Annotated in this window: 434 protein-coding genes, 13 tRNA genes, 3 rRNA genes and 1 other RNA gene (2 of these 451 running past the window's edge); 118 read left to right on the top strand and 333 right to left on the bottom strand. The window is 69.1% G+C overall.

From position 1 onward, the window contains the following. The 5 genes from BLP38_RS04770 to polA all read right to left on the bottom strand — a co-directional run. Positions 1-252: the beginning of an SGNH/GDSL hydrolase family protein gene (locus BLP38_RS04770; RefSeq protein WP_091353677.1), read on the bottom strand. It extends 519 nt beyond the left edge of the window; the window shows 252 of its 771 coding nt (coding positions 1-252); its start codon is at positions 250-252; the stop codon falls past the left edge of the window. 16 nt (positions 253-268) lie between these two features. Then, entirely contained in the window at positions 269-1618 is a 1350-nt protein-coding gene (locus BLP38_RS04765; protein ID WP_091353673.1) for an MFS transporter, read from the bottom strand. A gap of 34 nt (positions 1619-1652) precedes the next feature. Then, positions 1653-2699: an LLM class flavin-dependent oxidoreductase gene (locus BLP38_RS04760; protein ID WP_172824655.1), complete on the bottom strand. Its 1047-nt coding sequence runs from the start codon at positions 2697-2699 to the stop codon at positions 1653-1655. Between the two features lie 73 nt (positions 2700-2772). Next, the gene (locus BLP38_RS04755; protein ID WP_091353665.1) at positions 2773-4449 is read right to left on the bottom strand and encodes a DUF885 domain-containing protein; all 1677 of its coding nucleotides are present in this window, start codon (positions 4447-4449) and stop codon (positions 2773-2775) included. A 31-nt stretch (positions 4450-4480) separates the two neighbouring features. Beyond that, positions 4481-7108, bottom strand: a complete 2628-nt coding sequence (gene polA / locus BLP38_RS04750) for a DNA polymerase I (protein WP_091353662.1) — start codon at positions 7106-7108, stop codon at positions 4481-4483. A gap of 84 nt (positions 7109-7192) precedes the next feature. On the opposite strand from polA, the gene BLP38_RS04745 reads away from it, so the two are divergent. Beyond that, a complete protein-coding gene (locus tag BLP38_RS04745; protein WP_091353658.1) occupies positions 7193-7624 on the top strand; it encodes a PaaI family thioesterase in 432 nt (143 codons plus the stop codon). A 5-nt stretch (positions 7625-7629) separates the two neighbouring features. On the opposite strand, the gene BLP38_RS04740 is transcribed toward BLP38_RS04745, so the two are convergent. Together BLP38_RS04740 and BLP38_RS04735 are read right to left on the bottom strand one after the other, a co-directional pair. Then, positions 7630-8142 carry a GNAT family N-acetyltransferase gene (locus BLP38_RS04740; protein ID WP_091353654.1) on the bottom strand — a complete coding sequence of 171 codons (513 nt, stop codon included), beginning with the start codon at positions 8140-8142 and terminating at the stop codon, positions 7630-7632. A 10-nt stretch (positions 8143-8152) separates the two neighbouring features. Continuing rightward, complete coding sequence (locus tag BLP38_RS04735; RefSeq protein ID WP_091353649.1) at positions 8153-8776, bottom strand: ANTAR domain-containing response regulator; 624 nt, start codon at positions 8774-8776, stop codon at positions 8153-8155. Between the two features lie 57 nt (positions 8777-8833). Between BLP38_RS04735 and BLP38_RS04730 the strand changes: the two genes are divergently transcribed. Next, a tRNA-Leu gene (locus tag BLP38_RS04730) sits at positions 8834-8919 on the top strand. 53 nt (positions 8920-8972) lie between these two features. On the opposite strand, the gene pyk is transcribed toward BLP38_RS04730, so the two are convergent. From pyk to BLP38_RS04490, 48 genes are all read right to left on the bottom strand, one after another. After that, entirely contained in the window at positions 8973-10421 is a 1449-nt protein-coding gene (gene pyk, locus BLP38_RS04725) for a pyruvate kinase (protein ID WP_091353646.1), read from the bottom strand. A 42-nt stretch (positions 10422-10463) separates the two neighbouring features. Further along, positions 10464-11930, bottom strand: a complete 1467-nt coding sequence (locus BLP38_RS04720; protein ID WP_091353643.1) for a glutamate synthase subunit beta — start codon at positions 11928-11930, stop codon at positions 10464-10466. After that, positions 11923-16515, bottom strand: coding sequence for a glutamate synthase large subunit (gltB, locus tag BLP38_RS04715; RefSeq protein WP_091353641.1), 4593 nt, complete (start codon positions 16513-16515; stop codon positions 11923-11925). Before gltB ends, BLP38_RS04720 begins: the two co-directional genes overlap by 8 nt. Positions 16516-16572: 57 nt before the next feature. After that, positions 16573-17544: a prolipoprotein diacylglyceryl transferase gene (gene lgt / locus BLP38_RS04710; protein WP_091353638.1), complete on the bottom strand. Its 972-nt coding sequence runs from the start codon at positions 17542-17544 to the stop codon at positions 16573-16575. Between the two features lie 10 nt (positions 17545-17554). Next, a complete protein-coding gene (trpA, locus tag BLP38_RS04705) occupies positions 17555-18355 on the bottom strand; it encodes a tryptophan synthase subunit alpha (protein ID WP_091353635.1) in 801 nt (266 codons plus the stop codon). Then, entirely contained in the window at positions 18352-19611 is a 1260-nt protein-coding gene (gene trpB, locus BLP38_RS04700; RefSeq protein ID WP_091353632.1) for a tryptophan synthase subunit beta, read from the bottom strand. Before trpB ends, trpA begins: the two co-directional genes overlap by 4 nt. Continuing rightward, positions 19608-20384 carry an indole-3-glycerol phosphate synthase TrpC gene (gene trpC, locus BLP38_RS04695; protein ID WP_091353628.1) on the bottom strand — a complete coding sequence of 259 codons (777 nt, stop codon included), beginning with the start codon at positions 20382-20384 and terminating at the stop codon, positions 19608-19610. The genes trpB and trpC overlap by 4 nt, the downstream gene beginning before the upstream one ends. Before the next feature lies 1 nt (position 20385). Further along, complete coding sequence (locus BLP38_RS04690; protein ID WP_091353625.1) at positions 20386-20613, bottom strand: DUF6704 family protein; 228 nt, start codon at positions 20611-20613, stop codon at positions 20386-20388. A 93-nt stretch (positions 20614-20706) separates the two neighbouring features. Next, positions 20707-21291, bottom strand: a complete 585-nt coding sequence (locus BLP38_RS04685) for a Trp biosynthesis-associated membrane protein (RefSeq protein WP_091353622.1) — start codon at positions 21289-21291, stop codon at positions 20707-20709. Further along, positions 21288-21647 (bottom strand): phosphoribosyl-AMP cyclohydrolase, encoded by a 360-nt coding sequence (hisI, locus tag BLP38_RS04680; protein WP_091353618.1) that lies wholly within the window; start codon positions 21645-21647, stop codon positions 21288-21290. The genes BLP38_RS04685 and hisI overlap by 4 nt, the downstream gene beginning before the upstream one ends. After that, positions 21644-22408, bottom strand: a complete 765-nt coding sequence (gene hisF / locus BLP38_RS04675) for an imidazole glycerol phosphate synthase subunit HisF (RefSeq protein ID WP_091353614.1) — start codon at positions 22406-22408, stop codon at positions 21644-21646. Before hisF ends, hisI begins: the two co-directional genes overlap by 4 nt. 1 nt (position 22409) lies before the next feature. Further along, complete coding sequence (gene hisG / locus BLP38_RS04670) at positions 22410-23252, bottom strand: ATP phosphoribosyltransferase (protein WP_018186765.1); 843 nt, start codon at positions 23250-23252, stop codon at positions 22410-22412. Positions 23253-23298: 46 nt separating this feature from the next. After that, positions 23299-23562, bottom strand: a complete 264-nt coding sequence (locus tag BLP38_RS04665; RefSeq protein ID WP_018186764.1) for a phosphoribosyl-ATP diphosphatase — start codon at positions 23560-23562, stop codon at positions 23299-23301. Positions 23563-23614: 52 nt separating this feature from the next. Next, positions 23615-24298 carry a ribulose-phosphate 3-epimerase gene (rpe, locus tag BLP38_RS04660; protein WP_091353610.1) on the bottom strand — a complete coding sequence of 228 codons (684 nt, stop codon included), beginning with the start codon at positions 24296-24298 and terminating at the stop codon, positions 23615-23617. Positions 24299-24313: 15 nt separating this feature from the next. After that, positions 24314-25669 (bottom strand): RsmB/NOP family class I SAM-dependent RNA methyltransferase, encoded by a 1356-nt coding sequence (locus BLP38_RS04655; protein WP_091353607.1) that lies wholly within the window; start codon positions 25667-25669, stop codon positions 24314-24316. Next, complete coding sequence (gene fmt / locus BLP38_RS04650) at positions 25666-26598, bottom strand: methionyl-tRNA formyltransferase (protein ID WP_091353604.1); 933 nt, start codon at positions 26596-26598, stop codon at positions 25666-25668. Before fmt ends, BLP38_RS04655 begins: the two co-directional genes overlap by 4 nt. Before the next feature lie 8 nt (positions 26599-26606). Then, positions 26607-28556 (bottom strand): hypothetical protein, encoded by a 1950-nt coding sequence (locus BLP38_RS04645; protein ID WP_091359538.1) that lies wholly within the window; start codon positions 28554-28556, stop codon positions 26607-26609. A 5-nt stretch (positions 28557-28561) separates the two neighbouring features. Beyond that, positions 28562-29755, bottom strand: coding sequence for a methionine adenosyltransferase (gene metK / locus BLP38_RS04640; RefSeq protein WP_091353602.1), 1194 nt, complete (start codon positions 29753-29755; stop codon positions 28562-28564). A 116-nt stretch (positions 29756-29871) separates the two neighbouring features. Next, on the bottom strand, positions 29872-30126 hold the full coding sequence (rpoZ, locus tag BLP38_RS04635; protein ID WP_064002061.1) for a DNA-directed RNA polymerase subunit omega: 255 nt from the start codon (positions 30124-30126) through the stop codon (positions 29872-29874). A 104-nt stretch (positions 30127-30230) separates the two neighbouring features. Further along, complete coding sequence (locus BLP38_RS04630; RefSeq protein ID WP_091353598.1) at positions 30231-30809, bottom strand: CoA-binding protein; 579 nt, start codon at positions 30807-30809, stop codon at positions 30231-30233. Then, on the bottom strand, positions 30806-32143 hold the full coding sequence (locus tag BLP38_RS04625) for an O-acetylhomoserine aminocarboxypropyltransferase/cysteine synthase family protein (RefSeq protein WP_091353595.1): 1338 nt from the start codon (positions 32141-32143) through the stop codon (positions 30806-30808). Before BLP38_RS04625 ends, BLP38_RS04630 begins: the two co-directional genes overlap by 4 nt. A gap of 30 nt (positions 32144-32173) precedes the next feature. Next, the gene (gene acs, locus BLP38_RS04620; protein WP_091359535.1) at positions 32174-34189 is read right to left on the bottom strand and encodes an acetate--CoA ligase; all 2016 of its coding nucleotides are present in this window, start codon (positions 34187-34189) and stop codon (positions 32174-32176) included. Beyond that, positions 34186-35010, bottom strand: a complete 825-nt coding sequence (locus tag BLP38_RS04615) for an ABC transporter permease (RefSeq protein ID WP_091353592.1) — start codon at positions 35008-35010, stop codon at positions 34186-34188. Before BLP38_RS04615 ends, acs begins: the two co-directional genes overlap by 4 nt. A 2-nt stretch (positions 35011-35012) precedes the next feature. Beyond that, positions 35013-36041, bottom strand: coding sequence for an aliphatic sulfonate ABC transporter substrate-binding protein (locus BLP38_RS04610; RefSeq protein WP_091353589.1), 1029 nt, complete (start codon positions 36039-36041; stop codon positions 35013-35015). Beyond that, a complete protein-coding gene (locus tag BLP38_RS04605; protein ID WP_091353586.1) occupies positions 36038-36877 on the bottom strand; it encodes an ABC transporter ATP-binding protein in 840 nt (279 codons plus the stop codon). The genes BLP38_RS04610 and BLP38_RS04605 overlap by 4 nt, the downstream gene beginning before the upstream one ends. A gap of 84 nt (positions 36878-36961) precedes the next feature. Further along, positions 36962-37858, bottom strand: a complete 897-nt coding sequence (gmk, locus tag BLP38_RS04600; RefSeq protein WP_091353583.1) for a guanylate kinase — start codon at positions 37856-37858, stop codon at positions 36962-36964. Next, positions 37851-38714, bottom strand: coding sequence for an orotidine-5'-phosphate decarboxylase (pyrF, locus tag BLP38_RS04595; protein ID WP_091353580.1), 864 nt, complete (start codon positions 38712-38714; stop codon positions 37851-37853). The genes gmk and pyrF overlap by 8 nt, the downstream gene beginning before the upstream one ends. Continuing rightward, complete coding sequence (gene carB / locus BLP38_RS04590) at positions 38711-41998, bottom strand: carbamoyl-phosphate synthase large subunit (RefSeq protein WP_091353577.1); 3288 nt, start codon at positions 41996-41998, stop codon at positions 38711-38713. Before carB ends, pyrF begins: the two co-directional genes overlap by 4 nt. Continuing rightward, on the bottom strand, positions 41991-43151 hold the full coding sequence (gene carA, locus BLP38_RS04585; RefSeq protein WP_091353575.1) for a glutamine-hydrolyzing carbamoyl-phosphate synthase small subunit: 1161 nt from the start codon (positions 43149-43151) through the stop codon (positions 41991-41993). Before carA ends, carB begins: the two co-directional genes overlap by 8 nt. Beyond that, positions 43148-43681 carry a PH-like domain-containing protein gene (locus tag BLP38_RS04580; protein ID WP_091353572.1) on the bottom strand — a complete coding sequence of 178 codons (534 nt, stop codon included), beginning with the start codon at positions 43679-43681 and terminating at the stop codon, positions 43148-43150. Before BLP38_RS04580 ends, carA begins: the two co-directional genes overlap by 4 nt. Next, the gene (locus BLP38_RS04575; protein ID WP_091353569.1) at positions 43678-44982 is read right to left on the bottom strand and encodes a dihydroorotase; all 1305 of its coding nucleotides are present in this window, start codon (positions 44980-44982) and stop codon (positions 43678-43680) included. The genes BLP38_RS04580 and BLP38_RS04575 overlap by 4 nt, the downstream gene beginning before the upstream one ends. Beyond that, positions 44979-45950 carry an aspartate carbamoyltransferase catalytic subunit gene (locus tag BLP38_RS04570; RefSeq protein WP_091353566.1) on the bottom strand — a complete coding sequence of 324 codons (972 nt, stop codon included), beginning with the start codon at positions 45948-45950 and terminating at the stop codon, positions 44979-44981. The genes BLP38_RS04575 and BLP38_RS04570 overlap by 4 nt, the downstream gene beginning before the upstream one ends. After that, entirely contained in the window at positions 45947-46477 is a 531-nt protein-coding gene (pyrR, locus tag BLP38_RS04565) for a bifunctional pyr operon transcriptional regulator/uracil phosphoribosyltransferase PyrR (protein ID WP_091353563.1), read from the bottom strand. Before pyrR ends, BLP38_RS04570 begins: the two co-directional genes overlap by 4 nt. Positions 46478-46691: 214 nt before the next feature. After that, entirely contained in the window at positions 46692-47099 is a 408-nt protein-coding gene (gene nusB / locus BLP38_RS04560) for a transcription antitermination factor NusB (protein ID WP_091353558.1), read from the bottom strand. Between the two features lie 7 nt (positions 47100-47106). Beyond that, the gene (gene efp / locus BLP38_RS04555) at positions 47107-47667 is read right to left on the bottom strand and encodes an elongation factor P (protein ID WP_091353554.1); all 561 of its coding nucleotides are present in this window, start codon (positions 47665-47667) and stop codon (positions 47107-47109) included. Positions 47668-47757: 90 nt separating this feature from the next. Beyond that, positions 47758-48204, bottom strand: a complete 447-nt coding sequence (locus tag BLP38_RS04550; RefSeq protein WP_091353550.1) for a type II 3-dehydroquinate dehydratase — start codon at positions 48202-48204, stop codon at positions 47758-47760. A gap of 9 nt (positions 48205-48213) precedes the next feature. Next, positions 48214-48747: a GNAT family N-acetyltransferase gene (locus tag BLP38_RS04545; RefSeq protein ID WP_091353546.1), complete on the bottom strand. Its 534-nt coding sequence runs from the start codon at positions 48745-48747 to the stop codon at positions 48214-48216. Then, positions 48744-49823 (bottom strand): 3-dehydroquinate synthase, encoded by a 1080-nt coding sequence (gene aroB, locus BLP38_RS04540; RefSeq protein WP_091353542.1) that lies wholly within the window; start codon positions 49821-49823, stop codon positions 48744-48746. Before aroB ends, BLP38_RS04545 begins: the two co-directional genes overlap by 4 nt. After that, positions 49820-50365 (bottom strand): shikimate kinase, encoded by a 546-nt coding sequence (locus BLP38_RS04535; protein ID WP_091353539.1) that lies wholly within the window; start codon positions 50363-50365, stop codon positions 49820-49822. Before BLP38_RS04535 ends, aroB begins: the two co-directional genes overlap by 4 nt. Beyond that, positions 50352-51578 carry a chorismate synthase gene (gene aroC / locus BLP38_RS04530; RefSeq protein ID WP_091353535.1) on the bottom strand — a complete coding sequence of 409 codons (1227 nt, stop codon included), beginning with the start codon at positions 51576-51578 and terminating at the stop codon, positions 50352-50354. Before aroC ends, BLP38_RS04535 begins: the two co-directional genes overlap by 14 nt. Before the next feature lie 4 nt (positions 51579-51582). Then, positions 51583-52416 (bottom strand): shikimate dehydrogenase, encoded by an 834-nt coding sequence (locus BLP38_RS04525; protein ID WP_091359533.1) that lies wholly within the window; start codon positions 52414-52416, stop codon positions 51583-51585. Then, a complete protein-coding gene (gene mltG / locus BLP38_RS04520) occupies positions 52416-53816 on the bottom strand; it encodes an endolytic transglycosylase MltG (protein ID WP_091353532.1) in 1401 nt (466 codons plus the stop codon). Before mltG ends, BLP38_RS04525 begins: the two co-directional genes overlap by 1 nt. Positions 53817-53835: 19 nt before the next feature. After that, positions 53836-54288, bottom strand: a complete 453-nt coding sequence (ruvX, locus tag BLP38_RS04515; RefSeq protein WP_091353529.1) for a Holliday junction resolvase RuvX — start codon at positions 54286-54288, stop codon at positions 53836-53838. Beyond that, positions 54285-56951: an alanine--tRNA ligase gene (gene alaS / locus BLP38_RS04510; RefSeq protein ID WP_091353526.1), complete on the bottom strand. Its 2667-nt coding sequence runs from the start codon at positions 56949-56951 to the stop codon at positions 54285-54287. Before alaS ends, ruvX begins: the two co-directional genes overlap by 4 nt. Before the next feature lie 69 nt (positions 56952-57020). Continuing rightward, positions 57021-57272, bottom strand: coding sequence for an ATPase (locus tag BLP38_RS04505; protein WP_091353521.1), 252 nt, complete (start codon positions 57270-57272; stop codon positions 57021-57023). A gap of 184 nt (positions 57273-57456) precedes the next feature. After that, on the bottom strand, positions 57457-58113 hold the full coding sequence (gene rpsD / locus BLP38_RS04500) for a 30S ribosomal protein S4 (RefSeq protein ID WP_018186731.1): 657 nt from the start codon (positions 58111-58113) through the stop codon (positions 57457-57459). A 139-nt stretch (positions 58114-58252) separates the two neighbouring features. Further along, positions 58253-59164 (bottom strand): tetratricopeptide repeat protein, encoded by a 912-nt coding sequence (locus BLP38_RS04495; protein ID WP_231916566.1) that lies wholly within the window; start codon positions 59162-59164, stop codon positions 58253-58255. Next, positions 59157-60509, bottom strand: coding sequence for a replication-associated recombination protein A (locus tag BLP38_RS04490; RefSeq protein WP_091353518.1), 1353 nt, complete (start codon positions 60507-60509; stop codon positions 59157-59159). The genes BLP38_RS04495 and BLP38_RS04490 overlap by 8 nt, the downstream gene beginning before the upstream one ends. 126 nt (positions 60510-60635) lie before the next feature. Here BLP38_RS04490 and BLP38_RS04485 point away from each other — a divergent pair, with 126 nt between their 5' ends. From BLP38_RS04485 to BLP38_RS04475, 3 genes are all read left to right on the top strand, one after another. Next, positions 60636-60938 (top strand): dioxygenase, encoded by a 303-nt coding sequence (locus tag BLP38_RS04485; protein WP_091353515.1) that lies wholly within the window; start codon positions 60636-60638, stop codon positions 60936-60938. A gap of 60 nt (positions 60939-60998) precedes the next feature. Beyond that, a complete protein-coding gene (locus BLP38_RS04480) occupies positions 60999-62261 on the top strand; it encodes a DUF349 domain-containing protein (RefSeq protein WP_231916565.1) in 1263 nt (420 codons plus the stop codon). Positions 62262-62356: 95 nt separating this feature from the next. After that, a complete protein-coding gene (locus BLP38_RS04475) occupies positions 62357-62926 on the top strand; it encodes an SAM-dependent methyltransferase (protein WP_091353506.1) in 570 nt (189 codons plus the stop codon). Here the strand turns inward: BLP38_RS04475 and BLP38_RS04470 are convergent. From BLP38_RS04470 to pdxS, 10 genes are all read right to left on the bottom strand, one after another. After that, on the bottom strand, positions 62905-65172 hold the full coding sequence (locus BLP38_RS04470; RefSeq protein ID WP_091353502.1) for a RelA/SpoT family protein: 2268 nt from the start codon (positions 65170-65172) through the stop codon (positions 62905-62907). The two genes, BLP38_RS04475 and BLP38_RS04470, sit on opposite strands and share 22 nt — an antisense overlap. Before the next feature lie 69 nt (positions 65173-65241). Next, the gene (secF, locus tag BLP38_RS04465; protein ID WP_091353499.1) at positions 65242-66231 is read right to left on the bottom strand and encodes a protein translocase subunit SecF; all 990 of its coding nucleotides are present in this window, start codon (positions 66229-66231) and stop codon (positions 65242-65244) included. Then, complete coding sequence (gene secD / locus BLP38_RS04460; protein ID WP_091353496.1) at positions 66231-67946, bottom strand: protein translocase subunit SecD; 1716 nt, start codon at positions 67944-67946, stop codon at positions 66231-66233. The genes secF and secD overlap by 1 nt, the downstream gene beginning before the upstream one ends. A gap of 38 nt (positions 67947-67984) precedes the next feature. Then, positions 67985-68437 carry a preprotein translocase subunit YajC gene (locus BLP38_RS04455; protein WP_091353492.1) on the bottom strand — a complete coding sequence of 151 codons (453 nt, stop codon included), beginning with the start codon at positions 68435-68437 and terminating at the stop codon, positions 67985-67987. Between the two features lie 76 nt (positions 68438-68513). Then, positions 68514-69545, bottom strand: a complete 1032-nt coding sequence (gene ruvB / locus BLP38_RS04450) for a Holliday junction branch migration DNA helicase RuvB (protein WP_091353488.1) — start codon at positions 69543-69545, stop codon at positions 68514-68516. Next, positions 69538-70149, bottom strand: a complete 612-nt coding sequence (gene ruvA, locus BLP38_RS04445; protein ID WP_091353484.1) for a Holliday junction branch migration protein RuvA — start codon at positions 70147-70149, stop codon at positions 69538-69540. The genes ruvB and ruvA overlap by 8 nt, the downstream gene beginning before the upstream one ends. Positions 70150-70196: 47 nt before the next feature. Further along, positions 70197-70760 carry a crossover junction endodeoxyribonuclease RuvC gene (ruvC, locus tag BLP38_RS04440; RefSeq protein WP_091353481.1) on the bottom strand — a complete coding sequence of 188 codons (564 nt, stop codon included), beginning with the start codon at positions 70758-70760 and terminating at the stop codon, positions 70197-70199. A 46-nt stretch (positions 70761-70806) separates the two neighbouring features. Then, the gene (locus tag BLP38_RS04435; protein ID WP_091353478.1) at positions 70807-71571 is read right to left on the bottom strand and encodes a YebC/PmpR family DNA-binding transcriptional regulator; all 765 of its coding nucleotides are present in this window, start codon (positions 71569-71571) and stop codon (positions 70807-70809) included. Between the two features lie 58 nt (positions 71572-71629). Then, positions 71630-72220, bottom strand: coding sequence for a pyridoxal 5'-phosphate synthase glutaminase subunit PdxT (pdxT, locus tag BLP38_RS04430; RefSeq protein ID WP_091353474.1), 591 nt, complete (start codon positions 72218-72220; stop codon positions 71630-71632). Then, positions 72217-73107, bottom strand: a complete 891-nt coding sequence (gene pdxS, locus BLP38_RS04425) for a pyridoxal 5'-phosphate synthase lyase subunit PdxS (protein WP_018186716.1) — start codon at positions 73105-73107, stop codon at positions 72217-72219. Before pdxS ends, pdxT begins: the two co-directional genes overlap by 4 nt. Before the next feature lie 40 nt (positions 73108-73147). On the opposite strand from pdxS, the gene BLP38_RS04420 reads away from it, so the two are divergent. Both BLP38_RS04420 and pdxY read left to right on the top strand, forming a co-directional pair. Further along, the gene (locus BLP38_RS04420) at positions 73148-74500 is read left to right on the top strand and encodes an aminotransferase class I/II-fold pyridoxal phosphate-dependent enzyme (RefSeq protein WP_091353471.1); all 1353 of its coding nucleotides are present in this window, start codon (positions 73148-73150) and stop codon (positions 74498-74500) included. Beyond that, complete coding sequence (gene pdxY / locus BLP38_RS04415; protein WP_091353468.1) at positions 74497-75348, top strand: pyridoxal kinase PdxY; 852 nt, start codon at positions 74497-74499, stop codon at positions 75346-75348. The genes BLP38_RS04420 and pdxY overlap by 4 nt, the downstream gene beginning before the upstream one ends. Positions 75349-75369: 21 nt before the next feature. On the opposite strand, the gene BLP38_RS04410 is transcribed toward pdxY, so the two are convergent. Both BLP38_RS04410 and thrS read right to left on the bottom strand, forming a co-directional pair. Further along, entirely contained in the window at positions 75370-75921 is a 552-nt protein-coding gene (locus BLP38_RS04410; RefSeq protein WP_091353465.1) for an HIT family protein, read from the bottom strand. Then, entirely contained in the window at positions 75918-77927 is a 2010-nt protein-coding gene (gene thrS / locus BLP38_RS04405; protein ID WP_091353461.1) for a threonine--tRNA ligase, read from the bottom strand. The genes BLP38_RS04410 and thrS overlap by 4 nt, the downstream gene beginning before the upstream one ends. A 154-nt stretch (positions 77928-78081) precedes the next feature. Here thrS and BLP38_RS04400 point away from each other — a divergent pair, with 154 nt between their 5' ends. Then, positions 78082-79248, top strand: a complete 1167-nt coding sequence (locus BLP38_RS04400; protein ID WP_091353458.1) for an SLC13 family permease — start codon at positions 78082-78084, stop codon at positions 79246-79248. A gap of 4 nt (positions 79249-79252) precedes the next feature. Here the strand turns inward: BLP38_RS04400 and BLP38_RS04395 are convergent, their stop codons facing one another. Together BLP38_RS04395 and BLP38_RS04390 are read right to left on the bottom strand one after the other, a co-directional pair. After that, on the bottom strand, positions 79253-79909 hold the full coding sequence (locus BLP38_RS04395) for a DNA alkylation repair protein (protein WP_091353454.1): 657 nt from the start codon (positions 79907-79909) through the stop codon (positions 79253-79255). Position 79910: 1 nt separating this feature from the next. Further along, the gene (locus BLP38_RS04390; RefSeq protein ID WP_091353451.1) at positions 79911-80423 is read right to left on the bottom strand and encodes a glycine cleavage system protein R; all 513 of its coding nucleotides are present in this window, start codon (positions 80421-80423) and stop codon (positions 79911-79913) included. Positions 80424-80499: 76 nt separating this feature from the next. Here BLP38_RS04390 and BLP38_RS04385 point away from each other — a divergent pair, with 76 nt between their 5' ends. Beyond that, entirely contained in the window at positions 80500-81543 is a 1044-nt protein-coding gene (locus BLP38_RS04385) for an NAD(P)-dependent alcohol dehydrogenase (RefSeq protein ID WP_091353449.1), read from the top strand. An 18-nt stretch (positions 81544-81561) separates the two neighbouring features. Here the strand turns inward: BLP38_RS04385 and BLP38_RS04380 are convergent, their stop codons facing one another. Next, the gene (locus tag BLP38_RS04380) at positions 81562-81912 is read right to left on the bottom strand and encodes a YnfA family protein (RefSeq protein WP_091353446.1); all 351 of its coding nucleotides are present in this window, start codon (positions 81910-81912) and stop codon (positions 81562-81564) included. Between the two features lie 136 nt (positions 81913-82048). On the opposite strand from BLP38_RS04380, the gene BLP38_RS04375 reads away from it, so the two are divergent. Next, complete coding sequence (locus tag BLP38_RS04375; RefSeq protein ID WP_091353444.1) at positions 82049-82363, top strand: DUF7882 family protein; 315 nt, start codon at positions 82049-82051, stop codon at positions 82361-82363. Positions 82364-82413: 50 nt separating this feature from the next. On the opposite strand, the gene BLP38_RS04370 is transcribed toward BLP38_RS04375, so the two are convergent. From BLP38_RS04370 to BLP38_RS04360, 3 genes are all read right to left on the bottom strand, one after another. Beyond that, positions 82414-82485: transfer RNA gene (locus BLP38_RS04370), tRNA-Val, on the bottom strand. A gap of 24 nt (positions 82486-82509) precedes the next feature. Beyond that, positions 82510-82583, bottom strand: a tRNA-Cys gene (locus BLP38_RS04365). A 55-nt stretch (positions 82584-82638) separates the two neighbouring features. After that, a tRNA-Gly gene (locus tag BLP38_RS04360) sits at positions 82639-82710 on the bottom strand. A gap of 160 nt (positions 82711-82870) precedes the next feature. Between BLP38_RS04360 and BLP38_RS04355 the strand changes: the two genes are divergently transcribed. Continuing rightward, positions 82871-82943 (top strand) — tRNA-Val (locus BLP38_RS04355). Positions 82944-82988: 45 nt separating this feature from the next. On the opposite strand, the gene BLP38_RS04350 is transcribed toward BLP38_RS04355, so the two are convergent. From BLP38_RS04350 to zapE, 4 genes are all read right to left on the bottom strand, one after another. Further along, positions 82989-83459: a type II toxin-antitoxin system PemK/MazF family toxin gene (locus BLP38_RS04350; RefSeq protein WP_091353440.1), complete on the bottom strand. Its 471-nt coding sequence runs from the start codon at positions 83457-83459 to the stop codon at positions 82989-82991. Positions 83460-83491: 32 nt separating this feature from the next. Further along, a complete protein-coding gene (locus BLP38_RS04345) occupies positions 83492-84775 on the bottom strand; it encodes an ABC transporter substrate-binding protein (RefSeq protein WP_091353437.1) in 1284 nt (427 codons plus the stop codon). A gap of 167 nt (positions 84776-84942) precedes the next feature. Then, a complete protein-coding gene (locus BLP38_RS04340) occupies positions 84943-86211 on the bottom strand; it encodes an ammonium transporter (RefSeq protein WP_091353433.1) in 1269 nt (422 codons plus the stop codon). A gap of 165 nt (positions 86212-86376) precedes the next feature. Beyond that, positions 86377-87408 (bottom strand): cell division protein ZapE, encoded by a 1032-nt coding sequence (gene zapE, locus BLP38_RS04335; RefSeq protein ID WP_091353430.1) that lies wholly within the window; start codon positions 87406-87408, stop codon positions 86377-86379. Positions 87409-87472: 64 nt separating this feature from the next. Between zapE and BLP38_RS04330 the strand changes: the two genes are divergently transcribed. After that, positions 87473-88177 (top strand): dihydrofolate reductase family protein, encoded by a 705-nt coding sequence (locus tag BLP38_RS04330; RefSeq protein WP_231916564.1) that lies wholly within the window; start codon positions 87473-87475, stop codon positions 88175-88177. Here the strand turns inward: BLP38_RS04330 and BLP38_RS04325 are convergent. Further along, positions 88149-89369, bottom strand: a complete 1221-nt coding sequence (locus tag BLP38_RS04325; RefSeq protein WP_091353426.1) for an alpha/beta hydrolase family protein — start codon at positions 89367-89369, stop codon at positions 88149-88151. The genes BLP38_RS04330 and BLP38_RS04325 overlap by 29 nt on opposite strands. Positions 89370-89394: 25 nt before the next feature. On the opposite strand from BLP38_RS04325, the gene BLP38_RS04320 reads away from it, so the two are divergent. The 4 genes from BLP38_RS04320 to BLP38_RS04305 all read left to right on the top strand — a co-directional run bounded on the left by BLP38_RS04320 (position 89395) and on the right by BLP38_RS04305 (position 94596). Next, complete coding sequence (locus BLP38_RS04320; protein WP_091353423.1) at positions 89395-89976, top strand: DUF3000 domain-containing protein; 582 nt, start codon at positions 89395-89397, stop codon at positions 89974-89976. Continuing rightward, entirely contained in the window at positions 89969-91165 is a 1197-nt protein-coding gene (locus tag BLP38_RS04315; protein ID WP_091353420.1) for a ribonuclease D, read from the top strand. Before BLP38_RS04320 ends, BLP38_RS04315 begins: the two co-directional genes overlap by 8 nt. A gap of 72 nt (positions 91166-91237) precedes the next feature. Further along, positions 91238-92443, top strand: a complete 1206-nt coding sequence (locus BLP38_RS04310) for a thiolase family protein (protein WP_091353416.1) — start codon at positions 91238-91240, stop codon at positions 92441-92443. A gap of 11 nt (positions 92444-92454) precedes the next feature. Continuing rightward, complete coding sequence (locus BLP38_RS04305) at positions 92455-94596, top strand: 3-hydroxyacyl-CoA dehydrogenase NAD-binding domain-containing protein (protein WP_091353411.1); 2142 nt, start codon at positions 92455-92457, stop codon at positions 94594-94596. 53 nt (positions 94597-94649) lie between these two features. Here the strand turns inward: BLP38_RS04305 and pepN are convergent, their stop codons facing one another. From pepN to dut, 7 genes are all read right to left on the bottom strand, one after another. Further along, positions 94650-97157: an aminopeptidase N gene (gene pepN, locus BLP38_RS04300; RefSeq protein ID WP_091353408.1), complete on the bottom strand. Its 2508-nt coding sequence runs from the start codon at positions 97155-97157 to the stop codon at positions 94650-94652. 20 nt (positions 97158-97177) lie between these two features. Next, a complete protein-coding gene (gene dxs, locus BLP38_RS04295) occupies positions 97178-99145 on the bottom strand; it encodes a 1-deoxy-D-xylulose-5-phosphate synthase (RefSeq protein WP_091353405.1) in 1968 nt (655 codons plus the stop codon). 74 nt (positions 99146-99219) lie between these two features. Further along, positions 99220-102084, bottom strand: coding sequence for an aconitate hydratase (locus BLP38_RS04290; protein WP_091353402.1), 2865 nt, complete (start codon positions 102082-102084; stop codon positions 99220-99222). Between the two features lie 149 nt (positions 102085-102233). Continuing rightward, positions 102234-102875, bottom strand: a complete 642-nt coding sequence (locus tag BLP38_RS04285; RefSeq protein ID WP_091353399.1) for an LON peptidase substrate-binding domain-containing protein — start codon at positions 102873-102875, stop codon at positions 102234-102236. Between the two features lie 42 nt (positions 102876-102917). Beyond that, positions 102918-103694 (bottom strand): DUF3159 domain-containing protein, encoded by a 777-nt coding sequence (locus BLP38_RS04280; protein ID WP_091353395.1) that lies wholly within the window; start codon positions 103692-103694, stop codon positions 102918-102920. Continuing rightward, a complete protein-coding gene (locus BLP38_RS04275; RefSeq protein ID WP_091353392.1) occupies positions 103691-104275 on the bottom strand; it encodes a DUF3710 domain-containing protein in 585 nt (194 codons plus the stop codon). Before BLP38_RS04275 ends, BLP38_RS04280 begins: the two co-directional genes overlap by 4 nt. Continuing rightward, a complete protein-coding gene (gene dut, locus BLP38_RS04270; protein WP_172824654.1) occupies positions 104272-104721 on the bottom strand; it encodes a dUTP diphosphatase in 450 nt (149 codons plus the stop codon). Before dut ends, BLP38_RS04275 begins: the two co-directional genes overlap by 4 nt. A gap of 12 nt (positions 104722-104733) precedes the next feature. On the opposite strand from dut, the gene BLP38_RS04265 reads away from it, so the two are divergent. Further along, positions 104734-105204, top strand: coding sequence for a DUF3093 domain-containing protein (locus tag BLP38_RS04265; protein WP_091353388.1), 471 nt, complete (start codon positions 104734-104736; stop codon positions 105202-105204). A gap of 12 nt (positions 105205-105216) precedes the next feature. Here the strand turns inward: BLP38_RS04265 and BLP38_RS04260 are convergent, their stop codons facing one another. Further along, on the bottom strand, positions 105217-105510 hold the full coding sequence (locus tag BLP38_RS04260) for a DUF4193 domain-containing protein (protein WP_018186686.1): 294 nt from the start codon (positions 105508-105510) through the stop codon (positions 105217-105219). Between the two features lie 218 nt (positions 105511-105728). Here BLP38_RS04260 and sepH point away from each other — a divergent pair, with 218 nt between their 5' ends. Further along, complete coding sequence (gene sepH, locus BLP38_RS04255) at positions 105729-106751, top strand: septation protein SepH (protein ID WP_091353383.1); 1023 nt, start codon at positions 105729-105731, stop codon at positions 106749-106751. A 2-nt stretch (positions 106752-106753) separates the two neighbouring features. Here sepH and BLP38_RS04250 read toward each other — a convergent pair whose 3' ends face one another. After that, positions 106754-107884 (bottom strand): alkaline phosphatase family protein, encoded by a 1131-nt coding sequence (locus BLP38_RS04250; protein ID WP_091353380.1) that lies wholly within the window; start codon positions 107882-107884, stop codon positions 106754-106756. Positions 107885-107959: 75 nt separating this feature from the next. Between BLP38_RS04250 and BLP38_RS04245 the strand changes: the two genes are divergently transcribed. Beyond that, on the top strand, positions 107960-110413 hold the full coding sequence (locus BLP38_RS04245) for a DNA gyrase/topoisomerase IV subunit A (protein ID WP_091353377.1): 2454 nt from the start codon (positions 107960-107962) through the stop codon (positions 110411-110413). Between the two features lie 7 nt (positions 110414-110420). Here the strand turns inward: BLP38_RS04245 and BLP38_RS04240 are convergent, their stop codons facing one another. Continuing rightward, a complete protein-coding gene (locus tag BLP38_RS04240) occupies positions 110421-110669 on the bottom strand; it encodes a DUF4287 domain-containing protein (RefSeq protein ID WP_091353374.1) in 249 nt (82 codons plus the stop codon). Positions 110670-110694: 25 nt separating this feature from the next. After that, entirely contained in the window at positions 110695-112767 is a 2073-nt protein-coding gene (locus tag BLP38_RS04235) for a DNA gyrase/topoisomerase IV subunit B (RefSeq protein WP_091353371.1), read from the bottom strand. 193 nt (positions 112768-112960) lie between these two features. On the opposite strand from BLP38_RS04235, the gene BLP38_RS04230 reads away from it, so the two are divergent. Then, a complete protein-coding gene (locus tag BLP38_RS04230) occupies positions 112961-113182 on the top strand; it encodes a DUF7455 domain-containing protein (protein WP_091353368.1) in 222 nt (73 codons plus the stop codon). Positions 113183-113250: 68 nt separating this feature from the next. Here BLP38_RS04230 and BLP38_RS04225 read toward each other — a convergent pair whose 3' ends face one another. The 5 genes from BLP38_RS04225 to BLP38_RS04205 form a co-directional block, all read right to left on the bottom strand. Beyond that, positions 113251-114264: a sugar-transfer associated ATP-grasp domain-containing protein gene (locus BLP38_RS04225; RefSeq protein WP_091353364.1), complete on the bottom strand. Its 1014-nt coding sequence runs from the start codon at positions 114262-114264 to the stop codon at positions 113251-113253. A 24-nt stretch (positions 114265-114288) separates the two neighbouring features. Further along, positions 114289-115311 carry a sugar-transfer associated ATP-grasp domain-containing protein gene (locus BLP38_RS04220; RefSeq protein ID WP_091353361.1) on the bottom strand — a complete coding sequence of 341 codons (1023 nt, stop codon included), beginning with the start codon at positions 115309-115311 and terminating at the stop codon, positions 114289-114291. Positions 115312-115313: 2 nt separating this feature from the next. Next, complete coding sequence (locus BLP38_RS04215; RefSeq protein ID WP_091353357.1) at positions 115314-116018, bottom strand: coenzyme F420-0:L-glutamate ligase; 705 nt, start codon at positions 116016-116018, stop codon at positions 115314-115316. Further along, the gene (locus BLP38_RS04210; protein WP_091353354.1) at positions 116015-117346 is read right to left on the bottom strand and encodes an RNA polymerase sigma factor; all 1332 of its coding nucleotides are present in this window, start codon (positions 117344-117346) and stop codon (positions 116015-116017) included. Before BLP38_RS04210 ends, BLP38_RS04215 begins: the two co-directional genes overlap by 4 nt. A gap of 231 nt (positions 117347-117577) precedes the next feature. After that, positions 117578-118504 carry a proteasome assembly chaperone family protein gene (locus BLP38_RS04205; RefSeq protein WP_091353351.1) on the bottom strand — a complete coding sequence of 309 codons (927 nt, stop codon included), beginning with the start codon at positions 118502-118504 and terminating at the stop codon, positions 117578-117580. Positions 118505-118589: 85 nt separating this feature from the next. Between BLP38_RS04205 and BLP38_RS04200 the strand changes: the two genes are divergently transcribed. The 3 genes from BLP38_RS04200 to sucB all read left to right on the top strand — a co-directional run bounded on the left by BLP38_RS04200 (position 118590) and on the right by sucB (position 123211). Then, positions 118590-120062: a leucyl aminopeptidase gene (locus tag BLP38_RS04200; protein WP_091353346.1), complete on the top strand. Its 1473-nt coding sequence runs from the start codon at positions 118590-118592 to the stop codon at positions 120060-120062. After that, positions 120059-121429, top strand: a complete 1371-nt coding sequence (lpdA, locus tag BLP38_RS04195) for a dihydrolipoyl dehydrogenase (RefSeq protein WP_091353343.1) — start codon at positions 120059-120061, stop codon at positions 121427-121429. Before BLP38_RS04200 ends, lpdA (BLP38_RS04195) begins: the two co-directional genes overlap by 4 nt. Positions 121430-121492: 63 nt before the next feature. Next, a complete protein-coding gene (sucB, locus tag BLP38_RS04190; protein WP_091353341.1) occupies positions 121493-123211 on the top strand; it encodes a 2-oxoglutarate dehydrogenase, E2 component, dihydrolipoamide succinyltransferase in 1719 nt (572 codons plus the stop codon). Between the two features lie 18 nt (positions 123212-123229). Here the strand turns inward: sucB and BLP38_RS14210 are convergent, their stop codons facing one another. Beyond that, positions 123230-124531 (bottom strand): hypothetical protein, encoded by a 1302-nt coding sequence (locus tag BLP38_RS14210; RefSeq protein ID WP_157681066.1) that lies wholly within the window; start codon positions 124529-124531, stop codon positions 123230-123232. Positions 124532-124647: 116 nt separating this feature from the next. Between BLP38_RS14210 and BLP38_RS04175 the strand changes: the two genes are divergently transcribed. After that, positions 124648-125358, top strand: a complete 711-nt coding sequence (locus tag BLP38_RS04175; RefSeq protein ID WP_091353335.1) for a DUF4191 domain-containing protein — start codon at positions 124648-124650, stop codon at positions 125356-125358. A gap of 6 nt (positions 125359-125364) precedes the next feature. Here BLP38_RS04175 and BLP38_RS04170 read toward each other — a convergent pair whose 3' ends face one another. Continuing rightward, positions 125365-125793: an RDD family protein gene (locus BLP38_RS04170; RefSeq protein WP_091353333.1), complete on the bottom strand. Its 429-nt coding sequence runs from the start codon at positions 125791-125793 to the stop codon at positions 125365-125367. Between the two features lie 131 nt (positions 125794-125924). On the opposite strand from BLP38_RS04170, the gene glnA (BLP38_RS04165) reads away from it, so the two are divergent. After that, positions 125925-127349 (top strand): type I glutamate--ammonia ligase, encoded by a 1425-nt coding sequence (glnA, locus tag BLP38_RS04165; protein WP_018186667.1) that lies wholly within the window; start codon positions 125925-125927, stop codon positions 127347-127349. 84 nt (positions 127350-127433) lie between these two features. Here the strand turns inward: glnA (BLP38_RS04165) and BLP38_RS04160 are convergent, their stop codons facing one another. The 7 genes from BLP38_RS04160 to BLP38_RS04130 all read right to left on the bottom strand — a co-directional run bounded on the left by BLP38_RS04160 (position 127434) and on the right by BLP38_RS04130 (position 134662). After that, entirely contained in the window at positions 127434-127793 is a 360-nt protein-coding gene (locus tag BLP38_RS04160) for a GntR family transcriptional regulator (protein ID WP_091353330.1), read from the bottom strand. A 72-nt stretch (positions 127794-127865) separates the two neighbouring features. Then, positions 127866-128792, bottom strand: a complete 927-nt coding sequence (gene glsA / locus BLP38_RS04155; RefSeq protein ID WP_091353328.1) for a glutaminase A — start codon at positions 128790-128792, stop codon at positions 127866-127868. Next, a complete protein-coding gene (locus BLP38_RS04150) occupies positions 128789-129055 on the bottom strand; it encodes a hypothetical protein (RefSeq protein ID WP_091353326.1) in 267 nt (88 codons plus the stop codon). The genes glsA and BLP38_RS04150 overlap by 4 nt, the downstream gene beginning before the upstream one ends. 81 nt (positions 129056-129136) lie before the next feature. Then, complete coding sequence (locus BLP38_RS04145; protein ID WP_091353323.1) at positions 129137-130045, bottom strand: DUF808 domain-containing protein; 909 nt, start codon at positions 130043-130045, stop codon at positions 129137-129139. 31 nt (positions 130046-130076) lie between these two features. Beyond that, entirely contained in the window at positions 130077-133058 is a 2982-nt protein-coding gene (locus BLP38_RS04140) for a bifunctional [glutamine synthetase] adenylyltransferase/[glutamine synthetase]-adenylyl-L-tyrosine phosphorylase (RefSeq protein ID WP_091353321.1), read from the bottom strand. Between the two features lie 4 nt (positions 133059-133062). Then, entirely contained in the window at positions 133063-134400 is a 1338-nt protein-coding gene (gene glnA, locus BLP38_RS04135; protein ID WP_091353318.1) for a type I glutamate--ammonia ligase, read from the bottom strand. A gap of 79 nt (positions 134401-134479) precedes the next feature. Further along, positions 134480-134662, bottom strand: a complete 183-nt coding sequence (locus BLP38_RS04130) for a hypothetical protein (RefSeq protein ID WP_091353315.1) — start codon at positions 134660-134662, stop codon at positions 134480-134482. Positions 134663-134753: 91 nt separating this feature from the next. Here BLP38_RS04130 and ppgK point away from each other — a divergent pair, with 91 nt between their 5' ends. After that, positions 134754-135575, top strand: coding sequence for a polyphosphate--glucose phosphotransferase (gene ppgK, locus BLP38_RS04125; protein WP_091353312.1), 822 nt, complete (start codon positions 134754-134756; stop codon positions 135573-135575). A gap of 20 nt (positions 135576-135595) precedes the next feature. On the opposite strand, the gene rnpB is transcribed toward ppgK, so the two are convergent. From rnpB to BLP38_RS04110, 3 genes are all read right to left on the bottom strand, one after another. After that, an RNA gene (rnpB, locus tag BLP38_RS04120) (RNase P RNA component class A) lies at positions 135596-135956 on the bottom strand. Between the two features lie 31 nt (positions 135957-135987). Continuing rightward, positions 135988-137751 carry a bifunctional 3'-5' exonuclease/DNA polymerase gene (locus BLP38_RS04115; RefSeq protein WP_091353309.1) on the bottom strand — a complete coding sequence of 588 codons (1764 nt, stop codon included), beginning with the start codon at positions 137749-137751 and terminating at the stop codon, positions 135988-135990. Next, positions 137709-138440, bottom strand: a complete 732-nt coding sequence (locus BLP38_RS04110; protein WP_091353306.1) for a zinc ribbon domain-containing protein — start codon at positions 138438-138440, stop codon at positions 137709-137711. The genes BLP38_RS04115 and BLP38_RS04110 overlap by 43 nt, the downstream gene beginning before the upstream one ends. Positions 138441-138547: 107 nt before the next feature. On the opposite strand from BLP38_RS04110, the gene BLP38_RS04105 reads away from it, so the two are divergent. Continuing rightward, the gene (locus BLP38_RS04105) at positions 138548-140047 is read left to right on the top strand and encodes an amino acid permease (protein WP_091353303.1); all 1500 of its coding nucleotides are present in this window, start codon (positions 138548-138550) and stop codon (positions 140045-140047) included. Positions 140048-140070: 23 nt separating this feature from the next. Here the strand turns inward: BLP38_RS04105 and BLP38_RS04100 are convergent. Next, positions 140071-140146, bottom strand: a tRNA-Val gene (locus BLP38_RS04100). Positions 140147-140297: 151 nt separating this feature from the next. On the opposite strand from BLP38_RS04100, the gene aceE reads away from it, so the two are divergent. The 6 genes from aceE (at position 140298) to BLP38_RS04070 (ending at position 147846) form a co-directional block, all read left to right on the top strand. Continuing rightward, the gene (gene aceE, locus BLP38_RS04095; RefSeq protein ID WP_091353299.1) at positions 140298-143024 is read left to right on the top strand and encodes a pyruvate dehydrogenase (acetyl-transferring), homodimeric type; all 2727 of its coding nucleotides are present in this window, start codon (positions 140298-140300) and stop codon (positions 143022-143024) included. Positions 143025-143032: 8 nt separating this feature from the next. Next, a complete protein-coding gene (locus BLP38_RS04090) occupies positions 143033-144235 on the top strand; it encodes a PucR family transcriptional regulator (RefSeq protein ID WP_091353297.1) in 1203 nt (400 codons plus the stop codon). Positions 144236-144322: 87 nt separating this feature from the next. After that, positions 144323-145240 carry an ACP S-malonyltransferase gene (locus tag BLP38_RS04085; protein WP_091359522.1) on the top strand — a complete coding sequence of 306 codons (918 nt, stop codon included), beginning with the start codon at positions 144323-144325 and terminating at the stop codon, positions 145238-145240. Continuing rightward, a complete protein-coding gene (locus BLP38_RS04080) occupies positions 145237-146238 on the top strand; it encodes a beta-ketoacyl-ACP synthase III (protein WP_091353294.1) in 1002 nt (333 codons plus the stop codon). The genes BLP38_RS04085 and BLP38_RS04080 overlap by 4 nt, the downstream gene beginning before the upstream one ends. Before the next feature lie 70 nt (positions 146239-146308). Beyond that, complete coding sequence (locus BLP38_RS04075; protein ID WP_065570643.1) at positions 146309-146557, top strand: acyl carrier protein; 249 nt, start codon at positions 146309-146311, stop codon at positions 146555-146557. Between the two features lie 50 nt (positions 146558-146607). Continuing rightward, positions 146608-147846, top strand: a complete 1239-nt coding sequence (locus BLP38_RS04070; RefSeq protein ID WP_091353289.1) for a beta-ketoacyl-[acyl-carrier-protein] synthase family protein — start codon at positions 146608-146610, stop codon at positions 147844-147846. A gap of 170 nt (positions 147847-148016) precedes the next feature. Here BLP38_RS04070 and BLP38_RS04065 read toward each other — a convergent pair whose 3' ends face one another. Next, on the bottom strand, positions 148017-148520 hold the full coding sequence (locus BLP38_RS04065) for a DUF3145 domain-containing protein (protein WP_091353285.1): 504 nt from the start codon (positions 148518-148520) through the stop codon (positions 148017-148019). A 199-nt stretch (positions 148521-148719) separates the two neighbouring features. Here BLP38_RS04065 and BLP38_RS14290 point away from each other — a divergent pair, with 199 nt between their 5' ends. Next, on the top strand, positions 148720-148866 hold the full coding sequence (locus tag BLP38_RS14290) for a hypothetical protein (protein WP_172824652.1): 147 nt from the start codon (positions 148720-148722) through the stop codon (positions 148864-148866). 220 nt (positions 148867-149086) lie between these two features. Then, on the top strand, positions 149087-149551 hold the full coding sequence (locus BLP38_RS04060) for a hypothetical protein (protein WP_157681065.1): 465 nt from the start codon (positions 149087-149089) through the stop codon (positions 149549-149551). A 266-nt stretch (positions 149552-149817) separates the two neighbouring features. Here BLP38_RS04060 and BLP38_RS04055 read toward each other — a convergent pair. After that, a tRNA-Ile gene (locus tag BLP38_RS04055) sits at positions 149818-149891 on the bottom strand. Positions 149892-149905: 14 nt separating this feature from the next. After that, positions 149906-150982: a DMT family transporter gene (locus BLP38_RS04050; protein WP_091353276.1), complete on the bottom strand. Its 1077-nt coding sequence runs from the start codon at positions 150980-150982 to the stop codon at positions 149906-149908. 41 nt (positions 150983-151023) lie between these two features. On the opposite strand from BLP38_RS04050, the gene def reads away from it, so the two are divergent. Together def and BLP38_RS04040 are read left to right on the top strand one after the other, a co-directional pair. Then, positions 151024-151590 (top strand): peptide deformylase, encoded by a 567-nt coding sequence (gene def, locus BLP38_RS04045; RefSeq protein WP_091353274.1) that lies wholly within the window; start codon positions 151024-151026, stop codon positions 151588-151590. 9 nt (positions 151591-151599) lie between these two features. After that, complete coding sequence (locus BLP38_RS04040; protein WP_091353270.1) at positions 151600-151989, top strand: ester cyclase; 390 nt, start codon at positions 151600-151602, stop codon at positions 151987-151989. Positions 151990-151992: 3 nt separating this feature from the next. Here the strand turns inward: BLP38_RS04040 and BLP38_RS04035 are convergent, their stop codons facing one another. The 3 genes from BLP38_RS04035 to BLP38_RS04025 all read right to left on the bottom strand — a co-directional run bounded on the left by BLP38_RS04035 (position 151993) and on the right by BLP38_RS04025 (position 154215). Next, the gene (locus BLP38_RS04035) at positions 151993-152736 is read right to left on the bottom strand and encodes a DUF4328 domain-containing protein (RefSeq protein WP_091359519.1); all 744 of its coding nucleotides are present in this window, start codon (positions 152734-152736) and stop codon (positions 151993-151995) included. Positions 152737-153310: 574 nt separating this feature from the next. After that, a tRNA-Asn gene (locus BLP38_RS04030) sits at positions 153311-153386 on the bottom strand. A 61-nt stretch (positions 153387-153447) separates the two neighbouring features. Then, positions 153448-154215: an ATP-binding cassette domain-containing protein gene (locus BLP38_RS04025; protein ID WP_231916563.1), complete on the bottom strand. Its 768-nt coding sequence runs from the start codon at positions 154213-154215 to the stop codon at positions 153448-153450. 102 nt (positions 154216-154317) lie between these two features. Between BLP38_RS04025 and BLP38_RS04020 the strand changes: the two genes are divergently transcribed. Continuing rightward, a complete protein-coding gene (locus tag BLP38_RS04020; protein WP_091353266.1) occupies positions 154318-155013 on the top strand; it encodes an HNH endonuclease in 696 nt (231 codons plus the stop codon). A 77-nt stretch (positions 155014-155090) separates the two neighbouring features. Here BLP38_RS04020 and dnaG read toward each other — a convergent pair whose 3' ends face one another. From dnaG to dusB, 3 genes are read right to left on the bottom strand one after another with little or no spacing between them, the layout of a single operon-like run. Next, positions 155091-156941: a DNA primase gene (gene dnaG, locus BLP38_RS04015; protein ID WP_091353263.1), complete on the bottom strand. Its 1851-nt coding sequence runs from the start codon at positions 156939-156941 to the stop codon at positions 155091-155093. Next, complete coding sequence (locus tag BLP38_RS04010) at positions 156941-158338, bottom strand: deoxyguanosinetriphosphate triphosphohydrolase (protein ID WP_231916592.1); 1398 nt, start codon at positions 158336-158338, stop codon at positions 156941-156943. Before BLP38_RS04010 ends, dnaG begins: the two co-directional genes overlap by 1 nt. Then, positions 158310-159509 carry a tRNA dihydrouridine synthase DusB gene (dusB, locus tag BLP38_RS04005; RefSeq protein WP_442922936.1) on the bottom strand — a complete coding sequence of 400 codons (1200 nt, stop codon included), beginning with the start codon at positions 159507-159509 and terminating at the stop codon, positions 158310-158312. The genes BLP38_RS04010 and dusB overlap by 29 nt, the downstream gene beginning before the upstream one ends. A 24-nt stretch (positions 159510-159533) precedes the next feature. Here dusB and BLP38_RS04000 point away from each other — a divergent pair, with 24 nt between their 5' ends. Further along, entirely contained in the window at positions 159534-160028 is a 495-nt protein-coding gene (locus BLP38_RS04000; RefSeq protein ID WP_091353256.1) for a glutathione peroxidase, read from the top strand. A 67-nt stretch (positions 160029-160095) separates the two neighbouring features. Here BLP38_RS04000 and BLP38_RS03995 read toward each other — a convergent pair whose 3' ends face one another. Then, entirely contained in the window at positions 160096-160773 is a 678-nt protein-coding gene (locus BLP38_RS03995; RefSeq protein WP_091353254.1) for a DsbA family oxidoreductase, read from the bottom strand. A gap of 60 nt (positions 160774-160833) precedes the next feature. Between BLP38_RS03995 and BLP38_RS03990 the strand changes: the two genes are divergently transcribed. Further along, positions 160834-161397 carry an AAA family ATPase gene (locus BLP38_RS03990; RefSeq protein ID WP_091353251.1) on the top strand — a complete coding sequence of 188 codons (564 nt, stop codon included), beginning with the start codon at positions 160834-160836 and terminating at the stop codon, positions 161395-161397. 3 nt (positions 161398-161400) lie between these two features. Here the strand turns inward: BLP38_RS03990 and BLP38_RS03985 are convergent, their stop codons facing one another. Both BLP38_RS03985 and recO read right to left on the bottom strand, forming a co-directional pair. Continuing rightward, the gene (locus BLP38_RS03985) at positions 161401-162207 is read right to left on the bottom strand and encodes an isoprenyl transferase (RefSeq protein ID WP_091353248.1); all 807 of its coding nucleotides are present in this window, start codon (positions 162205-162207) and stop codon (positions 161401-161403) included. Continuing rightward, entirely contained in the window at positions 162204-162932 is a 729-nt protein-coding gene (gene recO, locus BLP38_RS03980; RefSeq protein ID WP_091353245.1) for a DNA repair protein RecO, read from the bottom strand. Before recO ends, BLP38_RS03985 begins: the two co-directional genes overlap by 4 nt. Before the next feature lie 35 nt (positions 162933-162967). Here recO and BLP38_RS03975 point away from each other — a divergent pair, with 35 nt between their 5' ends. Continuing rightward, entirely contained in the window at positions 162968-163654 is a 687-nt protein-coding gene (locus BLP38_RS03975) for a trimeric intracellular cation channel family protein (RefSeq protein ID WP_091353241.1), read from the top strand. A 34-nt stretch (positions 163655-163688) separates the two neighbouring features. Here BLP38_RS03975 and leuA read toward each other — a convergent pair whose 3' ends face one another. Beyond that, complete coding sequence (gene leuA / locus BLP38_RS03970) at positions 163689-165449, bottom strand: 2-isopropylmalate synthase (protein ID WP_091353238.1); 1761 nt, start codon at positions 165447-165449, stop codon at positions 163689-163691. A gap of 186 nt (positions 165450-165635) precedes the next feature. Between leuA and BLP38_RS03965 the strand changes: the two genes are divergently transcribed. Beyond that, positions 165636-166262 (top strand): hypothetical protein, encoded by a 627-nt coding sequence (locus tag BLP38_RS03965; protein WP_091353235.1) that lies wholly within the window; start codon positions 165636-165638, stop codon positions 166260-166262. A gap of 7 nt (positions 166263-166269) precedes the next feature. On the opposite strand, the gene BLP38_RS03960 is transcribed toward BLP38_RS03965, so the two are convergent. From BLP38_RS03960 to lepA, 12 genes are all read right to left on the bottom strand, one after another. Further along, entirely contained in the window at positions 166270-167199 is a 930-nt protein-coding gene (locus BLP38_RS03960; protein WP_091353231.1) for a quinone oxidoreductase family protein, read from the bottom strand. 33 nt (positions 167200-167232) lie between these two features. Further along, the gene (era, locus tag BLP38_RS03955) at positions 167233-168129 is read right to left on the bottom strand and encodes a GTPase Era (RefSeq protein ID WP_091353227.1); all 897 of its coding nucleotides are present in this window, start codon (positions 168127-168129) and stop codon (positions 167233-167235) included. Further along, positions 168126-169442, bottom strand: a complete 1317-nt coding sequence (locus BLP38_RS03950) for a hemolysin family protein (RefSeq protein WP_091353224.1) — start codon at positions 169440-169442, stop codon at positions 168126-168128. The genes era and BLP38_RS03950 overlap by 4 nt, the downstream gene beginning before the upstream one ends. Then, positions 169439-169906 (bottom strand): rRNA maturation RNase YbeY, encoded by a 468-nt coding sequence (gene ybeY / locus BLP38_RS03945; protein WP_091353220.1) that lies wholly within the window; start codon positions 169904-169906, stop codon positions 169439-169441. The genes BLP38_RS03950 and ybeY overlap by 4 nt, the downstream gene beginning before the upstream one ends. Next, entirely contained in the window at positions 169903-171027 is a 1125-nt protein-coding gene (locus BLP38_RS03940) for a PhoH family protein (protein WP_442922935.1), read from the bottom strand. The genes ybeY and BLP38_RS03940 overlap by 4 nt, the downstream gene beginning before the upstream one ends. Further along, positions 170978-171325, bottom strand: a complete 348-nt coding sequence (locus BLP38_RS03935) for a histidine triad nucleotide-binding protein (protein WP_091353211.1) — start codon at positions 171323-171325, stop codon at positions 170978-170980. Before BLP38_RS03935 ends, BLP38_RS03940 begins: the two co-directional genes overlap by 50 nt. Positions 171326-171369: 44 nt before the next feature. Then, complete coding sequence (locus BLP38_RS03930) at positions 171370-172107, bottom strand: 16S rRNA (uracil(1498)-N(3))-methyltransferase (RefSeq protein WP_091353208.1); 738 nt, start codon at positions 172105-172107, stop codon at positions 171370-171372. Between the two features lie 2 nt (positions 172108-172109). Further along, the gene (gene dnaJ / locus BLP38_RS03925) at positions 172110-173225 is read right to left on the bottom strand and encodes a molecular chaperone DnaJ (protein WP_091353204.1); all 1116 of its coding nucleotides are present in this window, start codon (positions 173223-173225) and stop codon (positions 172110-172112) included. A 31-nt stretch (positions 173226-173256) separates the two neighbouring features. Then, positions 173257-174291, bottom strand: a complete 1035-nt coding sequence (hrcA, locus tag BLP38_RS03920) for a heat-inducible transcriptional repressor HrcA (protein ID WP_091353200.1) — start codon at positions 174289-174291, stop codon at positions 173257-173259. A 70-nt stretch (positions 174292-174361) separates the two neighbouring features. After that, entirely contained in the window at positions 174362-175579 is a 1218-nt protein-coding gene (hemW, locus tag BLP38_RS03915; RefSeq protein ID WP_091353197.1) for a radical SAM family heme chaperone HemW, read from the bottom strand. Further along, positions 175579-176229, bottom strand: coding sequence for a DUF1990 family protein (locus BLP38_RS03910; protein ID WP_091353193.1), 651 nt, complete (start codon positions 176227-176229; stop codon positions 175579-175581). The genes hemW and BLP38_RS03910 overlap by 1 nt, the downstream gene beginning before the upstream one ends. A gap of 9 nt (positions 176230-176238) precedes the next feature. Next, entirely contained in the window at positions 176239-178089 is a 1851-nt protein-coding gene (lepA, locus tag BLP38_RS03905) for a translation elongation factor 4 (RefSeq protein ID WP_091353190.1), read from the bottom strand. Positions 178090-178303: 214 nt separating this feature from the next. On the opposite strand from lepA, the gene BLP38_RS03900 reads away from it, so the two are divergent. The 3 genes from BLP38_RS03900 (at position 178304) to rpsT (ending at position 184241) form a co-directional block, all read left to right on the top strand. Beyond that, a complete protein-coding gene (locus BLP38_RS03900) occupies positions 178304-183034 on the top strand; it encodes an ExeM/NucH family extracellular endonuclease (RefSeq protein WP_091353187.1) in 4731 nt (1576 codons plus the stop codon). An 84-nt stretch (positions 183035-183118) separates the two neighbouring features. Then, positions 183119-183853, top strand: a complete 735-nt coding sequence (locus BLP38_RS03895) for an alpha/beta fold hydrolase (protein WP_091353184.1) — start codon at positions 183119-183121, stop codon at positions 183851-183853. 127 nt (positions 183854-183980) lie between these two features. Next, positions 183981-184241, top strand: a complete 261-nt coding sequence (gene rpsT / locus BLP38_RS03890) for a 30S ribosomal protein S20 (protein WP_018186614.1) — start codon at positions 183981-183983, stop codon at positions 184239-184241. 68 nt (positions 184242-184309) lie between these two features. Here the strand turns inward: rpsT and holA are convergent, their stop codons facing one another. The 6 genes from holA to BLP38_RS03860 form a co-directional block, all read right to left on the bottom strand. Then, entirely contained in the window at positions 184310-185344 is a 1035-nt protein-coding gene (gene holA, locus BLP38_RS03885; protein WP_091353180.1) for a DNA polymerase III subunit delta, read from the bottom strand. Between the two features lie 20 nt (positions 185345-185364). After that, the gene (locus tag BLP38_RS03880; RefSeq protein WP_172824651.1) at positions 185365-186003 is read right to left on the bottom strand and encodes a Pr6Pr family membrane protein; all 639 of its coding nucleotides are present in this window, start codon (positions 186001-186003) and stop codon (positions 185365-185367) included. An 18-nt stretch (positions 186004-186021) separates the two neighbouring features. Next, positions 186022-188325: a ComEC/Rec2 family competence protein gene (locus tag BLP38_RS03875; RefSeq protein WP_091353177.1), complete on the bottom strand. Its 2304-nt coding sequence runs from the start codon at positions 188323-188325 to the stop codon at positions 186022-186024. Then, complete coding sequence (locus BLP38_RS03870) at positions 188322-188912, bottom strand: ComEA family DNA-binding protein (protein WP_091353174.1); 591 nt, start codon at positions 188910-188912, stop codon at positions 188322-188324. Before BLP38_RS03870 ends, BLP38_RS03875 begins: the two co-directional genes overlap by 4 nt. A 93-nt stretch (positions 188913-189005) precedes the next feature. After that, positions 189006-191585 carry a leucine--tRNA ligase gene (gene leuS, locus BLP38_RS03865; RefSeq protein ID WP_091353171.1) on the bottom strand — a complete coding sequence of 860 codons (2580 nt, stop codon included), beginning with the start codon at positions 191583-191585 and terminating at the stop codon, positions 189006-189008. 68 nt (positions 191586-191653) lie between these two features. Further along, the gene (locus tag BLP38_RS03860; RefSeq protein WP_091353167.1) at positions 191654-192943 is read right to left on the bottom strand and encodes an anthranilate synthase component I family protein; all 1290 of its coding nucleotides are present in this window, start codon (positions 192941-192943) and stop codon (positions 191654-191656) included. A 33-nt stretch (positions 192944-192976) separates the two neighbouring features. Here BLP38_RS03860 and BLP38_RS03855 point away from each other — a divergent pair, with 33 nt between their 5' ends. The 6 genes from BLP38_RS03855 to BLP38_RS03830 all read left to right on the top strand — a co-directional run bounded on the left by BLP38_RS03855 (position 192977) and on the right by BLP38_RS03830 (position 197041). Further along, the gene (locus BLP38_RS03855) at positions 192977-193654 is read left to right on the top strand and encodes a DedA family protein (RefSeq protein WP_091353161.1); all 678 of its coding nucleotides are present in this window, start codon (positions 192977-192979) and stop codon (positions 193652-193654) included. Positions 193655-193658: 4 nt separating this feature from the next. Further along, positions 193659-194705 (top strand): App1 family protein, encoded by a 1047-nt coding sequence (locus tag BLP38_RS03850; protein WP_091353159.1) that lies wholly within the window; start codon positions 193659-193661, stop codon positions 194703-194705. 10 nt (positions 194706-194715) lie between these two features. After that, positions 194716-195423, top strand: coding sequence for an SOS response-associated peptidase (locus BLP38_RS03845; RefSeq protein WP_091353156.1), 708 nt, complete (start codon positions 194716-194718; stop codon positions 195421-195423). Positions 195424-195434: 11 nt separating this feature from the next. Further along, positions 195435-196307: a 3-methyladenine DNA glycosylase gene (locus BLP38_RS03840; protein WP_091353151.1), complete on the top strand. Its 873-nt coding sequence runs from the start codon at positions 195435-195437 to the stop codon at positions 196305-196307. Positions 196308-196371: 64 nt separating this feature from the next. Next, a complete protein-coding gene (locus BLP38_RS03835) occupies positions 196372-196566 on the top strand; it encodes a hypothetical protein (protein ID WP_091353148.1) in 195 nt (64 codons plus the stop codon). 82 nt (positions 196567-196648) lie between these two features. Next, the gene (locus BLP38_RS03830; protein ID WP_091353144.1) at positions 196649-197041 is read left to right on the top strand and encodes a hypothetical protein; all 393 of its coding nucleotides are present in this window, start codon (positions 196649-196651) and stop codon (positions 197039-197041) included. Between the two features lie 19 nt (positions 197042-197060). Here the strand turns inward: BLP38_RS03830 and BLP38_RS03825 are convergent, their stop codons facing one another. The 12 genes from BLP38_RS03825 to rplU all read right to left on the bottom strand — a co-directional run bounded on the left by BLP38_RS03825 (position 197061) and on the right by rplU (position 205126). Then, positions 197061-197825, bottom strand: coding sequence for a low temperature requirement protein A (locus BLP38_RS03825; protein ID WP_269457023.1), 765 nt, complete (start codon positions 197823-197825; stop codon positions 197061-197063). Beyond that, positions 197822-198073 (bottom strand): low temperature requirement protein A, encoded by a 252-nt coding sequence (locus BLP38_RS14420; RefSeq protein ID WP_269457022.1) that lies wholly within the window; start codon positions 198071-198073, stop codon positions 197822-197824. Before BLP38_RS14420 ends, BLP38_RS03825 begins: the two co-directional genes overlap by 4 nt. Before the next feature lie 189 nt (positions 198074-198262). Continuing rightward, positions 198263-198338: transfer RNA gene (locus tag BLP38_RS03820), tRNA-Ala, on the bottom strand. A gap of 72 nt (positions 198339-198410) precedes the next feature. Beyond that, positions 198411-198788, bottom strand: coding sequence for a ribosome silencing factor (rsfS, locus tag BLP38_RS03815; protein ID WP_091353140.1), 378 nt, complete (start codon positions 198786-198788; stop codon positions 198411-198413). Continuing rightward, positions 198788-199939: a hypothetical protein gene (locus BLP38_RS03810; protein WP_091353136.1), complete on the bottom strand. Its 1152-nt coding sequence runs from the start codon at positions 199937-199939 to the stop codon at positions 198788-198790. Before BLP38_RS03810 ends, rsfS begins: the two co-directional genes overlap by 1 nt. Next, positions 199936-200532: a nicotinate-nucleotide adenylyltransferase gene (gene nadD, locus BLP38_RS03805; RefSeq protein ID WP_091359502.1), complete on the bottom strand. Its 597-nt coding sequence runs from the start codon at positions 200530-200532 to the stop codon at positions 199936-199938. The genes BLP38_RS03810 and nadD overlap by 4 nt, the downstream gene beginning before the upstream one ends. 10 nt (positions 200533-200542) lie before the next feature. Then, on the bottom strand, positions 200543-200767 hold the full coding sequence (locus BLP38_RS03800) for a hypothetical protein (RefSeq protein WP_091353133.1): 225 nt from the start codon (positions 200765-200767) through the stop codon (positions 200543-200545). Positions 200768-200811: 44 nt separating this feature from the next. Continuing rightward, the gene (locus BLP38_RS03795) at positions 200812-202071 is read right to left on the bottom strand and encodes a glutamate-5-semialdehyde dehydrogenase (RefSeq protein WP_091353131.1); all 1260 of its coding nucleotides are present in this window, start codon (positions 202069-202071) and stop codon (positions 200812-200814) included. A 38-nt stretch (positions 202072-202109) separates the two neighbouring features. Continuing rightward, positions 202110-202940 (bottom strand): glutamate 5-kinase, encoded by an 831-nt coding sequence (gene proB / locus BLP38_RS03790; RefSeq protein ID WP_091353128.1) that lies wholly within the window; start codon positions 202938-202940, stop codon positions 202110-202112. Beyond that, entirely contained in the window at positions 202937-204445 is a 1509-nt protein-coding gene (gene obgE / locus BLP38_RS03785; protein ID WP_091353125.1) for a GTPase ObgE, read from the bottom strand. The genes proB and obgE overlap by 4 nt, the downstream gene beginning before the upstream one ends. 93 nt (positions 204446-204538) lie before the next feature. Next, positions 204539-204796, bottom strand: a complete 258-nt coding sequence (rpmA, locus tag BLP38_RS03780; RefSeq protein ID WP_064002214.1) for a 50S ribosomal protein L27 — start codon at positions 204794-204796, stop codon at positions 204539-204541. 21 nt (positions 204797-204817) lie between these two features. Further along, positions 204818-205126: a 50S ribosomal protein L21 gene (gene rplU, locus BLP38_RS03775; RefSeq protein WP_165971349.1), complete on the bottom strand. Its 309-nt coding sequence runs from the start codon at positions 205124-205126 to the stop codon at positions 204818-204820. Positions 205127-205336: 210 nt separating this feature from the next. Here rplU and BLP38_RS03770 point away from each other — a divergent pair, with 210 nt between their 5' ends. After that, on the top strand, positions 205337-205609 hold the full coding sequence (locus BLP38_RS03770; protein ID WP_091353118.1) for a DUF4031 domain-containing protein: 273 nt from the start codon (positions 205337-205339) through the stop codon (positions 205607-205609). Between the two features lie 9 nt (positions 205610-205618). On the opposite strand, the gene BLP38_RS03765 is transcribed toward BLP38_RS03770, so the two are convergent. Further along, entirely contained in the window at positions 205619-207976 is a 2358-nt protein-coding gene (locus BLP38_RS03765; RefSeq protein WP_091353115.1) for an Rne/Rng family ribonuclease, read from the bottom strand. 300 nt (positions 207977-208276) lie between these two features. Here BLP38_RS03765 and BLP38_RS03760 point away from each other — a divergent pair, with 300 nt between their 5' ends. After that, positions 208277-208882: a vitamin K epoxide reductase family protein gene (locus BLP38_RS03760; RefSeq protein WP_091353112.1), complete on the top strand. Its 606-nt coding sequence runs from the start codon at positions 208277-208279 to the stop codon at positions 208880-208882. A 51-nt stretch (positions 208883-208933) separates the two neighbouring features. Here BLP38_RS03760 and ndk read toward each other — a convergent pair whose 3' ends face one another. The 4 genes from ndk to ileS are packed head-to-tail and all read right to left on the bottom strand — an operon-like array spanning position 208934 to position 214491. Next, complete coding sequence (gene ndk, locus BLP38_RS03755; protein WP_091353108.1) at positions 208934-209350, bottom strand: nucleoside-diphosphate kinase; 417 nt, start codon at positions 209348-209350, stop codon at positions 208934-208936. 1 nt (position 209351) lies between these two features. Continuing rightward, positions 209352-209768 carry a DUF4233 domain-containing protein gene (locus tag BLP38_RS03750; RefSeq protein ID WP_091353105.1) on the bottom strand — a complete coding sequence of 139 codons (417 nt, stop codon included), beginning with the start codon at positions 209766-209768 and terminating at the stop codon, positions 209352-209354. Continuing rightward, a complete protein-coding gene (locus BLP38_RS03745; protein WP_091353102.1) occupies positions 209765-211117 on the bottom strand; it encodes a bifunctional folylpolyglutamate synthase/dihydrofolate synthase in 1353 nt (450 codons plus the stop codon). Before BLP38_RS03745 ends, BLP38_RS03750 begins: the two co-directional genes overlap by 4 nt. After that, positions 211114-214491: an isoleucine--tRNA ligase gene (gene ileS / locus BLP38_RS03740; RefSeq protein ID WP_091353099.1), complete on the bottom strand. Its 3378-nt coding sequence runs from the start codon at positions 214489-214491 to the stop codon at positions 211114-211116. The genes BLP38_RS03745 and ileS overlap by 4 nt, the downstream gene beginning before the upstream one ends. 221 nt (positions 214492-214712) lie before the next feature. Between ileS and BLP38_RS03735 the strand changes: the two genes are divergently transcribed. Together BLP38_RS03735 and BLP38_RS03730 are read left to right on the top strand one after the other, a co-directional pair. Continuing rightward, positions 214713-215375 carry a hypothetical protein gene (locus BLP38_RS03735; RefSeq protein ID WP_091353096.1) on the top strand — a complete coding sequence of 221 codons (663 nt, stop codon included), beginning with the start codon at positions 214713-214715 and terminating at the stop codon, positions 215373-215375. Then, positions 215372-215884 (top strand): GNAT family N-acetyltransferase, encoded by a 513-nt coding sequence (locus tag BLP38_RS03730; protein ID WP_091353094.1) that lies wholly within the window; start codon positions 215372-215374, stop codon positions 215882-215884. The genes BLP38_RS03735 and BLP38_RS03730 overlap by 4 nt, the downstream gene beginning before the upstream one ends. On the opposite strand, the gene BLP38_RS03725 is transcribed toward BLP38_RS03730, so the two are convergent. Next, a complete protein-coding gene (locus tag BLP38_RS03725) occupies positions 215881-216294 on the bottom strand; it encodes an OsmC family protein (protein ID WP_091353091.1) in 414 nt (137 codons plus the stop codon). The two genes, BLP38_RS03730 and BLP38_RS03725, sit on opposite strands and share 4 nt — an antisense overlap. A 48-nt stretch (positions 216295-216342) precedes the next feature. Here BLP38_RS03725 and BLP38_RS03720 point away from each other — a divergent pair, with 48 nt between their 5' ends. The 5 genes from BLP38_RS03720 to BLP38_RS03700 all read left to right on the top strand — a co-directional run bounded on the left by BLP38_RS03720 (position 216343) and on the right by BLP38_RS03700 (position 221548). Further along, positions 216343-217086, top strand: coding sequence for an ATP-binding cassette domain-containing protein (locus tag BLP38_RS03720; protein WP_091353087.1), 744 nt, complete (start codon positions 216343-216345; stop codon positions 217084-217086). Beyond that, positions 217083-217775, top strand: coding sequence for a methionine ABC transporter permease (locus BLP38_RS03715; protein WP_091353084.1), 693 nt, complete (start codon positions 217083-217085; stop codon positions 217773-217775). Before BLP38_RS03720 ends, BLP38_RS03715 begins: the two co-directional genes overlap by 4 nt. A gap of 45 nt (positions 217776-217820) precedes the next feature. Continuing rightward, positions 217821-218630: a MetQ/NlpA family ABC transporter substrate-binding protein gene (locus BLP38_RS03710; RefSeq protein ID WP_091353080.1), complete on the top strand. Its 810-nt coding sequence runs from the start codon at positions 217821-217823 to the stop codon at positions 218628-218630. Positions 218631-218720: 90 nt separating this feature from the next. Then, positions 218721-221297 (top strand): valine--tRNA ligase, encoded by a 2577-nt coding sequence (gene valS, locus BLP38_RS03705; RefSeq protein ID WP_091353077.1) that lies wholly within the window; start codon positions 218721-218723, stop codon positions 221295-221297. Positions 221298-221299: 2 nt separating this feature from the next. Continuing rightward, the gene (locus tag BLP38_RS03700; RefSeq protein ID WP_091353075.1) at positions 221300-221548 is read left to right on the top strand and encodes a hypothetical protein; all 249 of its coding nucleotides are present in this window, start codon (positions 221300-221302) and stop codon (positions 221546-221548) included. A 7-nt stretch (positions 221549-221555) separates the two neighbouring features. On the opposite strand, the gene BLP38_RS03695 is transcribed toward BLP38_RS03700, so the two are convergent. Both BLP38_RS03695 and BLP38_RS03690 read right to left on the bottom strand, forming a co-directional pair. Continuing rightward, complete coding sequence (locus BLP38_RS03695) at positions 221556-221771, bottom strand: hypothetical protein (protein WP_091353072.1); 216 nt, start codon at positions 221769-221771, stop codon at positions 221556-221558. After that, on the bottom strand, positions 221768-222370 hold the full coding sequence (locus tag BLP38_RS03690) for an ArsR/SmtB family transcription factor (RefSeq protein ID WP_091353069.1): 603 nt from the start codon (positions 222368-222370) through the stop codon (positions 221768-221770). Before BLP38_RS03690 ends, BLP38_RS03695 begins: the two co-directional genes overlap by 4 nt. 82 nt (positions 222371-222452) lie before the next feature. Between BLP38_RS03690 and BLP38_RS03685 the strand changes: the two genes are divergently transcribed. Next, complete coding sequence (locus BLP38_RS03685) at positions 222453-224510, top strand: M3 family metallopeptidase (RefSeq protein ID WP_091353066.1); 2058 nt, start codon at positions 222453-222455, stop codon at positions 224508-224510. A 2-nt stretch (positions 224511-224512) separates the two neighbouring features. On the opposite strand, the gene BLP38_RS03680 is transcribed toward BLP38_RS03685, so the two are convergent. The 6 genes from BLP38_RS03680 to BLP38_RS03655 form a co-directional block, all read right to left on the bottom strand. Then, entirely contained in the window at positions 224513-225076 is a 564-nt protein-coding gene (locus BLP38_RS03680; RefSeq protein ID WP_091353062.1) for a dihydrofolate reductase family protein, read from the bottom strand. A gap of 43 nt (positions 225077-225119) precedes the next feature. After that, a complete protein-coding gene (clpX, locus tag BLP38_RS03675) occupies positions 225120-226388 on the bottom strand; it encodes an ATP-dependent Clp protease ATP-binding subunit ClpX (protein ID WP_091353058.1) in 1269 nt (422 codons plus the stop codon). A gap of 130 nt (positions 226389-226518) precedes the next feature. Then, on the bottom strand, positions 226519-227184 hold the full coding sequence (locus tag BLP38_RS03670; RefSeq protein ID WP_018186570.1) for an ATP-dependent Clp protease proteolytic subunit: 666 nt from the start codon (positions 227182-227184) through the stop codon (positions 226519-226521). A gap of 17 nt (positions 227185-227201) precedes the next feature. Continuing rightward, the gene (locus BLP38_RS03665) at positions 227202-228035 is read right to left on the bottom strand and encodes an ATP-dependent Clp protease proteolytic subunit (protein WP_269457020.1); all 834 of its coding nucleotides are present in this window, start codon (positions 228033-228035) and stop codon (positions 227202-227204) included. After that, positions 227965-229503, bottom strand: coding sequence for a trigger factor (gene tig / locus BLP38_RS03660; RefSeq protein WP_091353052.1), 1539 nt, complete (start codon positions 229501-229503; stop codon positions 227965-227967). The genes BLP38_RS03665 and tig overlap by 71 nt, the downstream gene beginning before the upstream one ends. Positions 229504-229573: 70 nt before the next feature. After that, positions 229574-229647: transfer RNA gene (locus BLP38_RS03655), tRNA-Pro, on the bottom strand. A 94-nt stretch (positions 229648-229741) separates the two neighbouring features. Here BLP38_RS03655 and BLP38_RS03650 point away from each other — a divergent pair. Next, positions 229742-229815, top strand: a tRNA-Gly gene (locus BLP38_RS03650). A gap of 17 nt (positions 229816-229832) precedes the next feature. On the opposite strand, the gene BLP38_RS03645 is transcribed toward BLP38_RS03650, so the two are convergent. The 8 genes from BLP38_RS03645 to BLP38_RS03610 form a co-directional block, all read right to left on the bottom strand. Continuing rightward, complete coding sequence (locus BLP38_RS03645) at positions 229833-232292, bottom strand: DEAD/DEAH box helicase (RefSeq protein WP_091353048.1); 2460 nt, start codon at positions 232290-232292, stop codon at positions 229833-229835. Next, positions 232289-233044: a twin-arginine translocase subunit TatC gene (gene tatC / locus BLP38_RS03640; RefSeq protein WP_172824718.1), complete on the bottom strand. Its 756-nt coding sequence runs from the start codon at positions 233042-233044 to the stop codon at positions 232289-232291. Before tatC ends, BLP38_RS03645 begins: the two co-directional genes overlap by 4 nt. A gap of 61 nt (positions 233045-233105) precedes the next feature. Further along, positions 233106-233363 carry a Sec-independent protein translocase subunit TatA gene (gene tatA / locus BLP38_RS03635; protein WP_091353042.1) on the bottom strand — a complete coding sequence of 86 codons (258 nt, stop codon included), beginning with the start codon at positions 233361-233363 and terminating at the stop codon, positions 233106-233108. Positions 233364-233422: 59 nt separating this feature from the next. Continuing rightward, positions 233423-234382 (bottom strand): helix-turn-helix transcriptional regulator, encoded by a 960-nt coding sequence (locus tag BLP38_RS03630; protein ID WP_091353038.1) that lies wholly within the window; start codon positions 234380-234382, stop codon positions 233423-233425. Continuing rightward, the gene (locus BLP38_RS03625; RefSeq protein WP_091353035.1) at positions 234379-235377 is read right to left on the bottom strand and encodes a helix-turn-helix transcriptional regulator; all 999 of its coding nucleotides are present in this window, start codon (positions 235375-235377) and stop codon (positions 234379-234381) included. Before BLP38_RS03625 ends, BLP38_RS03630 begins: the two co-directional genes overlap by 4 nt. Before the next feature lie 44 nt (positions 235378-235421). Further along, complete coding sequence (locus BLP38_RS03620) at positions 235422-236387, bottom strand: FKBP-type peptidyl-prolyl cis-trans isomerase (protein ID WP_091353032.1); 966 nt, start codon at positions 236385-236387, stop codon at positions 235422-235424. Between the two features lie 4 nt (positions 236388-236391). Then, entirely contained in the window at positions 236392-237405 is a 1014-nt protein-coding gene (locus tag BLP38_RS03615) for a tRNA (adenine-N1)-methyltransferase (RefSeq protein WP_091353029.1), read from the bottom strand. Further along, positions 237402-238082 carry an HAD family hydrolase gene (locus tag BLP38_RS03610; RefSeq protein WP_091353026.1) on the bottom strand — a complete coding sequence of 227 codons (681 nt, stop codon included), beginning with the start codon at positions 238080-238082 and terminating at the stop codon, positions 237402-237404. Before BLP38_RS03610 ends, BLP38_RS03615 begins: the two co-directional genes overlap by 4 nt. Before the next feature lie 78 nt (positions 238083-238160). Here BLP38_RS03610 and BLP38_RS03605 point away from each other — a divergent pair, with 78 nt between their 5' ends. Beyond that, positions 238161-239024, top strand: a complete 864-nt coding sequence (locus tag BLP38_RS03605; protein ID WP_091353022.1) for a PAC2 family protein — start codon at positions 238161-238163, stop codon at positions 239022-239024. Between the two features lie 10 nt (positions 239025-239034). Here BLP38_RS03605 and BLP38_RS03600 read toward each other — a convergent pair whose 3' ends face one another. From BLP38_RS03600 to BLP38_RS03580, 5 genes are all read right to left on the bottom strand, one after another. Continuing rightward, positions 239035-239868, bottom strand: coding sequence for an undecaprenyl-diphosphate phosphatase (locus tag BLP38_RS03600; RefSeq protein WP_091353020.1), 834 nt, complete (start codon positions 239866-239868; stop codon positions 239035-239037). Between the two features lie 9 nt (positions 239869-239877). Then, positions 239878-241176 carry a M20/M25/M40 family metallo-hydrolase gene (locus BLP38_RS03595; RefSeq protein WP_091353015.1) on the bottom strand — a complete coding sequence of 433 codons (1299 nt, stop codon included), beginning with the start codon at positions 241174-241176 and terminating at the stop codon, positions 239878-239880. 91 nt (positions 241177-241267) lie between these two features. Beyond that, positions 241268-241352 (bottom strand) — tRNA-Leu (locus BLP38_RS03590). 105 nt (positions 241353-241457) lie between these two features. After that, entirely contained in the window at positions 241458-242561 is a 1104-nt protein-coding gene (locus BLP38_RS03585; protein WP_091353010.1) for a VIT1/CCC1 transporter family protein, read from the bottom strand. Positions 242562-242641: 80 nt separating this feature from the next. Beyond that, positions 242642-244483 (bottom strand): DEAD/DEAH box helicase, encoded by a 1842-nt coding sequence (locus BLP38_RS03580; protein WP_165971379.1) that lies wholly within the window; start codon positions 244481-244483, stop codon positions 242642-242644. Positions 244484-244584: 101 nt separating this feature from the next. Here BLP38_RS03580 and BLP38_RS03575 point away from each other — a divergent pair, with 101 nt between their 5' ends. Then, entirely contained in the window at positions 244585-245427 is an 843-nt protein-coding gene (locus BLP38_RS03575; RefSeq protein ID WP_091353002.1) for an SGNH/GDSL hydrolase family protein, read from the top strand. 1 nt (position 245428) lies between these two features. Here the strand turns inward: BLP38_RS03575 and BLP38_RS03570 are convergent, their stop codons facing one another. Further along, complete coding sequence (locus BLP38_RS03570; RefSeq protein ID WP_091352998.1) at positions 245429-246220, bottom strand: TrmH family RNA methyltransferase; 792 nt, start codon at positions 246218-246220, stop codon at positions 245429-245431. A gap of 102 nt (positions 246221-246322) precedes the next feature. On the opposite strand from BLP38_RS03570, the gene BLP38_RS03565 reads away from it, so the two are divergent. Further along, positions 246323-247168 carry a Sir2 family NAD-dependent protein deacetylase gene (locus BLP38_RS03565; protein WP_091352993.1) on the top strand — a complete coding sequence of 282 codons (846 nt, stop codon included), beginning with the start codon at positions 246323-246325 and terminating at the stop codon, positions 247166-247168. A 28-nt stretch (positions 247169-247196) separates the two neighbouring features. Next, positions 247197-247802, top strand: coding sequence for a histidine phosphatase family protein (locus BLP38_RS03560; protein WP_091352990.1), 606 nt, complete (start codon positions 247197-247199; stop codon positions 247800-247802). Positions 247803-247817: 15 nt separating this feature from the next. Here the strand turns inward: BLP38_RS03560 and BLP38_RS03555 are convergent, their stop codons facing one another. From BLP38_RS03555 to pdhA, 4 genes are read right to left on the bottom strand one after another with little or no spacing between them, the layout of a single operon-like run. Beyond that, positions 247818-248972 (bottom strand): acyl-CoA dehydrogenase family protein, encoded by a 1155-nt coding sequence (locus BLP38_RS03555; RefSeq protein WP_091352986.1) that lies wholly within the window; start codon positions 248970-248972, stop codon positions 247818-247820. 8 nt (positions 248973-248980) lie between these two features. Next, positions 248981-250312, bottom strand: coding sequence for a dihydrolipoamide acetyltransferase family protein (locus tag BLP38_RS03550; protein WP_091352983.1), 1332 nt, complete (start codon positions 250310-250312; stop codon positions 248981-248983). Further along, complete coding sequence (locus BLP38_RS03545; RefSeq protein ID WP_091352979.1) at positions 250309-251319, bottom strand: alpha-ketoacid dehydrogenase subunit beta; 1011 nt, start codon at positions 251317-251319, stop codon at positions 250309-250311. The genes BLP38_RS03550 and BLP38_RS03545 overlap by 4 nt, the downstream gene beginning before the upstream one ends. After that, a complete protein-coding gene (gene pdhA / locus BLP38_RS03540; protein WP_091352977.1) occupies positions 251316-252437 on the bottom strand; it encodes a pyruvate dehydrogenase (acetyl-transferring) E1 component subunit alpha in 1122 nt (373 codons plus the stop codon). Before pdhA ends, BLP38_RS03545 begins: the two co-directional genes overlap by 4 nt. 177 nt (positions 252438-252614) lie before the next feature. Here pdhA and BLP38_RS03535 point away from each other — a divergent pair, with 177 nt between their 5' ends. Continuing rightward, positions 252615-253088 (top strand): Lrp/AsnC family transcriptional regulator, encoded by a 474-nt coding sequence (locus BLP38_RS03535; protein ID WP_091352975.1) that lies wholly within the window; start codon positions 252615-252617, stop codon positions 253086-253088. Here the strand turns inward: BLP38_RS03535 and BLP38_RS03530 are convergent. After that, complete coding sequence (locus tag BLP38_RS03530; RefSeq protein ID WP_091352973.1) at positions 253036-254037, bottom strand: EamA family transporter; 1002 nt, start codon at positions 254035-254037, stop codon at positions 253036-253038. The genes BLP38_RS03535 and BLP38_RS03530 overlap by 53 nt on opposite strands. Positions 254038-254128: 91 nt before the next feature. On the opposite strand from BLP38_RS03530, the gene BLP38_RS03525 reads away from it, so the two are divergent. Next, a complete protein-coding gene (locus BLP38_RS03525) occupies positions 254129-254686 on the top strand; it encodes a CGNR zinc finger domain-containing protein (protein ID WP_091352970.1) in 558 nt (185 codons plus the stop codon). Here the strand turns inward: BLP38_RS03525 and BLP38_RS03520 are convergent. Then, the gene (locus tag BLP38_RS03520; protein WP_091352967.1) at positions 254646-255542 is read right to left on the bottom strand and encodes an alpha/beta fold hydrolase; all 897 of its coding nucleotides are present in this window, start codon (positions 255540-255542) and stop codon (positions 254646-254648) included. The genes BLP38_RS03525 and BLP38_RS03520 overlap by 41 nt on opposite strands. An 87-nt stretch (positions 255543-255629) precedes the next feature. Here BLP38_RS03520 and BLP38_RS03515 point away from each other — a divergent pair, with 87 nt between their 5' ends. Then, positions 255630-256451, top strand: coding sequence for an exonuclease domain-containing protein (locus tag BLP38_RS03515; protein WP_091352964.1), 822 nt, complete (start codon positions 255630-255632; stop codon positions 256449-256451). Positions 256452-256511: 60 nt separating this feature from the next. On the opposite strand, the gene BLP38_RS03510 is transcribed toward BLP38_RS03515, so the two are convergent. The 3 genes from BLP38_RS03510 to glgA form a co-directional block, all read right to left on the bottom strand. Beyond that, positions 256512-256763 carry a type B 50S ribosomal protein L31 gene (locus BLP38_RS03510; RefSeq protein ID WP_018186539.1) on the bottom strand — a complete coding sequence of 84 codons (252 nt, stop codon included), beginning with the start codon at positions 256761-256763 and terminating at the stop codon, positions 256512-256514. A gap of 80 nt (positions 256764-256843) precedes the next feature. Next, positions 256844-257629 carry an ABC transporter ATP-binding protein gene (locus BLP38_RS03505; RefSeq protein ID WP_091352961.1) on the bottom strand — a complete coding sequence of 262 codons (786 nt, stop codon included), beginning with the start codon at positions 257627-257629 and terminating at the stop codon, positions 256844-256846. A gap of 9 nt (positions 257630-257638) precedes the next feature. Further along, positions 257639-258862: a glycogen synthase gene (gene glgA / locus BLP38_RS03500; RefSeq protein ID WP_091352958.1), complete on the bottom strand. Its 1224-nt coding sequence runs from the start codon at positions 258860-258862 to the stop codon at positions 257639-257641. Positions 258863-258938: 76 nt separating this feature from the next. On the opposite strand from glgA, the gene glgC reads away from it, so the two are divergent. From glgC to BLP38_RS03485, 3 genes are read left to right on the top strand one after another with little or no spacing between them, the layout of a single operon-like run. Next, positions 258939-260183 carry a glucose-1-phosphate adenylyltransferase gene (gene glgC, locus BLP38_RS03495; protein ID WP_065570741.1) on the top strand — a complete coding sequence of 415 codons (1245 nt, stop codon included), beginning with the start codon at positions 258939-258941 and terminating at the stop codon, positions 260181-260183. Between the two features lie 40 nt (positions 260184-260223). Continuing rightward, on the top strand, positions 260224-260859 hold the full coding sequence (gene serB, locus BLP38_RS03490; RefSeq protein ID WP_091352955.1) for a phosphoserine phosphatase SerB: 636 nt from the start codon (positions 260224-260226) through the stop codon (positions 260857-260859). A gap of 40 nt (positions 260860-260899) precedes the next feature. Next, positions 260900-261583 (top strand): alpha/beta fold hydrolase, encoded by a 684-nt coding sequence (locus BLP38_RS03485; RefSeq protein WP_091352953.1) that lies wholly within the window; start codon positions 260900-260902, stop codon positions 261581-261583. A 6-nt stretch (positions 261584-261589) separates the two neighbouring features. Here BLP38_RS03485 and fabG read toward each other — a convergent pair whose 3' ends face one another. Then, positions 261590-262300: a 3-oxoacyl-ACP reductase FabG gene (gene fabG / locus BLP38_RS03480; protein ID WP_091352950.1), complete on the bottom strand. Its 711-nt coding sequence runs from the start codon at positions 262298-262300 to the stop codon at positions 261590-261592. A gap of 91 nt (positions 262301-262391) precedes the next feature. Here fabG and BLP38_RS03475 point away from each other — a divergent pair, with 91 nt between their 5' ends. The 4 genes from BLP38_RS03475 to BLP38_RS03460 all read left to right on the top strand — a co-directional run bounded on the left by BLP38_RS03475 (position 262392) and on the right by BLP38_RS03460 (position 264320). Then, the gene (locus tag BLP38_RS03475; RefSeq protein WP_091352947.1) at positions 262392-262901 is read left to right on the top strand and encodes a DUF4190 domain-containing protein; all 510 of its coding nucleotides are present in this window, start codon (positions 262392-262394) and stop codon (positions 262899-262901) included. A 110-nt stretch (positions 262902-263011) separates the two neighbouring features. Further along, positions 263012-263275 carry a DUF3099 domain-containing protein gene (locus BLP38_RS03470; protein ID WP_231916561.1) on the top strand — a complete coding sequence of 88 codons (264 nt, stop codon included), beginning with the start codon at positions 263012-263014 and terminating at the stop codon, positions 263273-263275. Further along, entirely contained in the window at positions 263272-263496 is a 225-nt protein-coding gene (locus BLP38_RS03465) for a hypothetical protein (RefSeq protein ID WP_091352945.1), read from the top strand. The genes BLP38_RS03470 and BLP38_RS03465 overlap by 4 nt, the downstream gene beginning before the upstream one ends. After that, complete coding sequence (locus BLP38_RS03460) at positions 263493-264320, top strand: SURF1 family cytochrome oxidase biogenesis protein (protein ID WP_091352942.1); 828 nt, start codon at positions 263493-263495, stop codon at positions 264318-264320. Before BLP38_RS03465 ends, BLP38_RS03460 begins: the two co-directional genes overlap by 4 nt. 22 nt (positions 264321-264342) lie before the next feature. On the opposite strand, the gene BLP38_RS03455 is transcribed toward BLP38_RS03460, so the two are convergent. Continuing rightward, positions 264343-265941, bottom strand: a complete 1599-nt coding sequence (locus BLP38_RS03455; protein WP_091359494.1) for an ABC-F family ATP-binding cassette domain-containing protein — start codon at positions 265939-265941, stop codon at positions 264343-264345. 317 nt (positions 265942-266258) lie between these two features. Here BLP38_RS03455 and BLP38_RS03450 point away from each other — a divergent pair, with 317 nt between their 5' ends. Genes BLP38_RS03450 through BLP38_RS03430 form a run of 5 tightly spaced genes read left to right on the top strand, consistent with a single transcriptional unit; the run spans position 266259 to position 271158 of the window. After that, positions 266259-267296, top strand: coding sequence for an iron-siderophore ABC transporter substrate-binding protein (locus BLP38_RS03450; RefSeq protein ID WP_091352939.1), 1038 nt, complete (start codon positions 266259-266261; stop codon positions 267294-267296). 19 nt (positions 267297-267315) lie between these two features. Continuing rightward, positions 267316-268368 carry a FecCD family ABC transporter permease gene (locus tag BLP38_RS03445; RefSeq protein WP_197672426.1) on the top strand — a complete coding sequence of 351 codons (1053 nt, stop codon included), beginning with the start codon at positions 267316-267318 and terminating at the stop codon, positions 268366-268368. Further along, positions 268365-269414 carry a FecCD family ABC transporter permease gene (locus BLP38_RS03440; RefSeq protein ID WP_091352936.1) on the top strand — a complete coding sequence of 350 codons (1050 nt, stop codon included), beginning with the start codon at positions 268365-268367 and terminating at the stop codon, positions 269412-269414. The genes BLP38_RS03445 and BLP38_RS03440 overlap by 4 nt, the downstream gene beginning before the upstream one ends. Continuing rightward, positions 269411-270235, top strand: coding sequence for an ABC transporter ATP-binding protein (locus BLP38_RS03435; protein WP_091352933.1), 825 nt, complete (start codon positions 269411-269413; stop codon positions 270233-270235). The genes BLP38_RS03440 and BLP38_RS03435 overlap by 4 nt, the downstream gene beginning before the upstream one ends. A 17-nt stretch (positions 270236-270252) precedes the next feature. Then, a complete protein-coding gene (locus BLP38_RS03430) occupies positions 270253-271158 on the top strand; it encodes a siderophore-interacting protein (RefSeq protein WP_091352931.1) in 906 nt (301 codons plus the stop codon). Positions 271159-271216: 58 nt separating this feature from the next. Here the strand turns inward: BLP38_RS03430 and BLP38_RS03425 are convergent, their stop codons facing one another. The 5 genes from BLP38_RS03425 to sufB are packed head-to-tail and all read right to left on the bottom strand — an operon-like array spanning position 271217 to position 275281. Beyond that, entirely contained in the window at positions 271217-271546 is a 330-nt protein-coding gene (locus BLP38_RS03425) for a metal-sulfur cluster assembly factor (RefSeq protein WP_064002279.1), read from the bottom strand. 9 nt (positions 271547-271555) lie between these two features. Then, positions 271556-272326: a Fe-S cluster assembly ATPase SufC gene (sufC, locus tag BLP38_RS03420; protein WP_091352928.1), complete on the bottom strand. Its 771-nt coding sequence runs from the start codon at positions 272324-272326 to the stop codon at positions 271556-271558. Positions 272327-272340: 14 nt separating this feature from the next. Next, entirely contained in the window at positions 272341-272670 is a 330-nt protein-coding gene (locus BLP38_RS03415) for a non-heme iron oxygenase ferredoxin subunit (RefSeq protein ID WP_091352925.1), read from the bottom strand. Then, positions 272667-273863 (bottom strand): Fe-S cluster assembly protein SufD, encoded by a 1197-nt coding sequence (gene sufD, locus BLP38_RS03410; RefSeq protein WP_091352922.1) that lies wholly within the window; start codon positions 273861-273863, stop codon positions 272667-272669. Before sufD ends, BLP38_RS03415 begins: the two co-directional genes overlap by 4 nt. After that, positions 273863-275281 (bottom strand): Fe-S cluster assembly protein SufB, encoded by a 1419-nt coding sequence (gene sufB, locus BLP38_RS03405; protein ID WP_091352920.1) that lies wholly within the window; start codon positions 275279-275281, stop codon positions 273863-273865. Before sufB ends, sufD begins: the two co-directional genes overlap by 1 nt. 220 nt (positions 275282-275501) lie before the next feature. On the opposite strand from sufB, the gene BLP38_RS03400 reads away from it, so the two are divergent. Together BLP38_RS03400 and BLP38_RS03395 are read left to right on the top strand one after the other, a co-directional pair. Continuing rightward, on the top strand, positions 275502-276431 hold the full coding sequence (locus BLP38_RS03400) for a COX15/CtaA family protein (RefSeq protein WP_091352917.1): 930 nt from the start codon (positions 275502-275504) through the stop codon (positions 276429-276431). 95 nt (positions 276432-276526) lie between these two features. Further along, entirely contained in the window at positions 276527-276901 is a 375-nt protein-coding gene (locus BLP38_RS03395) for a dinucleotide-utilizing enzyme (RefSeq protein WP_091352914.1), read from the top strand. Positions 276902-276922: 21 nt separating this feature from the next. Here the strand turns inward: BLP38_RS03395 and BLP38_RS03390 are convergent, their stop codons facing one another. Continuing rightward, complete coding sequence (locus BLP38_RS03390; RefSeq protein WP_091352911.1) at positions 276923-277849, bottom strand: heme o synthase; 927 nt, start codon at positions 277847-277849, stop codon at positions 276923-276925. A 222-nt stretch (positions 277850-278071) separates the two neighbouring features. Here BLP38_RS03390 and tkt point away from each other — a divergent pair, with 222 nt between their 5' ends. The 5 genes from tkt to pgl are packed head-to-tail and all read left to right on the top strand — an operon-like array spanning position 278072 to position 284529. Then, positions 278072-280153 carry a transketolase gene (gene tkt, locus BLP38_RS03385; RefSeq protein WP_091352908.1) on the top strand — a complete coding sequence of 694 codons (2082 nt, stop codon included), beginning with the start codon at positions 278072-278074 and terminating at the stop codon, positions 280151-280153. Next, complete coding sequence (gene tal / locus BLP38_RS03380) at positions 280150-281262, top strand: transaldolase (RefSeq protein WP_091352904.1); 1113 nt, start codon at positions 280150-280152, stop codon at positions 281260-281262. Before tkt ends, tal begins: the two co-directional genes overlap by 4 nt. A gap of 3 nt (positions 281263-281265) precedes the next feature. Beyond that, positions 281266-282813 carry a glucose-6-phosphate dehydrogenase gene (gene zwf / locus BLP38_RS03375; RefSeq protein ID WP_091352900.1) on the top strand — a complete coding sequence of 516 codons (1548 nt, stop codon included), beginning with the start codon at positions 281266-281268 and terminating at the stop codon, positions 282811-282813. Further along, complete coding sequence (locus tag BLP38_RS03370) at positions 282810-283742, top strand: glucose-6-phosphate dehydrogenase assembly protein OpcA (protein ID WP_091352897.1); 933 nt, start codon at positions 282810-282812, stop codon at positions 283740-283742. The genes zwf and BLP38_RS03370 overlap by 4 nt, the downstream gene beginning before the upstream one ends. Before the next feature lie 7 nt (positions 283743-283749). Beyond that, positions 283750-284529: a 6-phosphogluconolactonase gene (pgl, locus tag BLP38_RS03365; RefSeq protein ID WP_091352893.1), complete on the top strand. Its 780-nt coding sequence runs from the start codon at positions 283750-283752 to the stop codon at positions 284527-284529. Between the two features lie 37 nt (positions 284530-284566). Here the strand turns inward: pgl and BLP38_RS03360 are convergent, their stop codons facing one another. From BLP38_RS03360 to BLP38_RS03310, 11 genes are all read right to left on the bottom strand, one after another. After that, positions 284567-284923: an RNA polymerase-binding protein RbpA gene (locus BLP38_RS03360; protein WP_091352889.1), complete on the bottom strand. Its 357-nt coding sequence runs from the start codon at positions 284921-284923 to the stop codon at positions 284567-284569. Next, positions 284923-285171 (bottom strand): preprotein translocase subunit SecG, encoded by a 249-nt coding sequence (secG, locus tag BLP38_RS03355; protein ID WP_091352885.1) that lies wholly within the window; start codon positions 285169-285171, stop codon positions 284923-284925. The genes BLP38_RS03360 and secG overlap by 1 nt, the downstream gene beginning before the upstream one ends. 97 nt (positions 285172-285268) lie before the next feature. Then, entirely contained in the window at positions 285269-286060 is a 792-nt protein-coding gene (gene tpiA, locus BLP38_RS03350) for a triose-phosphate isomerase (protein ID WP_091352882.1), read from the bottom strand. After that, complete coding sequence (locus BLP38_RS03345; protein ID WP_091352879.1) at positions 286048-287265, bottom strand: phosphoglycerate kinase; 1218 nt, start codon at positions 287263-287265, stop codon at positions 286048-286050. The genes tpiA and BLP38_RS03345 overlap by 13 nt, the downstream gene beginning before the upstream one ends. A gap of 2 nt (positions 287266-287267) precedes the next feature. Then, positions 287268-288278, bottom strand: a complete 1011-nt coding sequence (gene gap, locus BLP38_RS03340; RefSeq protein WP_091352875.1) for a type I glyceraldehyde-3-phosphate dehydrogenase — start codon at positions 288276-288278, stop codon at positions 287268-287270. 137 nt (positions 288279-288415) lie between these two features. Beyond that, positions 288416-289042, bottom strand: a complete 627-nt coding sequence (locus BLP38_RS03335) for a superoxide dismutase (RefSeq protein WP_091352871.1) — start codon at positions 289040-289042, stop codon at positions 288416-288418. Between the two features lie 113 nt (positions 289043-289155). Continuing rightward, positions 289156-290133, bottom strand: coding sequence for a DNA-binding protein WhiA (whiA, locus tag BLP38_RS03330; protein ID WP_091352869.1), 978 nt, complete (start codon positions 290131-290133; stop codon positions 289156-289158). 56 nt (positions 290134-290189) lie between these two features. Next, positions 290190-291062: an RNase adapter RapZ gene (gene rapZ, locus BLP38_RS03325; protein WP_091352866.1), complete on the bottom strand. Its 873-nt coding sequence runs from the start codon at positions 291060-291062 to the stop codon at positions 290190-290192. A 33-nt stretch (positions 291063-291095) separates the two neighbouring features. Further along, positions 291096-293015, bottom strand: coding sequence for an excinuclease ABC subunit UvrC (gene uvrC / locus BLP38_RS03320; RefSeq protein WP_091352863.1), 1920 nt, complete (start codon positions 293013-293015; stop codon positions 291096-291098). Position 293016: 1 nt separating this feature from the next. Continuing rightward, on the bottom strand, positions 293017-295902 hold the full coding sequence (gene uvrA / locus BLP38_RS03315; protein ID WP_091352860.1) for an excinuclease ABC subunit UvrA: 2886 nt from the start codon (positions 295900-295902) through the stop codon (positions 293017-293019). Positions 295903-295956: 54 nt separating this feature from the next. Next, on the bottom strand, positions 295957-296397 hold the full coding sequence (locus BLP38_RS03310) for a MarR family winged helix-turn-helix transcriptional regulator (protein WP_091352856.1): 441 nt from the start codon (positions 296395-296397) through the stop codon (positions 295957-295959). A gap of 40 nt (positions 296398-296437) precedes the next feature. Between BLP38_RS03310 and BLP38_RS03305 the strand changes: the two genes are divergently transcribed. Further along, the gene (locus BLP38_RS03305) at positions 296438-296674 is read left to right on the top strand and encodes a hypothetical protein (protein WP_091352852.1); all 237 of its coding nucleotides are present in this window, start codon (positions 296438-296440) and stop codon (positions 296672-296674) included. A gap of 15 nt (positions 296675-296689) precedes the next feature. On the opposite strand, the gene uvrB is transcribed toward BLP38_RS03305, so the two are convergent. From uvrB to BLP38_RS03275, 6 genes are all read right to left on the bottom strand, one after another. Continuing rightward, a complete protein-coding gene (gene uvrB / locus BLP38_RS03300; RefSeq protein ID WP_091352847.1) occupies positions 296690-298771 on the bottom strand; it encodes an excinuclease ABC subunit UvrB in 2082 nt (693 codons plus the stop codon). A gap of 65 nt (positions 298772-298836) precedes the next feature. Then, positions 298837-299433, bottom strand: a complete 597-nt coding sequence (gene coaE, locus BLP38_RS03295) for a dephospho-CoA kinase (protein WP_091352843.1) — start codon at positions 299431-299433, stop codon at positions 298837-298839. 23 nt (positions 299434-299456) lie between these two features. Then, complete coding sequence (locus BLP38_RS03290) at positions 299457-300644, bottom strand: diguanylate cyclase (RefSeq protein ID WP_091352840.1); 1188 nt, start codon at positions 300642-300644, stop codon at positions 299457-299459. Further along, the gene (locus BLP38_RS03285; RefSeq protein WP_091359486.1) at positions 300641-302290 is read right to left on the bottom strand and encodes a sensor histidine kinase; all 1650 of its coding nucleotides are present in this window, start codon (positions 302288-302290) and stop codon (positions 300641-300643) included. The genes BLP38_RS03290 and BLP38_RS03285 overlap by 4 nt, the downstream gene beginning before the upstream one ends. A gap of 164 nt (positions 302291-302454) precedes the next feature. Continuing rightward, positions 302455-303906, bottom strand: coding sequence for a 30S ribosomal protein S1 (gene rpsA, locus BLP38_RS03280; RefSeq protein ID WP_065570782.1), 1452 nt, complete (start codon positions 303904-303906; stop codon positions 302455-302457). A gap of 147 nt (positions 303907-304053) precedes the next feature. Next, a complete protein-coding gene (locus BLP38_RS03275) occupies positions 304054-304332 on the bottom strand; it encodes a YchJ family protein (protein ID WP_231916560.1) in 279 nt (92 codons plus the stop codon). 232 nt (positions 304333-304564) lie between these two features. On the opposite strand from BLP38_RS03275, the gene BLP38_RS14205 reads away from it, so the two are divergent. From BLP38_RS14205 to BLP38_RS03265, 3 genes are read left to right on the top strand one after another with little or no spacing between them, the layout of a single operon-like run. Further along, entirely contained in the window at positions 304565-305101 is a 537-nt protein-coding gene (locus BLP38_RS14205; protein ID WP_157681064.1) for a hypothetical protein, read from the top strand. Beyond that, entirely contained in the window at positions 305095-305967 is an 873-nt protein-coding gene (locus tag BLP38_RS03270; RefSeq protein WP_231916559.1) for a hypothetical protein, read from the top strand. The genes BLP38_RS14205 and BLP38_RS03270 overlap by 7 nt, the downstream gene beginning before the upstream one ends. Before the next feature lie 16 nt (positions 305968-305983). After that, positions 305984-306901, top strand: coding sequence for a 5'-3' exonuclease (locus BLP38_RS03265; RefSeq protein WP_091352834.1), 918 nt, complete (start codon positions 305984-305986; stop codon positions 306899-306901). Between the two features lie 4 nt (positions 306902-306905). Here the strand turns inward: BLP38_RS03265 and BLP38_RS03260 are convergent, their stop codons facing one another. Next, positions 306906-307898 carry a PHP domain-containing protein gene (locus BLP38_RS03260; RefSeq protein WP_091352832.1) on the bottom strand — a complete coding sequence of 331 codons (993 nt, stop codon included), beginning with the start codon at positions 307896-307898 and terminating at the stop codon, positions 306906-306908. 7 nt (positions 307899-307905) lie between these two features. Then, on the bottom strand, positions 307906-308958 hold the full coding sequence (trpD, locus tag BLP38_RS03255; RefSeq protein ID WP_091352829.1) for an anthranilate phosphoribosyltransferase: 1053 nt from the start codon (positions 308956-308958) through the stop codon (positions 307906-307908). Between the two features lie 122 nt (positions 308959-309080). Here trpD and ctaE point away from each other — a divergent pair, with 122 nt between their 5' ends. The 5 genes from ctaE (at position 309081) to BLP38_RS03230 (ending at position 313990) form a co-directional block, all read left to right on the top strand. Then, entirely contained in the window at positions 309081-309725 is a 645-nt protein-coding gene (gene ctaE / locus BLP38_RS03250; RefSeq protein ID WP_091352826.1) for an aa3-type cytochrome oxidase subunit III, read from the top strand. Between the two features lie 24 nt (positions 309726-309749). Continuing rightward, on the top strand, positions 309750-310550 hold the full coding sequence (gene qcrC, locus BLP38_RS03245) for a cytochrome bc1 complex diheme cytochrome c subunit (RefSeq protein ID WP_091352823.1): 801 nt from the start codon (positions 309750-309752) through the stop codon (positions 310548-310550). Between the two features lie 39 nt (positions 310551-310589). Then, positions 310590-311666 (top strand): cytochrome bc1 complex Rieske iron-sulfur subunit, encoded by a 1077-nt coding sequence (gene qcrA / locus BLP38_RS03240; RefSeq protein WP_091352821.1) that lies wholly within the window; start codon positions 310590-310592, stop codon positions 311664-311666. Continuing rightward, complete coding sequence (gene qcrB, locus BLP38_RS03235; RefSeq protein WP_091352818.1) at positions 311663-313486, top strand: cytochrome bc1 complex cytochrome b subunit; 1824 nt, start codon at positions 311663-311665, stop codon at positions 313484-313486. Before qcrA ends, qcrB begins: the two co-directional genes overlap by 4 nt. A 78-nt stretch (positions 313487-313564) precedes the next feature. Next, positions 313565-313990 (top strand): rhodanese-like domain-containing protein, encoded by a 426-nt coding sequence (locus tag BLP38_RS03230; RefSeq protein ID WP_091352815.1) that lies wholly within the window; start codon positions 313565-313567, stop codon positions 313988-313990. A gap of 306 nt (positions 313991-314296) precedes the next feature. On the opposite strand, the gene BLP38_RS03225 is transcribed toward BLP38_RS03230, so the two are convergent. From BLP38_RS03225 to BLP38_RS03205, 5 genes are all read right to left on the bottom strand, one after another. Beyond that, positions 314297-314731 (bottom strand): cytochrome c oxidase subunit 4, encoded by a 435-nt coding sequence (locus tag BLP38_RS03225; RefSeq protein WP_091352812.1) that lies wholly within the window; start codon positions 314729-314731, stop codon positions 314297-314299. Then, positions 314732-316474 (bottom strand): aa3-type cytochrome oxidase subunit I, encoded by a 1743-nt coding sequence (gene ctaD / locus BLP38_RS03220; RefSeq protein ID WP_065570793.1) that lies wholly within the window; start codon positions 316472-316474, stop codon positions 314732-314734. Next, on the bottom strand, positions 316474-317373 hold the full coding sequence (gene ctaC, locus BLP38_RS03215) for an aa3-type cytochrome oxidase subunit II (protein WP_091352809.1): 900 nt from the start codon (positions 317371-317373) through the stop codon (positions 316474-316476). The genes ctaD and ctaC overlap by 1 nt, the downstream gene beginning before the upstream one ends. Before the next feature lie 113 nt (positions 317374-317486). Further along, positions 317487-317852, bottom strand: a complete 366-nt coding sequence (gene erpA, locus BLP38_RS03210; protein WP_091352806.1) for an iron-sulfur cluster insertion protein ErpA — start codon at positions 317850-317852, stop codon at positions 317487-317489. A gap of 116 nt (positions 317853-317968) precedes the next feature. Next, the gene (locus tag BLP38_RS03205) at positions 317969-319360 is read right to left on the bottom strand and encodes a dipeptidase (protein ID WP_091352802.1); all 1392 of its coding nucleotides are present in this window, start codon (positions 319358-319360) and stop codon (positions 317969-317971) included. 52 nt (positions 319361-319412) lie between these two features. On the opposite strand from BLP38_RS03205, the gene BLP38_RS03200 reads away from it, so the two are divergent. Then, on the top strand, positions 319413-319973 hold the full coding sequence (locus tag BLP38_RS03200) for a DUF3043 domain-containing protein (protein ID WP_091352799.1): 561 nt from the start codon (positions 319413-319415) through the stop codon (positions 319971-319973). Positions 319974-320038: 65 nt separating this feature from the next. Here BLP38_RS03200 and BLP38_RS03195 read toward each other — a convergent pair whose 3' ends face one another. The 5 genes from BLP38_RS03195 to dnaE all read right to left on the bottom strand — a co-directional run bounded on the left by BLP38_RS03195 (position 320039) and on the right by dnaE (position 327614). After that, a complete protein-coding gene (locus tag BLP38_RS03195) occupies positions 320039-321058 on the bottom strand; it encodes a quinone-dependent dihydroorotate dehydrogenase (RefSeq protein ID WP_091352795.1) in 1020 nt (339 codons plus the stop codon). Positions 321059-321095: 37 nt separating this feature from the next. Next, positions 321096-321569, bottom strand: coding sequence for a transcriptional regulator NrdR (gene nrdR / locus BLP38_RS03190; RefSeq protein WP_091352791.1), 474 nt, complete (start codon positions 321567-321569; stop codon positions 321096-321098). Positions 321570-321582: 13 nt separating this feature from the next. Next, complete coding sequence (gene hisD, locus BLP38_RS03185) at positions 321583-322884, bottom strand: histidinol dehydrogenase (RefSeq protein WP_091352787.1); 1302 nt, start codon at positions 322882-322884, stop codon at positions 321583-321585. A gap of 20 nt (positions 322885-322904) precedes the next feature. After that, positions 322905-323999, bottom strand: coding sequence for a hypothetical protein (locus BLP38_RS03180; protein WP_091352782.1), 1095 nt, complete (start codon positions 323997-323999; stop codon positions 322905-322907). Positions 324000-324095: 96 nt separating this feature from the next. Continuing rightward, a complete protein-coding gene (gene dnaE, locus BLP38_RS03175; protein WP_091352777.1) occupies positions 324096-327614 on the bottom strand; it encodes a DNA polymerase III subunit alpha in 3519 nt (1172 codons plus the stop codon). A gap of 48 nt (positions 327615-327662) precedes the next feature. On the opposite strand from dnaE, the gene BLP38_RS03170 reads away from it, so the two are divergent. Continuing rightward, the gene (locus BLP38_RS03170) at positions 327663-328136 is read left to right on the top strand and encodes an NUDIX hydrolase (RefSeq protein WP_091352774.1); all 474 of its coding nucleotides are present in this window, start codon (positions 327663-327665) and stop codon (positions 328134-328136) included. Positions 328137-328158: 22 nt separating this feature from the next. Here the strand turns inward: BLP38_RS03170 and BLP38_RS03165 are convergent, their stop codons facing one another. From BLP38_RS03165 to BLP38_RS03075, 19 genes are all read right to left on the bottom strand, one after another. Then, positions 328159-329079 (bottom strand): RluA family pseudouridine synthase, encoded by a 921-nt coding sequence (locus tag BLP38_RS03165; protein WP_091352770.1) that lies wholly within the window; start codon positions 329077-329079, stop codon positions 328159-328161. Next, entirely contained in the window at positions 329066-329698 is a 633-nt protein-coding gene (gene lspA, locus BLP38_RS03160) for a signal peptidase II (protein WP_091352767.1), read from the bottom strand. Before lspA ends, BLP38_RS03165 begins: the two co-directional genes overlap by 14 nt. A gap of 11 nt (positions 329699-329709) precedes the next feature. Then, positions 329710-330324, bottom strand: coding sequence for a DivIVA domain-containing protein (locus tag BLP38_RS03155; protein WP_091352762.1), 615 nt, complete (start codon positions 330322-330324; stop codon positions 329710-329712). Between the two features lie 114 nt (positions 330325-330438). Then, on the bottom strand, positions 330439-330741 hold the full coding sequence (locus BLP38_RS03150; RefSeq protein WP_091352759.1) for a YggT family protein: 303 nt from the start codon (positions 330739-330741) through the stop codon (positions 330439-330441). A 4-nt stretch (positions 330742-330745) separates the two neighbouring features. Further along, positions 330746-331201, bottom strand: coding sequence for a cell division protein SepF (locus tag BLP38_RS03145; RefSeq protein WP_091352756.1), 456 nt, complete (start codon positions 331199-331201; stop codon positions 330746-330748). 32 nt (positions 331202-331233) lie between these two features. Continuing rightward, positions 331234-331917 carry a YggS family pyridoxal phosphate-dependent enzyme gene (locus tag BLP38_RS03140; RefSeq protein ID WP_091352753.1) on the bottom strand — a complete coding sequence of 228 codons (684 nt, stop codon included), beginning with the start codon at positions 331915-331917 and terminating at the stop codon, positions 331234-331236. A gap of 7 nt (positions 331918-331924) precedes the next feature. Then, complete coding sequence (gene ftsZ, locus BLP38_RS03135) at positions 331925-333085, bottom strand: cell division protein FtsZ (RefSeq protein ID WP_091352750.1); 1161 nt, start codon at positions 333083-333085, stop codon at positions 331925-331927. Positions 333086-333242: 157 nt separating this feature from the next. Continuing rightward, a complete protein-coding gene (locus BLP38_RS03130; protein ID WP_091352746.1) occupies positions 333243-334274 on the bottom strand; it encodes a cell division protein FtsQ/DivIB in 1032 nt (343 codons plus the stop codon). A 35-nt stretch (positions 334275-334309) separates the two neighbouring features. Next, a complete protein-coding gene (murC, locus tag BLP38_RS03125; protein ID WP_091352742.1) occupies positions 334310-335710 on the bottom strand; it encodes a UDP-N-acetylmuramate--L-alanine ligase in 1401 nt (466 codons plus the stop codon). A 69-nt stretch (positions 335711-335779) separates the two neighbouring features. Next, complete coding sequence (locus BLP38_RS03120; RefSeq protein WP_091352738.1) at positions 335780-336853, bottom strand: UDP-N-acetylglucosamine--N-acetylmuramyl-(pentapeptide) pyrophosphoryl-undecaprenol N-acetylglucosamine transferase; 1074 nt, start codon at positions 336851-336853, stop codon at positions 335780-335782. Between the two features lie 10 nt (positions 336854-336863). Next, positions 336864-338078 carry a putative lipid II flippase FtsW gene (ftsW, locus tag BLP38_RS03115; protein ID WP_091352737.1) on the bottom strand — a complete coding sequence of 405 codons (1215 nt, stop codon included), beginning with the start codon at positions 338076-338078 and terminating at the stop codon, positions 336864-336866. Continuing rightward, positions 338035-339576 (bottom strand): UDP-N-acetylmuramoyl-L-alanine--D-glutamate ligase, encoded by a 1542-nt coding sequence (gene murD / locus BLP38_RS03110; RefSeq protein ID WP_091352735.1) that lies wholly within the window; start codon positions 339574-339576, stop codon positions 338035-338037. Before murD ends, ftsW begins: the two co-directional genes overlap by 44 nt. Beyond that, entirely contained in the window at positions 339573-340682 is a 1110-nt protein-coding gene (mraY, locus tag BLP38_RS03105) for a phospho-N-acetylmuramoyl-pentapeptide-transferase (RefSeq protein ID WP_091352732.1), read from the bottom strand. The genes murD and mraY overlap by 4 nt, the downstream gene beginning before the upstream one ends. Further along, a complete protein-coding gene (locus tag BLP38_RS03100) occupies positions 340679-342091 on the bottom strand; it encodes a UDP-N-acetylmuramoyl-tripeptide--D-alanyl-D-alanine ligase (protein WP_091352730.1) in 1413 nt (470 codons plus the stop codon). Before BLP38_RS03100 ends, mraY begins: the two co-directional genes overlap by 4 nt. 27 nt (positions 342092-342118) lie before the next feature. Further along, positions 342119-343930, bottom strand: coding sequence for a peptidoglycan D,D-transpeptidase FtsI family protein (locus tag BLP38_RS03095; protein ID WP_091352727.1), 1812 nt, complete (start codon positions 343928-343930; stop codon positions 342119-342121). Positions 343931-343934: 4 nt separating this feature from the next. Further along, complete coding sequence (locus BLP38_RS03090; RefSeq protein WP_091352724.1) at positions 343935-344543, bottom strand: hypothetical protein; 609 nt, start codon at positions 344541-344543, stop codon at positions 343935-343937. Then, on the bottom strand, positions 344540-345499 hold the full coding sequence (gene rsmH, locus BLP38_RS03085; RefSeq protein ID WP_091352721.1) for a 16S rRNA (cytosine(1402)-N(4))-methyltransferase RsmH: 960 nt from the start codon (positions 345497-345499) through the stop codon (positions 344540-344542). The genes BLP38_RS03090 and rsmH overlap by 4 nt, the downstream gene beginning before the upstream one ends. A gap of 103 nt (positions 345500-345602) precedes the next feature. Beyond that, the gene (gene mraZ, locus BLP38_RS03080; RefSeq protein WP_091352717.1) at positions 345603-346034 is read right to left on the bottom strand and encodes a division/cell wall cluster transcriptional repressor MraZ; all 432 of its coding nucleotides are present in this window, start codon (positions 346032-346034) and stop codon (positions 345603-345605) included. 207 nt (positions 346035-346241) lie between these two features. Beyond that, positions 346242-346619 carry a DUF3040 domain-containing protein gene (locus BLP38_RS03075; protein ID WP_091352712.1) on the bottom strand — a complete coding sequence of 126 codons (378 nt, stop codon included), beginning with the start codon at positions 346617-346619 and terminating at the stop codon, positions 346242-346244. 60 nt (positions 346620-346679) lie between these two features. Here BLP38_RS03075 and BLP38_RS03070 point away from each other — a divergent pair, with 60 nt between their 5' ends. Beyond that, positions 346680-347774: a polyprenyl synthetase family protein gene (locus BLP38_RS03070; protein ID WP_091352709.1), complete on the top strand. Its 1095-nt coding sequence runs from the start codon at positions 346680-346682 to the stop codon at positions 347772-347774. Between the two features lie 19 nt (positions 347775-347793). Here the strand turns inward: BLP38_RS03070 and BLP38_RS03065 are convergent, their stop codons facing one another. Further along, positions 347794-348120 (bottom strand): Rv2175c family DNA-binding protein, encoded by a 327-nt coding sequence (locus BLP38_RS03065; protein WP_091352706.1) that lies wholly within the window; start codon positions 348118-348120, stop codon positions 347794-347796. A 221-nt stretch (positions 348121-348341) separates the two neighbouring features. On the opposite strand from BLP38_RS03065, the gene BLP38_RS03060 reads away from it, so the two are divergent. Continuing rightward, a complete protein-coding gene (locus BLP38_RS03060; RefSeq protein ID WP_091359477.1) occupies positions 348342-349496 on the top strand; it encodes a LysM peptidoglycan-binding domain-containing protein in 1155 nt (384 codons plus the stop codon). Positions 349497-349565: 69 nt separating this feature from the next. Further along, on the top strand, positions 349566-351524 hold the full coding sequence (gene pknB, locus BLP38_RS03055; protein ID WP_091352703.1) for a Stk1 family PASTA domain-containing Ser/Thr kinase: 1959 nt from the start codon (positions 349566-349568) through the stop codon (positions 351522-351524). 69 nt (positions 351525-351593) lie between these two features. On the opposite strand, the gene BLP38_RS03050 is transcribed toward pknB, so the two are convergent. From BLP38_RS03050 to BLP38_RS03040, 3 genes are read right to left on the bottom strand one after another with little or no spacing between them, the layout of a single operon-like run. After that, the gene (locus BLP38_RS03050; RefSeq protein ID WP_091352699.1) at positions 351594-352922 is read right to left on the bottom strand and encodes a class II 3-deoxy-7-phosphoheptulonate synthase; all 1329 of its coding nucleotides are present in this window, start codon (positions 352920-352922) and stop codon (positions 351594-351596) included. A 50-nt stretch (positions 352923-352972) separates the two neighbouring features. After that, complete coding sequence (locus BLP38_RS03045) at positions 352973-353659, bottom strand: lysophospholipid acyltransferase family protein (RefSeq protein WP_091359473.1); 687 nt, start codon at positions 353657-353659, stop codon at positions 352973-352975. Position 353660: 1 nt separating this feature from the next. Beyond that, positions 353661-354596, bottom strand: coding sequence for an ROK family protein (locus BLP38_RS03040; RefSeq protein WP_091352696.1), 936 nt, complete (start codon positions 354594-354596; stop codon positions 353661-353663). A 146-nt stretch (positions 354597-354742) separates the two neighbouring features. On the opposite strand from BLP38_RS03040, the gene BLP38_RS03035 reads away from it, so the two are divergent. After that, positions 354743-356578 (top strand): AMP-dependent synthetase/ligase, encoded by a 1836-nt coding sequence (locus BLP38_RS03035; protein WP_091352693.1) that lies wholly within the window; start codon positions 354743-354745, stop codon positions 356576-356578. A 50-nt stretch (positions 356579-356628) separates the two neighbouring features. Here BLP38_RS03035 and BLP38_RS03030 read toward each other — a convergent pair whose 3' ends face one another. From BLP38_RS03030 to BLP38_RS03020, 3 genes are read right to left on the bottom strand one after another with little or no spacing between them, the layout of a single operon-like run. After that, positions 356629-357117, bottom strand: a complete 489-nt coding sequence (locus BLP38_RS03030; protein WP_091352690.1) for a peptide deformylase — start codon at positions 357115-357117, stop codon at positions 356629-356631. Beyond that, the gene (locus BLP38_RS03025) at positions 357117-358634 is read right to left on the bottom strand and encodes a MinD/ParA family ATP-binding protein (RefSeq protein WP_442922932.1); all 1518 of its coding nucleotides are present in this window, start codon (positions 358632-358634) and stop codon (positions 357117-357119) included. The genes BLP38_RS03030 and BLP38_RS03025 overlap by 1 nt, the downstream gene beginning before the upstream one ends. Before the next feature lie 41 nt (positions 358635-358675). After that, a complete protein-coding gene (locus BLP38_RS03020; protein ID WP_091359470.1) occupies positions 358676-362083 on the bottom strand; it encodes a pyruvate carboxylase in 3408 nt (1135 codons plus the stop codon). A gap of 97 nt (positions 362084-362180) precedes the next feature. Here BLP38_RS03020 and BLP38_RS03015 point away from each other — a divergent pair, with 97 nt between their 5' ends. Then, a complete protein-coding gene (locus BLP38_RS03015) occupies positions 362181-362996 on the top strand; it encodes a ParA family protein (RefSeq protein ID WP_091352683.1) in 816 nt (271 codons plus the stop codon). Between the two features lie 48 nt (positions 362997-363044). On the opposite strand, the gene BLP38_RS03010 is transcribed toward BLP38_RS03015, so the two are convergent. From BLP38_RS03010 to BLP38_RS03000, 3 genes are all read right to left on the bottom strand, one after another. Beyond that, complete coding sequence (locus BLP38_RS03010; protein WP_091352680.1) at positions 363045-363590, bottom strand: MerR family transcriptional regulator; 546 nt, start codon at positions 363588-363590, stop codon at positions 363045-363047. 100 nt (positions 363591-363690) lie between these two features. Beyond that, the gene (gene ftsR / locus BLP38_RS03005) at positions 363691-364371 is read right to left on the bottom strand and encodes a transcriptional regulator FtsR (RefSeq protein WP_231916557.1); all 681 of its coding nucleotides are present in this window, start codon (positions 364369-364371) and stop codon (positions 363691-363693) included. Beyond that, a complete protein-coding gene (locus BLP38_RS03000; RefSeq protein ID WP_065572210.1) occupies positions 364368-364856 on the bottom strand; it encodes an FHA domain-containing protein in 489 nt (162 codons plus the stop codon). Before BLP38_RS03000 ends, ftsR begins: the two co-directional genes overlap by 4 nt. Positions 364857-365101: 245 nt before the next feature. On the opposite strand from BLP38_RS03000, the gene BLP38_RS02995 reads away from it, so the two are divergent. Continuing rightward, positions 365102-365671: a copper resistance CopC family protein gene (locus tag BLP38_RS02995; protein WP_091352673.1), complete on the top strand. Its 570-nt coding sequence runs from the start codon at positions 365102-365104 to the stop codon at positions 365669-365671. A gap of 29 nt (positions 365672-365700) precedes the next feature. Next, the gene (gene lpdA / locus BLP38_RS02990; protein ID WP_091352670.1) at positions 365701-367101 is read left to right on the top strand and encodes a dihydrolipoyl dehydrogenase; all 1401 of its coding nucleotides are present in this window, start codon (positions 365701-365703) and stop codon (positions 367099-367101) included. Between the two features lie 112 nt (positions 367102-367213). Here lpdA (BLP38_RS02990) and BLP38_RS02985 read toward each other — a convergent pair whose 3' ends face one another. From BLP38_RS02985 to BLP38_RS02950, 8 genes are all read right to left on the bottom strand, one after another. After that, positions 367214-367843 (bottom strand): CYTH domain-containing protein, encoded by a 630-nt coding sequence (locus BLP38_RS02985; protein WP_091352667.1) that lies wholly within the window; start codon positions 367841-367843, stop codon positions 367214-367216. After that, entirely contained in the window at positions 367833-368075 is a 243-nt protein-coding gene (locus BLP38_RS02980) for a response regulator (protein WP_091352663.1), read from the bottom strand. The genes BLP38_RS02985 and BLP38_RS02980 overlap by 11 nt, the downstream gene beginning before the upstream one ends. An 89-nt stretch (positions 368076-368164) precedes the next feature. Beyond that, entirely contained in the window at positions 368165-370648 is a 2484-nt protein-coding gene (locus BLP38_RS02975) for a glycogen/starch/alpha-glucan phosphorylase (protein ID WP_091352660.1), read from the bottom strand. 85 nt (positions 370649-370733) lie between these two features. Beyond that, the gene (locus BLP38_RS02970) at positions 370734-371747 is read right to left on the bottom strand and encodes a YihY/virulence factor BrkB family protein (protein WP_091352655.1); all 1014 of its coding nucleotides are present in this window, start codon (positions 371745-371747) and stop codon (positions 370734-370736) included. A gap of 74 nt (positions 371748-371821) precedes the next feature. Beyond that, a complete protein-coding gene (locus BLP38_RS02965; RefSeq protein ID WP_091352652.1) occupies positions 371822-372343 on the bottom strand; it encodes a prepilin peptidase in 522 nt (173 codons plus the stop codon). Between the two features lie 4 nt (positions 372344-372347). Next, entirely contained in the window at positions 372348-372644 is a 297-nt protein-coding gene (locus BLP38_RS02960; RefSeq protein WP_091352649.1) for a DUF1905 domain-containing protein, read from the bottom strand. Between the two features lie 57 nt (positions 372645-372701). Next, the gene (locus BLP38_RS02955) at positions 372702-373688 is read right to left on the bottom strand and encodes an aldo/keto reductase (RefSeq protein ID WP_091359466.1); all 987 of its coding nucleotides are present in this window, start codon (positions 373686-373688) and stop codon (positions 372702-372704) included. A 5-nt stretch (positions 373689-373693) separates the two neighbouring features. Beyond that, on the bottom strand, positions 373694-374662 hold the full coding sequence (locus BLP38_RS02950; protein WP_091352645.1) for a LysR family transcriptional regulator: 969 nt from the start codon (positions 374660-374662) through the stop codon (positions 373694-373696). 80 nt (positions 374663-374742) lie between these two features. On the opposite strand from BLP38_RS02950, the gene BLP38_RS02945 reads away from it, so the two are divergent. Further along, complete coding sequence (locus BLP38_RS02945; protein ID WP_091352642.1) at positions 374743-375783, top strand: aminotransferase class V-fold PLP-dependent enzyme; 1041 nt, start codon at positions 374743-374745, stop codon at positions 375781-375783. A gap of 6 nt (positions 375784-375789) precedes the next feature. On the opposite strand, the gene BLP38_RS02940 is transcribed toward BLP38_RS02945, so the two are convergent. Next, positions 375790-377457, bottom strand: coding sequence for a cation:proton antiporter (locus BLP38_RS02940; protein ID WP_091352638.1), 1668 nt, complete (start codon positions 377455-377457; stop codon positions 375790-375792). Positions 377458-377535: 78 nt separating this feature from the next. Between BLP38_RS02940 and BLP38_RS02935 the strand changes: the two genes are divergently transcribed. Further along, positions 377536-378696, top strand: coding sequence for a hypothetical protein (locus tag BLP38_RS02935; RefSeq protein WP_091352634.1), 1161 nt, complete (start codon positions 377536-377538; stop codon positions 378694-378696). An 8-nt stretch (positions 378697-378704) separates the two neighbouring features. Here the strand turns inward: BLP38_RS02935 and BLP38_RS02930 are convergent, their stop codons facing one another. Then, on the bottom strand, positions 378705-379118 hold the full coding sequence (locus BLP38_RS02930; RefSeq protein ID WP_091352629.1) for a hypothetical protein: 414 nt from the start codon (positions 379116-379118) through the stop codon (positions 378705-378707). 118 nt (positions 379119-379236) lie between these two features. On the opposite strand from BLP38_RS02930, the gene BLP38_RS02925 reads away from it, so the two are divergent. Beyond that, a complete protein-coding gene (locus BLP38_RS02925; RefSeq protein ID WP_091359464.1) occupies positions 379237-380259 on the top strand; it encodes an NADPH:quinone reductase in 1023 nt (340 codons plus the stop codon). A 79-nt stretch (positions 380260-380338) separates the two neighbouring features. On the opposite strand, the gene BLP38_RS02920 is transcribed toward BLP38_RS02925, so the two are convergent. Both BLP38_RS02920 and BLP38_RS02915 read right to left on the bottom strand, forming a co-directional pair. Next, on the bottom strand, positions 380339-385579 hold the full coding sequence (locus BLP38_RS02920; RefSeq protein ID WP_091352626.1) for a rhamnogalacturonan lyase family protein: 5241 nt from the start codon (positions 385577-385579) through the stop codon (positions 380339-380341). A 294-nt stretch (positions 385580-385873) separates the two neighbouring features. Beyond that, a tRNA-Pro gene (locus BLP38_RS02915) sits at positions 385874-385947 on the bottom strand. Between the two features lie 104 nt (positions 385948-386051). Here BLP38_RS02915 and BLP38_RS02910 point away from each other — a divergent pair. Genes BLP38_RS02910 through BLP38_RS02900 form a run of 3 tightly spaced genes read left to right on the top strand, consistent with a single transcriptional unit; the run spans position 386052 to position 387527 of the window. Further along, the gene (locus BLP38_RS02910; protein ID WP_091352622.1) at positions 386052-386630 is read left to right on the top strand and encodes a GNAT family N-acetyltransferase; all 579 of its coding nucleotides are present in this window, start codon (positions 386052-386054) and stop codon (positions 386628-386630) included. Next, positions 386627-387130 (top strand): O-acetyl-ADP-ribose deacetylase, encoded by a 504-nt coding sequence (locus BLP38_RS02905; RefSeq protein WP_091352617.1) that lies wholly within the window; start codon positions 386627-386629, stop codon positions 387128-387130. Before BLP38_RS02910 ends, BLP38_RS02905 begins: the two co-directional genes overlap by 4 nt. Before the next feature lie 40 nt (positions 387131-387170). Beyond that, entirely contained in the window at positions 387171-387527 is a 357-nt protein-coding gene (locus BLP38_RS02900) for an RNA-binding S4 domain-containing protein (protein WP_091352613.1), read from the top strand. On the opposite strand, the gene BLP38_RS02895 is transcribed toward BLP38_RS02900, so the two are convergent. From BLP38_RS02895 to BLP38_RS14380, 18 genes are all read right to left on the bottom strand, one after another. Then, a complete protein-coding gene (locus BLP38_RS02895; protein ID WP_231916556.1) occupies positions 387513-387935 on the bottom strand; it encodes a ribosomal maturation YjgA family protein in 423 nt (140 codons plus the stop codon). The genes BLP38_RS02900 and BLP38_RS02895 overlap by 15 nt on opposite strands. Further along, positions 387914-388810 (bottom strand): NUDIX domain-containing protein, encoded by an 897-nt coding sequence (locus BLP38_RS02890; RefSeq protein WP_091352605.1) that lies wholly within the window; start codon positions 388808-388810, stop codon positions 387914-387916. Before BLP38_RS02890 ends, BLP38_RS02895 begins: the two co-directional genes overlap by 22 nt. A gap of 127 nt (positions 388811-388937) precedes the next feature. Then, complete coding sequence (der, locus tag BLP38_RS02885) at positions 388938-390467, bottom strand: ribosome biogenesis GTPase Der (protein ID WP_091352602.1); 1530 nt, start codon at positions 390465-390467, stop codon at positions 388938-388940. Beyond that, a complete protein-coding gene (gene cmk / locus BLP38_RS02880; protein ID WP_091352599.1) occupies positions 390464-391141 on the bottom strand; it encodes a (d)CMP kinase in 678 nt (225 codons plus the stop codon). Before cmk ends, der begins: the two co-directional genes overlap by 4 nt. Next, positions 391134-392249 (bottom strand): prephenate dehydrogenase, encoded by a 1116-nt coding sequence (locus BLP38_RS02875; RefSeq protein ID WP_091352596.1) that lies wholly within the window; start codon positions 392247-392249, stop codon positions 391134-391136. The genes cmk and BLP38_RS02875 overlap by 8 nt, the downstream gene beginning before the upstream one ends. Then, positions 392246-393028, bottom strand: coding sequence for a pseudouridine synthase (locus BLP38_RS02870; protein WP_091352593.1), 783 nt, complete (start codon positions 393026-393028; stop codon positions 392246-392248). Before BLP38_RS02870 ends, BLP38_RS02875 begins: the two co-directional genes overlap by 4 nt. Beyond that, on the bottom strand, positions 393025-393630 hold the full coding sequence (gene scpB, locus BLP38_RS02865; protein ID WP_091352590.1) for an SMC-Scp complex subunit ScpB: 606 nt from the start codon (positions 393628-393630) through the stop codon (positions 393025-393027). Before scpB ends, BLP38_RS02870 begins: the two co-directional genes overlap by 4 nt. Then, positions 393620-394474, bottom strand: coding sequence for a segregation and condensation protein A (locus BLP38_RS02860; protein ID WP_091352586.1), 855 nt, complete (start codon positions 394472-394474; stop codon positions 393620-393622). Before BLP38_RS02860 ends, scpB begins: the two co-directional genes overlap by 11 nt. Then, on the bottom strand, positions 394458-395291 hold the full coding sequence (locus tag BLP38_RS02855) for a ParA family protein (RefSeq protein ID WP_091359460.1): 834 nt from the start codon (positions 395289-395291) through the stop codon (positions 394458-394460). Before BLP38_RS02855 ends, BLP38_RS02860 begins: the two co-directional genes overlap by 17 nt. A gap of 146 nt (positions 395292-395437) precedes the next feature. After that, positions 395438-396361, bottom strand: coding sequence for a site-specific tyrosine recombinase XerD (gene xerD, locus BLP38_RS02850; RefSeq protein ID WP_091352583.1), 924 nt, complete (start codon positions 396359-396361; stop codon positions 395438-395440). Between the two features lie 6 nt (positions 396362-396367). Continuing rightward, on the bottom strand, positions 396368-397018 hold the full coding sequence (locus tag BLP38_RS02845; protein WP_091352579.1) for an NUDIX domain-containing protein: 651 nt from the start codon (positions 397016-397018) through the stop codon (positions 396368-396370). 3 nt (positions 397019-397021) lie between these two features. Then, positions 397022-398722: a CTP synthase gene (locus BLP38_RS02840; RefSeq protein ID WP_091352575.1), complete on the bottom strand. Its 1701-nt coding sequence runs from the start codon at positions 398720-398722 to the stop codon at positions 397022-397024. Positions 398723-398793: 71 nt separating this feature from the next. Then, positions 398794-400488 carry a DNA repair protein RecN gene (recN, locus tag BLP38_RS02835; protein ID WP_091352571.1) on the bottom strand — a complete coding sequence of 565 codons (1695 nt, stop codon included), beginning with the start codon at positions 400486-400488 and terminating at the stop codon, positions 398794-398796. After that, positions 400485-401405: an NAD kinase gene (locus BLP38_RS02830; protein WP_091352568.1), complete on the bottom strand. Its 921-nt coding sequence runs from the start codon at positions 401403-401405 to the stop codon at positions 400485-400487. The genes recN and BLP38_RS02830 overlap by 4 nt, the downstream gene beginning before the upstream one ends. Next, the gene (locus BLP38_RS02825; RefSeq protein ID WP_091352565.1) at positions 401402-402208 is read right to left on the bottom strand and encodes a TlyA family RNA methyltransferase; all 807 of its coding nucleotides are present in this window, start codon (positions 402206-402208) and stop codon (positions 401402-401404) included. The genes BLP38_RS02830 and BLP38_RS02825 overlap by 4 nt, the downstream gene beginning before the upstream one ends. After that, on the bottom strand, positions 402205-402369 hold the full coding sequence (locus BLP38_RS14200; protein ID WP_157681063.1) for a hypothetical protein: 165 nt from the start codon (positions 402367-402369) through the stop codon (positions 402205-402207). The genes BLP38_RS02825 and BLP38_RS14200 overlap by 4 nt, the downstream gene beginning before the upstream one ends. 56 nt (positions 402370-402425) lie before the next feature. Further along, the gene (locus BLP38_RS02820; protein WP_091352562.1) at positions 402426-403457 is read right to left on the bottom strand and encodes an HAD-IIA family hydrolase; all 1032 of its coding nucleotides are present in this window, start codon (positions 403455-403457) and stop codon (positions 402426-402428) included. Next, positions 403457-404122, bottom strand: coding sequence for a hypothetical protein (locus BLP38_RS14380; RefSeq protein WP_133400170.1), 666 nt, complete (start codon positions 404120-404122; stop codon positions 403457-403459). The genes BLP38_RS02820 and BLP38_RS14380 overlap by 1 nt, the downstream gene beginning before the upstream one ends. Positions 404123-404128: 6 nt before the next feature. On the opposite strand from BLP38_RS14380, the gene BLP38_RS14375 reads away from it, so the two are divergent. Continuing rightward, on the top strand, positions 404129-405013 hold the full coding sequence (locus BLP38_RS14375; RefSeq protein WP_231916555.1) for a hypothetical protein: 885 nt from the start codon (positions 404129-404131) through the stop codon (positions 405011-405013). Positions 405014-405165: 152 nt separating this feature from the next. Here BLP38_RS14375 and rrf read toward each other — a convergent pair. From rrf to BLP38_RS02730, 16 genes are all read right to left on the bottom strand, one after another. Beyond that, a 5S ribosomal RNA gene (gene rrf, locus BLP38_RS02810) occupies positions 405166-405282 on the bottom strand. A 98-nt stretch (positions 405283-405380) separates the two neighbouring features. Further along, positions 405381-408486: ribosomal RNA gene (locus BLP38_RS02805) — 23S ribosomal RNA — on the bottom strand. A 373-nt stretch (positions 408487-408859) separates the two neighbouring features. After that, positions 408860-410382: ribosomal RNA gene (locus BLP38_RS02800) — 16S ribosomal RNA — on the bottom strand. Together the 16S, 23S and 5S rRNA genes form the textbook arrangement of a ribosomal RNA operon. A gap of 582 nt (positions 410383-410964) precedes the next feature. Continuing rightward, the gene (gene tyrS, locus BLP38_RS02795) at positions 410965-412278 is read right to left on the bottom strand and encodes a tyrosine--tRNA ligase (RefSeq protein WP_091352556.1); all 1314 of its coding nucleotides are present in this window, start codon (positions 412276-412278) and stop codon (positions 410965-410967) included. A gap of 230 nt (positions 412279-412508) precedes the next feature. Further along, a complete protein-coding gene (locus tag BLP38_RS02785; RefSeq protein WP_091352553.1) occupies positions 412509-413204 on the bottom strand; it encodes a hypothetical protein in 696 nt (231 codons plus the stop codon). Beyond that, a complete protein-coding gene (locus BLP38_RS02780; RefSeq protein WP_091352550.1) occupies positions 413201-413842 on the bottom strand; it encodes a SatD family protein in 642 nt (213 codons plus the stop codon). Before BLP38_RS02780 ends, BLP38_RS02785 begins: the two co-directional genes overlap by 4 nt. A gap of 73 nt (positions 413843-413915) precedes the next feature. Then, the gene (gene argH / locus BLP38_RS02775; RefSeq protein ID WP_091352546.1) at positions 413916-415346 is read right to left on the bottom strand and encodes an argininosuccinate lyase; all 1431 of its coding nucleotides are present in this window, start codon (positions 415344-415346) and stop codon (positions 413916-413918) included. After that, the gene (locus tag BLP38_RS02770; RefSeq protein ID WP_231916554.1) at positions 415343-416470 is read right to left on the bottom strand and encodes a DUF418 domain-containing protein; all 1128 of its coding nucleotides are present in this window, start codon (positions 416468-416470) and stop codon (positions 415343-415345) included. The genes argH and BLP38_RS02770 overlap by 4 nt, the downstream gene beginning before the upstream one ends. Beyond that, positions 416449-417372: an ornithine carbamoyltransferase gene (gene argF, locus BLP38_RS02765; RefSeq protein WP_091352543.1), complete on the bottom strand. Its 924-nt coding sequence runs from the start codon at positions 417370-417372 to the stop codon at positions 416449-416451. The genes BLP38_RS02770 and argF overlap by 22 nt, the downstream gene beginning before the upstream one ends. After that, entirely contained in the window at positions 417369-418613 is a 1245-nt protein-coding gene (locus BLP38_RS02760; RefSeq protein ID WP_091352539.1) for an acetylornithine transaminase, read from the bottom strand. The genes argF and BLP38_RS02760 overlap by 4 nt, the downstream gene beginning before the upstream one ends. Beyond that, a complete protein-coding gene (gene argB / locus BLP38_RS02755) occupies positions 418610-419509 on the bottom strand; it encodes an acetylglutamate kinase (protein ID WP_091352536.1) in 900 nt (299 codons plus the stop codon). Before argB ends, BLP38_RS02760 begins: the two co-directional genes overlap by 4 nt. Continuing rightward, positions 419506-420663 (bottom strand): bifunctional glutamate N-acetyltransferase/amino-acid acetyltransferase ArgJ, encoded by a 1158-nt coding sequence (argJ, locus tag BLP38_RS02750; protein ID WP_091352533.1) that lies wholly within the window; start codon positions 420661-420663, stop codon positions 419506-419508. Before argJ ends, argB begins: the two co-directional genes overlap by 4 nt. Continuing rightward, a complete protein-coding gene (gene argC / locus BLP38_RS02745) occupies positions 420660-421709 on the bottom strand; it encodes an N-acetyl-gamma-glutamyl-phosphate reductase (protein ID WP_091352530.1) in 1050 nt (349 codons plus the stop codon). The genes argJ and argC overlap by 4 nt, the downstream gene beginning before the upstream one ends. 208 nt (positions 421710-421917) lie before the next feature. Beyond that, positions 421918-422904, bottom strand: coding sequence for an NAD-dependent epimerase/dehydratase family protein (locus BLP38_RS02740; RefSeq protein WP_091352526.1), 987 nt, complete (start codon positions 422902-422904; stop codon positions 421918-421920). Continuing rightward, positions 422901-424484 carry a hypothetical protein gene (locus tag BLP38_RS02735; RefSeq protein ID WP_091352523.1) on the bottom strand — a complete coding sequence of 528 codons (1584 nt, stop codon included), beginning with the start codon at positions 424482-424484 and terminating at the stop codon, positions 422901-422903. Before BLP38_RS02735 ends, BLP38_RS02740 begins: the two co-directional genes overlap by 4 nt. Further along, complete coding sequence (locus tag BLP38_RS02730; protein WP_091352519.1) at positions 424466-425236, bottom strand: ABC transporter ATP-binding protein; 771 nt, start codon at positions 425234-425236, stop codon at positions 424466-424468. Before BLP38_RS02730 ends, BLP38_RS02735 begins: the two co-directional genes overlap by 19 nt. Positions 425237-425295: 59 nt before the next feature. Here BLP38_RS02730 and BLP38_RS02725 point away from each other — a divergent pair, with 59 nt between their 5' ends. Continuing rightward, positions 425296-426420 carry an AAA family ATPase gene (locus tag BLP38_RS02725; protein ID WP_091352516.1) on the top strand — a complete coding sequence of 375 codons (1125 nt, stop codon included), beginning with the start codon at positions 425296-425298 and terminating at the stop codon, positions 426418-426420. Positions 426421-426422: 2 nt separating this feature from the next. Here the strand turns inward: BLP38_RS02725 and BLP38_RS02720 are convergent, their stop codons facing one another. The 11 genes from BLP38_RS02720 to infC form a co-directional block, all read right to left on the bottom strand. Further along, positions 426423-426821, bottom strand: coding sequence for a hypothetical protein (locus BLP38_RS02720; protein WP_091352512.1), 399 nt, complete (start codon positions 426819-426821; stop codon positions 426423-426425). Between the two features lie 59 nt (positions 426822-426880). After that, the gene (gene pheT, locus BLP38_RS02715) at positions 426881-429391 is read right to left on the bottom strand and encodes a phenylalanine--tRNA ligase subunit beta (protein ID WP_091352509.1); all 2511 of its coding nucleotides are present in this window, start codon (positions 429389-429391) and stop codon (positions 426881-426883) included. Then, positions 429391-430431 carry a phenylalanine--tRNA ligase subunit alpha gene (gene pheS / locus BLP38_RS02710; protein ID WP_091352506.1) on the bottom strand — a complete coding sequence of 347 codons (1041 nt, stop codon included), beginning with the start codon at positions 430429-430431 and terminating at the stop codon, positions 429391-429393. The genes pheT and pheS overlap by 1 nt, the downstream gene beginning before the upstream one ends. A 48-nt stretch (positions 430432-430479) precedes the next feature. After that, positions 430480-431400: an amino acid ABC transporter permease gene (locus tag BLP38_RS02705; protein ID WP_231916553.1), complete on the bottom strand. Its 921-nt coding sequence runs from the start codon at positions 431398-431400 to the stop codon at positions 430480-430482. After that, positions 431397-432053 carry an amino acid ABC transporter permease gene (locus tag BLP38_RS02700; RefSeq protein ID WP_091352501.1) on the bottom strand — a complete coding sequence of 219 codons (657 nt, stop codon included), beginning with the start codon at positions 432051-432053 and terminating at the stop codon, positions 431397-431399. The genes BLP38_RS02705 and BLP38_RS02700 overlap by 4 nt, the downstream gene beginning before the upstream one ends. 70 nt (positions 432054-432123) lie before the next feature. Continuing rightward, the gene (locus BLP38_RS02695) at positions 432124-433020 is read right to left on the bottom strand and encodes a glutamate ABC transporter substrate-binding protein (protein ID WP_091352498.1); all 897 of its coding nucleotides are present in this window, start codon (positions 433018-433020) and stop codon (positions 432124-432126) included. A 60-nt stretch (positions 433021-433080) separates the two neighbouring features. Continuing rightward, the gene (locus BLP38_RS02690; RefSeq protein ID WP_091352495.1) at positions 433081-433875 is read right to left on the bottom strand and encodes an amino acid ABC transporter ATP-binding protein; all 795 of its coding nucleotides are present in this window, start codon (positions 433873-433875) and stop codon (positions 433081-433083) included. Between the two features lie 77 nt (positions 433876-433952). After that, positions 433953-434753 (bottom strand): TrmH family RNA methyltransferase, encoded by an 801-nt coding sequence (locus BLP38_RS02685; protein WP_091359454.1) that lies wholly within the window; start codon positions 434751-434753, stop codon positions 433953-433955. A gap of 83 nt (positions 434754-434836) precedes the next feature. Beyond that, complete coding sequence (rplT, locus tag BLP38_RS02680) at positions 434837-435217, bottom strand: 50S ribosomal protein L20 (protein WP_064003211.1); 381 nt, start codon at positions 435215-435217, stop codon at positions 434837-434839. A 30-nt stretch (positions 435218-435247) separates the two neighbouring features. Beyond that, on the bottom strand, positions 435248-435442 hold the full coding sequence (gene rpmI, locus BLP38_RS02675; protein WP_018187228.1) for a 50S ribosomal protein L35: 195 nt from the start codon (positions 435440-435442) through the stop codon (positions 435248-435250). Positions 435443-435489: 47 nt separating this feature from the next. Next, positions 435490-436185, bottom strand: coding sequence for a translation initiation factor IF-3 (gene infC, locus BLP38_RS02670; protein ID WP_231916552.1), 696 nt, complete (start codon positions 436183-436185; stop codon positions 435490-435492). A gap of 177 nt (positions 436186-436362) precedes the next feature. Between infC and BLP38_RS02665 the strand changes: the two genes are divergently transcribed. Continuing rightward, positions 436363-436761, top strand: a complete 399-nt coding sequence (locus BLP38_RS02665) for a DUF1844 domain-containing protein (protein ID WP_091352492.1) — start codon at positions 436363-436365, stop codon at positions 436759-436761. Positions 436762-436805: 44 nt separating this feature from the next. On the opposite strand, the gene BLP38_RS02660 is transcribed toward BLP38_RS02665, so the two are convergent. Genes BLP38_RS02660 through BLP38_RS02635 form a run of 6 tightly spaced genes read right to left on the bottom strand, consistent with a single transcriptional unit; the run spans position 436806 to position 441157 of the window. Next, a complete protein-coding gene (locus BLP38_RS02660) occupies positions 436806-437585 on the bottom strand; it encodes an SseB family protein (protein ID WP_091352489.1) in 780 nt (259 codons plus the stop codon). Beyond that, positions 437569-438315, bottom strand: coding sequence for a bifunctional 1-(5-phosphoribosyl)-5-((5-phosphoribosylamino)methylideneamino)imidazole-4-carboxamide isomerase/phosphoribosylanthranilate isomerase PriA (gene priA, locus BLP38_RS02655; protein WP_091352486.1), 747 nt, complete (start codon positions 438313-438315; stop codon positions 437569-437571). Before priA ends, BLP38_RS02660 begins: the two co-directional genes overlap by 17 nt. Before the next feature lie 50 nt (positions 438316-438365). Next, entirely contained in the window at positions 438366-439013 is a 648-nt protein-coding gene (hisH, locus tag BLP38_RS02650) for an imidazole glycerol phosphate synthase subunit HisH (RefSeq protein ID WP_091352483.1), read from the bottom strand. Then, positions 439010-439621, bottom strand: coding sequence for an imidazoleglycerol-phosphate dehydratase HisB (gene hisB, locus BLP38_RS02645; protein WP_091352480.1), 612 nt, complete (start codon positions 439619-439621; stop codon positions 439010-439012). The genes hisH and hisB overlap by 4 nt, the downstream gene beginning before the upstream one ends. A 57-nt stretch (positions 439622-439678) precedes the next feature. Continuing rightward, positions 439679-440752 carry a histidinol-phosphate transaminase gene (locus BLP38_RS02640; protein WP_091352478.1) on the bottom strand — a complete coding sequence of 358 codons (1074 nt, stop codon included), beginning with the start codon at positions 440750-440752 and terminating at the stop codon, positions 439679-439681. A 27-nt stretch (positions 440753-440779) separates the two neighbouring features. Then, positions 440780-441157, bottom strand: coding sequence for a LysM peptidoglycan-binding domain-containing protein (locus BLP38_RS02635; RefSeq protein ID WP_091352475.1), 378 nt, complete (start codon positions 441155-441157; stop codon positions 440780-440782). A 302-nt stretch (positions 441158-441459) separates the two neighbouring features. Here BLP38_RS02635 and lexA point away from each other — a divergent pair, with 302 nt between their 5' ends. Then, on the top strand, positions 441460-442125 hold the full coding sequence (gene lexA / locus BLP38_RS02630; RefSeq protein WP_091352471.1) for a transcriptional repressor LexA: 666 nt from the start codon (positions 441460-441462) through the stop codon (positions 442123-442125). 57 nt (positions 442126-442182) lie between these two features. Here lexA and metE read toward each other — a convergent pair whose 3' ends face one another. Beyond that, on the bottom strand, positions 442183-444504 hold the full coding sequence (metE, locus tag BLP38_RS02625) for a 5-methyltetrahydropteroyltriglutamate--homocysteine S-methyltransferase (protein ID WP_091352467.1): 2322 nt from the start codon (positions 444502-444504) through the stop codon (positions 442183-442185). Further along, positions 444501-445457, bottom strand: coding sequence for a methylenetetrahydrofolate reductase (locus tag BLP38_RS02620; protein WP_091352464.1), 957 nt, complete (start codon positions 445455-445457; stop codon positions 444501-444503). Before BLP38_RS02620 ends, metE begins: the two co-directional genes overlap by 4 nt. 246 nt (positions 445458-445703) lie before the next feature. Between BLP38_RS02620 and BLP38_RS02615 the strand changes: the two genes are divergently transcribed. Further along, positions 445704-447599 (top strand): S9 family peptidase, encoded by a 1896-nt coding sequence (locus BLP38_RS02615; protein ID WP_091352461.1) that lies wholly within the window; start codon positions 445704-445706, stop codon positions 447597-447599. Between the two features lie 18 nt (positions 447600-447617). Here BLP38_RS02615 and hflX read toward each other — a convergent pair whose 3' ends face one another. Next, the gene (hflX, locus tag BLP38_RS02610; RefSeq protein WP_091352457.1) at positions 447618-449132 is read right to left on the bottom strand and encodes a GTPase HflX; all 1515 of its coding nucleotides are present in this window, start codon (positions 449130-449132) and stop codon (positions 447618-447620) included. Positions 449133-449210: 78 nt separating this feature from the next. Between hflX and BLP38_RS02605 the strand changes: the two genes are divergently transcribed. Continuing rightward, the gene (locus BLP38_RS02605; RefSeq protein ID WP_091352454.1) at positions 449211-449852 is read left to right on the top strand and encodes a class I SAM-dependent methyltransferase; all 642 of its coding nucleotides are present in this window, start codon (positions 449211-449213) and stop codon (positions 449850-449852) included. Positions 449853-449857: 5 nt separating this feature from the next. Here the strand turns inward: BLP38_RS02605 and dapF are convergent, their stop codons facing one another. The 14 genes from dapF to BLP38_RS02535 form a co-directional block, all read right to left on the bottom strand. Continuing rightward, on the bottom strand, positions 449858-450724 hold the full coding sequence (gene dapF / locus BLP38_RS02600) for a diaminopimelate epimerase (RefSeq protein WP_091352451.1): 867 nt from the start codon (positions 450722-450724) through the stop codon (positions 449858-449860). A gap of 38 nt (positions 450725-450762) precedes the next feature. After that, positions 450763-451341 carry a TetR/AcrR family transcriptional regulator gene (locus BLP38_RS02595; RefSeq protein ID WP_091352448.1) on the bottom strand — a complete coding sequence of 193 codons (579 nt, stop codon included), beginning with the start codon at positions 451339-451341 and terminating at the stop codon, positions 450763-450765. Continuing rightward, positions 451334-452188 carry an alpha/beta fold hydrolase gene (locus BLP38_RS02590; protein WP_091352443.1) on the bottom strand — a complete coding sequence of 285 codons (855 nt, stop codon included), beginning with the start codon at positions 452186-452188 and terminating at the stop codon, positions 451334-451336. The genes BLP38_RS02595 and BLP38_RS02590 overlap by 8 nt, the downstream gene beginning before the upstream one ends. Before the next feature lie 51 nt (positions 452189-452239). Continuing rightward, positions 452240-453160 (bottom strand): tRNA (adenosine(37)-N6)-dimethylallyltransferase MiaA, encoded by a 921-nt coding sequence (miaA, locus tag BLP38_RS02585; RefSeq protein ID WP_091352439.1) that lies wholly within the window; start codon positions 453158-453160, stop codon positions 452240-452242. A gap of 4 nt (positions 453161-453164) precedes the next feature. Then, entirely contained in the window at positions 453165-454721 is a 1557-nt protein-coding gene (miaB, locus tag BLP38_RS02580; RefSeq protein WP_091352436.1) for a tRNA (N6-isopentenyl adenosine(37)-C2)-methylthiotransferase MiaB, read from the bottom strand. A gap of 49 nt (positions 454722-454770) precedes the next feature. Next, positions 454771-455649, bottom strand: coding sequence for an ABC transporter permease (locus tag BLP38_RS02575; RefSeq protein WP_091352433.1), 879 nt, complete (start codon positions 455647-455649; stop codon positions 454771-454773). After that, on the bottom strand, positions 455646-456566 hold the full coding sequence (locus tag BLP38_RS02570) for an ABC transporter ATP-binding protein (RefSeq protein WP_091352430.1): 921 nt from the start codon (positions 456564-456566) through the stop codon (positions 455646-455648). Before BLP38_RS02570 ends, BLP38_RS02575 begins: the two co-directional genes overlap by 4 nt. A 65-nt stretch (positions 456567-456631) precedes the next feature. Next, positions 456632-457345, bottom strand: a complete 714-nt coding sequence (locus BLP38_RS02565) for a regulatory protein RecX (RefSeq protein WP_091352425.1) — start codon at positions 457343-457345, stop codon at positions 456632-456634. 2 nt (positions 457346-457347) lie between these two features. Continuing rightward, positions 457348-458403 (bottom strand): recombinase RecA, encoded by a 1056-nt coding sequence (gene recA / locus BLP38_RS02560; protein WP_091352421.1) that lies wholly within the window; start codon positions 458401-458403, stop codon positions 457348-457350. Positions 458404-458630: 227 nt separating this feature from the next. Next, the gene (locus tag BLP38_RS02555) at positions 458631-458852 is read right to left on the bottom strand and encodes a DUF3046 domain-containing protein (protein WP_091352418.1); all 222 of its coding nucleotides are present in this window, start codon (positions 458850-458852) and stop codon (positions 458631-458633) included. 7 nt (positions 458853-458859) lie between these two features. After that, positions 458860-459180: a helix-turn-helix domain-containing protein gene (locus BLP38_RS02550; protein ID WP_091352414.1), complete on the bottom strand. Its 321-nt coding sequence runs from the start codon at positions 459178-459180 to the stop codon at positions 458860-458862. A gap of 149 nt (positions 459181-459329) precedes the next feature. Next, positions 459330-459866, bottom strand: a complete 537-nt coding sequence (locus BLP38_RS02545; RefSeq protein ID WP_091352411.1) for a CinA family protein — start codon at positions 459864-459866, stop codon at positions 459330-459332. Further along, the gene (gene pgsA, locus BLP38_RS02540; protein WP_091352408.1) at positions 459866-460432 is read right to left on the bottom strand and encodes a CDP-diacylglycerol--glycerol-3-phosphate 3-phosphatidyltransferase; all 567 of its coding nucleotides are present in this window, start codon (positions 460430-460432) and stop codon (positions 459866-459868) included. Before pgsA ends, BLP38_RS02545 begins: the two co-directional genes overlap by 1 nt. A gap of 31 nt (positions 460433-460463) precedes the next feature. Continuing rightward, a protein-coding gene (locus tag BLP38_RS02535) for a DNA translocase FtsK (RefSeq protein WP_091352404.1) crosses the window boundary here: on the bottom strand, positions 460464-461373 show its 3' portion. Its footprint extends 1799 nt past the window's final position; only the last 910 of its 2709 coding nucleotides appear in the window; its start codon lies off the right edge, out of view; it ends in the stop codon at positions 460464-460466.

Genomic DNA, 461373 nt, shown 5'->3' with positions numbered 1-461373 from the left:
GTTGCCGCCCCCGTTGAAGGAGAGGTGCGTCGGCCTCAGTGCGAGAGCGCGTTCGAGCTGCTCCTCGACGATCGGCTGGATGAGCTTCCCGCGGATCGCCAGGTTCGCGTACGAGATCGCCTCGCCGCGGGAGTCCGCCCAGCCCTGGGCGACGAGGTCCGCCCAGCCGCGGACGCTGCCGTCCGGCAGCTCGTCGCCGACGCCCTCCGTGAATGAGTCTCCGATCGCGACGTAGCGGATGTCCTGCGGCATCCCCTCAGCCTATGACTCACTCTGCGAGCGAACGTCCCCGCGATTCCGAGAGACCCCAGGTGGCCGCTGCAGCAATGGCGAAGAAGGCGCTGAGGACGATGAAGACGACCGGGATGCCGCCGACCGCTTGAAGGACCGGCACGATCGGCGGCGCCAGGATCGACGCGATCCGCCCGACGCCGGCGGCCCATCCCGCACCGGTGGCGCGGAGCGATGTCGAATAGGTCTCCGGGGTCACGGCATAGAGCGCGCCCCAGGCGCCCAGGTTGAAGAACGACAGCGCCATGCCGGTCGCCAAGATCATCGGAATCGTCGTGGCCTGCCCGAAGAGAATCGCCGCGACCGCCGATCCGGCGAGGAAGACGGACAGGGTCGCGCGCCTCCCCCACACCTCGATGAGCCACGCGGCGACGGCGTAACCGGGGAGCTGTGCGAGCGTGATCAGAAGCGTGAACTCGAAGCTGCGGACGAGACCGAATCCTTGCGAGACGAGCAGCGTGGGAATCCAGATGAAGGCCCCGTAGTACGAGAAGTTGACGCAGAACCAGACGATCCAGAGGGATGCCGTCCGCCGGCGCATGGCGGGAGTCCACAGTCCCCGCAGTCGTTCCCCGACGGTCGACGCGCGGGCCGATGACGCCTCCACGGCTGCGGCGACAGTCGCCGCGGGACGGCCGAAGAGCACCGGAGAGGATTCCATGCCGGAGACGACGCGTTCGGCTTCTGTCGCGCGACCCCGCGACGCGAGCCACCGCGGCGACTCCGGCAGAGCCCACCGCACGATGAGTGCGTACGCGGCGGGGACGGCGCCGATGGCGAGAGCCCAGCGCCAGCCCTCGGGCACGGACGGGATGATGAGGTAGCCGATCAGCGCGGAAGCCGTCCAGCCCACCGCCCAGAACGCCTCGAGCACCACGATGATGCGTCCCCGCATCCGCGCCGGTGCGAACTCGCTGACGTACGTGCTCGCGACGGGAAGCTCCGCCCCGAGTCCCAGCCCGACGACGAAGCGCAACGCGATCAGGGCGACGAGCCCGCCCGCCAACGCGCTCGCCCCGGTCGCGACGCCGTAGACGAGGAGGGTCAGCGCGAAGACCGAGCGGCGACCGATCCGGTCTGCGAGCAATCCGCCCACCGTCGCGCCGATCGCCATCCCCGCGAAGCCCGCCGAGGCGATCCACGACGTCGACGCGGTCGTCAGGTTCCACTCGCTCACGAGCGCGGCGATGACGAAGGAGATGAGTCCGACGTCCATCGCGTCGAGCGCCCAGCCGGCGCCCGAGCCGGTGAGGACGCGCAGGTGCGTGCGGGTGAAGGGGAGGCGATCGAGCCGGCTGGTGACCGAGTCGGTCGTGGTCGTGGTCATCCTCGCATCGTACGAGGCCGCGGGGGCGTCGCGATCACTCGCCGAGCATGTCGCGCACGAGCGGGATCACCCGGGTGCCGTAGAGCTCGACCGAGCGCATCAGCTTGTCGTGCCCGAGGGTGCCGTTGGCGTACTTGAGGTCGAAGCGCCCGGCGCCGAGAGTCGTGATCGTGTCGGCGATCTTGCGTGCCACCGTCTCGGGCGAGCCGGCGTAGATAGATCCTCCCGGACCGACCTCCTGCTGGAACCGCAACCGGCTGTACGCAGGCCAGCCGCGCTCGCGCCCGATCGAGTTGTTCTGCGCTTCGAACCCGGGGTACGCCTCTTCCCACGCCTGCTCGTCGGTGTCGGCGATGTGCCCCGGCGAGTGGATGCCGATGGGCTGCGCCTCGGTACCGAGTTCGCCGATCGCCCGGTGGTAGAGGTCGACGTAGGGTCGGAACCGAGCGGCGGGACCGCCGATGATGGCCAGCATCAGCCCATAGCCGTACCGCGCCGTGCGGATGACCGACTCGGGCGAGCCGCCGACACCGACCCAGGCGCGGATGCCGCCCTCGGTCTTCGGGAAGACGTCAGCGTCGGCGAGGGCGGCGCGTGTGGATCCTTGCCACGTGACGGGCTTCTCGCTCCGCAGCAGCGAGAAGAGCTCGAGCCGCTCCTCGAAGAGGGCCTCGTAGTCCGCCAGGGTGAAACCGAACAGCGGGAAGGACTCGGTGAAGGAGCCGCGTCCGAGGATCACCTCGGCGCGCCCGTTCGAGATCGCCGACAGCGTCGCGAACCGTTCGTAGACGCGGACGGGATCGTCGCTGGAGAGGACCGTCACCGCCGTCCCGACGCGGATGCGCTCGGTTTGGGCGGCGATGGCAGCGAGGACGATCTCCGGACTCGAGACCGAGTACTCGGCCCGGTGGTGCTCGCCCACGCCGATGAAGTCGACACCCACCTGATCGGCGAGAGTCGCCTGTGCGACGAGGTTCCGGATCGCCTGCGCACCCGAGACGCGTTCGCCGCTGTCGTCGACGGTGATGTCACCGAAGGTGTCGAGTCCCAACTCCACTGCGGCCACGTCGGCCCCTTTCATTCATCTGCATAAAGCCTACGTCGTAGAAACGACGGAGGGCGTCGGGTATTCCCGACGCCCTCGCCTCGCCCTCTCAGCCGTCGCGCAGAGCGGCGCGGAGGGTGTCGAGACCGACCCCGCCGAGGCGCAGCGCGCGCATGTGGAACTGCTTGATGTCGAACCCGGTCCCCCCGCGCTGGGCGGCCTCGTCGCGGATCTGCTCCCAGATCCGCTGGCCGACCTTGTACGAGGGCGCTTGGCCCGGCCACCCGAGGTAGCGATTCACCTCGAACTGAATGAACTCGTCGGACATGTTGACGTTGCGCCGCATGAACTCCAGCGCGTAGTCGGCGTCCCAGGTGCCGGTACCGTCGAGGCGCGGCTTGCCGAGGTGGACGCCGATGTCGAGGACGACGCGCGCCGCCCGCATCCGCTGGCCGTCGAGCATCCCGAGCCGGTCAGCCGGGTCGTCGAGGTAGCCGAGTTCCGCCATCAGCCGCTCGGCGTACAGGGCCCACCCCTCGGCGTGGCCGCTGGAACCCGCGAGGAGTCGGCGCCACGAGTTCAGCTCCGTACGGTTGTACACCGCCTGCGCGATCTGCAGGTGGTGACCCGGGACACCCTCGTGATAGACCGTCGTGAGCTCGCGCCACGTGTCGAACGTGTCGACGCCCTCGGGGACGGACCACCACATACGGCCTGGACGCGAGAAGTCGTCGGTCGGGCCCGTGTAGTAGATGCCGCCCTCGTTGGTCGGCGCGATCATGCATTCGAGTCGGCGGATCGGCTCCGGGATGTCGAAGTGGGTGCGTCCGAGCTCCTCGACGGCGCGGTCGCTCGTCTCCTGCATCCATCGCTGCAGGGCGTCCGTGCCGCGCAGCTTCCGCTCCTCGTCCTGCTCGAGGAAGGCGACCGCCTCCTCGACTGTGGCGCCGGCCTTGATCTCGTTCGCGATGGACTCCTGCTCCGCGACCATCCGCGACAGCTCTTCGACACCCCAGTCGTAGGTCTCGTCCAGATCGATGGTCGCCCCCAGGAACTGACGCGAGTGGAGCGCGTAAAGCTCCCGACCCACGGCATCCACATCGGAGGCCGCCGGGGCCAGGTCGTCGCGGAGGAACGCGGCCAGCTGGTCGTAAGCGACGCGAGCGGCACCCGCGTTGTCGGCGAGCTCACGCGCGAGCGTGGCGGGAAGGTGACCCTCCGCGGGAGCGGCGTCTCCGACGAAGGTCGCGAAGAAGCCGGTGTCGCTCGTGTAGCGGGCGATCTGCGTCACGACTTCCTGCACCTGTCGGCGCGCCGGGACGACGCCCTCCGAGATGCCCTGACGCAGCGTCTCGACGTATCCGGCCAGCGCCGACGGAATCGCCGAGAGGCGCGTCGCCACCACAGACCAGTCGTCGACGGTGTCCGTCGGCATGAGGTCGAACGCCGCGCGGATGTCCTGCGAGGGCGAGGCGATCACGTTGATGTCGCGCAGGTGCGACTTCGCCGCGTGCAGGTCGAGTTGCAGACCGAGCTCCGCAGACAGGTCCATCTTGGTGACCTCGTCGACGGAATCGACGGCCTCGGCGGACTCGAGCGCGCGAAGGGTGTCGGCCGCCGCGGCAGTGAGCCGTTCATGCCCTTCGGGAGAGAAGTCGTCGAGACGGCCGTTGTGCTCGGTCCGTCCGATGTACGTCGCGAGGCTCGGGGAGAGCTCGGCCAGCGTGTCGACCCAGCGGTCCGCGATCGTGTCGATCGGAGTGGGCGTGCGTTGTGCGTCGGTCATTCCTCGAGCGTAGAGCGTCGTGCGCTCGACGTCAGTGAGCCGCCTCGTCCCAGTGGCTGCCACGACCGATCTGCACATCGAGCGGTACGGAGAGCTCCGCTGCGTCACCCATGCGGGTCCGCACGATCTCCTCGACCGCGTCCCACTCGCCCGTCGCCACCTCGACGACGAGTTCGTCGTGGATCTGCAGCAGAACGCGCGACGTCAGATCACGTGCGCGGAGGTCGTCGTGGATCTCGACGAGAGCGATCTTCATGATGTCGGCGGCGCTCCCCTGGATCGGCGCGTTGAGCGCCGCCCGCTCGGCGTTCTCGCGGAGCACGCGGTTCGGGCTCGTCAGGTCGGGGAACGGCCGGCGGCGCCCGAAGATCGTCTCCGTGTACCCATCGATCCGCGCCTGCTCGACCGAGGAGCGCAGGTAGTCGCGCACCGCACCGAAGCGGGCGAAGTACTCGAGCATCAGCTGCTTCGCCTCGGACTGCTCGATGCGCAGCTGCTTCGACAACCCGAACGCGCTCAGTCCGTAGACGAGACCGTACGACATCGCCTTCACCTTCGTGCGCATCGGCGCCGTGACCTCGGCGGGCTCCACCCCGAACACGCGGGCGCCGACGAAGCGGTGGAGGTCCTCGCCGGAGTTGAACGCCTCGATGAGTCCCGGGTCGCCCGACAGGTGCGCCATGATGCGCATCTCGATCTGCGAGTAGTCCGCGGTCAGCAGCGTCTCGTATCCCTCGCCGACCTCGAAAGCCGCGCGGATGCGGCGCGACTCCTCGTTGCGGATCGGGATGTTCTGCAGGTTCGGGTCGGTGCTCGAGAGGCGACCCGTCTGGCTGCCGGTCTGCACGTAGGTGGTGTGGATGCGGCCGTCGTTGGCGATCCCCACGGTCAGCGACTCGATGATCTGACGGAGCTTGGTCGCCTCACGGTGCTGGAGGAGCAGCCCGAGGAACGGATGCGGGTGGGAGTCCTGCAGATCGGCGAGGACCGCGGCATCCGTCGAATACCCCGTCTTGGTCTTGCGGGTCTTCGGCAGCTCCAGCTGATCGAACAGCACCTCCTGCAGCTGCTTGGGCGAGCCGAGGTTCACTTCGCGGCCGATGATGCCGTACGCCTCCTGGGCGATCGCGTCGGCCCGCGCCGCGAGCTCCCCCGAGAACCCGCCGAGCTTGTCGCGCGAGACAGAGACACCGGCGAGCTCCATGTCCGCGAGCGCGTCGAGGGTCGGGATCTCGATGTCGCTCAGCACCGCACCGACGGATGCCGGGAGCTCCGCGCGCTCCTGCTCCGCGACGCGCAGGGCGAACCAGGCCAGCTGCCCGGGCGTGGCCCCCTCGGTCTCGGGGACGAGCTGCGAGGGGTCGGCCTCGGGCAGCTTCTCGTCGAGGTAGCGGTCGACGAGATCGGCGAGGGTCTTGTCCGGGAGGCTCGGACGCAGCAGCCAGCCGGCGAGCAGGACATCGAAGGTCAGCCCGCCCAGCCGCACGCCGGCGCGGCGGAGCGCCTTCACCTGCGGCTTCGCGTCGGTCATGATCTTCGCCGCGTCGCTCTCGAGCCACGGCGCGAGCGCCGTACGGGCGCTCTCGTCCCAGTCGAGCTCGTGGACGGTGTCCGAGGTCGCGACGCCGAGGCGCGTCGGGAGACCGTCGGCGACGGTGACCGTCAGCGCCAGTTCGCCTGTCTGCTGCGTCAGCCATGCGGCCAGGGCCGCGGCATCCGTCTGCTGCGGGTCGGGCGCTGAGACCTCGGGCGCGGGCGGCTCGTCAGTCGCGTCGAACGCCTCGAACACGCGCGGGAGAAGAGTGCGGAACTCCAGGCGCGCGAAGATGTCGCGGACCGCCTGGGTGTCGAGCGGGCGGATGACGAGGTCCTCCGGCGCGTACTCGAGCTCGACGTCGCGGAGCAGCCGGTTGAGCTGGCGATTGCGGCGGACGTCGTCGAGGTGCTCGCGGAGGTTGCCGCCCACGACGCCCTTGATCTCGTCGGCGCGCTCGAGGAGGGCGTCGAGGGTGCCGAACTGGGTGATCCACTTGACGGCCGTCTTCTCGCCCACCTTCGGGACGCCCGGGAGGTTGTCGCTCGTCTCACCCACCAGCGCGGCGATGTCGGGGTAGTTCTCGGGCGGGAGGCCGTACTTCTCCACGACCGCGTCGGGGGTGTAGCGCTTCAGCTGCGAGACGCCCTGGACGCTCGGGTAGAGGAGCGTGACCTCATCGGTCACCAGCTGGATCGTGTCGCGGTCGCCCGAGCACACGAGCACGTCGTAGCCGCTCTCGACGCCCTGCGTCGCGAGGGTCGCCAGGATGTCGTCGGCCTCGACGTCCTCCTTCGTCAGAACGGGAACACCCATGGCGGAGAGGCAGTCCTGCAGCAGCGGGATCTGTCCCTTGAACTCGGCGGGCGACTCGGACCGATTGGCTTTGTACTCTTCGTAGACGCGCGTGCGGAACGACTGTCGCGACGTGTCGAAGGCGACGGCCAGGTGCGTCGGCTTCTCGGCCTTGACGAGGTTGACGAACATCGACAGGAAGCCGTAGATCCCGTTGGTGTGCTGGCCGTCCTTCGTCGAGAAGTTGTCGACGGGAAGGGCGTAGAACGCCCGGTAGGCCAGCGAGTGGCCGTCGACGACGAGCAGAGTAGGCTTTCCGGAGTCGCTCACCCGACCAGCCTAGTTCGGGCCTGCGACATCGACTTCCCCGCACCGGTGCCGGGTCGGCACCACCCGAACCGAAGGTGACGCGCCATGCCCGAGACCACCTCCTCCCCCGCCGACGCGCTCGATTGGGCCGCCGGCCGAGGCATGGGAGCCCTGGCCGAGAAGATGGGCATCGAGTTCGTCGAGTTCACCCCGGAACGAGCGGTGGCGCGGATGCCGGTGGCCGGCAACACGCAGCCCGTCGGTCTCCTGCACGGCGGCGCCTACGTCGTCCTCGGCGAGTCGCTCGGCTCGATGCACGCGAACCTGCACGCGGGCGAGGGACGACTCGCGGTCGGCATCGACATCAACGCGACCCACACCCGTTCAGCGACGGAGGGGTGGGTCACGGGGGTCTGCACGCCGATCCACCTCGGCCGGAGCATCACCGTGCACGAGATCGTCGTCACGGACGATCAGGGCAGACGGTGCTCGACGGTGCGGATCACCAACATGGTGCGCGATCTGCCGGCATCCTGATCCGCTCAGCGCGGAACGGCGAGCTTGAAGCCGATGTGCGAGTCGACGAAGCCCAGTCGCGTGTAGAACCGGTGGGCATCGGTGCGCGCGGCATCCGACGTCAACTGCACGAGGGATGCTCCGACGGCGGGAGCGGCGACGTCGGCGACCCACGTCATCATCGCGGCGCCGATCCCCGCCGAACGCTCCGTGCTGGCGACCCGGACGGCCTCGACGAGGAGTCTCGTACTGCCGCGGCGCGCCATTCCGGGGATGACGGTGAGCTGCATGGTCGCGACGACGCGGCCGTCGCTCTCCACGACCAGGACGTCGTTGCTCTCCGAGTCCAGGATGCGCAACAGGCCGCGGAGATAGAAGCGTCGGTCGTCGGCGGCCGCCACATCGCCCCGACCCGCACTGACGGGGTCGTCCGACAGCAGCGCCACGATCGCATCGAGGTCGCCCTGCGTCGCGCCCCGCAGCAGCACCGAACCGCCTCGCACAGCGAAGTCGACCGGGAGATCGAGCTCGTCGATCATGACGGAGGCGTCACGCCTTCTTGGGCGCCAGCTGCTCGATGATCGCCTTGGCGACGTCCTGCATCGTGAGGCGACGGTCCATCGACGCCTTCTGGATCCAGCGGAACGCCTCGGGCTCGGACAGGCCCATCTTCTCGTTCAGCAGGCCCTTGGCCCGGTCGACGAGCTTGCGGGTCTCGAAGCGCTCGACCATGTCGGCGACCTCCGCCTCGAGCGTGATGATCTGCTCGTAGCGCGCGAGGGCGATCTCGATCGCGGGCAGCAGGTCGTTCGGCGTGAAGGGCTTCACGACGTAGGCGAGCGCGCCGGCTTCGCTGGCGCGCTCGACGAGCTCCTTCTGGCTGAACGCCGTGAGGAGGACGACCGGGGCGACGTGGTTCTTGCTCAGCTTCTCGGCGGCGCTGATGCCGTCGAGGATCGGCATCTTCACGTCCATGATGACGAGGTCCGGACGGAGCTCGGTGGCCAGCTGCACGGCGGTCTCGCCGTCGCCCGCCTCGCCGACCACGTCGAAGCCGCTGTCGCGCAGGATCTCGACGATGTCGAGGCGGATCAGCGACTCATCCTCCGCGACGACGACGCGTCGAGGGGCGGGAGCTGCCTGGGGGGCGGAGGTGGGTTCCTGCTCAGTCACTCGTCCATCCTAGGCCAGGGTGCACCCGCATCCTGCGGTATCGTCGTTGAGGCGCGCGCCGGTGTGGCGGAATGGCAGACGCGACCGACTCAAACTCGGTTGCCCGAAAGGGCGTGTGGGTTCGACTCCCACCACCGGCACCACAGCGAAACGGCGCCCCCGAAGGGGCGCCGTTTCGTGCATCACAGGCGACGGATCAGCTCTCCGCCTTGTAGATCGGGGCCTTGCCGTGGACGGCGTCGCCGATCTTGTGGATGCGGATGTCGTTGGTCGCACCGATGATTCCAGGAGGGGACCCGGAGATCACGACGACCTTGTCCCCCTCTTCCAGAAGGCCGCGCGACAGGAAGTAGTCGTCCACCTGGAGGAACATGAGGTCGGTGTGGGCGACGTGCTCGACGAGGGCCGACTGGATGCCCCACGTCATCGCCATGCGGCGACGGATCGCCGGCTCGATGGTGAAGGCGAGCATCGGGATGCCGGAGCGCAGCCGCGACATGCGACGCGCGGTGTCGCCCGACTCGGTGAACAGGCAGATGAACTTCGCCTCGACGAACTCGGCGACCTCGTTGGCGGCGAGGGTGATGATGCCACCCTGCGTGCGCGGCTTCGCCGTCAGCGGCGGGATGCGCTCCAGCCCGTGCGTCTCGGTCGCGTCGATGATCCGGGCCATCGTCTCGACCACGCCGACGGGGTGCTTGCCGACGCTCGTCTCGCCCGAGAGCATGACCGCGTCCGCGCCGTCCAGGACGGCATTGGCGACGTCGCTCGTCTCGGCCCGGGTGGGAACCGGGTTCTCGATCATGGTCTCGAGCATCTGCGTCGCGACGATGACCGGCTTGGCCATGCGGCGGCAGAGTTCGACGGCGCGCTTCTGAACGATCGGCACGGCCTCGAGGGGCAGCTCGACGCCGAGGTCGCCGCGCGCGACCATGATGCCGTCGAAGGCGTCGATGATCTCTTCGAGAGCGTCGACCGCCTGCGGCTTCTCGATCTTCGCGATGACGGGGACCTTGCGGTCCTCCTCCGCCATGATCTCGTGCACGCGGGTGACGTCGGCGGCGTTGCGCACGAACGACAGCGCGATGATGTCGGCTCCGGCGCGCAGACCCCAGCGGAGGTCCGCCTCGTCCTTCTCCGACAGGGCGGGCACGTTGACCGCGACACCGGGAAGGTTGATGCCCTTGTTGTTCGACACGTAGCCGGCGACGATGACCTCGGTCGTGACGACCGGCCCCTCGACACCGGTGACCTGGACGCGGACCTTGCCGTCGTCGATCAGGAGGAAGTCGCCCTTGTTGACGTCCTCCGGAAGGCCCTTGAAGGTCGTGCCGACGATCTCCTTCGTCCCGGCGATGTCTTCGGTCGTGATCTTGAAGACGTCGCCGACGGCGAGGAAGTGGGGACCTTCGGCGAACCGGCCGAGCCGGATCTTCGGGCCCTGCAGGTCGACGAGGACGGCGACGGCACGGCCGGCGTCATCCGCCGCCTTGCGCACGTTCGCCAGTCGGGCGTCGTGGTCGGCGTAGTCGCCGTGGCTGAGGTTGAAGCGGGTCACGTCCACACCGGCATCGATGATGGCGCGAACCATCTCGTAGCTTTCGGTGGCGGGACCCAGAGTGGCGACGATCTTCGCGCGTCTCACAGAAATAGCTCCGTCGGGTAGTGATGTGGGAACGATTCCAGCCTAGGCGTGCTGGAGACCGATCGCGACGTCGGTCGGGCGGACCGGCGCCGGGAGGCTGGTGGACCCCATGAGGTACTCGTCGACTGCCGAAGCCGCCGCGCGCCCTTCTGCGATCGCCCAGACGATGAGGGACTGGCCGCGTCCGGCGTCGCCGGCCACGAAGACACCCGGTGCCGTCGCCTGCCAGTCGTCCGCCCGCTCGACGTTGCCGTCGGAGGTGAAGACGGCGCCGAGCTGCTGCTCGAGCGCTGACCGCTCCGGGCCGGTGAAGCCCATCGCGATCAGGACGAGGTCGGCGGGGATCTCGCGCTCGGTGCCGCTCTTGGGCACACGGCGGCCGTCGACGAATTCCGTCTCGGCGACGCGGAGGGCGCGCACCTCCCCCGCCTCGTTACCGAGGAACTCGACGGTCGAAGCCAGGTAGGAACGGTCACCGCCCTCCTCGTGCGCAGAGGCCACTTCGAAGAGCGTCGGCATCATCGGCCACGGCTGGTGGTCGGGACGCGCCTCGGGCGGCTGCTTTCCGATGGCGAGGTTCGTGACGCTGAGCGCCCCCTGTCGGTGCGCCGTACCGATGCAGTCCGCACCCGTGTCGCCGCCGCCGATGACGATGACGTGCTTGCCCTCGGCGTGGATCTGGTGCGGCACCTGGTCGCCCGCGACGGCCTTGTTCGACTCGACGAGGTACTCCATCGCGAAGTGGACACCGTCGAGGTCGCGTCCGGGGATCGACAGGTCGCGAGGAACGGTCGAACCGGTGGCGACGACGACCGCGTCGTAGCGGGCGCGGAGGTCCGCCCACGACAGGTCCTTGCCGATCTCGACGCCTGCCCGGAACCGCGTGCCCTCGTCGCGCATCTGACGGAGTCTCGTCTCGAGATGGCGCTTCTCCATCTTGAAGTCCGGGATGCCGTAGCGCAGCAGGCCGCCGATGCGGTCGTCGCGCTCGTACACGGCGACAGTGTGCCCTGCGCGCGTCAGCTGCTGCGCGGCCGCGAGTCCCGCAGGCCCCGACCCGACGACCGCGACCGTCTTGCCGGTGAGGCGGCCGGGGGGCTCGGCCTCGACCCAGCCGTGCGCGAACGCCTCGTCGATCGTGGAGACCTCGATCTGCTTGATCGTGACGGCAGGCTGATTGATGCCGAGGACGCACGAGCTCTCGCACGGGGCGGGACACAGGCGACCGGTGAACTCCGGGAAGTTGTTCGTCGCATGGAGCCGCTCGATCGCCGCGCGACCCTCGCCGCGCCAGGTGAGGTCGTTCCACTCCGGGATGAGGTTCCCGAGCGGGCAGCCCTGGTGGCAGAACGGGACGCCGCAGTCCATGCAGCGGCCCGCCTGGCGACGGAGCACGGCCTGGTCGCCCTGCTCGTACACCTCTTTCCAGTCCATGATGCGAACGGGAACGGGCCGGCGCGGCGGGAGCTCGCGCTCGGTGACTTTGAGGAAGCCCTTCGGGTCAGCCACGGGTCACCTCCAGGATGCGGTTCCAGACGACGTCGCTGTCGGGGTCGAGCCCCTCGGCGGCCGCCTCCTGGCGGGTTTTCAGGACGGCCGCGTAGTCGCGCGGCAGGACACGGGTGAAGTTCGCGGCCTCGCTGTCGAGGTCGGCGAGCAGCCCCTCGGCCAGATCGGAGCCGGTCTCCTCGGCGTGGCGGGCCAGGAGATCCCGCAGGATCTCGATATCGCCGGAGCCGAGCTCGAGGAGCTCGAGCTCGCCGGTGGCGAGCGCTTCGCGGTTGATGAGCGCACGATCGAGCTTGTAGATGTACGCCGATCCGCCGGACATGCCGGCCCCGAGGTTGCGCCCGGTGGCACCGAGGATGACGGCGAGACCGCCGGTCATGTACTCGAGGGCATGATCGCCCACCCCTTCGACGACCGCGGTCGCGCCGGAGTTGCGCACGAGGAAGCGTTCGCCGACGACGCCGCGCAGGAACATCGACCCCTGGGTCGCGCCGTAGCCGATCACGTTCCCGGCGATGACGTTCTGCGAGGCGTCGAAGACGGCGTCGCGCGGGGGCCGGACGACGATCTCGCCGCCCGAGAGCCCCTTGCCGACGTAGTCGTTCGAGTCGCCCTCGAGCCGCAGTGTGATGCCCGACGGCAGGAAGGCACCGAACGACTGGCCGGCCGAACCGGTGAGGTTGACCTCGATCGTGCCGGACGGCAGCCCGTTCTCGCCGTGCGCCTTCGTGACGTGGTGGCCGAGCATGGTGCCGACAGCGCGCTCGGTGTTGCGCACCGGCAGGTCGATCACGAGATGACCGCCGTGCTCCACGACATCACGTGCCCGGTCCAGCAGCGCGACGTCGAAGTGGTCCTCGAGCTCGTGGTCCTGCTCGCGGACGCGGTGGCGCGGTGCGTCGTCACCGAAAGCCGGTCCGTGGAGGATCGGCGAGAGGTCCAGACCGTATGCCTTCCAGTGGTCGACGGCCGGCTGGACGTCGAGGACCTCGGTGTGGCCGACGGCTTCCTCGATCGATCGGAACCCGAGCTCGGCGAGGTACTCCCGCACCTCCTGAGCGATGAACTCCATGAAGTTCACGACGTGCTCCGCCTTGCCCGTGAAGCGCTTGCGCAGTTCCGGGTTCTGGGTCGCGACGCCGACCGGGCACGTGTCGAGGTGGCACACGCGCATCATGATGCAGCCCTCGACGACGAGCGCGCTCGTCGCGAAGCCGAACTCCTCGGCCCCCAGGAGCGCCGCGATGAGGACGTCGCGGCCGGTCTTGAGCTGACCATCGGCCTGGACGACCACCCGACCGCGCATGTCGTTGATCATCAGGGTCTGCTGCGTCTCGGCGAGTCCCAGCTCCCACGGCGTACCCGCGTGCTTGAGCGAGTTCAGCGGGCTCGCGCCCGTTCCACCATCGTGACCGGAGACGAGGATGACGTCGGCCAGGGCCTTGGCGGTGCCCGCCGCGACCGCGCCGATTCCGGACTGACTGACCAGCTTCACGTGCACGCGCGCGGACGGATTGGCCCGCTTGACGTCGAAGATGAGCTGCTTGAGGTCCTCGATCGAGTAGATGTCGTGGTGCGGCGGCGGCGAGATGAGGCCGACCCCCGGGGTGCCGCCGCGGGTGCGCGCGATCCACGGGTAGACCTTGCCCGGCGGCAGCTGCCCGCCCTCACCGGGCTTGGCGCCCTGAGCGAGCTTGATCTGGATGTCATCCGCATGGGTCAGGTACATGCTCGTGACACCGAAGCGTCCCGAGGCGACCTGCTTGATCGCGCTCCGACGCTCGGGGTCGAGGAGCCGGTCGACGTCCTCGCCGCCCTCCCCCGTGTTCGACTTCGCGCCGAGCCGGTTCATCGCGATCGCGAGCGTCTCGTGCGCCTCCTGCGAGATCGACCCGTAGCTCATCGCACCGGTCGAGAATCGCTTGACGATCGACGACACCGGTTCGACCTCGTCGATCGGGACCGCCGGGCGGGTGCCGTTCTTGAGTCGGAAGAGCCCCCGCAGGGTCTTCAGCTCGCTCGCCTGCTCGTCGATCAGCTGCGTGTACTCACGGAAGATGTCGTAGCGACGGGTCCGTGTGGCGTGCTGGAGACGGAACACCGTGTCGGGGTTGAACAGGTGGGGCGAGCCGTCGCGCCGCCACTGGTACTCGCCGCCCGTCCATAGGCGCTCGTGCGCGCGCGCCGCCTGGTCGGCGGGGTAGGCGAACTCGTGACGGGCGAGGTTCTCACGAGAGATCTCCTCGATCCCGATGCCGCCGAGCTTGGTCTCGGTGCCGGTGAAGTAGGCGTCGATGAACTCCTGCGACAGACCCACGGCTTCGAAGACCTGCGCCCCGGCGTAGGAGGAGACCGTCGAGATGCCCATCTTCGACATGATCTTCAGCACGCCCTTGCCGAGCGCGTAGATCAGGTTCCGAACGGCCTTCTCGGGCTCGACACCCGTGATGTACCCGGCCCGCACCAGATATTCGACGGTCTCCATCGCGAGGTACGGGTTGACCGCCGACGCCCCGTAACCGATGAGGGTCGCCACGTGGTGGACCTCGCGCACGTCGCCGGCCTCGACGACCAGCCCCACCTTCATACGGTTCTCGTTGCGGATGAGGTGGTGGTGGACGGCGGAGAGCGTCAGCAGGGACGGGATCGGCACGAGGTCCGACGTCGAGTCGCGGTCGCTCAGGATGATGAACTCCACGCCGTCGGCAATGGCGGCATCCACCTCTGCGCAGATCTCGTCGAGCCGCGAACGGAGCGAATCCGCATCGGCGTCGGCGCGGTACAGACCGCGGATGGTGATCGACCGACGACCGGGCAGAGCACGGTCGATGTTCTGCAGCTTCGCCAGCTCGTCGTTGTCGATGACCGGGAAGTCCAGCGTGATGACACGGGTGTGGTCCGGGCCCGAGGCCAGGAGGTTCCGCTCCGGACCGAGCCCGAGCCCGAGAGAGGTGACGACCTCTTCGCGGATCGAGTCGAGCGGCGGGTTCGTGACCTGCGCGAACTGCTGCACGAAGTAGTCGAACAGCAGGCGGGGACGCTCGCTCAGGACGGCGATCGGCGTATCGGACCCCATCGCTCCGAGAGGCTCGGCGCCCGTCTGCCCCATCGGCGTCAGGAGGATGCGCACCTCTTCTTCGGTATAGCCGAAGGTGCGCTGGCGTCGTGTGATGGAGGCGATCGGGTGCACGATGTGCTCGCGCTCGGGCAGATCCTTCAGGCGCACGCGGCCCTCGTCGAGCCAGTCCTGCCACGGGTGGAGAGCGGCGAGGCCGCGCTTGATCTCCTCGTCCTCGACGATGCGACCCTGCGCGGTGTCGACGACGAACATGCGGCCGGGCTGCAGGCGTCCGCGGCGCTTGATGCGCTCCGGCTCGAAGTCGAGCACGCCGGTCTCGCTGCCGATGACGACGAGGCCGTCGGTGGTCTCGGTCCACCGGCCCGGACGCAGACCGTTGCGGTCGAGCGTCGCTCCCACGAGCGAGCCGTCCGTGAAGATGAGGGCGGCCGGGCCGTCCCACTGCTCCATCTGCATCGAGTGGTACTCGTAGAAGGCGCGCAGCTCGTCGGAGATGTCGGCCTGCTTCTCGTACGCCTCGGGGACCATCATCATGATGGCGTGGGGCAGGCTCCGTCCCGTGAGCGTGAGGAGCTCGAGAACCTCATCGAAGGATGCCGAGTCGCTCTGGCCCGGGCTGCAGATCGGCAGCAGCGGGCTGATGTCCCCGAGGAGCTCCGACTCGAGCTGGGACTGACGCGCCCGCATCCAGTTGCGGTTGCCGTTGACGGTGTTGATCTCGCCGTTGTGGGCGAGCATCCGCAGCGGCTGCGCGAGCGGCCACGACGGGAAGGTGTTCGTCGAATAGCGCGAGTGCACGACGGCGAGCTCGGTCGCGAACCGCTCATCCTGAAGGTCGGGGTAGAACGGCTCCAGCTGGAGCGTCGTCACCATGCCCTTGTACCCGAGGGTGCGGCTGGACAGCGACACGAAGTAGGCGTCGAGTTCGTGCTGCGCGCGCTTGCGGAGGCGGTACGTTCGGCGATCGAGAGCGATGCCCGCCAGGGCCGGCGCGTCGCCGACCGCGGGGCGCGACACGAAGAGCTGCTCGAACACCGGTCGTGCGTTGAACGCCAGCTTGCCGAGGTTCTCGTCCGCCGTGGGAACCGTGCGCCACCCGAGGACGGTCAGGCCCTCGCTCGCCGCGATCGACTCGACGGCCGCCTTCTGGGCCAGGCGCTCGTCATGATCCGTCGGCAGGAAGGCGAGACCGACGGCGTACTCGCCGACGGCGGGCAGCTCGAAGTCGACGACCGCGCGCAGGAAGGCGTCGGGCATCTGGGTCAGGATGCCGGCACCGTCACCGGTACCGGCATCCGACCCGATGGCACCGCGGTGCTCGAGATTGCGGAGCGCGGTAAGAGCGAGGTCCACGATGTCGTGGCCCGCCTCGCCGCGCAGAGTGGCGACCATCGCCAGACCGCAGGCGTCCTTCTCGAACGCCGGGTTGTACATCCCCTGCTTCGCAGGGAACGAACCACCGGTGATGGTCGTCGTGGTGTCTTCGTGACGGGAGCTCGAGGGCATGCCTACCGTCCTCACATGGGTGCTCAACCTGGGACGACGTCGGCCCTGCGGTGCTTGCTATCGGGTGGTGAGGGAGCTTGTGGCCCCACCGGAGGATTCTTCGGACGCGGGGGGTGCGCTCACGTCCACGAAGTCATCGGTTCCCTGCGAGTGTACCTCCCCGGAAGGGGTCCACTCGCGACCGGGCTGGTACGGCGAAGGCTCGAAGCCCGGGTGCCGGCGGTTCTGGACGATCATGATGACCAGACCGACCACGACACCGAGGATCGCGGCCCACACGTTGGTGCGGAGACCGAGGAAAATCTCGCTCGGGTCGATGCGGATCGACTCCCAGACGATGCGACCCGCCGAATACCAGACGAGGTACAGACCGAACAGGCGGCCCCACTGCAGCCGGAAGCGTCGTCCGGCCGCGGCGATGATGATGACGCCCATGACATTCCAGATGACCTCGTAGAGGAAGGTCGGGTGGAAGAGGGTGCTCTCCGGGAGGCCTGCCGGCCACGCGGAGTTCGGGTAGTCGATCTTCAGCCCCCAAGGCAGGTCGGTGGGGAGACCGTACAGCTCCTGGTTGAACCAGTTGCCGAACCGGCCGAAGGCCTGCGCGAGCAGGAGTGCAGGCGCGAGCGCGTCGGCGAAGCTCCAGAAGCGGATGCCGCTCCACTTGCAGCCGAGCCACGCACCGATGGCGCCGCCGATCAGGGCGCCGAAGATGGCGATGCCGCCCTCCCAGATCCGGAAGATCGCCCAGATGTCCTTGTCCTCGCCGAAGTAGAACCCCGGGTGGGTCAGAACGTGGAAGATGCGCGCGCCGATGATGGCCAGCGGGACCGCGAGCAGGCAGATGTCGATGACGACCCAGGGCTCCGCGCCGCGCTTGGTGAGACGGCGGTTGGTCCAGAACGTCGCCACGACGATGCCCGCCAGGATGCACAGGGCGTAGAAGTGGATCGTCAGCGGGCCGAGCTGGAACGAACTGATCGGCGGGCTGGGAATGCTCGCGACGACGGAGAGGGCTGCAGAAGTCACGACGGCGAGTCTACGCGGTGACGGCGTGCGGTCCTGCGCCCTGCGACAGCTCGCGCGCCGTGGCTGCGAGGCCCTCGACGCCGCCGTCGCGCAGTGCGCGCACGAGAGCCGTACCGACGATGGCACCGTCTGCGTAGTCGAGGACGCCGTCGACCTGATCGGCCGTCGAGATGCCGATACCGACGCACGCGTTCTCGACCCCGTGCGCGCGGAGACGGCCGACGAGGGCGCGCGCCGCGGCATCCAACTCCGCCCGCTCCCCCGTGATCCCCATCGTCGAGACGGTGTAGACGAATCCGGTCGTGTGCTCGGCGATCATCTTCAACCGATCGTCGGTGGACGAGGGCGCGGCGAGGAAGATCCGGTCGAGGCCGGTGCGCTCCGATGCGGCGATCCAGTCGGCGGCGGCATCGGGGGTGATGTCCGGCGTGATGAGCCCGGCACCGCCGGCCGCAGCGAGGTCGTCGGCGAAGCGGTCGACGCCGTACTGGAACACCGGGTTCCAGTACGTCATGACGACGATCGGCACGTCGACCCGCTCGGCGATCGCGCGGACGGCTGTGAACGTGTCCCGGAACCGGAATCCGGCTGCGAGGGCGGCCTGCGTCGCCTCTTGGATGACGACGCCGTCCATGACGGGATCGGAGTACGGCGGACCCAGCTCGAGGATGTCGGCGCCGTTCTCAGCCAGGGCGACCGCGGCGTCGATGCTCGTCTGCAGGTCGGGGTAGCCGATCGGGAGGTAGCCGACGAAGGCCCCGCGACCCGCGTCCTTCGCGGCGGAGATGGCAGCCGCCACACGGGAGGTCACAGCTCGACTCCTTCGCCGCTGCCGTGCTCGGGGTCGGCGGGGACCTCGACGGGCTCCTTATCGGCGTCGTACAGCTCGAACCACCGGGCGGCGGTGTCCATGTCCTTGTCGCCGCGGCCGGAGAGGTTGATCGCGATCACGCCCTCCGGGCCCAGTTCGCGCCCGATGCGCAGTGCACCGGCCAAGGCGTGAGCGGACTCGATGGCGGGGATGATCCCTTCGGTCCGGCTCAGCAGACGCAGGGCCTCCATCGCCTCGGTGTCGGTCGCGGGGATGTACTGCGCCCGGCCGATGCTCGCGAGCCATGCGTGCTCGGGACCGACGCCCGGGTAGTCGAGGCCCGCGGAGATCGAGTGCGACTCGGTCGTCTGACCGTCTTCGTCCTGCAGGACGAACGTCTTCGCGCCGTGCAGGATGCCGGGGCGACCGCGTTCGATGGATGCTGCGTGCTTCGGCGTGTCGACGCCGTCGCCGGCCGCCTCGACGCCGTAGAGGGCCACGCCCTCGTCGTCGAGGAACGCGTCGAACATGCCGATGGCGTTCGATCCGCCGCCCACGCACGCGACGACCGCATCGGGGAGTCTGCCGATCTCGTCGAGCAGCTGCTGACGAGCCTCTTCACTGATGATCTTCTGGAAGTCGCGCACCATGGCGGGGAACGGGTGCGGTCCCGCGGCCGTGCCGAAGATGTAGTTGGTGGTGTCGACGGAGGCGACCCAGTCGCGGTACGCCTCGTTGATCGCGTCCTTGAGCGTGCGCGAGCCTGTCGTGACCGGGATGACCTCAGCGCCGAGCAGACGCATGCGCGCGACGTTGAGTGCCTGGCGCTCCGTGTCCACCTCGCCCATGTAGATCGTGCACTCGAAGCCGAACAGGGCGGCCGCGGTCGCCGTGGCGACGCCGTGCTGGCCCGCGCCGGTCTCCGCGATCACGCGCTTCTTGCCGAGACGCTTCGTGATGAGCGCCTGACCTATGACGTTGTTGATCTTGTGCGAACCGGTGTGGTTGAGGTCCTCGCGCTTGAGGAACACCCGCGCCCCACCGGCGTGCTCGGCGAACCGCGGCACCTCGGTGAGGGCGGAGGGCCGGCCGGCGTAGACGTTCAGCAGGCGCGCGAACTCCGCGGCGAACTCCGGGTCCGCCTTGGCGTCCTCGTACACCGCCGTCAGCTCGTCGATGGCGGCGATGAGGGACTCGGGCATGTACCGCCCGCCGAACTCGCCGAAGAAAGGACCCGCGGCTGCGCGCAGACTCATGAACCTGCCTCCAGGAACGAGGCGAGCGTCGACACGGGGTCGTTCGTGACGAGCGCTTCACCGATCAGGACGACGTCGGCGCCCGCGGCACGGTAGTGCGCGACGTCGGCGGGTGCGAGGACCGCGGACTCGGCGATCTTGATCACACCCTCGGGGATGTCGGACACGAGCCGGCCGAAGAGGTCGCGGTCGAGCTCGAATGTGGAGAGATTGCGCGCATTGACGCCGATCAGACGCGCGCCGATGTCATTCGCGCGCGCCAGCTCCTCTGCGGAGTGCGTCTCGACGAGCGGTGTCATGCCGAGTTCCTGGATGAGGCCGTAGAGCTCGGCGAGGACGTCCTGCTCCAGCCCCGCGACGATGAGGAGCACGAGGTCGGCACCGGCAGCGCGCGCCTCGAACACCTGATACGGCGTCGAGACGAAGTCCTTCCGGAGGACGGGGAGGGTGACGGCGGCACGCACGGCCTCGAGGTCGGCGAGGGACCCTTTGAACTTCCGCGCCTCGGTCAGGACCGAGATGGCGGACGCCCCGCCCAGCTCGTAACGACGCGCCTGAAGCGCAGGGTCGGGGATGTCGGCGAGGTCGCCGCGGGACGGACTCGCGCGCTTCACCTCGGCGATGATCTTCACACACTCCGCGGGTGAGAGCGCAGCCAGGGCGTCGATCGCGGCAGGGTGCGCCAGAGCGAGCTTCTCGACGACCGCCAAGGGGCGGACGGACTCCCGCTCTCGTGCATCCTCCACCGCGCCGGCCATGAGGTCGGCGAGCACGTCAGTGCTGCTTCGTGACGGTCTTCGACCCACCGACGCCGTAGCCGGCCTTGGTCATGATGTAGCCGACGATGAGGCCGATGAACAGCAGGACGACCGAAAGCCAGACGAGCAGCGGCATGTCGAAGAAGAAGAAGACGGTGCCGATCGTCACGGCGACGAGCATGATGATGACCGTCGTCCATGCCGCCGGGGAGTGTCCGTGGCCGGGGTCCTCGATGCCGCTCATAGTTCTCCTTCGATGCGAAGCACGGGTTCTCTGGGTCGGCCGGAGCCGCTCGACCAGTCTAGCGGGGCGTGCACGCTGCCCCGCCCCGCTGGGTCAGGTCGTCGGGTCCTCGCCGCGCGACAGGTCGTCCCACGAGTCGATGCTGTCGCGCGGGCCGCTTGCGCGGTCGGTCCGGTACTTGCGACCGGCGCTCGTCCAGCGGTGGGCGGTCGCGAGCGCGACGACTCCGCCGAGGATGATGAGCACGGATGCCGCGACCGTCACCGCCGGCCATGGCGTCGCCGTGATCTCCGTCACGACCCCGGCGATGCCCTGCGCGCCGCTCAGACCCGTCGCGTCGGTGACGGGTCCCGCGACGGCGTCGACAGGGCGTTGCGAGGCGATCCGGAACGCACCCCACCCGAGGCCCGCGCCGAGGGCGACCGCGATGACCGCGAACGCGTAGCGGAGGACGCGTCCCACGATCGTCAGGGCGAGTGCCAGGGCGAGCGCTGCGAGACTCAGCGGCGCCACGACGGCGAGAGCGTCGGTCCCGGGGATCGGGATCGGGACGGCGGAGCCGTCGTCGACCGTCGCCTCGAGCCACGTCTGCGTCGAGCCGATGATGCCGATCGCTCCGCCGACGAGGATCGCGAGCACCGCCGCGAGCCGCGTCCGGCGCGAGGCCGCCTCGGTCATGAGAACTCGCCGACGACGGGGTCGAGGTCGTCCGCGTCGAAGCACGTGCGGTCGCCGGTGTGGCAGGCCGCGCCGACCTGCTCGACGGACACCAGCAGCGTGTCGCCGTCGCAGTCCAGCCGCACGCCCTTCACGAACTGCGCGTGACCGGACGTGTCGCCCTTGCGCCAGTACTCCTGACGCGAGCGCGACCAGAACGTCACGCGACCCTCGGTGAGCGTCCGGCGGAGGGCCTCGGCATCCATCCACCCGAGCATGAGCACCTCGCGCGTGTCGTGCTGCTGCACGATCGCGGGGACGAGTCCGTCCGCGTTGTAGACGACCCGCGCCATGCGTTCGTCGACGGAGCGCGTCATCGCCGCACCTCCACGCCTTCGGCCACCAGGGCATCCTTGACGTCGCCGACCGTCAGCTGTCCGGAGTGGAAGACGGATGCCGCGAGCACCGCGTCGGCGCCGGCGGCGATCGCCGGGGCGAAGTGCGCGGCATCCCCCGCCCCTCCGGAGGCGATCACGGGGACCGAGGACACGTCGCGCATGAGCGAGACGAGCTCGAGGTCGAAGCCGTCCTTCGTGCCGTCGGCGTCGATCGAGTTGACGAGGAGTTCCCCCGCACCGCGCTCGATCGCCTCGCGCGCCCACGCAAGCGCGTCGAGATCGGTGAGGGTGCGGCCGCCGTGCGTCGTGACGGCGAACCCGGACGGCGTGCCGGGAGCGCGCTTGACGTCGAGGGAGAGGACGAGCACCTGCGCGCCGAAGCGGTCAGCGATCTCGCCGAGGAGTTCGGGCCGGGCGATCGCGGCGGAGTTGACGCCCACCTTGTCGGCGCCGACCCCGAGGAGCCGTGCGACGTCCTCGGCCGAGCGCACTCCCCCGCCCACCGTCAGCGGAATGAAGACCTGTTCGGCGGTGCGCTGCACGACGTCGTACGTCGTGTCGCGCGCGTCGACGGTGGCTGTCACGTCGAGGAAGGTGATCTCATCCGCGCCCTGCTCGTAGTACCGGCGCGCGAGTTCGACCGGGTCGCCCATCTCGCGCAGGTTCTCGAAGTTGACGCCCTTGACGACCTTGCCCGCGGCCACGTCGAGACACGGGATCACGCGGCTGACGAGCGACACGTCAGAGCCTCGCGTTGTGGATCGCGGTCACGAGGATCGCGCGCGCGCCGATCTCGTAGAGGGCGTCCATGACCTGGTTCACGGTCTTCCGTGGGCTCATGACCCGGACGGCGACCCACTCGGGGTCGCGCAGCGGCGAGATCGTGGGCGACTCGATCCCGGGAGCGAGGGCGACCGCCTGGTCGACCAGGTGCGCGGGCAGGTCGTAGTCGATGAGGACGTAGCGCCGGGCGACCATGACGCCGCGCAGGCGCCGGAGGAGCGTCTCGGTGCCGTCGGCCTCGGTCGGCGCGCCGATCAGGACCGCCTCGGACTCCAGCAGCACCGGCCCGAAGATCTCGAGGCCCGCCTGGCGGAGGGTCGTGCCGGTCGAGACGACGTCGGCGACGGCATCCGCCACACCCAGCTGGACGGCGGACTCGACCGCGCCGTCGAGCGGCACGAGATCGACGGCCACGCCGAGGTCGTCGAGGTAGGCGTCCACGAGGCCGGGATAGGCCGTCGCGACGCGCAGTCCGTCGAGGTCGGCGAGCTCGGTGAAGCGTCCGGGAGGACCGGCGAACCGGAACGTCGAGCCGCCGAAGCCGAGCTTCTCGATCTCTCGAGCACCCGGCATCCGGGCATCCAGCAGCAGGTCGCGGCCCGTGATGCCGACGTCCAACGCACCGGAGCCGACGTAGGTGGCGATGTCCTTGGGGCGGAGGTAGAAGAACTCGACGTCGTTGACGGGGTCGATGGCGTGCAGGTCCTTGGGGTCGCGTCGACCGGTGTACCCGGCCTCGGCGAGCATCCCCGCGGTGGTTTCGGCGAGCATGCCCTTGTTGGGGACGGCGATGCGCAGCATGGAGCGTCTTTCGGTGTGGAGGTGGGCGGACGGGACGAGGGACCGATCAGAGATGTCGGTATACGTCCTCGAGCGTCAGGCCCTTCGCGAGCATCATCACCTGCAGGTGGTAGAGCAGCTGCGAGATCTCCTCGGCCGTCTCGGTGTCGGACTGGTACTCGGCGGCCATCCAGACCTCAGCGGCCTCTTCGACGATCTTCTTGCCGATGGCGTGGACGCCGCGGTCCAGCTGCGCGACCGTGCCCGATCCTTCGGGACGGCTCGCCGCAGTCTCGCTCAGCTCGGAGAACAGTGCGTCGAAGGTCTTCACACCCTCCAGGGTACCGGGCCGTCGCTAGCGGCCGGTCCCCGTGACGCTCCAGTCAGTGCCGGTGAGCGGATGCCGCAGCCGAGCGGAGGGCGCTGATCGCCGCTCCGGGGTCCTCGGCACCGAAGACGGCCGAGCCCGCCACGAACGTGTCGGCACCGGCATCCGCAGCCTGCGCGATGGTCGACTCGCCGATGCCGCCGTCGACCTGGAGCCAGACCTGCGACCCGCGGAGTCGGGCCTCGTCACTGAGCCGGCGGAGCTTGGGCATCTGGTCCGCCATGAAGCTCTGCCCGCCGAAGCCCGGCTCGACGGTCATGACGAGGATCTGATCGAACTCGTCGAGGACGTCGAACAGCTGCTCGACGGGGGTCGCGGGCTTGACCGCGACGCCGGCGTGCGCACCGATCTGTCGGAGCCGACGGGCCAGGGCGACGGGTTCGGCGGCGGCCTCGAGGTGGAACGTGACGGATGCCGCGCCGATCTCGGCGTACTCGGGAGCCCAGCGGTCGGCGTCGCTGATCATGAGGTGGACGTCGAGCGGAATGGGGCTCGTCGCCTGGATCCGCTCGACCATCTGCGGGCCGAACGTCAGGTTCGGGACGAAGTGGTTGTCCATGACGTCGACGTGGACGAAGTCGGCCGACGCGATGCGGGCGAGCTCCGCCTGCATGTTCACGAAGTCGGCGGCGAGGATGCTGGGATTGATGCGTACGTCGGAATCGGCCACGTCAGTCATTATCCCGGTGCCCGCTCAGTTCTTCCGGAGCAGCCAGATCGACATCGCATCGGTGCCGTGGCGGTGAGGCCACAGCTGGGCGCGTCCCGATCCGTCCGCAGGCTCCGCGAGATCGATCGCATCGCCGGCGACCTGCCGGAGGACGGCGCGTGTGTCGAGCTGCGTGAGGGCGTCGCCGAAGTGGCGTTCGACCTCTGACACGACGCCCGCGGTCTCGGCGAGGTGGGGCGAACACGTCACGTAGGCGACGACCCCGCCGGGGGCCAGTGCGTCGAACGCCGCGGTGAGGAGTTCGGTCTGCAGCTGGGTGAGTTCGGGGACGTCGGCCGGGGCCTTCCGCCACCGCGCTTCGGGGCGGCGCCGGAGCGCGCCGAGACCGGTGCAGGGGGCGTCGACGAGGATTCGGTCGTAGACGCCTCGGCCCGCGCGGATGCGGCCGTCCTCCTCCGACACGGGGACCTCGAGCGGGACCGCGGCGACGGACTGGCGGACGAGTCGTGCGCGGGCCGCGGACAGCTCGTTCGCCTCGAGGGTCGCGCCGGCGGCCGCCGCCTCGGCGGCGAGCACGGCGGTCTTGCCGCCGGGCGCGGCGCAGAGGTCGAGCCACTGCTCCCCCGCGCGGACCGGGACGGCACGGGAGAGGGCGAGGGCCGCGAGCTGAGATCCCTCGTCCTGCACGCGGACTGCACCGCCCGAGCCTCTGACGATCCGCTCCGGGTCACCACCGGCAAGTCGGAATCCGATGGGCGAGAACGGGGTGCGCTCCTCGTCGTCCGGGATCGACCCGACGCCCGGCAGGGCGGCGAGGGTCACCGTCGGCGCCGCGTTGTCCGCCGCCAGCAGGTCCAGGAGTTCGTCGGCACGTCCCTCGGCGGCCAGCGCGCGCCGGAAGGCGCGGATGATCCAGACGGGGTGCGCGAACCGGACGGCCAGGCGCTCGTCGTCGGAGCGGGCGGCATCCCCGATGCGGGTCAGCCACTCCTCCTCGTCCCGTTCCGACACGCGGCGGAGGACGGCGTTGGCGAACCCCGTCGCGCGCCGACCCGCGACGCGGCCGACGAGGTCGACCGTCTCGTGGACGGCGGCGTGAGCGGGGACGCGGGTCGCGAGGAGCTGGTGCGTGCCGAGTCGTAGGGCGTCGAGGACGGGCGCGTCGATCCCCGAGACGGGTCGGGATGCCGCCATCTCGATGATCGCGTCGTAGGTCCCGACACGGCGGAGCGTGCCGTACGTCAGTTCGGTGGCGAGGGCGGCGTCCGCCGTCGACAGTCGAGCGCGTTCGAGTTCGCGCGGCAGGAGCAGGTTCGCGTAGGCGTCGTCCTCGCCAACCGAGCGGATGACCGCGTACGCGACGTCGCGGGCGGCGCTCACGAGGCCGCTCCGGGGAGGTCGATGCGGGGATCGTCGGAGCGGAGCCCGCGCCACCAGTCAGCCGCCTTCATGGCCCCCTTGCCGGCGGGTTGGACCGTCCGGAGAAGGACGGTTCCCTCCCCCGTCCCGGCGACGACGTCGCGTCCGACGAGCGCGACCTGTCCCGTCTCGAGAGAAGCGTCGGGTCCGCGGAGCGCGGCGAGCACCTTCACCCGCTGACCGTCGAGCGACACGTGGGCACCGGGCTCGGGCGTCGTCCCGCGGAAGCGGTCGAGGACGCGGTCGGCGGGCTCGGCGAGGTCGAGAGCGCCGTCGGTCTGCGAGAGCTTCGGGGCGAGGGTGGGTTCGCCGACCTGGGGCGTCGTGATCGCGGAACCGTCGGCGATCGCGTCGACGACGGACGTGACGAGTTCCGCACCCGACGCAGCCAGGTCGGCGAGCACGTCTCCCGCCGTGGCACCGCGCGGGACGTCGTAACGGAGCTCCGCGAAGACGTCACCGGCGTCGAGGGCGGGGACCAGCTGGAACACGACGGCGCCGGTCACGCGGTCGCCGGCGATGAGCGCGTGCTGCACGGGCGCCGCGCCGCGCCAGCGCGGCAGGAGCGAGAAGTGCAGGTTGATCCAGCCGTGCGGCGGTGTCGACAGGAGCGGTTCGCGCACCAGCCCGCCGTAGGCGACGATGACGCCCAGGTCCGCGCCGAGCGCGGCGATCTCGGCCGTCGCGGCGTCGTCGAGGCGGTCCGCCTTGACGACCGGGAGCCCGAGATCTTCCGCCGCGACCGCGACCGGCGAGGGCGTCAGGACGCGCTTGCGACCGATGGGAGCGTCGCGTCGCGTGACGACGCCGACGACCTCGTGGGACGAGGCCGCGAGGGCGCGGAGGGACGGGACGGCCGGTTCGGGGGTTCCGGCGAAAACGACGCGCATGCAGGTCCTCACAGATCGAGCTCGGGCACATCGAGCCGAACCCTGAGTGTAGTCCGGGGCCCCGGACCCCGGCGTCGACCGCGGACCGCGTCCGCCACGACCGAGGCGCGCAACTGCTCGGCGACCGTGCGGCCGTGCGCGTAGTCCACCCGGACGAGGGCGCGCGAGCCGTCCTCGGTGGGCACAGGCCCGAGCACCGACAGCGGACCGAGCTCGGGAACGGCCTCGCGCAGCTCCGCGAGGGCACGGTCGACGGATGCCGCGGCCCCGTCGACAGCGGCGACCCGAACGGTCGGGGGCATGAGCAGCGGCGCCCGGTCCGCGAGCTCGGCGCGGGCGTAGGCGGCGTGGGTCCACGTCGCGAGGGCACGGGCGACAGGTCCCGTGACACCGACGAGGTGGACGGGCGAGCCGGGAGCCGCGAGCGCGGCGGCGTTCGACCACCACCGCAGGCACGATTCGCCGATCCGCAACTGCTCGGCCATGAGCATCTTGTCGCCGTCGAGGAGGATGACGGCACGGTAGCCGCCCTCCGCCGGGGGCTCCGCTCCGCGCGTGGCGATGACGAGGGCAGGCCTGCCGTCGACGGACGCGACGGGATGGTCGCCGTCGGCGACGATGACCCGGATGCCGGGGAACGCCCGACCGAGTTCATCCGCCGTCCGCTCACTCCCCGACGACGCCATCCGGAAGCGTGTGCCGGCGCAGTTGGCGCACGTCCAATTCGGCGCGGACCGGCCGCACCACCCGCAGTCCGGCGTCGCCCCCGGTCGGCGGGCCCGGAGCGGGCCGGAGCAGTGCCGGCACCGGGCGGGGGTGCGGCATTCCGCGCAGACGAGGACGGGCGAGTACCCGGGCCGGGCGACCTGGACGAGCACCGGCCCGTGCTGCAACGCCTCCCGCGCCGCGCCGAAGGCGGCCGAGGGGACCCGGGCACCGCGGTGCTCGGCCTCGTGCGTGGCGGACAGAACGACCCGCGGACTGACCCGGCGCGACGCAGGGAGCTCCCGCACCCACCCGAGCTGGACGAGACGCTCGACGTCGGTCGTGCGCGTGTGCCCCGCGAAGACGAGCGCGGAGTGCTCCTCCTCCTGACGGACGAGCGCGGCATCGCGTGCGTGGACTCCCGGACTGAGCGGCTCGGCAAGGAGCGTGTCGCCGTCGTCCCAGACGAAGACCGCGCCGACATCGTGGGCGGGTGCGTACACGGTGGATCTGTTCCCGACGACGATGCAGGGAGCGGCGCTCAGCATCCGGAGGTACGTCGCGTATCGCTCCGGCCCCGAGCGCCGGGCGTCGTCGCGGACGATCGCGTCTCCAGGGACCAGGGCCGCGAGAGCGTCGAGGAGCTGCGTCTGGTCGCGGTGGTCGGGGACGACGAGAAGCGCACTCCGGCCGCTGCCCAGGACCAGCGCGGCGAGGCTCGCGAGCAGGTCCGCCCAGGCTCCGCGGAGGGCTCCGGGAGTCGGATGCGGCGGGGCGTCGATCGCCACCCGCTCCCCCGACAGGACGGCATCGGCGAGCCCGGGATAGGGCGATGCGAGCGCGTGGGCGCGGGTCGCGGCATCCGGATCCACCTGCGGCACCTCGGGCGGATCGGCGGCGAGCCAGGCCTTCTCGGCCCGCACCATCCGCTTCGGCACCGCGAGGCGCAGGATGTCGCTCGCCGAACCGGCTGCCCGGTCGGCGACACGACGCGCCAGTGCGTAGAGGGATGCCGGGAGCACCGGCACCGGCGAGACGACGGACGCCACCTCGGACAGCGGCCGCCCGCCGGGTTCGACCTCGGCCCGCTCGATGACCCAGCCCTCGATCATCCGCCCGGCGCTGCGCAGCGGGACCTTCACCCGCACGCCTGGCTGGGCGTCGGCGTCGAGGGCGCCCGGTACGGCGTAGTCGAAGAGTCGATCGAGTTGGGGAACCGGCGAATCGAGGAGGATCCGCGCGACGGCGATCACGGGCGTCAGAGCCCGGCGGCGGCCCGCAAGGCGTCGACGCGGTCCGTGCGCTCCCATGTGAACTCGGGCAGTTCGCGCCCGAAGTGTCCGTAGGCGGCGGTCTGGGCGTAGATGGGACGCAGGAGGTCGAGGTCGTCGATGATCGCCTGCGGCCGGAGGTCGAACGACTGCCGGATCGCGGCGGTGATCTTCTCGTCCGAGACGTGCCCCGTTCCGAACGTCTCGACGTACAGCCCCACGGGGGCGGCACGGCCGATGGCGTAGGCGACCTGTACCTCGAGGCGGTCGGCGAGCCCTGCCGCGACGGCGTTCTTTGCGACCCAGCGCATCGCGTACGCCGCCGAGCGGTCGACCTTGGACGGGTCCTTGCCGCTGAAGGCCCCGCCACCGTGACGCGCGGCGCCGCCGTAGGTGTCGATGATGATCTTGCGTCCGGTCAGGCCCGCATCGCCCTTCGGGCCGCCCACGACGAAGGGTCCGGCCGGGTTGATCACATAACGCACGCCCGAGACGTCGAGCCCCGTCTGCGCGAGGACGGGGTCGATGACCTCGGCCTGCACCGCAGCGCGGAGGGCCGGGAGCGAGATGTCGGGGTGGTGCTGGGTGGAGAGGACGACCGTGTCGACGGTTCGCGGCGTCGTGCCGTCGTAGCCGAGGGTCACCTGCGTCTTGCCGTCGGGACGGAGGAACGGCAGCGCGCCGCTGCGACGCGCGTCGGTTAGCCGCTCGGCCAGCCGGTGAGCCGTCCAGATCGCGGTCGGCATGTACGAGGGCGTCTCGTTCGTCGCGTAGCCGAACATGATGCCCTGGTCCCCCGCGCCGAGCGCGTCGACGGGGTCGACGGAACCGCCCTCGCGGTGCTCGAGCGCGTTGTCGACGCCCGCGGCGATGTCGCCCGACTGCTCGCCGATCGACACCGTCACACCGCACGAGTCGCCGTCGAAGCCGGTCTCGGAAGAGGTGTACCCGATGCGGTTCACGACGCGGCGGACGATCCCCGGGATGTCGACGTACCCGTCGGTGCGGACCTCGCCGGCGACGTGGACGAGTCCGGTGGTCACGAGCGTCTCGACGGCGACGCGGCTGCCGCGGTCGACGGCGAGGAGGGCATCGAGGATGCTGTCGGAGATCTGGTCGCAGATCTTGTCGGGGTGACCTTCGGTCACAGACTCCGACGTGAACAGGCGCAGCGCGCTCATCGGTCCTCCAGAGGGCGGATCGGGGGTGTGAAAACCATCATGCCCGCGGTCCCCGACACGGGGGACACGCGGGCATGAGGATGACGCCGTGTGGCGCCCGGGTCATGAGCTCGAGGTCACTCGGCCGCGCGCAGGCGCAGCTTGTCCTCGTGGATCTCGTGGAGGGCGATCGTCAGGGGCTTGTCCTCGACGTTCGAGTCGACGAGCGGGCCCACGTTGTCGAAGAGGTTCCCCTCGTGGAGGTCCGAGTAGTAGTCGTTGATCTGACGCGCGCGCTTGGATGCGTAGATCACGAGCTGGTACTTCGAGTCGACCTTGTCGAGCAGTGCGTCGATGGGCGGGTCGATGATGCCCTGGTCACGGTTGGCCATGGTGGTCCTCCAGGATCGGTGAGCGAGTTGTCTGCCTGAGCGCACTCTGAAGCGGCGCGGCATCCTCTCAGTCTACAGGTCGCGACGCGCCGGCGCGCGCCGCGTCAGCGGCTCAGCAGCTGCCGCTTCGAGCTGAGAACCCCGGTGTCGAAGCCCGCCAGGTGGAGCCCGCCGTGGAAGCGCGCGTGCTCGATCTTGACGCACCGGTCCATGACGACTGACAGCCCTGCGTCGGCGGCGATCTTCGCGGCGCCCTCGTGCCACGAGCCGAGCTGCAGCCAGAGCGTCGAGGCCCCGGCATCCACCGCCTCCTGCGCGACGCCGGGCAGGTCGTCGTGCTTGCGGAAGACGTCGACGATGTCGGGGACGACGGGCAGGTCCGCGAGCGACGCGTAGGCGGGCTTGCCGAGGATCTCACTCGCCCGCGGATTGACGTAGTACACGTCGTACGGCGAGCTGCCGCTCAGGTAGGTCGCGACGAAGTAGCTCGCGCGCGCCGGGTTGTCGGACGCGCCGACGATCGCGATGGTCTTCGCACGGCGGAGGATCTCGAACCGCTCCTGGGGACCGGCGGCGGGCCAGGTGCGCTCCGCGTGCACGGCCGGAGCCGCGCCGGGAAGCGCACACGCGGCTCCCTCGGTCGGGGCGGGCTGGGGCACGGCGCAGGCGTTCGCGTCGGTCATCGGGAGACTCCTGTCGCGGCGGTGAGGGCCTGATCGAGGTCCCACACGATATCCTCCGGGTCTTCGAGACCCACCGAGATGCGGATGAGGTCAGCCGGCACACCGGCGGCGACGAGCTGGTCGGCGCTGAGCTGCTGATGCGTCGTCGAGGCGGGGTGGATGACGAGGGTTCGGGCATCGCCGATGTTGGCGAGGTGCGAGGCGAGCTGGAGCGCGTCGATGACGGCCTCGCCCGCTCGCCGACCCGCGGCGACGCGTTCCTCGTCACTCGCGGCATCGCCTCCGGCCTTCACGCCGAACGCGAAGACCGACCCCGGACCGAGCGGGAGGTACTTCTCCGCCCGCTCGCGGTGGGGGTGATCAGGGAGGCCCGCCCACGTGACGAAGGACACGCGCGGGTCGGAGTCGAGCCACTCGGCGACGATCCGCGCGTTCGCACCGTGCGCGTCGATGCGCTGCGGCAGGGTCTCGATGCCCTGCAGCAGCAGGAAAGCCGAGTGCGGGCTGAGGGCGGCTCCGATGTCGCGGAGCTGCTCGCTCCGGAGCTTGGTGAGGAAGCCGTACTCACCGAAGTTGTCCCACCAGGTGATGCCGCCGTACGAGGCGACCGGCTCGGTCATCTGCGGGAACTTGCCGTTCCCCCAGTCGAAGGTCCCCTTCTCGATCACGACGCCGCCGAGGGTCGTGCCGTGTCCGCCGAGGAACTTCGTGACCGAGTGGATGACGATGTCGGCGCCGTGCTCGAGCGGTCGCGCGAGGTAGGGAGTCGCGAGGGTCGAGTCGACGACGAGCGGGATGCCGGCGGCATGAGCCACCTCGGCGAGCCCCTCGATGTCGGCGATCTCGCCCGACGGGTTGCCGATCGTCTCGACGTAGAGGACCTTCGTCTCGGGCCGGATGGCCGCCGCATAATCGGCCGGATCGCTGGAGGCGACGAAGGTCGTATCGACCCCGAATCGGCGGAGCGTGACGTCCAGCTGCGTGACCGTGCCGCCGTAGAGCTGCGCCGAAGCGACGACGTGGTCGCCGACGCCGACGAGCGCGGCGAATGTGATGAACTCCGCGCTCATCCCCGACGCGGTGGCCACCGCTCCGATGCCGCCCTCGAGCGATGCGAGGCGCTCTTCGAGTGCCGCGACGGTGGGGTTGCCGATGCGCGAGTAGATGTTGCCGTACTTCTGCAGCGCGAACAGGTTCGCGGCATCCGTCGCATCGTCGAAGACGAAGGACGAGGTCTGATAGATCGGCACGGCGCGGGCGCCGGTGGCGGCATCGGGGGTGCCGCCGGCGTGGAGCGCGCGCGTGCGGAAGCCGAAGCGGTGTTCGTCAGTCATGATCTCTTTCTGGCGGATGGATGCCGCCGGTCACGCCGCCGCCAGGGCGGCGGCGATACGCGCGACGGCATCGGGGTTCTGCAGCGATGTGGTGTCGCCGAGGGGCGCGGGTTCGCGGCCCGCCCGGCGGTCCTGTTCGGCCTCCCACAGCTGGGCAAGGAGGCGTCGGAGGATCTTGCCCGAGCGGGTCTTGGGGAGATCGGGCACGACGACGACATGCCGCGGCTTGGCGATCGGCCCGATCTCGCGCGCCACGTGCGCGCGGAGCTCCCCGGCATCCGGCTCCCCCGCGCCGGACGGCACGACGAAGGCGGCGACGGCGTGGCCGGTCAGCGAGTCGACCACTCCGGTGGTCCCCGCCTCTCCGACCGCGGCGTGCGCGACGAGGGCGGACTCGATCTCGATCGTCGACAGCCGGTGGCCCGACACGTTCACGACGTCGTCGAGGCGGCCGAGGATCCAGATGTGGCCGTCGGCGTCGCGCGTCGCTCCGTCGCCCGCGACGTAGTACCCGCCGTGCTCGCCGTGGCCGGCATAGGTCGACCAGTAGGAGTCGCGGTAGCGCTCGGGGTTCCCCCAGACGGTCCGCGCCATCCCGGGCCAGGGACGACGGACGACGAGCGTGCCGGATCTGCCCGGCTCGACCTCTCGCCCGTCGGGATCGACCACGGCGGCGTCGATCCCAGGCAGCGGCACGGTCGCTGATCCCGGCTTCAGCGTCGTGACTCCCGGCAGCGGCGCGATCATCGCGGCGCCGGTCTCCGACTGCCACCACGTGTCGACCACGGGGACTTCGTCGCGCCCGAAGGCGCGGCGGAACCATGCCCACGCGGCGGGGTTGATCGCCTCGCCGACGGTGCCGAGAAGACGGATGCTCGACAGGTCGTGGCCCTCGGGGAGGCCCTCGCCGAACCAGGTCATGAAGGTGCGGATGAGGGTGGGGGCCGTGTAGTACACCGACACGCCGTACCGCTCGATGATCTCGAGGTGGCGCTCCCGGTGGGGCGCATCGGGAGTGCCCTCGTAGATGACCTGCGTGAGTCCGTTCGACAGCGGACCGTAGATCTCGTAGGTGTGAGCGGTGACCCACGCGAGGTCGGCGGTGCACCAGTGAACGTCGTCAGGCTTCGCGTCGAAGTGCGCCCAGTGGGCCCAGCTCGCGTGGGTGAGGTATCCGCCCGACGTGTGGACGAGTCCCTTCGGCTTCCCGGTCGTGCCCGACGTGTAGATGATGAAGAGCGGATGCTCGGCCTCGAACGCCGCGGCGTCGTGGACCGTCGACGCGGTGTCGACGACGTCGTGCCACCAGACGTCGCGCCCCGGGGTCCACTCGACCTCGTTCCCCGTCCGTCGGACGACCAGGACGTGCTCGAGCTCGGGAAGGCCTGCTGCGGCGGTATCCGCGGCGGACTTGACTTCGACCGCTCCCCCGCGCCGGAACTGCCCGTCGCTCGTGACGAGCAGCTTCGCGCCGGTGTCCTCGAGCCGGAACCGCACAGCCTCGGCCGAGAACCCCCCGAAGACGAGAGAGTGAACAGCACCGACGCGCGCGCAGGCGAGCGCGATGACGACGGTCTCGACGAGGACCGGCAGGTACACGACGACGCGGTCGCCGGGCTGGATGCCGAGAGCGACGAGCGCGTTCGCCGCCTGGGACACGCGGCGTTGCAGGTCGGCGTAGGTGACCGTCGTGCGATCTCCCGGTTCGCCCTCGAAGTGGAGGGCGACCTTCTGACCGAGGCCGGCAGCGACGTGGCGGTCGACGCAGTTCACGGCCACATTGAGGGTGCCGCCGTCGAACCAGCGCGCGGCGGGGATCGACAGCTCACCGTCGGCGTCGCGGACGGGCGGGCGCCAGTCGAGCGCGGTGTGCCAGGGCGCGACCCAGTCCAGGCGCGCGGCCGCCGTCTCCCAGAACCGGGTCGGATCCGCCGACGCGTCCACGTACGCCGAGGCGGTCACGTTGGCCTCCGCCGAGAAGTCGGCCGGTGCGGGATAGGTGCGGTTCTCGACGAGACGGACCTCGTCGATGTCCGGGCCGCTCACGTCCACTTCCTCAGGACGCGTCGCTGGAGCAGCGTGACGAGGGCGTTCGACAGGGTCCCGAGGGCCGCGAGGATCACGATCGCCAAGAAGATGCGGTCGACGCGACCCGTGCTCTGCGAGTCGGTCAGCAGGTATCCGAGCCCCATCGAGGCCGAGATCAGCTCCGCCGCGACGAGGAAGAGCCACGCCTGCGCCAGAGCCAACCGCAGACCCGAGACGAGTGCCGGGACTGTCGCCGGCAACTGCACCGAGCGGAACAGCGCCCCGCCGCGCAATCCGAACGAACGCCCCATCTCGACGAGGTGAGGATCGACGTGTCGGAGCGCCCCTGCGACGGTCGTGAAGACCGGGAAGAAGGCGCCGATCGCGACGAGGGTGACCTTCGGCTCTTCGCCGATTCCCATCCAGAGCAGGAGCAACGGGACGAGGGCGAGCGACGGGATCGCACGGAACGCGGCCAGGATCGGGCTGAGGAGCACATCGCCCGCGCGGGTCAACCCGACGACGGCCGCGACGGCGAGCCCCACGAGCGAACCGATCGAGAAGCCGAGGATCACGCGCTGCACCGAGATCGCGATGTGCCCCCACAGCACACCCGAGTCGCCGAGCTGCACGGCGGCGCCGACGACGTCGATCGGAGCCGGCAGACGATACGTCGGGATGAGGCCGAACGCCGTCACCGCCTGCCAGAGGGCGAGGACGGCCAGCGGGACGACGAGGCCGCCCACGACGCGGACACTCGTCCGGGACCAGAACGGCCGCACCGCCGCGGCACCCGAGGGCGCGGCAGCGGTGGCGGTCGTGTCGACGGATGCCGTCATCGTCAGCCCGCGGCCTTCTCGGCGAATGTCGGCTCGATGATCGTGTCGAGCGCCTGGTCGACGGCGCTCTGACCACCGGTCACGGCATCGGAGTCGACGAGGACCGGAGCGATCTTCTTCAGGACGGCGAGCTGGGCGTCGCCGGGGATGCCGCTGACGTCGAGGTTGGAGCGCTCGCCGATCACGGTCGTCGCGACCTTCGGGTCGATCCCCGCGACGTCCGCGAGGAGCGCCGCGGTCTCGTCGGGGTTCGCGAGCGCCCACTCGCGGGCCTCCTCGTAGGCGTCGACGACGACCTGCGCGACGTCCTCGTGGTCGGTGAGGAACTCCTCCGTCGCGTTGAGGAAGCCGTAGGAGTTGAAGTCGACGTTCCGGTAGATGAGCTTGTCGCCGGACTCGACCTCGGCTGCCGCCATGATCGGGTCGAGACCCGCCCACGCGTCGACGGAGCCTCCGTCGAGGGCGGCGCGCCCGTCCGCGTGCTGCAGGTTCTGCACGTCGACGTCCTTGACGCTCAAGCCCTCGGTCTCGAGCGCCTGCAGGAGGAAGAAGTACGGGTCGGTTCCGCTGGTCGCGGCGACCTTCTTGCCCTTGAGGTCGGCGACCGAGGTGATGTCGCTGTCCGGGCCGACGACGATCGCCGACCACTCCGGCTGCGAGTACACGTCGATGACCTTGATCGGCGAACCGTTCGCCCGCGCCAGGAGCGCAGCCGAACCGGCCGTCGAACCGACGTCGAGCGCTCCGGCGCGGAGGAGCTCGTTGGCCTTGTTCGACCCGGCGGACTGCGTCCACTCGACGTCGACGTCGTCGCCCAGCGCCTTCTCGATGAGGCCCTGGTCCTTCACCACGAGGCTGAGCGGGTTGTAGGTCGCGAAGTCGATCGAGAGGGTGTCGGTCGACCACGATCCGGCGCTCGCGCCGTCGGAGGTCGAGCTCGCGTTCTCGCCGGCGAGGCATCCTGTCGCCATGAGCATCACCACGGCACCCACGGCGAGGGCGGGAACGGTGCGGCGGATGACGGTGCTCATCGGGTCTCCTGAAGGGTTGAGCGGTGGGTGTCGACGCCGAGCCCCGCGAGGAGCTCGGCGCGGAGGTCCGTGAAGCCGCGATCGGCGCGGTCACGGGGACGGATGCCGGGGACCTCGATCACGCGGGCGATCGAGGAGTCCTCGGAGTCGGCATCGATCGCGCGCAGCTGGATCACGCGATCTGCCAGGTAGAGCGCTTCCTCCACGTCGTGCGTCACGAGGACGACGGTCGTGGGTTCGGCGGAATGGATGTCGAGGAGCAGGTCCTGCATCCGGAGGCGGGTGAGGGCGTCGAGGGCTCCGAACGGCTCGTCGAGCAGCAGCACCTCGGGTCCGCGTGCGAGAGCCCGCGCGAGCGACGCCCGCTGGGCCATCCCGCCCGACACCTCGCGGGGACGGAGAGAAGCGGCGGCGGTCAGCCCCACGAGTTCGAGGAGCTCGGCCACGCGAGCGGACGCGTCGGAACGCGCGGTGCCGCGCGGCATCCCGATGGCGACGTTCTGCGAGATCGTGCGCCACGGCAGCAGGCGCGGTTCCTGGAAGGCGACCGCGGTGCGCTCGTCCGTGTCGCGCAGTGGTGTGCCGTCGACGGTCACGGATCCGGCCGTCGGCGCGTCGAGACCGGCGAGGAGGCGCAGGAGCGTCGACTTGCCGCATCCCGAAGGCCCGACGATCGCGATGATCTCACCGGGTTCGATGTCGAGGTCCACCCCGCGCAGGACGGGGACGGGCGCGGATGCTCCGGAGAAGGTCCGACGAACACCCGACAGCGACACGGCACCCCGCGGTGCGGTCGTGCTCCGGGCAGCGTCGGAGGCGGCGAGCACGGTGGACATGAGTCCAGCTTCCCGGACCCCGGCGCGGCTCCCGCATCGGAGCGTAACGATGTGAAACGAAGCGCCGGGATGCCGCGGCGTGCGTCAGTGTGCGAGTCGGGCGACCTCCGCCGCGGCGCGCGCGACGTCGTCGTTCACGACGCGGTAGTCGAACTCGCCCTGCGAGGCGAGCTCGACCCGTGCGGTCTTCAGCCGGCGTGCCCGCTCCTCTTCGCCCTCGGTCCCCCGACCGACGAGCCGGTTCACGAGCTCGTCCCAGCTGGGCGGCAGAAGGAAGACGAGCGTCGCGTCGGGAGCGGCGGCGCGGACCTGGCGCGCGCCCTGCAGATCGATCTCGAGCAGAACGGTCCGCCCTTCGGCGAGGGCGACATCGATCGGGCGACGCGGGGTGCCGTAGCGGTATGCGTTGTGCACCGTCGCGTATTCGAGGAGCTCACCCGCCTCGACCATCCGATCGAATTCGGCGTCGTCGACGAAGAAGTAGTGCTCGCCCTCGACCTCGCCCGGTCGCGGCGGACGCGTCGTCGCGGACACCGAGAGGAGGATCTCGGGGTGGTGCTCCTTGATGTGCGCTGCGACCGTCCCCTTCCCGACCGCAGTGGGGCCGGCGAGCACGATCAGACGGCTCCGTGCCTCGCGCGCGCGCGGCTCGGGCAGGCGACGGTCGAGGTAGTCCTGCAGCACCTGCCGCTGGCGGATGCCGAGACCGCCGATCTTCTTCACCGGGGCGATCTGCAGGTCCGCGAGGATGCGGTCGCGCTTGCCCTCGCCGATGGCAGGGATCGCGGTGAGGAATTCGGTCACGCGCATCGCGGCGGCCGCGGACTGCGGCTCGGCCCATGCGCGCCGCAGCAGGTCCTGCGGGCTGATGACGCGCGTCGACACGTCGCGCTTGAGGGCGGCACGCTCGCGGCGCGCAGCGACGGCACGACGCGACGCGGCGGCGCGGTCGACCTCGGGAGGGGTGCGGGAGTCAGGCATGTCGGGCGTCCTGGAGTTCGGAGTTGTGGGTGTCGATGGCGGTGGCGATCCCGTCGGGACCCGCGCCGAGGATGCTGCGGCTCGCGCTGGCGAGCACCTGCGGCGCCAGGGCACCGAACCGCTCGGAGATGTCGCGAAGGCGGGCACCCTGCGCTCCGAATCCGGGGGCGAGAAGGGACGCGCGGTGCAGCGAGGCATCCGTCAGTCCGAGATCTGCGCGCTCCACTGTAGCCCCGACGACGAAGCCGACCGGACCGAAACGGTCCTCCCCCACCACTGCCGACGAGTTCGCCGCGCCGGCGCGCTGCGCGACCCAGTCCGCCACCGTCTGGCCGCGCTCGGCGTCGACTGCGGTGATCTCAGCGGACTGGAGGCCTGCGGCCTCGGGGTTGCTGGTCGCCGCGAGGACGTAGACGCCCTTGCCCTCTCGAACGGCCGTCGCGATCGTGCCGCGCAGCGAATCCGGTCCGAGGTAGGGGCTCACGGTCACCGCGTCGGATTCGAGCGGAGAACCGGCCGACAGCCAGGACTCGGCGTACCCGTCCATCGTGCTCCCGATGTCGCCGCGCTTCGCGTCGGCGATGACGATCAGGCCCGCTGCGCGGGCCGTCCCGATGACGTCCTCGAGTGCCGCGTAGCCCGCTGACCCGAAGCGCTCGAAGAACGCCACCTGCGGCTTGACCACACCGACACGGGTGCGCGCGGCATCCACGACGCGGAGCCCGAAGTCGCGGACGCCCGCAGCGGATGCCGGGAGCCCCCACGCGGCCAGGAGCGACGCGTGAGGGTCGATGCCGACGCACAGCGGACCGCGGGCGTCGAGCGCCGCGGCCAGCCGCGAACCGAATGAGGTCACACCGCCGCCTTCCGGTCGGCGGCGTACTCCTGCAGGCTCCGGACCTCGAACCCGTTCCGCAGGACGGGCATCGCCGACACCGCCGCGCCGAGCACCGCCATCGTGGTGAACAGCGCCTTGTCGGCGGCCACCGCGGCGGCGCGGATCTCGTAGCCGTCGGCCCGCGCGATGCCGCCCGAGGGGGTGTTCACGACGATGTCGATCTCGCCCGCGTTGATGAGGTCGACGACGTTCGAGTCACCTGAGTCCTGCGTCTCGGAGTACTTGGAGACGACTTCGACCCGGATGCCGTTGCGCGCGAGGATCTCCGCCGTGCCCTCCGTGGCGATGAGCGTGTACCCGAGCTCCTGCAGACGGTGCGCTGGCAGGATGACGGCTCGCTTATCGTCGTCGGCGACCGAGAGGAAGACGGTTCCCGAGGTCGGCATCCCGCCGTACGCTGCGGCCTGGCTCTTCGCGAACGCGGTCGGGAAGTCCCGATCGATTCCCATGACCTCACCGGTGGAGCGCATCTCGGGGCCGAGCACGGAGTCGACGGTGCGGCCGTCGGCGGTGCGGAACCGCTTGAACGGCAGCACGGCCTCCTTGACGGCGACGGGGGCGTCGAGCGGCACACGCGAGCCGTCCTGCTCCGGAAGCAGGCCTTCCGCGACGAGCTCGGCGATCGAGGCGCCCGCCATGATGCGGCTGGCGGCCTTGGCCATCGGGATGCCGAGTGCCTTCGAGACGAAGGGCACCGTGCGCGACGCGCGAGGGTTGGCTTCGATGACGTAAAGGACGCCCGCCGACACGGCGAACTGGACGTTCAGGAGGCCTCGCACGCCGACGCCCTCGGCGATGGCGTGAGTCGCGACGCGCACCCGGTCGATCTCGCCCCGGCCGAGCGACATGGGCGGCAGGGTGCACGACGAGTCGCCGGAGTGGATGCCGGCCTCTTCGAGGTGCTCCATGACGCCGCCGATGTAGAGCTGCTCGCCGTCGAAGAGCGCATCGACGTCGATCTCCACCGCGTCGTCGAGGAAGCGGTCGACCAGGAGCGGAGCATCCTCGCGGATGATCGCCTGGTCGGCGATGCGCACGAAGTAGTCGCGCAGGCTCTCGGTGTCGTACACGATCTCCATGCCGCGTCCGCCGAGCACGAAGCTGGGGCGGACGAGCACGGGGTAGCCGATCTCATCGGCGATGGCGATAGCGCCCGCCTCGTCGGTGGCCGTCCCATGACGCGGCGCGGTGAGACCCGCGCGGTCGAGCAGCTGCGAGAAGAGCTCTCGCTCCTCCGCGATGTCGATCGCGGCGGGCTTCGTGCCCAGGATGGTGTACCCGGCCGCCTCGATGCCCTTCGCGAGGCCCAGCGGCGTCTGCCCGCCGAGCTGGCAGATGACACCGACGATCTCGCCCGACTGCGCCTCGGCGTGCAGCACCTCGAGGACGTCCTCCAGCGTGAGCGGCTCGAAGTAGAGGCGGTCGCTCGTGTCGTAGTCGGTCGAGACCGTCTCGGGGTTGCAGTTGACCATGATCGTCTCGAAACCGGCATCCGACAGCGCGAACGAGGCGTGGACGCACGAGTAGTCGAACTCGACGCCCTGGCCGATGCGGTTGGGGCCGGAGCCGATGATGACGACCTTGCGTCCTTCGCTCGGCGTGACCTCGGTCTCACGGTCGTACGACGAGTAGTGGTACGGCGTGAGCGCCGGGAACTCGCCCGCGCAGGTGTCGACCGTCTTGTACACGGGGCGCAGGCCGAAGCCGTGACGGATGCCGCGCACGTCCGTCTCGCCGAGACCGCGGAGTTCCGCGATCTGAGCATCGCTGAAGCCGTGGTCCTTCGCGAGGCGCAGAATGTCCTCGGTCAGCTCGTCCGCGTCGCGGATGTACTCGGCGACCTCGTTGATGAGGATCATCTGGTCGAGGAACCAGGGGTCGATCGCGGTGGCGTCGAACGCCTGCTCGAGCGTCGCGCCCTTGCGGAGCGCCTGCTGCAGGACGACGATGCGGCCGTCGGTGGGCGTCTTCGAGACCTCGAGGAGCTCCTCCATCGAGCGCTCCTCGGGTCCCCAGTGGAAGCTGGAGCCGCGCTTCTCGAGGGAGCGGAGCGCCTTCTGGAGCGCGGTCGTGTAGTTGCGGCCGATCGCCATCGCCTCGCCGACCGACTTCATGGTGGTCGTGAGGGTCGTGTCGGCGGCGGGGAACTTCTCGAAGTTGAAGCGGGGCACCTTGACGACGACGTAGTCGAGCGTCGGCTCGAAACTCGCCGGGGTCGCCTTCGTGATGTCGTTCGGCACCTCGTCGAGGCGGTACCCGATGGCGAGCTTCGCGGCGAGCTTCGCGATCGGGAAGCCGGTCGCCTTCGAGGCGAGGGCGGACGAGCGCGAGACGCGCGGGTTCATCTCGATGACGATGATGCGGCCGGTCGCCGGGTCGACGGCGAACTGGATGTTGCAGCCACCGGTGTCGACGCCGACGGCGCGGATGATGTCGATGCCGATGTCGCGGAGCTTCTGGTACTCGCGGTCGGTCAGCGTGAGCGCGGGAGCGACGGTGATCGAGTCTCCGGTGTGCACACCGACGGGGTCGACGTTCTCGATCGAGCAGACGACCACCGTGTTGTCGGCGGTGTCGCGCATGAGCTCGAGCTCGTACTCCTTCCAGCCGAGGATCGACTCCTCGAGGAGCACCTCGGTCGTGGGCGAGTCGCGCAGGCCCGCGCCGCCGATGCGGCGGAGGTCCTCCTCGTCGTACGCGAAGCCGGATCCGAGGCCGCCCATCGTGAACGAGGGCCGGACGACGAGGGGGTAGCCGAGCTCCTCGGCACCGGCGAGCAGGTCGTCCATCGTGTGGGCGATGACGCTGCGCGCGACGTCAGCACCGGACTCGAGGACGAGCTCCTTGAAGACCTGACGGTCCTCACCCTTGCGGATCGCGTCGACCTTGGCGCCGATGAGCTCCACGCCGTACTTCTCGAGGATGCCGCGGTCGTGGAGGGCCATCGCCGCGTTCAGGGCGGTCTGGCCGCCGAGGGTCGGCAGGATCGCGTCGGGCTTCTCCTTGGCGATGATCGTCTCGATCACCTCGGGGGTGATCGGCTCGACGTACGTCGCGTCGGCGAAGTCGGGGTCGGTCATGATCGTGGCCGGGTTCGAGTTGACGAGGATGACGCGGACGCCCTCCTCGCGGAGGACCCGGCACGCCTGGGTGCCGGAGTAGTCGAACTCGCAGGCCTGACCGATGACGATCGGGCCCGATCCGATGACGAGGACGCTCTGGATGTCGTCGCGCTTAGGCATTCTTCGTCTCCTGGGTGGCGACCACGAGGTCGCGGAAGCGGTCGAACAGGTAGTTGGCGTCGTGCGGGCCGGCGGCGGCCTCGGGGTGGTACTGCACGCTGAACGCCGGGAGGTCGAGGGCGCGAAGGCCCTCCACCACGTTGTCGTTGAGGCCCACGTGGCTGACCTCGACGCGGCCGTAGCCGTTCGGGCTGTCGATGACGCCCTCGATGGGCGCGTCGACAGCGAAGCCGTGGTTGTGCGCCGTGATCTCGACGCGGCCCGTGGTCTTGTCGAGGACCGGCTGGTTGATGCCGCGGTGCCCGAAGGGCAGCTTGTACGTCCCGAACCCGAGGGCGCGGCCGAACAGCTGGTTGCCGAAGCAGATGCCGAAGAACGGCAGGCGGGCGTCGAGGACCTCGCGCAGGAGCGCGACGTGACGATCGGATGCCGCGGGGTCGCCGGGGCCGTTCGAGTAGAAGACGGCGACGGGGTCGACGGCCTGGATATCGGCGAACGAGATCGTCTGCGGCAGGACGTGGACCTCGAACCCGCGGGCGGCGAGGTTGTTCACGGTGGCCTGCTTCACGCCGAGGTCGAGGATCGCGAGGTTGCCGATCTTCTCGCCCACGGCGGGGGTCACCTGCGCGGCGGGCACCGAGACGTCCGCGGACAGGTTCTGCCCGCTCATCTCGGGCGCCTCGCGCACGATGCGCAGCTGCTCGTCGTCGCTGAGCGCCGCGTCATCCCCTGAGAACACCCCGCCCCGCATGGAGCCCGCTGATCGCAGCACCCGGGTGACCGCGCGCGTGTCGATGCCGCTGATGCCGACGATGCCGTCGCGGACGAGGGCGTCCTCGAGCGAGTGGTCGGCGCGCCAGTTGGAGACGATGCGCGAGGGGTCGCGCACGACGTACCCCGACACCCAGATGCGGCGGGACTCGTGGTCCTCGCCGTTCATGCCGGTGTTGCCGATGTGCGGTGCGGTCTGGAGAACGATCTGACCCGCGTAGGACGGGTCGGTGATCGTCTCCTGGTACCCGGTCATCGCCGTGGCGAAGACGACCTCGCCGAGGGTGGTGCCGCGGGCGCCGTAGGCGTGCCCGGGGTGTCGGGTACCGTCCTCGAGGACGAGGACGGCGGGTTCGGGAGCTTGGAATTTCTGAATGCTCATGCGTCGCTTCCGGGAATCTGCTGGGGAGAGGTGGGAGAAGAGGTGGCGGGGAGGACCCGGCTGATCGCGTCGCTGAGCGATCGCGCGGAGAGGTCCTGCGGGCGGAGGTAGCTGTCGACGACCGTGCCTTCCGGGGTGGTCCACGCGAGACGGACGAGGCCGTCGCGCTCGACGACCCGGTCGATGGCGACCGTCGCCTGGCCCACGGAGACCAGGGCGTCCGCGGCGAGGAAGATCCGCGGCTGGCCGGTCAGATCGAGAGCCACGCCGGCATCGGTCACGGTCACGTCGACGCGGGACCGGAAGGCGAGCCCGCGGATCGCGAGCCGTTCCAGCGCATCGTCGTGACGGGTCGTGGCGACGTACAGTCCCTCCGAGCGGAGACTCGTGACGGCACCGTCGGGGGCATCGCCGACCGGGGCGGTCAGGCCCGCATCCCGCCTCGATCGTCGTCGCCAGGCGATCAGTCCGATCACGATCAGCAGGACGGCGACCGCCACCATGACGAGGACGGCAGCCTCGCGCGTCACGAGGCGACCTCGGCGACGACCGCGCCGTCGGCGACGGTCTGTCGGCCGCGGAAGAACGTCGCGCGTACCTCGCCCGGCAGCTCCCGCCCCAGGTAGGGCGAGTTCACACTGCTGCCCCGCAGGTCGTCCGTGCTGAATGCGCGGACCGGCGCCGGGTCGTAGAGGGCGAGGGATGCCGGCGATCCGACCGCGATCGGGGTCCCGGCATCCGCGAGCCTGCCGATGCGAGCAGGGGCCGATGACATGACACGGACGACGTCGGACCACTCGAGCAGACCCGTTTCGACCATCGCGGCGTGCACGACGCGGAGGGCGGACTCGAGTCCGACCATCCCGTTGGCCGCAGCCTGCCATTCGCAGGTCTTCGCTTCGGCGGGATGCGGGGCGTGGTCGGTGGCGACGATGTCGATCGTGCCGTCCGCGAGTCCCTCTCGGACCGCGCGCACATCCTCGTCCCGCCGCAGCGGCGGGTTGACCTTGAAGCGCGGGTCGTATCCGCGGACGAGGTCCTCGGTCAGCAGCAGGTGGTGGGGCGTGACCTCGGCCGTGACGTTGATGCCGCGCTTCTTCGCCCACCGGATCAGGTCGACGGAGCCGGCAGTCGAGAGGTGGCAGACGTGCAGGCGCGAACCGACGTGCTCGGCGAGGAGCACATCGCGCGCGATGATCGATTCCTCGGCGACGGCCGGCCATCCCGTGAGGCCGAGCTCGGCCGAGACGGTGCCCTCGTTCATCTGCGCACCCTCGGTCAGTCGCGGGTCCTGCGCGTGCTGCGCGACGACGCCGTCGAAGGACTTCACGTACTCCAGCGCCCGGCGCATGATGAGCGGGTCGAAGACGCAGAAGCCGTCGTCGCTGAAGACGCGGACGCGGGCGCGTGATGAGGCCATCGCGCCGAGCTCGGCGAGCCGCTCGCCCTTCTGCCCGACCGTGACGGCGCCGATCGGCTGGACGTGGGCGTAGCCGGCGGCCTCGCCCAGGGCGAGCTCCTGCTCGACGACGCCGGCCGTGTCGGCGACCGGAGAGGTGTTCGGCATGGCGAACACCGTCGTGTAGCCGCCGGCGGCGGCGGCGCGGGAGCCCGACAGGATCGTCTCGGACGCCTCGTAGCCCGGCTCTCGGAGGTGGGTGTGCAGATCCACCAAGCCGGGCAGTGCGATCAGGCCGTCGCCATCCACCGTCCGTGCGCCGTTCTCGCTGAGGCCCGTGCCGAGCTCGGCGATGACACCGTCTCGGATCAGGATGTCCGCGGCGATGCCGCCGTCGATCCGCGCCCCGCGGATGAGGATGCTCTCGCTCATCGGGCCTCCTCCTGTGGGTGGGTGGTGGGTCGCTCCCCCGCCAGGAGCAGGTAGAGCGCCGCCATGCGGACCGAGACACCGTTCGCGACCTGCTCGAGCACGGTCGATCGTGGTGAATCGGCGGCGTCGGCGGAGATCTCCAGACCCCGGTTCATGGGTCCGGGGTGCATGACAATGCTAGCGGTCGGAAGAGATCCCATCCGCGCGGCATCCAAGCCCCAGCGGCGTGAATACTCCCGTTCAGTGGGGAAATAGGCCGCATTCATCCGCTCCAGCTGGATGCGGAGCATCATGACGGCGTCCGGCGCCGACGCGATGGCCTGGTCGAGGTCGTAGGAGATCGTCACCGGCCAGGCCGAGACGTCCTGCGGGACCAGCGTCGGAGGTGCCACCAGGGTGACCCGGGCCCCGAGCGTCGTCAGCAGCCAGACGTTCGACCGCGCGACGCGCGAGTGCAGGATGTCGCCGACGATCGCGACGCGGAGCCCCGTGAGGTCGCGGCCCCGGCTGTCGTCGCCGAAGAAGCGCTTGCGGATGGTGAACGCGTCCAGCAGAGCCTGCGTCGGGTGCTCGTGCGTTCCGTCGCCGGCGTTGAGCACCCCTGCGGAGATCCATCCGCTCGTCGCGAGCGTGTGCGGGGCTCCCGAGGCACCGTGACGGATCACGACCGCGTCGGCGCCCATCGCCTGCAGGGTTTGCGCGGTGTCCTGAAGGGACTCTCCCTTGGAGACCGAGGACCCCTTCGCGGAGAAGTTGATGACGTCGGCCGAGAGCCGCTTGGCAGCCGCCTCGAAGGAGATCCGGGTGCGCGTCGAGTCCTCGAAGAAGAGATTGACGACGGTCTTGCCGCGGAGGGTGGGGAGCTTCTTGACCTCGCGGGACTGCGTGTCACGCATGTCCTCGGCGACGTCGAGGATGCGGAGCGCGTCGTCCCGACTGAGGGTGCGGGTGTCGAGGAGGTGTCTCATGACGCGATCGTCACCTCTTCGGCGCCGTCGACGTCGGCCAGCCGCACGTTGACGCGCTCGTCACGCGAGCTCGGCAGGTTCTTGCCGACGAAGTCCGGCCGGATGGGGAGTTCGCGGTGACCGCGGTCCACGAGGATCGCGAGGCGCACGACGGCGGGCCGGCCGATGTCCTGCAGCGCGTCGAGGGCGGCACGGATGGACCGGCCCGAGAACAGCACGTCGTCGACGAGGACCACGGTCTTCGCGTCGATGCCGCCGGGCGGGATCTCGGTGGGGCGCGGCGTCCGCGTGGGATTCCGGTGCAGATCGTCGCGGTACATCGTGACGTCGAGCGATCCGACCGGGACGGTCACGCCCGTGAACGACGCGATGAGCCCCGCGATGCGTTCGGCGAGGGTGACGCCCCGAGTGGGGATCCCAAGGAGCACGAGCCCGTCGGGGCCCTTGTTCGACTCGAGGATCTCGTGAGAGATGCGCGTGAGTGCGCGGGCGATGTCAGCGTCGTGCAAGACGATGCGCGAAGTCATCCGCCGCTCCCTTCTCCGCCTCACAGGACGGTGTTAAAGGTTGCTTGTACGAGACCACTCTAGCGGGGCCGGGCGGTGAGCCGCGGCATCCGGTCGCTCTCCAGGACTCCCCCGCCGACGAGAGACGGCATCGCGGCCGAGACTCGACGCGAAGCCGCGTATCTCGGACGGGATGCCGTCTGTCGGTGGATGTGCCGGGTCGCCGGCCCTCGGGTCAGGAGCGCGCGATGCGGGCGAGGACGCCGTGCACGAACGAGCCGGAGTCGTCGGTGGAGAACTCCTTCGCGAGCTCCACCGCCTCGTCGATGGCGACCGCGGTCGGGATCTGGTCGTTGTGCAGGATCTCCCACACCCCGATGCGGAGGATCGCGCGGTCGACCGCCGGCATCCGCTCGAGCTTCCAGTCACGCGCGTGCGTGACGATCTGCTCGTCGATCTCGCTCTGCGCGTCGATGACGCCGTCCACGATCTCGCGGGCATACAGCCAGGAGGCCTCGCGCGCCGGCTCGTTCGCCGCGCGCTTGGCCTCGGCGGCGAGGGTGACGCCGAGGTCATCGCCCCGGATGTCGGACTGGTACAGGATGTCGAGGGCGCGCTTGCGCGCCTTGCTCCGAGCGCTCATCGGGCGGTCAGTTCACGCGGCCGAGGTAGTCCCCGGTGCGCGTGTCGACCTTGACCTTGGTGCCCTGGTCCACGAACAGCGGGACCTGGATCTCGTAGCCGGTCTCGAGGGTCGCGGACTTCGTGCCGGCCGAGGAGCGGTCGCCCTGCAGGCCCGGCTCGGTGTACGTGATCTCGAGGACGACCGAGGCGGGCATCTCGACGTAGAGCGGGTTGCCGTTGTTGAGCGCGATCTGCACCTGCTGGTTCTCGAGCAGGTAGTTGGCCGCGTCGCCGACGACGGTGGCCGAGACGTTCAGCTGGTCGTAGTCGGCGACGTCCATGAAGACGTAGCTGTCGCCGTCGTTGTAGAGGTACGTGAAGTCGCGGCGGTCGACGTTCTCGATCTCGATCTTCGCGCCCGCGTTGTAGGTGCGGTCGACGACCTTGCCCGAGACGACGTTCTTGAGCTTCGTGCGGACGAAGGCGCCACCCTTACCGGGCTTCACGTGCTGGAACTCGACGACGTTCCAGAGCTGTCCGTCGATGGACAGGACGACGCCGTTCTTGATGTCTGCAGTGGATGCCATGAGAGTGCGATTTTCCGTTCGGTGGGTTCGAGGCCGATGCGGCCGACGATCGATTCTACGGGATGCCGCGGCACCCGCCCCGGAAAGCGGTCAGCCGGCGAGGGTCGAGAGCAGTTCGCGGGTCGCGTCGGCGTATCCGGCGACCCCGCGGCCGACGACATGCACCACCGCGACGTCGGCGACGTAGGAGTGGTGGCGGAACGGTTCCCGGGCCATCACGTCGGAGATGTGGACCTCGGCGACGGGGAGCGCGACGCCCGAAAGAGCGTCGCGCAGCACGACGGACGTGTGCGTCAGCCCGCCCGGGTTGATGACGATCGCAGCGCAGTCCGTGCGGGCCGCGTGGATCGCGTCGATCAGGACGCCTTCGTGATTGCTCTGCACCGCGCGCACCTCGTAACCGGACTCCGCGGCGGTCCGCTCGACGAGCGCCTCGACGTCGGCGAGGGTGTCGTGCCCGTAGACGTCGGGTTCACGGATGCCGAGAAGGTTCAGGTTCGGTCCGTTGACGAGCAGCAGGCGGCGGGGGGTCGACACGTGACGACCCTACTGGGACGGGCGGTGCATCTGGATCTCACGGCCGACCTCGGTGTCGAGGCCAAGTCCCGTCGCGATGAATCCGAGCCGGCGGTAGGCCGCCTGCGCGCGGGCGTTGTCGATGTGGACGTCGAGGGTGAGCCCGTCGGCGCCGACGGCCTCTGCCCAGGCGGATGCCGCGGCCACGAGCTCGTCGAGGACACCCCGCCCGCGGTGGCCGGCATCGACGAAGACACCGACGAGCTCGGCCCGCGGGGCGGCGACGCCGCGGCCCAGGGCGTCGGCAGCACCGGCATCCCGGATGAGGACCGTCGCGGAGCCGACCCACCGCTCCCCCGCGATCGCGACGAACTGCGCCGCGTTCTGACCCAAGGCGGCGTCGGCGGTCCGCGACTGCCAGTGCACGTCGTCGCGGGCGAGCTCCTGCTCGCGGGTGGTCAGAAACGCGATGGACGCGACCGGATCGCTGACCGCGCGGATGCGGAGGTCGCGGACCTCGCGCCACTCGTGCAGGCGGACGCGGCGGACCGCGGCATCCGTCACCCGGCGATCTCCTGGTACGCCGCGAACAGCAGCGACTCGTCGGGAGCCTGCATGACGGTGGGCTTGCCGATCGCGTCGAGGACGATGAAGCGGAGCATGCCGGCGCGCGACTTCTTGTCGCGCTGCATGACGCCCAGCAGGTGCTGCCAGCCATCCATCCGATAGCTCGTGGGAAGGCCCAGGAGGTCGAAGATCCGGCGGTGGCGCGCGACGTCGTCGTCCGAGAGCCGCCCGGCGAGGCGCGAGAGCTCGGCGGCGTACATCATGCCGATCGAGATGGCGGCGCCGTGGCGCCAGCGGTACCGCTCGGCGTGCTCGATCGCGTGACCCAGGGTGTGGCCGTAGTTCAGTACTTCACGCAGGCCTGCCTCGCGGAAGTCCTCGCTCACCACGCGCGCCTTCATCTCGATCGCGAGCTCGATGCACCGGCGGAATTCGTCCGTCGTCGGGTCGACCGCCGCCTCGGGGTCGCGCTCGACGATGTCGAGGATCTCGGGGTACCAGATGAAGCCGGCCTTCACGACCTCCGCGAAACCGGCGACCGTCTCGTTGCGCGGCAGCGTGTCGAGCACGTCGAGGTCGCAGATCACCGAACGGGGAGCCCAGAACGCGCCGACGAGGTTCTTCCCCTCGGCCGTGTTGACACCGGTCTTGCCGCCGACAGCGGCATCCACCATCCCGAGGACGGTCGTCGGGATCTGCACGACCTGCACTCCGCGCAGCCAGGATGCCGCCACGAACCCCGCGAGGTCCGTCACGGCGCCGCCGCCGAAGCCGATGACCGCGTCGGTGCGGGTGAAGTCGGCCTGCCCCATGACCTGCCAGCAGAAGGCGGCGACCTCGATGCGCTTGCCGTCCTCGGCGTCGGGGACCTCGGCGGTGAGCACCTCGAGCGAGCCGTCGGCGAGGAGCAGTTCACGCAGGTCGGCCGCCTTCGCACCCAGGCGCGGGGTGTGCACGATCAACACCTTCTTGACGGTGGGGGCGAAGTGCTCGCGGACACCGGCGAGCAGGCCCCGACCGACGTGGATGTCGTAGGGCGAGGCCCCGGTGACGCTGATGGTGGTGTGGGTCATGGGGTGACTCCCGAGGTGTCGGCGGCGGGCCCTGCCCAGTCCGCGATGGCGGTCACGATGTTCTCGAGCGGCCCCGACGACGTGTCGAAGGTCGCATCGGCGACGGCCTCGTAGACGGGCCGCCGTTCCGCATAGATGCGCTCCCAGCGCTGGATCGGCGTCTCGTCGTCCCCCGACAGCAGGGGGCGGGATGCCGCTTCGCCCAATCGACGGGCGACGACGCGCGGCGCGACGGTCAGCAGGGCCACACGGTGTGAGCGCAGTCGCTCCCGGGTGGCCTCGTCGAGCACGGCTCCTCCGCCGAGCGAGACGACGCCGCCGCTGCTCAGGGCTTGCGCGACCGCATCCCGTTCGAGAGAGCGGAAGTGCGGCTCACCGTGTGTCGCGAACAGGTCCGCGATGGGCCCGTGAGCGCGGACGATCATCGCGTCGGTGTCGTGGAAGGTGCGCCCGAGTCGCTTCGCCACCCGTTTACCGACGCTCGTCTTGCCGGCCCCCATGGGACCGATGAGCACGATCGCCCGGGCGTCAGGCGAGGTCATGCGCGAGGAGTGCCGCCTCGGACGCAGGGGTCGTCTTCAGCGTCTCGGGGATCGCCTCGAGGTAGGTCTCGAGGTTGCGACGCGTCTCACGGACGCTGTCGCCGCCGAACTTCTCGAGGACCGCGTCGGCGAGCACGATCGCGACCATCGCCTCGGCGACGACGCCGGCTGCCGGCACCGCGCAGACATCCGAGCGCTGGTGGTGGGCAGCGGCCGTGTCACCGGTGGCGACGTCCACGGTACGAAGCGCGTGCGGGACGGTGGCGATGGGCTTCATCCCGGCCCGGACGCGGAGGACGGTGCCCGTCGACATCCCGCCTTCGGTGCCGCCGGCACGGTCGGACGCGCGCGTGATGCCGTCCTCGGTCGCGAAGAGTTCGTCATGAGCCGCCGAGCCGCGACGACGCGTGGTCTCGAACCCGTCCCCGACCTCGACGCCCTTGATCGCCTGGATGCTCATGAGGGCCTGGGCGAGCTTGCCGTCGAGGCGCCGATCCCAGTGCACGTGCGATCCGAGCCCCGGAGGCAGGCCGTAGGCGAGCACCTCGACGATCCCGCCGAGGGTGTCGCCGTCCTTCTTGGCGGCGTCCACCTCGGCGACCATGCGCTCGGACGTGGCCGGGTCGAAGCAGCGGAGCGGATCGGCGTCGAGCGCATCGACATCGTCGGGTCCGGGGAGCTCCGCCCCCTCGGGCACCTGGACGGGACCGATCGACAGCGTGTGGCTCACGAGGCGGATGCCGAGCTCCGAGAGGAAGCCGCGGGCGATCGCACCGAGCGCGACGCGCGCGGCTGTCTCGCGCGCGCTCGCGCGCTCGAGGATCGGCCGGGCCTCGTCGAAGTCGTACTTCTGCATGCCCACGAGGTCGGCGTGACCGGGACGGGGGCGCGTGAGCGCGGCACCGCGGCCGCGGGAGCGTTCGCTCAGCTCGGTGGGCTCGGGGTTCATGACCTCGACCCACTTCGGCCACTCGGTGTTGCCGATGCGCAGGGCGATCGGGCTGCCGAGCGACAGGCCGTGCCGGACGCCGCCCGAGAGGTTCAGCTCGTCTTCCTCGAACTTCATCCGCGAGCCACGGCCGTAGCCGAGCTTGCGGCGGGCCAGGTCGGCGCGGATCGCGTCGAGCGAGACGGGGACGCCGGAGGGCAGGCCCTCCATGATGGCGACGAGTTCGGGGCCGTGGGATTCGCCGGCGGTGAGCACGCGGAGCATTGCTCTAGTCTCCCACGAGCGCGCGGCGCATGACGGCCACGACCTCGGCCTCTCGCGGCAGCGGCTCGTCGACCCCGCCGGTCGCGAACGCGCGGATCTGCAGCACGGCCTGGTGCAGCAGCATCCCCTCTCCTCCACGCGCCGAACCGCCCGCGCGATCCCACGCCCGCGAGAGATCAGTCGGCCAGTGACCGTACACGACGTCCATCAGCGGACCGCCGGTCGCCGCCAGAGCGCCAGCGACGGAATCCTCCACCGATACGCCTCCGGGCAGAGTCGCGATCGTGACGTCGACGCGGCGCTCCGCGGGCTCGCTCAGGAGCGCCGTCGTCACGTGGACACCGACGCGGTCGCCGAGGTCCACGAGGGTTGCCGCGGCCTCCGGGCGCCGAGCGACGATCTCGACCTCGCCGACCCCGAGCTCCGCCAGCGCGACGAGGGCAGCGGATGCCGTCGCCCCCGCGCCGACGATGCGCGCCCGATGGGCGGACACGATGCCCTGCTCGCCCAACGCAGCGACGATGCCGCCGACATCGGTGTTGAAGGCACGCCATCCGTCGCCCGTCCGCACGAGAGTGTTGGCAGCACCGGTCAGGATCGCGCGCGCGTCCCGCTCGGCCGCCGCGGCGAATGCGGCGTGCTTCAGCGGCATCGTGAGCGAGAGGCCGCGGTGTGCGGCGTCCAACCCGGTCAACTCCGCGTCGAAGGAACGCTCATCCACGCGCCGTCGACCGTACGTCCAGTCCCAGCCGAGGAAGCCGTAGGCCGCCGTGTGCATCGCCGGTGACAGGCTGTGGTCGATCGGATCGCCCCAGACCTCCAGGGCGACGTCGCTCATCAGGAGCAGCCCCCGTCCGGGTTGTCCCGGCACCACTGCTGGTACTGCGCGACGGCCTTCTCGTGCTCGGCGAACGTCGCCGAGAAGACGGTCTCGCCCGTCTCGAGGTTGACGGTGACGAAGTACTGCCAGGGCCCGTCCGCGGGTTCGAGCGCCGCCTTCATCGCGAGCTCGCCCGGGTTCGCGATCGGGGTGACCGGGAGACCCTTCTTCTTGTAGGTGTTCCAGCCGTTGTCGTCCTCGAGCTCCTCAGCCCGCGAACTCGTGCCGCCCTCGCGGTCCTGGAACGGGTACTGCGCGGTCGAGTCCATCTGCAGCAGCCCGTCGGTGTCGCTGATGGCCGGGTCGAGCCGGTTCTCGATGACACGCGACACCTTGTAGAAGTCGTCGGCGTACCGCGCCTCCTTCTCGATGATGGACGCGACCGTGAGGATCCGTTCCCGCTGATCGGTGGGGACACCGGCGTCGTCGAGCGCCTGCACGGTGCGATCGACCATCCTCTGGATGACCTCTTTCGCCGTCACGTCAGGATCGAAGGTGTAGGTGGCCGGGAAGAGCCACCCCTCCAGCGTCTCCGCCTTCACGCCGTACGCGCTCGGGTCCTTCACGGCGTTCTCGACGTCCTCCAGGGGAAGACCGATGCCCTCCGCGATGCGCGGAACGGATTGTGCGACCGTCAGACCCTCGCGGAGCTGCGCGGTGTACTCCTGCTTGTTCGTCGGGTCGAGCAGAGCCTGGTAGGCCGCCTCCGAGGTCATCTTCTTCTGCAGCGCATAGACGCCGGGCTTGAGCGCGCTGGGATCCTCGGCGCTCTCGATCAAGTACGAGTAGAACGCGTCGGACGTCTTCGTCACGCCCGCGTCGAACAGCGCGCGGGAGATGTCCGCGCCGGTCTGTCCCGACAGCACCGTCACGCTGGCCTCGCCCTCTGCCATCCCCGCCTCGAAGTCTTTGGGCTCCTCCCAGCCGAGGACCTTCCGGATCTGATCCTCATAGGTGGTCCACACGGCGACGCCGCCGCCGACGAGCCCGCCGATGATCGCGAGGACGATCGCGAACACGCCCCACGCCGCCACGCGGCTCTTCCGACGGTCCTTGTCGTGGCGCTTCGACGAGTTCGACGGGGCCTTCAGGCCCTTCTCCTCGAAGAGCGCGTCGATCGGCGCCGTCGTCGACGCGAGAGGCCGCTCCGCCACGGGCGTGCGCCGAGGGACAGCGGATGCCGGGGGCACAGCCGCGACGGGCTCGCTGACCGGCTGCCGGTCGCCCTGCAGGTTCTCCGCGGCAGGAGCGTCGTCGACGCCAGGAACACTCTGCGTGTTCTGGCGCTGCGCCTCTCGTGCCGCACGACGCGACGTCGGCGCCTCGGGAAGGTCGCCAGGCGACGGGGTCTCGGGCATCGATGGACTCCTGCGTCTTTTACAGCGCCGCACCGGCCGGGTTGCCGGTGCTCTTCTCGACATCGATCGCCTGCTGGAGGAGAACGACCGCGGCGATCTGGTCAACGATCCTACGAGACGACTTCTGCGAACGCCCGTTCTGACGGAGCACGGCGTTCGCCGACACGGTGCTCAGCCGCTCGTCCACCAGTCGGATGGGCACATCGACAGCGGCCGAGAGCTCAGTGGCGAACTCGCGCGCATCGGTCGTCGACGCGGTCTCGGATCCCCCCAGGCTGATCGGGAGACCGACGAGGATCTCGATCGGGTCGTACTCGCGCGCGATCTCGACGATGCGCGCGACCGAGGTCTCGGAGCGGGGAACGGTCTCGACCGGAACGGCGAGCATCCCGTCCGGATCGCACCGTGCGACCCCGACACGGGCTCGCCCGACGTCGATGCCGAGACGGATCCCGCGACGGAAACCGCTCACGCGGTCGCACCCTCCAGTGCCGCGACGATCCCGGTCAGCGCAGCCGACAGAGCCGAGGCATCCGTCCCGCCTCCCTGTGCCACGTCATCACGGCCGCCGCCACCGCCGCCGAGCACTCCGGCAGCGGTCTTCGCCAGGAGTCCCGCCTTGGCACCCGCGGCGCGCGCGGCCTCGGTGGTTGCGACGATGACGATCGGACGCCCACCGGCCTCACCCGCGAGGGCGACGACACCGGCGTCGGAACCGAGACGCTCGCGCACCTGCAGGGCGAGCGTCCGCAGGTCGTCGGCGGAGGCGACCGGGCCGATCGACTGCGCCACCACGCGGTAGGAGCCGGCGGAGACCGCGGATGCCGCAAGCGTCGGCACCCGCTCACCGAGGGCCTTCGCCTCGAACTGAGCGATCTTCTTCTCGGCCGCCTTGAGGCTGGCCTGCAGCTCCGCGATACGCGCGGGCAGCTGGTCGCGCGGGATCTTCAATCCCGACGTGAGCTGCGACACGATGGCACGCTCGGCTGCGAGCTCGCGGAAGGCGTCCTGGCCTACGAGGGCCTCGACGCGGCGGTTGGAGGCGCCGACGGACGACTCCCCCACGAGGTTGATGAGCCCGACCTGGGCGCTGGAGGACACGTGGGTGCCGGCGCAGAGCTCGCGCGACCACGGGCCGCCGATGTCGACCATCCGCACGGTGTCGCCGTACTTCTCGCCGAACAGCGCCATGGCGCCCGCCGCCTTCGCCTCGTCGAGCGACATGACGCGGGTCGTGACCTCGAGGTCGTCGCGGACGGCGTTGTTGGCGATCTCCTCGATCTCGCTGCGGGTCTCGGGCGAGAGCGCCTGGCCCCACGAGAAGTCGAACCGGAGGTATCCCGCACGGTTGAGGGAGCCCGCCTGCGTCGCACTCTTGCCGAGCGTGTCGCGGAGAGCCGCGTGCACGAGGTGGGTCGCGGAGTGGGCCTGCGCAGCCGCGCGGCGGTTGGCGGCATCCACCACTGTCGTCGCGGCGTGACCGACGGCGACCTCGCCCGTGGTCACCTCGACCGTGTGGCTGATGAGACCGGGGACGGGCTTCTGCACGTCGAGGACCTCGAGCTCGTAACCCGGACCGACGATGACGCCCTTGTCGGCGACCTGGCCGCCCGACTCCGCGTAGAGGGCGGTCTCGGCCGTGATCACCTCGGCGATCTGCCCCTGCGAGGCACGGTCGGCCGGAGCGCCGTCGACGAGGATGCCGAGGATCCGGGACTCGGTCTCGAGATCGGTGTATCCCGTGAAGACCGTCTCACCCAGCGCGCGGAAGTCGCGGTAGACGCTCGTGTCGGCGAGCTGGCGCTTGCGGGAGCGGGCGTCGGCCTTGGCGCGGTCGCGCTGCTCCTTCATGAGGGTGTCGAAACCGGCGCGGTCGACCGAGAGACCGGCCTCTTCGGCGATCTCGAGCGTGAGGTCGATCGGGAAGCCGTAGGTGTCGTGCAGGAGGAATGCCTGCGAGCCGCTCAGCGCGGTCGACTGCGTGGACTTGGCGGACTCGATCGACGTGTCGAGGATCTCCGATCCGCTCGCGAGGGTGCGGAGGAAGGTCGCCTCCTCGGCCAGCGCGTACTGCGACAGCCGAGCGTAGTCGGTCTCGACGACCGGGTAGGACTCCTTCATCGCGTCACGCGACACCGCGAAAAGCTCCGCGAACGTCGGGCCTTCCACGCCCAGCAGGCGCATCGACCGGATTGCGCGGCGCATGAGGCGGCGCAGGATGTAGCCGCGACCGTCGTTCGCCGGCGTCACACCGTCGGAGAGCAACATCAGCGACGAGCGGATGTGGTCGGCCACCACGCGGAAGCGGACGTCGTCGTCGTGGTTCTCGCCGTACCGCTTGCCCGAGAGCTCCACGGCCTTGTCGAGGACGGGACGGACCTGGTCCGTCTCGTACATGTTGTCGACGCCCTGCTTGATGAACGCGACGCGCTCGAGGCCCATGCCGGTGTCGATGTTCTGTGCCGGGAGGTCGCCGATGATGTCGAACTCGTACTTCGAGCGCACGTTCGTGATCTCGTACTGCATGAACACGAGGTTCCAGATCTCGACGTAGCGGTCGTCGTCCGTGGCGGGCCCGCCGTCGACGCCGTATTCGGGACCGCGATCGAAGAAGATCTCGGAGCACGGGCCGGCGGGACCGGGAAGCCCCGTGGTCCAGTAGTTCGTGTCCTTGCCCAGGCGCTGGATGCGCTCCTCGGGAAGGGTCGAGTGCTCGAGCCAGAGCTGGATCGCCTCGTCGTCCTCCTCGTAGACGGTGACCCAGAGATCCTTCGGATCGAATCCGAGTCCGCCGTCTTCGTCGGGGGTGGTGAGGAGCTCCCACGCGTACCGGATCGCGTCCTTCTTGAAGTAATCGCCGAACGACCAGTTGCCCAGCATCTGGAAGAACGTGCCGTGACGCGGGGTCTTGCCGACCTCCTCGATGTCGTTCGTGCGGATGCATTTCTGGTTGTCCGCCGCGCGCTTGTAGGGCGCGGGCACGTCGCCCGAGAGGTACGGGATGAAGGGGACCATGCCGGCGACCGTGAACAGCAGCGCCGGGTCATCACTGACGAGGGATGCCGAGGGCACGATCGTGTGCCCGCGCTTCTCGAAGTAGTCCAGGTAGCGCCGGGCGATCTCAGCGGTCTTCATCGTGTGTCCTCAAACTGCATGCGGGATCGGTCGCGTCCCAGGGGCCGCGACCGGAGATGGGGAAGTGGGTCAGTCGCCCTGCGGGGCGGACGCGGCATCCTTCGACACGGCATCCTTCGACAGGGCGTCCTGCGCGTCGGCGACGATGCCCTCGATCTTCGCCTCCTGCGTCCGGTAGGCCTCGCCCATCCGGTCGGTGAACTCGGAGATGCGGAGGTCGACCTCGGAGAGGAGCTCCTGGCCTCGCGGATCCTTGTTCACCAGGTGCGCGGCAACGAAGCCGGCGACGATGCCCATCAGGAACCAGAGGACTTTCTTCATGGGTCCATGTTAGGTGCAAAGCAGAAGGGGCGCCGGGTGAACCCGACGCCCCTCCGAACCGCGTGATCCGAGGATCAGCGCGCGGCGTAGCTGAACTGTTGTCTGCTCCGCAGAGGTACTACGCCCCGCTTAGCGCGCGGCGTAGCTGGACTATTGTCTGCTCCGCAGAGGTACTACGCCCCGCTTAGCGCGCGGCGTAGTACTCGACGACGAGCTGGACTTCACAGGTCACCGGGACCTCGGCGCGCTTGGGGCGACGCTCGAGACGGGCCTGGAGCTTGTCGAGCTCGACCGACAGGTAGCCGGGAACCGGGGGCAGGACCTCGGCGTGACCGCCGGCGGCTGCGACCTGGAACGGCTCGAGAGCCTCGCTCTTGGCCTTGACGTGGATCGTCTGGCCCGGCTTCACGCGGAAGGACGGGCGGTCGACGAGCTGTCCGTCGACGAGGATGTGACGGTGCACGACGAGCTGACGCGCCTGTGCCGTCGTGCGGGCGAAGCCCGAACGGAGCACGAGCGAGTCGAGACGCATCTCGAGGAGCTCGACGAGGTTCTCACCGGTCAGACCCTCCGTGCGGCGGGCCTCGTTGAAGGTGTTGCGCATCTGCTTCTCGCGGATGCCGTACTGCTCGCGCAGACGCTGCTTCTCGCGAAGACGGACGGCGTAATCGCTGTCCTGCTTGCGCTTGGTGCGGCCGTGCTCACCGGGAGCGTAGGGACGCTTCTCGAGGTAGCGGGCGGCCTTGGGGGTCAGTGCGACGCCGAGGGCGCGCGAGAGGCGCACCTTGCGGCGGTCCTGGGACTTCGTTGCCACGAAATCTTCCTTCCATGACGTGGCCATGTCTTTCACGGCTCACGGGCGTATCGCCTTCTCTCGCCCTTGCGGACTGCACGCCGGGGCACGCCGAAAGGTGGGAAAGAGAGAAGAGGATGCCCGAAAACACGGTTTCGAGCCGATTAAGCCTAACAGACGGGTCGGATCATCCCTGGCCGCGCGCCAGATCGAGCGCACCGGGCGGATAGAAGGGCAACGCATCAGCGTGGAGGTCGTCGATCCGGTACCAGCCGACCGATGTGTCGCCGTCGAGCACCTGGATCCGCTCGTCGACGCCCAGGTCGTCGAGCTCCGGGCTGCGCACCGCGAAGACGTAGGCGATCTCGTGCCCGGGGCGGCCGTCGTTGTCGAAGATGTTCTCGAGGACCCCGAGGAGCCGCGAATCCGTCACGGTCGCCCCGAGCTCCTCCGCGAGCTCCCGGCGGACCGCAGCATCAGCCGTCTCCCCCGGCTCGACACCGCCGCCCGGAGCCCGCAGGAATGACGGACGCTCCGGCGTCGCCGAGTACAGCTCCCCGAGGACGTATCCGTCCCTGACGACGACGGCGACAGCGATGACGCGGATGCGGGGGCGCGATCGGACCTCCGCCGCATACGCGCGCAGCGCGCGGCCGTAGAGAGGTATCTCGTCCGCGAGAGCTCGAAGGGCGGTGCGGAGCGCGCGGACGGCCTTGTCATCGTCGTACAGGGCGAGCGCTCGGAATCCCGCCGCCGCGCCCGCCAACGGGTCGGTCGGCGGGACGTCCTTCAGGACGGCGATCGCGCCCGAAGCATCCCCCACATTCCGCAGGGAGCTCGCGAGTTGGATCCTCGCCTGCGTCGCGAAGGGCGCCTCCAGTCCCCCAGCGAGCGCCGCACGATAGAGCGGGATCGCCGCCGACTCTTGTCCGAGGAAGTCCTCAACCGACGCGCGCTCGAACAGGGCGCGAGGGTCACCCTCGGGTCGCCCGGTGAGCGCCTCGCGCATCGCGATTCGGAGGGCGTCGGGAGTCTCTTCGTCGGCGGCCGCCCACACGTCGTCTATGCGGCGGTCCACCTCCCCCGGCACCTCAGTCACCGAGGATCTTCCGGATCTTCTCGAGTCGGGCGGAGATGTCGCGCTCCATACCCCGACCGGTCGGCGCGTAGTAGCGGCGTCCTCGCAGTTCGTCAGGCAAATACTGCTGCGTCGCGACACCGACCTCGAGGTCGTGCGGGTACACGTATCCCTTGCCGTGACCCAGGCGCTTCGCCCCGGCGTAGTGCGCGTCCCTCAGATGGATCGGCACCCGCCCGAACCCTCCCGCACGGACGTCCGCGATCGCCGCATTGATGGCGTTGTAAGCGGCGTTCGACTTCGCGGTGGTCGCGAGATAGGCGGTGGCCTCCGCGAGTGGGATGCGCCCCTCCGGCATCCCGATGAACGCCACCGCGTCAGCGGCCGCCACGGCGATCTGAAGAGCCTGCGGGTCGGCGAGCCCGATGTCCTCCGCGGCTGAGATGACCAGGCGCCGGGCGATGAATCGCGGATCCTCGCCGGCTTCGATCATCCGGGCGAGGTAGTGCATCGCGGCGTCCGGATCGGACCCTCGGATCGACTTGATGAAGGCGCTGATGACGTCGTAGTGCTCATCGCCCTGTCTGTCGTACCGCAGCAGGGCGCGATCGACGGCTTGCGCGACGTGCTCGGCCGTGATGACGGGCGGCTCCGCCGGGGCATCCTCGCTCTCGTCATCGGACGTCTCGACCGGCTCGGCCATCGACGCCGCGGCCTCGAGCGAGGTCAACGCACGACGCGCATCCCCTGAAGCGAGGTGAACGAGGGCGGCCCGCGCCTCATCCGAGAGGGTGACGGCGCCGGCAAGGCCTCGGGCGTCGGTGACGGCGCGGTCGACCAACATGCCGAGGTCCGCATCGGTGAGGGGCTGCAGGGTGAGCAGGAGCGATCGCGACAGCAGGGGCGAGATCACCGAGAAAGAGGGGTTCTCCGTCGTCGCCGCGATGAGGATGACCCACCCGTTCTCGACGCCCGGGAGCAGGGCGTCCTGTTGCGCCTTGGTGAAGCGGTGGATCTCATCGAGGAAGAGGATCGTGGAGGCGCCGTACAGGTCGCGCTGGGTCATCGCTTCTTGCATGACCTCACGGACGTCCTTGACGCCGGCGGTGACGGCCGAGAGCTCCACGAACCGACGGCCGGAGGTCCGCGCGATCGCCTGCGCCAGCGTCGTCTTGCCTGTCCCCGGCGGCCCCCAGAGGATCACCGAGACTGCGCCGGTGGTCGCGCGCCCGGGGTCGGCGAGGGCGACGAGCGGCGACCCCGGACGGAGCAGGTGGGTCTGACCGGCGACCTCGTCGAGGGATGCCGGGCGCATCCTCACGGCCAGAGGCGTCGCTCCGCGGAAAAGCGCATCACTCTGTGCCATCCCTCCAGGCTAATCGCCCCCACCGACATCACGCCCCGACCGGTGCCGCCGGGTTTTGCCCCGGGCGCGGGGCCGAATAATCTGCAGAAGGCTGCGCTCTCGCTCAGCCTCGACGGGAGGAACGCCGTGGCAGCGGGCAAGGACAAGGGTCGCTCGAGCGCACAGGAGCGCGAGCGCGCACGTCTCTACGAAGCGCGACGACGCTTCCACGCCTCCGTCATCCAGCGACGCCGCCGCGACAACGTGATCGCCGGCGTCGCCGGTGGTGCGCTTCTGCTCGCGGTCCTCGGCGGGCAGGTCGCCTACTACAAGCTCGGGCCCGGCACTCCGGAACCCGCGCCGTCCCCGTCTCCGTCGCAGAGCCCGGGTGCGACCCCTGCTCCCTCCCCCGAGCCGTCTGAATCCCCGACTCCCACTCCGACTCCGTGACCGGCGCGTACTAGGCTGAGTCACTAATCCGACCCCCATGCGGCGCATGCCGCCGACGAGGTGACCCCCGTGAGTTCCGCCACCCCCGAATCCGCCGAGACCCAGCCGTGGGGCCGCGTCGACGACGACGGCACCGTCTCCGTCCGCGAGGGCGATCAGTGGCGTGTCGTCGGCCAGTACCCCGACGGCACCCCCGAAGAGGCTCTCGCCTACTTCGAGCGCAAGTACGCCGACCTCGCCTCCGAGGTGACCCTCCTCGAGGTGCGCCACCGGCGCGGCGGGGCGTCGGCATCCGATCTGCGCAGCACCGCCCGCACCATCCGCGAACGTCTCGACGGCGCTGCCGCCGTCGGCGATCTCGCCTCGCTCGAGGCCCGCGTCACGTCGCTCGAGGGCGCGCTGTCCGAGGCGAGCGCCGAAGAGGCGCAGGCTCAGCGCGCAGCGGTGGATGCCGCCGTCGCCGAACGCGAGGGCATCGTCACCGAGATCGAGGCGATCGCCGCCAAGGACCCGCGCTCCATCCAGTGGAAGCAGACGACAGCCGACGTGGCGGCCCTGTTCGCACGCTGGCAGGAGCACCAGAGCACCGGACCCCGCCTGCCCAAGGCGGTCGGTCAGCAGCTCTGGAAGCGATTCCGCGACGCCCGCGCCATCGTGGACAAGAACCGCCGCGAGTTCTACTCGAGCCTCGACGAGCAGCACAAGAGCGCCCGCGACGCGAAGACGCGCCTCGTCGAGCGCGCCGAGGCACTGGCGCCGAGGGGCGAGGACGGCATCTCGGCGTACCGCGAGCTGCTCGACCAGTGGAAGAGCGCCGGCCGCGCCGGAAAGAAGGCGGACGACGCGCTCTGGGCCCGGTTCAAGGCTGCGGGTGACGTCCTCTACGGCGCGCGCATCGAACGCGAGAACGCGGACGTCGAAGCATCGAAGGAGAAGATCGAGGCCAAGCGCGCTCTGCTCGACGAAGCCGCCGCCGTCGCGAAGGAGAAGGACAACGCCAAGGCGCGGACCCTCCTCACGAACATCCAGCGCCGCTGGGACGAGATCGGTCGTGTATTCCCGCGCGACACCGAGCGTGGCCTGGACGACCAGCTCCGCAAGGTCGAGACCGCGTTGAAGTCCCGTGAAGACGAGGACTGGAAGCGCAACAACCCCGAGACGAAGGCGCGTCAGAACGACATGACGAGCCAGCTCCAGGATGCGATCTCGAAGCTCGAGGACGAGCTCACGGCCGCAGAAGCCACGAAGGATAAGGCCGCCATCGCGAAGGCGAAGGACGCGCTCGAAGCCCGCAAGGGCTGGTTGCGGGCCCTCGGCGGCTGACACGTCGGATCTGACGAGAGCGGAGCACCCTCCCGGGTGGTCCGCTCTCGTCGTTTCTCCACAGCCGGAATTCGACTCCGGCCCGACGCGCCCGTATGGCGCAGACTGCCCTCATGTGGCCGTTCCTCTATTTCGCCGATGACCGCCTGTCGACCGCGGAGCTGACGGCGGCTCGCCTGGACGGCGATCTCGTGGAGATCGGCGAGGCCTTCATGCCGGCGGACGCCGTCGAAACACGCGAGCTGCGCGCGGCATCCTTCCGCTCGGTCGGCGGACCGGAGCGCGCGGTCACGCACGCCAGCGCCGCCTGGGTGCACGGTGCCATCCCGGAGCCGCCGCTCATCCAGAGCCTGCAGCGGGCGGGGAGACGGCGTGCGGCCTTTCCGGTCGACGCTCGCATCCGGTTCCGCGACGTCGCCCTCCCGGCCCGTGACGTCGAGCTCATCAGCGGCGTCGCCGTGACGACCCCGGTCCGCACTCTGGTAGACCTCATCCGCGAGGCCGCCGTGGGTGCCTCTCCGCGCCACCTGGTCGATGACATGCTCGCGTGGCGATCGGACCTGCTCGACGATGCCGTGACCTGGATCGGGCAGGCGGGACCCGTCCATCACAAGCGCGCGGCGGCTGCCGAACTGCGACGGCGTCAGGAAGAGGTGACCCGGTAGACGTCGTAGACCGCGTCGATGCGCCGGACGGCGTTCAGCACGCGGTCGAGGTGGACCGTGTCGCCCATCTCGAAGACGTACCGGCTGAGCGCGAGACGGTCATTCGTCGTCTGGACGGATGCCGAGAGGATGTTCACGTGGTGCTCGCTGAGCACCCGCGTGATGTCGCTCAGCAGCCCCGAGCGGTCGAGGGCCTCGACCTGGATGTGGACGAGGAAGACGCTCTTGGACGTCGGCGCCCACGAGACCTCGATGAGCCGGTCCGGCTGGTCGCGGAGCGCGCCGGCGTTCGTGCAGTCGGCGCGGTGCACGGAGACGCCGCTGCCGCGCGTGACGAAACCGACGATCTCGTCCCCCGGGACCGGCGTGCAGCACTTGGCGAGCTTCACGAGGATGTCGGGCGCACCCCGGACGAGGACGCCCGAGTCTCCGCCGCGCGGCGCCTTGGACCGGCCGACGGCAGGAAGGTCGATGGGACCGGTGGAGGTGTTCTCCTCCTCCGTGCGGACGAGGGCGGTGACCTTCTCGATGACCGACTGGGTCGACACGTGCCCTTCGCCGACCGCGGCGTAGAGGGCGGTGACATCCTCGTAGCGGAGCTGGTGCGCGACCGCGGTGAAGGAGTCCTGACTCATCAGACGCTGAAGCGGCAGGTTCTGTCGGCGCATCGCGCGCGCGATGGCGTCCTTGCCCTGCTCGACGGCTTCGTCGCGCCGTTCCTTCGTGAACCATCCGCGGATCTTGTTGCGTGCTCGGGTGCTCTTGACGAACGCCAGCCAGTCCTGGCTGGGGCCGGCATCCGGGTTCTTCGAGGTGAACACCTCGACGACGTCACCGGAGTGCAGCTCCGATTCGAGCGGCACCAGGCGACCGTTGACCTTCGCACCCATCGTCCGGTGGCCGATCTCGGTGTGCACGGCGTACGCGAAGTCGACGGGGGTCGCACCGGCGGGGAGCCCCACGACGCGCCCCTTGGGGGTGAAGACGTAGACCTCCTTCGCGCCGATCTCGAAACGGAGGGAATCGAGGAACTCGCTCGGATCGGCGGTTTCGGCCTGCCAGTCCGAGATGTGCGCCAGCCACGCCATGTCCTGGTCGATGGCCTTGGAGTCCGCCTTGCCGCCGGAGATCTGCTCCTTGTACTTCCAGTGCGCGGCCACGCCGTACTCGGCCTGCTGGTGCATCTCGTGGGTGCGGATCTGAATCTCGACCGTGCGACCGCCGGGACCGATGACCGTCGTGTGGAGCGACTGGTACAGATTGAACTTCGGCGTCGCGATGTAGTCCTTGAACCGGCCCGGGATCGGCGTCCACCGTGCGTGGATCGCGCCCAGGACCGCGTAGCAGTCGCGAACCGTGTTCACCATGACGCGGATGCCGATGAGGTCGTAGATGTCGTCGAACTCGCGACCTCGGACGACCATCTTCTGGTACACGGAGTACAGCTGCTTGGGTCGTCCCATCACGCGACCTCGGATACGCAGATCCCGCAGGTCGGCTTCGACGTTGTCGATCACCGTGTGGACGTACTGCTCGCGCTGCGGAGTGCGCTGCTTGACGAGTGAGTCGATCTCGGCGTAGAGCTTCGGGTGAAGCACGGCGAACGACAGATCCTCCAGCTCGCTCTTCGCGGTCTGGATGCCGAGGCGATGCGCCAGCGGAGCGTAGATCTCGAGCGTCTCGCGCGCCTTCTTCGCGGCCTTCTCGGGCGGCACGAACCCCCAGGTGCGCGCATTGTGCAACCGGTCTGCGAGCTTGATCAGGAGGACGCGGATGTCCTTCGACATCGCGACGATCATCTTGCGGACGGTCTCGGCCTGCGCCGCGTCGCCGTACTTGACCTTGTCGAGCTTCGTCACACCGTCGACGAGCATCGCGACCTCGTCGCCGAAGTCCGCCGTCAGCTGGTCGAGGGAGTAGTCGGTGTCCTCCACGGTGTCGTGGAGGAGGGCGGCGGCGATAGCGCGCGGACCCAGGCCCAGTTCCGCGAGGATCTGCGCGACGGCGAGCGGGTGCGTGATGTAGGGCTCACCGCTCTGCCGCTTCTGAGACGCATGGGCCTTCGCGGCGGTCCGATATGCACGCTCGACGATCGCGATGTCGCCCTTGGGGTGGTGCACGCGCACCGTTCGCATGAGCTCCTCGAGCGCGTCGCGCGACGGCGCACGGGAGAAGATGCGCGGGACGAGGCGACGGAGGGACTGCCCGCCCGTCGCCGACCCTGTCGGAGTGACCGCTTCAGCCATGCGATCGCCTCCTGTCTGCCCGTGCGCGCGTGGAACTGGAGGTCAATCCTACGCTCGCGGCCATGCCGCTCAGACCGCGGCTACTGCGGCCGAACGGGACTCGAGGATGCGCTGATCGCGAGCCTTCAGGTCGCCCTCGTTCTCGCGCAGGAGCGAGTAGAGCGGCGCAGCGACGAACAGCGTGGAGTACGCCGCGACGATCGTTCCGACAAAGATCGACAGCGAGATGTCCGTCAGAGTCTGAGCGCCGAGCCACAGCGCGCCGATGAAGAGGATCGCACCGGTCGGGAGCACTGCCACGACCGTCGTGTTAATGGATCGGACGAGGGTCTGGTTCACCGCGAGGTTCACCGACTCCCCGAAGGTGCGGCCGGACTTCTCGCCGTCCTCGAAGGTGTTCTCACGGATCTTGTCGAAGACGACGGTCGTGTCGTAGAGCGAATACGACAAGATCGTGAGGAAGCCGATCACGGCCGCCGGTGAGATCTCGAAGCCGAAGAGGGCATAGACGCCGACGGTGACGACCAGAACGTCGACGAGACCGATCATCGCGGCAACGGACATCTTCCACGTCCGGAAGTAGAGCGCCAGGATCAGGAACGTGAGGACGAGGAAGATCGCCAGGCCCCACAGCGATTGACGCGTGACGCTCTCACCCCAGCTGGGGCCGATGAACGAGGAGCTGACGCTGTCGTCCGACACGCCGTAGGCGGTGACGAGCGCATCGGTGACTTCGCGCGTCTCGATCTCGCCGAGCTGGTCGGTCTGGATGCGGAGGCTGTCGTCGCCGACCGTCGTGACGCGGGTCGCGGCATCCGGGACCACGGACTGGACCGCCTCGGTCGCGAGCAGCTGATCGGGCTTCGCGACGTCGTTGACGGTGAACTGCGACCCACCGGTGAACTCGATCGAGAACTGGATGGGACGGAAGACGGGAACCAGCGCGGACCCGATCACCAGGATCGCGGCGATGAGGAACCAGAGCCGGCGGCGTCCGACGAACGGGAAGGAGACCTTCCCGGTGTAGAGGTCGTTTCCGAAGTCACTCATGGAACGCATCAGTCGTCCCCCTCCCCTGCCGAGCGCGTATCGCTGCTCTGCTGCGCGAGCTTGCGCTCGGCGATGGTCTGGCGGCGAACCGCCTCGTTGCGAGAACGCGACGACCGCTTCTCGGCTTGCGACGTACCTCCGGCAGCCACGGGCGTCCGGAACTGCGCACGCCCGCGGTAGACCGCGCCGAGCGCCGTCGGGTCGAGCCCCGAGAGCGTGTGTCCACCGCCGAAGAAGCGCGTCCGCGCGAGAAGCTGGAGCACGGGGTGGGTGAAGAGGATGAAGATCAGGATGTCGATCACGGTCGTGAGGCCGAGGGTGAACGCGAAGCCCTTCACCGTGGCGTCGGCGAGGATGTAGAGCACGACGGCGGCCAGGATGTTGATCGACTTCGAGATGTAGATCGTGCGCTTCGCGCGCGCCCAGCCGTCCTCGACGGCGCCGGTGATCGACTTGCCGTCGCGGAGCTCGTCTCGGATGCGTTCGAAGTAGACGATGAACGAGTCCGCCGTGAAGCCGATCGTGACGATGAGGCCCGCCACACCTGCGAGCGACAGCCGGAAGCCCATGCGCCACGCGAGGATGCACAGCGTGATGTAGGTCAGGATGCCCATGACCGCGAGAGACGCGATGATCACGAAGCCGAGCGCGCGGTAGACCGTCAGCGAATAGATCGCCACGAGCGCCAGACCGATCAGACCGGCGACGAGACCGATCAGGAGCTGCTGTGATCCGAGCGTCGCCGAGATGGAGTTGCTGCTCTGCACCTCGAAGCTGAGCGGGAGCGCACCGTACTTCAGCTGGTCGGCGAGGGTCTTCGATGTCTCCTGGTCGAAGTTTCCGGTGATCTGCGGCTTGCCGTCGGTGATCACCGCGTTCATGGAGGGCGCGGAGATGACCTCGCCGTCCAGCACGAAGGCGAACTGGTTCTGCGGGGACTGCAGGTTGAACAGTCGCTGGCTGATATCGCCGAAGGTCTTCGTGCCCTCGCCGTTGAACACGATGTTCACGGCCCACTGACCGTTCTGCGAGTTCAGCCCGTTGGTCGCGTCCGAGATGGCGGACCCATCGAGCTCCACCGGGCCGAGCAGGTACTTGGCCGCTCCGTCGGTGTCGCACGTGATGAGCGGCTCGTTCGCCGGCTCCTGAGCCGGGTCGGTCGCCGGGTTCGCGCAGTCGTAGGCGAGGAACTGCGCCTGCACCTCTTCGGTCGCCCACGACAGGTCGCTGCCGTTGGTCGGGGCCGGGGTGGGCGTCGCGTTCAGAGACGGTCCGGGAGTCGGGTACGGCGTCTGCTTGCCGTCGTCTCCGACGAAGGTGTTGCTGGGCGCCGCCGTGTAGAGCACCGCGCGCAACTGCATCTGCGCGGAGCGACCGATGCGGTCGCGGGTCTCCTCGTCGGCGATGCCGGGCAGCTGAACGACGATCTGGTTGCCCGCCTGCGTGGTGATGTCCGTCTCACCCACACCCGAGGCATCCACACGCTGACGGATGATCGAGACAGCCTGCTGCATCTGCTCCGGAGTCGGAGGCGTGCCCGCCTCCGTCTGCGCCTGGAGGATGATCTGCGTGCCGCCCTGCAGGTCGAGCGCGAGCTCGGGAACCCAGGAGCTCCTCTCGAAGAGGTACACGCCCGCGGCGTTCACCCCGAAGAGGACAGCAGTCAGAGCGAGGAGTCCGATCAGTGCGCGCCAGGCGCGGCGGACAGGGGTGGATGAGGCCACGGAGGGAACTTTCGTCAGGGACCGCCGAAGCGGGAAGGTCAGGCCTTGGGCTTGTCGTCCGCGTCGGGGGCGCCGTCGGCAGGACGCGAGTCGAGGATCGTCTCATCGCGCGAGACGATGACATCGTCGCCGGCGACCTGCTCGGTCTCCTCGACGACGGGCTCCTCGTCCTCGACGATGCGCAGGATCGCCTGGCTGTGGACCTCGACGACCATGCCGGGGGCGAGCTCGACGTGCGCGGGCTTGGAGAGATCGGTGGGGTCGTACTCGACGATCGTGCCGTAGAGGCCGCCCTGGAGCAGGACCTTCACGCCCGGGACCATCTGCTGGGCCTTCTGCTCCTGCTGTTCCTTCATCTTCTTCGTGCGACGACGCGAGCTGATGAACATGAAGACCAGCAGGGCCGCCAGCAGGATGAGCAGGCCGTAGTCCGTGAAGAAGTTTCCTCCGGTGGGGGCCTGCGGGGTGTTCTGCTGGGCAAGAAGCAACATGGACGCGGGTCCGCCTTTCGGGAGGGCACGCCGCATCGATGCGGCGAAGAGGGTGGGAGGCCGGAGCCTTCAGCGATTATAGGTCATCGAGGGTGAGCGCCCCGTCGTGACGGGGGATGCCCAGGTGCGCGTACGCCTCAGGGGTCGCCACTCGGCCCCGGGGGGTGCGTCCCATGAAGCCGATCCGGACGAGGTACGGCTCGACGACCGACTCGATCGTGTCCGCTTCCTCCCCCACCGTGACGGCGAGCGTATTGAGTCCGACGGGACCGCCTCGGAAGCGGCGGACGAGCGCATCGAGAACCGCGCGGTCGAGCCGGTCGAGCCCCAGGTCGTCGACGTCGTAGAGCTCGAGCGCGGCCGAGACGTCAGCGGTCGAGGCCTGCGTCGATGATCCGCCGTGCACGACGACGTAGTCGCGCACACGCCGCAGCAGCCGGTTCGCGATGCGGGGGGTGCCGCGCGAGCGCCGGGCGATCTCCTCACGGGATGCCGCGGGCACATCGACGTCGAGCATGACCGCAGAGCGGGCGATGACCTGCTCGAGCTCGACGGGCTCGTAGTACTCGAGGTGCGCGGTGAACCCGAACCGGTCGCGGAGCGGGTTGGGGAGCAGTCCTGACCGCGTGGTCGCTCCGACGAGGGTGAAGGGCGCCAGGTCGAGCGGGATGCTGGTCGCACCGGCGCCCTTGCCGACCATGATGTCGATGCGGAAGTCCTCCATCGCGAGGTACAGCATCTCCTCGGCGGAACGCGCCATGCGATGGATCTCGTCGATGAAGAGCACCTCACCCGGGACGAGGCTCGACAGCAGTGCGGCCAGGTCGCCGGCGTGCTGGATCGCCGGGCCGCTCGACATCCGAAGGGGTCGCTCGCTCTCGTGCGCGACGATCATGGCGAGCGTCGTCTTTCCGAGCCCGGGAGGGCCCGACAGCAGGATGTGGTCGGCCGGGCGCTGCTGGATGCGGGCGGCATCCAGCAGCAGTTGCAGCTGACCGCGCACCTTCATCTGACCGATGAACTCGGCGAGCGAACCGGGCCGGAGCGCGCCCTCGACGGCCAGCTCGGTCTCGTCCTCGGGAAGACGCTGGTCGCGGGCGTCAGACACCGCTGCGCTCCGCACGAGCAGGACCGAGCTGGGCCAGGGCGAGCTTCAGGAGCGCCGGCACGGTCGCACCCGCCGGCGCGTCGGCGAGCACGCTCTCCGCCGTCTCGACGGCGACGCGCTCGTTCCACCCGAGCGCCATGAGGGCGGCCGACACCTGCGCACCGAGTCCCTGCGGGATCGGCGCGCCCACGGCGGTGCGCGCGGGGGCCGTCAACTTGCCCGCGAGCTGCACGACGATCAGCTTCGCGGTCTTCGGGCCGATCCCCGACACCCGCCGGAACGGTGCATCGTCCTCGTCGGCGACGGCCGTGGCGATCTGGTCGACCGTGAGAGACGAGAGGACGCCGAGAGCGGACTTCGGCCCCACCCCCGAGACGCTGAGGAGCTGGCCGAAGACGTCGAGCTCGGAGCGCTCCTCGAAGCCGAAGAGCAGCATGGCGTCCTCCCGGACGATCATCGCGGTGTGCACGAAGACGTCGTCGCCCAGGTGCAGCTGCCGCGCGTGCTGCGCGGTGACCGCCACGGCGTAGCCGACGCCGTGCACGTCGATGATGACGGAGTCGGGTTCGAGGTGCAGCACGCGGCCCCGCAGCGAGGAGATCATGAGTCGAGCCTACGGGAGCATTCGGAGGTATGTTCGAGCGACACGCGTCAGCGCCGTGTCGCCTTCTCCGCTGCGGCCCACGCGCGTTGCGCCGGCGTCAGCGCGGCGTCGGCGCCGACGGGTCCGGCACCGCGACGCCATGCGTGGCAGAGCGCAAGCGCGAGGGCGTCGGCGGCATCCGCCGGCTGCGGCAGCGCATCCAGACGGAGGACGCGCGCCACCATGGTCTGGACCTGAAGCTTCTCGGCGTTCCCGTACCCGGTGATCGCCGCCTTCACTTCCGAGGGAGTGTGCGTTGCGGCGGGCAGGCCGTGCTCCGCCGCGAGGAGGAGAGCGATGCCGCTCGCCTGGGCCGTGCCCATGACGGTGCTCCGGTTCTGCTGGGCGAAGACGCGCTCGACGGCGACGACGTCGGGTCCGTGCTCGGCCAGGACCGCCCGGATGCCGGCAGCGATCGTCGCGAGGCGCTGCTCGATCGGCGCTTCGGGCGAGGACCGGACGACACCCACGTGGACGAGCGACGCCGATCGGTCGCGCCGGACGTCGACGACGCCGACGCCGCATCGGGTCAGTCCCGGGTCGATGCCGAGAACGCGAAGAGCGGATGCCACTCCCCCACGCTAGGCGGGAGGTGCGGCATCCGCTCGTCGGCGCGCCCTACTCTTGCTCGTCGTCCTCGAGTTCCGCCTGCACCTCGGCCGTGAGGTCGAAGTTGGCATAGACGTTCTGGACGTCTTCGCTGTCCTCGAGGGCATCGATGAGCCGGAAGACCTTGCGCGCCGTGTCGGCGTCGATCTCGACCTTGAGGTTCGGGACGAATTCGACATCCGCGGACTCGTACTCGATGCCCGCATCGGTGAGCGCGGAGCGGACGGCGACGAGATCGGATGCCTCGGTGACGACCTCGAAGCCCTCGGAGTGCGGCTCGATCTCCTCGGCGCCGGCCTCGAGAGCGGCCATCATCACGTCGTCCTCGGTGGTACCTTCGCCCGAGACGACGATGACGCCCTTGCGCGCGAAGTTGTACGCGACCGAGCCCGGGTCGGCGAGCGTGCCGCCATTGCGGGTGAGGGCCGTCCGGACCTCAGCGGCGGCGCGGTTCTTGTTGTCGGTCAGACACTCGACCATGAGCGCGACACCGTTGGGACCGTACGCCTCGTACATGATCGAGGTGTACTCGACCGACTCGCCGCCGATGCCCGCGCCGCGTTTGATCGCGCGGTCGATGTTGTCCTTCGGGACCGACGTCTTCTTGGCCTTCAGAACGGCGTCGAAGAGCGTCGGGTTGCCCTGCAGGTCGGCGCCGCCGAGCTTGGCGGCGACCTCGATGTTCTTGATGAGCTTCGCCCACGACTTCGCGCGACGCGAGTCGATGATGGCCTTCTTGTGCTTGGTGGTCGCCCACTTGGAATGTCCGCTCACGGGACTCCTCTCGGAAAAAGCGCAGGGTCCAGTCTAGGACCGAGGCCACGCCCCTTCGCTACGCGTCGCGCGCGGAGTCCAGGAGGAGCTCGTGGAAGCGCGTCTCGCCGTCGAGCTCGGGATGGAACGAGAGGCCCACGACGCGACCCTGGCGGACCCCGACGACCCCGCCGCCCGGAAGACGAGCGATCACCTCCGCGGACGGACCGACCTCGCTCACGATCGGCGCGCGGATGAACGTGGCCCGTACGTGCGGCTCCCCCACCGCCGGAACGTCGATGTCGGTCTCGAACGAGTCCGCCTGCGATCCGAACGCGTTCCGTCGCACGGTCACGTCCAGCCCGCCGAACGTCTGCTGGCCGGCGATGCCGTCTTCGAGCCGGTCGGCGAGCAGGATGAGGCCGGCGCACGTGCCGAGGACCGGCATCCCGTCAGCGATCGCCGTCCGGATGGGATCGCGCATCCCGAAGGCGCGCGACAGCTTGTCGATGACGCTCGACTCGCCGCCGGGCAGGACCAGGCCCACGACCGCCGCGAGATCCCCGGGTCGCCGGACGAGGACGACGTCGGCGCCGAGACCCGCGAGCGTCCTGGAGTGCTCCCGGACGTCGCCCTGGAGGGCGAGGACGCCGATGCGAGGTCTCGTCACCAGCCCCGGTCCGCCAGCCGGTGCGGAGCCGGGAGGTCCGACACGTTGATGCCGACCATGGCCTCACCGAGTCCTCGCGACACGTCCGCGACGACCTTGGGGTCGTCGAAGAAGGTCGTCGCCTTCACGATCGCCGCGGCGCGCTCCGCGGGGTTGCCGCTCTTGAAGATCCCGGACCCCACGAACACCCCGTCGGCCCCGAGCTGCATCATCATCGCCGCATCCGCCGGAGTCGCGACGCCACCGGCCACGAACAGGACGACGGGGAGGGTGCCCGTCTCGGCGATCTCGGCGACGAGCTCGTACGGCGCCTGCAAATCCTTCGCCGCGACGTAGAGCTGATCCTTCGACAGCGCCGACAGGGCGGCGATCTCGCCGCGGATCTTGCGGATGTGCTTCATGGCCTCCGACACGTCGCCTGTGCCGGCCTCGCCCTTGGAGCGGATCATCGCCGCCCCCTCGGTGATGCGGCGCAGGGCTTCACCCAGGTTCGTCGCACCGCAGACGAAGGGCACCGTGTATCCCCACTTGTCGATGTGGTTCACGTAGTCGGCGGGCGAGAGGACCTCGGACTCGTCGATGTAGTCGACGCCGAGCTCCTGCAGCACCTGCGCCTCGACGAAGTGCCCGATGCGCGCCTTGGCCATCACGGGGATCGAGACCGACGCGATGATGTCATCGATGAGATCGGGGTCGCTCATCCGCGCGACGCCGCCCTGGGCGCGGATGTCGGCCGGCACACGCTCGAGCGCCATGACGGCGACGGCGCCGGCGTCCTCGGCGATCTTGGCCTGGTCGGCGGTGACGACGTCCATGATGACGCCGCCCTTGAGCATCTCGGCGAGGCCCCGCTTGACGCGCGCCGTTCCGGTCGAATTCGTTGGCATAGGCCAAAAGTTAGCATGACCCGGACATAGACTCGACGGCATGACGAACGATGTCCTGGCGATCAGCGGCGACACCGCCGCGGAGATCGCCGACAGCATCCGTTCCCTCATCGACCGCGGCGACCTCGGCCCCGGCGCTGCGCTTCCTCCGGTGCGAGCTCTCGCCGACACGATCGGCGTCAACCGGAACACCGTCGTCGCGGCCTACCGCCACCTCGCCGCTGCGGGCGCCGTGGAGACCGCCGGTCGAGCCGGAACCCGCGTCGCGCCGCGCTCGGACCCTGCCCAGGAGGGATTCGCCGCCGACACGGTCCTCCGCGATATCGCGACGGGCAACCCCGACCCCACCCTCATCCCCGATCCGTCCCATGCCCTGTCGAGCCTCGCCGGCCGCCCCGTCCTCTACGGCGAGCCGACCATTGACCCCGACCTCGAGGAGTGGGCAGCCCGGTGGATCGAGAACGACCTCCCCGGCCGGGACGATCTCCGGCTGACGATCACCGGCGGCGCCGTGGACGCGCTGGAGCGCCTGTTCGCCGACGCCCTCACCCGCGACGACGGTGTCGGACTCGAAGACCCGTGCTTCCTGTCGGCGTTGCGGACCGTGAAGATCGGCGGCTACCGACCCATCGCTATCCCCGTCGACGAGCACGGGATGACGGTGGCCGGCCTCCAGGCCGCGCTCGACGCGGGCGTCCGCGCCATCGTCTGCACGCCCCGCGCGCAGAACCCCACCGGCGTGAGCCTGACCGCCGAGAGGGCGGCGGAGCTGCGAGCCGTGCTGGCGCGGCATCCGTACGTCCTGGTCATCGAGGACGACCACTTCTCGATGCTCTCGCGGGAGCCGTACCACTCGATCATCGGACCGGATCATCGTCGGTGGGCGCTGATCCGATCGGTCTCGAAGTTCCTGGGGCCCGACATGTGCCTCGCCGTGACCGCGAGCGACCGTGAGACCGCGGACCGCCTGGCGCGGCGGCTGAGCCCCGGCTCCACCTGGGTGAGCCACCTGCTGCAGCGGCTCGTCGTCACGCTGGTGTCCGATGACGAGGTCATGGCCGGCGTCGAACGCGCGGCCCGGCACTACCGGTCACGCAACGAGGCGTTCGCCGACGAGCTGACCCGCCACGGGGTCCCCACGACGGCGGGCGACGGCCTCAGCCTGTGGGTCCGGGTCCCGGCTCCCGCCCGAGCCGTCGCCGAGCAGTTGATGCGACGCGGCTGGCTGGCCCGGCCCGGCGACGAATTCTTCCTCGCCGACGACGACGCCCGCCATCGCCTGCGCCTGACCGTCCACGACCTGTCCGACATCGACCTCGCGCGGCTCGCCGCCGACGTCGCCGCCTCGGCGCGAGCGATCGTGCCCTCACCGGAAGCGAGTACCGCCCCGTGAAGATCCTCTCCATCCAGTCCGCCGTCGCGTACGGTCACGTCGGCAACTCCGCCGCCGTGTTCCCGCTGCAGCGCATCGGCGTCGAGGTCTACCCGGTCTACACAGTGAACTTCTCGAACCACACCGGTTACGGCGCCTGGCGCGGCCCGCTCATCAGCCCGCAGGACGTCGCCGACGTCATCACCGGCATCGAGGAACGCGGCGCCTTCGGCGAGATCGACGCCGTCCTCTCGGGCTACCAGGGCGGCGAGGGGATCGGCGACGTCATCCTCGACGCCGTCGCGCGCGTCAAGGCCGCGAACCCGAACGCGATCTACGCCTGCGACCCGGTCATGGGAAATGCGAAGAGCGGATGCTTCGTGGCCCCCGCCATCCCGGTCCTCCTCCGCGAGCGGGTCGTCCCCGCCGCCGACCTGATCACGCCGAATCAGTTCGAGCTCGGCTTCCTCACCGGCACCGACGCCGCCGACCTCGACTCGACCCTGGCCTCCGTCGACGCGGCGCGTGCGATGGGACCGTCGACCGTGCTCGTGACGAGCGTCGAGCGGCCCGACCGACCCGAGGGGACGATCGAGATGCTCGCCGTGACGGATGACGGTGCGTGGATCGTCCGCACGCCGCACATCCCGATGAAGGCGAACGGCTCCGGCGACGTCACCGCCGCCCTGTTCACCGCGCACTTCCGCGAGAGCGGGAATGCCGCCGATGCGCTCGCGAGGACCACCTCGAGCGTGTTCGACCTGCTCCAGAACACCTACGACGCGGGCACGCGAGAGCTGCAGCTCGTCGAGTCGCAGGAGGCGTACGCGCACCCGCGGATGCAGTTCGAGGTCACGCAGGTCCGGTGATCCCCGCGGACGGCGGGCCTGTCAGAGAACGGGCCAGCCGTCCGCCACCGACTGGCGGACCTCTCCGAGCAGCTGCGGCAGTGCCTTCGTCTTCGCGATGATCGGGAAGAAGTTCGCGTCCGTCGCCCAGCGGGGCACGATGTGCTGGTGGAGGTGCGCCGCAACGCCCGCGCCGGCGACCTCGCCCTGGTTCATCCCCAAGTTGAAGCCATCGCAGTTGGCGACCTTCCGCAGCACCCGCATGGCCACCTGGGTCAGCGCGCCGATCTCGGCGACCTCTTCGGGCGTCGCCTCGTCGTAGGTGCCGAAGTGACGGTACGGGCACACGAGCAGGTGCCCCGAGTTGTACGGGAACAGGTTCAGCAAGACGTACGCCGACTCGCCGCGGGCGACGATGAGCCCCTCCTCGTCCGACTTCCCGGGCGCCGCGCAGAACGGGCAGTCGTGCTTGAGCGGTTCCGGTCCCGCCTGGATGTAGGCCATCCGATGCGGCGTCCAGAGCCGTTGGAACTCATCCGGAACCCCGGCGAGGTCGATCGACGACTCGGGGCCCACCTCGCCGGCATCACTCATACGAGTTCCTCGGCCGTGTTGATGAGCAGCCGACCCGAGATCGCCGCGACGATCTTGTCGATCGCCTCGTCCACCGGGATGCCGTTGGTCTGCGACCCGTCGCGGAACCGGAACGACACCGTGCCGCCCGATCGGTCCTGCTCCCCCGCGATGAGCTGGAGCGGCACCTTCTGGGTCGTGTGGGTACGGATCTTCTTCGGCATGCGGTCGTCCGAGTGATCGACCTCTGCGCGGACGCCGGCGGCGCGCAGACGCGCGACGATGTCGTCGAGATACGGACCGTATTCCTCGGCGACGGGGATGCCGACGACCTGGACCGGTGCGAGCCAGACGGGGAAGGCACCGGCGTAGTGCTCGAGCAGGATCGCGAAGAAGCGCTCGATCGATCCGAAGAGCGCGCGGTGGATCATGACCGGGCGGTGCTTCTCGCCGTCGGGGCCGGTGTACTCGAGCTCGAACCGCTCGGGCTGGTTGAAGTCGAGCTGGATCGTGGACATCTGCCAGGTGCGGCCGATCGCGTCACGCGCCTGGACCGAGATCTTCGGGCCGTAGAACGCCGCCCCACCCGGGTCGGGCACGAGCTCCAGACCGGAGCCCTCGGCGACCTCGCGGAGGGTCTGCGTCGCCTCGTCCCACAGTTGGTCGTCGCCGATGAACTTGGGGTTCCCCTCCTCCTTCGTCGAGAGCTCGAGGTAGAAGTCGTTCAACCCGTAGTCGCGCAGCGTCTGCAGCACGAACTCGAGGCTGTGCTCGAGCTCGCCCTTGACCTGATCGGCGGTGACGTAGATGTGGGTGTCGTCCTGTGTCATGCCCCGCACACGGGTGAGACCGGCGAGCGTGCCGCTCTTCTCGTAGCGATAGACCGAACCGAACTCGCTGAGCCGCAGCGGCAATTCGCGGTAACTGCGTCCGCGCGAGCGGAAGATCAGGTTGTGGAACGGGCAGTTCATGGGCTTCAGGTAGTACTCCTGGCCCTCGCGCGAGACGTGACCGTCGGCATCCACCACCTCATCGAGCACCATCGGGGGGTACATGCCGTCGGCGTACCACTGCAGGTGGCCGCTCGTCATGAACAGGTCACCCTTGGTGATGTGGGGCGTGTTCACGACCTGGTAGCCGTTGGCGAGGAGACGCTCGCGCATGTAGCGCTCGATCTCGTAGCGGATGATGCCGCCCTTGGGGTGGAACACCGAGAGGCCGGGCCCGATCTCCTCGGGGAAGGAGAAGAGGTCGAGGTCCTTGCCGAGCTTGCGGTGGTCGCGCTTGGCGGCCTCCTCGAGTCGGTGCTGGTAGGCGCGGAGCTCGTCCTTCGTGGGCCAGGCGGTGCCGTAGATGCGCTGCAGCTGCGGGTTCTTCTCGCTGCCGCGCCAGTAGGCACCGGCCACGCGGGTGAGGTCCCAGCCGTTGCCGGCGATACGGGTGCTCGGCACATGGGGTCCGCGGCACAGGTCTTTCCACGCGGTCTCACCGTCGCGGGTGACGTTGTCGTAGATCGTCAACTCGCCGGCGCCGACCTCGACGGAGGCGCCCTCGGCCGCCTCCTGGGACCCGCCCTTGAGCCCGATGAGCTCGAGCTTGAACGGCTCGTTCGCGAGCTCGGCGCGAGCCTCGTCATCCGTGACGACGCGACGAACGAAGCGCTGCCCCTCCCGGACGATCCGCTCCATCTCCTTCTTGATGGCCTTGAGGTCCTCCGGGGTGAACGGGTCGTCGACGCCGAAGTCGTAGTAGAACCCGTCCGTGATCGGCGGGCCGATCCCGAGGTTCGCCTGGGGGCGGACGCGCTGCACGGCCTGCGCGAGGATATGGGCGGTCGAGTGCCGGAGGATGTTCAGTCCGTCGGGGCTCGACACCGTCACGGGCTCGACGCCGTCCAGGGAGTCGACGACGGTCGCGAGGTCCTTCAGCTCGCCGCCGATGCGGAGGGCGACGACGGAGCGGTCGGGGAACAGGGCGAAACCGTCGGCAGGAAGGTCGACGTCCGCCGGGGCGATCAGATCAGTCAAGGGGAGAACTCCAGGAAGTGGCTCGGATCAGGAAAGTCAGCTTCGAGCGCACACCGCGCTCCGCCCGCTCAGGCCCGCGGCGTTCGCGTGCCGGCGAGGTGGGATGACCGGCCGTTCTGCATCATGCGAGTCTACTGGGCACCGGACAGGCGCGATGATGGATGCCGTGAAGCTCGCTCTCGCGGGAGTCGCCCTCCTGCTGGGGGCGGTGGCCGCCCTCGCCACCGGCGTCCTGCCCCTGGCCGACCTCGGGGATGTCGCCGAGCGCGTCCTGCCGATCCTCGCGTTCGTCGTGGCGGTCACGATCGTCGCCGAGCTCGCCGCGAAGGCAGGCGTGTTCGACGTCACCGCATCGTGGCTCGCACGCCTGTCGCACGGACGCACGATGCTCCTGTGGGTGCTGGTCGTGATGCTCGCCGTCGTGACGACGGCGTTCCTCTCGCTCGACACCACGGCCGTGCTCCTGACGCCCGTCGTCGTCGCCGTCGCGCGCGCCAACGGCCTGCCGCCGCTTCCCTTCGCGCTCACCACCGTCTGGCTCGCGAACACCGCGTCACTCCTGCTGCCGGTGTCGAACCTGACGAACCTCCTCGCCCTGGCACGGATGCCGGGCGGCGGCGATCCGGCATCCTTCGTCCTCCTGCTGGGTCCGTCCGCTGCCGTCGCCGTCCTCGTGACGGTCGCCCTGCTGTGGGCGTTTCACCGCCGATCGCTCGTCGGGACGTTCACGGTCGCGGCGCCGCCGCGGGTGAGTGACCGGGTGCAGCTGGTCGCGGCATCCGTCGTGGTCGTCGCGCTTCTGCCTCTGCTCGTCAGCGGGGTCGAGCCGTGGATCCCGGCGACGGGAGCAGCGCTCGCGCTGCTCGGGCTGTTCGCGTGGCGCTCGCCGAAGGCCCTGAGCGTCGGGCTCGTGCCGTGGTCGCTCCTCGTCTTCGCCGCCGGACTGTTCTCCGCGGTCGCGGCCCTCGAGGCGTGGGGATCCGGTCAGCTCGCCGCCACGCTGGCCGGGACGGGCTCCGAACCACTCAACCTGCTCCGCATGTCGGGAACCGCGCTGGTCGCCGCGAACGGTCTCGACAACCTGCCCGCCTACCTGCTGCTCGAGTCGACCGCGGATACGCCGGAGCGACTCGCGGCACTCCTGATCGGTGTCAACGCAGGGCCGCTCATCACACCGTGGGCATCGCTCGCCACCCTGCTGTGGCACCAGCGACTGGTGGCCGCGGAGGTCCACCTGCCGTGGCGTCGCTTCATCCTCTGGGGTCTCGTCGCGGCTCCCGCCATCGTGGCAGCCGCGACGCTCCCGCCGTTCCTGCGCTGACGCGTCAGAGGTGCTTCAACGCCTCGCGACGACTGAGCGGGCTGAGCGCGTGCGCGGCGACATACGCCTCCACCCACTCGGGGTACGAACGAGCGGCGTCGCGGAGCGCCCAGCCGATGGCCTTCCGGATGAAGAACTCTCCGTCGCGGAGGTTCGGCCGGAGCGCATCAGCCAGCAAGTGCAGGTCCGTCTGCCCGCGACGGCCGAGCTGGCTGAGGATGGCGAGTCGGCGCAGCCACATCTCCTCGCTGACGCACCACCCGCGCACGAGCGCCTCCCCGTCGCGGGGGTGGGCGTCCAGGAGTTCCCGGATGCGGCCGCTCAACTCGTCGGTGATGTCCCACCACCGGCCGGCCCGCACCATGCGTTCGATCAGCGGGACGATGCGCAGGTCCGCCCGGGCAGGCGGCACCGCGAGGAGCATCATCGCCGCGTATCTCTCTTCGCGGTGGGATGCCACGTCCCACAACTGCTGAGCATCCTCGATGATGACCGCGGCGTCCGGCTCCCCCGCGACGACGGCACGAGCGATGCGTCGGGTGTCCGGCACGCGGACGCCGAGGAACGGCAGGTCGGACTTCATATAGGCCTGCTGGCCGGCGGCACGCGAAGGATCCGCCGCCGCCCGCAGGCGGGCGCGGATCTCGTCGACGCGGCTCACGTCAGGCGACGGTCAGGTCCACCTGGATCTCGCCGGCGAGCTCTTCCAACGCGTGGGTCACGGTGGCGGCATCCGCTCCGACCGGCAACCGGAAGGCGACGGTCGCCTCGAAAAGCGTCCCTCCGGCCATGGGAGCGTCGAGCGTGCGGCTACGGAAGGTGTCGATGCTGAGTGCGTGGTCCGCGATGGCCGCGGTGACGTCGCGGACGATCCCGGGCCTGTCGTTGCCGAGGACGGTCACCTCGAGCGAGCGCTCGGCCGCCTCCGGGGCGACCGCGGCGCGTCCGCCGTGGACGCTGACCCGCAGCATCCCGTCGAGCCCTTCGAGGGCGGAGACGAGGTCGGCCTGGCGGTCGTCGTCGATCGTGACGAGCACGATGCCGGCGAACGCGCCGGCGAGCTCGGCGAGCTCACTGCGTTCCCAGTTGCCGCCGACGGTGGACACCTGCTCGGCGAGGGCGTTGACGAGTCCGGGACGGTCGTCGCCGACCACAGTGAGCACGAGGTGGGCCATGGCCGGATCCTATCTCCCCGGCTGCACGAGCGCAGGGCCGTGCGTGCGACGACGGTCGGCGCGTAGCGTGCCCGGCATGAAGGCACTCCAATACACACGAATCGGTTCCCACCCTGAAGTCGTCGAGATCGAGAAGCCCTCTCCCGGACCCGGACAGGTCCTGCTGAAGGTCACCGCCGCGGGAGTGTGCCACTCCGACGAATTCGTCATGAGCCTGAGCGAGGAGGAGTACACCGCCGCCGGGTACCCACTCCCGCTCACCCTCGGGCACGAGGGCGCCGGCATCGTCGAGGCACTCGGCGACGGCGTCGAGCACCTCCAGGTCGGCGACGCGGTCGCGGTCTACGGGCCGTGGGGATGCGGTCGGTGCCGCAACTGCGCGGAAGGCAAGGAGAACTACTGCACGAACGCGCAGGCCGAGGGGATCATGCCTCCGGGCCTCGGCGCTCCCGGCTCGATGGCGGAGTACATGATCGTCGACAGCGCACGGCACCTCGTACCGCTCGGTGACCTCGATCCTGAGCAGAACGTGTCGTTGACGGATGCCGGTCTGACGCCGTATCACGCGATCAAGACCTCTCTGCCGAAGCTCGGCGCAGGGACGACGGCGGTCGTCATCGGGACCGGCGGGCTGGGTCACGTCGCGATCCAGATCCTCCGGGCGGTGTCGGCGGCGACGGTCATCGCGCTCGACGTCACCGATGAGAAGCTCGCGTTGGCGCGTGAGGTCGGCGCCCACCACACCGTCATCAGCGATGAGAACGCCGTCGATCGGATCCGTGAACTCACGGGCGGCCTGGGAGCGAACGCCGTGTTCGACTTCGTCGGCGCCGAGCCGACGATCGCGACCGCCGTCGGGTCGGCCGCGCTCGATGCGGATGTCACGATCGTCGGCATCGGTGGTGGCACGGCTCACGTCGGCTTCGGGTCGATCGCTTACGACGCGGCTCTTCGCATCCCCTACTGGGGCTCACGCAGCGAACTGGTCGAGGTTCTCGACCTCGCGCGCTCCGGTCAGGTCGGGGTCGAGATCCAGCGGTACTCCCTCGACGACGGCCCGAAGGCCTACGAGGCACTCGCTGCCGGGACGGTCCGCGGCCGCGCGGTCATCGTCCCCTGAGGCGACCCGGGGTCGCGATCATCCCTCCGACGTCTCGGTGACGACCGGCGCGAGGATGATGATCGCGGCCCCGACGAGGGCGATCGCCGATCCGACGTAGTCCCACACGGTCGGCCGGAACCCGTCGACGACGATCCCCCAGGCGAGCGATCCGGCGATGAAGACGCCTCCGTAGGCGGCGAGGACCCGACCGAAGTTCGCGTCGGGCTGGAACGCCGCGACGAAGCCGTACGCACCGAGAGCGACGATCCCCAGCAGTGCGAACCACCACCCGCGGTCCTCCCGCACGGCCTGCCAGATCAGCCAGGCGCCGCCGATCTCGGCGAGGGCGGCGACGATGAAGAGGGTGACGATCCGCGCGGTGGTCATGTCGTCAGTCTGGCAGCGACCGATGACGCGGATATGACACGGCGGACCCGGCACGGGAACGCGTGTGCCGGGTGAGACAATGGCGGAGGAGACCGCAGCTCCACCCTCTCTGTACGCCTAGACCTGGGTCGGTTCCATGGGACTCCTCTCTTACAACGCCACGACGCGATTCGACATCGACGACCGGACGCTCGTCCACCTCGAGGCGGTCATCTACGCCAAGCTCCGCCGGGGTGAGTCGTTCCTGTTCACCTGGTCGCGCGCGGCAGGCGAAGGCACCGGACGCACGACCGTTTGGATGAGCCGCGCGGCGCGCCTGGCGTTCCGACGCCGCCACGACACGCGCATCGCCCTCAACCACGAGTGGATCGCGCGGCTGATGACGGCGGCGAACTCCCCCGCCGGCCTGCACGAGCTTCCGGAGTCCGAGAGCGCCGACGCCGTCGGCTGAGCTCTCCGCATGGGCAACAAAAAACCCCCGGGGAACCGGGGGTTTGTCTGTGCGCGATACTGGGATCGAACCAGTGACCTCTTCCGTGTCAGGGAAGCGCGCTACCGCTGCGCCAATCGCGCCTGTGAAGGCTGTTGAGTTGTGAGTGGAGGTGGCGACGGGATTCGAACCCGTGTGGACGGCTTTGCAGGCCGCTGCCTAGCCACTCGGCCACGCCACCGTGTGTGGTTTGACCCACGTGACGCGATCTCCCCGGAGGAAGATCCCCACACTCGAGCGGATGACGAGATTCGAACTCGCGACCCTCACCTTGGCAAGGTGATGCGCTACCACTGCGCTACATCCGCATTTCGTTCCGGATCTCTCCGGCACTCGTTAAACATTAGACGATTCCTGCGCCAGTGCAAAACCGGCGCCGCCCCGCGCGTGTCTCACCGTCGCGGGCCGTGCCGGTTCGGTCGGGGCCGCCGGATCCGGTATGCTCGGTCATCGGCCCGAGTGTCATTCGGGCGATTGGCGCAGTTGGTAGCGCGCTTCCTTCACACGGAAGAGGTCGTCGGTTCGAGTCCGGCATCGCCCACCGAGAAGCCCCCGAGAATTCGGGGGCTTTCGTCGTTCTCCGGCGTCACGCAGACCAACGGTACCGAGTCCTCAGTGCAGCTGCGACGCGGTCGAAACGTGCGCGGTCGAGCGCTGCTCCCTCGCGGCGCATCGCGGTCCGAGGGACGCTGTAGAGGTGACCGAGGTCAACCCACGACGGGCGACCTGCGGCATCCCACTCCCCTGTACCGAGAGCGAGGTGCTCCCCGTCGCGGTCGTGCGGTTTGCTCGTGAGTCGCACCGCGTAAAGCCGGTCCTGACCGTGGAGCCCGATGACGAGGACCGGCCGGTCCTTGCCGCGGCCGTCGGCCTCGTCGAACGGGACCCAGGTCCAGACGATCTCACCCGCATCGGGATCGCCGTCGGGCTCGGGTCGATAGCTGATGCGGAGATCTCGGATGTCGGCGGGCATCACCCTCACGGTCCCGGCCGCCGGGGCCGCGCCGCGCGACGGCCGGAACAGACGGACGAGGGCTGAGATCAGGCGCGATGTCACGCCGTCACCCTAACCCTCGTCCGCGGATACCGTCAGTTGTTGAGGATCACGTCCGCTTCGGCGAAGAACTCGTCGACGGCGGCATCCACCGTCTTCGTTCCGAGTCCGAGTTCCTTACCCAGGTCCCAGAACTTCTGCTCCAGCGAGCCGTAGCCGACGACCGCGGGCGGCGGCGCGTCGCCGATGCGGTCCGACACCGACTCGATGTAGTCCGCGACCTGCTGATCGGGGCCTTCGAGCTTCGTGCCCTCCAGCTTGCTGCTGGATGCCGGGAACCCGAGCGTCGTGCCGAAGATCTCTCCCGCCTCGGGGCTGTTCACGACGTAGTCGAGGAAGATCGCAGCGGCCTCAGGGTGCTTCGTGCGCGAGGAGATCGCCACCTGCAGACCGCCCTGGCGGTAGAGGTCCTTCGCACCGGCATCCGTCGTCGGCGGAGCCACGATTCCAATCGACGATGCTCCGGAGTCGGCCAGGTAGCCGCCGAGGAAGTTGCTCCAGCTCATCTCGCTCAGCGTCCGGGTCGAGCCGAAGCCCGAGATCGGGCTGATCTCCTCGAGCTGCTGCTGCGGGATCGTGATGCCGTCGCGCAGCGTCGCGCCAGATTCCCAGAAGTCCGCCAACTCGTCCTTCGTGAACCCGAGCTCGCCCTCCTCCGTGTAGAGCGCCTTGCCGGCGGCGCGCAATTGCAGCTCGAGCACCTGGATGCGCTGCGTGTAGTCGGTGCCGCCGAACGGATCCCCGCCCGTCTTGTCGGTGACCTCGGCGAGCCAGTCGTTGAACTCGTCGAACGACGAGCCCGCCGCGGGCAGCTCGAGACCGTGCTCCTTCAACAGGTCTTCGTTGACGAAGTTCGCCCAGAGGCTGTACCCCGTCGGCAGGGAGTACTGCGTGCCGTCCAGACGCCCGGTGCCGAGCAGGCTGTCGTCGAACGTCGTGAAATCGATCTGATCGGCCACCTCATCCAAGTCGAGGATCGCGCCACTCTCGCCGTACTGGCGCAGGTAGCTGTCGGAGAACTGGAAGACGTCGGGCAGACTGCCGCTCGCCGCCTCGACCTGCCGCTGCTCCCAATAGCTCGGGAAGTCCGTGAAGGTCGTCTTGATGGTGATGTTCGGGTGCTCTTCGTTGAAGGCCTCGATGAGCGTCGCGTAGCGAGCGGCGCGGTCGTCGTTTCCCCACCACGCGAAATCGAGGGACACCTTCTCGTCGGGGTCGAACGAGCCGCCCGAATCGGAGGCGGCGGGACTGCAACCGACCAGCGAGACAGCGAAGACGGCTGCGGCCGCCCAAGCGGCGGTCGTACGGATGCGGGACATCGTCGTCCTTTCTCGTCCAGCACTGGACGAAGTGAGAGGGGAAAGCGCTTCCCGCTCAACGTAGGGCAGCAGGCCGGGGCTGCACAAGCACGACGTGGAACGTGTCATAGACGACAACGGAGGGCGCCGCGGGTACTCCCGCGACGCCCTCCGTGTGAGGTGACGGATCAGGCCTTGGCGTCCTCCAGCACGTAGCCGGCCTCGCCGTGCACGACCGTGTCGATACCGGCGATCTCGTCTTCGTTCTTCACGCGGAATCCGATCGTCTTCTCGATCGCGAAGCCGATGACGAAGGCGACCACGAAGGAGTAGCCCAGCACCGCGAAGGCTGCGATCGCCTGGACGATGAGCTGCGATGCGTCGCCCCCCATGAACAGGCCGGTGTCGCGGGCGAAGAAGCCGAGGTAGAGCGTTCCGATGAGGCCACCGACGAGGTGGATGCCGACCACGTCGAGCGAGTCGTCGAAGCCGAGCTTGTACTTCAGCTCGATGGCCAGGGCGCAGACGGCACCGGCGATGAGGCCGAGGACGATCGCCCAGACCGGGTCGAGCGAGCCGCACGCCGGGGTGATCGCGACGAGACCGGCGACGGCACCGGAGGCCGCGCCGACGGATGTCGGCTTGCCGTCCTTGATCTTCTCGACCAGGAGCCAGGCGAGCAGAGCGGCGGCGGGAGCGGCGATCGTGTTGACGAAGGCGAGCGCCGCGGTGTTGTCGGCAGCCAGCTCCGAGCCGGCGTTGAAGCCGAACCAGCCGAACCACAGGAGGCCTGCGCCGAGGAGGACGAACGGCGGGTTGTGCGGGACGTGGACGCCCTTCTGGAAGCCGACGCGCTTGCCGAGGACGAGTGCCAGGGCGAGAGCGGCCGCACCGGCGTTGATGTGGACAGCCGTGCCGCCGGCGAAGTCGATGGCGCCGACGCCGAACACGTCCTGCAGGCCGTGGGTGATCCAGCCGCCGTACTCGAACGAGCCGTCGTCCGCGAGACCGAAGTTGAAGACCCAGCTCGCGACGGGGAAGTAGACGACCGTCGCCCAGACGCCCGCGAAGATCATCCACGCACCGAACTTGGCACGGTCGGCGATGGCGCCGGAGACGAGAGCGACGGTGATGATCGCGAAGGTGGCCTGGAAGGCGACGAAGGCCAGCGGCGGGTACGTGGCACCCTCTGCGGGCTCGAGGACGCTCGTCAGGCCGACCGCAGCCCCGTCGATCGACCACGGCCCCAGAGTGCCGCTGCTGCCCGGGAAGGCGATGGCGTAGCCGTAGAGCACCCAGAGCACCCCGATGAGGCCGAGTGCGCCGAAGGACATCATCATCATGCTGATGACGCTCTTCGCCTTGACGAGACCGCCGTAGAAGAACGCGAGACCTGGGGTCATCAGCAGGACTAGTGCGGCCGCGATGAGTATGAATGCGGTGTTGCCTTGATCCATCTCGAAGGGAACCTCTCTGCAGGGACGCAGGTGTAGCGTCGGGTGCCCCCAGTGTCGAGGTCCGTGGTTTCGCCCGACGGCGCACGGGTGTTTCGCGCTGGTTACGAGGGTGCCGAGAAGGTAAACATCAGGTTTCCCGTGCCTCCGAGAAACGCCTGATGCCGCTTACGAGTGGGTGAGAGCGACCAGGCGCGAGACGGCGCGCAGGTACTTCTTGCGGTATCCGCCGGCGAGCATGTCCTCGCGGAACACCGAATCCAGGGAGACGCCGGTGGCCCGGATCGGGATCTGCGCGTCGTACGCGCGGTCGACGAAGGCCACGAACCGCAACGCGGCCGCCTGGTCGTCGAACCCGATGACGTCCCGCAGTCCGATCGTCCCGACGCCCTCGATAAGGCGGATGTAGCGGGACGGGTGAACCGAGGCGAGGTGGCGGATGAACCCGGCGAAGTCGTCATCGGAGACGAGAGTGGATGCCGCGGCATCCCTCATCGCGCTCTCATAGGCGGTGTCGTCCAGAACCACCGCGTGCCCGTCGACGGCCCGCTGGCGGTAGTCGGTGCCGTCGATCCGGATCGTCTGGAAGTGCTCGGACATCGCCTGGATCTCGCGCAGGAAGTCCTGGGCGGCGAAACGCCCTTCGCCGAGGGCGTTCGGCGGTGTGTTCGACGTCGCGGCGAGCTTCGTGCCGGTGGGCACCAGCTCGGCGATCAGCCGGGTCATCACCATCGTGTCGCCCGGATCGTCGAGCTCGAACTCGTCGATGCAGAGGAGGTCGGCGCCGCGGAACAGCTCCACCGTCTTCTGATAGCCCAGCGCGCCGACCAAAGCCGTGTACTCGATGAACGAGCCGAAGTACTTCCGGCGGGCGGGCATCGCGTGATAGATCGCCGCGAGGAGGTGGGTCTTGCCGACGCCGAAGCCGCCGTCGAGGTAGACGCCCGGCTTCATCGGAGCCTCGCGCTTGGCGCGCCGGAAGAAGCCACCGCGCGCCGCAGCGGCGGTACGGCCCGAGCTGAAGGTCTCGAGCAGGTCCTTCGCCTCCTGCTGCGAGGGGTACGCGTCGTCCGCCCGATAGGTGGCGAAGGTCGCCTCGTCGAACTGCGGCGGGGGAACGAGTGCGGCGACCATCTCGGCTCCGCTCACCTTCGGATCGCGTTCGCTCAGATGAGTGGTTCCGGAGGAGGTCACAGGCACCCGTCAAGCCTAGCCGCCGCGCCGGCGACCCTCGCCGCGAGACCGGCCGTGGGAGGATGGCGGCGTGTGGCTGACAGAGGTGCTTCCGACCGCGGGTGAGCGAGTGGATGCCGCGAGCCCGGAGGGTCGTCGCTGGATCGCCGACCGCTACGCGCCGCCCCGGGAGGACTGGGTGCGGCTCAACATGATTACCTCCTTGACCGGATCAGCCGTCGGTCCGGACGGGACGAGCAACACCCTCACCAACCGCGCCGACCGGGCGATCCTCGGCGTGATCCGCGCGAGCGCCGACGCCATCATCGTCGGTGCGCAGACCGTTCGCGCCGAGGGCTACCTCCTCCCCCGACGGTCCCGGCTGGCCATCATCACCGGCTCCGGCGATCTCGCGGGCCACCGGCTCGACCCGGATCCCGACGGACCGGACGATCAGGTTCTCTTCGTGATGCCCGAGGGAGCCGACGCACCGCCGGTCCAGCGCGGGATCACCGTCGTGCACGTGCCCACGCACGGCGGACGGATGCCTGCCACCGGCATCCTCTCGGCGCTCACCGAACGCGGCCTGCGTCACATCGTCTGCGAGGGCGGCCCGATGCTGGCGGCGCAGTTCGCCGCCGACGACCTCATCGACGAGTACTGCGTGACGGCTGCACCGCACCTCGTGCCCACGGCGGGGCCGTTCCTGCCGCTGCGTCGCCCCATCGACACGTCACCGGCGGGAGTCCTCATCGACGACGACGGGTTCAGCTATCTGAGGCTCCGGCGCCGCTGAGGCCCTGTGCGGTCAGCCAATCGCGGACGCGAGACGTCCAGCGCTCTTCGTCGTAGTTCCAGAGCTTCGTGTGGCGCGCTTCCTCGAACTCCTCGAGGTCGATGAGGTCCGGCCGGAGATCGCGCAGTGCGCGTGACGCGCCGACGGGGACGAAGTCATCCGCGTCGCTGTGGAGGATGAGGGTGGGCGCGACGAGTTCATCGGCCCGCCTGAGCAGGTCGAGACGGTCCCAGGGGATCGGGTCCGCCGCGCCCGTCAAGGGCGACGCCCACCGCTGCGCCAGCGCGTCGAGGGCCGCCCGGGCGAGCGGGTTCGGGATGCCCATGAGTCCGGCGTGATGGGTGAGCACCTGTCGCCAGTCGACGACCGGCGAGTCGAGGACGAGTCCCACGATGAGATCCCGGTGCGCCGAGTTCACGGCGAGCTGCAGGGCGATCGCCCCGCCCATCGACCAGCCGACGAGTATGATGCGCCGCGCGCCGGAGCGACGCGCGTGACCGATCGCTCGGTCGACGTCGCGCCATTCGGTCGCCCCGAGGGCCGACGCCCCTCCCCTGCTGCGCGGGGCGTCACCGTCGTTCCGGTACGACGCGAGCATCGACGCGATACCCGCCCCGTGGAAGGCCGGGACGCCGCGGAGAGTCTCGGAACGCGTGGTGCCGCGTCCGTGGATGTGGATCGCCCAGATGTCCGTGGGCGCATCGGCGGGGAAGACCCAGGCCGGGCACGAGCCGAGCGCCGTCGAGACCGAGACGTTCTCGAACGGCAGATGCAGCTCTCCGGGCTCGGAGAAGTACCACCCGCTGAAGGCGGCGGCCGAGGTCAGCCGGTCGGCCTCATCGATCTGCGTCAGGAGCTTGCGTGTGACGGACTCCGCCCGGGTCGTCAAGACCGTCCCGAGCTTCACGTAGGACTGCGTCCCCGTGGTGAACAGCCCGTACCGTCCCGGCAGGACGGTGTCAGCCGAACGCGACAGGGTGATGGTCTGCGCGGCGGTGTCGACGTCCAGGATGGTGGTGTCGGGCGCCCGTCCGGCGGGGGCCACGACGCGGCGCGCGACACGCCCGGCGAGAAGGGCGAGCAATCCCGTGGCACTGATGAACGCCGTGGCCAGTGCGACGACGGTGCTTCGGACCGCGACGACGGTTCCCGGCCGGGCGTCGTCGGGAACGGCGCGCCTGGAAGCCTTCATGGTGCCCTCACTCTAGTCTGTCGCCGTGACCGAACCCCCGTCCGGGCCGCCGGAATTCCTCGCCGTCGGCGACGCGCTGCGCGGCCTGCATTTCCGCGACGACTTCGTGGTGCGCGAGATCGCCGCACCCTCGTCGCTTGCGCCGGACGCCATCGCGTTCGCCGGAGACGTCCGTCCGGAGGACGACGGCGAATCGATGTACGGCACGGGACGCATCGTGATCCTCCACGATGCGGCCGAACCGGATGCCTGGGGCGGCCCCTGGCGGATCGTCTGCTTCGCGCAGGCGCCGCTCGAACCCGAGATCGGCACCGATCCCCTGCTGGCCGACGTAGCCTGGTCATGGCTGGTCGACGCCCTCGCCGCACGTGGAGCAACGTTCCATGCGGCATCCGGCACAGCGACCAAGACCCTCTCGAAGGGTTTCGGGACGCTGGCCGCGGAGGGCGATGGTGCGCAGATCGAGCTCCGCGCATCATGGTCCCCCGAGGGAGACCTCACCAGTCATATGGATGCCTGGGGTGAGTTGGTCTGCATGCTGGCAGGTCTTCCCCCGGGCTCGGAGAACATCGCCGTGTTCGGCGGGCAGCGGAGTACACGTGGCTGAATACGAGGTCATCGCCGATCAGGAAGCGGCGGCGGCCGCAGCGTCGCGCCTGGCGTCCGGACACGGTCCGGTCGCGGTCGATGTGGAGCGGGCATCCGGATTCCGGTACTCGCAGCGCGCCTATCTCATCCAGGTCTATCGCCGCGGGAGCGAGGTCTTCCTCTTCGATCCGCCCGCGATCGGCGACATGTCTGCCCTGCAGGCGGCGATCGGCGACGAGGAATGGGTCCTCCACGCCGCGAGCCAGGATCTGCCTTCTCTTCGTGAAGCCGGGCTCGAGCCGCCTCGCATCTTCGACACCGAACTCGCCGCCCGCCTGCTCGGGCATGAGCGGGTCGGCCTCGGTGCGGTCGTGGAGCAGACCCTGGGGATCACCCTCGCCAAGGCGCACTCCGCTGCGGACTGGTCTACTCGGCCTCTGCCGCAGGGATGGTTGGAGTACGCGGCTCTCGACGTGCTGCACCTCATCGACGTCCGCGATGCCCTCGCCGCAGAGCTCGACGAGCAGGGCAAGACCGCTTTCGCCGAGGAGGAGTTCGAGGCCGTGCGCACGCGCGCACCGAAGCCTGCACGCGAGGAGCCGTGGCGTCGCCTCAGCGGACTGCACACGGTACGCGGTCGCCGCGCTCTGGCCGTTGCCCGCGCCCTCTGGACTGCCCGCGAGGAGTACGCCCGCGAGGAGGACGTCTCCCCGGGTCGCCTCGTACCCGACCGCTCCCTCGTCGCCGCCGTCATCGCCGATCCGGCGTCGAAGCAGGATCTCGCGCGGGTCAAGGACTTCACCGGTCGCGCGAGCCGCAGCCAGCTCGACCGCTGGTGGTCGGCGATCGAGACCGGGCGCGCCGACCCCGTCCTCCCGCCCGAGCGCGGTCCTGGCGATGGGATGCCGCCGCCGCGCGCCTGGGCGGACCGCAACCCCGCCGCGGACGCGCGACTGAAGACCGCCAAGCCTCTCGTCGACGCGCGTGCAGAAGAGCTGCACATGCCGACCGAGAACCTGCTGACGCCTGATCTGCTTCGTCGCGTCGCGTGGAATCCCCCCACCGAGATCACGGCGGAATCGGTCGGTCGGGCCCTGATCGACCTCGGTGCACGGGCATGGCAGATTGAACAGACTGCACAGGTGATCGCCGCGGCTTTTGTCGATTCCGTGCAGAGCCCCGACGCGGTGTCCGAGACCGCTTCGTAGGTTCGAACCAACCGATTTTCGCGGCTTCGCGGCCTCTCTAGGCTGGGTGGGAACCCAATCTTTGGAGGCAGTGTGGCCGAGCTTTCGGACGTCTATTTCGTCGACGGAATGCGCACCCCGTTCGGGCGTGCCGGCGAAAAGGGCATGTATTGGAACACTCGGGCCGACGACCTCGCCGTCAAGGCGACGATCGGTCTGATGGAGCGGAACCCGGGCGTCCCGGCTGAGCGCGTCGACGACGTCGCGATCGCCGCGACGAGCCAAACCGGGGAGCAAGGACTCACCCTCGGTCGATCGGTCGCGATCCTCGCCGGCCTCCCGCAGACGGTCCCCGGCTTCGCGATCGACCGCATGTGTGCAGGCGCCATGACGAGCGTCACGACGATGGCCGCATCGATCGGCGTCGGAATGTACGACGTCGCCCTCGCCGGCGGTGTCGAACACATGGGGCACTATCCGATCGGCGGCAACGCCGACCCGAACCCCCGATTCGTCGCGGAGAAGATGGTCGACCCCGGTGCCCTCAACATGGGCGTGACCGCAGAGCGCATCTTCGACCGGTACCCGCAGCTGACCAAGGAACGCTCGGACCGCTTCGGCATGCTCAGCCAGCACAAGGCGCAGGCCGCCTACGAGGCCGGGAAGTTCCAGCCCGATCTCGTGTCCATCGCGGTGAAGGATGCCGCCGGGGCCTGGGGCCTGGCGACCGAGGACGAGGGACGCCGTCCGCAGACGACGATGGCCGACCTCGCCGCGCTGAAAACCCCGTTCCGCCCGCACGGACGCGTCACGGCGGGCACGTCCTCGCCGCTCACGGACGGCGCCACGATGTCGCTCCTCGCCGGCGGCGGTGCGGTGAAGGAACTGGGCCTCGCTCCCAAAATGCGGCTCGTCTCCTTCGCGTTCGCGGGTGTCCAGCCCGAGATCATGGGCATCGGCCCCATCCCGTCGACCGAGAAGGCTCTCAAGAAGGCCGGCCTGACGATCGATGACATCGGCCTTTTCGAATTGAACGAGGCGTTCGCCGTGCAGGTCATCTCGCTCCTCGACCACTTCGGCATCGCCGACGACGACCCGCGCGTCAACCCCTGGGGCGGCGCGATCGCGCTCGGACACCCGCTCGCGGCATCCGGCGTCCGTCTCATGATCCAGCTGGCAGCCCACTTCGCCGAGCGCCCCGACGTCCGCTACGGCGTCACCGCCATGTGCGTCGGCCTTGGTCAGGGCGGCTCGGTCATCTGGGAGAACCCGCACTACAACGGCAAGAAGAAGAAGTGAGGCAGCCGACGATGACGAACTACGATCAGATCGACTTCTCGCCCCTGCTCGCCCTCTCCGACACCGAGGTCGTGACGAACTCGCCCGTCCGCGACGTCACGCTCGCCAGCGGCAAGGTGCTCGCTCTCATCACGCTGGACAACGGCCGGGACCACACCCGCCCCAACACGCTGGGACCGGCGACGCTGACCGCTCTGAACGCCACCCTCTACGCACTCGCGGCTCGTATTCGCGCCGGCGAGATCGACGCCGTCGGCATCACCGGGAAGCAGTACATCCTCGCCGCCGGCGCCGACCTCAGCGAAGTCAGCAACGTGGGCTCCGTCGACAACGCGCGGCTCATCGCGCAGCTCGGTCACCACGTCCTCGGCAAGCTGTCCGATCTCGGCGTGCCGTCGTTCGCCTTCGTGAACGGGCTCGCCCTGGGCGGCGGGCTCGAGATCGCGCTGAACTCCACCTACCGCACGGTGGATGCCTCCGCCGCTGCGATCGCGCTGCCCGAGGTCTTCCTCGGCATCATCCCCGGCTGGGGCGGCGCGTACCTCCTGCCGAACCTGATCGGCATCGAGAACGCGCTCGAGGTCGTCATCTCGAACCCGCTCAAGCAGAACCGGGTGCTCAAGCCGCAGCAGGCCTTCGAGCTCGGCATCATGGATGCGATCTTCCCCGCCTCCAGCTACCTCGAGTCGTCGCTCCGGTGGGCTGACGGCGTGCTGAACGGCTCCGTCAAGGTCGAACGCAAGAACGCACCCGGGAAGATCGAGCGGCTCACGAAGTGGCCCATCGCCATCAAGATGGCGCGAGGCATGCTCGAGTCGAAGATCGGAACCGTTCCCCAATCCCCCTACGTCGCGCTCGACCTGCTCGACAAGGCCAAGAGCGGCACGAAGGAAGAAGGGTTCGCGCGCGAGGACGAGGCGCTCGCCTCGCTCGTCACCGGCGACCAGTTCGCGGCATCCATGTACGCGTTCGACCTCGTGCAGAAGCGCGCTAAGCGTCCCGTGGGTGCGCCCGACAAGGCGCTCGCGAAGAAGGTCACCAAAGTCGGCATCATCGGCGCGGGCCTCATGGCCAGTCAGTTCGCGCTGCTGTTCGTGCGCAAGCTCCAGGTGCCCGTGCTGATCACCGACCTCGATCAGGCGCGCGTCGACAAGGGCGTCGCCTACATCCACGACGAGATCGGCAAGCTCGAGGCGAAGGGCCGGCTCGACGGCGACACCGCCAACAAGCTGCGGGCCCTCGTGACCGGGACGACCGACAAGACCGCGTACGCCGATTGCGACTTCGTCATCGAGGCGGTCTTCGAAGAGGTCGGGGTGAAGCAGTCCGTCTTCGCCGAGATCGAGGCCGTCGTGGCCGAGGACGCGATCCTCGCGACCAACACCTCATCGCTGTCGGTCGAGGAGATCGGCGCGAAGCTCGCGCACCCCGAGCGCCTGGTCGGCTTCCACTTCTTCAACCCGGTCGCGGTCATGCCGCTCATCGAGGTCGTGAAGACGCCGCAGACGTCGGATGCCGCCCTCTCGACCGCTTTCGTCGTCGCCAAGGGGCTGGGCAAGAACGCTGTCCTCACCGCCGATGCGCCCGGCTTCGTCGTCAACCGGCTCCTCGCCAAGGTCATGGGAGAGGCCGCGCGCGCCGTCTACGAGGGCACGCCCGTCGCAGACGTCGAGAAGGCGTTCGCGCCCCTCGGGCTGCCGATGGGACCGTTCCAGCTCATCGACCTCGTCGGCTGGAAGGTGGCAGCCCACGTGCAGGACACGATGGTCCGCGCCTTCCCCGACCGGTTCTACGCGAACGAGAACTTCCACGAGCTCGCCGCGCTGGACGAGGTCGTCGAGAAGGACAGGGGCGGTCGCGTGACCGGGTTCACGAAGGCTGCCGAGAAGGTCGCGAAGAAGGCGACGCGATCGACACCGGCATCCGCCGACGAGATCCTCCGCCGCGTGCAGGACGGCCTCGCGCAGGAGATCAAGCTCATGCTCGACGAGGGCGTCGTGCCCGAGGTCGAGGACATCGACCTCTGCCTCATCCTCGGGGCCGGTTGGCCTTTCATCGACGGCGGGGCGACGCCCTACCTCGACCGGGAGGGCGCCAGCGATCGCGTGTTCGGCGACACGTTCCACCACCCGCCGATCCGCGGCATCGCCTGACGCACGCACTACGAGAACGGCCCCCGGGGATGTCCGGGGGCCGTTCTTGCGAGTCAGAGTCGCGGCTGCGCCGCGCGGACCCGGAGATCGCGCGCGAGGTGGTCGCGCTGCTCGATCACGATGCGCCGGAGCGATCCGGGTGCGTCGGTGTGGGCCTCGAGCCACGCGTCGACAGCCGCGGTGTCGTCCGTGGCCGGGAAGAGGCCGCGCACGAGGCGCGCGGCGATCTCGATGCTGCGCGAACGCCAAGCCGGGAGGATCCTCTCGAAGTACTCGCGGTCGAACTCCGCAACGAGGTCACGGCTCTTCCCCGCCCGCGCGCCGCGGATGGTGGCATCGAGGTGGTCGTTCGTCAGCGTCTCGTCATCCCACGCGTCGTCCCACGCGTCGCGACGGACGGATGCCTCCGGCCGTGCCGCGAGCGCCGCGAGACGCGCCGTGCGGCCCGACGCGGTTGCATCCCGCTCCGCCTCGGCCTCGATCCGCGCGGCGTCCGCATGACCGGAGGCAGCGAGACCGAACAGCCACCCCCACCGGAGATCGGGATCGAGGGCCAGGCCCGCCGGTGCCGGCGCCTCCCCCGCCAGGATTGCGGACATCTCGCCCGCCCGGTCCGTGCCGAGCTCCGCGGCCGCACCGACCGCGCGTGCCCAGATGAGCTGCGCGTCGGACCCGGCTTCGGCAGCCGACATGGCGCGCCACGCTCCCTGCAGCCAGGCGACCGACGTCTCCCCGGCGTCCGAGACGTAGTGGCGGATCGCGAAGGCGGCGTGGGCGAGGACGTCGCTCAGGAGCGCCGGGTGGGACTCGCGGGGAGCGTGCTCCGCCGCGATCGCGAGATAAGCGGATGCCGCGAGCTCGCCATCGCGTACGGCGTTCCAGAGCGCCGCCCAGACGACGCCTCGCGCGACCGCATCCGGCATCATCGACAGGCCCGCTCTGACGGCGGCGAGCGATCGGTCGTCGAGCCGCACCTTCGCGTAGGAGCGATCGTCGACGTTGGCGATGACCAGGGCCGCGTCGGGGAGGACGGGCGCGTCGACGACGGTGCGCTCACCGAACAGGTCGACGGCGACGTCGCCGCGCGCGACGAGACGTCCCGCCTCGTCGTCCCAGAGACCGACGCGGACCGCGTGCGGTCGCGCGACGTCCTGCGCGACCGCCAGGGGACCGCGCTCGACGGAGAGGGTCGGCAGTCCGGTCGTCTCGAGCCACGCCGTGCTCCACGATCGCAGGTCACGGCCCGACGCCTCTTCGAGCGCGACGAGGAGATCCTCGAGCGTCGTGTTGCCGAAGGCGTGCGCCGCGAAGTACCGCTGCGCTCCGCGGAAGAAGGCGTCCTCGCCGACGAACCCGACGAGCTGCTTCAGAACCGACGCACCCTTGGCGTAGGTGATGCCGTCGAAGTTGAGCTTGGCTGCCTCGAGGTCCGGGATGTCGGCGACGATCGGGTGCGTCGTGGGCAGCTGGTCCTGGACGTACGCCCACCCCTTCCGCCGGCTCGCGAACGTGACCCAGGCATCCGGGTGCAGTCCTGTCGCGACGTTCGCGTGCGTCCCCATGAAGTCGGCGAACGACTCCTTGAGCCACAGGTCGTCCCACCATCGCATCGTGACGAGGTCGCCGAACCACATGTGCGCCATCTCGTGGAGGATCGTGTTCGACCGGGCCTCGCGCTGCGCGGCGGTCGCCGCTCCGCGGAAGACGTACGCCTCGGTGAAGGTGACCAGGCCCGGGTTCTCCATCGCGCCGAGGTTGTACTCGGGGACGAAGATCTGGTCGTACTTGCCCCACGGGTAGTCCTGGTCGAACGCCCTCGTGAAGAAGTCGAGACCGCGGCGGGTGATGTCGAGGATCTCGTCCGCGTCGAGGTGTTCGGCGAGAGAGGCGCGGCAGAGCACACCGAGGTCGACGCTCTGCCGTTCCCCCTGCCAGAGACCGTCGACGCGGTGGTACGGACCGACGGCGACCGCGGTGACGTAGCTCGACAGCAGCGGCGTCTCGGCGAACGACACCCGGACGCCGCCGTCGACCTCGGCGCGGGCGGCCTCCGCGCCGCCCGACAGGATGACACCGTCACGCGACGCCGTGATGTGGAACGTCCACCGCGCCTTCAGGTCGGGCTGCTCGAAGCACGGGTAGACGCGACGGCTGTCGGCCGGCTCGTACTGCGTGTAGAGGTAGACCGCGCCGTCCACCGGGTCGGTGAAGCGGTGCAGGCCCTCACCCGATCGGCTGTACCGACCGCGCGCACGAACGCGGACCGTGTTCTCCTCGGCGAGTCCCGACAGGCGGATGCGGGCGCCGTCCCACTCCACCGGTTGCGGTGCGCCGTTGACCTCCACCTCGTCGACGGAGATGCCGAGGAAGTCGATCCACGTCTCCGTCGACGACGCGCGGAAGCGCAGGGTGCTCTGCGTCGCGAAGTCCTCGCGTGACGCATCGGGGGCCGAGCGGAGGTCCAGGTCGACCTCGATCGTGTCGAGGACGATGACGGATGCCCGGGCCGCGGCATCCTCTCGACTCAGGTTCTCATCGCCGGGATGCTGCGGTGTCTGCATCCCTCCATGCTGTCACGCGGTCACTCGGAACCCGCGTCGGTCGGGCCGCGCAGTTCGACCTCGTGCGAGGTCCACACCGCGTCGTCGGCCGACTGCCGCGCAACGGGTACGCGCGTGCCGAGCACCTGCGCGACGACGTCCTGCGCGATCTTCGAGGCCGTCAAACCCGCATCGGCGAGGATCTGCTCGCGGGTCGCGTGATCGATGAACTCGTCCGGGAGGCCCAGTTCGTCGACAGCCGTGGAGACGCCCGACTCACGGAGGACCTGACGCACGCGCGTCCCGACACCACCGACGCGGATACCGTCCTCGATCGTGATCACCAGGCGGTGGGATGCCGCGAGCTCGACGATCGCGGGACGGATCGGTACCGCCCACCGGGGATCGACGACGGTCGAGCCGATTCCCTGGGCGCGGAGTCGTTCGGCGACCTCGACGGCCATGTGGGCCATCGGGCCGATCCCGACGATGAGGACGTCCTCCGCACCGCTTCGGTACAGCACGTCGGTGCCGTCCTCCCGCCGCTCGATCGCATCGAGAGCGTCCGGCACGGACCCCTTCGGGAACCGGACCACGGTCGGGGCGTCCTCGACGGTGACCGCCTCGTCGAAGAGCTCGCGGAGCCGCTCCGCGTCTCGTGGCGCGGCGATCCGAATGCCGGGGACGAGCTGCAGCATCGCGAGATCCCAGATGCCGTGGTGGCTGGGACCGTCGGGCCCGGTGACGCCGGAACGGTCGAGGACGAAGGTCACCCCCGCCTTGTGCAGCGCGACGTCCATCATGACCTGGTCGAACGCACGGTTCATGAAGGTGGCGTAGATCGCGACGACCGGGTGAAGACCGCCGAACGCCAGGCCCGCAGCAGAGGCGACGGCGTGCTGCTCGGCGATGCCGACGTCGTAGACCCGCGTCGGGAACCGCTGCGCGAAGTCCTGCAGGCCGGTCGGTCGCAGCATCGCGGCGGTCATCGCGATGATGTCCTCGCGACGCTCACCCGCGGCAACGAGCGCCTCGGAGAAGACGTCCGTCCAGGCAACGGCATCCGAGGAACCGATCGGCTCCCCCGTGACGGGGTCGATCTTCCCGACCGCGTGGAACTGGTCGGCCTCATCACGACGGGCCGGCTCGAAGCCGCGTCCCTTGTCGGTGATGGCGTGGACGATGACGGGGGCGCCGTACTCCTTCGCGAGGCGGAGCGTCTCCTCCATCGCGTCGAGGTCGTGCCCGTCGACGGGTCCGAGGTATTTGATGTCGAGGTTGGAGTACAACGCGACGTTGTTCGTGAAGCGCGACAGGAAGCCGTGCGTGCCACCCCGGACGCCGCGGTACACCGCGCGCCCGATCGGACCGAGAAGACGGGAGACGTGAGCGGAGCTCTGCCGCAGCGTCTTGTAGCTGTCCGCGGTGCGGACGCGATTCAGGTAGCGCGCCATGCCGCCGATGGTGGGGGCGTACGAGCGGCCGTTGTCGTTGACGACGATGACGAGGTTGCGGTCGTTGTCGTCGGAGATGTTGTTGAGGGCTTCCCACGTCATGCCGCCCGTGAGGGAACCGTCGCCCACGACGGCCACGACGTGACGGTCCTTGCGCCCGGTCACCGTGAGGGCGCGCGAGACGCCGTCCGCCCAGCTCAGCGAGCTCGACGCGTGCGACGACTCGACGACGTCGTGCGGGCTCTCGGACCGCTGCGGGTAGCCCGCCAGACCCCCGCGCGAGCGGAGCTGAGAGAAGTCCTGACGGCCCGTGAGGAGCTTGTGGACGTAGGACTGGTGACCGGTGTCGAAGATGATCGGGTCGTTCGGGGAGTCGAAAACGCGGTGCAGGGCGATCGTCAGCTCGACGACTCCGAGGTTCGGACCGAGGTGGCCACCTGTGCGCGAGACGTTCTCGACCAGGAAGGTCCGGATCTCGTCAGCCAGAACGTGGAGCTCCTCGCTCGAGAACCGATCGAGGTCGCGCGGACCGGAAATTCCCTCGAGAAGACTCATGTCAGGAGTCTACGTGCCCGCATGCGAGAGGACCCCAACTCCACGCGGAGCCGGGGTCCTCTTGACAAGCAGGGTCAGACCAGCGAACGCAGCACGTACTGCAGGATGCCGCCGTTGCGGTAGTAGTCCGCCTCACCGGGGGTGTCGATCCGGACGACCGCGTCGAACTCGATCGTCTGCTTGCCCTCGGGCGAGAACTCGCTCGGCTCGGCGACGACCTTGACCGTCTTCGGCGTGACGCCCTCGTTCAGCTGCTCGAGGCCGGTGATCGAGACGATCTCGGTACCGTCGAGGCCGAGCGAGCTCCAGCTCTCGCCGGCGGGGAACTGCAGCGGGACGACGCCCATGCCGATGAGGTTCGAGCGGTGGATGCGCTCGAAGCTCTCGGTGATGACCGCCTTGACGCCCAGCAGGCTCGTGCCCTTGGCCGCCCAGTCGCGGGACGAACCGGAGCCGTACTCCTTACCGCCGAAGACGACGAGCGGGGTGCCCTGTGCCTGGTAGTTCTGGCTCGCGTCGTAGATGTACGACTGCGGGCCACCCTCCTGGGTGAAGTCGCGGGTGAAGCCACCCTCGACGACCTTGCCGTCGTTGACCGCGGCGACGATCTCGTTCTTCAGGCGGATGTTGGCGAACGTGCCGCGGATCATGACCTCGTGGTTACCGCGACGCGAGCCGTAGGAGTTGAAGTTCTTCTGCGCCACGCCGTGCTCGGTGAGGTACTGAGCCGCGGGCGTGCCGGCCTTGATGTTTCCGGCGGGGCTGATGTGGTCGGTCGTGACCGAGTCGCCCAGGGTCGCCATGACACGCGCACCGGAGATGTCGGTGACGGGCGCCGGCGTGCTCTCCATGCCGTCGAAGTACGGAGCCTTGCGGACGTACGTCGAGTCCTCGTCCCATTCGAAGATGGGACCGGTGGGCGTCGGAAGGTTCTGCCAGCGCTCGTCGCCGTCGAAGACGGTGGAGTACTGCTTGATGAACTGCTCGCGCGAGATCGAGTGGTCGATGACCTCCTGAACCTCGTCGGGCGAGGGCCAGATGTCCTTCAGGAACACGTCGTTGCCGGCCTCGTCCTTGCCGAGCGCGTCGGTCTCGAAGTCGAAGTTCATCGACCCGGCGAGAGCGTAGGCGACGACCAACGGGGGCGACGCGAGGTAGTTCATCTTCACGTCGGGGCTGATGCGGCCCTCGAAGTTGCGGTTGCCCGAGAGGACGGCCGTGACGGCGAGGTCGTTCTCGTTGATCGCGGCCGAGACCTCTTCGATGAGCGGTCCGGAGTTGCCGATGCAGATCGTGCAGCCGTAGCCGACTGTGTAGAAGTCGAGGCCCTCGAGTGCCTTGTCGAGGCCGGACTTCTCGTAGTAGTCGGTGACGACCTTCGAGCCGGGGCCGAGCGTCGTCTTGACCCACGGCTTGCGCTTCAGGCCCTTGTCGACGGCCTTCTTGGCGAGCAGGCCCGCCGCGATCATGACCGACGGGTTCGACGTGTTGGTGCACGAGGTGATGGCCGCGAGGGTGACCGCACCGTTGTCGAGGAGGTACGACTGACCCTCGGGCGTCGTCACCTTGACGGGCTTGGATGCCGCGTGGCGCGCGCCGCTCGAGATCATCGAGGGGACGTGCTCGTGCTCGTGCTGGTGCGAGACACCCTCGGCCGAGACCGTCTCGTGCTCGACGCCCGGGGCGGAACCGGGGTCGGACGCGGGGAAGGTTCCCTCGATCTCGACGGAGTCCTCAGCCGCGGCATCCGCGTAGTTGAGGATGTCCTTCTCGAACTGGTTCTTCGCGTCGGACAGGAGAATGCGGTCCTGCGGACGCTTGGGACCTGCGATGGAGGGGACGACCGTCGAGAGGTCGAGCTCCATGAACTCGCTGAAGCTGAGCTCACGGGAGGCGTCGTGCCACAGCGACTGCGCCTTGGCGTAGGCCTCGACGAGGGCGACGGTCTGCTCGTCACGACCCGTGAGGCGGAGGTAGTCGAGGGTCACGTCGTCGACGGGGAACATCGCCGCGGTCGAGCCGAACTCGGGGCTCATGTTGCCGATGGTGGCGCGGTTGGCCAGCGGCACCTGCGCGACGCCCTCGCCGTAGAACTCGACGAACTTGCCGACGACGCCGTGCTTACGCAGCATGTCGGTGATCGTGAGGACGACGTCGGTCGCGGTCACGCCGGCGGGGATCTCACCGGTCAGCTTGAAGCCGACCACGCGCGGGATGAGCATGGAGACGGGCTGGCCGAGCATGGCCGCCTCAGCCTCGATGCCGCCGACACCCCAACCGAGGACACCGAGGCCGTTCACCATCGTGGTGTGCGAGTCGGTGCCGACGCAGGTGTCGGGGTAGGCACGCAGGACACCGCCGACCTCGCGGTCGTAGATGACCTTCGCGAGGTGCTCGATGTTCACCTGGTGGACGATGCCGGTTCCCGGCGGGACGACCTTGAAGTCGTCGAAAGCGGTCTGACCCCAGCGCAGGAACTGGTAACGCTCGCCGTTGCGCTCGTACTCGATCTCGACGTTGCGCTCGAGGGCGTTGTCGGAACCGAAGAGGTCTGCGATGACCGAGTGGTCGATGACCATCTCGGCCGGAGACAGCGGGTTGATCTTGCTCGGGTCGCCGCCGAGGGCGGTGACGGCCTCGCGCATGGTGGCGAGGTCGACGATGCACGGCACACCGGTGAAGTCCTGCATGACCACGCGTGCGGGCGTGAACTGGATCTCGGTGTTCGGCTCGGCGTCGGGGTTCCAGTTCCCGAGAGCCTCGATCTGCTCCTTGGTGACGTTCGCACCGTCCTCGGTGCGAAGCAGGTTCTCGAGGAGGATCTTGAGGCTGTACGGAAGCTTCTCGAAACCGGGAACGGTCTCGATGCGGAAGATCTCGTAGTCGGTGTCGCCGACTGTGAGTGTGCTCTTGGCACCGAAGCTGTCAACAGTGGACACGTGTGCTCTCCTTCGTCGGCGGGCGCGGCGTCAGCCGGCCCTCCCATCTTCGCCCCGCCCGGTCCCGGTGACTAGTGAGGTCCGCCTTACCCCGGCGGGCGAAATTTATCTTGATATCAAGATACCTCACTTCGCCCGGCGGCGAGGACTCAGAGCTCGTCACCGTCCGACTCGGCGACATCCGCCGCCCGGGCGACGAGGACCGGCTCCTCTTCAAGACACAGGTCGATCAGCCTTGTGAGGAGCTCCGTCAGCGTCGTCGAACCGAGCAGTCGGAACCTGTCGTACTCGCCGAGAGGCGCCATCGCGGCGAGCTGCCAGGATGACTCCACGGGGTCGTCCGAGATCTCGGTGTCGGGATCCCACCGCGCTTCGTCGAGGACGGCCGCAAGAGTCGCGACCCGACGCACGACCCGTTCCGCCTCCCGACGCAGCGGAAGAAGGTCGTCGCTCCACCTCAGCGGCTCGACCGTCGTGACGTCCGCGACGGGATGCGGGTCATCGGCGCCCCACCGGTCGACCGTGATCCGCTCCCTGCCGACGGCGATGACGAACAGATCAGCGGCGCCGGCCTCGATCCGGACGATGCGAGCCATCGTGCCGAGCGCACTGCGTTCGTCGCCTCCCCCGGATTCCAGCCCTCGCTCGATGAGGACGACGCCGAATGATGGATCCTCCGCGTCGAGGAGGCGACCCATCATCGTCAGGTACCGCGGCTCGAACACCCGCAGTGCCAGCGGCGTGTGCGGGAAGAGCACACTGCCGAGCGGGAACATGGGGACGGCGTCCATGCGGCCCAGTCAACCACTCGGCACGTCTGGTCGCGCGGCTTGTCAGCTCTCGCCGGGAGCTTCGGCGCGCCGCGGGTAGAGCGCTCGGACGGCCAGCCAGGTGACCGCCACCATCGGCGCGAAGAGGGGAAGGCCCATGATGAGCTTCAGGGTGCCGAGCGCCGCTGTCTGATCGGCGAGGTACAGCGGGAGCTGGACGGCGAGGCGCACGTAGAAGAGAGCAGCCCACGCGATCGCGAGCCAGAAGAAGACCCGACGCTTGCGCCGATCGGCCCGCCATGCCGTGCCCTCGTTCATGAGGAAGCCGACGGCCAACCCGATCAGCGACCAGCCGACCAGTGCCGACACCAGGAACCCGGTCCCGTAGGCGGCGTTGGTGATGAGCCCGGGGACGAAGTTGTCGACGCCGCGCCCCGTGAACAGGGCCAGGGCCGCGGCGACACCCGTCGCCACGAGACCGCCGAAGGCAGCCGCAGCAGGCGAACGCTGGATGAGCCTGATCACGGTGAAGACGGCCGCCAGCCCCACCGAGGCCACCAGCGACAGCACGAGATCCTGTCCGGTGACGGTGAAGAGTACGACGAACACGAGCCCGGGAAGGACCGACTCGGCGATGCCGCGCCATCCGCCCATCGCGCGCCACACGACGTGGCCGGTCGTCGCGTCCTCCGCCGGATCGAGACCTGCACGCTTGGCTGCGCCGCCGAGAGCCTGACCGAGAAGACCGGATGCCGTCGGCTCCCCCGCCGGCGGTGGCACGAGGTCTCCCCTCGTCGGCTGGGGGTCCCCGGATTCGGGACGGTCCTGCGAGGTGGTCATGCGCTGCCGGGGGATGCCGGCATCTTCAGCGGGATGAGGTCGCGCGGCGGCATGGGCGTGTTGCCGCGGACGACGACGATCGAGCGGAAGAGGTCTTCGACCTGCTCGGCGGCCGCGATGTCGCTCGCCGCAGCTCCTCCGATGACACCACGCAGGAACCAGCGCGGACCATCGACGCCGACGAAGCGCGCGAGGCGCTTCCCGGCGGCGCCGTCCGCACCGGCGACGGGCACCTCGGCGAGCAGCTCGGGGCCGAGCGGCCCTTCCCGCTCCTCGACGCGCCCGCCCTGCTGACGGACCTGCTGGCGGATCTGCTCGCGCGTCTCCTCCCACAGGCCGCTCGACCGCGGCGCGGCGAACGGCTGCACCTGCAGTGTCGAGCCGACGTAGTCGAGCCCGACGGCGACGATGCGTTTCGTCTGCTCTTCGACTTCCAGCCGGAGGTTCAGACCCTCGCGAGGCAGGACCTTGACCCCGCCGAGGTCGATGTACGGACGGACGGGGTTCGCCTCCGCCTCGTCGAACGGACCATTCTCGGCCCGATCGCTCGGTGCCGACTTGGGTGCGAGCTCGTCGCTCATGCGGTTGTTCCTGTCGTGTAGCCGGTGGATCCGAAGCCCCCGTCGCCGCGCACGCTGTCGGGAAGCGCGTCGACGGGGAGGAAGGTCGCCCGCGAGACGGGCATCACGATGAGCTGGGCGATGCGGTCGCCCGGAGCGATGTCGAAGGGCTCCGCGGCATCCGTGTTCAACAGCGTGACCTTGATCTCGCCCCGGTACCCCGCGTCGACCGTGCCCGGTGAGTTGACCACGGTGATGCCGTGCTTGGCGGCCAGACCGCTGCGAGGGACGACGAAAGCGACGTAGCCGTCGGGCAGCGCGATGCGCACTCCCGTACCGATGAGGGCGCGCTGACCGGGGGCCAGACGCACCTGCTCTGTGGAGACGAGGTCGGCGCCGGCATCGCCCGGGTGCGCGTAGACGGGCACATGAGCCGAGATAATGGGAACGTCCACGGTATCCATCACCCCCCGAGGCTAATGCACAACCCCGACCGCACCGTCCCCTCCTCGTACCGCGAACGGCTCAGCCCTTCGCTGTGGCTCCTGGTGAGCGCCGCGGTCTGCGCGCCCATGGCGGCGGTGGTCTTCTCGCCGATCGACACGACCCTCGCCCTCGTCATCGGACTCGCCGTCGGCGTCGTCCTGGTGTCGTCTCTGATCCTGACTGCTCCCGTCGTCACGCTCGCAGACGGCGTGCTCCGCGTCGGGCGGGCGCACATCCCGGTCACCGACCTCGGCGATCCCGAGGTGCTGACGGGGGAAGAGGCGCGGGCTGCCCGAGGCGGCGGCCTCCGACGCGACGACTGGCATCTGCTTCGCGGCGGGATCGACGGCGTCGTGCGCGTCCCCGTCTCAGACGACGACGACCCCACAGCACGCTGGGTGTTCTCGTCCCGCACCCCTGATCGGGTGGCGGCGATGATCACCCGCGCGCAGCGGGGTCGCTGATATCGGCGCTGCTTACGCGGCGCACTCGGTGCAGATCGCGCCGATCGAGGTCTGGTGGTCGATCTGGGTCCGGTGCTTCACGAGGAAGCATTCGACACAGGTGAACTCGTCCTCCTGCGGGGGCAGGACGACGACGTCGAGGTCGACGTCGGAGAGGTCAGCGCCGGGGAGCTCGAAACCGCTGGGGTTGTCAGAGTCTTCGACGTCGACCGAGCCGGACATCTTGTCCGGGACGCGTTCCTTGAGAGCCTCGATCGACTCGCTGTCGTCTTCGGTCTTGCGGGGGGCGTCGTAATCCGTGGCCATTCGAGAACGTCTCAACTTTCGGGGTGGTGCTGTGGGTGCGGCCCGTTCGGGCGGCCATAGTTTGCATCACCTGTCGGTGAATCGCAAATGAGCCGTCGGGTCGCCGCCGCCTTTCGGAGGTGCCCCACCGCAAACTCGCGGCACGCCCCGGATATTCCCGCCCTCGACCGTTCGCCGTGACACCATGAACCCACCCGCTGGATCTGGAGGACGTCCGCATGGAACAGCTCAAAGTGATCGGCACCGAAGACGGTCGCCTGATGCTCGCGACCGACGCCGGCGACCGATTCTCACTCGCCGTCGACGAGGCTCTGCGCGCCCAGCTGCGACGCCTGCAGCGCGACGCCGAGCCCCGCACCACGCGTCCGAACCCGCGTGACATCCAGTCCCACATCCGCGCCGGCATGACCGCGGAGGACGTCGCGCAGCTCCTCGGAGTGCGCGTCGAGGACGTCCAGAGATTCGAAGGCCCCGTTCTCGCCGAGCGCGAGCACGTCGTGGGCCAGGCCCTCGCCGTGACGGTGCTCATCGGCGGGGAACTCGACCCGGGTGCGCAGCCGACGTTCGGGAACGCCGTCCGAGCCAAGCTCACCGAAGCCGGCGCCACCGGCGAGCGGTGGACGAGCTGGAAAGACCAGAACGGTTGGACCGTCAAGCTCGAGTTCACGGTGGGCGAGGTCGAGCACGACGCCCGTTGGTCGTTCGACCCGCGTCGTTCGTCCCTGGCTCCGCAGAACTCCGACGCGACCCAGCTGTCGCGCCAGGGTTCCCTCCCGGAGGGACTCATCCCGCGTCTGCGCGCCCTCGACTCCGCGCCGCAGAAAGATGCCACGCGATTCGACACCGGCGCGTTCGGTCCCCGCGCCGTGACCGAGCCGGAAGCGGACTTCGACACACCCGAAGCACGCCCGTCGTCCTCCCCCGCCGTTCAGCAGGCCGCCATCAAGCGCGCCCCGGACGCGCCGGTGACCTCCGCCGAGACCGCGGACCTTCTCGAAGCGCTCCGTCGCCGTCGCGGCCAGCGCGAGCCGATGCCCGCCGAGCACAGCGAAGAACCCTCGTCGACCCCCGTCGCGCTCTTCGACGCTCCGGAAGCGGACGTCGACCAGGCGACGCCCGCAGAACCGGCGGATGCCGAGGCCGCTGCCGAACCGCCCGCGGAGCAGAGCCGCCGCCGCGGACGCACGTCGATGCCGTCGTGGGACGAGATCGTCTTCGGCGCACGCACCGAAGACGGCTGAGCTCAGCCGAAGGCTCCGAGCCGCACCAGGGGGACGACGCGTTCCTGGTCGGTGAGCGAGCCGTGCTGCCCGATCATGTTCTGCGGCTTCTTGTCGGCCTCTCGATCGTCGTAGTACGCAACGGCGGATCGGGCGGCGACGAGGACGTCGCCGATCCGCGGCAGGACCTCCGGGTCGGGCGACGTGCCGAACAGCCCAGCGGCGACCGCCTCGTCGCGTGACATAACCCAGGAGCGGGAGGACTCGGCATCCCGCCACCGGTTCAGGACCTCGTCCGCTGTGCCCTCCTCGGTATAGAGATGCAGCATCCGCGGCTCACCGCCGACGATGTTCACGCCCTCCACCAGCGGATCGCCCTCTCGGAGCAGGACCTGGCGATGGCGCGGGACGTCGACGATGCCGTGATCGGCGGTGAGGATCGCCGCCGCGTGGGAGCCGATGGCTGCGTCGAGGTCACGGGCGGCGCCGTCCACGCGCTCGAGTCCGGCTGCCCACTCGTCGCTCTCCCATCCGCGGGCATGGGCGATCGTGTCGAGTTCCGGCACATACGCGTAGACGAGGGCGCCGGGATGCCGGAGGGCGAGGTCCGCGGCGCGTTCCACCCGCTCGGCGATCGAGGCGGCGCCGACGAACTCCGCACCCCGCTGGAGGGCGGCCGTGAAGCCGGTCCCGGCGTAGCGCGGCTGCGAGACGACGAAGCAGGGACGCCCGGCGGCGGCCTCGCGTTCGAGCAGCGGGACCGACCGCTGCCAGGTCAACGGGTCCAGCCCGTCGGTCTCCCATCCTTTGAGCTGATTGGGCGCCAGGTCCGTACCGGGGATGCGGACCCGGTAGCCGACGAGGCCGTGCGTCCCGGGCGTCTCGCCGGTCAAGAGACTCGCGAGCGCGACCGCCGTGGTCGAGGGGAAGACGGTGCGGGCGGCATCCTTCTTCGTCATCCGTCCGGTGAGGAATCGGGCGTACCCGGCGCGGGCGGTCAGGTTCGCGCGACCGAGACCGTCGACGAGCAGCACGATCGCCGACCGGGTGGGCGGGAACCACTCACCCGGGCCCTCGAGAGAGGCCAGGATCTGCGGCACGACACCGGTGAGGCTCCGGGCTGACGGCGGGTCCGCGGGTAGGCTGAGTGACACCCGGGTCAGTCTTCCACACGGTGCTCCGCCGCCGTTTCTGGCCCCCGCAGCATCTCCCGAAGACCGATCGAGGCCATGGCATCGCGCACTCCCCCTCCCCCGCCCGCTGTTGAACGCATCGAGGACGTCGACCTCGCTGACGAGATGCAGGGCTCGTTCCTGGAGTACGCCTACTCGGTCATCTACTCACGTGCCCTTCCGGATGCCCGCGACGGGCTGAAGCCCGTGCAGCGCCGCATCCTCTTCCAGATGTCCGAGATGGGTCTGCGCCCCGACCGTGGCCACGTGAAGAGCGCGCGCGTCGTCGGCGATGTGATGGGCAAGCTGCACCCGCACGGCGACTCCGCGATCTACGACGCGCTCGTCCGCCTCGCGCAGGACTTCGCGCTCCGCGTGCCGCTCGTCGACGGACACGGCAACTTCGGGTCGCTCGATGACGGCCCCGCGGCCGCTCGCTACACCGAGGCTCGACTCGCGGCATCCGCTCTGGCCCTCACGGAGAACCTCGACGAGGACGTCGTCGACTTCATCCCCAACTACGACGGCCAGTTCCAGCAGCCCGAGGTCCTCTCCGCCGCCTTCCCGAACCTGCTCGTCAACGGCGCGACCGGTATTGCCGTGGGCATGGCGACGAACATGGCACCGCACAACCTCATCGAGGTCGTCTCAGCCGCCATCCACCTGCTCGAGAACCCCGGCGCGACCCTCGAGGAGCTCATGGAGTTCGTGCCGGGACCGGACCTTCCCGGCGGCGGCGTCATCGTCGGACTCGACGGCATAAAAGAGGCTTACCAGACCGGCCGCGGGACGTTCCGCACCCGCGCGAAGACCTCGATCGAATCCCTCGGCCCGCGCCGCACGGGCATCGTCGTCACAGAGCTCCCCTACATGGTGGGACCGGAGCGCGTCATGGAGAAGATCCGCGACGCCGTCTCGTCGAAGAAGCTCACCGGAATCTCCGACCTCACCGACCTGACCGACCGCAACAACGGCCTGCGCCTTGTGATCGGGATCAAGACCGGCTTCGATCCGAACGCCGTCCTGGAGCAGCTCTACCGCCTCACACCGCTCGAGGACTCGTTCGGCATCAACAACGTCGCCCTCGTCGGCGGTCAGCCGCAGACCCTCGGGCTCACGGAACTGCTGCGCGTCTACCTGGATCACCGCATCCAGGTCGTCACCCGACGCAGCCGCTACCGCCTCGCGCGCAAGCAGGAACGCCTGCACCTCGTCGAGGGCCTCCTCATCGCGATCCTCGACATCGACGAGGTCATCCAGGTCATCCGCACATCCGACGACAGCGAGCAGGCGCGCACACGCCTCATGGACGTGTTCGACCTGTCCCAGCTGCAGGCCGAGTACATCCTCGAGCTGCGGCTGCGCCGGCTCACGAAGTTCTCGCGCGTCGAGCTCGAGGCCGAGCAGAACACGCTCAAGGCCGACATCGCCGCACTGGAGGAACTCCTCGGCAGCGACGTGCTCCTTCGCCGACAGGTCGCAACGGAGTTGGACGCCGCGGCCGACGCCTTCGGCACGCCGCGACGCACGCTGCTCATGAACGGCGGTCCCGTCGCCCCGCGCGGCCGCGCCGCAGCGCCGGCGGACCTGCAGATCGCCGATGCGCCGTGCCGCGTCTACCTCTCGGCGACCGGACGCATGGTGCGCGCGGAGCTCGTCACGGATGCGCCCGGAGGCGGCGTCGTCACGCCGACGCGACGCTCGAAGCACGACGCCATCCGGTCGTCCGTCGACGGCACGACGCGCGGTGACCTCGGAGCGGTGACCACCCTGGGCCGGCTGGTGCGCTTCACGCCCGTCGACCTCCCGTCTGTGCCGGCGAACTCGGTGCAGCTCGCGGCGGGCACCCGCGCCGACCAGTATCTCGGCCTCGCCCCGACCGAGCACGTCGTCGCGATCGTCCCGCTGACGGCCGACGCCCCGATCGCGCTCGGAACGGCGCAGGGCGTCGTCAAGCGCGTCGCCGCGACAGAGCTGCCCCCCGGCAAGCCGGACGTCGAGATCATCTCCTTGAAGCCCGGCGACACCGTGGTCGGGGCCGCACTCGCCCCCGACACCACGGAGCTCGTGTTCGTATCGAGCGATGCCCAGCTCCTGCGTTTCGATGCGTCTTCCGTTCGCCCGCAGGGCCGATCTGCGGGCGGCATGGCCGGGATCCGACTGTCGGATGGCGCTCGTGTCATCGCATTCTCAGCGATCAGCACGACGGACGACACCGTGGTGGCGACGGTCGCCGGGGCGAGCGCCGCGTTGCCGGGCACGGATCCGGGATCGGCGAAGGTCTCGCAGTTCTCCGAGTTCCCCGCGAAGGGCCGGGCGACCGGCGGGGTCCGCGCGCAGCGTTTCCTCCGGTGGGAGGATGCACTGCTCGTCGCGTGGGTCGGCGATCAGCCGCGCGCCGTCGGCATCGACGGTGCGGTCCGACCGCTGCCGGAGACCGGTGCGAAGCGGGATGCCTCGGGCCAGGCGCTCGACGCCGCGATCGGGGCCATCGGCACGACGGTGGCCTGAACCGGCCTCAGCCGGCGAGCTTCGCCTTCACGTAGGCGACGATGGCATTGGCGTGTCCGTGCCCGAGACCGTGCTCGTTCTTCAGGACGGCCACCGTCTCCATGTGCGTGCGGGTGTCGAGGCTGTCCGCGGCGATGTCGAGCCAGCGCTGCACCGGCTGTCCGTAGGTCTTCTCGATGCTTGGAAAGTACGAGGCAGGGCCTTTCGGCTTCTCCCCCGGGGCGATGACCGGCGCAACGACACGATGGGCTTCCATACCCGTCACGCTAGCGCCGCGGGCGTCAGGCGTCGATGCGCTCGCGATCGAGGCGTTCGCTCGAGGTGACGATGAAGTCGCGACGCGGCGCGACCTCGGAGCCCATCAGCAGCTCGAACACCGTCGATGCGACCTCGGCGTCCTGCACGCGGACCCGGCGGAGCGTCCGGCCCGCGCGGTCCATCGTCGTGGTGGCGAGCTGGTCGGCATCCATCTCGCCGAGACCCTTGTACCGCTGGACCGGCTCCTGCCAGCGCTTACCGGACTTCGTCAGCTTCGCGAGCAGCGTGTGCAGCTCCTGCTCGCTGTAGGTGTAGATCGTCTCGTTCGGCTTCGTGCCGGGATTCATGACCACGACGCGGTGCAGCGGCGGGACGGCAGCGTAGACGTGGCCCTCTTCAATCAGCGGACGCATGTAGCGGAAGAACAGCGTCAGCAGCAGCGTGCGAATGTGAGCGCCGTCGACATCGGCGTCGCTCATCAGGATGATCTTGCCGTAGCGAGCGGCTTCGAGGTCGAAAGACCTTCCCGACCCCGCTCCGATCACCTGGATGATCGCGGCGCACTCCGCGTTCGACAGCATGTCGCTGATCGAGGCCTTCTGCACGTTGAGGATCTTGCCGCGGATCGGCAGGAGCGCCTGGTACTCGCTGTTGCGCGCGAGCTTCGCGGTGCCGAGCGCCGAGTCGCCCTCGACGATGAACAGTTCGGACTCGGCCACGTCGTTCGTGCGGCAGTCGGCGAGCTTCGTCGGCAGCGACGACGACTCGAGCGCGTTCTTGCGGCGCTGCGTCTCTTTGTGGGTGCGCGCGGAGATGCGCGCCTTCATCTCCGAGACGACCTTCTCGAGCAGGAGCGCGGTCTGCGCCTTGTCGTCGCGTTTCGGCGAGGCGAACTTCGCGGCGAGCTCTTTCGAGACGACGGATGCCACGATGTTGCGGACCGCCGGAGTGCCGAGGATCTCCTTCGTCTGCCCCTCGAACTGCGGTTCGGGCAGGCGCACCGTGAGCACGGTCGACAGACCGGCGAGGATGTCGTCCTTCTCGATCTTCTCGTTCGCCCCGACCTTGAGCTTGCGCGCGTTCGACTCGATCTGACCCCGAAGGGTTTTCATGAGCCCCTGCTCGAAGCCCTGCTGGTGCGTGCCGCCCTTGGGCGTCGCGATGATGTTGACGAACGAACGGGCGACCGTCTCATACCCCGTGCCCCACCGGAGGGCGATGTCGACCTCGCACTCGCGCTCCACCTCGGTGGGCACCATGGCGCCGGAGGGCTGCAGGACGGGGACCGTCTCCGTGAAGGTGCCCGTTCCGGACAGCCGCCAGGTGTCCGTGATGGGCGCGTCCGGTGCGAGGAAGTCCGCGAATTCCGAGATGCCGCCGTCGTAGCGGAAGCTCGTTTCGATCTCCTCGTCGGTCCGGCGGTCGACGATGACGATCTCGAGACCGGGGACGAGGAACGCGGTCTGCCGCGCGCGCTGCTCGAGCTCGCTCAGATCGAAAGCGGCATCCTTCGTGAAGATCTGCCGGTCCGCCCAGTAGCGGATGCGGCTTCCGGTGACACCGCGAGGCGCCTTGCCGACGACTCTGAGCTCGCTGGACTTCTCGAAGGGACGGAACGGCGATGCCGGACCGTCGCCGTCGAACAGTCCGGGTTCTCCGCGATGGAACGACATGGCATACGTCTTGCCGCCCCGGTCGACCTCGACGTCGAGCCGCTCAGACAACGCGTTCACGACGGACGCGCCGACACCGTGGAGACCACCGGATGCCGCGTAGGACCCGCCGCCGAACTTGCCTCCCGCGTGGAGCTTGGTGAAGACGACCTCCACGCCCGACAGTCCGGTGCGGGGTTCGATGTCGACCGGGATGCCGCGGGCCCGGTCGCGGACCTCGACGCTGCCGTCGGCGTAGAGCAGGATCTCGATCCGGTCGCCGTGCCCACCGAGCGCCTCGTCGACGGAGTTGTCGATGATCTCCCAGAGGCAGTGCATGAGACCGCGCGAGTCCGTCGAGCCGATGTACATGCCCGGCCGCTTGCGCACGGCTTCGAGCCCTTCCAGGACCTGGAGATGATGGGCGGAATACTCGGCGGTCACGATCTCCCATCGTATTCGGCACGACCGACAGTCGCCTGACCGACACACGAGCACGGGAGCCGACGCGGACGCGGCGGGCACATACCGTACGCCCGGAGCGAAATGTCATGCAATGGCGGCATACCCACAACATCCGCGTGGTTGTATGACATGACAGTTCACCCGTCATGAGCAGTACGAGGAGGCACCTGACATGAGCACGTCGACCACCACCGAGCCCGGAGCCGTCCTCGAACACCGCCTGACGGCGATGGATCGCTGCGACTCCTGCGGAGCCCAGGCCTACATCGCCGCCGAGGTCAACGGGAGCGAGCTCCTGTTCTGCGCCCACCACGGCCGCAAGTACGAAGAGAAGCTGCGCGCCGTCGCCACCTCGTGGCACGACGAGACCGCTCGCCTGACCGAGGCGGTCTGAGCCGCGGCATCCCGATCCCGACGAAAGCCCCCTGCATCATGCAGGGGGCTTTCGCGTGAGAGCTCGAGTCAGAACCCGACGGCCGCCTGGTAGACAGGCAACAGGCCGGTGCGGACACCCGAGGCCGAGGGCTTCGGCTGGAAGACGCTCGAGTTGTGGTTCCCCTCGATGACGACCGGGCCGGCCGGGGTGATCGCGATGTCCCACCCCACGTACGGCGCTTCGGGCGTGCGGCGTGCGAGCGCGGCGACGAGGTCGAGGACGCGGCCGTACTCGGGCACCTGGAATCCGACGATCGGCGTCCCGGTCACCGGGTGCTCACGGTAGACGTTGCTGTTCTTGTCGACTCCCGGATACATGGCGATCCCGTCGTCGTCGAGCATCGTGAACATCCCGCCCGAGGCGAAGTTGTCGATCACGTCCCCGTTGCCGATGCGGAGCACCGCGGCCAGCAGGTGGACGCGATCCTCCCCGTCGAGGAACGTGATGAGGCGGACCGTGTTGACGGCGTCCGGGTAGAGCGCCGACATCTCGGGGTGCTGGACGATGAACTCGTCGAGGACGGTCTGCCCCTTGGCTGTGACCTCGGCGCGGAAGCGTGCTGCGTCGACGTCGGGGGCGACTGCGTGCAAATCGATCCCGCCGCCGCCGTGCCCCTCGTTCGGCTTCGCGAGGACGCGCGGATGGCGAGCGAGGAAAGCGGCCAACTGGGTGTCGTCGACGTCGCGGAGGTCGATCGTCTCGCGGCCGAGGAGATCTGCGTACTCCCGGGCGAAACGACGCTTGTCCTCGAGCTTCGAACGCCCCTCGGGCGTGTTGTACATCTTCGTGATCCGGAACGACTTGGGGTGCGTCATCCACGTCTTCCGCTCCTGCGCGTTCAGCAGGCGGATGTCCCAGACGGCGTAGTCGCGGAAGGCCATGTCGTAGCGCACCGAGCACCACAGCATGTCGGCGATGATCACCGGCAGGGGCGCCTTCGACACGCGCTGCACGGTGCGCGCGAACTCGACGAGGTTGCCCGGTCGGATCTTCCGCGCGCGTCGGATCAGGTACTGCAGGCGGACGCGGATGCGGCGCATGGCGGTCCCTTCGGTTCGGGTCGGTCAGAAACGCATCGCGGCGCGGTACCGAGGCAGCAGGCCACGGCGGATGCCGGAGACGGACGGCTTCGACTGGAACACACCCGAGTTGTGGTTGCCCTCGATGACGACCGGACCCTCGGGCGTGATGGCGATGTCCCACCCGATGTACGGGAACGCGGGCACGCGTCGCGCAAGCCGGTCCACCAGTGCCAGGACCTCGTCGTACAGGGGGACCTGGAAGCCCGTGATGGGCGTGCCGGTGGCGGGGTGCTCCGCGAACGGGCGCCCCTCCTCATCGCTGGCGGCGTGGAGTGCGCGGCCGCTGTCGTCGAGCATCGTGTACATGCCGCCGTTGCTGAAGTTGTCGATGACGCCGCCGTTGCCGATCTTCAGGACGCCCGCGAGCACATGCACCTCGCCGTCGGGGTCGAGGTACGATACCATCCGGAGCGAGTTGACGCTGCCCGGGTAGAGCGCAGCCATGTCGGGGTGCTGGACCAGCACCTCTTCGACCAGGTTCTGCCGGTCCGACAGAAGCTGCTCGCGGAACGCGGCGGTGTCGCCGATCTCGGCGGACTCGATCAGCGTGATGCCGTTACCTCCGACGCCACCGGGGTTCTTCGCGATGATGCGCGGATGCCGGCCCACGAAATCGGCGAACGTCGCGGCATCCGTTTCGTCGAGATCGATCCACTCGCGGCCGAGCTCCGGACCGAACCGCGTCGCGAACTGGAGCTTGTCGTCGAAGACGGCGCGCTGCGCGTTGTCGTTGAGGCGTCGCGACAGGTGGAACGACTTCGGGTCGGTCATGTACGTCTTGCGCTCGCGCCCCTTGAGGATGCGGAAGTCCCACTCCGAGTAGTTCTCGAACGTGGTCTCGTAGCGCACCGAGCACCACGCCATGTCGGCCACGACCCACCACAGCGGAGCCTTCGAGAGCCGCGCGGACTGGCGGGCGAACTGGAGCACCCGATCGGTGTCGAAGTTGACGACGCGCTTCACGAAGAAGCGTCCGCGACGATAGAGCCTGTTCACGGCACCCATGATCAGGCCTTCGTGGAACGGATGATGCCGAGCGGCGTGGACTGGTGTCCCTGACCGAGCGGATTGTCCGAGAGGATGCGGACGAGCCGCTGCTCCCCCGCCTTGTCGAGCGTCGACCCGAGGATGTTGCCGCCGATGTCGTTGATGTCGACGACGGCGACCTCGTAGGACCCACCGAGACGGGTCTTCAGTCGCGCCGCCACGGCAGCCGGATCCTTCGGACCGAGCACGACCGCCTTGTTGTACGGCGGGATCGTGTGCGGCGTGGGCCCATCGATGGAGCGCGCCTTGTCGCCGGCGATCCGGTAGAAGTCACCACGGCGTCCGAAGAGCTTCGTCACAGCTGCGACACCGGCCGCGAACACGATCCGAGGCGTCCCGCACTCGCGCAGCGCCATCTCCATCGTCTCGGGCATGCCGAGGCCGATGCCGTACTTCGTCTTCACGACGTAGCGCGACAGGAACCGTGCGAGCGGCCTGGGCGTGATGTCCTCGACGAGGTACGAGCGCCCCTGAGTGATCGCGACGATCTTCTCGGTCACGAAGAGCAGGTCGCCGGGCTGGAGCTCCGGAGCGGCGTAGGTTGCGACGATCTCGTCGATGTCCTCGCCCGGCATGACTACGTGCGTCCGGATGGGGATCCGGGCGTACGTCGCGCCGTCGACCGCTCGCGTGAGCTCCTTGCCCTCGTTCGCGGCGTCGCTCATTCGAGGTAGTCCCGGAGCGACTGCGACCGCGACGGGTGCCGCAGCTTCGCCATCGTCTTGGACTCGATCTGACGGATCCGCTCACGCGTCACGCCGAACGTGTCGCCGATCTGGTCGAGCGTCTTGGGCTGACCGTCGCCGAGGCCGAAGCGCATCCGGATCACGCCCGCCTCGCGCTCGCTCAGCGAGTCGAGGAGGGATTCCAGCTGCCGCTGCAGCATCGTGAAGCCGACGGCGTCGGCGGGGACGACCGCCTCGGTGTCCTCGATGAGGTCGCCGAACTCGCTGTCGCCGTCCTCACCCAGGGGGGTGTGGAGCGAGATCGGCTCGCGACCGTACTTCTGCACCTCGATGACCTTCTCGGGGGTCATGTCGAGCTCGCGGCTGAGCTCCTCGGGCGTGGGCTCACGGCCCAGGTCCTGGAGCATCTGACGCTGCACGCGGGCGAGCTTGTTGATGACCTCGACCATGTGGACCGGGATGCGGATCGTCCGTGCCTGGTCGGCCATGGCGCGCGTGATGGCCTGACGGATCCACCACGTCGCGTAGGTCGAGAACTTGAAGCCCTTCGTGTAATCGAACTTCTCCACGGCGCGGATGAGACCGAGGTTGCCCTCCTGGATGAGATCCAGGAACTGCATGCCGCGGCCGGTGTAGCGCTTGGCGAGCGAGACCACGAGGCGGAGGTTGGCGCCGAGCAGGTGGCTCTTCGCACGCTGTCCGTCACGTGCGACCCACTGCAGGTCGAGACCGAGCTGCGCCGACTTCTCGGCCGCCGTCATGTGGGAGAGCTTCTCCTCGGCGAACAGGCCGGCCTCGATGCGCATCGCCAGCTCGACCTCTTCGGCGGCGTTGAGGAGCGGGACCTTGCCGATCTGCTTCAGGTAGTCCTTGACCGGGTCGGCGGTCGCGCCGGTGATCTGCGTCGAGTAGACCGGGACCTCGTCGTCGTCCGACGACGAGATGACGATCGCGCCCGTCGGAAGCGGCTCGGTGAACGCCGGCTTGGTCGGCTCGTCCTCGTCGTCGCCTTCGGCCTTGTCGGCGTCCTTCTTGGCGTCGTCCTCCGGTGCCTCATCGGTCGCGTCGAGCTCGACCTCCTCCGACTCGCCGTCCTCGTCGTCGTCCTCATCAGCGGACTTCTTCGCGCGGGTCTTCGCCGGGGACGCCTTCGTCGCAGCCGGCTTCTTCGCGGGGGCCTTCTTCGCTGCGGCCTTCTTCGCCGGAGCCTTCTTGGCAGGTGCCTCGGTCTCAACAGGCTCGACGACGTCAGCTTCGTCGACCGCTTCTGCCGCTCGTGTACGGGTGGTCCTCGTGCTCGAAGTCACGTCTCGCCTTTCACCGACGGCACTCCGCCGGGTTTCGGACACTAGTAAGACCCTTGTCAAGTCCCGTGGACACGCACAACGACGTTCCTTCGGACCGGACAACGGGTCATTTCGTCCATTCTCTCACAGGTGTGGGATGCATGAAGGACGCACCGGTGTCAACACCGAAAACCGTATGGGCATTCCCGCGAGACGACGATCGCGGGCGAGGGACGAGAGGGGGCAGGCGCCTCAGCCGAGTCCGGGACGACGATCGTCGTCCGACGGCCGGTTAGCCAGGAAGCGCTCGAGTTCCGCGGCCAGCTCGTCGGCGGAGGGGAGGTCGCCGGTGTGGATGATGGGCTGCGCTTGCGTCGCGCCTGCCATGTACGCGTCGTAGCGCGTCTCGAGGTTGTGCAGCATGGTGGTCAGCTCATCGCTCGACGACACCTGGTCCTCGACCTTCTCGAGATACTCGCGGTTCTCGTCGCGCAGCGTGTCGCTGTCGAAGACGAGGCCCGTGGCGATCGAGACGCTGTCGAGGGCGGCGATGGCCGCAGCGGGGAAATCGGTCTCCGCCAAATAGTGCGGAATGAGGAGCGCGAAGCCCGACACCGACATCCCGGCATCCGACAGGCGGTATTCGAGGAGGTGCCCGGCGGTCGACGGCACCTGCGTGCGCGGCTTCCACACCGAGTGGGCTTCGGTCAGATCGCTCCGGTTGCCGCTCACCGTCGTTCCGAGCGGCCGGGTGTGCGGGACGGGCATCGGGATCGCGTGGAACCACGTCACCGATCGGACCTGGAGTCCCTCGGCGAGTCCCACCACGGTGTCGACGAACGCCTCCCACGCGAAGTCGGGCTCGTACCCGGAGAGCAGGACGAACGGCTGCCCCAACGCGTCGTGCACGAGGGCGAGGTCGAGACGGGGCGCCTGATAGTCAGTCAGGTGGTCGCCGTCGAACGTGATGATCGGGCGACGGGCGCGGTAGTCGAAGAGGACATCCGGGTTGAAGGTGACCACCGGCTGCGGGTCGTGCTCGGTGTGCAGGTGATCGACGACTCGCGTCACCGCGGATCCGGCATCGGTGAAGCCGGTCAACGCGACGACCAGAGGCAGACCCGCCGGGACGGGCGGAGCGGTCGTTATGCGCTCGTACAGGGGACCAGACAGGGGCATGTCTCCACTGTAGGAGCAGGCTCCAAGGGGTCGGCGCGCCCGGCGTCCCGCTCTGAGCGAACGCCGCCCTCCATAGGATGGAGGCATGCCGTACCCCGAGCTGACCGTGTCCACCTCTCCTGCACGCGACGGCGGCGCCGACGCGATCGTCCTGGCTCTTCCGCCACTCGATGAGGCGACGACGGTCCTCGCAGACTGGCCGGGCGTAGAAGACGTGCTGCGAGGCGTGGGGTACACCGGCGCCGCCGGCACCACGGTGCGTGTCTTCGCGCCGGCATCCACCGATCTGCCCCTCTTCGTCGTCGGCACCGGAGCGACCCCCTCCGCCGATGCGATCCGGGATGCCGTCGGCGCCGCGGTCCGCACGACCACCGGATTCGCGCGCCTCGCCGTCGCCGTTCCCCACGCCGAGGATCACTGGCGTGCTGCTGCCGAGGGCGCCGTCCTCGGCGGATATCGCTTCGAGGGCTACAAGTCGGGTGAGCCCGGCAAGACGCGCGCCGCTCACGTGACCCTCCACCTCGCCGCCGATGTCGACCCGGCCGATGTGCGCGGCGTCGACATCACCGGTTCCGCCGTCGCTCTCGTGAAGGACCTCGTCAACATCCCCGCCGAGTGGCTCGGCCCGGCCGATCTCGCGGAGCGCGCGATCGAGGCCGTCGCAGGGCTGCCCGTCGACGTCGAGGTCCTCGACGAGTCCGAGCTCGCCGCGCAGGGCTTCGGCGGCATCCTCGGGGTCGGTCAGGGCTCGGACCGCCCGCCGCGTCTCGTCCGCCTGACCTACTCCCCCGCCGGCGCCGACCGCCATGTCGCGATCGTCGGCAAGGGCATCACCTTCGACACCGGCGGCCTGTCGCTGAAGCCGCCGGCATCCATGGTCGGCATGAAGTTCGACATGGCCGGTGCGGCGACGGCTCTCGCGGTCGTGCGGGCGGCCGCGCAGCGCGAGCTGCCCGTCGGGGTCACCGCCTGGCTCTGCATCGCCGACAACATGCCCTCCGGACGCGCGACCCGCCCGGGCGACGTGCTCCGCATGCTCGACGGGACGACCGTCGAAGTGCTCAACACGGATGCCGAGGGCCGCCTCGTCATGGCTGACGGTCTCGTCGCGGCGAGCCGAACGCAGCCCGACGTCATCGTCGATGTCGCCACTCTGACGGGCGCCGTCATCGTGGCGCTCGGCAACCGGCACACCGGCGTCATGGGCGACGACGACGCCGTGGCGCGCTACCTAGAGGCGGCCGGCTCCGTCGGCGAGGCCGCCTGGCGGCTGCCTCTCCCCGAGCACATGGAGGACGAGCTCGACTCCCCCATCGCCGACCTGCGCAACGCCAAGGTCGGCGATCCTGCGGGAGGCACGATGTTCGCAGGGCTCTTCCTGCAGCGGTTCGTCGGACGAATGTCGGAGGATGCCGACGCACCCCGCATCCCCTGGGTCCATCTCGACATCGCCGGAAGCGGTGAGAACAAGGCGTCACCCTTCGGTCCGACGGACAAGGGCCCGACGGCGGCGACGGTGCGATCGCTCCTCGCCTTCCTCGAGGCGGAATCGCGATGACCCGTCACGAGTTCGACCTGGTCGTCCTGGGTGGCGGCAGCGGCGGGTATGCAGCGGCGATCCGCGCCAGCGAGCTCGGCAAGACCGTGGCACTCGTCGAGAAGGACAAGGTCGGGGGGACCTGCCTGCATCGAGGCTGCGTGCCGACGAAGGCGCTGCTGCACACGGCCGAGATCGCCGATCACGTGCGCGAAGCGGCGTCCGTGGGTGTCGACGCAACGTTGTCGGGTTTCGACACGTCGCGGATGACCGCGTACCGCGAGGGCATCGTCGCCAAGAAGTACCGAGGCCTGCAGAGCCTGCTGTCGACGCGCGGGATCACCGTCGTGCCCGGCGAGGGACGGCTGACCGCCGACCGGACGATCGTGGTGGGCGACGATGAGTACGCCGGTGCGGACGTGATCCTGGCGACGGGCTCGCGGACGCGGTCCCTCCCCGGGATCGAGCCCGGCGGACGAGTCCTCACGAGCGAGACGGCGCTCACCCTCGACGAGGTGCCGTCGTCGGTCGTGATCCTCGGCGGCGGGGTGATCGGCGTCGAGTTCGCCAGCGCGTGGCGTTCGCTCGGCGCCGAGGTCCTCATCGTCGAAGCACTGGACCGTCTGCTGCCTGCGGAAGAGGCCGCCTCGAGCAAGGCTCTCGAGCGCGCCTATCGCAAGCGCGGCATCCAGACCGCCCTGTCGACCCGGTGCGACGGCGTGACCGCGCGCGCGGACGGCGTCGCGGTGACACTCTCGGACGGTCGGGTCGTCGACGCGGACAACGTCCTCGTCGCCGTGGGACGCGGACCCGTCACGGACGGACTCGGCCTGGCTGAGGCCGGAGTCTCGCTCGATGGGGGCTTCGTGACCGTCGACGCCGACCTCCGGACCACGGTCCCCCACGTCTGGGCCGTCGGCGACATCGTTCCCGGACTGCAGCTCGCCCACCGCAGCTTCCAGCAGGGCATCTTCGTGGCGGAGCGGATCGCGGGGCTTTCACCCGTTCCGGTGCCGGAATCGACGATCCCGCGTGTCTCGTACTCGCATCCCGAGGTCGCCTCGGTGGGGTTGACGGAGGAGCAGGCGCGGGCTGCGCACGGCGACCGGGTCACCGCATTCGAGTTCAACCTCGCGGGCAACGCGAAGAGCGAGATCCTCGGGACCGCCGGGTTCGCCAAGGTCGTCCGGATCACGGACGGGCCGGTCGTCGGCGTCCATCTGGTGGGCGACCGCGTGGGCGAACTCATCACCGAAGGGCAACTCGCCATCGGATGGGAAGCGCACCCCGAGGACATCGCCCCCTTCGTCCACGCTCACCCCACCCAGAGCGAAGCCCTCGGCGAGGCGTTCCTCGCTCTCGCGGGCAAGCCCCTCCACACCATCTGACCCCGTCGCACTCGCGACACTAAGCTAGAGAGCACATCGCTTTTTCTTGAAGGAGACACAGTCATGAGCACATCCGTGGTCCTCCCCGCGCTCGGTGAGAGCGTCACTGAGGGAACGGTCACCCGCTGGCTCAAGAAGGTCGGTGATTCGGTCCAGGCCGACGAAGGTCTCCTCGAGATCTCGACCGACAAGGTCGACACCGAAATCCCCTCGCCCGTCAGCGGCGTGATCGAGGAGATCCTCGTGGACGAGGACGAGACCGTCGAGATCGGTGCCGTTCTGGCCAAGATCGGCGACGGATCGTCGACTCCCGCTGAGTCGGCACCCGCCGAGGAGTCGGCACCCGCCGAGGAGCCGGCCGCCGAAGAGCCCGCCGCCGAGGCGCCCGCACAGGAGGAGGCACCGGCCGAGTCCGCACCGGCATCCTCCGCCCCCGCCTCGTCCGGTGACGCGAAGGACGTCGTCCTCCCCGAACTCGGCGAGAGCGTCACCGAAGGCACCGTCACCCGCTGGCTGAAGCAGGTCGGCGATGACGTCGCCGTCGACGAGCCCCTCCTCGAGATCTCGACCGACAAGGTCGACACCGAGATCCCCTCGCCGATTGCCGGAACCCTGACCGAGATCCTCGTCCAGGAGGACGAGACCGTCGAGGTCGGTGCCGTGCTGGCTCGCGTCGGCTCCGGCGCCGCTGCACCGGCCGAGGCGGCCCCCGCCGCGCCCGCCGAGGAGAAGGCTGCCGAGCCCGAGGCCCCGAAGGCCGAAGAGCCCAAGGCCGAAGCACCCAAGGCCGAAGAGCCCAAGGCTGCAGAGCCCGAGGCGGAAGCGCCCAAGGCCCAAGAGTCGAAGGCTCAGGAGCCTCAGGCCGCCCCGGCCGAGGATGGCGTGACCTACGTCACCCCGCTCGTCCGGAAGCTCGCTCAGCAGCACGGCGTGGACCTGTCGACGGTCACCGGCAGCGGTGTCGGCGGGCGCATCCGCAAGGAAGACGTCCTGAAGGCCGCCGAGGCTCCGAAGGCCGACGCCGCTCCGGCGGCGACGCCGGCACCCGCTGCCGTCGAGGTGTCGCCGCTGCGCGGCACGACGCAGCCGATGTCGCGTCTGCGCAAGGTGCTCGCCAGCCGCGCCGTCGAGTCCATGCAGCAGACCGCTCAGCTGACCACGGTCGTCGAGGTCGACGTCACGAAGCTCGCGAACTACCGCGACTCCGTGAAGGCGTCGTTCCTCGAGAAGACGGGCGACAAGCTGTCGTTCCTGCCGTTCTTCGCACTGGCCGCCGCCGAGGCTCTGAAGACGTTCCCGATCATCAACTCGACCGTTGACGGCGACCAGATCGTGTACCCGGCGAGCGAGAACCTCTCGATCGCGGTCGACACCGAGCGTGGCCTCCTGACGCCGGTCCTGCGCGACGCGGGCGACAAGAACATCGCTCAGATCGCTCATGAGATCGCCGACCTCGCCGGTCGCACCCGCAACAACAAGCTGAAGCCCGACGAGCTCGCCGGCGGCACCTTCACGCTGACCAACACGGGTTCGCGCGGTGCCTTGTTCGACACCCCCGTCGTGTTCCTGCCGCAGTCCGCGATCCTCGGAACCGGCGTCGTCGTCAAGCGCCCGGGCGTCGTGTCGGTCGACGGGAAGGACGCCATCAGCGTCCGCTCCTACGTCTACCTCGCCCTGTCGTACGACCACCGTGTCGTCGACGGTGCGGATGCCGCGCGGTTCCTCAGCACGATGAAGGCTCGCCTCGAAGCGGCGCAGTTCGAGGGCCAGCTCGGCGCCTGACCCTGACAGCTGGACCGGTCATGGCTGGTCCGCGAGGTCGTACACCTCGCGGGCCAGCCATTTCTCTTGCACCCGGACCATGACGAGCACCTGCGTCCGTTCCGCACCGACGATCTTCACCGCGGCCGCACCGCCGTACTCGTCGACGACCTCGATCGCATAGTCGCCTCCGGCGGAGGGCAAGGCTGCGGGCGCCGACGGGTCCTCCCAGAGCCGAGAACGGCAGGCGTCGTCCGAGCACGACCCGATCTCTGCGATCAAACCGCGCGCAGCGGTGACGATGTCTTCAGGCCCGGAATCCCTCTTCACCGGACGCTGGTCCGTCACAGGAGACGCCTCCGCCGTCTGAGGTGGTGCTGACATAGACGGGCTCCGCGGCGGGGTGACCGGCGCTTCGGACCCGGGCGCATCGGCGGCAGCGGGGCTCTCAGCTTCCCCGCTCGGCCAGAGGGCGCCGCCGAGGATCACCGCGGTCGCGGCCGCACCGGCGACGAGCACGACGCGTCGGCGCCGGGGGCGCGGTTCGGGCCGCGCACGGTCCGGCCGACGAGGGCGTCGCGCCGCGGAGGCCACCGCGCCCAGTGCGGTGGCCACGCGGTGCGCCACGCCGACGTCCACCAGACGGCCGAGCAGGTCGCGCACGGTCGTCGCGAACCCGGTCGGCCGTGTCTGCGCCGCCCCCGCCCGCGTCCTTTCAGGTGGACCGGCGGGGGTCCCCTGACGATCGGTCGGAAGGGGTTCGGGCTCCGCGGCCGCGAACAGCGCGCTTTCGATCTCTTCCGTCTCACGACGCAGTCGACGCGGTTCTTCGATGGCGGCCGCGGCGCGTTCGAGAGCAGCATCGAGAACGGCGGCCCCCGAGTCCGGAGTGCGCCGGGCGACCGCCTCCCGGAGCAGAGCTACGGTGTCGTGACGCCAGGCCAGCGCGCCTGTCAGGGCGAGGACGGGTCGCCCCTCGGCCGTCACCCACCAGCGTCCCGTCTCCGCGCCCAGCCGATCGGCTTCGGCGGCGCCTCGCAACGCGCTGATGGCGACCGTGACGAGTGCACCGTCGGACGGAGCACCGTGCCGCACGACCTCGTCGAGGGTGACGGGGCAGTGAGGAAGGATGACGCAGGATCCGTCGGGCGTACCGGCGGAGTCGAGTGGCGCGAGGATGTGCTCGGTGCCGCCGGCCGCCCAGGCGGGCGAGGTGCCGAAGTCTTCCGCGCCGACCCAGACGGCCGGCGTCGCCCCGCCGCGCAGTACACCCGCGAACGGGGCTTCGGCGGTGGTCAGTTCGCGGAGCGCGGGGGGCACCTCGAGTGAGAGCGGATCCATCCCCTCAGGGTGCGCGTCGTCGCCGCCCCAGGGCGGGGATGCGAGGGGGTCGTGGACAGCCGGCAGCCGACGAACCGTGTGAAGAAGTCTGCGAGCCGCGAAGGTAGGCTGATCCCATGGCATCCCGCAGTACCGCACCAGAGAAGCGCCCTGGATTCTTCTCGCAGATCCGCTCGCTCTACACGTTCACCAAGAACGAGTTCCGGTGGCTGCCGTGGGCATTGGCCGGCACGGTGCTCGTCGGTATCGGCATCGGCATCGGCATCGGGTTCCTCGTGCAGCCCGTGCAGCTCTGGAGCATCATCCTGTGGGGCGTCAGCGGCGTGCTCATGGGCGTCCTGCTCGCCATGATCCTGCTGACGCGACTGTCGACTCGGGTCATGTACCGGAAGCTCGACGGGATGCCGGGTGCCGTGGGCCACGTGCTGTCGACCGGTCTCGGCCGCAGCTGGGTGACGTCGGAGATGCCCGTCGGCGTCAACCCGCGCACGCAGGACGCCGTCTACCGCGCCGTCGGTCGCGGCGGCGTCGTCATCATCGGCGAGGGTGCTCGCGGACGTCTGACGCGACTCATCAACGATGAGCGCAAGAAGGTGTCGCGAGTGGCATCCGGAATCAACGTCGAGGTCCTCTACGTCGGCGACGAAGAGGGTGACATCCACATCTCGAAGCTCGGCAAGACGATCAAGTCGCTGCCCAAGACCGTCGATCGCGCCACTCTCGCCGCCGTCGTCAAGCGGATCGACTCGGTGTCGCAGTCGGTCACGTCGCTGCCGATCCCCAAGGGCATCGACCCGGCGCGCGCGCGGGCTCAGCGTCCGCGGTGATCCCGCTCAGCCTCTGACGAGGACGGTTCCCACGACCTTGTCGTGGAGACCTCGCTGATCGGCGTCCCAGATGACCGCCGGCAGCACGAGCACGAGCAGCGCCGTCCGCACGATGGGGCGCCACAGACCAGGCCAGCCTCCGCGGGCCAGTTCGACCCGCATGCCGAGGATGCGGTGCCCGGGGCTCCCGCCGATGGTCGGGATGAAGAGGATCTGCAGGACGGCGAAGACGATCATCGGCGCGAAGAGGGTCCATCCGGCTTTCTCGGGCAGCGCGAACTGGTCGTATCCGAAGAACGCCGTGGCGAGGATCGTGGCCGCGGCGTAGTCGATGAAGAGGGCGCCGATGCGGCGGCCGGGACGGCCGATGCTGCCGCGGCCGGTGGCGGGACGGCCGAGCCGCTCGCCGGGATAGTCGGGCAGGGTCGAAGACACCCCATCAGCGTAATCGCGTCCACGTAACATCCTCGAAACATCGGAGACACTGCCGGGCAACTGCTGCCCGATAGGTTCGAGGGGCGCCTGATCCGACGGGCGTCGACATCGCACCCGATCTTGGAGACTCCATGTTCAAAGATTCTTCCGAGGTGCTCGCGTTCATCAAGGACGAGGACGTCAAGTTCCTCGACATCCGTTTCACGGATCTCCCTGGTGTCCAGCAGCACTTCAACATCCCGGCCTCGACCGTTGACGAGGAGTTCTTCACGGTCGGCCAGCTCTTCGACGGCTCCTCGATCCGCGGCTTCGCGAACATCCACGAGTCCGACATGCAGCTCATCCCGGATGTCACGACGGCCTACCTGGACCAGTTCCGCGAAGCGAAGACGCTCGTCATGATCTTCGACATCTACAACCCGCGCACGGGCGAGATCTACCACAAGGACCCGCGCCAGGTCGCCAAGAAGGCGGAGAAGTACCTCGCTTCGACCGGGATCGCCGACACGGCGTTCTTCGCTCCCGAGGCGGAGTTCTACATCTTCGACGACGTGCGCTACGAGGTGAAGCAGAACTCGAGCTTCTACTCGGTCGACTCCGAGGAAGGCGCCTGGAACACCGGCCGCGTCGAAGAGGGCGGCAACCTCGCCAACAAGACCCCGTACAAGGGTGGGTACTTCCCGGTCAGCCCGGTCGACAAGACGGCCGACCTGCGCGACGACATCACCCTCAAGCTGATCGAGTCCGGCTTCGTGCTCGAGCGCTCGCACCACGAGGTGGGCACGGGCGGCCAGCAGGAGATCAACTACCGTTTCGACACGATGGTGCACTCGGCGGATGACATCCTGAAGTTCAAGTACATCGTCAAGAACACCTGCGAGGAGTGGGGCAAGGTCGCGACCTTCATGCCCAAGCCCCTCTTCGGTGACAACGGCTCCGGAATGCACACGCATCAGTCGCTGTGGCTCGACGGCAAGCCCCTCTTCTACGATGAGAAGGGCTACGGCGGGCTCTCGGACACCGCTCGCTGGTACATCGGCGGCCTGCTCGCGCACGCTCCCGCGGTCCTCGCCTTCACCAACCCGACGATCAACTCGTACAAGCGCCTGGTCAAGGGCTACGAGGCTCCCGTCAACCTGGTCTACTCGGCCGGTAACCGTTCGGCTGCGATCCGCATCCCGATCACCGGTTCGAACCCGAAGGCCAAGCGCATCGAGTTCCGCGCTCCGGACGCCTCCGGCAACCCGTACCTCGCCTTCGCGGCGCAGATGATGGCCGGCCTCGACGGCATCATCAACCGCATCGAGCCGCACGAGCCGGTTGACAAGGACCTGTACGAGCTGCCCCCCGAGGAAGCGAAGAACATCCCGCAGGTGCCGAACTCGCTCCTCGACTCGCTCGAGGCTCTGCGTGCCGACCACGAGTTCCTCACCCGCGGCAACGTGTTCACGCCCGAGCTCATCGAGACGTGGATCGAGTACAAGATCGAGAACGAGATCAAGCCGATCGCGGCACGTCCGCACCCGTTCGAGTACGAGCTGTACTTCGGGGTCTGATCACCGGATCATCGCGAAGGGCCCGTCGGCATGCGCCGGCGGGCCTTTCCGCATCCCTCCGGCCGGGAAGCGCGACGCCGTCCTTCAGGCGAGGGCGGCGTCGATGATCGCCCGCACCCGGTCCGCGGGCACGGCGCTCTCGCGCGAGACCTCGACGAGCTGCGCGGCGAGCTCCTGCACGCGACGCTCACCGGCATCCGGAGACCACGCCACGACGGTGCCGTTGCGCCCGCGGGTCTCGATCGCTCCGGCCGCCTCGAGCTCTTTGTAGGCGCGCGCGACGGTACCGGGCGCCATGCCGAGGTCTGCAGCGAGGTGCCGTACGGTCGGTAGCCGGGTCCCCGCGGGCAGCTCGCCCTCCCGCATCCGGTCCAGCAACTGGGCGCGCAGCTGCTCGAACGGCGGCACCGGTGACGCGGGCTCGATCCTGACGTTCGGCTCCATCGCGCTCCTCCGTTCGACTCTCATCTCATCGTATCGATACAGAGGTCGCGCTTCCGCGTCTCGCCGACCCTGCTAGCCCACTCGACCGAAGGCGTGGAGTCCGAGCTCTGCGCTGAGGATGTCGGCCGCAGCGTGTCCACGCACGCTCGTCCCCCGCTCATCGAGCGGCGGGCTGATCGTCGCGGCGCCCAAGACGCCCGGCACCGACATGACCAGGGCCCCGGACACGCTGGACTTCGCGGGAATGCCGACGCTCCGCATCCATCGCCCGGAGCCGTCGTAAACCCCGCACGTGGCCATGACGGACACGACGTCGCGTGCGACCGCCTCGGGGACCACCCGCTCCCCCGTCACGGGATTGGTGCCGCCGTTCGCAAGCGTGGCGCCCATGACCGCCAAGGCCCGAGCGTCGACGAGAACCGCGCAGGCGCGGGCGTAGACGGCGACGGCGTCATCGGCGGTGACCTTCAGCGTGCCCTCCGACCGCATCAGGTGGGCGAGCGCGTGGTTCCGGTCGCCGAGAAGATGCTCGTCCCGCGCGATCTCCTCATCGACGTCGAGCGATCGGCCCGCGAAGGCCGACAGCCCGCGGAGGATCCGTTCGTCGCGCGCAGCGACATCCCCGCCCTCGACCAGGGATGCCGTCAGGAGCGCCCCCGCATTGACCATCGGATTCGGCGGACGTCCCGTGCCGCTCTCGAGCTTGATCGCATCGAAGGCCTCGCCGGTCGGCTCGATCCCGACACGGTCGAGCGCGGCCCCGTCGGTGTCTGCGAGGGCGAGCGCGAACAGAAACGGCTTCACGGCGGACTGCAGGCTGAATCGAACGTCGGCCTCCTCGGATGCCGAGATCTCCCCGTCCGTGCCGACGATCGCGACGGCGACCAGGTCAGGATCGGCGGACGCGAGCGCGGGAATGCTGCGATCCACCTCCCCGCCGGTGTGCGTCTTGACCCTCGCCACCAGGGTCGCGAGGTCGCCCGACGACGGGATGCTCAAAAGCCCGGGAGGTTGATGTCCTTCGGGTCGACCTCGACCTCGCCCACGTCGTCCGGCCCACCCGTCCCGGGCGCCACCTGCACCTGGGACTCATCGACATCGCCGGCTACCTCGTCGGACACGTGTTCACCCTGCTTCTGCTGGGTCTCGGTCTCACTCCCGGGACTGTACGCGGTGTCCTGATCGACCTGGTCGTTCTGCGAGTGAGCGGTATCGGTGGCCGGGGTCGGCTCGTCGGCGGAGCTGTCGTGGTGACTCATCATGATCGGACGCTACGCGCGGGACGGTTCGCCGACGGCCCCCTTGACAGTGCCGCGGCTCGGCGACCGACGTCCCCAGCGGTCTCAGTGCGCGGCAGCCGAGTCCTTCTCGCCGTGCGCGCGGTCCCCGCCCCGAAGGCGGCCGATGAGCATGATCACACCGACGATCACGAGCCCCAGGATCAGTCCGGCGACCGCCGACACGAGAGTCTCGCCGACCCACACGATGACGGGACCTGCGGCTTCGAGCAGATGCTCGACACCGTGCAACAGGTCCGTCGTCCAGTGCCAGCCGACCTTCCCCACGTTCTCGAGCACGAGGTGGCCGCCGACCCACAGCATGGCGACGGTGCCGAGGATGCTGATGCCGCGGAAGACGGCGGGCATCGAGCGGACGATGCGAGCGCCGTTGTGACGCACGCGCTTGACCGGGCTCTTCGCCATCTTCAGACCGATGTCGTCGATCTTGACGAGCAGGGCGACGGCGCCGTACACGAGGAGCGTCATCATGAGGGCGATGACGGCGAGGATGGCCAGCGTCTGCCACACGCCCAGATCCTCCTCGAGGCTGTCGAGGGCGATGAGCATGATCTCGCTGGACAGGATCAAGTCCGTCCGCACGGCGCCGAGGACGAGCTTCTTCTCGTCGCGCTCCGCCTCCTCCTCCGCGTGCAGATGGAACCCGAACCATTCGAGGACCTTCTCCGCACCCTCGAAGCAGAGGAACGCTCCACCGATGATGAGGAGGTACGGGAGGACCCACGGGGCGAACGCGGTCAGCACGAGCGCGATGGGGATGATGATGAGGAACTTGTTGACGAGCGATCCCAGAGCGATCTTGCCGACGATGGGGAGCTCGCGGGCAGGCGTCACGCCCTGCACGTACTGGGGCGTCACCGCGGCGTCGTCGATCACGACGCCCGCCGTCTTGGAGGATGCCTTGAGGGCGGCGCTCAGGATGTCGTCGACGACGGCCAGCAGTCCAACGGACATAGGTGGTGACCCTTTCGGTCTGGTTCGGCGATCAGCCGTAGAAGTGATTCTCGAAGGCACGTCGTGCGCGACGCGCCGTCCGCAGCCAATCCTCCTCCACCTGAGTGGCGGAGCGGGGCTCGTACTCCAGAAGCCTGCCGATACCGTCGAGCCTGCCTCGGTCACTGGGCAGAACATCGCTCGTCTGGCCTGACAACAGGGTGTTCGCCGATCGGAGTCGGCTCGCGAGCCACCATGCCTCCGACAGCCGTTCGGCCGCGTCATCCGGGATGAGGCCCGCTGCCTGCGCAGCCTCCAGCGCAGCCGTCGTCGACGTCGTGCGGAGCCCCTCGATGTCGGCGCCGTGCTGCAGCTGCAGGAGCTGGACGAGCCACTCGACATCGCTGAGGCCGCCGGGGCCGAGCTTCAGGTGCCGCGATCGGTCGACACCCTGCGGGAGCCGCTCGTTCTCGACGCGGGCCTTGATGCGTTTGATCTCGCGCAATCCCTGCGCGTCCGGATCCTGCGGGAACCGAAGGTCGTCTGCCAGCGCCATGAACCGCTCAATCAACCGGACGCTGCCTGCGACACCGCGGGCGCGCAGCAGCGCCTGTGCTTCCCAGGACAGCGACCACCGCCGGTAGTACTCCGCGTACGAGTCGATCGATCGAGCCATGGGCCCGTTCCGCCCCTCAGGGCGGAGTCCGGCATCGAGGTCGAACGGCGCCCGCTGGTCCTCGGAGTGCGTCCGGAGGCCCTGCACGATCTTCAGCGCGAGCTCCTGGGCTCGTTGCGGCGGAACGCCGTTCGCGTCGTAGACGAACATGACGTCGGCGTCCGACCCGAAGCCGAGTTCGGCGCCACCGAACCGGCCCATCGCGATCACGGCGAAATCGAGCGCATCGTCCTCGGGCGGTACGACCTCGCGCCAGACCGCCCGCAGTGTCGCCTGGATCGTCACCTCGCTGATCGAGGTCAACCCCTGCGCGAGTTCGGCGATGGTGAGCTCGCCGAGCAGCCCGCCCAGGGCGAGACGCAGCAGCTCGCGGCGGCGGAGCGCGCGAACCGACCGCATGGCGTCGTTGATCGACTCGTGCCGAGCCTGGATCGCGCGGGCCTCCTGCTGCAGCGCGAAACCCGACCGCGGCCGCAGCTGCTCCGACGAATCGAGCCAGGCCACCGCCTCGGGGATCCACTCCATGAGGTCGGCAGCGTATCGGGAGCCCGACAGGACGTGCGTCAGCCGCTCCGCCGCGCCCGACGAGTCGCGGAGCATGCGGAGGAACCACGGCGTGTCCCCGAGCCGCTCGCTGATGCGCCGGAACGAGACCATGCCGTAGTCCGGGTCGACGCCGTCGGCGAACCATCGGATCATGACCGGCATGAGGTGCCGCTGGATGGTCGCCTTGCGGCTCAGACCGCTGGTGAGCGCACCGATGTGGCGGAGGGTCCCCGCCGGGTCGCGGAATCCGATCGCCGCCAGACGGTCGTGCGCCTGAGCCGAGGAGAGCGCACCCTGCTCGTCGGCGGGCAGCGCAGCCACCGCAGACAGGAGCGGCCGGTAGAAGAGGCGGATGTGGATCTCGCGCACCTGAAGCTTCACGCGCTCCCACACCGCGCCGATGCCCGCGGCATCCGATGCCAGTCCCGTCGCTCGAGCGAGCACGCGCAACTCATCGGAGGAGGTCGGCATCAGGTGCGTCCGCTGAAGTCGACGCAATTGCAGGCGGTGCTCCATGACACGGAGCGTGCGGTAGTGCTGGCCGAAGGCGGCGGCATCCGTCCGACCGATGTACCCCTCGCCGACCAGGGCGACGAGGGCCCTCAGGGTGCTCTGCTGGCGGATGCCCTCATCGGCGAGGCCGTGGACGAGTTGCAGCAATTGCACGGTGAACTCGATGTCGCGGATGCCGCCCGGTCCGAGCTTGAGCTGGCGTGCGACCTCATCGGCCGGGATGTGGTCGGTGACGCGCTCCCGCATGCGCTGCACGCTGTCGACGAAGTTCTCACGCGCGCTGCTGGTCCAGACCAGCGGCTGCACGGCGACGGAGTAGGCCTCTCCCAGTTCGAGGTCGCCCGCGAGAGGTCGCGCTTTGAGGAGCGCTTGGAACTCCCAGCTCTTCGCCCACCGCGCGTAGTAGGACAGATGCGAATCGAGCGTGCGGACGAGAGCGCCCTGCTTGCCCTCGGGACGCAGGTTGGGGTCGACCTCCCACAGCGGTGGTTCGATCTCGACGTCCGAGATGCCGCGCATCGTGAGGGTCGCGAGGCGGGTCGCGATGTCGACGGCGCGTCCTTCGGTGAGGTCGGTCCCCTCCTGCACGCCGGCGACGAAGATGACGTCGACGTCGCTCACGTAGTTCAGCTCGCGCGCACCGGTCTTGCCCATCGCGATGACGGCCAGCCGCGTCGCGGCGACCTCCTCGCGCGGGTACATCCCCGACACGGTCCTCGCCCGTGCCGCGCACAGCGACGCGTCGAGGGCGGCGCCGGCGGCGTCCGCGAGAGCCGCCGCAACGTCGGGCAGCACCTCGGTCGCGTCGTCTGCCGACAGGTCGTAGGCCGCGATCAGGGCGACGATCCGGCGGTAGCGGACGCGCAGGGCGACCCACGCGGACTCATCGGATGCCGCGGCGAACCCCTCGGCATCCGCGTCGACGGCCTCGAGGAGGGTCTCGCGCATCGCCGTCGCCGATGGGAGCATCCGCCCGGCTCCGACGAGGTGCGTGAGCTCCTCCGGGTGGCGCAGGAAGAAGTCCGCGAGACCGGACGACGCTCCGAGGAGAGACCAGAGGACGTCCGACGCTTCCGTCAGGACGCGCGTCAGCGCATCCGCGTCGCGGCGCCCGATGCGGACGCTGGACTGAACGGCACCGTCGGGATCGGCCGCCCGCCCCGCCGCGACCACGAGGTCAGCCCGATCGATGCCGGTGAGCGAACTCAGTTCATCCAGCGCATCGGAGGATGCCGCGAGATCGGAGAAGCCCGCACGGGCCAGGTCGGTGAGCGCCGCCCGTCGCTCGATGGAGGCCATCGCCTCAGAGCATCTCGAGGTTCTTCTGCAGTTCGAAGGGCGTGACCTGCGACCGGTACTCCTGCCACTCGCGACGCTTGTTCAGGAGCACGTAGTTGAAGACCTGCTCCCCCAGCGTCTCGGCGACGAGCTCGGACTCCTCCATGTATTCGAGGGCGTGGTCGAGGCTCGACGGCAGCGGACCGTAGCCGAGGGCCCGGCGCTCGGCATCCGTCAACGACCAGACGTTGTCCTCGGCCTCGGGCGGGAGCTCGTACTCCTCTTCGATGCCCTTGAGGCCCGCGGCCAGCATGAGCGCGTAGGCGAGATAGGGGTTCGCTGCGGAGTCCAGGGCGCGGTACTCGACCCGCGTGGACTGACCCTTGTTGGGCTTGTACATCGGCACGCGCACGAGCGCGGAGCGGTTGTTGTGACCCCAGCAGACGAAGCTCGGCGCTTCGTCGCCGCCCCAGAGACGCTTGTACGAGTTCACGAACTGGTTCGTGACGGCCGAGATCTCGTTCGCGTGACGCAGGAGGCCGGCGATGAACTGACGGCCGGTCTTCGACAGCTGATACTGCGCGCCCTCTTCGTAGAAGGCGTTCATGTCGCCCTCGAACAGGGACATGTGCGTGTGCATGCCGCTTCCCGGCTTGCCGCTGAGGGGCTTCGGCATGAACGTCGCGTAGACGCCCTGCTCGATCGCGACCTCCTTGACGACGGTGCGGAAGGTCATGATGTTGTCGGCCGTCGCGAGCGCGTCGGCGTACCGCAGGTCGATCTCGTTCTGTCCGGGGCCGCCCTCGTGGTGGCTGAACTCGACCGAGATGCCGAGGTCCTCGAGCATCCGCACGGAACGGCGGCGGAAGTCGTGGGCCGTCCCGCCCGGGACGTTGTCGAAGTAGCCCGCCGAGTCGACCGGCTCGGGCCCGTCGGGACCGAAGGAGGACGACTTCAGCAGGTAGAACTCGATCTCGGGATGCGTGTAGAACGTGAAGCCCGCATCGCCCGCCTTCGCGAGCGCGCGCTTCAGGACGTTGCGCGGATCGGCGACGGCCGGCTGTCCGTCGGGCGTCGTGATGTCGCAGAACATGCGCGCCGTCGGGTCGATCTCACCCCGCCAGGGCAGGGTCTGGAACGTGGACGGGTCCGGGTGCGCGAGGAGATCGGACTCGTACGACCGGGTCAGACCCTCGATCGCCGAGCCGTCGAAGCCGAGGCCCTCGGCGAACGCACCCTCCACCTCGGCGGGAGCGATCGCGACCGATTTCAGGGTTCCGGTCACATCCGTGAACCACAACCGGATGAACTTGACCCCCCGTTCCTCGATCGTCCTCAGAACGAAGTCACGCTGCTTGTCCATCGCATCCTTCCCGGTGCCGAGCCGACTGCCAGACTAGCGGTCCGACGCCTCCGCCGAGTGACGCGACGCGGCGCCCCGGTCAGTCGTCTTCGGCGGCATCCTCTGCAGCCCATGCGCGCGAGCGCTCCCGCATGATCTCAGGCGCGCGCGACGCCTCCTCAGCCGTGTCGAATGGGCCCGCACGGTCGACGGACGGGGCTTCGAAACCCTGCTGGACCTCGCCGGTCTTCAGGTTGTACCAGTACTTGTCGGCGTCGCTCATGGGTCCTCCTCGGCCTCGTGGCGTTCATCCTACGGATGCCGCGGCCGGACGCCTACGGTCTGCCCGCCGGGAGCGCACTAGGCTCGAAGGCATGACTGGGACCGCCACCACCGCCGTCGGAATCGACATCGGAGGGACGGGCATCAAGGGTGCCCTCGTCGACCTCTCGCAAGGAACCCTCCTCACCGATCGGATCAAGGTTCCGACACCGAAGGGCGCCGAACCGGACGACGTGCTGACGGCCGTCCGTGAGGTGCTCGAGAAGCTCGACGTCACCGACGCCGACGTCCCGCTCGGTGTGGCCTTCCCCGCGATCGTGAAGAACGGCCGCACCCTGTCGGCCGCCAACGTCGCCGACACCTGGATCGACTTCGAGGCCGAGGCGTTCTTCGAGAAGGGCCTCGGACGCCAGATCCACTTCGCCAACGACGCGGACGTCGCCGGCGTCGCCGAGATGCGGTACGGCGCCGCGAAGGACCGCAACGGTCTCGTGCTCCTGACCACGCTCGGCACCGGCATCGGCACGGCGATGATCTACAAGGGCGTGCTCGTCCCGAACACGGAGCTCGGCCACCTGCACCGCCCCGGTCACAAGAAGGACTTCGAGCACTTCGCGGCCTACTCGGCCATGGAGCGCGAAGAACTGGAGTGGGATGCCTGGGCCGACCGCCTGCAGCAGTACTACAGCCACCTCGAGTTCCTCTTCACCCCCGACCTGTTCGTCGTGGGCGGCGGCGTCTCCAAGCACGCCGACAAGTTCCTGCCCCTGCTCGATCTGAAGACCGAGATCGTCCCCGCCGTGCACCGCAACAATGCGGGCATCATCGGAGCGGCCGCGCTGGCGCTCGCCGGCGACGACTCCGGCGCGTCGGTCGACGAGGGCGAGGACCTCGCGGGTACCACCGCGCGCTGACACTCAGGGGCCGGCGGAGGCGAATGGGCCGGCCTGTACGCCGGGTTCTGTCCGGGGGTCGAAACCCCGTGGACGGTCATCTCTCTCGGCGACACGTTGCCGTGCCGCTCCAGCGGTCTACCCGGGGACTCGGCGGGCCGCGTCGGCATCCCCTGTCTGACCTTGCTCCGGGCGAGGTTTACCGTGCGGGTCGTGTCACCACGACCCCGGTGGTCTCTTACACCACCCTTTCACCCTTACCCCGGTCGGAACCGAGGCGGTCTGCTCTCTGTGGCACTGTCTCGCGGATCACTCCGGGTGGGTGTTACCCACCGCCCTGCCCTGTGGAGCCCGGACGTTCCTCGGTGCGCTCTCGCGCCACGCGACCGTCCAGCCGACCCATTCGCGGGGTCGAGTCTAGCCGTCTGGACGGTCAGTCCTTCGCCGCGTCGATCCGCACCTGCAGGTCGAGGCGGAAGTCCAGCGGGATGTCGCCGAACAGGAGCCGGGTAGCCGCGTCCGCGGCCAGGCGCACCGCGTCCGCAGCCTGTTCCGCGTGCGCCTCGGGTGCGTGGACGATGACCTCGTCGTGCAGGAAGAACGCGAGATGCGCCTGCCGTGAGTGGAGCGCGCCCGACCGCGGTGCGGCATCCGCGTCATCGACCGGCGGCAGCGCAGCCAGCCGGGCGCGGAGGTCTCCCAGCCACGCCAGAGCCCACTCGGCGGCCGTGCCCTGCACGACGAAGTTCCGAGTGAACCGGCCCCGATCGCGCGCGGTGCGTCGAGCCTGGGCGCGGTCCGTCTCAGTCGCGTCAGGAACACCCGCTCGGCTCTGCAGTTCGCGCCATCCAGGCGAGGGAGCCGGGCTGGACCGCCCGAGCCAGGTCGAGACGACGCCGCCCTCCTCCCCCACGCGGGCCGCGTCGTCCACGAGACCCATCGCCCGCGGGTATGCCCGTCGGAGGGCCGGGACGAGGCGGCCGCTGTCGCCCGTCGTCGCGCCGTACATCGCTCCCAGCAGGGCGAACTTCGCTTCGGAGCGGGTGCTGACCACGCCGCGCGAGACGATCCCCTCGTAGAGATCGGTGCCGCGCGCGCTGTCGGCGAGGGCGGCATCCCGTGACATCGCCGCGAGGACACGCGGCTCGAGCTGGGCGACGTCGGCGACCACCAGCGTCCACCCCTGATCGGCGCGCACGGCGGGCCGGAGCTGCCGCGGCAGCTGCAGGGCGCCGCCGCCCGACGATGCCCACCGACCCGTCACGACACCGCCCGGGACGTACACCGGTCGGAACCGGCCGGCGGGAGCCCATTCCTCACGCCACGCCCAGCCGTTCGCCGTGTACATCCGCATGAGCCGCTTGTACTCCAGGAGCGGAGCGACGACCGGGTGGTCGTACTCCGTGAGCTCCCACTTGCTCGTGGACGTGGCCGCGACGCCGACGCGATGCAGCGCCCGCAGGAGCTTCGGCTGCGAATCGAGGCTCGCGCCGGGATCACCGAGAAGTCCGCGGATCTCGGCGGCGAGGGCGACGATGCGAGCGGGCGGCCGACCGCCGGCATCCCGCTCGCCGAGCATCCCGGTCAGGATCTCGTCGTGGACCCGGCCGTCCCACGGCACGCCGGCCGCATGCATCTCTGCCGCGACGAGCGCACCGACGGACTCTGCTGCGACCAGCAGTCGAAGGCTCGGCGAGCCGGCGGCGATCACCTCCCGTTGCCGTTCGAACTCCGCGAGGGCGGCTTCGATGTCGTGCGGCGCCTCGCGGGAGCCGGGATCGAGATCGAAGAGGGCGCTCGGGCCATCGTCGGCGACGGATGCCGCGGCATCCCACTCCGTCGCACGTCGAAGCGCCTCCGCATCGACCGCGAGCGCGCTGTCCCGCAGGATCGCGTGTGCGAGGCGGAGATCATGGCAGCGGGCGACGCGGACCCCCGCCGCGATCAGCGCCGGGTACCAGTGCGAGGTGTCGCTCCACACCCAGCGGGTGGACTCGTCCGCCCGTCGGACCCGGTCCGCGAGGCCGGTGGCGTCAGCGAGCACGCGTTCCGTCGGGCGGCCGTCGACATCGAGCAGGACGAGGGAGGTTCGCTCCTCGGCAGCGCCCACGACGATCCACGGGACGGCAGCCGCCGCGGGAGCACCCGGATCGGTCAGAGCCCGGAGTCGTCGTCGCGGACCAGGATGCACCCGCACTCCGGGCAGGTGACGACGTCGTCCTCCGCCGCGGCACGCACGACGTTGAGGTCGGTGCCCGAGAGCACCATGTGGCAACCGCCGCACGTGCGGCGCTGCAGGTGACCGGCACCGTTGCCGCGTGCGGCGAGACCGTCGTACATCGCGACGAGATCGGCGGGCAACGATGCGGCGATCGCCGCACGATCGCGGGTCGCGGCGTCGAGGCGGGTCGTCGCCTCGGCGACGGTGGCCTTGGCCTCGGCGCTCAGTCGCGCGCCCTCCTCGTTCACCGAAGCGATGAGCGCCTCTTGCTCCGCCACCGCGGCGTCCGCAGCCTCGAGGCGCTCCATGAGCTCGAGCTCGGCGTCCTCCAGGTCGCTCTTGCGCCGGGCGAGCGACGCGATCTCGTGCTCGAGGCCCTGGGCGTCCTTCGCGCTCGACGTCGACGCCAGCAGATCGTTGTCGCGCGCCGTGCGGGCGTCGACGACGGCGACGTCGGACTGGATGCGGGCGAGCTCGGCCTTCGCGTCGTCACGCTCGCCGAGGCGGCGGGTGAGCTCGGCCGAGTGGGTCGCCCGCACCGACAGCAGCTCCTTCACACGCGCGGCCTGCGCGGGGTTCTGTCGCGCGTGATCCGCACGACGCACGGCGATGTCGGCGTCGGCGAGATCGAGGAGGCGGCGCTGGTCGGTAAAGCTGGCTTTCACGTCCTCCAACCTACCCCGCGGGTGACCGGCCGTCGGGGCGTGGTCTTCAGACGGGATGCCGCGACGCACTAGCATTGCGTGCCGGAATCGTGCGGGAGGAGATCAGCATGAGCGTGCTGCGCACCAAGACGGTCGAGCAGTCGATCGCCGACACCGAGGAGCCGGAGTTCCGGCTCAAGAAGTCGCTCTCGGCCCTCGACCTCACGGTCTTCGGCGTCGGCGTCGTCATCGGCGCGGGAATCTTCACGCTCACCGGGCGCGCCGCCCACGAGGTCGCCGGTCCCGCGATCGTCATCAGCTTCGTCGTGGCCGCCATCGCGTGCGGGCTCGCCGCCATGTGTTACGCCGAGTTCGCCTCCACGGTCCCCGTGTCGGGGTCGGCCTACACCTTCTCCTACGCATCGCTCGGCGAGCTCTTCGCCTGGATCATCGGCTGGGATCTGATCCTCGAGATGTTCCTGGGGGCGAGCGTCGTCGCGCAGGGGTGGAGCGCCTACCTCGGATCGCTCATGGAGCAGCTCGGCGCCCCAATCCCGGCCGCGATCGGATACGGCGGGTCCATCGACCTGATGGCCGTCCTGCTGGTCGTCGTCCTCGGCGTGCTGATCACCGTCGGCATCCGGGAGTCCCTGCGGGTGAACCTCGTGCTCGTCGCGGTGAAGCTGTTCATCGTCCTGTTCGTGATCGTCGCGGGACTCATGTTCGTCAACCCCGCGAATTACTCCCCCTTCGTGCCCGACGCAGCTCCCCGCGAGACCGCCTCGGGACTCACGCAGCCGCTCCTGCAGTTCTTCTCGGGCATCGAGCCGACCGCGTTCGGCGTCGGCGGCATTTTCGCGGGCGCCGCCCTCGTGTTCTTCGCCTACATCGGGTTCGACGTCGTCGCGACGACGGCGGAGGAGACCAAGCGCCCGCAGCGCGACCTGCCGATCGGGATCATCGCCTCGCTGATCATCTGCACGGTGCTCTACGGCGCGGTCGCACTCGTCGTGACGGGGATGGTTCCCTACGACAAGCTCGACCCGGCCGCAGCGCTCGCGAACGCCTTCGCCTTCCACGGGCAGACCTGGATGGCGACGGTCATCTCGGCGGGCGCCGTCGCCGGTCTCACGACGGTCGTGCTGACCCTCATGATCGGCGCGACGCGCATCATCTTCGCGATGTCGCGCGACGCCCTCCTGCCGCGCGGGCTCGCGAAGGTGCACCCCCGGTTCCGGACGCCCTGGGTGATCTCGATCATCGTCACGGTCGTCGTCGCCCTCGTCGCCGGACTCACGCCGGTCGGGGTGCTCGAGGAGATGGTGAACATCGGCACGCTCTCGGCATTCGTGCTCGTGTCGGTCGGCGTCATCGTCCTGCGCCGCCGTCGCCCCGATCTCGAACGCGGGTTCCGTGTGCCGCTGAACCCGTGGCTGCCGGCGCTGTCGGTGATCGTGTGCGTCTACCTCATGCTCAACCTGACGGTGGAGACGTGGCTGCGCTTCCTCATCTGGCTCGCGCTCGGGTTCGTCATCTACTTCGCGTACTCGCGTCGCCACTCGCGCCTGGGCAAGGGCGGCGACCTGTACATCGACCCCGCGGCGCCGAAGCTCTTCGGCCGGGACTGAGTCCGGAAGCGGCGGGATGCCGGTGGTGGGCCCTGCCGGGATCGAACCGACGACATCCACGGTGTAAACGTGGCGCTCTACCAGCTGAGCTAAAGGCCCTGACGTACCGAGTCTAGAGGGGGCGCAGCGGCGTCCAGCACCGGGACCGTATGGGTAGGCTGAAGACAAGCGAGTTGTGCGCGGCGAACAAGCGCGCCCTCGCTCGATCCCTCCTTCCTGGCACGATCTGCCAGGCGACGAAAGGCCTCTTGTGACTGTCAACGATCAGGATCCGTACTCGCAGGGCCCGCAGGACAGCGACCCGGAAGAGACGTCGGAGTGGCAGGATTCCCTGCGCCAACTCGTCGACGCCCGCGGAGCGAGCCGCGGCCGCGAGATCATGCTGAGCCTGCTGCAGAGCTCGCGTGAACTGCACCTGGGCGTCCCGCAGGTCCCCACGACGGACTACATCAACACGATCCCCGTCGACAGCGAGCCCGAGTTCCCCGGCGACGAAGAGGTCGAGCGCCGCTACCGCAGCTGGATCCGCTGGAACGCCGCCCTCACGGTTCACCGCGCGCAGCGCCCCGGCATCGGCGTCGGCGGTCACATCTCGACCTACGCCTCGTCGGCCGCCCTGTACGAGGTCGGGTTCAACCACTTCTTCCGCGGTCCGGATCACTCCAGCGGCGGCGACCAGGTCTTCTTCCAGGGCCACGCCTCCCCCGGCATGTACGCCCGCTCGTTCCTCGAGGGTGGCCTGTCGAGCCAGCAGCTCGACGGGTTCCGCCAGGAGGCATCCGCTGCCCCTCACGGTCTGCCGTCGTACCCGCACCCGCGCCTCATGCCGGACTACTGGCAGTTCCCGACCGTGTCGATGGGTCTCGGTCCGATCAACGCCATCTACCAGGCGATGACGAACAAGTACCTCACCAACCGCGGCGTGAAAGACCTCTCGGACGCTCACGTCTGGGCCTTCCTCGGTGATGGCGAGATGGATGAGGTCGAGAGCCGCGGTCAGCTCCAGGTAGCCGCCAACGAGGGCCTCGACAACCTGACCTTCGTCGTCAACTGCAACCTGCAGCGCCTGGACGGCCCCGTGCGCGGCAACGGCAAGATCGTGCAGGAGCTCGAGAGCTTCTTCCGCGGCGCCGGCTGGAACGTCATCAAGGTCGTCTGGGGCCGGGAGTGGGACGACCTGCTGTCCCGCGACACCGAGGGCGCCCTGCTGAACCTCATGAACAGCACGCCCGACGGCGACTTCCAGACCTACAAGGCCGAGAACGGCGCCTACGTCCGTGAGCACTTCTTCGGCCGCGACGAGCGCGCCGCAGCCCTCGTCAAGGACTACTCCGACGAGCAGATCTGGAACCTCAAGCGCGGCGGTCACGACTACCGCAAGGTCTTCGCGGCGTACAAGGCGGCCATAGAGCACAAGGGCCAGCCGACCGTCATCCTGGCGAAGACCGTCAAGGGCTATGGTCTCGGTCCGCACTTCGAGGGGCGCAACGCGACGCACCAGATGAAGAAGATGACGCTCGACGACCTCAAGCTGTTCCGCGACCAGATGCACATCCCGCTGACGGACGCCCAGCTCGAGGAGAACCCCTACGAGCCGCCGTACTACCACCCGGGTGCCGAGGACGAGACCATCAAGTACATGGTCGAGCGTCGTCGCGCGCTGGGCGGCACGCTCCCGCAGCGTCGCAGCACCCACACCTCGCTGAGCCTTCCTGACGACAGCGTCTACGCGCTGCCGAAGAAGGGGTCGGGCACGCAGGAGGTCGCCACCACGATGGCGTTCGTCCGACTGCTCAAGGACCTGCTGCGCTCGAAGGACTTCGGCCACCGCATCGTCCCGATCATCCCCGACGAGGCGCGCACGTTCGGTATGGACGCGTACTTCCCGACGGCGAAGATCTACAACCCGAACGGGCAGAACTACACGTCCGTCGACCGCGAGCTGCTCCTGGCGTACAAGGAGAGCCCGCAGGGTCAGATCATGCACGTGGGCATCAACGAGGCCGGCGCCCTCGCCGCCTTCACCGGTGTCGGCACGTCCTACGCGACCCACGGCGAGCCGCTCATCCCGGTCTACGTCTTCTACTCGATGTTCGGCTTCCAGCGCACGGGCGACGCCCAGTGGGCCGCCGGCGACCAGATGGCGCGCGGGTTCATCATCGGCGCCACGGCCGGCCGCACCACCCTCACGGGTGAGGGCCTGCAGCACGCCGACGGCCACTCGCACCTGCTCGCCTCGACCAACCCGGCGACCGTCTCGTACGACCCGGCCTACGGCTACGAGATCGCGCACATCGTGCAGTCCGGTCTCGAGCGCATGTACGGCGGGGAGCACGAGGACCCGAACGTCATGTACTACATCACGGTCTACAACGAGCCGATCGTCCAGCCCAAGGAGCCGGAGGATGTCGACGTCGACGGCATCGTCCGCGGCATCCACCGCGTCTCGACCGGTGAGGGCGAGGGGCACCGCGCCCAGATCCTCGCGTCGGGCGTCGGCCTGGCGTGGGCCCACGAGGCGCAGAAGCTCCTCAAGGACGACTGGGGCGTCGTGGCCGACGTCTGGTCGGTGACCAGCTGGACCGAGCTCCGCCGCGACGGCCTCGCCGCCGACGAGCACAACTTCCTGCACCCCACCGATGAGCCCAAGACGGCCTACATCACCGAGAAGCTCCGCGACTCGGAGGGCCCCGTCGTCGCCGTCAGCGACTTCATGCACGCCGTCCAGGACCAGATCCGCCAGTGGGTCCCGCGCCGTTACGCGACGCTCGGTGCCGACGGCTTCGGCTTCTCGGACACACGTGCCGCGGCTCGTCGTCAGTTCAAGATCGACGGTCCGTCGATCGTCGTGCGGACCCTGCAGGCCCTGGCCGAGGACGGCGTCGTCGACCGCGGCCTGTCGGCACAGGCGATCGAGAAGTACCGCCTGCACGACGTCAACGCCGGCACCTCCGGCAACGCGGGCGGCGAAGCCTGACCCGCGCGATGACCGAACGGCCGACCGCCCAGGAGAAGGCGGAGACACTCGCGTGGCTCCGCCGGATCTCGGGAGATCTCGCAACCACCACGCTCCGGAGGCTCGAGGAGTACCTGCCCTGGTACGCCGAGATGCCTCCGGGGCGCCGGTCGGCCGTCGGTCTCGTCGCCCAGTCGGGCATCTCGTCCTTCGTCGACTGGTACGACGACCCGAACTCGACGCCGTGGATCGCGGCCGATGTCTTCGCATCGGCGCCGCGCGAGCTGCTGCGGAGCATCAGCCTCACCCAGACGCTCCAGCTCATCAAGGTGACGGTCGAGACCACCGAGGAACGCGTCGCCGGACGGGGCAACGGACTGCGCGAGAGCATCCTGCTCTACTCGCGCGAGGTCGCCTTCGCCGCGGCGGACGTCTACGCCCGGGCTGCGGAAGCACGCGGCTTGTGGGATGCCCGCCTCGAAGCGCTCGTCGTCGACTCGATCCTCACGGGTGAGGCCGATGAGGAGCTCCCGAGCCGCATCGCCGCCCTCGGCTGGCACGGCCACGGCGAGGTCGCGGTCCTCGTGGGCACGACTCCCCCGCAGCTGGACGTCGACCAGGTGCGCCGCACCGCCCGCAAGCTCGGCGTCGACGTCCTCATCGGTGTGCAGGGCTCCCGTCTGGTGCTCGTCATCGGCCGTGCCGATCAGGCGGGGCGAGAGGATGCCGAAGAACTCCCGTTCACCGAGATCGCGACGCGTCTCGAGCCGGGGTTCGGAAGCGGCCACCTCGTGCTCGGCCCGACGGCCCCTGCTCTCCTGGACGCGGGCGTCAGCGCGCGTGCCGCTCTTGCGGGCTTCGCGGTGGCGAAATCCTGGCGGCACGCCCCGCGCCCCGTGGATGCGGACGATCTGCTCCCCGAGCGCGCACTCGCGGGCGACCCGCTCGCGAAGACGACTCTCATCGAACGGATCTACCGTCCCCTGCAGTCGCACTCCACCGATCTCGTCACGACCCTCTGGAGCTACCTCGACAACGGGCGCTCTCTCGAGGCGACGGCGCGCGAGCTCTTCGTGCACCCCAACACGGTCCGCTACCGCCTGAAGCGCGTCTCGGACGTGATCGGGTGGGATGCCACAGGCCCGAGAGAGGCGCTGATCCTTCAGACGGCGCTCATCCTCGGATCCATCGGCGGCGATGTGACCCGCCGCCGCGCCGTGCGCCGCACCTGATCACCTGTACGACTCGAACAAACGGATCGCACTTTCTTGTGCGCTGACCGACAGCATCGCCGACGCGAACTTGCAAGGATGGACATCGTGATCATTGCCGTCTTCCCGGGCCAGGGCTCTCAGACCCCCGGGTTCCTCACACCGTGGCCCGAGACCGAAGGCACGCGCGAGCTGCTCGACCAGTACTCCACGTACGCCGAGATCGACCTGGTCGCCGCCGGCACCGAGTGGGATGCCGACCGCATCCGTGACACGAAGGTCGCCCAGCCCCTCATCGTCGCCGCGAGCCTCCTCTCGTGGCGTGCGCTCGTCGATGCGGGCCGCCGACCCGACGGCGTCGCGGGTCACTCCGTGGGAGAGGTCGCCGCGCTCGTCGCCGCGGGCGTACTCACTGAGGAGGACGGAATGCGCCTCGTCGGCATCCGCGGGCGCGCCATGGCCGAGGCGGCTGCGCTCGAGGAGACCGGCATGAGCGCCGTCGTGGGCGGCGATGAGGCCACCGTCCTCGCACGCTTGGAAGAGCTCGACCTCACCCCCGCCAACTACAACGGCGGTGGTCAGATCGTGGCTGCCGGCTCGCTCCCCGCCCTCACTGAGCTGACCACTGACGCACCCCGCGGCAGCCGGGTGATCCCGCTGCAGGTCGCCGGCGCATTCCACACGCGCTACATGGCGCCGGCCGTCGACACCCTCCGCTCCGCGGCAGCCGAGGTCGCGGCATCCGATCCTTCCCTGACCGTGTGGAGCAACCGCGACGGCGGCACCGTCTCGGACGGGCGCGCCGCGCTCGACCTCCTCGTGGCGCAGGTCGCCAACCCCGTCCGGTGGGACCTGTGCATGGCGTCGTTCGCAGAGAACGGCGTCGCCGGCATCATCGAGCTCGCTCCCGCGGGCACCCTCGTCGGACTCGCCAAGCGCGGGCTGCGCGGCGTACCGTCTGTTGCGGTGAAGACGCCCGAGGACCTCGCCGCCGCGAACGGCCTCCTGACCGGAGAGAACGCATGACCCCCCAGCTGATCCAGCCCACCGGCGCGGCCCACACCCGCATCTACTCCTACGGCGCCGCGCGCGGCGAGAACGCGGTCCCCAACGAGGACCTGATCGAGCCGATCAACTCCAGCGACGAGTGGATCCGTCAGCGCACCGGCATCATCACGCGCGTGCGGGCGGATGCCGACACCTCGGCGATCGATCTCGCGGCCGACGCCGCCGCCGAGGCCATCGAACGCTCAGGTATCCCCGCCGACAAGATCGACGCCGTGATCGTCGCCACGATCTCCAACCCGAAGCAGACGCCCTCGGTGTCGGCCATCGTCGCGGACCGCGTCGGCGCGAACCCCGCGGCCGCCTACGACCTGAACGCGGCGTGCGCAGGATTCGCCTACGGCGTCGCGCAGGCCGACGCCCTCATCCGTGCAGGCGCCGCCCACTACGCCGTCGTCATCGGCACCGAGAAGCTCAGCGACGTCGTCGATCCGACCGACCGCTCGATCTCGTTCCTCCTGGGCGACGGCGCAGGCGCTGTCGTCGTCGGGCCGAGCGAGACGCCGGGCATCGGCCCCACCATCTGGGGATCGGACGGCTCGAAGGCGGATGCCGTCGGCATGAACCATACGCTGACCGAGTTCCGCGACGGGGTCGCCCCCTGGCCGACCCTCCGCCAGGAGGGTCCCACCGTGTTCCGGTGGGCGGTCTGGGAGATGGTCAAGGTCGCTCGTCAGGCCATCGAAGCCGCGGGCATCACGCCCGACGATCTGGCGGCGTTCGTGCCGCACCAGGCCAACATGCGCATCATCGACGAGTTCGCCAAGCAGTTGAAGCTCCCGGACACCGTCGTGATCGGCCGCGACATCGAGACGACGGGCAACACGTCGGCGGCATCCATCCCGCTGGCGACCCACCGTCTTCTGGAAGAGCACCCCGAGCTCAGCGGCGGACTCGCCCTGCAGATCGGTTTCGGCGCCGGGCTCGTGTTCGGCGCTCAGGTCGTCGTCCTCCCGTGACGACCGCCCTCCCCCACCTAAACTGACTAGCGGCCCGGCTGGGCCCGACCACCACAGAAGGAGAAATCCCATGGCATTCACCAACGACGAGGTCCTCGCCGGCCTGGCCGAGCTCATCACCGACGAGACCGGCATCTCGGCCGACGAGGTCGCGCTCGAGAAGTCCTTCACGGACGACCTCGACATCGACTCGATCTCGATGATGACGATCGTCGTCAACGCCGAGGAGAAGTTCGGCGTCACCATCCCCGACGACGAGGTCAAGAACCTCAAGACCGTCGGCGACGCCGTCACCTACATCTCGTCCAACCAGGCCTGATCCGCGCGTCCGGTGGGGGTCCGCCCCCACCGGAGCAGCACGAGGGAATCATGAGCAACACGCGAATCTTCGTCACCGGTATCGGTGCGACCTCCCCCATCGGCGGCACGGCGAGCGAAAGCTGGGAGGCACTCCTCGCCGGAGTGTCCGGCACCCGCACGCTCGAGCACGACTGGGTGGAGCAGTACCAGCTGCCCGTCACCTTCGCCGCTGAGGCGAAGGTGCGGCCCGAGACGGTCCTCGACCGTCCCGTCGCCAAGCGCCTCGACCCGTCGTCGCAGCTCGCGATGGTCGCGGCGAAGGAGGCCTGGGAGGACGCCGGCGCGCCGGAGGTCGACCCCGAGCGGCTCGGCGTGGAGTTCGCCACCGGTATCGGCGGCGTCTGGACGCTGCTGGATGCGTGGGACACGCTGCGCGAGAAGGGCCCGCGGCGCGTCATGCCCATGACGGTCCCGATGCTCATGCCCAACGCCGCGGCGGGCAACCTCTCGCTGCACTTCGGCGCGCGCGCCTACGCCCGCACGTTCGCGAGTGCCTGCGCCTCGAGCACCGAGTCGATTGTCAACGCCATCGAGCACATGCGGGCCGGCCTCGCCGACATCGTCATCGCGGGCGGCACGGAGTCGGCGATCCACCCCATCACGATCGCGTCGTTCGCCTCGATGCAGGCGCTGTCTCGCCGCAACGACTCGCCCGAGACGGCATCCCGTCCGGGCAGCATCGACCGCGACGGATTCGTCATGGGCGAGGGCGCCGCGGTGCTCATCCTTGAGACCGAGGAGCACGCGAAGGCGCGCGGCGCGAAGATCTACGCCGAGCTCGTGGGCGGCGGCGTCACCGCCGACTCGTATCACATCACCGCCAACGACCCCGAGGGTACCGGCGCGGCGCGAGCCGTCCGTCTCGCGCTCGACATGGCGGATGCATCGCCCGACGACGTCACGCACGTCAACGCCCACGCGACGTCGACCCCCGTCGGCGACCCGAACGAGTACGTCGCCCTGAAGTCCGTCTTCGGCGACCGGGTCGACGAGATGCCGGTGTCCGCCACGAAGGCGTCCACCGGTCACCTCCTGGGCGGCACGGGTGCACTGGAGGCGATGTTCACGGTACTGGCGCTCCGCGATCGCGTCGCTCCCCCGACCATCAACATCACAGAGCCCGACCCGGCCGTCCCGTTCCGCCTCTCCGGCGACACGGTCGCCCTCGGCGACGGCGACCAGCTTGCCATCAGCAACTCGTTCGGGTTCGGCGGCCACAACGCCGTCGTCGCATTCCGCTCGGTCTGACCGCGAACACGATGAACGCCCCCGGGAAGCCACCGGGGGCGTTCATCGTTTCAGATCAGGCGGGGCGGTAGCCGCCCCGGTCTCCGGGAAGCCGTCCGAAGCCGGTCGAGGCCCACTCACCCCGCCTGAAAACCCTTCGTTCTTGAAGTGTCGACTCGCGTGGAGTCGTCTCAACCGACCTTGTGGAGCCAGACGACGGGGGCGTCGTCGCTCGCGTGGCGGAACGGCTCGAGCTCCTCGTCCCACGACGCGCCGAGCGCGACGTCGAGCTCCCGCTGCAGTTCGCTCATGTCGCCGGCGGCGATCTCCATGGCGTAGCGGATGCGATCCTCTCCCACGACGACGTTGCCGGAGGCATCCGTCTGCGCGTAGTGGATGCCGAGGCTCGGAGTGTGGAGCCAACGTCCGCCGTCGCTGCGCGGCGTCGGATCCTCCGTCACCTCGTATCGCAGGTGCTCCCACCCGCGCATCACGGTGGCGAGGGCCGCGCCACTGCCTACCGGGCCCTCCCAGTAGAACTCCGCGCGGCGACTGCCGGGCTGGACGGGCTGGTCAGCCCAGTCGAAGCTGACGGCATGCCCGAGGGCACGACCAGCAGCCCACTCGAGGTGGGGGCACAGCGCGCGTGGCGCGGAGTGGATGAAGATCACTCCGCGCGCGTGAGGTGTGGCCATCGATCTCTCCGTTTCGTTCAGGTACGTCTTCCCCTACGACCTGATGGAGAGTGCTGGCCGGATATCCGGTTGTGCGGCCATTATCGCTCATCCTGAGGTCGAATCACAACCGTGTAACACCAGGTCGCACGGCATTCGTCAACCCCGTGGGCCGCGCGATGTCCCGGGGGCAGGCTGAGCGCCCGACGAAAGGAACATCATGAGCGACAACACCCCGCACACGCGCGACGCCCACGACGCGCACGCCGACGACGCTCCTCCCACCGATGCCGTCAGCGACGAGGTGAAGGACGACGCCGCCCGCGCCGGTGACGAGGTCACCGAGGAGGACGACGAGAATCGCTGACGCGCCGACTCCCCTCGGCGTGCTCGGTCGCGCGCTGCAGCGTCTTTTCCTCGCGTTGCAGGGGGTGCGCTCACCTCGCCCCATCCATCCGCGTGGGCTGCTCCTGGGCGGCGATGTGTTCTGGGGAGACCGAGACCGTGCTTCCGGGATCGAGTGGATCGACGCGCCCTCGAACAGGACCCGATCGAACGTCACCGCTCGCTACTCGCGCTCGCTGGGGGTGCCGGATTCATTCCCCGACGTCCTCGGGCTCGCGCTGCGCGTCGAGACGGACACCGGGCACGCGGACCTCGAACTCGCCTCGACCGGGTCGGGCTTGCCGCTCCGGTTCGCTCTCGTGCCGCGGTGGGTCCCGTCGCGGGGAGTCTTCACGACGCTGCTCCCCTACCGAGGCGACGCGGGCCCGGTCCTCATTCGCGCCCGTCCGCTTCGACCGTCGTTGCCGGCGGACCTCCCGGGCATCGAGAGAGCTCTGCGCGAAGAGACGTGGCGCCTGTCCCTCTCTTTCGCCACCCCGGGCGGGCCGTGGCATCCGTTCGCGCTCCTGAGTCTGAACGCCCGCGGAGGAGACTCCGACATCCGATTCGATGCGGGGAGCAGTATCCTGCCTGGCGCGCGCATGTATCGCTGGGCGAATGCCGTCCGACAGCCGTCCTACGACGCCGTCCAGCGTCGGGATCGGTAGGGCTGTCAAGCCCCTGCGGGTTCAGGGCCGCCGGGGCGTTCGATGTGCGTGTCGAAAGGAGACATCATGAGCGATTCCATCCCCGATAAGCCGAGCCAGGCCGAAGGTGACATCGGCGACGACGACATCACGGCTGCCGAGCAGGAGAACGACGAAACGGAGCCGGAAGCCAACGACGACTGAGCCCCGGCGCGAAAAAAGAACGCCCCCGCTCTCTCGTGAGGAGCGGGGGCGTTCTTTCACGTCTCATCGCGTGCCGGGCCGAGTAGGGCGGGTGGGACTTGAACCCACGATCGTCGGGTTATGAGCCCGCTGCCTTGACCAGCTTGGCCACCGCCCCCTGTGCAGACGAGCCTAGCGTTTGCGTCGGTCCTCGTCCTTCACGGGAGGGTCGGGCCACACCTTCGCCACCGCCTCGGTGATGCGCACCGAACCTGTGGAGGGCTGCGGCCCGTCCGCGTCGCCGCTGCCGCGCGCGATCGGGATCTCCTGGCTCTCGCTCACCACCTGCGGGTGGTAGCGGGCCAGCTGGAACACCCCGGTCACGGCGAGGGCGCCGGCGATGGCGAATCCGATGTAGGCGCCGAGCGGTGCACCCTGAGCCTCATTGAGGACCGCGAGCCCGATCACGATGGCCACGATCGGATCGATGACCGTGAGGCCCGCGATCACGAGGTCCGGCGGTCCGGACGAATACGCCGTCTGGACGAAGTAGGCGCCCATTGCGGTGCCCGCGAGCAGGGCGACGATGCAGAGCACGGTGAGCCACTCGAAGTCGCCGTTCGAGATGCGGTTGATGACGACCTTCGCGAGGGTGGCGACGAATCCGTAGACCACGCCGGCAGCCACGATGTAGAAGAGCGCCCGCATCCGCTTGCGGAGGGTGCCCCAGAGCACGCCGAGGACGACCACGACGCCCAGGAGGATGAAGAGAACGGTCAGGAGCTGACCGTCGCTGATCGGGCGCTCGGTGGCGTACAGCGCCGCCACAGTGACGAAGATGAAGATGCCGCCCACGCACAGCGCGATGGACGTGATCGACCGCCGCGTCGGCTTGTGGCCGCTGATCCGCGCGTTGAGAAGCGTCGTGATCACCAGCGAGATCGCACCGATCGGCTGGACGAGGATCAGCGGCGCGAACGACAGCGCCGCCAACTGGCACACGATCGCGAGCCCCAGCATGACGGTCCCGAGAACCCATGAGGGCCGGGTCAGGAGCCGGACCAGCTGACCGCCGGTCAGCCCCGAGACGCCGGCCTGCGCCGTCAGCCGCTCGACCTTCTGCACGCCGCGGTGCTGATACTGCGCACCGAACGACATGAAGACCGCACCGATGACGGCCAGCGGGATGCCGATGAGGATCGCCGGGTTCCCGAACACACCCACCAGCTCATCGGTGAGATCGTTGATCGGTGTTCCGGCGTAAATCACGCCTCGACGATACCGGGCTGGAGCCTCGTTAGGCTTCTGACGTGGCCGTACTTCCGATTCGCATCATGGGCGATCCCGTCCTCCACTCCGTCGCCGCTGCCGTCCCGGAGGTGACCGATGAGATCCGAGCCCTGGTCGCCGACATGTTCGAGACGATGGACACCGCCCCCGGCGTCGGCCTCGCCGCGCCTCAGGTGGGGGTCGGTCTGCGGATCTACACCTACTCGTATCAGGACGACGACGGCGCCCCGTGGCGCGGCGTGATCATCAACCCCGAGCTCTGGATGTCTCCTCCCGAGCCCGGCTCCCCCGACCCGGACGACGAGTCGGAGGGATGCCTGTCGTTCCCCGGCGAGCGGTTCCCTCTCCGCCGCGCCGACGAGGTGCTCGTCACCGGGACCGACCTCGAGGGCGCCGATGTCCGCATCCGTGTCGACGGCTGGCGCGCCCGCATCATGCAGCACGAGTTCGACCACCTCAACGGCATCCTCTACATCGACCGGCTGTCGGACTCCGACTGGAAGACGACGCAGAAGATCGCGCGCAAGCGCGGCTGGGGCAAGCCGGGACAGAGTTGGATGCCGGGCGTCGACGACCTCGACGCGTGAGGCGCCCGCGTGGAGCCGTGGGAACTGCACGGGTGGTTCGAGGAGTACCTCGACGCCTGCAATCGACATGACCTGACCGCAGTTCGCGCCTCCCTCGATCCCGCGGTGCGCAGAGCGCACCTGGCCGCGGGGGCGGATGCATGGATCGACGACCTCGCAGACCTGTTCCACGGCTTCGCGGACTGGCGATGGAAGACGATCCAGCTCGTCGCGGAGGACGACCGCATCGCGGCGCACCTGCGCGGCAGCGGCACGCACACCGGGCCGTGGCGCGGCATCCTGCCGACGCGCCGTCACGTGAACGTGGCCGAGTTCCAGTTCCTCCGGCTCGAGCGAGGTCGCATCGTGGCATCCAGCGGGTCCGGTGACGCCGAGGTGCGAGCGCTGCTCACGGCGTGAGGCTCAGCGCGCAGCCGGATCCATGGCATCTGTCGTTCGCGTCAGAACCATGATGGCCAAGGGGACCGCGGCGATGGAGAGCAGCTCCCCCACCAGCGACGTGGCCATCACGGCAGGGTAATCCGAGAGGCTTTGGGCACTCCACGACAATCTGCCGGACAGCCCCACGAACGCCGTCGAGGCGATCCAGAGGCCCCACCAGGTGCCCAGGATCCCGGCCATCAGGTTGGCGCGCGAGGCCACCACGAGGTCCTTCACGTTCTGGAAGGGGAACCACCAGGAGACCACCGGGATGAGCCACGACACGACGTGCCACACGGGCGCGCGACGGATGGCGGTCGGGTTCGCCGCGCGGACGCGGACTGCGGCGCGGTACTGCCACACCAGCCAGCAGATCCCTGCCGCCAGCAGGAGCGCCGACGACCCGAGGCTGCCCGGCACGGAGAGCCTGTCGTAGAGCTCGAGATCCGAGACCGGCGCGACTCCCCTGTCGAACGCCTCGATGGCGACGAGCCCCCACGCCTCGACGAGAACGGCGAAGAAGGAGAACACCGCGCCGACGATGAGGAGGATGCGGGTGGCCCCCGCGATGCCACGGAGAGGTCGAACGATCGCGGGCGTCGGCCACGACGCCGGCGCAGCAGGCGGGGGCGTGGCCGTCCACTCCCTGCCGTTCCAGTACCGCAGCTCGTTGCCGGCGTGCGGCGCCGGGTACCACCCGGCAGGCGCGCTCGCATGATCCGTCATCGTGATTCCCCCCACGTGTTCCTGCCATCCGCTCTGCACACTATCGGGTTCAGGTCGCGGTACCGTCACGTCATGGACCGAGCGCGCACGAGAATCCTCACCGAGATCGAGCAGACCTTGGACCCCGGCGAATCGGTCGTCGTCGCGCTCCATACGTCCAACGGCGACACGGGACACGTGCAGCCTCACGAAGGGGTCCTCGTCGCCACTGATCGGCGGCTGCGCTTCCGCGGGAAGAGCGGGTGGGCTGGCCGGCAGGTTCACGACGGGTCTTTCCCATACTCGGAAATCCGCGACCTGGCGTTCTCCCGCATCGATGTCACTTCCTCAGCCGGCACGTACGGCGCCATCATCACGAAGGGTCGTCTCGCCCGACCTGTGGCGGCGTCTCCTGGGTGTTCGAGCGTCAGGGCCTTGTGGCCGTGGCGGACGATCGAGATGTCGAGGCGCTCGCAGGCGAGATCGAGTCGCGGATCCGCGCTCTGGATATGGCTCCTGCGGGGGCGTGACCGCAGAGGCAGCGGCTGTCGTCGAACGACGAAAGCCCGGACCTTTCGAGGTCCGGGCTCTTCGTTGGCTCCCCGGCTTGGACTCGAACCAAGAACCTATCGGTTAACAGCCGATTGCTCTGCCAATTGAGCTACCGAGGATCAGCCGCCCGTCGCCGGGCAACCACACAATCGTAGCAAAGCCGGAGGGGTGCTCGTGACATCAGCCGCCGATGCGTGTCGCCTCGTCGGGGGTCCAGAGAACCGCGTCCAGAGTCCGCCCGACGCCGACCGGGTGCCCCGCGCGCAACACGAGAACCTGCGCGTCGAGATCGGTGACGAGTTCCCTCTCGTTCGTCACGACCAGCAGTGCCATGCCCTCCGCCGTCCGTCGCAGGAGGGCGTCACGGACAGCGGGACGGACGTCCACGTCGAGATTCGCATACGGCTCGTCGGCGATGAGCACTTTCGGGTCGAGGACGAGGCTGCGGGCGATCGCGACGCGCTGACGCATGCCCGAACTGAGCTCGTAGGGGTACTTCTCCGAGGCGCCGATGGGCAGCTGCAACTCGTCCAGGAGCGCGGCGACGCGGAGGGCGAGCGCGCGCTCATTGACACGGCGATCGCGCGCCGTGATGGGTTCGGCCACGATCTCGGAGATCGTCAGCCTCGACGGCAGCGCCGAGTTGACGCCCTGCGCCAGGTGGCCCGTCCGGTAACCGCGGATGCGGCGTGCACGACCACGGGCCCGCAGGGAGATCCCGGCGACTTCGCCCGTGCCGCCGACGACGCGGAGATCACGGTGGTCCGCGCCCGCGAGACCCGACGCGAGGCTCGACTTGCCCGAGCCTGTCGCACCCATGACCGCGACCGTTTCACCGGGCAACACCCGCAGAGAGACTCCGTCGACGACGCGGGTGTCGGCGGAGAGCCGGGCGATCGACAGATCCGAACAGAAGATCGCGGCATCCGCGTCGGTCAATCGAGGCATGCGATCCATCCTCATCCTTCCGGGCACGCGATGCCAGTTCAGCCCCGCTGTCTCCGGCCACGTACGAACGGGGGTGTGCGTGGCTGGTGCAAGAGTGCGGGCATGACGGAAGTAATGGAAAGCCCCGATGATGAGGCATATCTGGCTGCCGCCGCGGGGATCGTTGCGGACGTCGAAGACATCGGGGTCGAGTTCGCCCGGGTGAAGATTCGTGAGCTCCGCGCCTTGGCTGCCGTGGGGCGGTTGGCGGACGCGCAGGGCGCACCTCGGAACGCGAGAGTCCAGGTGCACGACATGGTGCTGCGGTCGATCTCGGCCGAGGTCGCCGGAGTGATGCGGATGACCGACCGGCCCGTTCAACGTCGGATCGGCGAGGCTCGGACGATCATCGAAGTATTCCCCGCTTCGGTGGCCGCATGGGAGGCCGGGCGGATCGTCCAGGGACACGTCAAAGCGATCGTCGACGCCGGATTGAACTTGCCTGGAGAGATGTGGGCGCAGTTCGAAGCGATCGCGATCGAACGATGCGACCGCCAGACGCCGAACCGGGTTCGGGGTGAGATCGACCACACCCACGGCCACGCCCTCGGCGGCAAGACCGCACTCTCCAACCTCGCCCACCTGTGCCAACGGCATCACTCGATGAATCAGTTCACCGCCTGGCGCGTTCGACAAGTCCAGGGTGGAGTCCTGGATTGGACCTCACCCCTCGGCAGGACCTATCGAGAAGACGCACCCACGCCGGCCGTCGCCTTCATGCCTGCCCCAGCACAACCCGGAGACCCGGCTCCGTCCTGACCGCCGTGCCCTTCCGAGAGACCGCGCACCCTCAGTGCTCGAGTCCCTCGTGCCGACAACCTCGGGGACTTCGAGGGTCAGATCGAGTCGGCCAGCGTCCGCCGTCGCTGATCGAGGTCGCGGAGAGCAACGCGGACAGCCCGACCCTGCTCCGACTCCGCGGATACACGCTGAACCTCGCCGAGCAACTCGGCCTTCTCGCGATCCATCGCGCGGAGCCGTAGGCGCCGGCACATCGCGCGCGCGGACGTCTTCGCTTCGATCTCCGTCAGGGCCGGGAAAGACGAGGTCAGCAGCTCCGCGGCGAGTCCCCGGTACGGCTCACGCGTCGCATCGACCGCCGCCGTCGACCACCCCACACGAGACCGGTCCGGCTGCGCGATGACCGCCTGTCGGACCGCCTCGAGCGCGGGATGCTCCATGGGGATCTGGAGCGCCGCATCCACCTCACCGGCATCCAAGACATGCCCGTACTGCAGCACGCCCATCAGCGCGTCACGCTCGAGGGTCGCGCTCGCGGTGCGCGGCAGACTCGCCATCGTCACCCGGACCGGGGCCGCACCCTCGTCCGGTGTCTCAGCCGGAGCGGGACCGCGCTCGCGGGGCGCGTGGCTGCCCCGCGCGGCCCGCTCTACGGCCGGCGTCACCTCGCCCAGGTCCATTCCGAGCTTGCGCGCCAGAACGCGGGTGTATCCCGGCCGCAGCGACGGGTCGCGGATCTCGGCGACGATCGGGGCGGCGGCGCGCAGCGCACCGACGCGACCTTCGACACTGCGCAGGTCGAACCCCGCCAGCTTCTGGTCGATGACGAACTCGAACATCGGAGCCTTCGCGTCCATCAGCGCCCGCACGGCACCGTCGCCCCGGTTCAATCGCAGGTCGCAGGGATCCAGGCCGTCCGGCGCGACGGCCACGTACGTCTGAGCGGCGAATCGCTTCTCATCGGCGAAGGCGCGCAGTGCCGCCTTCTGGCCCGCGGCATCCGGGTCGAAGGTGAAGATCACTTCGCCGGCCGCGCTGTCATCGCCCATGACCCGACGGAGCACCGTGATGTGGTCCGAGCCGAATGCCGTCCCGCAGGTGGCGATGGCCGTCGTGATGCCGGCGAGATGGCACGCCATGACGTCCGTGTAGCCCTCGACGACCACGACGCGGTGAGACCGCGACACGTCCTTCTTCGCGAGGTCGAGGCCGTACAGGACCTGCGCCTTCTTGTAGATCGGCGTCTCGGGGGTGTTCAGGTACTTCGGGCCCTGGTCGTCGTCGTAGAGCTTGCGGGCACCGAAGCCGATCGTCTGCCCGGTCAGGTCGCGGATGGGCCAGACGACGCGACCTCGGAACCGGTCGTACACGCCGCGCTGCCCCTGTGAGACGAGACCCGCCGTCGCAAGCTCCTCGTCGCTGAACCCCTGGGCGCGGAGCGCGTCGCGCATGTTGTTCCAGCCCTTGGGCGCGTACCCGACCCCGAAGTGCGCGGCGGCCCCGGCGTCGAAACCCCGCTCGCCGAGGAAGCGACGCCCGGCATCCGCCTCAGCCGTCGCCAGCTGCGAACGGAAGTACTCGGCCGCCGCGGTGTTCGCCTGGTAAAGGCGCGTGCGACCGCTCGTCTCGGGCGCGGCGCCGCCGTCCTCGTAGTGCAGCTGGTAGCCGATGCGCGCGGCCAAACGCTCGACGGCCTCCGTGAACGTCAGGTGGTCCATGTTGCGCAGGAACGAATAGACGTCACCCGATTCGCCGCATCCGAAGCAGTGGTAGTACCCCGCCTGAGGCCTGACGTTGAAGCTCGGGCTCCGCTCATCGTGGAACGGGCAGAGCCCCTTCATCGAGCCGACGCCGGCGGACTTCAGCGCGACCCGCTCACCGACGATGTCGACGATGTTGGTGCGCGCCTTCACCTCGTCGACGTCAGCCTGACGGATGCGAGCCATCAGAGACCTTCGATCGGTTCGGGCAGCGCGTACCCGGGGTTCGCGGCGACACGCGAGCCCGCGGGCCACAGGCCGAGTTCGCGCAGGTCGACAGGACCCACCAGCGCGGAGTGCCATTCGATGGCGAACCGGTCGGTCAACGTCGCTACCTGGTCGACGACGACCCGCTTGCGCTCGGCATCCGTCTGCGCCGCGGCGAAGTCGACAGCGTGGATCCGGTCGAGGTGTTCGGGACGCTCCAGCAGGGCCGACGCAAGCCGCTTCAATACCCGACGCTGCTCCTTGTAGAGACCCTTGCGACCGTCGATCGACACGACGAACGCGCCGATCGTTCCCTTCAGGACCGCCATTTCGGCTTCGATGACGCGCGGCACGATCATCCGACCGCGGTAGCGCGTCAGTGCGGGGGTGTCGTAGTGCTCACGCGTCGCGGCGGTCGCGGCCCGCGCGAAGCGGCCGATGAAGTCCGAGGTCAGGTTCTTGAGGCGTGCGACCGACGCGCGCGTCCCGTCGAACTCCGTCATCCACTCCGGCAGGCGCACCAGACGGTAGAGCGCATCGGCGAGCTCGTCACGGCTGAAGCCGAGGCCCACCCACGCCTGGATCGCCGTCAGCAGCGACTCGCGCTCGCGGCTGTCCGCGAGGCGCCGAGGGTCGAGATACCCGTTGAGCACCGCATCCTCGAAATCGTGCACCGAGTAGGCGATGTCGTCGGAGAGATCCATGACCTCGGCCTCGATGCACCGCACCCGGCCGGGCGCACCCTGCCGCATCCAGTGGAAGATCGCCTCGTCCTCGGCGTACACACCGAACTTCTGCCGCCCGCCCGGATCGGGGATGGCGTGATCGGCCGTCCACGGGTACTTGCACGTCGCATCGAGGCTCGCGCGGGTCAGGTTGAGGCCGAAGCTCTCGCCGTCGTCGTCGACGACCTTGGGCTCCAGCCGCGCGAGGATGCGCAGCGACTGCGCGTTGCCCTCGAAGCCGCCGATGTCCTCAGCCCACTCGTTGAGTGCTCGCTCGCCGTTGTGTCCGAAGGGCGGATGCCCGAGGTCGTGGCTCAGGCAGGCGGTGTCGACCACGTCGGGCGAGAGCTCGAGCGCGATCGCGAGTTCGCGGCCGACCTGCGCGACCTCGAGCGAGTGCGTCAGTCGGTTGCGCGCGAAGTCGTCGGGACTCGCCGGGCTCAGCACCTGGGTCTTCGCGGCTAGGCGACGGAATCCGGCGGAGTGCAGAACTCGCGCCCGGTCACGCGCGAAACCGTCGCGGAGGGAACGGTGCTTCTCAGGATGGAACCGCTCGGCGTCGTGGTCGTCGTAGCCCGTGGGACGTCCGGCGGCGATACCCACGCTCGCGCCGGTCACCGCCTCAGCCGCCACTGGTGTCGAGCTCCGCATCGGCGAGGGCGGTGGATGCCGCATGTCCGATCTCGCGCGAGTCCAGCCAACCGTCGGGCAGCGCAGGTCGCTTGGGCGTTCCCGCACGCCCGCGCTGGCCCTCGGCGGCCGCGCCGGGATACGGCGCCTCGAGATCGAGGGTCGCGAGCAGCTCGTCGATCTCCTCGAGACTGGAGACCGTCGCGAGCTTCGCACGGAGGTCACCGCCCACCGGGTACCCCTTGAAGTACCAGGCGACGTGCTTGCGGATGTCGCGGCAGCCGCGGTCCTCGCTCTCGAAGAACTCGACCAGGAGCTCCGCGTGGCGTCGGAAGGCGGCCGCGACGAACCCGAGCGTCGCGTCGACCGGAGCGGCGGCGTGACCGGTGCCGAGCTCGCGCGCCAGGTCACCGAAGAGCCAGGGGCGGCCAAGGCATCCACGTCCGACGACGACACCGTCGCAGCCGGTCTCGGCCATCATCCGGCGCGCGTCCTCCGCCGACCAGATGTCGCCGTTGCCGAGGACGGGGACGCTCGTCACCGTCTCCTTCAGCTTCGCGATCGCGGACCAGTCGGCGTGCCCCGAGTAGAACTCGGACGCCGTCCGGGCGTGCAGCGCGACGGCGGCGACACCGGCGCCCTCGGCGATCCGACCGGCCTCGAGGTAGGTCAGGTGGTCCGAGTCGATGCCCTTGCGCATCTTCACGGTCAGCGGGACGGAACCTGCGGCTTTCGCGGCGCGCTCGACGATCTCGCGGAACAGTTCCGTCTTCCACGGCAGGGCCGCGCCGCCGCCCTTGCGGGTCACCTTCGGGACCGGGCAGCCGAAATTGAGGTCGACGTGATCCGCGTGGTCCTCTTCGACGATGATCCGGACGGCAGCCTCGACGGTGGCCGGGTCGACGCCGTAGAGCTGGATCGAGCGCGGGGTCTCGGACTCGTGGTGGCGGATCAAGCGCATGGTCGTGGCGTTCCGCTCGACGAGCGCGCGAGTGGTGATCATCTCGCTCACATAGAGGCCGGCACCGTACTCGCGGCACAGGCGTCGGAAGGCGGTGTTGGTGATGCCCGCCATCGGCGCCAGCACGACGGGCGCGTCGAGGGTGATGGGCCCGATGCGCAGCGGCGCGGGCGGAGCGAGGGTCGTCGACATATCCTTCACATTCTCCCAGACGGCGAGCGCATCGGGCATCTGCGCGAGTCCTATCGTGGACACATGACCGAAACCTCCTCCCTGCGAGAGATCCCGTTCACCACCGCAGACGGGAAGGAGGCGACCCTCGGCGACTTCGGAGACAAGGCGTTCCTCATCGTGAACGTCGCGTCGAAGTGCGGGCTGGCTCCCCAGTACGAGCAGCTCGAGGAGCTGCAGAAGCAGTACGGCGACCAGGGCCTGCAGGTCATCGGCTTCCCCTGCAACCAGTTCATGGGCCAGGAGCCGGGGTCGATGGAGGAGATCCTCGACTACTGCGCCGTCAATTGGGGCATCACGTTCCCCATCATGGACAAGGTGCGCGTCAACGGTTCGCACGCCGCTCCGCTCTACAAGGCGCTGAAGAAGTCCCCGAACGCCGAGCGTGCCAAGGGACCGGTGATGTGGAACTTCGAGAAGTTCCTCGTGACCCGTGACGGCGAGCTGCACCGCTTCCGCCCGCAGACCAAGCCGAACGAGCCCGAGGTGATCTCGGCGATCGAGAAGGCCCTCGCCTGATAACTCGCACGAACGACGAAGGCCGCATCCCCGATCCGGGATGCGGCCTTTGTCGTAGGAGAAGAGATCAGCTCGCGGCGGGCGCCTCGGCGCGCTCGGCCCACACCTGGCGGGCGATCTGCGCGAACGCCGCGGGAGGCTGCGCACCGCTCACGCCGTACTTGCCGTCGATGACGAAGAACGGAACGCCTTGGATGCCGTAAGCCTGTGCCTGTGCTTGGTCGGCGCGCACCGCCTCGAGGTAGCGACCAGAATCCAGCGCGTCGCGCGTTTGGTCGGGGTCGAGACCCGCCTCAGCGGCGAGGGCGACGAGGTCATCGATCTTCCCGACGTGACGGCCCTCGGTGAAGTACGCCGACATGAGGCGCTCGGTCATCTCCTTCTGGAGACCCTGCTCCTTCGCGAAGTGCAGCAGCTCGTGGGCCTTGACCGTGTTGGTGTGCTTCAGGATGTCGAAGCGGTAGCCGAGTCCGGCGTCGGCGGCGACGCCGGTCACACGGTCGAGCATCTGCTGCACCTGGTCGGCCGGCATCCCCTTGTACTCGGAGAGGAAGTCGATCTCGGTTCCGTCGAAGTCGACGGGGGTGTCCGGGGACAACTCGTACGAGTGGAAGGTCACCTCCACGCGGGGGGCGTCGGCGTCTGCAGCCGTCTCCGCCAGCCCGGTCTCGAGGTTGCGCTTTCCGATGTAGCACCACGGGCAGGCGATGTCGCTCCACACGTCGATCTTGATGGGTTCCGTCACACCTGCTGCAACGCGCATTCGCCCTCGCGCTATTCCCTTGTGCGCTCCTAGGCTGACGGGATGCTCTCGGCCGACGACCCGCTCCCGTTCCGCCCGCAGCGCGTCGTGATCGCCGGGACCACGGGCGTCGGCAAGTCGACGCTGGCTCGGCGGCTGGCGGAGCTGTGGGAGCTCGAGTACACCGAGCTCGACTCGCTCTTCCACGGTCCCGGGTGGACGACCCGACCCGAGTTCTTGAGCGACGTCCGCCGCGTGGCGGACGGGGAGCGGTGGGTGTCGGAGTGGAACTACTTCGGTTCCGGCGGCGGACAGATCCTCGGGGAGCGCGCCGACCTCGCCGTCTGGCTCGACCTGCCGCGCCGCATCGCCCGCGCGCGGCTGCTCCGCCGCACGCTGCTCCGCCGCATCCGTCGCGAGCGACTCTGGAACGGCAACGTCGAGCCGCCGCTGCGGACCGTCTTCCGCGACCCCGGTCACATCCTCCGGTGGGAGATGCGCACGCATGCCACGTGGAAGACGCGGATGCCGGTGGTCGCCGCCGAGTACGGCCTGCCCGTCGTCCGCCTCACGCACCCCCTCGAGGTGGAGCGCTGGCTGGCCGGCCCCGCTGTCGACGCCCCCTGACCGTCAGGACGCGGTCGGCGCGTCCTTCGCTCCGCCGAAGCGGCGATCCCGCGACAGGTACAGCTCGATCGCGCCCCACAAGTCCGTGCGGGAGAAGTCGGGCCAGAGCGTGTCGAGGAAGACCATCTCGGCGTAGGCCGCCTCCCACAGCAGGAAGTTCGACGTCCGCTGCTCCCCGCTGGAGCGGACGAACAGGTCCACGTCGGGCATGTCGGGCACGTACAGGTGGCGGCGGAGCGTCTTCTCTGTGATGGCGGAGGGTTTGAGCTTCCCGCGGGCGATCTCCTCGCCCATCGCCCGCATCGCGTCGACGATCTCGTGGCGTCCCCCGTAGTTGACGCACATCGTCAGAGTGAGTCCCGTGTTGCCGGAGGTGAGCTCCTCCGCGTACTGGAGCTCCTTGATGACGGAGCCCCAGAGCCGGGGCTTCCGTCCCGCCCAGCGGATGCGGACGTCCCACTCGTTGAGCTGATCGCGACGTCGGTGCAGCACGTCGCGGTTGTAGCCCATGAGGAAGCGCACCTCCTCGGGCGAGCGCGCCCAGTTCTCGGTCGAGAAGGCGTAGACGCTCAGGTGCTTCACGCCCGCCTGGACCGCCCCGGCGACGACGTCGAGGAGGACCTCCTCGCCCGCACGGTGTCCCTCGATGCGCGTGAGCCCGCGGCGGTTGGCCCAGCGGCCGTTGCCATCCATGACGATCGCGACGTGAGCGGGAACCGAGCCCTTCGGGAACTCCGGCGGGTACACGCCGGTCCAGTCGAGGGGGCGGTAGGGCACCGCGTCGCGATGCGTGTACGGCTTGGGACTCACCGAGGCGCCTCCAGGTGGGACAGGGAACGGATGCCTCGTTCAGTGTGCCACTGCGCATAGGCCGCGATGAGACCGGAGGATGCCGCGGTGGCTCCGTGGGTGGCGGCATCCACCACGTCCCACTCCCCCGCCAGCAGGGCACGGAGCAGGCCCGCGGTCTCGGGACTGATACGCGGTGAACCGGCCGGCGCGCACGCGGAGCAGACGATGCCGCCCAGCTGAGCGACGAACCAGTCGTGCGGTCCGGGCGCGCCGCACCGGGCGCACTCCTGCAGCGACGGGGCCCACCCCGAGAGCGACATGACGCGGAGCAGGTAGGAATCGAGGACCGATCGCGGTGCGTGATCGCCGCGCGCCAGCGCGCGGAGACCGCCGACGAGGAGCAGATACTGCTGCGGCGTCGTCTCGGCCTCGTTGAGCCGATCGGCTGTCTCGGACATGGCGGATGCCGCGGTGTAGCGGTCGTAGTCCGTCGCGATGTCGGCGCCGTAGGCCCCGAGGGACTCCGCCTGCTGCACGATGTCGAGCGAGCGGCCCTTGTACATCTGCACGTCCGCCACCATGAACGGCTCGAGCCGCGCACCGAACTTAGACGACGTGCGGCGGACGCCCTTCGCGACGGCGCGCACTTTGCCGTGACGACGGCTCAGCATCGTCAGGATGCGGTCCGCCTCACCCAGCTTGTGGGTGCGCAGGACCACGACCTCGTCGCGGTAAGTGGGCACCCATCGATTATCCCGTGACCAGGCACAATGAAGGCGTGACCGAGCCGCAGTTCCTCATCCCCCTCTGGGCGGACCTCACCGCCGTCGGCCTCGGCGGCGTGCAGGGCGCCCTCTTCGCCTCAGGGTTCCAGGGTCAGCGTCGCCTCGATCTCCTCGGGGTCGCCATCATCGGCGTCGTCATGGGGCTCGGCGGCGGCATGATCCGCGACCTGCTGCTCAGCACGACCCCCGTCGCCCTGCAGAGCGACGGCTACCTGATCACCGTCACCGCCGCTGCGCTGGTCGGGATGCTGCTCGCGAACGTGTTCCAGCGCCTCAACGCGGTCATCGTGGGCCTCGACGCCGTCGCGATCGGCATGTTCGGAGCGCTCGGGACGACGAAGGCGCTCGCCCTCGGTCTCCCGCCCATCCCCTCGATCTTCGTCGGGGCGTGCGCCGCCGTCGGCGGGGGTCTGCTCCGCGACGTGTTCATGGGACTCCCCGTCGCCATGATGCACGTCGGCTCGCTCTACGCCGTCGCTGCCGCTGTCGGATGCGCCGTCCTGGCGGTCCTGGACGTCCTCGGCGTCTCCGCCGTTCCGGCCGCGATCACGTGCATCGCGGTGACCGCCGTCATCCGCGTTCTCGCGGTCGTCTTCGACATTTCCCTGCCCGAGCAACGCGCGCTGTACCGCAGGAAGGTCGCCGTCGAGACCTCGACGATCCCGATCATCAAGCCCTGATCGGGCGCCGACCGACGGCGACCTTCTGCGAGAGTCAGACGCCCGCCAGCTCGCTCTCGTGGGTGCGGGTGCGGATCGCGCGGTTCACGGCCGACACGATCGCCTTGAGGCTCGCGGTCGAGATGTCACCGTCGATTCCGACGCCCCACAGGCGCTGGTCCTCGACCTGCAGCTCGACGTAGGCGGCCGCGTGCGCATCGCCGCCGGCGCCGAGGGTGTGCTCGACGTAGTCGTACAACGAGATCTCGAACCCACGCTCGCCGAGGACCTTCAGGAAGGCCGCGATGGGACCGTTGCCCGCGCCCGTCGCCGCCACGCGCTCGTCGCCGTCGCGGAGCGTCACCTCGAGGGCCACGTCCCCGGACATGTCGCTCTGCGTGCGGGTCGACAGGAGCTCGAACCGACCCCACTTGTCGTCGGCCGCACGGGCAGGCAGGTACTCGTCGGAGAAGATCGACCAGATCTGACCGCTGGAGACCTCGCCGCCCTCGGCATCCGTCTTGGCCTGCACGACCCCGGAGAACTCGATCTGAAGCTTGCGGGGCAGATCCAGCGAATGGTCGGACTTCAGCAGGTAGGCGACGCCGCCCTTGCCCGACTGCGAGTTGACGCGGATGACCGCCTCGTACGACCGCCCCAGGTCCTTCGGGTCGATCGGCAGGTACGGGACGGCCCACCCGATCTCGTCGACGGTGACGCCGGATGCCTTCGCCCGCGCCTCCATCGCCTCGAAGCCCTTCTTGATGGCGTCCTGGTGCGAGCCGCTGAATGCGGTGAACACCAGGTCACCCGCCCAGGGGCTCCGTTCGGGGACCGGCAGCTGGTTGCAGTACTCCGCCGTGCGCTTGACGTGGTCGATGTCGCTGAAGTCGATCTGGGGGTCGATGCCCTGCGTCAGCAGGTTGATCCCCAGGGCGACCAGGTCGACATTGCCGGTGCGCTCGCCGTTGCCGAAGAGGCATCCTTCGATCCGGTCGGCGCCGGCCATGTAGCCGAGCTCCGCGGCGGCGATCGCGGTGCCGCGGTCGTTGTGGGGGTGCAGCGACAGGATGACGTTCTCGCGGTGAGCCAGGTTCCGGCTCATCCACTCGATCGAGTCGGCGTAGACGTTCGGCGTCGCCATCTCGACGGTCGCCGGCAGGTTGATGATGACCTTGCGCTCGGGCGTCGGCTCGAAGACCTCGATCACCTGGTTGCAGACGTCGACGGCGAACTCGAGCTCGGTCCCGGTGTAGCTCTCGGGAGAGTACTCGTAGTAGACGGCGGTCTCGGGGATCGTCTTCTCGTACTCGCGGCACAACCGCGCACCCTCGAGGGCGATGTCGATGATGCCCTGCTGGTCTGTCCGGAAGACGACCTCGCGCTGCAGCACGCTCGTGGAGTTGTACAGGTGGACGATCGCCTGCTTCGCCCCGGCGATCGACTCGTACGTGCGCTTGATCAGGTGCTCGCGCGCCTGCGTCAGCACCTGGATCGTGACGTCCTCGGGGATGAGGTCCTCGTCGATCAGCTGCCGGACGAAGTCGAAGTCGGTCTGGCTCGCGCTCGGGAAACCGACCTCGATCTCCTTGTAGCCCATCTTCACGAGCAGCTCGAACATGACGCGCTTGCGCTCGGGACTCATCGGATCGATGAGCGCCTGGTTGCCGTCACGGAGATCGACGGCGCACCAGCGGGGCGCGACCTCGATGCGGTTGCTCGGCCACGTGCGGTCGGGCAGATCGACGCGGATCTGCTCGTGATACGGGCGGTACTTGTGGATCGGTGCGCCCGAGGGCTTCTGGGTGTTTCGCATGATGGGTGCTTCTTCTCTCGTCACTGGTGCGGACCCACGACAACCTCCGCGACGAGTTGGTCCTAGATCGAGGACTCGTCGCGGCGACGAAGAAGGAGGCCGCAGAAGCGCATACCGACACGTTACACCCCGCTCGCGGCGCTCGACATTCTGAGACGGATGCCGCGCCGCCGACACTCTCGGGGCATGATGCACCGTCGCTCCCTCGCCGCCCTCGTCGCCGGCGCCGCCCTCCTGCTCACCTCGTGCGCCGCCGCCGCCGATGCGGGGGGCTCCGCCGCCCCTCCGGGAGCGGCGCTCGCCGCGCTCACCCCCGAGGCCCCCACCGGCGAGGTCATCGCCCAGGGAACGGTCCTCGACGACGGATCGTCCGTCGAGCTGTGCCTCGGGGCCGTCGCCGAATCCGCGCCGCCGCAGTGCAGCGGCATCCCGCTCTCCGGCTGGTCGTGGGCGGGCCTCGACGACGCCGCCTCGATGGGCGACGCCACCTGGGGGACCTATGCCGTCTACGGCACCTACGACGGCGACGCGTTCACGGTGACGCGCACCCCCGTGCCCCTCGCCCTCTTCGATCCGGTGACCGCTCCCGACCCCACGGAGGGGAAACCGGGCACGGCCACGGCGGCGGACGTCGCGTCCATCCAGGACGCGATCCCCGACGCGATCGGCGACGCCTACCTCGCATCCTCGGAGCAGGACGGCTGGGTGTTCGTCGACGTGGTGTGGGACGACGGCACCTGGCAGGAGGCCGCCGATCAGGACTTCGGGGCCGGCAAGGTGATCGTGCGCTCGGCGATCCGGGAGATCAGCTGACGGCGCCTCAGGTCAGCAGGGCGAGCTTGCCGCCGGGGTGCCCCTCCTTGAGGAAGCGCGCCGCCTCGACCGCGTCGGCGAACGGGTAGGTGCGTGCGACGGGCACCTCGAGCAGCCCGCGACGCGCGAGATCGACGAGCTCTCCCCGGACGGCATCGCGGAACGCGGCGCTCGCGGGCAGCATCCCGCCGATCGCGACGATGCCTTCGGACTCCAGGTCGCGACGGACGATCGTGATGATGCGCTTACGGTCCTCGATGAGCGCGAGGGAGGCGTCGATCGCCTCATCGGTCCCCACGCCGTCGAGCGATGCGACGAAGGCGGCGCCACCCGCGGCATCCTTCGCTCTGTCGATGAGGCCCGGACCGTAGGCGATCGGGATGCCGCCGTAGCGCCGGACGACGTCGGCGTTGCGCTCGCTCGCCGTCCCGACGACGCGGACGCCGCGCACCGCCGCCTGCTGCAGGAAGCTGACACCGACGGCGCCGGATGCCGCGTGGAAGAGCACGGTGTCGCCGCGGCCCGCGCCGCTCAGCTCGAGCAGCTCGGCGGCCGTGGCGCCCGCCAGGAACAGGTTGGCCGCCTCGGGATGCGTCACCGTCGCCGGCTTCGCGAAGGCCTTCTCTGCCGGAATGGTCACCTCGGTCGCGTATCCGCCACGCAGTCGGAACGCGAGGACCTCGTCGCCGATGTTCGCGTGCCCCGAGCCGATCTCCGTGTCAGGACCCAGAGCGGTGATCTCACCGGAGACCTCATAGCCGAGAGGGAACGGGAACGACGCATCGGGTCGGGTCGGGTACTTGTAGTCGGCGGGGTTCATTCCGATAGCGTGCACCCGGATCGTCACCTCGCCGGCTGCGGGCGCGGGGACGTCCACCTCTCGCAGCTCCCGCTCGTCCAGCCCGTCGGGACCGGTCGCGAACCATGCCTGTGCCATGACGTCGTCCTTCCGTGGTGCCGGCGTCGCCGGTCAGAATCCGAGGCGCCCCAACTGCTTGGGGTCGCGCTGCCACTCCTTCGCGACGCGCACGCGCAGCGAGAGGAACACGCGACCGCCGACGAGCGGCTCGATGCCGGCGCGCGAGCGCGCGCCGACGTCTTTCAGTCGCGATCCGCCGCGACCGATGATGATCGCCTTCTGACTGTCGCGCTCGACGACGATGTTGGCGTACACGTCGGTGAGGTCGCTGTCCTCGCGGGCGGCGATGTCCTCGACGGTCACGGCGATCGAGTGCGGCAGTTCGTCGCGGACGCCGTCGAGCGCCGCCTCGCGGATGATCTCGGCGATCCGATCCTCGAGGCTCTCGTCCGTGACGATGCCCTCCGGGTACAGGGCGGGACCGGTCGGCATGAGCTTCAGCAGCTCGTCGGCCAGCACGTCGAGCTGGTCGTCGGTCACGGCGGACAGCGGGATGACGGCGTCCCAGTCCTCGCGGAGCGCGTCGACCTCCATGAGGCGCTCGGTGATCTCCTCGCGCGACGCGATGTCGACCTTCGTGACGATGGCGACCTTCTTCGCCCGGCCGTAGCCGTCGAGGGATGCCGCGATGCGCCGGTCGCCGGGGCCGACCTTCTCGGTGGCCGGCACGAGGAACCCGATCGCGTCGACGTCGCCGAGCACCTGCTCGACGAGGTCGTTCAGCCGCTGGCCCAGAAGGGTCCGCGGCTTGTGGATGCCGGGGGTGTCGACGATCACGAGCTGACCGCCCGGGCGGTTGAGGATGCCGCGGATCGCCTTGCGCGTGGTCTGGGGCTTGTCGCTCGTGATCGCGACCTTTTCGCCGACGAGGGCGTTGGTCAGGGTCGACTTGCCGACGTTGGGACGTCCGACGAACGTCACGAAACCGGAACGGCTGCTCACGGTCACTCCGATCCCCGCGCAACGCGGATCTCTGCGGTGGAAGGGGTTCCGGGTTCGGCGGTCGGGCGCTCGGCGCGCTCGACGAACACCGTCGCGAGGCCGCGACCCCGGCCGAGGGACGTGCCGCCGGTGAGGACGAGCCCGCTGTGCTCGACGCGCACTCCCGGGACGGGGACGCTGCCGAGCGCCTTGCCGAAGAGGCCGCCGATCGAGTCCACGTCGTCGTCCTCGAGTTCGATCCCGAAGAGGTCTCCGACCTCGTCGAGCGCCAGACGGGTGCTCACACGGAAACGCCCGCCGCCGAGGTCTGAGACCTCGCTCGTGCGCAGGTCGTACTCGTCGGCGATCTCGCCCACGAGCTCCTCGATGAGGTCTTCGAGCGTCACAAGTCCCGACACCCCGCCGTACTCGTCGACGACGAGGCAGACGTGCACGGCTTCGCGCTTCATCTGCTGCAGGAGGGTCTCGGCGCGCATCGATTCAGGGACGAAGACGGCGGGCCGGGCGACCTGGGCGACCGGCACTCCGCGCCAGGCGGTCTCGTCGCGGTAGGCGAACTGCACGAGGTCCTTGAGGTACACGACGCCGGTGATGTCGTCGGCCTCGCCGTCGGCGATCGGGATGCGCGAGACGCCCTTGTCGAGGAAGAGGGTCATCGCCTCCTGCGTCGTGGCCGCGGCATCCATCGTCACCATGTCGGTGCGGGGCACCATCACGGCACGCACGAACCGGTCGGTGAAGTCGAAGACGGAGTGGATGAGGTCGCGGTCATCGGCCTCGATGAGGTCCTGCGAGGCGGCCTCGTCGACCATGCTCAGCAGCTGCTCCTCCGACGCGAAGGACGCGCCGCGGTGGATGCCGGGGGTCAGGCGGTCGCCGAGGAGGACCAGCAGGTGCGCGAGCGGGCCCAGCACGATGCGCGCCCCGCGGATGAGCCCGGCGCACGCCTTCAGGAACCCCTTCGCGTGCTGACGGCCCACGGCGCGCGGCGATGCGCCCACGAGGACGAACGAGGCGACCGTCATGACGACGACCGCAGCGAGCATGGCCCACCAGATGTTGTCGAAGACGAGGGTGAGGGCGACCGTGACGAGGACGGCCGCTGCAGTCTCGATGAGGATGCGGATGAAGACGACGGCCGTGCGGTGCGCGTCCGGGTCCGCCGCGATCCGCCGCAGACTCGCGCCGGTGCGCGCCTCATCGGCTAGATCCGCGAGGTCCGTACGCGAGGTCACATCGAGCGCGGCCTCCAGCGAGGCCATCAGGCCGCCGAGCGCGACGAGGAGCCCCGCCGCGACGAAGAGGAGGATCTCGGTCATGCGCGCCGGTGGCGCTCGCTCGTGTGGAACGCCCCGATGAGCTCCTTCTGGAGTCCGAACATCTCGCGTTCCTCTTCGGGCTCCGCGTGGTCGAATCCGAGCAGGTGGAGCAGGCCGTGCGTCGTCAGGAGGATGAGCTCGTCCATCGTGGTGTGCTTCGCCGCCTGCGCCTGGGTCTCAGCGACCTGGGGGCACAGCACGATGTCGCCGAGCAGCCCGGGAGGGGTGGGGGCCTCGTCGGTGCCGGGGCGAAGCTCGTCCATGGGGAAGCTCAGCACATCGGTCGGCCCGGGCTCGTCCATCCACTGGACGTGCAGCGCCTCCATCGCTCCCTCGTCGACGAGAAGGATCGCGACGTCGGCATCCGGGCTCACGTGCAGCTCGGCGAAGTTGTTCTCGGTGAGGCGGAGGAGGACGGTCTCATCGACCTCGACGCCGGACTCGTTGGTGATCTCGATGGTCATGAACGTCCTCGCTTGGGCTGTCGATCTCGGGGGCCGGCGGGGCGCAGGCCCGTCCGGCGCTCGGCGCGGTTGGCGAACTCGCTCGCCTCGTCGCGCTCACGGCGCGCCACGAGCTTCTCCTCGTCGTAGGCGGTGTACGCGTCGACGATGCGGCCGACCAGCGTGTGACGCACGACGTCATCGCTCGTGAGGCGTGAGAAGTGGATGTCGTCGATGTCCTTCAGGACTCGGGTGACCAGGCGCAGACCCGACGCGCCCTGCGGCAGGTCGACCTGCGTGATGTCACCGGTCACGACCATCCGGGTGCCGAAGCCGAGGCGCGTGAGGAACATCTTCATCTGCTCGGGCGTCGTGTTCTGCGCCTCGTCGAGGACGACGAACGAGTCGTTGAGCGTGCGACCGCGCATGTACGCGAGGGGGGCGACCTCGATGGTTCCCGACGCCATGAGCTTGGGGACGAGCTCGGGGTCCATCATCTCGTTCAGGGCGTCGTAGAGCGGGCGGAGGTACGGGTCGATCTTGTCGGTCAGCGTTCCGGGGAGGAATCCGAGCCGCTCCCCCGCCTCGACGGCGGGACGGGTCAGGATGATGCGGCTGACCTCCTTGCGCTGCAGCGCCTGGACGGCCTTCGCCATCGCGAGGTAGGTCTTGCCGGTGCCGGCGGGGCCGATGCCGAAGACGATCGTGTTCTCCTCGATCGCGTCGACGTACTCCTTCTGACCGCGCGTCTTGGGCCGGATGACCTTCCCGCGCGAGGACAGGATCGCCTCGCCGAGCACCTCGGAGGGACGCATGCCGCTGTTCTCGCGGAGGATGCGGTTCGATTGGGTCACGTCGCTGGGGTCGAGGCCCTGACCCGCTCGCGCCATGCCGATCAGCTCGTCCACGAGCTCGTGGGCGCGGGCGACGGCGCCCTCGTCACCGGTGAGGGTGATCTCGTTGCCGCGGACGTGCACCTGCACGTCGGGGTGTTCGCGTTCCACGGTGCGCAGCAGACGGTCCTGCGGACCGAGTAGCTGCACCATGGCGACACCGTCGGCGTAGATGTGCGCGACGGTGGGTTCGGCGCTGTCAGCCACCGAGGCTCCCTTCCGTGAGCCCGCCGCCCAGCACGTGTGCATGGACGTGGAACACGGTCTGTCCGGCATCGGGGCCGGTGTTGAATACGAGTCTGAAGTCTCCGCCTGCGTGCTCGGCGGCGACGCTGTTCGCGAGGCCGATCAGCTCGGCGAGGAGGGCGGGGTCGCCTGCCGCGAGCTCGACCACGTCGCGGTAGTCCTCGGTCTTGGGGATCACGAGGAGATGGACGGGTGCCTGCGGGGCGATGTCGCGGATCGCGAACGCATTGTCGGTCTCGGCGACGATCTCGGAGGGGATCTCACCCCGGAGGATGCGGGTGAACACCGATGGCTCGCTCATCCCCCCAGTCTACTCAGCGCCTTCCCGCGCCGGTCGGGACCGCCTCACCAGCGACCGAGGGCGGCATTGACGACCGCGAGGGCAGCAGGACCCGCTGTGGAGGTGCGCAGCACCGTGTCGCCGAGCCGCACCAGCGTCGCGCCCGCGGCCTGCAGCAGATCGAGTTCCTCGGGCGAGATGCCCCCTTCGGGCCCCACGACGAGGATCACGTCGCTCGCGTCGTCCGCATCGATCTCGATGCGCGACAGGGCGACGGATGCCGTGGGTTCGAGCACCAGCATCCGCGCGCCCCGGGCACGCGCCGCCAGCTCCCGCGTCGTCACCGGCTGGTCGAGGTCGGCGAGCCAGGGCCGGTGGGCCTGCTTCGCCGCCTCGCGGGCGATGGTCTCCCAGCGCGCGACGCCCTTGGCGACCTTCGGGCCCTCCCACCGCGAGACCGAACGGGCGGCCTGCCACGGCGTGATCGCATCGACACCGAGCTCTGTCGCGGCCTGGACGGCGAGCTCGTCGCGGTCGCCCTTCGCGAGGGCCTGGACGAGGACGGTGCGCGGGGACGCCGGCGGCACCGACGCACGACCGGAGACCTCCACCGAGACCTCCTTCGGGGCGGCCTCGGACACCGTCCCGCTCAGCCACACGCCGCGGCCGTCGCCGACCGTGACTGCCTCGCCCACACGGATGCGGCGGACGGCCGCAGCGTGGTGCGCTTCGGCCCCCGTCAACCGGACGACATCGCCCGGACCGGCGGCCCCGGCATCCTCGATCAGGAAGTGGAGGGCCACGATCAGCGCTTGAACTTGCCGCGGAGCTTGGAGAACAGGCCCGGGTGGAACTCCGCCAGGTGCGGCGGGGCGGGGCGCATCCGCTTCGCGAGCTCCTGCACGAGAGCCCGGGACTTGGGGTCGAGGTGCGAGGGAGTGACGACCTGCACGCCGACGCGGAGGTCGCCGCGCTGGTCGCCGCGGAGGGGCGTGATCCCCCGGCCGCGGATGGTGAGCTCGTCGCCCGCCTGGACGCCGGAGCGGATGTCGAGGTCGACGGAGCCGTCGAGCGAGTCGATCGTGACGCTCGTGCCGAGGATCGCGTCGACCATCGAGACCTCGAGGGTTGCGAGCAGGTCGTCGCCGTCACGGCTGAACACGTCGTGCGGGGCGACGGTGACCTCGAGGTACAGGTCGCCGTTCGGACCGCCGGCGGGGCCGACCTCGCCCGAACCGGGGAGCTGGAGGCGCAGACCGGTCTCGACACCGGCGGGGATGTCGATCGACACGGTGCGGCGCGCGCGCACACGGCCCTGGCCCTGGCAGGTGGAGCACGGGTACGGGATGGTCGTGCCGTACCCCTGGCACGTGGTGCAGGGCTGGGAGGTGACGACGTTGCCGAGGAGGCTCCGGACCGTCCGCTGGATCTGACCCGATCCGTGGCAGATGTCGCACGTGACCGGCTGGGTGCCCGGCTGGCAGCACGAGCCCTGGCAGGTCTCGCAGAGGACGGCGGTGTCGACCTCGATGTCGCGGTGGACGCCGAAGACGACGTCGCCGAGGTCGAGGTCGACGCGGACGAGGGCATCCTGACCGCGCTCGCGACGGGACCGGGGCCGTCCCGCGCGGGTTCCGCCTCCGCCGCCCCCGAAGAAGCTCTCGAAGATGTCGCTGAAGCCGCCGAAGCCGGCACCGGCCCCGCCGAAGCCGCCGGCGTCGCCGCCCATGTCGTAACGCTGGCGCTGGTCGGGGTCGCTCAGCACGTCGTAGGCGTGCGTCACGAGCTTGAACTGCTCGGACGCATCCTCTCCGGGGTTCACATCCGGGTGCAGCTGGCGCGCCAGACGCCGGTATGCCTTCTTGATCTCCTCGGGGCTCGCGTCACGCGCGACGCCCAGGACCTCGTAGTGGTCAGCCACAATCACCTCTCCGGCCCGCGGGCCGATTCGTTCAGCGCGACGTCTCGTCTTCTTCGAGCAATCGCGTCAGATAGTGCGCGACGGCGCGAACCGCCGCGAGATTCGTGGGGTAATCCATCCGTGTGGGCCCGAGCACACCGATGCGGGCGTGAGACCCCCCGGCGTCGTACTCGCCCGCGACGATGGATGCCTCGGACAGCCCGAACGGCTCGTTCTCGCGCCCGATGCTGGTCGCCAGTCCGCGATCGTCGGCGACCATCTCGCCCATCAGACGCAGGAGGGTCACCTGCTCCTCGATCGCCTCGAGGAGGGGATAGATGCTGCCGCGGAAGTCCGACTCGCGGCGCGCGAGGGTCGCGGACCCCGCCATCACCATGCGGTCCTGGCGGAACTCGTCGAGCTCCTCACCGATCGCCCGCAGCACGATGCGACGGTTCTCCTCGCGCGGCGCGGCGGTCTCGGCCTCGAGGATCTTCGCGATCGCCGCCGCACCGTCTTTGACGCTCTTGCCGGTGAGCAGCGCCGTCATCGTGAGCTTGAGCTGCGACGCTTCGTCGGCGGACGGCTCGGTCGCAAGGAAGACGACACGCTGCGAGACCCGACCGGTGTCGGTCACGACGATGATGACGATGCGCGTGCCGCCGAGGTGCACGACCTCGACGTGCGAGACGTTGGCCCGCGCGAACGACGGGTACTGGACGATCGCGACCTGGCCGGTCAGCCGGGTGAGGGAACGGACCGTCCGGACGAGCAGGTCGTCGAGGTCGCCCGTGTCCTCAAGGAAGGCCCCGATCGCGGAGCGCTGCGCCGAGGTGAGGGGGCGGACATCGGCGAGGTGATCGACGAAGACGCGGTAGCCCTTGTCGGTGGGCACGCGGCCCGACGAGGTGTGCGGCGCGGTGATGAGCTCCTCGTCCTCGAGGAGCGCCATGTCATTGCGGATGGTCGCAGCCGACACGCCGAACTGGTGACGGTCGACGATCGCCTTGCTGCCGACCGGCTCGCGCGTGTCGACGTAGTCCTGCACGATCGCACGCAACACCTGAAGACCGCGTTCCGAGACCATCACCCCTCCTCCGCTGGCACTCTCGTTCTGGGAGTGCCAATTCTATCGCGCGAGAAGCGATCTGCTCGGATCACGCGGTGAGCGCGCGGACGACGGCGTCGGCCAGGAGCCGCCCGCGCCTGGTGAGGACGATGCGCCCGCGGACGGCCGCAGCGCCGTCGACGAGTCCGTCGGCGATGAGGGATGCCACGTTCCGCCGCCCCTCGACGGTCGCCTCGTCGACCGCGACGCCGTCGACGATGCGCGAGCGGAGCAGGATGACCTCGAGGCGGTGGGCCTCGGCATCCGGTCGCTCCCGTCCCGCCGCCGGGGACTCCCCCAGCGCCAAGCGCTGCGCGTACGCAGCCGGGTGCTTCACGTTCCACCAGCGCAGGCCGCCGACGTGGCTGTGCGCACCGGGACCGTAGCCCCACCAGTCCTGACCCCGCCAGTACGACAGGTTGTGGCGCGAGCGCTGCGCAGGGCTCGTCGACCAGTTCGAGACCTCGTACCACCCGTAGCCGGCGGCAGCCAGCATCTCGTCGGCCAGCTCGTACATGTCGGCCTGCAGATCGTCGTCGGGGGCGGGCACCTCGCCGCGGCGGATCTGACGCTCGAGCTTCGTCCCGTCCTCCACGATGAGGGCGTACGCCGAGATGTGATCGGGGGTGAGTGCGATCGCCGTCTCGAGCGACGTGCGCCAGTCTTCCAGCGACTCCCCCGGCGCGCCGTAGATGAGGTCGAGGCTGACGGCGACCCCGGCATTCCGCGCCGCGGCGACGGCGGTCGCGATGTTCGCGGGGTCATGGGTGCGGTCGAGCGCCGCGAGGACGTGCGGCACGGACGACTGCATGCCGATCGAGAACCGCGTGACGCCGGCGGCAGCGAGTGTCCTCGCGACCTCGTCGGTCAGAGTGTCGGGGTTCGCCTCGACCGTCACCTCTGCACCGTCGGCGAGCCCGAAGGAGTCGCGGATCCCGCCGAGCATGCGCGCGAGGTCCCCCGGCGGCAGGAGCGTGGGGGTGCCGCCGCCGAAGAACACCGTCCGGGCCGCACGCAGTGGGCCCTGTGCCGCGAGAACATCGCGTGAGAGCGCGATCTCGTGCAGGACCTCGTCGGCATAGGCGTCCTGACGCGCACCGCGCAGCTCGGTCGCCGTGTACGTGTTGAAGTCGCAGTAACCGCAGCGCACGCGACAGAACGGCACGTGCAGGTAGACGCCGAAGTCGACATCGGGATCGACCGGGACGTCGTGCGGCAGCGCACCGTCGGCGGGCGCGGGATCGCCCAGGGGAAGAGCAGAGCCCATCAGGAACCGGTGGCGTACATGGGCGACATCGCCTGCAGGTACCCCTGGAACAGCGCACGGCGACGCCGCTTCACGAGCGGACGCCACAGGCGGTAGAGGACGCCCGTCGGCTTGTCGAACGCGCGGACCGTGAACCAGACCTCGTCGTCGTCCCGCCACTCGAGCAGGAACGACTCCTCGCCGCTGACGACCGATCCGCCGACGGTGCCGAGCGAGAACCCGACCCGACGCGGCTCGTCGATGACCGAGATGACGCGGAGTTCGGCATCCGCCCTCATCCCCGCGACCCGGCCGTGGAGGTGCGCCGTCGTGCCGGCGCCCACGAACGGGGTGCCGTCGGCGTCGAAGCGCTGTTCATCGTCCAATCGGCTCGGCTGCACCGCGTTGCCCTCGGCGTCGAAGCCGACGCCCGAGTACATGGGGCCGGATGCCGGGCGCACGTCGACGACCTGCAGACCCGCCCCGCGCTGGGCACCCCACCCGAGGAGTTGCTCGGTCGAGGTGACGAACCGGTCCTCACCGCTGCCGAGGCGCCATGACGCCTCCGCCGGGGTCGTACCCTGCGGCGGATAGCCCATGAGGTCGGGGGCTTGCGTGGCCCCGACGGCGGCGTAGTCGACGGTCCCTGCCTGGAAACTCCCGCGGCGCATCGTGTCAGCCTACTTCTTGTCCTTGCCCTCGACATCGCCCGAGAGGGCGGCGATGAACGCCTCCTGGGGGACCTCGACGCGGCCGACCATCTTCATGCGCTTCTTGCCCTCTTTCTGCTTCTCGAGCAGCTTGCGCTTGCGACTGATGTCACCGCCGTAGCACTTGGCGAGGACGTCCTTGCGGATGGCACTGATGTTCTCGCGGGCGATGATGCGGGCGCCGATGGCGGCCTGGATCGGCACCTCGAACTGCTGGCGTGGAATGAGCTTGCGCAGGCGCTCGGTCATCAGCGTGCCGTAGGCGTAGGCCTTCTCGCGGTGGACGATCGAGCTGAACGCGTCGACCTTCTCGCCCTGCAGCAGGATGTCGACCTTCACGAGGTCCGCGGTCTGGGAGCCCGCCGGTTCGTAGTCGAGGCTCGCGTAGCCCTGCGTCTTCGACTTCAGGTGATCGAAGAAGTCGAACACGATCTCACCGAGCGGCATGTTGTAGCGGAGCTCGACGCGGTCCTCGCTGAGGTAGTCCATGCCGAGGAGCGTTCCGCGACGCGACTGGCAGAGTTCCATGACCGTGCCGACGTAGTCCTTCGGCAGGAGGATGCCGACCTTGACCACCGGCTCGGACACCTCCGCGACTCGACCGTCCGGGTACTCGGACGGGTTCGTCACAGTGACCGTCTCGTTGGTGTCGGTCGTGACCGTGTAGGTCACCGACGGCGCCGTCGTGATGAGGTCGAGGTCGAACTCGCGCGAGAGGCGCTCGGTGATGATCTCGAGGTGCAGGAGACCGAGGAACCCGCAGCGGAAGCCGAAGCCGAGGGCGACGGACGTCTCGGGCTCGTACTGCAGGGAGGCGTCCGAGAGCTTCAGCTTGTCGAGCGCCTCGCGGAGCACGGCGTAGTCGCTGCCGTCGATCGGGTAGATCCCCGAGAACACCATCGGCTTCGGGTCGGTGTAGCCGGCCAGCGCATCGGTCGCGGGCTTGCGGTGGTTCGTGATCGTGTCGCCGACCTTGGATTGGCGGACGTCCTTCACACCCGTGATGAGGTAGCCGACCTCGCCGACGCCGAGGCCCTTGGTGGGCACCGGCTCGGGGCTCGACACGCCGATCTCGAGCAGGTCGTGGGCGGCGCGCGTCGACATCATCTGGATCCGCTCGCGCGGCTCGAGCTTGCCGTCGACCATGCGGACGTAGGTGACGACGCCGCGGTAGGCGTCGTAGACCGAATCGAAGATCATGGCGCGCGCGGGGGCGTCGGGATCGCCCACGGGAGCCGGGATGCGCTCGACGATCCGGTCGAGGAGGGCTTCGACGCCCATGCCGGTCTTGCCGCTCACCTTGAGGACGTCGGCCGGGTCGCCGCCGATCAGGTTCGCGAGCTCCGCCGCGTACTTCTCGGGGTCGGCCGCCGGCAGGTCGATCTTGTTGAGGACCGGAATGATCTCGAGATCGTTCTCGAGGGCGAGGTAGAGGTTCGCGAGCGTCTGGGCCTCGATGCCCTGTGCGGCATCAACCAGGAGGATCGCGCCCTCGCACGCGGCGAGCGACCGGCTGACCTCGTACGTGAAGTCGACGTGACCGGGGGTGTCGATCATGTTGAGGGCGAACGTGCCGTCGTCGGTGGCCCACGGCATCCGGACAGCCTGGCTCTTGATCGTGATGCCGCGCTCACGCTCGATGTCCATGCGGTCGAGGTACTGGGCGCGCATGTCGCGGTCGGCGACCACGCCGGTGATCTGCAGCATGCGATCGGCCAGCGTGGACTTGCCGTGGTCGATGTGGGCGATGATGCAGAAGTTGCGAAGCTGCGCGGGCGGCGTGGCCGCAGGCTGCAGGGGCGTGAGTGCGCGGGGTGACATGACCAGGCGAGTCTACCGGCGACCGGCTGCGAGCTCGGTCCGCAGATCGGGCAGGATAACCGCTCGCGCCGACGACACGCCAGCGCACGAAGTCATGAGAAAGAGTTAACCGATCTGACCCTTGCGGGGTGTCCCGGACCGCCCGAATGCTCAATGTGGCGGTCGGTTCCTGCGCGATAAGCCCCGCGCCCGAGCCGCCTCGGGAGAACCCACCGTGTCGCACCCACCTGCCCCCGCGCCCGTCGCGCCTCCGGTTCTCCGCCGGACCTGCGCGGTGCTGACCGTCGCCACCGTGACGGCAGCCGGACTCGCCCTCGTCCCCTCCGCAGCGTCCGCTGCCGTCTCGCCGGACTCGCCCGTCGTCATCTCGGAGGTGTACGGCGGCGGCGGCAACAGCGGCGCCGCCTTCAACCGCGACTTCGTCGAACTGGCCAACACCGGCGACGAGACGGTCGACCTGAGCGGCTACAGCGTGCAGTACGCCTCCGCGACCGGCGCTTCGTGGCAGGTGACGAAGATCGGCGACGTCGATCTTCCCGCCGGCGCGAACCTCCTGATCGGTCAGGCTCCCGGCAGCAACACCTCGCTTCCCGGCTTCGACGCCGACATCGAGGGCTCGATCGCGATGAGCGGCAGCGGCGCCAAGGTCGCCCTGGTCTCGAGCGAGACGGCACTCACCGGCAGCACCGGCATCGCGACCCTCGACCAGGTCGTCGACCTCGTCGGCTGGGGGTCGACTGCCACGGCCTTCGCCGGATCCGCGCCTGCGCCCGGAACCTCGAACGCGACCAGCGTCTCGCGCGACGACGACGCCACCAACACCGCCGACAACGCGGCGGACTTCGCGGCCGTTGCCCCCACGCCTACCGGGCTCGGCGCCGGCACCGACCCGGAGCCCGAGCCCGAGCCCGAGCCGCAGAGCGCGACGATCGCCGAGATCCAGGGCACGACGGATGCCTCCCCCCTGGTCGGCCGCACCGTCACCACGACCGGTGTCGTCACCGCCCACTACCCCTCGGGCGGGTACAACGGCTACGTCATCCAGACGGCCGGGACCGGCGGCGAGCTCGACCTCGCCACGCACACGGCCTCCGACGCCGTCTTCGTCTACGCGCCCGGAGCGACCGGCGAGGTCGCCCTCGGCGACACCGTGACAGTCACCGGTGCCGTGTCGGAGTTCAACGGGCTCACCGAGATCACCGTCAAGGCCGGAGGCGCGAAGGTCATCGCCGACGCCGAGGCGCCGACGCCCGCCACGATCGCCTGGCCGACCACGGCCGCTCAGCGCGAGTCGCTCGAGTCGATGCTGATCGCCCCGCAGGGCGAATTCACGGTCAGCGACACGTACAGCACCAACCGTTTCGGCGAGGTGGGTCTCGCCGCCGGCTCCGAGCCGCTCCGTCAGCCAACGGACGCCGCCCGTCCCGGAAGCGACGCCGCAGCCGCGGTCGCCGCGGACAACGCCGCGCGCGGTGTGCGCCTCGACGACGGAGCCGGACTCGACTACACGTCGGCCGCCAACCAGGCGCTGACGCCCGCGTACGTCTCCCTCACCGAGCCCATCACGGTCGGCGCGGGGGTCACGTTCACGGCACCGCTCATCGTCGACTACCGCAACGACTCGTGGAAGCTGAACCCGACCCAGCCGCTCGTCGGCGACGGCACGGGCACCGACGAGGTCGTCTTCGAGAACGTCCGCACCGACGCTCCTGCCGAGGTCGGCGGGGACCTCTCGATCGCATCGTTCAACGTCCTCAACTACTTCACGACCCTCGGGACCGACACCGCGAGCTGCGAGGCGTACACCGACCGATTCGGCGACGGGGTGACCGTCCGAGACGGCTGCGCCCAGCGGGGTGCATGGGATGCCGACGACCTCGCGCGTCAGCAGGCCAAGCTCGTCGAGGCGATCACCTCGGTGGACGCCGGCGTCGTCGGTCTCATGGAGATCGAGAACTCGGCGGCCCTCGGCGAGGAGGCCGACGAAGCGACGTCGACCCTCGTCGCCGCGCTCAACGCGAAGGCCGGCGCCGGCACGTGGGCGTTCGTGCCCTCGTCGACGGACCTGCCCCCGGCATCCGAGCAGGACGTCATCACGAACGCGATCATCTACCAGCCCGCTCTCGTCTCCCCCGTCGGCGCGTCGCGCGCCCTCGGCGACCAGAGCGCCGACGGCGAGGCCTTCGGTAACGCGCGCGAACCCATCGCCCAGGTGTTCGAGCCCGCAGCGGGCGGCGACCCGTTCCTATTCGTCGTGAACCACTTCAAGTCGAAGGGCTCCGCCGGTCCCTGGCCGGGCGACGCCGACACCGGCGACGGCCAGGGGTCGTCGAACGAGTCGCGCGTGCGTCAGGCGACCGCCCTCCGCGACTGGGTCGCGACGATCCAGGGCGACGTGGACGCGGTCGCCCTCGCGGGAGACTTCAACTCCTACAGCCAGGAGGACCCGCTGAAGGTCCTGTACGACGCCGGTTACGCGGACGCCGAGCAGGCCTTCGACGTCGACTCGTCGTCGTACAGCTTCTCAGGGCTGACGGGATCGCTCGACCACATCCTCCTGAACGAGGCGGCTCTCGCCCGCTCGACGGATGCGGACATCTGGAACATCAACTCGGGCGAATCGATCGCGCTGGAGTACAGCCGGTTCCGCACGCACGGCACGGAGTTCTACTCCGCCGACCCCTTCCGCTCGAGCGACCACGACCCCGTGATCGTCGGGATGAACGCGAAGGCCGCTCCCGTCCAGCTGACCCTCCTCGGCATCAACGACTTCCACGGACGCATCGACGGCAACACCGTCGCGTTCGCGGGAACCGTCGAAGAGCTGCGGAAGGCGGCATCCGGCCCGACCCTGTTCCTGTCCGCGGGTGACAACATCGGGGCGTCGCTGTTCGCGTCGTCGGTCGCGAAGGACCAGCCGACCATCGACGTCCTCAACGCGATGGGTCTGCAGGCGAGCGCGGTCGGCAACCACGAGTTCGACCGCGGGTTCGACGACCTTGCGGGCCGCGTGTCCGACGCGTTCGACGCGCCGCAGCTCGGCGCCAACGTCTACAAGAAGGGCACGACGACCCCGGCGCTCGACGAGTACACGCTGATCGAAGCCGGCGGTCTCACGGTCGGTGTCGTCGGCGCTGTCACCGAGGAGACGCCGACGCTCGTCACGCCGACCGGCATCGAGTCCGTCGACTTCGGCGACCCGGTCGAGGCAGTCAACCGCGTCGCCGCTCAGCTGAGCGACGGCGACGAGTCCAACGGCGAAGCCGACGTCATCGTCGCGATGTACCACGAGGGGGCCGGCGCGGGCACGCCCGACGGTGCCACCCTCGATGAGGAGGTCGCCGCCGGCGGTGCCTTCGGTGCGATCATCACCGAGACGTCCGCAGAGGTCGACGCGATCTTCACCGGCCACACGCACAAGGAGTACGCGTGGTCGGCGCCGATCCCCGGCACGGACCGCACCCGACCGGTCGTCCAGACCGGCTCGTACGGCGCCAAGATCGGCGAGATCACGCTGACCGTGGATGCCGCCACGGGCGATGTCTCCGCACACACCGAGCGCAACGTGGCACGGACCGCGACACCCGCCGCGGACCTCGTCGCCGCCTATCCCCGCGTCGCTGAGGTCGACCGCATCACGAAGGCGGCCCTCGCCAACGCCGCGGCCGTCGGCAACACCGAGGTCGGTCAGGTCGCCGGCGACATCACGACCGCCTACAGCGGCGGATCGTACGTCGACGGCGTCTACACCGGGGGCTCGCGCGACAACCGCGCCGCCGAGTCGACGCTCGGCAACACCGTCGCGAACATGCTGCGGGACAGCCTCGCCGACCTGCCGAACGGCGCCGTGATCGGCGTGACGAACCCGGGCGGCCTTCGCGCCGACCTGTTCGACACGCAGGCGGAGTTCGGGGCGGGCGCCGTGCCGGGTCTCGCGGACGGGTCGATCTCGTTCAGCCAGGCCAACGCGGTCCTCCCGTTCAACAACACGCTGGCGCTCGTCACCCTCACGGGCGAGGAGTTCACGCAGATGCTCGAGCAGCAGTGGCAGCGGGATGCCGCAGGCAACGTTCCGCAGCGGCCGTACCTGCAGCTCGGCCTGTCCGACAACGTGTCGTACACCTACGACCCGGCGCTGCCCGAGGGCGAACGCATCACGTCGGTGACGGTCGACGGGAAGGCGATCGATCCGGCCGGCACGTACCGCATCGGCACGTTCTCGTTCCTGGCGGCCGGCGGTGACAACTTCCGTGCCTTCACGGAGGGTGACGACTACGTCGACACGGGACTCCTCGACTATGAGGCCTGGGTGGACTACCTCGCCGAGGGCTCCCCCGTCGCCCCGTCGTTCGCCAAGCACGGCGTGCAGGTGTCGGGTGTTCCCGAGACCGTCGCCGCAGGCGACACGGTGACCTTCGAGGTGGCGGGCATGGACCTGACCAGCAAGGGCGCTCCCGCCAACACCGGGGTGACCGTGAGCCTGGGTGACCAGGTGCTCGGCACCGCGCCGGTGACCGGCGGGGCGGCATCCGTCAGCGTCACGCTCCCGGCAGGGACCCCTGCCGGGGCGGCGCAGCTGACGGTGACGGCAGCGCCCAGCGGCACCGTCGTTCGAGTTCCGCTGACGGTGGAGCAGGCGGCGGAGCCTGCGGCGACGACGCGCACGTCGCTCATCGCCCTCCCGCCGGTGCACATCAACCGCCTGCTGCCGGCGACGCTCCTCGCGATCGTGACGCAGGACGAGGGCCGTGCAGAGGGCGTCGTGGAGTTCCGCGAGGGCGACAAACTGATCGCGACGGCAGAGGTACGCGGCGGGTTCGCCTCGACCACGCTCGGTCGACTGTCCCGCGGCGTGCATTCGTACACCGCGACCTTCGTCCCGAAGGACCCGGCGGTCTCGGAGGGGTCGGTCAGCAACCGGTCGTCGGTGCTCGTCCTGTTCTGATCCGGGCGCATCGAGAACGGGGGCGGATCTTCGGATCCGCCCCCGTTCCGCGTTCCTGCAGGCGCCGGTTCGTAGGCTGGAGGCATGACGCCTCAGGTCGTGTTCGTCCACGGCATCCGGACCTCCGCGACGATGTGGCGCGCGCAGGTCGAGCATCTGAAGACAGCCGGCATCGGCGCGAACGCCGTCGATCTGCCCGGACACGGTACCCGCATGAGCGAGACGTTCACGTTGGACGGCGCGTTCGAGACGATCGACGCCGCGGTGACGGATGCCGCGGCCCACGGCCCCGTGCTCCTGGTCGCCCACTCGATGGGCGGGCTCGTGTCCATCGAGTACATGGGCCGCGAGGACCGGCCGCCCGTCGAGGCGTTCATCGCGGCCGGGTGCACGTCGATTCCGCGCGGTGCGGGGTTGAGGATCTACCGGACGCTCGCGCGCGGCTTCGACCGCCTTCCCGGGCGCGGCCAGCGGCTGACCGATATGGTCCTGGATCGCACGCTGCCACCCGAGACCCGCGCCGACTTCGGCGCGGGCGGGTACGCGTACGACACCCAGGACATCGCCCTGCGCAGCCTGTCCGTGCTCGACCTCGTGGCGGCTCTGAAACGGATCTCGGTGCCGATGTGGTTCGTCAACGGGCGGTGGGACCAGCTGCGCCTGAACGAACGGCTCTTCACCGCGCTGAAGCCCGAAGCCGAGCTCATCGTGGTGCCCCGGACATCCCATCTGGTCACCGCCATGCGCCCCCGGGTGTTCAACGCCGTGATCGACCTCGCCCTCGCGACGATGGCGCAGGAGCGTTCGACTTCGGGATGAGCCTCCCACCTGATAGAATCGGTTTTTGGCTTGCGTGTGGGTTCCTCCCTCACACGACCGCTGTGCGACAGCCCTCTTCTGTTGCCGGCACATCCACCCGTAACTCCGAACGAAAGATACGTCGAACGTGGCGAACATCAAGTCGCAGATCAAGCGCAACAAGACCAACGAGAAGGCCCGCGAGCGGAACAAGGCCGTCAAGAGCGAGCTGCGGACCGTCGTCCGTCAGACCCGCGCGGCCATCACCGCCGGCGACAAGGCCGCTGCCGAGAAGGCTCTGGTGAAGGCGACCAAGAAGCTCGACAAGGCCGTCAGCAAGGGCGTCATCCACGAGAACCAGGCGGCCAACCGCAAGTCCTCGATCGCGAAGCAGGTCGCTGCTCTCTGAGCCGCGAACACCTCGCTACGACGAAGGCCCGTCCCTCAAGGGATGGGCCTTCGTCGTTTCCGCGTGCGTCAGGCGCCGTACGGCGCGCGCGTGGCGACGACCGTGACGAGACGCTCGACCGCGAAGACGGCGTCGCGGGATGCGCCTTTGACCTCGGCATCCGCTCGCGCGGCAGCCTGGATCGCGATGCCGAGCGAGGACTCCGTCCAGCCGGCGAGATCGCGACGGGCACGGTCGACCTGCCAGTCCTTCATGCCGATGCGGGCGGCGAGGGCACCGGAGGGTTCGCGTGTGCCGGCGACGCGGGCCATGGTGCGGAGCTTCGAGGCGATCGCGGCGACCATCGGCACGGGGTCCGCGCCCGAGGCGAGGGCGTGGCGAAGTGTCACGAGCGCGTCGCCGTAGCGGCCGGCGATCGCGGTGTCGGCGACGGCGAACGCGGTCGTCTCGACGCGGCCGCCGTAGTAGCGGGTGACGACCTGCTCGGTGATGTCGCCCTCGACGTCCGAGATGAGCTGCTGGCAGGCTGCCGCGAGCTCGGTGAGGTCGTCGGCGAAGGCCGAGACGAGGGCGCGGAGCGCGGGAGGGGCGATACGGCGTTTGGCGGCTTGGAACTCCCCCGCCGCGAAGTCGAACCGGTCGGAGTCGCGCTTGACCGCAGGGCACGCGATCTCGATGCCACCGCCGGTACCCGAGCGGATCGTGTCGAGCAGCTTCTTGCCGCGGACGCTGGCACCGGTGTGGCGCAGCACGATGGTCGCACCGTCCTGCGGGGCTTCGAGATAGCGGATGGCCTCGGTGAGGAACGCGTCGGAGCACTTCTCGACGCCCGATACGCGCACCAGGCGCGGCTCGCCGAAGAGGGACGGTGAGGAGACCGCGAAGAGCGTGCCCGGCGCGTAGTCGTCGGCACGGATATCGGTGACTTCGAGGCTCGGATCCTCGGCGCGCAGGTACTCGCGGATGCCGGCGGTCGCCCGCTCGGCGCAGATCTCTTCGGGCCCTGAGACGAGGACGACGGGCGCGGGCTGCGGCGCGCGCCAGGAGACCTGAGGTATCGCCGACTTGGTCGCTTTCGCGGCGGGACGACGGGGGCTCGGCATGATGTCCAGCCTACCGACGGCTACCGACGGTCCGCCGTCGTGGCGACGCGGAGTCGGGACAGCGCCCACACTGCGGCGGCAGCCGCGAGGAGCATCGCGAGGAGACCGAGGCTCGTGAGGACCAGCGCTCCGAACCCGCGGCTGGGCAGCAGGAACCCGTAAGGCACCCAGCCGTCGGTCTGGCCGCGCACGAGAACGACGACCAGCCAGAGAAGCGGGTAGGGCAGCACGAGCCACAGACTCCGCCACGGCAGGCTCGGGTGGTCTCGGACGAACGCCCAGTCGAGGACGGTGTATAGCGGGAGCGCGATGTGCAGGACGGCGCTCACCCACGGCGGGGCGGAACCGGTGCCGGGAACGAACCCGTTGTAGACGACGCCCACGACGATGAGGCAGGCCACCGCGACCCCACGTGCCAGGGTCAGCCATGCGGGAACGATCCGATCGAGGAGGAGAAGGATCCCGGTCGCCCCGAGCACGATCGCGCTCCCCAGCGCGGTCTGGTTCGTGAAGTAGCCGAAGAAATCGAACGGATTGACGCTCCCCCGCTGCACGGAACGGGCGTAGGTCCACCCCAGGACGACGAGGACGCCGACGGCCACGCCGACGCGCACGCCGCCGATCGCGACGACCGAACGCGGAATGCGGGAGGGCGGCATCCGGTCAGCCTACGAGAGTCAGCCGCCCTCCTCACGGGAGCGCCACAGCCGGATCCCGTCCCCGTCGCGCCAGAGGACGACGTCACCCGACGTGTCGGTGCGGGCGATGACCGCGTGCTCCTCTCGGAGGAGGTCGAGGATCTCGTCCCGCGGGTGGCCGTAGGTGTTCTCGCCGACCGTCACGAGGGCGACGGCCGCATCCAGTCCCTCGTACAGGCTGTGGTCCTGATCGGCGCTGCCGTGGTGCGCGACCTTGACGACCGCGTAGGTGCGGTCGATCGCACGAGAAGCCACCAGCGAGCGCTGCGACTGCGCCGACAGGTCGCCGAGGAAGATCGCGTCGGGGACGCGGCATCCGGTGATGTCGATCACGACGCTCGCGTCGTTCCCGTACGGATAGACCGGGTCGCGCGGCTTCGGCCACAGGGAGCGCCAGCGGCACTCCCCCAGCATGCCGCTCTGACCTGCGGAGACCTCCTGCGCTTGCGCACCAGACTGCGTGAAGCCGGCGACCATCGCGGCCGCCTCGGCGTCGGGAACGGGACCGTGCAGCACGACGTCGGCACGACCGACCAGAGCCTCGGCGCCGCCGCGGTGGTCCATGTCGAAGTGGGTGAACACAAGGACGTCGACGCGGTCGACCGCGAATCGGTCAAGGCACGCGGCGAGGGGCGCTGGCTCCGGCCCTGTGTCGATCAGCATGATCGCGCTGCCGGAGCGGACGAGGACGGCGTCGCCCTGTCCCACCTCGCATGCAGCGATGGCCCAGTCGTCCGGTGCCCGCGTCCGGTCGATGAGGGTCCGGAACGGGCCGGCGCTCACCACGACGACGATGATCACGACGAGCGCCCACCCCGCCCACCGCTGCAACCGGTGCCGGCGTGCGGCGATCACGATGCCGATCGCGGCCCCTGTCGCTGCGAGGGCGATGAGCCCCGGCATCCCTTCCACCCATCCGCTGGATGCCCCGGGCAGCCGCGCGGACAGGTCCGCCGTTCCCGCGATCCAGGCGGCCGGCAGCCACGCGATCGCCGCCAGCCCCTGCGCGAGTACCGGGAACGGCAGCGCGAGGCAGGCGAGAAGGCCGAGGACGGTTGCGGCGGGCGCGGCGGGACCCGCGAGCAGGTTCGCGAGCACGCCGACGAGGGGCACGGTCGGCTCGATCAGCACGAGCAGCGGTCCGCAGGCGAGCTGCGCCGCCAGCGGGACGGACAGGGCGAGCGCCAGCGGTGCGGGCATCCACCGCGACATCCCGTCGGCGAGCGGTCCGGCGAACAGCAGCAGCGACCCGGTCGCCACGGCGGACAGTGCGAAGCCGAGGGATGCCGCGAGCCACGGATCGAGCACGAGCAGCACGCACACCGACGCGGACAGGATCGACATCCCTGCGCCGATCCGCCCCAGCAGGACGCCCAGCATGGCGATCGCCGCCATCACGCCCGCTCGGACGACGCTGGGTTCGGGCGAGACAAGCACGATGAATGCGACGAGCGTCGCCAGTCCCGCCGTGACGCGGATGCCGCGCCGCGCCCCGCAGAGGGCAGCGAAGCCGAATGCGATCCCGACGACGAGCGCGCAGTTCGCCCCCGAGACGGCTGTCAGATGCGACAGCGACGATGCCTTCATCTGCTGGTCGAGATCCTCGGTGACCGCGGATGTGTCGCCGACCGCGAGGCCTGGAACGAGCCCTGCACCGGGGTCGGGGAGACCGTCGACCGCGTTCACCAGGCCCGTCCGCAGCTGGGCCGCCGCGGCGAGCGGGCCCGTCGGCGGACGGGCGAGCTCGAGCGACGACGCCTCGACGACGAGGACTTCCCGGTCCTCGGCATCCGCCCGGAACGCGGTCCCCGTCACGACCGCACGTGCACCCAGGTCGAGCCTGGCGGCTCGCTCCTGTACCCGGACGAGGACGGGAGCCGAGACGGGAGCCGTGTCGGGGCCGATCGTGACGGACCGGGTGATCGCATCGAAGTGGAACCCGGTCGCGGACCGTTCGACCTTGCCGACGACATCGACCTCGAACGCGGCGCTCCGACCCCCGGTGATGTGCAGACCTGCGACGGCCTCTCGGGCGGGCTGGGCGAGTGCGACATGGGATGCCGCGCCCCCCGCGACGGCGAAGGCCACCGCGATCAGCGCCGCCGTCGTCGGCCGAGTCGCTCGCGCGGCGGCCGCCAGCGCGAAGACGGCAGCCACCCACAGCGCAGCGGCGAGGGCAGTCGCCTTCTCAGGGAAGACGATCGCGGCGCCCGCGCCCGCCCAGGCCGTGAGCGCGACCGGCAGCAACCGCAGGTCGCGGCGTCGCGCGGTCCGAATGCTCACACCGTCACCAGGTCGCGGAGCGACGCGAGCATCTTCTCGCCGATCCCCGGCACGGCCATCAGATCGTCGACGCTGCTGAACCGGCCGTTCTCCTCGCGCCAATCGAGGATCCGCTGTGCGATGGAGGGTCCGACGCGGGGCAGCGTGTCGAGGGCAGCGAGATCGGCGGTGTTCAGGTTCACGCGCCCGTCACCTTCCGGCACCGCAGGGGCACCGGCATCCGTCCCCCCTTCGCCCTCGGCAGGGATCAGGAGCTGCTCACCGTCGCTCACCGGACGCGCCAGGTTCACGCCGTCACGGGATGCCTTCTCCGAGAAGCCACCGGCGGCGGCTACCGCATCCACCACGCGCGCACCCTGGTCGAGACGATACAGACCGGGCTCGCGCACCTGACCCGAGACGTGGACGTACACCGACGCCGGCGCTGCCGTCTCGGAGACGACGCCCGGCACCGTCTCGACAGCGGACTCCGCGCCCGTCCGGATGATCCCGATCGCGATCGTCACCGCGGCGACGACGACCACGAGGACGATGGCGGCACCGATCCCCAGCCGACGTCGAGACGTCGGCACCGCCTGCGCACCCATGGCACGATCCTCGCGGCGCCGCACCGCCCCCTCATCGGACGGCGAGGGGGCGGTGGACGAACCGGGATCAGATGGCGGCGGTGGAGAAGACGCTCACGCGACGGTGAAGCTGACGACCTTCGGCGCGCGCACGACGGCGCGCGTGATCTCCTTGTCGCCGATCGCCCGACGCACCTTCTCGTCCGCGAGCGCGAGCTTCTCGAGCTCGTCGCCCGAGATCTTCGCCGGGACGGTGAGCGTGCCGCGCACCTTGCCGTTGACCTGCACGACCGCGGTCACCGACTCCTCCACGAGGAGCGTCGGGTCGGCCTGACGCCACGGCACCACGCCGACGAACGGCTCGTAGCCGAGGATCTCCCACATCTCCTCCGCGGTGTGCGGTGCGAAGAGGTCCAGGATCATCGCGACGGCCTCAGCGGCCTCGCGGACGGCGGGGTCGGCGGCGCCGGCTCCCGAGTCGATCGCCTTGCGCGTCGCGTTGACGAGCTCCATGAGGCGCGCGACGACGACGTTGAACTTCGACTGCTCGACGAGGCCGACGACGTCCGCCCAGAGACGGTGGGTGACGCGCCGGAGCGACGTGTCGCCGTCCGCCCACACCACGTCCTTCGAGCTTGCGACATCCGTCGCCACGCGCATCGCGCGGGCGAGGAATTTCTGGGCGCCGGTGGTCGACACGTCCTCCCAGTTGATGTCGTCCTCGACGGGTCCGGCGAACGCGATGGCGACACGGACGGCATCCGCGCCCGGGTCGTCCATGCTCGACGCGAACTCGACGAGGTTGCCCTTCGACTTCGACATCTTCGAACCGTCGAGCAGCACCATGCCCTGGTTGATCAGGCTCGTGAACGGCTCGGTGAAGTCGACGAGGCCCATGTCGAAGAGGACCTTCGTGATGAACCGGGCGTACAGCAGGTGGAGGATCGCGTGCTCGACGCCGCCGATGTACGAGTCGACCGGCGCCCACTTGGATGCCTCGGCGCTCGGGAACGGCTCCGTCGCCCCGTTCGGGGCCAGGAAGCGCAGGAAGTACCACGAGCTGTCGACGAAGGTGTCCATCGTGTCCGCGTCGCGAAGAGCGGGCTCACCGGTCTCGGGATCGACCGTAGACATCCACTCCGTGGCGCCGCCCAGCGGCGAGGTGCCCTTGGGCTTCAGGTCGAGGCCCTTGGCGTCGGGCAGGATGACGGGCAGCTGCTCGTCGGGGACGGGGACGATGCGCCCGTCCTCAGTGTGGATCATCGGGATCGGGGTGCCCCAGAAGCGCTGACGCGAGATCAGCCAATCGCGGAGGCGGTAGGTCTTCGCGGCGCGGCCGGTCCCCGCCGAGGTGAGCTCCTCGATGGCACGAGCGATCGCGTTCCGCTTCGACAGCCCGTTCAGCGACCCGGAGTTGATGAGGCGTCCATCGCCCGTCAGCGCGGTGCCGGTGCGGGCGGGGTCGATCGACTCGAGGTCGTCGCCGATCGGCACACCGTCCTCGTCGACCTCGATGACCGGGATCGCGCCGGTGACCGGAGCCGTCGTGTCGACGACGACCTTCACGGGCAGGTCGAACGCGCGGGCGAAATCGAGGTCGCGCTGGTCGTGCGCGGGGACGGCCATGACGGCACCGTGCCCGTAGTCGGCGAGGACGTAGTCCGCCGCCCAGATCGGCAGACGCTCGCCGTTGATCGGGTTGACCGCGAAGCGGTCGAGGAAGACACCCGTCTTGGGGCGGTCGGCGGTCTGACGCTCGATCTCGCTCGTCTTCTGCACCGTGTCGAGGTAACCGCGGAAGCGCTGCTGGACCTCGGGCGAGGCGCCCTCGGCCAGTTCGGCGGCGAGGTCGGAGTCCGGCGCGACGACCATGAAGGTCGCGCCGTGCAGAGTGTCGGGGCGGGTGGAGAAGACGGTGATCTTCTCGGCGCGCCCCTCGATCTCGAAGTCGATGTCGGCGCCGATCGAGCGGCCGATCCAGTTGCGCTGCATCTGCAGCACCTTGTGCGGCCAGAACCCCTCGAGCTGGTTCAGGTCATCGAGCAGGCGGTCGGCGTACTCGGTGATCTTGAAGTACCACTGCGTCAGCTTCTTCTTGATGACCTCGAAGCCGCACCGCTCGCAGTGTCCGTCGACGACCTGCTCGTTCGCGAGCACGGTCTGGTCGTTGGGGCACCAGTTGACGGCGCTCTGCTTGCGGTAGGCGAGCCCGCGCTCGAAGAGGCGCTGGAACAGCCACTGGTTCCAGCGGTAGTACTCGGGGTCGCTCGTGTGGAGCACGCGGCTCCAGTCGTACGACGACCCGAACGCGCGGAAGCTGACCTTGTGCTGGTCGATGTTGTTGTAGGTCCACTCGCGCGGGTCGGACCCGGCGCCGCCCTTGATCGCGGCGTTCTCGGCTGGCAGGCCGAAGGAGTCCCAGCCGATCGGGTTCAGCACGTTGTAGCCGCGGTGACGCCAGAACCGAGCGACGGCGTCGACGTAGGCGTAGTTCTCGGCGTGACCCATGTGCAGGTCGCCCGAGGGGTACGGGAACATGCCAAGCACGTACTTGCGCGGTCGCGTGTCCTCGTCGCCGCCGGCCTTGAACGGGTCGGACTCCGCCCACCGGGCCTGCCACTTCGCCTGGATGGCGCGGGAGTCGAAGCCGGTCTGCTCGGGAGCCGATGCGTCGGAGGAGGTGCTGGAGGACACGGTGAACCAATCGTGCAAAGTCGGGAGGGCGCGCGAAAGCGCCTTTTCAGCCTAGCGGACCGGGACTTTCACCATCCCGGCGGCAGCTCGGCTCCGAGCGCCCGGAGCGGCGCCCGGGCCTTGATCCCGACCTCCGCGACCTCGTCGGCCGCCACCGAGCCCCACGTGATGCCTCCGCCGGCGCCGACGTACGCTCCGCCCGGGTGCGTCACGATCGACCGGATCACCATCGCGAGGTCGAGGCCCCCATCGGAACCGATCCACCCGAAGCATCCCGCGAAGACGCCGCGCGGCGCGCCCTCCAGCCGGTGGAGGATCTGCATCGCCGACAGCTTCGGTGCGCCCGTCATGCTGCCGGCCGGGAAGGCGGAATCCCACAGGTCGCCGACCGTCGTCCCCGGCCGCAACCGCCCCGCTACCGTGCTCACCAGCTGGTGCACCGCGGGGTAGGACTCGACCTCGAGCAACCGCTCCGCCGCGACCGTCCCGGGCTCGCACACCCGCTGCAGGTCGTTGCGCATGAGGTCGACGATCATGACATTCTCGGCCTGCTCCTTCTCGCTCCCCCGCAGTTCTGCGGCGAGAGCGGCATCCTCCGCGGGGTCGGCGGAGCGCGGCCGTGTCCCCTTGATGGGGCGCGTACGGACGATTCCCTCCGAGACCGACAGGAATTGCTCGGGCGACGCGCTCAGAAGCGCCCACCCGCCGCTGCGTATGAGACCGCCGTGATGCGCCGGCGTCGCGGTACGCAGACGCAGGTAGGTGTCGACCGGGTCGACGGATGCCGCTGCCTCGAACCGCGTCGTCAGACACAGCTGGTACGCACGCCCCTCTCGGATCTCGTTGCGGCACTGCTCGATGAGGGCCGCATACCCATCGGGATCGTGGCGGGCGCGGACTCCGACCGGGGCCGGGTCCGCAGGCCGCGGAGCCCCTCCGGTCGACATCGCCCGCGCCACGGAGACGGACAGGCCGTCGAGGGCGTCCTCCGCCCCGTAAGCGATCAGGCGGCCCGCGGCGTGATCGAACCCCAGCATCCGATCGACACGGAGCCAGACCTCCGCGGGTCCCGCGTCGTCCGCGGCAGGCGCCCCGGCGCGACGCGCGGCCGCGTCGTACCCCGACCAGCCGACCCAGCCGCCGCGGAACGGTCCCGCAGCGGCATCCGTCGCACCATCGAGGCCCACATCGCGCGGAGGGGGCGACGGGATGCCGGTGCCCACCCAGCTCCATCCGCGGGAAGCGCCGGGGCCGGCATCGAGCCAGAACGCGTCGGCAGCGTCACCGATGACCGCGGTGAAGGCGACCGCCGGATCGAGCCACCCGTGAAGGACGCGTGAGGCGAGGTCGCTGGACACTCCCTCAGGGTAGACGGCGGATAATCTGAGGTCGTGAACGAGATCCTCGACTGGCTGCTCGGCACCGTCCAGGCGGTGGATCCCGTTGTGCGCGTCATCGTCGCCGGCATCGCGATGATGCTCGAGACGAGCGTCCTCGTCGGACTCGTCGTCCCCGGTGACTCGATCGTCATCGTCGCCGGCACCGCCGTCGACAATCTGGCCGAGGGAACCTGGCTCGTCCTCGCCGTCCTCGTCGGCGCCCTCGTCGGCGAGAGCATCGGATTCGCTCTGGGCAGATGGCTGGGTCCCCGCATCCGGTTCTCCCGCGCGGGCCGGCTGATCGGCGAACGCAATTGGGTGCGCGCGGAGCTCTACCTGCGCCGGCGAGGTGGGCCGGCCATCTTCCTGTCGCGTTTCCTCCCCGTGCTCCATTCCCTCGTGCCCCTGACCGTCGGAATGAGCGGGTTCGCCTACCGCCGGTTCCTCGCGTGGACCGTGCCCGCCTGCACGGTCTGGTCGGTTGCGTACGTCTCCGTCGCCGCTGCGGCGGCGGAGGGCTACCGTGAACTCTCCGACAGCCTTCACTACGCCGGTTACCTGTTCGTCGGGATCATCGCCGCCTTCCTCGTGCTCGTTTACATCGCCAAGCGCGTCATCAGCGCGCGGGAGGCTCGCCACCTCGAACTCGACGATGCGATGGAGGGTCGCGCCGACGACGTGAAAGACTGAACCGATGGCTTCCTCCTCTGCGCCCGACACGAAAGTGCTGTGGCTGGCGCGCCTCGAGTACCGGTTCCACTCCTGGCGTGAGAACCGTGCTCGCGCGAGGGGAAGGCGTCCCACCGTCGCCGCGTTCCCCGGATACGGCAGCACCGAGTGGGTGCGCGTGCTCGGTCGAGTGCTGATCCCGCCGAAGGCGAAGCGCCGCGAGCGGGGCGACTACGCCGGCGTGCGGGGTTGGCGCAGCTTCGCCGCCGTGCCGATCGCCCACGCCACGGTCTCCGTGGTCATCGACGGGGTGAGTCATGAGGTCACGGCCGACCGCGGCGGCGTCATCGACGCGGTCCTGCCCGCCAGCCTCTCCGCGGGCTGGCAGACGATCACGATGAGCGTCGAAGAGGCAGATCCCGTCGACGCCCGCGTCTTCATCGTGGGAGACGACATCCGGTTCGGCGTCATCTCGGACGTCGACGACACCGTGATGGTCACCGCGCTCCCCCGGCCCTTCGTCGCAGCGTGGAACTCCTTCGTCCTCAATGAGCACGCCCGCCAGCCGGTCCCCGGAATGGCCGTTCTGCTCGAGCGGCTCGCGCGCGAGAACCCCGGATCGCCCATCCTGTATCTCTCGACCGGAGCATGGAACGTCGCGCCGACCCTCGTGCGATTCCAGCGCCGGCATCTGTTCCCTCTCGGCGCGATGCTCCTGACGGACTGGGGCCCGACGCACGACCGGTGGTTCCGCAGCGGCAAGGAGCACAAGAAGGAGAACCTGCGCCGCCTGGCCGACGAGTTCCCCCACATCGACTGGCTGCTCATCGGCGACGACGGACAGCACGACGACGAGATCTACACGCAGTTCACGATCGAGCATCCCGAGCAGGTCGCTGCCGTAGCCATCCGGCGACTGACACCGGCCGAGGCGGTCCTCGCCGGTGGCCGGACCGCGGTGGACGATCACAGCGCGGCCGGCGTGCCGTGGGTGACCGGAGACGACGGCGCGGAGCTGCTCGAGCGTCTGACCGACGTCGACATCGTCCGCGATGTCCCCACCTCCTCCTAGGCTGACACCCATGTGCGGTCGCTTCGTCGTTGCCAACGTCGCCTCGGAACTCGTCGGTGTGCTGCGCGTCGACGTCGAGAGCGATGACCTTCCCACTCCGTCGTACAACATCGCCCCGACGTCGCAGGTCGGGATCGTTCTCGACTCGGCCAAGACCGACCCGCCCACACGGCGTCTGGAGCCCGCACGCTGGGGCCTTGTCCCCTCGTGGGCGAAGGACGTGAAGGTCGGCGCTCGGGCGTTCAACGCGCGTTCGGAGGAGCTCGAGGACAAGCCGATGTTCCGGCAAGCGCTCATCAAGCGCCGCGCCATCGTCCCTGCCACCGGGTACTACGAGTGGCAGACGACCGACGAGGGCAAGACGCCGTACTTCATCCATCCCGCCGACGGGTCGCCTCTTTTGTTCGCAGGGCTCTACGAGTGGTGGAAGGACCCCGCCAAAGCCGAGGACGATCCCACCAAATGGGTGCTGTCGTTCACGATCATCACGCGCGACGCCGTCGCGCCGCTCGGGTCGATCCACGATCGGATGCCGCTGTTCCTCGACGCCGACTTCGCGGACGCCTGGCTCGACACCGAGGTCGACAACGTCGGGGACCTCCTGGACGCCGCCGTCGACGCGGCCCCCCAGGTCGTCACCGGGCTCACCGACCACGTCGTCTCGAGCGCCGTGGGCAACGTCCGCAACGACTCCCCCGAGCTGATCCAGCCCGTCTGATCCGCACCCGCATGCCCACCCTGACGAGCGCCGTCCTCGCACGGTCCGAATGGACCGAACGGATGCAGGCGCACGCCGAGCGGGCCGAGGCCCTCACCGCCGGCCGTCGCCACCGCGCGGCCCGGGGCGAGACGCACCCGGTCGACGACTTCCTCTACACGTACTACTCCTACAAGCCGGCCGTCCTCCGCCGCTGGCACCCGGGGCGTGATGTGGGATTGGCGGATGCCGCCGACTCACCGCATGCCGCCTGGCGCTGGTACCGGGTGGTCGGCGACGACGTCACCGCCGACACCGAGGCGTTCCTCACCGAGAAGGCTCCGCTCGTCCGCGCGATCCGCGGCATCCTTTCGAGCACTCTCGGGAGGACCGGATCCTACGGCTGCTTCGGTCTGCACGAGTGGGCGATGGTCTACCGGGACGGCGAGACGCGGCATCCCGTGCCGTTACGGCTCGGTGCGGACGGAACGGATGCCGTCGTCGAGGCGCACGATCTGCGGTGCACGCACATCGACGCGTTCCGCTTCTTCACGCCTGAAGCCACGCCGCTCAACCGCTTCGCGCCGACGCGTGAGACTCAGGCGCTGACAGAGCAGCCGGGCTGCCTTCATGCCGGCATGGACCTGTACAAATGGGCAGTGAAGCTCGGCCCGCTCGTCCCCGGGGAACTGCTTCTGGATGCGTTCGTGCTGGCCCGCGACATCCGAGAACTGGACATGCGTGCCTCGCCGTACGATCTCAGCGATTGGGGCTACTCCGCCGTGCCCATCGAGACGCCGACGGGCAAGGCCCAGTACGTGGCCGCGCAGCGCGCCTTCACCGAGCGTGCCCAACCGATCCGCGTACGGCTGCTTCATCTGCTGGAACCGGCCGAAACCAGCTGACTCCGTCAAGACCCTCGACGCGACGTTCGAGGTCCGAGAAGCTCGAAGAGTCGAGAGGACACCCATGAGCAACGATTACACGCCCGACCTCGAGCGACTCGTCGGCGGAGAGCAGGACGGCCTGCCTCCTGCGCCCGCCGGTGCCGCTGACCGACCTGACGAGCCGTCTCCCGAGGAGCGGTTCGTCGCACCCGACGCCGGTGATCTCGACGTCGAAGCCGCCGAGGCGGACGCGGAGGCTTCCGATCCCCCCGAATGAGCCGGGGTCGCGAGCTCTCGATGCCGGGGACGTCGCTCTTCTCACGTTCGCCACGTGGATCTGCTTCGTCCTGGTCACCGCCGTGGTCATATTCGTCGGATCGACAGCGACCGTCGAGAGCGCAAGAGGGCTGCTGGCGTTCGTCGTGCTGGGCGCGGCGGCGATCTCGTTCGCTTTGGTGTGGCTCGGTGCGCCGATCGCGTGGCTCGTCGGCCGCTGGATGCGTAACGTGCCCGGAGTCCTCCCGCACGTGACGGTGTTCTGGCTACTGGGCGCCGTGGCGTCCGGGATCGCTCTGCTACTCCTTTCGTCGGTGACGGGTGCGGCGCAGGGTGCCGATCAAGCCGGCCCTGTCCTCGCTGCAGCGGCCGTGTGCGGTGTCTGCAGCGCCGTCGGACGGACCTCCGTGTTCGTGTCGGAGCGGCGTCACGCGCGGAGGCGCCGGCGCCGCGAACTCCACACGGCTTCTAGCTGAGCGCATCGCTCTCGACGAGTCAGACGTCGACAAGCGCTCCATCGTCGAGACCCGCCTCCCGCGGTTCCGACACGATGAGAACCGCGACCACCCCGGCGAGGATGACGGCCGTCAGTGCCACGGGCACCGGGATCAGCGGGTCGATGAGAACGAGGATCGCCCCCGAGGGGATGACGACGTTCACGACGCGCCCGGAGTGCGGCCAAATCGCCAGCAGCCACACGACCCCGACGAAGATCGCGATCGGTACCGTGTAGGTGAACGATGCCCAGGGCGACGCCAACGCGCTGTGCCCTGTCAACACGTCGATCTCGACTTCCATGCCGGCCGAGAAGGCGCCCGCCGCAGCGAACACGAAGTAGTGACCGTAACCGTACAGCAGCGGACGTCGCAGCCGGTCGATCGCGAGGTGGTGAGGCGGCCAGAAGTAGGTCCACCACAGCGCGGCGGTCACGGCGAGGGTGAGGACCGCGATCCCGATGAGAGGAGTCAGGGACTCCGCATCCTGCACGGCGCGGATCACGGCGTTCGCGGACGCGAGCAGACTCTCCCCGAGCAGGATGAGCGTGACGACCGGCACCGCCAGCTCTGCGAGAATCAGCCCCACGATGACGAGCCGGAAGGCGCCGACCGGCAGCGGCAGTGCCGCGACCCAGAGGACCTGCACGACGGTGATCCCGACGGCGTAGGTCACCGTCGCCGCTCGAGCCGGCCCTGCTCCGCGGGACGCACGTACCCACTGCGCCACCATGGCGAGCCGCATGACGACGTACCCGGCGGTCACGATGCGGAAGTCGCCTCCGCGAACGCTGAGTGCACTCCTGCCGCGAGCACCAGGACGCCGCCCATCTGGACGATGGTGAGGAGACGGTAGAACCAGTCGTCCGTATCGAATGCGGTGGCGAACCAGGTGAAGTCCATCCACGCCCACCAGATGCTGAAGAACACAGCGGCATAGCTCAGGACGCCGTCGACGACGTGCCCGTCGGTCAGGGCGTGATGCAGCTCGACCGCGGAGATGCTGACGGCCACGACGAAGACGAGTCGAAGAACAGCTCCAGCGACGACGCCGCACGGCCCGGTTCGTGTGGATCACGCGGGGTCATGGGGACGAGGCGCAGAGCCGTCCGGCCTGTGCCGCGCTCGGTGTGCATGCGCCGAGCGTACGGCAGCGACACGCACGACGGCAGAAACACAAAAACCCCGGCGAACCGGGGTATTTGGTGGACCTGAGGGGACTCGAACCCCTGACCCCCTGCATGCCATGCAGGTGCGCTACCAGCTGCGCCACAGGCCCTTGGTCGCCGCTCGCGGCAACTCATCCAGCTTACTACACGCGGAGGAGTGCTCTGAACACGAGGCGACGATGTCACTCGCTCGGGGTGGGCTCCGCGATCGTCACGGGGATGATCGGGCAGTCCTTCCACAGGCGCTCGAGCCCGTAGAACACGCGCTCCTCCTCGTGGAAGACGTGGACGACGAGGTCGCCGAAGTCGAGGAGGACCCAGCGCGACTCGTCGCGTCCCTCACGGCGCAGACGCTTCTGGCCTGCGTCGAGCATCTTGTCCTCGACCTCGTCGGCGATGGCGGCGACGTTGCGCTCACTGTTACCGGTGACGAGGAGGAAGGCATCGATCAGCGGAAGGGGGCCCGACACATCGAAGGCGACGAAGTCCGTGCCGCCCTTGCTGTCTGCGGCGGCCGCGGCCACCTGGACGAGTTCGTGCGTGTGCTCTGCAGCAACCATCAGAAGTTTCCGTTCACAAGGGTGAGGATGAGCACCGTCGCGAGGGCCAGTCCGAGGGCACCGGCGCAGATCGCGAGGGTCATGATGAGACGGCTGCCCTTTTCGGGCGCCGGAGGGCGGATGATCTCATCCGCACTCTTAATGGTACTGATCGCCGACGACGCGGCGATCGGCGTGGGTGAGGATGCCGGGGGCAGCTCGCCGTCGATGAGGGCGGCGTCCGCATCCTTGCCATCAGAGTTCCCCGGCCCGACTCCCGTGGAGCCGAAGCTCTCGGGAAGTGCGTAGCTGCCGGTGATGATCAGCTCACCGGTTCCGAGAATGGGTACCGACAACGAGCCGGTCTCGGGCGTCTGAGACAGGATGAGGGCATTCGGCGCCGAGGCGGAACCGCTCCCCCCTCGGGTCAGGAGCTGGTCGAACGATGGCGGAAGCTCGACCGGGGCCGCCCCTTCCTCGAGCAGCTGCGCTCCGAGCTCCGGGGCGATGACGGGCGTCCGCTCCGCATCATCCGCGGCTTCCTCCGCGTCAGCCTGTTCGTCCTCGACGACAGGCTCGTCCTCCACGACAGGCTCGTCCTCGACGACAGGCTCATCCTCGACGACAGGCTCATCCTCGACGACAGGCTCATCCTCGACGACAGGCTCATCCTCGACGACAGGCTCATCCTCGACGACAGGCTCATCCTCGACGACAGGCTCATCCTCGACGACAGGCTCATCCTCGACGACAGGCTCATCCTCGACGACAGGCTCGGACGACTCGACTTCGCCCACATCGGTGTGAGACTCGTCGGACTCCGACGGCTCGGCATCCGTCGTCGCGACCTCGCCCGTCTCGGGCTCCGAGGGGAGGACGTCCACGGCGCCGGTTCGCATCTTCGCGAGGTACCGCGCCTGGCGGCGGCTGACAGGGTGCGCATCCGGGTCGAGCTCGGCATCGTCCGCGAGAGCAACGGGGGTCCGCTCAGGCGCGACCTCGACCTCCTGCTCCACTGCAGCGGCAGCAGCTTCTTCCGCTGCGGCGTCCGAGGCGTCGGCATCCGCCTGGGCCTCTTCGGGGGTGATGATGGGCGTGGATGCCGTGTTGCGCAGTTCGCGCAGCTGGCGCCGTGTGAGCGGCGGAGTGCCCGGCTGGTCTGGTGTACTCATGCCTTGCTCCGATACAGGTGATGCTTCGCAATGTATTGGACGACGCCGTCGGGGACGAGGTACCAGACGGGGTGTCCGCGGCGCACGCGAGCGCGGCAGTCGGTGGAGGAGATCGACAGAGCCGGGATCTCGAGCTTGCTCACGTCGTCGGACGGGAGCCCTTCGACGTTCAGGGTGTGCCCCGGACGGGACACCGCGACGAAGTGCGCCAGGTCCCACAGCTCCGCGACGTCGCGCCAACCGAGGATCTGCGCGATGGCGTCCGCTCCGGTGATGAAGAAGAGGTCGGCATCCGGCCGCTGCTTCTTCAGGTCCCGCAAGGTGTCGATCGTGTACGTCTTGCCGGTCCGGTCGACGTCCACGCGACTGACGGTGAACATCGGGTTGGATGCCGTCGCGATGACGGTCATCAGATACCGGTGCTCGGCGGACGAGACGCCCGACTTCTGCCACGGCTCACCGGTGGGGACGAAGATGACCTCGTCCAGCCCGAACGACTGCGCGACCTCGCTGGCCGCCACGAGGTGCCCGTGATGGATCGGGTCGAACGTGCCGCCCATCACACCGATGCGCGGTGCGCGCGTGGTTGCCATCGACACGGCCTCAGTGGTGGCCGTGGCCCGCCTGCTGCACGGGGTTCTTCGCGGCGTACGCCTCGGCCTTGTGTGCGTGGCGGTTGGCCACGTTGCGGTACGACAGGGTCACGAGTCCGAGGAGCAGGAACAGCACGAACGCGACGATGCCGTACCCGAAGGTCGTGGCCATGACGTTGCCACCGTGGTGCTCGGTCTCGGCTGCGGCGCGGACGATGGTCGTCGCGAAGTTCATTCGGGCTCCGTTCGAGGGGTCGGGTGCAGAAACAGTTTAGGTGGTCAGGACCGGATCTGCCCGGCGCCCCGCGCGAGCCACTTCATCGTGGTGAGCTCGGGCAGCCCCATGGGTCCCCGCGCATGGAGTTTCTGCGTCGAGATGCCGACCTCTGCGCCGAACCCGAATTCGCCACCGTCGGTGAACCTGGTGGACGCGTTGACCATGACGACGGCGGCATCCACTTCGGCGAGGAAACGTTCGGCGATCCCGTCGTCCGTCGTGATGATCGACTCGGTGTGCTGCGTGGAGTAGCGCCGGATGTGCGCGAGGGCGTCGTCGAGACCGTCGACGACGCGGATCGAGATGTCGAGGCTCATGTGCTCGGTCGCCCAGTCGTCCTCGGTCGCGGGGACGACATCGGATGCCAGCGCGGCGACCTCGGCGTCGCCGTGAACCGTGACCCCTCGCTCCTGGAGCGCGGCGACGACCGGCGGGACCAAGCGCGTCGCGGCGTCGCGGTGCACGAGCAGGGTCTCGACGGCGTTGCAGACACTCGGCCGCTGGACCTTCGCGTTGACGGCGATGTCCGTCGCCCACTCGAGCGGGGCAGACGCGTCCAGCACAATGTGCACGACACCCGCACCCGTCTCGATGACGGGCACCGACGACTCCGTCACGACGGTCTCGATGAGCTGCGCGCTGCCACGGGGCACGAGGACGTCGACGAGGCCGCGCGCCCGCATGAGGGCCCGCGCACCATCGCGACCGAAGTCGTCCACTGTCTGGATCGCCTCGGGGTCGACGCCGGCGTCCGCGAGGGCGCCGCGCATGACCGAGATGAGCGCCGCATTCGAGGACTGCGCCGCACTGCCACCGCGGAGGACCACGGCGTTCCCGGAGCGCAGCGCGAGCGCGGCGATGTCGACGGTCACATTCGGACGAGCTTCGTAGATCGAGCCGATCACCCCGAACGGCACCGACACCTTCTGGAGGTGCAGACCGTTGTCGAGGACGCGGTCATCGAGCACGCGGCCGACCGGGTCGGGGAGGTCGGCGACGTCGCGGACGGCGGTGGCCAGGGCGCGCACACGGGCCGGGTCGAGGGTGAGCCGGTCGATGAGACCCGTCGTGAGGCCATCGTCTCGACCTCGGGCCACATCCTCGGCGTTGGCCGAGACGATGAGGTCGACGTTCGCGTCGATCGCATCGGCGAGCCCCCGCAGGACGCCGGCCTTGACGGCATCCGTCAACAGCCCGACGGAGCGGGAAGCGGTCCGAGCCGACTGCATGCGCTCCTGCGGCGTTGCGGCGGTGATGGTCATCCGCCAAGTCTAGGGCGGGCGGCTGGCCGCCTCAGCCGTCAGGCGCCGTCGACCCGGACAGGCGCCGTCGTGGTCGGAGCCGCGGGGTGCGGGTTGGGGGCGAACCACGTGCCGACCTGCTCGCCGCGGAGCGCGGAGTGCACGAGGTCGGCGCTCGTGACGAGGACGGCGATGCCCGCCGCGGACGCGAGGCGCGCAGCGGAGGCTTTCGTCGCCGCTCCCCCGGTGCCGACGCTGTTCACGACGACGGAGCCGAACTGGAAGCCGGAGAGGTCGTCACCGAAGGCGACGTCGATGATCGGCTCAGCACCCGGTTCGTCCGGTGGACGCGTGTACAGCGTCTCGATGTCGCTCAGGAGCACGAGGGCGTCGGCGCCGACGAGCTGTGCGACGAGGGCCGCCAGCCGGTCGTTGTCGCCGAAACGGATCTCGTGGGTGGCGACGGTGTCGTTCTCGTTGACGATCGGGAGGATGCGCAGGCCCAGCAGCCGCTCCATCGCCCGCCGCGCGTTGGAGCGGTGCGTCGGGTTCTCGAGGTCTCCCGCCGTGAGCAGGACCTGGCCGGCCACGATGTCGAAGGGGCGGAGGGCTTCCTGGTAGCGGTAGATCAGAACGTTCTGACCGACGGCCGCGGCGGCCTGCTGCGTCGCGAGGTCGCTCGGGCGGGCGTCGAGCAGCAGGAACGGCATGCCGGTCGCGATCGCACCGGACGACACCAGGACGACCTCGGTCCCGCGTGCATGCGCCTCGGCGAGGGCATCGACGATCGGCCCGATCTTCTCCGCGTTCTCACCACTGATCGACGATGAGCCGACCTTGACGACGACGCGACGTGCGCCGGCGAGGCCGGCACGGTCCTGCAGCGTCACGACTCGTCCTCGTCCTCCCCGCGAGTCGCGGCGATCCGCTCGGACTCGAGTTCGGCGCGCGCTTCGGCCTTGGCATCCATGCGCTCGTGATAGCGATCACGGCGCTGCGAGGTCGTGCGACGGGGGTTCAGGTCGAGACGCGGGTCGGTGCCACGCGGCGCGGTCATGACCTCGGCGGCGGAGCCGAGCGACGGGTGCCAGTCGAAGACGATGCCGTCACCGGGGCCGATGACGACCGTCGATCCGGCCTGAGCGCCGGCCTTGAAGAGGCCGTCCTCGACGCCGAGCTTCTCGAGGCGGTCGGCCAGGAAGCCGACGGCCTCTTCGTTCTGGAAGTCCGTCTGCTGCACCCACCGCACCGGCTTGTCGCCCAGGATGCGGTAGATGTTGCCGTAGGTGCCGCCCTCGACGCGGATCTCGAAATCCTTCTTCGATCCCTGCGGCCGGATGACAACGCGCTCGGGAGCGGGCGCCGCGGCCAGCGCGGCACGGTGCTCCTCGACGATCTCACCCAGTGCGAAGGTCAACTGACGGAGGCCGTCGCGGCTGACGGTGGAGATGTCGAAGACGCGGAATCCGCGGGCCTCGAGCTCGGGGCGCACGAGATCGGCGAGATCCTTCGCCTCGGGCACGTCGAGCTTGTTCAGCGCGACGAGCTGCGGGCGCTCCAGGAGCGGGATCTGCCCCTCGGGGACGGGGTAGGCGGCGAGCTCCGCGAGGATCACGTCGAGGTCGCTGATCGGGTCGCGGCCGGGCTCCAGCGTCGCGCAGTCGAGCACGTGCACGAGGGCCGTGCAGCGCTCGACGTGGCGGAGGAACTCGAGGCCGAGGCCCTTGCCCTCGCTCGCGCCTTCGATCAGGCCCGGGACGTCGGCCACCGTGTAGCGCGCGTCACCGGCCTGGACGACACCGAGGTTCGGGTGGAGCGTCGTGAAGGGGTAATCGGCGATCTTCGGGCGGGCTGCCGAGATCGCGGCGATGAGGCTCGACTTGCCGGCGGACGGGAAGCCCACCAGGGCCACATCGGCGACGGTCTTCAGCTCGAGCTGAACGTCACCGATCCACCCCGGGGTCCCGAGCAGCGCGAATCCCGGCGCCTTGCGCTTGGGGTTCGCGAGGGCAGCGTTGCCGAGACCGCCCTGGCCGCCGGGGGCGACGACGAAGCGGATGCCGGGCGTCGCCATGTCGACGAGGAGCTCACCCGTCTCGTCCTTGACGACCGTACCGACCGGGACCGGGAGTTCGAGGGCCTCGCCCTGGGCGCCGGAGCGGTGATCGCCCATGCCGAAACCGCCGTTGCCTGCGGAACGGTGCGGAGAGTGATGGTACGACAGGAGCGTCGTCACCTGAGGGTCGGAGACCAGGATGACGTCGCCGCCGTGACCGCCGTTCCCGCCGTCAGGACCGGCGAGGGGCTTGAACTTCTCGCGCTTCACCGACACGCATCCGTTGCCGCCCTTGCCGGCGCTCAAATGCAGCGTCACGCGATCAACGAACGTCACCATGCGGTGTCTCCTGACAGGGGGGGCCGACGAACGTCGGCGGGGAAAGAGCGAGGGGCGGGCCGTAGCCCGCCCCTCGTCAAGGAATGTGTGTGGTCACTCAGCGACCGACACGATGTTGACGACCTTACGGCCGCCCTTCGTGCCGAACTCGACCGCACCGGCGGCCAGAGCGAACAGCGTGTCGTCGCCACCGCGGCCGACACCGGCGCCGGGGTGGAAGTGGGTACCGCGCTGGCGGACGATGATCTCGCCGGCGAGGACCTGCTGACCACCGAAGCGCTTCACGCCGAGGCGCTGTGCGTTGGAGTCACGACCGTTACGGGTGGAGCTTGCGCCCTTTTTGTGTGCCATCTCTCGTGTCCTCTCGGCTGCTTACTTGATGCCGGTGATCTTGACGCGCGTGAGGTCCTGACGGTGGCCCTGGCGCTTCTTGTAGCCGGTCTTGTTCTTGAACTTCTGGATGATGATCTTCGGGCCGCGCTCTTCACCGAGGACCTCGGCGGTGACCTTGACCTTGGCGAGCTTGTCGGCGTCGGTCGTCACGGCGTCGCCGTCGACGAACAGGACGGCGGGGAGCTCGATCTTGTCGCCGACCTTGGCCGACTGACGGTCGAGGACGACGATGGTGCCGACCTGAACCTTCTCCTGACGGCCACCGGCGCGCACAACTGCGTAAACCACTTCACACCTTGTTTCTTCTGTGGAGCGCACGGCTCCGATTGTCTGATGAGACTGGAAGTCATGGTGCGGAAGCCAGGCTCTGCATCGCAACTGCCTGCGACACGTGACGCACCAAGGGACCAGAATACCCGATCCCCGCAGTGAGGGCAAAAGCGCGGCCCGGCGCGCCGTGCCCGTCCGTGCGTTCCCGTGCCCGCTTATGATCGGCGGATGGCCATCCTCGTCGACTCCGCGATGTGGCCCGCCCACGGCAAGCTCTGGGCCCACCTGGTCTCGGACAGCGACCTCGCCGAGCTCCACGCATTCGCGGCGGGGCACGGCATCCCGCCCCGCGCATTCGACCGCGATCACTACGACGTGCCCGAAGACGTGATCGACAGGCTGGTCGCAGGCGGCGCGGAGCGCGTCGGAGCGCACGAGCTGGTGCGGCGTCTGATCGCTTCGGGCCTGCGCGTCACCGCCCGCGAACGTCGCGGGCAGTGACGGGCGAGGTCAGTCCTCGTTCGACGCGGTCTGGACCGGCGTACCCGTGAGGGCAGCGGTCGTGACGCGCCGGCGCGCACGGCCCTGACCGGGCGCCTTCGGCTCCGGAAGAGCCTCGAGCACCGAGTCGAGGAGTCGGTCGGCGTCACTCTTGGGTGCCGAGTCGGCCTTCTTGCGACGGGGACGCTTCGCCCGCTCGGGACGCTCCGCGGCGACGGGTTCTTCCACGGCCGCGGCAGCAGCCTCTTCGTGAGGCTGGATGGTGGATGCCGCGATCTGCGCGAGCGCCGACTTCACACCCTCCGTGATGACGTGCGTGTGCCCCGGGGCTGCGGGAGCGTTTCCGCCGCCCTGGCTCTGCGACGCTCCGCCGTTCTGACGCGGCCGACGGTTGTTCCCGTTGCCACCGTTGCCGTTGCCGCGGTCGCCGCCCGAGGAGCGGTGCTTGACGACGGGGTCGTGGTGGACGATGACGCCGCGGCCGGCGCACACCTCGCACGCCTCGCTGAAGGTCTCGAGCAGGCCCAGGCCGATCTTCTTGCGGGTCATCTGCACAAGGCCGAGCGACGTGACCTCGGCGACCTGGTGCTTCGTCCGGTCGCGGCTCAGGCACTCGACGAGGCGACGGAGGACGAGGTCTCGGTTGGACTCGAGCACCATGTCGATGAAGTCGACGACGATGATGCCGCCGATGTCGCGAAGGCGCAGCTGGCGGACGATCTCCTCCGCGGCCTCGAGGTTGTTCTTCGTGACCGTCTCTTCGAGGTTTCCGCCGGTGCCGACGAACTTGCCGGTGTTGACGTCGACGACCGTCATCGCCTCGGTGCGGTCGATCACGAGGGAACCGCCGGAGGGCAGCCACACCTTGCGGTCCAGCGCCTTCTCGATCTGCTCCGTGACGCGGAAGACGTCGAACGGGTCCTGCTCGCCCTCGTACTTCTCGATGCGCTCGAGCAGGTCGGGAGCGACGCCCGTCAGATACGACGTGATGGTGTCGTACGCCTCGTCGCCCTGGATGAGCATCTTGCGGAAGTCCTCGTTGAAGACGTCGCGGACGATCTTGACCAGGAGGTCGGGCTCGGAGTGCAGGAGGGCCGGAGCCTGGCCCGTCTGGGCCTGCGCGCTGATGTGCTCCCACTGCGAGGTGAGACGCTGGACGTCGCGCGTCAGCTGCTCCTCGGTGGCGCCTTCCGCCGCCGTTCGGACGATGACGCCCGAGGACTCCGGCAGGACCTCCTTGAGGATCTTCTTCAGACGCGCCCGCTCGGTATCGGGGAGCTTGCGCGAAATGCCGTTCATGGCACCGCCCGGCACGTACACGAGGTACCGCCCCGGAAGCGAGATCTGGCTCGTCAGGCGGGCGCCCTTGTGACCCACGGGGTCCTTCGTGACCTGCACGAGGACGCGGTCGCCGGACTTGAGGGCGAGCTCGATGCGGCGGGGCTGGTTGCCCGTCTCGACGGCATCCCAATCGACCTCGCCGGAGTACAGCACGGCGTTACGGCCCCGACCGATATCGACGAAGGCGGCCTCCATGCTGGGGAGGACGTTCTGCACACGACCGAGGTACACGTTGCCGATGAGCGATGCGTCCTGGTTGCGGGCGACGTAGTGCTCGACGAGGACGTTGTCCTCGAGCACGCCGATCTGAATGCGGCCGCCGCGCGAACGGACGATCATGTCGCGGTCGACGGACTCGCGCCGGGCGAGGAACTCGGCCTCGGTGACGACGGCGCGGCGACGGCCGGCCTCGCGTCCATCTCGACGACGCTGCTTCTTGGCCTCGAGCCGCGTGGAACCCTTGATCCGCTGCGGTTCGGTGATGACCTCGACGGCACGGCGACGGGGCCCGGCGGGCTCGTCGCTCTGCTCAGGGGCGCTGCCGCCGCCACGGCGACGATTGCGACGGCGGGATCCACCGGATGCCTCGGCTCCGGCCTCCTCGCGGTCCTCGCGCTCGCTCTCATCCCTGGGCAGCGCCGGCAACGGGGCGACCTCGGGCGCGTAGAAGTGCAGAGCGGTCGACACGGCCGAGACGAACTGCTCCGGAAGCAGGCCCAAGCTGACCGCTGTCGGGATCTCGGGCTCAGTGGGCGCCTCGGGCTCGGCGTCCTGCTGGGGCTCCGCGGGCGCCTCGGGCTCAGCGACCGCCTCAGCCTCGGCGACCTGCTCGGGCTCCGCGACCTGCTCGGGCTCGGCCACACCATCCGGCTGAGCGGCCGGCGCCTCAGCCGCAGTCTCGTCCGGTGCCTCAGCGACGGGTGCCGGGGTGATCTCCGCGGCCTGCTCCGTCTGCTCGCTCGTCTCGGGCGTCAGATCGCCGTCGATCGCATCGGATGCTGCTGTGTCGTTCTTCTCATCTGCCATCTCTGGCCTACTCCTAGCCGACGGCCCCGCGTGCCGTCCGGCGAAAATCGGGCGGCGCCGCTCCGTTGTCGGGGGTGCCGCGAACTCATTCGGTCTGCAGCCGATCCCCGCACACTCGGCGGGGTGATGCTGCGCGGGCGTCGATAGCCCGAAGTCTTCTGGTGACATCTTGGCGGCGCGGCCGCGAGGACGTCGACCCCCATTATCCCACTACCCGGGGTGAAACCGTGACCGCAGGCCTCCGATATGCACGGCCGGGTGGTCAGAGGACCGATCAGTCCCGGTGCGATAATCGCCCGCATGACCACGCGGACCCGCTCTCCCCGCCCGACCGTCTTCGCCATCTGGCTGATCTTCGCCGGTGTCGTGGGATGGATCGCCGCGTTCGCGCTGACCACCGAGAAGTTCTCGCTCCTCGAAAACCCCGGCTCCTCGGCATCCTGCGACATCAGCATCCTGGTCCAGTGCGGGAAGAACCTCGATTCGGCGCAGGGATCGGTGTTCGGATTCCCGAACCCGATCCTCGGTCTCACCGGCTGGGTCGCCCCGATCGTGGTGGGTGCGGCGCTCCTGGCGGGGGCACGGTTCGCGCGGTGGTTCTGGCTGCTGTTCGGGCTCGGGGTGACCGCCGCGTTCGCCTTCGTGCTGTGGCTCATCACGCAGAGCATCTTCGTGCTCGCGACCCTCTGCCCGTGGTGCATGGTGACGTGGTCGGTCACGATCCCGACGTTCTTCGCCGTGGCCGTCCACCTCGTCAGGGAGGGCGCGATACCGGCATCCGCAGCCATTCGGCGCCGGGCCGACGCGCTGATGGCGTGGACACCGCTGATGGCGATCGTCGCATTCGCCGTCGTCGGTGTCATCGCTCAGGTGCGCCTGGACTGGATCGCGGAGTTCACCCGCTGAGACGACGATGCGCCCGCCCCGGAGCCGTGACGGGCGCATGCGGATCGATCGTCAGTCGAACCAGATCGCGAGTTCGCGGTTCGCGGATTCGACGCTGTCGCTGCCGTGGACGAGGTTCTGCTGCACGGCCAGGCCCCAATCGCGACCGAAGTCGCCACGGATCGTGCCGGGCGCTGCCGTGGTCGGGTCGGTGGTCCCCGCGAGCGAGCGGAAGCCCTCGATGACGCGGTTGCCGGCGAGGCGGATCGCCACGGACGGCCCGGACATCATGAACTCCAGCAGCGGCTCGTAGAACGGCTTGCCCTCGTGCTCGGCGTAGTGCTGCTCGAGGCGTTCGCGGTCCGGCTCCACGAGGCGGATGTCGACGAGCGAGTACCCCTTCGCCTCGATGCGGGCGAGGATCGCGCCGGTCAGCCCGCGCGCGACGCCGTCGGGCTTCACGAGGACGAGTGTCTGTTCGGTGGCCATGTCAGTCTCCGTTCTTCTCCGCCTCGGCGGCGAGTGTGGCGTTGCGCTCGTCGAGCGCGCCGCCCTTGATGGTGCCATACACGTACAGCGCGCCGAAAACGGCGGCGGCGATCAGGAGCGCCGGCACGAGGAACGCACCGAGAGCGATGAGGACCTGCAGGGCGAAGCCCGCGATGACACCCCAGCGGTAGCGCGTGAACCCGCTGAGGATGATCATGACGACACCGAGGACCGCGCCGCCGACGATCCCCCACCACGGCTCGATGCCTGCGGGAAGGGCACGCAGGCCGTAGACGGCGAGACCTGCCAGGAACGCGACGATCGACTCGAAGCCGAGGATCACCGAGAGGAGCGACTCGCGCGCGCCGCGCTGTCGTCGCGGACGGGGCTGTCGTCGCGGACGGGGCTGACGGCTCACGAACGGTACCCCGACTTCCAGTCCTCCGCTTCGGCGAGCACGACGGCCTCCCCGGCGAGCACGACGCTGCCGGCGATCACCACGGCACGGCGGTCGGATTCCGCCGCCCACGCGCGTGCCGCCTCGGCCGCCTCGGCGAGGTCGCGGTGGACCGTGACGGGTGTCTCGGTCTGCTCGACGAGGTCGGCGACGGCATCCGGCTCCTCCGCCCGGTCGGACTCCGGAGCGGTCGCGAACACGTGCGCGACCGCGGGGGCGAGCGTCTGCACGATCCCCGCGACGTCCTTGTCGGCGAAGGCGCCGAGCACGAGACCCCAGTCGTCGAAATCGAACGAGTCGCCGAGGGCCGCGACCAGCGAGCGGGCTCCGTGCGGGTTGTGCGCACTGTCGACGAGGACGGTGGGCGCGATGCCGACGAGCTGGAGACGTCCCGGCGAGGTCACGTTGCCGAGCCCGTCGGCGAGCACGTCGGCGGCGATGGGCTGCGACCCGCCACCGATGAGGGACTCGACGGCGGCGACCGCCAACGCGGCGTTGTGACCCTGGTGCGCGCCGTACAGGGGCAGGTAGAGCTCGTCGTACGTGGCCGCGAGTCCGCGGACGGTCAGCAGCTGACCGCCGACGGCGAGCTTCTGGTCGAGCAGACCGAACTGCTCCCCCTCGACCGCCAGCGACGCACCCTGAGCTCGCGCAGCCGTCGTCAGCACGCTGAGCGCCGCGGTCTGCTGGGCCGCAGACACCACGGCGGCGTTCGGCTTGATGATGCCGGACTTCACGGTGGCGATCTCGCCGATCGTGTCGCCGAGCTTGTCGGCGTGGTCGATGTCGATCGGCGCGAACACCGCGACGTCGCCGTCGGCGGTGTTCGTCGAGTCCCACGCACCGCCCATGCCCACTTCGATCACCGCGACGTCGACGGGGGCGTCGGCGAACGCGACGAAGGCGAGCACGGTGAGCAGCTCGAAGAAGGTCAGCGGAGGCTCGTCCGTGCCGTCGAGCTCTTCGTCGACGAGCGCGACGATGGGCGCGATCTCATCCCATGCGTCCGCGATCGCGGCATCGGCGATGGGCTCGCCGTCGACCATGATCCGTTCCGTGAAACGCTCCAGGTGCGGGCTCGTGAAGAGCCCGGTCCGAAGCCCGTGAGCACGGACGATCGACTCGGCGATGCGACTCGTCGAGGTCTTGCCGTTCGTTCCCGTCACATGGATGACGCGGTAGGTCCGCTGCGGGTCGCCGAGGAGTTCCAGCGCACGGCGGGTGCGTTCGACGCGGGGTTCGACCCACCGCTCGCCCTGCCGCTCCAGGAGCGCCGCGTAGACGGCGTCCGCTCGTGTCCGGTCGCTCATGAGGTCGCTCCGATCCGGCGCACGCCGATCGTGAAGGAGCCGGCGTTCGCGTACGTGCCGACGGGGACGGATGCCGTGTGCTCCGGCGTCGAGCGCAGAGCCTCGCCGCGCAGGGTGTCGCCGTCGGCGGTGGCGACGAGGTCGGCAACCGCGAGGGTCTCCCCCGCGACGTCGGCCACGTCGAACGCGGCGGCGACCGCCTCGGCGTCGCCGGTGTCGTCGAACGTGAGCTGCAGCGCGATGCGGTCGCTCACCTCGAAGCCGGCCGCCTTACGGGCGTCCTGCACGGCGCGGATGACGTCGCGCGCGAGACCTTCTGCCTCGAGCTCGGGCGTCGTGGTGGTGTCGAGCAGCACGAATCCGCCGCGCGGCAGGAGCGCGATCGCGGTGCCCTCGGCGACGCCGCCCGCCTCGAGCGTGAGGTCGTACTCGCCCGGCTCGAGTGCGATGCCGTCGACGACGACCACGCCGTCCTGCTCGCTCCACAGGCCCGCCTTGGCGCCCTTGATGACGTGCTGCACCTGCTTGCCGAGGCGGGGACCTGCCGCGCGAGCGTTGACGGCGAGGCGCTGGCTGATGCCGTACTGCTCTGCCAGGCCGTCGGTGAGCTCGACGACCTGAACGGCCTTGACGTTGAGCTCCTCGCGCACGATGTCCTCGAACTGCGCGAGCGCGTCGGCACCGCCCACCGCGACCGTGAGGTTCGCGAGCGGCAGACGCACGCGCTTGCCCTCCTTCTTGCGGAGGGCGTTCGCGACGGACGAGACCTCGCGGACGGTGTCCATCGCCACGCGGATGTCGGATGCCGGAGCGAACTCATCGGCGTCCGGCCAGTCCTCGAGGTGGACGCTGCGCCCGCCGGTGAGACCCTGCCAGACGCGCTCGGACACGAGCGGGATGAGCGGAGCCGCGACGCGGGTGAGCGTCTCGAGCACCGTGTAGAGCGTGTCGAACGCCTCGGTCGTGGTCGGGTCGGCGGCATCCACCCCCACCCAGAACCGGTCGCGCGAGCGCCGGATGTACCAGTTGGTCAGCGCCTCGGTGAACTCGCGGAGCTTCGCGGCCGCCATCGTCGAGTCGAGCGCCTCGAGGTCGGCGGCGACGCCCCGGACGAGATCGCCCGTGAGCGCGAGGATGTGGCGGTCGAGGACGTTCGTCGAGTCCGTCCGACGACGCGCCTCGTAGCCGGCACCGTCGGGGCCGCCCGCCGCGTTCGCGTACGTCGAGAAGAAGTACCACGCGTTCCACAGCGGCAGCAGGAACTCGCGGACACCGGAGCGGATGCCCTCCTCGGTGACGACGAGGTTGCCGCCGCGGAGGACCGACGAGCTCATGAGGAACCAGCGCATCGCGTCGGAGCCGTCGCGGTCGAACACCTCGCTGACGTCGGGGTAGTTGCGCAGAGACTTCGACATCTTCTGCCCGTCGCTGCCGAGCACGATGCCGTGACAGGCGACACCCGAGAACGCGGGGCGGTCGAACAGCGCGCCTGACAGGACGTGCATCACGTAGAACCAGCCGCGGGTCTGCCCGATGTACTCGACGATGAAGTCGGCGGGGGCGTGCTCGTCGAACCACTCGCGGTTCTCGAAGGGGTAGTGCACCTGCGCGTACGGCATCGACCCGGAGTCGAACCACACGTCGAAGACGTCCTCGATGCGGCGCATCGTCGACTGACCCGTCGGGTCGTCGGGGTTCGGACGGGTCAGGTCGTCGATGAAGGGGCGGTGCAGGTCGACCTCGCCCGCCTCGTTGACCGGCAGCCGGCCGAAGTCGCGCTCGAGGTCCTCGAGCGAGCCGTAGACGTCGACGCGGGGGTACTCGGGGTCGTCGCTCTTCCACACCGGGATCGGCGACCCCCAGAACCGGTTGCGGCTGATCGACCAGTCGCGCGCACCCTCGAGCCACTTGCCGAACTGACCGTGCTTGACGTTGTCGGGCGCCCAGGTGATCTGCTCGTTGAGCTCGACGAGGCGGTCCTTGATCGAGGTGACCCGGACGAACCAGCTCGAGACGGCCTTGTAGATGAGAGGGTTCCGGCAGCGCCAGCAGTGCGGGTACGAGTGCTCGTACGACGCCTCGCGCAGGAGGCGCCCCTCGGCCTTCAGCAGGCGGATGAGGGGGCGGTTGGCGTCCATCCACAGTTCGCCGGCGACGTCGGTCACCTGCGGCAGGAAGCGTCCGCCGTCGTCGAGGCTCATGATGAGCGGGATGCCGGCGGCCCCCGTCACGCGCTGGTCGTCCTCACCGTAGGCCGGGGCCTGGTGGACGATGCCCGTGCCGTCGGTCGTCGTGACGTAGTCGTCGACGAGGATGCGCCAGGCGTGCTGGGTGCCCCAGGTCTCCTCGTCGGCGTAGTAGTCGAAGAGCCGGTCGTAGGCGACGTCGGCGAGCTCCGCTCCGCGGACGGTCTGGTCGACGGCGTCGCGGGCCTCGTCGGCGGAGGCGTAGCCGAGGTCCTTCGCGTAGTTCGCGAGCAGGTCCGCGGCCAGCAGGTAGCGGTGCGACTGGCCCTCGAGGGCGTCCTCGTGGACATCGGCTGCTCCCGTGGGTCCGCCCGGGAGGACGACGTACTCGATGTCGGGGCCGACGGCGAGCGCGAGGTTGGTCGGGAGGGTCCACGGAGTCGTCGTCCAGGCGAGGGCCCGGACCGCGGTGAGTCCCAGAGCCTCGGCCTTCGCGCCGACGAGCGGGAAGGTCACCGTCACGGACGGGTCCTGGCGCATCTTGTAGACGTCGTCGTCCATGCGCAGCTCGTGGTTCGAGAGGGGGGTCTCGTCGCGCCAGCAGTACGGCAGCACGCGGTGACCCTCGTAGGCGAGGTCCTTGTCGTGGAGCTCCTTGAAGGCCCAGAGGACGGATTCCATGTACCCGGTGTCGAGCGTCTTGTAGCCGCGCTCGAAGTCGACCCACCGCGCTTGGCGGGTGACGTAGTTCTCCCACTCCTGCGTGTACTCGAGGACGGACGAGCGCGCCTTCGCGTTGAAGGCGGCGATCCCCATCTCCTCGATCTCGCTCTTCTCGGTGATGCCGAGCTGCTTCATGGCCTCGAGTTCGGCAGGAAGGCCGTGCGTGTCCCAGCCGAAGACGCGGTCGACCTTCTTGCCGCGCATCGTCTGGAAGCGCGGGAAGAGGTCCTTCGCATACCCGGTGAGGAGGTGGCCGTAGTGCGGCAGGCCGTTGGCGAACGGCGGGCCGTCGTAGAACACCCACTCGTCGGCGCCGTCGCGCTGCGCGATCGACGCGCGGAACGTGTCGTCCTGCTCCCAGAAGGCGAGGATGTCGCGCTCGAGGTCGGGGAAGCGCGGGCTCGGGACGACGGCCGCGGGCGCATCGGCTGCGGGGCCGAAGGCGGAAGATCGGGGGTAGGTCATGTCACTCCTGCAGGTCTGGTCCTGCGAGGACGATCCGGAGACCGCGGTACCACCCCGCTTGGCGCGACCCGGTTCCGGGTGCACCCACTCACCTGCGGCGATGACGGGCCTGCCCCGCTCGGTTCTACTGGGCGGCGGACCGCTGTTCTTCCGAGAGCTCCCCGGTGATGGCCGGATCGGTGCTGATGGGCACAATCATACCGTCGGCATAGCCTGGCGTCATGGCCCGTTCCCGCATCCGTCCCGAGCCTCCCCGCATCCCCGATCCGGATCTGCCCCGCGAATTCGCGCCCGCGACGCTTCGCCGGTCGGGCGAGACGTCCGAAGCGCGCATCGACCTCGACCCCGGGACGACGGATGCCGCGCACACCCGCATCAGCGAGAGCGTCGTAGCCCCGGCATCCGTTCAAACCCTCGATCTGAGTGGCGCGATCCTCACCGACGTCATCCTCGACGCCGTGTCGACAGCAGAGCTGATCGCCCGCGAGGGGACGTGGCGGACGGTCGTCGTCCGCGGCGGGCGGATCGGCACGCTCGATCTGTCCCGCGCGCGCTGCGACGGGCTCATCCTCGACGGCGTGCGCATCGACTACCTGACGGCGGGCGGCGCGACGCTGCGGGACGTCGACGTGACCGGATGCCGCATCGGCACCCTCGACCTCCCCGGCGCCCGCGTGGAGCGGATGAGGATCGCGGAGTCGACGGTGGACGAGATGGACGTCCGGGAGTGGCAGGCGGGCGACGTCGACCTGCGCGGCGCAGACGTCCTCTCCTTCACAGACGTCCGGATGCTGCGGGGCGTCACCCTGACCGCCGATCAGGCGACCTCGCACGCACTCGCGTTCGCGGCATCCCTCGGCATCGATGTGAGGACGGACGAGTGACGCTGCGGACGGCCCGGCTCGTCCTCCGCGACATGCGCGCGGACGACCTGCCGGCGCTCCGGGCGATCCTCACCGACCCGGTCGCGATGACCGCGTACGAGGGGGCGTTCACCGAGGCGGAGTCCCAGGCCTGGCTGGACCGGAACCTGCAGCGTTACGCGGAGGACGGCTTCGGCCTGTGGGCCGTCGAGCTCGTCGACGCCCCGGGCGAGATGATCGGCCAGTGCGGCATCACCCGGCAACGGATCGACGACGACGAGGTCCTGGAGGTCGGGTACCTCTTCCGACGGGCGTACTGGCACCGGGGGTACGCGACGGAGGCTGCCGCGGCGTCGCGTGACTGGGCATTCCGGGACTTGGATACCCCGACCGTGTGGGCGAAGGTCCGCGACACGAACATCGCGTCGATGAACGTCGCCATCCGCCTCGGGATGACGGTCCGTCGCCGCTTCGTCACGCGCTACCGAGGCGTCGACATGCCGCACCTCGGGTTCGCGGTAGACCGTTAGTCGGCCCACTCCTCCGCGCGGATGCCGACGGTAGCCGCATCCCGAAGGAGACGGGAGATCGGGCATCGATCGTGCGCGGCCGCGACGAGGTCGTCCGTCTCGGTGAGCGTGCGCCCCTCGGCGGAGACGAACGCCGTGACGTGGAACTCGTAGCCGCCGCGCGCCGGGGAGTCGTGGAGCTCGACCTCGACGCGGACCCGCGTGCGGTGCGCGCCCGCCACGATCGCCTGCAGGGTGGCGTCGAGGCAGGTGGCCCAGGCGAGGGCGAGGAGCTGCTCCGGATTGCTGCGTGACAGGTCCGCGTCGGGGCTCAGCGGGTTGGAGACCGCGACCTCCAGACCGCCCGTGACCCGGCTGACACCGGTCCCGCCGTCGTCGTTGATCGCCTCGGTCCGGTACCTGGTGCTCATGGCAGAACTATAGTTGGACGGCATCCAACAACGTTCTGAGGTCCTCTCGTGCTGTCCCCGTCGCCCGTCGAGCTCGCTCGCGCGGGCGTGGCGTACCCCGGAGGCGTGCAGGGACTCGCCGAGGTGGACCTGACCGTCGCCGACCACGAGATCCTCGGCGTCATCGGCGAGAGCGGTGCCGGCAAGAGCACCCTGCTGAACCTCCTCACCGGCGAAGTCGCTGCTACCTCGGGTTCCGTGACCGTGCTGGGCGCCGACATCGGCCGCCTCGACCGCGCCGGTCTCCGCCGCCTGCGACGCGAGATCGGCGTCGTGTTCCAAGGGGTCCACCTGCTGGCGAACCGGACGGTCCGTCAGAACGTCGAGGTCGCCCTCCTGCTGCGCCCCCGGCGGGAGCGGGCGGCGAGCGCCGTCGACGACGCGCTGCGCTTCGTGGGGCTGGATCACCGCGCCGATGCGTACCCGGCGCAGCTCAGCGGCGGGCAGCGGCAACGCGTCGGGATCGCCCGGGCGCTGGTGAGCCGCCCCCGGCTGCTGCTGTGCGACGAGCCCACCTCCGCCCTCGATGCGGCGACGGCGGGCGAAGTACTCGATCTGCTCCGTGATGCACGCGACCGCTTCGGGACGACGGTCGTCATCGTCACCCACGATCTCGACGTCGTGCGCAGCGTCTGCGACCGGGTCGCCCTGTTCGAGGACGGCCGGCTGGTCGACGTCCTCGAGGTCGCGCCCTCGGCACGCGGCGAGCGCGAGACGTACCTCGACCGCGCACGGCGGGAGCTCGGCGCATGACCGGCGCCGAGGACGTCTTCGCCTCGCTGGGGGCGTCGCTCGCCGAGCGCGGCGACGACCTCCTCGAGTCCCTCGGCGAAACCGGCTACATGCTCGGCGCCTCGCTCGCGGCCGCGGTGGTGTTCGGACTGCCGCTCGGGGCCGCCGTCTACCTCACCCGCCCCGGCGGCATCCTCCCCCAGCGCCTCGTCTGGTCGGTCGCGAACTTCCTGATCAACGTCATCCGTTCGTTCCCGTTCCTCCTCCTCGTCGTCTTCCTGGTCCCCGTGACGCGCGCGGTCTACGGCACGACCTTCGGCACGCCCGCGGCGACCTTCTCGCTCTGCGTCGTCGCCGTGGCCGTCTACGGCCGGCTGGTGGAGCAGATCCTCCGCGAGGTGCGCCCCGGCATCCCCCGTGTCGCGCAGACCCTCGGCGCGACCGTCCCGCAGACGGTCTGGCGCTTCCTCCTGCCCGAAGCCCTGCCGGGTCTCGTCTATGCGCTGACGTCCGCGAGTATCAGCCTGCTCTCGTACTCGACGGTGCTCGGTGTCGTCGGCGGCGGCGGCATCGGCGACTTCGCGCTGCGCTACGGCTACCAGGAGTACGACGACGTGCTCATGTACTTCACGATCCTCGTCATCCTCATCATCGTCCTCGTCATCCAGGCGGTCGGCCAACGGATCTCGGTCCGCCTCGACCACCGCTGAGTCCGGCCCACCACCGGCATCCGTCCCCATCCCACAAGGAGCACCATGTCCCCGCGCCGCTTCACCCTCGCCGCCACCCTCACCGCCGCCGCCGTCGCCCTCCTGGCCGGCTGCGCCTCGCCCGCCGCGCAGGGCGGCGCCGACGACCAGACCATCCGGGTCGGCGCCGTCACCTCGCCGATGACGGACATCGTCGAAGCGGCCGCCGACGAGATCGAGGACGGCTACAAGGTCGAACTCGTCGAGGTGGCCGACTACGTCACGATCAACAAGATGCTCGCCGCGGGCGACATCGACGCGAACTTCTCGCAGCACAAGCCGTACATGGAGGAGTTCAACACCGCGAACGGTGCGGACCTCACGGCTGTGCAGCCGATCTACAACTTCACGATCGCGTTCTATTCGAAGACCCTCGACGACATCGCCGACCTCCCGCAGGGCGCGACCGTCGCGATCCCCAACGATGCGTCCAACACCGGTCGCGCGCTGAAGATGCTCGCCGACGCGAAGATCATCACTCTCGCCGAGGGCGTCGACCCGTACGCGGCAACGGTGGACGACATCGCCGAGAACCCGAAAGATCTGCAGTTCCTCGAGCTGCAGATCAACCAGCTCAACACCGCCTACGACGAGGCGGACCTCGTCTTCCAGTGGCCGTCCCACATCGCCGCGCTCGGGCTCACCCCGCAGGACGACGGCCTGCTGACCGAGCTCGACGACCGGTTCGCCCTGCAGCTGGTCGTCCCGGGCGAGGACAAGGATGCCGCGTCCACCAAGGCCCTCGTCGACGCGTTCACGAGCGACCCCGTGCGCGAGATCATCGACGGCAACGAGACCATCGAGACCGCGTTCTGAGTCGGCACGCACCCCGGCGGTAGACTGGCGCGGCACCCACACTCAGGCACGCTCACACAGTGCCGCACATATCGCTCGAGGAGCATCACCATGACGAACGCGCACATTCCCGACAAGCCCGCCCTGGAAGGCCTCGAGCAGAAGTGGGATGCCGCGTGGTCCGACGCCGGCACGTACCTGTTCGACCGCGATGCGGCCAAGGCCAAGGGGCGCGCGGGCGTCTTCTCGATCGACACGCCTCCCCCGACGGCATCCGGTTCGCTCCACATCGGGCACGTCTTCAGCTACACGCACACCGACGTGAAGGTGCGCTACGAGCGCATGCGCGGCAAGACGGTGTTCTACCCGATGGGCTGGGACGACAACGGTCTGCCCACCGAGCGACGCGTGCAGAACTACTACGGCGTGCGCTGCGACACCTCGCTGCCCTACGACGCGGACTTCACGCCGCCGTTCCGCGGTGACGCGAAGAGCCTCAAGCCGGCCGATCAGGTGCCGATCAGCCGTCGCAACTTCATCGAGCTCTGCGAGGAGCTGACGATCGAGGACGAGAAGCAGTTCGAGGATCTGTTCCGCAAGCTCGGCCTGTCGGTGGACTGGACGCAGACGTACCGCACGATCTCGGACGACACCATCCGCACGAGCCAGCTCGCGTTCCTGCGGAACCTCGACCGCGGCGAGGCGTACCAGGCCATGGCGCCCACGCTCTGGGACATCGACTTCCGCTCGGCCATCGCGCAGGCCGAGCTCGAGGACCGCGACCAGCAGGCCTCGTACCACCGCGTCGCCTTCCACAAGTCCGACGGCTCCGGCGACATCCACATCGAGACGACCCGTCCCGAGCTGCTCCCCGCCTGCGTCGCACTCGTGGCAAATCCCGACGACGAGCGCTACCAGCCGTACTTCGGCTCGACCGTCCGCACCCCGCTGTTCGACGTCGAGGTCCCCGTCCTCCCCCACCCCCTCGCGGTGAAGGACAAGGGCACGGGCATTGCCATGATCTGCACGTTCGGCGACGTGACCGACATCATCTGGTGGCGCGAGCTCGACCTGCCGAACCGCACGATCCTCGGTCGCGACGGCCGCATCATCGACGAGGCCCCCGACGTGCTCGGAACGGATGCCGCGAAGGCGGCGTACGCGGAGCTCGCCGGCAAGACGGTGTTCAGCGCCAAGAAGCGCATCGTCGAGCTGCTGCAGGAGTCCGGTGAGCTGCTCGAGGTCTCGAAGCCGTTCACGCACCCGGTGAAGTTCTACGAGAAGGGCGACCGCCCTCTCGAGATCGTCTCCACCCGCCAGTGGTACCTCCGCAACGGTGCCCGCGACGCGGATCTGCGCGACAAGCTCATCGAGATGGGCCGCGGCATGGGCTGGCACCCGGACTTCATGCGTGTGCGGTACGAGAACTGGACGAACGGCCTCACCGGCGACTGGCTCGTCTCGCGGCAGCGCTTCTTCGGTGTGCCGATCCCGGTCTGGTACGGCCTCGATGAGAACGGCGAGCGGGACTACGACCGCGTGCTGACCCCCGACCTCTCGCGCCTGCCGGTCGACCCGACCACGGACGTGCCGGACGGCTACACCGAGGACCAGCGCGGCGTGCCCGGCGGCTTCGACGCCGAGCGCGACATCTTCGACACCTGGGCGACGTCCTCCCTCACCCCGCAGCTCGCGGGCGGGTGGGAGCGCGACCCCGAGCTCTGGGACCTCGTGGCACCGTTCGACGTCCGCCCGCAGGGTCAGGACATCATCCGCACGTGGCTGTTCTCGACGATGGTGCGTTCGGTGCTCGAGGACGGCCGCGCGCCGTGGACGGATGCCGCCATCTCGGGCTTCATCGTCGACCCCGACCGCAAGAAGATGTCGAAGTCGAAGGGCAACGTCGTGACGCCCGCCGACATCCTCGACGCGCACGGCACCGACGCGGTCCGGTACTGGGCGGCCTCCAGCCGCCTCGGCGCCGACGCGGCGTTCGACCCGCAGAACCCGACGCAGGTGAAGATCGGCCGTCGCCTCGCCATCAAGGTGCTCAACGCGGCGAAGTTCGTGCTCTCCTTCCCCGTCCCCGAGGACGCCCGCATCACGCACGCGCTCGACGCGTCGATGCTCGCGACCCTCGACCAGGTCGTCCGGGATGCCACGAAGGCGTTCGACGCTTTCGACCACGCCCGGGCGCTGGAGATCACCGAGGCGTTCTTCTGGACGTTCTGCGACGACTACCTCGAGCTCGTGAAGGAGCGCGCGTACAACCAGGCCGACACCGGCCAGGCCTCGGCCGCGCTCGCGCTGCGCACGGCACTGTCGACGCTCCTGCGCCTGCTCGCCCCCGTGCTGTCGTTCGCGGCCGAGGAGGCGTGGTCCTGGTTCGAGGAGGGGTCGGTGCACACCGCGTCCTGGCCCGAGGCGCTCGGCATCGAGGGAGACCCCGCCGTACTCAAGACCGTCGGCGAGGCCCTGATCAGCGTGCGTCGCGCGAAGACCGAGGCCAAGGCCTCGCAGAAGACGCCGGTGGAGTCCCTGACGATCACGGGACCGGATGCCGCGCTCGACGCCATCCGCTCCGCTGAGGGCGACCTCGCCGCGGTCGGACGCATCGCGCAGGTGTCGTACGCGTCCGGCGACACGGTGTCGGTCGGCGACATCGTCCTCACCCCGCAGGAGGTCTGACCATGCAGCTCGGAACCCGTTGGACGAGCGGCGACCAGCCGCCGTCCGCCGTGCCGGAGATCCTCCGCGAGCAGATCGCGGCCGTCGACGCATCCGTGGATCAGGACCCGCTCGGGCAGCCGCGACCGCGATGGACGCTGACCTGGCTCGAGGGTCGCCCCGTGGCGGAACTCGAGACGGGCGTCGTCGTCCGCGTGGACCGCGAGGGCGAGGTCGTCGTCGGTCACCTCGACGACGACGGCATGTCCTGAATCCGGCTCAGCTTCGCGGGTGACGCGCGATGTGGGCGAGGACGTCCGCACGCGTATTGTCCCTGCGCTCCTCGGCCGCTGAGCGAGCGACCGCCTGATCGGCGCGACGCAGCATCCGCGCGGCGACAGCAGCCTGAACCGACGTCGTCGCCGCCCACAGCGCGGCCTCGAGCCGTGTGGGCCGGACGGTGACGTCCAGCGTGGGGATCGTGATCGTGGTCATCGTCCGTCTCCGTCCTCGGGCAGTGCGAATGCGTCCACCCGGACGGTGAACGGCAAGCGGTCGGGGTCTTCCTCATGGCCGCGCGCTGAGGCGACGACCTCGTCGACGATCTCGGACAGGCGCCGGATCATGTCCTTCGCCTGATCAGGGGTCAGATGAATGTTGGCGGTGGAGATGATGGCGGCGACATCGTCCTCTTTGTCCGGATCGGCGATGGCCTCGTTCACGTGCCGCATGAGCTGCTGCTGACGGCGTCCGAGGAACTCGTTCATGATCAACTGGGTCGCGGAGCGCCCTGCGGGCGAGGCCATCGCCTCAGGACTGTCGAATGACACCGACTTGTCGGCACGCTCCCACCAGCGTTCACGCGCCGACCCCCGATCGGGGATCTCGCGGATGAGGTCCTGCTTCGCCAGCGCCCGCAAGTGGTAGCTGGTGGCGCCCGACGACTCCCCGGTGCGCTCGGCCAGCGAACTCGCGGTCTGGGGCCCGTACTGCGACAGGATGTCGAAGAGCTGCACGCGGAGCGGGTGAGCGAGGGCACGGAGGGCCCCGGCATCCAGACTGCGGTCTTCACGCCGCTTCGGTGTCTCTGTCATGTTCCAAAGATATCTTTGCAAGTTTGTCTTTGCAAGCGTTTCTTTGCATATCGGTGGCGCATTGCCGACGTACGCTGGGACGATGACGGATGCCGCGACCAACCCGCTCCTCTCCCCCTCTCCTCTCCCCTTCGACCTGCCGGACTACCCGAGCATCCGCCCGGAGCACTACCTCCCCGCTTTCGAGCAGGCTTTCGCGTCGCATCGTGCAGAGATCGACGTGATCGCGACGTCCTCCGAAGAGCCGACGTTCGAGAACACGCTGGTCGCGCTCGAGCAGTCCGGCGAGTCCCTTGGACGGATTGCGCGAACCTTCTACACGGTCAGCTCCGCGAACGCGACGGCGGAGATCCAGGAGATCGACGAGCAGCTCGCACCGTTGATGGCCGCTCACCACGACGCCGTGACGCTCGATGCGCGTCTGTACGCGCGGGTCGCCGAGGTTCACGCGCGTCTCGAGGAGCTCGGCCTCGAGGGCGAGGATCGATACCTCGTCGAGCGCACCTATCGCGAGATGACGGCCGCCGGCGCCGGCCTCGATGAGGCGGACAAGACCGTCCTCACCGAGCTCAACCAGCAGCTGTCCATGCTCACGACGACGTTCGAGAAGAATCTCCTCGCCGACACGAACGACCTCGCCGTCGTCTTCGACGACGCGGCGGAGCTCGACGGGTTGACCGACGGCGAGCTCTCGGCCGCCGCGCGCAACGCCGCCGAGCGCGGCCTCGAGGGCAAGTACGTCGTCACCCTCACCCTGTTCACGGGTCACCCGTACCTCTCATCGCTCACCTCCCGGACGAGCCGAGAGCGCCTCATGGCGGCATCCCGCTCTCGCGGTCGTCGCGGCAATGCGAACGACAACCGCGAGGTGCTCACCGAGATCGTGCGATTGCGCTCGGAGCGGGCGCGCGTCCTCGGCTACGACTCGCATGCGGCCTACGTCACCGCCGACGAGACCGCCGGCTCCCCCGAAGCGGTGCACGAGCTCCTGCGCCGACTCGCGGTCCCCGCCGCAGCGAACGCGCGACAGGAGCAGGCGGCCCTGCAGGAGATCATCGACGGCGAGGGCGGCGGGTTCCCCCTGGCTGCTCACGACTGGGCCTTCTACACCGAGCGGGTGCGCTCCGCCCGGTACGACCTCGATCGGACCGCTCTGCGCCCCTGGTTCGAGGCCGAACGAGTCCTGGTCGACGGCGTGTTCCGCGCGGCGACGGATCTCTACGGCATCACGTTCACCGAGCGTGCTGACCTTCCCGCGTATCACCCCGGTGCGCGTGTCTTCGAGGTCCGGAACGAAGGCGGCTCCCACCTCGGCCTCTACGTCCTGGACCTGTACACACGGGACTCCAAGCGTGGCGGGGCGTGGATGAACTCCATCGTGTCGCAGTCCGCCCTGCGCGGCACGGCGCCGATCGTCGTCAACAACCTCAACGTGCCCCAGCCCGCTCCGGGGAGCCCCACGCTTCTGACCCTCGACGAGGTGACGACGCTCTTCCACGAGTTCGGTCATGCCCTGCACGGGTTGTTCGCAACGGTCACCTACCCGCACTTCGCGGGAACGTCGGTGTTCCGCGACTTCGTCGAGTTCCCGAGCCAGGTGAACGAGATGTGGATCTTCTGGCCCGAGGTGCTCGCGTACTACGCGCGCCACATCGACACCGACGAGCCGCTCCCCGCCGAGGTCGTCCAGAAGCTCCGCGAATCCGAGGCCTTCAACCAGGGCTTCGCGACGAGCGAGTACCTCGCCGCGTCGTGGATCGACCAGGCCTGGCACAGTTTGGATGCCGATGACGCGGCCGTCGGCATCGACGTCGACGCGTTCGAAGCCACGGCGCTGGCCGACATCGGGCTGGACAACCCCGCGGTCCCGACCCGGTACTCCTCGACCTATTTCGCGCACATCTTCTCGGGTGGGTACAGCGCGGGCTACTACTCCTACATCTGGAGCGAGGTCCTCGACGCCGACACCGTGGAGTGGTTCCACGAGAACGGTGGGCTGACGCGCGAGAACGGCCACCGCTTCCGCACCCGGCTCCTGGGCGTCGGTGGCTCGAAGGATCCGCTCGAGGCCTACCGCGACTTCCGCGGACGCGACGCGCGCATCGAGCCCCTCCTGGAGCGGCGCGGCCTCACCGGCTGACCTCACTCCGTGGCAGCGCGGACCTCGTAGACGAGACGGGCGAACTGGCCGACGGCCTCCGCCGACCGCAGACGCAGCCGCTCCGACCCGATCCGGCGCGGGAAGAGCGGCGCACCCCCGGTCAGGAAGACCGGGGCCACGGAGATCGCGATCTCGTCGAGTGCGCCCGCGTCGAGGAACTGACCGGCGAGGTCTCCCCCGCCGACGACCCAAACGTCACCGGCTCCCGCAGCTGCACGAATCGTCGGGAGGACGGATGCCACCGACCCCTGAACGAATCTGATGTCGGCGCCCTCCGGCTTCGGGAGGTCGCGGGTGGTGAAGACGAATGTGGGGCGGTCGCCGTGGAACTGCGCCCACCGTTCAGGGTGCGCGAGGATGTCGGACTCGGCGAGAACCCATTCGTAGGTCGTCGATCCTTCCACCAGCACCGTCGCCCCCGCTGGCAACAGAGCGTCGTCCGGGGTGTCACCGTTCTCTACGGCGAAGAGCCATGCGAGCGAGTTCTCGTCGTCCGCGATGTAGCCGTCGATCGAGGTGGCCGTGTCGAAGAGGATGCGTCCCATGCCGGGAACGCTACCCGCGGCATCCGACACCGCGGGCCCGACGTCAGGCGCTCTTGCGCTTCTGCCGCAGGACGAGCGTCGGGGGTGCGCCCTCTTCGACGGATGCCCGGGTGACGACGACCTTGTCGACGTCCTCGGCGGACGGGATCTCGAACATGATCGGACCGAGGACGTCCTCGAGGATGGCGCGGAGACCGCGCGCGCCCGTCTTGCGTGCGACGGCCAGATCGGCGATGGCACGAAGGGCGTCATCCTCGAACTCGAGCTCGACACCGTCGAGCTCGAACATCCGCTGGTACTGCTTGACGAAGGCGTTCTTGGGTCCGGTGAGGATCTCGATGAGCGCGGTCTGGTCGAGGGGCGACACCGTCGTGACCACGGGGAGCCGACCGATGAACTCGGGGATCAGCCCGAACTTGTGGAGGTCTTCAGGAAGGACGTCGCGGAAGACGTCGAGCTCCTGCTCCTTGTCCTGCAGCGGAGCGCCGAAACCGACACCGTGCTTGCCGACGCGCGAGGAGATGATGTCCTCGAGGCCCGCGAAGGCGCCGGCGACGATGAACAGGACGTTCGTCGTGTCGATCTGGATGAACTCCTGGTGCGGGTGCTTGCGGCCGCCCTGCGGCGGCACGGAAGCCACCGTGCCCTCGAGGATCTTCAGAAGCGCCTGCTGCACACCCTCACCGGAGACGTCACGCGTGATCGACGGGTTCTCCGCCTTGCGGGCGATCTTGTCGACCTCGTCGATGTAGATGATGCCGGTCTCGGCACGCTTCACGTCGAAGTCGGCCGCCTGCAACAGCTTCAACAGGATGTTCTCGACATCCTCGCCGACGTAGCCGGCCTCGGTGAGCGCGGTGGCATCCGCGACGGCGAAGGGGACGTTCAGGCGCTTCGCGAGGGTCTGCGCGAGGTAGGTCTTGCCGCAGCCGGTCGGACCGAGGAGCAGGATGTTGCTCTTGGCGATCTCGACCTCGTCGGCCCGCTGCTCGGCGGACTGGATCGTGCTGCGGGCACGGACGCGCTTGTAGTGGTTGTAGACGGCGACGGCGAGGGCGCGCTTGGCGGGATCCTGCCCGACGACGTACTCCTCGAGGAAGCTGAAGATCTCACGCGGCTTGGGGAGATCGAAGTCCTTGACCTCGCCGTCGCCGGACTCGGCCATGCGCTCTTCGATGATCTCGTTGCAGAGCTCGACGCACTCGTCGCAGATGTATACGCCGGGGCCGGCGATCAGCTGCTGGACCTGTTTCTGGCTCTTCCCACAGAAGGAACACTTGAACAGGTCGGCGCTCTCACCGATGCGTGCCATGGTGCTCCCCCTCAGGATTCAAGCTGGTGCAGTCGAGCCTAATCGCAGATCCGGACACCGGGCGGATTGCGACACGGGTGTGGACGACGATGCCCCGCCGACGGATCGGCGGGGCATCTGCTGACGGATGTCAGGCCGTGATGGCCGCAGGCGTCCGCTTGCGGGACGTCAGGACCTGGTCGACGATGCCGTACTCCAGCGCTTCCTGCGCGGAGAGGATCTTGTCGCGGTCGATGTCCTTGTTGACCTGCTCGACGGAGCGGTTCGTGTGGTGAGCCATCGTCTCTTCGAGCCAGGTGCGCATGCGGAGGATCTCCGCTGCCTGGATCTCGATGTCCGACGCCTGACCGTGACCGGACTCCCCGACCGCGGGCTGGTGCATCAGGATGCGGGCGTTCGGCAGGGCGAGGCGCTTGCCGGGAGCTCCTGCGGCGAGGAGAACGGATGCCGCCGACGCAGCCTGCCCGAGGACGACGGTCGACACCTGGGGCGAGATGTACTGCATCGTGTCGTAGATCGCCGTCATCGCGGTGAACGAACCACCGGGCGAGTTGATGTACATGATGATGTCGCGGTCGGGGTCCATCGACTCGAGGACCAGGAGCTGCGCCATGACGTCGTCGGCGGACGCGTCGTCGACCTGCACACCGAGGAAGATCACGCGGTCTTCGAACAGCTTGTTGTACGGGTCCTGACGCTTGTAGCCGTAGGCGGTGCGCTCCTCGAACTGCGGAAGGATGTACCGGCTCGAGGGCATCATGTCGCTCTGCGCGCGACCGAAGATGGGGGTGTTCATGCGTTGTCCTCCGACGCTCAGTTCTCGGTTCCGCCGCCGCCGGCGACGTCGGCAGCGTGTTCGCGGATGTGGTCGACGAAGCCGTACTCGAGCGCTTCGTCGGCGGTGAACCAGCGGTCGCGGTCACCGTCGGCGTTGATCTGCTCGACCGACTTGCCGGTCTGGGCGGAGGTGATCTCCGCGAGACGGTTCTTCATCGACACGATGAGCTGCGCCTGCGTCTGGATGTCGCTGGACGTGCCGCCGAAGCCGCCGTGGGGCTGGTGCAGCAGGACGCGGGCGTTGGGCGTGATGTACCGCTTCCCCTTCGTGCCGCTGGTCAGCAGCAACTGGCCCATCGAGGCGGCCATGCCGATACCGACGGTGACGATGTCGTTCGGCACGAACTGCATCGTGTCGTAGATCGCCATACCCGCGGTGATCGAGCCACCGGGCGAGTTGATGTAGAGGTAGATGTCCTTCTCGGAATCCTCGGCCGCGAGCAGCAGGATCTTGGCGCAGATCTCGTTCGCGTTCTCGTCGCGCACCTCGGAACCGAGCCAGATGATTCGGTCCTTCAGCAGCCGGTCGAAGACACTGGTCGCCATAAGGGGTTCAGCCATGGATGCTCTCCTGGATTCGTGTTCGTGCTTCGAATCTAGTGGCGCGTTCCGAGCGTCTCGCCCGTGTTCGCCGTGGGCATACCGGGCGCGGCATCGACCGCCTCCGGCGCCGCGGGGAATGCCCGGAAACGACGACGGGCGGCGGGGCCCGAAGGCACCCGCCGCCCGTCGGTGAGGGTCACTCGCTGTCGGCGGCCTTCTTGGTCGCGCGCTTGGCGGGAGCCTTCTTCGCGGGCTCCTCGGCGGCATCCGCGTCGGCCTTCTTGGCGGCCGGCTTCTTGGCGGGAGCCTTCTTCGCGGCGGGCTTCTCGTCGGCAGCCTCGTCGGCGGCGTCTGCCTTCTTCGCGGCGGGCTTCTTGGCCGGAGCCTTCTTCGCAGGGGCCTTCTTGGCGGCCGGCTTCTCGTCCGCTGCCTCGGTTGCCTCGTCCGCTGCTTCGTCGTCCTCGGCGGCGAAGCCGGCCAGGTCGACCTTCTTGCCGTTGGTGTCGACGACGGTCACCTTGCCGAGTGCGACGGCGAGGGCCTTGTTGCGGGCGACTTCACCGACCATCATCGGGATCTGGTTGCCCTCCTGGAGCGCATTGACGAAGTCCTGCGGCGACATGCCGTACTGCGCCGACGACTGGATGAGGTACTGCGTCAGCTCCTCCTGGGAGACCTGCACCTCGTGCTTCTCGGCGATCTTGTCGAGGATCATCTGCGTGCGGAACTGCTTCTCGCTCGCCTCGGTGACCTCGGCACGGTGCACGTCGTCCTCGAGGCGGCCCTCGCCCTCGAGGTGGGTGTGGACCTCGTCCTCGACCAGCTTGGCGGGAACGGGGATGTCCGCCTTCTCGATGAGGACCTCGATCAGCTTGTCGCGCGCGGCGGAGCCCTGCGTGAAGACAGCCTGCTCCGAGACGCGCTCGACGAGGCTCTCGCGGAGCTCGCCGATCGTGTCGAACTCGGAGGCGACCTGAGCGAAGTCGTCGTCGGCCTCGGGAAGCTCGCGCTCCTTGACGGCCTTGATGGTCACGGCGACCTCGGCCTCTTCACCGGCGTGGTCGCCGCCGACGAGCTTCGAACGGAACGTGGTGTCCTCGCCCGCGGTGAGCGACTCCACAGCCTCGTCGATGCCCTCGAGGAGCTCACCCGAGCCGACCTCGTACGAGACGCCTTCGGCGCGGTCGATCTCGTTGCCGTCGATCGTGGCGACGAGGTCGAGCTCGACGAAGTCGCCGGCCTTGGCGGGACGGTCGACGGTCACGAGCGTGCCGAAGCGGCTGCGGAGCTTGTCGAGCTCGGCATCCACTGCAGCCTCGTCGGTCTCGACCGCGTCGACCTCGATGGTGATGTCGTCGTAGGCGGGAAGCTCGAACTCGGGGCGGACGTCCACCTCGACCTCGACCTTGAGGTCGCCGGAGAAGTCCTTCGTGCTCGGCCACTCGACGATCTCGGCGGCGGGACGACCGACGATGCGGACGTCGTTCGCCGTCACGGCCTCGCGGTAGAAGACGTCGAGGCCTTCGCTGACGGCGTGCTCGAGGACGGCCTCACGGCCGACACGCTGATCGATGATCGGCGCCGGGACCTTGCCCTTGCGGAAGCCGGGGATCTGCACGTCCTGCGCGATGTGCTCGTACGCGTGCGAGATGCTCGGCTTGAGCTCCTCGGGGGTGACCGTGATGTGGAGCTTCACCCGGGTGGGGCTGAGCTGCTCGACGGTGCTGGTGACCATGCCTGTCGTTCTCCTTGTCCGGCCGCGCACACGCGCGTCCGTTCGGTGATCTGGGTTCGTGGGGCCGTTGTCGGGGCGACAGGATTTGAACCTGCGGCCTCCCGCTCCCAAAGCGGGCGCTCTACCAAGCTGAGCTACGCCCCGGGCGCGCACGCTGGCGAGCGCCGAAAAACGGCCGTTGGTAAGTCTAGCCGACCATGTCCGCTACACTCGTCGAGGCGCTGTTCACAGCGTCGACGGGGATGTAGCTCAATGGTAGAGCCTCAGTCTTCCAAACTGATTACGCGGGTTCGATTCCCGTCATCCCCTCCACACACCGGCGCCGGGGCTCACACCGAGCTGTAGGCGACGATCCCCCGCCGGACGGCATCCAAGGCCTTCCGAGCCGTCACCGCGACGTCGGCATCCGCGACGATCGACAGCTGGTCGAGCAGGTCGATGGTCTGCTTCGTCCAGCGCACGAAGTCGCCGGCCGCCATGTCGGCCTCGGTGAGGACGACGTCGAGAGACGCGCCTCGGGCCCAGGAGTTCATCGGCTGCGCCAGTCCGGTTGCCAGAGGCTCGCTCCCCGGCAGGCGGTGCTCCTGCTCGAGGTCGTCGAGACGGCTCCACAGATCCTGCGTCTTCGACAGCGCCTCGCGGAACGGTCCGCGCGGCAGCCGGAACTCCCCCGCCTCGTCGCGGCGCGGCTCGTACACGAGACACGAGGCGAGGGCAGCGAGACCCGCAGGGTCGAGGTCGCGCCACAGCCCCCGCCGGAGCGACTCCGCGACGAGCAGATCGCGCTCCCCGTAGATGCGGCGCATCGTCCGCCCGGCGGCCGTCAGAGCCGCGGCGCCGTCGTCGAAGGCGACGTAGTTCAGCTCTGCGAGCACGTCGATGATGCGGTCGAAGATCCGCGCGACGGTGCCGGTGCGGGTCTCGATGTCGCGTCGCGTGCGATCCGTGCGGCGCCGCAGCTTCCAGTACCGCTCCGCCCAGCGGGCGTGATTCTCGCGGTCGGGGCAGGAATGACAGGGATGCCGCTGCATGCGACGCCGGAGCGACTGGATCTCGTTCTGGTGCTGCTGCCGGATGCGCGCGGGGGCGGCGCGGTCGGCTCTGTTGAGCTTCTCGGCGTCGCTCAGATCGCGCCGGATGCCGGAATACTCGGCGAAATCTCCCCGATCGCACGTCATCGACTTCTCGTAGCCTGCGAGGGACGCCTCGGCATCCTTCACCTGACGGGCGAGACCGACGACGGCGTGGTCCGCTTGGAACTGGGCGAACGAGGATTCGAGGATCTCGCGGGCGCGCTCCCGACCGAACTGGTCGATCAGGTTGACGGCCATGTTGTACGTCGGGCGGAAGCTCGAGTTCAACGGGTAAGTGCGCCGCGACGCCAGCGCGGCGACGGCTTGGGGGTCGAGGGACTCGGTCCACTGGACGACCGCGTGGCCCTCGACGTCGATGCCGCGGCGGCCGGCACGACCCGTCAGCTGCGTGTACTCGCCCGAGGTGATGGCGACGCGCGCCTCGCCGTTGAACTTCTCCAGCTTCTCGAGAACGACCGTGCGAGCGGGCATGTTGATGCCGAGGGCGAGGGTTTCGGTCGCGAAGACGACCTTGACGAGCTTGCGGCGGAAGAGCTCCTCGACGACCTCCTTGAACGCCGGCAGCATGCCCGCGTGGTGCGCAGCGACGCCGCGTTCCAGGTTCTCGCGCCACTCCCAGTAGCCGAGGACGGCGAGGTCCTCGTCCTGCAGCGGTTGGAGCCGTTCGTCGATGATGGCGCGGATCTCGTCGCGCTCTGCGGTGTCGGTCAGACGGACGCCCGCGCGGCGCACCTGCTGCACCGCGGCGTCGCACCCGACCCGGCTGAAGATGAAGAAGATCGCCGGAAGAAGATTCGAGCGCCCGAGGAGCTCCACGACCTGCGGGCGATCCATCCGCTCGATGCGCGCCGCTGTGGACGGACGCACGGGGCGCTTGCCGCCGCGGTGAGGCCTGCGCCGCTCCTGGTCGCCGCGCGACCGGTACTCCATCGCCCGTCGGTTGTTCTCGTAGGTGGCGCCCTTCGGCGATCGGATGCGCGTCAGCTCCTGGTTTACCTGAGCGGTGGCTACGCCCGCGCGATCATCGAAGAGCGGAAGCAGATCGCCGCGGACGAGGACATGCTGCTCGAGCGGCACCGGCCGCGTCTCGGACACGATGACCTCAGTGTCGCCCCGCACCGTATCGAGCCAGTCCCCGAACTCCTCGGCGTTCGACACGGTCGCCGACAGCGACACGAGCCGAACCGCTGGCGGAAGGTGGAGGATCACCTCTTCCCACACGGGTCCACGGAACCGGTCGGCGAGGTAGTGGACCTCGTCCATCACGACGTAGCGCAGGCCCCGGAGTGCCGGCGAATCCGCGTACAGCATGTTGCGGAGGACCTCGGTCGTCATCACGACCACACGCGCGTTGCCGTTGATGTTCGTGTCGCCGGTGAGCAGGCCGACCTCGTCCGCGCCGTAGACCTCCTGCAACTCCCGGAACTTCTGGTTCGACAGGGCCTTCATGGGCGTCGTGTAGAACGCCTTGTCGCCGGGTTCGCGCATCGCGAGGTGGATCGCGAACTCACCGACGATCGTCTTCCCCGCCCCTGTGGGTGCGGCGACGAGCACACTGTTCCCGTCCTCGAGTGCCTGGCATCCCTCGATCTGGAACGGGTCGAGGTCGAACCGCTGCATGTCGGCGAACGCCGCCGAGATCGGATGCCGACGGCCGGACTGTGCGCGTGCGTATCGAGCGGCGAAGTCCGTCATGCGATCGGACCGAGGAGCGCAGCGTCGCGCTTGCTCTTGCGGCGGTCGAAGATCATCGAGAGACCGGCAGCGGCGAAGAACAGCAGCGTGAGGATTCCGGCGAGGATGAGCATGCTGACGACGTCCGCGGCCGGCGTGGCCGCTCCGGCGAATACCGTCGCGATGACGATCGCGACTCGCCACCCCTTCATGATCTCCTTGCCCGTCATCACTCCCGACAGGTTGAGCGCGACCAGGAAGACGGGCGTCACGTACGAGACCCCGACGACGATCAGGAGCTTGAAGACGAAGTCGTAGTAATACTTCGCGTCGTAGAAGTTCGACGCCCCGTCGGGGGTGAATCCGGCCATGAGCTCCACGAGGTGCGGGAGGATGAGCCATCCCGTGAACGCGCCGGCGAAGAAGAGCGGCACCGCCGCGGCGACGAAACCGATGGTGTACCGAACCTCTTTGCGGGTCAGTCCCGGCATGAGGAACGCCCAGATCTGCCACAACCAGACCGGTGCGGAGATCAGGATGCCGACGGCGAAGGCGATGCGGATGCGAAGGTCGAAGGCGGACGTGACCGTCGCGAACATGAGGGTCACGGCGTTCTCGTCGCCGCGCCTCTCCGCCACGACGCGGATCGGTTCCGTGATCGCCCAGATGATCGCGTCGCCGAGAGTGAAGGAGACGACCATCCCCGCCACGATCGCGATGGCGGCGATGATCAGACGTTTGCGGAACTCACGAAGATGATCGCCCAGCGACATCCGCTTGTCTCGGCGCGGGGCGTCGCCCGTCGCGGCGTCCCGTTCGGTGGTCGTCACCGCCTCAGGAGGAGCTGGGGCCCTGCGGTGGGCCCTGCGCGGGCGGCGGCGTCAGCCCGGTGACGGACGTGGGCGCCTGAGGCTGCTGGTGGTTCGGCGTCTCGGCCGGGCCGTCCTCTTCCTTCATCGCCTTCATCTCGCCCTTGAACACACGGGCGGACTGGCCGACGCTCTTCGCGAGGGCAGGCAGCTTCGCCGCTCCGAACAGGAGCAGGATCACCACCAGAACGACGATCAGGTGCCATCCTTGCAAGCCGCCCATGAAAGCTCCTCGGGTTGGGGTGTCGGTTCAGTCTAACCGCCCCAGGTGAACAGAGACCCTCAGGTGTACTGGGCGAGCCCGGCATCCGCCCAGGCGCGGGCCGCCTCCCGGGCGTCCGCAGGCGAGACGATCTCGACATCGCCGCCGAGCCGCGCCGCGAGCCGCTTGAGGCTCCGCTCGTCGCCGACCCGAAGGCTGACGGTGCGGAACTCGCCCTTGCCCCGCACGATGGCGCGAGCCGCGAACTCGCCGAGGAGGGGCACGACGTCCTTGCGGCACCGGAGCTCGACGACCACGTCGGTCTCGGCCGGCTCGAACAGTCCGGGGAGGGCGTCCGACTGGTGGGTGCTCGGGATGTCGGTCGGCACCACGTCCGACACCCGGTCGAGGTGGAAGGTGCGCACCGCCTGGCGCAAGTGGCACCACCCCTGGAGGTACCACTGGCCGTCCGCGATGTGGACCTTGACGGGGTCGACGGTGCGCGTGGTCACCGGCGCGTCCGGGGCGCGATACGCGAACGACACGGCCACCCCTCGCTGCACCGCCTCCGCGACGGTCGTCCGCACGTCGTCCACGACCGGTGTCGCGACGATGACCTCCGCGGGCGCACTCGATGCCCCCGCGGCGAGCTTCGCCAGAAGCCCCTGCACCACGCCGCTGTCGCCGACGCCCGGGAGACTCGCCGCCATCTGCAGCCCGGCGAGCAACGCCGCCGCCTCGCGTGCCGTGAGACGCGGGGTCCGCTCGAGACCGACGGCATTGGTGATCGAGATGGTGTCCTGCTCGTCGAGCAGGTCCCAATCGATGTCGAAGAGGTCGTTGGCCATCTGCCAGAATCCGCCGTCCCCGGGGAGCCCGATGACGGTGAGCTTCTCGACCATCGAGCGCATCTCGTCGGGCTCGACATCGAAGTCGCGCGCCGCTTCGACGACGGTTACCTCGCCCTTGGAGATCAGGTACGGGACGAGCTGGAGGATGAGGGAGGCGCGATCGGTCGCGACCAGCGGTTGCGCCCTCATCCGGCCGCCTCCATGTGCAGGTCACGCGCCCGACGCAGACGGGTCGCCACGAGCTCGGCGAGTTCGGGCGGATCGATCACGCGCACCTCCGGACCGTAGGACGCGAGTTCGTCGGCGAAGATCTGAGCGTCGACGTAGGGGACGAGGCATCCCGTGTCGTCTTCGCCGACAGACCGCCGATGCAGCCGCAGGACCGCTTCGGTGCCGGGCTCCACCTGAAGTCGCGCCCGCTGCCCGTCGGCGACCGCCCGAAGACCCGAGAGCGCCTTCTCGCCCGCGCCTTCTCGGAGCGCCAGGTCGAAGGACGTCCGCGTCACGACGACGTCCGAGGCGATGCGGGAGAGGAGGAAGGTCCGCTCGGCGTCCTGCAGCAGATCGAAGCCGTAGACGTGCCAGCGGCCGTCGTACTCCACGAGCGCCCACGGCTGCACGCGCCGACGGTGGGCGGCATCCGATCCTCCCTTGATGTAGTCGAACTCGACGACGCGCGCCTGCTCGATGGCCCGCTGCAGCGGAGCGAACGAAGGTTCGCGCAGACTGATGCGGGGCGCGTATCCGATGATCGGCGCATCGACCTCGATGCCGAGCGCCTGGATCTTGCGCAGACCGCTGCGCGCCGACGCCGACATGGACGTCTCCCCCCAGACACCGCTGGCGAGGTTCAGGACAGCGATCTCGGCCGGCGTGAAGTCGATGTCGACGGGGAGCGAGTACTCCGCCGTGGGGACCCGGTACCTGGCCTCGCGCAGATCATCGGGGTCGGCGTAGTCTCCGATGGTCTCGATCGGCACACCGAGAGAACGGAGACTGTCCTTGTCTCGTTCGAACATCTTCTCGAGGGCATCCTTCGACGCACCGGCCGAACCCTGCTCGCGATATCCCGAGACCGAGGAGAGGATCGTGTCCTTCGTCAGGCCCTGATCCGTGGCCAGCAGGGCGACGACGAGGTTGACGAGACGTTCCTCGGGCGCGCTGCGGATCGGTTCGGTGGACACATCGCAATCCTAGGCGCGGAGGCGCGCTGCGGCCCCGCCCCGACTCACTGTGTCGCGCTCTGAGCGTCCTCGCTGGTGTCGATCCCGAGCACGTCGATCACGAACACGAGAGTCGAGTTCGCCGGAATGCTTCCCGATTCCTTGTCGCCGTAGCCGAGGCTCGGCGGGATGACCACGAGAACCTGCGATCCGACGGTCTGGCCCTCGAGCGCGTCCGCGAACCCCTTGACGACGTTCGTCATCGACAGGGTGACGGGCGTGCCCTTCTCCCACGTCGAATCGAACACCTCTCCGGTTTTCCAGAGCACACCCGTGTAGTGCAGACGCGGAGTCGAATCAGCGGTGATCTTCTCGCCGTCGCCCTTCTTCAGCGTCTTGACGACCAGATCCTTCGGCGGTGCGGCGTCGGGCACGATGACTCCGGGTGTGCCGTCGGGGGCGAGGACCACCGTGGGGATGTTGCTGCCGTCGACGTACTGAGGGACGCCGTTCGCCGCGGGCAGGAACACGGTGTTCACGTCGACGATGAGGACGGCGGCCTGCCCTTCGGTGAGACCGATCTGGCTCACGAGCGACGGCTCGAGATCCTTCGCCGGGATCGCCGAGACGACACGCGCGCCGGGTCGGGTGCAGTCGAGCGCCTTGGCGATCGTCGGGAACGTCTGCTCCAGAACACTCAACTGGATCAGCCTCGACGGAGCCGAGAGCACGGTCTGACCCGTGGCCCCGTTGAGCAGCGTGATGCCGACCTGGACATCCTGCTTAGCCGTCGTGATCGGCGTGCCCTCGCCCGTGGCGAGGTCGGTGTACGAGGTCTTCGTGACGTAGACCGGATCGGTCGTCTTGGCCGTCGGCGACCCCTGCGCACCCGAGACGTCGACGAGGTCGAGCGAGGAGGCGGGAGCGGTGACGCGTTCGCATCCGCTGTCGGCGGGACCGGACGGGGCGCACCCGACGAGGGCCAGGGCGGTCAGGCCGATAACGGCCACGGCAGCGGGGATCTGACGCATTCGTTCAGTCTAGGGTCTCGCCGGAGCGATCCTCGGCAGCCTGCCGCGCCCCCTCGACGGCCTTCTGCGCATCGCGGACCCGCTTGCGGAGGTTCTTGTCGGTGATCTCGCGATCGCCGACGGCGCCCGGCGTCCACGCCTCGACGTCCTCGTCCGCGTAGGACGGCTTCTTCAGCGCGCGCTTGCGGACGTCGGGCGGCATCGCGCCGGGGGCGAGACGGCGCGCTGTGAGGAGGAAGCCGGTGTGGGCGACCATCCGATGATCGGGACGGACGGCCAGCCCCTCGACGTGCCATCCGCGCACCATCGTCTCGGTCGCCTCGGGCTCGGTGAACAGCCCGGAGTGGCGGATGTACTCGGCGACCCGGCTCAGCTGCGTCGCCGTCGCGATGTAGCAGAGGACGACGCCGCCGGGGGTGAGCGCCTCGGCGACGACGTCGATGCATTCCCACGGCGCGAGCATGTCGAGCACGACGCGGTCGACGCTGCCGGGTTCGGTGACTTCGGGGAGCTTGTCCCCCAGGTCTCCCACGACGACCTGCCACGAGTCGGGGTAGTGCCCGAGGAAGGTCTCGACATTGGCCTCGGCGACCTCGGAGAACTCCTTGCGGCGCTCGAACGAGAGCAGACGGCCCTCCGGACCGATCGCGCGCAGCAGCCACAGTGAGAGGGCGCCCGACCCGACACCGGCCTCGACGACGGTGGCGCCGGGGAAGATGTCGGCAGAGGCGAGGATCTGGGCGGCATCCTTCGGATAGACGATGGCGGCACCGCGGGGCATCGACATGACGAAGTCACGGAGCAGAGGCCGCAGGGCCAGGTACTCGTGACCGCCGCTGTTGACCACGACCGACCCGTCGGGCTGACCGATGATCCCCTCGTGGCGGAGCACGCCGTGGTGCGTGTGCAGCTCGCCGCCCTCGCGGAGGGTGACGGTGTGCAGGCGACCCTTGGGGCCCGTCAGCTGAACGCGGTCGCCGATGCGGAACGGACCGCTCGGGCGCAGGTCGGCGCTCACGCCCCGACCCCCTGACGCACGCGGGTCAGCACCGCGGCGACGTCGGCAACCGTCCGACCTTCGAGGGTCGGCCAGAGCTCGTGAGCGCCGACCTCGTCGAGAGAGACCATGTGCGGGATGCCGACGGTCACCGTCCCGGCCGCGACGGCCGAACGAGCGCCCGTGATCGAATCCTCGAACGCGACGGTGTCGACGGGGTCCACCCCCAGCGCCTCGCAGGCCTGGAGGTAGGGGTCCGGATGGGGTTTGGGGCGCGTGACGTCGTCGCCTCCGATGACGACGTCGAAGGCCTCGAAGTCGATGAGCTCGGTGATGCTCCGTGCCATCCGGCTCATCGACATCGTGACGAGCGCGGTCGGGATCCCGGCATCCCGCAGTTCGCGGAGGAGTTCGCGCGCGCCGGGACGGAAGGGCACGCCCTCCTCGCGCAGCTGACGCATGACCTCGTCGGTCAGGTGGGCGACGATCTCGTCGACCTCCATGCGGACGCCGGCGCCCTGCAGGATGCGGGCGGCGTCGTCGAGGCCGAGTCCCACCATCCCGAGAGCGTCGTCGTGGGTCCAGGCGCCGCCGAACCGCTCCACGAGCGGGGTCTCGGCGGCCATCCAGTACGGCTCGGTGTCGACGAGGGTGCCGTCCATGTCCCAGAGGACCGCGGCGGGGAGGGGGGAAGTCACCGGTCAATGCTACGCGAGCGCATCCGCCCGCCCCGGGGACGGCGGCGTATCGTGGGGGTACCGACAGAGAGGACGTCCGTGCAGGGACTGGGACAGCGGGTGCTCGTGATCGCCGTCGACGGCTGGAACGATGCCGGAGAGGCGGCGACCGCTGCGGCCTCTCAGCTGCGTACGGCGGGGACGTTCGAGAAGGTGTTCGGCGTCGACCCGGAGCTGTACTTCGACTACCAGTACACGCGGCCGCAGATGCAACTGGATGCCGACGGCTCCCGTCGCCTGGTGTGGCCCGACGCGACACTGTGGCGTCCGGCGACTCCCCGCGAGGACGGACCCGACCTCTGGCTCCTCACCGGTACGGAGCCGGCGCGCGCCTGGCAGGCGTTCTCGGCGGAGTTCATCGATGCCGCCCTCCGGGAGGACATCACCGGCATCGTCGCGCTCGGCTCGATGATGAGCGACGTCCCTCACACCCGACCGATCTCGGTGTTCGCCGGCTCCGAGAACGAGGAGCTCCGCTCGTCGCTCGGACTCGAGCGATCGACCTACGAGGGGCCTGTCGGCATCCTGTCGGCGCTCGCCGCGGCCGGTGAGGCAGCCGGCATCCCGACGGCAGGCCTCTGGGCCAGCATCCCCCACTACGTCGCCGGCCACACGCCCTCGCCCAAGGCGACGCTGGCGCTCCTCGACAAGCTCGAGGAGATCACCGGCGCCACGATCACCCGCGGCGCCCTGCCCGCGGACGCGCTCGCGTGGGAGGCGTCGGTGGATGCCGCCGCCGCCGACGACGAGGAGATGACGGAGTACATCCGGCAGCTCGAGACCGCACGCGACGCCTGGGACTCCCCCGAGGCATCCGGAGACGCGATCGCACAGGAGTTCGAGCGCTACCTGCGTCGTCGCGGCGACGGGCCGCGCGGGCCGAAGGACGACCCCCGCCGCTGACGCTCCACGCTCAGTAGGCCTGCAGCACCCCGAAGGCGAGCAGGATGAGCAGCACGATGCCGAGGACGACGCGGTAGAGCACGAACGGCAGGAAGCTGCCGCGCTTGAGGTACCGCATCAGGTAGGCGATGACGACGAGGCCGACGCCGAACGAGACCACGGTGGCGATCGCGGTCTCGCCGAGGGTGAACGGCGACTGACCGGGCTCGCGGATCGCCTGCAGGAGCTCGTACAGACCGCTGCCGAAGACGGCGGGAACCGCGAGCAGGAACGCGACCTCGGCCGCCGCGGGACGCGTGTAGCCCATCGCGAGCGCAGCCGTCGTGGTGGCTCCCGAGCGCGAGACGCCCGGGACGAGGGCCAAAGACTGGGCGATGCCGAGGGTGAGGCCGTGACCGACCGTGAGGTCCTTCTCGGTGCGGACGCGCTTTCCGAGCGCATCGGCGACGCCGAGGATGATTCCGAAGACGATCAGCACGATCGCCACGAGCCAGAGGTTCCGGAACGTGTCGCGGATAACGTCCTGGAAGAGGAAGCCGAGCACGCCGATCGGGATCGTGCCGATGATGACGATCCAGCCCATGCGGGCGTCGGGGTCATTGCGGGGCACGCGCCCGGTGAGCGACTTCGCCCACGCGGCGATGATCCGCATGATGCGCGTCCAGAAGTAGACCAGGACGGCGAGCTCCGTGCCGATCTGCGTGATGGCGGTGAAGGTCGCACCCGGGTCCTGCGCGTTGGGGAGGAACTCCCCCACGATGCGCAGATGAGCGCTCGAGGAGATCGGGAGGAACTCTGTCAGGCCCTGGACGATACCCAGGATGATGGCGTCGAGGATCGACATGAGGGCCTTTCAGTACGTGCGGATCAGATCGGTGAGCACGCGCTGCCCGAAGACGAGCGCGTCGATCGGGACGCGTTCGTCGACACCGTGGAACATCCCCGTGAAGTCGAGGTCGGCGGGCAGTCGCAGCGGTGCGAACCCGAACCCGGCGATGCCGAGCTCGGCGAGGGCCTTGTTGTCGGTCCCTCCCCCCATAAGGTACGGGATGACCGGGATTCCGGGATCGTGGCGCCCCAGCGCGCCGACCATCGCGTCGACGAGGTCTCCGGCGAAGGGAACCTCGAGCCCGATGTCACGGTGGACGACCTCGATGCGGATGTCGTCTCCGACGATCCGCTGCACCTGCGCCAGGACCTGGTCCTCGTGCCCCGGCAGGGTGCGGATGTCGATCGCGGCGGTCGCGGCATCCGGGATCACGTTGTGCTTGTACCCGGCGGTCAGCCCGGTGGGGTTGGTCGTGGTCCGGAAGGTGGAGCGCAGGAACGCGGATGCCGCGCCCGCCGTATCGGCGACGGCGTCGGGATCGTCGGCCAGGGTCCCCGAGAGATCGGCGAGCGATCCGACGAGCTGTCGCGTCGTCGAGGTGAGTTCGATGGGCCAGCCCGTGCGGCCGAGGGCCGCGACCGCCTCGGCGAGACGCGTCACGGCGTTGTCGGGGTGGTGGCGGCTGCCGTGTCCGGCCTGCCCCGTGGCGTGGAGCCGGATCCAGATGAGCGCCTTCTCGCCCACCTGCAGCAGGTAGGCGCGCTCGTCCCCCACGGCGATCGAATAACCGCCGACCTCGCTGATCGCCTCGGTCGCACCGGCGAACCACTCGGCGCGGTCGCGGACGACCAGTTGGGAGCCTTCGACGCCGCCGTTCTCCTCATCGGCGAAGAAGGCGAGGATGAGGTCTCGCTCGGGGCGCTCACCCGCGCGAAGCAGATCGGCGACCGAGGTGAGGATCATGGCGTTCATGTCCTTCATGTCGACGGCGCCGCGGCCCCACAGCATCCCGTCCTTCACGGCGCCCTCGAAGGGGTCGACGCTCCAGTCAGCCGCCACCGCGGGGACGACGTCGAGGTGGCCGTGCAGGATGAGCGCGGGCTTGTCGGGGTCGCGTCCCGGCACCCGAGCGACCACGTTCGTGCGCCGCGGGATCGGTTCGTAGTACTCGGGCGTCAGCCCCAGCGACTCGAGGTAGGCGCCGACGTACTCGGCGGCCTCGCGCTCCCCATTGGCGCGACCTTCGCCGTAGTTCGTGGTGTCGAAGCGGATCAGATCGCGGGCGACGCGCGCGACCTCGGGCAGATCGTCGGGAGCGGACATGCCGCCCACGCTACCCGCGGCGAAGGGGCGGTCCCTGCCACCACCCCGGAAACGAGAAATGGGCCCCTCTCGGGACCCATTTCTTCCTCTGTGCGCGAGGGGGGACTTGAACCCCCACGCCCTATTCGGGCACTAGCACCTCAAGCTAGCGCGTCTACCTATTCCGCCACCCGCGCAGAGTTTTTTCCCTTTGTTTCCTCCGGGATTTCGGTTTCGCAACCGAGGATCGACAGTAGCACGTTCTGAGCGGTCCGAATAATCGGGCCAGGCGTGCAGCCCGATCAGGCGGCGGACACGCCGAACAGCAGCCCGAGCAGGTAGGTGATCGCCGCAGCCCCGAAACCGATCGCCAGCTGACGCAGCCCGCGGCGCAGCGGCGGTGCACCCGAGAGCAGACCGACGGTAGCTCCGGTCAGGAGCAGCGCGAGCCCCACGAGGGCGAGTGCCAGAGCGACGGCCGCGAGGCCCGAGAGCCCGAAGATCCACGGCAGGACCGGGATGACGGCACCCGAGGCGAAGAACGCGAAGCTGGATGCCGCGGCTCCGAACGCAGAACCGACGGACTCGAGGTCGGCGGGCGGCTCGGCCGCACGCCGGTACGGGACGGCACGGTCGCTCGCCTGTGCCGTCGCGACGACCTGCCGCGCCCGCTCGAGAGCCTCATCTTCGCCGAGGCCCCGCGTCCGGTAGACGAGGGCGAGTTCGTTCGCGTCGAGGTCGAGATCCGGGAGGACGTGGTCGGTGTCGTTGTTCGGGTGCGTGGCCTCGATCAGCTCGCGCTGCGACCGGACCGAGACGAACTCCCCCGCGGCCATCGACAGCGCACCGGCCAGGAGACCCGCGACGCCGCTGAACAGGACGAACTGCGGCGCGACCCCTGTGGCGCCGATGCCCATGACGAGCGCGAGGTTCGACACGAGTCCGTCGTTCGCGCCGAAGACGGCGGCGCGGAAGGTGCCCGAGAGGCGCATCCGTCCGCGCGCCGCCAGCCCGCGGACGACCTCGCCGTGGATTTTCTCGTCGGCGCGCATGGCCGGCGTGGCATGGGGGTCGTCGTCGTAAGGCGAGCGGTTCTCGGCGTTCTGCGCGAGAGCCAGGACGAAGATCGACCCGAACCGACGGGCCATCGTGGCCAGCAGGCGGGTGCGGACCGACGCACGCGGGAGCCGGGCCGGCTCCCCGCCGAGGAGACCCAGCCAATGGGCCTCGTGACGCCCCTCGGCCTCGGCGAGCGCCTCGAGGATGTCGCGCTCCTCCCCGTCTTTACGGGCGGCGAGCTCTCGATACACGCGCGCCTCCGCGCGCTCGTCGGCGAGGTACGCGGCCCACCGCCGTCGATCTCGAGGGGTGGCGTCGGGAAGGGGCGTCGCGTCGATCGTGCTCATGTCCCTCTCACGCTAACCAGCGCGCGGGACGGAGACGGTCCGAAAGCCGGAACTGCCAGCATTTCGGGGATCCGAAGGGGTCAGGAGTGGACGCGCTTTCGCAGCACCTCGATGCGCGCCTGCAACTGCGCCACGGTGGCGCGGGCGACCTCGGGTCCACCGCACACCCGCCGGAGTTCCGCGTGCACGGCGCCGTGGGGTTCGCCGCTCTGCCGCGCGTAGAGACCGACGAGGCTGTTGAGGAGCTGCCGCTGCTCTCTGAGCGTGCGGTGGAGCGCCGGCGGCAGCGTGTTCTCCGGTTCTCCGGTCGCCTCCGCCGTCGTCTTCTCCTGCGCTTCCCGCGCGTGGCGGTGGCGGGTCTGCCGGGACTGCCGCTGCATGAGCAGCTCGTGCACGTGCTCCGGCTCGAGGAGCCCGGGGATCCCGAGGAACTCCTCCTCCTCCAGTGTCCCGGGCACGGCGAGCTGACCGAACTCCTTGCCGTCGTAGAGCACGCGATCGAAGTGCGCGCTCGACCCGAGAGCCTGGTAGCTGCCCTCCTCGATGAGCGAGTCGGACGCCTTGTCCTCGCGCTCGGCCTCTTCGAGCAGCGAATCCTCAAGGCCGTCGTCGTCGCTCTCCTCGCGATCGAGCGCATGATCGCGCTCGCGTTCCATCTCATTCGCGAGGGCGAGGAGCTGGGGGACGTTGGGCAAGAAGACGGATGCCGCCTCGCCGCGGCGTCGCGCGCGGACGAAACGTCCGATGGCCTGCGCGAAGAACAGCGGCGTCGAGGCACTGGTCGCGTAGACCCCGACCGCGAGCCGCGGGACGTCGACGCCTTCCGACACCATCCGGACCGCGACCATCCACCGGGTCGTCGACTGCCCGAAGGTCTCGATGCGCCCCGAAGCGGCCTTGTCATCCGAGAGGACGACCGTGGTCGGCTCCCCCGTGATGTCGCGGAGGATCGCGGCGTAGGCGCGCGCGGCGGTCTGATCCGTCGCGATGACGAGGCCCCCGGCATCCGGGACGTCCTGACGCACCTCGGTGAGACGGCGGTCTGCGGAACGCAGGACGGCCGAGATCCACTCCCCCTCGGGGTTGAGCGCCGTCCGCCATGCCTGGGAATTGATGTCCTTCGTGTTGTCCTGACCGAGGTGGGCTTCGTATTCGTCACCCGCCTTCGTCCGCCACTTCATCTGCCCGGCGTAGACGTGGAAGAGCACGGGACGCACGACGCCGTCGGCCAGCGCCCGGCCGTAGCCGTAGTTGTAGTCCGTCCGCGAGAGGCGGATGCCCTTGTCGTTCGGGTGGTACTCGACGAACGGGATGGGGGCGGTGTCGCTGCGGAACGGGGTCCCCGACAGCAGGAGCCGCCGCGTCGCGCGGCCGTACGCCTCGCGGAGCGCGTCGCCCCAGCTGAGCGCGTCGCCGCCGTGGTGTACCTCGTCGAGGATCACGAGGGCCCGGGAGTCCAGGACGAGACGCTCGTGCACGGACGCCTTCACCGCGACCTGCGCGTAGGTGACGGCGACCCCGTGGTAGTGCCGTGCCGGCGAGAAGTGCTTGTTGCTGAACCGCGGGTCGAGGCGGATCGAGACGCGGGCCGCGGCATCCGCCCACTGGGTCTTCAGGTGCTCGGTTGGGGCGACGACGATGATGCGGTCGATGATGCGACGCCGCATCAGCTCGCTCGCGAGACGGAGGGCGAACGTCGTCTTGCCGGCGCCGGGGGTTGCGGCCGCGAGGAAGTCGCGTGGTCCCCCACCGACCCCGTCCGGACCGTCGGTCTCGAAGTACTGCTCGAGAGCCTCGGCCTGCCACGCGCGGAGGTTCTGCGCCGTTCCCCACGGCGCGCGCTGCGGGAACGCGGGAGAGAGGTGCTCGGCGGCGAAACTCCCGAAGTGGGGCTCGTCCGAGGCCGCCCCCTCTTCGCTCATCATCTCGCTCGTCACGTCGATCCACCCTAATCGCGACCGGGGACACCGGCCGTCGATCGGGTGCGGCGGCATCCGGCGGGTAGCCTCGATGCGGAGGTGCCATGCGCGAGAACGACCAGGTTCCGGACGAGAACCGTTCGCCCTACGTCCCGAATGCGACTGCCCACCCGTGGCGGCGGATGGTCTCGATCGGAGACTCCTTCACGGAAGGCATCGGCGACCCCTACCTGGATCGCCCGGGTGAGCACCGCGGCTGGGCCGACCGCGTCGCGGCCGTGCTGTCCTCGCAGGTCGATGACTTCGCCTACGCGAACCTCGCGATCCGCGGCAAGCTCATCCGCCAGATCGTCGACGCCCAGATCGAGCCCGCGCTCGCGCTGAAGCCCGACCTGATCACCCTCTCCGCCGGCGGCAACGACGTGATCCGTCCGCAGGGTGATCCGGATGCCGTGGCGGAGCTGTTCGAGGATGCCGTCGCCCGCCTGTCTTCCCAAGGCGCGACGCTGCTGGTCTTCACCGCGATCGACACCGACTTCACGCCGGTCTTCCGCGGCATCCGCGGCCGCGTCGCGATCTACAACGAGAACATCCGAGCGATCGCCGACCGCTACGACTGCATCGTGGCCGACCAGTGGGCGCTGAAAGAGGTGCAGGATATGCGCTTCTTCGACGACGACCGCCTGCACTACAACTCGCTCGGACATCACGAGGTCGCACGCATGGTGCTCCGCGCGCTCAACGTGCCGAACGACCTTCAGCCGATGGCGCCCGAGGCATTGCCGACGACGACGTGGCGCGCGGCGCGGGCGAACGATCTGGTCTGGGCGCGAGCGCACCTCGTGCCGTGGGTCCTGCGGCGTCTGCGTCACCAGTCTTCGGGCGACCATGTCACGGCCAAGCGCCCCGAGGCGCTGCCCTTCTCGGCGATGCCGCCCGGCGACTGAGTCAGCGGAGGGCCCAGAGGGCGACGGCTGCCGCGGACGCGACATTGAGCGAGTCGACACCGCCCGACATCGGGATGGTGACGACCGAATCGGCGGCGTCGAGGGCCGAGGTCGACAAGCCCTCGCCTTCGGACCCCATGAGGATCGCCAGCCGCTCCGGTCGGGCTGCGGCGAACTCGTCGAGCGACAGGGCGTCGTCCGACAACGCCATCGCCGCCAGGTGCACTCCCGCCGCCGCGAACAGTGGCGCGGCGGCATCCCACTCCGGAAGGCGCGCCCACGGCACCTGGAAGACCGTCCCCATGCTGACCCGGACGCTGCGTCGGTAGAGCGGATCACCGCACCGGGGCGAGACGAGGACGGCATCGGCGCCCAGCGCGGCGGCGGCCCGGAAGGCGGCACCCACGTTGGTGTGGTCGACGATGTCTTCGAGGACGACGACCGTCCGCGCGCCGTCGAGCAACTGCGCCGGCGAGGGCTGCTCGGGACGGTGCATGGCGGCGAGTGCTCCCCGGTGGACGGCGAATCCGGTGAGCTGTTCCGCGACGGTGTCGGGGACGACGTAGACGGGAGCGTCGCCGGCGAGCACGGCGACGTCGTCGACCCATTTCTCCTGCACGAGCACGGACCGCGGCCGGTGCCCGGCACCCACCGCCCGGGAGATCACCTTCGCCGACTCGGCGATGTAGAGACCCCCCTCGGGCTCGGCGATCCGGCGCAGAGCCGTGTCGGTGAGTCCCCGGTAGTCCGACAGACGCGGATCCGACGGATCGTCGATGCGGATCATCGTCATGGCCCCATGCTGTCACGGGCGGGCTGTCAGGGCGGGCTGTCACCGGCGGTCGTGACCTCCGCGAAACGACGACGGCGTAGGCTCGATCCCCTGAGGAGGGCCATGAGCGTGCTGGACCTGGATGCCGAGACGACGACCGCCGTGGAACGCGCGGCCGACGCGCTCGCCGGGCACCGCGTCGCCGTGCTGACGGGCGCCGGTGTCTCGACGGACTCCGGCATCCCGGACTACCGCGGCAAGGGCGCTCCCGTGCGGACGCCGATGACCGCGCAGCAGTTCCTCGCCGACGACGGGTCGCGGCGGCGCTACTGGGTTGGAAGCCATCTCGGGTGGCGGACGTTCGCCGCGGCAGCTCCGAACGAGGGCCATCGGGCGCTTGCGGCACTCGAGCACGCCGGCATCGCGTCAGGCGTCATCACGCAGAACGTGGACGGGCTGCACGTGCGCGCCGGCAGCAGACGCGTCGTCGAACTCCACGGCACGATGCGGCGGGTGTCGTGTCTGCACTGCGGTCAGGTCTTCGATCGCCGCGATCTGGCGGTGCGGATCGAGCGCGACAACCCCTGGATCACGGTGCCCGAGAACGTCGAACTCGGTCCCGACGGCGACGTGCTGCCCGGCGCGAGCGACGGTTTCGTCATCCCCGACTGCTCCGTCTGCGGCGGGATGCTGAAGCCCGAGGTCGTCTTCTTCGGGGAATACATCCCGCTGGAGAAGTTCCGTGAGGCGGAACAGCTCGTCCGCTCGAGCTCGGCGCTGTTGATCGCCGGCTCCTCGCTCGTGGTGAACTCCGGCATCCGCCTTCTCGAGCGCGCCCGCCGCCGGCGGCTGCCCGTCGTGATCGTCAACCGCGGCGAGACGCGAGGGGACACGCGCGCGACTGTCAAGATCGATGCCGGGACCTCCGAGGTGCTCACCGCCCTCGGCCGGGAACTCGCCGGTCGGTGAGACCGCACCGTCGTCGTAGGCTCGTCGGGTGACCCTTCTCACCCTCGTGCGCCACGGCGAAACCGATTGGAACCGTACCCGCCGGATCCAGGGGTCGACCGACATCCCGCTGAACGACACCGGACGGGAGCAGGCCCGCGCGGCTGGCCTCGCCCTCGCGGATGCGCTCGACCGGGACACCCCGACCGTCATCGTGTCGAGCGACCTGTCGCGCGCGAACGAGACGGCGCGCATCATCGCCGGCATCCTCGACCTGCCCGAACCGCGCACGTACCCCGCACTCCAGGAGCGCGGCTACGGGGACGCCGAGGGACTCACCGACACCGAGTTCTTCGACCGCTGGGGGCCTTGGGCGACGGCAGAGGTCCCGGGCGCCGAACCGTGGCCGGAGGTCACGACCCGAGCACTGCGCGGGATCGAGGAAGCAGTTGCCGATGCCCGCGCCCTGGTCGCACCCGAGGAACCGCACGTCATCGCCGTCGCCCACGGCGCGCTCATCCGCACCGTGATCTCTCACTCCACGTCGGGCGAGTACCCCGAGCCGGGCCACAAGCTGGTCAACGGCTCGGCGCACACCTTCCGGGTCGAGGACGACTGGCTGTCGCTCCTGACCTCGTCCGCGCTGCCCGTCTGAGCGGCCGGTCCGGGCTCAGGCGAGCCCGAGCGACCGCGCGATGAGGAGCAGCTGCACCTCGGTCGTCCCCTCCCCCACCTCGAGGATCTTCGAGTCGCGGAAATGCCGCGCGACGGGGTACTCGTTGATGAACCCGTTGCCGCCGAAGATCTGCGTCGCGTCGCGGGCGTTCTCCATCGCCGCATCGCTCGACGTGAGCTTCGCGATCGCCGCCTCGGTCTTGAACGGGCGCCCCGCGTCGCGCAGGCGTGCCGCGTGCAGCCAGGCCAGTCGTGACACGTGGACCCGCTGCTGCATGCGCGCGAGCATGAACTGGATGCTCTGGCGCGTGCCCAGCGTCTCACCGAAGACGACACGGCTCTTCGCGTAGTCGACGGCTGCCTCGAGGCATCCCTCCGCCGCCCCCGTGGCGAGCGCCGCGATCGCGATGCGGCCCTCGTCGAGGATGTGGAGGAAGTTCGCGAACCCGCGCCCGCGCTGGCCGAGCAGATTCTCCTCCGGCACCCGCGCGCCCGTGAAGACGAGCGGATGCGTGTCGCTCGCGTGCCAGCCGACCTTGTCGTACGCGGGCCCGACGGTGAACCCCGGCGTGCCGTGCGGGACGATGATCGTCGAGATCTCGCGCGTCTCCGCGCCCGGCTCGCTCGTGACCGCGGTGACCGTCACGAAGCGGGTGATGGAGGTGCCCGAGTTGGTGATGAACTGCTTCGCGCCGTCGATCACCCAGTCGCCCGCGTCGAGGCGTGCGGTCGTGCGGGTCGCCCCGGCATCCGATCCCGCCTCCGGTTCCGTCAGCCCGAAGCCGGCGAGCGCACGTCCGGCCAGCAGGTCGGGCAGGTATTCCTCGCGCTGCACGTCGGTTCCGAAGCGGAAGATCGGCATGGCGCCCAGGCTCACCCCGGCTTCGAGCGTGATGGCGATCGACTGATCCACACGCGCGAGCGCCTCGATCGCGAGCCCGAGCGTGACGTAGTCGCCGCCCTGGCCGCCGACCTCGTCGGGGAACGGCAGTCCGAACAGCCCCATGTCGCCCATCTGCGCGACGACGTCCATCGGCAGGGTCTTGGTGCGGTCGGCCTCGTACGAGACCGGCGCGACCACCTCGTCGGCGAACGAGCGGACGAGCCCGGCCAACTCGACCTGCTCCTCCGTGAGGTCGTATCCCGTCATCGGCAGACTCATGCGAACACCATCGCCCTTCCCGGCTCACGCAACACGTCGGCCACGTCGGTGAGGAACCGGGCCGCTTCGGCCCCGTCCACCAGCCGGTGGTCGAACGACAGACTCAGTGTCATGACATCGCGCAGCGCGACGCCTCCCTCGTGCTCCCACGGCCGGCGCTGCACAGCACCGAGGCCGAGGATGCCGGCCTCCCCCGGCACGAGGATGGGGGTCCCGGCATCCACACCGAACACCCCGTAATTCGTGATCGAGAAGGTCCCGCCGGCGAGATCGGCCGGCGTCGCCTTGCCCGCCCGCGCCGTGTCGGCGAGGGCGCGGATCGACTGGGCGAGGTCCACGAGCGACAGGGCACCGGCGTCCTTCACCGACGGCACGACGAGCCCGCGGTCCGTCGCCGCAGCGATGCCGAGGTTCACCCGCCCGAAGCGGACGATCTCACCCGCCGCGTCGTCCCAGGTCGCGTTGAGCTCGGGGGTCCGGCGAAGCGCCAGACATACGGCCTTCGCGGCGACGGCCATGATCCCGATGCGGTCGTCCGCGTAACGACAGTCGGCGCGCAGTCCCGCCACGAAGGCGACGGATGCCGTCACGTCGACCGTCAGGAAGGTGGCCGCGTGCGGGGCTGTGAAGGCCGACCGCACCATGGCGTCGGCCGTATACTTGCGGACACCGCGGATCGGGATCCGCTCGTCGGCCGTCGAGGTCGACTCGGGAGCAGTGAACGCCGGGGCCGCCGCCACAGGCTCGGCGGCGGTCCGCGCCGCATAGGACTCGACGTCCTCCCGCGTGATCAGACCGTCGACACCCTGAGCCGCCAGGAGATCGAGGTCGACCCCGAGGTCGCGGGCGAGCTTGCGGACCGGCGGTGTGGAGCGGGGACGCTCGCGCGGCTCGCGCTCCGGCGCGCTCGGTGCGATCGCGTCGTGCGGCGCCGCCTCCCGGACGGCCAGGTCGATGGCGTCGCCACCTGCACCCGCGCGTGCCCGACGCTGCGGGCGGGCATCACTCCGAGGCGCGGCGCCGTAGCCGACGAGGTTCGGCTCGCGCTTCGCCTCGGCGGTGGGCGACGTTGCGGCATCCGTCTCCGCCCCGGCGATGTCGAAAGCGATCAGCACCTCTCCGACCGGGACGACATCGCCCTCGGCGTGATGAAGGGCGGAGACGGTGCCGGCGAACGGCGACGGGAGTTCGACGACGGCCTTCGCCGTCTCGACCTCGGCGATCGTCTGATTGAGTGCGACCTCGTCGCCGGCGGCGACGTGCCACTGCACGATCTCCGCCTCGCGCAGGCCCTCGCCGAGGTCGGGAAGACGGAATTCCGTGATCACGCGGTCACCTCCGGGACTCCGCTGGGGCGGCCGAGCACCCGGTCGACGGCGTCGAGGATGCGGTCGAGATCGGGCAGGTGGTGCTGTTCGAGCTTCGCCGGCGGATACGGGATGTCGTGGCCTGTCACCCGCAGCGGCGGGGCTTCGAGGTAGTGGAAGCACTTCTCGGTGATGCTCGCGATGACCTCCGCCGCGACCCCCGCCTCGCGGGAAGCCTCGTGCGTGACAACGACCCGCCCGGTGCGGCGGACGGATGCCGCGACCGTGCCGTAGTCCACCGGCGACAGCGAGCGAAGATCGATCAGCTCGAGCGATATGCCCTCGTCCTCGGCGGCGAGCGCGGCGTCGAGTGCCGTCGTCACCTGCGCGCCGTACGTCACGACGGTGACGTCGGTGCCCTCGCGGACCACCCGCGCGAGACCCAGCGGCGCGGCGTCGGCGATGTCGGCGTCGAGGTCGACGTCGCCCTTGGCGTGATAGAGCCGCTTGGGCTCGAAGAACACGACGGGGTCATCGCTGGCGATCGCCTGTCGGAGCATCGTGTACGCGTCCTGCGGATTCGACACGGCGACGACGCGCAGACCCGCGGTGTGCACGAAGTACGCCTCGGGCGACTCGGAGTGGTGCTCGGCGGCGCCGACACCACCCGCCCACGGGATGCGGATCGTGATCGGCATCTTCACGCGTCCCTGGGTCCGGTAGTGGAGTTTCGCGACCTGACTGACGATCTGGTCGAAGGCGGGATAGACGAACCCGTCGAACTGGATCTCGACGATCGGCCGGAAGCCCCGGAAGGCGAGACCGACGGCGGTGCCGACGATGCCGGACTCCGCGAGCGGGGTGTCGACCACGCGGCGGGGTCCGAACTCGGCCTGCAGACCGTCGGTGATGCGGAACACGCCGCCGAGGCGGCCGATGTCCTCCCCCATGACGAGGGTCTTCTCGTCATCGGCGAGCGCACGGCGCATGGCGGCGGTGAGGGCCTTGCCCATCGTCATCTCGGTCATCGTGCACCCCCGCCCGAGAAGCCGTCGAGGTACGCGGCGTAGCGGGCGCGCTGCTCGTCGAGCCCGCTGTGCGGCTCGGCGTACACCTGGTCGAACACCCGCAGGGGCTCGGGAGCCTCGGCCCCCACGACGGCGCTGCGCATCGCGGCGGTGAAACGGTCGGCATCCGCGGTCAACGTCTGGGCGAACGCGTCGTCGAACGCACCGAGCGAGCGCAGATACGCCTCGACGCGCACCAACGGGTCGCGGGCCCTCCAGTGCGCGACCTCGTCGGCGTCGCGGTAGCGGGTCGGATCGTCCGAGGTCGTGTGCGGCCCGACGCGGTAGGTGACCGCCTCGAGGTAGGCGGGACCGCGGCCGCTGCGGGCGTGGTCGGCCGCCCAGCGCATCGCGGCGATGCAGGCGAGGACGTCGTTGCCGTCGACGCGCAGGCTCGGGATGCCGAAGCCCGGCGCCCGATGCGAGATCGGCGTCCGCGACTGCAGCTGCACGGGCTCTGAGATCGCCCACTGGTTGTTGGAACACACGAAGACGACGGGCACGCCGTAGGACGACGCGAAGATCATCGCCTCGTTGACATCGCCCTGACTCGTCGCACCGTCTCCGAAGTAGGCCACCGCGACCTGGTCGCCGCCGTCGCGCTGGATGCCCATCGCGTAGCCGACGGCGTGGAGGCTTTGCGCCCCGATGATGATCTGCGGGTTCGCGACGTGCACGTCGAACGGGTTCCAGCTTGCGTGCTGCGCGCCGTGCCAGACCATCACGAAGTCCTTCGGCTGCACGCCGCGGACGACCTCGATTCCGATCTCGCGGTAGCTCGGGAAGAGGAAGTCGTCGTCGTGGCACGCCCACGCGGTACCGACCTGGACGGCCTCCTGCCCCTGCGCCGGCGCCCACAGGCCGAGATGCCCCTGGCGTTGGAGAGCCACCCCCTCGGCGTCGAGCCTGCGGGAGAGGAACATGTCGCGGTACACCTGCCGGAGCATCGGCGCATCGACGTCGGCGGCCCACGGGTCCAGCCGTTCGTCTCGCACGCGTCGCCCCTCGTGGTCGAGCAGGCGGGCCACGTCCTCGGTATCGCTCGCCAGTGCGGCGGCGGGGGTCAGAGTGTCGGTCATCGTCGTCCCTCTCTGATCGCGGACGCACGTCTTGTGGACGGGCGACCGGCGCAGAACACCGGCCTCGTCGCCGGATGGTGCGAGACTAGGCCGACATCGCACCTCGCTCAAGCATCGTCACAAACATTGAGCAGGATGCGTAAGCGGGCGGGAACGCTGCTGCTATGGTGTGGCACTATGAGCGCCCTCGACCACGTCGATCTCGAGCTGCTAAACGCCCTCGCCGAGGATCATCGCGCCACCGTGGTCGCTCTCGCCGAACGGCTCGGCTTGTCCCGCAACACCGTCCAGGCCCGCATGGCCAAGCTGGAGAGGTCGGGCGTCTTCCTGTCCTTCGAGCGGGCCATGTCACCCGCCGCGCTCGGGTACACGATCGATGCGATCCTGCACGTGCAAGTGCGTCAGGCGGACCTCCCGCGCATCACCGCCGAACTGCAGGAGATCCCCGAGGTCGTGCAGTGCCACGGCCTCAGCGGGCCCGTGGATCTCCTCGTGCGCGTCGCGGCGCGGGACACGCAGCATCTCTTCGACATCGATGCACGAATCCTCGCGATCGACGGCGTCGAGCGCACCGAGACGTCCCTCGCGATGGGCGAGGTCATCGGGTACCGGGTGCGACCTCTCCTGGCAGCGGCTCGGCGGGAGAGCTGACATCCGCGGGCGCGCGCTCCTCCAGCCGGACGAGGACGACGCCCGCGAGGATGAGTGCGCCCCCGGCGAACTGCACCACCGCCGGTGCTTCCCCGAGGAGCAGCCACGCGAAGCTGAGGGCGAACAGCACCTCCGAGAGCCCGACGAACGACGCGAGTCGGGAACCGATGCGCGGGACGGCCATGATCCCGAGGGAGTACCCCGCCGCCGTGCACAGCCCGACGAGGGCGAGCGGCACGAGCGGCGGGACCGTCATCCCCAGCAGATCGACGGCCTCGGCCGAGGTCGTCAACGGCAGGATGCCGACGGCCGCCAGCACGAGGATGGTCACCGTCCCCACGATCAGGCCACCCGCCGCGAGGGCGAGGGGCGGGAGGTCGTCGCCGGCGCGCTCGCTCATGACGAAGTAGACGCACGCGCACACCGCCGCCAGCAGCGCGAACGCGGTCCCCAGCAGGTCGAAGCGCGCGCCCGACACGTCAACGACCAGCACGAGCCCGATCATCGCGACGATCGATCCGACGACGACGATCCGCGACGGTGCACGGCGCGTCCTCGCCCAGACGAAGAGGACGAGCATGACCGGCGCGAGGTACTGGATCAGCAGAGCGACGCCCACCGGCATCCGTTGCAGCGCAGAGAAGTAGAACACCTGGCAGCCGACCACCGGGATGAGCCCGAAGGCGACGAGCGACACCCCGTGCACGCGGAGGAAGTCGGGCCGGCGCAGCAGGGTGCGAACGAGCGCGGGCGAGAGCACGAGCCCCGCCACCCCCATGCGGATCGCGAGCACACTGGCCAGCGACCATCCGCCCTCGAGCAGCGGCTTGGCGATGGGTCCGCTCACCGAGAAGGTGAGGGCGCTCGCGACCGCGAGCAGGAGCCCGCGCGACGGGACCGGGCCGCGGGCGGCGGGTGGGGCGAGCCTTTCGGGCAGGGTGCGGGTCATCGGCGGTCCTGGAGGGTGCGAGCGGCAAGTCATGACCTAAGTGTCATTACACTGGTGACAGTACCGACGACGATCGTCAGGAGTCAAGAACATGTTCATCCGTGACACGGAGATCTCCCTTCGGGCAGCGACGGCGCTGGTCAACTCACTCCCGGAGATCGACGGCGACGGCACCGATCGCCTGGCTACGCTCGACGATCTGGCGGCGTTCCTGCGCGAACACCCGTACAGCGGCGTCATCCGCCGCGATGACGTCGAACTCTCCGAACTGCGGGCGGCGCGATCGAGGCTCCGGATGCTGTGGACGGGAGATCGCGTCTCGGCCGTCCCCATCGTCAACGCGATGCTCCGCGAGGGCAAGGCGCTCCCCCAGCTCGTCATCCACGACGGCTACGACTGGCACATCCACGCGACCGACGACGCCGCCCCGCTCGCCACGCGCATCACCGTCGAAGTGGCCATGGCCTTCGTCGACGTCATCCGCTCCGACGAGTTCGACCGCGTGCGCGTCTGCTCCGCGGACGACTGCGAGGCCGTATACATCGACTACTCGAAGAACGGCTCGAAGCGCTACTGCGACACCGGCAACTGCGGCAACCGCATGAACGTCAACGCGTACCGTCGCCGGAAGGCCGAAGAAAGCGCGTGATGGCGGATGCCGCCGCCCTCGGCGTCTCGTAGTGGATGAGGTGTCCCACGTCGGGGATGACGACGAGGTCGGCATCCCGGAACATCTCCTGCAGCTCAAACTGCGCAGACAGCGGCGTGATGTCGTCGTTCTCCGCGGCGATGAGGAGCGTCGGGACGTCGATACGCCCCGCAGCCTCGCGCACGTCGTGCGAGACCGAAGTGACGAACGCCTCGTGCAGGGTGTCGCGGTCGGCGAACCGCGAGAAATAGGTGTCGTGCTGATCGTGGATGAACGCACGGAGACCGCGGTCCTTCGTCTTGGCCATGGCGACGCTGGTGACCCGGACGATCAGACGATTGCGCAGGAGCGCGTCGCCGACCGGCCGGGGCAGCCGGGCACCGGCCCAGTAGTAGAAGATCGCGAGCCTCGTGAGGATCCCGCGGGGTCCCTCGAGCGCGGGCGCCCCGATGGGGTTCACGAGGATCAGGCGAGGAGTCCCGAGCCCGCGCGCGACCGCAGCCGACGACACGATGGAACCGAAGGAGTGTCCGAGGACGACCGCGCCGGGTGCGACCTCGGCGGCGAAGGCGGTCAGCCACGATGCGTACGCGTCGAGGTCATGCCGCCCCGGGAACGCGGGGGTCTCGCCGAACCCGGGCAGGTCGGGCGAGACCACCCGGATGCCGTCGAGCTGCGCGACGATCGGTTCGAGACCGTGGTGGTCGCCTCGGAATCCGTGCACCGCGAGGATCGTCGTCTCGGCATCCACCGGTCCGTAGACCCAGTACGCCGTCGGTACACCCGCGGCGGTCACCTCTCGTCGCTCGACGGGGACGGCCGCGAGGCGCTCGGCGTACGGATTGGCGGCGGTCATCCGTCGAGTCTACGAGGGGGTGATGCGCCTGCCGCTCGGCGGCGCGTCGTCCGGCACGATGTCGGCGGTCGACCGTAGCGTCGGAGCATGGGCGCCTGCGACGAACTTCCGCTGTGGGACGACGACACCTGGGATGAGCCCGCTCCGGTTGAGGTCGCCGCCTCGATCGCCGAGCCTGCCGCCGTGGAGTCCGTCGTCGTCGCCGAGATCACGGCGGAGCCCGTCGCGCTGGGTCCGTGCGCGGGTCCGCTGGGCGTCTTCGACCTCGAGACGACGGGCATCGACGTCCGCTCCGATCGGATCGTGAGCGCCCACGTCGGGGTCCTCGACGCGTCCGGAGCCGTCATCGATGCACGCACGTGGCTCGCCGACCCGGGCGTCGAGATACCCGCAGGTGCGACAGCGGTCCACGGAATCACGACGGAGCGAGCCCGCACCGAGGGCCGTCCTGCGCCGGAGGTCGTCGCCGAGGTGACCGCCACGCTGCGCGACCTGTTCGCCGCCGGCATCCCAGTCGTCGCGTACAACGCGCCCTTCGATTTCTCGCTCCTCAAATACGAGAGCCTCCGTCACGGTGTCGTGCCGATCGACGCCCCGTCGCCGGTCATCGACCCGCTCGTCGTCGACAAGACCTACGACCGGTACCGCCGCGGCAAGCGCACCCTCGAGGTCGTCGCCGCGCATTACTCCGTCACCCTCGAGGGAGCGCACGACGCCGCCGCCGACGCGATCGCTGCGGGGCGCGTGGCGCAGGCGATCGCCGCGCGCTTCGACCTCGACGTCTCAGCCGACGACCTCCACACTCAGCAGATCGCGTGGGCGCGTGCGCAGGCGGAGAGCCTCAGCGAGTACTTCGTGCGCATCGGCCGGCTCGACGCCGACGTGGACGGCAGCTGGCCGATCCGCTGAGGGACCCGCGTCCGGGAACGACGGAGGCCCCGCCGGAGCGGGGCCTTCGAGGACGGTTGCTTACTTGCTGCCGAAGTTCTTGAAGCGCTGGTTGAACTTCTCGACGCGACCGGCCGAGTCCATGATGCGCTGCTTGCCCGTGTAGAACGGGTGCGAGGCGGACGAGATCTCGACGTCGATGACCGGGTAGGTCTCGCCGTCCAGCTCGATCGTCTTGTCGCTCGAGACCGTCGAACGGGTCAGGAAGGTCTCGCCGGAGCCGAGGTCGCGGAAAACGACGGCGCGGTACTCGGGGTGGATGTCAGTCTTCATTGGGTTCCTCACGAAGTGCCCTGGATTTTGCCAGGAGCGGGTGAAAGTCTGCAGCGCGAACGCGCCAACGCAAGATTCTATCAGGATGCCGCGCGCGCGGCGAACCGGCCGTCCTCCGACGTCAGCGTGATCGGCATGCCGAAGGTCGCCGTCAGGTTCTCCGCCGTCAGGGTCTCGGCGATCGGCCCCTGCGCGACCGCAGCGCCGTCGCGCAGCAGGAGGACGTGGGTGAAGCCGACGGGGATCTCCTCGACATGGTGGGTGACCATGATCATGGCGGGCGTCGACTCCTCCTTCGCGTATCCGCTCAGCAGGCTCAGGAGCTCTTCGCGGGCACCGAGGTCGAGGCTCGCGGTCGGCTCGTCGAGCAGGAGGAGTTCCGGGTCCGTCATGACGGCGCGCGCGATCTGGACGCGCTTCTGCTCACCGTCCGAGAGGGTGCCGAACATGCGGTCGGCCAGGTCGGCGAGGCCCCACTCCCCCAGGACGCGACGCGCACGACGCTCGTCGATCGTCTCGTAGTCCTCGCGCCAGCGCCCGACCACGGCGTAGGCGGCGGTCAGGACGACATCGAGGACGGTCTCGTCCTGAGGGACGCGCTTGGCCATCGCCGAGGACGCGAAGCCGATGCGAGGACGCAGGTCGAAGACGTCGGTGCGCCCGAGGACCTCGTCGAGCACGGTGACGGATCCCGAACTCGGGTGGGTCAGGGTGGCGGCGAGCTGCAGCACCGTCGTCTTGCCGGCGCCGTTCGGGCCGAGGACGACCCAGCGCTGGTCCGCGTCGACGGTCCAGTCGATCCCGTCGACGATGTTGCGGGCATTGCGGCGGACGACGACGTCGGCGAGTTCGAGCACCTGAGGCATGCTCCCAGCCTATCGACCGGGCGGAGCCACGCCGGCAGGCTGCCGGCCGGTCGCGGTGACCTCTCGGTACAGCTCCGCCGTGGCATCCGCGATCGCTTCCCAGCTGAAGTCGGACGCCGCCCGCTCCCGACCGGCGCGTCCGTAGGCGCGGGCCTTCTCGGGATCGGACACGACCTCCGTCAGGGTCGCGGCCAGGTCTGCGACGAAGCGATCGGGGTCGACGGGGGTTCCCGTGCCGTCCTCGACCTGGTCGATCGGAACGAGACGTCCCGTGACGCCGTCGATGACCACCTCCGGGATGCCGCCGGTCGCCGTCCCGACGACGGCGGCGCCGCACGCCATCGCCTCGAGGTTGACGATGCCGAGGGGCTCGTAGATCGAGGGGCAGACGAAAGTGGTAGCCGAGGTGAGGATCGCGCAGAGATCGGGGCGGGGCAGGAACTCCTCGATCCAGACGACGCCCTCGCGAGTCTCCTGGAGCTTCCGGACGAGGTCCTGGACCTCGCTCATGATCTCGGGCGTGTCCGGGGCTCCGGCGCAGAGGACGAGCTGCACCTCGGGCGGGAGGAGCTCTGCGGCCCGCAGGAAGTACGGCAGGCCCTTCTGACGCGTGATGCGGCCGACGAAGACGACGGACGGCCGCTCCGGGTCGATCCCCCACCGCGAGAGGAGCTCCGCATCCTCGCGCGGCTGCCAGGCGTCGACGTCGATGCCGTTGTAGATGACGCGCACTTTTGCGGGGTCGAGGGCCGGGTAGCTGCGGAGGATGTCGCGTCGCATGCCATCGCTGACGGCGACGACCGCGGCCGCGTTCTCGTAGGCGGTCTTCTCCACGTAGCTCGACACGGCGTAGCCGCCGCCGAGCTGCTCCGCCTTCCACGGGCGCAGCGGCTCGAGGGAGTGGGCCGTCACGATGTGCGGGATGCCGTGCAGTTTCGACGCGAGGAACCCGGCGAAATTCGCGTACCAGGTGTGGCTGTGCACGACGTCCGCGCCGGCGACGTCGCCGACGATCTCGAGATCGGTGCCGAGGGTCTGCACGGCGGGGTTTGCGCCCGAGAGCCCCTCGGGAACCGCGTACGAGGTGGTGTCCGCTTCGTCTCGGGACCCCCCGAACGCGCGGACCTGCACCTCCATGCGCGAGCGCAGCGCCGAGACGAGTTCGGTGACGTGGACCCCCGCTCCGCCGTAGATCTCCGGCGGGTACTCCTTCGTGACGATGTCGACGCGCATGGACCGAACTCTAGGCCACACGGAACACGCACCAAAGTCCTCGCTTGCCCGTTGCAAATCGCCATAGTGTGAGCACATGCCAGCATCACCGAAGGTCCTCGGTATCGTCCTCGCCGGTGGCGAGGGCAAGCGCCTCATGCCGCTCACCCAGGACCGCGCGAAACCCGCCGTCCCCTTCGGCGGGCAGTACCGGCTCATCGACTTCGCGATCTCCAACCTGATCAATTCGGAGCTCCGCCAGATCGTCGTCCTGACGCAGTACAAGTCGCACAGCCTCGATCGCCACGTCTCGCAGACCTGGCGGATGTCCGCTCTCCTCGGCGCCTACGTCACCTCGGTCCCGGCGCAGCAGCGGCTCGGGAAGCGGTGGTTCTCGGGATCCGCCGACGCGATCCTCCAGTCCCTCAACCTCATCCACGACGAGAAGCCCGACATCGTGGCCGTGATCGGCGCCGACCACGTGTACCGCATGGACTTCCAGCAGATGATCGACGCGCACATCGCCTCCGGCGCCCGCGCCTCGGTCGCCGGCATCCGTCAGCCGATCGGCCTCGCGAATCAGTTCGGCGTCATCGACGTCGACCCGGCCGACGGCGTCACCATCCGCGACTTCCTCGAGAAGCCGCAGAACCCGACGGGCCTCCCCGACAGCCCGGGCGAGGTGCTCGCCTCGATGGGCAACTACGTCTTCGACACCGACGCCCTCATCGAAGCGGTCGAGGCCGACGGCGAACTGCCGACCTCGAACCACGACATGGGCGGCGACATCATCCCCTACTTCGTCTCGCGCGGTGAGGCGGCGGTGTACGACTTCAAGCGCAACGACGTCCCGGGGTCCACCGACCGCGATCGCGACTACTGGCGCGACGTGGGAACGATCGATTCGTTCTTCGACGCGCACATGGACCTGATCTCCGCGCTGCCGATCTTCAACCTGTACAACATGGACTGGCCGATCCGGTCGCAGTCGGTGAACTCGCCGCCCGCGAAGTTCGTCCGCGACGGCGTGGGGCGCATCGGGAACGCGATCGACTCGATCGTGTCGCTGGGCTGCGTACTGTCGGGCACGCACCTGGAGCGGAGCGTCCTCGGTCCCTGGACGCTCTCGGGCGGCGGATCGACCATCACCGACTCGGTCCTCTTCGACCACGTCAGTGTCGGCGCCGGTGCCCGCGTGCACCGCGCGATCCTCGATAAGAACGTCGTCCTGGAACCCGGCGCGACGGTGGGCGTGGACCGCGAGCTCGACCTGTCGCGAGGCTTCACCGTCACCGACAGCGGGCTGACGGTCGTCGGCAAGAACATCCGCATCACGTCCTGAGCGGACGTGCCGACGGCGTCGGAGCAGATAGCGTGGTCGGGTGCCTGCCGCCCGGTTCCTCGTCGTTTTCGACGCCGACTCCACGATCATCCGCAACGAGGTCATCGAACTGATCGCCGATGAAGCGGGCCGCGGCGCCGAAGTGGCCGCTGCCACCGAAGCGGCGATGCGCGGCGAGATCGACTTCGCCACCAGCCTGCGCTCGCGCGTGAGCGAGCTCGCGGGCGTGCCGATCGCGTCCTTCGGTCGCGTCCTGTCGCGCATCGAGCCCACCCCCGGCGTGCACGAGCTGATCGCGGCGATCCATGAGCGCGGCGGTGTCGCCGCGGTCGTCTCGGGTGGATTCCACGAGATCCTCGACACGGTCGCGCCGGACCTCGGTGTGGACGTGTGGCGGGCGAATCGCCTGGCGGTGAGCGACGGCATCCTCACCGGCTCCGTCGACGGCGACATCGTCGATGCCGCCGCGAAGGCTTCGGCGCTGCGCGAATGGAGCCTCTCCTACGGCGTCGCCCCTGACGCGACGATCGCCGTGGGCGACGGGGCGAACGACCTCATGATGATGGATGCCGCGGGCCTCGGCATCGCCTTCAACGCCAAGCCCGCCGTGCGCCTCCGCGCGGACCTCGTCGCCGGTCCCGTCGACCTGGCGCAGCTCATCCCGCTGCTTCCCTGACGGCGAGCGGGATGTCGGAGGCAGGTCGTACCCTGCCGGCATGGACATCATCCTGATCCCCGGCCTCTGGCTGGCAGCCGACTCATGGGACGACGTCGTCCCCGCCCTCCGCGACGCGGGGCACACGCCGCATCCGCTCACCCTCCCCGGCGTGGGCGCTCCCGAGTCCGACATCGGCCTCGCCGATTGGGTAGACGCGGTCATCGCCGAAATCGACCGGGTCGACGGGCCCGTGGTCCTCGTCGGTCACAGCGGTGGCGGCAACGTGGCGTGGGCCGCCGCGGAGCAGCGCGCCGATCGCGTCCGCCGGGTCGTCCTGGTCGACACGACACCTCCCCCGCCCGGAGCCGAGATCTCGGAGTTCCCCATCGTCGACGGGGTGATCCCCTTCCCGGGGTGGGACTTCTTCGATGCGGAGGACACGGCGGACCTCGACGAGCAGACCCGCGCTCGCACGGCACCCCTCACGGCATCCGTCCCCCGGCGGGTGCCGACCGATGCCGTCGTGATGGAGGGCACCGAACGCCACCGGGTGCCGGTGACGATGTTGATGGGATCGATGGACGACGAGACGTTCCGTCGGGTCGTGTCGGCGTGGGGCGATTTCGCGGCGGAGTTCGCCGCGATCAAGGACGCCGAGATCGTCCGGCTCGGAACCGGACACTGGCCGCAGTTCTCGGCGCCGGCTGAGCTGTCGCGCCGGATCGTCGAGGCGGTGCGCTGACGCGGGTCAGTGACCCATGCCGAGCCCGCCGTCGACGGGGATGACGGCGCCGGAGATGTAGGCCGCGTCGTCCGAGGCCAACCACACGACGGCGGCGGCGACCTCGTCGGCCGCACCGAACCGGCCGGCCGGGATGCTCTTCTTGTAGTCGGCCTGCGTCTCGTCGGGGAGAGCCGCCGTCATGTCCGTCTCGATGAACCCGGGCGCGACGACGTTGGCTGTGATCCCGCGTGAACCCAGCTCGCGCGTGAGCGACCGGGCGAAGCCGACGAGGGCGCTCTTGGATGACGAGTAGTTGATCTGCCCGGCGGAGCCGTAGAGGCCGACGACCGAGGAGATGAGGATGACGCGGCCCCACTTGGCCCGCAGCATGCCCTTCGCGGCACGCTTGACGACGCGGAAGGCGCCGCCCAGGTTGGTCGAAACGACAGAGTCGAAATCGTCCTCCGTCATGCGCAGGAGCAGCGTGTCCTTCGTGATGCCGGCGTTCGCGACGACCACCTCGACGGGACCCAGCTTCTGCTCGACCTCGGTGTAGGCGGCATCGAGGGACGCGGCGTCGGTGACATCGGCGCGGACGGTCAGAGTCCCCTCTGGGCCCTCTCCCGAGCGCGCGGTGACCGCGACGGCGAACCCCTCCGCGACGAATCGCTCGGCGATCGCGCGGCCGATGCCGCGGTTGCCTCCGGTGACCAGGACGACGCGCTCGCGGGACATTCTTCTCCTTGCTCCGAGGCGGGTGAACCGCACCAGCCTACCGGCGCGGTCGACGGGTAGTCTGGAGTCAACTCGCCTGAAGGAGACGGACGTGACCGACGCCACGAACACCCCGCCGCAGCCCTCGGAAGTGCCGCCGGCGCCTCCGGTGCCCGACGCTTCGTCGCCGGCCGCCCCGCCCTACGCACCCCCCGCCTACGGCCAGCAGCCCGGATACGGGCAGCAGCCGAGCGCGGCGCCCGCACACGTGCAGCCGTCCTACCCGCAGTCCGGCTACGGGCAGCCTGGATACGGCCAGCCCGCGTACGGCTACGGCTACGCACCGGCACGGCCGACCAACGTCCTCGCGATCGTCTCGCTCGTCGCCTCGATCGCGGGCCTCACGATCCTCCCCTTCATCGCGTCCATCCCCGGCATCATCACGGGTCACATGGCCCTGAAGCAGCTGAAGACCTCCGGGGAGCAGGGCCAGGGGCTCGCACTCTGGGGCACGATCCTCGGTTGGATCGGCGGCGGTCTGCTCGTCATCGGCATCCTCATCTGGGTCTTCGTCCTCATCGCGATCGCCGCCACCGCGTCCAGCGTCGGCCTGTCTTCCTGAGGAGCCCTCCCACGTCCCGCCGCGCCGCGCACGATCGCACACCGTCGGCGACCTCGCTCACCACCGCTCCCGAGGTCGACGCTCGTTCGCGCACACGCCGATACGTCATCATGATGTCGGTCAGAGTGCTGTGCTTCATCCTCATGGTGACGGTGACCCCGTACGGCTGGCAGACCTGGATCTTCGCCGCCGGGGCTGCCGTCCTCCCCTACCTGGCGGTCGTGATCGCGAACGTCGGGAACGGCGACGAGGTCGTCGTGGCTGAACGACCCTCCCGCGAGATCGAGTCGACACCATCGGCATCCACGCCTCCGGAGAACCCGAATGGAGGCGTCATCCGCATCCAGGAGAGCCCCCCGCAGGAGGATCGATGAGCCCCACGGCGGGAGGATCGGACGCTGCACAGTGCTCGCGAGCAGGATGCCGCGCCGACGCCGCATGGCAGGTGGTGTGGCGCAATCCCCGCATCCACGCCGCGGATCGCCGCAAGGTGTGGGCCGCGTGCACCGATCACGTCGAGTTCCTGCGCGACTACCTGGCCTCACGCAACTTCCCGGTCGAGGTCCTCGCCCTCGCGCCCGTGTCCGCATCGTGAACCGCGAGACGGCGCTCCGCTGGAGCGGGTACGTGGCGATGGCCGTCGTCTTCGCCATCGCCTGCGCGATGCTGTCCAATTGGCAGTTCTCCCGCAACGCGGAACGGGACGCGGAACTCGCTCTCGTGGAGAGCAACTACTCGCAGGCGCCCGTGCCGTTCGAGGAACTGCTGCCCGACGGCACGTTCGATCCCACCGACGAATGGCGGCCGGTCGAGCTCACCGGACGCTACCTGACGGATGAGAGCCTTCTGGTGCGGAACCGTCCGCACGGCGGCACGAGCGCGTTCGAGGTGCTGGTCCCCCTCCGCACGGACGACGGTCGCGTCGTCCTCATCGACCGAGGCTGGGTCCGGCCCGGTGACGATCAGCCCGCCCCCGACGACATCCCCGCGCCGCCGACGGGCGAGGTGACGGTCGTCGGCCGCCTGCAGCCCGGTGAGCCCGCCGCCCGGGAGGGTCGCTCGGCTGCCGACGGTCAGGTGCCCACGATCGACCTGCGTCTGATCGGGCAGGAGACGGGCCAGGCGGGGAGCCTCGTCGAGTCCGCCTACGTGCTGATGACCGAAGAGACTCCAGCACCCGCCGAGCGTCCGAACGCCCTCGAGGACCCGTCCGCGGATCCCGGACCCTACCTGTCGTACGCGATCCAGTGGATCCTGTTCGCCGTCATGGGATTCGTCTTCATCTGGTACATGATCCGCACCGAGATCCGACACCGCCGCGAGGACGAGGAGAACGGTCCGAGGACCCGGACGCCGCGGAGTGCGCGGCGCCGCGACCGCGACATGGAAGCCGAAGACGAGCTGATCGACGCCCGCTGAGATCGCGCAGCTGCGAGCGGGATCAGGCCAGCGTGATGAGGTCGATGTAGTCCCGACCCCAGATGTCCTCGACGCCGTCCGGGAGGATCAGCACGCGCTCGGGATTGAGTGCCTCGACGGCGCCCTCGTCGTGCGAGACGAGGACGACAGCACCCTCGTAGTGTGCAAGCGCGCCGAGGATCTCCTCACGGGATGCCGGGTCGAGGTTGTTCGTCGGCTCGTCGAGCAGCAGCATGTTCGCGGACGAGACGACCAGCGTCGCGAGCGAGAGGCGCGTCTTCTCGCCACCCGACAGCACGCCGGCCGGTTTCAGCACGTCGTCGCCGGTGAACAGGAACGAGCCGAGCACCTTGCGCGCTTCGGTGGCGGTGATGTCGGGTGCCGCCGACATCATGTTGTCGAGGACCGAACGGGTGACGTCGAGGTTCTCGTGCTCCTGCGCGTAGTACCCGATCTTCAAGCCGTGGCCCGGCTCGATGATCCCGGTGTCCGCCTTATCGACGCCGGCGAGGATGCGCAGGAGAGTCGTCTTACCCGCACCGTTGAGGCCGAGGACCACGACGCGGGAGCCACGGTCGATCGCGAGGTCGACACCGGCGAAGATCTCGAGCGAGCCGTAGGACTTCGAGAGGTTCTTCGCCATGAGAGGCGTCTTTCCGCAGGGAGCCGGCTTCGGGAAGCGCAGCTTCGCGACCCGGTCGTCCTGACGGACGTCATCGAGACCGGCGAGGAGCTTCTCCGCCCGCGCGACCATCTGATGCGCCGCGGCAGCCTTGCTGGCCTTCGCGCCGAAGCGGGCGGCCTGCTGCTGCAGGGCCGTGGCCTTCTTCTCGGCGTTGGCGCGCTCCTTACGGCGACGCTCCTCGTCGGCGGCGCGCTGGCGGAGGTAGTTCCTCCAGTTCATGTTGTAGACATCGATGACCTGGCGCATCGCGTCCAGGTAGAACACGCGATTCACGGTCTCGCCGACGAGCTCGATGTCGTGGCTGATCACGATCAGCCCGCCCTTGTAGCCCTTGAGGAACTCGCGCAGCCACACGACGCTGTCGGCGTCGAGGTGGTTCGTCGGCTCGTCGAGGATCATCGTCTGCGCATCGGAGAAGAGGATGCGGGCGAGCTCGATGCGCCGGCGCTGGCCTCCCGAGAGCGTCTTCAGCGGCTGGTCGAGGATGCGGTCGGGGAGCGAGAGGTTGTGGGCGATCGAGGCTGCTTCGGCCTCGGCAGCGTATCCGCCGAGCGCTTCGAAACGCTCGGTCAGCGAGCCGTACTTCCGCATGGCCCGGTCGGCCACCGCGGCATCCGACGACGCCATCTGCTCCGCCGTCTCCCTCATACCGATCGCGAGGGACCCGAGGCCGCGAGCATCGAGGATGCGCGTGCGCGCGAGCATCTCAGGATCCCCCGTGCGCGGGTCCTGCGGCAGATAGCCGAGTTCGCCGGTGCGATCGACGCCGCCGTCCGCGGGGATGAGGTCGCCCGCGAGGACCTTGGTGAGAGTCGTCTTGCCGGCGCCGTTCCGACCGACCAATCCGATCTTGTCGCCGGGCGACACTCGGAACGAGACGTTCGACATGAGGGTGCGCGCACCGACGCGGATCTCGAGATCGTGCACGGCGAGCACAGCAGACATCCGTTCTTCGTGGGAGGCGGCCGAGTGGCCAAACCCCCAGTATACGTCGCCTGATGCCCGGGATCCTTCGTGCGTCGTCGGGCCGCGGCCGGATCGAGACTGAGCCGGAAGGAGCTTCACGGACGATAGGACTCGCACTCGCCCGCGCCTATCTACCCACCCTGACCGCGCGGCAGGCTGTCCGCGCCTTCGGCCGTCGGCGCACCCACGCCCCGAGCGTCTCCACTCCGGGGCGACCGGTGATTTCCGGCAACCGGTGAGTCGATGTAAGGTTAGGCGACCCTAATCACTTCTCACAGGAGACCTCCGTGCCTCGCATCCGCACTGCGCTCGCCCTCGCCGCAGCATCCGTCCTCGTCCTGACCGGCTGCGCAACCAACAGCGCCCCGGCCGCAGGCGATGGACCGTCCGCTTCGAACGAAGCGAGCGGGTTCCCCGTCACGCTCAAGAACGCGTTCGGCGAGACGACGATCAAGACCAAGCCGGAGCGTGTCGCGACGGTGTCGTGGGGCAACCAGGAGGCGGCCCTCGCGCTCGGCGTGGTGCCGGTGGGCATGCCCGAGGTCACCTGGGGAGACGACGACGGCGACGGCGTCCTGCCGTGGGTGGAAGAGAAGTTGGCGTCTCTGGACGCCAAGACCCCTGTGCTGTTCGACGAAGCGCAGGGCATCGATTTCGAGGGAGTCGCGGACACCGCGCCTGATGTGATCCTGGCCGCGTACTCCGGTCTGAACCAGGCGGACTACGACAAGCTCAGCAAGATCGCCCCCGTCGTCGCCTACCCGACTGTCGCGTGGGGCACCACCTGGCAGGAACTGACGATCATCAACGGCACCGCGCTGGGGCTGAAGACCCAGGCTGAGGACCTCGTGTCCCAGCTCACGAAGACCCTCGACGACGAGGTCGCGAAGTACCCCGAGATCGCCGGCAAGAAGGTGATGTTCAGCTCGTACGACGCCACGAACCTCAGCCAGATCGGCTTCTACTCGCTCGCGGATCCGCGCGCCAAGTTCCTGGAAGACCTGGGAATGGTCCCCGCCAAGACGGTCGAGGAGCAGTCCAAGACGTCCACGGAGTTCTGGATCACCAACAGCACCGAAGACATCGAGCGCTTCGAGGACGTCCAGGTGATCGTGACGTACGGGGACGACTCGACGCTCGCCGCCATGCAGGGCGACCCGCTCCTGTCCCGAATCCCGGCCGTGAAGAACGGGGCCGTCGTCGTCCTTCCCGCCGTGAACAGCTCACTCGCGGCCGCCGCGAACCCGAGCCCGCTGTCGATCCCGAACGCTCTCACGGGCGAGTACATCGCGATGCTCGCCGAGGCGGCCAAAAAGGCCTCGTAAGGCACTCCTCCCCTTCGACGTGTCCACTTCACTCGCACCCCGCGCGATCGTCGCCGCGGCCCCGCCCTCCGGGCGGCGACCGCGGCGACGCCGTGTGACCTGGCTGATCGTGCTCGTCGTGCTCGTCGCGCTCGCCGCCGTCCTCTCGGTCACGCTCGGGGCGAGGTCGGTGAGTCTCCACGACATCGCGGCAGGGCTGGCCGGGGACATCGACACGGCCTCGGCCGCCGCCGTCGCCAAACGCGTCCCCCGGACGATCCTGGCTCTCCTCGTCGGCGCAGCGCTCGCCATCGCGGGCACCGTCATGCAGGGCGTCACCCGCAACCCGCTCGCCGACCCGCAGATCCTGGGCATCAACGGCGGCGCCTCCCTTGCCGTCGTGATCGGCCTCGCGTTCTTCGGGATCACCGACGCGTTCGGGTACATCTGGCTCGCCATGCTCGGCGCGGCCGTCGCAGCCCTCTTCGTGTACATGGTCGGATCACTGGGACGCGGTGGGGCGAGTCCGTTGAAGCTCGCGCTGGCGGGCGCCGCGACCGCCGTCGCCTTCACATCGCTCATCAGCGCGATCCTCCTCCCCCGCATCGACGTCATGAGCGTCTTCCGGTTCTGGCAGATCGGCGGAGTCGGCGGCGCGACCGCCGACAAGAACCTGCTGGTCGTTCCGTTCCTCATCGTCGGCGCAGTGATCTGCTTCGCGTCCGCCGGCGGACTCAACTCGCTCGCCCTCGGCGACGATCTCGCCGCGGGCCTGGGCGAACGCGTGCAGCGGGCACGCTTGATCGCCGCACTCGGTGCGGTGATCCTGTGCGGTGCCGCCACGGCCGTCGCAGGGCCGATCGGCTTCGTCGGGCTGATCGTGCCCCACGTGTGCCGGCTCCTCGTCGGCCCCGACCACCGCTGGCTGCTCCCGGTATCCGCCCTCGTCGGGGGTGGTCTCCTCGCCACCGCCGATGTCGTCGGCCGGGTGATCGCTCCGCCGCAGGAGGTCGAGGTCGGTGTCGTCACCGCCCTCATCGGCGCCCCCTTCTTCATTGCGATCGTCCGTCGACAGAAAATGCGTGCACTGTGACCGCGGCATCCGTCCACCCGTCCACGCTCGACGTCGTCGCGCGCGGTCGGTCGCGGCGCATGCGCCGCCGTCTCCTCGTCACGACGGTGCTGGCGATCGCCGTTCTCGCGACCTACGCGGTATCGCTCATGGTGGGCCAGACCATCTACTCCCCCGCCGAGGTGTGGGGCGTCGTGACGGGTCAGCTGGTCCCGGGCGCCTCCTTCACCGTCGGTGAGCTCCGCCTGCCCCGCTCGACCGTCGCGCTCCTCGCGGGGGCGTGCTTCGGGATCGGCGGCGCCGTCTTCCAGACGATGCTCCGCAACCCTCTCGCCAGCCCCGACATCATCGGGATCAACGCGGGTGCGAGTGCCGCAGCCGTCGTCGGCATCGTGTTCCTCTCCCTCGACCAGACCCCTGTCGCCGTCCTGGCGACCGTCGGCGCTCTGGTCACAGCGCTGACGATCTACCTCCTGGCGTTCAAGGACGGCGGGGCCGGCGCGAGATTCATCCTGATCGGAATCGGCGTCGCCGCGATCTTCAACAGCGTGGTCGCGTACGTCCTCTCGCGCGCCGCCGAGTGGGACCTCCGGGCCGCGATGCGCTGGATCACCGGCAACCTGAACGGCGCTTCCTGGAGCGAAGCCGTGCCCCTCGCGGTCGCCGTGGCGATCGGCGTGCCCGTGATCCTGTGGCTGACGCGCGATCTCGAACTCATGCGCCTGGGCGACGACACTGCAGCGGCCCTCGGAGTCCCTGTCGAGCGGCGGCGGATCATGCTGATCATCGCCGCCGTCACCGTCCTGGCCTTCGCCACCGCGGCGGCCGGACCCATCTCCTTCGTCGCTTTCCTCGCCGGTCCCATCGCTGCTCGGATGCTGGGTCCCGTCGGATCCCCCGTCCTGGCCGCTGGTCTCTTCGGAGCGCTCCTCGTCCTGGTCGCGGACTTCGTCGGGCAGTACCTGCTCGGCCTGCGTCTGCCCGTCGGCGTCGTCACGGGTGTCCTCGGCGCGCCGTACCTCATCGTTCTTCTCATCCGCAGCAGCCGCTCGGGAGGCTCCCTATGACCGCCCACCGCACCCTCTCCGCAGAGTCCGTCACCCTCGCCTACGGGGACCGGACGATCGTCGACGCCCTCGACTTCACGGTCCCTGCGGGGCAGGTGACCGCGATCGTCGGCGCCAACGCGTGCGGCAAATCGACGATGCTCAAGGCGATGGCACGCCTGCTGTCGCCCAAGTCGGGTCGCGTCGTGCTCGACGGCAAGGACATCCATCGGATGCCGACGAAGCACGTCGCGCGCGATCTCGGACTGCTCCCGCAATCGCCGATAGCGCCCGAGGGTATCGCCGTCTCCGACCTCGTCAGCCGCGGACGCACGCCGCACCACGGGCCGCTCGCGCGGTGGACGCCGGCGGATGACGATGCGGTAGCGAGGGCACTCGAGGCGACAGACATCGTCGCGATCGCGGATCGTCCCGTCGACGAGCTGTCGGGTGGTCAGCGCCAGCGCGTCTGGATCGCGATGGCCCTGGCTCAGCAGACGGACGTCCTGCTGCTGGACGAGCCGACGACGTTCCTCGACGTCAGCCACCAGATCGACGTCCTGGACCTGCTCACCGATCTGAACCGCTCGCGGGGCACGACGATCGTGATGGTCCTGCACGACCTCAACCTGGCCGCACGGTATGCGGACCATCTGGTCGCCATGTCGGCCGGCCGGATCTTCGCGTCCGGTGAGCCTCAGACGGTCCTCACGGCCGACACGGTGCGCGAGGTGTTCGGCCTCGAGAGCCGCGTCATCCCCGACCCCCTCACCGGACGCCCGATGGTCCTCCCCATCGGCCGTCACCACGTCCCCACGCCGCTCGACGGCGCCGTCCGCTGATCCCACGGAGCGACCCGATGTCTTCGACCACCCTGGCCTTCTTCCGAGCACCCGTGGCCTCGATCGCCGAGGTGACCCCCAGCTTCCGCCGTTTCACCTTCAAGGACACCGCCCTCTCCGCCTACGGCGACCCCGGTTTCGACCAGCGGGTGAAGATCCTCTTCCCGACGCCGACGGCACCGATCGAATCGATGCCGACCGGTGAGGACTGGTACGAGCAGTGGCGCGCCCTCCCCGACGACGCGCGACCCGTCATGCGCACGTACACGACCCGCGCGGTCCGCAACGCGGACAACGAGGTCGACATCGACATGGTCGCGCACGATGTCATGGGCCCCGCGTCGGCGTGGATCGCCGAGGCGAAGGCGGGCGACGAGGTGCTCATCCTCGCACCGACCACGGATCACACCGGCGTCAACTACGGCATCGACTTCGTCCCGCCCGCCAAGACCGAGAACATCCTTCTCGCCGGCGACGAGACCGCGGCCCCGGCCATCGCGCGGATCCTCGAACAGCTCCCCGCTGACGCACGAGGCGTCGTCGTCCTCGAGGTCCCGCACCCGGAGGACATCGCCTACCTTCCCGCGCACCCCGGCTTCGAGATCATCACCGCGGCCCGTGCCGGAGAGGACCACCGTCACGACCACCTGATCGCGGCGGTCACTCAGGTCGCCGAGCGGCTCGTCCCGGAGGGGATCGGCGCCGAGGTCGAGGAGATCGACGTCGACCACGACATCCTGTGGGAGGTCCCCCGCACGGCGAAGGGCGGAGCCGCCCTGAAGAGCGCCCGGCTTTACGCGTGGCTGGCCGGCGAGGCATCCGCCATCAAGGCACTGCGACGCCATCTCGTCGGAGAGGTCGGCGTCGACCGTCGCGCCGTCGCCTTCATGGGCTACTGGCGCCTCGGTCGCTCCGAGAACTGACGAAGCGGTGCGACATCGTCGCACCGCTTCGTCGTCGGCCAGATGGCCGGGCTTCAGCTCAGATCGAGAATCCGAGCGCGCGCATCATGTCGCGCCCGTCGTCGGTGATCCGCTCGGGACCCCACGGCGGCATCCACACCCAGTTGATGCGGAATCGGTCCACAACGCCGTCGAGCGCCTGTCCGGTCTGTTCTTCGAGGACGTCCGTCAGCGGGCAGCCGGCGGAGGTCAAGGTCATGTGGATGACGAGAGCGTCGTTCTCGTCATCCCAGCCGAGGTCGTAGATGAGTCCCAGGTCGACGACGTTGACTCCCAGTTCGGGGTCCATGACGTCCTTGAGGGCCTCGGTGACCTCGTCGTACTTCTCGGGTGCGAGCGTCTCGGTCATGCGACGATCCTAGGCCTGCTCGCCGCCGACGGGAGCGAGGAAACGGTCGTAACCCTCATCCTCCAGTCGCGCTGCGAGTTCGGGGCCGCCTTCTTCGGCGACGCGACCGTTCACGAGGACGTGGACGAAGTCGGGCTGGATGTAGCGCAGGATGCGGGTGTAGTGCGTGATGAGCAGCACGCCCATGTCGCTCTGCTCCTTGGCGCGGTTGACACCCTCGGAGACGATCTTGAGCGCATCGACGTCGAGGCCGGAATCGGTCTCGTCGAGGATCGCCAGCTTGGGCTTCAGGAGCTCGAGCTGCAGGATCTCATGACGCTTCTTCTCGCCGCCGGAGAACCCCTCGTTGACGTTGCGCGCGGCGAACTTCGGGTCCATGCGGAGGTTCTGCATCGCCTGCTTGACGTCCTTCGTCCACGCGCGGATCGAGGGCGCTTCGCCGTCGACGGCGGTCTTGGCGGTGCGGAGGAAGTTCGTGACCGTGACACCGGGGATCTCGACGGGATACTGCATCGCGAGGAACAGGCCTGCGCGGGCACGCTCGTCGACGGACATCGCGAGGACGTCCTCGCCGTCGAGGGTGATCGTGCCGCTCGTGACGGTGTACTTGGGGTGACCGGCGATCGTGTAGGCCAGGGTCGACTTTCCGGAGCCGTTCGGACCCATGATGGCGTGGGTCTCACCCGTGCGGACGGTCAGGGTGACGCCGTTGAGGATCGGGGTCTCGCCGGCTTCCGTCTCGACCGTCACGTGGAGGTCGCGGATCTCGAGGACAGACATGTCAGCTTCTTTCTTCAGTTCACGGCTTTGGTCACGGCGGGGTCGATGAGGATGTCGTCCCCGTCGATCGTGACCTCGTAGACGGGCACCGGCTCGTAAGCCGGAAGATTCAGGGGGCGACCGGTGCGCAGCGAGAACGCGGACCCGTGGGCCCAGCACTCCAGCGACTCTCCTTCGACGAAACCGTCGGCCAGCGAGATGTCACCGTGGGTGCAGGTGTCGCCGATCGCGTGGACCTCGCCCTGGCCGTCGAGCACGACGGCGATCGCGACGCCGCCCACCTCGACACGCACGGCGGTGTCCTGCTCGAGGTCGCTCAGCTGCAGGACCTTCTCCGCGGTCACTGCGCACCCTCCCCGACGAGCTCGGCCTCGATGGCGGCGATGAACTCGTCCTCGAGAGAGGGGATGCCGATCTTCTGCACGATCTCGGCGAGGAACCCGAGGACCACCAGGCGCCGAGCCTGCTCCTCGTCGATTCCGCGCGCCCGGAGGTAGAAGAGCTGCTCGTCGTCGAAGCGACCGGTGGCACTCGCGTGACCGGCGCCGACGATGTCACCGGTCTCGATCTCGAGGTTCGGGATGGAGTCTGCGCGCGCCCCGTCGGTGAGGACCAGGTTGCGGTTCGCCTCGTACGAGTCGGTGCCGACGGCATCCGGTCCGATGAGGACGTCGCCGATCCAGACCGTTCGCGCAGACGCACCCTGCAGCGCACTCTTGTAGAGCACGTCGCCGTTGGTGTGCGCGCCCTTGTGGTGCAGGTAGACCTGGCTTTCGAGGTGCTGACCCGCGTCGGCGAAGGAGAGGCCGTACAGGCGTCCCTGCGCGCCGGAGCCGGCGAGCTCGACGGACGGGTTGACGCGCACGAGTCCGCCGCCGAGGCTCACGACGATGTGCGTGAGGGTGGCGTCGCGGTCGACACGGGCCTGGTGGGCAGCGAGGTGCACGGCGTCGTCGTCCCACCGCTGCACGGACACGACGGTCAGCGCGGCGCCGTCCCGGACGATGATCTCGACGTTCTGGGCCTGCGCGGCAGATCCCTCGTGACGCAGCACGACGGTGCCGCGGGAGTTCGGCTGCGCCTCGATCACGACGTGCGCGTGAGCGACCCCGCCGCGGCCGGTGAGGGTCACGACGACGGGCTCGTCGAGCTCGACGTCCGCCGGAATGCGGATGAGGGGGGCCTCAGGCTCCTGCGCCCACGCGATGGCGCTCACGACGTCTTCCGGCCGGAAGACCTCGCCGCGGGGAGCATCGTTCTTCTGCAGACGGATGTGCTCGACGGCATCCGGACCGGTCACCTCGACGCCGATGACGTCGTGCGGGGCCGGCTCGTCAGCCAGCAGCGACGCGACGCGGTCGAGCGGCGTGTGCTTCCAGTTGACCTCGCGGCCGGTCGGTGTGCCGAAATCGGCCGGGTCGAACGACCACGGACGCTCCGAGCGGGTCTGCACGGGAACGCCCTGGTCGGTCACTTTCGCCGCAGGGTCGATGTGGCCCTTCGCAGCGGATGCGGGGGCCTGAGTCGCTGTCGTCATCAGCCGACGGATCCTTCCATGCCCATCTCGATGAGCTTGTTCAGCTCGAGGGCGTACTCCATGGGCAGTTCGCGGGCGATCGGCTCGATGAATCCGCGCACGATCATCGCCATCGCTTCGTCCTCGGGCATGCCACGGCTCATGAGGTAGAACAGCTGCTCCTCGCTGACCTTCGAGACCGTGGCCTCGTGGCCGAGCTGGACGTCGTCGACGCGGATGTCGATCGCCGGGTAGGTGTCCGAGCGCGAGATCGTGTCGACCAGCAGCGCGTCGCAGCGCACCGTGTTCGCGGAGTGGTGCGCGTTCGCGTCCACCCGCACCTCGCCGCGGTAACCGGCGCGGCCACCGCCGCGGGCGATCGACTTCGACACGATCGACGACTGCGTGTACGGCGCCATGTGGATCATCTTCGCGCCGGCGTCCTGGTGCTGGCCGGGACCGGCGAAGGCGACGGACAGGGTCTCGCCCTTGGCGTGCTCGCCCATGAGGTAGATCGACGGGTACTTCATCGTCACCTTGGAGCCGATGTTGCCGTCGACCCACTCCATGGTCGCGCCCTCGTGGGCGACGGCGCGCTTGGTGACGAGGTTGTAGACGTTGTTCGACCAGTTCTGGATCGTCGTGTACCGAACGCGGGCGTTCTTCTTCACGATGATCTCGACGACGGCCGAGTGCAGCGAGTCGCTCTTGTAGATCGGCGCCGTGCAGCCCTCGATGTAGTGGACGTAGCTGTCCTCGTCCGCGATGATCAGGGTCCGCTCGAACTGGCCCATGTTCTCGGTGTTGATGCGGAAGTACGCCTGCAGCGGGATCTCGACGTGCACGCCCTTGGGGACGTAGACGAACGACCCCCCAGACCACACGGCGGTGTTCAGCGCGGCGAACTTGTTGTCGCCCGCGGGGATGACGGTGCCGAAGTACTCCTCGAAGAACTCGGGGTGCTCGCGGAGGGCCGTGTCGGTGTCCATGAAGATGACGCCCTGCTGCTCCAGGTCCTCACGGATCTGGTGGTACACGACCTCGGACTCGTACTGCGCGGCCACACCCGCGACGAGGCGCTGACGCTCCGCCTCGGGGATGCCGAGCTTCTCGTACGTGTTCCGGATCTCCTCGGGGAGGTCCTCCCACGTCTGCGCCTGCTTCTCGGTCGAGCGCACGAAGTACTTGATGTTGTCGAAGTCGATGCCGGAAAGATCCGCACCCCACGTCGGCATGGGCTTGCGGCCGAACAGCTGATACCCCTTCAGACGGGTCTTCAGCATCCATTCGGGTTCGCTCTTGAGGGCGGAGATCCCGCGGACGACGTCCTCGTTGATCCCTCGCTGTGCGACAGCACCCGCGGCATCCGCGTCGTGCCAGCCGAACTCGTACACCCCCAGGCCTTCGAGTTCGGGGCGGTCGATGAGCACATCCGACATGAATTTCCTCCTCACGGGCGGCAACGGTGTCATCCGTTCCGGCATTCCCTCCCGCGAGAGGAGTGCACGAGGGGGATGCCGCTGCTGGCCGCTCTGACGACGCGATACCGCGCCTAGAATCGTTGTGCGGGCTGCGATGGGGATCGCGCTCGCCGACTCCTTCATTCTACAGGCACGGCTGTCCCCCGCGGCGTGCCGGCCCGCGCCCGGAGGCGACCCCATGCTCATCACCGCGTCGACACCGACCGCCCCGCCCGTCACGCGGATGCCGCGCCTGCTGCCCCTCGTCGCGTGGCTCTCGTTCCTCGCCGAGACGCTCATCATCGCCACCGGCGGCGCCGTCCGACTGACCGGGTCGGGCCTGGGCTGCCCCACGTGGCCGACCTGCACGCCGGAGTCGCTCGTGGCGACGCCCGAGATGGGCATCCACGGCGTGATCGAGTTCGGCAACCGCACGCTGACGGGACTCGTCGGCATCCTCGCTCTGATGGTGGTCGTGCTGGTCTGGCGGATGCGGCGCACCCGTCGCGACCTGTTCGTTCTGGCACTCGTGGTCCTCGGCGGCGTCGTCGCCCAGGCGATCGTCGGCGGCATCACCGTCCTGACGGGCCTCAACCCCTTCATCGTCGGCTTCCACTACGTCGTGTCGCTCATCCTCGTCTGCGTCTGCGCCGCGTTCCTCGTCCGCATGAAGGAGCCCGCGGCGCCTCGCGAACGGGTCGTCCCCGCGTGGTACGCCCGCCTGGCGCACTTGACGACCGCCGTTCTCGCCGTGACCATCGCCTTCGGCGTCCTGACCACGGGTGCCGGCCCCCACTCGGGTGATGCTGCAGCCGGACGCAACGGCTTCGACGCGGAGATCCTCGAGCACGTGCACGCCTGGCCCGGCTACACCCTGCTCGCGCTCACGCTGATCCTGGTCGGAGTCGCGTGGGCCCGCAGACTCCGCCCGCGCACGTGGGTCACCCTGCTGCTCGCCGCCGAAGCCGTGCAGATCGCGGTCGGCCTCTACCAGGCGCGCAACGGTCTGCCCGAGATCGCCGTCGGCGTGCACATGGTCCTGGCTGCGCTGACCGCGGCCGCCATGACGGTCGTCATCCTCCGCCTGAAGGCACCGGCGGCCCTCGAGGTGGAGACCGCTTCTCACTGACTCCTCATAGGTTCCGCATCGGTCCCGTCAGGGTGCATCGGGAACAGTGGCCCGGGCCGTCCGAATCCGGGCGGCTCCTACCCGGAGGAGATTCGATGAACACCCGCCCCCGCCTGACCCGCAGCATCCCGTTCTGGGTGCTCGTGGCAGGCTCCCTCGCATCCAGCGCCGCCGGCGCTGTCGTCCTGATGGACAAGCTCGGGACGATGGAGACCGCGCTGACCGCCGGTACCGCGACCGGCGTGGAGGTCTATGTCGGACAGGTCTGGGCCATCCTGGGCGCGATCCTCATCGGCGTCGGCGTGATCGGCCTGCTGCTGGCTTTCGCGCTCGGTGCCCTGCGCGCCTTCGCCACGCCGCGCGAGCAGCTCGCCCCCGCGACCGAGCCGTTTGCCGAAGAGATCGAAACCGACGCGACCGACGAGTCGGCGACGACCGAGCAGCCCGTCCTCGACGGCGCCGCACGCTGATCGACAGGTCGACCCGCTGCGTCAGAACGGCAGCAGCGGGTCGATCGCGATCGCGACGAAGAGCAGTGTGAGGTAGGTGATCGAGGCGTGGAACACGCGCATCGGCTGCACCTTCCCACCGCGGACAGCGCGTGCGTACAGGACGTGCGATTCGTAGATGAACCATCCACCGAAGACGAGCGCCGACACGGTGTAGACGAGCCCCATGCCTGCGACCGGGATCAACAGCAGCGAGCTCGCGATCGTCGCCCAGGCGTAGAGGATGACCTGCAGACCGACCTGGACACCGTCGCGGGTCGCGCCCAGCATGGGAACGTCGACCTCGGCGTAGTCTCCCTTGTACTTCATGGACAGCGGCCAGTAGTGCGGCGGCGTCCACAGGAAGACCAGCAGGAACAGGATGAAGGGCGTCCACGTGAGCGACTCCGTGACGGCCGACCACCCGATGATCACCGGGAAGCACCCGGCGATACCACCCCAGACGATGTTCTGTTCGGTGCGGCGCTTCAGGAGCATCGTGTAGATCACGACGTAGAAGAAGATCGCCCCCGCACTGAGGGCAGCGGCGACCCAGTTCGTGAAGGCCCAGAGCCACACGGTGGAGACGATCGCGAGCGTCCACGAGAAGACCAGCGCACCGCGCGGCGAGACCTCGCCGGTCACGAGGGGCCGGTTCTCGGTCCTCTTCATGTGCGCGTCGATGTCGCGATCGAGGTACATGTTGAAGGATGCCGCCGACCCCGCGCTCATCGCGCCGCCCACGACGGTGGCGACGATGAGCCAGAGGTTGGGAAGACCGTCGGCAGCCAGGAACATCACCGGGATGGTGGTGACCAGGAGAAGCTCGAGCACACGAGGCTTCGTCAACTGGATGTACGCGCGGACGGTGCGGCCGACCGACTGTCGAGCGGGCGCGGATACGCGCGCGCCGGTGTCCGTGAGTGCCATCGCCCCTGCCGTGTAGATCGTCTGGTCGAGTCTACGGCATCCTCCGCGAGCGGTCCCTGCGCCCCCACCCACCGGCACTTCGCTCACAGCGCACGTCACAGAGCGCCACCCGGCCTCGGCGAGTGGCCTACCTCGATATGCTGAAAATCCCGACGTGGGACGCCCCCTCCTCTTCCGAGATCAGCGGTCGTCCGCGCCGAATCACCGACGAAAGGCTTCCAGGTGTCAGAGCTGGTTTGGGACGAGATCGATCGACGCGCGGTGGACACCGCGCGGGTACTGGCGGCGGACGCCGTCGAGAAGGTCGGTAACGGCCACCCGGGGACCGCGATGAGCCTCGCCCCCGCGGCCTACCTGCTCTATCAGCGCGTCCTGCGGCATGATCCGACCGACACCCACTGGCTGGGCCGCGACCGCTTCATCCTCTCGGCCGGGCACTCGTCCCTCACGCAGTACGTGCAGCTCTACCTCGGTGGGTTCGGCCTCGAGCTCGACGACCTGAAGGCACTGCGCACCTGGGGCTCGCTGACCCCCGGTCACCCGGAGTACGGACACACGAAGGGCGTCGAGATCACGACCGGCCCCCTGGGCCAGGGTCTCGCGTCCGCCGTGGGCTTCGCCTACGCCGCACGCTACGAGCGCGGTCTGTTCGACCCCGAGGCCGCGGCGGGCACGTCCCCCTTCGACCACCACGTGTTCGTGATCGCCGGCGACGGCGACCTGCAAGAGGGCGTCACGTCCGAGGCCGGTTCGCTCGCGGGCCACCAGCAGCTCGGCAACCTGATCGCGATCTACGACTCCAACCAGATCTCGATCGAGGACGACACCAACGTCGCGTTCACGGAGGACGTCCAGGCTCGTTACGAGGCCTACGGCTGGCAGGTCCAGACGGTCGACTGGAAGAAGACGGGAGAGTACGTCGAGGACCTCGCAGCCCTCCACGCGGCGATCGAAGCCGCGAAGGCGGAGACCTCCAAGCCCTCCCTCATCGTCCTCAAGACGATCATCGGCTGGCCGGCTCCCGGCAAGCAGAACACCGGCAAGATCCACGGCTCCGCGCTCGGCGCCGACGAGCTCGCCGCCACGAAGAAGGTCCTCGGGTTCGACCCGGAGCAGAACTTCGCCGTCGCCGACGACGTGCTGGCGCACACGCGCGCACTCGCAGAGCGAGCCGCAGCCGACCGCGCCGGGTGGCAGGAGTCCTTCGACGCATGGGCCGAGGCGAACCCGGAGCGCAAAGCGCTCCTCGACCGCCTCGAGGCGGCGACCCTGCCCGACGCCATCGACGACGCCCTCCCCTCCTTCGAGGCCGGTAAGGACGTCTCCACCCGCGCCGCCTCGGGCGTCGTGATCAACGCCCTGGCCGCCGAGCTCCCCGAGCTCTGGGGCGGCTCCGCCGACCTCGCCGAGTCGAACCTGACCACGATCAAGGATGCGAAGAGCTTCATCCCGTCCGAGTGGTCCACCCACGAGTGGTCGGGTGACCCGTACGGTCGCGTCCTCCACTTCGGCATCCGCGAGCACGCCATGGGCGCGATCATCAACGGCATCAAGCTGCATGGGCCGACGCGTCCCTTCGGCGGAACGTTCCTGATCTTCAGCGACTACATGCGTCCTGCCGTGCGACTGGCGGCGCTCATGAACATCCCCTCGGTGTTCGTGTGGACCCACGACTCCGTCGCGCTCGGCGAAGACGGCCCCACGCACCAGCCGATCGAGCAGCTCGCGACGCTGCGTCTCATCCCGAACTTCACGGTCGTCCGTCCCGCGGACGCGAACGAGACGGCCGCGGCGTGGCTCGAGATCCTGCGCCGTCAGGACGGCCCGACCGGCATCGCCCTCACTCGTCAGAACATCGCGGTCTTCCCGCGCGGCGAGAACGGCTACGCCACCACGGAGGGCGTTGCCAAGGGTGCATACACCCTCCTCGATGCCCCCGAGGGCGAGCCGGACGTGATCCTGATCGCCACCGGTTCCGAGGTCCAGCTGGCCGTCGCCGCCCGTGAGACCCTCGCCGGCGAAGGGATCGGCGCTCGCGTCGTCTCGGCTCCCAGCCTGGAATGGTTCGCCGAGCAGGATGCGGACTATCGCGACTCGGTGCTGCCCCCCTCGGTCAAGGCGCGCGTCTCGGTCGAGGCGGGTGCCACCGGCCTCTGGCGCGCGGTCGTCGGCGACAGCGGACGCACCGTCGGCATCGATCACTTCGGCGCCTCCGCCGACTACAAGACCCTGTTCGAGAAGTTCGGCGTCACCGCCGACGCGGTCGTCGAAGCGGCCCGCGCAACCGTCAAGGAGAACGCATGAGCACCCCCACTGAGGACCTGTCCGGCGCCGGCGTCAGCATCTGGCTCGACGACCTCTCGCGATCGCGGATCGACACCGGGAACCTCGCACAGCTGATCGAGACCCGCGACGTCGTCGGAGTCACGACCAACCCGTCGATCTTCCAGGCCGCCATCGGCAACACCGAGGACGACTCCTACGACGCACCTCTGCAGGCCCTCGCCGCGCAGGGTGCCGACGTCGACACCGCGATCTTCGAGATCACCACGACCGACGTGCGCGACGCCGCCGACATCTTCCGTCCCGTGTTCGATCGCACGAACGGCGTCGACGGCCGCGTGTCCATCGAGGTCTCCCCCGACCTCGCGCACGACACCGACGCGACCGTCGCGCAGGCGAAGGAGCTGTGGGCCAAGGTCGACCGCCCCAATGCGCTCATCAAGATCCCCGCGACCCTGGCCGGTCTCCCCGCGATCAGCGCCGTGCTCGCTGAGGGAATCTCGGTGAACGTGACGCTCATCTTCAGCCTCGAGCGCTACGCCGCCGTCATCGACGCGTACCTCGACGGGATCCGGCGGGCGAAGGAGAACGGTCACGACATCGCGACCATCCACTCCGTCGCCTCGTTCTTCGTCTCCCGCGTCGACACCGAGGTCGACAAGCGCCTCGACGCCATCGGCACGAGCGAGGCCGCGGCTCTCAAGGGCAAAGCCGGCGTCGCGAACGCCCGTCTCGCGTACGAGCTGTTCGAAAAGCGCTTCGCCGAATCGGATGCCGCCGAGCTCATCGCGGCGGGCGCGACCGTCCAGCGTCCGCTGTGGGCGTCGACAGGTGTCAAGGACCCTGCGCTCCCCGACACCCTTTACGTGACCGAGCTCGTCGCACCGGGAACCGTGAACACGATGCCCGAGAAGACGCTCGAGGCCACCTTCGACCACGCCAAGGTCACCGCCGACACGATCACCGGTGCGTACGAGGACGCCCACCGCGTCTTCGACCAGCTGGCCGAGGCGGGCGTCGACCTGGTCGACGTCACCCAGGTGCTCGAGGATGAGGGTGTCGAGAAGTTCATCGTCTCCTGGCATGACCTGCAGGGCACGGTGCGCACGGCTCTCGACAGCGCGCGCTGACCGATGGTGGTGCAGATCTCGCGGGGGACGAACCCCCTCCGCGACCCCGACGATCGTCGCCTCAACCGCATCGCGGGTCCGAGCGCGCTCGTGATCTTCGGCGTGACAGGCGACCTGTCGCGCAAGAAGCTCATGCCCGCGGTGTACGACCTCGCCAATCGCGGTCTGCTCCCGCCCGGCTTCGCGCTGGTCGGGTTCGCGCGGCGCGACTGGGAGGATCAGGACTTCGCGAAGGTCGTCTACGAGGCGGTGCGTCAGTACGCTCGTACGCCCTTCCGTGAGGAGACCTGGAACCAGCTCCTGCAGGGCATCCGGTTCGTGCAGGGCGAGTTCGACGACCCGGCATCCTTCGCTCGTCTCCGCGACACCGTCGAGAAGCTCGACACCGAGCGGGGGACCATGGGCAACCACGCGTTCTACCTGTCGATCCCCCCGAAGGACTTCCCCGTCGTCGCGCGCCAGTTGCGCGATTCGGGCCTCGTCGACGAGAACGCCGACGGCGACACGTGGCGCCGTGTGGTCATCGAGAAGCCGTTCGGCAGCGACTTGCAGACCGCCCGAGAGTTGAACGAAGCGCTCGAGGTCGCCTTCCCCGCCGACGCGATCTTCCGCATCGACCACTACCTCGGCAAGGAGACGGTCCAGAACATCCTGGCCCTGCGCTTCGCCAACGAGCTGTACGAGCCGCTCTGGAACGCCAACTACGTCGATCACGTGCAGATCACCATGGCCGAGGACATCGGCGTGGGCGGGCGTGCGGGGTATTACGACGGGATCGGTGCGGCGCGCGACGTCATCCAGAACCACCTGTTGCAGCTCCTCGCCCTCACTGCGATGGAGGAGCCCATCTCCCTCGATGCGGAGCACCTGCGCGCAGAGAAGGAGAAGGTGCTCGCCGCCGTCACGCTGCCCGAGGACCTCTCGACGGCCACCGCCCGCGGCCAGTACGCCGGCGGGTGGCAGGGCGGCGAGGATGTCACCGGCTTCCTCGACGAAGACGGGATGGATCCGCAGTCCCGCACGGAGACCTACGCGGCGATCAAGCTCGAGATCGCCACGCGTCGGTGGAACGGCGTGCCGTTCTACCTGCGGACCGGCAAACGCCTGGGCCGCCGCGTGACCGAGATCGCGGTCGTCTTCAAGCACACCCCTCCCCTGCTGTTCCTGCGCTCGCAGGCGCTGCAGCTGGGGCAGAACGCGCTCGTCATCCGCATCCAGCCCGATGAGGGCGTGACGCTGCGTTTCGGCTCGAAGGTGCCCGGCGCCGGCAACGAAGTCCGCGACGTGACGATGGACTTCGGCTACGGCCACGCATTCACCGAGTCGAGCCCGGAGGCCTACGAGAGACTGATCCTCGACGTGCTCCTGGGCGACCCGCCGCTGTTCCCCCGGCACGAGGAGGTCGAGTTGTCCTGGCGCATCCTCGATCCCGTCGAACAGTACTGGGCGGAGCAGGACGAGCCGCTCGAGCAGTACTCCCCCGGATCCTGGGGTCCCCCGTCCGCCGATGAGCTCTTGGCCCGCGACGGCCGCGTCTGGAGGCGTCCATGATCGTCGATCTGCCCGACACCACGGTGTCCACGATCGCGAAGAAGCTCGTGAGCGTGCGCGAAGAAGGCGGCGCCGTCGCCCTCGGCCGTGTGCTCACCCTCGTGATCGTCTCGACCGGCGGTCTGGACGAGGAAGCGATCGATGCCGCGAACGCGGCATCCCGTGAACACCCGATGCGCGTCATCGTCCTCGTCGTCGAGCCCGACGCCCCCACGGGGCTGGACGCGCAGATCCGCGTCGGCGGCGACGCCGGTGCGAGCGAGGTCGTCGTCCTGCGCGCCCGCGGCGCGGCCGCCGGCAACCAGGAGAGTCTCATCAACGGGCTCCTTCTGCCGGACGCACCCGTCGTCGCCTGGTGGCCGGACGACCCGCCCACCGACACCGCGCACTCGCCCATCGGTCGCATCGCGAAGCGACGCATCACGGATGCCTCGACGGAGCCGTTCTCCCCCGATCGTCTCGAGCAGCTCGGCTCGGGGTACGAACCGGGCGACACGGATCTCGCGTGGACCCGTCTGACGCACTGGCGTGAGCAGTTGGCCGCCGTCCTGGACCAGCCGCCGTTCGAGCCCGTCACCGCCGTCACAGTGGTGGGTGCCGGTAGCTCGCCGTCCACAGGGCTCCTCGCGGCGTGGCTGCGACTCAAGCTCGACGTGGCCGTGGAGTGGCATTACACCGATGCGGACGAGTGGGCTCACGGCATCCGGTCGGTCACACTGTCGCGCTCGTCCGGGGACATCGTGCTGGAACGCACCACCGCGACGGACGCCACACTTACGCAGCCGGGTCAGCCCACGCACGACATCGTGCTGCCGCGTCGATCCCTCCGCGAATGCCTGGCGGAGGAGCTGCGTCGCCTCGACCCGGACCTCTTGTATGGTCGAGTGATCACCGAAGGGTGGGAGCTCCTCGACCCTCCCACGAGGTAGGAGTCGCATGTCGGAGTTTCGCGCGGAGAAGCGCGTCGTCGTCAGTCCGGATGCCCGACGCCTGGCAGAGGGTGTCGCGAGGCGCTTCTTCCAACGGATCTCGTCGCGTGCCGCCGAAGGGAAGACGACGCACGTCCTTCTGACCGGCGGCACTGCGGGCACGTCGGTCCTGCAGGCTGCGGGTGAGAGTCCCGCACGTCACGAGGTCGACTGGTCGAACGTGCACTTCTGGTGGGGCGACGAACGCTTCGTCCCCTCGGACGATCCGGCGCGCAACGAGACCGCGGCACGTGAGGCCTTCCTGTCGCGTATCGACGTCCCGGCGCGGAACGTCCACCCGATCGCGTCCGCGGACGCCGGCCGCAGCCACGACGAGGCGGTCTCCGACTACGCCGCGGAACTCGCGGGGCACGGGACCGCGGAGCAGGCGTGGCCGCGCTTCAGCATCGCCTTCCTCGGCGTCGGCCCGGACGGTCACATCGCGTCTCTGTTCCCCGACAGGAGCGAGATCGGCGACACCGAGAACTCCGTCCTCGCCGTCCGGGACTCCCCCGTCCCACCGTCGGATCGGATCACGCTGACGCGACCGGTCATCAACTCATCCCGTCGCGTCTGGCTTGTTCTGCCTGGCACCGACAAGGCGTCCGCCCTCGGTCTCGCCCTCGCGGGCGCGAGTTACCACTCCGTTCCCGCCGCCGGCGCGAAGGGCCGCAAGCAGACCGTGTTCTTCGTGGACGAGGCTGCCGCGCAGGGTGTCCCGGAGGAACTGATAGACCCCGAGTTCTGAACGAACCCGGGGTCTGTCGAGGTGAGTCGCGCGCAGCTCAGTCCTGGCCGCGGCGCTCCCGAAGCTGCTGGAGCGCGTCGTCGAGGATCGACTCGGCCTCCTGGTCTGTCCGACGCTCCTTCACGTAGGCGAGGTGCGTCTTGTACGGCTCCGTCTTCGCGACTGCGGGCGGGTTCGCCTTATCGCGGCCGGCCGGAAGACCGGAGTGAGGCGAATCGATCGTCTCGGGGATCTCCTCCTCGGCGATGCCTGCGGCGAAGTAGCGCACCGTCTCATTGCCGAGTGCGTCCCAGTAGGACACCGCCACGCGGTCGGCGTGGTGCCCGTGGTCCTGCTCCCCCATGGGGCCCGCGCCGACACGCGTCCCCCGAATCGCGTTTCCCCCGGTGGCCATCAGATGCTCTGGAACTTCGTGATGAGACCGAGCGCCACGATGGCGACGAACCAGACGAGCGCCAGCACCACGGTGAAGCGGTTGAGGTTGCGCTCGGCCAGGCCCGAGGAGCCCATGGCCGAACTCATGCCGCCTCCGAACATGTCGGAGAGGCCGCCGCCGCGTCCCTTGTGCAGGAGGATCAGGAGCGTGAGCAGGAGGCTGGTGATTCCCAGCAGCACCTGCAGCACAAGCTGGAGGATGTCCACAGTCGTTGAAAGCCTTTCGGGTCGCCGAATGACTCGGCGTTCGCACGAGTATACCGGCTGAGCGGTGCGACGCCGTGAGGCACCGCACCGCTCGAGGTCACACGCCGACGTGCTTCTGGTATCGGATGATCGCGGCGAACTCGTCCGCCAACAGGCTCGCTCCGCCGACGAGGGCACCGTCGACGTCGGGCTCGCGCATGAAGCTGGCGATGTTGCCCGACTTCACGGATCCGCCGTAGAGGATGCGGGTGCGCTCGGCGGCGGCATCCCCCAACGACTCGGCGACGACCGCGCGCAGGGCCGCGCAGACTTCCTGAGCCTGCTCGGGCGACGCGACCTGTCCGGTTCCGATAGCCCAGACGGGCTCGTAGGCGACGACGACGTCCGCGTCGGACGCAACGCCCTCGAGCGCTGCGCGCAGCTGCGCGACGGACACGGCCGTGGGGCCGGACTCCTCGCGCTGCTCGAGCGTCTCACCGACGCAGATCACCGGAACGAGACCGTGCCGGAGAGCGGCCTGCACCTTGGCTGCGACGACCTCGTCGGACTCCGCGTGGTACTCGCGGCGCTCGGAGTGACCGATGATGACGTAGCCGACGTCGAGCTTCTTGAGGAACGCGCCCGAGACCTCACCGGTGTAGGCGCCCGAATCCTTCGCCGACACGTCCTGCGCGCCGAGGGCGAACGGGATCTTGTCGGCGTCGATGAGGGTCTGCACCGTGCGGATGTCGGTGAACGGGGGGAACACGGCGACCTCGACCGAACCGGTCTCGTGCGCGGCATCCTTCAGCGTCCAGTGCAGCTTCTGGACGAACGCGACCGCCTGCAGGTGGTCGAGGTTCATCTTCCAGTTGCCGGCGATGAGCGGGGTGCGGGTCACGCTTCCCATCCGAGGATCTCCAATCCGGGGAGCTTCTTTCCCTCGAGGAACTCGAGGCTGGCTCCACCACCGGTGGAGATGTGACCGAACTGGTGGTCGTCGAACCCGAGCTGCCGCACGGCGGCCGCCGAGTCGCCGCCACCGACGACGGACAGACCGTCGACCTCGGTGAGCGCCTGCGCGACCGTCTTCGTCCCGGCGGCGAAGGCGTCCATCTCGAACACGCCCATGGGGCCGTTCCAGAACACCGTCTTCGCGCCGCGGATCGCGTCGGCGAACAGTTCGGCCGTCTTCGGGCCGATGTCGAGGCCCATGCCGTCGGCGCCGAAGTCGGTGTCCTCGAGCGCGTCGGCGGATGCCACGACGTGGTCCGCGTCGGCCGCGAAACCGGACGCCATCACAGCGTCGACGGGGAGGATGAGCTCCACGCCGCGCTCGTGTGCCGTCTCCATGTAGCCGCGGACGGTGTCGAGCTGGTCGACCTCGAGGAGGCTCTTGCCTACCTTGTGGCCCTGGGCCGCGAGGAAGGTGAAGAGCATGCCGCCGCCGACGAGGATCTTGTCCACGCGCGGCAGGAGGTGCTCGATGACACCGAGCTTGTCGCTGACCTTGGATCCGCCCAGGACGACCGCGTACGGGCGCTCGGGGCGCTCGGTGAGGCGGTCGAGGACGTCGACCTCCTTCTCGATCAGAAGCCCCGCTGCCGACGGCAGGAGCTCTGCAAGGTCGTAGACCGACGCCTGCTTGCGGTGCACGACACCGAAGCCGTCGGAGACGAGCGCGTCGCCGTGCGCAGCGAGCTGCTCGGCGAAGGCGCGACGCGTGGCGTCGTCTTTCGCCGTCTCGCCCGCGTTGAACCGCAGGTTCTCGAGCACGGCGACCTGGCCGTCCTCGAGAGCCGCGACGGTGTCACGAGCCGAGTCGCCCACGGTGTCCGTCGCGAAGGCGACGTCCTGGCCCAGCAGCTCGGACAGGCGCGACGCGACCGGCGCGAGGCTGTAATTCGCGTCCGGTGCGCCGTCGGGCCGGCCGAGGTGGGACACCGCGATGACGCGCGCCCCCTGCTCGACCAACGCGCGAAGCGTGGGGATGGCCGCACGCACGCGGCCATCGTCCGTGATGACGCCGTCCTTCAGGGGGACGTTGAAGTCGACACGGACGATGACGCGCTTGCCTGCGAGCGAACCCAGCGAATCGAGGGTGCGCAGAGCCATCGTCAGAGCTTGCTGGCGACGAGCTCGGTGAGGTCGACGAGACGGTTCGAGTAGCCCCACTCGTTGTCGTACCACGACGAGATCTTGACGAGGTTGCCCGACACGTTGGTCTGGCCGGCGTCGAAGACCGAGGAGTGCGGGTCGAGCTGGATGTCGCTCGAGACGATCGCGTCGGTGTTGTACTTGAGGTACCCGACGAGCTCGCCCTCAGCGGCGGCCTTCTCGAACGCCGCATTGATGACCTCGGCGGTCAGGCCCTCGGTCGGGGTGACGACCGTGAGGTCGACGATCGAGCCGGTGGGGACCGGGACACGGTACGACGAGCCGCTCAGCTTGCCGTTGAGCTCGGGGAGGACGAGGCCGATGGCCTTGGCCGCACCGGTCGCGGCCGGGACGATGTTGATCGCCGCAGCTCGGGCGCGGTGCAGGTCGCCGTGCGGGCCGTCCTGCAGGTTCTGGTCTGCGGTGTAGGCGTGCGCCGTCATCATGAAGCCGCGCTCGATGCCGAAGTTGTCGTTGAAAACCTTGGCGATCGGGGCGAGGCAGTTCGTGGTGCAGGACGCGTTCGAGATGACGTGCATCGTCTCGGAGTCGTAGGAGCCATCGTTGACACCCATGACGAAGGTTCCGTCGACGTCGGTGCCCGGCGCCGAGATGATGACCTTCTTCGCGCCGCCGTCGATGTGCTTCTTGGCGTCTGCGGCCTTGGTGAAGCGGCCGGTCGACTCGATGACGATGTCGACGCCCAGGTCGCCCCAGGGGAGGTTGGCGGGGTCGCGCTCTTCGAAGACCTTGATGGTCTTGCCGTTGACGGTGATCGAGTCCTCGGTGTACGAGACCTCGGCGTCCAGGCGACCGCCGACCGAGTCGTACTTGAGGAGGTGAGCGAGGCTCTTGTTGTCGGTGAGGTCGTTCACCGCCACGATCTCCAGGTCAGCTCCCTGCGCGAGTGCCGCGCGAAGGAAGTTGCGTCCGATACGGCCGAAGCCGTTGATGCCAATCTTGACAGACACGTTGTCTCCCGTTTTTCTTCGCGCACGCCCCATGGACGGGGTCGACCCGCGATGTGCTGGAAATGAGAGAGGATGCCGGGGCTCAGCCCCCGTTGCCGGGAGGAGCCCGGCATCCTCACCTGTGAACGACCCTACTACTAGAGCAGGCCCGCCGTCTTCTCGCGCGCGGCGTCGAGACGCTGGGCGACGTTCCGCCAGTTGGCGATGTTCCATGCCGCCTTGACGTAGTCCGCCTTGACGTTGAGGTAGTCGAGGTAGAAGGCGTGCTCCCACATGTCGAGCTGGAAGATGGGGACGGTGCCCTGAGCCGTGTTCGACTGCTGGTCGAACAGCTGCTGGATGATCAGCTGCTGGCCGATCGGGTCCCAGCTGAGGACGGCCCAGCCGGAGCCCTGGATGCCGGTGGCAGCCGCCGTGAAGTGAGCCTGGAACTTGTCGAAGCCGCCGAAGAACTCGTCGATGGCTGCGCGCAGCTCGCCCTCGGGCTCGCCACCGCCGCCCTGCGACGCGGGGGCGAGGTTGGTCCAGAAGATCGAGTGGTTGACGTGTCCACCGAGGTTGAACGCGAGGTCCTTCTCGAGCTTGTTGACGTTCGCGAGGTTGCCGGTCTCGCGCGCTTCCGCGAGCTGCTCGAGGGCGGTGTTGGCTCCCGTGACATACGCCTGGTGGTGCTTCGAGTGGTGAAGCTCCATGATCTTGCCGCTGATGCTCGGCTCGAGCGCGGAGTAGTCGTACGGGAGCTCAGGCAGGGTGTACTTCGCCATGTCCTCTTCCTTCTGTCGGTGCCGCGCACGGGGCGCGGCCGGTCGGATTCATCCTATTGAGGGCCAACCCACCGGGCACCCGGTTGCTTCCCGGGAAGAGGGGATGTATCCCGTCAGTCCTCGAGACCGGCGGGAACGGCGGACTCCGTGTCCGGAACGCCGTCCTGCGCAGCCTTCTTGTCCGCCATCGCGAGAAGACGGCGGATGCGGCCGGCGACGGCATCCTTCGTCAGTGGCGGATCGGCGTGGTGCCCGAGCTCGTCGAGGCTCGCGTCGCGGTGGGCGAGACGAAGGTCGCCCGCCTGCTTGAGGTGGTCCGGGACGGTGTCGCCGAGGATCTCGAGTGCGCGCTCGACCCGGGCACATGCGGCGACGGCGGCCTGCGCGGAACGACGCAGGTTCGCGTCGTCGAAGTTGACGAGGCGGTTCACGCCGGCGCGCACCTCGCGACGCTGACGCATCTCCTCCCACGCGGCGGCCGTCTTCTGCGCGCCCATCATGAGGAGCGTGGCGCGGATCGCCTCACCGTCGCGGACGACCACGCGAGGCACACCGCGCACTTCGCGGGCCTTCGCAGCGATACCGAGGCGATGCGCCGCCCCGACGAGGGCCATCGCAGCCTCCCCCGACGGGCAGGCCACTTCGAGGGCGGCGGAGCGACCGGGGTCGGACAGTGTGCCGGCGGCGAGGAACGCTCCGCGCCACACCGCGGCGAGGTCGGGGCGCGCGCCCGTCGTGAGTTTGTTGGGAAGACCGCGGACGGGGCGGCGGCGGTTGTCGAGGAGGCCCGTCTGACGCGCCAGCGTCTCGCCCCCCTCGATCACGCGCACCGCGACCAGGTTTGCAGCGCGTCCGCCGGAGGACTGCACATGAGCGAGTTCCGGGCGGACGCCGTAGATCTCCACGAGATCGCGGGCGACGCGGCGGGCCAGGATGTCGGTCTCGACCTCGGCTTCGACCGCCACGCGGCCGGCGATCGAGTGCAGGCCGCCGGAGAACCGGAGGATCGTGGTCAGCTCTGCGACGCGGGCTGTGGGCCGGGGATCACGGACCGAAGTGAGTTCCGTCTTCACGTCAGCAGTCAGCGGCACGGGGATCCTTCGGTGGGGGCGATCGGGGACAAAGGATCAGCTTACTCGCGCACCGGTCATTCGCGACCCAGGTCACGGTGCGTGACCCTCACCGCTACGCCCGTTTCCTGGGCCAGACGCTGGCCGAGCTCGAGAGCGGTCACCACCGAGCGGTGCTTGCCGCCGGTGCAGCCGATCGCGACGACCGAGTGACGTTTGTTCTCGCGCTGATACCCCTGCAGAACGGGATGGAGAGCCGCCGCGTACGTGTCGATGAACTCACGGGCGCCCTCCTGGTCGAGGACGAAGTCGCGGACGGCCTCGTCTTCGCCTGTCAGCGCGCGCAGCGACGGCTCCCAATACGGGTTCGGGAGGAACCGCATGTCCGCGACGAGATCGACGTCGGGAGGGAGCCCGTATTTGAAACCGAAGCTCATGACGGTGACCGTGTGGCGCGCGTCTCCGTCGTCGCTGAACAGGTCGACGATCCGGTTCGCCAGCTGGTGGATGTTGAGGGAGCTCGTGTCGACGATGACGTCGGCGGCTTCTCGGATGATCGCGACGCGTTCGCGTTCGCGACGGATGCCGTCGAGGATCGTCCCCTCCCCTTGGAGAGGGTGCGGCCGACGCACGGCCTCGAAGCGGCGGACGAGCACCTCGTCGGCGGCATCCAGGAACAGGACGCGCAGCTGACGGCCGTCTCGCAGCGATCGGGTCACCGACGGCAGCTCGCCGAACAGCTGGCGACCTCGGACATCGACGACGGCGGCGACCTTGGGGAGCGCGTCTGCGGCGAGGGCCGTGAGGTCCAGGAGATGCGAGAGCATCTGCGGCGGGAGGTTGTCGACGACGTACCAGTCGAGATCCTCGAGGGCGTTCGCCGCGGTCGTCCGCCCGGCGCCGGACATGCCCGTGACGATCAGGACCTCGCCTGTCGTCTGGCCGCCCATCCCTGCCCTGCCTTTCACGCGTGTGGACTCAGCCTAACCACCGGCACCGCTCGGGACCGAACCGGTCGCGAGATGCGAGTGGATGCTGGCGGCCAGTCGAGGGCCGATTCCGGGGAGCTCCTGGATCTCCTCCGGAGACGCCTGCTTCAGCTTGCTCACAGAGCCGAAGTGACGCAGGAGCGCTTTGATCCGCGACTCCCCCAGCCCGGGCACTTCCGCGAGCACCGTCGTGATGTCCCGTCCGCGCTTCTTGCGCTGATGGGTGATGGCGAATCGGTGCGCCTCGTCACGGAGTCGCTGGAGCAAATACAGCGCCTCTGACGAACGCGGCAGGATGACCGGGAAGTCGTCGTCGGGCAGCCAGACCTCCTCGAGGCGCTTCGCGATGCCGCACAGGGCGATCTCCTCGTGGCCGGAGTCGCGGAGCGCGCGGGCCGCCGCGGCGACCTGCGGCTGGCCGCCGTCGACGAGGAGCAGCTGCGGACGGTACGCGAAGCGCGGGCGCTTGCGGGTGGCATCCACCTCGCCGTCGGCCGTCGGATCGATCGCGTCCTGCTCGGCCTCGTCCCGGTCGATGTGGGCGAGTCGGCGCATGAGCACCTGATACATGGAGTCGGTGTCGTCGGTGGTCTCGCTCACCGAGAAGGACCGGTACTGATCCTTTCGGGGCAGACCGTCCTCGAAGACGACCATCGAGGCAACCACACCCGTCCCGCCGAGGTGCGAGACGTCGAAGCATTCGATCCGCAGCGGAGCCTCGGACATCCCGAGGGCCTCCTGCAGGTCGGTCAGCGCTTTCGTGCGCGACGTGTAATCGCTCGTCCGGCGCGTCTTGTGGAGCATGAGCGCCTGCTGGGCGTTGAGGGTCGCCGTGCGCATCAGGTCCGCCTTCTGACCGCGCTGCGCGATCTGGACCGTGACCCTCTTGCCGCGTCGGGACTGCAACCACTCCTCGAGCTCGGCGGTGTCGTCGGGGAGAGTCGGCACGAGCACCTGACGCGGGATGTCTTCAGCGCCGGCGGCTCCGTACGCGCGCTGGAGGATCTGGTCGACCAGCTCCGGGCCCGAGATGTCGAGCTCCTTGTCGATCGTCGTCGCACGAACGCCTCGCACGCGCCCACCGCGGACGATGAAGTGCTGCACGGCCGCGGAGAGTTCGTCTTCGGCGACTCCGAACAGATCGGCATCCGTGTCCTCGCTCAGGACCAACGCGCTGCGGTTGAGGACGGCGTCGAGCGCCTGCAGCTTGTCGCGGTACGAGGCCGCGGTCTCGTAGTCCATCGCGGCAGCGGCTTCGCGCATGCGCGCTTCCATCCGCTTCGTGTACCGCTTGTCGCTGCCCGACATGAAGGCGATGAAGTCGTCGACGATCGCGCGGTGCTCCTCGATGGTGACCTTCATCGAGCACGGGCCACCGCACCGGCCGATCTGACCGGGGAAGCAGGGCCGCCCCGTCGCCATCGCCTTCTTGTAGGACGAATCGCTGCACGTGCGGATCGGGAACACCTTGATCAGCTGATCGATGGTGTCGTGGACCGCCCAGACCTTGGGGTACGGACCGAAGTACTTCGCGCCACGGATGCGGCGGTTCCGTGTGACGATCACCCGCGGCGCCTCGTCGCCCAGGGTCACCGCCATGTAGGGGTAGGACTTGTCGTCCTTGTATCGGACGTTGAACGGCGGCGAGTACTCCTGGATCCACGTGTATTCGAGCTGCAAGGAGTCGATGTCGGTCGCGACGACCGTCCACTCGACCTTCGCAGCCGTCGTGACCATGCGACGCGTGCGCTCGTGCAGGGTGTGCAGCGGAGCGAAATAGTTCGACAGCCGTGCGCGCAGGTTCTTCGCCTTGCCGACGTACAGGATCCGGCCGTCCGCGTCGAGGAACCGGTAGACGCCCGGGTCGGTCGGGATCTCCCCCGGCTTCGGCTTGTAAGGCAGCGCGGAGGCCACGTCAGCCCGCCTTGCGCGCGGGCGCCACGTCCAAGAGCTCGGCGAGGAACTGACCCGTGTGGCTTTCGGAGACGGCCGCCACCTGCTCCGGCGTGCCGGTCGCGACGATCGTGCCGCCACCGGACCCGCCCTCGGGGCCGAGGTCGATGACCCAGTCCGACGACTTGATGACGTCGAGGTTGTGCTCGATGACGAGAACCGAGTTGCCCTTGTCGACGAGGCTGTTCAAGACCTCGAGCAGGCGCTGGACGTCTTCGAAGTGCAGGCCCGTCGTCGGCTCGTCGAGGACGTAGATCGTCCTGCCGTTGGAACGCCGCTGCAGTTCGGTGGCGAGCTTGACGCGCTGCGCCTCGCCCCCCGAGAGCGTCGTCGCCGACTGCCCGAGCCGCACGTAGCCGAGCCCGACGTCGACGAGCGTCTTCAAGTAGCGGTGGATCGCCTGGATCGGCTCGAAGAAGTCGGCCGCCTCGGAGATCGGCATGTTGAGAACTTCGGCGATGTTCTTGCCCTTGTAGTGCACGGTCAGGGTGTCGCGGTTGTAGCGCTGGCCGTGGCACACCTCGCAGTCGACGTAGACGTCGGGCAGGAAGTTCATCTCGATCTTGATCGTGCCGTCACCCGAGCAGGCCTCGCAGCGCCCGCCCTTGACGTTGAAGCTGAAGCGACCCGGCTGGTATCCGCGGGTCTTCGCCTCGGTCGTCTCGGCGAACAGCGATCGGATCCGGTCGAAGACGCCTGTGTAGGTGGCCGGGTTCGAGCGGGGCGTGCGTCCGATGGGGGCCTGGTCGACGTGGACGACCTTGTCGAGGTGCTCGAGGCCGGTCACGCGGGTGTGCTTGCCGGCGACGCGACGCGCTCCGTTGAGCTTGGTGGCGAGGACTTCGTAGAGGATGCCGTTCACGAGAGACGACTTGCCCGACCCGCTCACGCCGGTGACGGAGGTCAGGACGCCCAGCGGGAAATCGACCGTGACGTTCTGCAGGTTGTTCGCCCGCGCACCGACGACGCGCAGCTGCCGTCCCTTGTCGATCTTGCGACGCTTCTTCGGCATCGCGATCGCCCGGCGCCCGCTGAGGTAGGCGCCCGTGATGGACTCCTCATCGGTCAGGAGCTGGTCGACGGGACCCGAGTGGACCACGTTCCCGCCCTCGACACCCGCCCGCGGGCCGATGTCGACGATCCAGTCGGCCGCGTGGATGGTCTCCTCGTCGTGCTCGACGACGACGAGCGTGTTCCCGAGGCTCTTGAGCCGCACGAGCGTCTCGATGAGACGGCGGTTGTCGCGCTGGTGGAGTCCGATCGAGGGCTCATCGAGGACGTAGAGCACGCCGGTCAGCCCGGAGCCGATCTGCGTCGCGAGACGGATGCGCTGCGCCTCGCCGCCCGAGAGCGAACCGGCGGCGCGGCTGAGGCTCAGGTAGTTCAGACCCACCTGGATGAGGAAGTCGAGCCGCGCTCGGATTTCGCGGAGCACCGCCGCCGCGATCGTCGCCTCGCGGTCGGTGAGGGCCATCTCGGCGAAGAAGGTCTGCGCCTCGCCGAGGCTGAGCCGCGAGGCATCCGCGATCGAGTGGCCGTGGACGAGGACCGAGAGGACCTCGGGCTTGAGACGGTCGCCGTTGCAGACGGGGCACGGCACCTCGCGGAGGAACTCCGCCCAGCGCTGACGCTGCGTGTCGGTCTCGGCCTGCGTGAACTGACGCTCGATGTAGGGGATCACACCCTCGAAGCCGGACGCGTACCGCATTTCGCGTCCGTAGCGGTTCTTCCACTTGACCGTGACCTTGTAGTTCTCGCCCGAAAGGACGGCGTCCTGGATGTCGACGGGCAGGTTCTTCCACGGGGTGTCGAGTGAGAAGCCGAGGTCATCGGCGAGACCGACGAGCAGACGCTCGTAGTACTGGAACAACCCCTTGCCCTGCGTCGTCCAGGGGACGATGACGCCTTCGGCGATGGAGAGCTCCTCGTCGCCGAGCAGCAGTTCGGTGTCGACGGACATGCGCGTGCCCAGCCCGGAACACGCAGGGCAGGCACCGAATGGCGCGTTGAACGAGAATGTCCGCGGCTCGATCTCGGTGAGCTGGAGCGGGTGACCGTTCGGGCAGGCGAGCTTCTCGCTGTAGCTCTGCCACGCATCGTCGCCCTCTTCGTCGACGAAGTTGACCTGGAGGATGCCGCCGGCCAGGCCGAGCGCCGTCTCGACCGAGTCGGTGACACGGCCGAGGATGTCGGGGCTCGCGACGAGTCGGTCGACGACGACCGCGATGTCGTGCTTGTAGCTCTTCTTCAACGTCGGCGGTTCGGCCAGCTGCACGGCCTCGCCGTCGACGATCGCGCGGGCGTAGCCCTTCGCCGACAGCTCCTTGAAGAGGTCGACGAATTCACCCTTCTTCTGCGAGACGACGGGAGCGACGATCTGGTAGCGCGTCCGCTCAGGCAGCTCCATGAGCTGGTCGGCGATCTGCTGCACCGTCTGTCGCTGGATGCGCTCACCGCACTCGGGGCAGTGCGGCACACCCACCCGCGCCCACAGCAGTCGCATGTAGTCGTTGATCTCGGTGATCGTGCCGACGGTCGAACGCGGGTTGCGGTTGGTCGACTTCTGATCGATCGACACCGCAGGGCTCAGTCCCTCGATGAAATCGACGTCCGGACGGTCGACCTGTCCCAGGAACTGCCGCGCGTAGGAGCTGAGCGACTCGATGTAGCGGCGCTGGCCCTCGGCGAAGATCGTGTCGAACGCGAGGCTCGACTTCCCCGACCCGGACAGGCCGGTGAACACGACGAGCGAGTCGCGCGGGATCTCGAGGTCGACGTTCTTCAGATTGTGGACGCGAGCGCCGCGGACACTGAGTTTGGAGGCGTGGGGAACGGGGACGATGGGCACCGGTCAATCCTAGGTTGGGCCACCGACACGGGCTCCGGTCTTCGCTCCGGGCGATCAGTCCGTTACGGTCGCACGCCCGCCGGCGAACGGCTGCAGGCCATCCCGAAGACGTGCGACGTCGTCGACGCCGAGCCCGACACGTTCCATGACCTGCCGAGGCACGTCGAGGGCGAGCTCGCGAAGCGCGCGCCCGTCGTCGGTCAGCTCGATGTCGAGGACGCGCTCGTCGGCCGCGCGACGTCGGCGGACCACTCGTCCCTGCGACTCCAGGCGCTTGATCGTCGGCGAGAGACTCGCGGGCTCCACGGCGAGGGCGGATGCCAGCTCGCTCAGAGACTGCGGGTCCCTCTCCCAGAGGGCGAGCATCACCAGGTACTGCGGGTGGGTGAGCCCGAGGGGGTCGAGGATCGGCCGGTAGATGGAGACGACGTTGCGTGCCGCCGTCACGATCGCGAAGCAGAGCTGGCTCTCCAGCTTCAGCGCGTCTTCGTTCATCCCGATCCTCACTTCGCTAATAGTTAGTACACTAATGATTATGGATGAGGAACGGGAACAACGACCCCCACTCCGTCAGCGGATCCGTGCAGCCGGCGGCTTCTACACGTGGTGGAACAGCCGCCTCATCCGCTACGCCGGCCCCGCCTCCGTCGGACCCTATGACACCGAGCCGGAGCCGGTCCGCACGGAGCGTGCCTGCCCCCTGTGCGGCCGGCCGATGTCGCAGCACACGTTCGACCGCTCCGGCGAACGCCCGCTCATGCACTGCCCCTGACCGGCGTGGACCCGGTCAGGCGTGACCGGCGCGCTCCATCGCTCGCAGCTCCTTCTTGAGGTCCTGGACCTCGTCGCGAAGTCGACCCGCGAGCTCGAACTTGAGCTCATCGGCCGCCGCGAGCATCTGCCGGGTGAGGTCTTCGATGGTCGCCTCGAGCTGGTTCGCCCCCTCCGCCGCGATGCCTTCGCGCCGAAGCTGCGGTGTCGGGCTCTTTCCCTTGCCCGACTTCGTCTTGCCCTTGCCGCGGCTGTCCATCATGTCGCGCGTGTCGCTCGCCTCGCGGGCGAGGGCATCGGTGATGTCGGCGATCTTCTTCCGCAGCGGCTGCGGATCGATGCCGTGCTCGAGGTTGTACGCGATCTGCTTCTCGCGACGGCGCTCGGTCTCCTCGATGGCCGCGGCCATCGAGTCGGTGATCTTGTCGGCGTACATGTGCACCTCACCCGACACGTTTCGGGCGGCACGACCGATCGTCTGGATGAGAGAGGTCCCGGACCGCAGGAAGCCCTCCTTGTCGGCATCCAGAATGGCCACGAGCGACACCTCCGGAAGGTCGAGACCCTCGCGCAGGAGGTTGATGCCGACCAGAACGTCATAGACGCCCTGACGGAGCTCGGTCAACAGCTCGACACGGCGGAGCGTGTCGACGTCCGAATGCAGGTAGCGCACCCGCACTCCGTGCTCGCCGAGGAAGTCGGTGAGCTCTTCGGCCATCTTCTTCGTGAGGGTCGTCACGAGGATGCGCTCGTCCTTGTCGACGCGGATGCGGATCTCCTCGAGCAGGTCGTCGATCTGTCCCTTCGACGGCTTGACGATGATCTCCGGGTCGATCAGGCCCGTCGGACGGATGATCTGCTCGACCACGCCGTCGGCGATCCCCATCTCGTACTTCCCCGGCGTCGCGGACAGGTAGACGCTCTGACCGATCCGCTGCTTGAACTCGTCGAAGCGCAATGGACGGTTGTCCATCGCGCTCGGCAGCCGGAACCCGTGGTCGACGAGCGTGCGCTTGCGGGAGGCATCCCCCTCGTACATGGCACCGATCTGCGGCACGGTCACGTGCGATTCGTCGATCACGAGCAGGAAGTCGTCGGGGAAGAAGTCGAGGAGCGTGTGCGGGGCCTCCCCCGGCATCCGTCCATCGAGGTGGCGGGAGTAGTTCTCGATGCCCGAGCAGAACCCGAGCTGCTGCAGCATCTCGAGGTCGAACGTCGTGCGCATGCGCAGGCGCTGCGCCTCGAGGAGCTTGCCCTGCGACTCGAACTCCTTCAGTCGCTCCTCGAGCTCGTGCTCGATGGTGCCGATGGCGCGCTGGACGGTCTCGGTACCCGCGACGTAGTGGGATGCCGGGAAGATGGGCACACTCTCGAGCTTCTGCACCACGTCGCCGGTGAGCGGATGCAGCATGTACAGCGCTTCGATCTCGTCGCCGAAGAGCTCGATCCGCACGGCGAACTCCTCGTACACCGGGATGATCTCGATGGTGTCGCCGCGCACGCGGAAGTTTCCGCGCGAGAAGTCGACGTCGTTGCGGTTGTACTGCATCGCGATGAACTTGCGGATGAGGGCGTCGCGGTCGTACCGCTCCCCCACCTGCAGCGCGACCATCGCGCGGAGGTACTCCTCGGGAGCACCGAGGCCGTAGATGCACGAGACGGTCGACACAACGACCACGTCGCGCCGGCTCAGCAGCGAATTGGTCGTTGAGTGGCGCAGGCGCTCGACCTCGGCGTTGATCGAGGAGTCCTTCTCGATGAAGGTGTCCGTCTGCGGGACGTACGCCTCGGGCTGGTAGTAGTCGTAGTAGCTGACGAAGTACTCGACCGCGTTGTTCGGCAGGAGGTCGCGGAACTCGTTCGCGAGCTGGGCCGCCAGCGTCTTGTTGTGCGCCATCACGAGGGTCGGCCGCTGCACCTGTTCGATGAGCCACGCCGTCGTCGCGGACTTGCCGGTACCCGTGGCACCGAGCAGGACGACGTCGGTCTCACCCGCATTGATGCGCGCGGCGAGATCGGCGATCGCCTGCGGCTGGTCGCCGCTCGGGACGTATTCGCTGATGACCTCGAACGGCCGGACGGATCGCGTGGTCTGCATGAATCCAGCGTAGGCCGGGCCTCCGACACCGGCTCCGGCGTTCGCCGTCGGCGTGGGATCGGAAGTCAGGCCGCGAGTCGGGTCCAGAGGTCGTCGGTCTGCGCGAGCGTCTGGTCGAGCGTGCCGGCCGTATCGATCACGACGTCGGCGATCGCGAGCCGGCGCGCGTCGTCGACCTGGGCCGCCATCCGGGCGTCGGCGTCCTCGGGTGTCATCCCGCGCAGCGAGACGAGTCGCTCCCTGCGGAGGGCCGCCGGGGCGTGTGCGACGACGATCAGCTCCCACGGGTCCGCCGCCCGAGCCTCCAGCAGGAGCGGCACGTCGTAGACGACGACCGCGTCGGGATCCGCGTCGAATGCCATCTGGAATCGGCGGGCGGACTCAGCGCGCACGGCAGGATGGACGATCGCGTTGAGACGGCCGACGGCATCCGGATCGCCGAACACCCGTGACGCGAGGCCGCGGCGATCGAGCTCGCCGTGCGGCGTGAGCAGGTCGTCTCCGAACTCGGCGGCGATCGCGTCGAGGACCGGTGAACCGGGCTGCTGCACTTCACGGACGAGCGCGTCGGCGTCCACGATCACGGCGCCGTGTTCGGCCAGCCGGCGGGCGATGGTGGACTTCCCCGAGGCGATTCCGCCGGTCAGCGCGATGAGAGGCACTCTCCGAGGATGCCACGGCTCGATCAGGTCAGGTGCGAGCGCGCTTCCTCGAGTCCGCCGAAGAGGACGGATGCCTCCAGGCTCCGCGATGCGCGGATGGCCGCTCCGCGAGCGGCGTTCATCAGGACGGTCGGGTCGTAGCCGACGGTCTCCGTCAGTCCGACTCCGATCCCGACGACCGGGAGAAGCCCCGTCGGGTTGTCCGCGAGATCGTCGATGCATCCGCGGTAGATCGCCGCGCCCTGCCGCCGCGCGTCGGCGGCGGTCGTCGCCACGCCGCACACGGCGAGCGTGGAGTCACCGTCCTCCCCCACGAAGGCGGAGGCGGGGGCGTGGCGTCGGACGGAGCGGCGCCACTGAGCCGCGAGCTCATCCGCGGCATCCGACCCGAAGGCGGCCGCCATCTCGTCCAAGCCGTCGACGTGGACGATGATCACGCTGACGAGCTCTCGACGCCATCCGGCGCGTTCGGTCATGTCCCGGAGCGCGTCACGGTAGGTGCGCCCGAGCATGATCCCGTCGGCCGCGACGCCGTTCTCGCCGAGCCACTCATACCGCTGGGTCGCGCTTTTGTTCGCTCTCAGGATGGAGGTGACCACGACGGCGACCATGGTCAGGACGACGGTTGCGATGTTGGCCGAGATGGAACCGAACCAGGTCACGAAGAAGGTTCCCTCAGGACCGTCGAGGACGAAGGCCGCCAGACGAGCGCCGTAGAAGGCGGCTCCGGCGAACAGGACCGCGGACAGCAGGTGGGCGTTGCCGATCCGGCCCATGGGGCGACGCGTCGCCTCCCACCCGCCTGCGAGGAAGAACACCACGATGGTGGCAGCCATGACCACCCATCCGCCCCAGGAGCCCTCGACCGGGACACGGATCACGGCGGCGACGAACGTGAACACGGCGAGGACACCGACGATCACCGAGGACCAGCCGATGGGGCGGTCGTTGAAGCGGCGGTTCCCCAGCCATATGAAGGCAGGGGTGAGCGCGAAGGCGGAGTTGCCGATGGCGATCGCGACCGCTCCCCCGATGCCCGCCGCCCAGGAGATGTAGGCGAAGGTCGTCGCCGTACCGCACAGGTACGCGACCGCCCAGAGTCGCCCCGCGCCGGCGTCGCGGCGACGCAACGTCTCTACGACGAAGATGCCCGTTGCGACGAAGGCGACGAGGGCCGTCATCACGGTCACCGAGAACAGATCGAGCGTCACCGGTCGCCCTCCTCGACAGGACTCGTGACGGCCGCCCGGGCGGGCAGACGGACCATGAACGTCGTGCCCTTGCCCTTCGTCGAGGTCACGGTGATGTCGCCGCCGTGAGCGCGAACGATCTCCCGGCTGATGGCGAGCCCCAGCCCGGTTCCCGCGACGCCGGACTCCGCTCGGAAGAACCGTTCGAACAGTCGATCCTGGTCCTCCGGAGTCAGCCCGATCCCGGTGTCGCGGACGAAGAACCACGAGACGTCACCGTCCGTGGAGCTGCTGAGCGTGATCGAGCCGCCGTCTCGGTTGAACTTGATGGCGTTGCTGATGAGATTGTCGGCGACCTGACGGATCCTGGCGGGGTCGACGAAGGCCGGGGTTTCCAGGATGTCTTCGACGTCGATACGGATCGCCCGCTCGCGGGCGATCGGCGTGAGGTCGGATGCCGATGCCCGAACGACGGACCCCAGGTCATGCATCACTGGCGAGATCGTCACTTCGGCCGACATGCGCGATGCCGTGGATGCCGCGAGTATGCCGGACACGATGCCGAGCAGCCGCTCGCTGTTGCGGTAGGCCACATCCACCTGCCGGTGCACCGTCTCGGGGAGGTCCTCCGTGTCGAGGACCAGCTCCAGGTAGCCGAGGATCGACGTGAGCGGTGTCCGCAACTCGTGCGAGACCGACGCGACCAGGCTGTCCCGGGCTTTGAGCGCCGTACGCTCGTCGGTCACGTCGCGCGCGACGAGGACCACCCCCGCCGGATCGCCGTCGGCATCCCGCATCCGGCGCGCCGTCAGACTGAGTGCCGCGCGCCGGGAGTCCGAGACGGCGTACCAGACGACGACGTCGCTGAAGGTCTCCCCCCGGATGATGCGGGACAGCGGACGGTCCGCGGTGGCCAGCGGCGTCTCCCCGTCGGCGGCGAAGATCTGTTCGCTGCCGTCAGACCTGCCGAATCCGGGGATGCGCTGCTGGAATCGACCGAGCGCGTCATTGACGAAGGTGATCTCGCCGTCGGGACCCACGCGGAGGACTCCGAAATCGACGGTGTCGAGCACCTCCGTCAGCAGCTGTTCCTGCCGACTCGCGTGACGCAGCGCCGCCGTCAGACGCTCCGCCTGGCGATCGAGCAGGGCACGCTGTGCGAGGAAGCGACGCGTCGAGTTGTAGGTGGATGCCCCGATCGCGATGACGACGGCCGGGAGGACGATGACCGCCCATGTGAGCTGGAAATCGGGCACGAAGAGTAGAGAGATCCAGTACGAACCGATCGATCCGACGCACGCGACGATGAACCAGAGTCGGCCCATCGAGGACAGCCACATCGTCGGGAACGCCCAGAGGAGGCCGATGCCCGGGACATCGGACGTGCGCATGAGCCCGATCGCGACGATGTCGAGGAGTGGGATGACGGCGACCCAGGACGGGTGCAGGCGTGACCAGGGGACGGCGAGACTCGCGACGGCAGCGACGACGACGATGACGACGCCGGGCGCGAACTGCGGAGCTTGGGCGAGCCACCCGCTGGGGATTCCCGACAGGAAGATCGCCGCCACGATCGCCGTGAGGAGGAGCTGGTTGTTGGCGGCCACACGGTCGCGCAGTTCGGTCAGCGGCAGCTGACGCAGGGGGGCGTCGAAGAGTCGGTGCATGCGCGTCCCCGCCCGATCGGACGACGATCGATCTGCGGTCGATCCCTCGTTCTCATGCGCCACACCTGCACGTTACCGGGAGCCGGGGCCGTCGGCATCCGTCGGTACAACGACCGAGGGGCCGGAGCACATGGCTCCGACCCCTCGATTCAGGTGCGTGTCGATCAGCGACCGGACAGCTTCTCGCGGAGAGCAGCCAGCGCCTCGTCGTCGGCGAGGGTGCCGGCGCCGCCGGAGACCTCGGACGAGAAGGACGACGAGCCCGAGTCGGCCGGAGCGGCGGCCTCGGCCTCGAGAGCCTTGGCGACAGCGGCCTTGTGAGCCTCCCAGCGACCCTGAGCAGCGGCGTACTCGGCCTCCCAGGCGAGGCGGGCCTCGTCGAAGCCTTCCTTCCACTGGTTGGTCTCGGGGTCGAAGCCCTCGGGGTACTTGTACTCGCCGTTCTCGTCGTACTCGGTGACCATGCCGTAGAGCGCCGGGTCGAACTCGGTGCCGTTGGGGTCGACAGACTCGTTGGCCTGCTTGAGCGAGAGCGAGATGCGACGACGCTCGAGGTCGATGTCGATGATCTTGACGAAGACCTCTTCACCGACGGAGACGACCTGCTCGGCGAGCTCGACGTGCTTGCCCGAGAGCTCGGAGATGTGCACGAGGCCCTCGATGCCGTCGGCGACGCGGACGAACGCACCGAACGGAACGAGCTTGGTGACCTTGCCCGGAGCAACCTGACCGATTGCGTGGGTACGGGCGAAGACCTGCCACGGGTCCTCCTGCGTCGCCTTCAGCGACAGCGAGACGCGCTCGCGGTCCAGGTCGACCTCGAGGATCTCGACGGTGACCTCCTGGCCGACCTCGACGACCTCGGATGCGTGCTCGATGTGCTTCCACGAGAGCTCCGAGACGTGGACGAGACCGTCGACGCCACCGAGGTCGACGAACGCACCGAAGTTGACGATCGACGAGACGGTGCCCTTGCGGACCTGACCCTTGTGGAGGTTGTTGAGGAAGTTCGAACGCGACTCCGACTGCGTCTGCTCGAGCAGAGCGCGGCGCGAGAGGACGACGTTGTTGCGGTTCTTGTCGAGCTCGAGGATCTTCGCCTCGATCTCCTGACCGAGGTACGGCGTGAGGTCGCGGACGCGGCGCAGCTCGATGAGCGACGCGGGCAGGAAGCCGCGGAGGCCGATGTCGACGATGAGGCCACCCTTGACGACCTCGATGACGGAACCGGTGACGACGCCGTCGTTCTCCTTGATCTTCTCGACGTCTCCCCAGGCACGCTCGTACTGTGCGCGCTTCTTGGAGAGGATCAGGCGGCCTTCCTTGTCCTCCTTCTGGAGGACGAGGGCCTCGACCTGGTCGCCGACGTTGACGACCTCGTTGGGGTCGACGTCGTGCTTGATCGAGAGCTCACGCGAGGGGATGACGCCCTCGGTCTTGTAGCCGACGTCGAGGAGGACCTCGTCGCGGTCGATCTTCACGACGGTGCCTTCGATGAGGTCTCCGTCGTTGAAGAACTTCAGGGTCTTCTCGACCGCGGCCAGGAAGTCCTCAGCAGATCCGATGTCGTTGATGGCGACCTGCTTGGTGGCCGGGGCGGTCGTTGCGTTAGTCATGTAGGGGGTTGTCCTTGGATGGTGTTGTGATCGGGCCCCGAGGCACATCCGCGCGAGGACGCGCGGCAGCCGATCGGAGCAGAGTGGTTGTTGTTGCGATGTCGCGAGAGCACGGCGGATGAGCCACGCGTGCGACGCTCTATGTTATCAGAGCGCGTCGACGTAGTACCAGCGCCCGGCCCGCCGGATGAAGCGACTGTGCTCCTCCATCGTCTGCAGGTCCCCGCCGGCACCTTCCCGCCATGACGCCCGGAAGCGCACCCGTCCCGACCGGCCGTCCGGAGCGATGTCGGAGCCCTGGATGTCGAGCCTCATCCATTCTGTGTCGGGGTCGATCGTCAGGTCGCCCGGCCGTGTTCCGGGGAACCACGTGTCGACCAGATGCCGCGCGTCGCCGAGCGCGAACGCCGTGTACCGCGAACGCATGAGGTCTTCGGGTGTTTCCGCTGCACGCCCGTCGAGCACTGGGCCGCAGCAGGACGCGAAGTCCCGCCGGCCGCAGGGACAAGGTGCGTCAGCGGCGAGCCGTCGCCCTCGACGAGCGGATGCCGCAGCCCCGAACGACATGATTCCTCCCCACGCTCACGAAAGACCCGAGTGAGCCTACGCGCTGTGGACAACCCTCGGAGAAGAGACGAGGGTTCACTACCGTGGTCGCATGATCGCTCGACGCACCGCAGCGCTGCTGGCCGCGACCGTGCTCGCCGCCGCCCTCTCGGCGTGCGCACCGACCGCTTCCCCGACCCCGTTGCCGACAGCGACCGGATTCGCGTCGGAAGAAGAGGCCTTCGCCGCTGCGGAGGCGACCTATCGCGCGTACGTCGATGCCCTGAACGACGTCGATCTGTCCGATCCCGCGACATTTGAGCCCGTGTATGCGCAAACAACTGGCGAGGCCCTGAGCTCCGAAAAGAAAGGTCTCACGGAATACCACTCCTCGGGGCTCCGCGTGTCTGGGAAAACTGAGATCCTTCTGATCGAGGGCACCCGCTGGGACCGCACCTCCGGATCGATCACCCTCGACGCTTGCACGGATGTTTCCGCAATTGACGTCGTGAACGCGGAGGGTGAATCTCAGGTTTCCCCTGACCGACCTGATATCCAGACCATCCGGGTCACAGTTGTGCCTCTTTCGACAGCCGGTGCCTTGAAGATTTCGTCGATTGGCTCACGCCAGGACGGTCCTCCATGCTGACCACGGCGCTCCTCGTCGCCGCTCTTTTAACGGCGTCGGGTGGGGGCGGAAGCTGTGGCCACCAGAGTTGGACAGACGACTGCAAGACGGTCAACAACGGGTCATCCGTTTCGATCGGCGCGACCCGCGGTGAGTCGTCCACACCCACACGCCCACAGACCGGGCCTCGGGGCGGCGGCGGCTCATCGGTCGTTCCTCCGCCGGCGCGGAACCCGGACGCCTTCTACCCGGGTCAGCGGACCCGCGAAGAGTGGCTCGCGGAGTGCGCGTTCAACCACGCGTGCGCCGGCGCGATCGCCGCCCCAGGCGGCGCCCCGATTCCCGGCACCGAGCAGGCCGAGCTGCCGCCGGCCGATCCCGCTGCCCCGGCCGCACCGGATCCGACGACGGCGACCATTCAGGACGTCGCGCAGTTCGCACCGGCGCCGCCGGCGATCGTCGGCGAACCCGGCGGGATGGGCGTGGTGGGCATGCCCACCAACTTCGTGGTCGGGGCCGAGGAGCACATCGTGCAGGGCGATATCTTCGACATCCCCGTCACCGTCCGCTTCACGCCGGTCTCCTACGCCTTCACCTACGGCGACGGGGCGGCGCGGGAGACGAGGACTGCCGGCAGGTCGTGGGACGACCTTGGGGTTCCGCAGTTCACCGCGACCGCCACCAGCCACAGCTACGGCGCCGCAGGCGAGTACGAGGCCGCCGCGACCGTCCGCTACGCAGCCGAAGCGGATGCCGGCGGCGGATGGTTCCCCATCGCCGGTCTCCTCGAGGTCGACACCCCGACCACCGTCATCCGGATCGTCGACGTCGAGACCGCGCTCGTGCAACGCACCTGCGACGAGGACCCGGGCGGACCCGGTTGCTGAGTGCGAGGATGAGCGCGTGACCGAACGCCTCATGCTGCTGGACTCCGCGAGCCTCTACTTCCGCGCCTTCTACGGCGTGCCCGACACGGTCAAGGCGCCGGACGGCCGCCCGGTGAATGCGGTCCGCGGGTTCCTCGACATGATCGCGAAGCTCGTGGCCACTTACGAACCGACGCACCTCGTCGCATGCTGGGACGACGACTGGCGGCCCCAGTGGCGCGTCGACCTCATCCCCTCGTACAAGGCGCATCGGGTCGCCGAAGCCGTCGCCGCAGCACCGGACGTCGAGGAGGTCCCGGATCCCCTCGAGATCCAGGTACCGGTGATCCGCGAAGCCCTCGGGGTGCTCGGCATCCAGATCGTCGGTGCCGCAGAGCACGAGGCCGACGACGTGATCGGCACCCTCGCATCGACGAGCGCACTGCCCGTCGACGTGATCACCGGAGACCGGGACCTCTTCCAGCTCGTCGATGACTCGCGCGGCATCCGGGTCATCTACACCGGTCGCGGAATGAGCAAGCTCGAGGAGCTCACGGACGCCGCGATCGTCACCAAATACGGCATCCTGCCCTCGCAGTACGCGGACTTCGCCGCGATGCGCGGAGACGCGTCAGACGGACTCCCCGGAGTTGCGGGCGTGGGCGAGAAGACCGCAGCGACCCTCCTCGCGGCGCACGGCGATCTCGCCGGCATCCGCCGCGCCGCGGAAGCGGGCGAGGGCATGAGCGCGGGCGTGAGAACGAAGGTCCTGTCCGCCGCGGACTACCTCGACGTCGCACCACGCGTCGTCGAGGTGGTGCGAGACCTCCCACTGCCGGAGGTCGACGCTCGCATCACGGCACCCGACGACGCAGAGCTCGCGACGCTGGCGAAAGCCTGGTCGCTGGGTTCATCGGCGACGCGCGCGGCCGAGGCGCTGTCCGCCCGGGCCTGACGACTCACCGAGACGATGTCCACTCCCGCAACCGTGCGAGCGGCCAGGTGGTGATGATCCGCTCCGCGGGAACACCCGCACGCTCCGCCCGGACGGCGCCATGATCCAGTAGCGACAGCTGACCGGGTGCATGCGCATCAGAATCGATCGAGAAGAGGCATCCGATCTCGAGGGCCAGCGCCACCAGGTCGTCGGGAGGATCCTCGCGCTCCGGTCGGGAATTGATCTCGACCGCGGTGCCATGCTCGGCGCAGGCCTCGAACACGGCCCGCGCATCGAACACCGACGGCGGGCGCGTGCCGCGAGAGCCCGACACGAGTCGCCCCGTCACGTGACCGAGGACGTCCACACGAGGGTCGGATGCGGCGGCCACGAGCCGACGCGTCATCGGCGCCCGTTCCATCCGCAGGGCGGAGTGCGCGGAGGCCACCACCACGTCGAGCGTGCGCAGCAGATCATCCTCCTGGTCGAGGGAACCGTCGTCGAGGATGTCGACCTCGATCCCGCTCAGCAGCGTGAACGACTCATCCGCGAAGCCCGGGATCACTGCGAGCTGTTCACGCAGCCGCTCGGCTGACAGTCCGCGCGCGACCCGCAACCGCGGCGAGTGGTCGGTCAGCGCGAGGTACTCGTGTCCGAGAGCGCGTGCCGCATCGACCATCAGGTCGATCGAAGTCAGCCCGTCGGACCATTCGGAGTGGGCGTGGAGGTCACCGCGAAGCAGCGAGCGCAACTGAGACTGCTCGATGGGTGCGACCCGGTTCCGCAACTCGGCCAGGTAGGCCGGCACCTCACCGGAGAGCGCCTCGGCGATGACCTTGTAGGTGGAGTCGCCGATGCCCTTGCGCGATCGGAGGCGGCCGACGTCCGCACGCTCGTCGGCGTTCAGCCCCGCGAGCGTGTCGGCCGCGGCACGGAAGGCCTTGGACTTGTAGCGCGAAGCGCGGTCGCGCTCGAGGAGCTCCGCTATCTCGGTGAGCGCCTCGATCGGGTCCATCGTCTGCTCAGCGTCCGCTCGCCGAGACCCAGGCGTCGAGCTTGGCGCGCGCGGCGCCGGAGTCGACGGCGGCGCCGGCCTCTGCGTACGCGTCGGCGAGCCGTTCGACGAAGGGACGCTGCAGCTCGGCGGCATCCCGGAACAGGCGGTACGACACGATCCCCGCGGCCGCGTTCAGAAGGACGATGTCGCGCACCGGCCCCGCCTCGCCGTCCAGCACCCGCCGGACGATCTCGGCGTTGTGAGTCGCGTCGCCGCCCAGCAGGTCCGCGATGTCCGCGCGAGGGATGCCGAGATCGCGGGGATCGAGATCGTGCTCACGAACGTCGCCGCGGCTGATCTCCCACACCCGGCTGTGGCCGGTCGTCGTGAGCTCGTCCAGGCCGTCGTCGCCGCGGAAGACCAGCGCGGTCGCTCCGCGAGTCTGGAAGACACCGGTGATGAGCGGGACGCGGTCGAGGTGGGCGACGCCGACCGCGTTCGCCTCGGCCCGTGCCGGGTTGCAGAGCGGCCCGAGGAAATTGAAGACCGTCGGGATGCCGAGCTCGGCGCGTGTCGGTCCCGCGTGCCGGAAGCCGGGGTGGAACGCCGACGCGAAAGCGAACGTGATGCCCACCTCGTCGAGTACCTCGGCGACGCGCTCCGGGGACTGGGTGAGGTCGACGCCGAGTGCCGCCAGCACATCCGACGAGCCCGATTTCGAGCTCGACGCGCGGTTGCCGTGTTTGACCACCGGGATGCCGCTGGCCGCCACCACCACGGATGCGGTCGTGGACACGTTCACGGTCCCGTAACGATCACCGCCCGTGCCTACGATGTCGAGCACATCCGCGCGGACCGGGAGGGGTACCGCCGCCTCGAGGATCGCGTCGCGGAACCCGACGATCTCGTCGACGGTCTCGCCCTTCGCGCGAAGTGCCACGAGGAAACCGGCGAGCTGCGAAGGCGTCGCGTCCCCCTGCATCACCTGGCGCATCGCCCAGGTGGATTCGGACACGCTGAGGTCCTTCCGGTCCAGCACCGTGGTGAGGATCTCGGGCCAGGAGTACATGTCCGCCATGACCCCCGATCCTACTCAGCACTCTGACAGCCGACTCCCGGCGGGCCCATCGACCGCCCTGACGCCACGGAAAGACGGAAGTACCTTCAGGAATGCGAAACCCTCCCCCAACATCGGCCATAATGGGGAGTGTGACGACCACTCCCGCGACATACAACCAGGCGCTGCGTTCGGTGAAACGACCGGACCCCGTTGCCGTCGGCACGATCGTGTGGCTGGGCAGCGAGGTCATGTTCTTCGCCGGCCTCTTCGCCATCTACTTCACGATCCGCAACACCTCGCCGGAGCTGTGGGCCAGCCGAACCGAGCTGCTGAACGTGCCCTTCGCGGCCGTCAACACGCTCATCCTGGTGCTGTCGTCGTTCACCGCGCAGGCCGGCGTGTTCGCCGCCGAGCGCTTCCAGCCCTACCGCCGCGGATCAATCTGGAACTTCCGCCAGTGGGGCATGGTCGAGTGGTTCTACCTGACCTTCATCATGGGTGCCGTCTTCGTCTCCGGCCAGGTGTGGGAGTACGCCACGCTGGTCGCGGAAGGGCTGCCGATCAGCGCGGATTCCTACGCTTCCGCCTTCTACATCACAACCGGTTTCCACGCCCTCCACGTGACGGGTGGCCTCATCGCCTTCCTGCTCATCATCGGGCGTGCATTCGCGGTCAAGAACTTCGGCCGGAAGGAGATGACCTCCGCGATCGTCGTGTCCTACTACTGGCACTTCGTCGACGTCGTGTGGATCATCCTCTTCGCCGTCATCTACTTCATCCGGTAATACAGAGCGGAGCTGAGTTCCTCAATGGCATCCAAGACCCCGCGTCGGCACACGGGCCGTCGCAGCAAGTGGGCGGCCGCCGCTCTGATCGGCGTCGGCCTGCTGCTCACGGGTGGCATCTACGCCGGCGCGTCCGCGGCGATGGCCTCGACCTCCTCCACCGACTCGGCTTCAACGCTGACCGTCGAGGATGGCAAGAAGCTGTTCCAGGCGAACTGCGCGACGTGCCACGGCCTCGATCTCGAGGGCACGGAAGACGGCCCGTCGCTCTACGGCGTCGGTGAGCTGTCGGTCGAGTTCCAGGTCTCCACGGGCCGCATGCCGCTGCAGGCCCAGGGTCCCCAGGCTCCGCAGAAGGCACCGCAGTTCACGGAAGACCAGATCAAGGCGATGGCCTCGTGGGTCCAGTCCGTGGCTCCCGGCCCGACGTACCCGGACAAGCGGATCCTCGACGGCGAAGGCGACCTCACCGAGGGTGCGGAGCTGTTCCGCATCAACTGCGCGATGTGTCACAACGTCGCCGCAGCAGGTGGCGCGCTGACCGAGGGCAAGTACGCCCCCGCGCTGACGAAGACCAGCCCCCTGCACATCTACGCGGCGATGGTCACCGGCCCGCAGAACATGCCCGTGTTCAACGACATGACCATCACGCCCGACGAGAAGCGCGACATCATCTCGTCGTTGATGTACCTGCAGAAGAGCGAGCCGGTCGGTGGCTTCACCCTCGGATCCCTCGGTCCGGTCTCCGAAGGCCTGTTCATCTGGATCTTCGGCATCGGCACGCTGATCGGCATCTCGGTGTGGATCACCGCGAAGTCCAACTGATTTAACACTGACGAAGAGAATTCCAGGACGAGGAGCACAATGTCACACGAGGAAGAGCCGCAGGCGCTCGAGAAGGCTCACCGGCCTTCGTCGGGACTCGTCGTCGCGGTCGCCGACCCCGTGCAGAACCCCGGTCTGCCGCCCCACCGCGAGCGGATGACCGACAAGGACCCGGCGGCGATGAGCCGCGCGGTCCGCACCGTCTACACGCTGTTCTACATCTCACTCGCTGCGAGCCTCTGGGCTGTCGCCGCGTACATGCTCTTCCCGATCGAGAGCGGCAACTTCGGAGACATCCGGAGCAACAACCTCTTCATCGGCCTCGGGATCGGGTTCGCTCTTCTGACCATCGGGATCGCGGCGATCCACTGGTCGAAGGCGATCATGCCCGACAAGGAGCACATCGAGGCCCGTCACTCGACCCGCGGCAAGGAGTCGACGCGCGAAGCCGCCGTCGACGTCTTCCGCCAGGCGAACGAGGAGTCCGGCTTCGGGCGTCGCACCGCGATCCGAGGCGGCCTCATCGCTGCGGTCGTCGCATCGATCGTCCCCGGCGTCACGCTCTTCCGCGGTCTGGCTCCGCACTCCTCCGAGGAGAACCCGCTGGCCGGTGACCCGGTCGCACTTCTGAAGCACACGATGTGGAAGGAAGGCGAGCGCCTGGCGCACGACCCCTCCGGCCTTCCGATCCGCGCGGCTGACGTCGCCCTGGGCTCGGCCGTCCATGTCATCCCCGAGTCCCTCAAGGATCTCGGTCACCTCGAGGGCTACCTGGAGGAGAAGGCGAAAGCGATCGTCCTCCTCATGCGGTTGCTCCCCGAGCAGCTCCCCGCCGAGTACAACCGCCTCGACTGGTCCTATGACGGGATCGTGGCGTACTCGAAGGTCTGCACGCACGTCGGATGCCCCGTCGCGCTGTACGAGCAGCAGACCCACCACCTTCTCTGCCCCTGCCACCAGTCGCAGTTCGACGTGTCGCGCGGTGCCGAAGTCATCTTCGGCCCGGCCGCACGGCCGCTCCCGCAGCTGCCTATCGCGGTGGACGCAGAGGGCTACCTCGTCGCGAAGAGCGACTTCGAAGAGCCCGTTGGGCCCAGCTTCTGGGAGCGTCATTGAGCACCTCGACTGAATCAGCGCCGGCTACCGCTCTCGCCACGCCGGCCGAAAAGCCCCTCGGCGGCCGGTTCATCGGCGCGACGGCGAACTACATCGACGAGCGCACGAGCATCTCGGGCCTCGTCAAGGAGATCGGTCGCAAGATCTTCCCCGACCACTGGTCGTTCATGCTCGGCGAGATCGCTCTGTGGAGCTTCGTCGTCGTCTTCCTGTCGGGCTCGTTCCTGACCTTCTTCTTCGAAGCATCGATGGCTCCGACGCACTACAACGGCGCCTACGTTCCGTTGCGCGGTATCGAGATGTCCGCTGCGCTCGAGTCGACGCTGAACATCTCGTTCGACCTGCGCGGCGGTCTCCTGGTTCGTCAGATCCACCACTGGGCGGCTCTGCTGTTCATCGCGGCCATCGGCGTGCACATGCTCCGCGTGTTCTTCACGGGTGCATTCCGCAAGCCGCGCGAGCTCAACTGGGTGATCGGCTTCGTGCTGTTCATCCTTGCGATGGCGCTCGGCTTCACGGGTTACTCGCTGCCCGACGACCTCCTCTCGGGCAACGGGCTCCGCATCATCGACGGCATGATCAAGGGCCTCCCGCTCATCGGTACCTGGACCTCGTACCTCCTCTTCGGCGGCGAGTTCCCGGGTACGGCGATCGTCGGCCGTCTGTACACGCTGCACATCCTGCTGCTGCCGTTGATCCTCATCGCCCTGATCGCAGCCCACCTGATGCTGATGATCATCAACAAGCACACGCAGTTCGCCGGCCCCGGCCGCACGAACGACAACGTCGTGGGCTACCCGATGGTCCCGGTCTACATGTCGAAGATGGGCGGCTTCCTGTTCATCACGTTCGGTGTCCTGGTGCTCATCGCCTCGATGTTCACGATCAACCCGATCTGGAACTACGGACCGTACGACCCCTCCCCCGTTTCCGCGGGTACCCAGCCTGACTGGTACATCGGATTCGCCGACGGAGCGCTGCGTCTGGCGCCGTCCAACCTCGACCTGGTGCTGTTCGACCACACCTTCTCGTTTGGGATCCTGTTGCCGGTCGCCGTGCTCGGCGTGTTCATTGTGCTCGTCGCGATCTACCCCTTCATCGAGGCGTGGGTCACCGGTGACAAGCGCGAGCACCACATCGCACAGCGCCCCCGTCACGCCCCGACGCGCACTGCGATCGGTGTGGCCGGTGTGATCTTCTACGCCGTCCTGTGGGCCGCCGCCTCGTCGGACATCATCGCGACGCACTTCCACCTGACGATGGAAGGCGTGATCCACTCCCTGCAGGCGCTGCTGTTCATCGGTCCGATCGTCGGATACTTCGTCACGAAGCGCATCGCGATCGCCCTGCAGAAGAAGGATCGCGAGATCGCGCTCCACGGCTACGAGTCGGGTCGCATCGTCCGCCTGCCCGGCGGCGAGTACATCGAGGTCCACCAGCCCGTCGACGCCTACGAGCGTGTGAAACTGATCGACTTCGAGGTTCACGAGCCCCTCGTGGTTCGTCCGAACGACAACGGTCGCATCCCGTGGCACCAGAACGTCCGCGCCTCGCTGTCGCGGTGGTTCTTCGAAGACCGTCTGTCCCCGGTCACGCAAGCCGAAGTGGATGCCGCGATCGATCACCAGCACCACGAGCTCGAGCACATCGACCACGAGGAGCAGGAAGAGATCCGTGGCGCGCACGAGCGTGCCGGCGCGGTCGATGCCCCGCTCCACCCGATCGATGACGGCCACAACCCGGAGACGGCCAACCGTCCGTCGAACATCATCGTGGTGGACGAGGACTCCAACAAGAAGAACGACCGCCCGAGCGACTGACCGCTCTGGCAGGAAAGCGGCGGGGTCTGACCGAGAGGTCGGACCCCGCCGCTGTTGTTCCTGCGTAGCGTCGATGACATGACCCTCTCCCCCGCAGTCGTCCTGTCCTACTTCGAGACGAAGCTCCTCGTCGAGACCGACCCGAGTGATGTCTACGCGGCCCAGCACGCGAGCGATCCGTTCGTGCTCGTCGACGTGCGCAACGGCGAGGCCTGGGATCAGGGGCACGCCGCAGGCGCGATCCACATGCCCCACCGTGAGATCGCGTCGCGTGCCGTGAGCGAGATCGCGTCGCATATCCCTGTAGTCGTCTACTGCTGGAGCCCGGGGTGCAACGGCGGGGCGCGGGGCGCCGCGGAGTTCGCGCGTCTCGGCTACTCAGTACGGGAGATGATCGGTGGATTCGAGTACTGGGCGAGGGAGGGACTCCCCGTCGAGGACGTCAACGGGCCGCTCCCCCGCCGATTCGATCCTCTGGTCATGCCGGTCCGCGCGGAGCGCTGACACGACCGCACGTTCAGCGACCCGGTCTCGGAGAGCGCTGCCTGCCGACGCGTGAGCACCCGGAGATCCGCCCAACCGCGGGAGATGATCGGACCCCGCGCTCAGGGCCCTTGCGCTGGGCCCAGCGGGGCTCTCAGCAAGGTCCTCCCCGCTCCTGAACACCGCTCATCAGGACTGGGCCGCCTGGGGGCTTTTCCGCGGCCTACGAAAGACCTCCGAGGGCCTACGAACGAAGCCGCCCGCCACGTCTTGTGGCGGACGGCTTCGTTGAGGCGACGTGGTAATCGACGCCCGGAAACGCATGACTCAGCGGGCGAAGTAGCCCCGGTAGTACTCGTAGACCCAGCCCACGATGGCGACGACGAAGATGCCGACGCCGATCGGGATCATGAACTCGCCGACGGCGAGGCCGATGAAGGCGATCGCGGCCGAACCAGCGAGGACGAGAGGCCACCAGGACCAGGGCGAGAACTCGCCCATCTCGGGGTCGCCGTCATCGATGTCCGCCGTGAGCGAGTCCTCAGGAAGCGTGCCGCCCTGAGCCTTCTCGACGCGGCTCGAGTAGAACGCGATCATCGCGGCCATCATCGTCACGAAGACGAGGCCCACGGACCCGACCCACTCGATCCGGTTGAACACCGGCAGCTGCGGGTGGGCGAGGATGTTCCAGCCGACGTACACGACGGCGACGAGGGCGAAGAATGCCGCCAGCACCCACCAGAGGTTGACGTTGGTCTTCACTTACTTGACCTCACCGTTCGACAGATCGACAACCGGAGCGTCGGGCGCGTCCTTCGCGGGTCCCACGCCCACCGGGATGCCGGCTTCGGGGTGGTTCAGGTCGAAGGCCGGGCGTTCGCTGCGGATGCGCGGGATGGATGTGAAGTTGTGTCGCGGCGGCGGGCAGCTGGTCGCCCACTCGAGCGATCCGCCGTAGCCCCACGGGTCGTTGACCGTGACGCGAGGTGCGGTGCGTGCCGTGATCCAGACATTCAGGAGGAACGGAACCATGGATGCCGCGAGGATCATCGAACCGATTGTCGAGACCTGGTTCTGCCACGTCCAGCCGTCCGCTGCCGAGTAGTCGGCGTAGCGGCGGACCATGCCGTCCGCACCCAGCCAGTGCTGAATGAGGAAGGTCATGTGGAAGCCGATGAACAGGAGCCAGAAGTGGACGAGGCCGAGGCGCTCGTTCAGCATCTTGCCGGTCCACTTGGGCCACCAGAAGTAGAAGCCCGCGAACATCGCGAACACGACGGTTCCGAAGACCACGTAGTGGAAGTGCGCGACGACGAAATACGAGTCCGATACGTGGAAGTCGAGCGGCGGCGACGACAGGATGATGCCGGTCAGACCACCGAAGACGAACGAGACGAGGAAGCCGAGCGCGAAGACCATCGGGGTCTCGAAGGTGATCGAGCCTCGCCACATCGTGCCGATCCAGTTGAAGATCTTCACGCCCGTCGGGACGGCGATGAGCATCGTCATCAGCGCGAAGAACGGCAGGAGGACGGCGCCGGTCACGTACATGTGGTGGGCCCACACGGACACCGACAGGGCAGCGATGGCGATCGTCGCGTAGACGAGCGTCTTGTATCCGAAGATCGGCTTCCGGCTGAACACCGGGAAGATCTCCGACACGATGCCGAAGAACGGCAGCGCGATGATGTAGACCTCGGGGTGTCCGAAGAACCAGAAGAGGTGCTGCCAGAGCAGGACACCGCCGTTGGCCGGGTCGTAGATGTGAGCGCCGAGGATGCGGTCCGCCGCAGCGGCGAAGATCGCTGCAGCGAGCACCGGGAAGGCCATCAGGATCAGGATGCTGGTGACCAGGGTGTTCCAGCTGAAGATCGGCATGCGCCACATCGTCATGCCGGGAGCACGCATCGTCATGATCGTGGTGATGAAGTTGACGCCACCGAGGATCGTGCCGAAACCACTCATGCCGAGACCCAGCATCCACAGGTCACCGCCGGCGCCGGGGCTGAAGCTCTCGCCTGCCAGCGGCTGATAGGCGAACCATCCGAATGCCGCTGCACCCTGCGGGGTGAGGAAGCCGGCGACGGCGATGGTCGAGCCGAAGGTGAACAGCCAGAAAGCGAAGGCGTTCAGACGCGGGAACGCGACGTCGGGGGCACCGATCTGCAGCGGCAGCAGCGCGTTCGCGAAGCCCGCGAAGAGCGGCGTCGCGAACATCAGCAGCATGATCGTGCCGTGCATCGTGAACAGCTGGTTGTACTGCTCCTTCGTCGGCACGATCTGCATGCCGGGCTCGAAGAGCTCGGCACGGATGATCAGCGCCATGACGCCACCGAGCATGAAGAACAGCACCGAGGCGATCAGGTACATGTACCCGATCGTCTTGTGGTCCGTGGAGGTGATCCACTTGACGACGATGTTGCCCTTGTGCTCGACGCGCGAGCTGCTGAGGAGCGCAGCCTGGCGAGGGGGAAGCGTGGGGGCCGGAGGTGCGATGGTGGCCATCAGTTGTGCTCTCCCTCAGCGGCGGGCGCGCCGGTGCCGGGCGCGTTCTGTTGCCGGTCGAATGCGTCGTCGATGTCGCCGGTCTGACCCTTGGCCTTCAGCGACGCGATGTAGGTCTCGTACTCGGACTCGGAGACGACCTTCACGTTGAAGAGCATCATCGAGTGGTACTGGCCGCACAGTTCGGCGCACTTGCCGACGAACGTGCCTTCCTTCGTGGGCTCGAAGGACCAGTAGTTCTCGCGGCCGGGGTACATGTCCTTCTTGTAGAGGAAGTCCACGATCCAGAACGAGTGGATGACGTCACGCGATTCGAGCTGGAGCGTGACCTTCTTGTTCACGGGCAGAACGAGCTCGGGGATCTCGTTGGTGATGTTGCCTTCGGCGTCGGTCTGCGCCTGGACGCCCATGGTCCACACCGGGTCCTGCGGCTCGTCGCAGTTGTTGCCGTTGTACTGGAAGTCCCAGGCCCACTGCTTGCCGATGGCGGTGACGCACACATCGGGGTTCTCGTACTGCGTCTCGAGGATCGCCTGGTCACGCGCGGTGAAGGCGAAGAAGCCGAGGACGAGGATCACCGGAGTGATCGTGAAGAACATCTCGATCGGCATGTTGTAGCGCAGCTGGACGGGAAGACCCGACTGCCCCTTGCGGCGACGGTAGGCGATCGCCGCCCAGCCCATGAGGGCCCAGGTGATGACGCCGACGGCGAGGACGACGATCCAGGACGTGGTCCAGAGGCCCGCGATCATCGACGTGTGGTTCGTCGCCTGCCCGCCTCCCTCATCGAAACCGGGGAGGAAGCCGTTCGCTGTTGTGGGGCTGCACGCCGCGAGCGTGACCGCGGAGGCGATCGCAAGCGGGAGGGCTACCCAACGGAGTCGGCGGTTGACGCGCACGGTGCACCTTTCGGGGACATGAAGGTCAGACTCATGCCAGTCTAGGGCAACCTCTTACGGGATTCCGGCCATCCGCTCAGGATGCCGGGGCCACGGAGGGAACCCGGGATGGATCAGTGGAAGCTGTCGCCGCAGGCGCAGCTGCCCGCAGCATTCGGGTTGTCGATCGTGAAGCCCTGCTCCGAGATCGTGTCCTTGAAATCGATCTTCGCGCCGTCGAGGTAGGGCACCGACATGTCGTCGACGATCACCTCGACACCATCGAAGTCGACGGTCTGGTCGCCGTCGAGGTAACGCTCGTCGAAGTAGAGCTGGTAGATGAGACCCGAGCATCCGCCGGGCTGCACGGCCACCCGCAGACGCAGGTCATCGCGGTTCTCCTGCGAGAGCAGGCTCTTCACCTTGTCGGCCGCTGCCTCGGTGAGGGCGACGCCGTGTGCGGGAACGGTCTCGGTGGACTGCGTGGCGATGTCGGTCATGACTCTCCCCATGGTCGGGCCGCCAGTGCTCTTCAGGAACGGGGGCGGCGTGCTGACTCGATTCTACGTCGCGTCGCGCGGTCTGGTCGGGCGACGCGGGGATCCGCACGCGCGGATCATTCGGATGCGTCGAGGGATTCCAGCAGGAGCGCTTCGGAGAGCAACGCGTGACGGAACGTGTCGACGTGGAGCGACTCGTTCGGGCTGTGCGCCCGCGCGTGGGGGTCTTCCACTCCGGTGACGAGAATTTCCGCGCCCGGGAACTCCCGGACGAGATCCGCGATGAACGGGATGGACCCGCCCACGCCGATGTCGACGGGGGTCCGTCCGTATCCGCTCTCCAGAGCGGCCCGCGCCTTCTCAACCGCGGGGCCTGAGGTGTCGACGAGGAACGGGTTGCCGAAGTCGACGTCACGGAAGCTCAGGCGCGATCCGAACGGCGCGTGCGCGCGCAGGTGCGCCTCGATCGCGTCGAACGCCTCGGACGCGGCCTGTCCGGGCGCCACGCGGGTGCTGATGACCACCGTGACCTTCGGAGACAGGGTGTTGGACGCGTTGCGGACGCTGGGCGCATCGATTCCCGTGATGGTGATCGAGGGCTTGTTCCAGATCCGGCTCAAGATCTCGTCACGCCCGATGGGCGATACGCCTTCCGGCAGTCCGGCTTCGCTTCGAAGGGTCTCCTCCGAGTACGGCGGGGTCGCGGCATCCCGGGACGTCAGACCCTCCACCGCAACGGCTCCATCTTCGTCCCAGAGGGTCGCCAGCAAGGTCACCGCCGCCATCATGGCGTCCGGGACGGCGCCGCCGAACATTCCCGAGTGGGAGGCGTGGTCGAGCGTCTCGATGTCCAGGGTGAAGCGCGCGTTTCCCCGCAGCGACACCGTCAGCGCGGGAGTCTCGGAGTCCCAGTTGCCGGAGTCGGCGACGACGATGACGTCGGCGCGGAGTGCGTCGGCGTTGTCGTTCAAGAACTGCGCGAACGATGCCGAACCGGCCTCCTCCTCGCCCTCGAAGAACAGGTTCACGCCCAGGTCGAAGTCATCGCCGAGCGTGGCTCTCAGGGCGCGGAGAGCTCCGATGTGGGCCATGATCCCGGCCTTGTCGTCTGCGGCGCCGCGGCCGTAGATGCGGCCGTCGCGCAGCGTCGGCTCGAACGGCGGGGACTCCCACAGCGATTCGTCGCCGACCGGCTGGACGTCATGGTGGGCGTACAGAAGGATCGTCGGCCGACCGTTGCGGGGCGCGCGCGTCGCGAGGACGGCCGGCATCCCCTCCTCCCCCGTCTCGGGGATGACGGCGGTCTTGATCTCGACGCGCTCGAAGATACCGAGATCGTCCACGAGCGCCTTCACCGCTTCGGCGCTGCGCTGCACCTCAGCACGGTCGAAGCCGGGGAAGGCGACGGACGGGATGCGGACGAGGGCTCCCAGATCGGCGAGGGCGGCGGGGACCTGGGTGAGGGCCGCCTCCCGCACCGCAGCGGACCGGGTCGTGTCGGAGGTCATGCGGGTAATCTTATGTCGCACGCCTTTTTCGCCGATTCCGAGGAACCGCCCCGTGGCAAAGACACCGCCCCCCGCCGACACCGCCCCCGACGCACCCGTCGGCTCGGGAAAGAACCGCCCGACGCCCACGCGCGCCGAGCAGGAAGCGGCGCGCAAGCGGCCTCTCGTCGCGAACACGAAGGAGGCGCGCGCCCGCGCGAAGGCCGAGCTCGCCGCGCAGCGGGAGAAGGCCCGCGTCGGCATGGCGAACGGGGACGAGCGGTACCTGACTCCCCGCGACCGAGGCCCCCAGCGCCGGTTCGCCCGCGACTACACCGACGCCGGATGGCACTTCGGTGAGCTCATCATGCCGCTGCTGGTGATCGTCATCCTCTTCGCGCTCGTTCCGAACACGGCCATCGTGTTCTACGCCTACGTCGGGCTCTGGGCCTACCTGCTCTTCGTGGTCGCCGACATGGCGCTGCTCTCGCGCAAGGTGAAGAAACTCGCCGCTGCCAAATGGGGCGACCGCCGCGAGAAGGGCCTCGGCTGGTACGCCGCGATGCGGTCGGTGCAGATGCGCTTCATGCGTCTGCCGAAGCCGCAGGTCAAGCGCGGCGAGTACCCGAACTGACCTCACGACGAAGGGCCCGCACGAGATCGTGCGGGCCCTTCGTCGTTGCGGCAGGATGCCGCGTCTCAGCGCACCAGGCCTCGGTTGAGCTGTCGTCCCCACAGCGGTCCGCGGTAGACGAACGCGCTGTAGCCCTGGACGAGGTCGGCGCCGGCCGCGAGCCGCTCCCGGACGTCGTCGGCCGTCTCCACTCCCCCGGCGGCGATCACGCAGAACTCGGCGGGGACTGCCGTGCGGACCCGACGGAGCACCTCGAGCGAGCGTTCGCGCAAGGGCGCGCCGGAGAGTCCGCCCGCGCCCATGGCCTCGACCTGATCGGCATCCGTCGTCAGCCCACTCCGGGCGATCGTCGTGTTCGTTGCCACGATCCCCGCGAGACCGGCGTCGACCGCCATCGTCGAGATGCCATCGATCTCCTCGTCGGAGAGGTCCGGGGCGATCTTCACCAGCAGGGGCGTGTCGCCGGCGGCATCCTTCACGGCCGTCAGCAGCGGCCGCAGGGTCTCGACGGCCTGCAGCCCGCGCAGTCCGGGTGTGTTCGGCGACGACACGTTGACCACGAGGTAGTCGGCGACGGGTGCGACGAGTCGCGTGCTCGCGACGTAGTCCGCCGTCGCGTCGGCGACGTCGACGACGCGGGACTTGCCGATGTTCGCGCCGAGGACAGGGCGCCGACGACGGCGGCGCATGCGGGCGAGCCGCTCGGCGACCACGGCCGCGCCCTCGTTGTTGAATCCCATGCGATTGATGAGCGCGCGATCGGCGGGCAGGCGGAACAGCCGCGGACGCGGGTTCCCGTCCTGCGGAATCGCGGTGACCGTCCCCACTTCGATGTGCCCGAACCCGAGGGCGTGCAGCCCCAGAGCGCCGATCGCGTTCTTGTCGAACCCGGCGGCGATGCCGAAGGGCGAGTCGAAGACGAGACCGAGGGCCTCGGTCCGGAGCTCCGGATCCGGCCTGGTCAGCCCGCGAGCGACCGCGGAGAACGGGGGCACCGCGGCGAGGCGGATGACCGCCATTCCGAGGTGGTGGGCGGTCTCGGGGTCGAGCCGGCGCAGGACGAGGTCGAAGAGGAGTCGATACATCGGCTCCCAGCCTAGAGGCGGCGCTCGCGTGGTTCGCTCAGGCGTCCTGTCGCGGGGCGCGCTGCGCCTGGTCCGCCCGCAGGAGGGCGATCGCCGCATCGAAGTCGTCGAGGGTCTCGAACGCCTGGTAGACGCTGGCGAAGCGGAGGTAGGCGATCTCGTCGAGTTCGCGGAGCGGCCCGAGGATCGCGAGACCGATCTCGTTCGTGTCGATCTGCGAGACACCTGTCTGGCGGACGGATTCCTCGACCGCCTGGGCGAGCATCGCGAGGTCCGCCTCGGTGACGGGGCGGCCCTGGCAGGCTTTGCGGACTCCCGACATGACCTTCTCGCGACTGAAGGACTCGATCACACCGGATCGCTTGATGACGTTGAGACTCGCGGTCTCGATCGTGGAGAACCGACCGCCGCATTCGGGGCACTGACGGCGGCGGCGGATGCTCAAACCGTCGTCGCTCGTGCGCGAGTCGATGACACGGGAGTCGGAGTGGCGGCAGAACGGGCAGTGCATGGCGGCATCCAGCCTACGCGTCGAAGCGCGCCGTGACGGCTTCGCCGTGTGCGGGCAGCACCTCGGCGTTCGCGAGCGTCACGATGTCGCGGTGGACCGTCTGCAGCGCCTCGCGGTCGTAGGCGATCACCTGCTGCGGCCGGAGGAAGGTGGATGCCGACAGGCCCGACGCGTACCGGGCCTGACCACCGGTCGGGAGGACGTGATTGCTGCCGGCGAGGTAATCGCCGAGGCTCACGGGGGTCCACTGCCCGACGAAGACCGCGCCCGCGTTGACGTACTCCTCGGGACGGGGGTCGCGCAGGTGGAGTTCGAGGTGCTCGGGAGCGTAGGCGTTGCTGAAGGCCGTGGCCGTCGCGATGTCGTCGACGAGCACGACGGCGGACTGGGGGCCCGCGAGCGCCTGAGCCACGCGCTCCGCATGGTGCGTGGCCGCGGCGCGCTTCTGGACCTCGGCCACGACGGCCTCGGCGAGCGTCGCCGAATCGGTGACCAGGACGGCGGCAGCCTGCTCATCGTGCTCCGCTTGGCTCACGAGGTCGGCCGCGACGAGGCGGGCATCGGCCGAATCGTCGGCGACGATGAGGATCTCCGTCGCACCGGCCTCGGAGTCGGTGCCCACCATGCCCGCCACGACGCGCTTGGCGAGGGCCACGAAGTTGTTGCCGGGCCCTGAGATGACGTCAACGGGGGCGAGGTCGATGGCGGGAACGCCGTGCGCGTAGGCGCCGATGGCCCCTGCCCCTCCCATCGCGTAGACCTCGGTCACCCCGAGGAGTTTGGCGGCCGCGAGGATGACGGGGTGCACCCGGCCGTCGTGGTCGCGCTGAGGCGGAGAGGCGAGCGCGACCTGCTGAACGCCTGCCACCTGCGCCGGAACCACGTTCATGACGACGCTCGACGGATAGACGGCCTTCCCTCCCGGGACGTAGACGCCGGCGCGACGGACCGGACGCCAGTGCTGCTCGACGCGGGCACCGGGACCGATCTCGGTCACGACCGGAGCCGGCACCTGCGCGGCGGACGCCAGTCGTACGCGACTGATCGCGTTCTCGAGCGCGGAGCGGATGCCGGGATCGAGGGACGCGAGCGCCTCGTCGAGGTGCGCAGCGGGTACACGGACAGCGTGACCGTCGACGCCGTCGAAGCGAGAGGCCTGCTCGCGGAGCGCGGCCTCGCCCCGCTCCGCGACGTCGGCGACCACAGCGGCCGCCGTGGCGAGCGCCTCGTCGCGGGCAGCCGTGGCCCGGGGAACAGCGGCGAGGAGGTCGGTCGGCGTGACGGCGCGACCCCGGAGGTCGATCGTGCGGAGCATCCCTCCAGGCTACCGGCGGCTCAGCCCCGTGTGACGCCCGAGACGTCGGTCAGGTACCCGATCCGGCCGTCCTCGTGACGGACGACGAACGAGTCGCCGCGGTCTTCGATGACGAGCGCCCAGGCCGTCGGGCCGACACGGAAGAGCGGCGCGCCGTTCTCATCGACGACATCACGCTCGACCGGCGCGAGGGCCCAGAACGCCTGATGCGCCGATGCGGAAGCCGGTGCGGGCTCGTCGTCCTCCACCGGCGCTCCGAAGGGGGTCGGGTCGGGCTCGACCTCCGGCGCCGCCATCGTGAATCGTGCGTCCGAGAGAGGACGCGCGACCACGGGACGCGCACGACGAGCCACGCGGTGAGCGGGCGCCTCGGCCCGGTGGAGGAAGTCCTCGTGGAACGGCGGGATGAACGGTGCGAAGACCGTCAACGCGACCCCGGCGGCCATCAGGAGGACCTCGACCCAGACCACCCAGCTGCTCAGCCAGACACCGGTGGCGGCACCGCGGGCGATGTTCGTCCACAGCCAGCTCAACCAGAGGACGGCGGAGACGGAGAACGCGACGGAGGCGAACTGGTCGACGCCGAGGGAGCCCACGCGGCGGATGCCGTCCGGCGAGAACCGGCGAAGGGTGATGAGGAACACGGCGACTGTCGGTGCGGCGATCGACAGGACCCAGTCGATGCCCGAGGTCCAGACCGACCCGCCGCCGAGGAGGCGGGTGAATTGGTTGTCGCCGTAGAGCGGGAAGAACGAGAAGAGGAACGCCAGCGCCCACACGCCCAGGAGCGAGACCTCGCGAAGGGAGAAGGGGCCGATCCCGTACTGCGGCGGGATGTGGCCCTCACCGGATGCCGCTGCGCCGGATTCGAGCGCGGCAGGTGACCCCGTCACGGCGGGGTCGTCGACGACCGTCTCGGCCTCGACGGGCTCCGAGGCGGGCGCGTCGGCGTCAGCCGTGGCATCCGTCGAGAAATCGTAGGCTTCGGTCTCACGATCGAGGCCGTTCGCGTCGACGGCGGCGGTGTCGGGAGCCCGGACCACCGTGACGTCGAGGTCCTCGACGGTGCTTCCGGCGTCGTCGGGCGACTCGGGGTTCGTCTTCTGGTCGGTCACGGTGCTCCTTCCGAACAGCGCGGATCAGCGCCGCCTGCGATCCTACCCGCGTCGGCCCTGCGGATCAGCCCGCGCGACACGGCCTGTCGCACTCGCTCAGCCGAGGCACTGCGGACCGAGCAGCCCCTTCAACTCGCCGTACAGGTCGACGGTGACGCCTACCTGCGCCGGCACCTCGAAGACCTTCGCGACGCCGCCCTTGTGCAGCTTCAGCGTCACCTCCGTCGTCCCGGGGTGACGGTCGAAGACTGCCGCGAGCTGCCCGATCGTCGTCTCGGTCGCGCGATGCTCGGGCAGCAGCAGGACGAGCGGACCCGCGGCATCCACCGATCCGAGATCCGGGACGAATGCCGACTGGCCGTGCAGGTTGCGACCGTCGTCGCGCTGCGAAACGCGCCCTCGGACGACGAGGATCGAGTCGGCGACGAGCATCGACTGGAACTCGGTGTACGTCTTGCCCATGAACATGACGGTCACCTCGCCGTCGAAGTCCTCGACGGTGATCATGCCGTAGGGGTTGCCGCTCTGCTTGGCGACGCGGTGCTGGACGCTCGTGACGAGGCCTGCGACGGTGACGATGTCGCCGTCGGAGATGTCCTCAGAGACCAGCAGGTCGTGGATGGACGTCGACGCGTGCTTCGCGAGCGGGATCTCGAGACCCGCCAGCGGATGGTCCGAGACGTAGAGGCCGAGCATCTCGCGCTCGAAGGCGAGCTTGTCCTTCTTCGTCCACTCGGGCCGTTCCGGCACGCGTGCGACCTGCTGCGGCTCGTCGTCGTCCCACAGACTGTCGAAGTCGAACCCGACCTCGCCGTTGGCCTCACGGCGCTTGTCGAGGACGGCCTGCTCGACGGCGTCCTCGTGGATTTCCATGAGGGCACGCCTCGTCGACCCGAGCGAGTCGAAGGCCCCGGCCTTGATGAGCGACTCCACGGTCCGCTTGTTCGCGACGTGGACCGGGACCTTGCCGAGGAAGTCGTGGAAGCTCGCATACGGACCGTCCGAGCGGGCCGACACGATCCCGTCGACGACGTTCGTCCCGACGTTGCGGACGGCGCCGAGGCCGAAACGGATGTCCTCACCGACGGCGGCGAAGAACCGGATGGACTCCCCCACGTCGGGCGGCAGCACCCGGATGCCCATGCGGCGGCACTCGTTGAGGTACACCGCCATCTTGTCCTTCGAGTCGCCGACGCTCGTGAGGAGGGCGGCCATGTACTCGGCGGGATAGTGCGCCTTGAGATAGGCCGTCCAGTAGGAGACGAGGCCGTAGGCGGCCGAGTGGGCTTTGTTGAACGCGTAGTCCGAGAAGGGGAGCAGGATGTCCCACAGCGACTTGATCGCCGCCTCGCCGAAGCCGCGCTCCTTCATGCCGCCCGAGAAGCCCTCGTACTGCTTGTCGAGCTCCGACTTCTTCTTCTTGCCCATCGCGCGACGCAGGATGTCCGCCTGGCCGAGCGAGAAGCCGGCCACCTTCTGCGCGATCGCCATGACCTGCTCCTGGTAGATGATCAGGCCGTAGGTGGTGTCGAGGATATCGCGGAGCGGCTCTTCGAGCTCGGGGTGGATAGGGGTGATCGGCTGCACGCCGTTCTTGCGGAGCGCGTAGTTGGTGTGCGAGTTCGCGCCCATCGGACCCGGGCGGTACAGCGCGATGACGGCCGAGATGTCCTCGAAGTTGTCCGGCTTCATGAGGCGTAGCAGGGACCGCATCGGGCCGCCGTCGAGCTGGAACACACCCAGGGTGTCGCCGCGGCTCAGGAGGTCGTACGCCGCTCGGTCCTCGAGTTCGAGGTGCTCGAGGTCGAGCTCCTCACCGCGGTTGGTGCGGATGTTGTCGAGGGCGTCCGAGATGATCGTGAGGTTTCGGAGCCCGAGGAAGTCCATCTTGATCAGGCCGAGGGTCTCGCACGACGGGTAGTCGAACTGCGTGACGATCTGGCCGTCCTGCTCGCGGCGCATGATCGGGATGATGTCGATCAGCGGCTCGCTCGACATGATGACGCCGGCGGCGTGGACGCCCCACTGGCGCTTCAGGCCCTCGAGCCCGAGGGCGCGGTCGAAGACCGTCTTCGCGTCGGGATCGGTGTCGACGAGCGAGCGGAACTCGCTGGCCTCCTTGTAGCGCGGGTGCTTGGAGTCGAACATGCCGCCGAGCTCCATGTCCTTGCCCATGACGGGCGGCGGCATGGCCTTCGTGAGTCTCTCGCCCATGGAGAACGGGAAGCCCAGGACGCGACCGGCATCCTTCAGTGCCTGCTTCGACTTGATGGTCCCGTAGGTGACGATCTGCGCGACGCGCTCGGACCCGTACTTCTCGGTCACGTAGTCGATGACCTCGCCGCGGCGACGGTCGTCGAAGTCGACGTCGAAGTCGGGCATCGACACGCGGTCGGGGTTCAGGAACCGCTCGAAGATGAGTCCGTGCTCGAGCGGGTCGAGGTCGGTGATGCGCATCGCGTAGGCGACCATCGAGCCGGCACCGGAGCCACGGCCGGGCCCGACGCGGATGCCGTTGTCCTTCGCCCAGTTGATGAAGTCGGCGACGACGAGGAAGTAGCCCGGGAAGCCCATCTGCAAGATGATCCCGGTCTCGTACTCGGCCTGCTTGCGGACACGGTCGGGGATGCCGCCCGGGTACCGGTAGTGCAGGCCCGCCTCGACCTCTTTGATGAGCCAGCTGTCCTCGGTCTCGCCGTCGGGGACGGGGAAGCGCGGCATGTAGTTGGCGGAGGTGTTGAACTCCACCTCGCAGCGCTCGGCGATGAGCAGCGTGTTGTCGCACGCCTCTGGGTGGTCGCGGAAGAGCTGGCGCATCTCCTGCGCCGTCTTGATGTAGTACCCGTCGCCGTCGAACTTGAAGCGGTTGGGGTCGTCGAGCGTCGAGCCGGACTGGACGCACAGGAGCGCCTCGTGCGCGTCGGCCTCATGCTGGTGCGTGTAGTGGGAGTCGTTGGTGGCGACCAGCGGGATGCCGAGATCCTTCGACAGTCGGATGAGATCGGTCATGACGCGGCGCTCGATCGACAGACCGTGATCCATGATCTCGGCGAAGTAGTTCTCCTTGCCGAAGATGTCCTGGAACTCGGCGGCGGCGGCGCGTGCCGCGTCGTACTGGCCGAGCCGCAGACGGGTCTGCACCTCACCCGAGGGACACCCTGTCGTGGCGATGAGTCCCTTGCCGTAGGTCTGCAGGAGGTCGCGGTCCATGCGGGGCTTGAAGTAGTAGCCCTCGATGCTCGACAGTGAGCTCAACCGGAAGAGGTTGTGCATGCCCTCGGTGCTCTGACTCCACATCGTCATGTGGGTGTACGCACCCGAACCCGAGACGTCGTCGCTCTTCTGGTCGGGCGATCCCCACGCCACGCGCGATTTGTCGCTGCGGTGCGTGCCGGGCGTGACGTACGCCTCGAGACCGACGATCGGCTTGACGCCCGCTGCCTTGGCAGCGCGATAGAACTCGAACGCCGCGAACGTGTTGCCGTGGTCGGTGACGGCGATCGCCGGCATCCCGTAATCAGCGGCGGCCTGCGTCATCGCGCCGATCTTCGCGGCCCCGTCGAGCATCGAGTATTCGCTGTGGACGTGCAGATGAACGAAGGAGTCGGATGCCACGGATCGAGTCTACGTTCCGCCTCGGACAGGGCGCCTAGGCTGATCGACATGACCACCCCCGAGTTCGTCCTGACCCTCCGCGAGAAGATCGGCACCGCACCGCTCCACCTGGTCGGAGTCACCGCGATCGTGTTCCGCGACGAGAAGGTCCTCCTCGGCAAGCGCGCCGACAACGGCGAATGGCAGGCGGTCTCGGGGATCGTCGAGCCCGGCGAGGAGCCGGCCGACACGGCCGTCCGCGAATGCCTCGAGGAGGCGGGCGTCGTCGTCCGCGCGACGCGGCTCGCCGCGGTGCAGCAGGTCCCCCGCATCGTCTACGCCAACGGCGATCAGGTCGACTACCTCGATCTCGTCTTTCGCTGCGATTGGGTCTCGGGCGACCCGCATCCCGCCGACGGCGAGTTGACCGAGGTCGGCTGGTACGGCCTCGGCGAGCTGGTCGAGGTCGATCAGACGCACGTACGGAAGATCGCGCTCGCGATCGCCGAGGACGACCCGGCCACGTTCGCCGGCGGGCGCTGACTCTTCGTCGATCTCCCGGACGTCACTGGTCGCGGAGGATCTCCAGAGCACCTGCGAGGTCCGCCGGGTAGTCCGATCGGAACGTCGCCCAGTCCCCCGTGGACGGATGCGCGAACGACAGTTCGTGCGCGTGCAGCCACTGGCGCGTAAGCCCGAGCTTCTGCGCCAGCGTGGGGTCGCCGCCGTACAACGGATCGCCGACGCAGGGATGCCGGTGCGCGGCCATGTGCACGCGGATCTGGTGCGTGCGACCGGTCTCAAGGTGGACCTCGAGGAGCGACGCCCGCGGGAACGCCTCGAGCGTCTCGTAGTGGGTCACCGAATCCTTGCCGTCGGGGATGACCGCGAACTTCCACGAATGGTTCGGATGACGCCCGATCGGAGCATCGATCGTTCCGACCAGGGGGTCGGGATGCCCCTGGACCACGGTGTGGTAGATCTTGTCGACCTCGCGCTCCTTGAACGCACGCTTGAGCGCCGTGTACGAACGCTCGGTCTTCGCCACCACCATGAGGCCGCTCGTGCCGACGTCGAGCCGGTGCACGACCCCCTGTCGCTCGGGCGCACCGGACGTGGCGATCCGGAAGCCGGCGGCGGCAAGGGCGCCGACGACGGTCCGCCCCTCCCACCCGAGCGACGGGTGAGCCGCGACGCCGGCGGGCTTGTCGACCACGACGATCTCGTCGTCGTCATGGACGATGCCGAGATCGGGTACCGCGATCGGCACGATCTCGGGGCCGCGCCTGTCCTCCCAATCGACCTGCAGCCAGGCGCCGGCGACGAGCTTGTCGGACTTGCCGACCGTGCGCGCGTCGAGCTGGACACCACCCGCCTCCGCGACCTCCGCCGCGAAGGTCCGCGAGAATCCGAGGAGCTTCGCGAGCGCCGCGTCGACGCGCGTGCCGTCGAGTCCGTCCGGAACAGGAAGGCTACGGCTGGGCATGAGGATCCGCCGACGTGGACGCGTCGTCGTCCGCATTCGACGAGGCAGCATCGGTCGAGGTCGCGGTGCCCGCGGCATCCTTCTCGCGCGTGCCGTCGAATCGGAGACCGATGAGCACCAGGATCGCGACCGCGATCATCATCGTGACGATGAACATGTCCGCGACGTTGTAGATGGCCGACGGGAACCACAGCCACAGCCAGGGTGTGTGGATGAAGTCCACGACGTGTCCGACCAGGAAGCCGGGCGCGCGCAGCAGACGATCCGTGAGATTCCCGAGGATGCCGCCGAGCAGCAGTCCGAGCACGACCGCCCAGGCGCGGGTGCGCACGCGCGTGATGCCCAGGGCGACGATCGCGATCGCCGCTGCGGCGAGCACAAGGGTGAAGACCCAGGTCACGCCCTCACCGAGCGAGAACGCCGCGCCCGGATTGAACGTCAGGTAGAGCTGGAGGAAGTCCCCGATGACGGGCACGGCCTGCCGCTCGGGCAGGTTCTGGAGAGCGAGGTACTTCGTGAACTGATCAGCGGCCAGCACCAGCACCGCGAGGATCGCGATGGTGGTGCCGGCCGCTGCGGCGCGCAGTGTCGTCCGCGTCGCGGACGTTCGGCTCGACAATGTGCGAGTGGTCAGGACGCGGGGATGGGCGTCGAGCCCGACGTTCCGGCGACGTCGAGGTCGCGGAGCTTGTCCTCGATGAAGCCACGGAGCTGAACGCGGTAGTCGCGCTCGAACTGCCGGAGCTCGCTGATGCGACCCTCGAGCGTGCCACGCTCGCTCTCGAGGCGCGTGATCTCGTCGCGCGCCTTCGAACGTGCGTCGTTGAGGATGGCGTCGGCCTCGGCCTGCGCCTCGGAGATGAGCTTCTCCTTCTGAGCCTTACCCTCGGCGACGTGCTCGTCGTGCAGACGCTGCGCGAGCTCGATGATGCCGGCAGAGGCGGCGGCGGGAGCGGTACCTGCGGCGACGGGAGCCTCGGTCGGCTCGGCCGGGGTCGGGACCTCCTCGACGACCTGGGTCTCGGGCGCTGCTTCGGCCTCGGGAGCGGACTCCTGGGCAGCGGGGGTCTCGCCGGACTCGTAGGCGGCGAGCTTCGCCTTCAGTTCCTCGTTCTCGGCGATGGTCTTACGCCACTCGATGACGATCTCGTCCAGGAAGTCGTCGACCTCGTCGGGGTCGAAGCCCTCCTTGAAGCGGACATGCTGGAACTGCTTGGTGACGACGTCTTCGGGAGTCAAAGGCATGTGTCTTTCCTCTTTCGGGGCTCAGGAGGCGGGCCGGTCAATGAAGACCCGCGAGGCGCGAGCCGTACCCCGACAGCATAGTCCGCGGCTGTCATGGGTGCGACGAGGGCGCGGTCAGTATCGGCTCAGCACCTGCGTGATCGACAGCAGCACAAAGCAGCTGAGCATGGTGATGGGGAAGGCGAGGTCCAGGGCGATGGGACCGATGCGCAGTGGAGGGATGAAACGACGGAAGAACTTGATGGGCGGATCCGTCACCGTGAACACGACTTCTGCCACGACGAGCCAGCCGCCGCGCGGACGCCACTCCCGATTGAACATCGGGATGTACTCCAGGACCAGACGTGCCAGGAGGAACAGCACGTAGATGAGCAGGAGCGCGTTGAGGATCCCGGCGATGAGGCCGATGACCGACACGGCGTCAGTGGGTGAAGGGGGTGGAGTCCGTGTCACCCTGGGCGATCGCGCCCTCGCCCGACACGGCGACGTTCTCGGGCGAGAGCAGGAAGACCTTGCTCGTCACGCGCTCGATACGCCCGTACAGACCCAGCGACAGACCGCTCGCGAAGTCGATGAGGCGGCGCGCGTCGGCGTCGCTCATCTGCGAGAGGTTGATGATGATCGGGATGCCGTCGCGGAAGTTCTCGGCGATCGCCTGCGCGTCGCGGTACTGCTTCGGGTGGACCGTGACGATCTCGCTCACCGTCGCCGGAGCCGGCTGACGAACGACAGCGGGGCGGTGGATGGGCGTCACCGGCGCCGTCTTGTTCTCGACCTGCTTCTCCCGGCTCTCGCGGCGCGGAGTCGGCTCCTCGTAGACCTCTTCCTCATCGGCGAGGCCCAGGTACACCATGGTCTTCTTGAGCGGGTTCGACATCGCATCCTCCGTATTGCTCGTCTGTGACGAGGCTATCCGTGCACGGGCCTCGGGCCCGTGATTGCCGAACCGATCCGCAGGTGTGTCGCACCTGCCGCGATCGCTTCGACGAAGTCGCCGGTCATCCCGGCGGAGATCCAATCGGCATCCGGCACGACCGTCCGGACGCCGGCTGAGTAAGAGGCCAACCGCTCGAAGGCGGGCGCGGGCTCCTCGCCCAGGGGGGCGACGGCCATGACGCCCCGCAGGCGGAGCGACGGACAGGTCGCGGCGACGTGCTCGGCGAGCTCGTCCACACCCGATGGGGCGACTCCCCCACGTCCCGGGTCTTCGGTCAGGTTGACCTGGATGAGGACGTCGAGGACGTCGGCGTCATTCGCCCGCGCGGCGTGCAGCGCGTCGGCGAGGCGAGTCCGGTCGAGCGAGTGCACGGCATCCGCATCGCGGCGCACCGCCCGGGCCTTGTTCGTCTGCGCCTGCCCGATGAAGTGCCATCGGACCGGGTCTCCGGCGTAGGCCTCGCGCTTCGCGCTGAGCTCCTGCTGGCGGTTCTCACCGACGTCGGTCACGCCGAGTCCGGCGAGGTCCTGCACGAGGTCGACGGGGTGGAACTTCGTGACGACGATGCGGGTGATCCCCGACGGATCGCGGCCCGCCGACCGAGCGGCATCCGAGATGCGCGCGTCGATGTCGGCGAGCCGCGAACGCAGATCCACGATCCGGTTACTTCAGGAAATCGGGGATGTCGAGGTCGTCGTCGCCGAATGCCGAGTCGTAGTCGCTCGACGAGGACGGCGCGGACACCGACACCGACTCGCGCGTACCGGTGCTCTCGGCGGCCGCGAGGTCGCGCGCCACCGTGTCGGCCGGAAGCGGCGGCAGGACCGGAGCGGATGCCGGGCGGCTCGCTGTGATCGGCTCGACCTTCACCTGCGGCTCACCGCCGTCGAACCCGGCGGCGATGACCGTGACGCGCACCTCGTCGCCGAGGGTGTCGTCGATGACCGTACCGAAGATGATGTTGGCCTCGGGGTGCGCGGCCTCCTTGACGAGCTGCGCCGCATCGTTGATTTCGAAGATGCCGAGGTTCGACCCGCCCTGGATCGAGAGCAGCACGCCGTGCGCACCCTCGATCGAGGCTTCGAGCAGCGGGGACTCCACCGCGAGCTCGGCGGCCTTGATGGCCCGGTCGGCACCGCGAGCGGAGCCGATGCCCATGAGCGCGGATCCGGCACCCTGCATGACCGACTTGACGTCGGCGAAGTCGAGGTTGATGAGACCGGGGGTCGTGATCAGATCCGTGATGCCCTGGACACCGGCCAGGAGGACCTGGTCGGCCGTGGCGAACGCCTCGATCATCGAGATGCCGCGGTCGCTGATCTCGAGCAGGCGGTCGTTCGGAACGACGATGAGGGTGTCGACCTCTTCCTTCAGCTTCGAGACGCCCGACTCGGCCTGGGTCTGACGGCGGCGTCCTTCGAAGGAGAAGGGCTTGGTCACGACACCGATGGTGAGCGCGCCGATCGACTTCGCGATCCGTGCGACGACGGGAGCGCCACCGGTGCCGGTGCCACCGCCCTCACCGGCGGTCACGAAGACCATGTCGGCCCCCGCGAGAGCCTCTTCGATCTCCTCGGCGTGATCCTCGGCGGCGCGTCGGCCGACCTCGGGATCGGCGCCGGCGCCGAGACCGCGGGTCAGCTCGCGACCCACGTCGAGCTTGATGTCGGCGTCGCTCATGAGCAGCGCCTGGGCGTCCGTGTTGACGGCGATGAACTCGACGCCGCGAAGGCCGAGCTCGATCATGCGGTTGACGGCGTTGACACCGCCACCGCCCACGCCAACGACCTTGATCACAGCAAGGTAGTTCTGGTTCTGGCTCACGCCGGCCTCCGTATCGTCCTGAACCTCGAGTGCAAACCTTCAACCTCAACCAGAGGTTTAAAGAATTGCCGAGTATGCAATTCCTGATTCCGAAGGTATGCGTCGATGAGACGCCCGCCCGCATCGCAGCGGCGTGTCGTCGGATCGGATTTCCGCGTCAGCGGATGACGACGGCGGAGGGCGACGAGACGTCGTACTCCTCGACCTCGGACGGGGGTTTGGCGGTCATCGCGGCCGACAGCACCCGAGCTTTCTCGAGCGGCTCCTCAGGGCTCCCCCACAGCACGTCCGCGCCGTCGATCGTCAGCGTGACGTCATCCGGGGTGGTCGCGGACATGGCGCTGATCTGCGTGCGGAGGTCCGCCGGGAGCGACCGGTAGACGGCGCCGACCGCCCGGAAGGCGCGCGACCCCGCACCCCCCGACGCGTCGATGACGGGATACCCCTCGGGTGCATCCTTCGTCGTCGCGAGGACGACACCTGCGGCATCCACGAGCGAGAAGCCCGCCCTCGTGGAGACGACACCGACAGGGGTCCGCTCGACGATCCGCACCACGAGCTCCTGCGGCGGTCTCGCCTCGATCGAGTAGCTCTCGACGAGGGGGAAAGCGACCAAGGCCGCCTTCACGTCGCTCGAGTCGATCAGCGCGAGCGGCGTGCCCATCTCGCCGGCGAGGGCCTTCTCCACGGCGGCGCCGGCGAGACGGTCGGTCCCCACCACCGTGATCTTCGACACCGCGAACAGCGGGCTGTACGCCGTCGCGATCGCGCCCAGACCGACGAGTACGACGGCGGCGAGTCCACCGAGCCACGCGTACCGGCGGCGGCGCTGACGCACGGTGAAGCGCCGGACCTCGCGACGCAACGCACGTCGGCGGGCGCGTGCCGCCGCCCAGACGTCGCGCATGCTGAGCGGTCGCTCCGGCTCGGCATCCTCTCGGGGCGTCTCCGGCGCGACATCGTCCGGCTGCTCGGTCGGCGTGAACGGGACGACCCGCCCGAGTCGGCCGGGCCGCGCCGGCTCGATGACCTCGGTGACCTGCGCATCGGAGGTCGCCGTCCCGTCCTCAGCTGCGGACGGTGCGGCGGCGGGATCGATCAGCAGCTCCGGTTCGCGAGCGCGATCGGCGCGCGACGGCTCCTCGGGACGGCGCGTCGGCGTCGATGGGAGCGGCGACGGCCGCCGCATCTCAGTTCCGCTCCATCTTCAGGCCCGGCCCACGGTCAGTTCTCCGCCGAACCGAGGGCGTCGAGGACCTGCGGGATGATCCGGTACACGTCGCCGCACCCGAGGGTGATGATGTAGTCGCCCGGGCGGGCGATGGATGCCGTGTACTCGGCAGCCTGCTGCCAGTCGGCCACGAAACGCACCCGGTCCTGATCATCGAACGCCCCGCTGACGAGCGCGCCGGTGACACCCGGCACGGGGTCCTCGCGGGCACCGTACACGTCGAGGACGACGGTCTGATCGGCGCGCGACTCGAGAACGTCGGCGAACTCGCGGTACATCGCCTGGGTGCGCGAGTACGTGTGCGGCTGGTGGAGCGCGATGATGCGCCCCTCGCCGACGACGGTGCGGGCCGCTGCCAGGGCGGCGTCGACCTCCGTCGGGTGATGCGCGTAGTCGTCGTAGACCGATACGCCGGAGCGGATGCCATGCAGTTCGAACCGGCGAACGGTGCCGCCGAACTCCTCGACCGCACGCACGGCGGGCTCGAGCTCGTGACCGAGCGTCAGCAGGACGGCCACCGCGCCGGCGGCGTTGATGGCGTTGTGCGCGCCGGGGACGGCGAGGGCGCCGGATGCCGAGCGTCCCCCGTGGTGGATAGCGAAGGACACCGGCCCCTCCGTGACGATGTCGCTCACGCGGACGTCGGCGTCGGGCGACGTCCCGAAGGACACCACGTTCGCGTGGGTCAGGGCGCCGGCGACCTCGCGGGCACCGGGGTCGTCGGAGGAGATGACGACCGCCTGGGACGCGGCATCCGCGAATCGGACGAACCCGTCATAGAAGGCCTCGCGCGACCCCCAGTGGTCGAGGTGGTCGGGGTCGACGTTCGTGATGAGAGCGACGGAGGTGTCGTAGAGGAGGAACGAGCCGTCGGACTCGTCGGCTTCGATGACGAAGAGATCATCCGATCCGGTGCCGCTCGAGACGCCGAGCGATGCGATGACTCCGCCGTTGACGAACGTCGGGTCAGCCCCGATGGCGCGGAGCGCGGTGACGATCATGCCCGTCGAGGTCGTCTTGCCGTGCGCCCCGGCGACGCTCACCAGGCGGCGGCCTCCGACGAGCCAGTGGAGCGCCTGCGAGCGGTGGATGACGGCGACGCCGCGCTCCTTCGCCCGGAGGTACTCGGGGTTCTCGGGCCAGATCGCCCCGGTGAACACCACCGCATCGACGCCGTCCGGCAGGTTCGACGCATCGTGACCGACGTGCACATCGGCTCCGCGGGCGGCGAGAGCGCGGATCGTGGAACTGTCGGAACGATCGGATCCCGAGACGCGGATGCCGCGGTCGAGGAACATCCCGGCGAGTCCCGACATCCCGGAACCGCCGATCCCGATGAAGTGGGCGGCGGTGATGTCCGTGGGGATGGGGAGCGAGAGATCGGGGCGAATCATGGCCCGTCAAGTCTAGATCGGGCCCACCGGGAGGACGCTGCGGCGCGCTGGGGCGACGGACCCGGCGGCTCAGCGACCGAGTGCGCGATCGATGAGCGCGACGACGTTCTCGCTGCCCGCTCGCGTCCCCACCGTCGACGCCGCGTCACGCATGCGGTCGAGGGCTTCCGGGTCGGCGAGCAGCGGAACGACGCTCGAGCGGATGCGGTCCCCCGTGAGCTCGCCGTCCGGGATGAGCACAGCGGCACCGGCGGCGACCGCGGACGCGGCATTGAGCGCCTGCTCGCCGTTGCCCACCGCATACGGCACATAGACCGCAGGGATGCCCAGAGCGCTGATCTCGCTCACGGTCGCCGCACCGGAGCGCGACACGATCGCGTCGGCGAGGGCGAAAGCGAGGTCCATGCGGTCGATGTACGGAACGACCCGGTAGGCGTCGTCGCCGGGGTCGGCGATGTCGTTGCGCTCTCCCGCCGCATGCAGAACCTGCCATCCCGCGGCGACGACGTCCCGCCACGAATCGGCGAGGGCGCGGTTGATGCGGACGGCCCCGAGCGAGCCGCCGAAGACGAGGAGGACCGGACGTTCGGCGTCGAGGCCGAACTCCTCTGCGGCCTCCGCTCGGAGCGCTGTCCGGTCGAGGTGCACGATCTCGGGACGGAGCGGCATCCCGACGACCTCCGCACCACGCAGCGGAGTGCCCTCGAAAGCGACACCGGATGCCGCGGCCCGCCGCGCGCCGAGGACGTTGGCGAGTCCCGGCTTGGCGTTCGCCTCGTGCACGACCACCGGGACGCCCGCGCGCCGCGCAGCGACATACGCGGGAGCAGAGGCGTAACCGCCGAAGCCCACCACCACATCGACCCCCCGCTCGCGGATGTGCCCTCGGACCTGACGCACCGCGCGCGCGAAACGTGCGGGGAAGCGGAGAGCCGCGGCATCCGGTCGACGCGGGAAGGGCACCTTGTCGACGAACAGCAGCTCGTAGCCGCGCAGAGGCACCAGCCGCGCTTCGAGCCCTTCGCGGGTGCCGAGGACCAGAACGGTGGCGTCGGGTTCGCGAGCGACGAGAGCGTCGGCGACGGCGAGCAGCGGATTGACGTGGCCCGCGGTCCCGCCGCCGGCCAGAAGGTACGTGGTCACCGGATCGAGCCTACCGGCGGGCAGGCGCGGCCCCCGGCGCCGACGTCGGCAGCGTCCGGGCGAACGCGAGCAGTGCCCCGCAGGCAAGAAGCACCGACATCAGCGACGTGCCGCCTTGGGACATGAACGGGAGCGGAACGCCAAGTACCGGGAAGACCCGAAGCACGACGCCGATGTTGATGAGGGCCTGACCGACGATCCAGACGGTCACCGCCCCCGCGGCGATGCGGATGAAGGGGTCGGGAGTCTTCCGGATCACATGGAACGCACCGATGGCGAAGAGTGTGAACATCGCCAGCACCACGACGCACCCGATGAGGCCGAGCTCCTCGCCCACGATCGCGAAGATGTAGTCGTGGGATGCCGCTGGCAACCACGCGTACTTCTCTCGAGAATTGCCGAGCCCGAGCCCGAAGACACCGCCGCTTGCGAGCCCCCAGATGCCGTGGAGCGGCTGATAGCAGTCGCCGTAGTAGTCCGCGAGGCAGTCCGGGTTCATGAAGCTCATGATGCGCCGCATCCGGTCCGGACTCGTGATCGCCAAGAAGGCGACAGCGCCCACTGCCAGCACGAGCGGGATGACGAAGATCCGGAGTCGCACGCCGGAGAAGAACAGGGCCGCGAGGAGGATCAGCACGAGGATCATGGCTGTGCCGAGGTCCTTGCCTGCCACGACTGACCCGATGACGATGATGGCGACCGGGACGACGGGGATGAAGACGTGCCGCCAGTCACCGAGGAGCGTCTGCTTGCGGTAGAGGACGTAGGCGAGCCACAGGGCGAAGGCGAGTTTGAGGAACTCCGAGGGCTGGAGCTGGTTTCCCGCGATCATGATCCAGTTGCGGTTACCGCCGTCCGCGAACCCCAGCGGGGTGAAAACGAGCAGCTGGAGGAAGAGCGCCCCGATCAGCGCGATCCAGGAGATGCGCTTCCAGAACAGCATCGGCAACCGGCTCAGCACGAACATCAGCGGGATGCCGACCACAGCGAACACGCCCTGCTTGATCGCCGTCTCGAACGGACCGCCCGCTCCGGAGGTCGCCATCGTCGCCGACAGCACCATCACGAGGCCGAAAATCGTCAGGATCAGCGCCGTCGAGGCGATGAGGAGGAACTCGCTCGGGACCGGCGCGAAGACCTTCCCAAGACCGACGCGCGCCGTGAAAGCGGACGAGCCGCGGTCAGCCGGATCCGACGGGGCCGGACGGTCGGTCGTGGTTGTCACCGGCGTCCTTTCCGATCCGTGCGTTCACTGCGGCGGCGAAGCGCCGGCCGCGATCCGAGTACGAGGCGAACTGGTCGAAGGATGCCGCTGCCGGAGCGAGGAGGACCACGTCTCCGTCCTGCGCGACGCCCGCCGCCAACGCGACGACCTCGGTCATGACGTCCTCAGTCTGAGCGTGGTCGACCTCGAACACCGGAACCGTCGGGGCGTGTCGCGCGAAAGCCCCCACGATGTCGGCGCGCTCGACGCCGATCACGATCGCCGCCGCGACCGCAGGGCCGCGAGACGCGATCAGATCGTCGATGTCGACACCCTTCAGAAGGCCGCCGACGACCCAGACGGCACCCGGGTAGGCCTGGAGGGAGGATGCCGCCGCGTGCGGGTTCGTCGCCTTGGAGTCGTCGACCCACGTCACGCCGTCGGCGACGGCGACGACCTCGATCCGGTGCGGATCGAGACGGAAGGTGCGCAGGGCGTCTCGGACGGCGGCAGGAGGGACGTCGATCGAACGGGCGAGTGCAGCGGCGGCGAGGATGTTCGCCACGACGTGCGGAGCGGCCAGACCGGACTCGGCGAGGTCCTCGACGGTGGTGAGTTCCAGCGCGTTCGTGCGGCGCTCATCGAGGAAGGCACGGTCGACGAGGATGCCGTCGACGACACCGAGGTCGCTCGGGCCCGGGACGCCGAGATCGAACCCGATGGCGCGGCATCCCTCGACGACTTCGGCGTCCTCGACCATCTCGCGCGTCGCGACGTCGCTCTTGTTGTAGACGCAGGCCACGCGCGTCTGCCGGTAGACGACAGCCTTCGCGTCCCGGTACGCGTCGAAAGAGCCGTGCCACTCGAGGTGGTCCGCAGCGAGGTTGAGGCAGACGCTGGCGTGCGGCGACACCCGACCCGCGGCATCCGAGAGACTCAGGTACCAGAGCTGATGGCTCGAGACCTCGACCACGAGCACGTCGAACCCCGCGGGGTCGCGGACGGCGTCGAGGACCGGCACGCCGATGTTCCCGCACGGGGCGGCGCGGAGGCCTCCCGCCACGAGCATCGTGGCCGTGAGTTGCGTCGTGGTCGTCTTGCCGTTGGTGCCCGTGATGAGCATCCATTCGGCCGGCGTTCCGTCGGGACGGAGGACCTTGTCGCGGACGCGCCACGCGAGCTCGATGTCGCCCCACACGGCGACTCCCGCTTCGCGCGCCCATGCGACGACGGCGTGATGCGGGGGGAAGCCCGGCGACGCGATGACGACGTCGGGGCGGTGGGCGATCAGCTCGTCGGGGACGGCGTCGAGCGCCCCCTCCCAGAGGCTCGCACCTATGACCGGCAGCAGACGCGCGTACTCCTCGCTCGCCGTCTCGGTCACGACCAGGACGTCGGAGCCGAGCTCGGCCAGGGTGTCCGCGACCGAGAATCCCGTCATCGACAGGCCGAGGACCGCGACCCGCAGTCCCGACCAGTCCGCGTGCCAGCTCGTCAGGCGATCGAGGTCAGCGGTCACAGTGCAGCCAGCCAACCGACGTAGAACAGGGCGACCCCGAAGATGGCGAGGATGCCGGCGATGACCCACATCCGGACGACGATCGTGATCTCGGGCCACCCGCGCATCTCGAGGTGGTGGTGGAAGGGGCTCATGAGGAACAGCCGTTTGCCGCCCGTCGCCTTGAAGTAGTAGCGCTGCAGGATGACTGACGCGGGAGCGATGATGAAGACGCCCGCGAGGACGATGGAGAGGATCTCGGTACGGCTCAGAACGGCCATCGCGACGACGACACCGCCGATCGCCATCGAGCCCACGTCGCCCATGAACATCTTTGCCTTGGGGGCGTTCCACCAGAGGAACCCGACGAGGGCGCCGACGAACGAGGCGGCGACGATCGTGAGGCCCATGGGGTCCCGCGTGTCGTAGCAGGCGGCCGTGTACTCGGTCACCAGTGCGGCTGAGTGGCAGCGCTGCTGCAGCTGCCAGAACGTCACGAGGCTGTAGGCGGACACCGTGAAGATGCCGGCTCCCGTGGCGAGGCCGTCCAGCCCGTCCGTCAGGTTCGTGGCGTTCGACCACGCGACCGACATGAACGAGATCCACAGGAGGTAGAGGATCCAGCCGACGACGGCGCCGAGCGCCATGAAGGAGAGCGTCGGGATGTCGCGGAAGAACGAGATGTAGGCGGAACCAGGAGTCTCGCCGTACTGGTTCGGGAAGTTCAGCGCCATGATGGCGAAGGGGACGGCGACGGCGATCTGGCCGACGATCTTGCGCCATCCCGACAGGCCGAGGCTCCGCTGCGACCGCACCTTCATGTAGTCGTCGATGAAGCCGATGATGCCGAGGCCTACCATCATCCAGAGCACGAGCAGACCGGAGATCGTGGGCTCCGTGCCACCGGTGTAGCTGCCGACGAAGAACCCGACGATGGTCCCCAGGACGAAGACGATGCCGCCCATGGTGGGCGTCCCGCGCTTGGTGTGGTGACTCGGGTTGTGCGCATCCTCGGGGGTGCGGATGACCTGGCCCCACCCGATCTTCCGGAACAGGCGGATGAACAGCGGTGTCAGGAACAGGGTGAATGCCAGCGAGATCGTCGCAGCGGCCAACAGGGATCTCACGAGAAGAATTCTCCCAGACGATCGCCGAGGAACCTGAGCCCGGCGGAGTTGGAAGACTTCACCAGCACGCGATCACCGTCGCGGAGCTCGGCCGTCAGGTAGTCGTAGGCCTCGTCAGCGGTCTCGAAGAAGACGGCTTCGCCGTCCCACGAGCCTTCGCTGATGGCGGCCAGGTAGAGGCGTCGCGCCGCCGTCCCGATGACGACGATGCGTTCGTAGCGCAGCCGCACGGCCTGGAGCCCGATCCGGTCGTGCTCCTCCCCGGCCTGCTCGCCGAGCTCCGTCATGGCACCGAGGACGGCGACCTTGCGCTGTCCCGGCTCGGCGATCTGGGCGACGGTCCGCAGCGCGGCGGCCATGGAGTCGGGGCTCGCGTTGTAGGCGTCGTTGATGATCCGCACGCGGTCGCCGCCGAGCGGCTGCATCCGCCAGCGCTCCGCGATCTCCACGGTCCCGATGCGCGCGATCGCGTCGGCCGGATCGACACCGAGCAGCTGAGCGACCGTGATGGCGGCGAGGGCGTTCATGACGTGGTGTTCGCCGAGCACCTTCAGGTGCAGGGGCAGTCGACGGCCGTCGACGTGGACCGTCGCGGTCGTCCCGGATGCCGTGACTTCGACGTCGTCTGCGCGAACGTCGGCCGCGGTCCCGCGTCCGAACCACCGGACGTCGGCTCCGCGTTCCTGCGCCGCAGCTGCCATCGCCGCGACACGGGCGTCGTCCGCGTTGAGGACCGCGGTTCCGCCCGGACGGAGAGCCTGGACCAGTTCGGTCTTCGCCCTCTGCGTCGCCTCGACGCCCCCGAATCCGCCCGCGTGGGCGAGCCCGACCATGAGGACGACGCCGATGTCGGGCGTGATGAGACCTGCGAGCTCCGCGATGCGGCCCGGCCGCGAGGCGCCGAGCTCGCTGACGAGGAAGCGGGTGTCGTCGGTGACGCGGAGCATCGTGACGGGTGCGCCGACCTCGTTGTTGAACGACGCTCGCGGGGCGACCGTCGGCCCCTCCACCTCGAGGATGCGCGCCAGGAGGTTCTTCGTCGTCGTCTTGCCGTTCGATCCCGTGATGCCGACCACGCGGAGGTCTCCGGCGGCACGCACGCGTGCCACCACCTCGCGGGCGAGGGCACCCAGCGCGGCGACGGCGTCGGCGACGACGATCTGCGAGATCGCCGTCTCGACGTGGCGCTCGACGATCGCGAGCGTGGCGCCGGCTTCGGCGGCCACATCGACGAACAGGTGCCCGTCGGTCACGTCGCCGGGCTTGGCGACGAAGACCGAGCCCGGCTCCATCTCCCGGGAATCGGTGTCGACGGTGCCCGCGACAACCGTCTCGGGGGTGTCCGTGCCGTGGAGGTGGAGGGTGCCGCCGATGGCGTGCGTCACCTCGGCGAGCGTCATCCGGATCATGCTGGGGGTCTCCTCGTGCGCTCGGGTTCAGCCGGTGACGGGAAGGAGGGGGGTCTCCGAACCCGACGGCATGATGCGGTAGTGCGTGAGCACCTGCGCCATCGCCTTCTTGAACACCGAACGGTTGGCCGACGACATGCGCTGCTTCTTGGGCTCGTCGAAGACCGTCAGGACAACATACTTCGGATCATCGGCCGGAGCGAAGCCGACCAGTGAGGTGAAGTACAGGTTCTTCTTGTATCCGCCGTGACCGTCGGGGATCTGCGCGGTGCCCGTCTTGCCGCCCATCCGGTACCCGGGGAGTTCGACGTCCTCGGCGAGCGTGCCCTGTGCGAACACGTTCTCGAGCATGAGCGAGACCTCCTTCGCCGTCTCCTCTGTGATGACGCGTTCGGGCTTCGCGAGCTTCGGTGTGACGACCTCGCCGTTCGCCTTCGTGCACGATTCGACGAGGGATGCCGGCATCCGGACACCGCCGTTGGCGAAGGTCTGGTACGCGTTCGCGACCTGGACGGCCGTCACGGTGAAGGCCTGACCGAAGGTCGTCGCGTACTTCGTCTGGTTGTCCCACGTGTCGGCGGGTCGGAGGATCCGTTCGGGCTCTCCCGACCAGCCCAGACCGTCGGTTTCGCCGGCACCGAACTTCTTGAGGTAGTCGTACCGGGTCTGCGGATCCACCATCGCGCCGAACTGCGACATCGCCACGTTCGACGAGGTCACGAGGCCACCGTTGAGGGTGAGGTTCTGCGTCGCGTGGTTCTCGGAGTCGTTCACGACGGCTCCGTTGGAGAACACCATGCGATCGGGGACGGTGACCGTCGTCTCCGGCGTGACGCCCGCCTGTTCGATCGCCGTCGCCGCCGTGACGGGCTTGAAGGTCGAGCCGGGCTCGAACGAGGTCCGCAGGAGGCGTGAGCCCCGGTCCTCGGACTTGCTGGCGCCCGGGTCGTTGGGGTCGACGGAGTCCGTCTCCGCGATCGCTCGGATCTTGCCTGTGGCGGTCTCCATCACGAGGATCCCGCCCCAGTTGGCCTGGTAGCGGTCGGTCTCCTCCGCGATCAGCTGCTGCATGTACCACTGCAGATCGGAGTCGATCGTCAGCTTGAGGGTGCCTCCGTCCACGGCAGGCTCCTCGACCGCCGTACCGGGGATCGTCACGCCGTTCGCGCCGCGCTGGTACTTGATGCTCCCGCTCGTGGGTTCGAGGCACGAGTCCTGCAGCTTCTCGACCCCTTCGAGGGGCTCCCCGTCCGAGCCGACGAAGCCGATGATGTTTCCCGCCACCGCGCCGTCGGGGTACGACCGCGAGGCGACCGGCTCGAACGAGAGGAAAGGGATGCCGAGATCGTCGAGCTCGCGGAACTCCGCCGTCGACACGAGCCGTTTGATCACCTGATATCGGCTCTCGGGGTTCTTCGCGTAGGCGTCGTCGACCATCGTCCGGACCTCTTCGGGACTCTGGTCGGTCACCTCGGCGATCTCAGCGGCGATCTCCGGCCACGTGACCATGACCGTGTCGCCGGCGTCGTCCTTCACGATCGCGCCATTGTCGTCGCGGAGGGACATACCGCCCTCCGCGAGCTTCGGGTCGACGACGACGTTGTACCGCAGCATGCTCGTGGCCAACGGGCTGCCGTTCGCGTCGACGATGGTGCCCCGCGCACCCTCGAGGGTCGTCGTGGTCTGCATGCCCTTGCTGAAGGCGTCTTCGACGTGCTGGCTCGCGTTGACGACCTGGATGTCGATGAGGCGGGCGACGAAGGCGACCAGGACGACCAGGACGACGGCGAGGGCGACGACGGTGCGACGGCGCGGACTGCGGGTTGCTCGAGTCGTCATGTTCTCAGTGTGTGGCGGGGGTCGGCAGTCCGTCGGTGATGGACGGGGGTGTCGGCGTATCGGCCAGCAGCTTCGTGTCGATGGAGACCCCCGTGTCGAGGCTCGCCTCGGGATCGGTGACGAGCGGGACACCCGCCACGAGAGCGTTCGACACCGCCGCCCGCGACAGCGCCTCGATCGACGACGCGTCGGAGGCACCCGTCTTGGGGCCGAGGGTCGTGCCGTCGCTCAGACGGATGTAGCTGGGCTCGCCGCCCGCGACGAGGCCGAGTGCCGCCGCATTGGCTGCGAGGAACTGAGGCGAGCTGAGACCCGCGACCTCGTCCTCGAGGATGTTCTTCTGGTAGTTCGCGTCCCGCTGCTGCGCCGTGAGGTTCTTCACCTCGAAGGCATCCTGCGTCGTGACGATGGACAGCCCCATCTGCACTCCGGCGATCGCGAGGGCACCCGCGACGGCGATGACCCCGAACGCCCGCCGGGGGCGACGCCGGGGCTGGGGCGCGACGCCCCACCCGACGCGACCGACGGGCCGAAGCGCAGGTGCTGCCGAGCCGAGGAGCTCCTCATCGGGCGCGGTGTCGATGGCGGTGGTGGCCAGTGCCGAAGCGCTCATGACGCCTCCCTCACTCTCTCGGCCGCACGCAGCCGCACCGGGGTGGCACGGGGGTTACGGATCTTCTCTTCGTCGGACGCCAGCTCTGCACCCTTGGTGAGGAGCTGGAAACGGGGGGCATGCTCGGGCGGTTCGATCGGAAGCCCGGCGGGAGCGGTCGACCTGGTCGCTTCGGCGAGAACGCGCTTCACGAGTCGGTCTTCCAGCGACTGGTACGACATGACGACGATCCGGCCCGAGACGGGCAGGATGCCGAGCGCCGCGGGCAGGGCGCGCTCGAGGACCGTCAGCTCGCCGTTGACCTCGATGCGCAGAGCCTGGAAGACGCGCTTGGCGGGGTGCCCGCTGCGCTCGCGCTGAACGGCGATCGGCGTCGCGGCGACCAAGATGTCGACGAGCTGCGCGGACCGCTCGATGGGGGCGTCCTGACGGGCGGCGATGATCGCCCGCGCGTAACGACCGGCGAGCTTCTCCTCGCCGTAGCGTTCGAAGATGCGACGCAGATCGCCCTCTCCGTACGTCGCGACGATGTCGGCGGCCGTCGTCCCCGCGGACTGATCCATCCGCATGTCGAGGGGCGCGTCCTTCGAGTAGGCGAAGCCGCGGTCCGCTTCGTCGAGCTGCAGCGACGAGACACCGAGATCGAAGAGGATGCCGTCGGCCCGGCGGACGCCCACGCTCGAGACGGCGTCGGCGATGCCGTCGTAGACGGTGTGCACGAGGTCCACGCGGTCGCCGAAGCGGGCGAGCCGCTCCCCCGCGATGCGCAGCGCATCCGTGTCGCGGTCGAGGCCGATCAGACGCACCTGGGGGAAGCGTTCGAGAAGCGCCTCGGAGTGTCCGCCCATCCCGAGCGTCGCGTCGACGACGACCGCGCCGTCGTGCTGCAGCGCAGGCGCCAACAGCTCGATGCAACGGTCGAGCAGGACGGGGGTGTGGATCTCGTCGTGGGCCATGATTCCTTCGGTTCCGTGAGGCCCTCGACCCCGATCCCCATCCGCTCCGACCTGGCGCCGGGGAAGTGCGTCAGGGCGTGCGGCTGGGAGTCGCAGTCGAGGATCAGAAGAGTCCCGGGATCACCTCCTGCTCCATGTCCGAGTACGTGTCCTCATTGCTGTCGGCGTAGGCGTTCCACGCGTCCGCGTTCCAAATCTCGGCGTGTGCGCCGACACCCGTGACGATGAGCTCGCGCTCCAGCCCGGCGTAGGTGCGGAGGTGAGGCGGAATGGTGATGCGGTTCTGGGAGTCGGGCTTCTCGGCGCTGGCGCCCGAGAGGAACATGCGCTGGAAGTCGCGCGCCTGCTTGTTGGTCAGCGGTGCCTCGCGGATGCGCTCGTAGACCCGCTCGAACTCCGCCGAGCTGAACACGTAGAGGCAGCGTTCCTGGCCACGGGTGATGACGACACCGGGACCGAGATCGTCGCGGAACTTGGCGGGAAGGATGACCCGTCCTTTGTCGTCCAGCTTGGGGGTGTGGGTGCCCAACAACATCGCTCGGTCACCCCCTTCGTCCGGCCTGCTCCAGGATGACGCCACTTTACTCCACTTTCCTCCACTCCGCGACAGTTTCGGGGCACGCCGCATCCCTGCCGCACCACCGGACGACGGCAGGGCGGGTGGAGGCCCGCGCGGACACAAAAAAAAGCACCGACCCGAGGGTCGGTGCTTCAGAAGTGGAGCGCGGTGGAGGGCGCCGGATCAGCGATCGTCGTTGCGGCGATCCCAGCGGTCGTTCATGCGATCCATGAAAGAGGCGGATGCCGCTGCCTTCGCGGCGCGCGGCTTACGCGTACCGGTCGCGTTCCGTGCGGCTGCCGCACCCTTGGCCGGTGTGAAGGCGAGGACGACGCCGACGACCATGACGACGAAGGCGACCACGCCGATCACGATCAGCGATGTGGCCACGCCGACGACGAGGCCGGCGATACCCAAGAGCACGATGACGGACCCGTAGACGATGTTGCGGTAGCTGAGCGGCGCCGCTCCACGGTCCGCGCTGACAACATCGGCGTCGTTGCGCATGAGATGGCGTTCCATCTCGTCCAGCAGACGCTGCTCCTGTTCTGACAGTGGCATGCATCCCCCTCGGGTCGGTCCGTCAAGTGTACGCGTCCGCGCGATCACTAGGCTAGGCCTGTGTCCTCCTCTCTCGACCCGATCGTCGCCGTTTCTCAGCGAGTCGAGAGGTTCCTCGAGGCGCAGCGCGAAGCCGCATCCGAATTCGGCGACGAAGCGCGCGCCTTCGTGGAATCCGGCGCGTCCGCGGCGACCGGCGGCAAGGCGTTCCGAGCCCGCTTCTGCCTCGCCGGCTTCCGAGCGGTGGCGACGGCAGGCGGCCGGACATCGATCGCACCGGACGCGGTGATCACCGCCTCCGCAGCCCTGGAGATCTTCCACGCCGCGGCACTCGTGCACGACGACGTCATCGACCGATCCGACACCCGGCGGGGGCGCCCTGCGTCCCATCGCGCATGGGAAGCAGAGCACCGCGCGACCGCCTGGGCGGGTGACGCTGAAGAGTTCGGTCGATCTGCGGCGATCCTCCTGGGCGACCTCCTCGTGGCGTGGAGCGACGACCTGCTCGAAGAGGGGCTGGCAGACGTCGAGAACCCACGGGCCCACCGTGCGCGCACGGAGTTCGCACGGATGCGCCGCGAGGTGACGATCGGGCAGTTCCTCGACGTCGCGGAGGAATCCGCTTATGTCGTGGCACCCGTCGACACCCACCCCGACCGCGCTCTGCGCGTCGCGTCGTTGAAGTCCGCCCGGTACAGCGTCCAGCACCCGCTCCAGCTCGGCGCCACCCTCGCCGACGCGGACGACGAGCAGTACCGTGCGCTGGCGGCGTTCGGTCACCCCATCGGACTCGCCTTCCAGCTGCGCGACGACGTCCTCGGGGTGTTCGGAGACAGCGCGGTCACCGGCAAACCCGTGGGCGACGATCTCCGTGAAGGCAAGCGCACCCTCCTCATCGCGTACGCGCGCGCGTCCCTCCCCGCCGGCGCCCTCCGCATCTTCGACGAACTCGTCGGCGAGCGGGATCTCACCCCTGAGCAGGTGGCGCACCTGCAGCAGACGATCGTCGACACCGGAGCGCTCGCACGCGTGGAAGAACTGATCACAGATTGGGCGGCCGAGGCGGACAGAGCGCTTCGCGGCGCTCGGCTCGGTCACGGCGCAGTCGGTGATCTGCGCGACCTCGCTCGGGCGGCGACGGTCCGCGCCGCCTGACGAGCAGGCATCCGCTTGGTCAGGCGAGCGTCTGCGCGACCCGACGGACCTCGCTCTTGCGTCCCTGACGCAGGGCGTCGATCGGCGCGAAGCCGATCGAGTCCTCGGGCGCGAGGAGCCAGTCGATGGTCTCGTCATCGGAGAACCCGGCATCGTGCAACACGATGATGGTCCCCCGGAGGGACGAGATCGGCGCCCCGTCCACCAGGAAGACGGAGGGAACCCGCGGCGCGCCGAAGCGGCGGGAGGCGACGAGCTGATGCTCGTCGAGCATCCGCCGCACGCGCCCGAGCGGCTCCCCGGTCAGCTCGACCAGTTCGGGAAGACTCAGCCAATCAGTGGACACGGGCGTCGCAGAACTCACTCCCCCACTATCGCATCCGCTCCGCCGGATCGTCGCACGCTCATCTCGTCACACCCGTCACACACACCACACTGATTGACAGCAGTCACATCGGCGTGTCACGGTTTCGGAGGGGGATCGACGATCTGGGACTGAACGAAGGAACACCTGTGCACCGGAACGACGTCATGCCCGCCTCTCTGTTCCACCGAGGCGCTCCCGCTGTGATCGGGTCGATCGCTCTCTCGCTGTCCCTTCTCCCCGTCGACGCGGCCACGGCGGACGATCACGACCGCTCGGCGCCCCGACCGCTGTCGGCGAAGGCACACGCGACGCCCGTCCCAGCCGCGAGCCCCGCCACGACCGTCGGGACACCCGCCGCGCGCGCTGCTGTGCGGACACATGTCGTCGCCCGCGGGGAGACCATCAGCGCGATCGCGGCGGCGAACGGTGTCCGCACGGCCGACGTCCTGGCATGGAACGACCTCGGATGGCGTTCGCTCATCCACCCCGGCGACGTCCTCCGCCTCGGACCGAAGACGGAGAAGACGGATGCCGAGCCCTCCCGGCCCGCCCGGGGTACGGCATCCGCCTATGAAGTCCGTCCCGGCGACACGCTCTGGTCCATCGCACAGCGCCACGGGATGAGCGTCGCCTCTCTGGTCCGCGCCAACGAGCTCGGCGCGTCGTCGATCATCCACCCGGGCCAGAAACTCACGGTCACGGAACTCGCCGCGCATCGCGCCGCGGCACCGGCGCCGTCCCCCCGAGCCGCGGCGGGGCCGGTGCACGAGGTATCCGCCGGCGAGACGCTCTGGGCGATCGCCGCGGACAGCGGCACCTCCCTCGCACGACTCCTCGACGCGAACGGGCTCGACGAGGCATCCATCATCTACCCCGGGCAGAAGCTCCGCATCCCCGCCGCTGCGGCGCCTCGGGCCGCCTCCACGCAATCGCGTCCTGGGCAGACCGACCTGGATGCCGAGCAGATCGCGAACGTCCGGACCATCATCGAGGTCGGACGGGACCGGGGCGTCTCGCGGGACGGAATCGCCATCGCGCTTGCGACGGCGATGGTCGAATCCTGGATCCGCAACCTGGACGGCGGCGACCGGGACTCGGTCGGCCTCTTCCAGCAGCGCCCGAGTGCCGGCTGGGGAAACGAGAAGCAGATCCGCGACCCCCGTCGGTCGGCGGCCGCGTTCTTCGGCGGCTCATCCGATCCGAACGGCGACCGCACGCGCGGCCTCCTCGACATCGACGGGTGGGAGGAGATGGCCTTCGGGGACGCAGCCCAGGCCGTGCAGATCTCGGCGTACCCGGAACGCTACGGGCCCTGGAAGGACGAGGCCTACCGCTGGCTCGACCTGTACGGGTGATCACGTCTCCCCGCGGCGGAAGGTGCGCCGTTACCCGGGCTCGCAGGGTCTGCTCCGTAGACTTCTGACGTGACCGCCACCCCGCAGACCGACCCGCTGATCGGCCACCTGGTCGACGGCCGGTACCGCGTTCGCGGCCGCATCGCCCGAGGCGGGATGGCCACGGTCTACGTCGCCACCGATCTGCGTCTCGAACGCCGCGTGGCGCTGAAGGTCATGCACGGTCATCTCTCGGACGACACCGTCTTCCAGAACCGGTTCATCCAGGAGGCCAGGTCCGCTGCACGCCTGGCGGATCCGCACGTCGTCAACGTCTTCGACCAGGGTCAGGACGGCGAGATGGCGTATCTCGTCATGGAGTACCTGCCCGGCATCACGCTCCGCGAACTGCTGCGCGAACAGAAGCGGCTCACGCTCCCCCAGACGATCACCATCATGGACGCGATCCTGTCGGGTCTTTCCGCCGCGCACCGCGCGGGTATCGTTCACCGGGACGTGAAGCCGGAGAACGTCCTCCTCGCCGAAGACGGCCGGATCAAGATCGGCGATTTCGGTCTGGCACGCGCCACGAGCGCGAACACCGCCACCGGCCAGATGCTCCTCGGCACCATCGCCTACCTCGCTCCCGAGCTCGTCACGCGCGGCACGGCCGACGCGCGCAGCGACATCTACGCGCTCGGCATCATGCTCTACGAGATGCTCACGGGCGAACAGCCCTACAAGGGCGAGCAGCCGATGCAGATCGCCTATCAGCATGCGACGCACTCCGTCCCGCGACCGAGCGTCAAGAACCCCGCGGTGCCCGAACAGCTCGACGAGCTGGTCCTCTGGGCCACGGAACGCTCACCCGAGGACCGCCCCACCGATGCGCGCGAGATGCTCGAGCGCCTGCGCGATATCGAGAAGCAGCTCGGGGTCTTCCCTCAGGTCGTGCGGTCGACGCCGGCCGGCTCGACCGTGGTCGTCGACGATTCGCTCGATTCGGACGAGGTCACCCGTGTCATGCCGGGGACGTTCACCGCCCCCAGTGTCACCACCGAGGTCGACAACGCCACCCGACTGCGCCGCCGTTCCCACCGCAACACGGTCAAGGGGAGCTGGCTCCTCGCCGTCGTCCTCCTCCTCGCCGCTGCCGCCGGCGGCCTCGGATGGTGGTTCGGGTCAGGGCCGGGATCACTCGTCTCCGTACCCACTGTCGAAGGGATGAGCTTCGAGGACGCTCGGGACCTCCTCGCCGACAACGCGCTCGTCGCGGAGCGCAGCGAGGTGCACAGCCTCACCGTGCCCGCCGGGCAGGCGGTCGACACCGACCCCGACCCCGGGACCTTCCTCGACCGCGACGCCACCGTGACTGTGAGGATCTCCTCAGGGCCGGCGACCGCGGAGCTGCCGGCGCTGCAGGACAAGACGCGCACCGACGTCGAGTCACTGCTGCAGGAGAAGAACATCGACGTCGCGGCAGTCAAGGAGTACTTCACGTCTTTCGCCTCGGGACGGGTCGTGCGCGTCTACGTCACGCAGACCGGCGCGGCGGACGCCGTCGAATGCACGGAGGGCTGTTCCGTCCTCGAGGGATCCCGAGCTGAGCTCCGTGTCTCTCTCGGGCCGCTCCCCGACGTCGTCGGGAAGAGCGCCGACGAGGCGTCCGCGGCCCTCACGGACGTTGAGATGAAGGTCGACGAGAAGCGCGAATACAGCAGCTCAGTGGCCGACGACCTCGTCATCCGCGTGGAGGATCGCCCCGGCGGCGGATCGTGGCAGCAGGGCGAAACCATCACGATCGTCGTCTCGGACGGGCCGAAGCCCGTGGAGGTTCCGAACGTCGTCGGCGAGACGGTGCGCACGGCCGTCGAGCGGCTGCAGTCCGCCGGGTTCGAGGTCAATCCGAACATCGACGACGCCGAGATCCCGCTCGGTGGCCGCTACTGGGATGTCTACCGCGTCCGCTCCATGACTCCCGAGGGCGGGACCCTGCAGCGTCCGGGCGCGACGATCAGCCTGACGCCGCAGTTCCAGCCGTTCGGCTGAGACCCGGCATCCGTCTCCGAGGACGACGAGGGCCCGACGGTCATCACCGCCGGGCCCTCGCTCCGTGCGTCAGCGCTTGCCGAGCTCCTCGGCGACGAGGAATGCCAGTTCCAGCGACTGCATGTGGTTCAGTCGCGGGTCGCACAGCGACTCGTACCTCGTCGCCAGTGTCGCCTCGTCGATCATCTCCGAGCCGCCCAGGCACTCGGTGACGTCGTCGCCGGTGAGTTCCACGTGGATGCCGCCGGGGAAGGTTCCGACGGCGCGGTGAGCCTCGAAGAAGCCCCGGACCTCGTCGACGACGTCGTCGAAGCGACGCGTCTTGTAGCCGGTGGGCGTCGTGATGCCGTTTCCGTGCATCGGGTCCGTGACCCAGAGCGGTGTCGCACCGGCATCCTTCACTGCCTGCAGGAGCGGCGGGAGGGCGTCGCGGATCTTGCCTGCGCCCATCCGGGTGATGAAAGTGAGACGCCCGGGCTCGCGCTCGGGGTCCAGCTTGTCGATGAGCGCGAGAGCCGTCTCGGGGGTGGTCGAGGGTCCGAGCTTCACCCCGATGGGGTTGCGGATCTTCGAGAAGTAGTCGACGTGGGCGCCGTCGAGGTCGCGCGTGCGCTCCCCAACCCAGAGGAAGTGCGCCGACGTGTTGTAGGGAGTGCCGGTGCGCGAGTCGATGCGGGTCATGGGGTGCTCGTAGTCCATGAGCAGACCCTCGTGACCGGTGTAGAACTCGACGCCGCGAAGCTCGTCGAAGTTCGCTCCCGCGGCCTCCATGAACTTGATGGCGCGGTCGATCTCGCCGGCCAGGCGCTCGTAGCGCTGGTTGGCCGGGTTCTTGGCGAAGCCCTGGTTCCAACTGTGCACCTCGCGGAGATCCGCGAAGCCGCCCTGCGTGAACGCGCGGACCAGGTTCAACGTCGAGGCGGCCGTGTGGTAACCCTTGAGCAGCCGCTGCGGGTCCGCGGTGCGCGACGCCTCGGTGAAGTCGTACCCGTTGACGATGTCTCCGCGGTAGGCCGGGAGCGTCACCTCGCCCCGCGTCTCGGTGTCGCTCGAGCGCGGCTTGGCGAACTGACCCGCCATGCGGCCCATCTTCACGACCGGCATCGACGCGCCGTAGGTCAGGACGACCGCCATCTGCAGGACCGTCTTGATCCGGTCGCGGATCTGCTGTGCCGTGGCGCCCGCGAACGTCTCGGCGCAGTCGCCGCCCTGCAGGAGGAAGGCCTGACCGGATGCCGCCTTCGCGAGGCGCGCACGGAGGTTGTCGACCTCGCCGGCGAAGACGAGCGGCGGGAGGGTCGCGATCTCGGCGGAGACGGCCGCGACCGCATCCGCGTCGGGCCACAACGGCTGCTGCTTGATCGGGAGCGAGCGCCAGTGGTCGAGAGGAGTGGGCATCCGTTCATTCTACCGACGAGGGAGGGGCCTGTCGGTCGTGTGACGGCGGCTCAGGCCGCGGCGGGGCGGCGGTCCTTGACCGTGGACGCGTAGACGTCGTCGTACTCCTGCTCCCCCATGCGCTGCAGCGCGACCATGATCTCGTCGGTCACCGATCGCAGCACGAAACGGTCGGACTCCATGCCGTAGAACCGACTGAAGTCGAGCGGCTCCCCGATCACCATGCCCACGCGGCCCACCCGAGGGATGGAACGCCCGATCGGCATGACCTCGTCGGTGCCGATCATGACGACGGGGATGACGGGCACCCGCGCGGTCAGGGCCATGCGCGCGAGACCCGTACGACCCCGGTAGAGCTTGCCGTCGGGACTGCGGGTCCCCTCGGGGTAGATCCCGAGGATGTCGCCGCGGCCGAGGACCTGCAGGCCGGTGTTGAGGGAGGCCTCGGAGGCCTTGCCGCCGGTGCGGTCGATGGGGATCTGTCCCGTCCCCTGCATGAACACCCGGGTCGCCCACCCCTTCAGACCCTTGCCCGTGAAGTAGTCGCTCTTGGCGAGGAAGGACATGGACCTGTCGATCATGAGCGGCAGGAAGATGGAGTCGCTCACGGACAGATGGTTGCTCGCGATGATGGCCGCACCGGATGCCGGAATGTTGCTGCGTCCCACGATCCACGGTCGGAAGATCGCCTTCACGATCGGTCCGATGATCAGGTATTTCAGGACCCAGTAGATCATGTCAGACCCGGCCGCCCGCGAGGTCGGCGACGCCGATGAGGCCGGCATCGTTGCCGAGGGTCGCGATGGCGAACGACGCGATGGGCCTCTCGCCGTAACCGGGCAGCGCGGTGGCGTATGCCTCGCGCACGGGGTGCAGCAGGTGCTCGCCGAGGTCGGCGACGCCGCCGCCGATCACGAACAGTTCCGGGTCGAGCACCGCCTGGAATCCACCGCAGGCCTCCCCCAGCGCCGTCGCGACGCGGTCGACGGCCTCGAGGGCGCCCGCGTCGCCGGCGGCGATCAGCGCTTCCATCGCGGCGGCCGGCACGATCCCCTCGGCGGTGCGCGCTGCCGCCAGAGCCGCGCCCCGCGAACCGGACGCGGCGATGTCGGCGGCCTCTCGCTGAAGCGCACGGCCGGACGCGTACTGTTCGAGGCACCCGTTCTGCCCGCATCCGCAAGGGCGCCCACCCCGTTCGAAGCGGATGTGGCCGAGCTCGGCGCCGATGCCGTTGCCTCCCACGAGAAGGTCGCCGTCGATGATCGCAGCGCCACCCACCCCGGTTCCCAGGGTGATCATGACCATGTCGCTGACCTCGCGCCCGGCGCCGAAGCGGAATTCGCCCCACCCGGCGGCGTTGGCGTCGTTCTCGAGCGTCACCGGACGCCCGATGCGCCGCTCGAGCTCGTCGCGCAGCGGCTCGTCGGTCCAGTCGATGTTGGGGGCGTGGAGGATGACGGCGCGGCTGGCATCGATGAACCCGGCTGCGGCGACGCCGACGGCGTGGACCACGCGACCAGAGACGAGTTCGTCGACCATTCCGGCCACGGCATCGGCCAGCGCGCCGGGGTCGGCGGGGGTCGGAACGCGGCGGCGGTCGACGATGACGCCGTCCGGGTCGACGATTCCGCCGGCGATCTTGGTCCCACCGATGTCGATGCCGACGTTGAGCACGCGACTCCTCTCCGCGCGTGCGAGGCCGCACGGCATCCGTGAGTCTAATGGGGCGGCGCATCCCGCTGCCGCCGCGGGATCGAGGATCACGATGCCCTAGACTCGGTCGCACCTGACGCCACCCGGTACCGAAGGAGTTGCCGCCCATGAGCGCCGTACAATTCGACGTCCCCGCTGTCGTGCCCGCGGATCCGACCGCGAACACCTCCGACATCCTCGTGGAGCGGGTGAAGGCGACTCCCTCGCTGGCCCTCTTCGCGGTCCCCGACGGGGACGGCTGGCGTGACATCACGGCCGCGGAATTCCACCGGGAGGTCCTCGCGCTGGCGAAGGGGTTCGCCGCGAGCGGCATCCAGCCCGGCGACAAGGTCGCGTTCCTCGCGCGGACCACGTACAACTGGACGCTCGTCGATTTCGCCCTCTTCTTCGCGGGGGCCGTCATGGTGCCCGTCTACGAAACGAGCTCGCCGTCGCAGATCAACTGGATCCTCAGCGACTCCGGGGCCATCGCCATCGTGGTCGAGAGCGACGTGCACGCGGATCGCGTCGCCGAGATCCGCTCCGAGGTACCTCTCCTGCGCGAGGTCTGGACGATGCAGTCCGGCGACCTCGACACGCTGCGCAAGAACGGCTCGTCCATCAGCGACGAGGAGATCGAACGCCGCCGGAACCTCGCGAACTCCGACGACATCGCGACCCTGATCTACACGTCCGGGTCGACCGGCCGACCGAAGGGGTGCGTCCTCACGCACAAGAACTTCGTCGAGCTCTCGCGCAATTCCGCCAGGGCGCTCCACGAGGTGGTCCAACAGCCGGGAGCCTCGACGCTGCTGTTCCTCCCGCTCGCGCACGTGTTCGCGCGGTTCATCTCCATCCTCAACATCCACGGCGGCGTCAAGACGGGCCACGAGCCCGACACCACGAAACTCCTCGCCGGACTCGGGTCGTTCAAGCCGACGTACCTCCTCGCCGTGCCCCGTGTGTTCGAGAAGGTCTACAACTCCGCCGAGCAGAAGGCCGAGGCCGGCGGCAAGGGCAAGATCTTCCGCGCCGCCGCAGCCGTGGCTGTCGAGCACTCGCGTCGCCTGCAGGACGGCGAGAAGATCCCGATCGGCATGAAGATCAAGTTCGCCCTGTTCGACCGGCTCGTCTACAGCAAGCTGCGCACAGCCATGGGCGGCCGTGTCCAGCATGCCGTGTCGGGATCCGCGCCTCTCGGGTCGCGCCTCGGCCACTTCTTCCACAGCCTCGGCGTACAGATCCTCGAGGGATACGGCCTGACCGAGACGACCGCTCCCGCGACCGTCAACCTCGCCACGAAGTCGAAGATCGGCACCGTCGGTCCCGCTCTCCCTGGCGTGGGCGTACGTCTGGCTGACGACGGCGAGATCGAGGTCCGCGGAGTCAACGTGTTCAAGGAGTACTGGCGCAACCCCGAGGCGACCGCCGAAGCGTTCGACGACGGGTGGTTCCGCACCGGGGACATCGGGACGTTCGACTCCGAAGGATACCTCACGATCACGGGCCGCAAGAAGGAGATCATCGTCACCGCGGGCGGGAAGAACGTCGCGCCTGCGGTGCTCGAGGACCCGATCCGCGCGAACCCGATCGTCGGTCAGGTCGTCGTCGTGGGCGATCAGAAGCCGTTCATCGGAGCGCTCGTCACCCTCGACCGCGAGATGCTGCCGACGTGGATGTCGAACAACGGCCTCTCGTCCGACATGCCGATGTCGCAGGTCATCGCCCACCCGAAGGTCATCGCCGAGGTGCAGAGCGCGGTGGACCGCGCCAACGCGTCGGTGTCGCGAGCGGAGTCGATCCGCAAGTTCGTGATCCTGGACACCGAGTGGACCGAGGCATCCGGTCATCTGACGCCGAAGATGAGCATCAAGCGGAACGTCATCCTGTCGGACTTCGCTGCCGACATCGACGAGCTCTACCAGGCGAACGTCTCGACGACGAACATCTCGCTCGGCAACTGAACCGAATGAGAGAAGGCCCCGGCGAGCCGGGGCCTTCTCTCAATCAGCGGTCAGAACCAGTCGGACTCCCGCACCTCGCGCATGGCCTGTCGACGGACATCCTTCGGAAGGCGGTCGAGGTACAGCGTGCCCTCGAGGTGGTCGCACTCGTGCTGGAGCGCCTGTGCGAGCAGCCCCTCCCCCTCGATGACGATCTCGTCGCCGCTGAGGTCCATGCCCGTGACCCGCGCCCACGGGTGCCGGATCGCGTCATGCCAGAGACCGGGGACGGACAGGCATCCCTCCCCCGTGGGCGCCGGATCGCCGGAGACCTCGAGGACGGGATTCAGGACGTATCCGATGACGCCGTCCACGTTGTAGCTGAAGGCCCGGACCCCTACACCGATCTGCGGGGCGGCGACACCGGCACGACCCGGCTCGGCGACGGAGTCGACGAGGTCGGCGACGAGTCGACGCACCCCCTCGTCGATCTCGTCGATCGGGGCGCACACGCTCCGGAGGACCGGGTCGCCGAAGAGCCGGATCGGGCGGACCGGCATCAGCGCACCACCCCGGCGGGGCGCAAGCCCTCGACCACGACGGCGGCGAGTTCACGCGCCGCGAGCCGCGTCGATGCCGACAGATCGCGGAACGTGATCGGCCCCCCGGTCGCGATGTGAGCGTCGTACGGAATCGACACGACCGCGCGCACGCGGGTGCGGAAATGCGCTTCGAGTTCGCTCGGGCGCACCAGGCTCGCACCGGGACGGGACGTGTTGAGGACGACGACGGCGCTGCGGGCGAGTTCGGCGTAGCCGTTCGACTCCAGCCACGACAGGGTCTCTGACGCGAGCTTCGCCTCGTCGACGCTACGACCGGCCACGATGAGCAGCTGGTCGGCCAGTTCGAGGGTCGCATCCATCACGGAGTGGACGATGCCCGTACCGCTGTCGGTCAGGACGATCGAGTAGTAATGCGCGGCGATGGCGGCGACGTCGTGGTAATCGCGGTCGCTGAATGCCTCCGACAGATGCGGGTCGGCGTCGGAGGCCAGGATGTCCAGTCGTGTCTCGTCGCGCGCGACGATCGCGGACAAGTCGTTGAAACCCGTCACCTCGTTGCGCGATCGGACGAGGTCGCGCACGGTCTTGCCGCTGGTTCGCTCGATCCGCTCGGCAAGTGTGCCGCGATCGGGGTTCGCGTCGACGGCGATGACCCGGTCCTCGCGCGCGTCGGCGAGGGCCATGCCGAGCAGCGTCGTGACGCTCGTCTTACCGACACCGCCCTTGCGGGAGAGGACGGGGACGAATTTGGCGCCACCGGTGAGCGGCGCCGAGATGCGACGGTCAAGCTCCTTGCGGGCGCGGACGCGGGGGCTGTCGGCGAGGATGACGCGGCGCGCGGTGGCGCCGTAGACGAGGCGCTGCCAGAGCCCCTCGGGCTCGGACGCGGCGACGCGCGACCGGTCGATGAGTCGGTCGGCGGTGAGCAGCTCGGGGCTCTCGCGGTCGGCGCCGAGCTGGTCGAGGCGTCGCGACTGCAGCGGCTCCTCCTCGGCCCGTGCACCGCGGACCCGCTCCAGCGCGTGCTTGTCGCCGGCTGCGTGGTGCATGGCGCGTCGGGTCGAGCCCGTCTGCGTGGACACGGCGGTCGTCGTCGCGGCCGGGACGACCTCGGCGTCGACGACATCGCCCTCGGACACGGCGCCAGTCGGCTCTTCGGCTGGCTCGCCCGAGGCGGGTTCCGCGATGACCCCAGCAGGGGACACCTCGGCACCGGAGATCTCCGCACCGGCGATCGGCTGATCGTCCGCGGCATTCTCGTCACCGTGCGCGACCGAGATGCCGTCGGCCGCACCGTCGTCGGCTACGGGACCGGCGTCCCCGCCATCGACGTAGTCGTCATCGTCGACGTAGTCGTCGTCGTCCGAGAGTGACGGAAGCGCGAGGTCGATCTGCGCGGTCGTCCCGTCGACGATGCCGATGCCGGTCGTCTCGAGGTTGTCGGTGCGCTCGAGCACACCGTTGTCGACGTCGTCCGACGTCTCGTTGTCGCGCTCACGCATCACGGGGGTCACTCCTGGTGGATCTCGGGGCTCGAAAAGCCCGACGCACCAGGTTAGTCCGCAGGACGGACGACGAGCAAAAGGTCTCCCGCCTCCACCTGAGCCGTCGCGGCGATCACGACACGCTCGACGACGCCGTCCACGGGGGCCGCGATGGCGGCCTCCATCTTCATGGCCTCGATGGATGCCACGGGCTCGCCGGCTCGCACCTTCGCCCCCTCGTCGGTCTTGATCGTGACGACGCCCGAGAAGGGCGCCGCCACCTGACCGGGCTTCGATGTGTCGGCTTTCTCGGCCTGGCGCGCTTCGACCGCGACGGAGCGGTCGCGCACGGCTACCGGGCGAAGCTGGCCGTTGAGGGTGGCCATGACGGTCCGCATCCCCTTGTCGTCGACCTCGCCGACGGCCTCGAGGCCGACGTAGAGCTGGACTCCCCGCTCGATCTCGACGACATGCTCCTGGCCCGGACGCATCCCATAGAGGTAGTCGATCGTGTCGAGCGCGCTCAGATCGCCATAGGTCTCGCGGACCTCGTGGAACGCCTTGGTCGGTGCCGGGAACAGCAAGCGGTTGAGCTTGTCGCGGCGCGTGGCGGAGTCGGCGTCGAGGGCGGCCGTGTCGTCGAGGGAGATCTCCGTGACTCCCGTCTTGACGGAGCGGCCCGCGAGGACCTTGGAACGGAACGGCTCGGGCCATCCTCCGGGCAGGTCTCCGAGCTCGCCGGCCATGAAGCCGACGACCGAATCGGGCACGTCGTACTTCTGGGGGTTCGCCTCGAAGTCCGCGGGGTCGGCCTTCACCGCCGCGAGGTGCAGGGCGAGATCGCCGACGACCTTCGACGACGGTGTGACCTTCGGAACGCGCCCGAGGATGCGGTTCGCCGCGGCGTACATGTCCTCGATGAGCTCGAAGTCCTCCGAGAGCCCGAGGGCGATGGCCTGCTGCCGGAGGTTCGAGAGCTGACCGCCCGGGATCTCGTGGTGGTACACGCGGCCCGTGGGCCCCGGCAGGCCCGATTCGAAGGGTGCATAGAGGTTGCGCACCGCCTCCCAGTACGGCTCGAGGTCCGAGACCGACTGCAGATCCAGACCGGTGTCGCGGTCCGTGTCGGCCAGCGCAGCGACGAGTGCCGAGAGCGACGGCTGGCTGGTGGTGCCCGACATCGGCGCGGCGGCGGCATCGACGGCATCCGCGCCTGCGGCACTGGCAGCGAGGAGTGTCGCGAGCTGACCGCCTGCGGTGTCGTGCGTGTGCACGTGGACGGGCAGGTCGAAGCGCTCGCGCAGAGCCGTGACGAGCTTCGTCGCGGCGGCCGGACGCAGCAGACCCGCCATGTCCTTCACCGCCAGGATGTGGGCACCGGCCTCGACGACCTGTTCAGCCAGACGCAGGTAGTAGTCGAGCGTGTAGAGGTCCTCCGCGGGGTCGAGGAGGTTGCCGGTGTAGCAGACGGCCGCCTCGGCCACGGCGGTGTCGGTGGAGAGGACCGCTTCGATGGCGGGGCGCATCTGAGCGACGTCGTTGAGCGCGTCGAAGATGCGGAAGATGTCGACACCGGATGCCGCGGCCTCCGCGACGAAGGCGTCGGTGACCTTCATGGGGTAGGGCGTGTACCCGACCGTGTTGCGTCCGCGCAGAAGCATCTGGATGGCGACGTTGGGGAGCGCCGCCCGGAGTGCGTCGAGCCGCTCCCACGGGTCCTCGCCCAAGAAGCGGAGCGCGACGTCGTACGTCGCCCCGCCCCAGGCCTCGACCGAGAGGAGCTGCGGCGTGAGCCGGGCGACGTGCGGGGCGACGCGCACGAGATCCTTCGTCCGCACCCGCGTCGCGAGGAGCGACTGGTGCGCGTCGCGGAATGTCGTCTCCGTCACCGCGAGGCCCGGCTGGGCACGGAGTGCCTCGGCGAACCCGCGAGGGCCGAGCTCGAGCAGCCGCTGTCGCGATCCCGGGACTGGTTCGGCGTCGAGATCCACGACGGGGAGCTTCGCGCTCGGATCGGTGTGGACGGGGCTGTCTCCGTTGGGGCGGTTCACCGTGACATCGGCGAGCCAGGACACGATCTTCGAGCCGCGGTCCTTCGACTCGCGTCCGAGGACGAGCTCGGGGCGCTCGTCGATGAACGCCGTGCTGAGGTCGCCGGCGACGAAGGCCGGGTCGTCCAGCACCCGCTGGAGGAAGGGGATGTTGGTCGACACCCCGCGGATGCGGAACTCCGCCAGGGCGCGACGCGAGCGGACGACGGCGGCCTCGAAGTCGCGGCCGCGGCAGGTCAACTTCGAGAGCATCGAGTCGAAGTGGGGGCTGATCTGCGACCCCGCTGCGGTCGTTCCGCCGTCGAGACGGATGCCGGCGCCGCCCGGGGACCGGTAGGTCGTGATCTTGCCGGTGTCGGGACGGAAGCCGTGCGCGGGGTCCTCCGTGGTGATGCGGCACTGGAGTGCGGCGCCGCGCAGCTGGATCTGATCCTGGCGGAGGCCGAGGGCCTCGAGCGTCTCCCCCGCGGCGATGCGCATCTGCGACTGCACGAGGTCGACGTCGGTCACTTCCTCGGTCACGGTGTGCTCGACCTGGATGCGCGGGTTCATCTCGATGAAGACGACCTCGCCGGTGCGGGGTCCCGCCGTCTCGAGCAGGAACTCGACCGTGCCGGCGTTCTCGTACCCGATCGATTCGGCGAAGGCGACGGCGTAGGCGTGCAGGCGGTGACGGACCTCGTCGGCCAGGTTCGGCGCGGGAGCGATCTCGACGACCTTCTGGTGGCGGCGCTGCACCGAGCAGTCGCGCTCGAAGAGGTGCACCGTCTCGCCCGCCTTGTCGGCGAGGATCTGCACCTCGACGTGGCGCGGCCGCTGGACGGCCTGCTCGAGGAAGACGCGGGCGTCGCCGAAGGCGCTGCCGGCTTCGCGCATGGCCTCGGACAACGCAGGCGGAAGAGCGTCGGGGTGCTCGACGCGCCGCATCCCGCGTCCCCCGCCCCCGGCGACCGCCTTGACGAAGATCGGGAAGCCGATCTCACCGGCCTGCGCGATGAGAGCGTCGATGTCATCGGAAGCGTCCGTCGATCGGAGCACCGGAACGCCCGCGGCGATGGCGTGCTGCTTGGCGGTGACCTTGTTGCCCGCCATCTCGAGGACGGTGGACGACGGGCCGATGAAGGCGATGCCGTGCGCGGCGGCCTTCGCCGAGAGCTCCGGATTCTCGGACAGGAATCCGTACCCGGGGTAGATCGCGTCGGCGCCGCACTCGAGCGCGACGCGGATGATCTCGTCGACGTCGAGGTAGGCCCGCACGGGATGCCCGACCTCGCCGATCTGGTAGGCCTCGTCCGCCTTCAGCCTGTGCAGCGAGTAGCGGTCCTCGTAGGGGAAGACGGCCACGGTCCGAGCACCCAGCTCATACGCGGCACGGAATGCGCGGATGGCGATCTCTCCGCGATTGGCGACCAGAATCTTGCGAAACATGCTCTTCACCTCTGTCAGGTGCGGGGCCGCTGCGCTGGGGCCACCGAGGTACGGGCTGAGTACCCTCACAGCCTAGGGGACGGTAACGTTGAGCCTTGTGCACGTACTCTCCGTCAGCTCCCTCAAAGGTGGCGTCGGCAAGACGACCGTGACCCTGGGCCTCGCCTCCGCGGCGTTCGCGCGCGGGGTACGGACCCTTGTCGTCGACCTGGACCCGCAGTCCGACGTGTCGACGGGCATGGACATCCAGGTCGCCGGGCGGCTCAACGTCGCCGACGTCCTCGCCAACCCCAAAGAGAAGGTCGTCCGTCAGGCGATCACCTCGAGCGGGTGGGCGAAGGTCCACCCCGGCACGATCGACGTGATGATCGGCAGCCCGTCCGCCATCAACTTCGACGGCCCGCACCCGAGCGTCCGCGATGTGTGGAAGCTCGAAGAGGCACTCGCGACCATCGAGGCCGACTACGACCTCGTCCTCATCGACTGCGCGCCGTCGCTGAACGCGCTGACGCGTACGGCATGGGCGGCATCCGACCGTGTCGTCGTCGTCACCGAACCAGGACTCTTCTCGGTGGCCGCGGCCGACCGTGCGCTGCGCGCGATCGAAGAGATCCGCCGCGGTCTGTCTCCCCGGCTCCAGCCCCTCGGCATCGTCGTGAACCGGGTGCGCCCGCAGTCGATCGAGCACCAGTTCCGGATCAAGGAACTCCGTGACATGTTCGGGCCGCTCGTCCTCACCCCTCAGCTCCCGGAGCGCACATCGCTGCAGCAGGCGCAGGGCGCCGCGAAGCCGCTCCACATCTGGCCCGGTGACTCCGCGCAGGAGCTCGCAGCCGACTTCGACTCGCTCCTGGATCGGATCGTCCGAACGGGCCGCATCCCGGTCGCCGGGACTGCTTCCTCACCCGCCTGAGCGCGCCAGTCGTACGGAAGTGGATGCCTCACGGCATCCGGATCGGCGTCAGGCCGTGCGTGCGGCGCGACGGGCGGCGAGCTCGTCGGTCTGCTCGGGCTGCTGCGCGTCGAAGTCGACCAGAGTGGTCTCGACTTCACGCAGGACCTTGCCCACGGCGATCCCGAAGACGCCCTGCCCACGGCTGACGAGGTCGATGACCTCGTCGTTCGACGTGCACAGGTAGACGGAGGCGCCGTCGCTCATGAGGGTCGTTCCCGCGAGGTCGCGGATGCCCGCGGCGCGGAGCTGGTCGACGGCGATGCGGATCTGCTGAAGCGAGATGCCGGTGTCGAGCAGACGCTTGACCAGCTTGAGGACGAGGATGTCACGGAAGCCGTAGAGCCGCTGCGACCCGGAACCGCTCGCACCGCGGACGGTGGGTTCGACGAGCTCGGTGCGCGCCCAGTAGTCGAGCTGACGGTAAGTGATGCCGGCGGCCCGTGCCGCCTGGGCACCGCGGTAACCGACTTCATCGTCCATCTCGGGGAGGCCGTCGGTGAACAGGAGCTCTGTCGAGAACTTCTGCTCGCCCAGCGCGTCGTGCGCGGTCATCGAGGCCTCCTGCAGGTGAGTGGTGGTTCCACGCTAAAGGAGGGAACGGCCTCCGGCAACGACATCCGGCTCGCGGGTGTCGGCGTGTCGCGGAGGTCGGTCACGGCGTCAGGCGTTCGAGCGCGGCGCTGACGAAGACCTGGCGGATCTCCTCCAGCCGACGCGCGAGTTCCGGGGCCGTCTCGCTCGCCTGTGCGCGCGATCCGGCGTCCGTCCGACGCAGGAGCGGAGCGATGGCGCTCTCGATGAGAGAGACCTCGCGTTCCACGCTCTGACGGATCGTGCGCACGTGGCGGGGCTGGATTCCGTGGGCGTTCAGAGCGACCAGGGAACGGAGGATGCCGAGTGCTCGCTCATCGAACGAGTCGGACGGGCCGATCAGGCCTGCGGAGACCGCCTCGTTCATCAGCGTCGCGGTGGCACCGGCTGCGGTGATGAGTTCATCCCGTCGGTAGCGCCGGGACGTCTGGACGATCGATGCCGGCGGTGCCGGGGACGCCTCGTCGCCGTGCTCCTCGAGGTATTCGCGGATGCGCGCCAGCGGGATGCCGAAGTCGCGCTGCATCGTCAGGGCGGTGCGCAGGCGCTCGACGTCGGCAGAGGAGAACTTCCGGTAGCCGGAGTCCGTCCGGACGGGAGTGACGATGCCCTGCACCTCGAGGAAGCGGAGCTTACTGGCGGTGAGGGCGGGGAACTCCGGACTCAACCGGGCGAGGACCTGACCAATGCTCAATGACCCCGAGGACGCAGCTCGTCCCCGGGTGGCGGCGGCCGAACTCACGCGCTGATCGCCCGCTCGGCGGGTGCGATGAAGAAGTTCAGGCGGAACTTGCCGACCCGGACCTCCGCGCCGTCGGTGAGCGTGGCGCGATCCACACGCTCGCCGTTCACGTACGTCCCGTTGAGCGAGCGCTGATCGATCAGCTCGAACGTCGCTCCGGTGCGGGTGATCTCGGCGTGGCGGCGCGACACGGTGACGTCGTCGAAGAAGATGTCGGCCTCAGGATGACGCCCGACGGTCGTCACGTCGGTGTCGAGCAGATAGCGTGCCCCTGCCGTCGGGCCGGAACGCACGATGAGGAGAGCCGCTCGTGCCGGCAGGGCGTTGATCGCCTCGACCTCGGCGGCCGTCAGTTCGGCGCCGAACGGCACGAAAGAGAGGTCGGAGTCGTGCCCGAAGGTCTGCGTCGAGTCCACGAGCCGCGGGTGCGCCGACGTCTCGGCACCACGATGGATGTCGCCGTTCGGTCGCTGAGTGTCGTCCACGATGTCCTCCTTCTTCCACAGTAACCGATCGGTCACGCTCCCGGTGGCCGCGCACCAGGGATCGGCGCACGCCGACGGTGTCTCCCGCGTCTCGTCCGGGCGACGATCGCGACCCCGCCTGCGTAGCCTCGCGCACGCAGAGCCCGGGGCACAAGGACGAGTCCCCGACCGCCGCATAGTAGCGGCGTCTCGCCTCCCACGACAGGCCTGCGGACGGCGGCGGCCCGCGGACTAGCCTCACGCGCATGTTCTCCACCACACGCCTCACCTCGCGGCGCGCGGGTGTCGTCGCCGCGACGGTCGCCGCCCTCCTCCTGCTCGCTCCAGCACCCGCGGCATCCGCTCACGACGAACTGCTCTCGTCGGACCCGAAGGCGGACGAGATCGCGGGCACCACCCCGGACAGCATCACCCTCACGTTCAGCGATGCGCCGTCGACCGAACCCGGTGCAACGCAGTTCGCCGTCTACGACGAGGCCTGCTCGGCGATCGCGGCCGGCGAGCCGACGGTCGACGGCAACACCGTCTCGCAAGCGATCAGCGGCCCGGTCGAGGGCGCGGTCCTCGTGCAGTGGCGGGTGGTGTCCAGCGACGGCCACCCGATCTCGGACGAGTACACGTTCTCGGTCGGGGAGGACGGCAAGGTCTCGGCGGTCGAGCAGTGCGGTGAGACCCTCGCCGAGCAGGCGGAAGGGTCTTCCGAGGGCTTCAACGCCGTCCCGTACGCGGTCGGTGGCGCGATCATCTTCACGGCCGTCGGCGTCGTCATCGCGGTCGCGATCGTCCGTGGTCGACGGGGTGCCACGAAGGAGTGAGGGCACCCGCGGCGGACTAGGCTGGGGGCATGCCTCACTACGACGTCGTCATCCTCGGTGCCGGCCCCGGCGGCTATGTCGCGGCCGTCCGCTCGGCACAGCTCGGACTGTCCACCGCCATCATCGAAGAGAAGTACTGGGGCGGTGTCTGCCTCAACGTCGGCTGCATCCCCTCCAAGGCGCTTCTGAAGAACGCCGACCTCGCGCACACCTTCACGCACAAGGCCGACCTCTTCGGCATCAGCGGTGACGTGAACTTCGACTTCGGGGTCGCGTGGGATCGCAGCCGCAAGGTCGCCGACACCCACGTCAAGGGCATCCACTTCCTGATGAAGAAGAACAAGGTGACCGAATACGAGGGCCGCGGCTCCTTCGTCGACGCGAAGACCATCGAGGTCACGAAGGCCGACGGCTCGACCGAGACGGTCTCCGCCGACAACGTCATCATCTCGACCGGCTCGACCGTGCGTCTGCTCCCGGGCGTCACCCTGAGCGAGAACGTCGTCACCTACGAGGAGCAGATCCTCACCCGTGAGCTTCCGAGCTCGATCGTCATCGTGGGCGCCGGTGCCATCGGCATGGAGTTCGCGTTCTTCATGAGCAACTACGGCGTGAAGGTCACGATCATCGAGTTCCTCGATCGCGCACTGCCCAACGAGGACGTCGAGATCTCGAAGGAGATCCAGCGTCAGTACAAGAAGTACGGCATCGACATCCTGACCTCGACCAAGGTCGAGTCCGTGGTCGACTCCGGCGACAAGGTCACCGTGTCGTACTCGGCGAACGCCGACGGCGCGAAGGGCGAGATCGAGGCTGACAAGGTCCTCATGTCGATCGGCTTCGCCCCCCGCGTCGAGGGCTTCGGTCTCGACAAGACCGGCGTGAAGCTCACCGAGCGCGGCGCGATCGAGATCGACGACTACATGCGCACCAACGTCGAGGGCGTCTACGCCATCGGCGACGTCACCGCGAAGCTGCAGCTCGCCCACGTGGCCGAGGCGCAGGGCGTCGTCGCCGCCGAGACCATCGGCAAGGCGGAGACCCAGACGCTCGGCGACTACCGCAACATGCCCCGCGCGACGTTCTGCTCGCCGCAGGTCGCCTCGTTCGGCCTCACCGAGCAGCAGGCCCGCGACGCCGGCTACGACGTCAAGGTCGCGAAGTTCCCCTTCTCGGCCAACGGCAAGGCCAACGGCCTCGGCGAGCCGGTCGGTTTCGTGAAGCTGATCGCGGATGCCGAGCACCTCGAGCTCCTCGGCGGCCACCTCATCGGCCCTGACGTGTCAGAGCTCCTTCCCGAGCTCACCCTCGCCCAGAAGTGGGACCTGACCGCGCTGGAGGCGGCACGGAACGTGCACACGCACCCCACGCTCTCCGAGGGCCTGCAGGAGGCATTCCACGGCCTCGCAGGCCACATGATCAACCTCTGATCATCGGGGAAGACCTATCGAAACGCATGGGTCTTCAGTAACCTGACGATCACGACTGACGCCGCCCCGAACGAAGCCGGGGGCGGCGTCAGTGCGTTAACGAACGCTGCGGTCAGAGCCCGAGGGCGCGTTCGAGCTTGGACCCCGACGTCGAGACCTCTCCCCCCACGGCACGGACCAGCAGGTCCGCCGCATCGAAGAGCGCGTCGCGGGCAGCGGCATCCGTCGGCGCCGCGGGACCCAGCTCGAGCTCCCACTCGCGCCAGGTGGTGTCGACGCCCCGGCGGACATCCGTCGCGGTGACGCGGTCGTCGACGAACTCGGCGAGCAGCCCGCCGGCGGTGTCGAGCAGGGCGTAGGCCGTCCGGGAGTTCCGGATCCGCGCAAGGGGTGCGAACGGCGGCTCGGCGATCTCGGCGAGGACGCTCTCGATCGCCGGCGGGACGACGATGTTCTCGGGGTCGCCGTCGTCGAGGGGCCACCGGGACTCGGCCTTGCCCTCGGGCGTCACCCGCTTGATGTGCCACCCCTCGTCCGGGCCGCCGCTGCGGCGACGCAGGGCGACACGAGCCCGACCGAGCGAGCCCTCCGCCGTGTCGAGGTAGTGCGCGTCGAGTTCGCGCGGCTCGGGCGCGCCGACGACGGCGACGCCGGGAAGCCGTGCCCAATCGGGCAGAGGCGTCCCGGCGTCGACGTCATAGGTGCGCTCGATCTCGAGCGAGTGCTCCGGCTCAGTCGTCAAGGGTCGATCGGTCGTCGCGCTCGTCTGCGGACGGGTCGATGTCGTCCTGCGAGGCGACGAAGTGGAAGTCCGCGGATGTCGGGCCGTCGCCCTCCCCCGTGTTCTCGTCGGCGCCCGATCGCTCGTAGGTGATCTGCGTCTCGCTGTAGGGCAGGATCAGTCGATCCGTGTCTTCCTCGAGCGGGATGACCTGGCCGTCGAGCGGGCCGCCGTGAAGTCGTGCAATAGCCATAGTTGTACCTCCGGATCCGACTCTAATCGCGGGAGCGCACCGGCCCGGGATGCCTTGTCAGCGCGCCGAGCCGGTGATATCCCCCGGGCTCAGACGATCGGCGGAGTGTGCCAGATGCGGTCGATGTAGTCGCGCATGGACCGGTCCGACGAGAAGAAGCCGCACCGCGCGACGTTCAGGATCGCGGCGCGCGTCCAAGCATCCTGGTCCGCGTAGAGGGCGTCGACGCGCTTCTGGGCCGCGATGTAATCGGTGTAGTCCGCCAGCGCCATGAACGGGTCGTGGTGGATCAGATTCGACACGACAGGCTCGAAGACGGATGCATCACCATTCGAGAACGCACCGGAGGAGATGAGATCGAGCGCGCGGGACAGATTCTCGTCCGCGCGGACGAAATCGATCGGGTGGTACCCGCGCGTCTGGAGATCGGCGACCTCGGGCTCGGCCATACCGAAGAGGAAGAAGTTGTCGTCGCCGACGAGTTCGCGGATCTCGACGTTGGCGCCGTCGTCGGTGCCGATCGTGAGCGCTCCGTTGAGAGCGAACTTCATGTTGCCTGTTCCCGACGCCTCCTTTCCGGCGAGCGAGATCTGCTCCGAAAGATCGGCGGCGGGGACGACGCGCTCGGCGAGGGTGACGTTGTAGTTGGGCGGGAACAGTACCGCAAGGCGCCCCTCGACGCGCGGGTCGTCGTTGACGACCGAGCCGACCGCGTTGATGAGATGGATGATCCGCTTGGCCATCGCATACCCGGGCGCTGCCTTGGCGCCGAACACGAACGTCCGGGGCGTCACCTGATCGGCCGTGACCCGTCCCGAGGCGATGGCGTCGTACTCCGTGATGATGTGCAGGAGCTTGAGCGTCTGACGCTTGTACTCGTGCAGCCGCTTGACCATGACGTCGAGCAGATGATCATCGGCGACCGTCAGCCCGTCGCGCTCGGCCAGAGTCCGTGCGAGGGTCCGCTTGTTCGCGGCCTTGACGGCCCGGAAGGCGGAGCGGAACTCGGCGTCGTCTGCGTACTCCTCGAGTTCGCGCAGCCGGTCGAGGTCCGTGAGCCAGCCGGCACCGATCGTGTCGGTGATGAGCCGCGAGAGCCCGGGGTTCGCGAGACGCACGAAGCGGCGCGGCGTCACTCCGTTCGTGACGTTGGTGAACTTGCCGGGGTAGAACTCGTCGAAGTCCGGCAGCACCTTCTCGCGCAGCAGCTGCGAGTGGAGCTCCGCGACGCCGTTCACCTTCGATCCGGCGACCGTGGCGAGGTACGCCATCCGGATCGCACCGTCGGGCGAAACGATCGACATCCGCCGGATCCGCTCCGCGTCGTCACCGAACCGGTCGCGGACCTCCTCGAGGAACTCGTCGTTGATGCGGTAGATGATCTCGAGGTGCCGGGGCAGCAGCCGGCCCAGCAGGTCCGCCGGCCACACCTCGAGCGCTTCCGGCAACAGGGTGTGGCACGTGTAGGCGAAACACTGCTGCGTGATCTGCCACGCGGCATCCCATTCGAGCTTCTTCTCGTCCACGAGGACGCGCATGAGCTCGGGCACGCCGATGACGGGGTGCGTGTCGTTGAGCTGGAAGATGACGCGGTCGGGGAGGTTCGCGAGGTCGAAGTCTGCCGGCAGGATGAGGTTCACGAAGTCGCTGATCGATGCCGCGACGAAGAAGTACTGCTGCTGCAGCCGCAGCTCCTTGCCCTGCGGCGTGGAGTCCTCGGGGTAGAGCACCTTCGAGATGTTCTCGGCGTAGGTCTGCGCGCGGACGGCCTCCTGGTAGTCGCCCGCGTTGAACACGCGGAGATCGAAGCCCTGCGTGGCCTGCGCACTCCAGAGCCGGAGCGTGTTGACGCGGCCGTTGTGATAGCCGGGGACCATGTAGTTGTAGGGGACGGCGAGGACGTTCCACGCCGGCTCCCACCGGGTCCGTTCGATTCCCCCGTCGTCGTACGTCTCGGTGTAGCCGCCGAACGAGATCGTCTGCGCGGCCTCGGGATGCGGGAACTCCCAGGGCGAGCCGAGCGCGAGCCACGAGTCGGCCTGCTCGACCTGCTCCCCGTCGACGAACGTCTGCCGGAAGATGCCGTATTCGTAACGGATGCCGTAGCCCACGCTCGGGACGCCGAGGGTCGCGAGCGAGTCGATGAAGCACGCGGCGAGCCGTCCCAGGCCGCCGTTGCCGAGCCCGGGCTCGACCTCCATCGCGCGGACATCCTCGAGATCGAGGCCGCACGCCACGAGCGCTTCATCGGCGATGTCGGTGAGGCCCGTCGCGAGCAGGTTGTTGTCGAGCTGGCGACCGAGCAGGTACTCCGCCGACAGGTAGGCGACGCCCTTGGACTGGATCGTGCGCTGACGGCGGACGTCCTCGAGCCAGCGGGCCATGAGGTAGTCACGGACCGTGGCGGCCAGCGCGAAGTAGCGATCGTTCGCCGTCGACGTCGACAGGGCGACCCCACGGCCGTTGTTGAGGTTGCGGAGGAACTGCGTCACGAAACCGTCGACCGTGGGCTCGGGTGCCTGGACGGGGGCGAGGGCGATGGGGTGACTCGGTTGAAGGCGCTGGTTCTTCACGCTTCGACGGTACACACCCCGCACGGCGGCATCGAGTGGATGCGTCAGAGTTCACACAGCGGTGATGCGGTCGTGACGCCGGGCCTCACCCGGCCCGCTCGGCGGCGAGCGCTTCGCGCGCGGCGTGGAGCTCGTCGGCCGCGGCCTTCACCTGATCCTCGGCGGTCTGCACGCGGCGCTCGATGAGGGTCGTCGCTCCGTGGACCCGTCGCACGCGATCCTCGCTCTCCAGCGTCGCGGCGACGATGTAGGACGAGGCGATGAGGATCACCTGGCACGACAGGTTGATCCACAGGAGCAGGGCGATGAGCGTGGCGAACGAGGCCAGCAGCGGGTTGGACCCCGCGCCGCCCACGAACAGGCTCGACAACTGCTGCAGGACGGTGAGCCCGAACCCGCCGATGAGCGCGCCGACCCAGAGGGCGCGGGCGGGGGCGCGCACCCCCGACAGCGTGCGGAAGAGGAGGGCGACGACGACGGTGTCGAGGATGAAGGTGACGAGGATGCCGACCCCGGCGCTGATTCCCACGGTGAGGGGACTGTCGGAGGACACCCCGACGAACTCCGAGACGAGCCCCACTCCCGCCGTGCCGAGGACCGTCGCCACGGCGGCGGCGGCGAGCCCCGCGCCGATCACGATGGCGAGGACCAGGTTCCGCGCGAGGACGATGAAGAAGAGCGTGTCGTCGTGCACTTTGTCGGCGAGGGTGCGCAGGGCCGTCCGGAGCGATCCGATCGCCCCGATGGCCGCCATCACCAGACCCACGAGCGACACCGCGCCCGCGAGGGAGAACGCGACCGGCTGGCTGAGGCTCTCGGGTTTGATGATGCCGTCCTCGCCGACGAGGCCGGGGATGACGCTGTCGACGGCGTCGATGAGGCCCTGCCACGCCTGCGGGTTCCCCGCGAGCCACAGCGCCGCCACCGAGAAGCCCAGCAGGACGCCGGCGAACACGCTGAAGAGGGTGCGGTAGGTGACGCTGTCGGCGAGGAGGGGACCGCGACGCTCGCTGTACCGCAGGTACGCGCGCACGATCCGCCAGGACAGCGCCTTCGCGATCAGGCGCGGGACGAGCGGGGTCTTCGTACGGTCGGCCATCCCCTCACGCTACTGACGGAGGGATGCCGGTCGGAGACCCTTGCGCCGCGACGGGGGATCTGGCATCCGCCGGCTCAGAGCCCGACGCGGTCGGCGATCGCTCCGCCGAACACGATGCCCGTCCAGGCGCCGAGCAGCATCCACGGCCCGAAGGCGACGGCGGTGCGCCGGCCGGCCCTCCGCATCGCGAGAAGGATCACTCCGTACAGACCGCCGAAGACGAAGCCGGCGAAGGCGCCCACGGCGAGCGCCGACCAGCCCGCCCATCCGAGTGCGATGCCGAGGACGCCCGCGAGCTTCACGTCTCCCCCGCCCATACCCCCACCCGCAGCGCGGAGCAGCAGATAGAACGCGAACAGGACCGCGCCTCCGACCGCTGCGCGCAGCAGGGACGACCACGGCGCGCCCGCCAGACACGCGATCGCCAGCAGTCCGCCGAGCACGGGGTACCCGGGCAGGACCCAGGCGTTGGGCAGACGATGCGTTCGCGCGTCGATCAGGGCCAGAGCGATCGACACGACGAGGAGCCAGGCGTAGGCGAGCGCGACGGCGACGAGCGCGACAGGGCTGGGCGCCTCGGTGAGCAGGCCGAGCATCGGCTCAGCCGTCGAACACGTCGAGGCGAGCACGGACCGCGTCGCCGTCGGAGATGCCCTCCCGCTCGCGCACCGACCATTTCAGCGGGAGCACGTACACCCCGCGGCCGGCGTCAGGGAAGATCGACGTCCGCCACCGAGAGGAGCCGATGGTCACCTCCACGGGGATCGATCCGAACCCACGCCCCGGACGCGGCACCTCGCGGATATCGGCGCTCACCTCTTCGGGCAGCGGGATGAAGTACCAGTCGTCCCTCCGCGACTCCCAGCGGTACAGGACTCCGGTGACGTCGACGATCATGTGGTCACGGTAGCGGCGTCGCGCGCTGGGCGGCGGGCGGCATCCCCACCCCTGCGTTCACCACTGCGGGTGGATGTCGGCGCGGAGCCTGCGGTCGTAGACGTCGACGACCGCGGCGGCGAAAGTGTCGAGGTCGGCGGGATCGATCGACCCGGCGGCGGCGTTGCTGCGAGCCTGCGTCGTCGTCCGGGCCCCCGGGATGACGGACGTGACGCCGGGGCGGGAGGCGATCCAGGCGAGGGATGCCGCGGGCAGCGACACCCTGTCGGGGAGGGCCGCGGCGAGTTCGTCTGCGGCGACGAGCCCGGTGTCGTAGTCGACGCCCGAGAAGGTCTCCCCGCGGTCGAACGCCTCACCGTTCCGATTGAAGGACCGGTGGTCGTTGCCCGCGAACGAGGTCGAGCTCGTGTACTTCCCGCTCAAGAGGCCGGAGGCCAGCGGAACACGGGCGAACACGGCGACGCCGGCCGCCTCTGCAGCGGGCAGCACCTCGTCGAGCGGCTTGAGCCGGAACGGGTTGATGATGATCTGCACGTTCGTCACACCGGGGCGCGAGATGGCGGACAGCGCCTGATCGCACGTCTCGACCGAGACGCCGTAGGCCGCGATGGCTCCGTCGGCGACGAGGGCGTCGAGAGCGTCGTACGTCTCGTCGGCGTCGATGACGGCCGACGGCGGACAGTGCAGCTGCACGAGGTCCAGGGTGTCGACGCCGAGGTTCGCCCGCGATCGGTCCGTCCACGCGCGGAAGTTCTCGGGGGTGTAGTTCTCGGGCTCCTGCGCGACGCGACGACCCATCTTGGTCGCCACGGTCACACCGTGGCCGGGGTGCGCGGCCAGGAACCTGCCGATCAGCGATTCACTGCGACCGTCTCCGTACACGTCGGCGGTGTCGAAGAGGGTGACCCCGGCCTCGACCGATGCCGCGAGGACCTCGAGGGCGTCGGCCTCGGATACATCGCCCCAGTCCGCTCCGAGCTGCCAGGTGCCGAGGCCGATGGTGGACACGGAGCGGCCGGTGGCGGCGAGGGGGCGCTGATGCATGCGGCTCACCCTACTTCGGCGCCGGGCGCTTCAGGGCCGGATGCCGCCATGTCTCCGACCGCATCGGCGAGGTGCCGCAGGACCGTCGCGACGGCCGGCACCCGCGCCGCGCCGCGCGCGGACACGGCGTGGAGCTCGCGTCTGTCGCGTGACGCGAGTGGTCGCGTGAGGATGCCCTCGACGAGCGGGAAGGATGCGACGGCGAGCCGCGGGAGCGTCGCGACGCCGACTCGCTGGGCGACGAGCTGCTCGACGGCCGCGACGTTGTCGGTCTCGAACCGGATGCGCGGGGTGAAGCCCGCACGAGAGCACGAGTCGAGGAGATGGCTGCGGCACCGGGGGCATCCTGCGATCCAGTCGTCCGCGGCGAGGGTCTCGATGTCGACGATCACGTCGGAGGCGCGCGGATGCCCCTCGGGCAGGATCAGCAGCAGGTCCTCCTCCCCGATCCGTCGGGCGTCGAGCCCGCGGATGCTGTCGCCGTGAGCGTCGGTCCCGTCGCCGGGGTGGCTGAACGTGAGGGCGATGTCGGCGCGGTCGGCGCGGACGGCTGCGACCGCCTCTGGCGGCTCGGCTTCGACGTAGGTGAGCGAGACGCCGGGGTCGGTCTCTGCGAGGCGCCGCATGAGCCGTGGGAGGACGGTCGGCGACGCGGAGGGGAATCCGACCAAGCGGACCGTACCGGTTCGACCGCCGCTCAGATCGGCGAGCTCACCGGCGACGGCGCCGAGAGCCGTCGTGATCGACGCAGCGTGACGGGCGAGGATGCGACCGGCCTCGGTGAGCCTCATCCGTCTGCCGACGCGCTCGACGACCGGCATGCCCAGACGTGATTCGAGCCGACGGATCTGCTGACTGACCGCCGGCTGGCTGTAGCCGAGCGCGGCCGCGGCGGCGGTCACCGACCCCGCATCGCCGATCGCCCTGACGATGCGGAGTTCGGCGACGGACAGGTCGGGCAGCGAAGACGGCACACCGATATATAACGCGACGTCATGGACTCGATGCAACACCTGCCGTGGTGCACTCTGACGGATGTCGGGACGATGGACGCATGGCCCTCTCCCCCGCCGACGTCCGTGCCGCGTTCCCCGATGCTCGGGGATACGTCGCGGCCTGCACCGCCGGCATCCCGACCCGCGCCACCCGCGCCGCTGTCCGAGCGGACCTCGACGCGCTGCCGGACCCCGTCCGGTACGCCGCCGTGGCCGAGCGGTGCCGTACGTCGTTCGCGCGACTCGTCGGGGTCGCGCCGGAGTCCGTCGCCCTCGGTGCCCAGACGTCGGCGATGGTGAGCCTGCTCGCGGCATCCCTCCCCGACGGCGCGGTCGTCCTGTGCCCGGACGGGGAGTTCTCCTCGCTCGTCCTGCCCTTCGTGCACGCCGGTCGCGGCATCACGGTGCGCACCGTCCCCCTCGAGGCACTCGCCGCGTCGATCGAGCCCGGCGACACGATGGTCGCCTTCTCGATCGTCCAGTCCGCAACGGGAGCAGTGGCCGACGCGGACGCGATCGTCGCCGCCGCCCGGGCCCACGGGGTGCGCACCTTGTGCGATGCGACGCAGGCCGTCGGATGGATGCCGGTGGCCGCCGGCGCTTTCGATGCGCTCGTCTGCCACGCGTACAAGTGGCTGTGCGCGCCGCGCGGCGTCGCGTTCCTCACGGTCACCGAGGACTTCGCGGCCTCGATCCTCCCCCGCCAGGCCGGGTGGTACGCGGGAACCGACCCGTGGGCGTCCTGCTACGGCGGGGACGCGACACTGGCGGCATCCGCTCGGCGGTTCGACGTCTCGCCGGCGTGGCAGGCCTTCGTGGGGGCGGAGCCCGCGCTCGCGCTGTTCGCCGACGCGAATCCGGCCGCCCTGCGCGACGAGGTCACCGCGCTCGCCGCGGCGTTGAGGTCGCGCCTGGGGCTGCCGCAGCCCATCCGTGCGACGCCCATCGTGACGTGGCGGGACGAGAACGGGGCCGATATCGCGCGTCTGCGGGAGGCCGGGGTCGTCGCGTCGAGCCGGGCGGGCAACGCACGCGTCGCACTCCACGTGTTCAACGACCTGCGCGACGTGGACGACATCGCGCGGACGCTCGGACGCTGACCCGGATCAGGCTCGGTCGGAGCGGAGCTCGATCGCGATCTGCGACGCGTCGATGACGGCGAGCTCGTGCGCGAGGACGTCGGCGTCGAAGGTCCCGCTGTCGCGTGCATCGAGGAGCACCCGACGCTGAACCGCCAACACCTCGAGTCGTCGAGCGCTCTCGACCTCGAAGATCTGGGACCGGTCCGCGTCCGCCGGTCGTTCGGCGGCCGGAACGGTCGCGGCGCTGTCGCGGAGGAGTTCGAGGATGTGACGACGCTCCTCGTGTTCGCGCTGCCGGGTCTCCTCATGCGAGCCGGCGGACGTGAGGGCCGTGACCATGGGGGCGACCGTGGCTCCCTGCCCGACGAGCGAGACGACGGCGACCGCGAACGCGACGAGGATGAGGACCGACCGCTGCGGCGTGCCCTCAGGCAGCGTCTGCGCGGCGGCCAGCGTGATCGCGCCCCGCATGCCCGCCCACACGACGAGGGCCCCTTCTCGCCACCCCAAGGGCGCCTCCTGGAAGTAGCGGATGTCGGCCAACCCCCGGGTCACGCGCGGTCCGAAGCGGCGGACCGTGTCACGCGAGACCGTTCTGCCCCGGCGCGCGAAGGCGTCGACGAGCTTCTTCTCGCCCTCCTCGCTCTCGAGCCGCTGAGCGATGGTCTCGAGTCGAGGCTGCAGCCGCCGCACGCGTCGCGCGCTCGCGGACAGGAGCGCCAGGAGCGGCGCGACGTACGCCGCGCGGACGACGATGGTGAGCAGCCATGCGCCCGCTGCGATGAGGAGCGCCGGCGCCACACCGGCGTGCACGGCTTGCACGTCCGAGATGATCGTCGTGAGCTGCAGCCCCATGAAGAGGAAGACGAGCCCTTCGAGGATCAGCTCGATCGTGCGCCAGTTCTGCGCGTCCGACAGCCGGTTGCGCGCCGAGAACACGCGCGGTCCCCCGACACCTGTGATGATGCCCGCGACGACGGCGGCGACGAGGCCCGACGCCCCGAGGAGCTCGGCCGGGATCGCGGCCAGGAACGGCACGGTGAACGACAGGACGGTGTTCACGGTCGGATCCGTCGCCCGGCGACGAACGGTCAGGTTCAGCCAGCCGACGACGGCACCGATGAGCACAGCGATGACGACCGCGTAGGCGAACGTGCCGACTGCACCCCAGAACGAGAAGGATGCCGCGGCCGCGGCGATCGCCGTCCGCAGCAGCACGAGCGCCGTGGCGTCGTTGAGCAGGCTCTCGCCCTCGAGGATCGCGACGACGCGCTTCGAGACCGGCGTGCGTTTGATGATCGACGTCGCGACGGCGTCGGTCGGGCTGACGATGGCGCCGAGCGCGACGCCCCACGCGAAACCGAGGTCGGGGATCACGATCATGAAGAAGAGCCCGAGGGCGAGCGCGGTCCCGATGACGAGGAACACCGACAGCCCCGCGATCGCTCCGAACTCGCGGCGGAAGTGCATGGCGGGCATCGAGACGGCTGCCGAGTAGAGCAGCGGCGGCAGGATGCCGAGGAGGATCCACTCCGGGTCGAGGACGAAGTCGTCGAAGACCGGCAGGAAGCTCCCGCCGACGCCGACGGCGACCATGAGGATGGGCGCCGCGATCCCCGCCCACCGGCCGACGACCGTGGTGAGAGCGACCACGAGGAGGGCGACCACGAGGCCCAGGAGTGTCTCGATCACACCGAAAGCCTGTCAGAGCATTTCGGTTCGGGCGGACGATTTCGGGCAGTTCGTCACCGGCCGATAGGCTCCCGGATCGTGCTTCGCCTGATCTTCTCCGCAGCCGTGGGTGCTCTGATCGGCGGTGCCGTCGCCGCCCTGGTCGGTCCTCCCGGGGCCGGCATCTGGGTCCTCGCGATCGCGCTGCCCATCGGCATCCTCAGCGTCGTCTTCCTACGGCTGGGTGCGTCGGGACTCGCCTCGACATCGGTCTCGCAGGAGGATCTGACTCGCGCGCGGGCCGAGGATCGCCTGGGCGTGGCGCGCATCGACGCCGTCCGTCAGACGGGAACGCAGATCAACGACCAGCCCTTGTGCCAGATCGACGTGACGGTGCAGCCGCGCCGGGGTGCCGCGTACGCCACGACCCTCCGCAGCGTCGTCCCCCTGATCGAGCTCGGAGCCTTGAGTCCCGACGCGGTCCGGCCGGTCGCGATCCTCATCGAGGGCGGCCCCGAGTTCGGCTTCGTCGACGGCCAGGTCTCGCCGCAGGAGATCGACGGTCTGGTCGTCCCTCCACGGGGGTCAGTCCCGACGATCGCCTGGCCGAAGGCGCAGCGCGTGGTGAACGGCGCGCGGCGCGGCCCGCTCCTGGGCATCGGTCCGCACGGGCGGGTGCTGCGCGGCATCCTCTTCATCGTCGTCGCGCTCGCTGTGGCAGCCGCGGTCGTAGCGCCCTACAGCCGCGCCGTCGTCATGACCGTCCAGGCGGCGCAGGAGGGGCGCATCGGCGTCGACCTACGACGCCCCGACGAGCTGGCTGTCGCTGTCCAGGCCCTCAAGGATGAGATCGGACACGACAGGGTCAGTTCCGTGCTCATACGGTCCGACTTCATCCGCGTCGAGGCTCCCCTCATGCCAGGGGGGACCGAGACCGACGTGTGGATGTACCGAGGTGGGATCGTCGAACACGACGGCGCCGCCCCGTCGCAGCCCGACCTCGCGGCCGAGCAGTTCTCGTGGAAGGACATCGCCCTCTCGAAGGTGTGGGCGCTGATGGGGAATGCGTCCGCGGAGTCGGGATTCGCCGTCGGCGACGCCAGCGCCGTCGTCTCGCGGGGCACCGACAGCGACATCGACAGTGAGACCTTCGGAGAGTCCGTCGAGGCCCCAGAGATGTTCATCTCGCTCCGGACCGAGTACAAGAGCGCCTCGTTCCGGGTGAATGCCGACGGATCGGGCGACGTCGTCGCCCAGTGACGCGCGCGTCAGGCGGCGGCGAGCTCGGTCGGTTCGCGAAGCGACCGCATCGCGTCCGCGCTCGGCAGATCGACGCGCAGACGCGTGGTCCCCGGGCGGGGACCGGCCCCGTTGACGATCGCCGCGCCGCCCAGACGCGCCAAAGGAGCGGCGAGCGCGGCCGAGGCTGCCGCCGGCAAGTAGCCGACGACTCGTCCGTTCGAGTGGACGGCGATGTCTGCGGCGCAGGGGACACGTCCGCGTCCCATCCGCAGGACGTAGAGCCGGTCGTCCCGGGTGCGACGTTCGGGGTCGTCGACGAGGTAGTAGGTCCGCTCGACGTCCACGCGCGATGTCGGGAGGTCACGAAGGTCCGGAAGATCGTCGTGCGATCGTGTCCGGCCGATGAGGGCGTGACAGAGGTGTTCGAGCCAGGTGGGCACGAGGCCCCCTTCCTGCACGCGGCATGAAACTCATGCCGCCGCATCGAGCCTCCCACAGTGCGCCTGGCAATCCCCCGGTCGTGGAATGCCGGCGCGATACGGTCGGTTCATGCTCCACATGAAGGCCATCGTCTACCGCACCCCGGGCGCCTCCGACGTCCTGTCCCTCGTCGACCGAGACATCGCCGATCCCGGGGCCGGCGAGGTGCGCGTGCGCATCGCCGTGTCGGGCGTGAACCCGACCGACTGGAAGTCCCGCGCGGGCGGCACGGCGCGGGCGAGTTTCGCCGAGACCGTCCCGAACCAGGACGGCGCGGGCATCGTCGACGCGCTCGGCGACGGGGTGGAGGGACTGACCGTCGGCGATCGCGTGTGGGTGCACCTCGCGCAGCACCAGCGCCCCACGGGCACCGCACAGGAGTACACGGTGGTACCGGCATCCCGTGCCGTCCGCCTCCCCGAGGGCGTCGACTTCGCGGCAGCCGCGAGCCTCGGCGTTCCCGCCGTGACCGCGCACCGCGCCCTCACGGTCCACGAGGACGGGCCGGCTCGCCTGGCCCCTGGAGCGCTCGCCGGACGCACCGTGCTCGTCGCGGGAGGCGCCGGCGCCGTCGGCCACGCGGCGATCCAGCTCGCCCGGTGGGCCGGCGCGACGGTGATCACGACCGTCAGCTCGGACGCCAAGGCCGAGCTCGCCCGAGCCGCTGGCGCGCACCACATCGTCGATTACACGCAGGGCGACCTCGTCGAGAAGATCCGCGAGATCGCACCCGACGGCGTCGACCAGATCGTGGAGGTGTCCCTCGCCACGAATGCGGCCATCGACGCGGAGGTCGCTGCCGGCCACGCGGTCATCGCGTTCTACGCGGACGATAACGGCGACACGTTCAGCATGCCCATCCGTCCGACCTTCGCGAAGAACATCCGTGTGCAGGGCGTCCTGCTCTACACGGTCGGAGAACCGGCCCTCGATGCCGCGGTCGCCGACATCACGCGCGCACTCGAAGACGGAGCTCTCCCGGTCGGCGAGGACGCCGGCCTTCCGCTGACCTGGTTCCCGCTGGAGGAGACCGCGGCCGCGCACGACGCGGTCGAAGCCGCCACGGTCGGCAAGGTACTCATCCGCGTCGCGGAGCTCTGAGTCCGCACGCGACCGCCTGACAGTGGCGAAGGGATGCCGCGGGTCGCACCTCCTGCGAGGGCGGCCCGCGGCATCCGTCTCAGCGGACGACGACCGTCAGCGGAGTCGAGCGGGTCGCGCCCGCCTCGTTGCGGTACTCGACGACGTACTCGTACGTGCCCGGGGCACGGCCCGTGACCGCCGTGCGGGTGCGCTGCGCATTCGGCGACGCGGCGGCGAGCTGCTGCTCGTCGATGACCTTCCCGTTCTCGTACAGCGCGTACGAGGTCGCGTTGGTCCCCCACCACAGGTTCGACGTGACCGTGTAGGCGCCGTCCCGGTCGTGGTTGTCGTGCGAGAGCACGGGCGTTCCGGGAGCGGCATCCGTCACCGTGACGGTGATCGACGTCGTCTCGGTGACACCGGCCGCATTGATCAGCTCGCCCGTGTAGACGTACGTGCCGTTCGAGCGGCCGGCGATCGGCACCGCGACCTGCTGCGCCCGCGGCGATTGCGGGGTCAGAAGGCGGGTGTCGAGGAGTTCGCCGTTCTCGTACAGCCGGAACACGGAGCCGTTGACGCCCCACCACAGGTTCATGGTGACCGTGAACGATCCGTCGCGCAGGCCGTCACCCCACCCGCTGTCGCTCGCGAGCGCACCCCGGCCGGGCCGGGCGGTCACCCCTTCGTCGGCGTAGACCGAGAACCGGGACTCCGCCGTCGCGACGAGGCCGTCGTGGTTGACGGCCCGGACCGTCAGCACGTGGTCCCCGGCCTTGTCCGACAGATCGATGACGGCGTCGGCCGCGATCGGCTCCCCGTCGAGGGCGACGTCGAGGTTCCGCACGCCGGACTCGGGGTCTGCCGCCGACACCCCGAGCGCGAGCTCACCGCTGTCAGGCAGGAGCGCACCGTTCTTCGGGAGACCCGAGATCACCGGAGCGGTCTCGTCGGCACCGCCCGAGGGACCACCCGTCACGGCGATGCGCGGCATCGGAGCCGGTTCCATGCCGTCGCCGATGAAGAAGCTCGGGTGCGGCGGCTGGTTATAGCCGGTGTTCTGCCAGGCGACCGCGACCCGGTACTGCATGTCGTGCATGAGCGTCGGGATGCGGATGTCGGTCTCGTCGGAGGTCGAGTAGATGCGCAGCTCCGACGAGTCCGCCGAGCGCCACACGATCTCTTCGCGCCAGTCGCCGAACAGGTCGGCCTGGAGGTTGGGCGTACCCTTCGTGCCGTTGTTCGACCGGGCCCCGGCATCCGAGAGGATCGTCCTCTGCTCCCCGGCCTCCCAGTCCCACTTCGCGACGACGGGCGTGCCCTGCGATGTCGTGGCATCCCAGTCGTGGTCGACGATCTCGCGCAGCGGGTCGCCGTCGAACCATGCGAGGAAGTTCGCCGCCGGGATGCGGTCCCCGATGACCTCGCCGTCGGCGGCGACGAGAGTTCCGGTCCGGGAGTTCCACGCGGCGTCGCCGCCGACGGCCCAGCCTTCGGCGCCGGGATGCCGCGGGTCGATGTCGCCCATGGCGGCACGGCCCGTGTCGACGGTGGCGGGAATGCTCCAGAGCACCTCTCCGGTCTTCGCGTCGCGGTACGTCGCGCCGCGGTTGCCCGATGCCGCCATGTTCTCGTGGGCGGCGAAGGCCTCGAGGCCCGGTCGCGACGGGTCGAAATCGCTGACGTGCAGCGCGTCGCCGTGGCCGAGCCCCGTCGAATAGAGGAGCTCCCCGTCGTCGTCGATCGTGGCCGAGCCGAAGATGATCTCGTCCTTCGCGTCACCGTCGACGTCGGCGACCGACATGGAGTGGTTACCCTGCCCGTACAGGGCTTCGGCACCGTCCTCGTCCGAATCGGCGACCCATCGCGTCGTCAGCTTCTCGCCGTCGAAGTCGACGGCTGCGACGACGGCACGCGTGTAGTACCCGCGGCTGAAGATCGCGCTCGGGTGCTCGCCGTCGAGGTACGCGACGGACGCGAGGAACCGGTCGACCCGGTTGCCGTAGGTGTCGCCCCACGATCCGACGTCGCCGCGCTGCGGGATGTAGTCGATCGTGTCGACCGCCGCGCCCGTCAGGCCGTTGAAGACCGTCAGGAACTCCGGGCCCTGCAGGACGTACCCCGAACTGTTGCGGTGGTCCGCGCTGGCATCGCCGATGACGCGCCCGGCGCCGTCGACCGTGCCGTCCGCGGTCCGCGTGATCAGCTCCGCACGGCCGTCGCCGTCGAAGTCGTAGACCATGAGGTCCGTGTAGTGGGCGCCCGCTCGGACGTTCACGCCCAGGTCGATCCGCCAGAGGCGCTCGCCGTCGAGCCGGTAGGCATCGACGTAGACGTTGCCGGTGTAGCCGCCCTGCGAGTTGTCCTTCGCGTTGGAGGGGTACCACTTCACGATGAGCTCGTACTGTCCGTCACCGTCGACGTCGCCGACGGTGGTGTCGTTGGCCGAGTAGGAGTAGGGCTGACCGTCCTTCGTGTAGGCGTCCGCCGGCTTCTGGAGCGCAACCGTTCGGTACGCCGCGGTCTGCACACGCACCGGATCGGACTCGGTCGTCTCGACGGTCTCGTCGCCCGACCCGCTCAATCGGGTGACGAAGTACTCCGAGGCATCCGTCCCATCGGGGTCCAGCAGGTTGGTCGACGCGGTGATCGGCGCCGTGGTGATGCGCCGGCCGTCACGGTACACGTGGAAACCCGCGTCGGCCGGGTCGGTGCCCAGCAGTCGCCACGACACGAGCACGCCGTCATCGGTCCGTACCGCGGCGACGCCACGATCGAGGTACTCCGCCTGGCGCTGCAGCACCGTCGGCGCCGCCGTCTCGTACGGGTCGGATGCCGCACCGGCACCGCCCACGCCGACCGGGACGACCGTGTAGAAGTACGGCACCGTGGTCAGCACACCGTCGTCGTCGATGAAGCGCGGGACGTCAGTCGTGCCGACGAGGGTGCCACGCTCGCCCTCGACCTCTGAGCGGAATACGAGGAAGTAGAGGCTGTCATCGGCGGCCGCCCAGGCGAGCTCGACCTCGCGCGGGTCGATGCGGACGGCGTCGATGCCCGTGGGCTTGCCGGGGGCGTCGACGTCAGGGTCGATCAGGCTCGTCTCGACCTTGGCCGACGGCACGGATTCGAGGCCCGTCCGGTCCACGGCGGTCACGTGGTAGCTGTAGTCCAGTCCGACGCGCGCCGTCCGGTCGGTGTACGCCGGCTCGGTGCTGCTGCCGACGAGCGCCGGGGCGGTGTCGAAGGCGGACGATCGGTAGATGTTCCAGGTGAGGCCGGATTCGGCATCCCATGCCAGGTCGATCTCGGGAGCGGCGGGGTCCGCCTCGACGCCCGTCACCTTCAGCCCCGTCGGGCCGAGGAGGATGGGCGTGATCTCGAGTCCGTTCAGACGCGTGCCGGCAGCGGCGCCGTAGGCCTCGATGTTCAGCTGACCGTCGGTGACGAGGAAGGGTCCGCGGAGGACGGCCGCGACCGAGCCTCGGCCGGCGTTGCCCGTTCCCGCTTCCTTCCCCTCGACGCGGAAGCTCGTGCGGGTCGACCCGATCCAGTCGCCCGAGAACGTCTTGACCGAGTAGGTGCCGTTCGGGACGTCGAGCGCGAAGGTCGAGCTGTCGCCCGGGAGGACGAAGTCGCGGATCAGGTCGTTCGACCCCTCGGAGGCGCCGCGGTCACGCCCCGCGTTGGCGGGCAGCGTGTTCGTGAAGCCGTACCCGCGGTCTTTCGTGTACCCGAGGTTCGGCGTGATCTCGGTGTACCCGGCGGCGAGCGGGTTGCCGGCGAGCTGGAAGTCGAACCGGTAGGCGGCCTGCTTGGTGGTGAACTCCACCGGCGCCGACGGTTCGGATTCGCCGCGACCGTTGACCGCGACGACGCGGTAGCGGACAGTCGCACCTTCGCTGAGACCTTGCACGATCGTCGTGGGCTGGGTCACGGTGCCGACCAGAGTCCAAGTGTCCTCACCGGCCGCCTGGCGGAACACCTTGTAGATGTCCGCGGTCGGCACGGCGTCCCACTTCAGGGTGGCCCCGGCGTTGCTGATGGCGCCGGCGACGAGCTTCTGCGGGGCGGCTGGCGCATCGGCCGGGGGCTCCGTGTCGGTGATCTCGTCGGCGAGGGGGATGTCGAGGGTGCCGATGCCCTGGGCCACCAGGCGAGCCATCTGGATGGCGCCGTACTCCTGGAAGTGCGTGTCGTCGACCGTTCCGGCGGGCCGGTTGGGGAACACTCCCGGGTCGACGTGCAGGAAGACGGCCTTGGCCGCTTCGGAGCCGATCTCGTCGAGGTAGGCGCGGCTGGATGCCGAGAGGTCGACCAGCGGCACGTCCTCCTCCGCGGCGAGCTCGGTCATCTTCTCGACGTACTCGGGGAAGCTCACGCGGGAAAGCCCCGTCTCGGGGTCGAAGTTCCGGCGGGAGACGGGCGTCACGAGGACCGGTGTCGCACCGCGCTGGCGCGCGCCCTCGACGTACGTGCGGAGGTACTCCTTGTAGTCGGCGGGCGAGGCGTAGCGGTCGTCCACTCCCTGCGTCGCGTCGTTGTGGCCGAACTGCGCGAACAGGTAGTCGCCGGGGCGGATCGCGCGCAGCACCTCGTCGAGGCGGCCCTGCGTGAGGAAGTTCTTGGACGAGCGCCCGCCGATCGCGTGGTTCTTGACCGCGACGTCGTCGGAGAGGAAGCGCTCGAGCATCTGACCCCACCCCGCCTGCGGCGCGTACGCCGTCGCGTCGTAGGTCTGGACGGTCGAATCGCCCGTCAGATAGGTCGTGGGCACGGCGCCGGCGGTGCGCTCGGGCAGCCGCGTGATCGTGAGCGCGTTGAGGGATGCCGCTCCGCCCGCGATCTGCATAGTCAGGCGCCCGTCGACGAGGGCGATGGGGAACGCCATCTCGAGGTACTCCCCTGCCGCCTTCGCGGTCGGCTGCACCTTGGCCATCGATTCAGCCGTGATCGCGATGTCCGTTGCGCCCTCCGCATCGCCGGCGACGAGCGACACCGAGTAGTCACCCGGCGCGAGGTCGACCTCGAAGGTGCCGCCCTGCGCCGCGACGAAGTCGGACCGCACGGCGTCGTCGCCGCCGCGGTCGACATCAGGGTCTGCGGATGTGGGCGCCGTGGAGAAGCCGTACCCCCACTCTGAGTCGAACGCCGTCGCGGACGTCACGCCGAGCGCGCCGGAGGCGACGGCGCCAGGCCCGAAGTCGAACGCGACGACGTCGCCGTCGGGGAGCGGCGCGGGCGTGTCTGCAGCGGCCGCGGGCGCCGCAGCGATGAGCGACGCGGTGAGTGCGGCCGCGGACGCGAGAGCGAGCGCGGAGCGGGGACGGCGGATGGGCATGGGTCCTCCTGGACGTCGTCGGCGAGAAGGCGCGCCGGACGACCCGCACCGGATGGGCGGAGAACGGTCCGACAACCTCGAGAGGGGCTTATGTCACGTCATCGAGCCCACGCGCTCCCGTCATTGGAAAGCGCATTCCAGCTCGTTGCGACCGATCCTGGCATGACCCATGAGGCAGGCGCAAGGCATCCATCCGAAAGAATGAATCGTGTCAATTCGCGGGTAGGTACGGAACGAACGACGAAAGCCCCGGAACCCGCATCTTCTGCGTGATTCCGAGGCTTCCTCGAACCGTCGGGATGACAGGATTTGAACCTGCGACCCCTTGACCCCCAGTCAAGTGCGCTACCAAGCTGCGCCACATCCCGGTCCGTTGCCCTCGCGGACAACTCCACTATCCTAACCGGTCCGGAGGCCGCCCGCGAACCGCCACGGGGTTCCGCGTGTCCGATGTCGCCGCTACCCTGCCCGGATGGCCGAGATATTGATCGAACCGGCGCGTGCGGATCGCTTCGCCGACGCCGAGGACGCGTTGACCGGAGGCGGCGACGGCGCCGACTGCTGGTGCCAGTGGTGGATGCTCGCGCCGAAGGACTTCGAGGCGACCAGTGTCGACGAACGGCGTGAGCTACTGCGTCAGGACCTCTCGGCTCCGGTCCCGTCAGCGCTGATCGCGTACGTCGACGGCGACGCCGCCGGCTGGGTCAAGGTCTCCCCCCGCCCCGATCAACCCCGCCTCGCGCGTACCCGCAACATCCAGACGTCACCGGAGCCGATGGATGACCCGTCCGTCTGGGCGATCACGTGCTTCGTCGTCCGCAAAGAGCACCGCTCCCAGGGCATCGCGAGCCGCCTTCTGGACGCCGCAGTCGACCACGCCCGCACGCATGGCGCCCGCATCGTCGAGGGCTACCCGCTCGACACCGACGTCAAGCGGTTCTCCTCCAACGACCTCTACCACGGCACGCTGTCGAGCTTCCTCGCCGCAGGCTTCATGGAGACCGCCCGCCCCGGCGCGGCCCGTCCGATCGTCGCAAAGGAGCTCTCATGAGCCGCGTCACCGTCGTCCGCGGCGACATCACCCGCCAGCAGGTCGACGCCCTCGTGAACGCCGCCAATCGCGCCATGCGGGGCGGCGGAGGCGTCGACGGTGCCATCCACCGCGCGGGCGGTCCCGAGATCCTCGCCGACTGCATCGCCCGCTTCCCGCATGGCCTCGCGACCGGGGATGCCGGGTGGACGACCGCCGGCGACCTGCCCGCACGCTGGGTCATCCACGTCGTCGGACCGAACCATACGGCCGGCGAACGCGACCGCGGTCTCCTCACCTCCTGCTACCGTCGTGCCCTCGAGGTCGCTGACGACCTCGGCGCGACGACCGTCGCCTTCCCGCTTATCAGCGCCGGGATCTACGGCTGGCCACTCGACGACGCGGTCGACGCCGCCGTCGCAACGCTCACCGAGACACCGTCTGCGGTGACCGAGGCGCGCATCGTCGCTTTCGACGACGCCATGTTCACCCGCGTCGAACGGCGACTCGCGGCACCCTGACCCGTCTTACGATGGACCCACCGGACGGGAGGAGGACCACATGGCGGATGCCGTGCGTGTCGACTCCTGGCTGTGGGCGGTCCGCGTCTACAAGACCAGATCGGCGGCAACCACCGCCTGCCGCGCCGGGCATGTCCGGGTCAACGGCGACAGGGCGAAAGCCGCCCAGCAGGTCAAACCGGGCGACGAGCTGCGCGTGCGGATCGCGGGCTTCGACCGCATCCTCGTCGTGCGTCAGACGCTCACCAAACGCGTCGGCGCTCCCCTGGCCGCCGTCGCCGCCGAGGACCGGACGCCCGAACGCGAACCCGTCGCTCAAGTCGCCGTCCGCGACCGCGGCGCCGGTCGGCCCACCAAGCGCGAGCGTCGCGACATCGAACGGCTACGCGGCCGCTGACACCGCCGCACGGTGACGCGCGAGCGCGCTGCGGACCCCGGCATCCGTCACGGTGAGGACGGCGCCCGTCACCGCGTACACGAGCAGGTCGCGGGCGTCGAAGACGGTCCCGAACACGAGGACGATCGGCGGCCACTCCCCCGCCCACGCGACCGGCAGCCCCGTGAGCTGGAACAGTTCGACGCCGACCGACCACGCGACCACGATCGCGCCGATCAGCCACGACGACGCCCGGGGGAACAGCGCCACGAGCCCGCCCCACACCGCGACGACGTAGAGCGCATCACCGGCGATGTCGGATGCCGCGGTGTCCGCCGCCCCGAGGTGCACGGCCAGTCCGCAGGCCACCGCCGCCAGAGCGACGGCGACGCCGAGCAGCCGTCGCTTCACACCCGGTCGCGCAGCCACGACACCCCACGGACCTCCGCGCCCACCGCGACCGCCCGCTCGCCGAGCGCGCGGTCGCTGCTCACGAGCAGGACTCGCTCCCCGTCGCCGACGCGCCGCCGCGCCTCGGCGACGAGCGTGTCGTCACCCGCGGCATCCGCTCGCACCACCTCGACGCAGCCGGCCGGGTCCACGGTGGCGCGCGCCTCACCCTCGAGCACGGCGACCACGGCGGGGAACCATGTGTCGCCCGGCAGCGACAGCTCGGCAGCCGCCAGGCCCAGACGCGACAGACCCTGAAGCCGCTCGAGCAACGTGGACGCGGCACCGGCGCGGTCGCGCCACCACCCGTCGGGAACCGAGCCGACGACGTTCGCCGCGTCGACCAGCACGGTGGGTCGGACGGCGAGCAGGTCGCGCAGCGCCGGCCACGCGTCCGCGAAGCCGGGATGCAGGGGCAGCGCGTCGACCTCGTCGAGCGGCACCCACTCCAGTGCGTAGCTCTCGGGGTCGGCGATCACCGGCTCGAACGGGTCGACGACGTCGGCGACGAGCGTTGTGTACGACCACAGGCCCAGATCGAGGACGCTTGTGAACTTCGGCCGGAGGGCTGCAACGGGAACGCCCGCCTCTTCGTGCGATTCGCGGATCGCGGCATCCGTGGCGCTCTCGCCCTGGTGCCGCGCACCTCCGGGGATGCCCCACGTGCCACCGTGGTGACTCCACGCGACGCGGTGCTGCAGCAGGACGCCGCGCGCGGCATCGTGCGCGAGCAGGCCCGCGGCGCCGAATCGGCCCCAATACCGCTCACCCGCGTCGGTCACCACCCAGGCATCGCCCGGATCACGAGGACCGGAGGGGCGTGGCGGCCCGCTCGACGGTTCCTCGATCCTCATGCGATCAGCCTCTCACGCGCTCGGCGGCGAGGTGCGGCATCCGTCATGTCGCGGAACAGATCCCCAGCGTGCCCGCAGACAACTCAGCCTGCCCGCAGACAACGAAGGAGATGACGGCGGGCAGGCGTCAGCGCTGGCGACGCTCGCGCACGCGCATGTTCGTGATGATCGGGGTGCCCTCGAACCCGAAGATCTCGCGCAGGCGCCGCTGGATGAAGCGGCGGTACCCAGGGTCGAGGAATCCGGTCGTGAACAGCACGAATGTCGGCGGACGCGTCGACGCCTGCGTTCCGAACAGGATGCGGGGCTGCTTTCCGCCGCGGAGCGGGTGCGGGTGCTCGGCGATGAGTTCGGCGAGGAACGCGTTGAACTTGCCGGTTGGGATGCGCTGATCCCACGATTCCAGCGCCGTCTCGAGCGCCGGGACGAGCTTGTCGAGGTGACGGCCGGTGCGGGCCGAGAGGTTCACGCGCGGCGCCCACGTGACGTGCGCGAGGTCCTGCTCGATCTCCCGCTCGAGGTAGCGGCGACGGTCGGCGTTGTCCATGTCGTCGTCGTTCAGGCGATCCCACTTGTTGAACGCGAGGACGAGGGCACGGCCGGACTCGAGGACCAGGTCGATGATGTTCAGGTCCTGCACGCTGATCGTCTCGGTCACATCCAGGACGACGACGGCGACCTCGGCCTTCTCGAGGGCCGCGCTGGTGCGGAGCGACGCGTAGAAGTCGGCGCCCTGCTGCAGGTGCACGCGACGACGGATGCCTGCGGTGTCGACCAGACGCCACAGCTTGCCGCCGAGCTCGACGACCTCGTCGACCGGGTCGCGGGTGGTGCCGGCGAGGTCGTTGACGACGACGCGCTCTTCGCCCGCGGCCTTGTTCAGCAGCGACGACTTGCCGACGTTCGGGCGACCGAGGATCGCGACGCGGCGTGGCCCGCCGAGCTCGTTCTTCGCGACGGCCGAGACCTCGGGCAGCACCTTCATGATCTCGTCGAGCAGGTCGGCGACGCCGCGACCGTGGATCGCGGAGACGGGGTGCGGCTCGCCGAGGCCCAGGTTCCATAGCGCCGCGGCCTCGGGCTCCTGACGGGCGTCATCGATCTTGTTGGCGACGAGGAAAACCGGCTTGTCGGTCTTGCGGAGCATGCGGACGACCTGCTCGTCGGTCGCTGTCGCGCCGACCATCGCGTCGACGACGAACATCACGACGTCGCACAGCTCGATCGCGATCTCGGCTTGGGCTGCGACGGAACGGTCGATGCCCTTGGCGTCGTGCTCCCACCCGCCGGTGTCGACGAGCGTGAAGCGACGGTCCATCCACTCGGCCTTGTAGCTCACGCGGTCGCGGGTGACACCGGGGGTGTCCTCGACGACGGCCTCGCGGCGGCCGAGGATGCGGTTGACGAGGGCGGACTTGCCGACGTTGGGCCGTCCGACGATAGCGACGACCGGCAGGGCCGGCAGCATCTCCACGACCTCGCCGCCCGCGGTGAAGCCGGCCAGCAGGTCGTCGTCGTCCTCGTCGAGCTCGTAATCGGCGAGCGAGGCGCGGAGTGCGGCAGCGCGCTGCTCGGCGAGGTCCTCGTCGAGGTTCGCGAGCTTCTCCTCGAGCTGGTCGGGCCCGCCTTCGTATTCGTAATCGTCTTCGGCGCTCATCGCGAGCCTTCCGTTCCCGACCGCACGACGTCCAGGACGGCGTCGACGGTCTGTGCGAAGTCCAGGTCGGTCGAGTCGACGACCGTCACGCCGGGGGCGGCGGTGAGGAAGTCGACGACCTGGGAGTCGGATGCGTCACGCTTGTGCAGCGCGGCGGCGACAGCCGCGGCATCCTCTGTGGTCAATTCGGCGCTGCGCCGCGCGGCGCGCACCTCGGGGGCGGCGGTCAGAAGGATCCGCACGGGGGCGTCGGGGGCGACGACGGTCGTGATGTCGCGTCCCTCGACGATGACGCCGGGGCGACCGGATTCGGCCACGAGGCGACGGAACAGCACGTTGACCTGCTCGCGGATCACCGGCACGCGCGCCACACCGCTCACGGCTGAGCTGACACGGGGCTCGCGGATCGCCTCGGTGACCGAGGTCTCCCCCACCCGCACCCAGTACTCGTCGGGGTCGAGCGAGATGGCGTAGTCGAAGTCGCCGGCGGCGTCGACGACGGCCGAGGCGTCGGACGTGTCGGCGCCGTGCTGCAGGACGTGCCAGGCCAGCGCCCGATAGGCGGCACCGGTGTCGAGGTAGCCGTAGCCCAGGCGTCGGGCAGCTTCCTTCGACACGCTCGACTTGCCGCTGCCTGCGGGGCCGTCGATGGCGATCGTGATCGGGTCAGTCATTGAGGCTCGCAATCTTCCAGCCGCGCGCCGAGAGGCCGTCGGTGGCGATGGTCACGGCGGAGGGGACGACGCTGATCTCGCCGAGGCCGAACTGGGCGCCCGGGGAGTGCTCGAGCCGGAAGTCCTCGACGTTGACGCGCAGCTCACCGAGGTCGCCGAACAAGCGCCCCAGCTGGCCGGGGGTGTCGTCGACCATGACGACCACCGTCTCGAATCGGCGGTTCTGTCCGTGCTTGCCGGGCAGTCGCTCGACGCCTTCGTTGCCGCGACGGATCGTGTCGGCGACGGCGCGACGCGAACCGGGGGCGTCCGGCGCGCGGAGAGCGCCGGCGACGGTGGTCAGGTCGGCCGCGAGGGCGTCGAGCACGTCGACGACGGGCTCGGCGTTCGCACCGAGGATCTGCACCCACAGTTCCGGAGCGGATGCCGCGATGCGGGTCGTGTCGCGGACGCCCTGGCCCGCGAGACGCAGCGACGCGTCCTCGGCGGCGACGAAGCGTCCTGCGAGGAGGGACGCCACGAGCTGCGGCACGTGCGAGACGAGAGCGACGGAGCGGTCGTGTTCCTCGGGGGTCATCTCGACGAGGCTGGCGCCGAGATCGAGGGCGAGGCCCTCCACGACGGCGAGGTCGCGCGCGGAGGTCTCCTCGTCGCGGCAGATGACCCACGGTCGTCCGAAGAAGATGTCGGCGCGCGCCGAGATGGCTCCGCCACGTTCGCGACCGGCCATCGGGTGGGACCCGATGTAGCGCGACAGGTCGACCCCGCGCTCACGCAGCGCCAGGAGCGGCTCGAGCTTGACGCTCGCGACGTCCGTGACGACGGCATCCGGGAAGGCACCGAGTTCACGTTCGATGACATCGGCGGTGACATCCGGCGGGACGGCGACGACGACGAGGCTCGGCCGATCGTCGTCTCGGGACACGCGCCCCGCGCCGTAGTCGACCGCCAGGCGGAGCTGGGCGGGCGACGCGTCGGCCAGGACGACGTCGACACCGAGCGCGCGCAGCGCGTGGCCGATGCTCGAACCGAGCAGGCCTGCGCCGACGATGCGGACGAGTCCGCTCGTACGGACGGCGCGGGCGCGCGCGTCGATGGCGTCGGTCACAACTGCTCCTGAGTGGGATCCCCGGGCGGGGTCTCCGCCTGGCGCGCGAGAGTCAACAGCGCACCGCGTTCCACTGTAGTCAATTCGCGTGCCCGACCCGCTGGGAGCGTGCCCAGGTGGAGCGGCCCGAACTGGCGGCGGACCAGCTCTTCGACGGGGTGGCCGACCGCCGCCATCATGCGGCGGACGATGCGGTTGCGTCCCGAGTGCAGCGTCAGCTCGACGAGACTCGTGTCCCCGCTCGCGTCGAGCAGCCGCGCCTTGTCGGCCGCGATCGGACCGTCCTCCAGCTCGATGCCCTTGGTGAGCTGCGCGATGGTCTGCGGCAGCACGCGACCCGACACCTTCGCGATGTACACCTTGGTGACCCCGAATGACGGGTGCGCGAGGACGTGGGCGAGCTCGCCGTCGTTGGTGAGGACGAGGAGTCCGCTCGTCTCGGCATCCAACCGCCCCACGTTGTAGAGGCGCTCGGGCCAGTCCTTCGTGAAGCGTCGCAAGTCGGGTCGGCCCTGGTCGTCCTTCATCGACGACACGACGCCCGTGGGCTTGTTGAGGATCACGTACCGCTTGCTGGTGTCGAGCTGGATCGCGGTGCCGTCGACGTCGACCTGATCGGTCTCTGGGTCGATCCGCGATCCGAGCTCGGTGACCACGACGCCGTTCACCCGCACGCGGCCCTCGACGATGTACTGCTCGGAGACGCGGCGCGAGGCGACTCCCGCGTTCGCGAGGACCTTCTGCAGCCGGACCCGGTTCTCGTCGGACTGGTCGTTCATCGGATGGTCTCTCCTTCGAATCCCGCGGAGCCGTCATCCAGCAGCGGGGAGATGGGGGGCAGCTCGTCGAGGGAGTTGATCCCCAGGTGACCGAGCAGCGCGTCGGTGGTGCGGTAGTTGATGGCCCCGGTCTCGGGGTCGGTGAACGCTTCGGTGATGAGGCCGCGGGCGAGGAGCGTTCGCACGACGGAGTCGACGTTCACGGCACGGATCGACGCGACCTGACTGCGCGACACCGGCTGCTTGTAGGCGATGACGGCGAGCGTCTCGAGCGCGGCCTGCGACAGCCGCGACGGCGCCTGCCCGTTGACGAACTCGGCCACCAGGTCGTCGTGCTCGTCGCGCACGTAGAAGCGCCATCCCCCGCCGACCTCGCGCAGCTCGAACCCGCGCCTCGGCCCGGAACGCTCCCCGTCGTAGTCGGCGACGAGCTCGTCGACGGCGCGGCGGACGGTGGCGACGGGGGCGCCGACGGCGGCGGCGAGTGAGACGAGGCTCTGCGGCTCGTCGATGATCATCAGGATCGCCTCGAGGCGGCGAGCGATGTCCCCGGCGTCCTGCGAACGCGGTGGCGCCTCGATCTCGGTGGCGTCATCGGTCATAGTCGGCTCCCAACGTGGCGAGGTTCTCTTCGGACCAGCGGTCGGCGGTCCACCGGAGGGTCAGCTCCCCCAGCGGCTCGAGCTGCTCGAAAGACAGCGCGGCGTGACGGTACAGCTCGAGGACGGCGATGAAGCGCGCCACGACGACGCCGGTCTGCGTGACGCCGGCAACGAGCTCGCGGAAGTTGAGCTGACCGGCATCCCGCAGCAGCGTCACGACGATCGCGGCCTGCTCCCGGATCGACACGAGCGGCGCGTGAAGGTGGTCGAGCCCGACGTGCGGGATCTCCTTCGGCGCGAAGGCGAGCATCGCGATCGCGGCGAAGTCGTCGGGTGACAGCGTCCAGACGAGCTCGGGCACGGCCCGCCGGTGCTTCTCGTCGAGGCGGACGGCCCGCATGTGACGCTTGCCCTCCCGCTCCAGGCACCGCGCGAACCACGCGGACACCTCCTTGAAGGCGCGGTACTGCAGCAGACGGGCGAAGAGCAGATCTCGGGCCTCGAGCAGGGCGACGGATTCCGCATCCACGAGCTCCCCCTGCGGCAGCAGCCCCGCGACCTTCATGTCGAGCAGGGTGGCTGCGACGACCAGGAACTCGGATGCCTGGTCGAGATCGACGTCGTCGTCGAGCCCCTTCAGGTACGAGATGAACTCATCGGTGACTTTGCTCAGCGAGACCTCGGTGATGTCGAGCTCGTGCTTCGAGATGAGGGTCAGGAGCAGGTCGAACGGACCGTCGAAGTTGCCGAGTGACACGCGGAAGCGATCGTCCGCAGCCTCGGTCGACTCGGCCTGAGAGGGCGCAGCGGCGGCGTCGGGGCCCTCGTCAGGCGACGGCGCCACGGGAGACCAGCTCCCGCGCGAGGCGCAGGTACGCCTGGGCGGCGGAGTGCTCGGGAGCGAACTTCGTGATCGGCACGCCCGCGACGGACGCATCGGGGAACTTCACCGTGCGGCCGATGACGGTCTCGAGCACGTCGTCGCCGAACGCGTCGACGACCCGCTCCAGGACCTCGCGGGAGTGCAGCGTGCGCGGGTCGTACATCGTCGCGAGCACGCCGTCGAGGGTGATCGCCGGGTTAAGCCGGTCGCGCACCTTGTCGATCGTCTCGATCAGGAGGGCGACACCGCGGAGGGCGAAGAACTCGCACTCGAGCGGGATGAGCACACCGTGGCTCGCCGTCAGCGCGTTGACGGTGAGGAGACCCAGCGAGGGCTGGCAGTCGATGAGGATGACGTCGTAGTCGCCGGCGACCTTGCGGAGCACTCGGGCCAGGATCGTCTCGCGGGCGACCTCGTTGACGAGGTGCACCTCGGCCGCCGACAGGTCGATGTTGGCGGGCAGGATGTCGAGGCCCTCTACCGACGTCGAGACGATGACCTCGTTCGGGTCCCGCTTCGGGTCGAGGAGGAGGTCGTAGATCGTCGCCGTCTCGTGCGTCTGCACGCCGAGTCCGGCGGACAGGGCGCCCTGCGGGTCGAAGTCGACCGCGAGCACCCGACGCCCGTAAGAAGCGAGACCGGCGGCCAGGTTGATGGTGGTCGTCGTCTTGCCGACGCCGCCCTTCTGGTTGCACAGCGAGATGATGCGTGCGGGACCGTGTCCGTCGAGCTTCGGCGGGGTCGGGAAGCCGTGGTAGGGACGACCCGTCGGCCCCATCGGGGTGTCGGTCGCCACCGTCGAATCGACGTCCGCCGTACTCCGCTTGCTCGCCACTGATCTCCCGCCTTCGCCGTGCTCACCCGAGTCTAGTCACCCCGTCGCGGACCGCCGTGGAGCGACTCCCCGCAGCCGGGCACCCGGAGTCATCTCGCGCGCGGGTGCGAGGTGAGATACACGTCGCGGAGCGCATCCACCGTGACGTGCGTGTAGATCTGAGTCGTGGCGACCGAGGCGTGGCCGAGGAGCTCCTGCACGACGCGGACGTCGGCACCGCCCTGCAACAGGTGCGTCGCGAACGAGTGCCGGAGCGTGTGCGGAGACACGTGGGCGGTGATCCCCGCCCGCTCGGCGGCCTGCTGGATCACGAGCCACGCGCTCTGCCGCGACAGCGGAGCTCCCCGCGCGCCGAGGAACGCTCGCGGCGTCGCCCGCCCGCGGCGCGACAGCTCCGGCCTCGCGCGGGTGAGGTAGGCGTCCACCGACGCTCGCGCGTACGACCCGACGGGGACGATGCGTTCCTTCGACCCCTTGCCGCGCACCCGCAGGACCTCGCCGTGCATCAGATCGTCGACGTCCAGGTCGACGATCTCCGACACGCGCGCACCCGTCGCGTACAGGAGCTCGAGCAGCGCGCGATCACGCAGGCCGACGAGTTCGCCGGGTGCGGCGTCCGCGGGCGCGGGGCCGGCGGCATCCAACAGCCGGAGAACGTCCTCGACGGGCAACGCCTTCGGGAGGCGCATCGGCGCCTTGGGTGGCCGCAGCTTCGTCGTCGGATCGTCCGTCACGATGCCCTCGCGTGCGAGGAAGCGATGGAAGCTGCGGATGGCGGACTGCAGCCGCGCCAACGAGGTCGACGCCGGCGGTGGCTCGGATGACGCGCGTTCCGCCGCGAACCCGGTGACGAGCTCCCCCGTCACGGCATCCGTGTCCTCGACGCCCCGCTCAGCGAGCCACGCGAGGTACCCGGCCAGGTCGCGACGGTAGGCCGCGACGGTGTGCGCCGACAGTCCGCGCTCGATCGTGATGTGCCGGAGGAACGCGTCGACGGCGCGCGCGAGCCTCACGGCGCCTCAGCCCTGCGGTCGGTCCGCGCCCACGGGACGCGAGCGTCCCGGCCACGGCGCGTCGGCGGCGCCGAGCGTCGTCCACTCGCGGGAGCGGCCGGCAGCGGCGGCGAGGGCCGCGATGACGAGCGACGGGTTCTGGAGCTTCCGAGCCAGGACCGCGTCGACGACCTCATCCAGCGCCACCCACCGCACCTCGATGTCCGCTTCCTCCTCGGTGCGGGCGAAGGCTTCGGACGTCGCCGCGAGTCCGCGGGCCAGATAGATGCGGATCGCCTCGTCGCTGCCGCCGGGGCTCGTGAAGAAGTCCGAGAGCACGTCCCACCGCTCGCCGGTCAGGTCCGCCTCCTCGGCGAGCTCGCGCTTCGCGGCCTCGAGGGGGTCCTCCCCCGGCACGTCCAGCAGGCCTGCCGGGATCTCCCAATCGCGGAAGCCGACCGGGTGACGGTACTGACGGATGAGGAGGACGCGCCCGTCGTCGTCGAGCGCCAGGACGGCGACCGCACCGGAGTGGTCGACGTACTCGCGGATGATCGACCCGTCGCCGTAGGCGAACTCGTCCCGGCGGAGATTCCAGACGTGCCCCTCGAAGACCGTCTCGGTCTGCGTCACACGAACCGCGACGGCGTCGTCCTGCAGAGGCGCAGCATCCGTCATCGCTCAGTCCTCGTTCTCGACGTCGAACAGCTCGCTCGCACGGTGCCGGTCGAGCGCTGCGGCGATGAGACCTCGGAAGAGCGGGTTGGCCTCGGTCGGCCGCGAGCGGAGCTCGGGGTGCGCCTGGGTCGCGATGTAGTACGGGTGCACGTCTCGCGGGAGCTCGACGTACTCGACGAGGTCGAGGTCGGGGTTCAGGCCCGAGAACCAGAGACCCGCGTCTGCGATCTGCTGGCGGTAGGCGTTGTTGACCTCGTAGCGGTGACGGTGACGCTCGGTCGCACGGTCCGAGCCGTAGAGCTCCGCGGCGAGCGACCCCTCGGCCAGTGCAGCCTCGTACAGGCCCAGACGCATCGTGCCGCCCATGTCCCCGCGGTCCAGGATGTCGACCTGCTCCGCCATGGTCGCGATGACCGGGTGCGGCGTCTCCGGGTCGAACTCGCTCGAGGACGCGTCCTCGATACCGGCGACGTGGCGCGCGTACTCGATGACCATGCACTGCAGGCCGAGGCAGATGCCGAGCGTCGGCAGTCCCTGCTCGCGGGCGAACTTCAGCGCCCCCAGCTTGCCCTCGATGCCGCGGATGCCGAAGCCGCCGGGGATGACGATCCCGTCGACGGCAGACAGGGCCTTCGCGGCACCCTCGGGCGTCTCGCACAGATCCGAGGGGATCCACACGATCTGGACCTTGGTCTCCTGGGCGAACCCGCCTGCCTTCAGTGCCTCGGTGACCGAGAGGTACGCATCGGGCAGGTCGATGTACTTGCCGACGAGACCGACGGTCACCTCGTGCTTGGGGTTGTGGACCGCGTTCAGGACCTTGTTCCAGCGGGTCCAGTCGATGTCGCCCGCCTTGGCGTCGAGGCCCAGGCGGCGCACGATGTACGCGTCGAGACCCTGGTCGCTGAGCGTCGAGGGGATGTCGTAGATGCTCGGCAGGTCGACGGTGTTGATGACCGCGTCCTCGTCGACGTCGCACATGAGCGCGATCTTGCGCTTGTTCGATTCGGTGACGGGGCGGTCGCTGCGCAGGACGAGAGCGTCGGGCTGGATGCCGATGGAGCGCAGCATCGCGACGGAGTGCTGCGTGGGCTTGGTCTTCTGCTCACCCGAGGCACCCATGAACGGCACCAGCGAGACGTGCACGAAGAAGACGTTGTCGCGGCCGAGCTCGTGCCGGATCTGACGCGCCGACTCGATGAAGGGCTGCGACTCGATGTCGCCGACCGTGCCGCCGACCTCGGTGATGATCACGTCGGGGCGGGGCTCTTCGCTCGCCTGCAGGCGCATGCGCCGCTTGATCTCGTCGGAGATGTGCGGGATCACCTGGACGGTGTCGCCCAGGTACTCGCCGCGGCGCTCTTTGGCGATGACCTCGGAGTAGATCTGACCCGTCGTGACGTTCGCGGCCTGGCTCAGCTCGATGTCGAGGAAGCGCTCGTAGTGACCGATGTCGAGGTCGGTCTCGGCGCCGTCGTCGGTCACGAAGACCTCGCCGTGCTGGAACGGGTTCATCGTCCCCGGGTCGACGTTCAGGTACGGGTCGAGCTTCTGCATCACGACGCGCAGGCCGCGCGCGGTGAGGAGGTTACCGAGGCTGGCGGCGGTCAAACCCTTGCCGAGAGACGAAACGACACCACCCGTCACGAAGATGTGCTTGGTGATGTCGTTGTTTTTGCGTCCCGCGCCCGAAGAGTCCGTCACGGGCTTTCACTCTATCAGCCCTCCTGCGCACCCGGTCCGGAGGCCGCCCGGGTGTCGCCGCGACCGGCGTCTCAGCGAGCGCGTCCGAGTTCGAGCAGTTCGCGCGCGTGCCCGAGCGCCGCGTCCGAATCCGCCATGCCCGACAGGAGCCGTGCCATCTCGGCTGCGCGGTCGTCTCCCTCGAGACGACGGACGCTCGAGGCAGTGACCGATCCGTCGTTCGATTTGACGACCGACAGGTGGTTGCCGGCGAAGGCGGCCACCTGCGCCAGGTGGGTGACGGCGATGACCTGGCTCGTCTCGGCGAGTTTCGCGAGCCGGCGGCCCACCTCGATCGCCGCGGCACCGCCGATACCGGCATCCACCTCGTCGAAGACGAACGTCGGAACGGGATCGGTGCCCGCGATCACGACCTCGATCGCGAGCATGACACGGCTGAGCTCACCACCGGACGCGCCGCGGGCGACCGGACGCGGAGACGCGCCGGGATGCGGCGCGAGCTGGATCGTCACGACATCGCGGCCGTGAGCGGCCTCGGAGCCGGGGTCGACGGCGACCGTCAGCCGCGCGTCGGGGAGGGCGAGGTGACGGAGCTCCTCGGTGACGGCGTCGCCGAGACGGGATGCCGCGGCTCGCCGCGCCTCCGTCAGCTCGGCGGCGCGCGCGTCGAGTTCGTCGCGGAGCCGATCGCGTTCGACGGTGAGCCGCTCGATGCGGTCGCCGTCGTCGTCGAGCTCGGCGAGGCGCGCGGAGCCCGTGGCGAGCAGCCCGATGGCCTCGTCCAGCGAACCGTGGACCCGGATGAGGGCACCCAGTGCGGCCCGTCGCTCTTCGACCGCCGCGAGCTCGTGCGGACCGCCCTCGTCGAGGTCGGCGAGATACCCGCTGAGCTCCCCCGCGATGTCGGCGACCCGGTAGCCGAGCTCCTCGATCGCCGCAGCGTGCGCTCGCAGCACCTCGTCGGTACCGGCAGCGCGCTCGAGGGCCCGTCGAGCCTCAGACAGGAGCTCCTGCACATCGGGCAGGTCGTCCTCGTTCGAGAGCGCGGTGTGCGCGGTGGCCGCGGCCATCCGCAATTCCTCGACGTTCGCCAAGCGGTCGGCGCGCTGCGTCAGCTCGACGTCCTCGCCGGGCTGCGGGTCGACCGCTTCGATCGCGTCGATCGCGCTCCGGAGTTCCTCCGCCTCACGCGCACGCGCGCTCTGCTCGGTCGTCAGCGTCTCGAGCTCTGCCGCCGCGTTCCGCCAGGCATCCCACACCGCGCGGTACCGTTCGAGCGCCGTCGCGATCTCGGCACCGCCGAACCGGTCGAGCGCGTCGCGCTGCGCGGCGGCCGACGTCAACCGGAGCTGATCGGACTGACCGTGGACGACCACGAGCTGGTCCGCGAGGTCCGCGAGCACACCCGCGGGCGCCGTCCGGCCGCCGACGGTGGCACGACTGCGACCCTCGCTCGACAGCGTGCGACCGAGGTAGAGCTCCGCCCGCCCGTCGCCGAGGGGTTCGATGTCGCCCCCGGCATCCCGGACCCGTTCGACGACAGCGCCGGCCTCCGGGACGATCCACACGCCGTCGACCGCTGCCTGATCCGCTCCGGCGCGCACGGCGCCGGAGTCCGCTCGCGCTCCGAGGAGAAGGCCGAGACCCGTGACCACCATCGTCTTGCCGGCACCGGTCTCACCCGTGATCGCGGTGAAGCCCGGACCGATCGGCAGAGTCGCCCCCGCGATGACCCCGAGGTCGCGCAGGCGGATCTGCTCGATCACAGCACGGCCTCCGGGTCGCCCCGCCACCCCGCGATGGGGAGCTGGAACTTCCGGACCAGGCGGTCGGTAAACACCGAGCGGTGCAGGCGCGCCAGGCGTACGGGCTGTGTCGACCGCCCGACGACGACACGTGCGCCGGGAGGCAGGTCGTGCGAGCGTCGGCCGTCGCACCACAGGACGCCCCGGCCCTGGTTGCGCTCGAGGACGTCGAGCGAGACGGATGTCTCGGGTCCGAGGACGAGGGGCCGGGCGAAGAGAGCGTGCGCCGACAGGGGCACGAGGCAGAGCGCCTGCACCGAAGGCCAGACGACGGGGCCGCCTGCGGAGAAGTTGTAGGCCGTCGAACCAGTCGGGGTCGCCACGACGACGCCGTCGCAGCCGAAGGACGACAGCGGCCGCCCGTCGATCTCGATCATGACCTCGAGCATGCGCTCGCGCGAAGCCTTCTCGACGGTCGCCTCGTTGAGCGCCCACGTGGAGTACACGAGACGGCCGTCGGCGTCGCGCACCTCGACCGAGAGCGTCATCCGCTCGTGGATCTCGTAGTCGCGCGCGAGGGCGCGACCGATCGCCTCGTCGACGTCGTCCGCTTCGAGCTCGGCGAGGAAACCGACGTGACCCATGTTGACCCCCAGGAGGGGAACGGATGCCGCGCGCACCAGCTCGGCCGCGCGGAGGATCGTGCCGTCGCCGCCGAGGACGATCGCGATCTCAATGTCCGAGACGTCGATGCCGCCTTCGCCGAGGATCGCCGTGTCGAGGTCGCCGAGCGCAGCCGCGAGCTCGGGGTCGTCGCCCGGGACCACGGGGCGCAACCCCGCCGCGTGGACGGCGGCGACCACGCGCCGGGCGCCGGCCACGGTGTTCTCACGCAGCGCGTGCGCCACCACGAGGATGTTGCGCGTCGCGTCGGTCATGCGGCTCCCGCCAGTCGGTTCACGGTGTCCAACCATTGTGTCGGATTGACGTCGTCGGTCGTCCCGGGTCGCAGATGGATGAGGAACTCGCGGTTGCCGTGAGTCCCGGCGATCGGCGACGCGATCACCCCGTGGGTTCCGAGGCCGGCATCCCACGCCGACCACAGGACGCCCGCCACAGCGTCCGCCCGGCGCCCGGCATCCGTCACCAGACCCTCCCGGACACCCGTGCGGCCGACTTCAAACTGCGGCTTGACGAGCAGAACGAGATCGGATGCCGCAGCGCACACAGCCGCCGCTGCGGGGAGGACGTGCGTGAGCGAGATGAACGAGAGGTCCCCTGTCACGAGGGTCGGCACGTCGGCGACGCCGCTCGCCTCGGCGAGGGACGCGGGCGTCATGTGCCGTACGTTGAAGCCTTCGACCACGGCCACCTCGGGAAGGGCGGCGACCTCCGCCGCAAGCTGCCCGTGTCCCACGTCGACGGCGAGCACCCGGGCGGCGCCGCGCTCGACGAGCACCTGGGTGAACCCTCCGGTCGAGGCTCCCATGTCGAGCGCGACGCGCCCGCCCGGGTCGACTCCGAACGCGTCGAGGGCGGCCAGGAGTTTGTGGGCGGCGCGGCTGACGTAATGGTCGGATGCCGCGACCTCGATGTGCTGTTCGTCGCCAACCTTGACCGAGGCCTTCACGACGGGCTGACCGTCGACGCTGACCAGTCCCGCGTCGATGAGCTGAGCCGCATGGGTGCGGCTGCGCGCGAGACCGCGTGCGGCCACGGCCGCGTCGAGTCGGCTGCTCATGCGTTCGGGTCGCGCGGACCCGACTCGAGACGCTTCGCGAGCTCGTCGTGCAGGAGCGCGTACGCGGCCGCGCGCTCCCCCAGCGGCTGGTCCTCGATCACTTCGAGCGTCGAGAGCAGGTCCTCGCGGCGCGCGTCGCCGTCAGCGGCATCCATCGACATGTCCCCCACCCTACGCGGCGCGGAGGACGGCAGACGTGAACGCGGCGGCGCTGTCGTCAGCGTCGGTGGAAAGGGTCGGCGTAGAGCCGCTCGGGCACCCGGAAGCCGTAGATCGCCCGTCCGGTGCCCCAGATCGCCGCGGCGCCGGCGCGCACGAGATCGATCGGACGATCGCCCTCGGCGACGATGTGCACGTCCGGCCCGTCGATCCGCACCGAGGCGGAGCCGACGGTGGTCACGTCGCCCTTCACGATCGTCTCGGGGTACGGCTCGTGGAGCTCTCTCAGGTCGCCGACGATGTAGGTCGGCCTCGAGGAGTTCGGCGCGGCCAGGACGTGCTTGGGCCGGTCGATCCCGGTGAGCACCAGGACGGAGTCGATCTCCGCGGCCTGCGCGCCGGCGATGTCGGTGTCGAGCCGGTCGCCGATGAAGAGCGGATGCCGTGCCCCGAACCGCGCGACCGCCTCGTCGAAGATGGGGCGCTCGGGCTTTCCCGCGACGGTGGCCAGTCGTCCCACAGCCGTGTGCACCGCGGAGACGAGAGTGCCGTTGCCCGGTGCGATGCCGCGTGCCTGCGGGATCGTCCAGTCGGTGTTCGTGGCGATCCAGGGGATGCCGCCCTCCTCTTCGGGGAGTGCGAGGGCGTATGCCGCCTCGGCGAGCTGCGCCCAGCCCACCTCGGGAGCGAAGCCCTGGACGACGGCGGCTGGACGATCGTCCGCACTCCGGGTCACCGAGTAACCGGCCTTCTCGAGCTCGAAGACGAGACCGTCGCCGCCGACGACGAGGATGGTGGCACCCGAGGGGACCTTGTCGCGCAGCAACCGGACGGCCGCCTGCGGACTGGTGACGACCTCGTGCGGCTCGGTCGCGAGACCGAGCTCCGTGAGGTGCCCGGCCACGACACTGTCACGACGGGAGGCGTTGTTCGTGATGTACGCGAGCGGACGGTCTCGTCGCGATGCCGTCAGACTCTCCACGGCGTGCGGGATCGCAGCGTCACCCGCGTAGACGACGCCGTCGAGATCCGCGAGGACCAGGTCGACGCCGTCGAGAGGCGTGGGACGCGTGCGGGAGAAAAGCCCCATCAGGAGCGCTCCTCCTCGTCGTCCTCCTGAACGGATGCCGGTTCGTCGTCCACGTCGTCGCCACCGGCGTCGTCGGCCGGGTCCTCGATCTCTTCGTCGAGCTCGATCTCATCGATCTCGTCGATCTCGATCGTCTCCGAATCGGCATCGACCTCACCCAGAGCCGCGGCGGCGATGTCGGCCCGACGCTGCCACTGGGCGGCCTCATCGTCCTGGCCGAGCTCTTCGAGGACGGCAGCGCGCGCCGCGAACAGTCCGGGGCTCCACGGGAACGCCGTGTCCGGATCGAGTTCGGGAATGTCGAGTTCCTGGAGGGCACGGTCGGGTTGACCGAGGTCGAGACGGGCGCCCGACATCGCGATCGCGAGTTCGACACGGACGTCGGTCGGCAGAGAAGCACGGTCGACGGCACGTCCGACCTCGAGCGCGCGGTCGGGGCGACCGACACCGCGCTCGCTGTCGACCATCAGGGCGATCTGGTCGTCTCGACCGGAGATCCGGCGGAACGTCCGCAGCTCGCGCAGGGCGAGGGCGAAGTCCCCGACGGCGTAGGCCGTGATCGCGACGGTCTCGCGGACTACGGCGATGCGACCGGCGCTGCGGGATGCCGCCAGGGCGTGCTCGTGGGCCAGGGTCGGGTCTTCATCGATGAGACGGGCGGCCATGGCGAGGTGCCGCGCGACCTGCTCGGCGTTGTCCTTGCTGAGGGTCTTCAGCTCGTTGCGCGCAGCACCGTTGAGATCGCGTGCCGTGACCTCATCGGGAACGACCGGGCCTGCCGGCATGCTCCGACGGTCCGAGTCCTGCGGCGGCCGCGAAGACCGACGCTCCCCGTCGCGCTGCGGGTACGACGGACGGTCGCCATCGCGGCGCGGGTACGACGGACGGTCACCATCACGGCGCGGGTACGACGGACGGTCACCGTCACGCTTTTCGTACGGACGACGCTCGCCATCCCGCTTCGGGTACGAGGGGCGGTCGCCGTCACGCTTCTCGTACGGGCGACGCTCACCGTCACGCTTCTCGTACGGACGTCGCTCGCCGTCACGCTTGGGGTACGACGGACGGTCGCCGTCACGGCGCGGGTAGGACGGACGGTCGCCGTCACGCTTGGGGTACGACGGACGGTCGCCGTCACGCTTCTCGTACGGACGACGCTCGCCATCGCGCTTCTCGTACGGACGACGCTCGCCATCGCGCTTCTCGTACGGACGACGCTCGCCGTCCCGCTTCGGGTACGACGGACGGTCGCCGTCACGCTTCTCGTACGGACGACGCTCGCCATCGCGCTTCGGGTACGAGGGGCGGTCGCCGTCACGCTTCTCGTACGGACGACGCTCGCCATCTCGCTTCGGGTACGACGGACGGTCACCGTCGCGGCGCGGGTACGAGGAGCGGTCACCGGCACGCTTCTCGTACGGGCGACGCTCACCATCACGCTTCGGATACGACGGACGGTCACTCTCGCGACGCGGCGCGGAACCGCGTTCGCTGTCGCGGCGCTCGAAGGGGCGTCGGTCGCCGTCGCCGCGCGACGGGCGTCCGCGATCCCGTGACCGCTCGTCGCGTGAGCTCGAGGAAGCAGGGGTGAACTTCCGTTTGCCGCCCGACTTTTCAGGGCGCTGCTCGTCCGTCATCTCTCTGTCCTCTCACGTACGCGTTAACGAGAAATGGCCACCCAACTCTGGGTGGCCATTTCACGAAAGAAGTCCGGCGGTGTCCTACTCTCCCACAGGGTCCCCCCTGCAGTACCATCGGCGCTGTGAGGCTTAGCTTCCGGGTTCGGAATGTAACCGGGCGTTTCCCTCACGCTATGGCCGCCGAAACACTATTGATGTTTCAGTCTGCACAACGATTATTCGTTATGCGGTTCTCGACCGTACATCGAGAACCACTCAGTGGACGCAAGCACCTAAACGGTGTGTTATCAAGTCATCGGCTTATTAGTACCGGTCAGCTTCACGTGTTACCACGCTTCCACATCCGGCCTATCAACCCAGTAGTCTGGCTGGGAGCCTCTCACCCGAAGGTATGGAAATCTCATCTTGAGGCCGGCTTCCCGCTTAGATGCTTTCAGCGGTTATCCATCCCGAACGTAGCTAACCAGCGGTGCTCTTGGCAGAACAACTGGCACACCAGAGGTTCGTCCAACCCGGTCCTCTCGTACTAGGGTCAGATCCTCTCAAATTTCCTACGCGCGCAGCGGATAGGGACCGAACTGTCTCACGACGTTCTAAACCCAGCTCGCGTACCGCTTTAATGGGCGAACAGCCCAACCCTTGGGACCTACTCCAGCCCCAGGATGCGACGAGCCGACATCGAGGTGCCAAACCATGCCGTCGATATGGACTCTTGGGCAAGATCAGCCTGTTATCCCCGAGGTACCTTTTATCCGTTGAGCGACAGCGCTTCCACAAGCCACTGCCGGATCACTAGTCCCGACTTTCGTCCCTGCTCGACCTGTCAGTCTCACAGTCAAGCTCCCTTGTGCACTTACACTCGCCACCTGATTGCCAACCAGGTTGAGGGAACCTTTGGGCGCCTCCGTTACTTTTTGGGAGGCAACCGCCCCAGTTAAACTACCCACCAGGCACTGTCCCTGAACCGGATTACGGTTCGAAGTTAGATATCCAGAGTGACCAGAGTGGTATTTCAACAATGACTCCACGGTAACTGGCGTCACCGCTTCAAAGTCTCCCACCTATCCTACACAAGCCACACCGAACACCAATACCAAGCTGTAGTAAAGGTCACGGGGTCTTTCCGTCCTGCTGCGCGTAACGAGCATCTTTACTCGTAATGCAATTTCGCCGAGTTCGCGGTTGAGACAGTTGGGAAGTCGTTACGCCATTCGTGCAGGTCGGAACTTACCCGACAAGGAATTTCGCTACCTTAGGATGGTTATAGTTACCACCGCCGTTTACTGGGGCTTAAATTCTCAGCTTCGCCTTGCGGCTAACCGGTCCTCTTAACCTTCCAGCACCGGGCAGGCGTCAGTCCGTATACATCGTCTTGCGACTTGGCACGGACCTGTGTTTTTAGTAAACAGTCGCTACCCACTAGTCTCTGCGGCCTCCACGCCCTTTCGGAGTAAATCCTAATAAGCGGAAGGCCCCCCTTCTCCCGAAGTTACGGGGGCATTTTGCCGAGTTCCTTAACCACGATTCTCTCGATCTCCTTGGTATTCTCTACCTGACCACCTGAGTCGGTTTGGGGTACGGGCAGCTAGAACCTCGCGTCGATGCTTTTCTTGGCAGCATAGGATCACCCACTTTTTATCCGCATCGTGTCTCAGCCTATGTGAGAGACGGATTTGCCTATCTCTCGGCCTACGCACTTGCCCCGGGACAACCATCGCCCGGGTTGGGCTACCTTCCTGCGTCACACCTGTTAATACGCTAGCCGCACCAGAACGGGGTCGAGCGTTAGACCGGCCGGCTTCACCCCGAAGGGATCCACTCAGCCGGGTTAGGACTCTTAGCACCACTGGATTAGCTTGGGCGGTTCTTCGCCGGTACGGGAATATCAACCCGTTGTCCATCGACTACGCCTGTCGGCCTCGCCTTAGGTCCCGACTTACCCAGGGAAGATTAGCTTGACCCTGGAACCCTTGGTCTTTCGGAGGACGTGTTTCTCACACGTCTTTCGCTACTCATGCCTGCATTCTCACTCGTGTAGCCTCCACGGCTGGTTCACACCGCCGCTTCGCTGGCCACACGACGCTCTCCTACCCATCAACACGGCTGGACCACGAAGGCCTACCAATAATGTCAATGCCACAACTTCGGTGGCGTGCTTGAGCCCCGTTACATTGTCGGCGCGGAATCACTTGACCAGTGAGCTATTACGCACTCTTTCAAGGGTGGCTGCTTCTAAGCCAACCTCCTGGTTGTCACAGCAACTCCACATCCTTTCCCACTTAGCACGCGCTTTGGGACCTTAGTTGGTGGTCTGGGTTGTTTCCCTCTCGACTATGAAGCTTATCCCCCACAGTCTCACTGCTGCGCTCTCACTTACCGGCATTCGGAGTTTGGCTGACGTCAGTAACCTTGTAGGGCCCATCGGCCATCCAGTAGCTCTACCTCCGGCAAGAAACACGCAACGCTGCACCTAAATGCATTTCGGAGAGAACCAGCTATCACGAAGTTTGATTGGCCTTTCACCCCTATCCACAGCTCATCCCCTCAGTTTTCAACCTAAGTGGGTTCGGTCCTCCACGACGTCTTACCGTCGCTTCAACCTGGCCATGGATAGATCACTTCGCTTCGGGTCTAGGACATGCGACTGAATCGCCCTATTCAGACTCGCTTTCGCTACGGCTACCCCACACGGGTTAACCTCGCCACATATCGCTAACTCGCAGGCTCATTCTTCAAAAGGCACGCTGTCACCCCTACTAAGGAGGCTCCAACGGTTTGTAAGCAAACGGTTTCAGGTACTATTTCACTCCCCTCCCGGGGTACTTTTCACCTTTCCCTCACGGTACTTGTCCGCTATCGGTCATCTGGGAGTATTTAGGCTTATCAGGTGGTCCTGACAGATTCACACGGGATTTCTCGGGCCCCGTGCTACTTGGGATACTCTTCGCGTCAAGAGAAGCATTTCGACTACGGGGTTGGCACCCTCTATGACCCGCCTTTCAATGCGGTTCGTCTATACCTTCTTGTAACGCCGACAGTTCGGCAGAACTATCTGAAAAGTCCCACAACCCCGAATACGCAACTCCTGCCGGATATCACACGTACTCGGTTTAGCCTGTTCCGGTTTCGCTCGCCACTACTAACGGAATCGCGGTTGCTTTCTCTTCCTGTGGGTACTGAGATGTTTCACTTCCCCACGTTCCCTCTACCCGCCCTATATATTCAGGCGGGAGTCACTAGGTCGGCACGCCGCCCAGCGGGGTTTCCCCATTCGGACATCCTCGGATCAAAACTTGCTTATCAGTTCCCCGAGGCTTATCGCAGATTGCTACGTCCTTCTTCGGCTCCAGATGCCAAGGCATCCACCGTTTGCTCTTAAAGACTTGAAATCACATGAGTTGAATCGTCAATCGAAATTGACTAATGATCTTTAAGATCATCTTTCACGAACCGATCAAAAGATCAGCTCGCAAGATGCTCGCGTCCACTGTGTAGTTCTCAAAGTACGGGCGGTACCTTCCCCGCACCAGCAATCGCCGGCACAAGAAAAGGCCCAGAGGTTCGGACTTCCATCCGGTCCCTCAGGACCCAACAGCGTGCATGTGTCAGAAGCCTCACCCCGAACCGTTCCAAACCCGAAGGTCGTACTAGATCCGGAAGTCACCCTCCGACACCTCGTCAAATGTTCCACCCATGAGCTCCGGTCGAGAACATTCGTCTCGAAACCGGCTCTGTCACTCCGAAGAGTGCAGTGCTCCTTAGAAAGGAGGTGATCCAGCCGCACCTTCCGGTACGGCTACCTTGTTACGACTTAGTCCTAATTACCGATCCCACCTTCGACGGCTCCCTCCACAAGGGTTGGGCCACCGGCTTCAGGTGTTACCGACTTTCATGACTTGACGGGCGGTGTGTACAAGACCCGGGAACGTATTCACCGCAGCGTTGCTGATCTGCGATTACTAGCGACTCCGACTTCATGAGGTCGAGTTGCAGACCTCAATCCGAACTGGGACCGGCTTTTTGGGATTCGCTCCACCTCGCGGTATTGCAGCCCTTTGTACCGGCCATTGTAGCATGCGTGAAGCCCAAGACATAAGGGGCATGATGATTTGACGTCATCCCCACCTTCCTCCGAGTTGACCCCGGCAGTATCCCATGAGTTCCCACCATTACGTGCTGGCAACATAGAACGAGGGTTGCGCTCGTTGCGGGACTTAACCCAACATCTCACGACACGAGCTGACGACAACCATGCACCACCTGTTTACGAGTGTCCAAAGAGTTGACCATTTCTGGCCCGTTCTCGTATATGTCAAGCCTTGGTAAGGTTCTTCGCGTTGCATCGAATTAATCCGCATGCTCCGCCGCTTGTGCGGGTCCCCGTCAATTCCTTTGAGTTTTAGCCTTGCGGCCGTACTCCCCAGGCGGGGAACTTAATGCGTTAGCTGCGTCACGGAATCCGTGGAATGGACCCCACAACTAGTTCCCAACGTTTACGGGGTGGACTACCAGGGTATCTAAGCCTGTTTGCTCCCCACCCTTTCGCTCCTCAGCGTCAGTAACGGCCCAGAGATCTGCCTTCGCCATCGGTGTTCCTCCTGATATCTGCGCATTCCACCGCTACACCAGGAATTCCAATCTCCCCTACCGCACTCTAGTCTGCCCGTACCCACTGCAGACCCGAGGTTGAGCCTCGGGATTTCACAGCAGACGCGACAAACCGCCTACGAGCTCTTTACGCCCAATAATTCCGGATAACGCTTGCGCCCTACGTATTACCGCGGCTGCTGGCACGTAGTTAGCCGGCGCTTTTTCTGCAGGTACCGTCACTTTCGCTTCTTCCCTGCTAAAAGAGGTTTACAACCCGAAGGCCGTCATCCCTCACGCGGCGTTGCTGCATCAGGCTTTCGCCCATTGTGCAATATTCCCCACTGCTGCCTCCCGTAGGAGTCTGGGCCGTGTCTCAGTCCCAGTGTGGCCGGTCACCCTCTCAGGCCGGCTACCCGTCGACGCCTTGGTGAGCCATTACCTCACCAACAAGCTGATAGGCCGTGAGCCCATCCCAGACCGAAAAATCTTTCCAACTGCTGACCATGCGATCGCAGCTCATATCCAGTATTAGACGCCGTTTCCAGCGCTTATCCCAGAGTCAGGGGCAGGTTGCTCACGTGTTACTCACCCGTTCGCCACTGATCCACAGAGCAAGCTCTGCTTCACCGTTCGACTTGCATGTGTTAAGCACGCCGCCAGCGTTCATCCTGAGCCAGGATCAAACTCTCCGTAAAAGAAAAATACTGACAACGACCGGAATAGGCCGAAGCAGCGAGTTTGAACTGACCAAAGAGATAAATCATTGCTGACTATCCGTTGCCGACACCGAAGTGCCGGACTTTGATCCAAAGGAATCTCACCTCAGCCAAAGCTGAGATCGAGGTTATTTGGCATTTGACAAGTGCACGCTGTTGAGTTCTCAAGGATCGGATGCTCCCACACCACCCCGCAGGGCTTCGTAGTGAGGCAACGTCACACTCTTCGCTCGACTCCCGAACGAGACGGCACGCAACGATCAAGAGATCGTGTCGGGCTCATCACCACGGGGCTTCGAGGTGGAGTCCCCATCCTAGACCACAAGGTCTTGTTCTCTCTAGGAGAGGTTTGGGATGGATGTGGTTCTCCGCTTGAGGGGGCCGGAGGCCTTTCGGTCTCTCGCTCTTCCCTGTGGGGCGAACAAGTAATAAGTTACGCGGCTCCCGCAGGTCCGGCAAATCACGCCCGCATCCCGGGCGTGTCGCGCTGATCAGGAGCCCAAACAACAGAGGCCGCTCCCCCGACGGATCGGGAAGAGCGGCCTCGGAGAGGGCCATTCGTCAGGACACGAACACGCCGGCCATCGTCTTCTTGCCCCGCCGGAGCACGGAGACGCCACCGGGGAGCGAACCCGTGATGACCTGCCCCTCGTCGACGACCTTCACACCGTCGACGGAGACACCTCCCTGCGAGATCGCGCGTCGCGCCTCGCTCGCACTGGAAACCAAGCCGGTGTCCAGGAGCGCCTGTACGACCGGGATCTCCCCGGCCGTCGCCACGTGTGGCAGCTCCTCGAGCGCAGAGCGGAGCGTGGGGGCGTCGAGGGCGGTGAGATCCCCCTGCCCGAAGAGTGCGTCGGACGCGGCGGCGACCGCGGTCGCGGCATCCGCTCCATGCACCGTCGTCGTGACCTCCATCGCGAGACGGCGCTGCGCCGCACGCCGGAAGGGCTCGTCGGCGACCAGCCGCTCGTACTCCTCGATGTCGGCGCGCGTCAGGAACGTGAACACCTTCAGGCGAGCGACGACGTCGGCATCATCGGTGTTGAGCCAGAACTGGTACATCCGGTACGGGCTGCACATGTCGGCATCCAGCCAGACGGCATTGCCCTCGCTCTTGCCGAACTTCGTCCCGTCGCTGTTGGTGATCAGCGGCGTGCCGATGGCATGCACGGACGTCCCCTCGACGCGGTGGATCAGATCCGTCCCACTCGTCAGGTTCCCCCACTGGTCGCTGCCACCCGTCTGCAGGACGCAGTCGTACTGGCGGTACAGCTCGAGGTAGTCCATCCCCTGCAGGATCTGGTAGCTGAACTCGGTGTAGCTGATGCCCGCGTCGGAGTTGAGGCGGGCGGCGACGGCATCCTTCTTCAGCATCGTGCCGACCCGGTAGTGCTTGCCGATCTCGCGGAGGAAGTCGATCGCACTCATCGGCGCAGTCCAGTCGAGGTTGTTCACCAGCCGGGCCGCGTTCTCGCCCTCGAAGCTCAGGAACCGTTCGACCTGCCCGCGCAGACGCTCCACCCACTCCGTGACGGTCTCGCGGGTGTTGAGCGTCCGCTCCGCCGTGGGCCGCGGATCGCCGATGAGACCGGTCGATCCACCCACCAGTCCGAGCGGCTGGTGCCCGGCGAGCTGCAGACGCCGCAGGAGGAGGAGCTGCACGAGGTTGCCGAGATGCAGGCTCGGCGCGGTCGGGTCGAAGCCGCAGTAGTACGTGATCGGCGCTCCGGAGAGGAGGTCGCGAAGCGACGCTTCGTCGGTCGACACGTGCACGAGGCCGCGCCAGACGATCTCGTCCCACACGTTGGCGAAAGACGGGTCGTTGGCGGGCGCGAGCGCCGTCAGATCGGCGCTCGATACGGATTCAGACACGTCTTCCAGGCTATCAGCGGGGCCACGGCTGATCAGTCCGCCGCCACCTCGTCGTACAGGCCGATGACGTTCCCCTCGGAGTCGCGCAGGTAGACCCGGCGCGAGCCTTCGTCGAAGAGCTGGATCTCGCCCATCTGCTCCCCCACCCGCGGCGACCGCGAGAGCGACCGTGTCTTCGATGCGGTCGACGGTGGGATGAGGCAAGCAGACCCCGGCTTCCGCGACAAGGGTCAGGCGGCGGTGCCCCACCACAGGAGGAACGCCGCTCCGAGCGCGGTCACCCAGCTGACGAGGCTGCCGATCAGGAAGTACTCCGCGCGCGTACCGAGGTCGGTGTCGCGCGAGATCTCGGGGAAGCGCACGATCCCCTTCGCGGCGAGCACGGCGGCGAGGAGCGTGAATGCGCCGGTCACCGTCAGCGCGAACACCAGGACGCGCTCGAGCGGGCCGATCAGGCGCCCGCCCTTGAGGATCGTCGGGGCGTCGGACGCGACCTCGCCACCGCGCAGTGCCGCCCGGACGATGACGTTGCCCGACTCGGTGAGGAACGCGAGGGCACCGATCACGAAGACGCCGACGTCGAGACTCACCGCGCCGAGCGGGGAGCCGGTCGGCCAGATCGCTCCGAGCGGACCCTGATCGTCACGGACGCCCATGACGGCGACCGCAACCAGTGCGACCAGCGCGACGACGATCAGGGGCCAGAGGCCGGCCCGACCTCCTGTCGAACCGGGCGTCGTGACCACCCACATCGAGGCGACGCCGGTCGCGGCGAATGCCCAGACCGCGGCATCCGCTCCGGAGGCGCCGACGAGGACGAGGAGGAACGCCACGATGTAGAGCAGCGCTCTCAGCCGCGCGGGCGCATGACGACGGATGAGGTCCGCGAGACCGACCCCGAGCAGGACGATGCCGGCGCCGATCACGACGGGTCCGTCGACAGATCGGTGAAACCCGCAACGAGGGCGGCGGAACCCGCAGCGGAGAGAGCTTGCGAGACGGCGGGCTGGGTGATCCCTTCCGCCTCCGCCAACTCCCGCTGCGTGCGTCCGAGGCACCGGCCGTACGTGAGTCGGCGGGTGCGCCCGCTCATGGCCGACACGAGCTCGTCGCGCGCCAGAACGTACGCGTTGGCATAGGCGATGCGTTCGGTCATGACGGCATCCTGTCCCTGTTCCGTCGCGATGCGCGTGCGCGCGTGCGGCACGGCGCGGTCCTGCAGTCGATGAGCATGCTCGATCGCAGCACGCGCGGCCCACCAGCCGGGCCCATCGGTGATGCCGTCGTCGACGCGATCGACCGCACCTACTCCGAGTCCGAACCTGAGCTGGATGCCCTCCGGGAGGTGGAGCTGCAGGAGCAGCAGCGAGGCGAGCGCCGCGGGCAGGTCGGGGTACACCGCCTGGAATTCGTCACCGACCGTGGCGGCGAGCGGGGAGACGGAGACCGGGTAATCCGCATGTACCTGATGCGACGAAGCGATGATCGCGCGCTGGGCTCCGGCGCGATCGGTCAGGGTGCGGGACCCGACGATGTCGGCGATCACGGCGACGTGAGAGGGCATGTCGGCATGCTACGGCGCTTATCATCGCAGTGCAATAAGCTTATTGCTTATTTTCTTCTCGGTATAAGTGAGATCAGATGTCGAGATCGCGTGCGAGGTCCTGCACCCGGGACACCAACGCCGAACGCTGCTCACCCACCCGCACGGGAGCGGTGCCGCCCACGCCGTCACGGCTGGCCACAGACCCCTCGACCGTGAGGACGTCCCGCACGGCCGGCTCGAGATGCGGCGAGACCTCAGCCAACAGTGCGTCGTCCGCGTCCTCGAGACCGATCCCCCGCTGCTCGCAGGCCTGCACCAACGCGCCGGAGATCTCGTGCGCGTCACGGAACGGAACGCCGCGCTTGACGAGCCAATCCGCCACGTCGGTCGCCAACGAGAATCCCTCGGGAGCGGATGCCGTCATCCGGTCGGTGTCGAAACGGAGAGTCGCGATCATCCCCGCGAACGCCGGGAGAAGGACTTCGAGCGTCGTCACCGAGTCGAAGACGGGCTCCTTGTCCTCCTGCAGATCGCGGTTGTACGCGAGAGGGAGAGCCTTCAGCGTGGCGAGCAGGCCGGTGAGGTTGCCGATCAAGCGGCCGGATTTTCCCCGAGCGAGCTCCGCGATGTCGGGATTCTTCTTCTGGGGCATGATGCTCGAACCCGTCGAGAAGCCGTCGTCCAGGCGTACGAACGAGAACTCGCGCGTGTTCCAGATGATGATGTCCTCGGCGAAGCGGGAGATGTCGACGCCGATCATCGCTGCGATGAAGGCGAACTCCGCCACCACGTCGCGCGCCGACGTCCCGTCCATCGAGTTCTCGGCCGGTCGCGCCAGACCGAGGTCCTGCGCCACGGCGTGGGCGTCGAGCCCGAACGTCGCACCGGCGAGCGCTCCCCCGCCGTAGGGCGAGACCGACGCCCGGGCCGTCCAGTCCCGCAGCCGTTCCAGGTCGCGGACGAGGGGCCAGGCATGCGCCTGCAGGTGATGCGCGAGAAGCACGGGCTGGGCGTGCTGGAGATGTGTCCGCCCCGGCATGATGGCCGTCGAGTGGGCCTCGGCTTGGGCGACGATCGCGTCGACGACGCGCACGATGTCCCGCGCGATCACCCGCGAGTGTTCGAGGAGGAACAGGCGCACCAGTGTCGCGATCTGGTCATTGCGACTGCGGCCGGCGCGGAGCTTGCCACCCAGCTCGGAACCGACCTCACGGATCAGGGCGGCTTCGAGCGCACCGTGGACGTCTTCGTCGGACTCCACGGCCACCAGGTCACCGGAACGCAGGGCGTCACCGAGCGCGTCCAACCCGGCATGCATCCGCGACTCTTCCTCGGCCGTCAGGTATCCGGCGGCGGCGAGCGCACGCGCATGCGCGTGGGAGCCCGCCAGGTCGTAGTGGGCCAGAGCCCAGTCGAAATGCGTGGATCGACTCAGTTCGACGAGCTCCGGAGACGGGCCGGTGGCGAAGCGTCCGCCCCACAGTGCACCCTGGTTCGTCGCGTCGCTCTTGCTCTCACTCACGTGACCACCCTATCGGCGGGGTCGAGGTTCCATCCGGGCACCAGTGTGCGGGACAGGAAGGCCAGCGCGCGTTCCAAGGGCCCCCGGCCGCGCAGTAGCGCCCACGCTGTGCAGAAGACGACGGCCCCCAGGCAGAACCACCAGAAGAGTCCGAGATCGCGGAACGCCTGCAGGTCGGTCGTGTCGTCGAAGACGCCGAGCGCGATGACGGCCCAGACGAGGACCTGCCCCACGTAGGCGGTCAACGGCATGGACCCGACCGCACGGAGGGGGGCGACCAGCCACGTGATCGGCGTGCGGCACAGGAGCAGGCAGGCTCCGAGGACCGCCAGGGCGAATCCCCCCGAGCCGATGACCTCCGCGAGCCCGCCGCTGTGGGCCTCCGCGGAGAGCGCCGCCTCGCCGTAGGTTCCCGGCGACGTCATACCGCTCGCCTCGGCGACGATCGAGATGATGCCACCGACCACCACGGCGGCAACGCCCGCCGCGAGGATCGTCACCTGCACGGACAGGATGCGGAGGTCCGTGCGTCCGATGGCGATGCCGGCGACGACGAACGCGATCCACAGCGGGAACGGATACGCCCATCCCGTGAACAGGAAGAACTGCCTCCCCGACTCGCCCTCCCACACCGGGAGCGCATCGAGGAACGGCAGGACCCACGGCATCACGAGCGCGACGGATGCCGCGATGCCCCAGAGCGCGCGTATCGACAGGGCGAGGAGCGGGAGGGCGAGGAGGAAGAGGATGCCGTAGGCCTGGAGGATGACGTAGATCGGCACACCCGTCTGCGTGAGGAGCACCCCGATCAGCCAGAGCGCGACGGCGCGGACCGCGAGGCGCTTGCGGCTCACGCCCAGTCGCGCCCCGCGATGCGGCGTCCGCCCGCCGGTCATCAGCGCGATCGAGACTCCCGCGAGGGTCGCGAACAGGATCGACGATCGGCCGTTGACGAGGTCGGCCCACGTCGACGGGTCCGTGAGGGCCAGGGGCTCCTCGATGGTGAGCAGGTGCGCGGCGAGCATGCCGAACACCGCGAGCGCGCGGGCGAGGTCGATGCCGTGGAGCCTGGCAGGGCCGTTCCAGCTCCGCCAGGTTCGGGTCAGCTCTGCCGCAACAGCCACACCAGCAGCGCCTTCTGCGCGTGCAGGCGGTTCTCCGCCTCATCCCAGACGACGCTCTGCGGTCCGTCGATGACGTCGGCGTCCACCTCGTACCCGCGGTCGGCGGGGAGGCAGTGGATGAAGACGGCGTCGTCCTGAGCGAGCGCCATCGTCTCCTGCGTCACCTTGTAGGAGCCGAGATCCCGCAGGCGCGCGATCTTCTCCTCTTCCTTGCCCATCGACACCCACGTGTCGGTCACGATGACATCCGCACCGGCGGCGGCCTCGTTCGGGTCGGTGTAGAGGGTGAGGGATCCGCCGGTTTCGGCGGCGCGGCGGTCGGCGTCGGCGACGACGTCCTCACGGGGTGCGTAGTCCTCCGGCGAGGCGATGCGCACGTGCATGCCGGCCGTGACACCTGCAAGCGCGTAGGAGTGCGCCATGTTGGAGAGCCCGTCACCGAAGAAAGCGAGGGTGAGACCCTTCAGCTCGCCCTTGTGCTCGCGGATCGTGAGCAGGTCGGCGAGCAGCTGACAGGGGTGGAAGTCGTCACTCAGGGCGTTGACGACGGGGACGCGCGTGTCCTTCGCCATCTCCTCGAGACCTGCCTGCGCGTACGTGCGCCAGACGATCGCGGCGACCTGCCGCTCCAGCACGCGCGCGGTGTCGGAGGGTGTCTCCTTGCCGCCGAGCTGGCTGTTCGCCGTCGAGATGATGAGCGGCGATCCGCCGAGGTCGGCGATGCCGACGGCGAACGACACCCGCGTACGGGTCGACGACTTGTCGAAGATGACGGCGACCGTCTGCGGACCGGCGAGCGGCTTCTCCTTCCAGCGGTCGGCCTTCAGCTCGACGGCCAGGTCGAGGATCTCGGCCTGCTCGGCCGGGGTCAGGTCGTCGTCGCGCAGCAGGTGGCGGGTCATGCGGAGGCCTCCGAAGTGTCGTGGGTCGTGTCGTCGAGCATGAGGGCGTCCTCGACGGTCGCGAGGGAGCGGGCGAACAGGGTCTGGAACTCGTCGATCTCGACGTCGCCGATCGTGAGCGCCGGGGCGAGACGGATCGTCGAGTCGTTGGCGGCGTTGATGATCAGGCCGTGCTGCTGGGCAGCGGCGACCACGGCGCCGGCGACGGGATGCCGGAGGGCGACGCCGATCAGCAGCCCCTGGCCGCGGCACCCCTCCACCAAAGCCGAGCCGATCGCGTCGACGGCCTCGCGGACCTGGCGGCCGCGCTCTGCCGCCGCCTCGACGAGGCCGGCGTTCTCGATCTCATCGAGGACCGCGGACGCCACAGCGGTCGCGAGCGGATTGCCGCCGAAGGTGGATCCGTGGGTGCCGGGGTAGAAGAGCTCGCTCGCAGCACCGAAGGTGATGAGGGCGCCGATCGGGATGCCGTTGCCGATGCCCTTGGCGACGGTGATGGCATCCGGGGTGATGCCGGTGTGCTGGAACGCGAACCATGCGCCGGTGCGCCCCGCTCCGGTCTGGATCTCGTCGATGATCAGCAGCGCGCCATGGCGACGGGTGATCTCCCGCGCGGCCGCGAGGTAGCCCTCGGGGAGATCGAGCACCCCCGCCTCGCCCTTGATCGGCTCGACGAACAGCGCCGCGACGCGGTCGTCGATGGCCTCTTCGAGAGCCTCGATCGTGGAGTCGAGGAACTCGACTCCCGGGACCATGGGCTCGAACGGCTGCTGCATGGCGGGCTTGCCGGTGAGGGCGAGCGTCCCCATCGTGCGACCGTGGAAGGCATTCTTGAGCGCGAGGATGCGGGGGCGGTCTGTGCCGCCGTGGAGGCGCGCGAGCTTGAAGGCGGCCTCGTTGGCCTCCGCGCCGGAGTTGCCGAAGTAGACCCGGCCGGAGTCCCCTGTGCCGGCGAGCCGCTTCAGCCGAGCGGCGAGACCGAGCTGCGGCGGCGTGGCGAAGTAGTTCGAGACGTGCCCGAGCGTCGCGGCCTGCTCGGCGACGGCCTGCACGAACACGGGGTGCGCGTGACCCAGGGAGATCACGGCGATGCCGCCGAGGAAGTCGAGGTATCGGGTGCCTTCGTCGTCCCACAGGTGCGCGCCTTCGCCGCGCACGAGCAGAGCGAACCGGTCCCCCGAGTTGAGGACGAGGTCGCGCGCTGCGTCGTCCTTCCAGCTCACCGTCGTCTGCGCGGTCATCCCGCCACCACCTCTGTTCCGATTCCGCGTTGTGTGAAGAGTTCGACGAGCACCGAATGCGGCTGGCGTCCATCGATGATCGCCGCGCGATCGACGCCGCCGTCGACCGCGTCGAGGCAGGCCTGCATCTTCGGGATCATCCCCGACTCGAGGCTCGGTACCAGGGCGCGCAGCTCCGTCGCCGTCAGGTGCGAGACGAGGGAGTCGCGGTTGGGCCAATCGGCGTAGAGGCCGGCGACGTCGGTGAGGATGACGAGCTTGACCGCGCCGAGAGCGACGGCGAGCGCCGCGGCCGCGGCATCCGCGTTGACGTTCAAGGAGCTGCCCGGTGCGTCGACGTCCGGCGCGATCGACGAGACGACCGGCACCCGGTCGGCGGCGAGGTGGTCGAGGATGGCCGTCGGGTCGACGCCGACGACGTCGCCCACGTGCCCGAGGTCGTGTTCGGCTCCGTCGACCACGACACCGCGACGGCGTCCTTGGAAGAGTCCGGCGTCCTCCCCCGACATCCCGGTGGCGAACGATCCGTGCGCGTTGATGCGCGACACGAGCTGGGGGTTGATCTGCCCGGCGAGCACCATGCGGACGACCCCGATCGCCTCGGTGCTCGTGACGCGGTAGCCGCCCTTGAACTCGCTGGGGATGTCGAGGCGGTCGAGCATGGTCGAGATCTGCGGTCCGCCGCCGTGCACGACGACGGGTTTCACCCCGACGTGGTGCAGGTAGGCGATGTCCTCGGCGAAGGCGGCCTGCAGCTCCTCGCTGACCATCGCGTTGCCGCCGTACTTGATGACGACGATCTGATCGCGGAAGCGCTGGAGCCAGGGCAGGGATTCGACGAGGACCGCGGCCTTGCCGGCGGCCTCTTCGGGCGTGGTCTGCTGGATGTCGGTCATGACGAATAGGCGCTGTTCTCGTGGACGTAGTCGTGCGTCAGGTCGTTGGTGAGGATCGTCGCCGCCGCCTGACCGACGCGCAGGTCGACGAGGATGTGCGTCGCGCGGGGAGTCAGGTCGACCTCCTCGCGGGGGCGGTCGGGTCCCCCGGCGGTGCAGACCCGGACCCCGTTGAACGACACGTCGACGTCGTACGGGTCGAAGGCGGCATCCGTCGTGCCGATCGCCGCGAGGACGCGACCCCAGTTCGGGTCGTTGCCGAAGATGGCGGCCTTGAAGAGGTTGTTGCGCGCGATCGAGCGGCCCACCGTGACGGCGTCCGCCTCGTTCTCGGCGCCGACGATCTCGATCGTGATGTCGTGGCTGGCGCCCTCGGCATCCCCCTGCAGCTGCGCGGCGAGGTCCAGGCAGAGCTCGGCGAGTGCGAGCGCGAAGGCGGCGGGCTCCGGACGGATGCCGCTGGCCCCGCTCGCGAGGAGCGTCACCTGGTCGTTCGTCGACATGCAGCCGTCGGAGTCGAGCCGGTCGAAGCTGACCCGTGTGGCCTCGCGGAGCGCGGCGTCGGCGGCCGCGGCATCCAGGTCGGCGTCGGTCGTGATGACGACGAGCATCGTCGCGAGGCCCGGAGCGAGCATGCCGGCGCCCTTGGCCATGCCGCCGATGGTCCAGCCGTCCTGCGAGACGACGGCGCGCTTGGGACGGGAGTCGGTGGTCATGATGGCGAGGGATGCCGCCTCTCCCCCGTCGGCTGAGAGGGCGGCGACCCCCTTCTCGACGCCGTCGAGGACCTTGCCGCGGAAGACCTCGTCACCGGTGCCGATGAGACCGGTCGAGCAGACGAGCACGTCCCCGGCGCCGATGCCGAGGAGCTCGGCGGCCCTCTCGGCGGTCTGGTGCGTGGTCTGGAATCCGAACGTGCCGGTGAAGCAGTTCGCTCCCCCGGAGTTCAGGACGATCGCCTCGACGACGCCGTCCCCGATGACCTGCTGCGACCACAGGATCGGGTTGGCCTTGGCGCGGTTGGTCGTGAAGACGGCCGCACCGACCTTCTTGGGCCCGCGGTTCACGACGACGGCGACGTCGTTCGCCCCGGTCGACTTCAATCCGACGGCGACGCCGGCCGCCTCGAATCCCTGTGCTGCCGTGACGCTCACGGTGCCACCCCGTTCACGCTCAGGCCCGTCGTCTCGGTGAGACCGAGGGCGATGTTCATCGATTGGATCGCGGCACCGGCGGTGCCCTTGACGAGGTTGTCGACGGCGGCGACCACGACGACGCGACCTGCCGCCCGATCGATCGCGAGTCCGAGGAGGGCCGTGTTCGCGCCCAGCACGTCGGCCGTCCGTGGGAACGAGCCCTCGGGCAGGAGGTGCACGAACGGCTCGTCGGCGTACGCGGACTCCCACGCGCCCCGGATCTGCGCGTCGGTGACACCGTGCGCGATGGGGGCGGTCGAGGTGGCGAGGATGCCGCGCGCCATGGGGACGAGCACCGGGGTGAACGAGATGCGGATGTCCACCTCGGTCGGCGCAGCCGCGGCGAGCGCCTGCCGGATCTCGGGGATGTGCCGGTGCGTGCCGCCGACCGCGTACGGGTTGGCGGTGCCGAGGATCTCCGACGCCAGGAGGTTCGTCTTGAGGCTCTTGCCCGCCCCGGAGGGTCCGACGGCGAGCACGGTGACGATGTCACCCGGATCGATGACGCCGGCGGCGACGCCGGGCGCGAGGCTCAACGAGACGGTGGAGGCGTTGCAGCCGGGGGCCGCGACGCGCCGCGCGCCGACGAGGGCGCCCCGTTGCTTCGCGCTTCCGACGGGGAGCTCCGGAACCCCGTACGCCCACGGCTCGGAGAACGCTCCCCCGTAGAACGCGTTCCACGCGGACGGGTCGGTGAGGCGATGGTCCGCGCCGGCGTCGATGACGAGCGGAACGTCCTCCAGCATCTCGGTGTACTGCGCGGACTGGCCGTGCGGCAGGGCGAGGAAGACGACGTCGTGCCCCGAGAGGACCTCGGGAGTCGTGTCCTGCAGCGTCAGGTGCGCGAGGGACCGCAGGTGCGGCTGGTGGTCGATGAGCGGCTGTCCGGCGTTGGAGTGGGCCGTGACGGTGCGGATCTCGACGTCGGGATGCGACGCGAGGAGGCGGAGGATCTCTCCACCCGCATAGCCGGAAGCGCCGGAGACGGCGACCGAGAAGGTCATGGATTCAACCTTATTGTCTGGAGTGAGCGGGGCCGAAGACGGCGACACCTGCGGCTCGATCCGTCGTGCACGGAGAGCGGGAGGGGTCGCCTAGCGTCGGCGGTCGCCCAGACGTCGACGCGCGCGGACCACCGTCGAGACGGTGAGGGTCGCGGGCGAGGACATACCGCGACGGTATCGCCGCGGCATCCGTTGCCGCAAATCGAGGTCAGCGCTCGGCGTGCAGCGCCTCGATGAGCGCGAGTTCCTCGGCGCGCTCGAGCCCCGACGTCCTGGAGCGCGCGACACCGCGCTCGCGTTCGTCCTCGAGGACGCGGGCGACCGTCTCGGCGAGCGGACGGGTTCTGCCCCCCGCCGCCCGGTAGGCCGCACCGCTTCGCGATGCGAAGCCCGGCATGTCGGCCGGCAGCCACAGCGGGAGCGATCTCGGTCCCGCCCAATGCGCGATCCCGTGACGCTCGAGCCAGTCGGCGGGAGCGGTGTGCACCTCGCCGGTGTGGCCCGCGGCATCCCGCGCGACGGTGACGACCTCCGCCAACGGGTGGGAGGGGCCAACCACATCGACCAGGCCGTCGAATCCGCGTGCCCCCGAGGCGACGACGAAGGACACCAGGTCATCCACGTCGATCACCTGTGCGCGGAGATCCGTCGCTTCGGGAACGAGGACCGCCTCTGCGCCCGCGGCTGAGAACCGGGCCGGCCAGTAGCCGAAGCGGTCCGTCGGGTCCCCCGGGCCGACGATCAACCCTGGTCGGATCACTGAGACGCGGGCGCCGAGAGCCGCCGACTCACCCTCGGCGGCGACTTTGGCTCGCGCGTAGTCGTAGGCATCCGCCTCGCCCAGGGGCTCGACGATCGCCGCCCGCTCGTCGGCGCCTACCCGGGTCGCGTCGGCGTAGACCGACACGCTCGAGATGTACGTGGCGTGCGCCGCGCGATCACCGAGAGCGGATGCCGCCTGCGCGACGTGTGCGGGAACCGAGGAGACGTCGACGATCTCGTCCCATTCGGTCGCGGCCAGCGCATCGTAGGCCTCTGGCAGGTCTCGGTCGGTGACGACGAGATCCGCGCCCGCGGGGGCAGCGCGACCGCCGCGCGCCGTCACACTCACGCGGGCGCCGCGCTCGAGCCATGCCTCGGCGACGCGGCGACCCACCCACCCGGTGCCGCCCAGGACGAGGATGCGGTCGGTCATGACGGCAGCGCCCGGATGCGCTCGAGCAGTTCCGGACCGGACCGGTCGAAGGTCCGCCCGCCGAGGTGAACACCCAGCGCGGCGATGCCGCCGCCGACGACGACTCCCATGGCGAGCGTCGGCAGGCCCCACGCCGCAGGTCCCTGAACCATCCCCGTGACCGCGAGGGCGAGGACGGGCAGCGAGAGCACCGCGATGACGGCCCAGACGACGAACACCAGAAGACCGCCCACGAAGGTCTGACCGGGGACGCTCTTGAACGGGCTGTCCCCCGGCGCGGCGACGGGCGAGATGATCATGGCGGACGTCACGGCCGACACCCCGTACCCGGTGAGGAGGACCCCCAGGGCGGTGCCGAGAACGAGCGGGAGACGCCCGGCATCCGCACTCAGGACGCTGGTCGCGACCGTGAGGACGACGACAAGGGGGATGCCGAGACACGCCGCTCCCAGGAGCCGCCCGAGACGGTCGTCGCGGCCCCGCACGCCCGTTGCGAGCACCGTGGCGTACGCCGTGCCGTCGTAGGAGATGTCGCTGTAGCAGGCGATGGCCAGCACGAACGCCACGAGGACCGGCGACGCCGCGAACAGGAAGCCGTCGACGCCGCTCACGAAGGCGAACAGGATCGGGAAGATCGGCACCACGAGAAGCTGGCGGAGATACCGCGGATCGCGCAGCCAGGCGTTGAGCGAGCGTGCCCAGGTCGCACCGACTCCGCCGGTCGGCATGACCCCGAACAGCCCGAGCTTGCCCGCGGCGACCTGCCGGCTGGACTGCCGGGCCGGAGACGCCGTCGCCCCGGCGATGGCGCGCGACCACGCCCACCAGAGCGCGGCGAGAGCGGCGAGGGCGATCGCGAGGCGCGCAAGAGCGAGCAGGCCCTCCCCGGCGGCGAGGGCCGGCGCCACCGCCCACGCGGCTCCGAGCGGCGTCCACGGCAAGATCGCCGCCGCGGCGCCGAGCCTCTCGCCGAGCGATCCGTCGCCCCCGTCCAACAGGCTGAGGATGCCCGTGGTGATCGGTCCCGCGAGCATCACGACGACCAGCACGAGCGTCCCGATCAGCTCGCGGCCGCGGCGATTGCCGCCGACGCCACCGGAGAGCTCGGCGACGAGCCGGGAGGCGACGACGCAGATCGCCACGCCGACCAGGGCCGCGGGGATTCCCGCGAGCGCCGCGAGCGGCCATCGCGCCCACAGGATGACGGAGATGAGCGCCACCAGGGTCGACACGACGCCCGGGATCCCGGTCGCGCCCGTCCCGGCGAGCGCGAGCATCGTCTGACGACGGCTGAACGGGTACGGCGCGAGGCGACGCGCGTCGATCGCCGTGTCCATCCCCGCCACGACGATCGGCCCCACGACCCACCCGAGCACGAGCGCGCTGCCGCCGATGATGCTCACGGCGGCCGAGGCGTCGAGCGATCCGGCCAGGCTCAGCGAGATGATGCCGGCGGTGACGGAGATCAGGATGCCGATTCCCCACAGCGCGCCGGCGATGAAGCCGACGAGCTGCCAGGGTCGACGGGCGAGAGTGTTGAAGAGCGCGCGGTACCGGAGCTTCAGGACTGTCGCAACCACTGCGGCCCCTCACTCGTGTGACGCCCGCCGACGAGATCGACGAAGCGGTCCTGCAGACTCTGCCCGGCGCGAACCTCGTCGATCGTGCCGGACGAGAGGACCCGCCCCGCCGCGATGATGGCGACGTGATCGCACATGCGCTGCACGAGGTCCATCGAATGGCTCGAGACGATGACCGATCCGCCCGACGCGGTGTAGCTGCGCAGGACGTCCTCGATGTTCGCCGCCGAGACGGGATCGACCGATTCGAACGGCTCGTCGAGGACGAGGAGACGGGGTGCGTGCACCAGCGCGCACGCGAGCGCGACCTTCTTGGTCATACCCGCGGAGTAGTCGGCGACGATCGTCCCCGCGGCGGGGCGAAGATCCATGAGATCCAGGAGATCCGAGACGCGCGGCGCGATCTCGGCGCGCGCCAGCCCGAACATCATGGCCGTGTAGGTGATGAGCTGCTCGCCGGTGAGGCGGTCGAAGAGTCGGATGCCGTCGGACAGGTTGCCGATGACGCGTTTGGCGGCCACCGGGTCCCGCCACACGTCGATCCCGTGCACCCAGGCGCCGCCCGCGTCGGGACGCAGAAGGCCCGTCGCCATCGACAGCGTGGTGGTCTTGCCGGCGCCGTTCGGGCCCACGAGGCCGTAGAACGAGCCGGACGGCACGATCAGGTCGATACCGGCGACCGCCGGGGTCGACCCGAAGTGCTTGACGAGGCCGGAGAGATGGAGGGCGGGGACGATCTGGTGCTCGCTCACCCGGCGAGCCTAGCGAACGGCCTCGTCGCGATGTCCACTCCACCTGGCACAGTGGGGGGATGCTGCGCACGCTCGCCGTCTCCGGCTACCGCTCTCTCCGCGATGTCGTGCTCCCGCTCGAGGAGCTCACCGTCGTGACCGGCGCGAACGGGTCGGGCAAGTCCAACCTGTACCGCGCACTGCGCCTGCTGACTTCCGCCGCGCGCGGTGATCTCGTCGGTGCCGTCGCGCGGGAGGGCGGGCTGCCGTCGCTCCTGTGGGCCGGCTCGGAGGACGGCGGCGGGCAGGGCACCGTCCGACGCAACCCGATCGCAGTGCAGCTCGGCTTCGCATCGGACGAGCTCGGGTACCTCGTGGACCTCGGCATCCCCCAGGCGTCGCAGAACAGCGTCTTCGCCCGCGACCCCGAGATCAAGCGGGAGCAGGTCTTCGCCGGCAGACTCGCGAAGCCGGCGACCCTGCTGATCGACCGGCTCCGGGCGCAGACGCGCGTCCGTGACGGCGCGTGGGTGTCCCTCGATCAGAAGCTCGCGGCTTTCGAGAGCATCGTCACGGACCTCGCCGACGGCGACACGGCCCCGGAGCTGCTCGGTCTCCGGCGGATCATGAACGGCTGGCGCTTCTATGACCACTTCCGCGTGGACGCCGACGCCCCCGCCCGTCGTCCGCAGGTCGGCACCCGCTCACCCCTCCTCGCCCACGACGGATCGAACCTCGCCGCGGTGTGGGCCACCGTCCACGACGCGGGATTCGGGCACCTGCTGGACAGCGCCGTCGACGAGGCCTTCCCCGGCAGCCGGGTGAGGGTGGAGGCATCCGACGGGAACCTGCGTCTGACCCTGAGCCAGCCGGGCCTCCTGCGGCCGCTGGACGCAGCAGAACTCTCGGACGGAACCCTCCGCTACCTCCTCCTGTGCGCCGCACTCCTTCCTGCACGTCCGGCGCCGCTCACCGTCCTGAACGAGCCCGAGTCCAGCCTTCACGCGAGCCTGCTGGCGCCGCTCGCGAACCTCGTGCGGGCGGCGGCCGCGCAGACGCAAGTGCTGCTGGTCTCGCACGCACCGGGACTCATCGACGCCATTCCTGATGCGCACCGCATCTCGCTGCAGCGTCGCATCGACGGCACAGTGGTCGAGGGTCAGGGACTGCTCGATGCTCCGCCCTGGAACTGGGGCACGCGCTGAGGTCAGAGGACGACGAACGACGAACCCAGCACCAGGACCAGGATGATGCCGGCGACGACCGCACCGCAGATCGTGATCGCGCGGAACGCTCCGTAGCCTCGGTGGCCGGCGGGAGACCGGAGGGCGCCGAAGGCCGCCGTGGCTGCCGCGATCGCGACGGCGACGAACCACAGGACGCCGCTCACGACGGGGCCGGTCCATGCCGCCGGGAAGAAGACGGACGCCTGGGGGAAGAGCAGCATCCCGTACTGCCACCCGAGGGAGTACGACACCAGGCTCGCCGCCACCGTCGCGACGTTGACAGCGGCGAGGAACCGGATGATCCTGCCCGCTCTCGGCATGCGTTCCGCCGCACCCCCGTGCGGAACGGCGGATGCCGGGGCTTCGGACGCGGTCGCCATACGCGAACGGTATCCTCCGAACGACCGGCTGTGCAGTCGGCCATTCGGAGGACAGCGGTTCAGTCGCGGATCGCCGCTCCGTGACGCTCGGCGGCGACAGCCACACCGGCGAGCTTCGCCTCGGTCGCCTCCGTCGCCGTCAGCGTGCGGTCGTCAGCGCGGAAGCGCAGGGCGAACGTGAGGCTCTTGGCTCCCTCGGGGACCCCGGCGCCGCGGTAGTCGTCGACGAGACGGAGGTCCTCCAGCAGAGGACCTGCGCCGTCGGCGAGCGCATCCCGCACCTCGCCGGCGGCGAGGTCGGCTGCGACGACGAGCGACACGTCCTGCGTCGCCGCGGGGTACGTCGCGAGTGACGGCGCGGCATCCGGTGCGGGTGTGAGGGCGAGGACGGCGTCGAGGTCGAGTTCGGCGACGAAGACCCGCCCCTGCAGGTCTGCCGCCTCTGCCACGGCCGGGAGCAGCTCGCCGACGTAGCCGACTTCGGCGTCCCCGACGAAGAGCGAACCGGCGCGGCCCGGGTGGAGCGCGGCGCGCTGGTCCTGCCGGACTTCGATCTCCACACCTGCGGCCGCGGCGATCGTCTGGATCGCACCGAGCGCATCGGCGAGGTCGAAGGCGACGGCCGGCTGGCCGGGTCGCTTCGCCAGCGCGTTGCCGTGCAGCAGGACGGCGACGTGCCGGGGCTGCGGCGGGATCGACGCGTGCAGTGCCGCGAGCGTCGCCTCATCGGGCAGCTGCGCGAGCGGCGGCACGGTTGTGGTGCCGTACTCGACGCCCTCGACGGGTGCGAACACCGTGCCGGTCTCGAAGAGGGCCACGTCGGTGAAGCCTCGGGACACGTTCCGGTGCGCGATCTGCAGGAGTCCCGGGAGCAGCGAGCGCCGCAGGAACGGCGCCTGACCGTCGAGCGGGTTGGCGAGCCGGATGGAGGGCACGTGCTCCCCCGTCGCCGAACCGTGCAGGTCGTTCTGTTCCTCGGTCGTGAACGGGAACGCGACGACCTCGACGTGACCGGCCGCAGCCAACGCGTTGGCGACGCGACGGCGCCCGCGCTGCGCTGCCGTGAGCCCGCGGCCGGAGGGAGGCGTCGGGAGGATCGAGGGGATCCGGTCGAGCCCGTGCAGTCGCGCGACCTCTTCAGCCAGCGTCCACCGGTCCGTGAGATCGGGGCGCCAGGAGGGCGGGATGACCTCCCAGCCGCCGTCGCCGTCGATGACCTCGCACCCGATGGTCTCGAGCGCGCCGACGATCTCGTCGGGCGTGTAGTCGACGCCGATCAAGCCGCCGACGAACGACTCGGGGAGCTCGACCGACGGGACGAACACCTCGGCGAAGAGCGCGCCGCCCGTGGTCGTGTCGAGCGTGCCGCCGGCGAGTTCGACCATGAGGTCGGCGACGCGGCGTGCCGCGACGAACGGGATGAGCGGGTCGACGCCGCGCTCGAAGCGCCGGGACGCCTCGCTGGGAAGCTTGTGCCGGCGCGCCGTGCGGGCGATCGACACGGGGTCGAAGATGGCCGCCTCGATGAGGACGTTGCGTGTGGCATCCCCCATCTCGGTCTTGCCGCCGCCCATGACGCCCGCCAGGCCGATGGGGCCGGACTCGTCGGTGATGAGCAGGTCCTCGGCGTCGAGCGTGCGCTCCTTGCCGTCGAGGGTCGTGAGCTTCTCCCCCACCGACGCGCGGCGCACGGTGATGCCGCCGGTGAGCGCGTCGAGGTCGTAGCCGTGGATCGGGTTGCCGAGTTCGAGCATCACGTAGTTGGTGATATCGATCAGGATGCCGAGGGAGCGGATGCCGGCGAGCGACAGGCGCGCGGTCATCCAGGGCGGCGTCGGCCGCGAGGGGTCGACGTCGCGCACGATGCGCACGACGAACTCGCTCGCACCCGGCTTGCCGTGGATGGGTGCACCGTCGTCGACGGTGATGTCGAACCCGCCGGTGGGCTGCTCGAGCTCCTCGAAGGGGCGCAGGCCGGGGTCGGTGAAGGCGGCACGGGTCGCGTGCGCGTACTCGCGCGCCGCACCCCGGATCGAGAGGGCGTATCCGCGGTCGGGCGTGACGTTGATGTCGACGGCGGCGTCGTCGAGACCGAGGAGAGCGATCGCGTCGGTCCCGACCTCGGGGTCGAGGCCCAGTTCCGTCAGGCGGAGGATGCCGGAGTGCTCCTCCCCCAGGCCGAGTTCCTTGGCGGAGGCGATCATGCCGTCCGAGACATGGCCGTACGTCTTGCGCGCAGCGATCGGGAACGGGCCGGGGAGGACCGCTCCCGGCAGCGTCACGACGACCTTGTCGCCTTCGAAGAAGTTGCCGGCGCCGCAGACGATGCCGCGGACGCCGCCGTTCGCCTCGCCGACGTCGACCTGGCACCACCGGATGGTCTTGCCGTTGGACTGCGGCTCGGCCTCGAACGAGACGACACGTCCGACGACGATCGGGCCCGTGAGGTCGAACGCGTGCACGTCCTCCTCTTCGAATCCGACGGAGACGAAGGAGGCCAGGACGTCCTCGGGGGTCGTGCCTTCGGCTACATCGACGTACTCGCCGAGCCAAGAGAGCGGGACGCGCATCAGACCACCATTCCGAACTGCTCGCTGAAGCGGACATCGCCCTCGGCCATGTCACGCATGTCCTGCACATCGCTGCGGAACATCAGGGTCCGCTCGATGCCCATGCCGAAGGCGAAGCCCGAGTAGACCTCGGGGTCGATGCCGGCGGCGCGGAGGACATTGGGGTTCACCATCCCGCATCCGCCCCACTCGATCCATCGCGCGCCACCGGGGAAGGTGGGGTGCCACAGGTCGAGCTCGGCGGACGGCTCCGTGAACGGGAAGTAGTTGGTGCGGAACCGGGTCTTCGCCTCGGCTCCGAAAAGGACCTTCGCGGCATGATCGAGCGTGCCCTTGAGGTGCGCCATCGTGATGCCCTTGTCGATCACAAGCCCCTCGAACTGCGTGAAGGCAGGCAGGTGCGTCGCGTCGAACTCGTCGGTACGGTACACGCGGCCCGGGCAGAGGATGTAGATCGGGACCTCGCGCTCGAGCATCGAGCGGACCTGCACCGGGCTCGTGTGCGTGCGCATGACGAGGTGGCGGGCGACCGGGTCGACGAAGAACGTGTCCTGCATCTGGCGGGCCGGGTGATCGGGCGCGAAGTTGAGGGCGTCGAAGTTGAACCACTCGTGCTCGAGTTCGGGTCCCTCCGCGATCTCCCACCCCATGCCGACGAAGAGGTCGGCGATCTCCTCCTGGAGGAGAGAGATGGGATGCCGCGCCCCGACCCGCCCGCGCGGGGCGATCGCCGTGATGTCGACCCGCTCGGCTTCGAGTTTCGCGGCGGTCTCGGCGGCGGCGAGTTCGGCCTCGCGAGCCGCGAGCGCCTGATTGACGCGACCGCGAGCCTGGCCGACGAGCTTGCCCGCCGCGGCCTTCTGGTCATTCGGCACATTTCGCATCTGCGCGTTGAGCCGCGCGAGGGATGACCCCTCCGCGGTGTGGGCCGAACGGGCGGTTTTCAGCGCGGCGGTGTCGGGGGCGGCGGCGAAGGCGGCCAGCGCCTCGGCGACGGCGGCATCCACCGCCTCGGGGGTGATCTCGGGTGCGTCGGACACGAGAGACGAGTCTACCGGCGGGCCGGAGTGCGGCCCGCCGGTAGGACGTCAGACCCCCCGGCCGGTACCCGAGTCCTTCGAACTCGCCCTCACCTGAGTGGCGATGAGCTCGGTGTCGGTGGTCTCCTGAAGAGGCCGGGCCGGAGCCGCGCCGGGAGTGCCGGGATTGCGGCTGAGGCGCTTCTCGACCAGCTTCGCGACACCGGACAGTGCCAGACACAGACCGATGTAGATGATGCCTGCGACGATCGTCGCCTGCACGATGGGTCGGTCGAGCGAGTTCTGCGAGCCGAGGTACTTTGCGTAGAAGAGGAGTTCCTCGTACGTGATGATGAAGCCGAGAGCGGTGTCCTTCAGCGTCACCACGAGCTGAGCGATGATCACCGGCATCATGGCCCGGATCGCCTGCGGCAGGAGGACGAGGCGCATGACGCCCGACTTGCCGAGGCCGAGGGCATAGCCAGCCTCGGACTGTCCGCGCGGGAGCGATTCGACCCCTGCGCGGATCACCTCGGCGAGCACCGAACCGTTGTAGACGATGAGGGCGATGACGACGACCCAGTACCCCTCGATCCGAACGCCGAGCACCGGCATCCCGTAGTAGAGGAGGAACATCGTCACGAGCACGGGCACCGCGCGCAGGAATTCGACGACGGCGGCGACCGGGACGCGCACCCACGCGTGATCCGACAGACGGCCGATCGCGAGGATGAAGCCGAGGGCGAGCGCGCCGACCGCTGCGACGGCGAAGGCCGCCAGCGTCCGGCCCGCGGCCATCAGGAACTGCTCCCAGATGCGGGTGTAGGTGAAAGCGTTCCACTTCTCCGCCGAGAACTGTCCGGTCACGGCGAGGCGCCAGACCAGGAAGCCGATGACGGCCGCCACCACGAGGACGACGACCACACCGATGATGCGGTTGCGTGCGATCGCCCGCGGGCCGGGGACGTCGTAGAGGACGCTGCTGCTCATCGCGCCACCTTCCATCGGTTCTCGAGTGTCCGTTGACCCCACGAGAGAAGCAGGACAAGAGCGACGAAGATGACCATGACGCAGATGATGACCACGAGCTGGTTCTCGCCTCGTTCGCTCAACCAGTCGCGGGCGGATCCGAGGTTCATGACCGAGAATCCGGCGGCGACGGTCGTGTTCTTCAGAAGGGCGATGAAGACGCTCATCATCGGCGGGATGACGGAACGGAACGCCTGCGGGAGGACCACGAGCGACATCACCTGCCCGAAGGTCAGGCCGAGTGCTCGCGCAGCCTCGGCTTGGCCGACCGGGACGGTGTTGATTCCCGACCGCACCGTCTCGGCGACGTACGTGGCGGTGTAGATACCGAGGGCTGCCACGGCGAAGATCACCTGGACGCCACCACTCGCCCGAACTTCGAGAAGAGGCGGCAGGGTGAAGGCGAATCCGAAGAAGACGAGGGTCAGCGGTGTGTTGCGGATCGTGTTGACGTAGAACGTGCCCACGGCGCGGGCGATCGGCACCGGCGAGACGCGCATCGCGCCGACGATGATTCCGAGGATCAGGGCGATCAGCCCACCCCCGAAGAAGAGGACGAGCGTGCCGAGGAGCGCTTCACCCCAGAAGTCGAGGTTGTCGGTGATGACGCCCATGGGGTCCTTTCGAACGTCTCAAGAGAGGAGAAACCCCGGGGACACGATCACGTGTCCCCGGGGTGAGAGGTCAGTCGACCTGGGGCTGCGTGGCCTTGACGCCGGCCGGCTCGAGGTACTTCTCGTACAGCGCGGTCCAGACGTCGCCGCCGTCCGTGAACAGAGTGTTGATGTGGTCCTTGAGGACGGTGTCGCCGTCCGCGAGGCCGACGCCGTAGCGCTCCTCGCTGAAGGGGCTGCCAGCGAGCTTCAGGTTGTCCGGGTCCTCCGCGACGTAGCCGGCGAGAATCGCCTCATCCGTCGTGATGGCGTCGACCTGACCGTTCAGCAGCTGCTCGACGCACTCGGAGTACGTCTGACGCTCGGTGACCTCGCCGTTGTACTCGTCACGGATGCGCTGCAGCGGGGTGGAACCCGTCACCGAACACGTGACCTTGTCCTGGAGGTCGTCGGGACCGCTGATCGAGTCGTCATCCGCGGCGACCAGGAGGCCCTGACCCGTGATGAAGTACGGTCCCGCGAAGTCGATGACCTCGTCGCGCGCGTCCGTCATCGAGTACGTGCCGACGTAGTAGTCGATGTTGCCGTTGACGATCTCCTGCTCGCGGTTCGCCGACGGGATCGTCTGGAAGTCGATCTGATCCTCGTCGAAGCCGAGGGATGCCGCGATCCACCGAGCGATGTCGACGTCGAAGCCGGTGCGCTCACCCGAGACGGCGTCTTCGTAGCCGAGGCCGGGCTGGTCGCTCTTGACACCGACGACGATCTTGTCGGCCTTCGACGCACGGTCGAACGTCGGGCTGCCGTCGAGAGTCACGTCACTCGCGACCTCCCAGAGGCCCTCCGTGTCGTCGTCACCGCCGGCAGCGCCGCCGGGTGCGGTGGGGCTGCCGCTGTTGCAGCCTGCGAGTGCGAGTGCCGCGATCGCGATGCCGGCGAAGGCGCCGGCGAGTCGTGTCTTACGCATGTGATCCTCCTGGTTTCGTGTCGTTCGTCGTTCGTCGCGCCGGTGCAGGGCGCGGACGTCTCAATGGGTGATGAGCTTGGACAGGAAGTCCTTCGCGCGGTCGCTCTTCGGGTTCGTGAAGAACTCCTGCGGAGCGGCCTGCTCGACGATCTGTCCATCGGCCATGAAGACCACGCGATCCGCAGCCTTCCGGGCGAAGCCCATCTCGTGGGTGACGACGATCATCGTCATCCCGTCCTGCGCGAGGCCGACCATGACGTCGAGGACCTCGTTGATCATCTCGGGGTCGAGCGCGGAGGTCGGCTCGTCGAAGAGCATGACCTTCGGCTTCATCGCAAGAGCGCGGGCGATCGCGACACGCTGCTGCTGACCACCCGAGAGCTGGGCCGGGAGCTTGTCGGCCTGGTGGCCGACGCCCACACGGTCGAGCAGCTCACGGGCGAGCTTCTCGGCATCCGCCTTCTTCATGCCCTTGACCTTGATCGGACCGAGCGTGACGTTCTCGAGGATCGTCAGATGCGAGAACAGGTTGAAGGACTGGAAGACCATGCCGACATCGGCACGGAGCGCCGCGAGCGCTTTGCCCTCGGCCGGAAGATCGGCGCCGTCGATCGTGATCGAGCCGCTCGTGATCGTCTCGAGACGGTTGATCGTGCGGCACAGGGTCGACTTGCCGGACCCGGACGGACCGACCACGACGACGACCTCGCCGCGGTTGACCGACAGGTCGATGTCGGTGAGGGCCTGGAAGTCGCCGTAGTGCTTCTGCACGTTCGTCAGGACGACGAGCGGCTCGCCTCGGCGGACGTCGATGTTCGACGTACGCGGCGCAGGGTCGGCAGCAGGAGTGGTCATGTATCCGACCCTATTGGGCGGGGTGGCCCATAACCCTTCTGGTGGCGCGGGGTTTACAGTTCCGTAATGATTCGACCTCAGCCGGCCGAACGCTGCGCGAACGCCGATTCGTACAGGCACACGCTCGCCGCGGTCGCCAGGTTCAGCGACTCGGCCCGACCGTAGATCGGGAGACGGAGCGAAAGGTCGACGAGCGACAGTGCCTCGTCGTCGAGCCCGCGTGCCTCGTTGCCGAAGACCCACGCGGTCGGTTCGGCGAGCGTCGCACGGTGATCGACGAAGTCCTCTCCCCCGACGTCGGCGGCGACGATCCGGAGCCCCGCCGACCGGGCGCGGCCCGCGGCGTCCGCGAGATCCACCCCGACGGCGACGGGAAGGTGGAACAGCGACCCGGTCGTCGCGCGGACGACCTTGGGGTTGAAAGGATCGACCGTCCGGCCGGTGAGGACGACAGCGTCGGCACCGACGGCATCCGCTGCACGGATGATGGTGCCGAGATTGCCGGGGTCCCGCACCTCCTCGCAGATCACGATGAGCTTCGGGTCGTCGGCGAAGATGTCGCGCACCGATGTCGGCACCTGACGCGCCACCGCGATGATCCCCTGCGGGGTGACCGTGTCGGCCATCGCCTCGATGACGGCCTCACTCGCGAACTCGACCTCGACGTCCGCGTCGGATGCCGCATCGCGAATGTCCTGGTGCTTCTCCCATGCCGAAGGAGTCGCATACAGCTCGATGAGCGTGTCGGGCCGCCACACGAGGGCCTCTCGCGCAGCCTGCGGACCTTCGAGGAGGTACAGCCCGGTCTCTTGCCGGGCTGCGCGCTTGGTCAGCTTCGCAACGGCGCGGACACGCGGCGATCGGGGGTTCTCGAGCACGTTCTCAGTGTAGGGCGCGGGTGCAGCGGGCATGCGAAAGGGCGCCCTCCAAAGAGGACGCCCTATCTCAGAAGGTGACGCGATCAGGCCTTGGGGGCGTTGACGTCAGCCGGCAGCGCAGCCTTGGCGGTCGCGACGAGCGACGCGAAGACGGCGGGCTCGTTGACCGCGAGCTCGGCGAGCATGCGTCGGTCGACCTGGACACCCGCGAGGCCGAGGCCCTGGATGAAGCGGTTGTACGTGATGCCGTTCTGGCGGGCAGCGGCGTTGATGCGCTGGATCCAGAGGCGACGGAAGTCGCCCTTGCGCTTGCGGCGGTCGCGGTACGCGTAGACGAGCGAGTGGGTGACCTGCTCCTTCGCCTTGCGGTACAGGCGCGAACGCTGTCCGCGGTAACCGGAGGCGCGCTCGAGGATGACGCGACGCTTCTTGTGGGCGTTGACAGCCCGCTTGACTCTAGCCATTTCTTCTACTTCCTAAATCTGCGTCGGCGATCAGATGCCGAGGAGCTTCTTGGCGACCTTGGCGTCACCCTTGGCCAGGACCTGCTCCTGGTCGAGGCGACGGGTACGACGGGTCGCCTTGCCCTCGAGGTTGTGGCGCAGGTTGGCCTGCTGCTTCATCAGCTTGCCGCTGCCGGTGACCTTGAAACGCTTCTTGGCACCCGAGTGGGTCTTCTGCTTCGGCATATCTCTTCCTTCGTTGGGGATCCCGCGGACGGGAGTCTGTGGTGCGCTTACTCCGCCGGAGCGGAAGCGGGGGTCTGTTCGTCGTCGGCCTGACCGCGCGCATCACGCGCAGCCTGCTTCGTCGCGGCGCGGGCCGCGTTCTGCTCCGTCTTGACCTCGGACTTGTTCTTGTGAGGGGCCACCACCATCACCATGTTGCGGCCGTCGATCGTGGGATTGGACTCCACGGTGCCGAACTCGGCGACATCCTCGGCGAACTTGCGGAGGAGGCGGACACCCTGCTCGGGACGCGACTGCTCGCGCCCGCGGAAGAGGATCATCGCCTTCACCTTGTCGCCCGCCTGGAGGAAGCCCTCGGCGCGCTTGAGCTTGGTTATGTAGTCGTGCGCCTCGATCTTCAGACGGAACCGGACCTCCTTGAGGACGGTGTTCGCCTGATTGCGCCGCGCTTCCTTGGCCTTCTGCGCAGCCTCGTACTTGAACTTGCCGTAATCCATGATCTTGACCACGGGGGGCTTCGAGTTCGGGGCTACCTCGACGAGATCGAGGTCGGCCTCCTGGGCCAGGCGCATGGCCACCTCGATGCGGACGACGCCGACCTGCTCACCCGCGGGTCCGACGAGGCGGACCTCGGGAACGCGGATGCGGTCATTGGTGCGGGGATCGCTGATGCGGAACTCCTCTTCGTGCGGTGGACGGCCTCCGGTGACACGGAAATGTGTCGCCGGGCGGAAGATCGTCACGTCCACCCCGCACGATGCATGCATCGGCGTTCTGTTCTGCACCCTGGACAACCTCGACGAGCGAGGCGGAGTGCGAGACCCGGTAGCCTGGAGCGGCAAGCGCGGGTGGGATGTGATCCTCTTTCGACACGGAGCAGAACACTCCGGTGCCCGCAGAAGTCTAGCAGAGAGCAGCACGTGAGTACTATTCCGGCCGACCACAGCGATCACGACCCCGAGCGCCTCTTGCGCTGGGAGGAACAGGAACGGGTCGCGCAGTCCGCCACCCGAGACATCGCGGACGTCCCCGCGGTCGAGGTGATCACGACGACATCGGTCCACCTGATGAGCGCCGCCGCCGTCAAACTCGGCCTGGCAGACGACCCCGACCAGCAGAAGGACCTCGACGAGGCCCGCAAGCTCATCAACGCCCTCGCCGGCCTCATCACCGCCGCCGCCCCCGAGGTGAGCGATATGCACGCGCGCTCGCTCCGCGACGGGCTGCGCACTCTGCAGCTCGCCTTCCGCGAGGCGTCGTCCATCCCCGACCCCATCGGCAAGGGTCCCGGCGAGAAGTGGACCGGCCCGGTCAACTGAGACGCTGAAGGGGGGATGCCGCGCGGCATCCCCCCTTCAGCGTGTCAGGCGCGGACGAGCTTGACCGTCAACGAGTCAACGAGGACGGCGACGCGGTCGTCCGCCGCCCACCTCGACGCCAGTCGCTGCAGGATGGCATCGAGAGCCGCCTGGTCGAGGCCGTCGACGAGGTGCAGGCTCACGACGAGTTCGGGTCCGCGCAGACGCGAATGAGGATCGCCCGCCGCGACGGAGAGATCCAGGACGCCGAGTTCTGTGCCGATCGACTCCTGAAGGCCGGCGAAGACGGCCGGCGAGACATGCGGCGGCTCCCACGCCTGACCCTGCCCGATCGCCCAGACGGCGGGGCGGCGGAGGACGAACTCCGTGTCGCTGCCCGGGTCGATGACGATGAGCTCGGTGTCGTCGGCCGCGGCCGACAGTGCCGTCCGGACGCCTTCCGCGGGTACGGGGCGCGCAGCGGCATCCCATCGCGACATGGTCGTGACCGAGGTGAAGACAGGGAGCACACGCCGCCCGTCCGGCGCGGCGACCGTCACGATCGACAGCTCCTGCGTCTTATCGACGGTCAGGCCCGTCGGACCGAGGCCTTCATCGCCCTTCTCGGCGACCAGGGGGATGAGGAGGCGAGCAGCTCGGTAGGCGTCGACCACGGCGGTCGCCGGCCCCTCCCCCGCGTGGAACGCGGTCAGCGCCGCGAGCAGCGCCGGGTCGGCGCTGCCGTCGTCGCCGCTGTGCGGATTCGCTTGGAAGCTCCGCCCCTCCCAGGGGACGCCCGCCGAGTCAGCCGCGTGACCCGAGTGCGGGTCAGTGTCCGGCGACATCCAGCGCCTCGGCCAGCGTGAACGCGCCGGCGTACAGGGCCTTTCCGACGATCGCACCCTCGACACCCAGCGGCACGAGTTCGCGAAGCGCCGCGATGTCGTCGAGGCTCGAGATGCCGCCGGATGCGACGACCGGCTTGTCGGTGCGGACGGCGACCTCGCGCAGAAGCTCGATGTTCGGCCCCTGCAACGTGCCGTCCTTCGTCACGTCGGTGAGCACGTAGCGGCTGCAGCCGGCATCCTCGAGACGGTCCAGGACCTGCCAGAGGTCGCCGCCGTCGCGCGTCCAGCCCCGTGCGGCGAGCGTCGTGCCGCGCACGTCCAGACCGACGGCGATGGCCTCGCCGTAGCGGAGGATCACATCGGCGGCCCACTCGGGGTTCTCGAGCGCGGCGGTGCCGAGGTTGATGCGGGTCGCACCGGAGTCGAGCGCTGCGTCGAGGGACTCGTCATCGCGGATGCCGCCGGAGAGCTCGACCTTCACGCCGCGAAGGGACTTGATCACCTTGCGCATGAGCGCTGCGTTCGAGCCGCGCCCGAATGCGGCGTCCAGGTCGACGAGGTGGATCCACTCCGCGCCCTGCCTCGCCCACTCCTGCGCGGCGTCGACGGGATCGCCGTAGCTGGTCTCGGTGCCGGCCTCGCCCTGCGTCAGTCGGACGGCCTTGCCGTCGGCGACGTCCACAGCGGGCAGCAGGGTCAGTTCGGGCGTGGATGCGAATTCGTTCATGGCTCCGGGTGGGACGGTGTGCACGCCGGGCGCGCGCACAAGGGGACAGGTTACTCCGACGCAGGCAGCGAGGAGATCCAGTTCGAGAGCAGGCGGATGCCGGCCGCTCCCGACTTCTCGGGGTGGAACTGCGTCGCCGACAACGGGCCGTTCTCGACAGCGGCGAGGAACGGCCTGCCGTAGTCGCACCACGTCAGCACCGGCTCGCGGAACGGCTTGATGACGTCGAGAGTCCAGTCCTGCGCCCCGTAGGAGTGGACGAAGTAGAACCGCTCCTCCTCGAGGCCCGCGAACAGCGTCGATCCTTCGCCGGCGCGGACCGTGTTCCAGCCCATGTGAGGCAGGACCGGCGCCTCGAGCTCGGTGACCGACCCCGGCCACTCCCCCAGACCCTGCGTGTCGACGCCGCGCTCGACACCGAGTTCGAACATGACCTGCATCCCGACACAGATGCCGAGGACCGGCATCCCTCCCGCCAGGCGGCGACCGATGAGTTCGTCTCCACGACTGGCGCGCAGAGCCGACATGACGGCGGAGAAGGCGCCGACTCCCGGGACGAGGAGCCCGGCGGCATCCGCGATCAGCCCGCGGTCCTTCGTGAGACGCGCGTCGGCCCCCGCCTCGATGAGCGCCTTGACGGCGGAGTGGACGTTGCCCGATCCGTAGTCGAGGACCGCGACCAGCGGCGGTGTCGTCACAGGGCGCCCTTCGTGCTCGGGATGCCCTGGACGAGCGGGTCGAGCGCCTTGGCCTGCCGGAACGCGCGGGCGAACGCCTTGTACTCCGCTTCGGCGATGTGGTGGGGGTCGCGGCCGGCGACCAGAGTGACGTGAACGGTCAGGCCGGCGTGGAAGGCGATGGCCTCGAACGTGTGACGCACGAGCGACCCGGTGAAGTGGCCGCCGATGAGGTGGAACTCGTAGCCCTCGGGTTCGCCCGAGTGGACGAGGTAGGGACGACCACTGATGTCGACGACCGCCTGAGCGAGCGCCTCATCCAGCGGGACCAGCGCGTCGCCGTAGCGCGAGATGCCGGCCTTGTCGCCGAGCGCCTGCCGGATGGCCTGACCCAACACGATCGCCGTGTCCTCGACGGTGTGGTGAGCGTCGATGTGGGTGTCCCCGCTCGCGCGGACGGTGAGGTCGACGAGCGAGTGCTTCGCGAAGGCGGTGAGCAGGTGGTCGAAGAACGGGACCGTCGTCTCGATCGTGCTCTGACCGGTTCCGTCGAGATCGAGCTCGAGCTCGATGGTCGACTCGCTTGTCGCACGCCGAACGGAGGCGGTGCGGGACGCGGGGATGCTCATGCGTCGAGTCTATCGACGCGCGGCATCCGCCCTGCCCTCGTGACGACGCCGCGGGACTCAGAGCGAGGCGAGCGCCTCGAGGAACGCCGTGGACTCGTCCTCGCTGCCGGCCGAGACGCGCAGCGTGTGCGGCAGCCCGACATCGCGGACGAGGATGCCGCGGTCGTACAGACCCCGCCACGTCGCCTGAGGGTCCTTCACCCCGCCGAAGAGGACGAAGTTCGACCAGCTCTCGTAAGGCGAGTAGCCGAGGGCGGACAGCGTCGCAGAGATGCGATCACGCTGAGCGACGATGTCGTCCACCATCCCGAGCATGGTCGGCGCGTGCCGCAGGGCAGCGGTCGCCGCAGCCTGGGTGAGCGCGCTCAGGTGGTACGGCAGACGAACGAGCCTGAGGGCGTCGATGACCGCCGGGTCGGCGGCGAGGTAGCCGACGCGGGCGCCGGCGAACGCGAACGCCTTGCTCATCGTCCGCGACACGACCAGACGCTCGCGTCCGGGAAGGAGCGTGAGTGCTGACGGCTCGTCACGTGGCGCGAACTCCTGGTACGCCTCGTCGACGATGACGATGCCTCTCGAGGCTTCGTAGACGGCCTCGATCACGTCGAGCCGGAGAGGAGTGCCCGTCGGGTTGTTCGGCGCGCAGAGGAAGACGACGTCGGGCTGTGCGCGATCGATCTGCTCCGCGGCATCCGAAGCCGTCAGCGTGAAATCCTCGCCACGAGTGCCGCTGACGTACGTGGCGCCGGTCGCCCCGGTGAGGAGCGGGTACATCGAATAGGTGGGGGTGAAGCCGAAAGCCGTGCGTCCCGGGCCGGCGAAGGCCTGGAGGAGGTGGTGCAGCACCTCGTTCGACCCGTTCCCCGCCCAGATCTGTTCCGCCTGGAGGCCGTGCCCCAAGTAGTCCGCGAATCCTTCGCGAAGTCCGGTGAACTCCCTGTCGGGGTACCGATTGATGTCGCGGAGCGCCTGCGCGATCGCATCGAGGATGTCGTCCGCCACATCCTCGGGGACGGGGTGGGTGTTCTCGTTGACGTTCAGCGTCACCGGGAGCGACGCCTGCGGGGCGCCGTAAGGGATCTGTCCCCGCAGATCGTCGCGGAGGGGTAGGTCGTCGAGACTCGCACTCACCCCGCCATCGTAGGACGTCGCGCCGGTCTACTCGGCCGCCTGAGCCGTGTAGGCCGTGGGGATCGCCAGCGACTGACCCGCGTCGACGACAGACGACGGCAGCGCGTTCAGCCGGACGATGTCGTCGATCACGTCGCGGGGGTCGCTGTCGGGCGCGACGTCCTGAGCGATCGTCCAGAGCGAGTCACCGGGGTGGACCGTCACCGTCTTGAACGTCCCCGCCGCCGAGCCTGCGTCACCGCTGGCGAGTGCGCCACCGCTGGAGAGGATGCCGATCCCCAATGCCACGACCGCCGGCAGCGCTGCGAGCGTCGCGACGACGCGACGACCACGCGTCGTGAGACGCAGCCGCGTGCGGACGACGGGACGGGTGGGAGCGGGGGTGATGGTGGTGATCGAGTTCATGGTGTCCTCCTCGGGGCGACCCCGGTCAGATGAGATCTTCGCCCCCGCCCGTCGGCCGGGACGAGCGGGTGCGAAGTTCTCTTCCGAATCTATCTTCGATATTCGTACACTGTCAAGGGAGCGGTTATCCGCAGATCGATCGAAGACGACACGCGGTCGGCTGCGGCACGATCTCATCGACACCGGATACGGTTTCGATGACCAGAGCCCATCACCGACCTCCGACATTCGAAGGCGAGTGCCCCCGGCTCGACGTTCTAGGCCGGGAAATCGGCGGGGACGCGGGCCGTGAAAGGAACGACATGAGCGACAAGCCGCAGACGCGTCGGCGTAAGAGCCTGAGCGACAAGCAGCTCGCGATCCTCGAGGTGATCCAGAGGTCCATCGCTCGGTACGGGTATCCGCCGAGCATGCGAGAGATCGGGGACGCGGTCGGCTTGAAGTCGCTCTCGAGCGTGACCCATCAGCTGAACCAGCTCGAGTTGAGCGGCTACCTTCGTCGTGACCCCGGCAAGACCCGCGCCATGGAGGTGCTGATCGACCTGCCGGGCGCAGCCGGCGAGAATCCCGCGGACGCCGCGCCCGCTGTGGGCGACGCCGCCATGGTCCCCTTGGTCGGACGCATCGCCGCGGGCGTCCCGATCACCGCCGAGCAGCAGGTGGAGGAGATCTTCCCGCTCCCCCGTCAGCTCGTCGGCAAGGGCGAGCTGTTCATGCTGAAGGTGTCGGGCGACTCCATGATCGACGCGGCGATCTGCGACGGAGACTGGGTCGTCGTGCGTTCGCAGGCGGATGCGTCCAACGGCGAGATCGTTGCGGCCATGCTCGACGGCGAAGCGACGGTGAAGACCTTCCGCCAGCGCGACGGACACACCTGGCTCCTGCCGCGGAACTCGGCGTTCGAGCCCATTCTGGGCGACGATGCGGTCGTCCTCGGCAAGGTGGTCGCCGTGCTCCGCGCCGTGTGAGAACCGGATACGTCGAAGGGGGATGCCGCGCGGCATCCCCCTTCGACGTTCTCGAGGTCAGACGTCTGCGGTCGTCCGTGCGCGCACGCTCCGAGCCGCGGCGACGATGTTCCGGAGCGAGGCTGACGTCTCCACGTATCCCCGGGTCTTCAGCCCGCAGTCCGGGTTCACCCACAGCCGCCGGACGTCGAGCTCGGCGGCAGCTCGCTCGAGGAGGGCGGTGACCTCCGCGTGCGAAGGGATTCGCGGCGAGTGGATGTCGTACACGCCGGGCCCGATTCCATGATCGAAACCGGATGCCGCGACATCCGAGATCACCTCTCCCCGGCTCCGGGCTGCCTCGATGGACGTCACGTCGGCATCCAGGGCCGCGATCGCACCGATGACCACGCCGAACTCGGAGTAGCAGAGGTGCGTGTGGATCTGCGTCGCGTCGGCGGCACCGGCGGTCGCGAGGCGGAAGGACGCCACCGACCAGGCGAGGTACGCGGGCTGGTCCGCTGCGGTCAACGGCAGGAGCTCACGTAGCGCGGGTTCGTCCACCTGCACGATGGCGATGCCGGCGCCCTCGAGGTCGGCGATCTCGTCGCGCAGGGCGAGGGCGACCTGATCAGCCGTCTCGCTGAGCGGTTGGTCGTCCCGCACGAACGACCACGCGAGGATCGTCACGGGACCGGTGAGCATCCCCTTCACCGGCGACGTCGACAGCGACTGCGCGTACGCCGACCACCTCACGGTGATGGGTGTCGGACGTGACACGTCGCCCCACAGGATCGACGGTCGCGTCGCGCGCGAGCCGTACGACTGCACCCATCCGTTGCGCGTGACGGCGAACCCATCGAGGTTCTCGGCGAAGTACTGGACCATGTCGTTGCGCTCGGCCTCGCCGTGGACGAGCACGTCCAGCCCGATCTCGTTCTGCAGCTCCACGACGCGCGCGATCTCGTCGCGGAGGAAGCCCTCGTACGCGTCCGCGTCGATCTCGCCGCGACCGAACCGAGCGCGTGCTCGGCGGATCTCGCCGGTCTGCGGGAACGAGCCGATGGTGGTGGTCGGGAGCACCGGCAGGCCGAGGGCGGCGCCCTGCACGGCGGCGCGCACCTCGTACGGCGTCCGGATCCGGTCAGCGGGGGTCAGGGCGGCGATGCGGTCGCGCACGGCCCCGTCGCGCACGCCCGCGGCGTGACGGCGATCGGCGAGCGCGGCGGTCGCGGCATCCACCTCGTCGGCGATCGCCTCGCGTCCGTCGCGGAGACCTCGAGCGAGCGTCGCGATCTGTCGGACCTTCTGGTCGGCGAATGCGAGCCACGAGACCAGCCGCGGATCGAGTTCCGTCTCGTCGTCGAGGTCGTACGGCACGTGTTGGAGCGACGTCGACGTGCCCGCCACGGTCGCCGCAGCCCCCAGGCGCGCCACCTGATCGACCGCGTCGGCGGCGGAGGCGAGGTCACCCCGCCACACGTTCCGGCCGTCGATGACGCCGGCGACGAGGACCTTCGACGCCAGGCCTGCCGTCGGGGCCGGGATCGATCCGCGGATCAGATCGACCGCGATCGCGTCGACGGGTGATGCCGCGAGTGCACGCCATGCCGCCGCCGACAGCTGGCCGTACCCGGCGGCCACGAGGATCGCGGGTCGTCGTTCGGCCGAGGCGAGCACCTCGGCCGCTCGTGCCGCTGCGGCGGCGAGCTCGTCGTCCGTGTAGCCGAGCGACTGGCTCACGAGTGCGGGCTCGTCGAGCTGGACCCATTCCGCGCCCGCGTCGCGGAGGGCCGCGAGAAGATCGACGTACACCGGGAGGAGGTCGTCGAGACGGTCGAGGGGACGCGCGGCGGGAGCAGCATCGGTCGTCTTCGACAGGGCCAGGAAGGTCACCGGACCGACGAGCACGGGGCGGGTCGTGAATCCGTCGGCGACGGCCTCCGCGACCTGGCGCGCGAAGCGATCGCTCGACAGGGTGAAGTGCGTCTCGGGACCGATCTCCGGAACGAGGTAGTGGTAGTTCGTGTCGAACCATTTCGTCATCTCCAGCGGCGCCGCGTCGCCCTCGCCCCGGGCGGCCGTGAAGTACGCGGCCAGCGGGATGGTCCCGTCCGCGCGGCGCAGGTGCGCGAAGCGTTCGGGGAGCGCACCGACCGCCGCGGCGACGTCGAGCACCTGGTCGTAGAAGGAGAACGATTCGGGGATGGCCGAATCCGCGCGTCCGAGGCCGAGATCGGCGAGCCGGTGCCGCGTGTCTCGGCGCAGGTCGGCGGCGACCCGTTCGAGCGCCGTCTCCTCGAGCTCTCCGCGCCAATGCGCCTCTACCGCGCGCTTGAGCTCGCGGCGTCGGCCGATGCGCGGGTAGCCGAGGATCGTTCCGGCGGCGAGTTCGGTCATGATGTCTCCTCTGTCGGGGTGATGACGCCCGCCTCGGCCAGGGTGGCGAGGACGGTGCGGTGGTGGTTGAAGGCGTACAGGTGAATGCCGGGTGCTCCGCCCTCGAGGACGGCGCGGCAGAGTCCGGCGGCGTAGCGGACGCCGACCTCGCGTCTCCCCTCGGCGGTGGGCTCCACGTCGAGGTCGACGGCGAGCGCGCCGGGGACGGGCTGGCCGGTGAGCTCGACGATCCGGGCCAACCGCGAGGGCGAGGTGATCGGCATGATGCCGGGGAGGATCGGTATGACGACCCCCGCTGCGCGGGCACGGGACACGAAGGCGAGGTAGTCGTCGGCGTGGAAGAACAGCTGGGTGATGGCGAGGGTCGCGCCCGCGGCCTGCTTGGCGAGCAGTGCGTCGATGTGCTCGGCGGGGTACCGCGATCGCGGATGCCCGTTCGGGAACGCGGCGACGGCGATGTCGACGTGTCGGCGCCGTTCGACCCGCGCGGCTCCCGGGACCCCGGGAATCGGTTCCTCCGTATACGGAGAGCATTCGGCCTGAACGCGGTCGATGAGCTGCACGAGTTGCGCGGCGCTTTCGAGGTCTCCCGCCCCGTCGGGGTCCTCGGGGGCACCCTGCGGCGCATCGCCGCGAAGCGCCAGGAACGAGCGGATGCCGGCATCCAGGAACTCGCGGATGAGCGCGGTCGCCTCGCGGTAGGAGTTGCCGACGCAGGTGAGATGGGCGAGAGGCTCGACGCGCGTCTCGCGGCGGATGTGTCGGAGCACCTCGAGCGAGCGCCCTGCCGTCGAGCCCCCCGCGCCGTAGGTGACCGAGATGAACGACGGCTCGACCTCGGCGAGACGCGCGATCGTCCGGTGCAACGCCGCGTCGGACGCGTCGCTGCGCGGCGGGTAGACCTCGAAGGAGACCGGCACGGTGGTGACGGACGGGGTCTGAATGATCGACATGTGGGCTCCGTGGACGAGTCGGATGGCCTGGCGGCCGCGGACCTCACGCACTCGTGCGGGGACCTCGCGGGCGGGTGCCGGGCTCGGCTGTCGCTCCGGACCCGGGGTCTCCGGGCCACTGATGCGGTCATGCTAGCCACGCGCCCGGCGGCTCCGACAGGACTGTGACGCTCCGTGTCGGTGCGTGTCACGAGATGACCTCCGGCGACCTCGGCGTCGCGGAGTGACGCCGCGTAGCGTGGATGCATGACGACGATCGCCCCGTTCGGTTCCTGGATCTCGCCCCTGTCGGCCGCGGACGCCTCAGCCGCGGCCGCGCGCTACGACGGGGCGCGCTTCGTCGGCGCTGAGGTGTGGTGGGGAGAGACCCTGCCCGACGAGGCGGGCCGATCCTCCGTGCGCCGTGCGATCGGCGAGGCGGTCGAGGACGTGCTCCCGGCACCCTGGAGCGCCCGGTCCCGGGTGCACGAGTACGGCGGCGGCTCGTGGACGGCGGACGACGATGGGCGACTGTTCTTCGTGGAGAAGACCGATCAGCGGGTGTGGACGATGCGGCCGGGCGAGCAGCCCGTCCCGCTCACCCCCGAGGACCCAGGGGCGCGGCACGGCGGTCTCCGATGGCAGAACGGGACGCTGCTGGCCGTCCGCGAAGTCCACGACGACGCTCCCGTACCTCGCCGCTCCGTGGTGTCGATCTCCCTCGACGGCACGGAGGTGCGTGAACTGGTGGCCGGGAGCGACTTCCTCGCCCAGCCCGCGCTCTCCCCCGACGGGCGTCGGCTCGCGTGGGTGGCGTGGGACCACCCCGACATGCCGTGGGACCGCACCGAGATCCGCGTCGGCGACCTCGAGGACGGTATCGTCACGACCTGGCGCGCCGTCACCTCTGGAGACACAGCGGCCCTCCAGCCCGAGTGGGATGCCGCGGGCCGCCTCTTCTACGTCGACGACGCGACCGGGCGGTGGAACATCCGGCGGCGGGATGCGGCATCCGATCGTCCCGCCGAGCTCATCGCCCCGGCCGACGCCGACACCGGCGGCGGACTGTGGGTCCTCGGCGTCCGGTGGTACGCACTGCTCGAGGACGGCGGCATCATCGCGGTCCGGACGAACGGGTCGGACGAGGTGGTCCGCATCGACGCAGACGGGTCCGTTCGCGCCACCGATGTCCCCGCACGTTCGCGCGCGGTCGTCGAGGACGTGCAGGGTTCGCGGGTGCTGGTGTCCGGCGCCGCGCCCGGGACGACGGGCATCTGGGAGATCGCGGCCGACGGGTCGAGCTCGCTCGCGGTCGGGACGCGCTCCCGCCTCGACGACGCGTGGATCCCGGCGGCGCGGCCGTTCACCGTGCCCGGGCTGCACGGCGAGGTGCACGCCTTCGACTACCCGCCTACCAACCCGGATTTCGCCGCGCCCGATAGCGAGCTCCCGCCGTACGTCGTCTACGTCCACGGCGGTCCGACCGCGCACACGGGCGGCGTCCCCGACAGCCGGATCACGTTCTTCACGAGCCGGGGCATCGGCATCCTCGAGGTCAACTACGGCGGCTCGACGGGCTACGGCCGCGCCTACCGTGAGCGTCTGCGGGGACAGTGGGGCATCGTGGACCGAGACGACGTGGCCGCAGCCGCGTCCGGGCTCGCCGCCGACGGACGAGCGGATGCCGCGCGTCTCGGCATCGCCGGCGGTTCCGCGGGCGGCTGGACGGTGCTGACGGCCCTCGCCAGCACCGACGTGTTCGGCGCGGGGATCTCGCGGTACGGCGTCGGTGATGCACGTCTGCTCGCCACGGACACCCATGACTTCGAGGCGCGCTACCTCGACGGTCTGATCGGACCGCTCCCCGAGGCCGAGGCGCTGTACCTCGAGCGCTCACCGCTCGGACACACCGACGGCTTCCGTGTCCCCGTGCTGCTCCTCCAGGGCGCGGAGGATGCGGTCGTCCCGCCCACGCAGGCTCAAGCTATCCGCGACGCCCTCACCGAACGCGGCGTGCCCCACGCCTACGTGCTGTACGACGGCGAGGGGCACGGCTTCCGGCGTGCGGAGACCGTCATCCACGCGCTCGAGACCGAACTCGCGTTCCTCGGTCGGGTCTTCGGGTTCGATACGCCGGGAGTGCCCGCCCTCACCCTCGACTGAGGTCGAGGCGGGCCATCGTCACCGGGCGTACGGTGCCAGCTCCGCCGCCAGTCGCTCGGACACATGCGCGTGGACGGCGGTCCCGCCCTCCTCGTGCTGAGTGGACAGGATGTGGCCCGACTCGTGGACCGCGTTGACGAGGTCGCCGCGGTCGTACGGAACGAGAGCGTGAACCTCGACCGCCGGGAGCGGCAGCGCGTCCTCGATCGTGGCGCGGAGCTCCACGATGCCCTCGCCGGTGCGGGACGAGACGAAGTGCGCCTTCGGCTCGAGACCCCGAAGGACCAGACGCGTGTCCGGATCGATGAGGTCGGCCTTGTTGAACACGACGATCTCGTTCGTCGAGCGCGCTCCGACATCACCCATGACATCGCGGACGGTGGCCAGCTGGGCCGCCGGGTCGGGATGCGATCCATCGACCACGTGGACGATGACGTCCGCGTCGCCGACTTCCTCGAGGGTCGAACGGAACGCCTCGACGAGCTGGTGCGGGAGGTTCCGGACGAAGCCCACGGTGTCGGTCAGCGTGTAGACGCGTCCGTCGGCCGCCTGGGCGCGGCGTACCGTGGCGTCCAGCGTCGCGAACAGGGCGTTCTCGACGAGCACTCCTGCGCTGGTCAGCTTGTTGAGCAGGCTCGACTTGCCGGCGTTCGTGTACCCGGCGATCGCCACCGACGGAATCGTGTTGCGCTTGCGCTCGGCCCGCTTCGCCTCACGGGCGGGCTTGTAGTCGCGGATCTGACGTCGCAGCATCGCCATCCGGGTACGGATGCGGCGGCGATCCAGCTCGATCTTCGTCTCACCGGGACCGCGGGACCCCATGCCGGCGCCACCGGCACCGACCTGGCCACCGGCCTGGCGACTCATCGAGTCACCCCAACCGCGCAGGCGCGGGAGGAGGTACTCGAGCTGGGCGAGCTCGACCTGAGCCTTGCCCTCACGACTCTTCGCGTGCTGGCTGAAGATGTCGAGGATGACGGTGGTGCGGTCGATCACCTTGACCTTGACGACGTCCTCGAGGGCACGCCGCTGGCTGGGCGCGAGCTCGGTGTCGGCGATGACCGTGTCGGCGCCCACGGCGACGACCAGGTCGCGGAGCTCGGCCGCCTTGCCGCGGCCGATGTACGTGGCGGGGTCGGGGTGGGGGCGCCGCTGCAGCACGCCGTCGAGGACGACGGCACCCGCGGTCTCGGCGAGCGCCGCAAGCTCGCGCAGCGAGTTCTCGGCATCCTCCGTCGATCCCTGCGGATACACGCCCACGAGGACGACATTCTCCAGCCGCAGCTGGCGGTACTCGACCTCGGTGACGTCTTCGAGCTCGGTGGACAGTCCGGGGACGCGGCGCAGCGCCGCGCGCTCCTCACGATCCCACTGATCGCCGTCCGTGTCGCCGTAAGCGACGGTGCTCTCGTCTTGCAACGCCTGTGCGGCGCCGAACACGCGCACCCCCGAACGCGACTCCGCTCGCGCGAGCACGCGGTCGACCGGGTCCACCGGCTCGTCCGTCGTGGCAGGGGTGGTGGTGTCTGTCATGTGTTCCTTTCGCGGCCTCGCGGCCATCCGTGCACTCTAGCTTCCCGCGGCTCGCACCGCCTCCGCTACGCTCGTCGCATGGGGAGCGACCACTACTTCAGCGCGTCCCCGTCCAGCTCTGAGAACCTCCGCCGCATCCGTGTGTCCCTCGCCGGTCGCGACGTCGAGGTGATGACGGCGGGCGGGGTGTTCAGTCCCGACCACGTGGACGGCGGGACGGCGGTGCTTCTGGCGAACACTCCCCCGCCCCCGGTGGGCGGTCATCTGCTGGATCTCGGATGCGGCTGGGGCCCCATCGCACTGTCGCTCGCCATCGACGCCCCTCACGCGACGATCTGGGCCGTCGACGTCAACGAGCGAGCACTCGACCTCGTCCGCCGCAACGCCGCGGAACTCGGCCTCGATAACGTCAACGCCGTACTGCCCGAGGATGTTCCGGCAGACATCGCCTTCCGCACGATCCGGTCCAATCCGCCGATCCGCGTCGGCAAGGACGTGCTGCACGGGCTGCTCGAGACGTGGATCCCCCGACTCGCCGAGCGCAGCGACGCCTGGCTCGTCGTGCAGCGGAACCTCGGCTCGGACTCCCTGCAACGGTGGCTGGCGGCATCCCTCGACCGCGGCTACTCCGTCAGCCGCGCAGCGACGGGGCGCGGTTTCCGCGTCCTGAAGGTGCGCCGGCACGGCACACCCGCGACGGGGACGATCCCCGTTCCCTGACCCGGTCAGGCCAGCGCGATCTCGCCCGAGAAGACGAGCGTGGCGGGCCCCGAGAGCAGAACCCGCTCCCCGGCATCCGTCCGGACGACGCGCACGCCGAGGCGCCCGCCGGGGACGTCCACCGTCCACCGGTCCGGTGCTCCCGCGCCCGCCCAGTGCCGGACGGCCAGAGCGGATGCCGCGACCCCGGTCCCGCACGAGAGCGTTTCGCCGACGCCGCGCTCGAACACGCGCATCCGGATCGCACCGACGCCGTCGGTGACGAGCGGCTCCTCGGGCACGACGAACTCGACGTTCGCGCCGGCCGTCGGTACGGGGTCGAGGATGGGCTGAACGGTCAGATCGAGCCCGTCGAGTTCGGCGATGCTCGAGAGGGCGACGACGACGTGGGGGTTCCCGACGTCGATGCCGAGGCCCGGGCGCGCGATCTTCAGACCGTGGGCGCGTACGAGGACCTCGTCGGAGGTCGGACGCCACAGACCGAGGTCGACTTCGAAGCCGTTGTCGGCGAGCGTGACGGTCTTCGTTCCCGCTCGCGTGCCGATGCGCAGGGTCTCGCCGGCGCCCAGCGTCGCATATCCCGCGCTCAGGAGGTACTTCACGAAGACGCGGACGCCGTTGCCGCACATCTCGGCGACGGAGCCGTCGGCGTTGCGGTAGTCCATGAACCACTCGGCGTCGGGGGTGTCGGCGCCCGCGTCGATGGCGGCCGAGCGCACGACGCGCAGCAGCCCGTCGGCTCCGATCCCGAAGCGCCGGTCGGTCAGCGCGGCGATCTGCTCGCCGGTCAAGTGGAGCGAGCCGTCGGGGTCGGCGACCACGACGAAATCGTTGCCCGTCCCGTGGCCCTTCGTGAATGCGATCGTCGACACCCGCCCAGTCTAGGCGGGGGCGGACGCCGCTTCGCCGGTCACGGCGAGTGCCGCCCCGCGCGCAGTCCGGCGTCCATCACTTCGAGCGACCATGCGACGCTCGCGTCGACGTCGACGTCGATCCGGAAGCCGCGCGCGGCGTCCAGGACGGCGAAACCGTGGAGGACACTGCGCAGCATCCGGATGGCGTGGACATGCTCCTGCTGCGGCAGACCGTAGCGGGCGAACACCTCGCCCAGGGCGTCGAGACTGTCGCGGAGCGCGATCGCGAGCGGATCGTCCGCATCCGCCGGTTCCGCAGCGGCGGTGGCTGCGTACCGACCCGGATGATTGACGACGTACCGCCGGAACCTCCCTGCGACGTCCGTGAGCGCCGGCGCACCGCCCTGGTCCGATCGCGTCCCGCGGAACAGCTCCGCGAGCTCCTGCGCCGCGAGGGTCGCCACCCGGTGGGTGAGCTCGACGAGTCCGCCCGGGACGTGCTTGTAGAGCGAGGGGGGACGGACGCCGACCCGCTCCGCCAGGGCCGTCATCGTCAGTGCGGCGAGACCCTGTTCATCGATGAGCTCTGCCGCCGCACGCGTCACGGCATCGACATCGAGCCCCGCCCTAGGCATCCGCCGGTCCCGTCCGGGTCGAGAAGACCGATCGCAGGAACGGGACCGCGAGCTCGACGACCTCGCCGGGGCGTTCGACGTGCGGGTAGTGTCCCGCGCCGTCGATGATCGCCAGTCGGCCGATGCCGGGTCGGAGCGCGGCGATGACGCCTTCGCCCTCGGCCCGGGGGTCCGCCCAGTCCGGGTCGGCGGTGCCCATCACCACGAGGACCGGTACGGTCACGTGTGGAAGCTGCTCTCCCGCATCGGCGGGACTCGTCTGCCCCATGGCCCGGAGCGCCGCCATGCGCGCAGGGTCACCGAGGTGACCGGCGATGCGGGCCCACTCCTGCGGCCAGTCGGCGGGCTTCTGCGGGATGGCGAGGTCGAGGTAGCGGAGCCACGCGGGGACGCTCCCGCGGAGCATCATGGTCGCCAGGTGCGTCATGCCCTTCCGGTGCCGGGCGTGCCGAAGCATGCCCAACAGGTCGAACCGCTGCGCGCGGGTGAACGGCGCCAGCTCGATGGCACCCACCACGTCCTGCGGGGCGCGCGCTGCGGCGACGGTCGCAGCTCCTCCGCTGATCGACTGGCCGATGACGACCGCGGGGCCGCCGAGGTGACGGATGACGGCGAGGAGGTCGCCGGCGATATCGCCGCGACTGTAGCTCGCCCACGTGGCGCTCGACTCGCCGCATCCGCGGATGTCGACGTTGGCCACGCGGAACCCCGCCGCAACCAGAGCCGGCACGACGAAGCGGTAGGAGTGACGGGTGTCCCCCATTCCGTGCGCCAGGACCACGAGCGGCCCCCGCCCGACCACGTCGAACGCGATCTCGCCGCCCTCGACCTGCAGTTTCTCGACCATCGCCGTCTCCTTCGCATCGTGTCCGATACGAAGAAGCTACGGCTATTAGCTTTAGCTTGTCAAGTGATCGAGCAGACGGATGCCGGGAGTCCCGGCATCCACCCAGCGAAGACCGGGATACCGCTTGAACCACGAGACCTGGCGCCGCGCGTACCGCCGCGTGAGCGCCTGGGTCTCGGCGACGGCCTCCTCCTCGTCCATCCGCCCTGCCAGCTGCGCGAGCGCCTGCGCATAACCGATCGCGCGGGGAGCCGTGGGACCGGACTCGAGTCCCCCGGCCCGCAGGGCGTCGACCTCAGCCAGCAGGCCGCCCCGCCACATCCCCCGGACCCGCTCGTCGAGGCGCAGGACGAGCTCTGCGCGGTCCAGGTGGACGCCGACGAGCTCGGTGGCGGGATGCCACAGCACCGGCGCCTCGGGAAGCGCAGCGCCGTGGGTGTCCGCCCCCTGGAGGAGCACTTCGAGAGCGCGGACGACCCGTCGGCCGTTGCGCGGATCGAGGCGCTCGGCCGCGCCGGGATCGACCGCGCGGATGCGCTCGATCAACGCGCTCGCGCCGAGCTCGTCGAGGTCGGCCTCGAGTCGGGCGCGCAGCGCCGAATCGCGGGGCGGGAAGCGGAAGTCGAAGACGACGCTCGAGACGTAGAGGCCCGATCCCCCGACGAGGATCGCATCGGCACCGCGGTCGAAGATGTCGCGGATCGTCGCGCGCGCCCGCTCCTGGTAGACGGCGACGGCGACGTCCTCCGTCACGTCGAACTCGTCGAACAGATGATGCGGGATGCCGCGGCGCTCGGGTACCGGGATCTTCGCTGTGCCGATGTCCATGCCGCGATAGAGCTGCATGGCATCGGCGTTGACGATCTCCGCCGGCCGACCACTGCGGATGAGCTCCTCGGCGAGGTCCAGCGACAGCGACGTCTTGCCCGTCCCGGTCGCCCCGACGATCGCCCAGAGGCGCTCCGCGCCCACGAGGTCAGAGTCCGGGCGTCGCGGTACGGATCAGCGGCAGGCCGAGCGACACGGCGCGCGGACCCGCGTCACCGGCCGGAGCCGGGACGCCGCAGGAGTCGGCCTGCGCACGATCCCACGCGTCGCCTGCCTTCGTGCGGCGGATGCTCAGCGGAGCTCCGTCCGGACTGTCGGCGAGCAGGTGGAACGGCGCGGCGTGCGTGATGACGGTCGTCACGACGTCACCGGGGCGGGGAGTCGGAGAGCCCTCGGGAACCTCGAAGTGGACCAGGCGATTGTCCGCGGCGCGGCCCGTCAAGCGGCGGGTCGCGGCATCCTTCTTCCCCTCTCCTGTAGAGACGAGGACCTCGACGGTGCGGCCGAGCTGCGCCTGGTTCTCTTCGAGCGAGATCCGCTCCTGCAGAGCGACGAGGCGGTTGTAGCGCTCCTGCACGACCTCCTTCGGGACCTGATCCGGCATGGTCGCCGCAGGTGTGCCCTCGCGGATCGAGTACTGGAACGTGAAGGCGCCCGCGAAGCGAGCCTGCTCGACAACGCGCATGGTGTCCTCGAAGTCCTCGTCGGTCTCGCCCGGGAAGCCCACGATGATGTCGGTGGAGATCGCCGCGTCCGGCATCTTCTCGCGCACGCGGTCGAGGATGCCGAGGAACCGCTCGCTCCGGTACGACCGTCGCATCGCCTTGAGGATGCGGTCCGACCCCGATTGCAGCGGCATATGCAGCTGCGGCATCACAGCGGGGGTCTCGGCCATCGCGTCGATGACGTCGTCGGTGAAGGCTGCCGGGTGCGGGCTCGTGAACCGGATGCGCTCGAGCCCCGGGATCTCGCCCGCTGCGCGGAGGAGCTTGCTGAACGCCTGGCGGTCACCGAACTCGACCCCGTAGCTGTTGACGTTCTGGCCGAGGAGGGTGACCTCGACGGCGCCGTCGTCGACGAGCAGGCGGATCTCGTTCAGGATGTCGCCGGGCCGGCGGTCCTTCTCCTTGCCGCGCAGGCTCGGCACGATGCAGAACGTGCAGGTGTTGTTGCACCCGACCGAGATCGAGACCCAGCCGCTGTGGGCCGCGTCGCGCTTGGTGGGGAGCGTCGAGGGGAACACCTCGAGCGACTCGAGGATCTCGAGCTCCGCCTCGCCGTTGTGACGCGCGCGCTCGAGCAGGCTCGGCAGGGATCCCATGTTGTGGGTGCCGAAGACGACGTCGACCCAGGGAGCCTTCTGCTGGACGGCATCCTTGTCCATCTGGGCGAGGCACCCGCCGACGGCGATCTGCATGCCGTCGTGCTTGTCCTTGCGGCTCTTCAGGTGGCCCAGGGTCCCGTAGAGCTTGCCCGCAGCGTTGTCGCGGACGGCGCACGTGTTGATGACGACGACGTCCGCTTCGACTCCCGCGTCAGCGCGGACGTAGCCCGCCGACTCGAGGGAACCGGACAGACGCTCGGAGTCGTGGACGTTCATCTGACACCCGAAGGTCCGCACCTCGTAGGTGCGGACGCGGCCGTCGTCGGCGACGGCTGCGACGGACGGGGCGATGAGAGTGGGGGCAGCGGAAGGGCTGGTCATGATCAGGCCATTCTACGAGCCGCACTCCCTCGGCAAGCCGCGGACCGTCTCAGCGCAGAAGGGAACGGATGCGGGCAGCCGACATCGCACTGAAGGCGATGGCGACGACGATGAGAACCGTGACGGCGAGCCACACCGGAACGAGGCCCGAGCCGACGAAGAGGTCGATTCCGTAGATCTCCTTCAGGTCGCTGATCGCGCGACTGTCCCCGCCGGCCAGAGACGCGAGCGTCTCATCGGTGAACGGACGACGCAGGAGCATCGCGCCCTGCGCGAAGGGCAGGGCGTTGATGGTCGACGCGACGCCGTCGGGCAGCGACCCGACCGGGATGTAGGAGCCCGCGACGAAGCCGAGGACGGTACCGACCACGGTGGAGAACGCGGAGTACGCACCGGTCGTCTTGAGGAAGGACGCACCGAAGGCGCCGAGCGACGTGAAGGCGACGCAGCAGAGCACCATCGCGCCGATCGCTCTCAGGATCTCAAGCGGACCCAGCCACGTGTCGCGGACGAATCCGAGTTCGAGGACGGTGAGAACGAAGATGACGCTCGACATGATGATCGCCACGGACACCGAGGACACCAGGTAACCGAGGACCAGCTGCGATCGTCGGATCGGGGCGACGAGGAAGTCGGCGAACCTGCCCGACGCGCGATCGTCCACGAACACGGAGATGGCGCCGATCCCCGAGGTGACGGTCGTGAGCAGGACGATGCCCGACAGCATCCAACTGTCGACGAAGGCCTCGATGTCGCTGCGGGACGCGCGTGGCAGCGTGCGCTCCAGTCCGTCGACCTGCAGCCGCGAGAGGAAGAGCGTGTAGAGGAGGAAGAGGATGAGCCCGCTCAGCAGCGAGAAGAAGACGTTCATCCGATCGCGGAAGAAGAGCGTCAGGTTGCGGCGCACGATCGCCGCGACGATCCTCACGCTGCGTCTCCGACCATCTCGCCGCGGCCGGTGAGGGCGAGGAAGACGTCGTCCATCCGGCCGTGCCGGAACTCGAAGTCCAGAACGTCCTCTCCGTGCGCCGCCAGCAGGTGTCGAGCGGCCCGCGCGTCGGGGACCTCGATCGTGACGACGTCGCCCTCCCGGCTCGCCCCCAGACCGCCGCGGATGGCGAGACCGGACAGCGCGTCGGGATCGCGTGTCGTGACCGTGAGGACGCTGCGACTATGGCGCGACCGCAACTGCGTGGGAGTCCCGCTCGCGACGACGCGACCGGCGTCGATGATGGTGACCTGGTCCGCCCCTTCGGTCTCGGCCATGTAGTGGGTCGTCAGGAAGACGGTGAGTCCACGCTCGGAGCGGAGCCGATCGATCGCCGCCCACACGGCGACGCGGCTGGCGGGGTCGAGACCGGCGGTCGGCTCATCGAGGAAGAGGATCGACGGCTCGTGCATGAGCGCACGAGCGATGTCGGCGCGGCGCCGCTGTCCGCCCGACAACCGTCCGTACGGGCGGTCGAGGAACTCGTCGAGTTCGATGAGGAGAGAGAGCTCGGCGAGCCTCTCTGAGAAGACGTGTCGGTCGACGAGAGAGAGCGTGGCGCGCAGCGCCAGGTTCTCCCGGACGGTGAGGCCGTCGTCGAGCAGCGATCGCTGGAACACGACGCCGATCCGTGACCGCACGCGTTCGCTCTGCACCGACACGTCGTAACCCGCGACGCGGACGCTTCCGGCATCGGCGCGGAGCAGCGTGGTGAGGCATCCGATCGTCGTGGACTTCCCCGCACCGTTGGCACCGAGGAAGGCGAACAGCTGACCGTCGGGCACCTCGAAGGAGACCCCGTCGACGGCAGTGACGGTCTTGTAGGACTTCACGAGACCGTCGACCTCGATCGCCATACGCACGCTCCTCCACCCGCGCGGGGCGCGCGTAGGGCGAGTCTGTCAGACGTACGCGACCACGGTCACGGTTCGAAGCGAACCCCATGCCGCGGCGGTGCGCTGGCCTCGTCGAGCGCGCGACGTGCCACCGACAAGGCGACGGAGCCGTACCCGCGCCGGGCCAGTTGCCCCGCAAGCCGCCGGAGCGCAGTGTCCCGGTCGAGACCCTCGAGCCCGCGAGCTTTCGAGCGGGCGAACTCGAGCGCTCGCTCGGCCTCGTCGTCGGGGAGCTGGTCGAGCGCCTCATCGATGACCTCGCGAGGGATGCCGCGCTGCGACAGGCCCTGCGCGATGGCCATGCGTCCCTGAGCCTTGCGGGATGTCGCCTTGTCGATCAGCTGTTCGGCGAGGGCGGCGTCATCGAGATATCCCAACGACAGGAACCGTTCGACGATGCCCTCCCGGTCGGCCTCGTCGAGGTCGTGCTCGATGAGCACCGACCGGGCCTCGCGAATCGACAACGACCTCGTCCGGAGCTTGCGCAGCAACACGCGCTCAGCCACCGCCGCGGGTGCGTCCTCCCCTGCCGGGGCGACGACCGGCACCGTGCCGGTCGACGGGTGTGCAGCGCGCGCTGCGGACCGTTCGGACGCCGCACGTTCCGCGATCCACGTCGCGTGCCACGGCTGCGAGTCATCGGAGTCGGAGCGGGCGGCGTCGGTGGTGTCGGCGCGGGGCCCGAAGAGCGGGATGACGGGGGCGAGCGACTCGCGCTCGCCCCCGTTCGAGTCCGTCATGATCAGGCCGGACGGCGAGCCGCCAGCTCGTCGGGCGTCGCGGCATCCTCTGCCTGCTTCGGCTGTCCGATGCCGAGCTTCTGCTTGATCTTCGTCTCGATCTCAGCGGCGACGTCGGTGTTCTTCAGCAGGAAGTTGCGGGAGTTCTCCTTGCCCTGACCGAGCTGCTCGCCCTCGTAGGTGTACCACGCACCCGACTTCTTCACGATGCCGTGCTCGACACCGAAGTCGATGAGGCTTCCCTCGCGGGAGATGCCGACGCCGTAGAGGATGTCGAACTCCGCCTGCTTGAAGGGCGGGGCCATCTTGTTCTTGACGACCTTCACGCGAGTACGGTTACCGACCGCCTCGGACCCGTCCTTCAGGGTCTCGATTCGGCGGATGTCGAGTCGCACGGAGGCGTAGAACTTGAGCGCCTTACCGCCGGCGGTGGTCTCGGGAGACCCGAAGAACACGCCGATCTTCTCGCGGAGCTGGTTGATGAAGATCGCGGTGGTCTTGGTCTGGTTCAGGCCACCGGTGATCTTGCGGAGAGCCTGAGACATCAGTCGGGCCTGGAGACCGACGTGGGAGTCGCCCATCTCGCCCTTGATCTCGGCCTCGGGGACGAGGGCCGCGACGGAGTCGATGACGACGAGGTCGATGGCGCCGGAGCGGATCAGCATGTCGGCGATCTCGAGCGCCTGCTCACCGGTGTCGGGCTGCGAGACGAGGAGTGCGTCGATGTCGACACCCAACTTCTCGGCGTAGCTCGGGTCGAGCGCGTGCTCGGCGTCGATGAAGGCGGCGATGCCACCGGCACGCTGCGTGTTCGCAATGGCGTGGAGCGTGAGCGTCGTCTTACCGGAGGACTCGGGACCGTAGATCTCGACGACGCGGCCGCGGGGGATGCCGCCGATGCCGAGCGCGACGTCGAGTGCGATCGACCCGGTTGGGATGACCTCGACCGGAGCGCGCTCGTCGCTTCCGAGTCGCATGATCGATCCCTTGCCGAACTGGCGGTCGATCTGGGCGAGGGCCGATTCGAGGGCCTTCTCGCGGTCTGCAGGTGAGGGCATGTCGTGCTCCTTGATACTCGCGGTTCCGTCGCCCGTAGGCTGTCGCGCTCGTCACCGACGGATCGGATGCTGCGACAGGGCGTGGGTGTCATCTGACGAGATTCACGTTAGGAGGGGGCTCCGACATCGCTGCCGGATCCGGCCCTGACGTGAACGACGTGTCTACGACACCCGTTGTGCAGGAGACTACGCCCGCATCGAACGCATCTTCGATACGACACGCCGGATCACCGGCGCGGATCGAGCCTTCCGGCGCCGTGACGGCGGTCCACGGGAACATCGGTCTCGGCGCACAGGGCGTACCAGACCTCACGCGGTGGCACACCGGCGGCGAGGGCTTCCCTGGCGGTACGGTTGCCGACGTCCGTCAACACCAGGTCGGAGACGAGTGCGGCGCCTCCCGATCCGAACTCGTCGGCGACGGCGCGATCGAATTCGCTGTGACGCATCGAGCGGTCAGCGCAGCGACAGCTCGGGAGCGGGGACCTCGTCTCCCAACGACGCGAGGTCGTCCGGGACGACATCGGTGAGGGAGTGCAGGCCTTCGAGCACCGAGATGCGCTCTCCGACCTCGCGCATGATCGCCGAGATCGGCACATCGAGGGCTTCTGCGACCGCAGCGAGGATCTCGCTCGACGCTTCCTTCTGACCGCGCTCGACCTCGCTGAGGTAGCCGAGGGCGACGCTCGCCTTGCCCGACACCTGCCGGAGGGTGTGACCCTTCTGCAGACGGAAGTCGCGGAGCACGTCACCGATCTCTTGACGAACCAGGATCATGCGTGGGCCCTCCCTCTGCTGCGATCCACCGAAGCCCTTGCGGGAGGACCACGGTACAACACGTTCGCTGTCACCCTAGACCCCGAGCGCTGGGGAATGGATGGGAATCACCGAGACGTAACGTGCTCGGAACACGCGCTATTCCCGGGTCAGAGCGCGTCGACCGCCAAGGCGATCGCGCGCGCGGCGGCAGCGGTGCGGATCTCGTCACGGTCTCCGTCGAGGGCGAGGGACTCGACGCGCGAACCGAGCGGAGTGGAGACCGCGATGTGGACGGTGCCGACGGGCTGCCCGTCGGAGGAGAGGGGACCTGCGATCCCCGTCGTCGCGATTCCCACGTCCGCGGGCTCCTCCTCGCCGACGGCGCGGCGGACGCCCTCCGCCATTTGGCGCGCGACGCGCGGATGAACAGGGCCGTGCGCCTCGAGAAGCGTGTCGTCGACGCCCAGCAGTCGCGCCTTGAGGTCGGTTGCGTACGCGACGATCCCACCCCTGAACACGGCGGACGCACCGGAGACGGAGACGACGGATGCCGCCACCAGCCCGCCGGTCAACGACTCGGCCACCCCGAGCGTCCATCCCAGTTCTTTGAGTCGTTCGACGAGGCGCTCGGAGTCGGACCGGGGACCGCGGGCGACGGCCGTCTCCTCGAGCTCGTCCGGCAGTTCGCTCGGCGTCCGGGGCATCACGCGCTCCGGACCCGGCGGGAGCGGAAGGCGGTCACGACGTAGTCGACGCCGCTCGCCACCGTCAGCAGCACGGCGATCGTCATCGCGGCCGTGTTGACCACGTGGATCCACTCCCCCACCACCGTCCAGAGCGGCAGCAGCGCGAGCGACAGTGCGACGGCTTGGGCGACGGTCTTCAGCTTGCCCATCCACGCCGCGGCGACGACGTGGTCCGTGGCCACCACGAGACGGTGCATCGTGATGCCGAGCTCGCGCACGAGGACCAGCACCACGACCCAGGCGGGCAGTTCGCCGAGGATCGAGAGGGCGACGAACGCGCACCCCGTGAGGACCTTGTCAGCGATGGGGTCGAGCAGCTTGCCGAGATCGGTCACGATCTCGTAGCGGCGGGCGAGGTAGCCGTCGATTCCGTCGGTGGCGATCGCGACGATGAAGAGCGCGCCCGCCCACCACCGCAGGGCGCCGTCCGTGCCGCCGTCGGCCAGGAGGAGCCACACGAACACAGGTGCGCACAGGATGCGCACGATCGTGATGGCGTTGGGCACCTGCCGGGGGATCGTCACGGGACGAGCCTACCGAGCCGCACAGCCGACGTCAGTCGCGACCGGTGAGACCCCAGGCATCCTCATCACCCTCGGACTCGACGACCTCGTAGCCCTCGAACTGCTCCGTGACGGCGTCGGGGCCGTAGGGATCCGTCGCGAGCGCGGCAGCAGCGGGGGCGGCGGCGGGCGCGGCGTCCTCGGGCGGCTCCTCGCCTCGCAGGCGGGCCAGGACGGCCGGGAGTTCGTCGGGCGTCACGAGCACGTCGCGAGCCTTCGACCCCTCGGACGGGCCGACGATCTCGCGCGCCTCGAGCAGGTCCATGAGCCGGCCGGCCTTGGCGAACCCGACGCGGAGCTTGCGCTGCAGCATCGAGGTCGAGCCGAACTGCGTCGTGATGATCTGCTCGGCGGCCGCCAGGAGGAGCTCGAGGTCGTCACCGATGTCGGCGTCGATCTCCTTCTTCTCGACGATCGCCTCGACGTCCTTGCGGTACTCGGGTCGCGCCTGGTTCTTGACGTGGTTGACGACCTTCTCGATCTCCTTCTCGGCCACCCAGGCGCCCTGCACGCGGACCGCCTTGGACGCACCCATCGGGAGGAACAGACCGTCGCCCTGACCGATGAGTCGGTCGGCACCGGGCTGATCGAGGATGACCCGGGAGTCGGTGACGCTCGTCACGGCGAAGGCGAGACGGGACGGCACATTGGCCTTGATGAGACCGGTGACGACGTCGACCGAGGGCCGCTGCGTCGCGAGGACGAGGTGGATGCCGGAGGCACGGGCGAGCTGCGTGATGCGGACGATCGAATCCTCGACGTCGCGGGGGGCGACCATCATGAGGTCGGCGAGCTCGTCGACGACCACGAGGAGGTACGGGTAGGGCTTGAGGACGCGCTCGCTGCCCGCGGGGAGCTGGATCTCGTTCGCGACGACGGCCCGGTTGAAGTCGTCGATGTGA

Source organism: Microbacterium sp. LKL04, from assembly GCF_900102005.1.
Taxonomy (GTDB): domain Bacteria; phylum Actinomycetota; class Actinomycetes; order Actinomycetales; family Microbacteriaceae; genus Microbacterium.
The sequence above is the reverse complement of the archived record's forward strand: the minus strand, read 5'-3'. Positions and strand labels throughout refer to the sequence as shown.

What these genes read in the sequence shown, in the direction of transcription:
- BLP38_RS04765 (WP_091353673.1), bottom strand. Translation starts at nt 1,618, where the DNA reads ATGACCACGACCACGACCGACTCGGTCACCAGCCGGCTCGATCGCCTC.
- BLP38_RS04760 (WP_172824655.1), bottom strand. Translation starts at nt 2,699, where the DNA reads ATGAAAGGGGCCGACGTGGCCGCAGTGGAGTTGGGACTCGACACCTTC.
- BLP38_RS04755 (WP_091353665.1), bottom strand. Translation starts at nt 4,449, where the DNA reads ATGACCGACGCACAACGCACGCCCACTCCGATCGACACGATCGCGGAC.
- BLP38_RS04745 (WP_091353658.1), top strand. Translation starts at nt 7,193, where the DNA reads ATGCCCGAGACCACCTCCTCCCCCGCCGACGCGCTCGATTGGGCCGCC.
- BLP38_RS04740 (WP_091353654.1), bottom strand. Translation starts at nt 8,142, where the DNA reads ATGATCGACGAGCTCGATCTCCCGGTCGACTTCGCTGTGCGAGGCGGT.
- gltB (WP_091353641.1), bottom strand. Translation starts at nt 16,515, where the DNA reads ATGCCCTCGAGCTCCCGTCACGAAGACACCACGACGACCATCACCGGT.
- trpB (WP_091353632.1), bottom strand. Translation starts at nt 19,611, where the DNA reads ATGAGTCTGCGCGCAGCCGCGGGTCCTTTCTTCGGCGAGTTCGGCGGG.
- BLP38_RS04690 (WP_091353625.1), bottom strand. Translation starts at nt 20,613, where the DNA reads ATGAGCGGCATCGAGGACCCCGGCCACGGACACTCCCCGGCGGCATGG.
- BLP38_RS04685 (WP_091353622.1), bottom strand. Translation starts at nt 21,291, where the DNA reads ATGACCGAGGCGGCCTCGCGCCGGACGCGGCTCGCGGCGGTGCTCGCG.
- hisI (WP_091353618.1), bottom strand. Translation starts at nt 21,647, where the DNA reads ATGACGCGCTCCGTCGACGAACGCATGGCGCGGGTCGTCTACAACGCG.
- hisG (WP_018186765.1), bottom strand. Translation starts at nt 23,252, where the DNA reads ATGCTGCGCATCGCCGTCCCCAACAAGGGCATGCTCGCCGAAACCACC.
- rpe (WP_091353610.1), bottom strand. Translation starts at nt 24,298, where the DNA reads ATGACTGACGTGGCCGATTCCGACGTACGCATCAATCCCAGCATCCTC.
- fmt (WP_091353604.1), bottom strand. Translation starts at nt 26,598, where the DNA reads ATGCGCGTCGTTTTCGCCGGAACCCCCGAACCGGCCGTCCCGTCCCTC.
- metK (WP_091353602.1), bottom strand. Translation starts at nt 29,755, where the DNA reads ATGAGCGCGCTGCGCCTGTTCACGTCGGAGTCTGTGACCGAAGGTCAC.
- rpoZ (WP_064002061.1), bottom strand. Translation starts at nt 30,126, where the DNA reads ATGGCCAACCGTGACCAGGGCATCATCGACCCGCCCATCGACGCACTG.
- BLP38_RS04630 (WP_091353598.1), bottom strand. Translation starts at nt 30,809, where the DNA reads ATGACCGACGCGAACGCCTGCGCCGTGCCCCAGCCCGCCCCGACCGAG.
- BLP38_RS04625 (WP_091353595.1), bottom strand. Translation starts at nt 32,143, where the DNA reads ATGACTGACGAACACCGCTTCGGCTTCCGCACGCGCGCGCTCCACGCC.
- BLP38_RS04615 (WP_091353592.1), bottom strand. Translation starts at nt 35,010, where the DNA reads ATGACGGCATCCGTCGACACGACCGCCACCGCTGCCGCGCCCTCGGGT.
- BLP38_RS04610 (WP_091353589.1), bottom strand. Translation starts at nt 36,041, where the DNA reads ATGAGCACCGTCATCCGCCGCACCGTTCCCGCCCTCGCCGTGGGTGCC.
- BLP38_RS04605 (WP_091353586.1), bottom strand. Translation starts at nt 36,877, where the DNA reads ATGTCCACCGTGCTCGCCGCCTCCGACGCTGCCCGGAGCACGACCGCA.
- gmk (WP_091353583.1), bottom strand. Translation starts at nt 37,858, where the DNA reads ATGCCTGACTCCCGCACCCCTCCCGAGGTCGACCGCGCCGCCGCGTCG.
- carB (WP_091353577.1), bottom strand. Translation starts at nt 41,998, where the DNA reads ATGCCTAAGCGCGACGACATCCAGAGCGTCCTCGTCATCGGATCGGGC.
- carA (WP_091353575.1), bottom strand. Translation starts at nt 43,151, where the DNA reads ATGAGCATTCAGAAATTCCAAGCTCCCGAACCCGCCGTCCTCGTCCTC.
- BLP38_RS04575 (WP_091353569.1), bottom strand. Translation starts at nt 44,982, where the DNA reads ATGAGCGAGAGCATCCTCATCCGCGGGGCGCGGATCGACGGCGGCATC.
- BLP38_RS04570 (WP_091353566.1), bottom strand. Translation starts at nt 45,950, where the DNA reads ATGAGACACCTCCTCGACACCCGCACCCTCAGTCGGGACGACGCGCTC.
- pyrR (WP_091353563.1), bottom strand. Translation starts at nt 46,477, where the DNA reads ATGACTTCGCGCATCGTCTTGCACGACGCTGACATCGCCCGCGCACTC.
- nusB (WP_091353558.1), bottom strand. Translation starts at nt 47,099, where the DNA reads ATGAGCGCTCGGAGCAAGGCGCGCAAGCGCGCCCTCGACATCCTGTAC.
- efp (WP_091353554.1), bottom strand. Translation starts at nt 47,667, where the DNA reads ATGGCATCCACTGCAGACATCAAGAACGGCGTCGTCCTGTCCATCGAC.
- aroB (WP_091353542.1), bottom strand. Translation starts at nt 49,823, where the DNA reads ATGACCCACACCACCATCAGCGTCACCGGGGCCTCGCCCTACGACATC.
- BLP38_RS04535 (WP_091353539.1), bottom strand. Translation starts at nt 50,365, where the DNA reads ATGACCTCGCCTGACGCCCGGGCGATCGTGCTCATCGGTCCCATGGGG.
- aroC (WP_091353535.1), bottom strand. Translation starts at nt 51,578, where the DNA reads ATGCTCCGCGTGCTCACCGCCGGCGAATCCCACGGCCCCGAACTCGTC.
- BLP38_RS04525 (WP_091359533.1), bottom strand. Translation starts at nt 52,416, where the DNA reads ATGAGCGACGTCGCCCTGGAGGTCTGGGGCGATCCGATCGACCACAGC.
- mltG (WP_091353532.1), bottom strand. Translation starts at nt 53,816, where the DNA reads ATGCCCGAGACCCCGTCGCCTGGCGACCTTCCCGAGGCGCCGACGTCG.
- alaS (WP_091353526.1), bottom strand. Translation starts at nt 56,951, where the DNA reads ATGAAGACCGCTGAGATCGCCCGGCGCTACCTGGACTACTTCGAGAAG.
- BLP38_RS04505 (WP_091353521.1), bottom strand. Translation starts at nt 57,272, where the DNA reads ATGAAGAAAGTCCTCTGGTTCCTGATGGGCATCGTCGCCGGCTTCGTT.
- rpsD (WP_018186731.1), bottom strand. Translation starts at nt 58,113, where the DNA reads ATGGCCACGTCATGGAAGGAAGATTTCGTGGCAACGAAGTCCCAGGAC.
- BLP38_RS04490 (WP_091353518.1), bottom strand. Translation starts at nt 60,509, where the DNA reads ATGGCACAGAGTGATGCGCTTTTCCGCGGAGCGACGCCTCTGGCCGTG.
- BLP38_RS04475 (WP_091353506.1), top strand. Translation starts at nt 62,357, where the DNA reads ATGGCGCAGACTGCCCTCATGTGGCCGTTCCTCTATTTCGCCGATGAC.
- BLP38_RS04470 (WP_091353502.1), bottom strand. Translation starts at nt 65,172, where the DNA reads ATGGCTGAAGCGGTCACTCCGACAGGGTCGGCGACGGGCGGGCAGTCC.
- secF (WP_091353499.1), bottom strand. Translation starts at nt 66,231, where the DNA reads ATGCGTTCCATGAGTGACTTCGGAAACGACCTCTACACCGGGAAGGTC.
- BLP38_RS04455 (WP_091353492.1), bottom strand. Translation starts at nt 68,437, where the DNA reads ATGTTGCTTCTTGCCCAGCAGAACACCCCGCAGGCCCCCACCGGAGGA.
- ruvA (WP_091353484.1), bottom strand. Translation starts at nt 70,149, where the DNA reads ATGATCTCCTCGCTGCGGGGCCGCGTGCTGCACCTCGAACCCGACTCC.
- pdxS (WP_018186716.1), bottom strand. Translation starts at nt 73,107, where the DNA reads ATGCCAACGAATTCGACCGGAACGGCGCGCGTCAAGCGGGGCCTCGCC.
- BLP38_RS04420 (WP_091353471.1), top strand. Translation starts at nt 73,148, where the DNA reads ATGACGAACGATGTCCTGGCGATCAGCGGCGACACCGCCGCGGAGATC.
- BLP38_RS04410 (WP_091353465.1), bottom strand. Translation starts at nt 75,921, where the DNA reads ATGAGTGATGCCGGCGAGGTGGGCCCCGAGTCGTCGATCGACCTCGCC.
- BLP38_RS04400 (WP_091353458.1), top strand. Translation starts at nt 78,082, where the DNA reads ATGATGGATGCCGTGAAGCTCGCTCTCGCGGGAGTCGCCCTCCTGCTG.
- BLP38_RS04390 (WP_091353451.1), bottom strand. Translation starts at nt 80,423, where the DNA reads ATGGCCCACCTCGTGCTCACTGTGGTCGGCGACGACCGTCCCGGACTC.
- BLP38_RS04385 (WP_091353449.1), top strand. Translation starts at nt 80,500, where the DNA reads ATGAAGGCACTCCAATACACACGAATCGGTTCCCACCCTGAAGTCGTC.
- BLP38_RS04380 (WP_091353446.1), bottom strand. Translation starts at nt 81,912, where the DNA reads ATGACCACCGCGCGGATCGTCACCCTCTTCATCGTCGCCGCCCTCGCC.
- BLP38_RS04375 (WP_091353444.1), top strand. Translation starts at nt 82,049, where the DNA reads ATGGGACTCCTCTCTTACAACGCCACGACGCGATTCGACATCGACGAC.
- BLP38_RS04345 (WP_091353437.1), bottom strand. Translation starts at nt 84,775, where the DNA reads ATGTCCCGCATCCGTACGACCGCCGCTTGGGCGGCCGCAGCCGTCTTC.
- BLP38_RS04340 (WP_091353433.1), bottom strand. Translation starts at nt 86,211, where the DNA reads ATGGATCAAGGCAACACCGCATTCATACTCATCGCGGCCGCACTAGTC.
- BLP38_RS04325 (WP_091353426.1), bottom strand. Translation starts at nt 89,369, where the DNA reads ATGAAGGCTTCCAGGCGCGCCGTTCCCGACGACGCCCGGCCGGGAACC.
- BLP38_RS04305 (WP_091353411.1), top strand. Translation starts at nt 92,455, where the DNA reads ATGACGAACTACGATCAGATCGACTTCTCGCCCCTGCTCGCCCTCTCC.
- pepN (WP_091353408.1), bottom strand. Translation starts at nt 97,157, where the DNA reads ATGCAGACACCGCAGCATCCCGGCGATGAGAACCTGAGTCGAGAGGAT.
- dxs (WP_091353405.1), bottom strand. Translation starts at nt 99,145, where the DNA reads ATGAGTCTTCTCGAGGGAATTTCCGGTCCGCGCGACCTCGATCGGTTC.
- BLP38_RS04285 (WP_091353399.1), bottom strand. Translation starts at nt 102,875, where the DNA reads ATGGACGCCGTCCCCATGTTCCCGCTCGGCAGTGTGCTCTTCCCGCAC.
- BLP38_RS04280 (WP_091353395.1), bottom strand. Translation starts at nt 103,694, where the DNA reads ATGACCACCTCGCAGGACCGTCCCGAATCCGGGGACCCCCAGCCGACG.
- BLP38_RS04275 (WP_091353392.1), bottom strand. Translation starts at nt 104,275, where the DNA reads ATGAGCGACGAGCTCGCACCCAAGTCGGCACCGAGCGATCGGGCCGAG.
- BLP38_RS04265 (WP_091353388.1), top strand. Translation starts at nt 104,734, where the DNA reads ATGCACAACCCCGACCGCACCGTCCCCTCCTCGTACCGCGAACGGCTC.
- BLP38_RS04260 (WP_018186686.1), bottom strand. Translation starts at nt 105,510, where the DNA reads ATGGCCACGGATTACGACGCCCCCCGCAAGACCGAAGACGACAGCGAG.
- sepH (WP_091353383.1), top strand. Translation starts at nt 105,729, where the DNA reads ATGGAACAGCTCAAAGTGATCGGCACCGAAGACGGTCGCCTGATGCTC.
- BLP38_RS04245 (WP_091353377.1), top strand. Translation starts at nt 107,960, where the DNA reads ATGGCATCGCGCACTCCCCCTCCCCCGCCCGCTGTTGAACGCATCGAG.
- BLP38_RS04240 (WP_091353374.1), bottom strand. Translation starts at nt 110,669, where the DNA reads ATGGAAGCCCATCGTGTCGTTGCGCCGGTCATCGCCCCGGGGGAGAAG.
- BLP38_RS04230 (WP_091353368.1), top strand. Translation starts at nt 112,961, where the DNA reads ATGAGCACGTCGACCACCACCGAGCCCGGAGCCGTCCTCGAACACCGC.
- BLP38_RS04225 (WP_091353364.1), bottom strand. Translation starts at nt 114,264, where the DNA reads ATGCGCCGCATCCGCGTCCGCCTGCAGTACCTGATCCGACGCGCGCGG.
- BLP38_RS04220 (WP_091353361.1), bottom strand. Translation starts at nt 115,311, where the DNA reads ATGGGTGCCGTGAACAGGCTCTATCGTCGCGGACGCTTCTTCGTGAAG.
- BLP38_RS04215 (WP_091353357.1), bottom strand. Translation starts at nt 116,018, where the DNA reads ATGAGCGACGCCGCGAACGAGGGCAAGGAGCTCACGCGAGCGGTCGAC.
- BLP38_RS04205 (WP_091353351.1), bottom strand. Translation starts at nt 118,504, where the DNA reads ATGCCCCTGTCTGGTCCCCTGTACGAGCGCATAACGACCGCTCCGCCC.
- BLP38_RS04200 (WP_091353346.1), top strand. Translation starts at nt 118,590, where the DNA reads ATGCCGTACCCCGAGCTGACCGTGTCCACCTCTCCTGCACGCGACGGC.
- lpdA (WP_091353343.1), top strand. Translation starts at nt 120,059, where the DNA reads ATGACCCGTCACGAGTTCGACCTGGTCGTCCTGGGTGGCGGCAGCGGC.
- sucB (WP_091353341.1), top strand. Translation starts at nt 121,493, where the DNA reads ATGAGCACATCCGTGGTCCTCCCCGCGCTCGGTGAGAGCGTCACTGAG.
- BLP38_RS14210 (WP_157681066.1), bottom strand. Translation starts at nt 124,531, where the DNA reads ATGGATCCGCTCTCACTCGAGGTGCCCCCCGCGCTCCGCGAACTGACC.
- BLP38_RS04175 (WP_091353335.1), top strand. Translation starts at nt 124,648, where the DNA reads ATGGCATCCCGCAGTACCGCACCAGAGAAGCGCCCTGGATTCTTCTCG.
- glnA (WP_018186667.1), top strand. Translation starts at nt 125,925, where the DNA reads ATGTTCAAAGATTCTTCCGAGGTGCTCGCGTTCATCAAGGACGAGGAC.
- BLP38_RS04160 (WP_091353330.1), bottom strand. Translation starts at nt 127,793, where the DNA reads ATGGAGCCGAACGTCAGGATCGAGCCCGCGTCACCGGTGCCGCCGTTC.
- BLP38_RS04150 (WP_091353326.1), bottom strand. Translation starts at nt 129,055, where the DNA reads ATGATGAGTCACCACGACAGCTCCGCCGACGAGCCGACCCCGGCCACC.
- BLP38_RS04145 (WP_091353323.1), bottom strand. Translation starts at nt 130,045, where the DNA reads ATGTCCGTTGGACTGCTGGCCGTCGTCGACGACATCCTGAGCGCCGCC.
- BLP38_RS04140 (WP_091353321.1), bottom strand. Translation starts at nt 133,058, where the DNA reads ATGGCCTCCATCGAGCGACGGGCGGCGCTCACCGACCTGGCCCGTGCG.
- glnA (WP_091353318.1), bottom strand. Translation starts at nt 134,400, where the DNA reads ATGGACAAGCAGCGTGACTTCGTTCTGAGGACGATCGAGGAACGGGGG.
- BLP38_RS04130 (WP_091353315.1), bottom strand. Translation starts at nt 134,662, where the DNA reads ATGAGCGACGCCGACAAGTACTGGTACAACCTGAAGACCGGCGAGGTC.
- ppgK (WP_091353312.1), top strand. Translation starts at nt 134,754, where the DNA reads ATGACTGGGACCGCCACCACCGCCGTCGGAATCGACATCGGAGGGACG.
- BLP38_RS04105 (WP_091353303.1), top strand. Translation starts at nt 138,548, where the DNA reads ATGAGCGTGCTGCGCACCAAGACGGTCGAGCAGTCGATCGCCGACACC.
- BLP38_RS04090 (WP_091353297.1), top strand. Translation starts at nt 143,033, where the DNA reads ATGACCGAACGGCCGACCGCCCAGGAGAAGGCGGAGACACTCGCGTGG.
- BLP38_RS04080 (WP_091353294.1), top strand. Translation starts at nt 145,237, where the DNA reads ATGACCCCCCAGCTGATCCAGCCCACCGGCGCGGCCCACACCCGCATC.
- BLP38_RS04075 (WP_065570643.1), top strand. Translation starts at nt 146,309, where the DNA reads ATGGCATTCACCAACGACGAGGTCCTCGCCGGCCTGGCCGAGCTCATC.
- BLP38_RS04070 (WP_091353289.1), top strand. Translation starts at nt 146,608, where the DNA reads ATGAGCAACACGCGAATCTTCGTCACCGGTATCGGTGCGACCTCCCCC.
- BLP38_RS04065 (WP_091353285.1), bottom strand. Translation starts at nt 148,520, where the DNA reads ATGGCCACACCTCACGCGCGCGGAGTGATCTTCATCCACTCCGCGCCA.
- BLP38_RS14290 (WP_172824652.1), top strand. Translation starts at nt 148,720, where the DNA reads ATGAGCGACAACACCCCGCACACGCGCGACGCCCACGACGCGCACGCC.
- BLP38_RS04035 (WP_091359519.1), bottom strand. Translation starts at nt 152,736, where the DNA reads ATGACGGATCATGCGAGCGCGCCTGCCGGGTGGTACCCGGCGCCGCAC.
- BLP38_RS04025 (WP_231916563.1), bottom strand. Translation starts at nt 154,215, where the DNA reads ATGCCTCGATTGACCGACGCGGATGCCGCGATCTTCTGTTCGGATCTG.
- BLP38_RS04020 (WP_091353266.1), top strand. Translation starts at nt 154,318, where the DNA reads ATGACGGAAGTAATGGAAAGCCCCGATGATGAGGCATATCTGGCTGCC.
- dnaG (WP_091353263.1), bottom strand. Translation starts at nt 156,941, where the DNA reads ATGGCTCGCATCCGTCAGGCTGACGTCGACGAGGTGAAGGCGCGCACC.
- BLP38_RS04010 (WP_231916592.1), bottom strand. Translation starts at nt 158,338, where the DNA reads ATGCGGAGCTCGACACCAGTGGCGGCTGAGGCGGTGACCGGCGCGAGC.
- dusB (WP_442922936.1), bottom strand. Translation starts at nt 159,509, where the DNA reads ATGCCCGATGCGCTCGCCGTCTGGGAGAATGTGAAGGATATGTCGACG.
- BLP38_RS04000 (WP_091353256.1), top strand. Translation starts at nt 159,534, where the DNA reads ATGACCGAAACCTCCTCCCTGCGAGAGATCCCGTTCACCACCGCAGAC.
- BLP38_RS03990 (WP_091353251.1), top strand. Translation starts at nt 160,834, where the DNA reads ATGCTCTCGGCCGACGACCCGCTCCCGTTCCGCCCGCAGCGCGTCGTG.
- leuA (WP_091353238.1), bottom strand. Translation starts at nt 165,449, where the DNA reads ATGCGAAACACCCAGAAGCCCTCGGGCGCACCGATCCACAAGTACCGC.
- BLP38_RS03965 (WP_091353235.1), top strand. Translation starts at nt 165,636, where the DNA reads ATGATGCACCGTCGCTCCCTCGCCGCCCTCGTCGCCGGCGCCGCCCTC.
- BLP38_RS03960 (WP_091353231.1), bottom strand. Translation starts at nt 167,199, where the DNA reads ATGGCACAGGCATGGTTCGCGACCGGTCCCGACGGGCTGGACGAGCGG.
- BLP38_RS03950 (WP_091353224.1), bottom strand. Translation starts at nt 169,442, where the DNA reads ATGACCGAGATCCTCCTCTTCGTCGCGGCGGGGCTCCTCGTCGCGCTC.
- ybeY (WP_091353220.1), bottom strand. Translation starts at nt 169,906, where the DNA reads ATGACCATCGAGATCACCAACGAGTCCGGCGTCGAGGTCGATGAGACC.
- BLP38_RS03940 (WP_442922935.1), bottom strand. Translation starts at nt 171,027, where the DNA reads ATGCACACGTGCTGGGCGGCGGGCTCACGGAAGGGAGCCTCGGTGGCT.
- BLP38_RS03935 (WP_091353211.1), bottom strand. Translation starts at nt 171,325, where the DNA reads ATGAGCGAGCCATCGGTGTTCACCCGCATCCTCCGGGGTGAGATCCCC.
- hrcA (WP_091353200.1), bottom strand. Translation starts at nt 174,291, where the DNA reads ATGGTCTCGGAACGCGGTCTTCAGGTGTTGCGTGCGATCGTGCAGGAC.
- hemW (WP_091353197.1), bottom strand. Translation starts at nt 175,579, where the DNA reads ATGGGCTCTGCTCTTCCCCTGGGCGATCCCGCGCCCGCCGACGGTGCG.
- BLP38_RS03910 (WP_091353193.1), bottom strand. Translation starts at nt 176,229, where the DNA reads ATGCGCCGCGGGAGTTTCCAGGCAGGGACCGTCGACTACGCCGCCGTC.
- lepA (WP_091353190.1), bottom strand. Translation starts at nt 178,089, where the DNA reads ATGTCACCCCGCGCACTCACGCCCCTGCAGCCTGCGGCCACGCCGCCC.
- BLP38_RS03895 (WP_091353184.1), top strand. Translation starts at nt 183,119, where the DNA reads ATGACGCCTCAGGTCGTGTTCGTCCACGGCATCCGGACCTCCGCGACG.
- holA (WP_091353180.1), bottom strand. Translation starts at nt 185,344, where the DNA reads ATGCCGAGCCCCCGTCGTCCCGCCGCGAAAGCGACCAAGTCGGCGATA.
- BLP38_RS03880 (WP_172824651.1), bottom strand. Translation starts at nt 186,003, where the DNA reads ATGCCGCCCTCCCGCATTCCGCGTTCGGTCGTCGCGATCGGCGGCGTG.
- BLP38_RS03870 (WP_091353174.1), bottom strand. Translation starts at nt 188,912, where the DNA reads ATGGGTGCGCAGGCGGTGCCGACGTCTCGACGTCGGCTGGGGATCGGT.
- BLP38_RS03850 (WP_091353159.1), top strand. Translation starts at nt 193,659, where the DNA reads ATGGCTTCCTCCTCTGCGCCCGACACGAAAGTGCTGTGGCTGGCGCGC.
- BLP38_RS03845 (WP_091353156.1), top strand. Translation starts at nt 194,716, where the DNA reads ATGTGCGGTCGCTTCGTCGTTGCCAACGTCGCCTCGGAACTCGTCGGT.
- BLP38_RS03840 (WP_091353151.1), top strand. Translation starts at nt 195,435, where the DNA reads ATGCCCACCCTGACGAGCGCCGTCCTCGCACGGTCCGAATGGACCGAA.
- BLP38_RS03835 (WP_091353148.1), top strand. Translation starts at nt 196,372, where the DNA reads ATGAGCAACGATTACACGCCCGACCTCGAGCGACTCGTCGGCGGAGAG.
- rsfS (WP_091353140.1), bottom strand. Translation starts at nt 198,788, where the DNA reads ATGGTTGCTGCAGAGCACACGCACGAACTCGTCCAGGTGGCCGCGGCC.
- BLP38_RS03810 (WP_091353136.1), bottom strand. Translation starts at nt 199,939, where the DNA reads ATGAGTACACCAGACCAGCCGGGCACTCCGCCGCTCACACGGCGCCAG.
- nadD (WP_091359502.1), bottom strand. Translation starts at nt 200,532, where the DNA reads ATGGCAACCACGCGCGCACCGCGCATCGGTGTGATGGGCGGCACGTTC.
- BLP38_RS03800 (WP_091353133.1), bottom strand. Translation starts at nt 200,767, where the DNA reads ATGAACTTCGCGACGACCATCGTCCGCGCCGCAGCCGAGACCGAGCAC.
- BLP38_RS03795 (WP_091353131.1), bottom strand. Translation starts at nt 202,071, where the DNA reads ATGACCATCACCGCCGCAACGCCGCAGGAGCGCATGCAGTCGGCTCGG.
- obgE (WP_091353125.1), bottom strand. Translation starts at nt 204,445, where the DNA reads ATGGTGACGTTCGTTGATCGCGTGACGCTGCATTTGAGCGCCGGCAAG.
- rpmA (WP_064002214.1), bottom strand. Translation starts at nt 204,796, where the DNA reads ATGGCACACAAAAAGGGCGCAAGCTCCACCCGTAACGGTCGTGACTCC.
- BLP38_RS03770 (WP_091353118.1), top strand. Translation starts at nt 205,337, where the DNA reads ATGGCCATCCTCGTCGACTCCGCGATGTGGCCCGCCCACGGCAAGCTC.
- BLP38_RS03765 (WP_091353115.1), bottom strand. Translation starts at nt 207,976, where the DNA reads ATGGCAGATGAGAAGAACGACACAGCAGCATCCGATGCGATCGACGGC.
- BLP38_RS03760 (WP_091353112.1), top strand. Translation starts at nt 208,277, where the DNA reads ATGACCACGCGGACCCGCTCTCCCCGCCCGACCGTCTTCGCCATCTGG.
- ndk (WP_091353108.1), bottom strand. Translation starts at nt 209,350, where the DNA reads ATGGCCACCGAACAGACACTCGTCCTCGTGAAGCCCGACGGCGTCGCG.
- BLP38_RS03745 (WP_091353102.1), bottom strand. Translation starts at nt 211,117, where the DNA reads ATGAGCGACCGGACACGAGCGGACGCCGTCTACGCGGCGCTCCTGGAG.
- ileS (WP_091353099.1), bottom strand. Translation starts at nt 214,491, where the DNA reads ATGACCTACCCCCGATCTTCCGCCTTCGGCCCCGCAGCCGATGCGCCC.
- BLP38_RS03735 (WP_091353096.1), top strand. Translation starts at nt 214,713, where the DNA reads ATGGCCCGTTCCCGCATCCGTCCCGAGCCTCCCCGCATCCCCGATCCG.
- BLP38_RS03725 (WP_091353091.1), bottom strand. Translation starts at nt 216,294, where the DNA reads ATGAGCACCAGGTACCGGACCGAGGCGATCAACGACGACGGCGGGACC.
- BLP38_RS03715 (WP_091353084.1), top strand. Translation starts at nt 217,083, where the DNA reads ATGACCGGCGCCGAGGACGTCTTCGCCTCGCTGGGGGCGTCGCTCGCC.
- BLP38_RS03710 (WP_091353080.1), top strand. Translation starts at nt 217,821, where the DNA reads ATGTCCCCGCGCCGCTTCACCCTCGCCGCCACCCTCACCGCCGCCGCC.
- valS (WP_091353077.1), top strand. Translation starts at nt 218,721, where the DNA reads ATGACGAACGCGCACATTCCCGACAAGCCCGCCCTGGAAGGCCTCGAG.
- BLP38_RS03700 (WP_091353075.1), top strand. Translation starts at nt 221,300, where the DNA reads ATGCAGCTCGGAACCCGTTGGACGAGCGGCGACCAGCCGCCGTCCGCC.
- BLP38_RS03695 (WP_091353072.1), bottom strand. Translation starts at nt 221,771, where the DNA reads ATGACCACGATCACGATCCCCACGCTGGACGTCACCGTCCGGCCCACA.
- BLP38_RS03690 (WP_091353069.1), bottom strand. Translation starts at nt 222,370, where the DNA reads ATGACAGAGACACCGAAGCGGCGTGAAGACCGCAGTCTGGATGCCGGG.
- BLP38_RS03685 (WP_091353066.1), top strand. Translation starts at nt 222,453, where the DNA reads ATGACGGATGCCGCGACCAACCCGCTCCTCTCCCCCTCTCCTCTCCCC.
- BLP38_RS03680 (WP_091353062.1), bottom strand. Translation starts at nt 225,076, where the DNA reads ATGGGACGCATCCTCTTCGACACGGCCACCTCGATCGACGGCTACATC.
- clpX (WP_091353058.1), bottom strand. Translation starts at nt 226,388, where the DNA reads ATGGCACGCATCGGTGAGAGCGCCGACCTGTTCAAGTGTTCCTTCTGT.
- BLP38_RS03670 (WP_018186570.1), bottom strand. Translation starts at nt 227,184, where the DNA reads ATGAACACCCCCATCTTCGGTCGCGCGCAGAGCGACATGATGCCCTCG.
- BLP38_RS03665 (WP_269457020.1), bottom strand. Translation starts at nt 228,035, where the DNA reads ATGCCGCCGAGGAGCCCGCGAAGAAGGCTCCCGCCAAGCGCGCGACCA.
- tig (WP_091353052.1), bottom strand. Translation starts at nt 229,503, where the DNA reads ATGGTCACCAGCACCGTCGAGCAGCTCAGCCCCACCCGGGTGAAGCTC.
- BLP38_RS03645 (WP_091353048.1), bottom strand. Translation starts at nt 232,292, where the DNA reads ATGACGGACTTCGCCGCTCGATACGCACGCGCACAGTCCGGCCGTCGG.
- tatC (WP_172824718.1), bottom strand. Translation starts at nt 233,044, where the DNA reads ATGTCGCTGGGCGATCATCTTCGTGAGTTCCGCAAACGTCTGATCATC.
- tatA (WP_091353042.1), bottom strand. Translation starts at nt 233,363, where the DNA reads ATGGGCGGCTTGCAAGGATGGCACCTGATCGTCGTTCTGGTGGTGATC.
- BLP38_RS03630 (WP_091353038.1), bottom strand. Translation starts at nt 234,382, where the DNA reads ATGAGGGCGCAACCGCTGGTCGCGACCGATCGCGCCTCCCTCATCCTC.
- BLP38_RS03620 (WP_091353032.1), bottom strand. Translation starts at nt 236,387, where the DNA reads ATGCGTCAGATCCCCGCTGCCGTGGCCGTTATCGGCCTGACCGCCCTG.
- BLP38_RS03600 (WP_091353020.1), bottom strand. Translation starts at nt 239,868, where the DNA reads ATGTCGATCCTCGACGCCATCATCCTGGGTATCGTCCAGGGCCTGACA.
- BLP38_RS03595 (WP_091353015.1), bottom strand. Translation starts at nt 241,176, where the DNA reads ATGTCCGCTCCCGACGATCTGCCCGAGGTCGCGCGCGTCGCCCGCGAT.
- BLP38_RS03585 (WP_091353010.1), bottom strand. Translation starts at nt 242,561, where the DNA reads ATGAGCACGATCGACGCGACGCCCCTTCCCGACGCCACCCCTCGAGAT.
- BLP38_RS03580 (WP_165971379.1), bottom strand. Translation starts at nt 244,483, where the DNA reads ATGAGCGAAGAGGGGGCGGCCTCGGACGAGCCCCACTTCGGGAGTTTC.
- BLP38_RS03575 (WP_091353002.1), top strand. Translation starts at nt 244,585, where the DNA reads ATGCGCGAGAACGACCAGGTTCCGGACGAGAACCGTTCGCCCTACGTC.
- BLP38_RS03570 (WP_091352998.1), bottom strand. Translation starts at nt 246,220, where the DNA reads ATGACGATGATCCGCATCGACGATCCGTCGGATCCGCGTCTGTCGGAC.
- BLP38_RS03565 (WP_091352993.1), top strand. Translation starts at nt 246,323, where the DNA reads ATGAGCGTGCTGGACCTGGATGCCGAGACGACGACCGCCGTGGAACGC.
- BLP38_RS03555 (WP_091352986.1), bottom strand. Translation starts at nt 248,972, where the DNA reads ATGACGGGATACGACCTCACGGAGGAGCAGGTCGAGTTGGCCGGGCTC.
- BLP38_RS03545 (WP_091352979.1), bottom strand. Translation starts at nt 251,319, where the DNA reads ATGACCGAGATGACGATGGGCAAGGCCCTCACCGCCGCCATGCGCCGT.
- pdhA (WP_091352977.1), bottom strand. Translation starts at nt 252,437, where the DNA reads ATGACCGACACTCTGACCCCCGCCGCCGCACTGGCGAGCGATACCGAG.
- BLP38_RS03535 (WP_091352975.1), top strand. Translation starts at nt 252,615, where the DNA reads ATGAGCGCCCTCGACCACGTCGATCTCGAGCTGCTAAACGCCCTCGCC.
- BLP38_RS03530 (WP_091352973.1), bottom strand. Translation starts at nt 254,037, where the DNA reads ATGACCCGCACCCTGCCCGAAAGGCTCGCCCCACCCGCCGCCCGCGGC.
- BLP38_RS03525 (WP_091352970.1), top strand. Translation starts at nt 254,129, where the DNA reads ATGTTCATCCGTGACACGGAGATCTCCCTTCGGGCAGCGACGGCGCTG.
- BLP38_RS03520 (WP_091352967.1), bottom strand. Translation starts at nt 255,542, where the DNA reads ATGACCGCCGCCAATCCGTACGCCGAGCGCCTCGCGGCCGTCCCCGTC.
- BLP38_RS03515 (WP_091352964.1), top strand. Translation starts at nt 255,630, where the DNA reads ATGGGCGCCTGCGACGAACTTCCGCTGTGGGACGACGACACCTGGGAT.
- BLP38_RS03510 (WP_018186539.1), bottom strand. Translation starts at nt 256,763, where the DNA reads ATGAAGACTGACATCCACCCCGAGTACCGCGCCGTCGTTTTCCGCGAC.
- BLP38_RS03505 (WP_091352961.1), bottom strand. Translation starts at nt 257,629, where the DNA reads ATGCCTCAGGTGCTCGAACTCGCCGACGTCGTCGTCCGCCGCAATGCC.
- glgA (WP_091352958.1), bottom strand. Translation starts at nt 258,862, where the DNA reads ATGCGCGTCGACATCGTCACGAAGGAGTACCCGCCGGAGATCTACGGC.
- glgC (WP_065570741.1), top strand. Translation starts at nt 258,939, where the DNA reads ATGCCAGCATCACCGAAGGTCCTCGGTATCGTCCTCGCCGGTGGCGAG.
- BLP38_RS03485 (WP_091352953.1), top strand. Translation starts at nt 260,900, where the DNA reads ATGGACATCATCCTGATCCCCGGCCTCTGGCTGGCAGCCGACTCATGG.
- fabG (WP_091352950.1), bottom strand. Translation starts at nt 262,300, where the DNA reads ATGTCCCGCGAGCGCGTCGTCCTGGTCACCGGAGGCAACCGCGGCATC.
- BLP38_RS03470 (WP_231916561.1), top strand. Translation starts at nt 263,012, where the DNA reads ATGATGTCGGTCAGAGTGCTGTGCTTCATCCTCATGGTGACGGTGACC.
- BLP38_RS03465 (WP_091352945.1), top strand. Translation starts at nt 263,272, where the DNA reads ATGAGCCCCACGGCGGGAGGATCGGACGCTGCACAGTGCTCGCGAGCA.
- BLP38_RS03435 (WP_091352933.1), top strand. Translation starts at nt 269,411, where the DNA reads ATGACCGCCCACCGCACCCTCTCCGCAGAGTCCGTCACCCTCGCCTAC.
- BLP38_RS03430 (WP_091352931.1), top strand. Translation starts at nt 270,253, where the DNA reads ATGTCTTCGACCACCCTGGCCTTCTTCCGAGCACCCGTGGCCTCGATC.
- BLP38_RS03425 (WP_064002279.1), bottom strand. Translation starts at nt 271,546, where the DNA reads ATGACCGAGACGCTCGCACCCGAGAAGTACGACGAGGTCACCGAGGCC.
- sufC (WP_091352928.1), bottom strand. Translation starts at nt 272,326, where the DNA reads ATGTCTGTCCTCGAGATCCGCGACCTCCACGTGACGGTCGAGACGGAA.
- sufD (WP_091352922.1), bottom strand. Translation starts at nt 273,863, where the DNA reads ATGACGACAGCGACTCAGGCCCCCGCATCCGCTGCGAAGGGCCACATC.
- sufB (WP_091352920.1), bottom strand. Translation starts at nt 275,281, where the DNA reads ATGTCGGATGTGCTCATCGACCGCCCCGAACTCGAAGGCCTGGGGGTG.
- BLP38_RS03400 (WP_091352917.1), top strand. Translation starts at nt 275,502, where the DNA reads ATGCTCATCACCGCGTCGACACCGACCGCCCCGCCCGTCACGCGGATG.
- BLP38_RS03395 (WP_091352914.1), top strand. Translation starts at nt 276,527, where the DNA reads ATGAACACCCGCCCCCGCCTGACCCGCAGCATCCCGTTCTGGGTGCTC.
- BLP38_RS03390 (WP_091352911.1), bottom strand. Translation starts at nt 277,849, where the DNA reads ATGGCACTCACGGACACCGGCGCGCGCGTATCCGCGCCCGCTCGACAG.
- tal (WP_091352904.1), top strand. Translation starts at nt 280,150, where the DNA reads ATGAGCACCCCCACTGAGGACCTGTCCGGCGCCGGCGTCAGCATCTGG.
- zwf (WP_091352900.1), top strand. Translation starts at nt 281,266, where the DNA reads ATGGTGGTGCAGATCTCGCGGGGGACGAACCCCCTCCGCGACCCCGAC.
- BLP38_RS03370 (WP_091352897.1), top strand. Translation starts at nt 282,810, where the DNA reads ATGATCGTCGATCTGCCCGACACCACGGTGTCCACGATCGCGAAGAAG.
- pgl (WP_091352893.1), top strand. Translation starts at nt 283,750, where the DNA reads ATGTCGGAGTTTCGCGCGGAGAAGCGCGTCGTCGTCAGTCCGGATGCC.
- BLP38_RS03360 (WP_091352889.1), bottom strand. Translation starts at nt 284,923, where the DNA reads ATGGCCACCGGGGGAAACGCGATTCGGGGGACGCGTGTCGGCGCGGGC.
- tpiA (WP_091352882.1), bottom strand. Translation starts at nt 286,060, where the DNA reads ATGGGAAGCGTGACCCGCACCCCGCTCATCGCCGGCAACTGGAAGATG.
- BLP38_RS03345 (WP_091352879.1), bottom strand. Translation starts at nt 287,265, where the DNA reads ATGGCTCTGCGCACCCTCGATTCGCTGGGTTCGCTCGCAGGCAAGCGC.
- BLP38_RS03335 (WP_091352871.1), bottom strand. Translation starts at nt 289,042, where the DNA reads ATGGCGAAGTACACCCTGCCTGAGCTCCCGTACGACTACTCCGCGCTC.
- rapZ (WP_091352866.1), bottom strand. Translation starts at nt 291,062, where the DNA reads ATGGGCGGCCAGACGACAGGCGAGGTCCTGATCGTCACGGGCATGTCC.
- BLP38_RS03310 (WP_091352856.1), bottom strand. Translation starts at nt 296,397, where the DNA reads ATGAACGAAGACGCGCTGAAGCTGGAGAGCCAGCTCTGCTTCGCGATC.
- BLP38_RS03305 (WP_091352852.1), top strand. Translation starts at nt 296,438, where the DNA reads ATGGATGAGGAACGGGAACAACGACCCCCACTCCGTCAGCGGATCCGT.
- uvrB (WP_091352847.1), bottom strand. Translation starts at nt 298,771, where the DNA reads ATGCAGACCACGCGATCCGTCCGGCCGTTCGAGGTCATCAGCGAATAC.
- BLP38_RS03285 (WP_091359486.1), bottom strand. Translation starts at nt 302,290, where the DNA reads ATGCACCGACTCTTCGACGCCCCCCTGCGTCAGCTGCCGCTGACCGAA.
- rpsA (WP_065570782.1), bottom strand. Translation starts at nt 303,906, where the DNA reads ATGACTAACGCAACGACCGCCCCGGCCACCAAGCAGGTCGCCATCAAC.
- BLP38_RS03275 (WP_231916560.1), bottom strand. Translation starts at nt 304,332, where the DNA reads ATGCGTTCGCGGTACACGGCGTTCGCGCTCGGCGACGCGCGGCATCTG.
- BLP38_RS14205 (WP_157681064.1), top strand. Translation starts at nt 304,565, where the DNA reads ATGATCGCTCGACGCACCGCAGCGCTGCTGGCCGCGACCGTGCTCGCC.
- BLP38_RS03270 (WP_231916559.1), top strand. Translation starts at nt 305,095, where the DNA reads ATGCTGACCACGGCGCTCCTCGTCGCCGCTCTTTTAACGGCGTCGGGT.
- BLP38_RS03260 (WP_091352832.1), bottom strand. Translation starts at nt 307,898, where the DNA reads ATGGACCCGATCGAGGCGCTCACCGAGATAGCGGAGCTCCTCGAGCGC.
- trpD (WP_091352829.1), bottom strand. Translation starts at nt 308,958, where the DNA reads ATGGCGGACATGTACTCCTGGCCCGAGATCCTCACCACGGTGCTGGAC.
- ctaE (WP_091352826.1), top strand. Translation starts at nt 309,081, where the DNA reads ATGGGGAGTGTGACGACCACTCCCGCGACATACAACCAGGCGCTGCGT.
- qcrC (WP_091352823.1), top strand. Translation starts at nt 309,750, where the DNA reads ATGGCATCCAAGACCCCGCGTCGGCACACGGGCCGTCGCAGCAAGTGG.
- qcrA (WP_091352821.1), top strand. Translation starts at nt 310,590, where the DNA reads ATGTCACACGAGGAAGAGCCGCAGGCGCTCGAGAAGGCTCACCGGCCT.
- BLP38_RS03230 (WP_091352815.1), top strand. Translation starts at nt 313,565, where the DNA reads ATGACCCTCTCCCCCGCAGTCGTCCTGTCCTACTTCGAGACGAAGCTC.
- ctaD (WP_065570793.1), bottom strand. Translation starts at nt 316,474, where the DNA reads ATGGCCACCATCGCACCTCCGGCCCCCACGCTTCCCCCTCGCCAGGCT.
- erpA (WP_091352806.1), bottom strand. Translation starts at nt 317,852, where the DNA reads ATGACCGACATCGCCACGCAGTCCACCGAGACCGTTCCCGCACACGGC.
- BLP38_RS03205 (WP_091352802.1), bottom strand. Translation starts at nt 319,360, where the DNA reads ATGACCTCCGACACGACCCGGTCCGCTGCGGTGCGGGAGGCGGCCCTC.
- BLP38_RS03195 (WP_091352795.1), bottom strand. Translation starts at nt 321,058, where the DNA reads ATGTATCGACTCCTCTTCGACCTCGTCCTGCGCCGGCTCGACCCCGAG.
- nrdR (WP_091352791.1), bottom strand. Translation starts at nt 321,569, where the DNA reads ATGCACTGCCCGTTCTGCCGCCACTCCGACTCCCGTGTCATCGACTCG.
- hisD (WP_091352787.1), bottom strand. Translation starts at nt 322,884, where the DNA reads ATGCTCCGCACGATCGACCTCCGGGGTCGCGCCGTCACGCCGACCGAC.
- BLP38_RS03170 (WP_091352774.1), top strand. Translation starts at nt 327,663, where the DNA reads ATGACCACCCCCGAGTTCGTCCTGACCCTCCGCGAGAAGATCGGCACC.
- BLP38_RS03165 (WP_091352770.1), bottom strand. Translation starts at nt 329,079, where the DNA reads ATGCCCAGCCGTAGCCTTCCTGTTCCGGACGGACTCGACGGCACGCGC.
- BLP38_RS03155 (WP_091352762.1), bottom strand. Translation starts at nt 330,324, where the DNA reads ATGCCTTTGACTCCCGAAGACGTCGTCACCAAGCAGTTCCAGCATGTC.
- BLP38_RS03145 (WP_091352756.1), bottom strand. Translation starts at nt 331,201, where the DNA reads ATGTCGAACCCGCTCAAGAAGACCATGGTGTACCTGGGCCTCGCCGAT.
- BLP38_RS03130 (WP_091352746.1), bottom strand. Translation starts at nt 334,274, where the DNA reads ATGCGGCGGCCGTCGCCGCTCCCATCGACGCCGACGCGCCGTCCCGAG.
- murC (WP_091352742.1), bottom strand. Translation starts at nt 335,710, where the DNA reads ATGATTCGCCCCGATCTCTCGCTCCCCATCCCCACGGACATCACCGCC.
- BLP38_RS03100 (WP_091352730.1), bottom strand. Translation starts at nt 342,091, where the DNA reads ATGATCCGGATGACGCTCGCCGAGGTGACGCACGCCATCGGCGGCACC.
- BLP38_RS03095 (WP_091352727.1), bottom strand. Translation starts at nt 343,930, where the DNA reads ATGACGACTCGAGCAACCCGCAGTCCGCGCCGTCGCACCGTCGTCGCC.
- BLP38_RS03090 (WP_091352724.1), bottom strand. Translation starts at nt 344,543, where the DNA reads ATGAGCGCTTCGGCACTGGCCACCACCGCCATCGACACCGCGCCCGAT.
- rsmH (WP_091352721.1), bottom strand. Translation starts at nt 345,499, where the DNA reads ATGGCCCACGACGAGATCCACACCCCCGTCCTGCTCGACCGTTGCATC.
- mraZ (WP_091352717.1), bottom strand. Translation starts at nt 346,034, where the DNA reads ATGTTGTTGGGCACCCACACCCCCAAGCTGGACGACAAAGGACGGGTC.
- BLP38_RS03075 (WP_091352712.1), bottom strand. Translation starts at nt 346,619, where the DNA reads ATGCCACTGTCAGAACAGGAGCAGCGTCTGCTGGACGAGATGGAACGC.
- BLP38_RS03050 (WP_091352699.1), bottom strand. Translation starts at nt 352,922, where the DNA reads ATGCCCACTCCTCTCGACCACTGGCGCTCGCTCCCGATCAAGCAGCAG.
- BLP38_RS03045 (WP_091359473.1), bottom strand. Translation starts at nt 353,659, where the DNA reads ATGATCTACTGGGTCCTGAAATACCTGATCATCGGACCGATCGTGAAG.
- BLP38_RS03035 (WP_091352693.1), top strand. Translation starts at nt 354,743, where the DNA reads ATGAGCGCCGTACAATTCGACGTCCCCGCTGTCGTGCCCGCGGATCCG.
- BLP38_RS03030 (WP_091352690.1), bottom strand. Translation starts at nt 357,117, where the DNA reads ATGCCGGTCCGCCCGATCCGGCTCTTCGGCGACCCGGTCCTCCGGAGC.
- BLP38_RS03020 (WP_091359470.1), bottom strand. Translation starts at nt 362,083, where the DNA reads ATGTTTCGCAAGATTCTGGTCGCCAATCGCGGAGAGATCGCCATCCGC.
- BLP38_RS03010 (WP_091352680.1), bottom strand. Translation starts at nt 363,590, where the DNA reads ATGACCGCGCACGACGCGCTGGGCGAGCAGAAGTTCTCGACAGAGCTC.
- BLP38_RS02995 (WP_091352673.1), top strand. Translation starts at nt 365,102, where the DNA reads ATGTTCTCCACCACACGCCTCACCTCGCGGCGCGCGGGTGTCGTCGCC.
- lpdA (WP_091352670.1), top strand. Translation starts at nt 365,701, where the DNA reads ATGCCTCACTACGACGTCGTCATCCTCGGTGCCGGCCCCGGCGGCTAT.
- BLP38_RS02980 (WP_091352663.1), bottom strand. Translation starts at nt 368,075, where the DNA reads ATGGCTATTGCACGACTTCACGGCGGCCCGCTCGACGGCCAGGTCATC.
- BLP38_RS02970 (WP_091352655.1), bottom strand. Translation starts at nt 371,747, where the DNA reads ATGGCCGACCGTACGAAGACCCCGCTCGTCCCGCGCCTGATCGCGAAG.
- BLP38_RS02965 (WP_091352652.1), bottom strand. Translation starts at nt 372,343, where the DNA reads ATGCTCGGCCTGCTCACCGAGGCGCCCAGCCCTGTCGCGCTCGTCGCC.
- BLP38_RS02960 (WP_091352649.1), bottom strand. Translation starts at nt 372,644, where the DNA reads ATGATCGTCGACGTCACCGGAGTCCTGTACCGCTGGGAGTCGCGGAGG.
- BLP38_RS02955 (WP_091359466.1), bottom strand. Translation starts at nt 373,688, where the DNA reads ATGCATCAGCGCCCCCTCGCCGCCACCGGCCGCTCCGTGTCCACCATC.
- BLP38_RS02945 (WP_091352642.1), top strand. Translation starts at nt 374,743, where the DNA reads ATGGCCCTCTCCCCCGCCGACGTCCGTGCCGCGTTCCCCGATGCTCGG.
- BLP38_RS02925 (WP_091359464.1), top strand. Translation starts at nt 379,237, where the DNA reads ATGAAGGCCATCGTCTACCGCACCCCGGGCGCCTCCGACGTCCTGTCC.
- BLP38_RS02920 (WP_091352626.1), bottom strand. Translation starts at nt 385,579, where the DNA reads ATGCCCATCCGCCGTCCCCGCTCCGCGCTCGCTCTCGCGTCCGCGGCC.
- BLP38_RS02910 (WP_091352622.1), top strand. Translation starts at nt 386,052, where the DNA reads ATGGCCGAGATATTGATCGAACCGGCGCGTGCGGATCGCTTCGCCGAC.
- BLP38_RS02905 (WP_091352617.1), top strand. Translation starts at nt 386,627, where the DNA reads ATGAGCCGCGTCACCGTCGTCCGCGGCGACATCACCCGCCAGCAGGTC.
- BLP38_RS02900 (WP_091352613.1), top strand. Translation starts at nt 387,171, where the DNA reads ATGGCGGATGCCGTGCGTGTCGACTCCTGGCTGTGGGCGGTCCGCGTC.
- BLP38_RS02890 (WP_091352605.1), bottom strand. Translation starts at nt 388,810, where the DNA reads ATGAGGATCGAGGAACCGTCGAGCGGGCCGCCACGCCCCTCCGGTCCT.
- der (WP_091352602.1), bottom strand. Translation starts at nt 390,467, where the DNA reads ATGAGCGCCGAAGACGATTACGAATACGAAGGCGGGCCCGACCAGCTC.
- cmk (WP_091352599.1), bottom strand. Translation starts at nt 391,141, where the DNA reads ATGACTGACCCGATCACGATCGCCATCGACGGCCCCGCAGGCAGCGGC.
- BLP38_RS02870 (WP_091352593.1), bottom strand. Translation starts at nt 393,028, where the DNA reads ATGAACGACCAGTCCGACGAGAACCGGGTCCGGCTGCAGAAGGTCCTC.
- scpB (WP_091352590.1), bottom strand. Translation starts at nt 393,630, where the DNA reads ATGACCGATGACGCCACCGAGATCGAGGCGCCACCGCGTTCGCAGGAC.
- BLP38_RS02855 (WP_091359460.1), bottom strand. Translation starts at nt 395,291, where the DNA reads ATGGGGCCGACGGGTCGTCCCTACCACGGCTTCCCGACCCCGCCGAAG.
- BLP38_RS02845 (WP_091352579.1), bottom strand. Translation starts at nt 397,018, where the DNA reads ATGACGGATGCTGCGCCTCTGCAGGACGACGCCGTCGCGGTTCGTGTG.
- BLP38_RS02830 (WP_091352568.1), bottom strand. Translation starts at nt 401,405, where the DNA reads ATGACCGACGCGACGCGCAACATCCTCGTGGTGGCGCACGCGCTGCGT.
- BLP38_RS02825 (WP_091352565.1), bottom strand. Translation starts at nt 402,208, where the DNA reads ATGAGCAGCCGACTCGACGCGGCCGTGGCCGCACGCGGTCTCGCGCGC.
- BLP38_RS14200 (WP_157681063.1), bottom strand. Translation starts at nt 402,369, where the DNA reads ATGTCGATGGATGCCGCTGACGGCGACGCGCGCCGCGAGGACCTGCTC.
- BLP38_RS02820 (WP_091352562.1), bottom strand. Translation starts at nt 403,457, where the DNA reads ATGGGGCTTTTCTCCCGCACGCGTCCCACGCCTCTCGACGGCGTCGAC.
- BLP38_RS14380 (WP_133400170.1), bottom strand. Translation starts at nt 404,122, where the DNA reads ATGGCCGCCCGTCTCATCGATGAAGACCCGACCCTGGCCCACGAGCAC.
- BLP38_RS02780 (WP_091352550.1), bottom strand. Translation starts at nt 413,842, where the DNA reads ATGCCCTCTCACGTCGCCGTGATCGCCGACATCGTCGGGTCCCGCACC.
- argF (WP_091352543.1), bottom strand. Translation starts at nt 417,372, where the DNA reads ATGACCCGCCACCTGCTGCGCGACGACGACCTGACCCCGGCCGAGCAG.
- BLP38_RS02760 (WP_091352539.1), bottom strand. Translation starts at nt 418,613, where the DNA reads ATGACCGCGCAGACGACGGTGAGCTGGAAGGACGACGCAGCGCGCGAC.
- argB (WP_091352536.1), bottom strand. Translation starts at nt 419,509, where the DNA reads ATGACCGACATCCAGCAGACCACGCCCGAAGAGGCCGCCGGCAAGGCC.
- argC (WP_091352530.1), bottom strand. Translation starts at nt 421,709, where the DNA reads ATGACCTTCTCGGTCGCCGTCTCCGGCGCTTCCGGCTATGCGGGTGGA.
- BLP38_RS02740 (WP_091352526.1), bottom strand. Translation starts at nt 422,904, where the DNA reads ATGACCGACCGCATCCTCGTCCTGGGCGGCACCGGGTGGGTGGGTCGC.
- BLP38_RS02725 (WP_091352516.1), top strand. Translation starts at nt 425,296, where the DNA reads ATGCTGCGCACGCTCGCCGTCTCCGGCTACCGCTCTCTCCGCGATGTC.
- BLP38_RS02720 (WP_091352512.1), bottom strand. Translation starts at nt 426,821, where the DNA reads ATGGCGACCGCGTCCGAAGCCCCGGCATCCGCCGTTCCGCACGGGGGT.
- pheT (WP_091352509.1), bottom strand. Translation starts at nt 429,391, where the DNA reads ATGCGCGTCCCGCTCTCTTGGCTCGGCGAGTACGTCGATGTAGCCGAA.
- BLP38_RS02705 (WP_231916553.1), bottom strand. Translation starts at nt 431,400, where the DNA reads ATGAGCAGCAGCGTCCTCTACGACGTCCCCGGCCCGCGGGCGATCGCA.
- BLP38_RS02700 (WP_091352501.1), bottom strand. Translation starts at nt 432,053, where the DNA reads ATGGGCGTCATCACCGACAACCTCGACTTCTGGGGTGAAGCGCTCCTC.
- BLP38_RS02695 (WP_091352498.1), bottom strand. Translation starts at nt 433,020, where the DNA reads ATGCGTAAGACACGACTCGCCGGCGCCTTCGCCGGCATCGCGATCGCG.
- BLP38_RS02690 (WP_091352495.1), bottom strand. Translation starts at nt 433,875, where the DNA reads ATGACCACTCCTGCTGCCGACCCTGCGCCGCGTACGTCGAACATCGAC.
- rplT (WP_064003211.1), bottom strand. Translation starts at nt 435,217, where the DNA reads ATGGCTAGAGTCAAGCGGGCTGTCAACGCCCACAAGAAGCGTCGCGTC.
- rpmI (WP_018187228.1), bottom strand. Translation starts at nt 435,442, where the DNA reads ATGCCGAAGCAGAAGACCCACTCGGGTGCCAAGAAGCGTTTCAAGGTC.
- BLP38_RS02660 (WP_091352489.1), bottom strand. Translation starts at nt 437,585, where the DNA reads ATGTCGCCGGACACTGACCCGCACTCGGGTCACGCGGCTGACTCGGCG.
- priA (WP_091352486.1), bottom strand. Translation starts at nt 438,315, where the DNA reads ATGAACGAATTCGCATCCACGCCCGAACTGACCCTGCTGCCCGCTGTG.
- hisB (WP_091352480.1), bottom strand. Translation starts at nt 439,621, where the DNA reads ATGAGCATCCCCGCGTCCCGCACCGCCTCCGTTCGGCGTGCGACAAGC.
- BLP38_RS02635 (WP_091352475.1), bottom strand. Translation starts at nt 441,157, where the DNA reads ATGAACTCGATCACCACCATCACCCCCGCTCCCACCCGTCCCGTCGTC.
- lexA (WP_091352471.1), top strand. Translation starts at nt 441,460, where the DNA reads ATGAGCGACAAGCCGCAGACGCGTCGGCGTAAGAGCCTGAGCGACAAG.
- metE (WP_091352467.1), bottom strand. Translation starts at nt 444,504, where the DNA reads ATGACCGAACTCGCCGCCGGAACGATCCTCGGCTACCCGCGCATCGGC.
- BLP38_RS02620 (WP_091352464.1), bottom strand. Translation starts at nt 445,457, where the DNA reads ATGTCGATCATTCAGACCCCGTCCGTCACCACCGTGCCGGTCTCCTTC.
- BLP38_RS02615 (WP_091352461.1), top strand. Translation starts at nt 445,704, where the DNA reads ATGACGACGATCGCCCCGTTCGGTTCCTGGATCTCGCCCCTGTCGGCC.
- hflX (WP_091352457.1), bottom strand. Translation starts at nt 449,132, where the DNA reads ATGACAGACACCACCACCCCTGCCACGACGGACGAGCCGGTGGACCCG.
- BLP38_RS02605 (WP_091352454.1), top strand. Translation starts at nt 449,211, where the DNA reads ATGGGGAGCGACCACTACTTCAGCGCGTCCCCGTCCAGCTCTGAGAAC.
- BLP38_RS02595 (WP_091352448.1), bottom strand. Translation starts at nt 451,341, where the DNA reads ATGCCTAGGGCGGGGCTCGATGTCGATGCCGTGACGCGTGCGGCGGCA.
- BLP38_RS02590 (WP_091352443.1), bottom strand. Translation starts at nt 452,188, where the DNA reads ATGGTCGAGAAACTGCAGGTCGAGGGCGGCGAGATCGCGTTCGACGTG.
- miaB (WP_091352436.1), bottom strand. Translation starts at nt 454,721, where the DNA reads ATGACCAGCCCTTCCGCTGCCCCCACTCTCATCGCCCCGTCCGTCGCA.
- BLP38_RS02570 (WP_091352430.1), bottom strand. Translation starts at nt 456,566, where the DNA reads ATGGCGATCGAGGTCGACGGTCTCGTGAAGTCCTACAAGACCGTCACT.
- BLP38_RS02565 (WP_091352425.1), bottom strand. Translation starts at nt 457,345, where the DNA reads ATGACGGACTCGAACGGGGGCGAGCGCGAGTCGCTCGCCCCCGTCATC.
- recA (WP_091352421.1), bottom strand. Translation starts at nt 458,403, where the DNA reads ATGCCCTCACCTGCAGACCGCGAGAAGGCCCTCGAATCGGCCCTCGCC.
- BLP38_RS02555 (WP_091352418.1), bottom strand. Translation starts at nt 458,852, where the DNA reads ATGCGTCACAGCGAATTCGATCGCGCCGTCGCCGACGAGTTCGGATCG.
- BLP38_RS02550 (WP_091352414.1), bottom strand. Translation starts at nt 459,180, where the DNA reads ATGATCCTGGTTCGTCAAGAGATCGGTGACGTGCTCCGCGACTTCCGT.
- BLP38_RS02545 (WP_091352411.1), bottom strand. Translation starts at nt 459,866, where the DNA reads ATGCCCCGGACGCCGAGCGAACTGCCGGACGAGCTCGAGGAGACGGCC.